At 63.2% G+C, this 454304-nt stretch carries 452 protein-coding genes, 1 tRNA gene and 8 pseudogenes (2 of these 461 cut by a window edge); 234 read left to right on the top strand and 227 right to left on the bottom strand.

Going from position 1 to position 454304, the window contains the following annotated elements:
- Nucleotides 1-46, top strand: partial view of a sulfotransferase family protein gene (locus tag CDQ92_RS07625; RefSeq protein ID WP_158213787.1) — the final stretch only. The gene continues 1148 nt to the left of window position 1, outside the view; the window shows 46 of its 1194 coding nt (coding positions 1149-1194); its start codon lies off the left edge, out of view; the stop codon is at nt 44-46.
- 80 nt (nt 47-126) lie between these two features.
- Here the strand turns inward: CDQ92_RS07625 and CDQ92_RS07630 are convergent, their stop codons facing one another.
- The 4 genes and pseudogenes from CDQ92_RS07630 to CDQ92_RS21955 form a co-directional block, all read right to left on the bottom strand.
- Nucleotides 127-585 carry a hypothetical protein gene (locus CDQ92_RS07630; RefSeq protein ID WP_229667169.1) on the bottom strand — a complete coding sequence of 153 codons (459 nt, stop codon included), beginning with the start codon at nt 583-585 and terminating at the stop codon, nt 127-129.
- A gap of 52 nt (nt 586-637) precedes the next feature.
- A complete protein-coding gene (locus CDQ92_RS07635) occupies nt 638-1675 on the bottom strand; it encodes a YihY/virulence factor BrkB family protein (protein WP_229667168.1) in 1038 nt (345 codons plus the stop codon).
- Between the two features lie 75 nt (nt 1676-1750).
- Entirely contained in the window at nt 1751-1963 is a 213-nt protein-coding gene (locus tag CDQ92_RS21595; protein ID WP_237246117.1) for a hypothetical protein, read from the bottom strand.
- Between the two features lie 9 nt (nt 1964-1972).
- A pseudogene (locus CDQ92_RS21955) lies at nt 1973-2218 on the bottom strand (BLUF domain-containing protein); the annotation flags it as partial.
- A gap of 45 nt (nt 2219-2263) precedes the next feature.
- On the opposite strand from CDQ92_RS21955, the gene CDQ92_RS21075 reads away from it, so the two are divergent.
- Nucleotides 2264-2989 carry a Crp/Fnr family transcriptional regulator gene (locus tag CDQ92_RS21075; RefSeq protein WP_158213789.1) on the top strand — a complete coding sequence of 242 codons (726 nt, stop codon included), beginning with the start codon at nt 2264-2266 and terminating at the stop codon, nt 2987-2989.
- Nucleotides 2990-3056: 67 nt separating this feature from the next.
- Here the strand turns inward: CDQ92_RS21075 and CDQ92_RS07645 are convergent, their stop codons facing one another.
- The 7 genes from CDQ92_RS07645 to CDQ92_RS07675 form a co-directional block, all read right to left on the bottom strand.
- Nucleotides 3057-5048 carry a response regulator gene (locus CDQ92_RS07645; protein WP_088440820.1) on the bottom strand — a complete coding sequence of 664 codons (1992 nt, stop codon included), beginning with the start codon at nt 5046-5048 and terminating at the stop codon, nt 3057-3059.
- Entirely contained in the window at nt 5048-6544 is a 1497-nt protein-coding gene (locus CDQ92_RS07650; RefSeq protein WP_229667193.1) for an ATPase domain-containing protein, read from the bottom strand. The genes CDQ92_RS07645 and CDQ92_RS07650 overlap by 1 nt, the downstream gene beginning before the upstream one ends.
- 119 nt (nt 6545-6663) lie before the next feature.
- Nucleotides 6664-7230 (bottom strand): response regulator, encoded by a 567-nt coding sequence (locus CDQ92_RS07655; protein ID WP_144035702.1) that lies wholly within the window; start codon nt 7228-7230, stop codon nt 6664-6666.
- 28 nt (nt 7231-7258) lie between these two features.
- Nucleotides 7259-7537: a hypothetical protein gene (locus CDQ92_RS07660; protein ID WP_144035703.1), complete on the bottom strand. Its 279-nt coding sequence runs from the start codon at nt 7535-7537 to the stop codon at nt 7259-7261.
- Nucleotides 7530-8747 (bottom strand): zinc-dependent alcohol dehydrogenase, encoded by a 1218-nt coding sequence (locus CDQ92_RS07665; protein WP_088440823.1) that lies wholly within the window; start codon nt 8745-8747, stop codon nt 7530-7532. The genes CDQ92_RS07660 and CDQ92_RS07665 overlap by 8 nt, the downstream gene beginning before the upstream one ends.
- 10 nt (nt 8748-8757) lie before the next feature.
- Nucleotides 8758-9300 (bottom strand): SRPBCC family protein, encoded by a 543-nt coding sequence (locus CDQ92_RS07670; protein WP_088441461.1) that lies wholly within the window; start codon nt 9298-9300, stop codon nt 8758-8760.
- A gap of 422 nt (nt 9301-9722) precedes the next feature.
- On the bottom strand, nt 9723-9950 hold the full coding sequence (locus CDQ92_RS07675; protein WP_088440824.1) for a hypothetical protein: 228 nt from the start codon (nt 9948-9950) through the stop codon (nt 9723-9725).
- Nucleotides 9951-10230: 280 nt separating this feature from the next.
- On the opposite strand from CDQ92_RS07675, the gene CDQ92_RS07680 reads away from it, so the two are divergent.
- The 3 genes from CDQ92_RS07680 to CDQ92_RS07690 all read left to right on the top strand — a co-directional run bounded on the left by CDQ92_RS07680 (nt 10231) and on the right by CDQ92_RS07690 (nt 12542).
- Nucleotides 10231-11349, top strand: coding sequence for a glycoside hydrolase family 130 protein (locus CDQ92_RS07680; protein ID WP_088440825.1), 1119 nt, complete (start codon nt 10231-10233; stop codon nt 11347-11349).
- Nucleotides 11350-11457: 108 nt separating this feature from the next.
- A complete protein-coding gene (locus tag CDQ92_RS07685) occupies nt 11458-11955 on the top strand; it encodes a hemerythrin domain-containing protein (protein ID WP_088441462.1) in 498 nt (165 codons plus the stop codon).
- Between the two features lie 5 nt (nt 11956-11960).
- Nucleotides 11961-12542 carry a CinA family protein gene (locus CDQ92_RS07690; RefSeq protein ID WP_088440826.1) on the top strand — a complete coding sequence of 194 codons (582 nt, stop codon included), beginning with the start codon at nt 11961-11963 and terminating at the stop codon, nt 12540-12542.
- Here the strand turns inward: CDQ92_RS07690 and CDQ92_RS07695 are convergent.
- Complete coding sequence (locus CDQ92_RS07695) at nt 12463-13215, bottom strand: Crp/Fnr family transcriptional regulator (protein ID WP_158213790.1); 753 nt, start codon at nt 13213-13215, stop codon at nt 12463-12465. The two genes, CDQ92_RS07690 and CDQ92_RS07695, sit on opposite strands and share 80 nt — an antisense overlap.
- A gap of 63 nt (nt 13216-13278) precedes the next feature.
- Here CDQ92_RS07695 and CDQ92_RS21080 point away from each other — a divergent pair, with 63 nt between their 5' ends.
- From CDQ92_RS21080 to CDQ92_RS07740, 10 genes are all read left to right on the top strand, one after another.
- Nucleotides 13279-13446 carry a hypothetical protein gene (locus CDQ92_RS21080; protein WP_158213791.1) on the top strand — a complete coding sequence of 56 codons (168 nt, stop codon included), beginning with the start codon at nt 13279-13281 and terminating at the stop codon, nt 13444-13446.
- 180 nt (nt 13447-13626) lie between these two features.
- A complete protein-coding gene (locus tag CDQ92_RS07700; RefSeq protein WP_088440828.1) occupies nt 13627-15852 on the top strand; it encodes a hypothetical protein in 2226 nt (741 codons plus the stop codon).
- Nucleotides 15853-16130: 278 nt separating this feature from the next.
- Nucleotides 16131-16391 carry a hypothetical protein gene (locus tag CDQ92_RS21600; RefSeq protein ID WP_229667163.1) on the top strand — a complete coding sequence of 87 codons (261 nt, stop codon included), beginning with the start codon at nt 16131-16133 and terminating at the stop codon, nt 16389-16391.
- Nucleotides 16392-16403: 12 nt separating this feature from the next.
- The gene (locus tag CDQ92_RS07710) at nt 16404-16808 is read left to right on the top strand and encodes a hypothetical protein (protein ID WP_088440829.1); all 405 of its coding nucleotides are present in this window, start codon (nt 16404-16406) and stop codon (nt 16806-16808) included.
- Nucleotides 16750-18891, top strand: a complete 2142-nt coding sequence (locus tag CDQ92_RS07715) for a catalase (RefSeq protein WP_088440830.1) — start codon at nt 16750-16752, stop codon at nt 18889-18891. Before CDQ92_RS07710 ends, CDQ92_RS07715 begins: the two co-directional genes overlap by 59 nt.
- A 396-nt stretch (nt 18892-19287) precedes the next feature.
- The gene (locus CDQ92_RS07720) at nt 19288-19632 is read left to right on the top strand and encodes a hypothetical protein (protein ID WP_088440831.1); all 345 of its coding nucleotides are present in this window, start codon (nt 19288-19290) and stop codon (nt 19630-19632) included.
- 562 nt (nt 19633-20194) lie between these two features.
- On the top strand, nt 20195-20950 hold the full coding sequence (locus CDQ92_RS07725) for an SDR family oxidoreductase (RefSeq protein WP_088440832.1): 756 nt from the start codon (nt 20195-20197) through the stop codon (nt 20948-20950).
- Between the two features lie 21 nt (nt 20951-20971).
- On the top strand, nt 20972-21544 hold the full coding sequence (locus tag CDQ92_RS07730) for a hemerythrin domain-containing protein (protein ID WP_088440833.1): 573 nt from the start codon (nt 20972-20974) through the stop codon (nt 21542-21544).
- Nucleotides 21545-21575: 31 nt separating this feature from the next.
- On the top strand, nt 21576-22349 hold the full coding sequence (locus CDQ92_RS07735) for a Crp/Fnr family transcriptional regulator (protein WP_088440834.1): 774 nt from the start codon (nt 21576-21578) through the stop codon (nt 22347-22349).
- A gap of 26 nt (nt 22350-22375) precedes the next feature.
- Nucleotides 22376-22627 carry a DUF6894 family protein gene (locus tag CDQ92_RS07740; protein WP_088440835.1) on the top strand — a complete coding sequence of 84 codons (252 nt, stop codon included), beginning with the start codon at nt 22376-22378 and terminating at the stop codon, nt 22625-22627.
- A 78-nt stretch (nt 22628-22705) separates the two neighbouring features.
- On the opposite strand, the gene CDQ92_RS07745 is transcribed toward CDQ92_RS07740, so the two are convergent.
- From CDQ92_RS07745 to CDQ92_RS07760, 4 genes are all read right to left on the bottom strand, one after another.
- Nucleotides 22706-25066, bottom strand: coding sequence for a glycosyltransferase (locus CDQ92_RS07745; RefSeq protein WP_229667162.1), 2361 nt, complete (start codon nt 25064-25066; stop codon nt 22706-22708).
- A 423-nt stretch (nt 25067-25489) separates the two neighbouring features.
- Entirely contained in the window at nt 25490-25861 is a 372-nt protein-coding gene (locus CDQ92_RS07750) for a hypothetical protein (protein WP_088440836.1), read from the bottom strand.
- Nucleotides 25862-25864: 3 nt separating this feature from the next.
- Nucleotides 25865-26044, bottom strand: a complete 180-nt coding sequence (locus CDQ92_RS07755; protein ID WP_088440837.1) for a hypothetical protein — start codon at nt 26042-26044, stop codon at nt 25865-25867.
- A 219-nt stretch (nt 26045-26263) separates the two neighbouring features.
- Complete coding sequence (locus CDQ92_RS07760) at nt 26264-26584, bottom strand: putative periplasmic lipoprotein (protein WP_144035705.1); 321 nt, start codon at nt 26582-26584, stop codon at nt 26264-26266.
- A gap of 261 nt (nt 26585-26845) precedes the next feature.
- Here CDQ92_RS07760 and CDQ92_RS07765 point away from each other — a divergent pair, with 261 nt between their 5' ends.
- The gene (locus CDQ92_RS07765; RefSeq protein ID WP_088440839.1) at nt 26846-27574 is read left to right on the top strand and encodes a Crp/Fnr family transcriptional regulator; all 729 of its coding nucleotides are present in this window, start codon (nt 26846-26848) and stop codon (nt 27572-27574) included.
- Between the two features lie 69 nt (nt 27575-27643).
- Here CDQ92_RS07765 and CDQ92_RS07770 read toward each other — a convergent pair whose 3' ends face one another.
- The gene (locus CDQ92_RS07770; RefSeq protein WP_144035706.1) at nt 27644-27871 is read right to left on the bottom strand and encodes a hypothetical protein; all 228 of its coding nucleotides are present in this window, start codon (nt 27869-27871) and stop codon (nt 27644-27646) included.
- A 324-nt stretch (nt 27872-28195) separates the two neighbouring features.
- On the opposite strand from CDQ92_RS07770, the gene CDQ92_RS07775 reads away from it, so the two are divergent.
- The 4 genes from CDQ92_RS07775 to CDQ92_RS07790 all read left to right on the top strand — a co-directional run bounded on the left by CDQ92_RS07775 (nt 28196) and on the right by CDQ92_RS07790 (nt 31520).
- Nucleotides 28196-28798, top strand: coding sequence for a DUF4142 domain-containing protein (locus CDQ92_RS07775; protein WP_088440841.1), 603 nt, complete (start codon nt 28196-28198; stop codon nt 28796-28798).
- Nucleotides 28799-29110: 312 nt separating this feature from the next.
- Complete coding sequence (locus tag CDQ92_RS21085) at nt 29111-29287, top strand: hypothetical protein (protein ID WP_158213792.1); 177 nt, start codon at nt 29111-29113, stop codon at nt 29285-29287.
- Between the two features lie 630 nt (nt 29288-29917).
- Nucleotides 29918-30646 (top strand): histidine phosphatase family protein, encoded by a 729-nt coding sequence (locus tag CDQ92_RS07785; protein ID WP_229667161.1) that lies wholly within the window; start codon nt 29918-29920, stop codon nt 30644-30646.
- Nucleotides 30639-31520, top strand: coding sequence for an NAD(P)H-hydrate dehydratase (locus CDQ92_RS07790; protein WP_229667160.1), 882 nt, complete (start codon nt 30639-30641; stop codon nt 31518-31520). The genes CDQ92_RS07785 and CDQ92_RS07790 overlap by 8 nt, the downstream gene beginning before the upstream one ends.
- A gap of 40 nt (nt 31521-31560) precedes the next feature.
- On the opposite strand, the gene gntA (CDQ92_RS07795) is transcribed toward CDQ92_RS07790, so the two are convergent.
- Nucleotides 31561-32235, bottom strand: coding sequence for a guanitoxin biosynthesis heme-dependent pre-guanitoxin N-hydroxylase GntA (gene gntA / locus CDQ92_RS07795; RefSeq protein ID WP_088440844.1), 675 nt, complete (start codon nt 32233-32235; stop codon nt 31561-31563).
- Nucleotides 32236-32322: 87 nt separating this feature from the next.
- Between gntA (CDQ92_RS07795) and CDQ92_RS07800 the strand changes: the two genes are divergently transcribed.
- Entirely contained in the window at nt 32323-32640 is a 318-nt protein-coding gene (locus tag CDQ92_RS07800) for a hypothetical protein (protein ID WP_088440845.1), read from the top strand.
- A 38-nt stretch (nt 32641-32678) separates the two neighbouring features.
- Here CDQ92_RS07800 and CDQ92_RS07805 read toward each other — a convergent pair whose 3' ends face one another.
- The 3 genes from CDQ92_RS07805 to CDQ92_RS07815 form a co-directional block, all read right to left on the bottom strand.
- A complete protein-coding gene (locus CDQ92_RS07805; protein ID WP_088440846.1) occupies nt 32679-33986 on the bottom strand; it encodes a glycoside hydrolase family 130 protein in 1308 nt (435 codons plus the stop codon).
- Nucleotides 33987-34169: 183 nt separating this feature from the next.
- Entirely contained in the window at nt 34170-34973 is an 804-nt protein-coding gene (locus CDQ92_RS07810) for a class I mannose-6-phosphate isomerase (protein WP_088440847.1), read from the bottom strand.
- A 173-nt stretch (nt 34974-35146) separates the two neighbouring features.
- Entirely contained in the window at nt 35147-35518 is a 372-nt protein-coding gene (locus tag CDQ92_RS07815; RefSeq protein WP_088441466.1) for a PRC-barrel domain-containing protein, read from the bottom strand.
- Between the two features lie 138 nt (nt 35519-35656).
- Between CDQ92_RS07815 and CDQ92_RS07820 the strand changes: the two genes are divergently transcribed.
- From CDQ92_RS07820 to ku (CDQ92_RS07840), 5 genes are all read left to right on the top strand, one after another.
- A complete protein-coding gene (locus CDQ92_RS07820; RefSeq protein WP_088440848.1) occupies nt 35657-36172 on the top strand; it encodes a hypothetical protein in 516 nt (171 codons plus the stop codon).
- A complete protein-coding gene (locus CDQ92_RS07825; RefSeq protein ID WP_088440849.1) occupies nt 36172-36654 on the top strand; it encodes a DUF421 domain-containing protein in 483 nt (160 codons plus the stop codon). The genes CDQ92_RS07820 and CDQ92_RS07825 overlap by 1 nt, the downstream gene beginning before the upstream one ends.
- Before the next feature lie 88 nt (nt 36655-36742).
- The gene (locus CDQ92_RS07830) at nt 36743-37204 is read left to right on the top strand and encodes a host attachment family protein (RefSeq protein WP_088440850.1); all 462 of its coding nucleotides are present in this window, start codon (nt 36743-36745) and stop codon (nt 37202-37204) included.
- Between the two features lie 16 nt (nt 37205-37220).
- On the top strand, nt 37221-38150 hold the full coding sequence (locus tag CDQ92_RS07835) for an ROK family protein (protein ID WP_229667159.1): 930 nt from the start codon (nt 37221-37223) through the stop codon (nt 38148-38150).
- Nucleotides 38151-38416: 266 nt separating this feature from the next.
- Nucleotides 38417-39295 carry a non-homologous end joining protein Ku gene (gene ku / locus CDQ92_RS07840; RefSeq protein WP_088440851.1) on the top strand — a complete coding sequence of 293 codons (879 nt, stop codon included), beginning with the start codon at nt 38417-38419 and terminating at the stop codon, nt 39293-39295.
- A 30-nt stretch (nt 39296-39325) separates the two neighbouring features.
- Here ku (CDQ92_RS07840) and CDQ92_RS07845 read toward each other — a convergent pair whose 3' ends face one another.
- Nucleotides 39326-39568, bottom strand: coding sequence for a KTSC domain-containing protein (locus tag CDQ92_RS07845; protein WP_088440852.1), 243 nt, complete (start codon nt 39566-39568; stop codon nt 39326-39328).
- A 118-nt stretch (nt 39569-39686) separates the two neighbouring features.
- On the opposite strand from CDQ92_RS07845, the gene CDQ92_RS07850 reads away from it, so the two are divergent.
- The 5 genes from CDQ92_RS07850 (at nt 39687) to CDQ92_RS07870 (ending at nt 43906) form a co-directional block, all read left to right on the top strand.
- Nucleotides 39687-40568 (top strand): GNAT family N-acetyltransferase, encoded by an 882-nt coding sequence (locus tag CDQ92_RS07850; protein ID WP_088440853.1) that lies wholly within the window; start codon nt 39687-39689, stop codon nt 40566-40568.
- 188 nt (nt 40569-40756) lie between these two features.
- Complete coding sequence (locus tag CDQ92_RS07855; RefSeq protein WP_088440854.1) at nt 40757-41377, top strand: retropepsin-like aspartic protease family protein; 621 nt, start codon at nt 40757-40759, stop codon at nt 41375-41377.
- 55 nt (nt 41378-41432) lie between these two features.
- Entirely contained in the window at nt 41433-42041 is a 609-nt protein-coding gene (locus tag CDQ92_RS07860) for a flavodoxin family protein (RefSeq protein WP_088440855.1), read from the top strand.
- Between the two features lie 102 nt (nt 42042-42143).
- Nucleotides 42144-42572: a DUF2231 domain-containing protein gene (locus CDQ92_RS07865; protein ID WP_088440856.1), complete on the top strand. Its 429-nt coding sequence runs from the start codon at nt 42144-42146 to the stop codon at nt 42570-42572.
- A complete protein-coding gene (locus CDQ92_RS07870; RefSeq protein WP_088440857.1) occupies nt 42569-43906 on the top strand; it encodes a PQQ-dependent sugar dehydrogenase in 1338 nt (445 codons plus the stop codon). Before CDQ92_RS07865 ends, CDQ92_RS07870 begins: the two co-directional genes overlap by 4 nt.
- On the opposite strand, the gene CDQ92_RS07875 is transcribed toward CDQ92_RS07870, so the two are convergent.
- A complete protein-coding gene (locus CDQ92_RS07875; protein WP_088440858.1) occupies nt 43907-44512 on the bottom strand; it encodes a DedA family protein in 606 nt (201 codons plus the stop codon).
- Between the two features lie 259 nt (nt 44513-44771).
- Between CDQ92_RS07875 and ligD (CDQ92_RS07880) the strand changes: the two genes are divergently transcribed.
- Nucleotides 44772-46661 carry a DNA ligase D gene (gene ligD, locus CDQ92_RS07880; RefSeq protein WP_088440859.1) on the top strand — a complete coding sequence of 630 codons (1890 nt, stop codon included), beginning with the start codon at nt 44772-44774 and terminating at the stop codon, nt 46659-46661.
- Nucleotides 46658-47494, top strand: a complete 837-nt coding sequence (gene xth, locus CDQ92_RS07885) for an exodeoxyribonuclease III (RefSeq protein ID WP_088440860.1) — start codon at nt 46658-46660, stop codon at nt 47492-47494. The genes ligD (CDQ92_RS07880) and xth overlap by 4 nt, the downstream gene beginning before the upstream one ends.
- Before the next feature lie 79 nt (nt 47495-47573).
- Here xth and CDQ92_RS07890 read toward each other — a convergent pair whose 3' ends face one another.
- From CDQ92_RS07890 to rsgA, 3 genes are all read right to left on the bottom strand, one after another.
- The gene (locus CDQ92_RS07890; protein ID WP_144035707.1) at nt 47574-48173 is read right to left on the bottom strand and encodes a PEPxxWA-CTERM sorting domain-containing protein; all 600 of its coding nucleotides are present in this window, start codon (nt 48171-48173) and stop codon (nt 47574-47576) included.
- A gap of 264 nt (nt 48174-48437) precedes the next feature.
- Complete coding sequence (locus CDQ92_RS07895; RefSeq protein WP_088440862.1) at nt 48438-48986, bottom strand: hypothetical protein; 549 nt, start codon at nt 48984-48986, stop codon at nt 48438-48440.
- A 167-nt stretch (nt 48987-49153) separates the two neighbouring features.
- Complete coding sequence (gene rsgA / locus CDQ92_RS07900; protein WP_088440863.1) at nt 49154-50149, bottom strand: ribosome small subunit-dependent GTPase A; 996 nt, start codon at nt 50147-50149, stop codon at nt 49154-49156.
- A gap of 117 nt (nt 50150-50266) precedes the next feature.
- Here rsgA and CDQ92_RS07905 point away from each other — a divergent pair.
- Nucleotides 50267-51453: pseudogene (locus CDQ92_RS07905) on the top strand (putative bifunctional diguanylate cyclase/phosphodiesterase).
- Nucleotides 51454-51730: 277 nt separating this feature from the next.
- A complete protein-coding gene (locus CDQ92_RS07910; RefSeq protein WP_088440864.1) occupies nt 51731-52105 on the top strand; it encodes a glycine zipper 2TM domain-containing protein in 375 nt (124 codons plus the stop codon).
- 342 nt (nt 52106-52447) lie between these two features.
- Here CDQ92_RS07910 and CDQ92_RS21605 read toward each other — a convergent pair whose 3' ends face one another.
- Nucleotides 52448-52696: a hypothetical protein gene (locus CDQ92_RS21605; protein ID WP_088440865.1), complete on the bottom strand. Its 249-nt coding sequence runs from the start codon at nt 52694-52696 to the stop codon at nt 52448-52450.
- A gap of 281 nt (nt 52697-52977) precedes the next feature.
- Here CDQ92_RS21605 and CDQ92_RS07920 point away from each other — a divergent pair, with 281 nt between their 5' ends.
- Nucleotides 52978-53481 (top strand): hypothetical protein, encoded by a 504-nt coding sequence (locus CDQ92_RS07920; RefSeq protein WP_144035709.1) that lies wholly within the window; start codon nt 52978-52980, stop codon nt 53479-53481.
- Nucleotides 53482-53721: 240 nt separating this feature from the next.
- Nucleotides 53722-54780: an acyltransferase family protein gene (locus CDQ92_RS07925; RefSeq protein ID WP_158213793.1), complete on the top strand. Its 1059-nt coding sequence runs from the start codon at nt 53722-53724 to the stop codon at nt 54778-54780.
- Between the two features lie 154 nt (nt 54781-54934).
- Here CDQ92_RS07925 and CDQ92_RS07930 read toward each other — a convergent pair whose 3' ends face one another.
- From CDQ92_RS07930 to CDQ92_RS07950, 4 genes are all read right to left on the bottom strand, one after another.
- Complete coding sequence (locus CDQ92_RS07930) at nt 54935-56914, bottom strand: toll/interleukin-1 receptor domain-containing protein (protein WP_158213794.1); 1980 nt, start codon at nt 56912-56914, stop codon at nt 54935-54937.
- Nucleotides 56898-57230: a PEPxxWA-CTERM sorting domain-containing protein gene (locus CDQ92_RS21090; protein ID WP_229667191.1), complete on the bottom strand. Its 333-nt coding sequence runs from the start codon at nt 57228-57230 to the stop codon at nt 56898-56900. The genes CDQ92_RS07930 and CDQ92_RS21090 overlap by 17 nt, the downstream gene beginning before the upstream one ends.
- 258 nt (nt 57231-57488) lie before the next feature.
- On the bottom strand, nt 57489-57833 hold the full coding sequence (locus CDQ92_RS07940) for a hypothetical protein (RefSeq protein WP_088440870.1): 345 nt from the start codon (nt 57831-57833) through the stop codon (nt 57489-57491).
- Between the two features lie 473 nt (nt 57834-58306).
- Nucleotides 58307-58990: a helix-turn-helix domain-containing protein gene (locus CDQ92_RS07950; protein WP_088440872.1), complete on the bottom strand. Its 684-nt coding sequence runs from the start codon at nt 58988-58990 to the stop codon at nt 58307-58309.
- A 553-nt stretch (nt 58991-59543) separates the two neighbouring features.
- On the opposite strand from CDQ92_RS07950, the gene CDQ92_RS07955 reads away from it, so the two are divergent.
- The 3 genes and pseudogenes from CDQ92_RS07955 to CDQ92_RS21615 form a co-directional block, all read left to right on the top strand.
- On the top strand, nt 59544-60131 hold the full coding sequence (locus CDQ92_RS07955; protein ID WP_144035713.1) for a PEPxxWA-CTERM sorting domain-containing protein: 588 nt from the start codon (nt 59544-59546) through the stop codon (nt 60129-60131).
- Complete coding sequence (locus CDQ92_RS21610; protein ID WP_229667157.1) at nt 60128-60808, top strand: L,D-transpeptidase; 681 nt, start codon at nt 60128-60130, stop codon at nt 60806-60808. The genes CDQ92_RS07955 and CDQ92_RS21610 overlap by 4 nt, the downstream gene beginning before the upstream one ends.
- 77 nt (nt 60809-60885) lie before the next feature.
- Nucleotides 60886-61311: pseudogene (locus CDQ92_RS21615) on the top strand (CAP domain-containing protein); the annotation flags it as partial.
- Between the two features lie 137 nt (nt 61312-61448).
- On the opposite strand, the gene CDQ92_RS07970 reads toward CDQ92_RS21615, so the two are convergent.
- Nucleotides 61449-62438 (bottom strand): cell wall hydrolase, encoded by a 990-nt coding sequence (locus CDQ92_RS07970; RefSeq protein WP_088441470.1) that lies wholly within the window; start codon nt 62436-62438, stop codon nt 61449-61451.
- Nucleotides 62439-62639: 201 nt separating this feature from the next.
- On the opposite strand from CDQ92_RS07970, the gene xrtV reads away from it, so the two are divergent.
- From xrtV to CDQ92_RS07995, 5 genes are all read left to right on the top strand, one after another.
- Nucleotides 62640-63554 carry an exosortase V gene (gene xrtV / locus CDQ92_RS07975; protein WP_088440874.1) on the top strand — a complete coding sequence of 305 codons (915 nt, stop codon included), beginning with the start codon at nt 62640-62642 and terminating at the stop codon, nt 63552-63554.
- On the top strand, nt 63547-64254 hold the full coding sequence (epsI, locus tag CDQ92_RS07980) for an exosortase-associated protein EpsI, V-type (protein WP_088440875.1): 708 nt from the start codon (nt 63547-63549) through the stop codon (nt 64252-64254). The genes xrtV and epsI overlap by 8 nt, the downstream gene beginning before the upstream one ends.
- A gap of 3 nt (nt 64255-64257) precedes the next feature.
- Nucleotides 64258-65103 carry a SurA N-terminal domain-containing protein gene (locus CDQ92_RS07985; protein WP_088440876.1) on the top strand — a complete coding sequence of 282 codons (846 nt, stop codon included), beginning with the start codon at nt 64258-64260 and terminating at the stop codon, nt 65101-65103.
- 225 nt (nt 65104-65328) lie between these two features.
- A complete protein-coding gene (locus tag CDQ92_RS07990) occupies nt 65329-65811 on the top strand; it encodes a hypothetical protein (RefSeq protein ID WP_088440877.1) in 483 nt (160 codons plus the stop codon).
- Nucleotides 65808-66902 carry a glycosyltransferase family 4 protein gene (locus CDQ92_RS07995; RefSeq protein ID WP_088440878.1) on the top strand — a complete coding sequence of 365 codons (1095 nt, stop codon included), beginning with the start codon at nt 65808-65810 and terminating at the stop codon, nt 66900-66902. The genes CDQ92_RS07990 and CDQ92_RS07995 overlap by 4 nt, the downstream gene beginning before the upstream one ends.
- Here the strand turns inward: CDQ92_RS07995 and CDQ92_RS08000 are convergent.
- Entirely contained in the window at nt 66891-67847 is a 957-nt protein-coding gene (locus CDQ92_RS08000; protein ID WP_088440879.1) for a UDP-glucuronic acid decarboxylase family protein, read from the bottom strand. The genes CDQ92_RS07995 and CDQ92_RS08000 overlap by 12 nt on opposite strands.
- 145 nt (nt 67848-67992) lie before the next feature.
- On the opposite strand from CDQ92_RS08000, the gene CDQ92_RS08005 reads away from it, so the two are divergent.
- On the top strand, nt 67993-69171 hold the full coding sequence (locus CDQ92_RS08005) for a glycosyltransferase family 2 protein (protein WP_088440880.1): 1179 nt from the start codon (nt 67993-67995) through the stop codon (nt 69169-69171).
- Here CDQ92_RS08005 and CDQ92_RS08010 read toward each other — a convergent pair.
- Both CDQ92_RS08010 and CDQ92_RS08015 read right to left on the bottom strand, forming a co-directional pair.
- Nucleotides 69116-69913 carry a WecB/TagA/CpsF family glycosyltransferase gene (locus CDQ92_RS08010; protein WP_088440881.1) on the bottom strand — a complete coding sequence of 266 codons (798 nt, stop codon included), beginning with the start codon at nt 69911-69913 and terminating at the stop codon, nt 69116-69118. The genes CDQ92_RS08005 and CDQ92_RS08010 overlap by 56 nt on opposite strands.
- On the bottom strand, nt 69910-71463 hold the full coding sequence (locus tag CDQ92_RS08015) for a tetratricopeptide repeat protein (protein WP_144035714.1): 1554 nt from the start codon (nt 71461-71463) through the stop codon (nt 69910-69912). Before CDQ92_RS08015 ends, CDQ92_RS08010 begins: the two co-directional genes overlap by 4 nt.
- Before the next feature lie 122 nt (nt 71464-71585).
- Here CDQ92_RS08015 and CDQ92_RS08020 point away from each other — a divergent pair, with 122 nt between their 5' ends.
- The 6 genes from CDQ92_RS08020 to CDQ92_RS08045 all read left to right on the top strand — a co-directional run bounded on the left by CDQ92_RS08020 (nt 71586) and on the right by CDQ92_RS08045 (nt 77867).
- On the top strand, nt 71586-72233 hold the full coding sequence (locus CDQ92_RS08020; RefSeq protein ID WP_229667156.1) for a polysaccharide biosynthesis/export family protein: 648 nt from the start codon (nt 71586-71588) through the stop codon (nt 72231-72233).
- A 20-nt stretch (nt 72234-72253) separates the two neighbouring features.
- On the top strand, nt 72254-73459 hold the full coding sequence (locus CDQ92_RS08025) for a hypothetical protein (protein ID WP_158213796.1): 1206 nt from the start codon (nt 72254-72256) through the stop codon (nt 73457-73459).
- Nucleotides 73459-74904 carry a GumC family protein gene (locus CDQ92_RS08030; protein WP_088440884.1) on the top strand — a complete coding sequence of 482 codons (1446 nt, stop codon included), beginning with the start codon at nt 73459-73461 and terminating at the stop codon, nt 74902-74904. The genes CDQ92_RS08025 and CDQ92_RS08030 overlap by 1 nt, the downstream gene beginning before the upstream one ends.
- Before the next feature lie 24 nt (nt 74905-74928).
- Nucleotides 74929-75729, top strand: a complete 801-nt coding sequence (locus CDQ92_RS08035) for a CpsD/CapB family tyrosine-protein kinase (protein WP_088440885.1) — start codon at nt 74929-74931, stop codon at nt 75727-75729.
- A 386-nt stretch (nt 75730-76115) separates the two neighbouring features.
- Nucleotides 76116-76916, top strand: a complete 801-nt coding sequence (locus CDQ92_RS08040) for a hypothetical protein (protein WP_088440886.1) — start codon at nt 76116-76118, stop codon at nt 76914-76916.
- 216 nt (nt 76917-77132) lie between these two features.
- A complete protein-coding gene (locus CDQ92_RS08045) occupies nt 77133-77867 on the top strand; it encodes a class I SAM-dependent methyltransferase (RefSeq protein ID WP_088440887.1) in 735 nt (244 codons plus the stop codon).
- A 110-nt stretch (nt 77868-77977) separates the two neighbouring features.
- Here the strand turns inward: CDQ92_RS08045 and CDQ92_RS08050 are convergent, their stop codons facing one another.
- The 5 genes from CDQ92_RS08050 to CDQ92_RS08070 all read right to left on the bottom strand — a co-directional run bounded on the left by CDQ92_RS08050 (nt 77978) and on the right by CDQ92_RS08070 (nt 82481).
- Nucleotides 77978-79162, bottom strand: a complete 1185-nt coding sequence (locus tag CDQ92_RS08050) for a glycosyltransferase family 4 protein (protein WP_088440888.1) — start codon at nt 79160-79162, stop codon at nt 77978-77980.
- Nucleotides 79159-80127: a glycosyltransferase family 2 protein gene (locus CDQ92_RS08055; RefSeq protein WP_088440889.1), complete on the bottom strand. Its 969-nt coding sequence runs from the start codon at nt 80125-80127 to the stop codon at nt 79159-79161. The genes CDQ92_RS08050 and CDQ92_RS08055 overlap by 4 nt, the downstream gene beginning before the upstream one ends.
- 134 nt (nt 80128-80261) lie before the next feature.
- The gene (locus tag CDQ92_RS21805) at nt 80262-81677 is read right to left on the bottom strand and encodes a sugar transferase (RefSeq protein ID WP_272897556.1); all 1416 of its coding nucleotides are present in this window, start codon (nt 81675-81677) and stop codon (nt 80262-80264) included.
- Between the two features lie 135 nt (nt 81678-81812).
- Nucleotides 81813-82094 (bottom strand): hypothetical protein, encoded by a 282-nt coding sequence (locus tag CDQ92_RS08065; RefSeq protein WP_088440891.1) that lies wholly within the window; start codon nt 82092-82094, stop codon nt 81813-81815.
- A 141-nt stretch (nt 82095-82235) separates the two neighbouring features.
- The gene (locus CDQ92_RS08070) at nt 82236-82481 is read right to left on the bottom strand and encodes an XrtV sorting system accessory protein (RefSeq protein ID WP_088441472.1); all 246 of its coding nucleotides are present in this window, start codon (nt 82479-82481) and stop codon (nt 82236-82238) included.
- Between the two features lie 250 nt (nt 82482-82731).
- Between CDQ92_RS08070 and galU the strand changes: the two genes are divergently transcribed.
- The gene (gene galU, locus CDQ92_RS08075; RefSeq protein ID WP_088440892.1) at nt 82732-83595 is read left to right on the top strand and encodes a UTP--glucose-1-phosphate uridylyltransferase GalU; all 864 of its coding nucleotides are present in this window, start codon (nt 82732-82734) and stop codon (nt 83593-83595) included.
- A 760-nt stretch (nt 83596-84355) separates the two neighbouring features.
- Nucleotides 84356-84994: a PEPxxWA-CTERM sorting domain-containing protein gene (locus tag CDQ92_RS21620; RefSeq protein ID WP_088440893.1), complete on the top strand. Its 639-nt coding sequence runs from the start codon at nt 84356-84358 to the stop codon at nt 84992-84994.
- 1332 nt (nt 84995-86326) lie between these two features.
- Here the strand turns inward: CDQ92_RS21620 and CDQ92_RS21625 are convergent.
- Complete coding sequence (locus CDQ92_RS21625; RefSeq protein WP_229667155.1) at nt 86327-86968, bottom strand: Npun_F0296 family exosortase-dependent surface protein; 642 nt, start codon at nt 86966-86968, stop codon at nt 86327-86329.
- A 1000-nt stretch (nt 86969-87968) separates the two neighbouring features.
- On the opposite strand from CDQ92_RS21625, the gene CDQ92_RS08090 reads away from it, so the two are divergent.
- The 3 genes from CDQ92_RS08090 to CDQ92_RS08100 are packed head-to-tail and all read left to right on the top strand — an operon-like array spanning nt 87969 to nt 90083.
- Nucleotides 87969-89213, top strand: coding sequence for a pilus assembly protein TadG-related protein (locus CDQ92_RS08090; RefSeq protein ID WP_144035717.1), 1245 nt, complete (start codon nt 87969-87971; stop codon nt 89211-89213).
- Nucleotides 89214-89250: 37 nt separating this feature from the next.
- Nucleotides 89251-89658, top strand: a complete 408-nt coding sequence (locus CDQ92_RS08095) for a TadE family protein (RefSeq protein WP_158213797.1) — start codon at nt 89251-89253, stop codon at nt 89656-89658.
- A 50-nt stretch (nt 89659-89708) separates the two neighbouring features.
- Nucleotides 89709-90083 carry a TadE/TadG family type IV pilus assembly protein gene (locus tag CDQ92_RS08100; RefSeq protein ID WP_229667154.1) on the top strand — a complete coding sequence of 125 codons (375 nt, stop codon included), beginning with the start codon at nt 89709-89711 and terminating at the stop codon, nt 90081-90083.
- 78 nt (nt 90084-90161) lie between these two features.
- Here CDQ92_RS08100 and CDQ92_RS21095 read toward each other — a convergent pair whose 3' ends face one another.
- The 11 genes from CDQ92_RS21095 to CDQ92_RS08155 all read right to left on the bottom strand — a co-directional run bounded on the left by CDQ92_RS21095 (nt 90162) and on the right by CDQ92_RS08155 (nt 99949).
- A complete protein-coding gene (locus CDQ92_RS21095; RefSeq protein ID WP_158213798.1) occupies nt 90162-90650 on the bottom strand; it encodes an A24 family peptidase in 489 nt (162 codons plus the stop codon).
- A complete protein-coding gene (locus CDQ92_RS08110; protein ID WP_201792040.1) occupies nt 90637-91449 on the bottom strand; it encodes a tetratricopeptide repeat protein in 813 nt (270 codons plus the stop codon). The genes CDQ92_RS21095 and CDQ92_RS08110 overlap by 14 nt, the downstream gene beginning before the upstream one ends.
- Before the next feature lie 94 nt (nt 91450-91543).
- On the bottom strand, nt 91544-92326 hold the full coding sequence (locus CDQ92_RS08115) for a tetratricopeptide repeat protein (protein ID WP_088440898.1): 783 nt from the start codon (nt 92324-92326) through the stop codon (nt 91544-91546).
- A 122-nt stretch (nt 92327-92448) separates the two neighbouring features.
- Nucleotides 92449-93429 (bottom strand): type II secretion system F family protein, encoded by a 981-nt coding sequence (locus CDQ92_RS08120; protein WP_088440899.1) that lies wholly within the window; start codon nt 93427-93429, stop codon nt 92449-92451.
- 1 nt (nt 93430) lies between these two features.
- Nucleotides 93431-94432: a type II secretion system F family protein gene (locus tag CDQ92_RS08125; protein ID WP_088440900.1), complete on the bottom strand. Its 1002-nt coding sequence runs from the start codon at nt 94430-94432 to the stop codon at nt 93431-93433.
- 1 nt (nt 94433) lies between these two features.
- Nucleotides 94434-95816, bottom strand: coding sequence for a TadA family conjugal transfer-associated ATPase (locus CDQ92_RS08130; protein ID WP_229667153.1), 1383 nt, complete (start codon nt 95814-95816; stop codon nt 94434-94436).
- Nucleotides 95817-95820: 4 nt separating this feature from the next.
- Complete coding sequence (locus tag CDQ92_RS08135; protein WP_144035719.1) at nt 95821-97011, bottom strand: CpaE/TadZ family protein; 1191 nt, start codon at nt 97009-97011, stop codon at nt 95821-95823.
- A gap of 16 nt (nt 97012-97027) precedes the next feature.
- Complete coding sequence (locus CDQ92_RS08140; RefSeq protein WP_088440902.1) at nt 97028-97291, bottom strand: hypothetical protein; 264 nt, start codon at nt 97289-97291, stop codon at nt 97028-97030.
- Nucleotides 97281-98753, bottom strand: a complete 1473-nt coding sequence (locus CDQ92_RS08145; protein ID WP_308423594.1) for a type II and III secretion system protein family protein — start codon at nt 98751-98753, stop codon at nt 97281-97283. Before CDQ92_RS08145 ends, CDQ92_RS08140 begins: the two co-directional genes overlap by 11 nt.
- Nucleotides 98743-99699, bottom strand: coding sequence for a Flp pilus assembly protein CpaB (cpaB, locus tag CDQ92_RS08150; RefSeq protein WP_088440903.1), 957 nt, complete (start codon nt 99697-99699; stop codon nt 98743-98745). The genes CDQ92_RS08145 and cpaB overlap by 11 nt, the downstream gene beginning before the upstream one ends.
- Before the next feature lie 73 nt (nt 99700-99772).
- Entirely contained in the window at nt 99773-99949 is a 177-nt protein-coding gene (locus CDQ92_RS08155; RefSeq protein WP_088441477.1) for a Flp family type IVb pilin, read from the bottom strand.
- 522 nt (nt 99950-100471) lie between these two features.
- On the opposite strand from CDQ92_RS08155, the gene CDQ92_RS08160 reads away from it, so the two are divergent.
- Complete coding sequence (locus CDQ92_RS08160) at nt 100472-101263, top strand: DUF2569 family protein (RefSeq protein WP_088440904.1); 792 nt, start codon at nt 100472-100474, stop codon at nt 101261-101263.
- A 39-nt stretch (nt 101264-101302) separates the two neighbouring features.
- Here the strand turns inward: CDQ92_RS08160 and CDQ92_RS08165 are convergent, their stop codons facing one another.
- A complete protein-coding gene (locus CDQ92_RS08165; protein ID WP_088440905.1) occupies nt 101303-101956 on the bottom strand; it encodes a glycosyltransferase family 25 protein in 654 nt (217 codons plus the stop codon).
- Between the two features lie 132 nt (nt 101957-102088).
- A complete protein-coding gene (locus CDQ92_RS08170; RefSeq protein ID WP_088440906.1) occupies nt 102089-102952 on the bottom strand; it encodes an FkbM family methyltransferase in 864 nt (287 codons plus the stop codon).
- A 308-nt stretch (nt 102953-103260) separates the two neighbouring features.
- Between CDQ92_RS08170 and CDQ92_RS20780 the strand changes: the two are divergent.
- The 4 genes and pseudogenes from CDQ92_RS20780 to CDQ92_RS08185 all read left to right on the top strand — a co-directional run.
- Nucleotides 103261-103419: pseudogene (locus CDQ92_RS20780) on the top strand (nucleotidyltransferase); the annotation flags it as partial.
- Nucleotides 103420-104032: 613 nt separating this feature from the next.
- A complete protein-coding gene (gene ltrA, locus CDQ92_RS08175) occupies nt 104033-105550 on the top strand; it encodes a group II intron reverse transcriptase/maturase (RefSeq protein WP_088440907.1) in 1518 nt (505 codons plus the stop codon).
- A 264-nt stretch (nt 105551-105814) separates the two neighbouring features.
- Entirely contained in the window at nt 105815-106378 is a 564-nt protein-coding gene (locus CDQ92_RS08180) for a HEPN domain-containing protein (protein ID WP_237246118.1), read from the top strand.
- A gap of 678 nt (nt 106379-107056) precedes the next feature.
- A complete protein-coding gene (locus CDQ92_RS08185; RefSeq protein ID WP_088441478.1) occupies nt 107057-108391 on the top strand; it encodes an IS5 family transposase in 1335 nt (444 codons plus the stop codon).
- Between the two features lie 369 nt (nt 108392-108760).
- On the opposite strand, the gene CDQ92_RS08190 is transcribed toward CDQ92_RS08185, so the two are convergent.
- Nucleotides 108761-110194, bottom strand: a complete 1434-nt coding sequence (locus CDQ92_RS08190) for an oligosaccharide flippase family protein (RefSeq protein WP_144035720.1) — start codon at nt 110192-110194, stop codon at nt 108761-108763.
- A 144-nt stretch (nt 110195-110338) separates the two neighbouring features.
- Between CDQ92_RS08190 and CDQ92_RS08195 the strand changes: the two genes are divergently transcribed.
- On the top strand, nt 110339-111448 hold the full coding sequence (locus CDQ92_RS08195) for an acyltransferase family protein (protein WP_158213800.1): 1110 nt from the start codon (nt 110339-110341) through the stop codon (nt 111446-111448).
- Here the strand turns inward: CDQ92_RS08195 and CDQ92_RS08200 are convergent.
- The 3 genes from CDQ92_RS08200 to CDQ92_RS08215 form a co-directional block, all read right to left on the bottom strand.
- Nucleotides 111396-112781, bottom strand: a complete 1386-nt coding sequence (locus CDQ92_RS08200; protein ID WP_088440911.1) for an O-antigen ligase family protein — start codon at nt 112779-112781, stop codon at nt 111396-111398. The two genes, CDQ92_RS08195 and CDQ92_RS08200, sit on opposite strands and share 53 nt — an antisense overlap.
- Nucleotides 112782-113129: 348 nt before the next feature.
- Nucleotides 113130-113648 (bottom strand): hypothetical protein, encoded by a 519-nt coding sequence (locus CDQ92_RS08210; RefSeq protein WP_144035721.1) that lies wholly within the window; start codon nt 113646-113648, stop codon nt 113130-113132.
- A gap of 104 nt (nt 113649-113752) precedes the next feature.
- Nucleotides 113753-114856, bottom strand: a complete 1104-nt coding sequence (locus CDQ92_RS08215) for an acyltransferase family protein (protein ID WP_088440914.1) — start codon at nt 114854-114856, stop codon at nt 113753-113755.
- Nucleotides 114857-115405: 549 nt separating this feature from the next.
- Here CDQ92_RS08215 and CDQ92_RS08220 point away from each other — a divergent pair.
- The gene (locus CDQ92_RS08220) at nt 115406-116398 is read left to right on the top strand and encodes a DUF1996 domain-containing protein (RefSeq protein ID WP_158213801.1); all 993 of its coding nucleotides are present in this window, start codon (nt 115406-115408) and stop codon (nt 116396-116398) included.
- Nucleotides 116399-116693: 295 nt separating this feature from the next.
- On the top strand, nt 116694-117809 hold the full coding sequence (locus tag CDQ92_RS08225) for a DUF1996 domain-containing protein (RefSeq protein WP_158213802.1): 1116 nt from the start codon (nt 116694-116696) through the stop codon (nt 117807-117809).
- 634 nt (nt 117810-118443) lie between these two features.
- On the opposite strand, the gene CDQ92_RS08230 is transcribed toward CDQ92_RS08225, so the two are convergent.
- Nucleotides 118444-119022, bottom strand: coding sequence for a J domain-containing protein (locus CDQ92_RS08230; protein ID WP_088440917.1), 579 nt, complete (start codon nt 119020-119022; stop codon nt 118444-118446).
- A gap of 477 nt (nt 119023-119499) precedes the next feature.
- Between CDQ92_RS08230 and CDQ92_RS08235 the strand changes: the two genes are divergently transcribed.
- Entirely contained in the window at nt 119500-121896 is a 2397-nt protein-coding gene (locus CDQ92_RS08235) for a CHAT domain-containing protein (RefSeq protein WP_158213803.1), read from the top strand.
- 262 nt (nt 121897-122158) lie between these two features.
- Here the strand turns inward: CDQ92_RS08235 and CDQ92_RS08240 are convergent, their stop codons facing one another.
- Both CDQ92_RS08240 and CDQ92_RS08245 read right to left on the bottom strand, forming a co-directional pair.
- Nucleotides 122159-123049, bottom strand: a complete 891-nt coding sequence (locus tag CDQ92_RS08240; protein WP_229667149.1) for a nucleotidyl transferase AbiEii/AbiGii toxin family protein — start codon at nt 123047-123049, stop codon at nt 122159-122161.
- Nucleotides 123050-123071: 22 nt separating this feature from the next.
- Nucleotides 123072-123818, bottom strand: a complete 747-nt coding sequence (locus CDQ92_RS08245) for a type IV toxin-antitoxin system AbiEi family antitoxin (protein ID WP_229667147.1) — start codon at nt 123816-123818, stop codon at nt 123072-123074.
- Here CDQ92_RS08245 and CDQ92_RS21285 point away from each other — a divergent pair.
- Nucleotides 123809-124099: a hypothetical protein gene (locus CDQ92_RS21285; RefSeq protein ID WP_162291068.1), complete on the top strand. Its 291-nt coding sequence runs from the start codon at nt 123809-123811 to the stop codon at nt 124097-124099. The two genes, CDQ92_RS08245 and CDQ92_RS21285, sit on opposite strands and share 10 nt — an antisense overlap.
- Here CDQ92_RS21285 and CDQ92_RS08250 read toward each other — a convergent pair.
- The gene (locus CDQ92_RS08250; RefSeq protein ID WP_088440920.1) at nt 124094-124450 is read right to left on the bottom strand and encodes an amidohydrolase family protein; all 357 of its coding nucleotides are present in this window, start codon (nt 124448-124450) and stop codon (nt 124094-124096) included. The two genes, CDQ92_RS21285 and CDQ92_RS08250, sit on opposite strands and share 6 nt — an antisense overlap.
- A gap of 799 nt (nt 124451-125249) precedes the next feature.
- Between CDQ92_RS08250 and pgl the strand changes: the two genes are divergently transcribed.
- Nucleotides 125250-125957, top strand: a complete 708-nt coding sequence (gene pgl / locus CDQ92_RS08260; RefSeq protein WP_088441480.1) for a 6-phosphogluconolactonase — start codon at nt 125250-125252, stop codon at nt 125955-125957.
- A gap of 297 nt (nt 125958-126254) precedes the next feature.
- On the opposite strand, the gene CDQ92_RS08265 is transcribed toward pgl, so the two are convergent.
- The 7 genes and pseudogenes from CDQ92_RS08265 to CDQ92_RS08295 all read right to left on the bottom strand — a co-directional run bounded on the left by CDQ92_RS08265 (nt 126255) and on the right by CDQ92_RS08295 (nt 132499).
- Complete coding sequence (locus CDQ92_RS08265) at nt 126255-127490, bottom strand: TraB/TrbI/VirB10 family type IV secretion system protein (RefSeq protein ID WP_229667143.1); 1236 nt, start codon at nt 127488-127490, stop codon at nt 126255-126257.
- Nucleotides 127487-128305, bottom strand: coding sequence for a P-type conjugative transfer protein TrbG (gene trbG, locus CDQ92_RS08270; RefSeq protein ID WP_088440922.1), 819 nt, complete (start codon nt 128303-128305; stop codon nt 127487-127489). Before trbG ends, CDQ92_RS08265 begins: the two co-directional genes overlap by 4 nt.
- Nucleotides 128302-129114 carry a conjugal transfer protein TrbF gene (gene trbF / locus CDQ92_RS08275; protein ID WP_088440923.1) on the bottom strand — a complete coding sequence of 271 codons (813 nt, stop codon included), beginning with the start codon at nt 129112-129114 and terminating at the stop codon, nt 128302-128304. Before trbF ends, trbG begins: the two co-directional genes overlap by 4 nt.
- Nucleotides 129115-129118: 4 nt before the next feature.
- Complete coding sequence (gene trbL / locus CDQ92_RS08280; RefSeq protein ID WP_088440924.1) at nt 129119-130441, bottom strand: P-type conjugative transfer protein TrbL; 1323 nt, start codon at nt 130439-130441, stop codon at nt 129119-129121.
- Nucleotides 130442-130557: 116 nt separating this feature from the next.
- On the bottom strand, nt 130558-131271 hold the full coding sequence (gene trbJ / locus CDQ92_RS08285; protein ID WP_088440925.1) for a P-type conjugative transfer protein TrbJ: 714 nt from the start codon (nt 131269-131271) through the stop codon (nt 130558-130560).
- Nucleotides 131268-131660 (bottom strand): annotated as a pseudogene (locus CDQ92_RS08290) (conjugal transfer protein TrbE); the annotation flags it as partial. The gene trbJ and the pseudogene CDQ92_RS08290, both read right to left, overlap by 4 nt.
- 95 nt (nt 131661-131755) lie before the next feature.
- Nucleotides 131756-132499: a LuxR family transcriptional regulator gene (locus CDQ92_RS08295; protein WP_088440926.1), complete on the bottom strand. Its 744-nt coding sequence runs from the start codon at nt 132497-132499 to the stop codon at nt 131756-131758.
- A 485-nt stretch (nt 132500-132984) separates the two neighbouring features.
- On the opposite strand from CDQ92_RS08295, the gene CDQ92_RS08300 reads away from it, so the two are divergent.
- The 5 genes from CDQ92_RS08300 to CDQ92_RS08315 all read left to right on the top strand — a co-directional run bounded on the left by CDQ92_RS08300 (nt 132985) and on the right by CDQ92_RS08315 (nt 136232).
- Nucleotides 132985-133452 (top strand): helix-turn-helix transcriptional regulator, encoded by a 468-nt coding sequence (locus tag CDQ92_RS08300; RefSeq protein ID WP_229667141.1) that lies wholly within the window; start codon nt 132985-132987, stop codon nt 133450-133452.
- A 57-nt stretch (nt 133453-133509) separates the two neighbouring features.
- Nucleotides 133510-133842, top strand: coding sequence for a hypothetical protein (locus tag CDQ92_RS08305; protein WP_088440928.1), 333 nt, complete (start codon nt 133510-133512; stop codon nt 133840-133842).
- Nucleotides 133843-133968: 126 nt separating this feature from the next.
- A complete protein-coding gene (locus CDQ92_RS21105; RefSeq protein WP_237246119.1) occupies nt 133969-134355 on the top strand; it encodes a hypothetical protein in 387 nt (128 codons plus the stop codon).
- Between the two features lie 44 nt (nt 134356-134399).
- A complete protein-coding gene (locus tag CDQ92_RS21110) occupies nt 134400-135290 on the top strand; it encodes a JAB domain-containing protein (protein WP_158213806.1) in 891 nt (296 codons plus the stop codon).
- Between the two features lie 48 nt (nt 135291-135338).
- Nucleotides 135339-136232 carry a transcriptional regulator domain-containing protein gene (locus tag CDQ92_RS08315; protein ID WP_088440930.1) on the top strand — a complete coding sequence of 298 codons (894 nt, stop codon included), beginning with the start codon at nt 135339-135341 and terminating at the stop codon, nt 136230-136232.
- 473 nt (nt 136233-136705) lie between these two features.
- Here the strand turns inward: CDQ92_RS08315 and CDQ92_RS08320 are convergent, their stop codons facing one another.
- The 4 genes from CDQ92_RS08320 to CDQ92_RS08340 all read right to left on the bottom strand — a co-directional run bounded on the left by CDQ92_RS08320 (nt 136706) and on the right by CDQ92_RS08340 (nt 139432).
- Nucleotides 136706-136960 carry a transcriptional regulator domain-containing protein gene (locus CDQ92_RS08320; protein ID WP_088440931.1) on the bottom strand — a complete coding sequence of 85 codons (255 nt, stop codon included), beginning with the start codon at nt 136958-136960 and terminating at the stop codon, nt 136706-136708.
- Nucleotides 136961-137038: 78 nt separating this feature from the next.
- A complete protein-coding gene (locus CDQ92_RS08325; protein ID WP_088440932.1) occupies nt 137039-137470 on the bottom strand; it encodes a hypothetical protein in 432 nt (143 codons plus the stop codon).
- A gap of 277 nt (nt 137471-137747) precedes the next feature.
- Nucleotides 137748-138128 carry a hypothetical protein gene (locus CDQ92_RS20785; protein ID WP_144035722.1) on the bottom strand — a complete coding sequence of 127 codons (381 nt, stop codon included), beginning with the start codon at nt 138126-138128 and terminating at the stop codon, nt 137748-137750.
- A gap of 143 nt (nt 138129-138271) precedes the next feature.
- Nucleotides 138272-139432 (bottom strand): CapA family protein, encoded by a 1161-nt coding sequence (locus tag CDQ92_RS08340; protein WP_201792041.1) that lies wholly within the window; start codon nt 139430-139432, stop codon nt 138272-138274.
- Between the two features lie 154 nt (nt 139433-139586).
- On the opposite strand from CDQ92_RS08340, the gene CDQ92_RS08345 reads away from it, so the two are divergent.
- The 16 genes from CDQ92_RS08345 to CDQ92_RS08425 all read left to right on the top strand — a co-directional run bounded on the left by CDQ92_RS08345 (nt 139587) and on the right by CDQ92_RS08425 (nt 163155).
- Nucleotides 139587-142490, top strand: a complete 2904-nt coding sequence (locus tag CDQ92_RS08345; RefSeq protein ID WP_088440936.1) for a TonB-dependent receptor — start codon at nt 139587-139589, stop codon at nt 142488-142490.
- Between the two features lie 86 nt (nt 142491-142576).
- Nucleotides 142577-144115, top strand: a complete 1539-nt coding sequence (locus CDQ92_RS08350) for an AbgT family transporter (protein WP_088440937.1) — start codon at nt 142577-142579, stop codon at nt 144113-144115.
- On the top strand, nt 144112-145947 hold the full coding sequence (locus tag CDQ92_RS08355) for a CocE/NonD family hydrolase (protein ID WP_088440938.1): 1836 nt from the start codon (nt 144112-144114) through the stop codon (nt 145945-145947). Before CDQ92_RS08350 ends, CDQ92_RS08355 begins: the two co-directional genes overlap by 4 nt.
- Complete coding sequence (locus CDQ92_RS08360) at nt 145947-146873, top strand: LysR family transcriptional regulator (protein ID WP_088440939.1); 927 nt, start codon at nt 145947-145949, stop codon at nt 146871-146873. Before CDQ92_RS08355 ends, CDQ92_RS08360 begins: the two co-directional genes overlap by 1 nt.
- Before the next feature lie 190 nt (nt 146874-147063).
- Nucleotides 147064-147303: a hypothetical protein gene (locus CDQ92_RS08365; protein ID WP_088440940.1), complete on the top strand. Its 240-nt coding sequence runs from the start codon at nt 147064-147066 to the stop codon at nt 147301-147303.
- A 275-nt stretch (nt 147304-147578) separates the two neighbouring features.
- On the top strand, nt 147579-150380 hold the full coding sequence (locus CDQ92_RS08370; protein ID WP_229667139.1) for a DUF3857 domain-containing protein: 2802 nt from the start codon (nt 147579-147581) through the stop codon (nt 150378-150380).
- 327 nt (nt 150381-150707) lie between these two features.
- Entirely contained in the window at nt 150708-151289 is a 582-nt protein-coding gene (locus CDQ92_RS08380; RefSeq protein ID WP_088440943.1) for an ANTAR domain-containing response regulator, read from the top strand.
- Entirely contained in the window at nt 151286-152497 is a 1212-nt protein-coding gene (locus tag CDQ92_RS08385) for a CmpA/NrtA family ABC transporter substrate-binding protein (protein WP_088440944.1), read from the top strand. The genes CDQ92_RS08380 and CDQ92_RS08385 overlap by 4 nt, the downstream gene beginning before the upstream one ends.
- Nucleotides 152498-152745: 248 nt before the next feature.
- Entirely contained in the window at nt 152746-153981 is a 1236-nt protein-coding gene (locus CDQ92_RS08390; protein ID WP_088440945.1) for a nitrate/nitrite transporter, read from the top strand.
- A gap of 2 nt (nt 153982-153983) precedes the next feature.
- The gene (locus CDQ92_RS08395) at nt 153984-154202 is read left to right on the top strand and encodes a hypothetical protein (RefSeq protein WP_088440946.1); all 219 of its coding nucleotides are present in this window, start codon (nt 153984-153986) and stop codon (nt 154200-154202) included.
- On the top strand, nt 154202-156679 hold the full coding sequence (gene nirB, locus CDQ92_RS08400; RefSeq protein WP_088440947.1) for a nitrite reductase large subunit NirB: 2478 nt from the start codon (nt 154202-154204) through the stop codon (nt 156677-156679). The genes CDQ92_RS08395 and nirB overlap by 1 nt, the downstream gene beginning before the upstream one ends.
- A complete protein-coding gene (gene nirD, locus CDQ92_RS08405; protein WP_088440948.1) occupies nt 156676-157014 on the top strand; it encodes a nitrite reductase small subunit NirD in 339 nt (112 codons plus the stop codon). The genes nirB and nirD overlap by 4 nt, the downstream gene beginning before the upstream one ends.
- Nucleotides 157014-159611, top strand: a complete 2598-nt coding sequence (locus tag CDQ92_RS08410; protein WP_088440949.1) for a nitrate reductase — start codon at nt 157014-157016, stop codon at nt 159609-159611. The genes nirD and CDQ92_RS08410 overlap by 1 nt, the downstream gene beginning before the upstream one ends.
- Entirely contained in the window at nt 159601-160386 is a 786-nt protein-coding gene (gene cobA, locus CDQ92_RS08415; protein WP_088440950.1) for a uroporphyrinogen-III C-methyltransferase, read from the top strand. Before CDQ92_RS08410 ends, cobA begins: the two co-directional genes overlap by 11 nt.
- Before the next feature lie 365 nt (nt 160387-160751).
- Nucleotides 160752-161390 carry a PilZ domain-containing protein gene (locus tag CDQ92_RS08420; RefSeq protein WP_088440951.1) on the top strand — a complete coding sequence of 213 codons (639 nt, stop codon included), beginning with the start codon at nt 160752-160754 and terminating at the stop codon, nt 161388-161390.
- Between the two features lie 556 nt (nt 161391-161946).
- Nucleotides 161947-163155 carry a GGDEF domain-containing protein gene (locus CDQ92_RS08425; protein ID WP_229667137.1) on the top strand — a complete coding sequence of 403 codons (1209 nt, stop codon included), beginning with the start codon at nt 161947-161949 and terminating at the stop codon, nt 163153-163155.
- Nucleotides 163156-163661: 506 nt separating this feature from the next.
- Here CDQ92_RS08425 and CDQ92_RS08430 read toward each other — a convergent pair.
- On the bottom strand, nt 163662-164369 hold the full coding sequence (locus CDQ92_RS08430; protein ID WP_088440952.1) for an anti-sigma factor: 708 nt from the start codon (nt 164367-164369) through the stop codon (nt 163662-163664).
- On the bottom strand, nt 164366-164854 hold the full coding sequence (locus CDQ92_RS08435) for an RNA polymerase sigma factor (RefSeq protein ID WP_088440953.1): 489 nt from the start codon (nt 164852-164854) through the stop codon (nt 164366-164368). Before CDQ92_RS08435 ends, CDQ92_RS08430 begins: the two co-directional genes overlap by 4 nt.
- 126 nt (nt 164855-164980) lie before the next feature.
- On the opposite strand from CDQ92_RS08435, the gene CDQ92_RS08440 reads away from it, so the two are divergent.
- The 4 genes from CDQ92_RS08440 to CDQ92_RS08455 all read left to right on the top strand — a co-directional run bounded on the left by CDQ92_RS08440 (nt 164981) and on the right by CDQ92_RS08455 (nt 168782).
- The gene (locus CDQ92_RS08440; RefSeq protein ID WP_088440954.1) at nt 164981-166249 is read left to right on the top strand and encodes a S8 family serine peptidase; all 1269 of its coding nucleotides are present in this window, start codon (nt 164981-164983) and stop codon (nt 166247-166249) included.
- A gap of 93 nt (nt 166250-166342) precedes the next feature.
- Nucleotides 166343-167194: a hypothetical protein gene (locus CDQ92_RS08445; RefSeq protein ID WP_188682270.1), complete on the top strand. Its 852-nt coding sequence runs from the start codon at nt 166343-166345 to the stop codon at nt 167192-167194.
- Nucleotides 167195-167579: 385 nt separating this feature from the next.
- Complete coding sequence (locus CDQ92_RS21630; RefSeq protein WP_229667135.1) at nt 167580-168182, top strand: thermonuclease family protein; 603 nt, start codon at nt 167580-167582, stop codon at nt 168180-168182.
- 219 nt (nt 168183-168401) lie between these two features.
- Nucleotides 168402-168782 (top strand): hypothetical protein, encoded by a 381-nt coding sequence (locus CDQ92_RS08455; RefSeq protein WP_144035723.1) that lies wholly within the window; start codon nt 168402-168404, stop codon nt 168780-168782.
- A gap of 329 nt (nt 168783-169111) precedes the next feature.
- On the opposite strand, the gene CDQ92_RS08460 is transcribed toward CDQ92_RS08455, so the two are convergent.
- A complete protein-coding gene (locus CDQ92_RS08460; protein ID WP_144035724.1) occupies nt 169112-170545 on the bottom strand; it encodes a beta-propeller fold lactonase family protein in 1434 nt (477 codons plus the stop codon).
- A 92-nt stretch (nt 170546-170637) separates the two neighbouring features.
- On the opposite strand from CDQ92_RS08460, the gene CDQ92_RS08465 reads away from it, so the two are divergent.
- The gene (locus tag CDQ92_RS08465) at nt 170638-172062 is read left to right on the top strand and encodes a winged helix-turn-helix domain-containing protein (RefSeq protein ID WP_158213807.1); all 1425 of its coding nucleotides are present in this window, start codon (nt 170638-170640) and stop codon (nt 172060-172062) included.
- 272 nt (nt 172063-172334) lie between these two features.
- Here the strand turns inward: CDQ92_RS08465 and CDQ92_RS08470 are convergent, their stop codons facing one another.
- Both CDQ92_RS08470 and CDQ92_RS08475 read right to left on the bottom strand, forming a co-directional pair.
- Nucleotides 172335-174104 carry a tetratricopeptide repeat protein gene (locus tag CDQ92_RS08470; RefSeq protein ID WP_144035725.1) on the bottom strand — a complete coding sequence of 590 codons (1770 nt, stop codon included), beginning with the start codon at nt 174102-174104 and terminating at the stop codon, nt 172335-172337.
- 180 nt (nt 174105-174284) lie between these two features.
- Nucleotides 174285-174782, bottom strand: coding sequence for a MarR family winged helix-turn-helix transcriptional regulator (locus CDQ92_RS08475; protein WP_169714551.1), 498 nt, complete (start codon nt 174780-174782; stop codon nt 174285-174287).
- Between the two features lie 195 nt (nt 174783-174977).
- Here CDQ92_RS08475 and ectA point away from each other — a divergent pair, with 195 nt between their 5' ends.
- Genes ectA through CDQ92_RS08510 form a run of 7 tightly spaced genes read left to right on the top strand, consistent with a single transcriptional unit; the run spans nt 174978 to nt 182317 of the window.
- Nucleotides 174978-175556 (top strand): diaminobutyrate acetyltransferase, encoded by a 579-nt coding sequence (gene ectA, locus CDQ92_RS08480; RefSeq protein WP_308423593.1) that lies wholly within the window; start codon nt 174978-174980, stop codon nt 175554-175556.
- Nucleotides 175557-175560: 4 nt separating this feature from the next.
- Entirely contained in the window at nt 175561-176865 is a 1305-nt protein-coding gene (gene ectB / locus CDQ92_RS08485; RefSeq protein WP_088440958.1) for a diaminobutyrate--2-oxoglutarate transaminase, read from the top strand.
- 16 nt (nt 176866-176881) lie between these two features.
- Nucleotides 176882-177295 (top strand): ectoine synthase, encoded by a 414-nt coding sequence (locus tag CDQ92_RS08490; protein ID WP_088440959.1) that lies wholly within the window; start codon nt 176882-176884, stop codon nt 177293-177295.
- Nucleotides 177296-177327: 32 nt separating this feature from the next.
- Complete coding sequence (thpD, locus tag CDQ92_RS08495; protein ID WP_088440960.1) at nt 177328-178248, top strand: ectoine hydroxylase; 921 nt, start codon at nt 177328-177330, stop codon at nt 178246-178248.
- Nucleotides 178245-179687, top strand: a complete 1443-nt coding sequence (locus tag CDQ92_RS08500; protein WP_088440961.1) for an aspartate kinase — start codon at nt 178245-178247, stop codon at nt 179685-179687. Before thpD ends, CDQ92_RS08500 begins: the two co-directional genes overlap by 4 nt.
- A gap of 21 nt (nt 179688-179708) precedes the next feature.
- Nucleotides 179709-180986 (top strand): MFS transporter, encoded by a 1278-nt coding sequence (locus CDQ92_RS08505; RefSeq protein WP_088440962.1) that lies wholly within the window; start codon nt 179709-179711, stop codon nt 180984-180986.
- Nucleotides 180971-182317, top strand: coding sequence for an MFS transporter (locus CDQ92_RS08510; RefSeq protein WP_088440963.1), 1347 nt, complete (start codon nt 180971-180973; stop codon nt 182315-182317). Before CDQ92_RS08505 ends, CDQ92_RS08510 begins: the two co-directional genes overlap by 16 nt.
- A gap of 146 nt (nt 182318-182463) precedes the next feature.
- Here CDQ92_RS08510 and CDQ92_RS08515 read toward each other — a convergent pair whose 3' ends face one another.
- The 11 genes from CDQ92_RS08515 to CDQ92_RS08565 all read right to left on the bottom strand — a co-directional run bounded on the left by CDQ92_RS08515 (nt 182464) and on the right by CDQ92_RS08565 (nt 195404).
- Nucleotides 182464-183315, bottom strand: a complete 852-nt coding sequence (locus CDQ92_RS08515; RefSeq protein ID WP_088440964.1) for an ROK family protein — start codon at nt 183313-183315, stop codon at nt 182464-182466.
- A 4-nt stretch (nt 183316-183319) separates the two neighbouring features.
- A complete protein-coding gene (locus CDQ92_RS08520; RefSeq protein ID WP_229667133.1) occupies nt 183320-184024 on the bottom strand; it encodes a FadR/GntR family transcriptional regulator in 705 nt (234 codons plus the stop codon).
- A complete protein-coding gene (locus tag CDQ92_RS08525) occupies nt 184021-184770 on the bottom strand; it encodes a helix-turn-helix transcriptional regulator (RefSeq protein WP_158213808.1) in 750 nt (249 codons plus the stop codon). Before CDQ92_RS08525 ends, CDQ92_RS08520 begins: the two co-directional genes overlap by 4 nt.
- Nucleotides 184771-184806: 36 nt before the next feature.
- A complete protein-coding gene (locus CDQ92_RS08530; protein ID WP_088440966.1) occupies nt 184807-186132 on the bottom strand; it encodes an MFS transporter in 1326 nt (441 codons plus the stop codon).
- Nucleotides 186132-187535, bottom strand: a complete 1404-nt coding sequence (locus CDQ92_RS08535) for an FAD-binding oxidoreductase (RefSeq protein ID WP_088440967.1) — start codon at nt 187533-187535, stop codon at nt 186132-186134. The genes CDQ92_RS08530 and CDQ92_RS08535 overlap by 1 nt, the downstream gene beginning before the upstream one ends.
- 2 nt (nt 187536-187537) lie before the next feature.
- Nucleotides 187538-189673, bottom strand: a complete 2136-nt coding sequence (locus tag CDQ92_RS08540) for a TonB-dependent receptor (RefSeq protein ID WP_088440968.1) — start codon at nt 189671-189673, stop codon at nt 187538-187540.
- Nucleotides 189674-189847: 174 nt separating this feature from the next.
- A complete protein-coding gene (locus tag CDQ92_RS08545) occupies nt 189848-190621 on the bottom strand; it encodes an SDR family NAD(P)-dependent oxidoreductase (protein WP_088440969.1) in 774 nt (257 codons plus the stop codon).
- A gap of 4 nt (nt 190622-190625) precedes the next feature.
- Nucleotides 190626-192116 carry a carboxylesterase/lipase family protein gene (locus CDQ92_RS08550; RefSeq protein ID WP_088440970.1) on the bottom strand — a complete coding sequence of 497 codons (1491 nt, stop codon included), beginning with the start codon at nt 192114-192116 and terminating at the stop codon, nt 190626-190628.
- Nucleotides 192117-192283: 167 nt separating this feature from the next.
- Nucleotides 192284-193495, bottom strand: a complete 1212-nt coding sequence (locus tag CDQ92_RS08555) for an alpha-hydroxy acid oxidase (RefSeq protein WP_088440971.1) — start codon at nt 193493-193495, stop codon at nt 192284-192286.
- A gap of 670 nt (nt 193496-194165) precedes the next feature.
- Complete coding sequence (locus CDQ92_RS08560; protein ID WP_088440972.1) at nt 194166-195065, bottom strand: hypothetical protein; 900 nt, start codon at nt 195063-195065, stop codon at nt 194166-194168.
- Between the two features lie 69 nt (nt 195066-195134).
- Nucleotides 195135-195404 carry a hypothetical protein gene (locus tag CDQ92_RS08565; protein WP_144035726.1) on the bottom strand — a complete coding sequence of 90 codons (270 nt, stop codon included), beginning with the start codon at nt 195402-195404 and terminating at the stop codon, nt 195135-195137.
- Here CDQ92_RS08565 and CDQ92_RS08570 point away from each other — a divergent pair.
- From CDQ92_RS08570 to CDQ92_RS08580, 3 genes are read left to right on the top strand one after another with little or no spacing between them, the layout of a single operon-like run.
- Complete coding sequence (locus tag CDQ92_RS08570) at nt 195380-196186, top strand: N-formylglutamate amidohydrolase (protein WP_088440974.1); 807 nt, start codon at nt 195380-195382, stop codon at nt 196184-196186. The genes CDQ92_RS08565 and CDQ92_RS08570 overlap by 25 nt on opposite strands.
- Nucleotides 196183-198051, top strand: a complete 1869-nt coding sequence (locus tag CDQ92_RS08575; RefSeq protein ID WP_088440975.1) for a peptidase MATCAP family protein — start codon at nt 196183-196185, stop codon at nt 198049-198051. The genes CDQ92_RS08570 and CDQ92_RS08575 overlap by 4 nt, the downstream gene beginning before the upstream one ends.
- Nucleotides 198052-198064: 13 nt before the next feature.
- Nucleotides 198065-199111 (top strand): glutathione synthetase, encoded by a 1047-nt coding sequence (locus CDQ92_RS08580; protein WP_088440976.1) that lies wholly within the window; start codon nt 198065-198067, stop codon nt 199109-199111.
- A 279-nt stretch (nt 199112-199390) separates the two neighbouring features.
- Here CDQ92_RS08580 and CDQ92_RS08585 read toward each other — a convergent pair whose 3' ends face one another.
- Nucleotides 199391-199597 (bottom strand): hypothetical protein, encoded by a 207-nt coding sequence (locus CDQ92_RS08585; protein ID WP_088440977.1) that lies wholly within the window; start codon nt 199595-199597, stop codon nt 199391-199393.
- Between the two features lie 61 nt (nt 199598-199658).
- Nucleotides 199659-200024, bottom strand: a complete 366-nt coding sequence (locus CDQ92_RS08590; protein ID WP_088440978.1) for a PRC-barrel domain-containing protein — start codon at nt 200022-200024, stop codon at nt 199659-199661.
- Between the two features lie 393 nt (nt 200025-200417).
- On the opposite strand from CDQ92_RS08590, the gene hutC reads away from it, so the two are divergent.
- The gene (hutC, locus tag CDQ92_RS08595) at nt 200418-201317 is read left to right on the top strand and encodes a histidine utilization repressor (RefSeq protein ID WP_229667129.1); all 900 of its coding nucleotides are present in this window, start codon (nt 200418-200420) and stop codon (nt 201315-201317) included.
- An 18-nt stretch (nt 201318-201335) separates the two neighbouring features.
- On the opposite strand, the gene CDQ92_RS08600 is transcribed toward hutC, so the two are convergent.
- The 4 genes from CDQ92_RS08600 to CDQ92_RS08620 form a co-directional block, all read right to left on the bottom strand.
- A complete protein-coding gene (locus CDQ92_RS08600) occupies nt 201336-202070 on the bottom strand; it encodes a PepSY domain-containing protein (RefSeq protein WP_088440980.1) in 735 nt (244 codons plus the stop codon).
- Entirely contained in the window at nt 202067-202771 is a 705-nt protein-coding gene (locus tag CDQ92_RS08605) for a PepSY domain-containing protein (RefSeq protein WP_088440981.1), read from the bottom strand. The genes CDQ92_RS08600 and CDQ92_RS08605 overlap by 4 nt, the downstream gene beginning before the upstream one ends.
- Before the next feature lie 10 nt (nt 202772-202781).
- Entirely contained in the window at nt 202782-205484 is a 2703-nt protein-coding gene (locus tag CDQ92_RS08610) for a TonB-dependent receptor domain-containing protein (RefSeq protein WP_088440982.1), read from the bottom strand.
- Between the two features lie 837 nt (nt 205485-206321).
- Entirely contained in the window at nt 206322-206705 is a 384-nt protein-coding gene (locus CDQ92_RS08620; RefSeq protein ID WP_229667127.1) for a DUF411 domain-containing protein, read from the bottom strand.
- Nucleotides 206706-207025: 320 nt separating this feature from the next.
- Here CDQ92_RS08620 and CDQ92_RS08625 point away from each other — a divergent pair, with 320 nt between their 5' ends.
- On the top strand, nt 207026-208132 hold the full coding sequence (locus CDQ92_RS08625) for an IS5 family transposase (protein ID WP_088439640.1): 1107 nt from the start codon (nt 207026-207028) through the stop codon (nt 208130-208132).
- On the top strand, nt 208129-208461 hold the full coding sequence (locus CDQ92_RS08630; RefSeq protein WP_088439642.1) for a hypothetical protein: 333 nt from the start codon (nt 208129-208131) through the stop codon (nt 208459-208461). The genes CDQ92_RS08625 and CDQ92_RS08630 overlap by 4 nt, the downstream gene beginning before the upstream one ends.
- Here the strand turns inward: CDQ92_RS08630 and CDQ92_RS08635 are convergent.
- The 5 genes from CDQ92_RS08635 to CDQ92_RS08655 all read right to left on the bottom strand — a co-directional run bounded on the left by CDQ92_RS08635 (nt 208458) and on the right by CDQ92_RS08655 (nt 212794).
- Entirely contained in the window at nt 208458-209642 is a 1185-nt protein-coding gene (locus tag CDQ92_RS08635; protein ID WP_088440985.1) for a copper resistance protein B, read from the bottom strand. The genes CDQ92_RS08630 and CDQ92_RS08635 overlap by 4 nt on opposite strands.
- Complete coding sequence (locus CDQ92_RS08640) at nt 209639-211432, bottom strand: copper resistance system multicopper oxidase (RefSeq protein ID WP_088440986.1); 1794 nt, start codon at nt 211430-211432, stop codon at nt 209639-209641. The genes CDQ92_RS08635 and CDQ92_RS08640 overlap by 4 nt, the downstream gene beginning before the upstream one ends.
- Nucleotides 211433-211527: 95 nt before the next feature.
- Nucleotides 211528-212112, bottom strand: coding sequence for an RNA polymerase sigma factor (locus tag CDQ92_RS08645; protein WP_088440987.1), 585 nt, complete (start codon nt 212110-212112; stop codon nt 211528-211530).
- The gene (locus tag CDQ92_RS08650) at nt 212109-212549 is read right to left on the bottom strand and encodes a periplasmic heavy metal sensor (RefSeq protein WP_088440988.1); all 441 of its coding nucleotides are present in this window, start codon (nt 212547-212549) and stop codon (nt 212109-212111) included. Before CDQ92_RS08650 ends, CDQ92_RS08645 begins: the two co-directional genes overlap by 4 nt.
- Complete coding sequence (locus tag CDQ92_RS08655) at nt 212549-212794, bottom strand: hypothetical protein (RefSeq protein WP_144035727.1); 246 nt, start codon at nt 212792-212794, stop codon at nt 212549-212551. The genes CDQ92_RS08650 and CDQ92_RS08655 overlap by 1 nt, the downstream gene beginning before the upstream one ends.
- A 163-nt stretch (nt 212795-212957) precedes the next feature.
- Between CDQ92_RS08655 and copC the strand changes: the two genes are divergently transcribed.
- From copC to CDQ92_RS08670, 3 genes are all read left to right on the top strand, one after another.
- Nucleotides 212958-213341, top strand: coding sequence for a copper homeostasis periplasmic binding protein CopC (gene copC / locus CDQ92_RS08660; RefSeq protein ID WP_088440990.1), 384 nt, complete (start codon nt 212958-212960; stop codon nt 213339-213341).
- Between the two features lie 4 nt (nt 213342-213345).
- Nucleotides 213346-214272, top strand: a complete 927-nt coding sequence (gene copD / locus CDQ92_RS08665; protein ID WP_088440991.1) for a copper homeostasis membrane protein CopD — start codon at nt 213346-213348, stop codon at nt 214270-214272.
- A 199-nt stretch (nt 214273-214471) separates the two neighbouring features.
- The gene (locus tag CDQ92_RS08670) at nt 214472-216784 is read left to right on the top strand and encodes a heavy metal translocating P-type ATPase (protein ID WP_088440992.1); all 2313 of its coding nucleotides are present in this window, start codon (nt 214472-214474) and stop codon (nt 216782-216784) included.
- A gap of 76 nt (nt 216785-216860) precedes the next feature.
- Here CDQ92_RS08670 and cueR read toward each other — a convergent pair whose 3' ends face one another.
- Entirely contained in the window at nt 216861-217352 is a 492-nt protein-coding gene (gene cueR / locus CDQ92_RS08675; RefSeq protein ID WP_088440993.1) for a Cu(I)-responsive transcriptional regulator, read from the bottom strand.
- Nucleotides 217349-219784, bottom strand: a complete 2436-nt coding sequence (locus tag CDQ92_RS08680) for a heavy metal translocating P-type ATPase (protein ID WP_444544648.1) — start codon at nt 219782-219784, stop codon at nt 217349-217351. The genes cueR and CDQ92_RS08680 overlap by 4 nt, the downstream gene beginning before the upstream one ends.
- A gap of 16 nt (nt 219785-219800) precedes the next feature.
- Between CDQ92_RS08680 and CDQ92_RS21115 the strand changes: the two genes are divergently transcribed.
- The 7 genes from CDQ92_RS21115 to CDQ92_RS08710 all read left to right on the top strand — a co-directional run bounded on the left by CDQ92_RS21115 (nt 219801) and on the right by CDQ92_RS08710 (nt 224644).
- Nucleotides 219801-220049, top strand: a complete 249-nt coding sequence (locus tag CDQ92_RS21115; protein ID WP_162291069.1) for a hypothetical protein — start codon at nt 219801-219803, stop codon at nt 220047-220049.
- 10 nt (nt 220050-220059) lie between these two features.
- Entirely contained in the window at nt 220060-220233 is a 174-nt protein-coding gene (locus tag CDQ92_RS08685; protein ID WP_229667325.1) for a heavy-metal-associated domain-containing protein, read from the top strand.
- 113 nt (nt 220234-220346) lie between these two features.
- A complete protein-coding gene (locus tag CDQ92_RS08690; protein WP_158213810.1) occupies nt 220347-221843 on the top strand; it encodes a serine hydrolase domain-containing protein in 1497 nt (498 codons plus the stop codon).
- A gap of 260 nt (nt 221844-222103) precedes the next feature.
- Nucleotides 222104-222454: a DUF3147 family protein gene (locus CDQ92_RS08695; RefSeq protein WP_088440997.1), complete on the top strand. Its 351-nt coding sequence runs from the start codon at nt 222104-222106 to the stop codon at nt 222452-222454.
- Nucleotides 222455-222483: 29 nt separating this feature from the next.
- A complete protein-coding gene (locus CDQ92_RS08700; RefSeq protein ID WP_229667287.1) occupies nt 222484-222744 on the top strand; it encodes an excalibur calcium-binding domain-containing protein in 261 nt (86 codons plus the stop codon).
- Nucleotides 222745-222999: 255 nt separating this feature from the next.
- The gene (locus CDQ92_RS08705; protein WP_088440998.1) at nt 223000-223341 is read left to right on the top strand and encodes a helix-turn-helix transcriptional regulator; all 342 of its coding nucleotides are present in this window, start codon (nt 223000-223002) and stop codon (nt 223339-223341) included.
- Nucleotides 223331-224644, top strand: a complete 1314-nt coding sequence (locus CDQ92_RS08710; RefSeq protein ID WP_088440999.1) for a type II toxin-antitoxin system HipA family toxin — start codon at nt 223331-223333, stop codon at nt 224642-224644. Before CDQ92_RS08705 ends, CDQ92_RS08710 begins: the two co-directional genes overlap by 11 nt.
- Before the next feature lie 258 nt (nt 224645-224902).
- On the opposite strand, the gene CDQ92_RS08715 is transcribed toward CDQ92_RS08710, so the two are convergent.
- Both CDQ92_RS08715 and CDQ92_RS08720 read right to left on the bottom strand, forming a co-directional pair.
- Entirely contained in the window at nt 224903-225553 is a 651-nt protein-coding gene (locus CDQ92_RS08715) for a PilZ domain-containing protein (RefSeq protein ID WP_088441000.1), read from the bottom strand.
- Between the two features lie 113 nt (nt 225554-225666).
- Complete coding sequence (locus CDQ92_RS08720; protein WP_336596121.1) at nt 225667-226497, bottom strand: response regulator transcription factor; 831 nt, start codon at nt 226495-226497, stop codon at nt 225667-225669.
- A gap of 90 nt (nt 226498-226587) precedes the next feature.
- Between CDQ92_RS08720 and CDQ92_RS21120 the strand changes: the two genes are divergently transcribed.
- Both CDQ92_RS21120 and CDQ92_RS08730 read left to right on the top strand, forming a co-directional pair.
- A complete protein-coding gene (locus tag CDQ92_RS21120; RefSeq protein ID WP_158213812.1) occupies nt 226588-228444 on the top strand; it encodes an EAL domain-containing protein in 1857 nt (618 codons plus the stop codon).
- On the top strand, nt 228438-228848 hold the full coding sequence (locus CDQ92_RS08730; protein WP_088441002.1) for a BLUF domain-containing protein: 411 nt from the start codon (nt 228438-228440) through the stop codon (nt 228846-228848). Before CDQ92_RS21120 ends, CDQ92_RS08730 begins: the two co-directional genes overlap by 7 nt.
- Before the next feature lie 24 nt (nt 228849-228872).
- On the opposite strand, the gene CDQ92_RS08735 is transcribed toward CDQ92_RS08730, so the two are convergent.
- The gene (locus CDQ92_RS08735; RefSeq protein ID WP_158213813.1) at nt 228873-230405 is read right to left on the bottom strand and encodes a PAS domain-containing sensor histidine kinase; all 1533 of its coding nucleotides are present in this window, start codon (nt 230403-230405) and stop codon (nt 228873-228875) included.
- 683 nt (nt 230406-231088) lie between these two features.
- Between CDQ92_RS08735 and CDQ92_RS21915 the strand changes: the two genes are divergently transcribed.
- Nucleotides 231089-231178, top strand: coding sequence for a DUF2256 domain-containing protein (locus tag CDQ92_RS21915; RefSeq protein WP_308423613.1), 90 nt, complete (start codon nt 231089-231091; stop codon nt 231176-231178).
- Nucleotides 231179-231267: 89 nt separating this feature from the next.
- Here the strand turns inward: CDQ92_RS21915 and CDQ92_RS08745 are convergent, their stop codons facing one another.
- Both CDQ92_RS08745 and CDQ92_RS08750 read right to left on the bottom strand, forming a co-directional pair.
- Entirely contained in the window at nt 231268-231447 is a 180-nt protein-coding gene (locus CDQ92_RS08745) for a conjugal transfer protein TraD (RefSeq protein WP_088441004.1), read from the bottom strand.
- A 350-nt stretch (nt 231448-231797) separates the two neighbouring features.
- The gene (locus CDQ92_RS08750; protein WP_088441005.1) at nt 231798-232511 is read right to left on the bottom strand and encodes a hypothetical protein; all 714 of its coding nucleotides are present in this window, start codon (nt 232509-232511) and stop codon (nt 231798-231800) included.
- Nucleotides 232512-232708: 197 nt separating this feature from the next.
- Here CDQ92_RS08750 and CDQ92_RS08755 point away from each other — a divergent pair, with 197 nt between their 5' ends.
- Both CDQ92_RS08755 and CDQ92_RS08760 read left to right on the top strand, forming a co-directional pair.
- Complete coding sequence (locus tag CDQ92_RS08755; RefSeq protein WP_088441006.1) at nt 232709-233290, top strand: DUF1989 domain-containing protein; 582 nt, start codon at nt 232709-232711, stop codon at nt 233288-233290.
- Between the two features lie 96 nt (nt 233291-233386).
- Complete coding sequence (locus CDQ92_RS08760) at nt 233387-234445, top strand: L,D-transpeptidase family protein (protein ID WP_088441007.1); 1059 nt, start codon at nt 233387-233389, stop codon at nt 234443-234445.
- A gap of 1 nt (nt 234446) precedes the next feature.
- Here CDQ92_RS08760 and CDQ92_RS08765 read toward each other — a convergent pair whose 3' ends face one another.
- The 6 genes from CDQ92_RS08765 to gntA (CDQ92_RS08790) form a co-directional block, all read right to left on the bottom strand.
- A complete protein-coding gene (locus CDQ92_RS08765; RefSeq protein WP_088441008.1) occupies nt 234447-234788 on the bottom strand; it encodes a hypothetical protein in 342 nt (113 codons plus the stop codon).
- Between the two features lie 56 nt (nt 234789-234844).
- Entirely contained in the window at nt 234845-235339 is a 495-nt protein-coding gene (locus CDQ92_RS08770) for a hypothetical protein (RefSeq protein ID WP_144035729.1), read from the bottom strand.
- Nucleotides 235332-235529 carry a hypothetical protein gene (locus CDQ92_RS08775; RefSeq protein ID WP_088441010.1) on the bottom strand — a complete coding sequence of 66 codons (198 nt, stop codon included), beginning with the start codon at nt 235527-235529 and terminating at the stop codon, nt 235332-235334. The genes CDQ92_RS08770 and CDQ92_RS08775 overlap by 8 nt, the downstream gene beginning before the upstream one ends.
- Nucleotides 235526-236269, bottom strand: a complete 744-nt coding sequence (locus CDQ92_RS08780; RefSeq protein ID WP_088441011.1) for a Crp/Fnr family transcriptional regulator — start codon at nt 236267-236269, stop codon at nt 235526-235528. The genes CDQ92_RS08775 and CDQ92_RS08780 overlap by 4 nt, the downstream gene beginning before the upstream one ends.
- A 163-nt stretch (nt 236270-236432) precedes the next feature.
- Nucleotides 236433-237365, bottom strand: a complete 933-nt coding sequence (locus CDQ92_RS08785; RefSeq protein ID WP_088441486.1) for an NAD(P)/FAD-dependent oxidoreductase — start codon at nt 237363-237365, stop codon at nt 236433-236435.
- Entirely contained in the window at nt 237362-238168 is an 807-nt protein-coding gene (gene gntA / locus CDQ92_RS08790) for a guanitoxin biosynthesis heme-dependent pre-guanitoxin N-hydroxylase GntA (RefSeq protein WP_088441012.1), read from the bottom strand. The genes CDQ92_RS08785 and gntA (CDQ92_RS08790) overlap by 4 nt, the downstream gene beginning before the upstream one ends.
- A 185-nt stretch (nt 238169-238353) precedes the next feature.
- On the opposite strand from gntA (CDQ92_RS08790), the gene CDQ92_RS20800 reads away from it, so the two are divergent.
- Nucleotides 238354-238650 carry a hypothetical protein gene (locus tag CDQ92_RS20800; RefSeq protein ID WP_144035730.1) on the top strand — a complete coding sequence of 99 codons (297 nt, stop codon included), beginning with the start codon at nt 238354-238356 and terminating at the stop codon, nt 238648-238650.
- A 17-nt stretch (nt 238651-238667) separates the two neighbouring features.
- On the opposite strand, the gene CDQ92_RS08800 is transcribed toward CDQ92_RS20800, so the two are convergent.
- On the bottom strand, nt 238668-238868 hold the full coding sequence (locus tag CDQ92_RS08800) for a hypothetical protein (RefSeq protein ID WP_088441013.1): 201 nt from the start codon (nt 238866-238868) through the stop codon (nt 238668-238670).
- 242 nt (nt 238869-239110) lie between these two features.
- Here CDQ92_RS08800 and CDQ92_RS08805 point away from each other — a divergent pair, with 242 nt between their 5' ends.
- Both CDQ92_RS08805 and CDQ92_RS08810 read left to right on the top strand, forming a co-directional pair.
- Nucleotides 239111-239797, top strand: a complete 687-nt coding sequence (locus tag CDQ92_RS08805) for an MgtC/SapB family protein (protein WP_088441014.1) — start codon at nt 239111-239113, stop codon at nt 239795-239797.
- Nucleotides 239798-241057, top strand: a complete 1260-nt coding sequence (locus CDQ92_RS08810) for a cation:proton antiporter (protein WP_088441015.1) — start codon at nt 239798-239800, stop codon at nt 241055-241057.
- Nucleotides 241058-241247: 190 nt separating this feature from the next.
- On the opposite strand, the gene ligD (CDQ92_RS08815) is transcribed toward CDQ92_RS08810, so the two are convergent.
- From ligD (CDQ92_RS08815) to CDQ92_RS08825, 3 genes are all read right to left on the bottom strand, one after another.
- Complete coding sequence (gene ligD, locus CDQ92_RS08815; protein WP_088441016.1) at nt 241248-243755, bottom strand: DNA ligase D; 2508 nt, start codon at nt 243753-243755, stop codon at nt 241248-241250.
- A gap of 1 nt (nt 243756) precedes the next feature.
- On the bottom strand, nt 243757-244668 hold the full coding sequence (gene ku / locus CDQ92_RS08820; RefSeq protein ID WP_088441017.1) for a non-homologous end joining protein Ku: 912 nt from the start codon (nt 244666-244668) through the stop codon (nt 243757-243759).
- A gap of 325 nt (nt 244669-244993) precedes the next feature.
- Complete coding sequence (locus CDQ92_RS08825) at nt 244994-245605, bottom strand: glutathione S-transferase (RefSeq protein WP_088441018.1); 612 nt, start codon at nt 245603-245605, stop codon at nt 244994-244996.
- A gap of 286 nt (nt 245606-245891) precedes the next feature.
- Here CDQ92_RS08825 and CDQ92_RS08830 point away from each other — a divergent pair, with 286 nt between their 5' ends.
- Nucleotides 245892-246152 carry a helix-turn-helix domain-containing protein gene (locus CDQ92_RS08830; protein WP_088441019.1) on the top strand — a complete coding sequence of 87 codons (261 nt, stop codon included), beginning with the start codon at nt 245892-245894 and terminating at the stop codon, nt 246150-246152.
- Nucleotides 246153-246330: 178 nt separating this feature from the next.
- Here the strand turns inward: CDQ92_RS08830 and CDQ92_RS08835 are convergent, their stop codons facing one another.
- From CDQ92_RS08835 to CDQ92_RS08890, 12 genes are all read right to left on the bottom strand, one after another.
- Nucleotides 246331-247509, bottom strand: coding sequence for a Fic family protein (locus tag CDQ92_RS08835; RefSeq protein ID WP_169714552.1), 1179 nt, complete (start codon nt 247507-247509; stop codon nt 246331-246333).
- Nucleotides 247510-247787: 278 nt separating this feature from the next.
- Nucleotides 247788-249083, bottom strand: coding sequence for a sugar MFS transporter (locus tag CDQ92_RS08840; RefSeq protein WP_088441021.1), 1296 nt, complete (start codon nt 249081-249083; stop codon nt 247788-247790).
- Nucleotides 249084-249128: 45 nt separating this feature from the next.
- A complete protein-coding gene (locus CDQ92_RS08845) occupies nt 249129-251612 on the bottom strand; it encodes a glycoside hydrolase family 3 protein (RefSeq protein WP_088441487.1) in 2484 nt (827 codons plus the stop codon).
- 90 nt (nt 251613-251702) lie between these two features.
- The gene (locus tag CDQ92_RS08850) at nt 251703-252899 is read right to left on the bottom strand and encodes an MFS transporter (protein ID WP_088441022.1); all 1197 of its coding nucleotides are present in this window, start codon (nt 252897-252899) and stop codon (nt 251703-251705) included.
- The gene (locus CDQ92_RS08855; RefSeq protein WP_088441023.1) at nt 252892-253956 is read right to left on the bottom strand and encodes a LacI family DNA-binding transcriptional regulator; all 1065 of its coding nucleotides are present in this window, start codon (nt 253954-253956) and stop codon (nt 252892-252894) included. Before CDQ92_RS08855 ends, CDQ92_RS08850 begins: the two co-directional genes overlap by 8 nt.
- Nucleotides 253956-254903, bottom strand: coding sequence for a glycoside hydrolase family 16 protein (locus tag CDQ92_RS08860; protein ID WP_229667292.1), 948 nt, complete (start codon nt 254901-254903; stop codon nt 253956-253958). The genes CDQ92_RS08855 and CDQ92_RS08860 overlap by 1 nt, the downstream gene beginning before the upstream one ends.
- Nucleotides 254900-256399 (bottom strand): tryptophan halogenase family protein, encoded by a 1500-nt coding sequence (locus tag CDQ92_RS08865; RefSeq protein ID WP_088441024.1) that lies wholly within the window; start codon nt 256397-256399, stop codon nt 254900-254902. Before CDQ92_RS08865 ends, CDQ92_RS08860 begins: the two co-directional genes overlap by 4 nt.
- Nucleotides 256396-257427 carry a cupin-like domain-containing protein gene (locus CDQ92_RS08870; RefSeq protein WP_308423608.1) on the bottom strand — a complete coding sequence of 344 codons (1032 nt, stop codon included), beginning with the start codon at nt 257425-257427 and terminating at the stop codon, nt 256396-256398. The genes CDQ92_RS08865 and CDQ92_RS08870 overlap by 4 nt, the downstream gene beginning before the upstream one ends.
- Nucleotides 257420-258139 (bottom strand): SapC family protein, encoded by a 720-nt coding sequence (locus CDQ92_RS08875; RefSeq protein WP_088441026.1) that lies wholly within the window; start codon nt 258137-258139, stop codon nt 257420-257422. The genes CDQ92_RS08870 and CDQ92_RS08875 overlap by 8 nt, the downstream gene beginning before the upstream one ends.
- A 12-nt stretch (nt 258140-258151) precedes the next feature.
- On the bottom strand, nt 258152-259687 hold the full coding sequence (locus CDQ92_RS08880; RefSeq protein ID WP_088441027.1) for a tryptophan halogenase family protein: 1536 nt from the start codon (nt 259685-259687) through the stop codon (nt 258152-258154).
- A gap of 107 nt (nt 259688-259794) precedes the next feature.
- Nucleotides 259795-262779, bottom strand: a complete 2985-nt coding sequence (locus tag CDQ92_RS08885; protein WP_088441028.1) for a TonB-dependent receptor — start codon at nt 262777-262779, stop codon at nt 259795-259797.
- Between the two features lie 143 nt (nt 262780-262922).
- On the bottom strand, nt 262923-263153 hold the full coding sequence (locus tag CDQ92_RS08890; RefSeq protein WP_229667293.1) for a hypothetical protein: 231 nt from the start codon (nt 263151-263153) through the stop codon (nt 262923-262925).
- A 192-nt stretch (nt 263154-263345) separates the two neighbouring features.
- On the opposite strand from CDQ92_RS08890, the gene CDQ92_RS20805 reads away from it, so the two are divergent.
- The 4 genes from CDQ92_RS20805 (at nt 263346) to CDQ92_RS08910 (ending at nt 267741) form a co-directional block, all read left to right on the top strand.
- Entirely contained in the window at nt 263346-263588 is a 243-nt protein-coding gene (locus CDQ92_RS20805; RefSeq protein WP_144035731.1) for a hypothetical protein, read from the top strand.
- A gap of 198 nt (nt 263589-263786) precedes the next feature.
- On the top strand, nt 263787-265811 hold the full coding sequence (locus tag CDQ92_RS08900) for a TonB-dependent siderophore receptor (protein WP_088441489.1): 2025 nt from the start codon (nt 263787-263789) through the stop codon (nt 265809-265811).
- Entirely contained in the window at nt 265808-266401 is a 594-nt protein-coding gene (locus tag CDQ92_RS08905; RefSeq protein ID WP_088441030.1) for a hypothetical protein, read from the top strand. The genes CDQ92_RS08900 and CDQ92_RS08905 overlap by 4 nt, the downstream gene beginning before the upstream one ends.
- The gene (locus tag CDQ92_RS08910) at nt 266398-267741 is read left to right on the top strand and encodes a PepSY-associated TM helix domain-containing protein (protein ID WP_088441031.1); all 1344 of its coding nucleotides are present in this window, start codon (nt 266398-266400) and stop codon (nt 267739-267741) included. The genes CDQ92_RS08905 and CDQ92_RS08910 overlap by 4 nt, the downstream gene beginning before the upstream one ends.
- Nucleotides 267742-268198: 457 nt before the next feature.
- Here the strand turns inward: CDQ92_RS08910 and CDQ92_RS08915 are convergent, their stop codons facing one another.
- On the bottom strand, nt 268199-268588 hold the full coding sequence (locus CDQ92_RS08915; RefSeq protein WP_088441032.1) for a type II toxin-antitoxin system VapC family toxin: 390 nt from the start codon (nt 268586-268588) through the stop codon (nt 268199-268201).
- Nucleotides 268585-268830 (bottom strand): AbrB/MazE/SpoVT family DNA-binding domain-containing protein, encoded by a 246-nt coding sequence (locus CDQ92_RS08920; protein ID WP_088441033.1) that lies wholly within the window; start codon nt 268828-268830, stop codon nt 268585-268587. Before CDQ92_RS08920 ends, CDQ92_RS08915 begins: the two co-directional genes overlap by 4 nt.
- A gap of 255 nt (nt 268831-269085) precedes the next feature.
- Between CDQ92_RS08920 and CDQ92_RS08925 the strand changes: the two genes are divergently transcribed.
- The 11 genes and pseudogenes from CDQ92_RS08925 (at nt 269086) to CDQ92_RS08965 (ending at nt 275529) form a co-directional block, all read left to right on the top strand.
- Nucleotides 269086-269277 (top strand): DUF6771 family protein, encoded by a 192-nt coding sequence (locus tag CDQ92_RS08925; protein WP_088441034.1) that lies wholly within the window; start codon nt 269086-269088, stop codon nt 269275-269277.
- A 1-nt stretch (nt 269278) separates the two neighbouring features.
- Nucleotides 269279-269608, top strand: a complete 330-nt coding sequence (locus CDQ92_RS08930) for a hypothetical protein (RefSeq protein WP_088441035.1) — start codon at nt 269279-269281, stop codon at nt 269606-269608.
- Between the two features lie 11 nt (nt 269609-269619).
- Complete coding sequence (locus tag CDQ92_RS08935; RefSeq protein ID WP_144035732.1) at nt 269620-270024, top strand: hypothetical protein; 405 nt, start codon at nt 269620-269622, stop codon at nt 270022-270024.
- 119 nt (nt 270025-270143) lie between these two features.
- Nucleotides 270144-270791, top strand: a complete 648-nt coding sequence (locus CDQ92_RS08940; protein WP_088441037.1) for an SOS response-associated peptidase — start codon at nt 270144-270146, stop codon at nt 270789-270791.
- A 279-nt stretch (nt 270792-271070) separates the two neighbouring features.
- Nucleotides 271071-271358, top strand: a pseudogene (locus CDQ92_RS21960) (AAA family ATPase); the annotation flags it as partial.
- 36 nt (nt 271359-271394) lie between these two features.
- Nucleotides 271395-272171, top strand: a complete 777-nt coding sequence (locus CDQ92_RS08945) for an ATP-binding protein (RefSeq protein WP_229667296.1) — start codon at nt 271395-271397, stop codon at nt 272169-272171.
- A gap of 643 nt (nt 272172-272814) precedes the next feature.
- The gene (locus CDQ92_RS08950; RefSeq protein WP_229667297.1) at nt 272815-273564 is read left to right on the top strand and encodes a LuxR family transcriptional regulator; all 750 of its coding nucleotides are present in this window, start codon (nt 272815-272817) and stop codon (nt 273562-273564) included.
- Between the two features lie 346 nt (nt 273565-273910).
- Nucleotides 273911-274033: pseudogene (locus tag CDQ92_RS21640) on the top strand (thermonuclease family protein); the annotation flags it as partial.
- 107 nt (nt 274034-274140) lie between these two features.
- A complete protein-coding gene (locus tag CDQ92_RS21645) occupies nt 274141-274350 on the top strand; it encodes an excalibur calcium-binding domain-containing protein (RefSeq protein WP_229667300.1) in 210 nt (69 codons plus the stop codon).
- A 102-nt stretch (nt 274351-274452) separates the two neighbouring features.
- Nucleotides 274453-274836, top strand: coding sequence for an antitoxin Xre-like helix-turn-helix domain-containing protein (locus tag CDQ92_RS08960; RefSeq protein ID WP_088441490.1), 384 nt, complete (start codon nt 274453-274455; stop codon nt 274834-274836).
- Nucleotides 274837-274839: 3 nt separating this feature from the next.
- On the top strand, nt 274840-275529 hold the full coding sequence (locus tag CDQ92_RS08965) for an RES family NAD+ phosphorylase (protein ID WP_088441039.1): 690 nt from the start codon (nt 274840-274842) through the stop codon (nt 275527-275529).
- A gap of 463 nt (nt 275530-275992) precedes the next feature.
- Here the strand turns inward: CDQ92_RS08965 and CDQ92_RS08970 are convergent.
- From CDQ92_RS08970 to CDQ92_RS09030, 13 genes and pseudogenes are all read right to left on the bottom strand, one after another.
- Nucleotides 275993-276184: pseudogene (locus CDQ92_RS08970) on the bottom strand (transposase); the annotation flags it as partial.
- A 406-nt stretch (nt 276185-276590) separates the two neighbouring features.
- Nucleotides 276591-276667: transfer RNA gene (locus CDQ92_RS08975), tRNA-Met, on the bottom strand.
- A 61-nt stretch (nt 276668-276728) separates the two neighbouring features.
- Complete coding sequence (locus tag CDQ92_RS08980; RefSeq protein ID WP_088441491.1) at nt 276729-277214, bottom strand: 2'-5' RNA ligase family protein; 486 nt, start codon at nt 277212-277214, stop codon at nt 276729-276731.
- Between the two features lie 73 nt (nt 277215-277287).
- Nucleotides 277288-277848, bottom strand: a complete 561-nt coding sequence (locus CDQ92_RS08985) for a peroxiredoxin (protein ID WP_088441040.1) — start codon at nt 277846-277848, stop codon at nt 277288-277290.
- Nucleotides 277849-277951: 103 nt separating this feature from the next.
- Complete coding sequence (locus CDQ92_RS08990) at nt 277952-278701, bottom strand: alpha/beta fold hydrolase (protein ID WP_088441041.1); 750 nt, start codon at nt 278699-278701, stop codon at nt 277952-277954.
- A 106-nt stretch (nt 278702-278807) separates the two neighbouring features.
- Nucleotides 278808-279749 (bottom strand): endolytic transglycosylase MltG, encoded by a 942-nt coding sequence (gene mltG, locus CDQ92_RS08995; protein WP_088441042.1) that lies wholly within the window; start codon nt 279747-279749, stop codon nt 278808-278810.
- A 224-nt stretch (nt 279750-279973) separates the two neighbouring features.
- Complete coding sequence (gene fabF / locus CDQ92_RS09000; RefSeq protein ID WP_088441043.1) at nt 279974-281233, bottom strand: beta-ketoacyl-ACP synthase II; 1260 nt, start codon at nt 281231-281233, stop codon at nt 279974-279976.
- A gap of 183 nt (nt 281234-281416) precedes the next feature.
- Nucleotides 281417-281653, bottom strand: a complete 237-nt coding sequence (locus tag CDQ92_RS09005; protein ID WP_003039428.1) for an acyl carrier protein — start codon at nt 281651-281653, stop codon at nt 281417-281419.
- Between the two features lie 44 nt (nt 281654-281697).
- Nucleotides 281698-282870 (bottom strand): serine hydrolase domain-containing protein, encoded by a 1173-nt coding sequence (locus CDQ92_RS09010; RefSeq protein ID WP_088441492.1) that lies wholly within the window; start codon nt 282868-282870, stop codon nt 281698-281700.
- 31 nt (nt 282871-282901) lie between these two features.
- On the bottom strand, nt 282902-284656 hold the full coding sequence (locus CDQ92_RS09015) for a tetratricopeptide repeat protein (RefSeq protein WP_088441044.1): 1755 nt from the start codon (nt 284654-284656) through the stop codon (nt 282902-282904).
- Nucleotides 284657-285058: 402 nt separating this feature from the next.
- The gene (locus CDQ92_RS09020; protein WP_088441045.1) at nt 285059-285637 is read right to left on the bottom strand and encodes a hypothetical protein; all 579 of its coding nucleotides are present in this window, start codon (nt 285635-285637) and stop codon (nt 285059-285061) included.
- 2 nt (nt 285638-285639) lie between these two features.
- A complete protein-coding gene (locus tag CDQ92_RS09025; protein WP_088441046.1) occupies nt 285640-286038 on the bottom strand; it encodes a VOC family protein in 399 nt (132 codons plus the stop codon).
- Nucleotides 286039-286128: 90 nt separating this feature from the next.
- A complete protein-coding gene (locus CDQ92_RS09030; RefSeq protein ID WP_158213814.1) occupies nt 286129-286641 on the bottom strand; it encodes a DUF3617 domain-containing protein in 513 nt (170 codons plus the stop codon).
- Nucleotides 286642-286729: 88 nt separating this feature from the next.
- On the opposite strand from CDQ92_RS09030, the gene uvrB reads away from it, so the two are divergent.
- Both uvrB and CDQ92_RS09040 read left to right on the top strand, forming a co-directional pair.
- Nucleotides 286730-288916: an excinuclease ABC subunit UvrB gene (gene uvrB / locus CDQ92_RS09035; RefSeq protein ID WP_088441048.1), complete on the top strand. Its 2187-nt coding sequence runs from the start codon at nt 286730-286732 to the stop codon at nt 288914-288916.
- Nucleotides 288917-289132: 216 nt separating this feature from the next.
- The gene (locus CDQ92_RS09040) at nt 289133-290638 is read left to right on the top strand and encodes a S10 family peptidase (RefSeq protein ID WP_088441049.1); all 1506 of its coding nucleotides are present in this window, start codon (nt 289133-289135) and stop codon (nt 290636-290638) included.
- 34 nt (nt 290639-290672) lie between these two features.
- Here CDQ92_RS09040 and CDQ92_RS09045 read toward each other — a convergent pair whose 3' ends face one another.
- Nucleotides 290673-291110, bottom strand: a complete 438-nt coding sequence (locus CDQ92_RS09045) for a hypothetical protein (RefSeq protein ID WP_088441050.1) — start codon at nt 291108-291110, stop codon at nt 290673-290675.
- A gap of 134 nt (nt 291111-291244) precedes the next feature.
- Here CDQ92_RS09045 and CDQ92_RS09050 point away from each other — a divergent pair, with 134 nt between their 5' ends.
- Entirely contained in the window at nt 291245-291943 is a 699-nt protein-coding gene (locus CDQ92_RS09050) for an NRDE family protein (protein ID WP_088441051.1), read from the top strand.
- A gap of 38 nt (nt 291944-291981) precedes the next feature.
- On the opposite strand, the gene infC is transcribed toward CDQ92_RS09050, so the two are convergent.
- Together infC and CDQ92_RS09060 are read right to left on the bottom strand one after the other, a co-directional pair.
- Nucleotides 291982-292503 (bottom strand): translation initiation factor IF-3, encoded by a 522-nt coding sequence (gene infC / locus CDQ92_RS09055; protein WP_088441052.1) that lies wholly within the window; start codon nt 292501-292503, stop codon nt 291982-291984.
- 179 nt (nt 292504-292682) lie between these two features.
- Nucleotides 292683-293819 carry a penicillin-binding protein activator gene (locus CDQ92_RS09060; protein WP_088441493.1) on the bottom strand — a complete coding sequence of 379 codons (1137 nt, stop codon included), beginning with the start codon at nt 293817-293819 and terminating at the stop codon, nt 292683-292685.
- Between the two features lie 61 nt (nt 293820-293880).
- On the opposite strand from CDQ92_RS09060, the gene rsmI reads away from it, so the two are divergent.
- From rsmI to CDQ92_RS09080, 4 genes are read left to right on the top strand one after another with little or no spacing between them, the layout of a single operon-like run.
- Complete coding sequence (gene rsmI / locus CDQ92_RS09065) at nt 293881-294741, top strand: 16S rRNA (cytidine(1402)-2'-O)-methyltransferase (RefSeq protein WP_088441053.1); 861 nt, start codon at nt 293881-293883, stop codon at nt 294739-294741.
- On the top strand, nt 294738-295088 hold the full coding sequence (locus CDQ92_RS09070; RefSeq protein ID WP_088441054.1) for a YraN family protein: 351 nt from the start codon (nt 294738-294740) through the stop codon (nt 295086-295088). Before rsmI ends, CDQ92_RS09070 begins: the two co-directional genes overlap by 4 nt.
- A gap of 10 nt (nt 295089-295098) precedes the next feature.
- Nucleotides 295099-296049 (top strand): glutathione synthase, encoded by a 951-nt coding sequence (gene gshB / locus CDQ92_RS09075; protein WP_088441055.1) that lies wholly within the window; start codon nt 295099-295101, stop codon nt 296047-296049.
- Between the two features lie 24 nt (nt 296050-296073).
- Nucleotides 296074-296679 carry a DedA family protein gene (locus CDQ92_RS09080; RefSeq protein ID WP_088441056.1) on the top strand — a complete coding sequence of 202 codons (606 nt, stop codon included), beginning with the start codon at nt 296074-296076 and terminating at the stop codon, nt 296677-296679.
- On the opposite strand, the gene CDQ92_RS09085 is transcribed toward CDQ92_RS09080, so the two are convergent.
- From CDQ92_RS09085 to rph, 5 genes are all read right to left on the bottom strand, one after another.
- The gene (locus tag CDQ92_RS09085) at nt 296676-297566 is read right to left on the bottom strand and encodes a tyrosine recombinase XerC (protein ID WP_088441057.1); all 891 of its coding nucleotides are present in this window, start codon (nt 297564-297566) and stop codon (nt 296676-296678) included. The genes CDQ92_RS09080 and CDQ92_RS09085 overlap by 4 nt on opposite strands.
- 103 nt (nt 297567-297669) lie before the next feature.
- Complete coding sequence (gene hemW, locus CDQ92_RS09090) at nt 297670-298815, bottom strand: radical SAM family heme chaperone HemW (protein ID WP_088441058.1); 1146 nt, start codon at nt 298813-298815, stop codon at nt 297670-297672.
- 40 nt (nt 298816-298855) lie between these two features.
- Nucleotides 298856-299041: a hypothetical protein gene (locus tag CDQ92_RS09095; protein ID WP_088441059.1), complete on the bottom strand. Its 186-nt coding sequence runs from the start codon at nt 299039-299041 to the stop codon at nt 298856-298858.
- A 10-nt stretch (nt 299042-299051) separates the two neighbouring features.
- Nucleotides 299052-299693: an RdgB/HAM1 family non-canonical purine NTP pyrophosphatase gene (rdgB, locus tag CDQ92_RS09100; protein WP_088441060.1), complete on the bottom strand. Its 642-nt coding sequence runs from the start codon at nt 299691-299693 to the stop codon at nt 299052-299054.
- 97 nt (nt 299694-299790) lie between these two features.
- Nucleotides 299791-300507 carry a ribonuclease PH gene (gene rph / locus CDQ92_RS09105; RefSeq protein WP_088441061.1) on the bottom strand — a complete coding sequence of 239 codons (717 nt, stop codon included), beginning with the start codon at nt 300505-300507 and terminating at the stop codon, nt 299791-299793.
- A 102-nt stretch (nt 300508-300609) separates the two neighbouring features.
- On the opposite strand from rph, the gene hrcA reads away from it, so the two are divergent.
- Nucleotides 300610-301653, top strand: a complete 1044-nt coding sequence (hrcA, locus tag CDQ92_RS09110) for a heat-inducible transcriptional repressor HrcA (protein WP_088441062.1) — start codon at nt 300610-300612, stop codon at nt 301651-301653.
- A gap of 4 nt (nt 301654-301657) precedes the next feature.
- Complete coding sequence (gene grpE / locus CDQ92_RS09115) at nt 301658-302218, top strand: nucleotide exchange factor GrpE (RefSeq protein ID WP_088441063.1); 561 nt, start codon at nt 301658-301660, stop codon at nt 302216-302218.
- 166 nt (nt 302219-302384) lie between these two features.
- Here the strand turns inward: grpE and def are convergent, their stop codons facing one another.
- Genes def through recR form a run of 3 tightly spaced genes read right to left on the bottom strand, consistent with a single transcriptional unit; the run spans nt 302385 to nt 303945 of the window.
- The gene (gene def / locus CDQ92_RS09120; RefSeq protein WP_088441064.1) at nt 302385-302918 is read right to left on the bottom strand and encodes a peptide deformylase; all 534 of its coding nucleotides are present in this window, start codon (nt 302916-302918) and stop codon (nt 302385-302387) included.
- A 32-nt stretch (nt 302919-302950) separates the two neighbouring features.
- The gene (locus CDQ92_RS09125) at nt 302951-303337 is read right to left on the bottom strand and encodes a hypothetical protein (protein ID WP_144035733.1); all 387 of its coding nucleotides are present in this window, start codon (nt 303335-303337) and stop codon (nt 302951-302953) included.
- An 11-nt stretch (nt 303338-303348) separates the two neighbouring features.
- Nucleotides 303349-303945 (bottom strand): recombination mediator RecR, encoded by a 597-nt coding sequence (gene recR / locus CDQ92_RS09130; protein ID WP_088441066.1) that lies wholly within the window; start codon nt 303943-303945, stop codon nt 303349-303351.
- Between the two features lie 101 nt (nt 303946-304046).
- On the opposite strand from recR, the gene fmt reads away from it, so the two are divergent.
- On the top strand, nt 304047-304967 hold the full coding sequence (gene fmt / locus CDQ92_RS09135; RefSeq protein ID WP_088441067.1) for a methionyl-tRNA formyltransferase: 921 nt from the start codon (nt 304047-304049) through the stop codon (nt 304965-304967).
- A gap of 96 nt (nt 304968-305063) precedes the next feature.
- The gene (gene truA, locus CDQ92_RS09140) at nt 305064-305804 is read left to right on the top strand and encodes a tRNA pseudouridine(38-40) synthase TruA (RefSeq protein WP_088441068.1); all 741 of its coding nucleotides are present in this window, start codon (nt 305064-305066) and stop codon (nt 305802-305804) included.
- Nucleotides 305805-305965: 161 nt separating this feature from the next.
- On the opposite strand, the gene CDQ92_RS09145 is transcribed toward truA, so the two are convergent.
- Complete coding sequence (locus tag CDQ92_RS09145) at nt 305966-306493, bottom strand: CarD family transcriptional regulator (RefSeq protein ID WP_088441069.1); 528 nt, start codon at nt 306491-306493, stop codon at nt 305966-305968.
- Nucleotides 306494-306806: 313 nt separating this feature from the next.
- On the opposite strand from CDQ92_RS09145, the gene CDQ92_RS09150 reads away from it, so the two are divergent.
- Nucleotides 306807-307625 (top strand): SDR family NAD(P)-dependent oxidoreductase, encoded by an 819-nt coding sequence (locus CDQ92_RS09150; protein ID WP_088441070.1) that lies wholly within the window; start codon nt 306807-306809, stop codon nt 307623-307625.
- Nucleotides 307626-307786: 161 nt separating this feature from the next.
- On the opposite strand, the gene CDQ92_RS09155 is transcribed toward CDQ92_RS09150, so the two are convergent.
- The 5 genes from CDQ92_RS09155 to hisG form a co-directional block, all read right to left on the bottom strand.
- On the bottom strand, nt 307787-309901 hold the full coding sequence (locus tag CDQ92_RS09155) for a sodium-translocating pyrophosphatase (RefSeq protein ID WP_373289624.1): 2115 nt from the start codon (nt 309899-309901) through the stop codon (nt 307787-307789).
- Nucleotides 309902-310080: 179 nt separating this feature from the next.
- A complete protein-coding gene (gene thiL, locus CDQ92_RS09160) occupies nt 310081-311010 on the bottom strand; it encodes a thiamine-phosphate kinase (RefSeq protein ID WP_088441071.1) in 930 nt (309 codons plus the stop codon).
- 119 nt (nt 311011-311129) lie between these two features.
- Nucleotides 311130-311582, bottom strand: coding sequence for a transcription antitermination factor NusB (nusB, locus tag CDQ92_RS09165; RefSeq protein WP_088441072.1), 453 nt, complete (start codon nt 311580-311582; stop codon nt 311130-311132).
- Between the two features lie 10 nt (nt 311583-311592).
- Nucleotides 311593-312885 (bottom strand): histidinol dehydrogenase, encoded by a 1293-nt coding sequence (gene hisD / locus CDQ92_RS09170; RefSeq protein ID WP_088441073.1) that lies wholly within the window; start codon nt 312883-312885, stop codon nt 311593-311595.
- Entirely contained in the window at nt 312872-313528 is a 657-nt protein-coding gene (gene hisG / locus CDQ92_RS09175; RefSeq protein ID WP_088441495.1) for an ATP phosphoribosyltransferase, read from the bottom strand. Before hisG ends, hisD begins: the two co-directional genes overlap by 14 nt.
- A gap of 38 nt (nt 313529-313566) precedes the next feature.
- Here hisG and CDQ92_RS09180 point away from each other — a divergent pair, with 38 nt between their 5' ends.
- On the top strand, nt 313567-314646 hold the full coding sequence (locus CDQ92_RS09180) for a DUF2332 domain-containing protein (protein WP_088441074.1): 1080 nt from the start codon (nt 313567-313569) through the stop codon (nt 314644-314646).
- A gap of 61 nt (nt 314647-314707) precedes the next feature.
- Here the strand turns inward: CDQ92_RS09180 and CDQ92_RS09185 are convergent, their stop codons facing one another.
- The gene (locus CDQ92_RS09185) at nt 314708-315157 is read right to left on the bottom strand and encodes a DUF1465 family protein (protein WP_229667302.1); all 450 of its coding nucleotides are present in this window, start codon (nt 315155-315157) and stop codon (nt 314708-314710) included.
- Nucleotides 315158-315258: 101 nt separating this feature from the next.
- On the bottom strand, nt 315259-315456 hold the full coding sequence (locus tag CDQ92_RS09190; protein WP_088441075.1) for a YdcH family protein: 198 nt from the start codon (nt 315454-315456) through the stop codon (nt 315259-315261).
- Nucleotides 315457-315581: 125 nt separating this feature from the next.
- On the opposite strand from CDQ92_RS09190, the gene CDQ92_RS09195 reads away from it, so the two are divergent.
- The gene (locus CDQ92_RS09195) at nt 315582-315740 is read left to right on the top strand and encodes a DUF465 domain-containing protein (protein ID WP_088441076.1); all 159 of its coding nucleotides are present in this window, start codon (nt 315582-315584) and stop codon (nt 315738-315740) included.
- 49 nt (nt 315741-315789) lie between these two features.
- On the opposite strand, the gene CDQ92_RS09200 is transcribed toward CDQ92_RS09195, so the two are convergent.
- From CDQ92_RS09200 to CDQ92_RS21650, 3 genes are all read right to left on the bottom strand, one after another.
- Nucleotides 315790-316179, bottom strand: coding sequence for a PilZ domain-containing protein (locus CDQ92_RS09200; RefSeq protein ID WP_088441077.1), 390 nt, complete (start codon nt 316177-316179; stop codon nt 315790-315792).
- A gap of 106 nt (nt 316180-316285) precedes the next feature.
- A complete protein-coding gene (gene dksA / locus CDQ92_RS09205; protein WP_088441078.1) occupies nt 316286-316747 on the bottom strand; it encodes an RNA polymerase-binding protein DksA in 462 nt (153 codons plus the stop codon).
- A 712-nt stretch (nt 316748-317459) separates the two neighbouring features.
- Nucleotides 317460-318473 (bottom strand): ribosomal eL19 family protein, encoded by a 1014-nt coding sequence (locus tag CDQ92_RS21650; protein WP_229667304.1) that lies wholly within the window; start codon nt 318471-318473, stop codon nt 317460-317462.
- Nucleotides 318474-318791: 318 nt separating this feature from the next.
- Here CDQ92_RS21650 and serS point away from each other — a divergent pair, with 318 nt between their 5' ends.
- The 4 genes from serS (at nt 318792) to CDQ92_RS09235 (ending at nt 323242) form a co-directional block, all read left to right on the top strand.
- Entirely contained in the window at nt 318792-320072 is a 1281-nt protein-coding gene (gene serS, locus CDQ92_RS09220) for a serine--tRNA ligase (protein WP_088441079.1), read from the top strand.
- A 119-nt stretch (nt 320073-320191) separates the two neighbouring features.
- Nucleotides 320192-320956: a 5'/3'-nucleotidase SurE gene (gene surE / locus CDQ92_RS09225; protein WP_088441080.1), complete on the top strand. Its 765-nt coding sequence runs from the start codon at nt 320192-320194 to the stop codon at nt 320954-320956.
- Nucleotides 320957-321137: 181 nt separating this feature from the next.
- Nucleotides 321138-322178, top strand: a complete 1041-nt coding sequence (locus tag CDQ92_RS09230; RefSeq protein WP_088441081.1) for a LysM peptidoglycan-binding domain-containing M23 family metallopeptidase — start codon at nt 321138-321140, stop codon at nt 322176-322178.
- Nucleotides 322175-323242 carry a potassium channel family protein gene (locus CDQ92_RS09235; protein ID WP_088441082.1) on the top strand — a complete coding sequence of 356 codons (1068 nt, stop codon included), beginning with the start codon at nt 322175-322177 and terminating at the stop codon, nt 323240-323242. The genes CDQ92_RS09230 and CDQ92_RS09235 overlap by 4 nt, the downstream gene beginning before the upstream one ends.
- On the opposite strand, the gene CDQ92_RS09240 is transcribed toward CDQ92_RS09235, so the two are convergent.
- The gene (locus CDQ92_RS09240) at nt 323239-323568 is read right to left on the bottom strand and encodes a DUF423 domain-containing protein (RefSeq protein ID WP_088441083.1); all 330 of its coding nucleotides are present in this window, start codon (nt 323566-323568) and stop codon (nt 323239-323241) included. The two genes, CDQ92_RS09235 and CDQ92_RS09240, sit on opposite strands and share 4 nt — an antisense overlap.
- A 69-nt stretch (nt 323569-323637) precedes the next feature.
- Between CDQ92_RS09240 and CDQ92_RS09245 the strand changes: the two genes are divergently transcribed.
- The 3 genes from CDQ92_RS09245 to CDQ92_RS09255 all read left to right on the top strand — a co-directional run bounded on the left by CDQ92_RS09245 (nt 323638) and on the right by CDQ92_RS09255 (nt 327338).
- The gene (locus CDQ92_RS09245) at nt 323638-324345 is read left to right on the top strand and encodes an esterase/lipase family protein (protein WP_088441084.1); all 708 of its coding nucleotides are present in this window, start codon (nt 323638-323640) and stop codon (nt 324343-324345) included.
- Nucleotides 324346-324419: 74 nt separating this feature from the next.
- On the top strand, nt 324420-325790 hold the full coding sequence (rimO, locus tag CDQ92_RS09250; protein ID WP_088441085.1) for a 30S ribosomal protein S12 methylthiotransferase RimO: 1371 nt from the start codon (nt 324420-324422) through the stop codon (nt 325788-325790).
- A 69-nt stretch (nt 325791-325859) separates the two neighbouring features.
- The gene (locus CDQ92_RS09255; protein WP_088441086.1) at nt 325860-327338 is read left to right on the top strand and encodes a DUF4403 family protein; all 1479 of its coding nucleotides are present in this window, start codon (nt 325860-325862) and stop codon (nt 327336-327338) included.
- Here the strand turns inward: CDQ92_RS09255 and CDQ92_RS09260 are convergent, their stop codons facing one another.
- Together CDQ92_RS09260 and CDQ92_RS09265 are read right to left on the bottom strand one after the other, a co-directional pair.
- Nucleotides 327339-328352: an inorganic phosphate transporter gene (locus tag CDQ92_RS09260; RefSeq protein ID WP_088441087.1), complete on the bottom strand. Its 1014-nt coding sequence runs from the start codon at nt 328350-328352 to the stop codon at nt 327339-327341.
- A gap of 15 nt (nt 328353-328367) precedes the next feature.
- On the bottom strand, nt 328368-329519 hold the full coding sequence (locus CDQ92_RS09265; RefSeq protein WP_144035734.1) for a DUF47 family protein: 1152 nt from the start codon (nt 329517-329519) through the stop codon (nt 328368-328370).
- Nucleotides 329520-329682: 163 nt separating this feature from the next.
- Between CDQ92_RS09265 and CDQ92_RS09270 the strand changes: the two genes are divergently transcribed.
- Nucleotides 329683-331221 carry a flavin-containing monooxygenase gene (locus tag CDQ92_RS09270; RefSeq protein WP_229667329.1) on the top strand — a complete coding sequence of 513 codons (1539 nt, stop codon included), beginning with the start codon at nt 329683-329685 and terminating at the stop codon, nt 331219-331221.
- On the opposite strand, the gene CDQ92_RS09275 is transcribed toward CDQ92_RS09270, so the two are convergent.
- The 3 genes from CDQ92_RS09275 to CDQ92_RS09285 are packed head-to-tail and all read right to left on the bottom strand — an operon-like array spanning nt 331222 to nt 333214.
- Nucleotides 331222-331404 carry a DUF3008 family protein gene (locus tag CDQ92_RS09275; protein ID WP_088441088.1) on the bottom strand — a complete coding sequence of 61 codons (183 nt, stop codon included), beginning with the start codon at nt 331402-331404 and terminating at the stop codon, nt 331222-331224.
- Between the two features lie 23 nt (nt 331405-331427).
- A complete protein-coding gene (locus CDQ92_RS09280) occupies nt 331428-332363 on the bottom strand; it encodes an SDR family oxidoreductase (RefSeq protein WP_088441499.1) in 936 nt (311 codons plus the stop codon).
- Between the two features lie 17 nt (nt 332364-332380).
- Nucleotides 332381-333214, bottom strand: coding sequence for a DUF4163 domain-containing protein (locus CDQ92_RS09285; protein ID WP_088441089.1), 834 nt, complete (start codon nt 333212-333214; stop codon nt 332381-332383).
- Between the two features lie 54 nt (nt 333215-333268).
- Here CDQ92_RS09285 and CDQ92_RS09290 point away from each other — a divergent pair, with 54 nt between their 5' ends.
- The 3 genes from CDQ92_RS09290 (at nt 333269) to argC (ending at nt 336632) form a co-directional block, all read left to right on the top strand.
- Nucleotides 333269-334672: a leucyl aminopeptidase family protein gene (locus CDQ92_RS09290; protein WP_088441090.1), complete on the top strand. Its 1404-nt coding sequence runs from the start codon at nt 333269-333271 to the stop codon at nt 334670-334672.
- A gap of 85 nt (nt 334673-334757) precedes the next feature.
- Nucleotides 334758-335702 (top strand): C40 family peptidase, encoded by a 945-nt coding sequence (locus CDQ92_RS09295; RefSeq protein ID WP_229667308.1) that lies wholly within the window; start codon nt 334758-334760, stop codon nt 335700-335702.
- 3 nt (nt 335703-335705) lie between these two features.
- Complete coding sequence (argC, locus tag CDQ92_RS09300; RefSeq protein WP_088441092.1) at nt 335706-336632, top strand: N-acetyl-gamma-glutamyl-phosphate reductase; 927 nt, start codon at nt 335706-335708, stop codon at nt 336630-336632.
- Nucleotides 336633-336635: 3 nt separating this feature from the next.
- Here the strand turns inward: argC and CDQ92_RS09305 are convergent, their stop codons facing one another.
- The gene (locus CDQ92_RS09305; RefSeq protein WP_088441093.1) at nt 336636-336851 is read right to left on the bottom strand and encodes a hypothetical protein; all 216 of its coding nucleotides are present in this window, start codon (nt 336849-336851) and stop codon (nt 336636-336638) included.
- Between the two features lie 182 nt (nt 336852-337033).
- On the opposite strand from CDQ92_RS09305, the gene CDQ92_RS09310 reads away from it, so the two are divergent.
- Nucleotides 337034-338374, top strand: a complete 1341-nt coding sequence (locus CDQ92_RS09310; RefSeq protein ID WP_088441094.1) for a PQQ-dependent sugar dehydrogenase — start codon at nt 337034-337036, stop codon at nt 338372-338374.
- Nucleotides 338375-338474: 100 nt separating this feature from the next.
- Here CDQ92_RS09310 and dnaN read toward each other — a convergent pair whose 3' ends face one another.
- Nucleotides 338475-339590 (bottom strand): DNA polymerase III subunit beta, encoded by a 1116-nt coding sequence (gene dnaN / locus CDQ92_RS09315; protein WP_088441095.1) that lies wholly within the window; start codon nt 339588-339590, stop codon nt 338475-338477.
- Between the two features lie 172 nt (nt 339591-339762).
- Here dnaN and CDQ92_RS09320 point away from each other — a divergent pair, with 172 nt between their 5' ends.
- Nucleotides 339763-340260, top strand: coding sequence for a hypothetical protein (locus CDQ92_RS09320; RefSeq protein WP_088441500.1), 498 nt, complete (start codon nt 339763-339765; stop codon nt 340258-340260).
- 4 nt (nt 340261-340264) lie between these two features.
- Here the strand turns inward: CDQ92_RS09320 and CDQ92_RS09325 are convergent, their stop codons facing one another.
- A complete protein-coding gene (locus CDQ92_RS09325) occupies nt 340265-341149 on the bottom strand; it encodes a LysR family transcriptional regulator (RefSeq protein WP_088441096.1) in 885 nt (294 codons plus the stop codon).
- A gap of 151 nt (nt 341150-341300) precedes the next feature.
- On the opposite strand from CDQ92_RS09325, the gene CDQ92_RS09330 reads away from it, so the two are divergent.
- The 4 genes from CDQ92_RS09330 to CDQ92_RS09345 all read left to right on the top strand — a co-directional run bounded on the left by CDQ92_RS09330 (nt 341301) and on the right by CDQ92_RS09345 (nt 344108).
- Complete coding sequence (locus tag CDQ92_RS09330; RefSeq protein ID WP_088441097.1) at nt 341301-341630, top strand: UrcA family protein; 330 nt, start codon at nt 341301-341303, stop codon at nt 341628-341630.
- A gap of 128 nt (nt 341631-341758) precedes the next feature.
- Nucleotides 341759-343003, top strand: coding sequence for a dual-specificity RNA methyltransferase RlmN (gene rlmN, locus CDQ92_RS09335; protein WP_088441098.1), 1245 nt, complete (start codon nt 341759-341761; stop codon nt 343001-343003).
- Nucleotides 343004-343242: 239 nt separating this feature from the next.
- On the top strand, nt 343243-343701 hold the full coding sequence (locus tag CDQ92_RS09340; RefSeq protein WP_088441099.1) for an outer membrane protein: 459 nt from the start codon (nt 343243-343245) through the stop codon (nt 343699-343701).
- Nucleotides 343702-343784: 83 nt separating this feature from the next.
- Nucleotides 343785-344108: a YnfA family protein gene (locus CDQ92_RS09345; protein ID WP_088441100.1), complete on the top strand. Its 324-nt coding sequence runs from the start codon at nt 343785-343787 to the stop codon at nt 344106-344108.
- A 142-nt stretch (nt 344109-344250) separates the two neighbouring features.
- Here the strand turns inward: CDQ92_RS09345 and CDQ92_RS09350 are convergent, their stop codons facing one another.
- Nucleotides 344251-344970: an arylesterase gene (locus CDQ92_RS09350; RefSeq protein ID WP_088441101.1), complete on the bottom strand. Its 720-nt coding sequence runs from the start codon at nt 344968-344970 to the stop codon at nt 344251-344253.
- 51 nt (nt 344971-345021) lie between these two features.
- Here CDQ92_RS09350 and CDQ92_RS09355 point away from each other — a divergent pair, with 51 nt between their 5' ends.
- Both CDQ92_RS09355 and CDQ92_RS09360 read left to right on the top strand, forming a co-directional pair.
- On the top strand, nt 345022-345693 hold the full coding sequence (locus tag CDQ92_RS09355) for an ABC transporter ATP-binding protein (protein ID WP_088441501.1): 672 nt from the start codon (nt 345022-345024) through the stop codon (nt 345691-345693).
- Nucleotides 345694-348195 carry an ABC transporter permease gene (locus tag CDQ92_RS09360; RefSeq protein ID WP_088441102.1) on the top strand — a complete coding sequence of 834 codons (2502 nt, stop codon included), beginning with the start codon at nt 345694-345696 and terminating at the stop codon, nt 348193-348195.
- Nucleotides 348196-348199: 4 nt separating this feature from the next.
- Here the strand turns inward: CDQ92_RS09360 and CDQ92_RS09365 are convergent, their stop codons facing one another.
- The 7 genes from CDQ92_RS09365 to thrS all read right to left on the bottom strand — a co-directional run bounded on the left by CDQ92_RS09365 (nt 348200) and on the right by thrS (nt 354681).
- The gene (locus CDQ92_RS09365; protein ID WP_088441103.1) at nt 348200-348565 is read right to left on the bottom strand and encodes a type II toxin-antitoxin system VapC family toxin; all 366 of its coding nucleotides are present in this window, start codon (nt 348563-348565) and stop codon (nt 348200-348202) included.
- Nucleotides 348562-349011, bottom strand: a complete 450-nt coding sequence (locus CDQ92_RS09370; protein WP_088441104.1) for a type II toxin-antitoxin system VapB family antitoxin — start codon at nt 349009-349011, stop codon at nt 348562-348564. Before CDQ92_RS09370 ends, CDQ92_RS09365 begins: the two co-directional genes overlap by 4 nt.
- Nucleotides 349012-349087: 76 nt before the next feature.
- The gene (locus CDQ92_RS09375) at nt 349088-349846 is read right to left on the bottom strand and encodes a sulfite exporter TauE/SafE family protein (protein ID WP_088441105.1); all 759 of its coding nucleotides are present in this window, start codon (nt 349844-349846) and stop codon (nt 349088-349090) included.
- A gap of 121 nt (nt 349847-349967) precedes the next feature.
- Complete coding sequence (locus CDQ92_RS09380; RefSeq protein ID WP_088441106.1) at nt 349968-351107, bottom strand: hypothetical protein; 1140 nt, start codon at nt 351105-351107, stop codon at nt 349968-349970.
- Nucleotides 351108-351116: 9 nt separating this feature from the next.
- A complete protein-coding gene (locus CDQ92_RS09385) occupies nt 351117-351821 on the bottom strand; it encodes a helix-turn-helix domain-containing protein (RefSeq protein WP_088441107.1) in 705 nt (234 codons plus the stop codon).
- Nucleotides 351818-352684 (bottom strand): metallophosphoesterase, encoded by an 867-nt coding sequence (locus CDQ92_RS09390; protein ID WP_229667310.1) that lies wholly within the window; start codon nt 352682-352684, stop codon nt 351818-351820. Before CDQ92_RS09390 ends, CDQ92_RS09385 begins: the two co-directional genes overlap by 4 nt.
- Nucleotides 352681-354681 carry a threonine--tRNA ligase gene (thrS, locus tag CDQ92_RS09395; RefSeq protein ID WP_088441108.1) on the bottom strand — a complete coding sequence of 667 codons (2001 nt, stop codon included), beginning with the start codon at nt 354679-354681 and terminating at the stop codon, nt 352681-352683. Before thrS ends, CDQ92_RS09390 begins: the two co-directional genes overlap by 4 nt.
- Before the next feature lie 149 nt (nt 354682-354830).
- Between thrS and CDQ92_RS09400 the strand changes: the two genes are divergently transcribed.
- The 11 genes from CDQ92_RS09400 to CDQ92_RS09445 all read left to right on the top strand — a co-directional run bounded on the left by CDQ92_RS09400 (nt 354831) and on the right by CDQ92_RS09445 (nt 360392).
- Entirely contained in the window at nt 354831-355247 is a 417-nt protein-coding gene (locus tag CDQ92_RS09400; protein WP_088441109.1) for a MerC domain-containing protein, read from the top strand.
- Nucleotides 355248-355378: 131 nt separating this feature from the next.
- Nucleotides 355379-355552: a hypothetical protein gene (locus CDQ92_RS21125; protein WP_158213815.1), complete on the top strand. Its 174-nt coding sequence runs from the start codon at nt 355379-355381 to the stop codon at nt 355550-355552.
- Between the two features lie 3 nt (nt 355553-355555).
- A complete protein-coding gene (locus CDQ92_RS09405; protein WP_088441110.1) occupies nt 355556-355969 on the top strand; it encodes a hypothetical protein in 414 nt (137 codons plus the stop codon).
- Nucleotides 355966-356157 carry a helix-turn-helix transcriptional regulator gene (locus CDQ92_RS09410; protein WP_088441111.1) on the top strand — a complete coding sequence of 64 codons (192 nt, stop codon included), beginning with the start codon at nt 355966-355968 and terminating at the stop codon, nt 356155-356157. Before CDQ92_RS09405 ends, CDQ92_RS09410 begins: the two co-directional genes overlap by 4 nt.
- Before the next feature lie 5 nt (nt 356158-356162).
- Nucleotides 356163-357089 (top strand): alpha/beta fold hydrolase, encoded by a 927-nt coding sequence (locus tag CDQ92_RS09415; protein ID WP_088441112.1) that lies wholly within the window; start codon nt 356163-356165, stop codon nt 357087-357089.
- Between the two features lie 76 nt (nt 357090-357165).
- Nucleotides 357166-357420 (top strand): DUF6356 family protein, encoded by a 255-nt coding sequence (locus CDQ92_RS09420; protein ID WP_088441503.1) that lies wholly within the window; start codon nt 357166-357168, stop codon nt 357418-357420.
- A complete protein-coding gene (locus CDQ92_RS09425; RefSeq protein WP_088441504.1) occupies nt 357417-358184 on the top strand; it encodes an alpha/beta fold hydrolase in 768 nt (255 codons plus the stop codon). Before CDQ92_RS09420 ends, CDQ92_RS09425 begins: the two co-directional genes overlap by 4 nt.
- Before the next feature lie 9 nt (nt 358185-358193).
- Nucleotides 358194-358631: an acyl-CoA thioesterase gene (locus tag CDQ92_RS09430; RefSeq protein WP_088441113.1), complete on the top strand. Its 438-nt coding sequence runs from the start codon at nt 358194-358196 to the stop codon at nt 358629-358631.
- Between the two features lie 9 nt (nt 358632-358640).
- On the top strand, nt 358641-359078 hold the full coding sequence (locus tag CDQ92_RS09435; RefSeq protein ID WP_088441114.1) for a VOC family protein: 438 nt from the start codon (nt 358641-358643) through the stop codon (nt 359076-359078).
- A gap of 74 nt (nt 359079-359152) precedes the next feature.
- Entirely contained in the window at nt 359153-359881 is a 729-nt protein-coding gene (gloB, locus tag CDQ92_RS09440; protein WP_088441115.1) for a hydroxyacylglutathione hydrolase, read from the top strand.
- A 64-nt stretch (nt 359882-359945) separates the two neighbouring features.
- The gene (locus tag CDQ92_RS09445; RefSeq protein ID WP_088441116.1) at nt 359946-360392 is read left to right on the top strand and encodes a hypothetical protein; all 447 of its coding nucleotides are present in this window, start codon (nt 359946-359948) and stop codon (nt 360390-360392) included.
- Between the two features lie 193 nt (nt 360393-360585).
- On the opposite strand, the gene CDQ92_RS09450 is transcribed toward CDQ92_RS09445, so the two are convergent.
- From CDQ92_RS09450 to CDQ92_RS09460, 3 genes are all read right to left on the bottom strand, one after another.
- Nucleotides 360586-362391: an AMP-dependent synthetase/ligase gene (locus CDQ92_RS09450; RefSeq protein WP_088441117.1), complete on the bottom strand. Its 1806-nt coding sequence runs from the start codon at nt 362389-362391 to the stop codon at nt 360586-360588.
- A 42-nt stretch (nt 362392-362433) separates the two neighbouring features.
- Nucleotides 362434-364125, bottom strand: coding sequence for a gamma-glutamyltransferase (ggt, locus tag CDQ92_RS09455; RefSeq protein ID WP_088441118.1), 1692 nt, complete (start codon nt 364123-364125; stop codon nt 362434-362436).
- A gap of 181 nt (nt 364126-364306) precedes the next feature.
- On the bottom strand, nt 364307-365377 hold the full coding sequence (locus CDQ92_RS09460) for a quinone-dependent dihydroorotate dehydrogenase (RefSeq protein ID WP_088441119.1): 1071 nt from the start codon (nt 365375-365377) through the stop codon (nt 364307-364309).
- 94 nt (nt 365378-365471) lie between these two features.
- On the opposite strand from CDQ92_RS09460, the gene CDQ92_RS09465 reads away from it, so the two are divergent.
- The 9 genes from CDQ92_RS09465 (at nt 365472) to CDQ92_RS09505 (ending at nt 374260) form a co-directional block, all read left to right on the top strand.
- The gene (locus CDQ92_RS09465) at nt 365472-367292 is read left to right on the top strand and encodes a DUF885 domain-containing protein (RefSeq protein WP_229667313.1); all 1821 of its coding nucleotides are present in this window, start codon (nt 365472-365474) and stop codon (nt 367290-367292) included.
- A 103-nt stretch (nt 367293-367395) separates the two neighbouring features.
- Nucleotides 367396-368283: an AraC family transcriptional regulator gene (locus tag CDQ92_RS09470; RefSeq protein WP_088441121.1), complete on the top strand. Its 888-nt coding sequence runs from the start codon at nt 367396-367398 to the stop codon at nt 368281-368283.
- Between the two features lie 322 nt (nt 368284-368605).
- Entirely contained in the window at nt 368606-369112 is a 507-nt protein-coding gene (locus tag CDQ92_RS09475) for an RrF2 family transcriptional regulator (protein ID WP_088441122.1), read from the top strand.
- Between the two features lies 1 nt (nt 369113).
- Nucleotides 369114-370592, top strand: coding sequence for a Fe-S cluster assembly protein SufB (gene sufB, locus CDQ92_RS09480; protein ID WP_088441123.1), 1479 nt, complete (start codon nt 369114-369116; stop codon nt 370590-370592).
- Nucleotides 370593-370671: 79 nt separating this feature from the next.
- Nucleotides 370672-371415: a Fe-S cluster assembly ATPase SufC gene (sufC, locus tag CDQ92_RS09485; protein ID WP_088441124.1), complete on the top strand. Its 744-nt coding sequence runs from the start codon at nt 370672-370674 to the stop codon at nt 371413-371415.
- Nucleotides 371412-372143: a SufD family Fe-S cluster assembly protein gene (locus CDQ92_RS09490; RefSeq protein WP_088441125.1), complete on the top strand. Its 732-nt coding sequence runs from the start codon at nt 371412-371414 to the stop codon at nt 372141-372143. The genes sufC and CDQ92_RS09490 overlap by 4 nt, the downstream gene beginning before the upstream one ends.
- On the top strand, nt 372140-373321 hold the full coding sequence (locus CDQ92_RS09495; RefSeq protein ID WP_229667316.1) for an aminotransferase class V-fold PLP-dependent enzyme: 1182 nt from the start codon (nt 372140-372142) through the stop codon (nt 373319-373321). The genes CDQ92_RS09490 and CDQ92_RS09495 overlap by 4 nt, the downstream gene beginning before the upstream one ends.
- The gene (locus tag CDQ92_RS09500) at nt 373318-373788 is read left to right on the top strand and encodes an SUF system Fe-S cluster assembly protein (protein ID WP_088441126.1); all 471 of its coding nucleotides are present in this window, start codon (nt 373318-373320) and stop codon (nt 373786-373788) included. The genes CDQ92_RS09495 and CDQ92_RS09500 overlap by 4 nt, the downstream gene beginning before the upstream one ends.
- A 115-nt stretch (nt 373789-373903) precedes the next feature.
- Nucleotides 373904-374260: a HesB/IscA family protein gene (locus CDQ92_RS09505; protein ID WP_088441127.1), complete on the top strand. Its 357-nt coding sequence runs from the start codon at nt 373904-373906 to the stop codon at nt 374258-374260.
- Here CDQ92_RS09505 and CDQ92_RS09510 read toward each other — a convergent pair whose 3' ends face one another.
- The 3 genes from CDQ92_RS09510 to CDQ92_RS09520 form a co-directional block, all read right to left on the bottom strand.
- Nucleotides 374261-374974: an extensin-like domain-containing protein gene (locus CDQ92_RS09510; protein WP_088441128.1), complete on the bottom strand. Its 714-nt coding sequence runs from the start codon at nt 374972-374974 to the stop codon at nt 374261-374263. It lies immediately after the preceding gene.
- Between the two features lie 68 nt (nt 374975-375042).
- Nucleotides 375043-376428 (bottom strand): cation:proton antiporter, encoded by a 1386-nt coding sequence (locus CDQ92_RS09515; RefSeq protein WP_088441129.1) that lies wholly within the window; start codon nt 376426-376428, stop codon nt 375043-375045.
- Between the two features lie 247 nt (nt 376429-376675).
- On the bottom strand, nt 376676-378070 hold the full coding sequence (locus CDQ92_RS09520) for a cytochrome P450 (RefSeq protein WP_088441506.1): 1395 nt from the start codon (nt 378068-378070) through the stop codon (nt 376676-376678).
- 170 nt (nt 378071-378240) lie between these two features.
- Between CDQ92_RS09520 and CDQ92_RS09525 the strand changes: the two genes are divergently transcribed.
- Nucleotides 378241-379170 carry a hypothetical protein gene (locus tag CDQ92_RS09525; protein WP_088441130.1) on the top strand — a complete coding sequence of 310 codons (930 nt, stop codon included), beginning with the start codon at nt 378241-378243 and terminating at the stop codon, nt 379168-379170.
- A gap of 22 nt (nt 379171-379192) precedes the next feature.
- Here CDQ92_RS09525 and CDQ92_RS09530 read toward each other — a convergent pair whose 3' ends face one another.
- The 8 genes from CDQ92_RS09530 to CDQ92_RS09565 form a co-directional block, all read right to left on the bottom strand.
- Nucleotides 379193-380524 carry a dicarboxylate/amino acid:cation symporter gene (locus CDQ92_RS09530; RefSeq protein ID WP_088441131.1) on the bottom strand — a complete coding sequence of 444 codons (1332 nt, stop codon included), beginning with the start codon at nt 380522-380524 and terminating at the stop codon, nt 379193-379195.
- 52 nt (nt 380525-380576) lie between these two features.
- Entirely contained in the window at nt 380577-381812 is a 1236-nt protein-coding gene (locus tag CDQ92_RS09535; protein WP_088441132.1) for a dicarboxylate/amino acid:cation symporter, read from the bottom strand.
- A 95-nt stretch (nt 381813-381907) separates the two neighbouring features.
- Nucleotides 381908-383698 (bottom strand): SLC13 family permease, encoded by a 1791-nt coding sequence (locus CDQ92_RS09540; RefSeq protein WP_088441133.1) that lies wholly within the window; start codon nt 383696-383698, stop codon nt 381908-381910.
- A 7-nt stretch (nt 383699-383705) separates the two neighbouring features.
- Complete coding sequence (aroC, locus tag CDQ92_RS09545) at nt 383706-384782, bottom strand: chorismate synthase (RefSeq protein ID WP_088441134.1); 1077 nt, start codon at nt 384780-384782, stop codon at nt 383706-383708.
- Nucleotides 384783-384785: 3 nt separating this feature from the next.
- Entirely contained in the window at nt 384786-385316 is a 531-nt protein-coding gene (locus CDQ92_RS09550; RefSeq protein ID WP_158213816.1) for a GNAT family N-acetyltransferase, read from the bottom strand.
- Nucleotides 385309-386136 (bottom strand): enoyl-ACP reductase FabI, encoded by an 828-nt coding sequence (gene fabI / locus CDQ92_RS09555; RefSeq protein ID WP_088441136.1) that lies wholly within the window; start codon nt 386134-386136, stop codon nt 385309-385311. The genes CDQ92_RS09550 and fabI overlap by 8 nt, the downstream gene beginning before the upstream one ends.
- Nucleotides 386133-387173, bottom strand: coding sequence for a YihY/virulence factor BrkB family protein (locus CDQ92_RS09560; protein WP_373289631.1), 1041 nt, complete (start codon nt 387171-387173; stop codon nt 386133-386135). The genes fabI and CDQ92_RS09560 overlap by 4 nt, the downstream gene beginning before the upstream one ends.
- 60 nt (nt 387174-387233) lie before the next feature.
- Entirely contained in the window at nt 387234-388169 is a 936-nt protein-coding gene (locus CDQ92_RS09565; protein ID WP_088441137.1) for a DnaJ C-terminal domain-containing protein, read from the bottom strand.
- Between the two features lie 125 nt (nt 388170-388294).
- Here CDQ92_RS09565 and pdxH point away from each other — a divergent pair, with 125 nt between their 5' ends.
- Together pdxH and CDQ92_RS09575 are read left to right on the top strand one after the other, a co-directional pair.
- Nucleotides 388295-388873 (top strand): pyridoxamine 5'-phosphate oxidase, encoded by a 579-nt coding sequence (gene pdxH, locus CDQ92_RS09570; protein WP_088441508.1) that lies wholly within the window; start codon nt 388295-388297, stop codon nt 388871-388873.
- Nucleotides 388870-389703, top strand: a complete 834-nt coding sequence (locus tag CDQ92_RS09575; RefSeq protein WP_088441138.1) for a PhzF family phenazine biosynthesis protein — start codon at nt 388870-388872, stop codon at nt 389701-389703. Before pdxH ends, CDQ92_RS09575 begins: the two co-directional genes overlap by 4 nt.
- Here CDQ92_RS09575 and CDQ92_RS09580 read toward each other — a convergent pair.
- Nucleotides 389698-390855 (bottom strand): serine hydrolase domain-containing protein, encoded by a 1158-nt coding sequence (locus tag CDQ92_RS09580; protein WP_088441139.1) that lies wholly within the window; start codon nt 390853-390855, stop codon nt 389698-389700. The two genes, CDQ92_RS09575 and CDQ92_RS09580, sit on opposite strands and share 6 nt — an antisense overlap.
- Nucleotides 390856-390862: 7 nt before the next feature.
- Here CDQ92_RS09580 and CDQ92_RS09585 point away from each other — a divergent pair, with 7 nt between their 5' ends.
- Complete coding sequence (locus CDQ92_RS09585; RefSeq protein WP_188682337.1) at nt 390863-391285, top strand: hypothetical protein; 423 nt, start codon at nt 390863-390865, stop codon at nt 391283-391285.
- Here CDQ92_RS09585 and CDQ92_RS09590 read toward each other — a convergent pair.
- The 6 genes from CDQ92_RS09590 to CDQ92_RS09615 all read right to left on the bottom strand — a co-directional run bounded on the left by CDQ92_RS09590 (nt 391282) and on the right by CDQ92_RS09615 (nt 395263).
- On the bottom strand, nt 391282-391527 hold the full coding sequence (locus CDQ92_RS09590; protein ID WP_088441140.1) for a hypothetical protein: 246 nt from the start codon (nt 391525-391527) through the stop codon (nt 391282-391284). The genes CDQ92_RS09585 and CDQ92_RS09590 overlap by 4 nt on opposite strands.
- Nucleotides 391528-391530: 3 nt before the next feature.
- Nucleotides 391531-392229: a helix-turn-helix domain-containing protein gene (locus tag CDQ92_RS09595; RefSeq protein WP_144035735.1), complete on the bottom strand. Its 699-nt coding sequence runs from the start codon at nt 392227-392229 to the stop codon at nt 391531-391533.
- A gap of 304 nt (nt 392230-392533) precedes the next feature.
- Nucleotides 392534-393457, bottom strand: coding sequence for an alpha/beta fold hydrolase (locus tag CDQ92_RS09600; RefSeq protein WP_088441510.1), 924 nt, complete (start codon nt 393455-393457; stop codon nt 392534-392536).
- A 272-nt stretch (nt 393458-393729) separates the two neighbouring features.
- Nucleotides 393730-394611: a pirin family protein gene (locus CDQ92_RS09605; protein ID WP_088441142.1), complete on the bottom strand. Its 882-nt coding sequence runs from the start codon at nt 394609-394611 to the stop codon at nt 393730-393732.
- 2 nt (nt 394612-394613) lie between these two features.
- Entirely contained in the window at nt 394614-394988 is a 375-nt protein-coding gene (locus CDQ92_RS09610; protein ID WP_088441143.1) for a cupin domain-containing protein, read from the bottom strand.
- Nucleotides 394985-395263, bottom strand: a complete 279-nt coding sequence (locus CDQ92_RS09615) for a BolA family protein (protein ID WP_169714553.1) — start codon at nt 395261-395263, stop codon at nt 394985-394987. The genes CDQ92_RS09610 and CDQ92_RS09615 overlap by 4 nt, the downstream gene beginning before the upstream one ends.
- 64 nt (nt 395264-395327) lie before the next feature.
- Here CDQ92_RS09615 and CDQ92_RS09620 point away from each other — a divergent pair, with 64 nt between their 5' ends.
- The 4 genes from CDQ92_RS09620 (at nt 395328) to CDQ92_RS09635 (ending at nt 398649) form a co-directional block, all read left to right on the top strand.
- Complete coding sequence (locus tag CDQ92_RS09620; RefSeq protein ID WP_088441144.1) at nt 395328-395921, top strand: DnaJ domain-containing protein; 594 nt, start codon at nt 395328-395330, stop codon at nt 395919-395921.
- Between the two features lie 13 nt (nt 395922-395934).
- On the top strand, nt 395935-396372 hold the full coding sequence (locus CDQ92_RS09625; RefSeq protein WP_088441145.1) for an ester cyclase: 438 nt from the start codon (nt 395935-395937) through the stop codon (nt 396370-396372).
- Between the two features lie 97 nt (nt 396373-396469).
- Nucleotides 396470-397459, top strand: a complete 990-nt coding sequence (cobS, locus tag CDQ92_RS09630) for a cobaltochelatase subunit CobS (RefSeq protein WP_088441512.1) — start codon at nt 396470-396472, stop codon at nt 397457-397459.
- Nucleotides 397459-398649, top strand: coding sequence for an alpha/beta hydrolase (locus tag CDQ92_RS09635; RefSeq protein WP_088441146.1), 1191 nt, complete (start codon nt 397459-397461; stop codon nt 398647-398649). Before cobS ends, CDQ92_RS09635 begins: the two co-directional genes overlap by 1 nt.
- Here the strand turns inward: CDQ92_RS09635 and CDQ92_RS21810 are convergent.
- Nucleotides 398646-398777 carry a hypothetical protein gene (locus tag CDQ92_RS21810; protein WP_268239154.1) on the bottom strand — a complete coding sequence of 44 codons (132 nt, stop codon included), beginning with the start codon at nt 398775-398777 and terminating at the stop codon, nt 398646-398648. The two genes, CDQ92_RS09635 and CDQ92_RS21810, sit on opposite strands and share 4 nt — an antisense overlap.
- Nucleotides 398774-399994, bottom strand: coding sequence for an MFS transporter (locus CDQ92_RS09640; RefSeq protein ID WP_088441147.1), 1221 nt, complete (start codon nt 399992-399994; stop codon nt 398774-398776). The genes CDQ92_RS21810 and CDQ92_RS09640 overlap by 4 nt, the downstream gene beginning before the upstream one ends.
- Nucleotides 399995-400156: 162 nt before the next feature.
- Between CDQ92_RS09640 and cobT the strand changes: the two genes are divergently transcribed.
- From cobT to CDQ92_RS09670, 6 genes are all read left to right on the top strand, one after another.
- Nucleotides 400157-401980 carry a cobaltochelatase subunit CobT gene (gene cobT, locus CDQ92_RS09645; protein ID WP_088441148.1) on the top strand — a complete coding sequence of 608 codons (1824 nt, stop codon included), beginning with the start codon at nt 400157-400159 and terminating at the stop codon, nt 401978-401980.
- 115 nt (nt 401981-402095) lie between these two features.
- A complete protein-coding gene (locus CDQ92_RS09650) occupies nt 402096-402302 on the top strand; it encodes a hypothetical protein (protein ID WP_088441149.1) in 207 nt (68 codons plus the stop codon).
- A gap of 181 nt (nt 402303-402483) precedes the next feature.
- Complete coding sequence (locus CDQ92_RS09655) at nt 402484-404130, top strand: acetolactate synthase large subunit (RefSeq protein ID WP_088441150.1); 1647 nt, start codon at nt 402484-402486, stop codon at nt 404128-404130.
- Nucleotides 404131-404170: 40 nt separating this feature from the next.
- Complete coding sequence (locus tag CDQ92_RS09660; protein WP_088441151.1) at nt 404171-405604, top strand: aldehyde dehydrogenase family protein; 1434 nt, start codon at nt 404171-404173, stop codon at nt 405602-405604.
- Between the two features lie 299 nt (nt 405605-405903).
- Complete coding sequence (locus CDQ92_RS09665; protein WP_088441152.1) at nt 405904-406785, top strand: UDP-2,3-diacylglucosamine diphosphatase; 882 nt, start codon at nt 405904-405906, stop codon at nt 406783-406785.
- Nucleotides 406782-407834 carry a glycosyltransferase family 4 protein gene (locus CDQ92_RS09670; RefSeq protein ID WP_088441153.1) on the top strand — a complete coding sequence of 351 codons (1053 nt, stop codon included), beginning with the start codon at nt 406782-406784 and terminating at the stop codon, nt 407832-407834. The genes CDQ92_RS09665 and CDQ92_RS09670 overlap by 4 nt, the downstream gene beginning before the upstream one ends.
- A gap of 188 nt (nt 407835-408022) precedes the next feature.
- On the opposite strand, the gene CDQ92_RS09675 is transcribed toward CDQ92_RS09670, so the two are convergent.
- Nucleotides 408023-410419 carry a TonB-dependent receptor plug domain-containing protein gene (locus CDQ92_RS09675; RefSeq protein WP_088441154.1) on the bottom strand — a complete coding sequence of 799 codons (2397 nt, stop codon included), beginning with the start codon at nt 410417-410419 and terminating at the stop codon, nt 408023-408025.
- A 190-nt stretch (nt 410420-410609) separates the two neighbouring features.
- Here CDQ92_RS09675 and guaA point away from each other — a divergent pair, with 190 nt between their 5' ends.
- Together guaA and CDQ92_RS09685 are read left to right on the top strand one after the other, a co-directional pair.
- The gene (gene guaA / locus CDQ92_RS09680; RefSeq protein WP_088441155.1) at nt 410610-412211 is read left to right on the top strand and encodes a glutamine-hydrolyzing GMP synthase; all 1602 of its coding nucleotides are present in this window, start codon (nt 410610-410612) and stop codon (nt 412209-412211) included.
- Between the two features lie 805 nt (nt 412212-413016).
- Nucleotides 413017-413778, top strand: coding sequence for an HPP family protein (locus CDQ92_RS09685; protein ID WP_088441156.1), 762 nt, complete (start codon nt 413017-413019; stop codon nt 413776-413778).
- A gap of 206 nt (nt 413779-413984) precedes the next feature.
- Here CDQ92_RS09685 and CDQ92_RS21965 read toward each other — a convergent pair whose 3' ends face one another.
- Entirely contained in the window at nt 413985-414185 is a 201-nt protein-coding gene (locus tag CDQ92_RS21965; protein ID WP_373289628.1) for an ATP-binding protein, read from the bottom strand.
- A 125-nt stretch (nt 414186-414310) separates the two neighbouring features.
- Here CDQ92_RS21965 and CDQ92_RS09695 point away from each other — a divergent pair, with 125 nt between their 5' ends.
- From CDQ92_RS09695 to mnhG, 6 genes are read left to right on the top strand one after another with little or no spacing between them, the layout of a single operon-like run.
- Nucleotides 414311-417226 (top strand): monovalent cation/H+ antiporter subunit A, encoded by a 2916-nt coding sequence (locus CDQ92_RS09695; protein WP_088441157.1) that lies wholly within the window; start codon nt 414311-414313, stop codon nt 417224-417226.
- The gene (locus tag CDQ92_RS09700; protein ID WP_088441158.1) at nt 417226-417573 is read left to right on the top strand and encodes a Na+/H+ antiporter subunit C; all 348 of its coding nucleotides are present in this window, start codon (nt 417226-417228) and stop codon (nt 417571-417573) included. Before CDQ92_RS09695 ends, CDQ92_RS09700 begins: the two co-directional genes overlap by 1 nt.
- A complete protein-coding gene (locus CDQ92_RS09705; RefSeq protein ID WP_088441159.1) occupies nt 417570-419171 on the top strand; it encodes a monovalent cation/H+ antiporter subunit D in 1602 nt (533 codons plus the stop codon). Before CDQ92_RS09700 ends, CDQ92_RS09705 begins: the two co-directional genes overlap by 4 nt.
- A complete protein-coding gene (locus CDQ92_RS09710; RefSeq protein ID WP_229667321.1) occupies nt 419168-419653 on the top strand; it encodes a Na+/H+ antiporter subunit E in 486 nt (161 codons plus the stop codon). Before CDQ92_RS09705 ends, CDQ92_RS09710 begins: the two co-directional genes overlap by 4 nt.
- Nucleotides 419650-419931, top strand: coding sequence for a K+/H+ antiporter subunit F (locus CDQ92_RS09715; protein ID WP_088441160.1), 282 nt, complete (start codon nt 419650-419652; stop codon nt 419929-419931). Before CDQ92_RS09710 ends, CDQ92_RS09715 begins: the two co-directional genes overlap by 4 nt.
- Nucleotides 419928-420299 (top strand): monovalent cation/H(+) antiporter subunit G, encoded by a 372-nt coding sequence (gene mnhG / locus CDQ92_RS09720; RefSeq protein ID WP_188682341.1) that lies wholly within the window; start codon nt 419928-419930, stop codon nt 420297-420299. The genes CDQ92_RS09715 and mnhG overlap by 4 nt, the downstream gene beginning before the upstream one ends.
- Before the next feature lie 45 nt (nt 420300-420344).
- On the opposite strand, the gene CDQ92_RS09725 is transcribed toward mnhG, so the two are convergent.
- From CDQ92_RS09725 to CDQ92_RS09750, 8 genes are all read right to left on the bottom strand, one after another.
- On the bottom strand, nt 420345-421943 hold the full coding sequence (locus CDQ92_RS09725) for an FMN-binding glutamate synthase family protein (RefSeq protein WP_088441161.1): 1599 nt from the start codon (nt 421941-421943) through the stop codon (nt 420345-420347).
- A 64-nt stretch (nt 421944-422007) separates the two neighbouring features.
- Complete coding sequence (locus tag CDQ92_RS09730) at nt 422008-422316, bottom strand: hypothetical protein (protein ID WP_144035736.1); 309 nt, start codon at nt 422314-422316, stop codon at nt 422008-422010.
- A gap of 68 nt (nt 422317-422384) precedes the next feature.
- On the bottom strand, nt 422385-422627 hold the full coding sequence (locus CDQ92_RS20815) for a hypothetical protein (RefSeq protein WP_144035737.1): 243 nt from the start codon (nt 422625-422627) through the stop codon (nt 422385-422387).
- Nucleotides 422628-422643: 16 nt separating this feature from the next.
- Nucleotides 422644-422784 (bottom strand): hypothetical protein, encoded by a 141-nt coding sequence (locus CDQ92_RS21130; RefSeq protein ID WP_158213817.1) that lies wholly within the window; start codon nt 422782-422784, stop codon nt 422644-422646.
- Nucleotides 422781-423344 (bottom strand): hypothetical protein, encoded by a 564-nt coding sequence (locus CDQ92_RS09735; protein ID WP_144035738.1) that lies wholly within the window; start codon nt 423342-423344, stop codon nt 422781-422783. The genes CDQ92_RS21130 and CDQ92_RS09735 overlap by 4 nt, the downstream gene beginning before the upstream one ends.
- A 312-nt stretch (nt 423345-423656) precedes the next feature.
- Complete coding sequence (locus CDQ92_RS09740; protein ID WP_158213818.1) at nt 423657-424445, bottom strand: uroporphyrinogen-III synthase; 789 nt, start codon at nt 424443-424445, stop codon at nt 423657-423659.
- Nucleotides 424442-424786, bottom strand: a complete 345-nt coding sequence (locus tag CDQ92_RS09745; RefSeq protein ID WP_088441165.1) for a hypothetical protein — start codon at nt 424784-424786, stop codon at nt 424442-424444. The genes CDQ92_RS09740 and CDQ92_RS09745 overlap by 4 nt, the downstream gene beginning before the upstream one ends.
- A 279-nt stretch (nt 424787-425065) precedes the next feature.
- Nucleotides 425066-425512 (bottom strand): Lrp/AsnC family transcriptional regulator, encoded by a 447-nt coding sequence (locus CDQ92_RS09750; RefSeq protein ID WP_088441166.1) that lies wholly within the window; start codon nt 425510-425512, stop codon nt 425066-425068.
- A gap of 120 nt (nt 425513-425632) precedes the next feature.
- Here CDQ92_RS09750 and alr point away from each other — a divergent pair, with 120 nt between their 5' ends.
- The 6 genes from alr to CDQ92_RS09780 all read left to right on the top strand — a co-directional run bounded on the left by alr (nt 425633) and on the right by CDQ92_RS09780 (nt 430539).
- Nucleotides 425633-426772 carry an alanine racemase gene (alr, locus tag CDQ92_RS09755; protein ID WP_088441167.1) on the top strand — a complete coding sequence of 380 codons (1140 nt, stop codon included), beginning with the start codon at nt 425633-425635 and terminating at the stop codon, nt 426770-426772.
- A complete protein-coding gene (locus CDQ92_RS09760) occupies nt 426769-428025 on the top strand; it encodes a D-amino acid dehydrogenase (protein WP_088441168.1) in 1257 nt (418 codons plus the stop codon). The genes alr and CDQ92_RS09760 overlap by 4 nt, the downstream gene beginning before the upstream one ends.
- A 20-nt stretch (nt 428026-428045) precedes the next feature.
- A complete protein-coding gene (locus CDQ92_RS09765) occupies nt 428046-428393 on the top strand; it encodes a RidA family protein (protein ID WP_088441169.1) in 348 nt (115 codons plus the stop codon).
- A gap of 325 nt (nt 428394-428718) precedes the next feature.
- Entirely contained in the window at nt 428719-429120 is a 402-nt protein-coding gene (gene rnk, locus CDQ92_RS09770; protein WP_308423612.1) for a nucleoside diphosphate kinase regulator, read from the top strand.
- Between the two features lie 78 nt (nt 429121-429198).
- Entirely contained in the window at nt 429199-430068 is an 870-nt protein-coding gene (locus tag CDQ92_RS09775) for a universal stress protein (RefSeq protein ID WP_088441171.1), read from the top strand.
- 282 nt (nt 430069-430350) lie between these two features.
- Nucleotides 430351-430539, top strand: a complete 189-nt coding sequence (locus tag CDQ92_RS09780; RefSeq protein ID WP_088441172.1) for a hypothetical protein — start codon at nt 430351-430353, stop codon at nt 430537-430539.
- 359 nt (nt 430540-430898) lie between these two features.
- On the opposite strand, the gene CDQ92_RS09785 is transcribed toward CDQ92_RS09780, so the two are convergent.
- The 3 genes from CDQ92_RS09785 to CDQ92_RS09795 all read right to left on the bottom strand — a co-directional run bounded on the left by CDQ92_RS09785 (nt 430899) and on the right by CDQ92_RS09795 (nt 434251).
- Complete coding sequence (locus CDQ92_RS09785) at nt 430899-431390, bottom strand: Lrp/AsnC family transcriptional regulator (protein ID WP_088441173.1); 492 nt, start codon at nt 431388-431390, stop codon at nt 430899-430901.
- Between the two features lie 380 nt (nt 431391-431770).
- A complete protein-coding gene (gene mreB / locus CDQ92_RS09790) occupies nt 431771-432784 on the bottom strand; it encodes a rod shape-determining protein (RefSeq protein WP_088441174.1) in 1014 nt (337 codons plus the stop codon).
- A gap of 801 nt (nt 432785-433585) precedes the next feature.
- The gene (locus CDQ92_RS09795; RefSeq protein ID WP_188682343.1) at nt 433586-434251 is read right to left on the bottom strand and encodes a trimeric intracellular cation channel family protein; all 666 of its coding nucleotides are present in this window, start codon (nt 434249-434251) and stop codon (nt 433586-433588) included.
- 469 nt (nt 434252-434720) lie between these two features.
- On the opposite strand from CDQ92_RS09795, the gene CDQ92_RS09800 reads away from it, so the two are divergent.
- Entirely contained in the window at nt 434721-436397 is a 1677-nt protein-coding gene (locus tag CDQ92_RS09800; protein ID WP_088441516.1) for an MFS transporter, read from the top strand.
- 703 nt (nt 436398-437100) lie between these two features.
- The gene (locus CDQ92_RS21815; RefSeq protein WP_268239155.1) at nt 437101-437232 is read left to right on the top strand and encodes a hypothetical protein; all 132 of its coding nucleotides are present in this window, start codon (nt 437101-437103) and stop codon (nt 437230-437232) included.
- 370 nt (nt 437233-437602) lie between these two features.
- Here CDQ92_RS21815 and CDQ92_RS09805 read toward each other — a convergent pair whose 3' ends face one another.
- From CDQ92_RS09805 to CDQ92_RS09820, 4 genes are all read right to left on the bottom strand, one after another.
- Nucleotides 437603-438454: a nucleotidyl transferase AbiEii/AbiGii toxin family protein gene (locus CDQ92_RS09805; protein ID WP_088441175.1), complete on the bottom strand. Its 852-nt coding sequence runs from the start codon at nt 438452-438454 to the stop codon at nt 437603-437605.
- Entirely contained in the window at nt 438447-439088 is a 642-nt protein-coding gene (locus tag CDQ92_RS09810) for a type IV toxin-antitoxin system AbiEi family antitoxin domain-containing protein (protein ID WP_229667323.1), read from the bottom strand. The genes CDQ92_RS09805 and CDQ92_RS09810 overlap by 8 nt, the downstream gene beginning before the upstream one ends.
- A 674-nt stretch (nt 439089-439762) precedes the next feature.
- On the bottom strand, nt 439763-440002 hold the full coding sequence (locus CDQ92_RS09815; protein ID WP_088441176.1) for a putative quinol monooxygenase: 240 nt from the start codon (nt 440000-440002) through the stop codon (nt 439763-439765).
- Between the two features lie 314 nt (nt 440003-440316).
- Entirely contained in the window at nt 440317-440727 is a 411-nt protein-coding gene (locus CDQ92_RS09820) for a hypothetical protein (RefSeq protein ID WP_088441177.1), read from the bottom strand.
- 143 nt (nt 440728-440870) lie between these two features.
- On the opposite strand from CDQ92_RS09820, the gene CDQ92_RS09825 reads away from it, so the two are divergent.
- The 6 genes from CDQ92_RS09825 to CDQ92_RS09850 all read left to right on the top strand — a co-directional run bounded on the left by CDQ92_RS09825 (nt 440871) and on the right by CDQ92_RS09850 (nt 447117).
- Nucleotides 440871-441356, top strand: a complete 486-nt coding sequence (locus CDQ92_RS09825) for a GFA family protein (RefSeq protein WP_088441178.1) — start codon at nt 440871-440873, stop codon at nt 441354-441356.
- Complete coding sequence (gene purT, locus CDQ92_RS09830; RefSeq protein WP_088441179.1) at nt 441353-442531, top strand: formate-dependent phosphoribosylglycinamide formyltransferase; 1179 nt, start codon at nt 441353-441355, stop codon at nt 442529-442531. Before CDQ92_RS09825 ends, purT begins: the two co-directional genes overlap by 4 nt.
- Nucleotides 442528-442989: an AAC(3)-I family aminoglycoside N-acetyltransferase gene (locus CDQ92_RS09835; RefSeq protein WP_088441180.1), complete on the top strand. Its 462-nt coding sequence runs from the start codon at nt 442528-442530 to the stop codon at nt 442987-442989. Before purT ends, CDQ92_RS09835 begins: the two co-directional genes overlap by 4 nt.
- Nucleotides 442990-443021: 32 nt before the next feature.
- Nucleotides 443022-445835 (top strand): DNA polymerase I, encoded by a 2814-nt coding sequence (gene polA / locus CDQ92_RS09840; protein WP_088441181.1) that lies wholly within the window; start codon nt 443022-443024, stop codon nt 445833-445835.
- The gene (locus tag CDQ92_RS09845; RefSeq protein WP_088441182.1) at nt 445832-446323 is read left to right on the top strand and encodes a hypothetical protein; all 492 of its coding nucleotides are present in this window, start codon (nt 445832-445834) and stop codon (nt 446321-446323) included. Before polA ends, CDQ92_RS09845 begins: the two co-directional genes overlap by 4 nt.
- A gap of 119 nt (nt 446324-446442) precedes the next feature.
- Nucleotides 446443-447117 carry a CDP-alcohol phosphatidyltransferase family protein gene (locus CDQ92_RS09850; RefSeq protein ID WP_088441183.1) on the top strand — a complete coding sequence of 225 codons (675 nt, stop codon included), beginning with the start codon at nt 446443-446445 and terminating at the stop codon, nt 447115-447117.
- Here the strand turns inward: CDQ92_RS09850 and CDQ92_RS09855 are convergent.
- Entirely contained in the window at nt 447114-448007 is an 894-nt protein-coding gene (locus CDQ92_RS09855) for a prephenate dehydratase (RefSeq protein ID WP_088441184.1), read from the bottom strand. The two genes, CDQ92_RS09850 and CDQ92_RS09855, sit on opposite strands and share 4 nt — an antisense overlap.
- Before the next feature lie 87 nt (nt 448008-448094).
- Nucleotides 448095-449240: an ISAs1 family transposase gene (locus CDQ92_RS09860; protein WP_088441185.1), complete on the bottom strand. Its 1146-nt coding sequence runs from the start codon at nt 449238-449240 to the stop codon at nt 448095-448097.
- A gap of 189 nt (nt 449241-449429) precedes the next feature.
- Here CDQ92_RS09860 and CDQ92_RS09865 point away from each other — a divergent pair, with 189 nt between their 5' ends.
- Both CDQ92_RS09865 and CDQ92_RS09870 read left to right on the top strand, forming a co-directional pair.
- Nucleotides 449430-450080, top strand: a complete 651-nt coding sequence (locus tag CDQ92_RS09865; RefSeq protein ID WP_088441186.1) for a c-type cytochrome — start codon at nt 449430-449432, stop codon at nt 450078-450080.
- Nucleotides 450080-450511, top strand: a complete 432-nt coding sequence (locus CDQ92_RS09870; RefSeq protein ID WP_088441187.1) for a c-type cytochrome — start codon at nt 450080-450082, stop codon at nt 450509-450511. The genes CDQ92_RS09865 and CDQ92_RS09870 overlap by 1 nt, the downstream gene beginning before the upstream one ends.
- Before the next feature lie 149 nt (nt 450512-450660).
- On the opposite strand, the gene CDQ92_RS09875 is transcribed toward CDQ92_RS09870, so the two are convergent.
- Both CDQ92_RS09875 and CDQ92_RS09880 read right to left on the bottom strand, forming a co-directional pair.
- Complete coding sequence (locus CDQ92_RS09875; protein WP_088441188.1) at nt 450661-451536, bottom strand: LOG family protein; 876 nt, start codon at nt 451534-451536, stop codon at nt 450661-450663.
- A 48-nt stretch (nt 451537-451584) separates the two neighbouring features.
- A complete protein-coding gene (locus CDQ92_RS09880; RefSeq protein WP_088441189.1) occupies nt 451585-452286 on the bottom strand; it encodes an extensin family protein in 702 nt (233 codons plus the stop codon).
- Between the two features lie 171 nt (nt 452287-452457).
- Here CDQ92_RS09880 and CDQ92_RS09885 point away from each other — a divergent pair, with 171 nt between their 5' ends.
- Nucleotides 452458-453585 (top strand): phosphoserine transaminase, encoded by a 1128-nt coding sequence (locus tag CDQ92_RS09885; RefSeq protein WP_088441190.1) that lies wholly within the window; start codon nt 452458-452460, stop codon nt 453583-453585.
- An 85-nt stretch (nt 453586-453670) separates the two neighbouring features.
- Nucleotides 453671-454304: the 5' portion of a phosphoglycerate dehydrogenase gene (gene serA, locus CDQ92_RS09890; RefSeq protein WP_088441191.1), read on the top strand. Its footprint extends 953 nt past the window's final position; the window shows 634 of its 1587 coding nt (coding positions 1-634); the start codon lies at nt 453671-453673; the stop codon falls past the right edge of the window.

The following is a 454304-nucleotide window of genomic DNA, read 5'->3' on the forward strand; positions in this document are numbered from 1 at the left end:
ACGTCGCCATCATCCGAGCCATTTTGGGCTAGCGGCAAACACTTGATGCCGCGCGGCCTTCCGCCCTCGGACAATGCGTCCGATACAGGCGGGCGAAAAACCTGCGTTAGTCCGACACGATTAACCTCACTCGGCCCCGCGCGGTCCCTCGTCTTCATCGCCGCCAGGCCCCAGCAGTCCACTCTCGTCGTCATCGCTGCGTTCACCGCGAAAAGCATCGAGATCGATTTGGCCCGAGCGCTCCATTTGCCGCATGTGATCGACGAGATCCTGCACGTCGTCGGTTTCATCGACAGCCGGCGTTTTATCGCTATCGGCGAGTTTTTGGTTGCGCATCGCATCGGCGCTGACGGTCTGCGCCTGCGCGTCTTCGTCTTCCTGCTCCTGATTGATAGCTTCGGGTGCTTCGGCGTCGCGGGGAGGAACAATCATCGGTGGGCGTCCTGCAAAAAGTTGGTGTGCAGACAACGCCAAAGTCGGCACCGAAGTTCCGGTGCGCCGGCCTGTTTGATCGCTGGCTGCGCGGAAACCATACCGGCCCGGCTGCGGGCAGACAGGCAGCGGCCGACTGGCTTCTGTGATCATGGGGACTGACCGGGCGCTGCAGCCAGTCTGAAACTGTGCGCGGCTGAAAGCTCTATTCGGTGGCTTTGTCCGACCTTTGAGCCGACTCAGCCGCGCCTGGCACGTTGGGGTCGTCCGTCTCGTACGCGGCGCTCATGTCGGCCACAGTCGCGCCGCGCTTGCCCATTGGCTCCGGGCGACCGGTCGTCGTATCGCGCGCCGTCTGCCGCTCGGTTTCCGCATTGATCAGGCCGCCCAGCAGGACCGCATAAGCGGATAGATAGAGCCACAGCAGCAGGACGACGACGGCCCCGAGCGATCCATAGGTTGCGTCATAATCACCAAAACGCGTGACATAGAGCCCGAACCCGATGGTAGCTCCCAGCCAGAGCAAGGTCGCCACGCCCGATCCGAGGCTCAGCCATTGCCAGCGGGCATCGGCCCGGTTCGGCGCAAAACGATAGATGCCGCCAAGGGTGGCGATGCATAGCCCGGCAGCCAGGATCCAGCTCAATATTTGCAGCACCGCCGCGCCCGCAGGGCCAAGGTCGAAGAACAGGCTGCCGGACAGGCTCAGCATCGACGCCGCTGTCAGCCCCACCACGCCCATGGCAATCGCCCCTGCCGCAAGCGCTGCGGATACGAGGGTCCAGCGCAGATAGCTTCGCCGATCCTTCTCTTCGTAGACGATATTGAGCGACGTGATCATGGCGCCCGATGCGCGCGACGCGCCGTAAAGCGAGACGAGCAAAGCCACCGCGAGACCGATCCCTTTTCGCTCGGCCGCGCTTTGCGTCAATTGCGTCAACTGGCTGTAGATCAGCTCGGCGGCGTCGGCCGGAATGAGGTCGATCAGGAGGCGCATATGCGCGGCGACTGACGTCGGGTCGGCAACCAGCCCGTAGGACATGACCAGCGCTGCCAGCAGCGGCACCAAGGACAAAAAGGCGTAGAAGGCAACCGCCCCTGCGAGCAGGCTGAGATTATGCTCGCTGTTCTTGGCCCAGACGCGGCGCAATATCGCCCACACGGCTCGTGGTGGATAGGCGATAGGGCTTTGCGCCGCTGCGCCGAGCTGGTTGCTGCCCCGATGATGGGAAGGACCGTTCACAAGAACCCTAGCGCGGCGATGCCGCGCCTGATCCCGGCAAGCCCAGCAATTTCTGCGGCAGCTGGCCGGGCGACGTTACCCGCGGATGACATTTTCGCCCTCACCTTCGGGCAGCGCCGCCCCGGCAAAGGCTGCCATCATGAGCACCAGCTCGTCGCGTGCCTGCGCGCCGCCCCGGCCAGTGCGCATCGCATCGTCGATAAAGTCCGCCAGAAAGGTCTGCGGCCCGCAATAGGCCAAGGACCAATGCCCGAAATGGCGCGACCGCGCGCGGTCGTCGCTCAACACGCGAAGATTCTGATGGCGTCCGTCCGCATGAAGTTTCGCCAGCAGGGCCTCGAGCGCTGCGTCCGGACCTTCGAGAAACTGGACAAAATGCCGTTCGGTAACCATAAGGGCGCCCGTGATCTGCCGGGCGAAATTATTACGCCGCGACACCGCGACGATCGTCGCCAGTTCCCGCGCAGCAGTATGGTGCGGCAGCAGCGTGTCGCTGATGTAGAGCAAAGCGCGAAGATCGGTCGGGGCAGGCAGCACGCGCACGGAACGAATGAACCGCTTCAAAAGTTTCCTGAGCAACAGGAGGAAATGGTGTCGGACGCGATATCCACCAAAGGATTCTGGACGTCGCTCGCGGCAAAAAACGGCTTGTCCCAAGACGATCTGGAAGCGCTGCTGTCCTTGCCTGTCAGGCGCCGCAATCTCGGTGCCGGCGCCTCGGTCGCGCGCAACAACTCGCCCGCCAAAAGCTGCAGCTTCCTGCTGTCCGGCTTTGCCTATGCGAGCAAATTGCTGCGCGACGGAGCCCGGCAGATCGTTTCGGTCCATGTTCCGGGCGATTTCGTGACCCTGAGCGGTGTCTTCGAGGCGCCAATCGTCGACGAGATCCGTATGCTCACGCCGGGTACCGTCGCCAGCGTTGCCGCGGGCGCGCTGCACCACGTGCTGGCATCGCACCCCGCGATCCAGACCGCCTTGTGGCGGCAGACCGCGATCGACGCATCGATTTTCAGCGAGTGGCTGGCGGCCATCGGCCGCAGGGACGCACAAAGCCGGGTTGCCCACCTGTTATGTGAATTTGCGGTGCGGCTCCGCGCCGTCGGGCTCACGAACGGCAAAGCGTTCGACCTGCCGATGACCCAGGCGCAGCTCGCCGATGCGACAGGGCTGACTGCGGTGCATGTCAACCGGGTGCTCAACGCTTTGCGCCAGACGGGGCTGGTCGCCACCGACAAGCGGACCATTGCGATCAACGACTGGCCCGGCCTCGTGGCGCTCGCGGATTTCGATTCCGCTTATCTTGGCATGGATTGACGACCATCTGAGGCTGGCGGGGATCCATGCCTCATACCAATTGCAATCGGGTGCAATCCAGACGCATTTACATTGCGGCGCGCGCCACCTCGCGCACCGCGCCTGCCAGTTCCGCCACCCGGAACGGCTTGGAAAGGCGCGCGACATTAGCACCGGTCCCGGCGATGTCGGCAAAACCCGTGATCATCAGGATCGGGATGCTCGAGCGAACCTTGCGCGCCGCGGCGGCAAGCTCGAGGCCGTTCATTGCCGGCATGAGATAATCGGTAATGATCAGGTCGAAGGGCCGGGCGCGAAACAGGTGCAAGGCCGTTTCTCCCGATCCGGCCTGGACAACCTCATGCCCCATGTCTTCCAATATCGCCGCTGTACTCGACCGCGCCGGTTCCTCGTCATCGACCAGCAGGACCGTCAATGAGGGCGTGACGGCGATCGCGCGATCAATTTGCGGCGGGGGCGACAGCGCCGCGGCGGCGGCGGCCGGAAGCCAGATCTCGGCGGTCGTGCCGGCGCCTGCTTCGCTCATGAGACGCAGGCGGCCGCCCGATTGCGCGGCGAGGCCATGCACCATCGACAATCCAAGCCCGGTCCCGCGACCGACCCCTTTCGTCGAATAAAAGGGTTCCACCGCACGCGCCAGCGTCTGCGCATCCATTCCTCCGCCGCTGTCGCTGACCGCGATGCGCACATATTGCCCGGCGGCGAGTTCAGCATCCTTGTCGACCGCGACCGCATCGACGGCGATCTGCAGGCGCCCACCTTTCGCCATGGCATCCCGGGCGTTGATCGCCAGGTTGAGCAGCGCCAACTCGAGCTGATGGGGATCGACCATCGCCGCCGGGAGTTGGTCCGCAGCCTTGACCTCGAGCGCGATCGTCGGTCCGACAGAACGCTGGATGAGATCTGCCATGCCGCCGATCAACGCCGCGACATCGACGGGCAGGGTTTCGAGATTCTGGCGCCGGGCAAAAGCCAGCAGCCGCGCCACGAGGGTGCGGGCGCGCTCGGACGCCTGGAGGGCGCCGTCGACCAGTTTCAGCAGCCGCTCCTCGGAAATCTTCTGCCGGATCAGATCGAGACTGCCGACGATCGGGGTGAGCAGATTGTTGAAGTCATGCGCGACCCCGCCCGTCAGCTGACCCAGCGTCTCCAGCTTCTGCGCCTCATGCAACTGCGCCATTGCATCGGCATATTCGCGGGTCCGCTCGGCGACCCGCTGTTCAAGTTCGGCGGCGAAATTGCGCAAGGTTTCCTCCGCCGTCTTGCGCGCGGTGATGTCCTGGCTGACGCCGGTCAAGCCAAGCACGCCGCCAGCGGCATCGAACTGCGGACGACCGCGAACCTGCACCCAGTGAAGCGATGCATCGGGCCACCTGCAGCGATATTCGACATCATAATCGGCCCCGGTCGCGAGCGAGCGACGAATTTCGCTCTTCATCAGCTCCCGGTCGTCGGGATGCACGCAGGCTATTAGATCGTCATAGGTAAAATCGTCTTCGGCGCGCAGGCCATATTGGGCCTTGCAATCCTTCGAGGCGTCGAGCCGCATGGCCGCGAGATCAAACGACCAGGCGCCGAGTTTGCCCGCCGCGAGCGCGACGCGCAGCTGCTGCGCGCCCTCGCGAATTTCTTCAAGGCGGGTGCGCGCATCATATTGGCGGCGGCGTCCGCGCAGCGCTGCCTTGGCGGCGCTGATCAGTGACGTGGGATGAAAGGGCCGCTCGAGAAAGGTGACATTGCCGAGCAGCTCGAGATAACGCCCGGCGGCCGGGTTGCGCTCAATGCTTCCGCCGCGCTCGGTCAGCAAAATGAAGGGAAAATCCGACCATTCGCCCTGCGCCTGAAGAAATCCGGCGATCCCGCGCAGATCGGCGCCGGCCAGCGCGTCGTCGGTGACCAGCGCAAAGGCAGCGCCGGCATGAAGCTCCTTCACCAGCTGTGGCAGGGCCAAGGCAGTCACGCTATCGATCGCCGCCTCGCGCAAGATCGCCCCGGCTATGTCCGCGTCGCGTCCGCGCGGTGCCAGGATGATGGCGCGCTCGGAAAGGGTGGCATTCATCAAGCAGACGGATCCATCTGCATGTCGGGCGCGCCGCTGGTGATGAACTCGGGAACCCCGCGCAAGACCCCCTGGAAGCCGGTAAGCGGTTCGCCAAGGGTGATGCCCTGCGCACCAATCCGATATTCGCGGATCGTATATTCATGCGCGCCAGTGCGCTTTTTCATCACCGAAATTGCGCGGCGAACGCGCCCGGCCGCTTCGAAATAGCGCAGGAGCACGACGGTGTCGGCGAGATAGGTTACGTCGACCGGCGACTTCATGTCGCCGACCAGCCCGTGCTGCGCGACGGTGAGAAAGGTGACCACGCCCTGACGGTTCAGATATTGGAGCAGTTCATGCATGTGGAGAATGAGGGCGGTTTCTTCGGGCATCGCAGCCTGGAACCCGTTCAAACTGTCGATGACTACGGTCTTGGCGTCATATTCTTCGACGCAGTGACGCACGCGCTGCGAAAATTCGCCGGGGGACATTTCGGCGGCATCGACCTGCTCGATGATGAGGCCGCCGCTGTCGACCATCGCCTGAATGTCGATCCCCAGGCCTTTTGCACGGGCGAACAGCAGACCGAGTTCCTCATCAAAGACGAACATCGCCGCTTTGCCGCCGCGGCGGATCGTGCTCGCGACAAAACTGAGCGCAAACAGCGATTTGCCGGTTCCGGATGGGCCGAGGATCAGCGCACTCGATCCGGTCTGGAAGCCGCCGCCGAGCAAAGCATTGAGTTCCTCGCTGTCGGTGGGCGCCGGCTTGCGTTCGAAGTCGGTCTTGTGCTCAAGCGATACGAGGCGCGGGAAGACGCGAACCCCGCCCGTTTCGATCACGAAATCATGATAGCCGCCGCGAAACTTCTGGCCGCGATATTTGAGCACCCGCAAGCGTCGGCGTTCGGCGCCATAGTCGGGCGACATCTCCTGCAGGCGGATGACGCCATGGGCAACGCTGTGCACCGTTTTGTCAGCGCTCTCCGACGTCAGGTCGTCGAGCATCAACACCGTCGCGTCGCGGTGGGCAAAATAATGTTTGAGCGACAGTATCTGCCGCCGATAGCGCAGCGAGCCCTGCGCCGGCAGCCGGATCTCCGACAGGCTGTCGAGCACCACCCGGTCGGGTTTGACCTCCTCATAGACTTGCAGGATGCGCTTGGTGGTTTCGCCCAGTTCGAGGTCGGAGGAGTAGAGCAAGCTTTGCTGCTGCTCGTCGTTTAGCAGGGCTTCGGGCGGGACCAGCTCAAAGATATGAAAATTGGTGGGCAGATCCCAGCCGTGCGACCTGGCCGTCTCGCGCAATTCGTCTTCGGTCTCCGATAGCGTGATATACAGGCAGCGCTCGCCCGCCTCCGCGCCGGCGAGCAGAAACTGGGTGGCGATTGTCGTCTTGCCAGTCCCGGGGTCGCCTTCCATGAGGAAAATGCGGCCGCGGGTGAAGCCTCCTGCGGTGATATCGTCGAGGCCCTCAACGCCGGTGAGCGCCTTCGCGGCGCGCCCTGCGCCAATTCCGGCCTGATCCGCTGCTTTTTTCACGCCAAATGTCTCCCACAGTCGCACTGCGACAACAGATGGATCGAGCAGGCGACGCTAGGTTGAGCCCGCGCGCCGGTCGGCCATTTACTGGGTCAAGAATGATTGACCGGCGCTTCGGGTTCCCGGGCAGTGCGTTCCAGCAGCGGGGCAAGGCCCGACCGCAAATCTTCAAGATTGAAAGGTTTAGCCAGCACGGGCCGCCCGCGCCAGGCGGGCCCCGCCTCTCCGACAAAGCCGCCCGTGGCGACGAGAAACGGAATTGCACGATCGGCCAGGGCCATTGCGATGGCATCGGCCATCTCGCCATTGGCCAGATGCACATCGACCACGGCGACGTCGATCCCGCCCAGCGCGATACGTTCAAGCGCGGCGCCGACGCGATCGACAATCGCGGCGGTTTGATGGCCGAGTATGTCCACAAATTCTTCGAGCAGCAGGGCGATGAACGCATCGTCTTCCACGATCAGAACCTGCTTGCTCATTTTTTCGTCTCTCCTGTGCGTGGGCCGAAAACCTGGGCCCGACGCGATTGCCGCACGTTCAAGCGAAAGCGCCGGCGCCGCGAGTGCCATCGCGCGGTCGGCGATCGTCCGATCTACCCGGTCTGCCTCCATGCGCCTGCGACGGCAGTTGCCGCCGCCTCTTTGCGTCTCCAACATGTTTGTCGAAAAAGCTTCGAGGGCGCATTCAGTTCCCCGGCCGAGCCACATAGGCACGCATTTTTTCGACCAGACACCGCTGTTCGGCAATCTTGTCGCGCAGCGCATGCCGCGCGTGCGGCGCCGGGCTCGTTGTCTCGACCGCGATGGCGGCGAGCGCTTGATGGTCCAGGTGATGCAGATGCCGCAGCTCAGCTTCGGCGTCGCTCAGAAATTGTTCGAACAGGTTCGATCCACCTTCGCTTGCTGGCGATGGTCGCTGCGAGCTGCGGGGCCCCATCGGGGCAGGCCGGTTCGGATCAGGCATCGGCCATGGCGTGCGCGTTCTGAACAATCGTCTTTTCAAGCCCGGGCTTGAGGATGATCTTGGTGTAATCATCCTGATCGTCGTGCCAATGCCGGTACATCGCCGCGGCGTCTTCGAGCGGCGCGTGATGCGACACCAGCGAGGTCATGTCGAACTTGCCATCGCGGATCATGTCGAGCAGCTCGCCGGTATAGCGCTGCACATGGGTCTGTCCGCTTTTGACGGTGAGACCTTTTTCCATCAGCTGACCGAGCGGAAATTTGTCGGCAAAGCCGCCATAGACGCCCGGTATCGAAACTCGGCCACCCTTGCGGCAGGCAAGGATCGCCTGGCGCAGGGCGTGCGGTCGGTCGGTGACACTGTAGAACTGGGCTTTGACCTGGTCGAGGATATTGTCGAGTGTGAAGCCGTGGCTTTCCATGCCAACGCAATCGATGCAGGCGTCGGGGCCGATGCCGCCGGTCATCTCGTCGAGCGCTTCGCGAACATTGACCTGCCGATAGTCCAGAATCTCGGCACCGAGCGATTTGGCGAGCGCGAGGCGCGCGGGGAAATGGTCGATCGCGATGACTCGGTCGGCGCCGAGCAGCCTTGCCGACTGGATCGTGAACAGCCCCACAGGCCCGCAGCCCCAGATCGCAACTGTGTCGCCGGGTTCGATGTCGGCGTTGATCGCAGCCTGCCAGCCTGTCGGCAGAATGTCGGATAGAAAGAGGACGTCCTCGTCGGCGAGATCGTCGGGAATGATGACCGGGCCGATATCCGAATACGGCACACGGACATATTCGGCCTGACCACCGGCATAGCCGCCGGTCAGGTGGGCATAACCGAATGCCGAACCCATCGCATGACCCATGAGAAGTTCGGAGGCATCCCGCGTTTCGGCGGGGTTGGCGTTGTCACAGGCGCTAAATTGCTGTTTTTCGCAAAAGAAGCACTGCCCGCAGCTGATCGTGAACGGTATGACGACGCGCTGGCCCTTCTTCAACGAAGAGCCGGAACCCACGTCCACCACTTCGCCCATGAACTCATGGCCGACGATGTCGCCGGCGCGCATGCCGGGAATATACCCATCATAAAGATGAAGGTCGGAGCCGCAGATTGCCGTTGAAGTCACACGCAAAATGGCGTCGCGGGGGTTGACGATTTCGGGATCGGGGACGGTTTCTACACTGATCTTATGACGTCCCTGCCAAGTGACTGCACGCATGATGGTCTCCTCAAATATGGGGCTGAGTCGGGCGCTCGGACGACCGCGCGGACGGCGACGCGTTGCTCGTAACCTCGCCGGTTTCCATGAGCTGCTTGAAACGATGAAGATCGCGCCGGGCCTGAACCTCGGGCTCGCGCTGGAGCAGCTTGGCACCCCAGCGCCCCAGCGCACCGGCGGGCGGCGCATAGGCGAGGATCAGACTGACATAGGTGCCGCGACCATTTGGCGCGTCGCGAAACCGCACCTCACCGCTATTGGCAATATCGCTCGCATCCTCGCTCTGCCAATAGATCGCTTCGCCGGGAACGACCCGGGTGATCCGGTTGATCAGAACAACATGGCGTCCCGCTGGCGCCCGAACGGTCCAGCGCGACACGTCCTTGGCCTGCGGCTCGATGGCGATGACATTTTCCATGAAAGCGGGGAACCGCTCGACCTGCCAGGCATCGAACAGCTCCTGGCGCGGTCGATTGATCAGCAGGGACTTGCCGAACAGGGCGCGGTCGCTCGGCTTGTCGAGCGTCCAATGCGGCGCGTCGGTCGCTATCATCTCGGAGGTCCGATCCGTCACGCGTCGCTGGCGCCAGCGCATCAGACCGGCACCGATGGCAGCGACCCCCAAAAGCGATGCCGCCACCAGGGCGGCTCGGGAGGCGGGCGCGGGATGTGCAGTTGGCAATCTATAAGACATGATGAATTCCAGACGGGGTGGATGAGGAGGTTGCGGCGTTTGTCGTGACGACAACTTACCGACGCGCGGACCGGTGCGATGTTCCGTCGCTGCTTCGACCTCCGTCGCTGCTATGCGGGGCGAGGCTGCGCCGCAGGCTATTCCGGATGGCGCCGAATTCCTTGCCGCACGGTGCCGGGGACGCGGGGTGCGGGCCAAGGCGATTGCGAAGCGAGCCTTAACGCAGGTTGCTAAATAGCCGCGCTCCGCCAAGCGCGCTGTCCTTGGATCCGCAGCCCGTTTTAAGCCTGCTGCGGCCTGATCGCATGGCCAGCGGCGGACGGCTCGCTTCCGAGCGCCGCCGCTAACCTGTCGCCTTTCGTCTCGCGATAGCCATGCGCCGCCGCCCGATAAGCAAGACGTCCTTCGTCGAGCGATTGTTCGATCGTGATCAGGCTCATGCCATGATCGGCCACCAGCTTGCGAAACGCGCTCGGCTCGGGTGCAGGCGCCCGATAGGTGACGGTCAATATGACGATACGGCGCTGCGCCCGCCCCTTTTTTTTCGGCCAGCGTTCCGTAGAGATCGAAGGCGATAAGCTGCTTCATCGGGCGGTCTCCGGTTTGGGACGAGGATCTGCCGGGCTGACCGCCCACTCCAAAAAAGTCTCGTGAAGAATTGGTTCCCACAAAGCGGCGGCGCGGGGAACGATCCTTGGCCTCTGCGCTTTGAGCGAGGATGGGGGCCGCAACAAAGCATCAACGGCTGTGCGCAGCGCGGCGCTGCGTATAGCAACGGAGCAATTGGCAATGGCATTTGCGACCGACAAACTCATTTTCGGGCCCGACGACGTCGATCTTTCCCGATCACCGCTGGCCGGCCACTTTGCCGCCGAGACTTATGTGCTGGGTGCCTTCAATCCGGGTCTCGCGAGACTGCCCAATGGCAATCTGCTGATGATGGTTCGCGTTGCCGAAGCGCTGGTGCAGCCGATCGACGACGGTCATGTCCGGTGCATACGCTGGTCGGACGGTCGTTTCAGTCTCGACGCCTGGCCGCTTGCGCTCTGCGATACCGCCGACCCTCGCAAGTTTCTCGTCCGCGGCGGCGCCTGGCGCGTGATGGCGCTGACATCGCTCTCATGGTTGTTGCCCGTCGAGCTCGCGCCGGACGGGCTTGAGGTGATCGCGGTTCACTACGACCGCGCGATCGCGCCGCATGCCGATTTCCAATGCTATGGCATCGAGGATGCCCGGATCAGCCGGGTTGGCGAGCGCTGGCTGATGACGAGCTGCTCGGTCAGCCCGGAGCGTCACTCGACCACACTCTACAGTTCACTCGATGGTCTCGACTGGCGCTTCGAGGATATTGTCCTCGATCATCAGAACAAGGATATGCTGATTTTCGAGGGACAGATCGACGGGCAATATTGGGCCCAGACACGGCCGCTCGGCGATCTGTATTTCGCATATCCCCCCGATTCCCCCTGGCGGGCGGGGCCGTCGATCAACCTCGCCACCTCGCCCGATGCCCTGCACTGGAAACCGCACCGCCGGCCGGGTATTCGTCCGCACGCCGACACGCTTGCCACCGCGCGGATCGGTGGCGGGACGCCCCCGATCCTCACCGACGCGGGCTGGCTTACGCTCTGGCACGGGGTCGAGCCGAAGGAGATCGTCGGCATCTATCGCACCTACTGGTCGCTGCTCGCCGCCGACGACCCGGCGCGGGTACTGCGCACTGATCATGCGCCGCTGCTCGAGGCCAACCCCGTGCTCACGAGGCCGCTCGAAGACAAGATCTATGTCCGCGATATCGTGTTCAGCACGGGCATTGCCGACGGCGGCGACCATTTCATTATAGCATCGGGCGAAGCCGACCTCGCCTGCCGGATTACCCATATTCCCAAAGCGCGTTTTGGCCTCTGAGCGATCAACCGGTCACGGAAATTGCTCCAGGTTAAGGCATTCGCGCGCAACCGCGGCGGGCCGCGTGCCGTTGCTGCGACACGGGCAGGGCTGAACAAGGAGTGCGACATGACCAGCAGAACCGATCGCGACGCGACCCATATTCTCGCTACGGACCACCGCGAGGTCGAGCGGCTGTTCGACACGTTCGAAAAAGCGCGCGACAGCGACAAAAAGCAGGCAATTGCCGAGCAAATTTGCACGGAACTCAAGATCCATGCGCAGATTGAAGAAGAAATATTCTACCCCGCGCTTCGCGGCAAGATCGACGAGGATCTGCTCAACGAGGCTTATGTCGAGCATGACGGGGCGAAAACGCTGATCAACGAAATCATGGCCGGCGGATCCGACGACGCCTTCTATGACGCCAAGGTCACCGTGCTCAAGGAACAGATCGAGCATCATGTCGAGGAAGAGGAAAAGATGCGCGGCAATATGTTCCAGCAGGCGCGCGCAGCAGATATCGATCTCGAAGCGCTCGGCGACGCGATGCTGGCGCGAAAACAGGAACTCAAAACGCTTGCCGAGAGCGAAGGGCTGCCACCGGCCCAGCCCGTAACCATGTGACAATCATGGTCACCCCGTACCGACGCGATATCGACAATTGCGCCCACGAACTGGCGGCGGCCCTCGCGGGCAGCGAATTGCGCATTGTGACGGCTGAAAGCTGCACCGGCGGCCTGCTCGCCGCTCGGCTGGCCGGGGAACCGCGTCTCGGTCCGCATCTGGACCGCGGTTATATCGTCTATTCGCCGCGTTCGAAGATTGAGGTCCTAGGCGCTCACCCCGCCGAGGTGGCCTGTTCGGACGCGGTGAACATGGCCGTGACCTTGAGCCTTGCGCGCGGGGCGCTCGCACGGAGCGGAGCCGATATTGCCACAGCTGTCACCGGATTTTGCGGCCCGCAACAAGCGCAGGAAGAGGTGGGCCTGGTTCATATCGCCTGCGTTCCGGAGGCGTCTCCGCCCGAGACGGCGACCTACCATTTCGGCGATATTGGCCGCGAGCATGTGCTCGAGCGCGCGACGGCGGCGGCACTCGCGCTGACGACGCGCGTGGTGCGGCGGCGCCGCGCTAGCAAGCCGCCGGCCGGCATTCCGGTGTCGCGGTGCGATGCCCCGGGGCCGCTAGTCCCGCCCCCGCAGCCGTCATAGGTTCCTCAAGATAATTGGCGTCGAAGGCGGCCATGCGGACGAGGCGCGAAAAATCGACAATACGCAGGCGGCGGCGGCACAGTTCGATCACCCCGGAATTGCGAAGTTCGCGCAGCGTCCGGCACGCATGCACGGAAGTCATGCCAGTGAAGTCGGCGATGTCCTGCTGCGAGAGCGGGAAATCGCAGGACGTTTCCCGCGTCTTGCCACGCCGTTCAAGCCGCAAATAAAGCTCGCAGAGAAAATGCGCGATCCGCTCGGCAGCCGACTTGCACCCGATCGTGACAAGCCATTCGGCCTGCCAGCGCATCTCGGCAAGCGCCTCGCGCGCGAGAGCGAACCCGAGCGCGGCGTCGTTGCGCAGGCGCGCATCGAGGCGCGTGCGGTCGATGCGGACGGCGCGCAGCGGGGTCAGCGTCATCACCGACTGATCAGCGGCGCCGGCGACGAGCCAGGACAGATCGCAAATGTCCCCCGGTGCGTAAAAGCGGGAAATATGGCGGCGACCGTCGCGGAGCAGCTTGAAGCGTGCGGACCAGCCATCCTCGATATACCAGACCGCCGTAGGCAACTCTCCGCGTCGGATCAGCGGCTGCCGCGCCCGAAAACGGAGCGGTTGCGTTTCGGATTTCAGGGGTTCGATCAGATGAAGAACGGATGATACGTTGGACATGGGCGCTCCTGGCCCCCCGCTCCTCCGGAACATGCCACCGCATCCACCCTCGTTCCTTAACGCATGTTGGCCAACGCGCATTTTGTCATCGGGATCGGGCAGCTCGCCGTTTTTCGGCACGAAGTCTGGCAATTAATCTCGCTCAACAATTTCGTCGCCGCCAATCCTTTTTCTGAAGCGTTACCAGTAACGAATAAGTGCGATGGCTGGATAAGTGCGATGGCTGGATGAAGCGACGTTGATAGGCGATCCTTGCTCTGCCGATTCTGGAAGCGATCGCGGCCGAGCTTGGCGCCTGAACCGGGGTTACCCCGGCAACGGGCGGTCGTCGAGATTCGGGTCGCCGGCGGGGACCCTGGGCGACCGCTGCCTCGGGCGAAGAGCCCTCACATGGCCAAGAGAGGAGACGACATGAGAGCGCCCGCACGGAGCCAAAGCCAGACTTGCCTGACGCCTGATCTGCTGGCGCTGCGCGACCGGCTGGCGAGCGCAGTCGGCAAGCCCGAGGAAAGCTTTACCGTCGGCGATTTCGACGTCGAGATACGCCGTCTGGGAGCAGCACTGTGGCTGATCGGGCGTCGGCGCGCCCGAGGCGGGTTCGCGCTGCGCATCGCCGATTGGCTCGACGCAGCGCCGCTGCGTCGCCTCGCGCCCGCGACGGGAGAAACAGCCAGTTTTGCGGTGTCGAGCGCACTCGGCGAGCACCTAATTTCGTTCAAGTTCGGCGCCCTCACGCTTGCCTATTTTCGCATCGAGTGGCGCTTCACCCCGGCGGCACCTACCCTCCTGCCGACCGCGCACCGCGATCTCATTGCCCTTGGCGCGCGCGACGATCCCCTGGCAGCGACCGGACAGGTCCATGCCGTCCAGCGCGGCCCGAACACGGGCCTGGTTTATTTTGAAATGGAAGCGCCGGTCGCCGACAGCTTTTTCTACTTGCAGAACCTGACCGCGCTCAATGATTATTTCCGGATCACCGAAACCAGTCCGGCGGAGGTCGTCGGAGGGGTATGGCCCGAACTCGGCCTACGCCTTCCACCCGCCACCACGCACGATACCGAAAGCGCCCGTCCGCTCCCGGCCGGTGAAGCTGTAACCCTGTCGGACGCCATTCTGCTGGTCCGCCCCGAAAGCCCCCGCGATGAGCGCGAACGCGCGCGCCACTTTCTTCAGATGCTGGGCGGTGCCTATCAGTTGCTCGAGCTGCCGCCGACCGAATTTCGCGACTGGATCGCGCGCGCCGAGGCCAGCCTGCGCGACCTCGATCGGGCACCCGAGGCGACCGTTCGCCACTATGGCCACCGCTATCTTCATCCTTATACGGCGGCCGAATATCCCGATTCCATGGTCCAGCTGTCCGTCGTCGAAGCGCTTCACGGCTGGGGCCAATGGACCGGCGCCGCGCACCCGCTCGAGACCGAGTTCAAGGCAGGTCTTTCCCGCTTTTACGATCGCAAGCTTGGCGCGCTGCGCCGCTATCTCCCGAATGTCGGCGCCGACAAGGATGCCGATGCCGTCGACAGCTGGTATCTGTACCACCCGCTTCTCAACCTTGGAAAACTGGCGCTTAGCGGCGACAAAAGGGCTAAAGCGCTATTTGTCAAATCACTGGGCTTTGGCATTCGCGCCGCCCGCCATTTCCGCTATAAATGGCCGATCGAATATAAGATCGACGATTTCTCGGTCATCACCGATACAGCCGATGCCGATGGGCGTGGGCAGACCGATGTCGGCGGCATCTACGCGTGGGTCATGCTCCAGGCATTTGAGCTGACCGACGAGCCTCATTATCTGGACGAAGCGCGCGCCGCGATCGACGCCGCGATCGGGCTCGGTTTCAATATCAATTATCAGGCCAATCTCACCGCGTGGGGTGCAGCAGCCTGCATGCGGCTCTGGCGAATTACCAACCGCGACGTCTATCTGGAACAAAGCTATGTCTACCTGGCGAGCTTTTTCCACCATTGCGAAATCTGGGAAAGCCGTCTCGGCCATGCCGTTCACTATCGCAATTTTCTCGGCGCGACGGCGCTGCAGGACGCCCCCTATATGGCGCTGTACGAATGTTTCGAAAGCTTTGCCGCTTTCGAACATTATCTGGCCGACAGCGGCCCCGACCTTGATCCCGCCGCGCGCATGCTGGTGTCTGAATATTGCAAATATGCGCTCGACCGCGCGTGGTTCTATTATCCCGATGCCTTGCCGAAAGAAGCAATTGCCGACGAGCAGCGCGAGAACAACGGCCACATCGACCGGAGTCTCGCGTTTCCGCTCGAAGATCTTTATCCCGACGGGCAGCCGGCGGGACAGGTCGGCCAGGAAATTTACGGCGCCGGCGCCGCTTTTGTCTTCGCGACCCGCGCCTTCCACCAGGTCGAGGGTGCGCCGTTCCTGCTCTACTGCGACCATTTCGTCCGCGCGATCGAGCGGACCGGGTCGCATACGCTGATGCTGAGCCTTGCTGGCGGCGACACATGCACGGCGCGGCTGAGCTTCGTCCGCAAAAAGCGTCACAAGCTCACTGCCACACGCGTCGCCGCCCCCGATGGGGACATGCTTCGCCCGCACGACATAGGCCGCCACCGGATCGATTACCGCGTTCCCGCCAACGGACGGTTCATCCTACAGTGGGAGTAGCAGCGAGCTGGCTCGAGAATCTTTTGGATGTTCGCGCGCCGCGGATTGAATTCATCCTCAGGTTGCGGTCCGCGCGAAGCTAATGCTCGATCCTGCATGCCGCGGTCGACCGCAAAGCGCTCGCTGCCAGCCGACCATTGGTGCTCGCGCAGCGCGACGATCGGCAAGCCACTTCGTAACCTGTGATAAGTGCGAGGTAAAAAAAGCGCTTCGTGGTTCGCCAGGCAGCAACCTCCCGCGCCGCAGCCGGTTCGTTCACCGGAACTGAGGAGTGAGATATGGCCACGACCACCAAGCTTATCGGAATCATGACGCTGGGCGCATTGTTCTGGTTCAACCGCCGCCCGGGCCAGGCTGAACCTGACAAGGCCGAGGGCCATGCGGCCGCCTTTGCCGATAAGGAAACGGAGGCCGAAGCGTTCGACCAGACGCGCAGCGCAGGTCCGCAGGCCATGCGGGATGGCGCACGGCACGACTGGGACCGGGTCGACGAGGCAAGCGACGAATCTTTTCCGGCCAGCGACCCACCCTCCTACTGAGGAAATGGGCCGATGAGAGAGCAAGCTTTCGACCTATCGCTACGGCAGGACGCCAATGCCCCACGCCCGGCGAGGCAATCGGGAATACGCGCGACCTACACGCTGCGTTACGAGGATGACGCACTCGGAATTGAAAAACGCATCGAGTTTGAGGCGGTCAGCGCCGCCTACGCGCTCGAGATCGCCCGCGCCGAGGCCGAAGGCCGGCGGGCGCTTCTCCTCGAAAACGGTCGGCCGCTTTGCCGACTGGTGAAAGCGCTTGCCGGCGACGCGCCTTACTGGATCGTCGCGGACCGGCCGACATTCGACAACCCAGCCGACCCCAGTGAAGTTGCCAATTCAGCGAGAGGAATGACTTATGGCTCGATCGACGTCCGCCAAAGCCCCGGCCAGCAAGAGCGTGAAGACGCCCCCTGACGCGGCCTTCGATGAACCGCTTGGTGATGGCGGTGAGACGCACCAGCAGACGAGCGACCCGGGGGCGACGCTCACCACGCAGCAGGGCCATCCCGTCGCCGACGATCAGAACAGTCTGCGCGCGGGCCCGCGGGGCCCGACGCTCCTCGAGGATGCCATTCTTCGCGAGAAAATCTTTCATTTCGACCATGAGCGTATTCCCGAACGGGTTGTGCATGCGCGTGGATATGGCGCGCGCGGCGAGTTCAGGCTGACCAAGTCACTTGCGCGCTATACCCGCGCCGACATTCTCACCGACACCAAGCAGCCGACCGAGGTGTTTGTTCGCTTTTCAACCGTTGTCGGCCGCGCAGGGTCGTTTGATCTGGCCCGCGACGTCCGCGGCTTTGCGGTCAAGCTGTATACCCGGCAGGGAAACTGGGATCTGGTCGGCAATAATATCCCGGTGTTCTTTATTCAGGACGCGATCAAATTTCCCGATCTTGTCCACGCCGTAAAGGAAGATCCCGATCGCGCCTTCCCACAGGCCCAGTCGGCACATGACACGTTCTGGGACTTTGCATCGCTCATGCCCGAGAGCTGGCACATGATCATGTGGCTGATGTCGGACCGCGCCATCCCGCGCTCGTTCCGCACGATGGAAGGCTTTGGTGTGCACAGCTTCCGGCTCGTCAACGCCAAAGGCGAGTCGACCTTCGTCAAATTCCACTGGAAGCCGCGGCAAGGTCTGCAATCGGTGCTGTGGAACGAGGCCGTGAAGATCAATGGCGCCGATCCCGATTTCCACCGCCGGGACCTGTGGGACGCGATCGAACGCGGCGATTTTCCGCAATGGGATCTTGGCGTCCAGCTATTCGACGAAGCGACGGCTGCTGCGCTTCCCTTCGATCATCTCGATGCCACCAAGCTCATTCCCGAGGAGCTGGTGCCAATCGAGATTGTCGGCACGCTGACCCTCAATCGCAACGTCGACAATTTCTTTGCCGAGACCGAGCAGGTCGCCTTTTGCACCCAGAATGTGCCGCCGGGCATCGACTTCAGCGACGATCCGCTGCTCCACGGGCGCAATTTCTCCTATCTGGACACGCAGCTCAAGCGCCTCGGCAGCCCCAATTTCACGCAATTGCCCGTGAACGCGCCGCGCTGCCCGGTCATGCATTTCCAGCAGGATGGGCATATGGCGATGGTCAATCCGACAGGCCGCGCCAATTACGAGCCCAACAGCTTCGACGCAGGGACGCCGCGCGAAAATCCCGACGTAGGGTTTCGCAGTTTTGCGGCGCCGGTCGATGGCGTGAAAGCGCGGATCCGCTCCGAAAGTTTCGCCGACCATTATAGCCAGGCGCGGCAATTTTTTGCGAGCCAGTTGCCGATCGAGCAAAAACATCTGGGCGACGCGCTCGTGTTCGAACTGAGCAAATGCGTGCGGCCGGACATTCGCGCCCGCGCGGTCTCGCATCTGCGCAACATTGATGAGACGCTAGCCAAGTCGGTGGCGGACGGTCTCGGACTGACGCTTCCGGAGCCCGCGGTTGCAGCGCAGCCGACGCGCGAGCTGGACCGGTCGCCAGCGCTCAGCATATTGGCGAATGGTCCGAACGGCTTCAAGGGGCGGAAAATGGGCCTGTTGCTCAGCGACGGCGCTCCTGCGCCGCTGGTCGCCGCGCTGACGTCGGCGGTCGAGAAAGCCGGCGCAATCTGGGAGGTGGTGGCGCCGAAGATTGGCGGGGTGCGGCTCGACGACGGCACCATGCTGGCGGCGCAGCAGAAAATAGACGGAGGCCCGTCGGTACTTTTCGATGCCGTCGCGGTGCTGCTCTCGGCCGAGGGGGCGCAGGCGCTTTCGATCGACGCGGCAGCGAAAGATTTCGTGTCCGACGCATTTGCCCACTGCAAATATATTGCCTTTAATGCCGCAGCAGCGCCACTCTTCGATGCGGCGCGCCTTCCGCCCGACCGCGACGAAGCCGTCGTGCCCGTACAAAAGGAAAAGGACGCGGCCGCTTTCGTCAAAGCATGCGGTGCGCTTCGCTTCTGGCCGCGCGAGGCCATGGTCGATTATGACAGCGCCGTGTCCAGATGAGCGGGCCTCCGGGTCAATCGGCGGCTGGCTCTTCGGACCGAATAGGCCGCTGCTGCGCGCGCAGCCAGTTGTGAAGGCGGCTGGCCGCCGTGGCGCCCAGCCGCGACGCTGATCTGTTCGAGACTGCTCAACACATCGCCCGCCGGAAAGAGGCAGGGACGATCGGCTCGGCAAAAACAGTGGCGGCCAGCCCGCCGTTGGTTTCGGATTCCATGCCCAGCCGCGCCCGCGACCGGCCGTTGTCGACGATCCGGACGCGGCGGCGGTAGCGCGAGCTAAAGCGCTGGGGTCAGACCCGCCGGTCCCGCCCCGATCATCGGCATTTCGTCCAAGCGCCACAAGAGCTTAGGCCGGGCTGCGCCCAGCGCAGCACGGCCCACCCAACAGGTCAGCGGCTTGTCAGCGATCCCGGCGATTCATGCCGCCGTCTTGCTGTTCCTGGTCGAAGCGCTGACCTGGCTGCTGCTGCCCGGCCTGCCCGGCCTGCCCGGCATCGCCCCGGCCGGCGCCCTGCCCTTCTTCCTCCGTGCGGCGCCGTTCTTCGTCGCTCTGCTGCTGCTGGCGGCGCTGATTGTCCTCCTGGTCCTGCTGGCCATTGTTGGTCCCGGGCTGATTTTCGAAGCCTCCCTGCTGCTGGTTCTGCGCTCCGCCTCGATCGTTTCCAGCCTGCGGACGATTTTCTTGATTCTGGGTCATAAGCTTATCCTCTTCCAGTCTTCGGCCCGGGAATGGGCTGTCTAAGAGACGTGCCACCCGCCGCCACCGTTCCCCGCTGTCCGATCGCCTTAACCCCGATCAACAACAAGATTGCCCATCGCTCAGGTCCGGAGGCGGCGGACGATTCGGCCACGGTCGCTTACCGCCATGGATAGATTGCTCCGGACTCAAACTGACCCAGGTTAAGGATTTCCGCAGACGCTCTTCACTGCCATCGCGGAACCTCGCCGCGCACTTACCGTTAGTCGCTGCAGAGGGGGCTTGCAGGAGAGGCGGCATGCCTCGCGGTCAAAAGAGCGGCTATACTAACGGGCAGGAACGCGGCGCAATGTTCACCGCGGCCGGATATGGCGCGCGGGGGCACGCGAAGCCGACTCCGCTCATGTCGCGCGGGCAACCGTCTACGAAGCGTCGCGCCGCGGCAAACGACGTACCCTCCGATCGCTCGGCAGTAATCAAGGGCTTGGGGCCGCCGGCTACCTCGCGACACAGCCTGACTGTTATTTCGCCATGTCCCTGCGCCTACGCCCGCATGGAGGGCGCCGGTAGCCGCGCGGGCTGAAGAGAGAGAGAGAGAGAGAAGACGATGCTCGACGAAAAGGATGCGCATACCGAACAGCCCGATCTAAGGGGGCGCCTGGCGGTGGTGACCGGCGGAACAACAGGCATCGGCCGTGCGATCGCCGTGCTTCTTGCCAGCTATGGCGTGAAGCTGTTCGTCTGCGGACGAAACCCCGACCATCTCGCCGACGCGCTAGAGCGGATCAGAGAAGTAGGCGAAGGCGATGGGATCGCCGTCGACCTCTCGCTTGCCGAGGATGTCGACCGTTTTTTCGAGGCTGCGCGCGGGTATCTCGGCGATATCGATCTCGCGGTGATCAACGCGGCCGTTCCGGCCAGCGCCCTTGCTGATGCCGGTGAAAATGAAACGCGGTACCAGCTCGACACCGACCTCACCGCTTATCTCATTTGCGCTCAGGAAGCGGCACGTTGCATGAAAGCCGGTAGCGACATCATCTTTATCGGATCGATGTCGGCCGTGTCAAAAAGCCCCGGCAGTTCGATCTATGTGGCCGCCAAGGCCGGCATCCAGGGATTTGTACCGTCGTTCCGCAAAGAGCTCGCCGATCAGGACATTAAGGTGGGCCTGATCGAGCCGGGCTTTACCGGCGCCGATTTTCAGTATCCCGAGTTTCCGCCCGAGAAGCAGCGCGAACTGATCAACAAGCATCAGATGCTTCGCGCCGAAGATATCGCAGCGGCGGCCCATTTCATGCTCACCCAGCCGCGCCGTACCGCGGTATCGCTGATGCGCGTCGAAACGCGCCTCGAACACCCCTGAGAGGCAGAAAAGGACATTGATATGAAATATATTTCGGCATCCGAGCATCAACTGACCGGGCCCGCCAGACTGGTCGGTGCTGCCGCGGCGGGCTTCCTCGTCGGATTGGCCGCAAACTTCGGCCGCAAGGCGCTGGTGCAAGGCGTTACGGTGGCGCAAGGTGCGTGGGACGAGGGCCTGAAGGCCGAACATCGCCTGACCCTCAAAATTTTCGGCGCGATCGAAGCCACCGACGCGAAGCAGGTCAAGAAGCGCAAGGCGCTCCTGCTTCAGTTGCAGCATGCGTTGGCCAAGCACGCGATCGAGGAAGAAAATGTCATTTACCCCGCGATGCGCGATCATGGCCTTGGTCCCGAAGCCGATCAGCTGGTGCACGATCATGGATATGTGAAACAATATCTTTTTGATCTCGCGGAAATGTCCCCTGCCGATCCGGGCTGGATCATCAAATTGCGCGACTTTCGGCGGGACATTGAAAAGCACATCCGCGCCGAGGAAGAGGAACTTTTTCCGCGCCTGCGCGAAGTCCTTGGGGAGAAGGGCAATGCGCATGTGACGTCGGCGATGAACAAGGCCGGCTTCGCCGCGGCGTGACGCCCGCGCCGGTTGCCGCGAAAGGAGCAGGATGAGCGAACCCATATCCAGAATGACAATGCACAATGTGGGCGGCGCCGACGGCGGTCGGCTCGACATATTTCTGCGCAAGCTACTCGGTCAATGCCGGCTATCGACGATCGATCAACAGCACTTGCTGGCGCTCCCATTCCAGCTTCGCGACCTTCCAGCGCAGGCGAGCATATTGCACGAGGGAGACAGCGCCCGCGTCTGTCCGATCCTGCTCTCGGGATTTGCCTATCGCTACAAAATTGCAGCCGACGGCGGCCGCCAGATCGTCTCGCTGCGCATCCCGGGCGATCCGCTCGATTTCCAGTCGCTGTACCTGCAAACGATCGACCATCATATGCAGGCGCTAACCCCGGTCTCGCTGGCGCTGGTGCCATTGCCCGCGCTCGAGCAGCTCGCGGAGGCGCGGCCATCGATCGCGCGCGCAATCCTCGTCGACATTCTTATCGAGGCCTCGATCGGCCGCGAATGGCAGCTCAATATCGGGCGGCGCCATGCGCTGCCGCGCCTCGCGCATTTTCTCTGCGAATTTGTTTACCGCATGCAGCTCATCTTCGCGCATTCGAGTGACGAGATCGAGGTTCCCATTACGCAGGAACAGCTCGCCGATATTCTCGGTCTGACCCCCGTCCACGTCAATCGCACCTTGAAAACAATCGAACAGGCAGGCGCCGTGGTCCGAAAGGGCCGCCGCCTTTATACCCGCGATGTCGCAGCACTGGCACAACTGGCGGATTTCACGCCGCTCTATTTGCACCGCGACAACGCCAATTAGGACGCCGACCGGCAAGGAGACCTGCAATGCCCCGCTATTTTTTTCATACCAGCGATGGCTCTTGCGACCGTGACGATGTTGGCGTCGAACTGGCCGATCCTGCAGCGGCGCGGCGCGAGGCGATCCGCTATGGCGGGAGCCTGTTGCACGACAATCCCGATATCATCGCGGCAACCAACGGGTTACGGGTCGAAGTCGTGGACGAGCAGGGACAATTTTGCACGGCGGTGCTCATTCATGCCGTCGATGCCGAGCGCGGTACCCGCGACGCCGACTGATCCACTAAGCGGCAGTCGGCAGCCGCATGATCGGGTCCGCCGACCCTACCCGCTGAACCAGCGCAGTCCTCAATCCCTTCAAGTCCTGGCAAAAGCAGGTTCGCTGGCAAGGCGCCGAAGCGGATCTTCCTCCGGCATGCGTTGACGTGCTGCCCAGAAAACCGCCATGTCGGCATGCGCCAGATGATAGGCGAGCGTCGATTCCGCCCCGACATTCAGATTGACCCCGTGCGGTGTCAGGCCGTCACGGCAACGGCCCGTTTGCGGATCGGCCAGCGCGACGCGCCGATCGTTGCGCCCGGCGAACCAGCGCCAGGCGGCGTCGGCATGCCCCGCCCAGCGCGGTGATGCGCCGCGCGCAAAAGCCGTCGCGCAGGCGGCGATCGTCGCCCATGCCTCAAGCGGCTGCTGATCGAAGGGCATTGTTTCGCCCATAAGACCAAAGCCGTCCGAGCCCACCGGCCGAAAATTGCCCTGCTCGCTAGTCTGGCGATCGCACAGCCAGACGAGCGCGGACAGACCGGCTTCTTCCATCGGAAGCGACTGCAGGCGTCTTCCGGCCCGGATCAGCACTTCGGCGAGCCGGGCATTGTCATAGGTCAGCCCCGGCTCGAACCAATCCCACGTGGGGCGACGGGCGCTCTTCCACATGGCATGCAATAAGGCGCCCGCGCGCTCGACGAGCTGAATTGCGCGCGGATCGGACGGGTGGCGATCGAGGAGCGCGTCGGCGCCCAACGCCGCGAAGGCAATGGCGCGGGGGCTTTTGAAGTTGGCAGCGATGGCCGCTGTGCGCGCGAACCAATCGGCCGACCAGTCGCGCAGCTCGCCGGTCGCGGCGTGCGCGGCGCCATACCCGAGCGCCCAGAGCGCCCGCCCATTGCTGTCTTCGGACCCTGTGGCCTCGAGCCAGCGCCGGTCATAGGCCATGAAATTGCGAAACGCGCGCAGCTCGTCATTCCACGCGTGCTGGATGAAGCTTGCATAGCGCAGCGCCCAATTCTGGCAATCCGGGTCCCGGCGCAGTTCGCCGCAGTTCATCAGCATGAAGGCGCGCGCATTGTCATCGATACAATAGCCATGATCCCGGTCGGCAACGGGTCCGCGGCCGTGCTGGAGGATTCCGACGCTGTCGCTCATCGCCCAGATCGCGCCTCGTGATGGTGTCGCACGGCGCAAGACTCGTTCGCCGCTTCCGCCCTCGATGACGCGGTCGAGCAGGTCTCCGAAGGCGCGCGCGATCACCGGCCACGCCGTTTGCCGTCCGCGCTTGTACGCGCGCCGCTGGAGCGCCTCGCGCTCTGCGGGGACCGCAAGCAAAAGGAGCGCCGCCTCGGCAATGGCCTCGCTGTCCGCCTGCGGCACGAGGATGCCGACATCGTCGGCGAGAAGCTCGCGCGCGTGAACAAATGGCGTCGAGATCACCGCACGACCGAGCGCGACGGCATAAGCAAGCGTGCCCGACGTGACCTGAGCAAGATTGGGATAGGGGGCGAGATAGATGTCACACAACTCGATTGCCTCGAGCAGTTCGGGGGTATCGAGGAACCGGTCATCCCACGCCAGATTACTGGCCACGCCGAGGCTTTCCGCCAGGGCGACAAGACTTTCCCGATAGGCTTCTCCCTCAGCGGCCACCAGATTGGGATGAGTGGCGCCGACGATCCGGTAGAGAATATCGGGATATTGGGCGGCGATCGTGGGCAGCGCACGAATAGCGGTTTCCAGCCCCTTGCCGGGGCCGAGTAAGCCGAATGTGGACAGCACGGGCCGGTCGCCGATTGCGAGCGCGCCGCGAAGCGGCGAGGACGCAGCGAAAGCGCGATCAGGGGTGCCATGTTCGATGATCGCGACCTTTGCCGGATCGGCACCGTAAAGCTCGACCAGAGTGTCGCGCCCAAACTGGCTCATGACGATAAGCTGCGAGGCCCGAGCGATCAGCCGATCAAGCACCTGGCGCTGGCCCTCGGTCGGCGCGGCGAGCACCGTGTGCAGCGTTACGACAAGCGGGGCAGCGACCCGATCGACGAGATCGAGGATGAAACCCCCTGCTTCGCCGCCGAATATTCCGAACTCGTGCTGGAGCCATACCACCGCAGCGCCGCTGGCGTTGATGGCGGCCGCCGCAGTGCGATAGGCCTGCAAATCATGATCGCCGATCGTCTGACAAATCGCGGCGTCGCTGCCGACATCGGTCTTCGCGCGCATGGCATAGACGTCGATTGCAAGATCGGCCCGTTCGCGCGCGAGATGCTCATGGACATCAGCGGTGAAGGTGGCGATGCCACAGCGCCGCGGCCTGAAACAGCCGATGAGAGCAACGCGGGGCGCTGCACGCGGCAGAGCCTCGGGCCGCGTGCAACGCGGCAATGCTTCGGGTGGCGGTGCGTCCAGCTCCGCCATGTTCGAAAAGAGCCGGTCTTCAGGTTCATACTTCATGGCCCACTCGCCTCTTCTTGTAATATTGAAATGCGTGCCGCGCGACGTTCCCGAAGCTTGGTAACTCGTGGTCTTCATGCGCACGCCGCGCAGCGTCTTCTCCAAACGTCTGCTGCGGCGCACAAGTTGCGAGGCGACGCCGCAACAGTTGACGAAAACATGGGCAATTTGATCTATGTTGCCGAGAAGCCCCGTCGCCGCTGGCGCCTGTTGCGGTCGCCGTACCAGGAGCTGAATTGCCCACCCGCAGATCGTGCGCCGAGCTGCTGGCGCGCTATTGCGCGAAATTGCGACGAGGAACGATGATCCGGCTCATATGCGCGAGGCCGGCGGAAGGTTGCTGGCCGAGCGATTGTCACTAGCTCCCGCCGAAAGCGGTCCTATGTTCGATATCTTGTAGAAGATCAATGCTATCCCGCCTGCTCAGAAACGCGTCGGCATGAGATTGATCGCGATCGGCACGCGGAGCGGGCGCCAGGTTGAGCGCGCCAGTAGCTGATTGCTCTCGACCGGCTTGCGACCGCGCGCCCGATCAAGCGACCAGGTGATATGAAACAGGCTGCCATCGGGACGGTCGGGGCATCCATCGATCGCAACCACCAGGACCTCCAGCCCCTCCCCGTCATCGGCATGACCGATGACCTCGGCGCCCGGACGCGGCGGCGGCGGATCGCGCCGCGTCGCCTGCGCATCAAGCGTCACATGATCGGCGACAAGATCGGGCCAGCGAGGCGGAAAGATATCGACCAGAAAGTCGCGGCTCGCAGGCGCAAGCTTCCACCCTGAAACAACCATAGCTCAAACCCCGCGTTCGTCGGTGTGATCAGTTGCGATATCTTTGTCGGAGGCGCCATCGGGGACGCGATCGAGCGTATCGCTGGGGCGGCGCGCCGACCCTTCAGGCTGGTTTTCGGTCGACAGGTTGGGATTTCGCGTTTTCTCGGTGGGCACGCGACGCGTGCGACGATCGTTCGACATTTCTACTCTCCTCAAATACTGATCCACGCCCATCCGCTCGCTGCCGCGTGATGTTGCAGTCCAGACAAGCCCAACCTCCTCGTCGGCAGTGGAAATCGCAGGGGAAGCTGCGCGAAACGCCCGGCCGGCGCGCCAGGGCCCGACCGGGCTTCGTCCGCCCGGTGCTAGGAGAGACACCGGGTGACGGTCTGGTCCTCTCCCAACCGGGGATGCCGCAGATCAATTGGCGGGAGGCGGCGTACCGTCTTGTTCGGGAATGGTGGAACCCGTGCCACGCGTGCCGCCCATCTCGTCATTGACCGGCGGCACCGCGGGCGGCGTCTGGCCGGGCATCGGCGCGGCCTCGCCGCCGGGCATGGTGCCAGTCTGTGTGCCGTCAACGCTGCCAGTCGCGGGATCCGTCATTGTTCCGGGCGCGGTCATGGCGCCATCGCCGGCAGGCATGGCTTGCGTGTCGTTCGGCACCGTATCATTTTCGGGAGAACTGCAGCCCGCGAGCAGCGCAAGAAAAGGCAAAGCAATCAACAGGGGTCGGGTCATCAGCTGTCTCCTTTTGCGGTCTATGAGCGACTGACGATGCGCGCGCGCCATCGTTCCGAGGCAATGACCCGCACAGACAGAAAATTGATCCACTATATGATATGTTAGGGAGTGATGCTGCGAAGCCTGTTTAGTCGCCACCCACGAGAACAGGTCATTCGGGCGGGCAACACTCACAGCGATCGACAGGGGCGCGTCGGGCCAGCGACGCCGAGGCCCGGCGAGCCGTGGACGACGACGCCGAAGGGTTGCGGAGTCAAAATGGAGCATATCGACCTGGCATTGACGCAGCGCCTGTCGGCGTTCGCCATGCTGACGGCAGATGATCGCAAGCGTCTCAGCGATACGGTGCTGCGCAGCGCCCGCTGGTTCGCGCCCAGGCAGGAGATACTCAGCGAGGGCGAACGACCGCAATTTGTCCATGCTGTCATCGACGGCTGGGCCGTCGCCACCAAGCAGTTGGTCGACGGTCGCCGCCAGATCGTGAACATTCTCCTTCCCGGCGATTTGTGCGCGACCAACATTTTCCTGCCCAAGCGGGCCGACCATGCCGTGTCGGCGCTCACCCACGCCCGCGTCGCTTTCATTGGTGCCACCGAATTTCAGGTCATGATGGCGGCATCGCCGCGCATCGCGCAGGCGTTCTGGTGGAACGAGCTTTCGGGCGCTTCGATCCAGCGCGAATGGATGACCAGCCTCGGGCAGCGTAACGCCTATGAGCGGATCGCGCATCTACTTTGCGAATTGTACACCAGGCTGCAAGTCGTCAACATGGCCGCGCGCGGCGAGTGCGAATTTCCGGTGACCCAGAACGATCTCGCCGATGCGACGGGTTTAACCCCCGTCCATGTCAACCGGACGGTCCAGCAACTGCGCCAGGACGGCCTGATCTCGTTGCACGACAAAAAACTGGTGCTTCACGACATTGATCGGCTGGCGATTGCGGGCCTGTTCAATCCGGCCTATCTGCATCTCGACCGGGGGCGCTGAGCGCCGCCATTGGCACCGTCGTTTTCGCAGCGGAACCGTGATGCCGCTACGCTCAGCAGGGTGCCGACTTTATCCCGTCCCAGGCTGAGCGTCGCCCTGACGGCACGGATGCAGCTGCCACAAATTGGGTGCGGCCTTGGTCATTCGCGCGAGGAGCATCTCACCCTGCCAAAGTTCAGCCCGGGTGCCATCGGCCTCGCGCTCGGCAATGCTCAAAGCATAATCCGGCGTTTCCGCCTGGAATTCGATGCGGCGGCGATCCGAATCGCCTTCCATAACCAGTTGATACCTCAGCATGACCCCTGCCCTTTCCATCGCAGACCGTCACTCTGCCATGACAAGTTATTGAATGGTCGGCCGATTTTCTGAGAAGCCACTGAAAATGAAAACGACTGTCCCGCAACCCGACCCGGTGGAAACCGCCCATTCAATCTAGCGCCCAGCCTGTGCGGCGCACCAACATAGGTTGCTGCCAGCGCCATCGCCGCCGACAACGGATTTCCTATCCTGGGTCAATTTTCAACCAGTGTCCGCCGATGCGCGGCATCACGGCGGAACCAGCGCGCACCCGGTCACGTTGGCGAGCGCAGAGGGGGCGTGACCCAGGACAGGAGATGATCGATGAATTATGTCAGTCTGCTCGGCGCTTCAGCGCTGTTTCTTGCCGCCTGCGACGGCAGCAGCGAGAGAGCTTCGGCGGCCGCCGACCCGGCGACAAATTCCGCTGCGCCCGCGGCTGAAATGATGCCAAGCGCCAGCGCGCCGACTGCGCCGACCGATGCCCAAAGCTATGTCACCATGGCCGGCGCTGCGGATATGTGGGAAATCGAATCCTCGCGCGCGATCCTTGCCAAGACGAGCAACGACGCAGTCAGAGACTTTGCGCAGATGATGATCGAGCAGCATGGCCGGTCGACCGCCAAGATCAAGGCGGCGGCGGGAACGGCCGACATCGATGTTACGCCGCCCCGCCTCGATGGGGATCAGCAACGGATGCTCGACGACATCCAGCGCGCCGACGCGGCAGGCGCTGACGCGATCTATCTGCGCCACCAGCGGACCGCCCATGACAAGGCACTTGCCCTGCATAGGGGCTATGCGGAGCAGGGCGATACCGCCAGCTTGAAGCAGGTGGCCAGCGAGATCGTGGCCGTCGTCGAAATGCATCGCCGCGAGCTCGACAAGCTCGGTAGCGCAGCGGGGGCCACGTCCGATGGAACATGACCGAGCCAGCAAGAATGATGTCGGACAGCGCTCGCGTGAAAGCGGCGCGAGCAATGAGACGAGCCGCACGCCAGGCTCCTTGCCCCCCGAAAAGATCGAGGATCGCGGCAATGTCGGCACGGCGCGCCCCGAGCAGTATCCGAAAGAGGATCGGGCGGCTGCCGATCCGGCAGCCCAAAACCGCGGACGCCGGGCGAGCAAGGGAAGCGGCCCGGCCAGCGGCAGCGGGGCCGGCGCGGGCGGCAAGGGCAACAGCGATGGATCAGCCTCGCGGCGGGCGCCGCGAGAGCATCAAAGAGAAAGGACAAGAGGATGGAATGGCCCCTGATGACGGTATTGGGACCGATCCTGTTCGCAGTGATTGTGCTGTGGGTGATGGCCCATAACCGCCAGACGAAGGCGGAAAAGCGGCGTACCGAAGAAGCGACACGAAAGCGCCGCGCCGAGGAAGAAGCTGACCAAAAAGCCCAGGAACGCGAAGCGGGATGAGGTCAACCAAGGCTATTGGCGCCGCGTATATAGGCGAAGATCGCCCTCTGGGGTTCGTATCCGGATCCGGGCATGACCGTCATGCTTCTGGCCGATGATCTTATAGACCTGGGTTAACGCCGCTGCACGATAGCGCGAGCGCCGGACAGTTTTCACCCTGACGGCTCCTGCCGGCTCCGCGCCTCGGCCAACCGCGCGGCAAATCAATCCCGCCGGACGAGACGACAAAAAGGCCCCGCGTTGATGCGAGGCCTTTCCGTCCTCATTTGCATGGCTACGCCTGAGGAGATGCGCTGCCCGTCGGTGTCGCTTCCGAGCCGTGCTAGCCGGGCGAGCATAGCGGCTTGGGCCGAGGCGTGACTCACCTATGTTAACGCTTGGGCGCAACGCAAAGCACGTTCGGCAGCGCCGGAGCAATCCGCGCCGCAGCGAGGAGCAGCCCGCGGCAACTGTCCGAGGGTAATGGCGTACCCCGAGAGGTGGCGCGCGGTGATAGCAGCCACTGGGCCCCTATTCCCGCGCGCACCGCACCCCGGACGCTGCAACCGCACGGGCCACCCAGCGTTGACAAGAAATGATAATAGCCCGCCTTTTGCCGTGACGCCGCGCTGGCCTGCGACCTTGTGGATTGTGCGGCACGGTCAAAGTCCCGGCAATGTCGCGCGCGACGCAGCCGATGAAGCGGGAGCGCACCGAATATCGCTCGATCACCGCGATGTCGACGTACCGCTCTCCGCGCTCGGTCAGGCGCAGGCAGCTGCACTTGGCGAATGGTTCGCAGGCGTGACCGAGCAGCAGCGTCCCGAAATCATCCTGCCATCGCCCTATGTTCGCGCCATCGAGACCGCCGAGATTTTTCGTGCATCGGGCGGCTGCCCGCCGCACGTCGGCATCTGCCATGACGAACGGTTGCGCGAAAAGGAGTTCGGTATCCTTGATGGGCTCACCCGCACCGGGATCGCAGCAGCGCACCCTGACCAAGCAGCATTCCGACAATTGCTGGGGAAATTCTATCACCGTCCGCCAGGCGGCGAAAGCTGGTGCGACGTCATCTTGCGGCTGCGTTCGCTGCTCGACACGGTATCGCTGCACTATGGCGGGCGCCGGGTCATGATCATCGCCCACCAGGTGGTCGTGCTCTGCCTTCGCACGATCATCGAAAATCTGAGCGAGCGCGAAATCCTTGCGATTGACCAGGCGGGCGATGTGGCCAACTGCGCGATCACCGAGTATCGCCTCGCGGGCGATGCCCATGGTGAGGGTCATCTCGAGCTCGAGCGCTATAATGTTACCGCGCCGACGGCCGAGCCAATACCGGTGACGCGCGCGCCTGACGTCATGGTTGCCGCTCGTGGCTGACTTTGCTGCGCTCGACCCGCGCTGGCTGAAGATGCATCCACTCCCCCTGCCCGACGCCCATGCCGACAAAAATCAGCGAGGAAAATTGCTGATCGTGGGCGGCTCGCGGCGCGTTCCCGGCGGGATCGGATTGACCGCGCACGCGGCGCTGTGTGCCGGTGCCGGCAAGGTGACTTTGGCCACGATCGCCGCGGCCGCGGTGCCGCTCGGCGTTGCCTTTCCCGAATGTGCTGTTGTCGCATTGGACGAAGCGCCCACGGGCGAAATCGCCGCATCGGCCGCCGCCGCGCTTGATGCGGAACTGTCCAGCTATGATGCGGTCATCGTCGGTCCCGCGATGACCGACGCAGGCGCCGCCGACGGCTTGCTTGCCGAGCTGCTGCGCCGCCTTCCGGCCTGTGTAACGCTGGTGCTGGACGCGGCTGCGCTGCACGCCGCGGCCAATCATGGCGAAGCGCTCAAACAGCGCGCCGACCAGACAATTTATACCCCCCACGCCGGCGAACTTGCTGCGATGCTCACAATGGACCGTCGGGCGATCGACGCCGACCCGAGCGCAGCGCTCGAAACCGCCGCAGCACGTTATGGCGGGGCGCTGATGGTCAAAGGCGCGACAAGCTATATCGCGGCAGGCACGGTCCGTCTGGCCTATGGCGGAGGCGGCGTCGGGCTCGCGACGGGCGGATCTGGGGATGTCCTTGCCGGTCTCATCGGGGCGCTCGCGGCACGCGGCCTCGCGCTGCTCGAGGCCTTGGCGTGGGGCACCTGGCTGCACGGCGAGGCGGGGCGCCGGCTGGCCGAAACGGTCGGTCCGATCGGCTATCTCGCGCGGGAACTGCCGGCGCAGATACCGCGCCTTATGCATCCGGCCTGACCAGCGGCACCGCCCCACGCCTGCTCACGTGGTGCGTATGTCACGCCGCCCTCGGGTCCTGAAATGGCGGACGCCAGTCCGCCCCGACCGCGCGCCCGCTATATTGCGCCGCTTCACTGGCTTCCCCGTGACGCGCGAGCATGGGGTTGATGCTTCCCGCCAGTTCTTCGTCGCGCGCGAGGATCGCCGCACGCATGCGCTCATACCGGCCTTCGCGGCGCAAGGTTTCGAACTGGTCATGAAGGTTGAATACCAGCGTCGGATGCGCGAAGCGGCGCGCTGGACGCGAGGCATGCGGGTGGAGCCCGACGACAAAAAAGGCTTCGCCGCCAAAGCTTAATGAGAAACGCGGGTTATCGGGATCGGCGCAGACGCGCGGATCGGGCGCCAGCCCTTTCCAGGCATCCTTGTCGGCAAGCGACTGCAACCGCGCCCATAGTGCCGCTTCGAACTGCTGCTCATCGAGACCGCCTGGTGTCGCAAAGACGACGGCGAGGCTACGGAACCCACCAGGATTTTGACGATAGGCGCGTGCCCAGGCGACAAGCTCGCTGTGAATTTCAAGATCATTCCAGGCGCTCGTCAGATCGCGTGCCGCAAGGATCTTGACTCCGCCGCGGGCAAGCGCGGACTTGGCTCCGACGCAGGGAAAGTCAGGGTTGGCGATGAATTCGCCAAAGGCGGCAGCGAAGGGGTGCGGTTCGGATGTTTGCATGCGGCAGGAACGACCAAAGCGGCCAGGTGGCTCCCCCCAGCGAGCGCCAGACCCACAATTTTCGGCCCTTGCTTAACGCAAGTTAGGATGCAGCGTGGGGGCGCGGCATGGTCAAACGGCGACGTCCCAACGGTCATCGCCGCGTTTTTCCCTAATCTGGGTTGCAAATTGCGCCGCGCCGACCGGACTGCGCGCCCCGCCGGGAACTACCGGACCGCCGCCTGCTCGGGTGAGCGCGCCGCGTGCCGCGAATTTCATCTCGGCGCAGGCGAACGTGATAGCCTGCGCGAACATGCGGCGCTGGCGGGCTTCTCGGTGCTTGCCGGGATCATCAGGGACCACCCGGTTGCGCGGCAGGATATGGTACTCGAAATCGTTCCCCGCGGATCATCAGCCGGGCGCTGAACGCGCCGCCGCTACGGCGCCAAACCGCCGTCCGAAATTTAGACCATCAGGTTGAGCAGATCATCGATGGTAGCCGAGGCAAAGCCGATCGCACTGTCCGAGATCCCGTAGGGGATAAAAATCTCGCGGCCCACCGCCAGGGCGCCGCAGGTATAGACGACGTTGGGAACATAGCCCTCGCGATCGCTGTCGGCGGCGGAAAGGATCGGACAGGCGGTGCGCCCCAGCACCCGCGACGGATCGTCGCGATCGAGCAGGGCCGCGCCGAGGCTGTATTTGCGCATCGCACCGACGCCGTGGGTGAACAATATCCAGCCTGCATCGCACTCGATCGGGCTGCCGCAATTGCCCATCTGGACAAATTCCCATGGAAACTGGGGGGTGAGCAAGGGGGTTCCCTCGTCGTCCCAACGGGTCAGCTCGGACGACGACAACAGGGTTATATTTTTACCGTCCTGCCGTCCGACGATCAGATATTTGCCGCCCACCTTGCGCGGAAACAAGGCCATGCCCTTGTTGCGTGCCGCCCGCCCGGCGAGCGGTTCGAGGCAGAAGCTGGCAAAATCCCGGGTTCGCAGCAGTTCCGAGCGGATCGCGTGACCCGAATAGGCGGTATAGGTCCCAAGATATTCGCTGCTCCCGTCGTCATGGGTAAATTGCACCAGCCGCAGATCTTCCAGTCCGTTGCGCTGCGCTTCGGTGACCGGAAACAGGACCGAATTCGATATGGCACTATCGGGCTGGCGATGAACCATGGTCGCATCGTCGGGGCCGAGGCGATGCCGGTCGTCGGGCACCGCCGCCATTGCATGTCCCGATTGCGGCCAAAGCGCGAAATCCCCTGCAGGACCAACGATGCCTTCACGAAAGGCAACCGAGCTTATATGCCCCTCGCCGACGGCCCGCATCGACATGACGAACCGCAGCTGGTCGCCGTCGATCCCGCTCTGATCGGGGTGCGCGACGATGCTGGGGTTCATCAGCGCGGCGGCAGCATAACTATATTCGTGGCAGAAATAGGCGCCGATCAGGCGCCGTTTGACCGGTGACACACTCTCCGGCGCCAGCGTCATGTCTTCGGCAATCTCGCCAAATCGCTCATCAAATATCTGACCGATCTGCCAATGCCGCTCCGAGAAGTCCTTCCAGACGCCGTCGAGTTCCATCTCCGCCGCCGCCTCGTCCAACGCCAGAATGTCGGCGACGAGCAGTTCCGCCCGGGTGCGCTCGGCGACATTTTCCTGCCACGCCAGATGAAATGGGCGCAGCACGACCCGCGACGGGTCGGCGGCCAGCCTTTCGCCGAGAATCCGCAGCGGCGATCGAACAGCTCGGCAATTCAACATCGGCGCGGTCAATTCCTTCACGGCAAGCGACGCCAGGATAAGGGCCGCCGCCTATAAGGCGCAACCCGAAATAGGTCATCACCAATCTCTCGCGCATCAAACCGGCTTCCACCGGGCTCATTCCATCGCGAATAAACGCAAAGATGCTGCCGGCCAAAGTGTGGGCTCAGCAGCGCGCGCGCATCATCCCTTGAACCAGCCGGCCAAAAAGCGCGCGTCGTCACCGGCGGTGATGACAGCGGCTCCGGTAGACCAGAGGCATTCGCCCGGGACGGCCACGACATTGTCGACCGTCAGCGGACCGGCAAGCGGGACCAGCATCATATCGCTGCCAAGGTCCGCGAGCGGCGCCAGGTTATTCCCGACGACATGCGCGACCCCGAGATGGTCGCTGTCGAGCAACGATGTGCTTTTGTTCGGATCAATCATCTGCTGCAACTGGATCGGCATGGGGACCGCCCGGGCAACGGCGGCACCGTCCTCGAGATGCAGCGCCCGCGGGCGGCCATAATCGTAGAGACGGTACGTCACGTCCGAATTCTGCTGAATCTCGATCAGCGTCACACCGCCGCCAATCGCATGCACGGTGCCAGCCGGAATATGGAAAAACATGCCCGCGGCGACATCGTGCCACTGCATCAGCTGCTCGAGCGCGCCCGACTGCGCGGCACTCTTCATGGCATCGCCATCCAGCGGCCTTACGGTACCGATCCCGAGCTGCGCTCCCGGCTCCGCCGCCAGAATATACCAGCATTCTTCCTTGCCGGCGGCCAGGCCGCGCGCGCGCGCTTGCCGATCATCGGGATGCACCTGGATCGACAAGCGTTCGCTCGTAAACAGATATTTGACGAGCAGCGGACAACCGGGAGGCGGTTCGAACCATATCTCCCCGATGCGCTCATCGCTATCGGGGACAAAGGGCGGGGGAAGCGCTCGGACCCCCCACGGCTTCACCACGCGGCGGGTAGGCAGCTTCGCCGTCGGCATAATGATCGATCTCCCACCTCAATTGGCCGGCAAAACGGCTACACCGCGAAGACCGGCGGGCCACCTGCGAGGTCGGCTTGAGGCCAACCACGCCGATGATAACGGGCTCCCCCGCGCGGCTTCCGACTGAGCAGAAGCAGCGCCAGGAGGACCGGTCACGATCAGCTCCGGGATCAGAATGGATAATTTACGCCATAATAGCCATAGACGTCCCGGCCATATTGGCGATCGAAGCTCGGCTCGGCGTCACCGCTGTATCGCGGCGCTTTTTCCAGCACCGCCTTATCAAGGGTGACAGAATAGCCCCCTTGCGACGTGTCGTAGGTCAACATTTCCCACGGCAGGGGATAATAATCGCTGCCGATACCGAGGAAGCCGCCAAACTGCAGGACGGCATATTCGACCGTGCCGGCGCGCTTGTCGACCATGAAGTTGTAAATCGATCCCAGCTTCTCGCCGTCGCGGTTGTAGACAGCGGTGCCTTCGACCTTGTTCGAGGCAATCAGCCCGGAGGTCTCGTTCGTGGCGATGTCAGTGGCAGACATGAGCGGTTCCTTTTCATGAAGTGAGCCGATGCAACGCGTCGCCCCTTGCATCTATCCCGGCCAATTCATTAATCTGGATCAAGGCGCCGGCCCGGAGGGGCGCCTGCCAGCGTTGCGAAGCCGAGGAGATCGCAGCGCATGCAGCCACCCGACGGAATTTTCGAGCAGCAGACCGCGACGGGAATCTGGGACCGGCATGCCAGTCCGCTCTCCATCCTGATACTTGCCGGCGTTTTGATGTTGGCGCTGACCGGACTCGCCGGCGGGCAAACCAGTCCGACGATCACCAAGGATCTGGGCGCCGCCAGCCTGCGCATCAAAACGCCCGTCATCCTGCGCAACGGCGAATTTTTCGAAAGCCAGATCGAGATCACGCCCAATATTCGGCTAGGCGACGCGCAGCTCGCGATCGGTTCGGACCTGTGGCGCGACATCACGATCAACAGCATGATCCCCGCCGCGAGCGACGAGCATTTCGAAAAGGGCGCGTATCGCTTTTCCTATGGGCCGCTCGCCGCCGGTGAAACCTTGTCGGTCAAGATCGACGGGCAGATCAATCCGCCGCTCTTCGCGGGCACGGCGGGCGATGTCGCCCTCTATGACGGTGACAAACTTGTCGGACGGCAGAAACTCGCGATCCGGGTCTTGCCCTGATGGATATCGTCTTGCGCGCCACGGCGATGTTCGCGCTGCTCTACCTGCTGATCCGGCTGCTTGGAAAACGCGAGCTTGGCCAGATGACGCCTTTCGAGCTGGTCCTGCTCGTTGTGATGGGCGACCTCATCCAGCAGGGCGTGACGCACAATGATTTCAGCCTGACCGGCGCGCTGCTCGCCATCTCGACATTTGCCTTCTGGGCGCTGGTGCTGAGCTGGGTGACCTATCTGTTTCCCAGCGCCAAGGATTTTCTTGAAGGCACCCCGCGCGTCATCGTGCGCGACGGCGAGATCATGACCGGCAATCTGCGCCGCGATCGACTGACGCGCGATGAAATCCTGTCCGAAATGCGGCTGGCGGGCATCGCCCGGCTATCGAGTGTCGCCTGGGCCATTCTCGAACCGCAAGGCAAGATCAGTTTCATCCGCAAGGATGATCAGGCTCCGCAACGCGATGTTGAACATAGCCCTGCGTTATGAGGGCCAGGTGCGACGGTGTGCCCATAATGGGGGTGCGCGAAACTTCCGCGGCGCCGAGCGCGTTGACGAGGCACAAGGAGTAAGCCCAATGACCCTACCCCATGACAGTCTTGTTCTCGTGGCCGATGGCCGTAAGGCCCTTTTCCTGCGCAATCAGGGCGACGAACACCGGATAGACCTTCGAACCACCTCGCATCGCGAACGCGAGGACCGAAAGGACAGCGACATCAAGACCGCCCCCGCGGGGCAATCGCCCGCCCCGGGAGGCACGGGCCTCTCGGGCGGGACGATGGCTGAGACGGATTTTCACCAGCAGGAAGAGGACCGGTTCGCGCGCGAACTGGCCGACGAAATCAACCACATGGCACTGACCGGCAAGTTTGAAACGCTTGCGGTGGTTGCCCCGGCGCGCACGATGGGCGAACTGCGTCCGCTGTGGCACCAGGAAGTTGCCAAGCGCATCGTCGGCGAGCATGTCAAGGAGATGACCCGCCGCCCGGTGCAGGATATCGAGGCCATGCTGAAGGGTAAAGCTGCGCCCCCCACATGAGGGCGCCCGAGCCGGAATGCGCGGCTATCGCCGCCAGCCGATCGACGAGGCGAAGGAGAGGCGAATGCTGGCAGGCGTGGAACTGGGCGGCACCAAATGTATCTGCACCTGGGGTACCGGGCAGGATGATGTGCGCGGCCAGGAAGTCATCGCCACCGGGCCGCCGGCGGCGACCCTCGCGGCGATCGCGCGCGTGCTGGCCGGGTGGGATTTCAGAGCCCTCGGTATTGCCAGCTTCGGACCGCTCGAGCTCGATCGCGCCTCCCCCGACTTCGGGACGATCCTTGCGACTCCGAAAAGCCTGTGGCGCGGAACCAGCCTGTTGCCGCTCGCGAAAGACATGCCGTGCATCATCGATACGGACGTCAACGGCGCGGCGCTGGCCGAGGGCCGCTGGGGCGCGGCGCAGGGGCTGCATAGCTGGGCTTATATCACCGTGGGGACCGGCGTCGGTGTCGGTTCGGTATCGGGTGGCCGCATCCTGCGCGGCGCGGGCCACAGCGAAGCTGGACATCAGCGGATCCCCAAACTCGCTGGCGACCGGTTCGGCGGAACTTGCATGTTCCATGGCGATTGCGTCGAAGGCCTCGCCAGCGGCCCCGCCCTCGCCGCCCGGACCGGCCGCGAAGCGGCTCTGCTTCCAAGCGACCATCCGGCGTGGAACCATGGCGCGCACGCGATTGCGATGCTCTGCCACAATCTGTTGCTCACCACATTGCCGGAGCGCATCATGATTGGCGGCGGCGTCACGAACGGACAGCCGCAGCTGCTGGCGATGGTCCGTGACCATCTTGCAAACAGCCTCGCTGACTATGGCAATCGCGGGCCGGTCGATCAACTCGTCGTGCCACCGGCGCTTGGCGCCCGCGCGGGATGGCTGGGTCCGCTCGCGCTGGCTGCGACGATTATCGACGAGCCGGGACAGCGCCGTTCGCTGCAAAAATGAAGGGCCGCCCGGTCAGGACGGCCCTTCCATTGTCTCAGCTATGCGGAGACTTGTTTGCCGCAGGCCGCCGCAGGGTTGGCCGGGCTCCATTCTGCCGCACAGGGCATGGGACAATGAGACATTCGACCACCTCCTTTCGCTTGTTGACGATGACGGAAAATATCGCGGCCCGCGGTAAAGTTCAAGCCAGAAGCGCGCGCGAAGCCTTGCGCGGAACGACCGGCGCGATCGGGAATTGAAGCAGGAGCAGCGCAAGGGAGACGACCATGGCAGTGAGACCCTATTGGAAAGGCCAGATCCGACTGGCACTTGTTTCAATACCTGTCGAAATCTATTCGGCCACGCGCAGCGGCGCGACGATCGCCTTCAACCAGATCCACGAGCCGTCGGGCAAGCGCATCAAATATGAAAAAGTGGTGCCGGGTATCGGGCCGATCGATGTTGCGGATATCGTCAGGGGCTTTGAATATGCCAAGGATGAATATGTGCTGCTCGACGACGACGAGATCGAAGGCGTGAAGCTCGAGAGCAAGAAGACGCTGGAGCTCACCCAGTTCGTCGAGGCCCATGACATCGATGCGATCTATTTCGAAAAGCCCTATTATGTTGTGCCCGCCGACGACCTTGCCGAGGAGGCGTTCATCGTCCTGCGCGAGGCGCTGCGGCGGAGCCGAAAGATCGGTCTTGGCCAACTCGCGATGCGCGGCCGCGAATATGTCGTGAGTATCAAGGCATGCGGCCGGGGCCTAGTGATGGAAACGCTGCGCTATGCCGACGAGGTCCACAAGGCCGCGAGCTATTTTCGCGAGATCGGCGACGAGGATCCGGACGAAGACCTGCTCGACCTCGCGACGACGCTGATCGACAAGAAAACCGGCAAATTCGATGCCAGCGATTTTCATGATCGCTATGTCGAGGCGCTGCGCGAACTCATCGAGCGTAAAAAGAAGGGCAAGACGCTCAATATCGAAAGCGGCGGCGATGGCGGCGATCCGCGCGGTTCCAATGTTGTCGACCTGATGGCCGCGCTTAAAAAGTCTATCGGCGACAAAAGCGGCGCGAAGGCGAAGCCCGCGGCCAAAAAAACGGCAAAGCCGGCCGCAAAAAAGGCCGCTGCCAAGCAACCCGCCCGCAAACGAGCATGATGAGCGATGGTCGCTTGCCTTGTCAGAAGCTTATCGGCTGGGACCGAAGTATTTGCGAGCGGGGTCGCGGCGAAATCGATAGCGGTCCCTGATCTGCGCGTTGAAAAAGCCCCCCGCCGAAGGGGCGCGGCAAAAGGCTTCAACGACAGGCTCCGGAACGGCGTCGTAAACATACCGTCCGGTCTCGCGAAACGCGATGCAGAGGGTCTGATTGCCAGGGTCATAGCAAAGCTCTTCGATCGTCGACGACGCAGGAAAGCGATGGACGCGCATGCCCGGTCAGCGCGCGAAAGACCGCAGCGTTCCGGAGGCGACAGTGATTTTGCACCGCAGGTCGGCCACCGCCCGCGCCAGGTCACACCGCTGGGCAGCTTCGCGAGGATAGCCAGTGATGGCCACCACTTCGGCGGATGAGCGGCTGCGCGCGATGGCCGCGCATCGTGGGCTCAAGCTGCTCCGGTCGCGCAAGCGCACGCCTGGCGCCGGCGACTATGGCAAGTTCGGCCTGATCGATGCGGCCGGCAAAGCCGTGCTCGGGATCGAGACCGACGGCCTTGCCGCCACCGCCGAGCAAATCGAAGATTATCTGCGCGCGAGCAGCAAGGATGACTGGAAACGCGCGGCCGAGGCGGCGGCCAGAGCAAAATCGCAGCAAACAAAAGCGGCGCGCCGACCGGCGGCCGCAACCAAGCCGGCCCCCGCCGCCAAGCTAGCAGCGACGGGCGATGGCAAAGCGGTCGCACGCGGCAAAGCCGGCGAGCTGAGGCACCACCGGGACGAGCGTCCTGCCCGCGCTCGGCCGGCGCTGCGCATCGTTGCGCCCCCCGAGCCACCCCCTCCTCGCGAGACCGCTCTGAATATTCGCGCCGCCGTGCCGAGCGACGCGGCACCCGTCGCGGCGCTGCTTGGGCAGCTACCGGGCCAGCGTGTCGATCGGGCGCGGACGGCACGCCGCATGCGCGCGATGCAAGACGCCGACGCCGGGCTGTCGGTGGCAGAGCAGGACGGCCTTGTCGGCTGCTGCGCCTGGGCCGTCGTGCCGACGCTGCAGCGCGGACCGGTTGGCAGGCTGACCCTGCTTCTGGTTGATGAACGCCAGCGGCGGCGCGGTATCGGTGCGGCCCTGGTCGCGCATGCGCAGGCGGCACTGGCGAAGGCCGGCTGCACCGAAATCGAGGCAATGAGCGACATTCGCATCGACAACAGCCACAATTTTTTCCGTGCCCTCAACTTCGAGCAGCGAAGCTATCGCTTTGTGCGGAGCATCAAATGATGACGGCGTCGAGCCCGATCGCCGCACCGCGCCGCTATCATGGAAGCGATGTCGCCCGGATGCGACCGGCGCGCCCTGCGCCAGGGCGCGGTCCATGATGAAGCCGCCAGCACCGCGCCGCGCCTTGGCGCAGGGCATGGCATCGTTCAGCCGCGCGACACCTGCCCGCTGGTAAAATCGGAGACGACATGCCTATCACCATCGACCTTCCCTGGGACCAGCTCGCGATCTACGCGGTCGGCGCGGCGCTGATCCTGTTTCTCCTGTTCAAAATTCCTTATGTGGGGCCTGTCCTTCGGACCGGTTTGTCATTTGCCATCCTCGCCGCCCTTATTTTTGTCGTGCTCCAGCAATCGCCTTATGATCCTTCGCTGTCGCGCGTGACTGCGCAGCTCGGCCTCAACCAGCAGCAAGTCGCCGGCGACGAGGTTCGCATTCCGATGAATCGGGACGGGCATTTTTGGGCCACCGCGCGCGTGAACGGGACCGAGCGGCGCATGCTCGTTGACAGCGGCGCGACCGTCACCGCGCTATCGCAGGCAACCGCGGCGGCTGCCGGGGTTGACAGTGATGAAACGCTGGTCCCGTTGCTCATGAAGACCGCGAACGGCACGGTGCAGGCTACGGCCGCGACCATCGATCGGCTGGAAATAGGCAATATTGAAGCGCGCAGGCTCAAGGTTGTGATCGCGCCGGGGCTCGGCGACACCGACATCCTCGGGATGAACTTTCTCTCCGAACTCGCGTCATGGCGGGTCGAGGGACGCACGCTCATTCTTGTTCCCCACCGCCCGGAAGCGACCTCCTAGCGGGAACCACCGCGCGGGCCGGATCATTGTCTTCGAGGGGGCAAAGGAGAATGACATGCCCTCGCTTACCGCCGCCGCCATCAACTGCTCGCTCTCCGCGAGCGGCCGCGAGAGTTCGACCGACGCCATGATCGGGGTGCTCGCCGAGCAATTTGCAATCCAAGACGTCACCGTCAGCGACCCGGTGCGCATCGCCGCCCATCATCTGCGCTGGGGCGTCACGTCGGACGAGGGCGACGGCGACGAATGGCCGCGGATCCGCGAACAAATTCTTGCCGCCGACATCCTGATCTTCGGCACGCCGATCTGGATGGGTCAGCCTTCGAGCGTCGCCAAGCTCGTGCTCGAACGAATGGACGCCTTTCTCAGCGAAACCGACGATGCTGGGCGGATGCCGAGCTATTCCAAGGTCGCGGTCGCCGCGGTCGTCGGCAATGAGGACGGCGCCCATCATGTCTGCAGCCAGATCTTTCAGGCCCTAAACGACGTCGGCTGGACCATTCCGGCGGTGGCTGGTTGCTATTGGGTCGGCGAAGCGATGGGCTCGGTCGATTTCAAGGATCTCGAGCACCGTCCACGTTCCATCAGCAAGACAGCAAAGATGGTGGCGGGCAACGCCGCGCATCTCGCCCGGCTGCTCAAGCAGTCACCCTATCCGGGCTGACCTCGCCCGGGCTGACCTTGCGCGCCGCGGCGCAGCAGCCACGCGAAACTTCTGGCGCAGCCGTGCATTGTTTCAGGGAGCGACGCGAAAGGAGAATGAGCCTTGGCCACCCGACCCAGCCCGGACAGACGCCCGGTCCATCCCGTTCATGGTCTCCTGCTCGCCTTCCCCGTCGCGCTGTTCACCACCGCGCTGCTCTCCGATATCGCCTATCTGAACACGGCAGAGATGCAGTGGAGCAATTTTGCAGCCTGGGCGATTACCGGCGCGCTCCTCGCCGGTGCCCCGCTGTTGCTGTGGGCCGCGCTCGGCCTTTGGCGGCGGCGCCGAGATCCGGCCCGGCGTCATGCGCTTGCCTATTTCCTGCTCCTGCTGGTCATGTGGGGCGCGGGCCTGATCAATGCTTTCAAGCACAGCCAGGACGCATGGAGTTCGGTCGGGACTGCGGGCGTTGCGCTTTCGATCGTCGCGGCCGTCACCGCGCTCGCCGCTGGCTGGCTCGGCTTTAGTGGCGAGAGGATCGCACGATGACCGCGCGCCTGTTCTTTGCCAGCCTGCTGGCTGCGACCATTCTGGCGGCCTGCGGCGGGGGAGAAGACAGCCTCGATCAGACGGGTCCCCGCCCCCAGCTGCCGACCCGCGACCAAACGCTCGTCCCACCAATGAAAATCGCGAAGCCCGCGGGTTGGGAGGGCGAGCAGCCGACGGTTCCCGAGGGGTTTACCATCACAGCCGTCGCAACCGATCTCAAGATCCCGCGCCAGATCCTCGTGCTGCCCAATGGCGATATTCTCGTTGCCGAAGGCGTCGGCGGCAACGCGCCGAAGCTGCGGCCCAAGGATGTGATCGCAGGCTATATCAAGAGCCTTGGCAAAAGCGGCGTCGAGGGCGGTGACCGCATCACGTTGCTGCGCGATGCCGACGGCGACGGCCGGCCTGAGCTGCGCACCACCTTCATCGACGATCTAGACGCGCCTTATGGCCTCGCCCTGGTGGAAGGGCGCCTTTATGTCGCCAATCAGGACGCCCTGCTCCGCTTCGACTATCGCGACGGGCAGACCCGCATCGTGGGCAAGGGTGAAGAAGTCACCAAACTGCCCTCCCAGGTCAACCATCACTGGACCAAGGCGCTTGCGGCGAGCCCTGACGGCGGCAAACTTTATGTCGGCATCGGCTCGAACAGCAATGTCGGCGAACGCGGTCTGAGCCTTGAGGAAAACCGCGCCGTCATCTGGGAGGTCGATGCAGCGACCGGGGCCAGTCGCATCTATGTCTCGGGAATCCGCAACCCCACGGCGCTTGCCTTCGAACCGAGCTCGAACCAGCTCTGGGCGGTGGTCAACGAACGCGACGAACTTGGCGCCGAGCTCGTCCCCGATTATCTGACGGCAGTGCGCGAAGGGGCCTTTTATGGCTGGCCCTACAGCTATTGGGGCCGACATATCGACCCGCGCGTCCAGCCGCAAAAACCCGAGCTCGTGCGGACCGCGGTGACGCCCGATTATGCGCTGGGTTCGCACGTTGCGCCGCTCGGGTTGAGCTTTGCGAGCGGCACCGGTTTCCCAGGCTATGCGCAGGGCGCCTTTATCGGCGAGCATGGCAGCTGGAACCGGCGCAATCTGGTCGGTTACAAGGTAAGTTTCGTCCCCTTTGCCGGTGGCCGACCGACGGGCAAGCCGAAAGATTTCGTGACCGGCTTCATCAAGGATGGGCGCGCCCGCGGTCGTCCCGTTGGCGTCACCTACGATCCGGCCCGCGGCGCGCTGTGGGTCGCCGACGATCTTTCCAACACGGTCTGGCGCGTCACGGCATCGCAATCGGTCGCGCTCGCCTCGCCCGTCGGCAGCCTGTCCGATACCAATTAGTCAGGCTCGTCGGTCGGGCCGGAAATGAACGACGCGCCATATATAGACGAGGAACAGCACGCCGATAATCGCGGTGCTTACTGGTCCCAGATAGCGGTCGACGCCTTCAAAGCGGTCGCCAAGGAGATAGCCCGCGGCCGCGAGCGCGCTCGTCCAAACGCCGGCGCCGAGCGCGGTCAGCACGGCAAAGCGTGGCAGGGGCATCGCGAAAACACCGGCCGGAATCGAAATCAGGGTGCGGAGCCCCGGAATGAGATGCGCCAGTGGCACCGCCCAACCGCGATGACGGCAGAACCATTGCTCGAGCCGGTCAATCTCCACGCTGCTCAAGGTGATCCAGCGGCCATGCCGGTCGGCCCAGCGCCGCAGCCTCTGGTCTCCGATCCGCCGCGCCAAAGCATACCAGAACAGCGCCCCGCCGAGGGTACCCGTCAGCCCTGCGGCGATGACAAGCGCCAGGCGAAATTTGCCCTCGGCGGCGCCGAACCCGGCAAGCGGCATGATGACTTCCGATGGAATCGGCGGAAAGACATTCTCGAGAAACATCAAAAGCAGAATACCGATATAGCCCATGCTCTCGACGAGGTCGGTGATCCAGTCGGTCATGGGGCTGTGACCGGTGCAGCCGGATGGCGCGGTTCGCGCACGATCAAGGCGCCCGAATTGGCGCGTGGCATAGGACAAGCGAAGCGCACCGACCCGCGGCCTCGTCTGTCAAAACGCAGGGTTCGACGGGGCAAAAGCATCGCTCGCTTGCGTTGGACCATGATGCACTCCCTCGGGCTTCCTGTTTTCAACGTCTGCACCGGCGCGAAGTTGCTCGCGCGGGCCGGGAACGAAGGGCCGGCAATCGAGTAGTTACGGCATGGCCAAGGTCCGCCCTCCGACCAAAAACCGCACCGCGCCGCGCCGCCGCCGCGGCGACGACGATATCGCTGGGCCCGGTACTCCGCCTCCCTTCCGGTCGCTGCAGCTGGCCAAACTCGTCGATCAGGTTCCCAGCGGTAACGACTGGCTGCACGAGATGAAATATGATGGGTACCGGCTGCTGCTGGCGATTGGAGGCGGTGAAGCCCGCGCCTATACCCGCTCGGGGCTCGACTGGTCGGACCGTTTTGCGCCGCTGCTGAAAGCGGCTGGCGAACTCAAGCTTGGCTCGGCGTTGATCGACGGCGAAGCGGTCGTCGTCGACGGCGACGGGCGCTCCAACTTCCAGGCGCTGCAAAACGCGCTGAAAGCGGACCCCGGCGCGATCGATTTCTACGCCTTCGACCTGCTCGAACTCGACGGGGAGGATCTGACCGCGCTACCGCTACGGACCCGCAAGACGAAGCTCGAAAAGCTTTTGCCGGAAAAGAATCGGCGTCTGCGATATTCCGATCATATTGCCGGGAATGGCGAGGATTTGCTCAAGCGCTTTTGCAGCGCGGGTCTGGAAGGCGTGATCTCGAAAAAAGCCGATGGAAAATATGTCGGTGCAAGGTCGGGCAGCTGGCTCAAGACCAAGTGCATCCGGCGGCAGGAGTTTGTCGTTGTCGGATGGGTTCCCTCCGACAAGAAGCGTGCCTTCCGCTCGCTCATGCTCGGCGTCCATGAAAAGGGGCAATTGCGATATGCGGGCAAGGTCGGAACCGGCTTCGATGCGGCTGAGCTGGAGCGACTGGCAGCGCTGATGAAGCCACTGGAACAAAAGGCAGCGACGGTCAGCGCGCCGCGCAGCGAGACGCGCGGCGCGCACTGGATCAAACCGGTACTGGTCGCCGAGATCGCCTATGCCGAGATGACGCGGGAGGGTACGCTGCGCCATCCGAGCTACCTCGGGCTGCGCGAAGACAAACGTCCCGGCGCGGTCACGCTCGAAACCGAGGCGGCGGATTTTGCAGCAGGCTCAGCCGCCGCCGTTGCGATCAGCAGCCGTGACCGGGTGATTTACCCCGAGAGCGATATAACGAAGGGCGATCTGGCCGACTATTATGCCGCGGTGGCTGCGATCATGCTCCCTTGGGCCGGTTCACGGCCGATCAGTCTTGTCCGCTGTCCGCAAGGCCGCGCCAAGAAATGCTTTTTTCAAAAACATGATGCCGGCGCATTTGGCGATGCGGTGCAGCAGGTCGCGATCACCGAGAAGGACGGCGATAGCGAGCCCTATCTTTATGTCGACACACCGGAAGGCCTGCTGACCTGCGTGCAGATGGGAACGATCGAATTCCACGGCTGGGGCGCCCGCGTCGAAGATGTCGAGAAGGCCGACCGGCTTGTCTTCGACCTTGATCCCGACGAAGGGCTGGACTTTGAGGCGGTGCGCCGCGCCGCCTGTCAATTTCGCGATATTCTGCAGGATATCGGCCTGGCGAGCTTTCCGATGCTCACCGGCGGCAAGGGCGTCCATGTCATTGCACCGCTGACCCCGCGCGCGGAGTGGCCCGAAGTGAAGGATTTCGCGCGCCGTCTCGCCCAGGCGGTGGCCCAGAATGATCCTGACAATTTCACTGCGGCGCTGTCCAAAGCGCAGCGCAAGGGCCGTATCTTTGTCGATCATCTGCGCAACCAGCGCGGCGCGACTGCCGTTATGCCCTATTCGGCAAGGGCACGGGAACAGGCACCGGTTGCGGCGCCGATCAGCTGGAAAGAAATGGCAACGATCGACAAAGCGTCGCACTTCCATATCGGCGACACGAAGACGCTGCTCAGGCGCGCGCAGTCAAAAGCCCTGGCCGGTTGGGGGCGCGCCAGCCAGGCCTTGCCAGACCTGTGAAGATCGCGACCTTCAATGTAAACGGGGTCAACGGCCGCCTGCCGGTACTGCTCAAATGGCTCGCGCTTGCCGAGCCCGACGTTGTCGTGCTGCAGGAGCTCAAGGCACCGCAGGAAGCGTTCCCGCGCGCCGCGATCGAAAAAGCCGGTTATCAGGCGATCTGGCACGGGCAGAGCCGCTGGAACGGCATCGCGCTGCTCAGCCGGATCGGCGAGATCCAGGAAACGCGCCGCGGCCTTCCGGGTGATCCCGAAGACCGGCAGAGCCGCTACATCGAAGCGGCCGTGGGCGGTATCTTGATCGCCGGGCTGTATCTGCCCAACGGCAATCCCATGCCGGGGCCCAAATTCGACTATAAGCTCGCGTGGATGGCCCGCCTCGCCGCCCATCTCAAAACGCTGATCGATCTAAAGGCACCCGTCGTTGTCGCCGGCGATTTCAACGTCATTCCCACCGAGCGCGATGTTTACAAGCCCGAACGCTGGAAGGACGACGCGCTCTTCTCCCCCGAGGCCCGGGCTGCTTTTGAAAGCCTGCTCGCGCAAGGGTGGACCGACGCCATCCGCCATCTTCATCCTGACGAGCCGATTTACACCTACTGGGACTATTGGCGAAACGCGTTCGCGCGCAACGCCGGCATCCGCATCGATCATCTGTTGCTCAATCCACCCGCCAAAAAGCTGCTCCAGACGGCCGAGGTCGATACCAGGCCGCGCGGCTGGGAGAAAAGCAGCGATCACACCCCGGTGTGCATCGAGCTGAAAGGCCCGCCGGTCAGGAAAAACAAAAAGCCTCCTGACAAGAATTCCCACGCCGCCGGGGGCCAGCACTAGACCGGCGAGAGCGGCGCGCCCGGCACAAAAAAACGCCGCTGGTCTCTCGACTGGCGGCGCTTTTTGATGGCCGTGTTAATCAGGCGTAAGTTACGGCAAACTTCTTGCGGCGATTTGCGGCGCGCATTGTGCCGCCGACGAAGCCGAACCCGATCAGCATCATGGCCCAGGCAGCCGGCTCAGGGACGGCGCTCATGCCCTGGACGTCACCGAATGCGAAATTGTCCACGCCAAGCTGCGCGCTGCTTGAGAACGAGATCGAATTGATGCCCGTCGAGGTGAAGGAGAAGGATGACGGGAAGCCTGAAATTGCGATCGATTCGAGCAGGTTTCCGCCGATCCCGAATGCGCTGGCAGTCCCCGAGGAATTGCTGACATTGGAGAAGCTGAAAGCGTTGGTAATGCCCGCAAAGGTGATCGTGAACGGGTTCGCAAAATTGTTGGACGAAGCGAAGATGCCATTGGCTGGTGCAGGGCAACCGCCACCGCACTGCCGGTAAAAGGCATTTGTAAACGTTGCGCCGAATGCGCTGAAATCATTTCCGATGGCGCCGCCATCAAGGGTTGCAGCCCCTCCCGCGGTCGTTTCGAAATCGATAAATTCCGCTGCAGTAGCAGGGGCAGCGCCGATGCCGGCGAAGATCATAGCGGAGATGAGAAGTCGCTTCTTAAGTGTCATGATGCTAGCCCCTGGTTGCGTTAAACATTTGTACAAACTTAACTTTCCTAAAGCAGCAAATTACCTTGGCTGCAACCGATTGCTGCCGGGGCCGTCAAATTATCGTCCTGTTTTGAGACATTTCGCATTCGCGCAAGCTGTTTCGGCGCGCAGCTTACGAATCGAGCATGCGCCGGCGGGGTTGCCGCCTATGCGGCCTGCAATGGGCTGGGCATCGTAGGTTTGGGCTGATAAAATCGAATCGCCGGGCGCGCGGGGGCCCGATCAACTGCCCTTTTTCTGGGCCCGCGCCGCCTTGACGCCGTCAAGAAACTGCTTTTCGCTGAGCTTTACCGCCAATCCATTTTTCGACAGGAAAAATGCGGCGCGCGGCATGGTGATGTTGCCTTCGTTGGTCGTCAGCAAGGCGCCCTGCGGCGTTACCGATGTGATCTTGCCCAGCACCACCGCCCCGTCGGCGCTCCGCACCGCAGCCCCCGGCTTCAACGCGCCGCCGACGGCTGCCGCATTGGCCTCGGCTTGCCTCAGAACGGAGAGAATTTTTACCTTCGTCGCTTTCAGAGCAGGGCCCTTGGCACCTTGCACAAAGGCCTGCCTCGGCAACCCTAACCCATTGCCGTCAATCGAGACGGCGACCCTGTCTCCCGTCACTTTGGCTATCTTGCCGACCTCTTCGCCATTCACGTCATAAACTGTGGCGCCCGCGACCAGCGAAGACGCGGGCGCCGGCTCCTGCGCCAGCGCCGCCGATCCGGTAAAGGGAGTTGCGCCCGCAAGAAGCAGCGCCGCGATCGGACGTAAAAATTGGTGCATTTGAACGCTCCTGTACCAAGCATTTCCTCGCGTGTAGCATTTTGTGGCCGCATTCCGAATAGGATGGTGTCGGTCGTGCAAGGGACACGGCGAGCCGACGGCCTGCCCATAGGCCGCATTTTACAATGGCCTCGACCAATAACCCGGTCATGGGCACCCGGCATCCCTTACCGGGGACGCTTCGTGCGTCGAGCGTGGATGATACCATCCTCGGCCGCCAGTTTCTGCCAGCGATCGAAACGCGCCAGAGGCAATAAGCCCTCGGCGATCGCGGCGCGGACAGCGCAGCCCGGCTCACCGCCATGCGCGCAGTTCGAAAAACGGCATTGCTGCGCGACGAGGATGAAATCGTCGAAGACCTCGGCTATGCCCTCGGCCGCATCCGATAGCTGCAGCTCGCGCATGCCGGGTGTGTCTAGCAACCAGCCACCCTGCGCCAGACGGTGCATCTCCCTGACGGTCGTCGTGTGGCGCCCGGTGCCGTCGCCAGCGCGGATGGGCTGCGTCGCGATACTGTCCGAACCCCGTAGCGTATTGACCAGCGTTGACTTGCCAACGCCCGAGGAACCGAGCAACGCGACGGTTTTCCCCTTGCCGCACCAGCCAGCGAGCCGGGCGGCGCTTTCGGCATCGCGGCCATTGACGGTTTCAACATCCAGACCGGGCTGGATTGCGCGCGCCGCCGCCGCGAAATCCTCCAAGCGATCGGTCAGGTCGATCTTGGTGAGGACCACGACAGGATCCACGCCCACCTCGCGCGCCAGCACCAGATAGCGTTCCAATCGCGCCACGCTGAAATCCTCGTTGCAGGAGGCGACGATGAACAATGTCTCGACGTTGGCGGCGATCATCTGCTCTTTGCGCGGATCGCCGGGCGCGCGCCGCTTGAACAGGTTCATCCGGCGCAGGACGCGCATGGGCGCGGCCGTATCGCGGTCGATCAGCAGCCAGTCGCCGACAGTCGGATGGTCGTCACCCGGTTCCGCACCCGTTATATAGGGGGTGATGAAGCTCTCAAACCCAGCGCCCGCCACGGCGATCTTGCCGCGATGAACCGCCATGACCCGTACGGGGCGACATTGCCCGACATCGGCTTCGGAGACCTGATCGCTGAAAAACTCGTTCCAGCCGAGTTCTTCCAGGCATTTGTCAGTTGATTGCATAACGCGGCGAAAGCATCCTTCTGCGACCCCAAAGAGAATATGCCGCGTTGGTCGCTGTGCGGACATCGACTATAGCCGACGCTGTCGGGTGATGGCGAGAGGCGACGATTCCTTCTCGTGCGCTTGTCGATCAAAAGCCGGACCTGCCAAAAGCTGTTCGACGTCACCGACGAGCGTGACATTGTCGCACGCATCGGCGGCGATGAGTTTCTGATCATTAAGCGCGACATTGCGGATGTGCGCGATGCCCAGCAGCTGGCGTCGGCCATCCTCGCGGCCTTCGCGCGCGACATGGATATCACCCGCGATCCGATGGCGGTCGGGGTCAGCATCGGCGTGGCGCTATTTCCTGCCGATGCCATCGACGCCGAGACCCTGCGCCACAATGCCGACGTCGCGCTCTACCGCGCGAAGGAACGCGGGCGCGGCATGGCCTGTTTCTTCGACCTGGAAATGGAACGCCTGGTTCGCGAGCGACGCGAGCTCGAGCATGACCTGCGACACGCGATCACGCGCGGCGAGCTCAGCTTGATGTTCCAGCCGCTCGTCGCGACCGCGGGCGGCGCGATCGTCGGCTATGAAGCGTTGCTGCGCTGGGCCCGCCCGACCCGCGGCCCGCTCCTGCCCGACATCTTCGTTCCGATCGCGGAAGATATCGGCGCGATCATCCCGATCGGCGAATGGGTCCTGAAACAAGCGTGCCGCGCGGCGGTCCGCTGGCCGGCGCATGTCAACATCGCGGTCAATGTATTGGCCGTGCAGTTCCAGGTTCCCAACCTGCCCGCGATTGTCGAGGCGGTGCTCGCCGAAACCGGGCTTGCTGCCACCCGTCTCGAACTCGAGGTCACCGAAAGCGTCATGCTGCGCGACCGCGCCTCAGCGCTGGAGGCGCTTCACCGCTTGAAGGCACTGGGCGTCCGGATCGTGATGGACGATTTTGGCACCGGCTATTCGTCGCTGAGCAATCTGCAGGCTTTCCCGTTCGACAAGATCAAGATCGATCGCAGTTTTGCCACATCACCGACGACGCGTCGGCACGCTCGATCATTCGTGCGATTGTCGGCCTCGGTCGCAGCCTCGACTTGCCTGTCGTGGCCGAAGGGGTGGAGACGGAAGCGCAGCGCCTGATGGTGCTCGAAGAAGGATGCCCACAGGCGCAAGGGTTCCTATTTGGGACGCCCGCCGAAGCCGTGGTTGGCGGACCACAATTACGCATCGTTGGCGAGGCGGTGCCGGCGCGGGACGCCGCAGCGTCGCGTTCGCAGCGCGCCTTCAAGCGGCCAAGCGGGGGTTTCGGACTGTAAGCAAAACGGATCCGACTGGATCCGACCCGCAGCGTCGCGCCTTCAATCTAGGTGCGCCGCTCGCTCCCCAGCTCCGCCCGACATCCTGGCCTATCCTTCCGACCGCGATGCCGCGCGCTGCGGCGCAGACAGGAGTCGCTCAACCTAATGGCATATCTGTCGCTGGCACCGCTCCACCGATCGAGAAGCCCTTGCAGCGCGCGCCAGTGTCGGGTCAATATGTCGTTCACCGCCGGTTAGGCGAAAACCGTTTACCCAGCTGCCGAGGAGAAATGTGATGAAGAAATTTCTGGCCGCCGCGCTGCTCGCGGCTCTCGCCCTGCCCTCTGCTTCCGCTTATGCGGACCCCCCGCCTTGGGCGCCCGCGCACGGAAAACGGGCAAAGGAGCGCGCGCTTTATGACCGTGACGGCCGCTATTATGAGCCGCGCCGCCTGTCGCGCGGCGATCGCATCTGGCGCGGCCGCGATGGGCGCTATCACTGCCGCCGTGATAACGGCACCACCGGCCTGATCATCGGCGCAGCGGTCGGCGCGCTCGTTGGGCGCGAACTCGACGGCGGGCGCGACCGAACTGTCGGCACGATCCTCGGTGCGGCTGGTGGCGGCTTGCTTGGCCGGGCAATCGATCGCGGCGAAATCAAGTGCCGCTGACCGCAGCCTGCGGTTAGCTGCGCGAGCGGCTGATCAGAAGCTAAATCTCTTGGCATTTGACGGTCGGACGCTCGGCGCAGCAGCCCTAACTCGCAGAAATAGTTGCGCTGCAACTGCTCGATCGCCGCGTCGCGCGCGGTATCGCCGAACTGGTCGCTCGCTATCTCTATCGCCTAGTTGAGTTCAATGGCCGCAAGACTTTCGCCGGGCGCATCGAGCATCGGCCACTGTAACGGCGCGACCAGCCGGTCGCACACTGCACGCCATTTGGCACTTTTGGGTGCCGGGTCGGCGATAGATTCCTGTCGCCGCTGCGTTAACACGGGCCTGTCGGATCTTCTGCTAGGTTGTTGATCTGGTTAAACGATCCGAGTGCAAGGTTGAACCCATTTTTATTGACCAGCTTTCGGGATCGGACCGCTCGAAGATCGGCAATAGCTCGAGTTGATCGGCCTCAGGCGGCCGGTCGAGCTTGCTGTGATCGCGCAGGGCAGCCGCCCGCAACACCGTCGCCGGGGCAAACCCCGATGCCGCTGCTATCGCGCGGATGCGCCGATGGCCTTCGAATCGACGCGAGCGCAGCGTCGGCATTGGTACGAGCCCCAGGATAGAAAATGGCCCCGCCCATTTCGCTGTCGCTTCTCTTCGAGCGATCTGTTCGGCGAGCGTTTGGTGGCGACGCGAAGCCGGGTGCGGCGTTCCTTGCAGCCGCTGACCAGCCAAGGACCGACTGGCGCCGGCCGGTAAGTCCGATTGTTCGAGCCACATCCTGTGCTAATCATGCCGCGCCCGGGTGGTGACCCGTAATGAGGGGAAGAAGAGTGGTCGGCGAATGGCAAGCTTCGATCGCGCCGCCGCAAATGGCAGATTGGGTGACAATCGCCGCTTGCCTGGTTGCGGCCGCGATGTCGATGCGGGCGGCCGCGCGCGGCACTTCGGCCGCGTTCGAACGCCATTTCTGGCAGTTTGCGGCGGGGCTGCTAGTTCTCCTCGCAATCAACGAACTTCTCGATCTACACACGCTGATAACGATCGCGGGCCGGACGCATGCCAAAGCCTTCGGCTGGTATGGTGCGCATCGCGCAGCGCAATATGCCTTCGTCATCGCGCTATCCGGCGTCGCCGCCATGGCAGGGCTGGCAATACTCTGGCTGACCCGGCGCGCCGATCATGCCGTCCGTCTTGCTGTGGTGGGCTTTGCATTCATCGGCCTTTTCGCGCTCCTGCGCGCGGCGTCATTTCATCACCTTGACGATTTTCTGGGCGGCCGCACCTTCCGAATTGACTGGAGTTCGGTGCCGGAGATGGTCGGCATCGGGATCGTCGCCAGTGCAGCGGCAATCTATCCTCGCACCCCCGACATGGACGCGTCATAGGCTGCCGAGACACTTGGACGCATAGGATCTGCGCTGCATCTACATCTTCGCTACAGCGACGCCAAATCAGGTGGGCAAAACAATAGCCAAAAATGGACGTTCTGCGTGGCCGGTGCGGTTAAAGCCATGGACGAATTGGCGAAAATCAGAGGCAGGAAAGTCGCAGCACCGATCACGCCACGCTGGACAGAGGACAAAAACCGCCTAGCATCTGTCGACGAAGACAAGCGGGAAAGATTGATGCAGTCATCCGGGGGAGCAGGGCCAGCGCCGCTGCAGCATTTGCCTTTGCTCGATGGCTGGCGCGCGCTGAGCATTACGCTCGTGCTTGCCGGTCACCTTGTGCCGATCGGGCCGAGCGGCTGGCAGCTTAACGAGCCGACGGCTGCGACGGGCATGGTGATGTTCTTCACCTTGTCGGGCTTTCTCATCACCCGCTTTCTGATCGAGGACGGCGATATCCGCCGGTTCCTCATCCGGCGGCTTTTGCGGATCGTTCCCCTCGGCTGGCTCGGCATGCTGCTCGCCTTCGTCGTGGCAGGCGGCGCAAATACCGGCGAGATTTTTGGCAATTTGCTGTTCGTAGCCAATCTGCCACCCGCTTCGCTGGTGGCTCCGGGCGCGCATTTCTGGAGCCTTTGCCTCGAAGTTCAATTTTACCTATCGGTCGCCTTGCTGGTGGCGGTTGGCGGCAAACGAGCCCTGCTGATCATCCCGCTCGCCAGCGCTGCGATTACCTGCGCGCGCTTCTACTGGCAGGAGCCGATATCGATCGTAACCTGGTTCCGGGCCGATGAGATCCTCGCCGGGGCAACGCTGGCGCTGATCTATGAAGGCTGGTTCGGTGAGCGGGTCCGCCGCATGGTCGCGCGGCCGAGTATCTTTCTGCTGCTTCCGCTGCTGTTTGCGAGCGCCGATGTGCGGATCGGTTATCTGCCCTATCTGCGGCCCTACATCTGCGCATTGATGATCGGAGCGTCGTTGTACAACGCGCCGGGCTGGCTTCGCACTCTTTGCGAGTGGCGCAGCGTGGTTTATGTCGCTCAGACATCCTACGCCCTCTATGTCTTCCACGGCATTTTTGCGGGCAGCTGGCTCGGCTCGGGCGACACCTTGGTCAAATATGCCAAGCGCCCCTTCCTCCTCGCAGCCACCTTCGCATGCGCCCATCTCTCGACGTTCCATTATGAGCGGCGCTGGAACTCCCTGGGCAGGCGTTTGGCCGGCCGTTCCGCCCGTGCCGATGTCGCCGCCGGGTTGGCGCAAGACGCGGCAATGCCGAAAAATCCACTCGCCTGATCTTCAGGCAAAAAACCTGGTCGTCTAACCCGATCGCTTGCGGTCCGGCGTGGCTACGGCACTGCGATCCCAGGTCCATCCCACGCAGCAAGATCGGCCGCGTCACTTTGACCAAAGATTATGCTGAGGCGTTCGCAACGTAAACCGCGCTGTCTCACCGGCGAGATACCTGCTGACCGAAGTAACTTGGCAAGGGCCATCTAGTCAGGACGACCTTCCGCCTGCTGGTCATGGCCGCTACGTCGCCGCGACACGACGCAGCAGTAAAGTCGAGCAACGCAGAGCGCCACGGCTGGTCCGGATAGTTTTTAGCCATTAAAGGGCGCGCCTTTTGAAGAAGCGCAAGAGCTTCCACCGTGTTTCCACCTTTGCAATATATGTCAGCTAGCTCGACCTGAATCGGAGCCAGATTGCGATGCTTTTGCTTCTCAGCGATTGGCAGGGCTTGTTTAAGAAGCTGGGTGGCTTCGCTTAGGTCGCCTGTGGCCCGAAGTGCCAACGCCAGATTGTAAGTAGGAAAGATCAGTTCTTCGTTGCCCTCGCTCCTTTGCGCCGACTGGATAGCGATGGCCCTGCGCAAAAGCGGGATGGCGTGGCGATAGCGCGCTCGTTCGACGCGGATTCGCGCAATGTTGTTGAGGGTCACGGCTACCTCAGGGTGATCTTTCCCCAGCACTTTCTCTGCCAGCGGAAGTTGGCGAGACCAATATCGCTCCGCTGCCCCGGGGTCGTTTGCCAGATAAGCCACAGCGCCGAGTTGATTGAGGTCTTGGATAGTGCGCGGATGCAATGGGCCCTGTCGGGCCAGGCGTATCGCTAACGCTTTGTCATAATAGGCACGGGCGTCGGCATAGCGATTGGCACCGAGATAAACCTGCCCCAACGCCTCGTAATCACGCGCGACCTCCGGCCCCTCTCCTTGATTGCGCGCACGGTCGATCTTGAGCGCGCGCTGGATCAAATCCTCAGCCCTTTTCACGTTGCCGAGGTAGCCTTCAGTTTCTCCCAGACCCGCCAGAATGCGGGGAACGAGATAGATGCGGTCAAAATCGCGCGACCGCGTCAAGGCCAATGCTTCGCGGTAGGCGCGCGCGGCGGCTTCGTCATCCGCTTGCCATGAAAGCGCCTCTGCCAAGGCAAGTTTCTGCCTCGCCCGGAGACCTGGATCGGCAGCGCCGTCGGTGAGGCTGCGGCGAAGCAATAAGTCCCCCTGCTTGAACAAGCCCAGGTTTGTATACACTTCGCCCAGCGTCACTTGCAGTTCAGCCTTGACCGTCGGTTCATTGGCCAATTCGCGATCGATCCGTAGCGCGCCAAGATCCACTATCTGCCGAGCGGTTATTACCTCGCCCTGCGCCTGAGACGGATCCGCGACGGCAAACATGGATTTGACGAACTCCACGGTGCGCTCTGCGGTCACGGTCTTCTGGCGCGCAATATCGCGTTGCGTGATCGCTTCGCCCCGAGAAACCAGTGCGAAAACCGCTAGCGATGCGACCAGGAGCAACGCCAGCGCGAGTATTGATGTGGCAATGACCAGTTGTCTTGTGCGTCGGCTTTGTTCGCGCTGGCGCAGCTCATCGAACGCAAGGCCCGTAATGCCTGAGATCAGCTTCAGCCGGGCCAAGTTCTTACCGTCCATCCCGGGCCTGATGTCAGCCGCAAGCGGCTCCTGACCCCCGCTCTCGAACAGGGCTGGCGGGAAGGCACCGTCGTCGGACGGGTCGTCGGCGTTGCGAAGTGGGCGCGGTTCGCCCGCTATCACGAGACATTGAATTTCCGATTGTCGCCCCAGGCGGATAAATTCCCGGATTTCCTCGTTGACCCAGCGCGAACGCGCGCCATTTGGTGAACAGATCACGATCAGGGATGCGGACTGCGCGAGCGCGACCTGCACCGAAGCCGCCAGGTTGGCAGATGCTGACAGTTCCGCGCGATCTTGGAATATCGGGGGTAGCCGATTACCCAAAGTTCCGACCTTGGTGTCTCGCCCGATTAGCTTGGCGGGAAAGCGATATGTCTCCAACGCACGGTGGAGCCAGCGCGACTGCGCGCGATCTCGCTGGTTATAGCTGATGAAAGCGGCATACCGCTTCAGGTCGCCGCTATGGTCAGGGTCAGGCGGTGATGGCACGGCCTTCGTTTTTCCTGCTCCGCATGGCTCCGCCAACGGCACCGAAGCCAAGCAATAGCGTCAACCAAACCCCGGGTTCGGGCACGGGCGACGATATCGTGGCATCACCATAGAGAGGCGTGAATCTGGTTGCTTCCGACCAGCCTGGCGGAACATCCGGGCCGAAGAGCACGTTCCCATCATCATCTAAAAGGAGATTTCCGTTGTCGTCGTAGAGGGGTTCGGGCGGGTGGCCAGCATTGAAATACGTCTGGGTGAACACATCGGTGTCCCGGGGCGCAGAGCCGATAAGCAATCCATTCGAATTCATGACCATCTGCTGCACGCCGCCCAGCTGGAATCCAACATATGCGCCGGGCAAGGGTTCCGCCCCTGGCCGATATCCCGCGGCGAGTCCAACCCCGCTGAAAAGCTGATCCGCGGTCAAGAAGCGATCGAGCGAAAAGAGCTGTCCTTGAAGGGCAGGCGCAAAAGGCGAGGAGTAGAATATCTCTCCGGTATCTGGATCTGAAGCGTAACGTGGCTCATCCTGGTTATAGAAGTTGAAAGTATACGCTTCGAACCCGTAATACCCTTAGTCTTGGTCTGTCCCAATGCGCCTGAATGCGCTGGTCCCGTAGTTAGCGGTATTGCTGAACCCGACAGCGAGGTAGTTTCCCGTCCCCAGACTGGACAGATCGTTCGAGGTCGCACCGACCGGCAGCAATCCATCGAAGGAGATAATTCCTTCCCTATAGATATAGGCCGTCGAGAAGATACCCGATGCCCACACATCGACACCCGTACAATTCGTGCTGCCCAGCGAGCAGGCCGCCCCTCCGAACGGCACATCGACCTGCGTTCCTCGTCCTGCCATCGCCGGCACGGCTAAAAGAGCGCAGGCGCTAATCGCGCATAACTTTGCAAACCGGCCCAGCATATTTAATCCCCCACCCAAGGCCGGTTCTTGGCATCCTTAGGTAAAACTGGCAATTGTCATGTTAATGTTAATTGCTCGACCGTGTCCCTCAAATGGACGCCATGTCAAATCGAGCGAAATCCACAGGGTTTGTGGTCGGCAGCGATGTGCTGAGAGGAAAACGCGGAAAGACAGCGGTTATTAGGACGGTTGGAGAATCGATCGGCCCCCACCGAGTGGGCCGGGCCCTTGCTATCGAGACCCACGAAAACTGGCTTGAGGCTAATCGATATCTTAACATGAACAACCTGAAGGAGATGACGAAAGCCGAACTACGTCAAGCCGCATAACCAACCCGCCAGCGCTGACCGCTCCATCCAACGGCTAATCGCAGCAGCCAGCGATGGCACCGCGTTTCAATAGCGCGGTGAGAACAATAGCCGCCACAGGCTTGCAAGCGCTGGCAGTCGACGCCTCGCGATGCAATGCTTCTGTCAAATCTCGATGAAAATCCGGATCTTGTCGGGGCTAGCTCCCGTTGCGCGGGCAATGCGATCGCGCCCTTGAACAATGAGATCCTCATAGGGCTCGGCGGCGAGATCGACGAGCAGCTGGGTCACCGGCACGCCAAGCAGCGCGGCGAGCGCCGTCATCCGGTCGGGCTTGGGCCGCGCCCGTCCCTTTTCCCAGCCCGAGATCGAAGGCGCGCTGACGTCCATCTCGGCCGCAACGTCGGCCTGGCTGAGGCCGCGGGCAATGCGGAGACGTCTCAGATTGGCGCCAAACCGGAGGGCCGGGTTGTGCACTTCGCTGGTCCCCGACGGCGTCGGGGCTTCGGGTGCTGATACCGGCGGAGCCAATCCGCGCAACTCGGCCGCGCTGACCGCAGCGGCTGAGATCGGCGATTTGAATTCGCAACCGAACAAGGAACCGCTCGCCCAGAGCAGCCGCGCGGTCACCACCCCGGCGTGCGGCAGTTCGACGTCGATCTTGTCATCGATGGCGAGGCCGGCATTACATTCGATCAGCATCCCGCTCTGCGAGATGTTGTGAATCGTAACAACCAGCCCCTCACCGCCCGCATGGGCGGCGGGCACATCGAGCTGAAGTTTGCGGCGCGGCTTGCGCCTGCTGCCGGCATCGGCTGCCGGCGACTGAAGATATGCAGAAATGGCCATAGCCTCATTGTCGGTGCGCGCGGTTAACAAAATGCTAGCGCCGCAGCAGCAAATGACGCGGCGAACCGCCGCGGCGCGGTTCGGCGGAGCGTCAGGACCTGCAAGTGAAGCGGGGGACGCTCCCCGTCATGGCGCTCGGAACCCGAGTCGGTTTGCCGGGATCGTCCTAAATGCCGTATCCGCGCCCGAACATGTAACAACTTTTACAAAACTGTGGTCAATTCGGTCGCTGCAGGAATTCGGCCGAACGACATCGCCAGGGTCACCCCGTAGTCCGCGCGCCTCGTCCGCTAGCCGCCAGACGGCCATTCCTACACGCCGACTATTAACTTTAATTGTTTGTTTTCTGATGGATAGTCAGCATATCCTCGACGAACAATAACCACGCTCTTGCTGCGGATCGAAGATTTACAAGTGGGTCCGGCACTGTGCCCGAACGGGACATGGGGGCTGAAGGCAAAACAAATTTCTTCACGCGATGTAATATTTGCGCTACCCCGCTGATATGTCTCGGTTGATCGCATTTATAGCTGAAAAGCGTCGCGTCGCAGCAATGGCGCTTGCCATGCTTGTGCTCGCGCTGATGTCGGTGACCATTCCGGCTTTCAGCGGCGACGGCGGCAGCCTGATGGCCCAGACTTCTGATGCACTCGATCGCTACCTCGGCCGCTCGCCCGGCGAAAGATCGGAAACCGATCTTCTCAAGGGCAAGGCGAGCAAGGGCCCGTCGCTGACCGATCGGCTGATGGGTCGGCGCGGCAATGGCGGCGGCGAACCCGAGCAGCGGGCGCTAGGCAAGATTTTCGACACGACCCCCGAGGCATCGCTCGGCGAAATGGCAGGCGTTCCCGGACCTATTGATCTGGCGGCGCCTCCTCCCTCCGATCTGCTCCCGCTGGGATCGGTCGGTGGCGCGCCGGGCGGCGTTGGCACGCCTGGCACCCCCGGTGGTATCGGAGGCATCCTGCCGCCTCCCACGTCAACCACCCCCGTCGAGCCCGTTCCGCCCGGCACCGAGACGCCAGTCGCGCCGGTCCCTGAACCGGCTACCTGGGCGATGATGCTGATCGGCTTCGGCCTGTGCGCGGCGGCCATGCGGCGGCGCAAAAATTCGGCTGAAAGCACGCTGCGCCCGGCATGATAGGTCGCGGCCTGCTGGCGGCGCTGCTCCTCGTCGTCGCAATCGGTTCGGGCTTCCTGATTGCAAATAGTCTTGTGACCGTGCCGCTGATGGCAGGCGCAGCAGACCCTGCGGCGCAGGCTACCGCCGCCCCTCCTGAATTGCAGAACCCACAGCGCGATAACCTTTCGCCCGCTCAGCAAGCTGCGGCGCGCCGCAGCGGATTGCTGCCCGCCGGCGTCCGCTCACTGCTGCGGACCGAAGGCGTGATGCGGCACGGCGATTTTCGCTGGAACGACGAGGGAGTCGCGGCAGGACCGCTCACCATCTGGGTCGATCTGCGAACCCAGCTGATCTCGGTGTTCCGGGGCGGTCATGAAATCGGCACCGCGGTGATCGTCTATGGCGATGAAACGATGGAATCGCCGCTCGGCCGCTTCCCGATCCTCTCCAAGCATCGCGATTATCATTCGCGCACCTATGATGCGCCGATGCCGCATTCGCTGTTCATTACCAATACCGGGGTCGCGCTGCACGGCAGCCCGATGTCGAGCCGCCGCGCGACCCATGGCTGCATCGGCCTGCCCGACAAATTTGCGCAGCGCCTCTTCGATGCCGCCAGCATCGGCGACAGCGTCGAGATCATAAGATCGGCCGATATCGGCGCACCGCGCCGCCCGGCGGGCACCAACAGCTAATCAGAAATTAACCAAATCCTGCCACCTCGTCTTAGTCCGTTCGGAAGTAGGGCATCCCCGCTTCTTGGAGATGCACTATGGCGCGGTTTGGCAAAACGACAGGAAAGATCGCTTTTCTCGCGCTGGCAGCGACCGTGCTCACCGGCGCGCAGCCGCGCCTCGGCGCCATCAACGACCGGCTGCTCGACAGCCATAACCGCGAGCGTGCGCTCGCCGGCGTGCCGGCGCTGCGCTGGAACGGCGATCTCGCGCAGCGTGCGCAGGCCTGGGCAGATCATCTTGCCGCGACGGGGCGCTTCGAGCATTCGCCCAATGTCCCCGGGCGCCCGCTCGAGGGCGAGAATATCTGGGGTGGCACACCAGGCGCGTTCCGCCCGGAATCGATGGTTGATCTGTGGATCGCCGAGAAAGAATATTTCGTTCCCGGCGTCTTTCCCCGCAACAGCCGCACGGGCCGCCCGCAGGATGTTTCGCATTATACCCAGCTGATCTGGGGCCGGTCGGGCGAGGTCGGCTGCGGCCTTGCCCAGAGCGACCGGGAAGAAATCCTCGTGTGCCGCTACAGTGAGCCCGGCAATGTGCGCGGACGCGATCCCTTCGCGCACGACTGGCAACGCGCGTTTGCGCCCCCTGCCCCGGGTCAATCGACCTTGAGACTGCCTTTCGCAATGTCGACCGCCAGCTTTGCCGGCGCCTCGTCGGCTCTGATCGAGGGCGCGACCGCGCTGCGCGGCAGCGCCGATGCATTGCCGTCGGTCAGCGCACCCGCCGTTTCATCGGCGGCCAGCCGCGGCCCGCGCGGCACAGTGCCGGCATATGGTGAGGCCAGCGTTACATCGCTGTCCAGTTCGGCCAGTCCCTCGATTTGTGGCTGGATGTCGAAGAACTGCTCCTGGCTGACCGACTGACGGAACGCAGCGCGGCGTCCCCACCCGCCCGCCCAGCGGTAGAAGATATGACGGTCGATCTTCGCCAGCTTGGCGAGCGACGACGCCCAATACGGCACGACATAGTCGGCGTGATAATGCGTTGCCATCCCGACGTTCGGCTCGACATAACCCGAAAGCGCCGCCAGCGCGACCTGCCGCGCTGCATCCCAGCCGGCGCGCGAGGGACGGCGGGCAAGACTACCGTCGCAGGTGAAGGTGAACTGGCAGCCGGTGCGCCGCTCCGACCCCTGATAGACGACGCCGCAGATACTGTTGGGAAAGGCCGGATGCCGGGCCCGATTCAGGATCACCTGCGCGACGCCGCGCTGGCCAGTGAGCGATTCCTGTGCGGCCTCATAATAGACAGCGGCGGTCAGGCAATCCATCGCCGAACGGCGTCCGACGAAGGCGGCGGCGTTGAGCGGCACAATGAGCGGCGGCGCGCGCTCGATCGGAGCGGTCGAAAAGGGCAGCGTTTCATTCTCGGCAAGCGCATCGTCGGGCGTCAAGGGCTTGTAGGCTTGCGGGAGTGGGAGCGGCGGTAAGGGTCTCGCGACGTCCGTAACTGCTCGCTGCGACGGCGAAGGCGATCGATCGACCCAGGGCGACGCTGCATAAAATGCCGCGGCTAGAACGCCGCCGATACCAGCAATCAGCAGCCCGGCGGCGACCGCGCGGCGGCGGCGCGAAGCCGCGATCATAGGTGTGGTCGCCTTCATCGGCACGCCGATTACACCAGATTCGCCGGCAATGCGCCCATGTTTATCGTGGAAGCGGGTCCAAGTGCGGGACAAAGCAGGCGAAATCTGTATCAGGGCGATACGGCGCGGCGCGATCGAAAGATTGGCAGGACGCGCACTTTGCTATATTCCCCTGCCAAACCTTTCATAATCGAGAAAAGAATGGCCACTGTCGCCAATGTTAAAGTCACCGGGGGACGGCCCAGCCGCATCCCGGAGCAGGTGTCGGCGAGCACGATCGTGCTGCTCGTCGGCCTGCTGCTGTTCAGCGTTCCCACGATGATGTTCGTCGTCGAGCAGTCATGGTCGGGCGAAGAAGGCGCGCATGGACCGATCGTTCTGCTGACCGGATTGTGGCTCCTCCACCGGCGGTGGCGGGAAGTATCCGGCTATGCCGCGCCCGCGCCCTCCGGGATCGTCTGGCTGCTGCTCGCAATCCTGATCCCGCTGCAGATTTTCGCGCGGATAACCCAGATCGTCGAGATCGAAGGCTATCTGATGTATGCCGCGGTGCTGGTCATCCTCTACAGCATCGTCGGCCTCGAGGTGATGAAACGGCTCTGGTTCCCGCTCTTCTATCTCGCGTTTATTTTCCCGCCGCCCGAGACGTTCGTCGCCTTTGTGACCGTCCCGATGAAGATCTGGCTTTCCGAGGCCGCAATCTGGTTTCTCACCCTGTTCGGCTATCCGATCGGCGGCGAGGGCGTGCGCATCTATATCGGCCAATATGAGTTACTAGTCGCCGCGGCCTGTTCCGGGATCAACTCGATCATCTCGCTTTCGGCCATTTCGCTCTTTTATATCTACATCCGGCATCAGGCGCGGTGGCGCTACGCGCTCCTGCTGGTGCTGCTGATCGTGCCCGTGGCGCTCGTCGCCAATTTTTTCCGCGTGTTGATCCTGATCCTGCTGACTTATCATGCGGGTGAAGCGGCCGCGCAGGGTTTCCTGCACAATTTTGCCGGGATCGTGATGTTCGCAATCGCGCTCATGACGATCTTTGGGCTCGACGTGATCCTGAAGCCGCTATGGGACCGCTATATCGAGACCCCCGAAGAGGAGGCAGTCCATGGCTGAGCCGAGCAAATCACCCGTTACCTTCGACATCTCGCGCCGCAACATGCTCCTCGGCGTCGTGCTCGGCGGCGCGTCGGCCATCGCTTTTGCCCGGCAGCCAGCGATTGCCAACCCGAAGATTCCCGAAAAGCGTTTCGAAGAATGGGTTCCGAAAAACTTCGGTGCCTGGGATGAGGTATCGCAAAGCGGGGTCATACTGCCGCCACCCGATGCACTCAGCGACCGGCTTTACGATAATCTCATCACGCGCGTGTATGTCGCACCTGACCTCCCGCCGGTGATGCTGCTGCTGGCCTATAACAATGCGCAGGACGGGGTGCTGCAGGTGCATCGGCCGGAGTTTTGCTATCCGGTCGGCGGATTCCAGCTGACGCCGACGCGCGATATCATGATCGAGGCCAGCAACCGTTCGGTGCCCGCCAATTTTTTCACCGCGACCGCCCCGAACCGGGTGGAGCAAGTCGCCTATTTCACGCGCCTCGGCTCCGCCTATCCGAGAAAGTGGAGCGAGCAGCGCATTGCCGTGATGCGCGCCAACCTCGCTGGCGAGGTTCCCGACGGCATGATGATGCGCGTCTCGGTGCTCGGCACCGATCCGCGCGAAGCGCAAGGTCTGCTGACCGGTTTCGCGCGTCAGTTCATTGAAAATTCCAACCCGAAGATGCAGCATTTGCTGCTCGGTCCCGATACAAGAGGATAAAACATGTACCGCACTGCTAGCATTGCCATCACTCTCGCGAGCTTGACCCTTGCCGGCTGCGGCAAGGAAGCGACCGGGCAGGTCGCCGCCGTTGTCAACGGCGAGGAAATCACCCTTCAGGAAATCAACGCCGAACTCGGCAACACGCCCATCCCTGACGGAGTCGACAAAAAGGTCGTTCAGCAGGCAGCGCTGCAAAAGATCGTTGAGCGGCGCCTGCTTGCGCAAGCGGCGCGCGAGGATGGCCTCGATAAGACCCCCGATTATCTGCTCCGCGAGCGCCAGCTGCGCGATGCACTGCTCGTCCAGTTGATGGGTCAGCGCGCTGAGCGTGCGCTGAAAGTTCCCGACCAGCAGGAGATCGACAAATTCATCAGCGACAATCCGCTGATGTTTGCGGAACGCAAGATCCTGACCATCGACCGGATCCAGTTTGCCCTCCCCGAAAAGGTCGACCAGCTCAAAGCGCTCGAAAATGATCATTCGATGGACGCCGTCGCAGCAAGGTTGCAGGAGATGGGCATCCCGTTTCGCCGCGACACCCCGCAGGTCGACGCTGCCTCGCTGGGCCAGCAGCGCATGGCGCAGATCCGCGCGCTGCCGGCTGGCGAACCTTTTGTCGTTCCCGAAAATGGCGTGGTGACGGTTGGCGTGATTGTCGGCGAACGCGCCGAACCCGTGTCGGCCAGCGACGCACGGCCGCTGGCGGTGCAGGCGCTGCGCAAGCAGAAACTCACCGAAACCGTGCAGCAACGGCTGAAGCAGAGCCGCACGGCGGCCGAGATCGAGTATCAGGCGGGTTTTGCACCGCCTGCCGACAAGACGAAAGGCGCTGCCGAAAAGAAATAGCGGCCCATGCCACCCCGGCGGCGTGGCAGCAATCCGATGATCAGGAACAGGTCGCTGCAAGCGTAGCAACGCCGAACCAGCGTCACCCCAGCTACGATGCATCACCGCGCAGTCGCATCGCACGGCGAATTGCGCTATTATGACGTGCGCAGCGTGCGCGTCATGATCAGGATTGCGATGGACCGGTAGCGCAATTGAGTCGCGACGCGCCATGGGGGGGGCGTCATGGACATCGTACAATGGATCGGCGTCTGGGTGTTTGGAGCAGCGGCCGCCGCCTGCCTCGTCGCCGGAACGCGGCCCTGGCCGTTGCTCGGGCTCGCCAATGCCTGCTTCGCGATCGAAGCAGCGGTCAGTTGGCGGCGCCGTCTCCCCGAGACAATCCGAAGCGCGGTCAGCGAAGCCACAGGGTCGCTCGGTTTGCTGCATCTGGCGACGCTTTTGCTGGTTATCGCAGCCGGGCTCTTCGTGCTCGCCAAATTGCGCCAACCTGCCGCGGACGGCGCGAACTCGGGAGCGGCAACGGCTACCTTGCTGAGCGCCTTGCTTTTTCTGGTCGACACGGCGTCGCTCGGCGGTATCGATACCTTGCTGTACCGCGAGGCGAACGGCCTGCCTGTGATCGGCTGGCTGTGGAGCTTGCTCGGGGCGGCCACAATCTTGGCCGCACTGTCTGCGGCCCGACGTTCAGGAGCCAATAAGCGATGAGACTGTTGTTCGCCCTCCCCGGCTTCCATCGCTATGATCGCGGCGCCGAGGTGGCGCTGCTTTCGGTTGCCGATGCGCTGGCGCGCACCGGCGACGATGTCATGGTGATGGGCGCGGGTGCGGCGCGCGCCGGTACCGCTTATGATTTTCACAGCGTTGGCGCGATCCGGCGCGAACGGTTCGAGCGCTTTCCCTTTTTTCCCGTACTGCGCAACGAAACGGCGTGGGAAGATGCAAGCTTCGTACCCGGGTTGCTCGCGGCCTACCGCCCCGGCGATTATGATGCGGTGGTCACCTGTTCCTTTCCCTTCACTCACTGGGCCTTGCGGCGCCCGGCCCGGGCAAGACCGCTGCAGATCTTCGTCACCCAGAATGGCGACTGGCCAGCATATGCTTCCAACTCAGAATATCGCAGCTTTCGCTGTGACGGGCTTGTGTGCACCAATCCAGATTTTTTCGAACGCAATCGGGAGCAGTGGCGCTGCGCCCTGGTTCCCAACGGGGTTGATCTCGATCGCTTTGTCCCCGGCGTAGCGGAGCGCGAACGCTTCGGGCTGCCAGCTGACAAGCCGATCGTGCTGATGGTCAGCGCCTTCATCGAAACCAAACGGGTGCTCGACGGGATCAGGGCGGTCAGCCAGCTTGACGATGCCTATCTCGTCGTCGCCGGCGATGGTCCGCTGCGTGATGAAGGCGAAGCGCTCGCTGCCGACCTGCTGCCCGGGCGGTTCAAGCGGCTCAGCCTCGCGGCGAGTGACATGCCGGCGCTCTATCGTTCGGCAGACGCATTTCTGCACCTGTCACTGCTCGAATCCTTCGGCAACGTCTTTATCGAGGCTTGGGCGAGCGGGCTTCCTGTGATCGGTCATGACAGCGAACGCCTGCGCTGGATCTTGGGCGATAGCGGGGAATTTCTTTGCGATACCGAAGACCAGCGGGCGCTGGTCGCCATGCTGCGGGCCGCGCTTGCGCGCGGACGGGAGCGCGAAGGTCAGCCCCACGGCATCGAGCGCTTCTCATGGGCCACCGTCGCCGACCAGTACCGCGATTTCATAACTGGCTTGGTCGCCGAGCGGCGATCAGTTAGCTAGCTCGCGGAAATAGGCGATCGTTTTGGCGAGACCGTCGCGCAGCGCAACATTTGGTTCCCAGTCAAGTTCAGAGCGCGCGAGCGTGATGTCGGGCTTGCGCTGGGTCGGGTCGTCGGAAGGCAGCGGCAGCTGGATGAGCTTCGAGCGCGAACCGGTCATGTCGATGACCAATTCAGCGAGCTCGCGAATGGTGAATTCAACCGGGTTGCCGATATTGACCGGACCGGTGAAACCGTCGCGCGAATCCATCAGACGGAGCAGCCCGTCGACGAGATCGTCGACGTAACAGAAGCTGCGGGTCTGCGACCCGTCGCCGAAGATGGTGATGTCATCGCCGCGCAGCGCCTGCATGATGAAATTGGAGACAACGCGGCCGTCGGCGGGATGCATCCGCGGGCCATAGGTGTTGAAGATGCGCGCCACCTTGATGTCGATGCCATGTTGACGGTGATAATCGAAAAACAGCGTCTCGGCGCAGCGCTTGCCCTCGTCGTAGCAGCTACGCAGTCCGATCGGATTGACATTGCCCCAATAGGCTTCGGTCTGCGGATGCTGGGTCGGATCGCCATAGACTTCGCTGGTCGACGCCTGGAGGATCGGAATCTTGATCCGCTTGGCGAGGCCGAGCATGTTAATCGAACCGATCACCGACACCTTGGTGGTTTGCACCGGGTCGTGCTGATAATGGATCGGCGAGGCGGGGCAGGCAAGATTGAAGATCGCATCGACCTCGACGAACAGTGGCCAGCAGATATCGTGGCGCAGGAACTCGAAGCGCGGATGGTCGAGCAGATGTGCGATATTGGCCTTGGCACCGGTGAACAGATTGTCGACGCACAGCACCTCGTCACCGGCGGCGATCAAGCGGTCGATAAGGTGCGACCCGACAAAGCCCGCACCGCCGGTGACCAATACCCTGCGAGCCGAAAAATATTCACGCGCCATCGTCTCAACATTCCTTCATTTTCTCAACTTGCCGGTAAAGCGCGCAGCGCCGCTTGCAAAGCGCTCAATTCTTGTCGTGTCATTTTGAAAGGTGGCGCAGCCTATTCTTGCCGTTTCGCGAGGATAGGCTAGAGCCCGATGTTCCATGATAGAAATCCTCGCCTGGCTTGTCATCGTGCCGCTGGCTGCATCGCTCTTATATCTTGGCGCCGAGCTGCTTCTCGGCCTCTTTCCGCTCGACACGGCGAGCGGACCTCTTTCGCCGCCGCCGCGCATATTGCTGCTCGTCCCAGCGCACGACGAAGCGGCAGGGGTCGGAGCGACTGTCATGGCTTTGCGGACCGTCGTCCCTGCCGCGGACATTCTCGTAATCGCCGACAACTGCCGCGATGACACCGCGGCCGCAGCGCGCGCAGCGGGCGCGCGAGTGGCCGAACGCGACGATCCCACACGTCGCGGCAAGGGATATGCGATGGCATTTGGCCGCGACCAGGTCGCTGCGGATCCGCCCGATGTCGTAATCATCGTCGATGCCGACTGCCGCCTTTCCGCTGGCAGCGCCGAGCGCCTCGCTGCGCAAGCGATTGCGCGCGATAGACCGATCCAGGCGGCGTATCTCATGACCGCCAACGGCGACGCATCGCCCCTGGTCGCCGTGTCGAACTTCGCAGTGCTCATTAAAAACGTGGTCCGTGCGCGCGGCCTTGTCCGCCTTGGTGGCGGGGGGCTGTTATTTGGCACCGGGATGGCATTTCCCTGGCCGCTCTTCCGCACCCTTCCGCTAGCGACGAGCGATGCGGTAGAGGATCTTGGTCTCGGCCTCTGGCTAGCGCGTCAGGGCATCGCCGTCGATCTCGACGAACGCTCGCAGGTAACGAGCCCCGCTGCAGCGCTCGCGAGCAGCCGAGCGCAGCGCAGCCGTTGGGAGCATGGCTTCCTGCTCACCGCATCCCGGCAAGGCCTGCCCTTGCTGGCCGGCGGCATCGCAGCGGCATCGCGCCACCGCGCAGCGCTTGGCGCCCATCTCCTCGTCCCGCCGTTGGCGCTGCTGATGCTGCTGGCCTTGACCGGGCTCGCCGTCGCGGGCGCAGCGGGCGCCGCGTCGGGGCATTGGCTACCTTTTCTCATTCTTGCGGCCGCCTTCACATTTGCCGTCACCCTGCTGCTGGTAGCCTGGTGGCGCCATGCACGGCGCGACCTGGCACTTGCGGCACTCCTCCGCATTCCATTATATATGATGTGGAAAATACCGATTTATATCGGTTTTTTTACCCGTCGCCAGACTGGCTGGAACCGGACGCGGCGGCCAGGCGAGGAGGATTGATGCGTCGCCAACGCCACCAGATCAAAAATATCCTCGGCCCGTCAACAAGGTAACGGCGCCACAGGCGCCGGGGCTCGCGGAGCAGGCGGTACAACCATTCGAGACTGGCGCGCTGCATCCATAGAGGAGCGCGGCTCTTCGCTCCGGTCATGAATTCCAGCGACGCTCCGATGCACAGCGCAACCCCGCGCGCCTGGCCGCGCGCGGCGATCTCGGCGCAGACGATCTCGCTTTGCGGGGCGCCGATCGCCAGAAATGTGACATCCGCAGCAGTGGCTTCAACATAGTCGGCGATCGCGGCGCGCGCGGCAGCGCTGCGCCTTACTCCCATCGGCGGCTGGTGAAAGGACCAGGCAAAGCGGGGGAAGCGCGCGACAAGCTCGCGGTGGAGGGCGGTGTCACCGCCGACAACCGCGATCTTGCACGGCGGCAATGCCGCCTCGAGCAAGTCGCGCGTCAAATCGCTTCCCGCGACCACCGGCAGCGCCATCCCGGACCAGCGCGCAAGCCGGGCCAATATCCGGCTATCGCACAGGCACAGCGCGGCGGCCTGGTAACTTGCGACAAGTTCAGGATCGCGCGTGCGGTGCAACTGGACGATATGATCGACATTGGGGGTCACGACATAAGCGAACGCCGGAACTGCGGCGAGCGCTCCGACGCGCTCGGCTGCCGCCGCCCGCGTCAGACGATCGAACTCGACCCCGAGAAACGCGCAGCGCTCCCTGGCAATGGGAGTCATCGCATGACGATCCGGCCAAAAAGGCCGTTCGGCGCTGCCTGGCCAGGGAGAAAGTCGATGGCGTACAGTGTCGCGGCGTCGGCGAGGCCAGCTTCGGCGGCCTGCTGGCACGACGCGTCGAACCGCTGGCAGCTATCGCGGTAGAGGCGCCAGCCGCTGAGCAGCGCGGGGGCGGCATGGGTCAGGCGGCGGGCCACCGAAACCGCCTCTCGCTCCATCCCCGCGCGTGCGAGCCAGTCGAAATAGGCGCGCGCCAGCTCTGCGTCCTGTGAATTTGCGGCGATACCCTGCCGCCACATGCGGCGGGCATTCTCCATATCCTCGCGGCGCGTATAGGCGTCTGCGGCCAATATCCAGGCCCGCTTCTGCCCAGAACATTGGCTGGCGGCCACTTGCGCCGCGCGCTGCGCGTCGGCGACGGCGCCCCGCTGCAGCGCGGTTTCGGCGCGCACAGTCAAGGCAAGGCAATGGGTGTCGTCTGCAGCGATGACCTGGTCGGCGAGGCGCCTTGCTTCAGACCAGCGCGCCTCGCGCGCCGCAATCAGTGCATCGAGCGCCTTGCGCTGACCGCGGTCAAGTCCTGCAAGCAACTGTCGCGCTGCAGCCAGGCGGTTACGCTCGGCCAAAAACTCGGCGGTCGCGAGCCGGGCTGCCATCGATCCGGTGGTGGCAATGGGCGCCAGGCTCGCATCGGCAGGCCCGACGTCGCCATATTCGCGCCACAGCGCGAGACTCTGCGCGATCCGCTCGGCAGTGGCTTTGGGGTCGGCCAACGCCGCAACGATCAGGCCGCTCCCATCGCTTGCGCGCCCGTCCTTGAACGCGAAATTGGCTTCATCGAGCCGCAGATCGGGATCGCCCGGCGCGAGGTTGCGCAGCAGCGCGAACTGGGTGCGCATCCCCGCAGCGTCGCGCATGACGCGGTAGACTTCGAGCCGCGTCGCCACGACCCCCAAAGTATTGGTTTTCGTGACACCGAAGCCCGAAAGCACTTGCAGCGCCTCTTGCGGTGACCCCTTGCGGACCGCGATGCGCGCTTTGAGGATCACTCCACCTTCGTCGTTGGGGTCACGCGCCAGAATGCGGTCGGCAATGCTATCGGCCTCAGCAAAGCGTTTGCGGATGACGCCATGGAGGCCGCGCACTAGCAGCGCGCCGGGCTCGTCGGGCGTCAGCGAGAGGATGGCATCGGTCGCCTCGATGGATTCACGCAAATTCCCGGTCTGTAGTCCGAGCTGCGATACTGCCTGCAGCGCCTCCAAATTCGTCGGATCGAGCGACATCGCGTCGCTGTAGGCACTGAAGGCGCCCGACCGTGAGCCGGCTGCTATTTCGATGCGGCCGCGCAACAGATGATATTGCGGCTCGTCGTCGCGTTGCTCGATTGCCTCCTTGATCGCGAGCCGCGCTTCGGCGATGCGGTTCTGACCAAGCAGGTTCTGCGCCAATGCGGCGTCTTCTGCGGCCGCGACTGCCGAGCCGCCGCAGCCCGCAAGTGATGCGGCGGCGGCGAGCAATAATGTGCCGACGGCAATCTGGATCAGGGGCAACGGGAGCTTCCCAAACTGGGTCAAGGTGCGGAGTTCCTAGGGTTAACAAGCTAGCCAAAAACTTTAGAGCATCTTATAGACACGGCGAATTAACTGTCGACCGCTCAATAAGGTACACTCGAATGATCAGACGCTCGCTCATGATGGCGCTCGCCGCCGCAACAACGATGGCGTCGAGCGTGCAGGCGCAGCCCGTCAGCAGTCCGGCGAGCCAACCGCGGCCTGGGGCAGCCGGCGCCGCCGCTGCCCCGCCCTCCGCCGCGTCGACCTACCGGATCAACGCCGGCGATGAACTGGAAGTCTATGTCTGGGGCGAAGAACGTTTGCAGCGCAAGGTCAAGGTGCTGCCCGACGGTACGATTGCCTTCCCGCTGGTCGGCCAGATCGTGGTCCAGGGTTTCTTGCCTGCCGACGTCGAACGGCTGATTACCACCGGCCTGAGCGCCCAATATGTCGGCGCGGTGCCGCAGGTCACCGTCTCGGTTGTCGTGCCGTCGGGCATGCAGTTTTCGGTGATGGGCCGGGTCAAGTCGCCCGGCACCTTCAGCCCCGGGCGTTATATTAACGTCCTCGAAGCGCTGAGCATGGCAGGCGGCCCGGCAGAATTTGCCAATCTCGACAATGTACTGATCATCCGCAAGTCGGGCAACCAGCTGCGAACCCTCAACGCGCGGCTTGCTTCGCTGTTCAAGGTGGGGACCGATTCCCGCGATGTGGCGGGCGGTAACATTTTACAAATCGAAACAGGCGATACGGTAATCGTTCGCTGATGGAGCAAAGGATTCGTCTGTTGAAGAACCTCGCTTCTTCTATGATCGCTGCGGTCTGCGCGTGCAGTGCGTCGATGGCTTTTGCCCAATCACCGCCGGAGATGACGCTCGATGTGTCGGTCGGGGGCGGTATTACGTCTAACCCGTTTCTCGACAGCAATGGAAAAACTTCGGGATCGGCAACGATCGCCCTTTCCCCGTCGGTCTTTGTCGAGGACGAGCTCGGCGAGACACGGCTCCGCGGCGATTTACGGCTAACCCAATATTTACAGCGCTATGGCAGCGATATTGCAGGAGCACTCGAAGCGACAACCGTCCGTAAGCTAGACGAACGGACGCAATTGGAGATTGGCGTTTCCGCGCGCACCTCGAGATCTGCGCTCGGAAATGGCCTGATCTTTGCGCCGACGCCGGGCGAGATTCCCGGTCCGCTGGTGCCGCCGGTGAGCCCGATCCTTGACACCACGATTGCCGGAACGCGCGCGCGCACGACGAGCATCGGGACGAACATCGGCATCGCCCACGAGCTCGACGAACTTAGCGGCCTCAACGCGGGCGTCGAACTCAATGGAACCTATATCGGCAACGATGCCGGTTTCGACTATCGCAGCGCATCGGCCAATTTGGGGTATGAACGCAAGCTTTCGCCGCGCACCACCGTGACGATGGGAACGCAAGTCGGGGGCGTCGATTATCTCGGCCGACGCACGGGCGACAGTCTGATCGTGTCGCCGCGCGTCGGCGTGCAACAGCAGCTCAGCGAACGCATGAACCTGATTGCCGACGCGGGAATTTCATTTGTCAGGACGGCGGTAGTCGGCGGTCATAGCGAGCGTGTCACCTTCGCAGGCAGCCTCGGCCTTTGCGATCGCGGTCCGAACCGGTCGCTGTGCCTGTCGGCCAGCCGCAGTGCGCAACCGACCGCGCTCGGGGGCGTCTCGACGGTCACCACCGCCGCGCTGAGCTATGACGCACGGCTCAGCCGGGTCGATCGGCTGGCGCTCGGGGCACGTTATGGCCGGACCAACGAGGATGGCGCGGGGCTGCCCCTGGTGCGTGTCACCGACTTCGTCGGCGCCTCAGCCACCTATAGCCGCGATATCAGCGAACGCATTGCACTGACTGTCACGCCAAGCTACGCGAAATTGTTCGATGATCTGCAGCCGCGCCGTGCGAATTACGCAATCATGTTTGGGCTGACGATGAAGTTCGGAAAGCGGCGCTAGTGGACGAAACCCTTTACGATCCCCCGCTCGACGACAGTGCAGCGGGCGGCAATTTCCTTGAGCAACTGCCCGTCATCCTCTGGCAGCGCCGCTGGTTCATCATCATTCCCGCAGTCATCGGCATTGTCGGGGCTATCGCGGCCGCGCTGCTGATTCCGCCCACTTATCGGTCGAACGCGATCATGCTGGTCGAATCGCCGCAGCTCCCGAAAGAAGTGCTGGGGCTCGACGGCGGCGACATGATTGACCGCCGCGTGGCGGCGATTCGCCAACAAATCACGGCGCGTCCCGATCTGATCCAGCTGATCGAGCGCCACGGGCTCTATACGAGCGCGCGCCAGAGCAAGCCGCTGTCGGAAGTGCTCGATGACATGCGTTCTGCGATAACCCTTACGCCTGCCGAAGCGATTCTGCCGGGACGCAGCACGGATAGCCGGACAATTTCGTTCGAGCTGGCGTTCGAATATTCTCAGCCGGCGCAGACGCAGGCAGTTACGCAGGACCTCATGGACCGGGTGCTCCAGCTCGACGCCCGCGGCAGCGCCGAGCAAGCCACCAACACCGTCCAGTTCCTCACCGACCAGTCGGCCGGGCTCGAAACACAGATAGCGGCGCTGCAGTCGCAGATCGCTCAGATCAACGCGCGCAACGGCAGCGCCCTGTCCGGTGGCGGCGTCATCATGGGCGGCGGCACTGGCAGTTACGACGTCCAGATCGCCGCCTTGCAGCGCGAAAACCAGTTGCTTATCCAACAGCGCAACGTCGCGCAAACGAGCGATCAGCGCGACCCGGTGGTCGCCGCGGCCGAACAACGGCTGGCCAGTGCCCGCTCGGTTTACGCGGACACACATCCAGACGTGGTGATTGCGAAGCAGGCTCTCGCCGAAGCAAGAAAGCTGGCCAAATCCAACAGCGAAAAGCTGCCGCTCGACACGATCGACGAACAGATCCGTTTCAACAACGAACAAATTGCAGCGCTGCGCGCCGCAAAAGCTGGTGAAACGGCGCAGATCAATTCGCAGCTCTCGGCGCAGGCACGAGCCCCCCTCGTGCAACAGCAAATCAGCGAACTGCAGCAGCGGCTCAATGCCCTGAATGCGCAATATGATGAGGTCCAGAACCGCCTGTTGTCGGCCCGAGCCGGGGTGCGCGCGGAAGACGAACAAATGACTGAACGGCTTTCGGTTGTCGAACCGCCGGTCATACCCGACCAGCCGAGCTGGCCCAACCGCTGGCTGATCGCTGCGATCGGGATCGGCGGCGGCCTCGGCCTCGGCTTCATCCTTGCGCTCGCGGTCGAGTTGCTGCTCCGTCCGATCCGCGATCCCTCGGCGCTTAAGTCGATCTTCGGCGCGCCGCCGCTCGGCATTATTCCGATTATCGAGGTCACGACGGTCCGCCGCGTCGGCTGGCGCCGCTTCATCCCGTCGCGCGCCAAGCGCTGATGCCCAACGTCCGAAGGTTCCCCCATGGCTGACGCCGAACTGACTACCGCAATCAACCCGGAATTTGTGACTCTGGCCAGCCTGACGGAATTTACCCCGCCGGTCACCGAGATCAGGAAGCACCGGATCATCGGCTTTGACAATCGCGACGCGCGCGCGCGACCGTTCAATCTGCTGCGCACCAGCTTTGCCAAGAAGCTCAAGGAAGACGGGCACCGCCTGATCGGCATCACGTCGGCGACCCCGGCGGCGGGCAAGTCCTTCATGTCGATGAACCTTGCGAGTTCACTGGCGCGGGTGGTCGAGGAACCGATATTCCTGGTTGACCTCGACATTCGCAGGGCTTCGCTCGCCGACGAAATCGGCCTCGTCCCCAAACATGGCATCGAGAGCTATCTTGAAGGAACGATCGACAGCCTCGCCGGAATCGGCCGTCGCATCGATGGGACCAGTCTCGGAATATTTCCGACGATACGGCGCTCGCGCAACACGGCCGAGTTGCTCGCCGGCGAGCGCTTCGCGCAAATGATAACGACGCTCCGCGATCGCAGCGAGGCATCGATCGTCCTGTTCGACCTGCCGCCGGCTTTCGCCAATGACGATGCGATGATCAGCCTGGCGCAGCTCGACGGCTTCGTGCTGGTAGTCGATGCGGGCAAGACAACGCGCCGGCACGTCCAGGATGTGATGGCGATGCTGTATCCGACGCCCTGTATCGGCACCATCCTGAACCGCTATCAGGGGGGATTGGGCGACAGCTATGGCTACGGCTATGGTGGGCCCAATTACAGCAAATATTACGAACGCGCCGCGAGCGACGATTAGCCTCCGTCGCGCATGGTGATATTTCTTTTGAAATCTGGCGCTTCCTGCTCCACTCTCGATTCTTTGTTAAGCCGTTTACAAGCTATGTTTCACCTTGACGGGGCTGACAAACCCCTTTCGAGTTCAAACGAAGAACCTGGCGAGCCAGCCAGTTTGGTCAGCGGCGATGTCGTCTCTGGCCACGGCTCCTCTCCGAAAACGTGCCGCGCCCGTATAAAAATCAGCGTCGGCTACGAGCAGCAAGAGCGTGGGCAAGGGCTGGATCAAGCAGGCGATCACTCGCGGTCAGTCCTGGCAAAGCGGCAACGACGCCCGACCCGGCGGTCGGACCAAAGTCAGTTGCTACGGTCGCAACTCCCCTCCCCTTATTTCCGCAAAGGATAGCGATGACGTCTCTCCATCTGAATTCGCTCTGGGTCGGACCGCGATTAAATTATCTTGAGCGCCTTTGCCTCGCCTCGGCCAAGGCTGCCGGCCATGATTTCACGCTGTGGAGTTATGACCCTGCTGCCCTCGACGGGGTGCCGCCGGGAACCGATTTGCGCGATGCCGCCGAGGTGATGCCACGCGAACGCCTTCTGCATTATCGTGACAGCGGTTCAGTGGCACTCGGCGCCAATCTGTGGCGCATCGAACTGCTTGCCAAGGGGCTCGGTTGCTGGGTCGATATGGATTTCATTTTCTTGCAATCGCTGCCCGCCGATTCGCCCTACCTCTTCGGTCTCGAATATGAGGGGTGGATCAATAATGCGGTTGTCTACGCGCCGGCGGACTCGGCGCTGGTACACGACCTGCAGACCATTCCGCGTGCCAATCTGGTGCCGCCCTGGTGGGGACCGCGGCGGCGGCTGCATTTTTTGTGGCGACGCTTACGCGAGGGGTTGATCGAGCTCGAGGACTATCCGTGGGGCACGTTCAGCGCCGGTCTGCTCACATATGCGATCAAGCGCAACAAGTTGATGAGCTATGCGCGGCCACCCGACGTTTTCTACCCGGTCCGCTACAAAGATGCGCTTGCGCTTTACGAACCCGCTGCAACGGTCGAAGCAATGCTGACGCCGCAAACGGTGGCGGTTCACATGTGGCATTCGCGGCTCCAAGGGCTGCGTGATGCCCCGCCGGCGCCCGGTTCGTTCATCGACGAGATGTGCCGCCGGTTCGCCGTAGATACGGATGACGCCGCTTAGTAAGGGCCGGCGCAGCCGCATCATTTGAAGGCTGCCATCGACCGGCAGCCTACCCCGCATATGGAGACTGCTGGTTCGCCGGCCCCTGCCCCGCATTGCAATCGGCGTTCCGCATAAATGGGGCCGCCCGACCACATGGCGGCCAGCAAATCCTGTTTTTGGCTGCCGACCAAAAACTTCGGTGACTTTTTTGCACGCTTATGAAATAAAAATCTGATGAACCCGCGCACGCTCAAGGCCGTCGCCCGAACGGCATTCACCAAGCAGATGTTTCAGCAACTGCGTCTTGCGGCGATCTCTCATGCGAAGGCAGAAGCCGGTATTTGCCCCGCTTGCGGTCATGAAGGGAAGTTTGGCCCGTTTGGAATGCCGTTGCGGTCGGGAGTTCAATGTCCGAAATGCTGGTCGCTCGAGCGCCAACGACTTCTTGCGCTCGCAATACAGCGCGGCGACATCGAAATCCGTGGTCGGACGATTATCCATTTTGCGGGCGAACTCAGTGTTACCCGGCTCATTCAAGCGAAGCTGCCGGCGCGCTATCAAGTTTCGGAATATGAAGGCGACCACGGCGATCTGCGCCTGGACATCGAGAACATTGACCTGCCCGACAATTCGGTGGACCTCGTCATCGCAAATCACGTGCTCGAGCATATTGACGACCGCAAAGCGCTCGCCGAAATTTACCGCATCCTTCGCCCCTGCGGCGATTTGGTCTGTATGTTCCCGATTGTCGAAGGCTGGACGGAAACCTATGAAAACCCGGCAATCACCGATCCCATCGGGCGAGATCTGCATTTCGGCCAGTTTGATCATGTACGCTATTATGGCAGCGACGTTCGCGATCGTATTCGCGGCGCGGGTTTCAAACTGCGCGAAATCACCGCAGGCCCGCACGACGTGCTGCGGCATCGGCTAAGCCGCGGCGAAAAGATATTCATCGGCCGAAAATAGCGGGGACCACGTCTGTCAAGCGACGGCGCATTCTGCGACGACCGACATCCGGACTTGCGGAGCCACGGTGTGCGGCGACGCCGCGCACGAGACGGTGCCGTCAGGTCGCGTCAATCTAGCAGTTTACCTTCGAAAAGGTTGACAAGTCGCGCCGCGGCATGATCGGCAAGAAACTCGGCCACCACGCGCTGGCGTCCGGCCTCGCCCATCGCCGCCCAATCGCCGCGAGCGGCGAGCAATCGCTGTAGAACCGCCGCCAGGTCGCGCCAGTCGGAGGGCGCAAACAAATATCCCGACTCGCCCTCCTCGATCAGTTCGGGGATACCAGCGACGCGGCTGGCAACAACCGGGCGACCAAGCGCAAGTGCCTCAATCAGCACGACGGGTAGCCCTTCCATGAGGCTCGGCAGGACGAGGATATCGGCCCGGGCTATTTCGGCGAGTGTGCCGGCTTCGGGCAAACCGCCGACAAACTGGACACGTTCAAAGAGCCCCAGATCGCCGACGCGTGCCTGTATGGTGGCATTCAACGGACCATCGCCCACGACAACAAGTTCAAATGCGGCTCCCGATGCCTTGAGCACAGCCAAGGCATCGAGCAGGCCAAACAATCCCTTCTCGGGCGACAGGCGGCCGACAAAGACGAGCCGCGCTGGACTGCTCACGCTGTGCGCGGCTGGCGCAGGCAAAGCAGCGACGTCGATCCCGCAGCGAACGATGGTCATCTTGGACCAGTGCTTGGGCGCTGCATGGCGCATGGCCTGTGCGCGCATGAAGTAACTCGCGCAGGCGACAAAGGAAGCCCGCTCGAGCTTTTCGGCAAGGAGCAGCCCGGCGGGATAATCGGTTTCGGAAATGCCGTGCAGCGTCAGGCTCCACGGCAGCTGCGCCACATGCGCGGCGATCATTCCGACCGTGGCACCGCTGTTGGCGAAATGACTGTGTAACCGCGTCGCGCCAGCTGCGACAAGGAGTCTTGCCAGCAACAGGGCTTCGATAAAGTGAAACTGGGCCCAGAGCAGAGCTTTCCAGCCAGGGGCACGGTGGCGCAGCGAAAGCAGCCAACCCGAGGCGAAACGGTTCGGTCTGCTCGCGAGCGCCCAGCCGAGCGCCGCGATATAGGCGAAGGGCGAGCGACCGAGCAGCGCGGACGCCGCGCCGCTGTCCGCGACACTGCGCCGGACGCTGAACGGCAGGACATCGACGCCTAATTCGCGGAGCGCCGCCACCTCACGCCGCACGAAGGTGTGCGACGGCGCGTCATATTCGCTGACCAGATAGGCGATGCGGCTCATTTGTAGAAAATCGCGCCTTGTTTGCGGCGCGCGAGCCGGCTGAGTGCATAGCGCAGGATACCTGTGGCTTCAGCAATTTTGCCGACGAGCAGATGGCCGCCACGGCGCAGACCGCTCCGCTTCGTCAGACGCGCCAGCTGGAGCAGCCACAGCAGCGGTCCCGCGGCCAAGCCCGCAGGTCCGACCACCAGCGCGGCCGCGAGGCTCAGCGCCGCGACGCCGACTGTCCACAGCAGGGCACTTATCAGTTGGCGACCGTAGAGCGGCGGGTTCGAACCGGTACGCGTCTTGTGCCATACCTGCGCAAAACCGAAACCGCTCCGGACCGTGCGCAGCCACCATTGGCGGGGGTGGTGCATGTCGGCGTCGTGGATCGTCATCGGACAATCGATCCGCCAGATCCGCCAGCCCAGGTCACGCAAGCGATGGCAAAGCTCGGGTTCCTCGCCCGCGATAAGGGCAGGATCATAGCCGCGCACCTGCGCCAGCGCCGCGGTCCGAAACATCGCATCGCCGCCGCAGGCTTCGGCGGCTCCGACCGCGGTATTCCATTCGTCGTCGCACATCTGGTTGTAAAAGCTGCGCTCGGGGTAGCGCTCGCGACGACGACCGCAAACCGCGGCCACCGCGGGCTCAGCGTCGAGAAAGAGCGCCGCCGCTTCCAGCCACCCGGTTTCGAGTTCGCAGTCGCCATCCACGAACTGGACATATTTCAGCATCGGCCATTCGCGGAGCAAAAGGTCGCGACCCGCATTGCGCGCACGCGCCGCAGTAAAGGGAATCGCCAGGTCGAGTTCGATTACCATCGCCCCCCTCGAGCGGGCGAAATCGGCGCTGCCGTCGCTCGAGGCGCTGTCGACATAGACGATGGGAATGCCGGCGGGGATTGAATGCAGGCATTGCTTGAGGCGTTCGCCTTCGTTGCGACCAATGGCAATCACGCCGATGCTGGCATTTTTATTCATGCGCGAAGGTCCCAAGTTCGCACTCCGCCACGGCAATGCCGCCATGCGCGGCGGCGCCGGGGCTAACAAAAAGCCATGGCGGTCGTCCATTCCAGTCCCCGCCGCACGACACGCGCGCGGCCTGTAGTGGGCGGCTAATAGGCATTTTTATGCATCACAACCCGCGCGGTTTTGAGCATGATCATCACATCGAACCACAAGGACCAGTTGGAAAGATATTCAAGGTCGCAGCGCACGCGCCGGGCCAGATCGTCAGCATGTTCGGTCGCACCGCGAAAGCCGCGTATCTGGGCAAGGCCCGTTATCCCCGGCTTCAAGGCGTGACGGAGCCAATATTGCTGCGAAGCGCGCCAGAACAATGCGTCGCCCGCCAACGATCCGAGGGCGTGGGGCCGCGGTCCGACCATGCTCATCTCGCCGCGAAGGACGTTCAGCAGCTGGGGCAGTTCGTCGATGCTCGTGCGGCGAATGATTCGCCCCACCCGGGTAATCCGGTCGTCGACGCGTCCGGTCGACCGCCGGCCGTCGGCATCGCTGTCTTCGGCCCGCATCGATCGAAATTTGAAGATCCGGAACTGGCGGTTACCCTGACCAACGCGCATCTGCCGGAAGAGGATTGGCCCGGGGCTTTCGAGCTTGATTGCCACGGCCACGACGAGCAGGATCGGTGACAGGATCATCAGAGCCAGGCTGCCCACCACAAGGTCCAGGGCACGTTTCTGGATGCGGTTCATGAAGTTCAGCGGGCCGCGCGAGAGAATGATGGTGTCGCGATCATCATATTGCCCGATTGCGACAGCGCCGTGGAGATGATCACGGTCGAGCAGGATTTCGCCGCCGACGTCATGCCCCTTGAGGAAGGTCGCCCAGGCGGGGCGATGGTCGAACTGGCACGCCACGATCACCCGGTCGTACGGTGCGATCAGGCGCGACAAGGTGTCGATCATGTCGGGTCGGTCAAGATCGGGCCAGAGTCCGTCGGCGCCGACATCGACGACCGCCGCATAGGGTTCAGCGCGAACGCTGAGCCCGTCGAGCAACAGAATTGTCGATAGCACCGCCTCGCCAATCATTTTCTTGGCAATGACGTCGATCAGGATCTTTGACGCGACGATGAAGACGGCTGCAGCACCAAAAGTCACGGCGAAGCCGAGCCGAGAAATTTCCTCAGCCTTGAACAGGAACCCCATGCCGATGATGACAACCGCGGTCGCGCCGAGCGCACCGAGCGAGCGCTGGATCGCGGTCAGCCGGTTGGCGAGGGTTTCGCTGTCCTGCGCCTCGCGCGCGATTTCGAACATAATGAACAGCGGCAACGCCACATAGATGATCGAATGGCCGTCGGCGGCGAGCCAGCGCTCGTCGCGCCATTGCAGCGCAATGACATAGCCGCCGATCAGCGAGAGGATATCGAGCAGCAGCGACAGGCAGTAGAGAAAGCTGCGCTTGTCGCGCGCGCTCGACAATATGCCGCGCTCATGTGCTGACGGATCGACGACACGCAGTCGCGCGCGCTGTTCCTTGATCAGGTCTGGTTTCAAATTATTCACGCCCTTGTCCGTCGCTAACAGCAGCTCTAAACGCAAAAGGTGCATATTGCGTTGCAACAAAACTCGGGCGCAATCCGAACCCGCCGCTTGCCGCCAGGGCGCTGGTCGCGAGCAGCACCGAACCAAAGCGCCGCATCATGCCGGTGCGCCCGCCGCGGCGAGCGAACCGGACAGGGCCATCACCGCGATCTGACTGGGGCGCGCCTCGGAGGGCACCAGTCGCTCACCCCGCATAAAGTCAGGTAACCAACGCGCTCGCGCGGCCCGCGCAAGCGCGGCGGGCAGATGTGCAGGGAAGAAGTTGCAGTAAGAAGCGGTGAAGGGCGTCGCCGCAAAAATGGCGCGCACCCAACCAGCGAGGCGGCTGGAGCCAATCGACGCCACCGACGGGCCATCATCGCATACCACGGTCACCATCAGCCCTCGTCGCCCTCATCATGCGCTCGCAGCGAGCGCATCACCCTTTTAACGAGGATGGCGCAGACTTTACAGGACTGAAACGACATTGTTAAGTTCGGACTGCGGCCCGGAACGGGACGACTATCAACAGTCGCTGGCCTATTTCAGAAACGGCATCGGGACTTTGAGGACCTTGAAGATATAAATGACGACGGCGACAAACAACACCACCGCCGGCGCATGATAACCTTCATTGCCGATATAGTTGACGAGCGCACAACCGACTGCCGGAGGTGCATATTGCCAAAGATGGTCGCGCGGTTCCTCTTCCGCCGAGCGCTGCAATAGCAAGGTTACAAGCCCTGCAAATGCAAATACGGTAATCCAGTCCCAAAATGTTTCCACCGCCTGCCCCTCCTTCACTGGCCATGCGGCCTTTTCGGCTGCAACTTCTCGCTGCAGCCTTATCGAAGGATAAGCCTAGCAGGTGGACAAGCGGCCGGATAGACGGGATTTTTGCTCGAATCGGGACAGTCGACAGCCCGCCGAAGCAAGGACCGCGCCAAGGCCCCGCGCCAATATCGAACAAGTTTGCGACGAAGGCACTTAGAAAGGCTCTTCTTCTTACACGCTGAGATCGTTAGTCTCCTGCGCCATGAAACCGATCCGCAAAGCCGTCTTTCCCGTCGCCGGTCTCGGCACCCGTTTCTTGCCGGCGACCAAGGCGATCCCGAAGGAGATGCTGCCGATCGTCGATCGCCCGCTGATCCAGTACGCTGTCGACGAGGCGCGCGAGGCGGGGATCGAGCAGATGATCTTTGTCACCGGCCGCGGCAAGAGCGCGATCGAGGATCATTTCGACATCGCGTTCGAGCTGGAAAAGACGATGTCCGAGCGCGGCAAGGATCTGTCGGTGCTCGAGCCGACACGGCTTGGCCCCGGCAACTGCGCCTATGTCCGCCAGCAGGAGCCGCTGGGCCTCGGCCACGCGATCTGGTGCGCGCGCGCGATCGTTGGCGACGAACCCTTTGCGATCTTCCTGCCCGACGAGTTCATGCACGGATCGCCCGGCTGCATGAAACAGATGGTCGATGCCTACCACCAGGTCGGCGGCAATCTGATCTCGGTGCTCGAAGTGCCGCGCGACCAGCTGTCCTCCTATGGCGTGATCGCCCCCGGCGCGCGCGATGGCTCGCTGACCGAAGTCACGGGGCTGGTCGAGAAGCCCTCGGCGGCCGAGGCGCCGTCGAACCTGATCATCTCGGGCCGCTATATCCTCCAGCCCGAAGTGATGCGCGTGCTTGAGGGACAGGAAAAGGGTGCGGGCGGCGAGATCCAGCTGACCGACGCGATGGCGACGATGATCGGCACCCAGCCGTTCCATGCCGTGACCTTTGATGGCGCGCGCTACGACTGCGGGTCGAAGGCCGGCTATATCCAGGCCAATCTGGCCGTCGCCCTCGAACGCCCCGACATCGCCGCCGAGGTCCGCGCCTTTGCGGTCGACCTGCTGAAGTAGACCGGCGGAGGCGCCCTGCCCCCGCCGGACCGGCGATTATTCGCCCTCGATCTTCGTTACCGCTTAGTTGCAGAGAAATTCGGCAACAAAGTAGGTGACCCACGTCCAAGCGACACTCTGGCAAGCAATCTTGGTCGAGGAGAATGTCGCCAGCCGCGCCACGGCAAAGCCGAAGCAACGCGGAGCGCTACTGAGTGGTCAGAGCAGGCCCGACCCTCGTGCCTAGGGTTCCCAACCGTTCCCAGCTCAAGCCCCGAGTCGCGGTTGCAGATTGCGAGTCGCGGCGGCGAATCGGCGGCCAACGCACTTGAGAAAAATCCTCCACGCAGAATCTTTTTCGACTGCGCGATTGATCGGCTGCAGGCGAGGAAGTGAAATTGAAGGACGCCTGCGGGCGGCGTTCGAACAATATATTAGGTAGGTGTAATGACGTTTGTTACGCTAAACCTCTCCGCTCAATTAGACATATCTGCCGCCAAAGGTGGCGGAATCCGAACGGTTTTGTTCCTCACGGAGCAGCGGCGCGATTGCCCATTCGCGTGCCGGGGCGCACAATCTCGTGCACTTCACCCTGTCTCATGGTGCCTTTTCTGAGGCGCCTTTCGGCACCCTTCGTGTCAAAACTCTTGTTCCATTTCTAGACAAGCCGCAAAAAAATCGCCGCCGATGATTCGACTCCTCCGGTTAAATGGTGTTAAGAAATCCTTATCAAGCAACATCGGGATTATGGGTCGCACCTAATTTCAGGGAGGAACGCGACATGCGTAATTTTAGTAAACTGGCCTTGGCGGCCTTATTGATTGGAACCAGTGTCCCGGCTTCGGCTGCGGTCACGATTTGCCTCGGCGGCGGATGCGCCGCTCAGCCGGACTCGAACGTCCTGCTCAACACGGGCCAAACGGGAACGTCGGTTCAGGGAACGCTGAACAATGCGCCCGGTACGGTCACCCTCACCTCGACCGAGTCGCTCAGCCTTCCCGCCAATGGCGCGGCGCGCGTAAGGGCGACTGACGGGATTCTCAACAATCCGCTGACCTTCAGCTTCGACGACGGCCTGATCAGCGCGCTCGAGTTCAACATCAACGCGCTGACCGACGGTGATGTGTTCTTTACCTTTGCCGGCGGCGACAGCGACGGTCAGGTGACCTCGCTGTACGACATTGGCAGCAATGGTCAGAACTTCTTCAATGCCTTCAACGGCACCTTCAAGAGCGTCACGATGACGTTCGGCGACGGTGCGACCGTACAGGATGTTCGCCAGTTCCGCATGACCGCGGCGACGCCGATGGCGGCGGTTCCCGAACCGGCGACCTGGGCGATGATGCTGTTCGGTTTCGGCGCGATCGGTTTCGGCATGCGCCGTCGCCGTTCGGACACGCTCCGGGTGCGTTTCGCCTGAGCGCTCGCTCCGGCGCATGATATTGGGTGAAAGGCGTCTCGTGACATAATCTTGTCCCGCAGACAACTCTTGAAACCCCCGTCTTCGGCAGCAGCGCCACCCCTAACCGGCGCTGCTGCCGAAGCTCATTTCAAACCCCGCAATTTCGCTAGCATGGCTCGGCACTTCACCGTCTGGCGAGTGCCTTGAGGGTTTGATGTTCACCTGCGGAGATCCGCCCACATCTTGCGCTAGAATTCCAATCGAACGGCGCTCTCTGCGCATCCCGCTTGCCCCGATCTCCGAAACAAAAAGAGCAGCGATTGCCGCGACGCACATCGTCTTGCCCTTTCGGAATTCAGATCTGGCGCAGCATTCCCGCCCCTGCCGTTTCCTCGACGATGCACCCGCAGCCCGCTCTGGTCTAATTTTAACAGAGCACCGCTTGCCATGTGTTTTAAGCAGGGTGCAGAGCTGGCCCGGGGCGGCCACGGCGAATAACTCTCTCATCCAATATTTGAACCTTAAAGGCGACCGATGTGTCGAGGACGACAAATGCCACCAGCCGTGCGGCCAGCGGCGCTTCTCTGATATCGGATCCGGGTTCAGGCGACGGACAGCGAACTTTCCAACGACGCCGGATTACGCGCATCGCGCCGCCGGTAAAGCCGCAGCCCAGCAGAATCATCGCCCAGGCCTCTGGCTTGGGACGGCGCTCGCCACCGCCGTTTCAAAGTGCAGATTAACAGAGAGCTCCCTCGGCGGCGTTTTCTGCGGACTGGTAAAACGCGAACCACAAATTTACCCAGTGCGTGGATGCTGAGCGGCCCAGACGATCCCGTTAGAGCAAAAACGGCGGCACAGTGCGCGTTGGTGGAGACGACGCCCTGCCCGATATAGGCCGAGCCGACCGCAGAGCCTTCGACGCCATCGTCGACGAAATAGCTGGCCCCGTTGACGGCTGCAGGAATGAACCCGCCCCTGTGAGAGGGAGCTGCGATTAATCTATTGGCAATCCGTGCTTTTCATAATTGCGATGAAGCGAGTCGTATGCCGGAATTTCATGCCGGATGGGAAGTTTTTGCTTCGCCGCGCGCTATAACCTTCGTCGGCGGTTCAGTCGTCACCCAAGGGGTTTTTCAGCGCGGTGATCCTCCGACTCTACCCTGCTGACCGCCGAAGAGCGCTATTTTCAATGAGACATCCTAGGTTTCCGACGACCTTAAATTTGCAGCACCGGGCCTAGCGCCTGCTGTAACGCGCGGCATAGCCGCAGGATCGGGCCTTCTCGATACCACTGACAAAAAGAGGCGGCCAATCGGCCGCCCCTTGTCTTGTCATGATGCTTTGCGATCAGGCGAAGCGAACGCGGACCGTGTCCGAACGGCGGCGACGCATACCGAAGCCGATCGCGCCGAACCCGAGCAGCATCATCGCCCAGGTTGCCGGTTCCGGCACGGCGTTGATTGCGAAATTGTCGGTTTCGAACGCATTGCTGGTTGAACGCAGGCGGAGCGACGTCAGCGAAGCCACATGCTCGCCAGTGACATCGAAGCGCACAACCGGATTCAGGTTGGGATTGGTCTGGTCGCCATTGGCCGGATTGAAGATGTCCGAACCGCTGAAGGTAGCAATCACGTTGTCGTCGCCATCGAGGAAGTCGATGAAGTTGTAGGAATCAACCGAGCCCCAGAGGAAGCTGATGTTGAGGATATCTCCGAACGACGACAGATCCATCACCCCCGGCGACCCGTCGCTCGGCCCGACCGTCCAGTAATTACCGGTGCTGCCAAACGGCTGGGCACGAACGCCATTGAGATTGCCAGTGGTCACCAGGCCCCCGGAAACCGGAGCGGGGCTTTCGAAATCAATTGTCGGCGTCGGACCCGAGTACGGGGAAGTGCCCGGCGTAACCGAGCCGATGGTGACCGCCGCGTGAGCAGCTGCCGGAAGCGCCATGGCAGCGGCCGAGGCAAGAACCAATTTAATCATCATTGTGCGCATCGTCTCATCTCCAAATTGTAGTGGGTGACAGGCCGTGCGACTCGCCCTGTTGCGTTATTAGTAAGTAATTTTTAACCACTTCGGCGCAGATGGCGAGTCCTAAATGTTTCAATTTGTCTCATTTTTGGACTCGCAGCCCAACGCCAAGCGAGCGAAACGGCGCGAAGGCTGGCTGATGCCACATCAATGGCACCGAACAGCCGGCAGCCGTCGCTGCGGTTCGCTCTAAAACAGAAGTTAAAAAAAAGGCGGCCATTGGGCCGCCTCAGTGAGAATGAACGGAGCTATCCGTTCGGGTCGCCCAGCGGGAATAGCCGAAACGCCGCGCTGCAAAAGCCCGAATTTTATGCCGTCCTGTTTCGGCACTTCCGCCCACCATTTCGTAAACGGAGCCGGACGGCAGCACGCACGGTCATGGGCCGGCATCATGCCCAGATTTCTCGGGCGATAGCGGTCGGGCGCGGCGACAGGACATAGGGCGATCCAGTCGAGCCGTACCGAAGGCAAGACTTACGGATGGCGAGTCGTTTGGCGAGTCGTTCTCGATCGCCGACCGGCGCCGCTAGCAACCAGTGTTGCATATTTACCTTTGCGACACCGCGGCGGGGACAAAAAGGTTCAGCCGCCCCCACCAGGCACAGCTGGATCGATAATGACGACGACGGGACGGCACTCACGGCAACGGTGCAATTGAACACCAATGGCCTGCCTTATAGGCTGTCGAGCCGCATGACAGGGCCATATAACTGGAAATATGCCATAAATTCCGCAACGGTGCGCCCCACCCCAGACACGGCAGATCACCACTCCGACGGCCCCGACCCCGCGGCAGGGTACGACGCCTGTCGAAACGTCCCTACCAAGCCAGTCAAAAGCGTCCCATTTTACGCCACAAGCCGCGCAAATGCGCCGTTTCTTTAGTTGATGTAACACTAACTATCGCCTAGCTTCTGCCACGGGTCGCAGCGTGATTCTTTTCAAGGAGGGCCGCATGCGAAGTGGGAACGACCGACGGCGCCTGACGCCGACCGCAAAGCGCATGATTTTTGACCAGCGAGGGGCGACCGCCGCCATTTTCGCCATATCGTTGCCGGTACTCGTCGGCATGGGCGCATTGGCCGTCGATGTCGGCATCTGGAACGTACAGAAGAGGCAGGCGCAGGGCGCTGCCGATCAAGCGGCTTATTCCGCCGCGGTATCGTCCAAGGCCGGCAACGACTTGGCAAACGTAACGAGCGACGCGCGGGCAATAACTGCCAGCATGGGTTTCAGCCACGACCCCGTCAACGGGGTGGCAGTGGCGGTCTCGAATCCGCCGACTGCCGGCCAGTTCGCAGGCGACGCCGGGTATTGGGAGGTGACCGTGACGGAGCCGCAGGCGACATGGCTTGCGGGCTATTTGTTTGGCGGGACCGCGACCGTTAACGCTCGCGCGGTCGCGGGCGGGGCATCCGGCGGAAATGCCTGCATCATAGGCCTGAATACCACCGAATCGGACACCGTGAGAGTCTGGGGCAGCGGCGTGATCGACAGTCCAGGCTGCAACGTCTTTTCAAACTCGAATTCATCGCAGGCATTGGTCTGTGGCGGAAGCTGCACGATTCGCGCTTCCACTTATGCGGTTGGCGATCACAGGGTACAAGGAAGTGGCGACTTGTTGGGCGCGGTTAATGCAACCGGGCGCTCGCCTGTGGTCGATCCCTATGCCGATGTCACGGTATCGCCTCCAGGCTCGTGCACGACAGCGAATAATAGTCCCGCGAACAATTTTAACCTTACGCCTAACTATTATTGCGCCCTCAATATATCAAACACGGTAAACCTCAGTCCCGGGGTATATTATGCTAATACTTTGTCGGTCAGTGGGACTCTTAATGCTCCGAGCGGAGTCACAATAATTTTACTTTCAACCGGAAACAACGTTTTTTCAACCAATGGAAGCCCGGTGATAAATATTACTGCACCGGCCACTGGCGCTTATGCTGGCATTGCTATCATGAGCCTTACAAGTTCATCATCGGTGATGACGTTCAATGGCAATACGACCTTCCGCACCACGGGGGCGCTATATTTCCCCAATAGAGCGATGAAATTCTTGGGCAGCTTTGACAACACGAAATGCACGCAACTTGTTGCAAACAAAATTGAAATTACCGGGAATGCTAATATGCATCACAATTGTCCCGGCGCTGGTATTCGCAGCCCTGGCGGTTCCACCGTCGCGCTGATGGAGTGAGCCGATGCGCAACGTCATACCGTCATTTGCTTGCGATTTGCTTCGCCGCGAAACGGGCGCTGGCGCCGCCGAGTTCGCGTTGCTTCTGCCAATCATGGTCGCGCTTCTAATCGGCGTTATTGACGTTGGCCGCATGGCATGGACCAAAATGGAAGTACAAGCAGCGGCACGAGCGGGGGCGAATTACGCGCTGGTAAATGCCGCCCAAAGCTTCGCGCCGGTTGAGATCAAGGCAGCGGTTGCCAGTGCGACTGGGCTCGCGGTCACGCCTGGCGAGCCAGTAAAGGAAACTGGTTGTCTCGATGCGTCGGGCGCGACGGTTCAGCCCTGCGGCGGCAGTTTGGTATCAGGCGACTATGTGTCGGTACCCGTGAGTGCGACTTATACGCCGATCTGGTTCGATCCCGTGACGCTCTCTGCGACCGCAAAAGTTCGCATATCATGAACAAGTGTCTGGCCTCACTTCGCCGTCTGCACGCATCGCGGTGCGGAGCCATGGCCGCCGAATTCGCGATGGTTGTCCCGCTGCTGCTCGTATTCAGTTTTGGTATCATCGAATTTGGACGCGCAATGTGGATGCGTAATACAATGCAATCGGTGGTGGAGAATGCTGCACGTTGCTACGCGCTAGATCGCGAAGAGCTGACAACCCGGCCTTGTAGCACCCAAGCCAATGTCGAAAGCTATGCTGCTACCGCCGCGAACAATGCCGGTGTCGACAGCCTCACAGCCTCGAATTTTGAAGCATCTTCGCCTGCATGCGGCAGGCGAGTGACGGCGACATATCAATTCCAGGCCATCGTTCCAATTGTGCCACTCAACGTGACGTTGACGGCGAATGCTTGCCGCGCGGCTACACCAACCATCTAAAGACTGACGATCACCTCGACTTTTCGAATGTAAAGCGAGATCGCGACACTCTCCGCCGCGGGGCCGACACGGTTTCGTTCAAACCCCCGTACTTGGCAATGGATATGTCGAAAGTAGAGCTATGATGCCCCCTGCCGCGATGGCGAGGCCATAGGCGATCCGCCGTTTGCGCCAACTGCCCTTGTCAGTCGGCGTCGATCCAAATGCGGTTCTCAGCAACCGGAACAAAATCGAGAGCAAGACAATGGTCGCGCCGCTCAGCGAGGTGATCAGCAAAAGAAACAGACCTTCGGAAAAGTCGAACCAAAAGGCGACCGCGGCATAAAGCTTGACGTCGCCGCCGCCGAACCAGCCGAAGTGAAACATCAACATGCCGACGCCGAGCGCGACCGCGAAGTGGAGAATATACGACCAAAGCGGCCCGCTGAACGGAAAACCAACAAACCAGGCAAGGATGCCGAGCAACAGCAATCCAAGTGGTAGAATATTGGGAATGATGAACCGGCGGGCATCCGAGAATGCCGCCAGAACCAAAAGACCAACATAAGCGACATCAATTGCTAACAAGCGTTGACCTTTTCGCGTTGATACCATTGATCTCGTCATATTGCCGCCAAAGCTCGGCATCGTGGCGCGGCCTAACGAGAATTGCCTGCCCGAGCATCGCTTCGGCGAGGCGCACCCGATCGGCGCGCCGCGCGCCAAGCCCGGCATATTGAAGGCGCCTGCTCCAGAACATGTCGTCGTCTCCGACAGCGCGCGATGGCCGCTGCCCGAGCATGCCGTGGGCATAGTCGAGATTGATACGAATATCGGCGCGGGCGGGATCGCGCCGGGTAAGAGCCGCGAGCAGCTGCACGGCATCGCCCGCATCGCCAAGCGCGAGCAGCGCCACCGCGAGTTCGCCCTGGACCTCGTCATTCGCCGGTTCCAGCGCGGTAGCGCGGCGCAGCGCAGCAACTGCCTCGGCGGGACGCGTGCGCGCAAGATGCAGTCGCCCGAGGCCGCGCCAGTATACGGGTTCGCCGCTGCAAGGCTGTTCTTCTCGCGCGAGCAACAAGTCGGCATCGTCCAGTGCAGCAGTATCAAGCAGCGCCATGGTTGTGGCAGCTACGACACGACACCGCATTGTCACTTTGCTGTCGATCACGGCGAGCAACGGCAAAGCGTCCGCGGCGCGACCGACGGCGATCAACCATTCGGCGCGCAGCAACGTCAGTCTCGGGTCGCGATCGGTGCCCTCAGCCTCAAGACGATCGAGCAGATCTTTTGCTTCGACGAGCCGTCCGCCGGCCAGCGCCTGATCGAGCGCAACCAGACCGTCTGCTAGAGGTGCGGTCGGCGCATCGGCAAACTCAACTGGCACTTCGGCGTGTTGGGCAATAGATGACTGCGGAACAAGAGCTCCTACGACCGCCATGAGCATCAAGGCCGGAATAGCCCCCCGAGTTGCCATCGGATCAAGTGGCCGCCAGCTTTGTCGGCATGGTGAGCTCGGCCATATGATAAGCATGATTCAGGCGGTCGAGATAAGCTGCGACGAAGCCCAGATACTCCTTGTTGCTTATGGTCTCGGGTTTGAGGCCCGAAGGAAGTAAAAGGGCAATATTGCATGAGGATCCCGCGGGCTGGCTCGCAACAAACACCTCGCCGATATTGATCCGAAAGAGCGCCACACTCTCACCGCCGCCCTGCCCGGCGGGCGCCTCGCTGTCGGCGAGGCAGACGATCGATGTGTTCGACGCCGATGCACCGGCTTCAGCGACTGCAGGCGCCGCATAGGCGGCCTTGACGATGAGCGGCCGGAACGCGCCACCGAGGGGGCTCGCGCCGCGCAGATCGAGCGCAATACGGTCTCGCGCATCAGTCGGCGCGAAGGATATGTCGCGCAGCGGGCTCTCCCCGGAGCGATCTGCGAGCACCAGAGGCGGTTCGGCTGGCGCTTGCGGCGCGGCGTCGGCGAGCAGCGCGGCCTTTTTCTGTGGCTGGCCCGAGGCGCCGTAAAAGGCGGCAAGATTACGGCGGGTGCGCGGATCATCACCGCGCAGCGCGAGCGCTTTCTCGAAGTAGCGCTGGGCGAGATCCGCGCGGCCGATCGCGTCATAGGCGATGGCCAGTCCGTTGAGGCTGTCGAGTTCGAGGGCCTGGTCCTTGCCGGCCGCCCGAAACAATTCGATGGCGAGCCCATATTGCCGCGAAGCGAGATAGGTCCGGGCGCGTGCAAGCGATTCCGCCGGTGCCAAACCTGCCAAAACCGGCACGCTCCTGACAGCAGGCAAGCCCGCGCGGAATTGCGGTCCAACGGAACAACTAGCCAGGGCGGCTGCCGTCACCACGACATAAGACAAGGTACGCCGCTGCATGATCAGCCTCCTCCCAGCGCCGGTGCGACCTGCCGGATGACGCGGATCGCTGCAGGCAACATCAGCACCCCGATCATCACCGGCAACATGCAGGCAACGAGCGGAATCGAAATCAGCACCGGCAGTCGATGCGCTTTTTCTTCGGCGCGCATCCGACGTTTTTCGCGCATTTCCGTGGCATAAACGCGGAGCGTCGTCGCGATGCTCGATCCTAGCTTGTCCGACTGGATGAGCAAGGTCGCAAAGGCGCGGATCTCGTCCACGCCCGAACGTTCCGCCATGGCGCGTAGCGCTTCTTCGCGGCTGGCACCGGCGCGTAGTTCGAGCGTCGTCTGCAACAATGTCTCAGCGACGAGTGGATGGGAGGTGGTCATTTCGCGAGCAACGCGGTCAAGTGCGGCTTCGAGACCCATGCCGGCCTCAACGCAGACGAGCATGAGATCGAGACAGTCGGGGAAACCGTTGACGACTTCCTGGCGGCGCCGATCGGCCTTAGCGGTAATGAAGAGATTGGGCAGCACCAGTCCCATGACCGCAAAGCCGGCGCCTTGAAGATAGAGGCTGAGCAGCGAGGGCGGTTCGCTTGAAAGCAGCTGCGGCAAGAGGATGGCGAGCGGCAGCACGACGATCAGAATGATGCGAACCAGGGTGAAGATCTTGGGCGCGGCGGGCGAGCGATAGCCGGCGGCCAGCATCTTGCGCTGCAAGGCCTTGGGATCGGAATCGCCGAGCGACAGGCCGCCGCGTTCGATGCGATCGGTCAACCGCGACCAGGCGCTGGCGCGGACGTTGGCCATGGTCAGCCGCGCCGCCGCGCTTTCAGACGCCATCGCCTCGCGCGACTGCGCATCAAGCCGATCAAGGACTAGGCGGCGGTTGGTCAGCGAGCGGAGCAGAAGAAAGGCGAGTCCCGAGACGAGGGCAAAGAGCAGCAGCAGGACGGTCCAGCGCATCAACGGCGTCAAGGCGATCAGTTCAATCATGTCACACCTTCAGATCGACCATGCGGCGGATCCAGAAGAAGCCGATCGTATATAGAGTTAGCAGCCCCATAAACCCGATCGCGAAAATGCGGTCGCCCGCCACTTCGAGATAGAATTCGGGACGCGCGGCAAAAAGACCGGCAAAAGCCAGAATCGGGAGCACCGTCAGTATCAAAGCGGTCATGCGGCCTTCGGAGCTTAAGGCACGCACTTTCATGAACATGCTCGCGCGCTCGCGGATGACGCGTCCCAGATTCTCGAGAATCTCGGCCAGATTGCCGCCAGTCTCCATCTGCACGGACACCGACACGACGAACATGTCGATGTCGGTAAGCCCCCAGCGGTCGGCCATGCGCTGCAAGGCATCGCGCAGGCCAAAGCCGAAGGCGATTTCGTCGCTGACGATCCCGAATTCGGTCCCAACGGGGTCGGGCATTTCCTCCACCAGCAAGTTCAGCGCCGCGGGGATCGGATGACCCGCGCGCAAGCCGCGAACAAAAACGTCGAGAGAAACGGGAAACTGGCTTTCCATGCGGCGGCGGCGCGCCTCGGCGCGGCGGCCGATGAACATCCAGGGGAGCAGGATGCCGACGACGACGCCCATGGCGACGGCAAGCTGGGTCACGCCCAAGGTGATCGCGGTGCCGGCGGTCGTGACCAGGATGAGGACGACTGCCGTAACGCCGGCGGCCGCGAGCGCCATGAAACCCAAGACTTCAAAAACCGAGCGGCGGATGTTGGCAGCGGTCAAGTTGCGATGAAATGCCCGGACCGCCCTGGACATCCATTCGGGGGCGCCCGGGATATCGCGCGGGACGTCCTTGCGAAGACGGCTGGCAACAATTTCGCGGTCGACGCCTGCCTCGATCATCCGCAGCCGCTCGTTGACGGCGCGGCTCTTGCTGCGCCGGTCGGCGATCGCGCTGCCGATCAGCTGGGCGACGAGCACCACAAACGCGAAAAGCGCTACCATGGTCAGCAGTCGAAGGATGCTGTCGTTCATGTCAGTTCACGGGACGGTCGGGCCGGAACAAGTCGGGCGACAGCTCGATGCCATGAGATTGCAATGTATCGAGGAATTTGGGGCGAATCCCGGTGGCCTCGAAATGGCCGATGACGCGGTTGTCGGCATCGCGGCCGCTCATGCGGAAAATGAAGATATCCTGCATGGTGACGATTTCGCCTTCCATGCCGGTAATTTCAGACAGGCTGAGCAAGCGGCGCCTACCGTCGGACAAGCGGCCGATCTGGACAACGACATTGATCGCCGAGGCGATCTGAGCGCGCGCGGCGCGCGGGGACATTTCGATGCCGCTCATGCTGATCATCTGCTCGACGCGGGCGAGCGCATCGCGCGCGGTGTTGGCGTGGACGGTGGTCATCGAACCGTCATGGCCGGTGTTCATCGCCTGCAGCATGTCGAACGCCTCGCCGGCGCGAACTTCGCCGATGATGATGCGGTCGGGGCGCATGCGCAGCGCGTTCTTGACCAGATCGCGCTGGGTCACTTCGCCCTTGCCCTCGATATTGGCGGGGCGAGTTTCGAGCCGTGCGACATGCGCCTGTTGCAGTTGCAATTCGGCCGAGTCCTCGATCGTCACGATGCGCTCGCGTTCGTCGATGTAGGATGACACAGCGTTCAGCAGGGTCGTCTTGCCGGACCCCGTACCACCCGAAATCAAGATGTTACGCCGCGCAGCGACGACACCCTGCAACACTTCTGCGATAGCGACGGGGACACTGCCGAACTCTACGAGCTTGGCCATGTTGATCGGAATATGCGAAAATTTGCGGATCGACAGTAGCGACCCGTCGAGGGCAAGCGGTGGGGCGATCGCGTTGACGCGCGAACCGTCGGGCAGGCGCGCGTCGACGAAGGGCGAGGATTCATCGATCCGGCGACCGACGCCGCTGGCGATCTTCTGGATAATGCGGAACAGGTGGCGCTCGTCCTTGAAGCGCGTGGCGACCTTCTCGAGCACGCCCATGCGTTCGACAAAAACCGTATCGTGGCCGTTGACGAGAATGTCGGTGATCGTGCCATCCTGCAGCAACGGTTCGAGCGGCCCGAGACCGAGCAGTTCGTCGAGGACATCGCTGACCAGCAGGCGCCGTTCGGCGGCGGTCAGCGCCATCTGATGACGGCCGAGGATATTGGCGATCACATCGCCCGCTTCGGTCTCGATCTGAGCGCGCGACATCTTGTCGAGCTGGGCGAGATTGATCTCGTCGAGCAGTTCGCGGTGGACCTGAACCTTCAGCGAGAGCAATGCGGCGCTGCGCGTGCTCTCGGCGCCCGCCTGCGCCATTTCGCCAACGGGGGCGGCGCCAGCCTCAGATGCTTCGGCATTGGCCTTGGCCTGCTTCTGTTTTTGCAGCTGCCACATGAAATTACACCTTGCCCAGAGCCGCGATGACAAGGTCGGACAGCGCCGCGAGGTCGGTTGCGACTTTATTCTTGCGCGCGACCGACCCGACCAACACCCCTTGGTCCTGCGCCGATTGCACGACGGCATAGTCGCTGTGGATCGACGCAAAGACCGGATAATGGAGCGCATCGGCGGCTTCGTTTACGCCGATGGTGCGGAACATGCGTTTTTCGATCCGATTGGCGACAACGCGAATGCGGTCGGCGCCGATGCCGGTGTCCTCGAACAAGGTAAGCCGCCGCCGCGCCTGGCGCAAACTGCCGATCGACAGGTCGACGACCAGGAGGATCAGGTCGGCCTTGTCGATCGCCGACAAGGTCCAGTTGGCCCAGTTGCCGGGCAGGTCCAGGATGACATGGTCATATTGGCGCCGGGCGAGTTCGATGACGCGCATCAGGCGGTCGGCGTCGATCGCTTCGAGCGGCGCGATCTTTTCGGGCGCGGCAATGACCGCGACCCCATCGTCGCCCAGCGCGGCAACGCTGCGCAGCAGCTCGCCGTCGACGCGATCACCAGCCTCGAGCAGATGCTCCATGGTGAGGGTCGTGGTACGCCCGAGATAGGAGGCCGCGTTGCCGAATTGCAGATCAAGATCGATCAGGCAGCAACCGCGCGGGCTGTTGGCGCCCAAGGAATAGGCCAGATGTGTCGCCACGGTGGTGGCACCGATGCCGCCGACGCTTTGCGCAATCGCGATGACGGGTGCCAGATCGCCGTCAGTATCGGTCGCCTTGGCCGACAGCGCGAGCAGGTTGTTGACGACATCGTCAAATTCGGCACGTTGCACCGGCAGCGCGATCACGTCCTGGACGCCTTGGCGGATCAGTGCGCGGGTCGTCGCGAAATCGGCGTCGCGCATCGCGACGACCAGCGGCAGGCCGGGAAAGCGGGTGCGCAGCCCGGTCAATCGCTGCATCGATTGCGGCTCGTCGCCGCGCAGCTCGACTACGAGCACTTCGGCGTCGCCGACCATGTCGGCGGTGATCAATTCCCCGGCATCGACATGCACCAGTTCAAACGCCAGCGACGAGTATTCTTCGTGCGCCATGGCCGAGCGGGCAAATGCCTCTTCGGAAATCAGCAGTTTGATCTTGCAACTCAAGCGGAGAAACCCTGGATTGGCGGGGTTAGTTATGTCCATGTTCTTGCCCACGCTGTCGCCTTCCGTCTTACTGCGGCGAGCCGGTCTTGGTGTCGGTGGTGCGGATCGTGTCGGGCTGCTTAACCTTGTCGTTCCGATACCGATCGACCGCCGCGCCCGCCTTTGCCGCCTCGGTGGACGGAATGGCGGTGTCATATTGCGGGTCGGGATTGACAACCTGCGCGGCCATGGTCTGACGCACCGCATTGCCAAAGGTGGCATCGGTCGGCGTACAACCGCTGGCAAGACCGGCAAGCGCCAGGGCTGTCATCAGGCGACGATCAATATTCATAGCCGGTTCCCTCCTTGGGCGTGCTGGTCGCGCCCGACGCGGCGGGAGCCTTCATCTGTTGCTGGACGCCGGGGATTGCCGGGACGGCATTGTCGGTGCGACCGAGCAGGAACAGGTCCAGCTCGGTCGGATCGCCGACCCGCTCGGTCGGCAGCACCACCTGGTTTGGCTTGATCGGTTGGACCAACCGCGGGGTGACGACGATCAGCAGTTCGGTTTCGCCGCGCTGGAACCCCGAAGAACGGAACAGCGATCCGATGATCGGGATCGACCCGAGCAGCGGCACCTGTTTCACGGTCGTCCGGAAATCCTGACGGATCAGCCCGGCGATTGCAAAGGATTCGCCGTCGCGCAGTTCGAGCGTGGTCGAAGCGCGGCGGGTCTGGAGCCCCGGGATGGTGATGTCGTTCAGGATGATCGAGTTTTGCGGATCGATCGAGCTGACTTCGGGCTCGACAATCATGTTGATGACGCCATCGGCCAAGATCGTGGGCGTAAAGCCCAGGCTGACCCCGAACGGCTTGAATTCGATGGTGATGCTGGCGCCGCCTGCCCCGCCAACGCCACCGCCGCCCTGAACGACCGGGATCGGAAATTCGCCGCCGGCGAGGAAGCTGGCCTTCTCGCCCGACAGCGCGACGAGCGTCGGTTCGGCCAGCGTCTTGGCCAGCCCCTTGTCCTCGAGACTGTCGAGCACGCCCAAAATATCGAGTCCGCCGAGGCTAAAGCTTTTGCGGAAAATTCCGAAACTGTCGGTGATCGACGAAAGGCGCAGCACGCCTTCGCCGGTGCCTGCGCCGGGTGTCAGCGATGCGCCCGCGCCGGTCACACCGTCAAAGCTGCCCGACCCGTTGCGGAAAAAGCCGCTGACGCCGATCTCCTTGCCGGTTTGGCGGCTGATTTCGGAAAAACGCACCTCCAGCATCACCTGCTGGCTCGACCCGATACCCATCATGTTGACGACTTTTTCGCCGGCATAGGTAGTGGCGATCTGCACCGCATTCTGGGCGGCAGCGGCGCTGCTGACGACGCCCGACAGTACGACCGCATCATTCGCGATGCGCGCGCTGATATTTTCGCCCGGCATCAGTTCGCCCAGCTGGCGGCGCAGCGACAGGACATCGGGACCGACGGCAATGTCCATGATCGCCATGACGCGGCCGCCCTTGTCGTAAACGGTCAGGCTGGTCGCCCCCAGTTTTTTGCCGAGGACGTAGATCGAGCGGTCGGAAATCGGCATGATGTCGGCGATTTCTTCGGACCCGATCATCGCGCGGCCGAACGGGCGGTCGAGTGTGACGGTCTGGCTCTTGTTCAGCGGGACGTCGAGCTGACCCGCGCGGACGCCGCCGTCATAGCCCGATTGGGCCTGCGCCGCGGGCATCGCGGTGACAAGCGCCAGCGGCAGCGCGATCGAACAGGCGATCCGGCGCAGCGCAAGGGTGGGGACATCACGAACCATGACGTTTGACCTCGTAAGTTGTCGGGGCGGTGCCGCGGACGATTTCTACCGTCGGACCGGCGGGGCGCGGCGGCGCCGCGGGGGTGGAAGGCCGCGGTGCGGCATAGCGCGGGGCGCCCATCGGCGCCTCGCTGAAAAAGCCGGGTGGCAATCCCGCGAGGCCAGGCGATGCGTTTTGCGCGCGGCGCGATGGCGCCGAGCGCCAGCCGCTGCCCAGATCCTGTTGGGTGACGGTCATATTGGCGCCATCTTCGACACTGGTGACATTGCGCAGCGCGAGCGAGACGGTGCCGACCTCTTGCGCCAGCGCGATCTTTTGCGCGCCGACTGCGTCCACCTCGAGAGTGGCGGTCTTGGCAACCTTGGGATCGGTCGCCTTGTTATCGGCGACCTGGTCGATCGCGATGACGCGAATCTTTTCGAGCACGATGTCGGTCATCTGGTCCTTGTCGTTGGCATCCTGCCCGCCCATTTCCCGGGTCACCAGTACGTCGACGACATCGCCGGGCGACACCATGCCGCCAACGCCCGATACGGCGTCAATGCCAACCGCCACGGCGCGCATGCCGTCGGGCAGCAGCGCCGAGATGCTGGCGCGGCCATCAGCACCGCTGATATTGGAAGCCAATATGGGTTCGCCGACCACTAGCGGCCGTAGCGCGACGCGCGGCCCCTTGGGATTGTTGACGACGCCGATCGAGGTTCTGAAGGCGCCTTCCGGGAGCGACCCCGCGGGCCAGCCAACTAGTTTCGTATTCTGAGCGGTTAGAACGGCGCCAAATTCCAGCGGCTGCGACGCCACGAGAACCTGAACCAATTGGAGCTGTTCCGATTTTCGCTGCTCTCGCTGCTCAACCCCGCGGAAAAAGCTATTAGCTAAGAACACGACGAGCAGCCCTATTACGAGTGCCACCCCTACAACAATTTTGTTTCGCCCCACAAACATAACGCCCCCCCAAAGGTATGAATTGGGAGGCAATGGCGGTTTTCGCCAACGCCCCCCAACCACAAGACAATTATTAGGGGTTCGTCGCAGCAATATCGGCGGTTGCACGATCCATCGCTGCACCGATGGCGGTACCAAGGTTGGTAGCTGCCAAGGCAATGCCGGTGCCTACGATCGCGAGGATCAGGGCATATTCAGCAGCCGAAGCGCCGCTTTCGTCACGCACGAAATTTTTCAAAAAATTCTTCATGATCATTCTCCTTTGATCCGCCAACCGAGAAAGGCGGTTTGCCGGACCAATCCCCCCCATGGAGATGGTCAGACAGTCCTGTGGAAGGAGCAATGGAACCGACGCGACCCGGTGTTTTATCCGGCTAGTGCCGGTTCTACCTGTCAATGCGGCCCCCCACATGGAACGACCATGATTCAACGCCTTTTCGCCCCCCTCGTCAACACAAAATTAACACAATTAAACAAGGCCTTATTGGTTATTTTTTGTTAACCATGATGCGAATAGCCGCAATTTCGGTTTTACTGCCGATCGATTTATGCGTGATTCGCAATGCCGCGTAACAGTCTGTTACCGCGACGGAATTGCTTGACAGATTCGGTTAACAAGGCGGCGGCCTCCTCCGCGTCCCTGCCGCCGCACGCGCCGACGCGCCCCGTCACGGGACAATTCCGCGCGCCAATGCCGGGAACCCGATGGCCGCCAATGATTTATTAACCATGTCGGCTTTACTTATCGGCCATAACAACGAATAGGTGGACAATGGTGGGTACCCGCTTCGACGCAATGAAGACCCGGCTGTTTCGGCAGAGCGTCCGTTTTGTCGCGCCGCTGGAGGACAAATCGCGGCTGCTGCTGCTCGGCTGGACCATCGTCGTCGCCGCTGCCTGCTTGCTCCGCATCGCCTTTCCGGTCACCCCGGCCGCCGGGATTGTCGACGCGCTGATACTGTACGTCCCGCACATGCTGATCCTGACCAGCCCCTTTCTCGCTTATTGGGCCGCCAACGCTCTATTCCCGCGCGGCACCGAATTCGCGCAGCCAGAAATCCGGCTGGCCCGGCTGGGCAGCTGGCGTCCCCTGAACGCCCTGTCGGCGCGCGACCACCCCGCCTTTGGCCCGGTAGGGATCATGGCGTCGCTGTTGATCGGCATGTTGCTGAACGTCCCGATCCGCACCGCGGAATTCATGACCGCGGTCCCCGCGATGACCGGATCGGCACCGCAATGGGGCCAGATGATCTATATGGCGATGGCGACCGACCTGATCGCGATGAACTTTCTCTATACGCTATGTTTCTTCATGGCTCTGCGCCGCCATCCCTTTTTCCCCCGGATGCTGCTACTGACCTGGGGGCTGGACGTGGCATCGCAGGTCCTGGTCGCCAACTATGTCGGCGGCGCGCCATTCCTGCCCGCCAGCGTCGCCGCCTCGATCGCGCCTTTGCTCGATAGCAACCTCAAGAAAGCGGCGATCAGCATCGCGATCTGGCTGCCGTACCTGCTGCTCTCGGAACGGGTAAACGTCACCTACCGCTGGCGCCAGTCGGCCTGACGCCGAAGGTCGGGCCGCAAGCAGAATCCGCCGCCATCATTACCCCAGCTTGGCCACCATCCGGCGCAACCGGCGCAGCGCATTGGCGCCGCCGCGCGTCAGCGGCGAGCGGTCAAACCATTTGAGATCGGCAATATCGCTGCGCGATGATCGCTGCTCGCCGAGCGGCGGCACGGCAAATTCGGTCACGACGTCGGGGTTCGCGCGGCGGTACCAGACATAGGCGGCGTCGATCGGCGGATGGATGCCCTCGTAGTGCAGCTGCTCGAGGTATGCGCTGACGCGCTGCGCGCCTTGCTGCGAAAAGCCCATCATATGCGCACCCTGAATGTCGCTGGCGTGCAGATTGTCAGGCGATGCGGCGGTATAGCCGCCATAGAAGATATCCCATCCCGGCGCGACCTGACGATCCGCCGTCCCCCGAACGAAACTGCAATCATCCTCCAGAATCAGCACGGACTCCTTCGCCGCCACGGCTTCGCGCAAGATCGCCTTCTGGCTCTCATAAACGCCGCGCGCGCCGATCGAGGTAAAATCACCGGTATCGCCCGGACGGATCGCCGCGAAATAGGCAACACGGGGGTCGTCATTGAGACCGACGGCCGCCAGCTCGCGGTCCATTTCGCGGCGGCGATCGGACCTGTAGGTCAGATTGATGACCCGAATGCGGTCGAAATGGTCAAATATTTTCATCGGCTTCCTCCGCGGGAGCTGCGAACAGGATTATCTGATAGCGATCATGGCGGGCAAGGAACGCGCGCGCCAGCCCCGCGTCGCTACCAAAAGCCCGAGCCGAGAACAATGCCGCTGCGACCGCCGGTCAGCTCAGTCCTTGCCGTGGAACCTTTCGCCGAGCACCGCCAGCAACCCTATCCGTTCGCTGGGGACCATCAGATAGTCGCTGAGCGCGAGATCATCCTGAATACCGATCGTGGTGATCGCCTCGATCGCCCGAAATCGCTCCCCCGCGTCGCGCCGGATCCGGAACATCTTGTAATCGGCTTCGCTCAGCGTTCGCTCGATCTGCTGCTGGCGCTCGATCCTGGTCCAATTGTCCGCGGTGTAGGCGGGCAGGATTTCGACGAGCACAAAAGGGCGCTGCTTGCGCAACAGCGGCTTGATCCCCTCGAGGACATCAGCCTCGCCGCCCTCGACATCGATCTTCACGATCGCTACCTCGTCGGGAACCAGCTCCTCGGGCAGCTCCGCGAGCGAGAGAACGACCACGGCTTTGCTTGCCACCTGATTGTCGCGAAAGCCTGCGACTAGACTGGCCGAAGGGTCGGTGTCCTCCTGGCGATAAAATTGGAGTTGCGCCACACCGGCCTTTGAACTGAGCCCCGCTGGAATTAGCGTATAGGTCAACTTGTTCGCACGGATGAGTTCGACGGCATAATCGGCGCAAGCCGGGTTGGGCTCAAAGCCAATGTAGCGCCGCGACGGGTCGGCGGCGGCGACCTTCAACAGCGTCTGGCCAAGGTTCACGCCAACGTCGATGAAGGCGCCCGGCGCGACCTCGAACAGGTGCGCGATCATTTCAGCCATCCAATGCTCGGAAATATAGGTTTTCCGGCCATTAATGATCGGCACGACAAAATTGCGGCCAAAGGCGCGTTCGCGATAGCTGCGATTGAAGAACCCCAGCCGTTTGAGAACAAAATGAGCGGCGCGCTGATGGAGCTTGGGCATGACTGTTCGCTACCACCGCCTGAAATTATTGTCATTCGCCTTATGCACGGCGTCCGCCGGGAGACGCGCGCCATCCATCGCGATCTGATCACAAGAATGTTTGCCCGGTCCAGATCGCCGAGATCTTGCTTTTGGCGGCCAAGCGCCATGGCGTCAGCGTGCCCGAGATTGAGCAGGCGATGATCTAAATCCTGAGCATCATCGCGCAGACAGTCGATAAAATGAACCGGAGGCGGTGGGAATTCTGGCGCCGCTAACGGTGCTTCGACCTTGCCAATTTGCCGTCGTCTCGACAGGGCGCTTCCAGCATGAAAACCGACCTCGATCATCTTCCAGCGAACAAGCAGCGCGAACTCGAGCGTGTGAAGCAGATCATCATCGAGGAGTTCGAAGACGCGCTCGCGCTGGGTACCATGAGTTGGAAGAAGAAGGGCCGGATCGTCAAGATCATCCTCTACGGCAGCTATGGTGCGCCGTGAGGCGCGGGAGGTTATTATGAGTTAGATAACCACCCAAGCATGCTGATTTCCGACCGGCGACTGCGATGTCGCCCCGCTGCAGAGAGTAGCAGTCGGAAGGGGACCGAAAAGCTCGGCCGGGCGTCGCCGGCGGGGTGTCATAAGCAGATCGGTCTTAAATGTAACGGATGCGGCCCATCAGCCGCAGGTCGTGCTACCGCAGTGTCTATGGTGAGGCAACGAAGTGGGTGCTGGACGCCTCTGTATTTACCGTACCTCGCCTCCAAATGTCGTGATGGCGACGGGGGCCTAACGATCTGACGCGGCGGGGTTCATGGCTCCTCGCTGCTGGGCACGCGAAGCGTGCTCGGGAAAGGACGACTCTCTTTGGCCTTTCTTCTGCATCGTCAGGGGTAGAGCTCACCACCTAAGGGCACAAAGGTTGGAAATCGGAACACGGGAACCTGGATCATCTGCCCGGTACGGAACCGGGCTAGCCGCGACGGCCGGAGATGGATGACACCGGGGGCGGAGCTTTCGTAGTAGTCTGAGGGCGGGAAAGCCGCTCACATGGCGAAGGGAAGCAGGAAGACGATAGGCTTGCATGACGGAGGAATGATCTGTGGACACGGATCGTCAGGCTGATGAGGCTTGGATACTCGGCGTTCAGCGCAAACTTTATCAGTGGAGTAAGGCACATCCTGAAGACAGGTGGCGCGACATGTGGGGTTGGATAACCGACCTCCGGACGCTGCACCATGCCTGGCGGCGCGTATCCTCCAACAAGGGAGGGCGCACGGCGGGCGTCGACGGGATGACTGTAGGGCGCATCCGGAAACAGGGGGAACTGCGGTACATCAAAGGGCTACAGGACGAGCTGCGCTCCGGCGCATATCGGCCCAGTCCGGCGAAACGCAAGCTGATCCCGAAAGCCGGAAAACCAGGGCAGTTCCGACCCCTGGGCATACCTACGGTCAAGGATCGCGTCGTTCAAAGCGCGATCAAGACTTTCTTGGAGCCAATCTTCGAGGCGCAGTTCTGGCATGTCTCTTACGGGTTCAGGCCCGGGCGGAGCGCGCATGGCGCCTTGGAGAATATCCGGGCGACCATCCAGCCGCGCAAGCGGGACGCGGATGGTCACCGGACCCGACTGCCATATCCATGGGTCATTGAGGGCGACATCAAGGGCTGCTTCGACAATATCAACCACCATCTCCTGATGGATCGGGTGCGCGCTCGCGTATCGGATCGACGGGTAACGCGGTTGATCGGGCAGTTCCTGAAGGTCGGAGTGATGTCGGAAGAACAGTTCTTCCGCACAAAATCCGGCACGCCTCAAGGCGGGATCATATCACCACTGCTGTCCAACATTGCGCTTAGCGCGATTGAGGAACGGTATGAACGGTGGGTTGAACACCGCACCAAGATCCGGGCCCATCGCCGGTGTGATGGGATGGCGGCGGCGCGCGGGGCGCGGCAGCGAGACGGTAAAGCCGGTCGCTGCGTCTTTTACCCCGTGCGTTATGCCGACGACTTTGTGGTCCTCGTCTCGGGCACGAAGGAAGACGCCATGGCGGAGCAATCCGCTCTGGCAGACCATCTTCGCGAGGCGACAGGCCTTGAACTGTCGGCAGAAAAGACGCGGGTCACCGCGGTTAAGGATGGGTTCGAGTTCCTCGGCTTCCATGTCGGAATGAAGTGGGACAGACGCTACGGCTACAGCCCGCGCGTCGAGATACCTAAATCCAAAGCCGCCGACCTACGTCGCAAGGTCAAACAAAGCACCAGAAACAACAGCTGGTGCAGCTTTGGCGAAAAGCTCCAAGAGATCAACCCAATCCTGCGTGGGTGGGCGAACTACTACCGCTACTGCGCCCGGGCCGGGCGTGTCTTTACCAGCATAGACTGGTATGTCGGCAAACGGCTCTGGATCTGGTTGCGGCGGCAACGTCCCAAAACGCCGGGAGGCGTCATACTGCGAGACCATTATCTTCGCAGTCAACGCCGCCCGACACGTCGGCTCTGGCGCGAGGGTCCCGATGAGCAGTACATGCTCGCGTGGACCTCGGTGCGCCGGTTCCGATATTGTTGGATGGGTCAGCCTGACTTTGCCATGTCTTCCGGAGAGCCGGATGCGTAACGAAAGGCGCATGCCCGGTTCGGGAAAAGGCGATCAGAAACCGACCGCTGAGAGGCGGTACGGCGCTGGTCGCCTATTTTACCGCGCGGCGATTGGGTCGACGAGCCCGAGTATGGCTATCAGTCGGATTATGATCTGCTGATCATCGTCAGCCACGCCAATCTCACCGATATTGCCGAATATTGGTATGTCGCCGAGGATAAGATTCTGCGCGATGCGGAGATCGCGCGGCCCGTCAACATCATCGTCCACACGCTCGAGGAAGTGAACCGCGGGTTGAAGCGCGGCGAATATTTTTGGGTCGACATCGCGCGCGATGGCATCGTCCTTTACGACCTGCCCGGCAGTGAACTGACCACGCCGATGCCGCTGACGGCATCTGATGCCTATGAAATGGCCAGCGGTTATTTTGCGGACTGGTCTGCGAAGGTGAACGATGCGCTCGAGATCGCGGACTTTTGCATCGAGAAGCGAAAGTTTAACGACGCCGCCTTCACGCTGCATCAAGCTGCGGAACGTGCCTACACCTGCTTCCTTCTGGTGCGCAGCCAGTATGTCCCGCGTTCGCATAATCTGAAGTTCTTGCGCTCGCTGGCCGAGGACCGTGACCCGCGGCTCGTCGACGCCTGGCCGCGGGCGACGAAGCTCGACCGCCGGCGCTTCGAACTGGCGAAACGCGCATATGTCGAGGCTCGCTACTCGGCTGCGTACGACATCGGTAGCGACGATCTGCAGGCGATCAAGTCAGCGGTGTCCATGTTGCGCGACACGGTCGAGACGGTGTCGCGCGAATGGCTCGATGGGCTCCGGCAGAAGGCCGACCTCTGATCGCTCAGCAGCTGCTGGCTACAGCGCGTCGAGAAAGGGTAGCCGTCTTTGCGCAGCCGGGCCGTATACAGGTCGAGGCAGTCCCTGAATGGCCCCGCCCGCAATTCGCGGATCGTCCAGCTGCCGTTCAAAAAATCATCCAGCGTCATAGCTTCCTCCTCTGCAATGAGTGCAGAGGAGCAGCGTAAAACTATGCCGAGCCAGTCACCGCAAAGTTGTTGGAAACCAGAGCGTTCGCGCGCCCACTCGGCATAGTGGGCCGCTCGGCATAATCGAAGCATTACCGTATCACCGAACAAGAACGTCTTTGGCTTGGCGGCTGTGTTGAGGAACTGGGTCGCGCCGTTCACGCGATATGCTCCGAACGCATCGCCGAACTTGCAGCGCGCCCGGGCCAGAGTCCGCCTCTCGCTTCCGGCTGATATCCAGGCTGCAACCGCGATGTTGCTGGGCCGGGATGTCCAGCATCCGCCCGATTGCGCTACCTCGTCGCCCGTGAAAAACGCTGAACCCCGCGGAGATGCGTGTGTTTTAGCTCAGATCAAGTATTCCGATTTGCAAGGTTTTGGTCGCTTTGGTGCAAAAGTCTTGTGATTTGGTGTGGGGTTGCACGTAGAATATTGCCCTTGCGGTGGCGCTATGATTCAATCGGTTCGACGAGAAGCCGAGGATTTCGAGATGCCCCCGAAAAAGCCGAAATTGCGCGACGACGACCTGTTCCGGATGCAACTGGTCAACATGATCGACATGGAGCATTCGCTGGTGAAGCTGGCCGGGATGATTGACTGGTCACGCTTCGACGAGGCTTATGGGCGGTTCTACACCAGTAAGGGCCGGCCGGGCCTGCCGACACGATTGATGGCGGGGCTGCACTTGCTCAAGCACATGGAAGGCCTGTCGGACGAGGTGGTGTGCAAGCGCTGGGTGGAGAACCCTTATTTCCAGTATTTTTGCGGCGAGCAGTATTTTTGCCACAGGCTGGTGCTCGATCGTTCGTCGATGACGCGCTGGCGGGGCCGGATCGGTGCTGAGGCGCTGGAACTGCTGCTTGCCGAAACCCTCGCCGTTGCCGTCCGCACGCAAGCGACGAGCGAGCGGGCGATGGAGCGCGTCACGGTGGATACGACGGTGCAGACCAAGGCGGTCGCGCATCCGACCGACAGTCATCTGCTGATGCGCGCGATCGAGCGGCTCAATGCGCTGGCGAAAAAGCACGGCATCAAGCTGCGCCAGTCCTTCATCAGGGTTGGCCGGCAGGCAAAGCGCGATGTGTCGCGCCTCATCCATGGCCGCGGCCACAGCCAAGCAATGCGCTGGGTTCGCAAGCTGAGAACATGGCTTGGCCGCCTTGATCGTGACATCGGCCGGAAGATCGCCGGGGACGAGGTGCTGGAGGCCGCCTTTGCCGATACGCGCCAGAAAGTGACGCGGATCCTGGCGCAGAAGGCCGGTGATGGTCACAAGCTTTATGCCTTCCACGCCCCGGAAGTCGAATGCCTCGCCAAGGGGAAGGCGCGGACCCGATACGAGTTCGGGGTCAAGACCTCGATCGCGGTGACCAATGCGCGCACCGCAGGCGGCCAGTTCATTGTCGGGATGCAGACCCTTCCTGGCAGTCCCTATGACGGCCATACGCTGAGCGGACAGATCGAGCAGGTCGAGCGGCTGACCGGTGTCGCCGTCGAACGCGCCTATGTCGATCGCGGCTATCGCGGGCACCGGCACAACGGCAAGGCCAAGGTCTATATTGCCCATACCCGCGGCATTGCATCACCCACGATCAGGCGGGAGCTGCGGCGACGAAACGCCATCGAACCGATCATCGGTCATACCAAATCCGACGGCTTGCTCGAACGCAATCACCTGGCTGGTGCCGCCGGCGATGCCGTCAACGCCATTCTGGTGGCCGCCGGACACAATATGCGGTTGCTGGTCGCATGGCTGGCGGCGCTTTTGCGTGCCCTGATTACCGCATGGCTCGCCGAGCTCCGATCGCGCCCAGCAACGATTTAAGACCCATGCCCTGCAGAGTGGGGAATCCTACTTGGTCACTGCTGGCACATCGCATTGTTCACAGACGACTACCTCTGGCTCGGCGGATATGGCGTCGACGCTCTATTGACTGAATCTTGCGTAGTGGCGTGCGAGCATTGAAGCATGCGGGGAATGCTGCATGGCACCAGGCCTTGCAGACAAACATCTTAAGAAATATATCAAACACATGTGGTTAGCTTCTTCGATCCGTGCGCGCAGCGGCACGCATCCGCAGAGATGCTCCGCAGCACGCAGGCGCCCGCAGGCATGTACATCCTCAGGAACCGGTCCAGAATCCGCACGCACACGCAAGGGCGCCAGCCACCGTGGCGACCCGCCGCAGATCCATCAAAGATGCGAAACCGATGCCAGCACCTGCCACCCGGCCATACCATCGGTGAAGCCCAGTAGCGCGGTGGCTTCGCGGAACAGGAAAATCAGACCGACAAAAATAGCCAGCATCAGCACGTCCTGGCGGATAAAGCTCAGTCCCAGCGATCGCTGGCGCCAGGTCAGCATGGCGTAGCGTAACGCCTCTGCCAGCACGAACACGACAAGCGCGGCGTTAATCCCGTAATGCGTCAGTACCCAAGGCAGTGCGGCAACGATTACCCCCAGTTTGACGCCATTGCTCAAGGCGACGTTCGCTGGTTTGCCGATGCCCATCATTGTTGCGTCAGCCATCGTTGCCGCAATTCCGAACCACGTGCCGACCAGCAATACGGTCAGGAAAAATCCCGCCGCCCGGTAGCGATCGTCATAGAGCAAGTAGATAAGTTCATCGGCGATCGCGATGCCGAACGCCAGGCTGACCGACACACTCGCCAGAACCAGCAGGCGCATCGGTCCGATCGCGCGTTGCAAGTCACGACCGCGCAGGGCCGAGGCCGAAACGCGCGGAAAGATCAGGAGGCTTCCAAGGCGCTGAAACAGCTGCATGATCGTGTCAGAAAAGGTCCGGGCAATGCCGTAGATGCCGAGCAGGGTGAGCGGGATCGCATCGGCGAAGTAGAGCCGATCGAAGTTCATCGCGAGGAAATAGACCAGCGACGCGAGGAATATCCATTTGCCGAAATGGACGATCGCCCGGACCGCTTCGCGCTCCCATGCCAGCCGGTGCGAGCGCCAGTCGATCAAAAAGAAGCTCGCCACCGCGGGTATCGCGGTACTAACCAGCAGGCCCCAAATGAGCGCCCAGATCGTCGGCATGTATAATGCAAACCCGATCTGGACCAGAGTGCCAAAACCCGCGGAAGCCAGATCGAACAAGGCCAGTTTGCGGACCGCGAGCTGCTTCTGGAGCAGGAAGCGCGCCGGTGATGTAAGCCCGGTGATAATGAAAATCGGAGCGACCGCCGGTAAGAGCAACAGCAGCTCGGGGTTGTCATAGCCATGGGCGATCGGCGCCGTAAGCAGCATTGCCAACACGAACAACAGCAGTCCGCGGACGATCTGGATGGTCCAGGCGGTATTGTAAAAATTCGGTTCGTTGCCGCGGGGATGATTTACGATGCTTTGCCCGACCCCGATGTCGGTGAGCAATTCCCCGCCGGTTCGCAGGGTGTTGATCAACAGCATTGTACCCAGCAAAGCGGGGGCAAGCAGCCAGGCGAGAATGATGTTCGAGCCGAGGCGGAGCGCCTGCTGCGCGACATAGGTCGCGGTCACCCAGCCTGCGGCGCCGAAAATCGCCTGCCGCGGATGTAGAATGCCGCGCACCGCAGCGATCATTCGCGAGCGCGGGCCCAGGCCGGACGCATCCTGTGGCGGGCGGTCATCCACGTGATACACTCGCCTTCTTCGAACCCGTCGCCGCGTGCAGCAGGCCACTCCCTATCGACCGACGGCCCTTAGCAGTGCCGCCGATCAAGGCAAATGACAAACGGATATGCGGTGATAATAGGGATAGGTGAACGAGGGACGGGTATGAGCAGAGGTTTGATCAGCGAAACGGGGTACGAGCCAGCCGCCGAAACGGGCATTGCGCTCCCGGCAAAGGTGCATTCGATTCAGTTGATGCGCGCCATTGCGGCGATGCTCGTGGTGCTATTCCATGTCCACCAGGCGTTTGCGATCCGGTTCACGCCCCCCTTCTTCGCGGTTGAATCCTATCTTTTTGCTTTCGGCGCGGTTGGCGTGCATATTTTCTTCGTCATCAGCGGCTTCATCATGGTGTACACCAATCCGCCTGGCAAAGTCTTTGCGGCAAAGACATTCTTCCGGCGGCGTCTGCTGCGGATCTATCCGATCTACTGGCTCTGCGCGGCGCTTTACGTCGCCGTCCACGTCCTCATCGGACAAGCCTACCACATCGATGCCCGGGAAGCGGCGGGCGCGCTCCTGCTCTTGCCCGGGAACGCATCGAGTATCATCGGCCCGGCGTGGACGCTCGCGTTCGAGATGTATTTCTATCTCTGCTTTGGACTGGCGATGCTGGCCGGCTCCGGCCGGGGCCTGATCATTTTGATCGGCTTTTTCACGATCTCGGTCGCGGCGGGTGCAGTGCTGCCGATCGACCATCCGGTATGGACCCTGGTCACCAGCAGCCTGCTCATCGAGTTTATTGCCGGAGCGACGATCGGATGGCTGCTGGTGGCGGGCAAGTTGCCCAGCCGCGGCGGTCTCACAATCACCATGACCGCAATTATCCTGTTCGGGGCGGGCATCGCGGCAGGATATGAGCGAGTGCCTTCGGTCGTCATGTGGGGCGTCCCCAGTGTGTTGCTGATCCTCGGCCTCGCGATGCACGAAGCCGCGCGGGCGCCCTCGGCGCTCGTTCGCAAGCTCGGCCATTTTGGCGACAGCAGCTACGCTCTGTACCTGATTCACATCCTGTTGGTGACGCTGGCGATCGAGCTAGCCCGCCAGATCCCCTGGCTCGCGGACCAGCCACCCGCACTGATCGCGATTCCCTTCGCGCTTGCCGCCTTGCTGGTCGCCGAATTTCTGCACCACCGCGTCGAGAAGCGCATGTTGGGCTGGCTCACCCCGCGGCGGAAACCGCCTCTGCCGCTGGTGCAGACCGGTCATCCCTGACCGGCTGCGCGACGCCTTGACGCGCTGATCGCCGCGGCGGCTGCTTGCTAGTCATTTTCTCGCGTTCGACCTGGCGAATGATCCCCGCAATAATACCGAGCGAGATCGCAAAGACATATTGCGCATAAAATGTGACGAAGACCCATTCGTACAAGCCGTGCAGCGCGAGCACCAATATGGCGACGCTGGCGCCAAGCACGATTTCCCCGCGCGGGTCCGTTCGGTTTCCAAATGCAAACGCAAGTCCGCGCAGGATCGACCAGATAATAAGCATCACGAAAGTAATCAGCCCGGGCCATCCGGTTTCCGCCGCAATCAGCAGATACATGTTGTGCACCGGTGCCGAGCGACTTTCAAAGTTCCAGATCACCCCCGCTCGTTCGGAGTAACCGCTGACGTTGGCAATCAGGATATACTGGTTCGCTCCCACGCCCATCGGATGATCGGACCACATGGCCTTGGCCGCCGCCTCGAAGGAGATTCGTTCTTCAGTCGAGCCTTCCGAATCCGGACGCACTTCGTAACGATCGCCAAAGCTCGCAATCACCACCGGAGTGACGACAGCGAGAGCCAGAACAGCGAGCCCGGCCATTTTCCATTTGTGCGCGGTCGGCTTGCGCACGATCGACAGGAAAAACAGGATCGCCATGCCAATGCCGACAAAGCCGACCGCGCCGCGCGAAGCGCCGAATGCGACAGCTACCAGCGCGGCGAGCACGCCCAACATGAAGATCTTTCGGCGTTCTCCCGCCAGCAGGAACGCCAGAAGAGGCAAGGTCACAAAATGGAGCATGAGCCCCAGCAGGTTCTGGTGCCCCATTGTACCGGCCGCCTGCGCAGCGCCCGAGAATTTCTGATCGATCGTCACGACCACCTGAAAAATCGCACCGGTGGCCAGCCCCATCGCAAGCCAGCGCAAGGCACCGGTTTGCCCGGCGAAAGACGCTACCGCCATGAACAGGATGACCACGCGCATCAGCTGGAACACGTAAAAGCTTGTGCTCATCGGCACGGTCGAAAAGCCGATCGAAAGCCCGGCGGCGACGAGATAGGCGATGAGCAGCGCCAGAAACGGCAGGCGACGGGCCGGCGCGCGCGAAACGATGACCAGCGCCAGGGCAAGCGAGTCGAGCAGGGTGACAATCAGGCCTTTTGCATAGCCCGACCAAGCTGGCCAAGAAATCAGCGACGCATCGAGGTTGAGAGCGCTGATCGTGAAGGGAAGCACGCCGACTGCGAAATAGGCCCATTTACGCTGCGAGGGCCTTGCCTTCAGCCAAGCGACGGCCAAGGGAATGGCCAACAATATGAAGATAAGTGCAATGATGCGCATGGCGATTGTGCCTTAGCAGCATTCAAGCGCAGCGAAAGGCGCGGACGAGCACGAGCTGCGACACGTCTTCGTCAAGACCGCCCAGCCTATTCGCGGCAGCGGAGCCAATAGCGTCAGTATGTCGTTCCTCTTCATTGCTTCCATGTTCGCTATTGGCACGGTCGGGGCCGTGAAGCATGCAAAATTGCGCCTGCCACCGGACATCGCCGGGCGCCGGAGTTTGCAGCGGGCGCGGCGATCACGGATGAAGGTCCAGGTTCGTCGAATTTCAGTCATACCGTTCATCCAAATGGTCGGCCAAGTCCGGCTCCGAACCTATCCACCCCAAGACCGCCGCGAGACGCGGCGCTAGCGCTCCGCGCCGAAGACGGTCGGCTTCATGGCGACAAGTTTCCGGTCGATCTCGGCCGACCGGGTTACCAGCGACGCCCATTCCGGTCGGCGGCTGGCACCATCACCAAATTCTGAACGGAGGCGGGTCTGGGTGTCGATGACAATGTCGCGGTCGCGCTGCAACATGTCCCACTCCTCGCGAGCAAGCTGGAGGGGGTGTTTGGGTGCCTGCGATGCCAGCAAGGCCGCCTGCTCCATAGCATCACGGCGCACCGCGAGGTCGATGGCGTCACCAACGGTTGCGGGCGCCTTGCCGTCGGCGTCGAGCAGTGGTTTGCCACAATAGCTGGCCGATTTCGCATGATGCCGGATAACATAATTGGCAAAGGCGATCCCATCCTGCGGCGCGAGTTGCTCCCGGATCGTACGCACGGTTTGCATGTCGGTGAGGTTGATGCCGGACAGGGGGATATCCCTTGCCCCGGGCGAACAGCCGCCCAGCAGCACAACAGAAAGCAGAATAACTCGAGCCATGACCAATCCTTCTGGCCTGCGGGATTACCCGATCAATGTTAACAATTCGCGCTACGGCGCCGCAACGCGGCGGATCGGCTATCAAGACCACGCCACCGACCAGGCTAGGCGGACGATCGCGCCCTCGCCGGTTCGCGCCGCTGCTGCATGATGCGGCGCGATATCCGGTGTCCGATCCGCACCATGGGCTTTTCGATCAAGAAATAGGACGCGATCGCCAAGGGAATGAACGCGAAGGCGAGCATCAAGTCCCAACCCTTATAAAGCGTGTCGGCGCCGGTCGCGGCACCTCCCCAATGGGCTGGCGCAAGCGACAATTGCTGCCAGAGATACAGGCTGTAAGAAATCAAGCCCACGCGGGTCAGAAACGGCTGCCGCAGCAGCTTTTGCAGCCATCCCTCATCGCGAGCAAGCAAGGTGCCGAACAGGATCATGGCGACCAGCGCGGGCTGCGCGTGGGCCGCGATCTGTCCGACGACGCGCGGCGCTGCAGGCAAGGATATCAGCACCGCAAGTGCGAGCCAGATATAGCGGGAAGCGACGCGCGCGAAGCGCTGCCGCAAACCGGCGGACAATGCGACCAGCACGCCGACCATGATATAGATGAAGCTGCCGAGCGGTGCGAAGACCAGCGAACCGACGAACAGACCCGCCAGAAGGATGACGGCGGCGCTGATGCGAAAAGCGGCTACGAACGCAAAGATCAGCGGCCACACTAGGTAAAATTGCTCCTCGACCGCGAGACTCCAAGTGTGGGCAAGCCACCATGAACAGGAAAAACCGGCATAGTTGCAGACATAGAGCGCACTGCGCAGCACCGCCCCATTGTCGACGCGCACCAAATCCCATTGCCCCAGCAAATAGATGACAATCACGTAGGTGTAGAAGGCTGGCATGATACGAAAGATGCGCCGGACATAAAAAGCCCGCAGACTGACCCGATCACGCTGGCTTTCCTCCGCGACGAGCAAAGTCGTTATCAGATAGCCGCTGATCATGAAAAAGAAACTGACGCCGAGCGTGCCGAGCGATGACACGATGGCTAGGCTCTTGTCGCCTATCGACAACCCCAGAGAATTGAGCGCGCCGATCGGGTAAACCTCGGGTGCGCGATAGGCAAACAGGTGGCCGATGACGACCATCAGAACGCTGATTCCCCGCCAGCCGTCGATTATCGCGTTGCGCCCGATCGGCTGACGTTGGTCCATCGACCATCTCGATACGCGCCGCCCCGGCCGGGCGCAAGCTGTCACCCGCCATTGCGTGCGCCTGTTTCGCGATGCGATGCAGCCCGACTTGCGGAGGCCGGGTCCACTGCGGCGACGGTCCCCTATCGTGGCAACGGCCAGAAGCCTTTACTTCAAATTAGCGTTTGCGTGGCACCTCCTCCCTCAGGGCCGCGGGGACGATCATCATGTTGCACACAGAATTGCTGAATCAGGAATTTGGCCGTTGTCGGCGCTGCCCGTGGCTTGGCGCCAACGGACCAGCAGCGCTCGCCGCAGACGCCTTGGTCTGTTCGCCTGAGCCACAAATCGCAGCATGATTTTACCATCAAAGGAAAACCTATGCGCCGTCTTGGTCTAGTGTCCGCCTTGGCTCTCGTAACCGCCTCATGCGGCGGCGGCGGGGGTTCGGACAGCAGCAGCTCTGCCCATTCCGTGGTTCTACCGCCAGCGCCAGCGCCCGCACCGACGCCGACCCCGGCGCCCGCAAGTTCCGCAGGATCGGAAAGCACGGCAACGCAGGGCGTTGCCGTGATCGCCAGCAACTTCGATCCGATGCGTGAACTGGTGTCGACGCCGCTGCCCCCATCGGCCGCTCCTGACGTGGTTGGCGCGTTCCGTTTCATCTGCATGCCGGGCCAGCTCAAGAAAGACGACCCCATCGTGTTCCCAGGGCAACCGGGTAGAAGCCATTTGCACCAGTTCTTTGGCAACGATGCTGCCGATGCCTATTCGACCTATACCTCGCTGCGGACCACTGGCAATTCGACCTGTATGTCGCCGGTGAACCGGTCGGCCTATTGGGTGCCCGCGCTGCTCAACGGCAAAGGTCAGGTGGTCCGGCCCGATTATGTGTCAATCTATTACAAGAGGCGCCCATCGTCGGATCCGGTCGTGTCCGATCCGAGCCACCCCCAATATCAGGGAAAAGCAACGACCCTGCCCAATGGCCTAAGATTCATCTTTGGGCGTGACATGCTCAACCTGGCCGATGCGCCGACGGGCAAAATGCACTTCAACTGTGACGGGCCGGTGTCCTTCACGCGCAAGGACTGGAAGAATTTCGAGGAAGCTCAGGATGGCTGCCCGGTCGGCAACCGGATCGGGGTGGTAATGAGCGCGCCCGACTGCTGGGACGGGAAGAACCTCGACAGCGCCGATCACCGCAGCCATTTGTCCTACGGCTCCTATGGCAATTGGGGCTATCTGAAATGTCCAACAACCCACCCCTTTGTGATCCCCTCCTTCGTCATGGGGGTCTGGTATACCCAGGCAGCCGGCGAGACGTACGAATTTGTCTCCGACGCAATGGACACATCGCCGACGCACAAGCGCGGCGATACTTTTCACGCCGATTTCTTCATGGCTTGGGATCCGACGGTGCATGATCTGTGGGAAAAAAACTGCATCGACAAGATGCTGAACTGTTCGGGCGGCGACCTTGGCAACGGCCAGCGGATGAAGCAGAGCTGGGAAGCCAGCTGGACCGCCAGCCCACGTCTTGTGGGCCTATCCGGCAGCTGAGCCGTCCCTTTTACCGCGCAAGCGCGCGCCGAATGCCATTGGCGCGGCAACGCGGCGTCCGTTCGGTTAGCACAAGCGGCGGCGACCGGCAGTTTCTCGTCAAGTTTCGCAGCAGGCTTTAGCTGGATCGGCCTGGCGATCATCCGATCCTATCGACATTCGCTACGAAGCTGCGGTAACGTAAGCCGATGACGGCGTTGAAAAAGCTTCATGATATTGGGTCCGGGCGGCCATCGGATAATAGCGGGCGAACGACTGGCGAAGGCCGATGAAAATGCTAGCGCTGACATGGGTGTTGGCCGCCGCGGCGCTGTCCGGCGATGCACGCGAGGAAAATCTCTCGAGGAATGCCGGCGAAGTAAGACAGGTACCGTCGGGACTGCCGGTGGCCAGTTTGCTTGGTCCCAAACGCATTCCGCCCAGCGCCGCGCCTGATGTTGTCGGCGCCTTTCGCTTCCTGTGCGGTCCGGGGCAGCTAAGCTATGACGACCCCGTCGTTTACCCCGGTCAACCGGGCAAGGCGCACCTGCACCAGTTTTTCGGCAACCTCGGAGCCAATGCTCACTCGACCTATGAGAGCCTGCGCAAGTCCGGCGAAAGCACCTGCCAGAATGAATTAAACCGCTCCGCCTATTGGATGCCAGCCATGCTCGACGGCAAGGGCAATGTGGTTCGCCCCGATTCCGTGTCGATCTATTACAAGCGCCGCCCCGCCAGTGATCCGGCATGCAAGGTTGCGGGCAAGAGCTGCGTCGGCATCCCGCGGGGACTCCGCTTTGTGTTCGGCTGGGATCAAACCCGCCCCAATGAGCCGCAGCCGGAAAACGCCAAGCTGTTCAACTTCAAGTGCGTGAACGTCTGGAAACCGACCACGGCTGCCTTCCCTGACATGGTCGAGCCGATGAAGGTCTGCAAGCCAGGGCAATGGCTGTCGGCCACCATTGCCACCCCGCAATGCTGGAACGGTGTCGATCTCGATTCATCCGACCATCGCAGCCACTTGGCAGACATGGTCCGCGACCGGAACAGCGGGCAGAACGCCTGTCCCGCCTCGCATCCTTACATCATCCCTCAGTTCACCATGGGCGTTGGCTACAGCATCGAAGCGGGCGACGAACCCAGGCTTTGGCAGCTTTCGAGCGATGCCATGCTGCCGCCTGCGCTGCGCCGTCCGGGCGCCAGTTTCCACAGCGATTATTTCGAAGCCTGGGAGGACGACATACGTCTTCGATGGGAAGCGGCATGTCTCAACAAGCTCCTCAATTGTTCGGATGGCGATCTGGGGGACGGCCAGATTCTGTCCCGCGGCAAACATTATCCCCCGCGGCAGGTTTCGCCCCGACTGGTCGCGGTACCCGAAAACGGCGATCCTGCCGCCAATCATCGTCATGCTGCCGACTCCGCTCGCTAGGACGTACTGGGCCACGACAACATCAACGGCGGCCCGAGGATCGCCCTGTCGGGCAAAAGCATTAGCTTTACGGCGCTGCTTGGCACGCTTGGAAACCACATGCGAAGATTGTCACCCGTCATCGCGCCGTCGCATGTGCGGCAGGCGATCGCAGCCGCCAGCAAAAAAGGCTCTGTTGACGAGCAACAGCGCCTTTCTGATTCGCGACGTCATGGGCTGACCGTCGCGAGACAGGATCCTCCCGCACGTCTGGGTGGCAGCGCGGCGAGAGACCTTTCGTCTAGCACCGAGTGGTTAATATTCGGCCAAATGCTTCACCGTAAAAAGGCGGGCGAAGGTCAATTCCTTGCCCGCGGCCAAGGTCACCGAGGACAACCATGACCCACCGGCCGCGAACGCTGCAGCCCGTTGCAGGCCGCGCCGCAGGCGCCGACGGCGACGACAAAGCCAGCGACCCCCGCTCCGGTCGCTAAAAACGGCACAAGGCTTACCGCAGGGATGCCGCGTCTCTTCTCTCATCGGCTGCGCATCGCCGCAGTCGCCGGCAATTCAGGCGGGCTTACCACTGCGCTTGGGACCGCGAGGTGCTCTTACAGACGCTCGTCCGCTCAAATCCAGCCGCCTTCACGCGGCGCTAGTCGTCCGACGGGGCCGCCTGTGCAATCAACCGCATCTCTTCTACCGTCTTGCGCGATTCTGCGATGATCCTGTCAACGCCATCGACGGTGATCGCAAGCCCGCCCTGCTCATTGGTCTCGACATATCCCTTGGCAAGGAGGTACCAGCGGTAGAATTGGAACTGCTCGTCGGTGCAGCCCAGCATTTCCTGGACGTAAAAGCCCGCCACTCCTGCGTTCTCGGCATTCTTGCGACGACTGTCGTAGAGAAAACGCAAGATCCTGGCGTGCGCCGCAGCGTCGCTGACGGCGGACTGCTCGGGCGTGGACGCCTGATTGTCGCGGAACCGCTGCGAATGGCGGTACCGCCCATGTTCGGCATATTGCCCGTCATATTCGGCACGGCGGTCGGGGTCGCGCAGCGCCCGATAAGCCTCGACCACCGCGTTGAACTTGTCGCTATCGGCGGTTTCGCGGCGATCGGGATGGTAGAGTTTTGCGAGGAAGCGGTAGGCGGCCTCAAGCTCGCGGTCGTCGCAGCCCGGATCGACGTGGAGAATGTCATAAAGATCGTTGAATGGCTGGCCTTCACTCATCGCCCGGCGTTCCGATCATAACTGTTTCCCCCCGTCCCGCCACCAGCGGCCGCTCTGCCTCGGCCCCGCCCCCGAGCCGGATCTTCGCACCGTTGCGACCACGGTTCCTCTCATGACCACGGTCTTCTTGTCAAAATAAAGCTGCGCAGTCGGCAGGAGCAGCGCCTCGCTTTAGCCCGGGCTCCTGCCCTTTCCGTTCAGGCTAGACGGCAATCCATACGCCTGTCTTCCCGTCCGCAGCCTCATGGCGGTGCCCGCCAATGTCCACGCATCCTCGAAGCGAAGGCAATGTCGTGTTCAAGTCTGCGGGCGCCGAACCGACATCGGCAGGGCGGTGCGTTAGGCGGAGCTGGCTGACGACGCCGCCATCCTTGTCGCCGCATTGCGGCATTGACCAACAGCGGCTAGCGCTCGGTCGAGCAGCAAGGACGAATGGCCATGCGGGGATGGATCGCAATACTAGCGGCGACGGGGTGTATGCTGACGGCTGCGCCCGGCCTGCCGGCCTATGACCAACCCCCCGTTGCCCTCGACGAAACCCGCAAGCTCGATTTCGATACCCGCATGACGGGGATCAGGCAGCGCCAGAGTGCGTTGCCTTATGGCGACAAGGCCGGACGCATCGCCTTGCTCCGCGAACGGGCAGAGCTCATCGCCGACTATCATGGCGAAGCCAGCATTGCCCATGCGGACGCGCTCCAGCTTTTTGCCTTCGAATTTTATGCAGCGAAACGATGGGCGGAAGACGCCGCGCTTCGCATGCGCGCGCTCGCGATTCGGCGAACGATCCAGGGCGACCGTGCGAGCGATACGCTTTATGTCGCAAGGGCGCTCGCGCATTCGCTTGTCCAGGACGGACGCAAATCCGAGGCCGCGAAGATGCTCGCCGAGGTGCTTGCCGCGTGGGAAGGCGGCGCCGCGCTGACCGACACGGCGGAGCATATTGTGCCGCGCGGCCGCACGGTCGAGGGCAAAGCGCTTGGCATGGCCGCTGCCGCCCATGCGAGGCTCGCGCTTGACGATGCCGAACCAGCAGCCGCTCTATCATCGGCGCGCATCGCCGCGGCCTCATCGCTTGCCTATCGGCGCGGGTTCGGGGTCGGGGTGCTCGACGAGCAGATGGTCGAGCTTGCCGAGAAGGACCCGTCCACCCACACGGGCGAAGAAAGTTTTGCCGAATGGTCGCATCTCTACGCCGACGCGCTGTGGGAGGCCGCTCCGAAAGGCCCGACCGCGAGCAGCGACGCGTTGCTCATTCTTCAGGATATCATGGCGGGTCGCACGTCGCGCGCGCTGGCGCGCGCAGCCGCCAAGCGGGCAGCGGCCGCGTCCGGGTCGGCGGCGCTTGCTGCTGATCGCGATGCCAAAGCCGCCGAGCTCAGCGCGCTGTTTGCCCGCAGCGAAGGCATGAAAAGCGGAAGCGAAGCCGACAACGCGCTCTGGCAGCAGATTGGCGTCGCGAATAGCGCGTTGGAGACCATCGATGCCCGGCTCGCAGCGGCGACGCCGGGCTATGCCGAGCTGGTCAAACCGGCGCTGCTCGACGAAGCGGGTGCAAAGGCCTTGCTGGCAGCCGACGAGGCCTTTTTGATGATCGTGCCGACGAGCCGCGGCACGCACAGTCTGATCGTGACGCGCGAGGGCATCAACTGGCACCGATCGGGCCTGACCGAGACCGAACTCGCCGGGCACGTCCGCCGCCTGTTGTGGGATGTCGGCGCCAATATCGACGTGACCCCCGAGGAAGATGCGCGATGGTCCGCCGAGGGCGAGGGCGATTTTCCCTTCGATCGCGGCACGGCGTATCGCCTTTATGCAGAACTGATCGCACCGGTGCGGTCGGCACTTGCGGGTAAGCGTCATCTGTTTACCTCGGCCACGGGCTCGATTTCCTCGCTGCCGCTCGGCATCCTGGTCACCGAGACACCGGTCGGCAGTGACGGCGACCCGGCCTCATTGCGCGCGACCCCTTGGTTTGCCGATACGACCGCGATCGTGCAGCTGCCCTCGCTGCAATCGCTGCAGCTTCTCCGTGCAGTGGCTGGCCGGGACAGCCGGCGTGGCGAGACCAGCATGATCGGCTTCGGCGATCCGAGCCTCGACGGCGTCGCCGCAACGCGCGGGGTCGAAGGGCGCGCCCGCCCAGTGCGCGGCGGCCCCGGGCCGTCCGCCCTCAATATGTGGCAGACATCGAGCGACGCGGGTCGGCTTGCCGATCCTGCCGCCTTGCGCCGCCTCGCGCGGCTGCCGGGGACCGAAAAAGAACTGAAGGCGATGGCGGCGCTGTTGGGATCGGGCAATGCGCAGCTGTTCCTTGGCGATGCTGCGACCGAGGCCAATCTGAAAACGGCTGACCTCGCTTCGCATTCGGTGCTGTTCCTTGCCACCCACGGGCTTGTTGCGGGCGAGCTCGGCGATAACGGTGAGCCGGGGCTGGTCTTTACCCCACCGACAATCGCCAGCCAGGCCGACGACGGCTTGCTGACGGCCAGCGAGGTGGCGGCCCTCAATATCGCTGCCGGGTGGGTCATCCTGTCGGCGTGCAACACCGCCGCCGGCGATGGCCGCGCCGGTGCCCCCGGCCTTTCGGGGCTCGCGCGCGCCTTTTTCTTTGCGGGGTCCGAGAGCCTGCTCGCTTCGCACTGGCCGGTGCGCGACGATGTCGCGACCGTGCTCACCGTGCGACTTTTCGAGGTTCTGGAGGCCAGTCCGCAACTGTCGCGCGCCGAGGCGCTGCAGCGCGTAGCGCGGGAGATACGCGATGATCCGCGCGATGATGCCTACCTTAAAAGCTGGTCACATCCGAGCGCGTGGGCGCCCTTTTCGCTGATCGGGGATGCTGGCATCAACGCCAATGAGGCGAGCAGGAACTAGCTGCGACGGCGTGACCCGTCAGCCTACCATGCGGATAGCCTACCCTGATTCAGCCCGTGCACCTCGATGCTCGGTCTCACCCCTGGCGCCGCTTCTGCGGAGCGCTGCACGATATCTTAACGCGCAGCATGCAATTGACCTTGCAGCCCCGCCTCTATGCGACCCAGGGAGGCGGGGCGACCAGGCGCTCGGCGAATCGCCCGCCATGACCGAGGTCTGCCCGCCCCCCGATCGACGTTTGACCGGGTTCGGACCGGATCCCTTATGTAAACGACTTTTCCAGTGCGTTTAGAGCTGCCTTATGGCGCGACGGGTTGGCCTCGCGAAATTTGCGAATGTTCTTCAGTTTGAACTGCGGCGCCGGAAGCTCGGCTAGCACGCCGATCGGAAAACGGCTCCAAGTCGGGTCGCCAGTCTCAAATGACAGGAGAAAATCGCGATCGTCATCGGTGAACGACTCGCGAAGCGTTCTGACCAGGCGCTCAAGCGTTGCCTGGTGATCGTCATAAGTGAATGCTTCAAACGGCATGCCTTCAAACTGCGATCGAAAGGTTTCACGTTGGTTCTTCCGCGCGGGAGCGACAAGCTCGGCGATCGGGCGGCCATGGCTGACCAAGGCGGCAATCACGCCACGGCGAACCTCGTCCGTGAGGTCTTCCTGGTCAAGCAGGCGTTTGACATCGAACAGGTCGCGGGGATGCTGCCGGTCAAGTGCAGCGCAGATCTTCCCGCCGAACAGCTCGCCATGCGACACGCATCTCGCCTCGGCAAAGACTTCGAATTGCTCCTGCACCTGGCGGGAGCATGCCAGGTCGCGCACCGGCATCAGGTGGCCGCGAAGCGATGGATTTACCTCGATCTTCACCTGCGTGCGGACGCGCTGGCAGTTTAGCTTTACCTCCATGCCCTCACCGCCTTGCCGTGCCTGGGTGACACGGGTCGGCGGCAAGCGGCGCTCGATCTCGGCACCGACGCGCGCCAAGGCCCCGGCGATCGCGGCCAGCGATTCCTGGCGATCATGATTGGGTAAGTAGGTGAGATCGATATCGACCGAGAGGCGAGGCAAATCCCATTCAAACAGGTTGATGGCGGTGCCGCCCTTCAGCGCGAAGACCGGTTCCGCCATCACCAACGGCAGGATGTCGAGCAGCAACCGGACCTGGTCGCGATAGGGTTCAGCCATGATCGACCAGTTCCCTGGGAAGTAGCAGCTGGTATTTCGCGACATAGCGCCCGTTCGGCACGAGACTTCGATCCCCGGCCCCAAGATTGATCCTGTCGAGGTCAAGATGGCGCATCACCGGCAGATCGGCTCGCTCCGCGAGGTAGAGGAACAGCCTGCGTACCTTGATCGAGGCGCATTGCTCCAGCAGGGTCTGCATGAGCTTGGGCCGTATCGAGGTCATGCTCTCGACGACCATCCCGGCCTCGACGAGGTCGAACTCTTTCGGAGCAAGGTGCAGCAACTCCAAGGCGGCGCGTTCGACGCTGGACGTCTTAAGCGTAAAGCCTTCAGGCGCCTGCCGCTCGCTCAGCCCGAGGTCCGGAGGCAGGAGCTTGGTTTGAACATGCCGGACATCATCACCCCAATGGGTTCTGAACCAGAGTGGCAGCGCTACGTTGAGCGGCGAGAACAGGTAGGCCTTGGTGTTTGCGAACCGGACATAATGACTGTTCCCCGACATCTCGAGGGCGGTTAGCGCCCCTACGTGGACGGGCAGGCGCAATTGCGCTTGTATACTATACAGTGCGCCCTGCCAGGTCACAGTCTCCATTGGGCGCTTGAAGGCGCCGCGACCGAGCGACAGGAGCCAGCGCGACGAGGTGTAATTTTGGAGATCCTGCGGCGTTATTCCAAGGCTCTTGAGATGAACGGTGGTCGCGACGCTGTGCGGCTCCCATGCGTCGAGCAATGGCTTCAATTTTTCTGATCGTGATAGGCTCATGGTATATTTATGGCATAATTATCAATGAAAATCAACCCTCCGCCTCGGAATCTCTTTCCAAGCCATATTCCCGGTTTATTTTAAGAATATTTTCCGATGATTCCAAATCTGGCACGTCCATGGCTCAGCAGTTTGTAACCGCGCTACGCCTCCCTGAAGCGAAGCAAATCATGGCCGACATGCGCCTTGCCTTCGAGCGGCGGCTCCGAAATATTCCGCTACCTTCTTTGATCCGCGATCGCCATGGCGCATTATAAGCTGTGCGCGACATCTACGCGATCGCCGAAGCCCGGCTGTCCCCACTTTTTCTGAAAGCAGAGCAGCCTGCAACTCGCCTTGTCGCCGTTACGCTGGCTCGATGAAGCTACGCCCGAGCTTATGGCGAGACTCGCGAGCGGCCTGCCCGACTTCCAGACAGAGTGAATTCCGGTCGAATCCTCAAACAGCAAGCTTTGGTCCGTAAGCGGATCGCCATCAACGACGAGTAGATCGGCGAATGCACCTGGGGAAATGCAACCGAGTTTCCCCTCCATCCCCAGAATTTCAGCATTGATAGCGGTAGCCGAGTTCAAGACTTCGAAGGGCGTGTCCGATCCACCTTGCGCCATCGTGAAAGGGGGTCCCTTTTGCGCGCCGATTGATACACCCTCGGAAGAACAATGGTGCCCAGAAGGGCTCTCGTTATCGGCCTATCGGACCGGTTCAGGCGATACCGGCGCTAGTTCGCGACGCCGCTGTAAATCCCGATCATCGAAAGCAGCGCTGTCCCTGCCAGCAGCGCCCAAAGCCATGCGTCGTCTTCCGGCTCCGGTTGGCGCGGGTCAGTCGGTGGTTGCGGCATTGATCAGCGTGGCCCCATTTGCGGATCTGACCCCTCGCCTGAACTTCAGGTCATCGCTCGCTCGACTTTTAGCCCAATATCGCTGCCTCGTAAATCGAGCGCCCATTTGGCGGCGATCGATCGCAGTGTCCCATTTTGGAACCGCCGCGTTAGAGCGTCGGTTGACGCCCAAGGCCAATACGGTAAATTTGCCGTAACTTTGGCCCCTCTAATTCCCTGGGGGCCGGGGGGGGCTGCATGCATATGCCGGAAAGGCCGCGTTCCACTGGCGCGGCCTTTTTGCTTGGCCAAGAACGGCAATCGAGCGAAATTTATCGGCAGAGCAATGGCGCGCAAGCGGGCAGATTTGCGTCTGTGCTGCCGGGCCTCGCCGCGATCGATCGACTGCCACGCAAGTCAGGCGGCCACGCTGGCCTGAATGCGCAAGGTCGCTGCGACCGTCGCTCGGCGACCATCATCAGAGATTGGCTGGCCATCAGGCCGAACAGGCAATAGAGCGGCGCGTGCCGCGCTTCAGCCTTCGGCGCAGCGCCAGCACTAAAGACGAGCATGACAAGGAAGATTGCGTGAACGAAGAAATCGAATGGTGGGACTATGACAATGCGGCCGAAATGGCAGCGGCCGTCGCTGGCGATATCGGCTTCATCATCGAAAGCGCGATCGACGCGCGCGGCGCCGCGGTGATTGCGCTTGCCGGCGGCAAGACGCCGATCCCGATCTACGAGGCGCTGGCCGCGGCCAAGCTGGAATGGAAGCGCGTGACGATCGTGCCCGGCGATGAGCGTATTGTCCCGCTCAGCGACCCGCTTTGCAATGTGTCCATGCTGGCCAAATTTTTCCTGCCGAAAGGCGCGCGCGTGATGCCGATCGTTCCGAACGCTGCCGCAGATTACAAGGCGGCGGGACGGTCCGCAGATGCCCTGATGCAGGACCTGCACTGGCCGCTCGACCTCTGTCTCCTCGGCGTCGGCCGTGACGGTCATGCCGCCTCGATTTTTCCGGGACCGGATTTCGATGATGCGATCAGCGGCCCCAAGACCCAGCGCGCCCTGGGGGTCATGCCCGATCCCCTGCCCGCCGACGCCCCGGTACCGCGCGTGAGCCTCAGCCTCAGAGCAATTACCGCGGCCAGGGCCTTGCTGATCGCCGTCCGGGGCGACGAGAAGCGCGCCGTGATCGAGAGCGCGATCGATCAGGGCCGCGCCTCGCCCTACCCGATCGGCCGCGTCCTGGCAGATACCGAGCTACCGGTCGATATCCATTGGGCGCCCTGAGGCGAGAGCGCCGATCGGGTCGTGCGGCCGCGTCGCGGCCCGACAGAAAAAACGAGGCCGGCGACCAAGGCGGTCCGGCTTCGGCATCAGTTTTCGCCCCATTCCGGCCAGTTATTTGAGCAGCGCGGCAGGCGTTACAATCATTCATCGCTTTGCCGGAAACTCAAAATTTTTCGTCTCTTTGAGGACTGGCCGCTTCCGATTGGCGAGTAGGAAACGCCGAACACTATCATGCCCATCGAATTTTGATCGGCGGGCGATCGGGTAGCTTCGGAAGCTTCAATGCGGTCATCGACGTCAGCTCCCGGTCCATGGACGCAGCACGAGATCCTTGTGGACGAGCACGTGCACGGGCGTGCCGGCCCGAATGATGAGCGTGGGCTTGATGTCGAGGCTCCGCCCAACGAGCCGGTCGCCTGCCCTGCTTCCGCTTTGCTGCGCGGACCCGCGCATTGCGCGCACGAGCTCGCTCTCGTCGTTTCCGGTGCTCAGCTCGGTGCCGACACCGAGGAGAGTGGAGAGCACCACGCCCTTGATCAGTTGCCAGCCGTGCGAATCGACGCGGTCCCTGATCCCGGCATAGCCGGAGGCATCGCTGGCGGGCGCATCGTCGAGGGTCAGCGATGCGCCATCGGGCCAGATGATCCTTTGCCACACGACGAACGCTCGCTGCTGCGCGTAAGCCGTATCGCTCTCATAACGCCCAATCAGCCGCGCGCCTTGCGGTATCAGGAGCGTGCGCCCCGTAATGCTGTCGTAGATATTCTCGCTGACCTGGCCAACGACGAGACCCGGCAGATCGCTATTGAGGCCAGTGACCAGGCTTCCCGCGATGACGCTGCCGCTGCTGATAAGCCACGGCGATGCCGCTGCCTCGATACGATGCGGGCTGACGTTCGAACTCGCTGCAATCGTCGGCCCCGGGCCAGCGGCTCGCGCCGATGGCACTTCTGGCTCGGCCAATGGCGGTGAAACTCCGCTTCGCGCGCCACCGGATGACAATTCCTCGCGTCGACCGCCAATCGACATCATGACGGCCGACTGGCGCGCCGCCGTCTCCTCGGCCGCTCGCCGCTCACGCTCGGTCTCGAGCGCGGCAGCGCGGTCGTCTGTCGCGAGCGCGGGGGGATATTGCCCGCCCATTCTGCGCTGATGCTCAAGGATCGGCCGACCGAGGTCGCCCGGCAGCGGCGGCCCGAGCTTGGGAATCTCGTCATAGCGGCCCGGTGTTCCAGCGAGCGCTTCCGGCGTTTTGCCCTGCGCCTTTTCGAACATCTCGTCGCCGGTTACCGCGAGCCTGAAGGACATGGGCTTGAGCGCAATCCATGTCACGGCCGCAATGGCCAAGGCGCCCACGACCGCCACGCCGATGATGATCTCGCGTCGGAAACGCGTGACCCGGCGCGGCGAACCCCGCAGCACGAGCGTCTCGGGATCGATCTTGGTCGGCGCTGCGTTCACAAGCGTATCAGGACGATCTTCCGCAGCCACGTCGGCCCGTTCGCCCCTGGTGTCTGGATCTTCCCCGCTCACCGTGCGTCCCCTGCGCGGATGATATGGACAACCGTCTGGCGTTTGGTGCCGTGTCTCAGCTGGGCGCGGTCGAAGAGACGGTCGACGACATAATAGCGTCCCGACACACGATAGTTGACAAGTTCAGGGCTGCCGCTGTCCCCAGTCACGAACAGCGGCGGCGCCTCGCCCTGCGCCAGGCTCGGCGGAAACTCGATGAAGGTTTGCCGCCCATCGTCGAAGGCGCGCAGCGGACGCCATCGCGCGCGGTCACCGCTGATGCGATAGCCAAAGTTGAACGCCGAGGGATCAACTCCCGAGCGTCCTGCCGTCTGCTCGCGCATCGCCGAGGCGGCCCGCTTGATCGCGAGCAGCGCGTCGTCAGGATAGGTCCAGCGGATTGCAGCCATCGCGGTGGCCGCGGTACTGGTCAGCGCGAGATGATAGACGCGCCGGTCGGTCGTGATGATAAGGTTGGTGGCGAGCGATGGCGCCAGCGGCTTGATCATGATGTGGATACGCTGCTGCTCGCCTGCGCCGCTCACCGTATCGCCGACGGTCCAGCGCGCGGTGTCGCCAGCGGCCACCGCGAGCAGCGCTTCGCCGGGCTCGAGCGCGATCGCGGTCACATGGCCGGGCGCGGCGACGAGTCGGTAGATCGCGCCCTCGGCATAGGCATAGGATTGGATCGCACCGCGATAATCTTCGCGCCGCGGTTCCTTGACGGCTGCCGCGCCAGCGGCGCGAACGCGCTCCGCGCTCCCGCCCGGTGCCGCCTGTGCAGGTGGCACCACCGCCGTTCCGGCGGCGAGCAGGCAAATCAGAATCGGCTTCATGGCATTTTCCCTTCGGATGCGGTGGAAATCGGGATGGCGGGCACCAGCGGCAGCTCCGGCGCGGACCCGGGAAGCGGCGCGGCCTCGACTTCTTGACCATCGCGCCCTGCCCGCACAGGCTCGGCGGCTTCAAATTCGCGGCTCCAGTCGATCGCCTCGACATAGAGGCCGAGCGGGTTCTTGCGCAGAATCTCGGCCGTTCGCGGCGGTTTGACGGCGACGGTCAGGATCGCGGTCCAGCGCGACGTCGAGGCGAGGCTGCCGCGTTCGAATAGGCTCTCGCGCCATTTGACCTGGAACGACCGGGGCGATGCGCGCACCACACTGACGATCTCGACCGAAACCGATCGCGTTCCGACCTGCGCGAACGGATCGGCCGACCGGGCATATTGGTTGAGGAAGAGTGCGCCGCGCTCACCCGTAAAATCATAGGCGGCGAGCCAGTTCTCGCGCATCAACACGGGGTCGAGCGATATGCCGCGCACGTTCGAGATGAACCGGCCCAGCGCCCAGGCGATCTGCGGATCGGTGGGATTATAGTCGGATACCGCTGGCGCGACGCTGCGCGCTTCGCCGAGCCGGTCGACTTCCACCACATATGGGGTCACGCGGCTCTGCACCGACTGCCAGACTAGCCCGGCGGCAAGTGCGGTTGAAAGCAGCAGCCCGCCGAACGCCATGATTCGCCAGCCTCGCGCCTGCACGCGCGCGGCGCCGATCCGGTCGTCCCAAGCCTGGGCCGCGCGCTGATAGGGCGTGACCGGCTCGGGGGTGCGGCCGTAGCGCTGGATGGGTCGTTTGAATTTCATCGGATCAATCCTCCTTCTCGGCGATGTCGGGGCTCGCGCCGCTACCGCCGCGGCTCCCGTCGGAAAGCACATGGACCGCCGCCTGGCGCGCTGCGCGGCGGCGCTGGTCAGCCTTGAGACCTGCCGCCCACGCCGGGGCGGCGCTCGACGATGTCGCATTTTCAGGCGATGACGACGGCGCGGCGCGGTCGGTTCGGTTGCCGGCGTCCCAGGCGGCATCGCGCCCGGCGGCGGCCGCCTCGCTGATGCCCAGCCCAGCCCCCGCACGCCGCGCCGCATTGGCAGCGGCGCCCTGCATGGCGGTCGCGACCCCGCCGAGACCGGCGCCAACCGACGGCGAGCCCGTGGTTTCCTGTCCGAGCGTGTAGGCGGTGGAGGCGGCCGCTCCCATTGACGTCCCGGCGCGGACCGCCCCGAGCGCCGCGCCGCCGCCTGCGCGCGCCGCCGCCAAGCCGGCGCCGCCCGCGACGACCATCGTGCCCGCGGCGGCGGCGACCGTACCGACAGCAGCGCCGGCGCCAAGCTGCGGTGCGCCAGCAACGAGGCCGGAGGCGATGCCAGGACCAAATATACCAAGGCCAAGCAGGGCCAACGCACCAAGCGCCAGCGACATTGCTTCTTCGACGTCGGGCTCGGAGCCGGCCATCGACGTCAGAAAATCGGGAAAAAAGCCCGATCCGATCCCGACGATCACGCCGAGCACCATGACCTTGACGCCTGACGAGACGATGCTCCCCAGGACCCGCTCGGCAAGGAAGGCGGTGCGATTCCAGAGAGCGAACGGCATGAGCGCGAAACCGGCGAGGCTGGTGAGCTTGAATTCGATCAGCGTGATGAAGAGCTGGATCGCGAGGATGAAGAAGGCGAGGATCGTGAGGACCCAGGCAATCAACAGCACGACAATCTCGAGGAAATTCTCGAAAAATGCGATCGGTCCGAGCATGTCCTTGATCTGATCGATCAGCGGATGCGCCGCCTCGAACCCCGCACCGGCAAGCCGTCCGGGCTTCAGAAGGTCTTCGGCCGAGATCGTGCCGCCGCCGGCGGTGATACCGAGACCCGCGAAAGAGCGGAAGATGATGTCGGACAGCGCCCCGAAGTTGCCGATGATGAATGCGAAAACGCCGACATAGAGGATCTTCTTGAGCAGTTTCGCGATGACGTCATTCTCGCCGCCCATCGCCCAGAACAGACCGGCCAGCGTGATGTCGATGCCGATCAATATGCTGGTCAGGAAAGCGACATCGCCGCCGAGCAGCCCGAAACCGCTGTCGATGTAACGAATGAAGGCTTCCATGAAGCGGTCGATGACATTGAGATCGTCCATCGGGCAGGCTTTCAAGAGCGGTGAAGATAACCGCGGGGTCTCAAGGGGGAGTGACCGAGACCCCGCGGCGAACGGCGGGCCAGGAGAGGGGCAGCCACCGCCGTCCGTGTCGAAAATCAGCGGATCGGCGTGTAGGCCTTGCCGTCGCCAAGGAAGCGGCGCATGCGCTCGCGCGCTTCCGCCGCGCTCTGCGCCGCGCGCGCGCGGTCGAGCATGTCGGCTTCATAAGCAGCCGCCATCATCTGCTGGACCTGCATCTGCTGCTTGGCGGCGAGCGCGAGCAGCTGGTTCGTTGCCTGGCTGGCCTGTAAGCTGCCTTCGGCGGCCGAGCTGCGCGCTGCGACCTCGGCCAGCGTCGCCGCGTCGTCCTTCAGGTCAGCGGCGATGCGCGCCTGGACCGCGAGCGTGCGGCGGTACGACGCCATCGCGGTCTCGAGCCGCGCCTTGGCATTGGCGACGCTCGTCGACCGCGTCATTCCGGAGAAATCTTTCGGGAACAGCGCCGCCATGCGCGCGTCGAGCTGATCGACGCCGAAGTCGATCCCATCGGCCCGCGCCATCAGGGCGTCGACGCGCGCGAGATTGCCCTTCAGCTTCTCGATCTCGGGGAAATCGAAACGCTTCAAATGCTTGTCCATGTTGGCGAGCATCTTCGCTTCATTCTGTAACTGCTGGATTTGCTGGTCGATCTGTTTGAGCGTGCGCGCCGCGGTGAGCAGGTTCTGCGAATAATTGGCGCTGTCGAACACCGGCATCGCGGCGGATGGCACGGCCAGCAGCAGCGCCGGGACGGCGGCACCGATCGACAACAGGTGGGCAAGCATCTTCATGGCAATTCTCCTTCGGGGGGGGTGGGTTGGACGGTCGTTGTTGTCCTGGGGAAGTCGGCGAGCAGCGCGGCCGCCCAGTCGAGGCCGGCGGCGCGAAGGAAGTGCGCAGCAAAATCGGCGCCGCCATGCGCGGCAAGGATGGCATCGATGCGCGCCTGCGTGGCCGGATCGGAGGCTCCGCAAAGCGCGAGCGCGACCGGACCGAGCCCCAGCTCGAACAGCCGGTTGCCGCGCGCCGACTGGAGATAATATTGTCGCTTGGGTGTAGCGCGCGCGACGATCTCGATCTGCGCCGCGTTGAGCCCGAAGGCGGCATAGGCGGCCTGGGCTTGCGGCTCGACCGCCCGGTCGTTCGGCAGCAGGATACGTTGCGGGCAGCTTTCGATGATGATCGAAATGAACATCGGCTTGTCTCCTCAGGTGAAAGAGACAGACCAATTGAACCGAAAAAATCGCTCCCGCCATACCAAGAAAGGGGGGTGTTTTAGCCTTTTGCAATGTCGCCGAAGCAGATCGTCCCGTCGAACAGGGCGCGGATCGCAAGACTGATCCGGCTTCGGGCGTCATAACGGCTGCGCGCATTGCGCAGATGCTCGCTCACCGTATCGGTCCGCAGGTTCATGATCTGGGCAATGACCGAATCCGACTTGCCGCGTGCCGCCCATAGCAGGCATTCGATCTGCCGGTCGGTCAGGCGCGGCGAATCGTTGGCGGCGCCCCTGCCCGACAATTGACGCGCCGCCTCGAAGACAAACGCACCGATCGACTGCGCGAACATCAAGGCTTCGGGCGTCGCGGGTGATCCCCGCGCCCAGGCGAAAGACACCGAGCCATGCGCTTCGCCGGGAATATGGGTTGGGATGGTCAGCCCGTCATAGATGCCATGGTGTCGGGCCCGCGCCAATATGGCCCGGTCTCCCCGGCGTGGCCGGGAAAATGACGGGATCTCGTGCCACAGGAAGCCGGCCGCGCGCCGCTGGCTGGCGCGGTGAACCGGGTCGTTGACGCCGAGGCCCTGTTCATCGAACCAGCGCGCCCATTCCTCGGGATAATTATGGACCCGCACGCCCTTCTCCGGGCCGGCCAGAAAGTCGATGTGATGACTGAGCGCGAACCAGGAGCACCCCATCGCCGCGCAGGCTTCCACCAACAGATCGGCCAATGCGGCGTAGCTCGAAACATTCAGAATCTCTGCCTTGAAACGCTTCGCGGCGTCGAGTTTTGGCATTGCGACCTATGGCAACGCCGGCGGCGTTCTCGACCGCTCGCCCGGTTTTGCCCCTGTCCGTTGCCGACCCGCTCGCCTTCTCAAATGGCCTGGGTTCCGCGATGGATCCAACACTCGCATCAAAAGATGCGAAGTCGCCACTGTAAGATCGGCCGGATATAGTTCAAATAATTTCGTGAGTTAGTCTCATTTTGAGAGTTTTTGTTGGTCCGAACTTGGCTTAAGATGCCGCTAGCGCGCTGCGGGCCCGATCGTCTTGCGTTCGGCGCCGGTCATCCCGCGCGCGGGTTCGCGCTGTTGTCTTGGTGGGCTGGGCATCGGCGATGAAGGCAAGGCTGGCGCCCGCCAGCGCCGTCAAATCGAAAGACCAGCGGACAATTATGGATCGGATTTACCGCCGAATTTCAAACGGCGCTGCAAGAGGGAGCAATATAACGATGGAAGGGCCGCAAGCTTCTGCCGAGGATTGCCAGTGTTGGGCGCGATTGACCGATAAGCAGCGCGCCTGCCTGGATCTCCTGCTCGAACACAAAACCTCTAAACAGATCGGACGAGACCTCGGGGTCTCGAAATATACCGTCGACCAACGCATCACCGCAGCGCGCCTGGTGCTGGGCGGGCGCGATCGCGGCGACACCGCCAATCGATATGCGCGGCTCAGAAAGATATGCGACCGGATCGCATATGATCCGGTGGAGGTTCCCGCCCCGCCTTCGCCGATGGCATCCCGGCGCGCAGACGACGGTCCTGCTACCGTCCTCGGGCTCGGCGAGACTCGCCGGGCAGAGGATGGAATGTCCTTGGCGAACCTGTCGTTCGGGAAGATCTGGCGGCACGACCACAAGCTTCACACACGAATGGCGATCACGGCGGCAGCGCTCGTTACCCTGATCATCTTTGTGTTGGGAAGCCTCGGAATTGCCGAATCGCTGACCCGTCTGGTCGCGAGCTGAATCGTCTCAATGTCCATCCCCCGGGACCCAGTTTTCGGGTCCGCCATAGGAGCCATCATGTCTGAAAACATCCAATTTGCCGTCGCTCGCCTGCGCCGCCAGGTGCCAACCGCCGAACATCGGATCGATGACGCGTTGATCGCGGTTTCCACGCTGATGACGAGCGTGGTCACCGCGCGGCGCGACACGCTGGGCGTTCCCGCTATTCGAGGCCATGCGACGATCCAGCGCCTCGCCCGGGTCCAAAGCGCGCTTGTCGGCGCGAGCGGCGATGTGCTGCGAGTCCACGGCGACCTCGCGGACATCGCGCAGGAGACCGCAGGGCTCGACCTCCATGAATGTCCCGCGCTGGCTGCTCCCAGTGCGGACAGGTCAAAGGCAGCGGCGTAATTTTGGCGAGGGTCGCCCTCATGGAGAAAGACAGCGATGATTCGAATAGCGGTCTTCGTGACAATCTTGTCGGCGGCCCTCCTCTATGCGCTCCGAAAAGGAGGCGGTCCCGAGCGCGCGATGGCGTTGATCCTGATCGCCATGCTGCTCGCGGACCAGATTCTGCACCTCTTTATCCCGCCGCGCTTCAGCAGCGTGGATATGGGGCACCTGCTGATCGATCTGATGGCTGCAGGGACGACCTTTGTTCTTGCGATGACGGCGCATCGCTTCTGGCCCATGCCGGCGGCGGTGCTGCAATTCCTGCCGTTGATGGCGCATATCGGGAAAGCCGCCGACCTGTCGGTTCATCCGATCGCTTATCTTGCGATGCAGGTCGCTGCCGCCTGGCTTCTCCCTCCCCTGCTCGCTTTTGCCACATGGCGACACCAGATGCGGCTGCGGACGAGCGGGATCGATCAATCCTGGTATCGCTCCTGGGGTTCGTCGAGCCAGCCGAATGCGAGCAGATAGCAACAATCTTGCTGGCCGAGTTCAAGGGACTTGGACGCCTCTGGTTGCAGCCCCCTGAACGCCTGTCGCGCATCCTCGCCGATTGGCCCACCGTCCAGGCCTTTCTCGCGAGCGTGCACGATGCGATGTTCGAAGGAATGCGTTCGGGCCTTCGCTCGGTTCCCATCGATCCGTTCGACCCGGCGCTGCGCCGCTATCTGATTGCATCGATGGGTTCGCTGCCGGACGAGATGCTCCGGGTGCTGTTTCTCGATGCCGGCCACCGGCTGATTGCCGACGAGCCCCTGCAACAGGGCACTCTGACCCAGCTCGCAATTTACCCCAGAACGATCTTTCGCCGCGCGCTCGAGCATAATGCGGCCGCGATCATCCTCGTTCACAACCATCCCAGCGGCGATCATAGTCCAAGCGCGGAAGATGTCGCGACCACGCAGCGTCTCGACCAGCTCGGACGCGCGCTCGGCGTCGAAATCCTCGATCACATCATCGTGACCGCAGCCCGGACGCACCATCTCATCGCCGGAGACAAGCTGCCCGATAAGCCCACAAGCGGCTGGGCCATGTTTTTCCGCAGCGACCCGTGTCGAGGCGACGCCGCCGAATTACGTGCGCTCCGCAACGCCGAGATTACATTCCGGCGGAGAATCTTGCGCAACCAGTTATTGGGCGGATCCGAACATTTCGGCGAGCCAGCTTGGGACATAATACTCGATCTGTTCATCCACGAGGCCAAAGGCCAGCGCCTGTCGATGTCGGCGCTCTGTGTCACGGCCGCGATACCGACGAGCAGCGCGATGAAGTTGATACAGCGGATGTGCGACGACGGGATTCTTGAGCGATCGCCAGACCTAGCCGACGGGCGGCGGAGCCTTATAAATATTGCGCCCGCCGTCTCTCATCGGCTGCGAGCCTATTTTGCCGAAGGCACCGAATAGAGCGTTTATGATGCGACGGCCGCGCGTCGTGCGACCGGCGGCGCATGAATGGCACGCAGTAGCCAGTGGAGCACGCACTTTGCCCGGTCGCCCGACGGCGGCGGCGCTCAGCCACTGACCACGGTCCTCGGTGCGATTCTGGCGCTCGATGAATATTTTCCAAAAATATTCCGGCTATTCAGCATGACGGGCGGGCCGGCAGCAGACTGGCGGTCGAGCCAGGCCTATCGCGAATTGCTGGTTTCGGATCGCCGCACCTTCGCGTGGGAGTGGCTGCGTCGGAATGATATGTACCGTCGGCTCTGGTCGCAACGCGGCCAACCCGGCGCGATTGGTCCTGAGCGCTTCGCGCTGCTCGGATGGATCGACCCCGCGCTACCGGCGCCGGATGCTCGTCCGATCTGGAGCATCGACAAAGATCCGCGCGTGCTTCGCGCGAGACTCGCCACAGCCTCCGCTCCCCCCGACGATCTTTTTGACATTCGGTCGGTTGCGCCCTTTGTTTCCGTTGAAATTGGCGTTGACCATATCGAGCACTGGCTGCTCAGCGACGGTCATTGGGCAATTCGCCTCGACCTCCAAGGCGGCACGCTGCTCGGCAGCCCGGCGCTCGTCGAGCAGCGGATCGCGGGTCTGCAGTCGGCGAGGCCGAAGCTGGAAGCGCTAAGGCAATTTATCGTCCTGGCCAGCGCGGGTCATTTACCCGCCTCGATGATACCGCGCGAGCGCAAGGCCGCGCAGTGGATCCGCGAACTCCGCGCCGGGGACGCGATCCTCGATGGGGCGAGCCAACACCAGCTGGCGCACGAGCTTTTTGGAGCTGCGATGTCCGCCCGCCGGTGGCGGGTTGAAAATTCGTCGCACCGGCTCAGGGTGCAGCGCCTGTTCAAGATTGCGCGCATGCGCCTGTCATGTCCCTTGGACGGCCCGTGGTTCGATTGATCAAAACCGGCCAATTGATCGTAGCCGCGCGGCGAAATCGGCCTTTTTGGCTGACGCGAGCCGGAAGCCGCATTTGAACGCGAGCTATCCCGAAGAATACCCTGAATACCAAGAGCGAGCCGCCGTAGAGGCAGCGGTGGCGGAGGGTTTGGCGAAGGGAGAATTACCCCTTTGAAAACAACGAACGGCTGCTTCGGCGGGTTGAAAGCGTGAGGGCAAGATAAAAGCTGTTTCTCCCCCAATGGGGTAAGTCGATGTCTGTACATCATAATTTGGGGAGTCCGGCGGCACCATGGGGAGACGCATGGTGCCATTATAGTGCCGGTTGCGCCACCAAGCTGTTGAATAACTCGCCTATCAAGAAAGCCGCCGAGAGAGCCGGGTCGAAATATGGTTCAGCTGCAAACCCGCGCGGCGCAGCGTCGAGGATCACGATATAGGGGTAGACCGCCGCGTCCCAGAAGGCAGGCGCATCAAGGGCCGAGAGACGCGGATCGGCCGGGAAAGCAGAGACCCCATCGCCGGGCCATGCCCTCCTGCGACGCCGGATCGGCATGGCGATCCGCCATCACGATCTCATGGTCGCGGCAATAATCCGGGCTGCGGTGCAGAAACTCCTGGGCGTAGCCGGGAAAGTCGAGGCGCAGTGCCCGCTTGCCTTTTGCCATCTTCTGCACCGCCATAACCGCCTCCAAAGCGAGACCGAAGTGTTGGCGATATGCGGGCATGCGCCAATTCCCAGAAGCGGGGATGTCCCTGCCCAGAAATGGGTATCCCGCCCGGCGGTGCCGGGCGGGACCGCGGGGTCAATCGCAGCGATGCGCACCCCAATATCGGTCCCAGCGCGCGGCAAGGCTGCTCCGGACCATGGCGCAGGAGATATCGCCCGAACGGGGCGACGTGCAGAAGGCGGCGGTACGGGTGCCGCCGGCCCCGCCGCGCGAGACGCAGCGCATGGCCGGACCGCGAACGAGGATATGGCCGGTCCGGTTCTGCCCGTGCGGCGTCCCGAGCAGGCCGACGAGATGATCGCGCGCCGCGACCGGGTCGGCGTCCGGACAGGGATGCCCTGGACTGCAGCTGCCGTTCATTTCGCGCGCGGCCACGCCCGAGAGGCGTATATGCGGCCCTTCCGCGCACCATATCGGGCCATCGCCATCCCAGACCGCGACGGGGGTGCAGGTGAAGGCCTGGCCGGAAGGAACGACCGAGGCGAGCAGGAACAGGCTGAACATCATTGCCCGGTCCGTAATGCGGACGACCGATCGATTCAAATACCAAGGCGATCAAAAATCATCAAAGACCCAGCACGAAGCGCCCCTACAAAACGCGCTCTTGGCGAGAGTGCAGCCGGGCGGCGTGCGCGCGGGCCTGGGGCCCGCCGCCGTCCGGCAAGCTTACCGAGCCAATTGCGCTGCGCGGCCCAGGATAACGCGCGGTCCCTGGCGCCGCTTGCCGGCTCCAATCCACGCCCAATTCAACCGCGCTCGATTGCCCGCGGCGCGGGCGCCCGCTTCAGCCCTTGTGACGAATGACGTGCCGCGCCTCGCTGCACAGGCCGCACGGCCCCCTCGACCGTTCAAAACCCCTGACGCCGGCAGCCGCGCCCGTCGCAACATTGGTCTGCGCAATGGAAGATAGGTCGAGCCGGTCGGTGATGCAGTCGTCGCAGAGAGCTGTGCCGTCCATACGCCGGATCAGCGCTTCGACTCGTTCTGCAATGGATGAGCTTCTAATCATAGCTTCGCCGTAGACAGGGATCGGGATTCGGGAAAGCCACCGATTTGCGAGCACAGGATTTGGCCGATTTCCGACCATCCGGGAGACTGAAAAATCCAGCCCGGTCAGCCCGGAGTGCCAACTTATCCGCTCGAGATGACCGCCGGCCTGGAACAAGTCGGCTGCGCCTTTGCGGGCTGGATGCAAATCCGCCCGGCGCGGCGATCGACGGCAAGCGGACGCCAAAGGGGCGCCATTCGCATGGCAATGACAGGCAATCCGGTCGCGGAGTCATTCGACCTTGCCGCCGCGCAGCGGACCTATTCGGGACGTAGCTCGGCAGAGCTGTGAAGAACGGGTTTGCGGGCAATCGCAGCCGGCCTAAAGTTCACGGAATGACCAAGAACCGCGCTGAGCGCCGTGACGCGATCAATGATCGCCCGCGCTTGCCGGGCATCGGCGACCGTAGGGGTCCCGCGGACCAGCGACCCGTCGTGGACCACGCCTTTTGCGTCAAGCTGGACGGGAATGATACGCGTTCGCGCAACCCGGCCCCTGTCGATCTCGATCTGTGCGATCAAAGATTGCCACGCCTCGGGTCCATAAGCGCCGTCGGGTTTCTTCGACTGAAAGATGAATGAGCTCAGCCCATGGAACAGCGGTGCGCCGCGGTAATATTCGATGCCCTGCAATTCGGGGACACCGTGGGCGGCAAAGGTGACCGCTCCCGCATCGATCGCTCGGCGCGCCAGATCGCGCTGCCATTCGGGCGTGTCCGATTTCTTCGGCTCCCAATAATGGCTGTGCAGATAGGCGATGACGATCGCTCCCGACGATGCTGCCAGGCGGATGGCGGCGAGATAGCGTTCCACGTCAAAGCCATTGAGCGCGCCGTCGGCGCTGCGCCGCAATTCATTGACTCCCGGGCGGGTGGCCGTCGCGGCTGCGCCGTCACGAATCGCGCCGGCAGCCGCGGCGACCAGCGCCACCGTCTTTCGCCCCTTCAAATATCCCGGCGCGCTGGCGGAGGCGAGGTCCGGCCCAGAACCGGCATACGTCAGCCCGCGCCGTTCTACCGCGTCAATCGTCGACAATATGCCCCCCGCATCGAGATCCCACGCATGATTGTTCGATGTCGCGAGAAGGTTCACGCCGATCGCCTGCAGGCAATCGATGACCTCGGGCGCACCGACGTGCAGCACTTCGCTGTCCGCGGGCCGGGTCGATTGTCCAGCGAGCGGCCCGGCGATCACCGTTTCCAGGTCGGTAAAGACGACATCGCTGTTCTGCAGCAGGCGCCGGAAATGGCCGAGAGCAGGCCAGCCGACCGCGCGAAGGTCGGCCTTGATGAGCGCCTGCCCGAGCAGGCTGATCCGCAGCGGCGCTGGCCGCGCCGCCACCGGCAGCGGAAAAAAGGCGACCGACACGCCCGCCGCGATCAGATGCCGACGCGTTGGCATGGACAATATTTCGGAACCCATTGGTCTCCTCCCTGCCCTTCTCATACAAAGATTGCGCATTCACCGGCAACGTCATGCACTTTCGTTATGATAGCATCACGGAGTGTCATAATATTTTTCACCGCGGCACTTCGCTCTAAGCGGGTCGGGACATCACAAATTGGGGGGATTATCCATGACCAGTGCAATCGTTCAGAGCGACCGGCAACGTCGCCGGGCTAAATTTGCCGCCGCCGCGGCCAGCATCAGCCTGGCGGCGCTCGTGTGGCCGACGATGGCCCAGGCGCAGGACGCCGAAGATGTCGCTGCCGAAACCGAAGCGGACAGCGCGGGCGACATCATCGTCACCGGGTCGCGAATCAGCCGCAAGGACGCCGACTCGGTCGGGGTGCTGCTGACGATTACCTCGGAAGATATTGCCCGGTCGGGGACATCTTCGATTGGCGAGTTGCTCCAGAAAATTCCGTCGGCGGGGGTCAGCCTCAATTCCAACGGGACGCAAGGCACGTCGTACGGCGCCAGCTCGATCAACCTGCGCTATCTGGGCGGCGCCGAGGGCAGCGGCAACCGCGTGCTCGTGCTCGTCGACGGACATCGCTGGGTCGACGGCGTCGGACAGCGCGGTTTCCGCGATTTCGTCGACCTGAACACGCTGCCGCAGGGCATGATCGACGGCATCGAAGTGTTGAAGGATGGCGCGTCGGCCATTTATGGCGCCGACGCGATCGCGGGCGTCGTCAACATCAAGACGGTCCAGCCCTTCGACGGGCTGCGCGGGTCGGTTCGCGCTGGCGTCACCAGCCGCGGCGACGGCGCCGAAGTTGGCGGCATGCTGACGGTCGGCAAGACATGGGACCGCGCGTCGGTCATCCTGTCGGGCAGCTATTTCAAATCGCGTCCGATCCGGACCGATGCGCGCGAGCTGACCACGCTGACACTCGTGCCGCAAACCGCAGTCGGCAACAATCCCAACGGCCTGTTCATTCTGCCCGGGCTCGCCAACAACGCCTATTTCGGCACGGCGGCGGGCTTTGCGAGCAGCGCCAACCCGATCGTGCTGAACAATGGCGCCGCGATCGGCGCCGGAAATCAGGCCGACAATGCGTTCCACGTCGGGGCGCTCCCGGGCGACGCCTACAACACCCAGGCGCAGGGGATTTACTCGACCGGCCCGTCGGAGCGTTACGGTGTCTATGGCCGGTTCGACTATGAACTGACCGAAGATGCGACGATCAAGATCGAAGGCGTTTACAACCGGCGCAAGTCGAACCAGCTGTTCTCACCCGTGCTGCTCGACGTCGGCGGCACCGCCGGAACGGTGCGCGGCTTTGCCATCCCCAACAATCAGGCGTTCAACCCGTTCGGCACCGCAAATGGCGTCCCCGCTGCCAATGCGATCGGCTTTGCCGCCAACAGCGCCTGGCGCATCCGCAAGGTGATGAGCGACGTCGGCAACCGCAACAACGCGCAAGATGTCGAAACCTTCCGCATATCGGTCGGCGTCGACGGTATCTTGCCGATCATGGGCGGCGAATGGCGCTGGGATGTCTTTGGTTCCTATTCGAAGAACAGCATCCACACGACCGCCGAAAATGGCATCAATTATGACAATCTGTTCCTTGGCCTGGGATCGCCCGCGACCTGCGCCGCCAATGCCGGTTGCGTACCGATCAACCTGTTCGCGCCGATGACCGCGCAGCAGGCCGATTATATTCGCTTCACCTCGCGCGAATATAACCGCACCGAATTGTACAATGCCGCGTTCAACATTACCGGCAACCTGTTCGACCTGCCGGCCGGTCCCGTGGCGCTCGCGGTGGGGTATGAATATCGCCAGAATCGCGGCTTTGACGCCCCCGATCCGATCGTCAACGCGCCGCCGATTTACCTGAACGCCGCGCTGTACACCAAAACGACGGGGCAGACGCGCACGTCAACGGTGGGCAGCTATGACCTCCACGAAGCCTATGGCGAACTCAATATCCCGATCTTCAAGGACCAGCCGTTCGCCCAAAGCCTCGATGTCAGCCTTGCGGCACGCTATTCCGACTACTCAACGGTCGGCAGCAAGACGACGCTGAAGGCGGGAATCGGTTACCGGCCGATTGAGGACATCTTGCTGCGCGGCACCTATTCGCAAGGCTTCCGCGCGCCGTCGATCCTCGAACTGTACCAGGGCGCGCGCCAGACGAGCTTTCAGGGTACCGACCCGTGCAATGGCGGGGCGACAGCAAACCCGAGCCTGCCCGGCTGCTCCGGCGTTCCGACCGGCTATAATCAGGCCAATTTCAATCTGAACGGACTGATCCCGGGGGTTATCAGTGGCAACACCGGCCTCAAGCCCGAAACCGCCGACACCTTCAGCGCCGGGATCGCAATCTCGCCGCGCGCGGTGCGCGGCCTGTCGCTGACCGTCGATTATTACAAGATTAAGATCAAGGACGCGATCGCATCGCAATCGCCGACGCAGATCATGCAGCTGTGTGCGCTGCGCGGCGGCGTGTTCTGCGACCTGATCATTCGCGACGCAGGGACGGGCGCGATCCTTCAGCTCCTTCAGGGCGCGCAAAACCTCAATGCGGTCGAGACGGACGGGGTTGATGCAACGCTGCGCTATGATTTCAACACCGGCATCGGCCGATTCACCACGATGGTTGACGCATCGTACCTCAATTCGTTCAAGACGACCGCGCCGAACCCCGCTGGCGGCGATCCCATCATCGACGAACGCGCGGGCAAGGGTGACCAGCCGCGTTCGACCTATCCGCGCTGGAAGGGGCAAGCATCGCTCGGCTGGATTGGCGACACCGTCGATATGACGCTTCGCGCCCGGTACATCGGGCCGACAACGGACCGGGTGAATGCCGTGAAGGACGACCGGACGCGGTCGATCATCTACACGGACGCCGAAATTGGATTTAGCATCAATGACGATGCGGCGCGGTTCAACCTGGGTATCAACAATCTGTTCGACAAGCAGCCACCCGCTTCTTACGCCAACGCGCCGATCAACTATGACATCTATACCTATGATGCGCGCGGCCGGTTCTTCTACGCCCGCTTCTCGGTGAAGATGTAAGCAAGGTTTCCGCGTAGCGCCGGTCTCTTGCAGAACGGCGCCACGCGGAACGGGCATCGGTAGTTATTTTGCGGGGCGGCGGGGCAATGCCAGCGGATAGAAAAACAGGCAAATGGCTCGACCGGGTTGAGCGCTGGGGCAACGCCCTGCCCGATCCAGTGTTCATTTTTCTGGGCCTTATCGTGCTGCTCGTCGCGGTGTCAGCTGTCGCAGCAGGCCTTGGCTGGGGCGCAGTCAATCCGATGACGGGCGACGTGCTGGTCGCCAAAAGCCTGTTGTCAGAGGAAAATGTCGCAAATCTGCTCACCGGCATGCCCGAAACCCTGGCGCATTTTCCGCCGCTCGGCCTGATCCTGGTGGTAATGCTCGGCGCCGCGGTTGCCGAACGGTCGGGGCTGTTCACCGCGCTGATGACGCGCGCGATGCGCGGTGTTTCGACGCGCTTCCTCAGCCCCGCCATCTTTGTGATCGGGCTCTTGTCGCATCAAGCCGCCGACGCCGCCTATGTCGTGCTGATCCCGCTGTCGGCGATCGTCTTTGCCGCCGCGGGACGCCACCCGCTGGCCGGAATGGCGATCGCCTATGCCGGTATATCGGGCGCGTTTGCCGCCAATCTGGTTCCCGGTCAGTTCGACGTACTGATGCTGGGCATCACCAAGTCGGCGGCGGCGTTGCTGGTCCCTGACCACATGCTCAACCCGCTGGGCAATTGGTGGTTCACCGCCGCGCTGGGCATTCTACTGATCCCCGTGACATGGTATGTGAACGACCGGATCGTGGAACCCCGGCTCGGTTCTTGGACGGGCACGCCGCCCGAAGGCGACGGTCCCGCCGAAGCAACGGCCGAGGGCGAGGCAAAAGGACTGCGGCGCGCCGGGCTCGCGGCGCTGGTAATCATCGCGTTGTTCGCCGCGCTCACGCTGTGGCCCGGATACACGCCGCTGATCGACAATGCCGCCACGGGGCCGGCGCGATACGGCCCCTTCTATGCGTCGCTCGTCGCAGCGTTCATGCTGCTCTTCCTCGTCTGCGGCTGGACGTATGGCGCGGCGACCGGGTCGATAAAATCGCACCGCGACGTCGTGCGGATGATGACCGCCGGGCTGGCGACGATGACACCCTTTCTGGTCATCGCCTTCTTCGCTGCGCATTTCATCGCGATGTTCGCCTGGTCGAACCTGGGGCCGGTGATGGCGATCAATGGCGCCGACTGGCTGCGCGCGCAGCAACTGGCGACGCCGGTGCTACTGATCCTGCTGCTGTTGATGTCGTCGATCTTTGATCTCGTCATCGGTTCGGCGTCAGCCAAGTGGAGCGCGATGGCGCCGATCGTCGTGCCGATGCTGATGCTGCTCGGTGTATCGCCCGAAATGACCACGGCCGCCTATCGCATGGGCGATTCCATCTTCAACATCGTGACCCCGGTTGCGGCAAATTTCGTCCTTGTCCTTGTCCTCGCGCAGCGGTGGCGCCAGGATTTCGGCGTCGGGTCGCTCATCGCGATGATGCTGCCCTTTTCGATCGCGATCGGGATCACCGGCCTGTCGCTGATTGCCGCCTGGACAAGTTTTGGCTGGCCAGTCGGCCCCGGGGCGCCCGCGACCTATGCGGTGGTCGCGCAATGAGCATGGCAGCGCCGCACGGCCCGATCCGCAATGCGATGGTGCCGATGCGCGATGGCATCCATCTGGCGACCGACATCTATCTGCCCGCCGGCGCATCGGATGTGCCGCTGCCGGTGCTGCTGGAGCGCACCCCTTATGACAAGGAAGGGACCAACCACGCCGATTTTTCGGTCGCCGCGACAGCGCCGCTTTCCAAGCCCGACATCGCGCGGATATTCGCATCCTATGGCTACGCCTTTGTCCTGCAGGATTGCCGCGGACGTTACGCATCCGAGGGCGGCTTTCGCAAATATCTGTCGGAAGCCGAGGATGGTGCCGACACGCTCGCCTGGATCCGCGCCCAACCCTGGTGCGATGGCCGGATCGGTACGCTGGGACTGTCCTATGGCGCCCATGTCCAGGCGGCGTTGGCTTCACTCAACCCGCTAGGTCTGGCAGCGATGTTTCTCGATTCCGGTGGTTTTTCGAGCGCCTATCACAGCGGCATCCGCCAGGGCGGCGCCTATGAACTGAAACAGCTGACCTGGGCGCAAAAACATGCGCTGCTGGCGCGCGAGACGGCAAGCGATCCAGCTCGGCGAGCGGCGCTGGAAGAGCAGGACATCCGCGACTGGATCGGGGTCGATCGCTGGGCACCGGGTCGTTCGCCGATCAGCGCCGCGCCGGAATATGAAGCCTTCATCCTCGAACAGTGGGGCGAGGATCGCTTCACCGACTTCTGGAAACAGCGCGGGATCTACGCGCGCGGCTGGTACGACGAATTCGCCGATGTGCCGATGGTGCATATGTCGAGCTGGTACGATCCCTATGCATTGACCGCCATCGATAATTTCACCGGTCTGGTCGGCCGCAAACGGGGGCCGGTCAAACTGATCATGGGGCCATGGACGCACGGCAAACGTTCGCTGACCTTTGCGGGCGATGCCGATTTCGGCCCCGCCTCAACGCTCGATTTTCAGTTCGGCGACTACACCGCGCTGCGCCGCGCGTGGTTCGACCATCATCTGAGGCACGCCGATGTCGCCGACCCGCTGCCCGATGCCGTCTATCTCTTCACCATGGGCGGCGGGTCGGGTCGTCGTCTGCCCAGCGGCCGGCTCGACCATGGCGGGCGCTGGCATAGCGCTTCAGCCTGGCCGCTGCCCGATGTCACGATGCAGCCGCTCTATTTGCGCGGCGATGGCCGTCTGGGCGAGCAATCCAAGGCGGCGGCATATGCCCGCTTCACTCACGATCCTCACAATCCCGTCCCGACCATCGGCGGCGCGATTGCATCGGGGGCGCCAGTGATGGAGGCGGGCGGTTTCGATCAGCGTGAGAGTCCCGATTTCTTCGGGTCCAAGCCCCCCTATCGCCCGCTGGCCGAGCGTCCCGACGTGTTGATATTCGACTCCGACCCGTTCGACGCCGATGTCGAATTGACCGGGCAGGTCGTCGCCGAATTGTTCGTCAGCTCCAGCGCGGTCGATACCGACTTCACGATCAAGGTCGTCGACCTTTATCCGCCGAACAAAGATTATCCCGAGGGCTATGCGCTCAACATCGCGCACGGTATATTGCGGATGCGGTTCCGAAATTCGTTCGAGGTGCCCGAGGCGATGGAAGCGGGAAAAGTCTATGCGGTGCAGATCGCGTCCTTTCCGATGAGCAATTTGTTCAGCAAGGGCCACCGGATCCGCATCGAGATCGCGAGCAGCAATTTCCCGCATTTCGACATCAACCCCAACAGCGACTGGCGTCTCTTCGATCAACCGCCGCGGTCGGCCGAAAATAATGTGCATTTCGGCGCCGGGCAGGCATCGCGCATTTTGCTGCCCGTCGTGGCGCCTTGATGGAAAAGCTGCCGACGCCGCCCGGGCTGTCACCCGACAAGGATGTCAGCTTTCGCGCGCTGCGAGTGTTTTCAGAAATCATGCGGACCGGATCGGCAACCGCCGCGGGCAAGCAGCTGTCGCTCTCGCAACCCGCCGTCAGCCGCCTGATCGCCCAGCTGGAAGCCAATGTCGGCTTCGACCTGTTCTATCGCGATCGCGGCAAGCTGGTGCCGACTGCCGACGGCATCAAGCTGATCCAGGAAGTCGAACTGACGCTATCGAGCCTCGACAGGTTCAACAGCCTGGTTCGCGATATTGCCGGTTATTCGGCAGGCACGATCCGCATCGTCGCACCGCCCAGTTTTGCCGAAGGCATATTGCCCGACATCGTCTCGCGGTTTCGCGAACGCTTTCCCGGCGTCGAATTCAGCATCGATTCGCGCAGCGTCGAAACGGCGCGGACGATGATCGCGATGCGCTATGTCGATTGCGGTTTTCTGAAACTCCCGACTGACGAAAGCGACCTTGCCATCCAGCAGATCGTATCGAGCGGTTCCGTGTGCGTCATGCACGAGAACCATCCGCTAGCTGCGCTCGACACGATCACGCCCGCCGACATCGGTCAGCATCCGTTGATCCTGCTCGGCGCGGGACGCTATTGGCGGACGCAGGTCGACAGCAGCTTTGCGGCCTTTGGCCTGCGTCCGGTTGTCGCGGTCGAAACGCATACCCATGGCTCGGCCTGCGCGTTGGCGGCGCACGGCAATGGCATGGCGATCCTCAATGCGCTGCTCGTGAAGCCTTATCTGCACAAGCCGTTGGTGACGCGCGCTTTCGACCCGCCGATCCTGCATGAATATGCCTTTGCGGTATCGAACGTCTCCAGGCCGTCGCGCTTAACGCTCGAGTTCAAGAACGAGGTGCTGCAGTATTTCGGGATGTAGGGATATCAGCGGGACCTGGCCGGTTTTAAACCGGCGGCTGTCGGGTGTGGATCCAGGATGGCCGACAGTCGCCATGTTCACGCGCGAACAACGTCAAGCGACCAATAGACGACATTCCTCTGGAAATCTGCTAACAACCCCTCGCGGACTGTCGGCATCAGTCGCGCGAAGATCGTGAAGGGGCGCCGCGATGATGGAGAGTTTTGGGGCTCTGGTTGGCTGGACCCACCATGATGCGGGTGACCGCATTATGCTCCGGCTTGAAAGCGTACAGTCTTCGGAAGCAGCAAAGAAGCACGACCCCGATTTGTTCAGGTTCACCATGACCAAGCAGCAAGCGGCTATCCTAGGCAATTATCTAGTGCGGCTTTCCGGGCAATCCCCCGTCGTTCCAAAAAAGCGGGGCTGGCTTCGTCGTCACTTCGGCTGACGGGGCGCCTGCCCCTTGAGCTAAGCCGCTAAGCGTTACCTCGGCCGCCGCCCGGGCGACGGAGGACTAGCCCAAAGGCAGCTAACGATCCGTTCCCGCCGTTCCCTGTGCTCCCGCCCTCGCCCTCGCCCTCGCCCTATCGCTGGACCTGGCGGAAAGGGGACGGAAAGCTTCTAGCCGTAAATGGAGGGCTCCGATCTAAGTGATCGGAATAGCGTTTGCATTGCGTGACTTGACCATGCAGTTAAGAAGGCAGCAAAACATCTGGGGGGCATATGACAGTTTGGCGCGGTACCGTATTCGCGGCGGTAATGCTCGTCTCCATAGACGTTGCCACGGCAGGCGATCAGCCCCTGTATGCCCCGGCACCTGATTGGATCGCGCCCGCCAAATTGTCCGACGCCTTAAAGTCGGCCGTGTCGGGAGGTCCTGTACTCCTGGACATTCAGCAGCGGATCGATGGTGCGACGGTATGGAACTATTCCGACACGGCTATCCGCCTCGACACCCCGGAGGCCTTGGCACAGAATAGCAACATTACCGTGGCGTGGAGTCCCGATAAAGGCGATCTGATTATCCATCAGCTCGCCATTTTCCGCGATGGCGAAGAAATCGATGCATTGGCGGGCGGGCAGACGTTTACCGTGCTGCGCCGCGAACAGCAGCTGGAGCAGCGCGAACTGACCGGTATTTTGTCGGCGACGTTCGCGGTCGAAGGCCTGCGCGTTGGAGACACGTTGCGCCTGCGGATGTCCACATCGGCGAAAGACAACGCCCTCGGCGGCCGCGCGCAAGTCGTCCAGCCGCTGGTCGCCGACCCGGTGCGAGTGTCGGCTGCGGGCTACAAATTATCGTGGCGCGCAGGCGAGCCGACCAGCTGGAAAATATTGGCCGACAAGGTCGATGCGAAAGCTGCGCGCAACGGGGCATTTTCGGAATTGCCGATCGCCTTGCCCGTTCCCAAACAGCCCGACATCCCCGCGGACGCGCCAGGGCGGTTCCAACGCCTGCACCTGATCGAGGCTTCGACATTTGCAGACTGGGCGGACGTATCTAAAATCATGGCGCCGCACTACGCCACGGAGGGAGCGATCCTCAAGGGTAGCGCAATTGCGGCGGAGGTGGATGCGATCACGTCTGCGACCACCGACCCGCTTCGGCGTACCGCCATGGCGCTTCAGCTGGTGCAGGACAAGATCCGCTACCTGGCCGTGGGCATGGACGGCGGGAATTATGTCCCTCAATCTCCGACAACGACCTGGGACAAACGCTACGGTGACTGCAAAGCAAAAACGCTGTTGTTGCTCGCGATGCTCGAGGCGATGGATATCGAAGCGGAACCGGTCCTTGCCCATGCGATGCTGGGAGACGTTGTTCCCCTTCGCGTACCCAGCGCATTGGCTTTCAATCATATTCTCGTGCGGGCGACGATTGGCGGCGACACATTTTGGCTGGATGGGACAGGGCTCGGTACCCGCATTGCGGACATCCGCGACACACCTGCACTGGGTTATGTTCTGCCGGTACGACCGGAAGGTGCCGAGTTGATGAAAATCGACCTGCGTCCCCCGTCGCGGCCAAGCGTTTCGCTGTCGATCGACGTGGATGAAAGTACGAGTGTGGATCTCCCGTCGGTGATCGATCTGACGATGGTCACCCGCGGCCAGTTTGCCAGCCTGTTGACGTTGGCAGCGTCGCAGCTGCCGGAAAAGGAGCAGCGAAAGTTACACGAACAACTGCTCCAGAATTACGTCGGCGAGGCGCAGTATGACCTGCTGACCGCAACACCCGATACCGAAAATGGCACGGTGACCCTCAAGGGACGCGGTGTTTTCAATTCGGGTTGGCGCCTGCAGGAGCGGCGTACCGAGCGTTGGCTATCGCGCTTCCCCAATTTATTCAGTTTTGAGCCTGACCGCGCGCGGCCGGCATGGGCCGATATTCCTGTCGCCACGGCCGCCCCCGACATGTCACACTATCGGATGCAGATACGGCTGCCAGACGGCGGGCGCGGCTACACAATTGACGGCGAGCAGTTGCTCGACACGCAAATGGCCGGCGCCGCGATCAAAAGGTCGGTCAGCATGGCCGATGGTGTGATCGTCGTTGAGGAGACTCTCAGCGCCACTGGTGCGGAAGTCCCGGCAGGGCAGATTGCATCCGAACGCGATCGGGTAGCAACCATGCTGGCGCGCTCGCCGCGGCTGGTCGCCCCGGAAAACGCGCGCCGACGGTGGGAGCTCGAGGGCGCCGCCTCTTCAACCCAGCTTAAAGCGGTCAAAGCCATATTCGCAAAAACAAGCGCGGATGCCGACGAAGAGGATATCACGGCGCTGACAAGTAGCGCCTCCTTCTATCGCGGCATTGGCGACTTCAAAGGAGCGGCCGAAGTCCTTACCCGCCAGTTATCGCTGCTGCCGTCAGCTGATGCCTATTTGGCCCGCGCCGCCGCGCTTCGGGAGATGGGTGATTTGGCTGGCGCACTGCGCGATGCCGAAGAGGCGCGAAAGTTGGACCCGGCATCGCCGCAGGCGATGGTGTCGGTCGCGAGCTACATGGCTGAACAGGGCGATGTGACAAATGCGGTGGCTTTGCTGGACGAACGAATCGCATTGGGTGGTAAAACACGCGATGATTATCGCAGGTCCAAGTTCGCGCTGATCGGCCAGTTCGGCGACGCGCAAAAAGCGCTTACGGAACTTGATGCCTTGATTGCTGAAAAGCCGGGATCGCCGACACTGCTGAATGAGCGCTGTTGGATCAAGGCATCGCGCAACATCCAAATCGATACGGCCCTCAAGGATTGCACGTCCGCCATGGAATTGAGTGAAAGCACGGCAGCCATTCTTGATAGTCGGGCCCTGGTCTGGATGCGTCTCGGCCGCGACGAAGACGCGCTTCGCGATTTGGACGCTGCGCTGCTTCAGGCCCCCGCAATGGGATCCAGTCGCTTCCTGCGGGCAATTGTCACAAAGCGTTTGGGCAATGACAATCAAGCAGCAACCGACCTCGCCGTCGCCCGCCGCATGGCTCCTTCCATCGAGCGTGAATATGCGCACTTTGGGCTTAAACCCTGAATCAGGGTGACGGAGGCCACACCCGAACAACCACCATTTGATGGAGGGGCTGACGGTGTTTGCCGGCTATGAAAAGCCTTGGCGCCATCAGATGCCCATTCTCAAGGCGATTGCTCGGCGGAGCTTCGTCCGGCTTGTGAGCATGTTACGCCCGGGCGAGATGAAGGGAAATTCGGGACACCGACGGCGCCATCTTGGCGAAACGTGGCTGATAGCGGCCTCGGCTTTCAGCTAAAAATATCAAATAGCGACCATCCGGCAGCAGATATCCATTGCGGAGCTGAAACCAGCTAGCAGATTTGTGCGCCGCAGCGTAAAGGCGCGACAATGAGGATCGCGATCATAGACACCAGCACGACGCGCGCCGCCATCATTTCCGATGGACTGCGCGAGGCGGGTCTCGACGATCTGGTGCTTATCGATCCGGCGGGCGCGCTCGTTGCCCAAATCGAGGCGGCAAAGCCCGAAGTCATATTGGTGAACCTCGAAAACCCCAGCCGCGACCTGCTCGAGGATTTCTTTGCCATGTCGCGCGCGCTCGCGCGTCCGATCGCGATGTTCGTCGACCAGAGCGACGCCGAAGCGACCGGCGCCGCGATCGACGCCGGGGTGTCGGCCTATGTCGTTGATGGCCTCTCCAAACAGCGAATCAAGCCGGTGATCGACCTCGCGGTGCGGCGGTTCCAGGCCTTTTCCCGGCTGCAACGCGAGCTCGACGAGGCGAAAAATGCCCTCGTCGAACGCGCGACGATCGATCGCGCCAAGGCGATCTTGATGAAACGGCGCTCGATCGACGAACCCGCCGCTTATGCCTTGCTGCGCGGTCAGGCCATGCGCACCAACCGCCGCATTTCGGAAATAGCCGAAGCGATCGTGACCAGCGACGCGCTGTTGGGAGATATGGAATGACCGCCGAAAGGTTCCGGATCGGGTTTCTGCCACTCGTCGACGCCGCGTTGCCGATCCTGGCCCACGAGCTGGGTTTTGCAGCGCGCGAAGGCGTGCAGCTCGAACTGGTGCGCGACATGACCTGGGCGACGGTGCGCGACCGCCTGCTCTATGGCCATACCGACGCCGCGCACATGATCGCGCCGCTGGCGATCGCCACCGCGCTCGGCCGCGACCGGCCCGCGGTGCCGATGGCGGTGCCGTTCGTGCTGGGGCTCAATGGCAATGCCGTGACCTTTTCGACCCAGCTCGCCAAGGATGTCGGACTGGGCGAGACGCTGGGCGATCCCGCCATGATTGGCGCGGCGCTGCAGCGCGTGGCGGCGGCGCGCAAGATTGCGGGCAAGCCGCTGCGCTTCGGCGTCGTCCATCGCTACTCCAGCCACAATTATATGCTGCGCTACTGGCTCGCCGGGGTGGGCATCCGTCCCGATCTCCATATCGACATCGTCGTCACCAGCCCGCCCTTTGCCGCCGACGCGCTGGCCGCCGGCGAGGTCGACGGCATCTGCGTCGGCGAACCGTGGAATTCGATCGCGGTCGAGCGCGGGGTCGGCCATATCGCGCTCGCCACCGCGCAGATCTGGCGCCGGGGGGTCGAAAAGGTGCTCGCGCTGCGCGAAGCCGTCGTCGATGAGCGCCGCGACGCGGTCGAGGCGCTGCTCCGCGCACTCCACGCCGCCGCCGCCCATTTCGTCGAACCCGGCACCGCCGAGGACAGCGCCGACATCTTGGCGCGCCCGGAATATCTGAACGCCTCGCGCGACGCAGTGCTGCGCGCGATCACCGACCGCGTCCGGTTGACGCCCGGCGGCGAGCCAATCCACTATCCCGATTTCATGTTCCAGCACCGCGAAGCCGCCAACTTCCCCTGGCGCAGTCAGGCGGCGTGGCTCTATTCGCAGATGCTGCGCTGGGACGCGGCGCCCTATTCGAGCGCCGATGCCGCCACCGCGGCCGCCGTGTTCCGCCCAGACATCTATCGCACCGCGCTCGCCGGGTCAGGGGCGCCGCTGCCGGGGGCGAGTTCAAAGTTGGAAGGGGGCATCGGCGAACCCATGGGTGCCGGGTCGGTGCAGGGTCGGCTTGTCCTTGGCAGCGACCGGTTTTTCGACGGCCACGCCTTCGATCCCGACGATATTCAGGGCTATCTAGCTAATCTTCCTTGAATTTCATTTTATGCTGCAACTGCGAAATAACTGCTTGCGGTCGGGCCGCGAATCAGGCAGCTTAAGGGCACTCGGCAAGGCTGCCGGGGCAGGATAAAGCGGCTACGGCTCCAACGATGGGGCCGGTCCGCGCGGCAGGCGGGAAGCCTTTTCCCGTAATCCAACAGGCAATGAAGCCGTCAGGATGCGCCCGCGTGGCCGCCGTCCTGGCGGCTTTTTTATTGCCCGTCACACGAAGGGGACGGACGATGACGACGGCAAAAACGGGGGCGACTACCGCGCCCAAATCGAGTTTCTGGTCCAGCGGGCACTGGCCGACGCTGGTCGCAGCCTTTCTCTATTTCGACCTCGCCTTCATGGTGTGGGTCGTCCTCGGCCCGCTCGCGCCTGCGATTTCCGCTGACCTCGGCCTGACCCCCGCGCAAAAGGGGCTGATGGTCGCGGTGCCGACGCTGGCCGGCGCGCTGCTGCGCGTCGTCAACGGGCTGCTTGTCGATCGCATCGGCCCCAAGCGCGCCGGCGCGATCAGCCAGGTGATCGTAATCGCCGGGTTGTTCCTCGCGTGGTTGATGGGGGTCACCAGCTTCACCGGCACGCTCGCGCTCGGCGTCGTGCTCGGCTTTGCCGGCGCCAGCTTCGCGATCGCGCTGCCGCTCGCCAGCCGCTGGTATCCGCCCGAGCATCAGGGCAAGGCGATGGGCCTTGCCGGGATGGGCAATTCGGGCACCGTGCTCGCGGCGCTGTTCGCTCCCGGCCTCGCGGTCATGTTCGGATGGAACGCAGTGCTCGGGCTCGCCTGCATCCCGCTCACCATCGTCTTCTTCATCTATCTGGTCATGGCAAAGGACGCGCCGAACGCGCCGGCGCCCAAGAAGCTCGCGCATTATTTCGAGCCGCTCAAGACCGCCGATGCCTGGTGGCTGATGGGCTTTTACTCGGTGACCTTCGGCGGCTTCGTCGGGCTTGCCGCCTCGCTGCCGATCTATTTCACCGACCAGTTCCACCTGACCCCGGTAATGGCGGGCTATTGCACCGCGGCCTGCGTCTTTGCCGGGTCGCTGGTGCGCCCGATGGGCGGCGCGCTCGCCGACCGGATCGGCGGGGTCAAGGCGCTGATGATGGTCTTCGTCGTCGCCGCGCTGGCGCTCGCCGGGGTGCCGCAGGCGGACACCCTGCCCGCCGCGCTCGGCCTGTTCGTGATCGCAATGCTCGCGCTCGGCACCGGCAATGGTTCAGTGTTCCAGCTCGTGCCGCAGCGTTTTTCGGCCGAGATCGGGGTGATGACCGGACTGGTCGGCATGGCAGGCGGCGTCGGCGGCTTCTACCTTGCTTCGTCACTCGGCTTTGCCAAGCAGTGGAGCGGCAGCTTCGCACCGGGCTTCTACATCTTCGCCGGGCTTGCCGTTGTCGCGCTGCTCGGACTGCTCTTCGTCAAGAGCCAGTGGCGCAGGGCCTGGGGCGCCGCCGAAGGCGTGCGGATCTAGCCATGACCCGCACCCTCCTATTTCTGCTGGCGCTTGCGCCGGCCGCGACGGCGCATGCCCAGGCCGTCCAGATCAAGCCGCTCGGCGAAGCCCGCCTCCGCTATGAGGCGGTCGATCAGGACGGCCTCGCCGCCAATGCCGAAGCCCACGCGCACTACAACGCTGACGGCTTCGCCACCGACACCGACAAATTTTTGCTGCAACTGGACTGGACGCTGTGATGGAACATCGCCCCCTCAATCCCGAGGCTGACACCCGCGAGCATCTGGTCGTGATCGGCAACGGCATGGCCGGCTGCCGCGCGGTCGAGGAACTTATCGCACGCGACGCCGACCGCTACCGCGTGACGATTTTCGGCGCCGAACCGCGGGTCAATTACAACCGCATCATGCTCTCGCCCGTTCTCGCCGGCGAAAAAAGCTTCGACGATATCGTGATCAACGATGCCGACTGGTATGCAGCCAACGGCATCGCGCTGGTCGCGGGCGATCCGGTTACCGCGATCGACCGCGCGGCAAAGACGGTGACGACGCGCAGCGGCACGACCGAGAGCTATGACCGGCTGCTGATCGCGACCGGTTCCGATCCGTTCATCATCCCGGTGCCGGGCAAGGATTTGCCCGGGGTGATCGCGTTCCGCGACATGGACGATGTCAGCGCGATGCTCGCGGCTGCCGATGCCGGCGGCGATGCCGTCGTAATCGGCGGCGGGCTGCTCGGGCTCGAGGCTGCGCACGGCCTCAGCCTGCGCGGCATGAAGGTCACCGTCATCCACCTGATGCCGACGCTGATGGAACGCCAGCTCGACGAAGCGGCGGGCTGGCTGCTAAAAAATGCGCTCGAAGCGCGCGGCCAGACGATTCTGACCGGCGCTGACACCGCCGAGATTGTCGGCGACGGCAAGGTCGAGGGCGTGAAGCTCAAGGACGGGACGCTGATCCCCGCGAGCCTCGTCGTGATGGCGGTCGGCATCCGCCCGTCCGTAGCGCTGGCACGCGATGCGGGCCTCGCCGTGGGCCGCGGCATCCAGGTCGACGATCATATGGTGACCAGCGACCCGGCCGTCCTCGCGGTCGGCGAGTGCGTCGAGCATGATGGGCAGGTTTACGGCCTCGTCGCGCCTTTGTGGGACATGTGCCGCAGCCTCGCCGACGGGCTCGTCGAACAGCCCAGCGGCTATCGCGGCTCGGTGACCTCGACCAAGCTCAAGGTGTCGGGGATCGACGTTTTTTCAGCGGGCGATTTTTCGGGCGGCGACGGCTGCGAGGATATCGTGCTGCGCGATGCGAGCCGCGGCATCTACAAGCGCGTGATCGTCAAGGACGACCGCATCGTCGGTGCGGTGCTCTATGGCGATACCGCCGACGGCAGCTGGTATTTCGATCTGCTCAAGAAGCAGGACGACGTTTCAGACCTTCGCGACCTGTTGATCTTCGGCCAAGCCTTCGCCGCGGGAGGGGGCGCCGCGGACCCTAAGGCGGCCGTTGCGGCGCTCTCGGACGATGCCGAGATTTGCGGCTGCAACGGCGTCACGAAGGGCCAGGTCGTCTCGTGCATCGCCAAGGGCGCACACAGCCTCGACGCGGTGCGCGGAACATGCAAAGCGTCGGCAAGCTGCGGCAGCTGCACGGGCCTCGTCGAAAATCTGCTCGCGCTGACATTGGGCGACGAGGTGCAGGCCGGGCCAAAGACGATGTGCAAATGCACCAGCTTCGGCCACGACGACGTTCGCCGCGAGATCGTCGCGCAGAACATGCGCTCGATCCCCGAGGTAATGCAGAAACTGCACTGGACGACTCCCGACGGCTGTTCGTCGTGCCGTCCGGCGCTCAACTATTATCTGCTCTGCGCGCTCCCCGGCGACTATGTCGACGACCAGCAGAGCCGCTTCGTCAATGAGCGGCTGCACGCCAATATCCAGAAGGACGGCACTTATTCGGTCGTGCCGCGCATGTGGGGCGGACTGACCAACCCGACCGAGTTGCGCGCGATCGCCGATGTCGTCGAGAAATATGACGCGCCGATGGTCAAGGTGACCGGCGGCCAGCGGCTCGACATCTTCGGGATCAAGAAAGAGGATCTGCCCGCAGTCTGGGCCGACCTGAATGCCGCGGGGATGGTGTCGGGCCACGCCTATGGCAAGGCGCTGCGCACCGTGAAAACCTGCGTCGGCTCCGAATGGTGCCGTTTCGGCACTCAGGATTCGACCGGGCTCGGCGTCAAGATCGAACGGATGAGCTGGGGCAGCTGGATGCCGCACAAGTTCAAGATCGCCGTATCAGGCTGCCCGCGCAACTGCGCCGAGGCGACGATCAAGGATTTCGGCATCGTCTGCGTCGACAGCGGCTACGAGCTGCACGTGGGCGGCAATGGCGGGATTCACGTGCGCGTTACCGACCTGCTCTGCAAGGTCGCGACCGAGCAGGAGGCGATGGATTATTGCGCCGCCTTCATCCAGCTCTACCGCGAGGAGGCGCGCTATCTCGAACGCACCGCGCCGTGGATCGAGCGCGTCGGGGTCGAGAAGATCAAGGCGCGGATCGTCGACGACGCAGCGGGCCGCGAGGCGCTGCGCGCGCGCTTCCTCTACGCGCAAGGCTTTTCGCAGGATGATCCCTGGGCACAGCGCGCCGAGGGCGCCGAGCGCGAGCACCATGCGCCAATGGCGCGCTTCACCCCTCAGGAGCAATTGGCATGACCGGCGATTGGTTGGACATCGGCTGGGTTGATGAAATACCGGTGCGTGGCAGCCGCACCGTGCAAGTTGCGGGCGGCGACGACATCGCGGTCTTCCGCACCGCCGAGGGCAAGGTATTCGCGCTCCGCGACCGCTGCCCGCACAAGCATGGGCGGCTGAGCCAGGGGATCGTCCATGGCGGCGCGGTCGCCTGCCCGCTGCACAATTGGCGGATCAGCCTGTCGACCGGGGAAGCACTCGGCGAGGACAAGGGCTGCACGCCGACGGTGCCGGTCAAGATCGACGCTGGCCGCGTCCTCATCTGCCGCGCGAGCACGCTCAAGGCCGCGGCCTGATGGGCGACGCGGTCCGCACCACCTGCGCCTATTGCGGCGTCGGCTGCGGCATCCGCGCGGCGGTGACCGGCGAGCGCCAGGTCGAGATCGCAGGCGACCCCGACCATCCGGCCAACTACGGCAAACTTTGTTCCAAAGGCACCCATCTCGGCGAGACCGTTGGGCTCGAAGGCCGCCTGCTCCATCCCATCATCGGGAGCAAACGCGCCAGCTGGGACAAGGCGCTCGACCTTGTTGCAAGGAAGTTTAAGGAGACCATCGCGCGCCACGGGCCAAACAGCGTCGCCTTCTATGTCTCAGGGCAATTGCTGACCGAGGATTATTATGTCGCCAACAAGCTGATGAAGGGCTTCATCGGCACCGCCAACATCGACACCAATTCACGCCTTTGCATGTCGAGCGCCGTCGCGGGGCATATGCGAGCCTTCGGCGAGGACATCGTGCCGGCGACCTATGACGATCTCGATGCTGCCGACCTGATCGTCCTTGTCGGATCGAACACCGCCTGGTGCCACCCGATTGTCTATCAACGCATCCGCGCACGCTGCGAAGCGGGGGCCAAGCTTGTCGTCATCGATCCGCGCCGCACCGAAACCGCCGACGAGGCCGACCTGCATCTCGCGATCCGCCCCGGCAGCGACGTCGCGCTGATGAACGGGCTGCTGCAATATTGCCGCGAGGCAGGCATTGTCGACGAGGTGTATCTCGCGGCGCATGTCGCGGTGCCGGACGGTTTCTGGGACGAGCTTGGAGGGGGGAACGACCTGTGGTCGGTGGCGCGGACGTGCGACGTCAACGCTGCCGACCTCAGGCGTTTCTTTGAGCTGTTCGCCGCCCATCCGCGCACTGTCACGATGTTCAGCCAGGGGATCAACCAGGCGACGGCCGGGACCGACCAGGTCAACGCGATCCTCAATCTCCATCTCGCTACCGGCCGGATTGGCAAACCGGGCGCCGCGCCATTCTCGATCACCGGTCAGCCCAATGCGATGGGCGGCCGCGAGGTCGGCGGGCTGGCGACGACGCTTGCCGCGCATATGGATTTCGCGCCCGAGAACCGCGAGCGCGTCCAGCGTTTCTGGGCCGCGCCGACGATCGCCGAAAAGCCGGGGCTCAAAGCCGTCGACATGTTCCGCAGCATCGGCGAGGGGCGGATCAAGGCGCTGTGGGTGATGGCGACAAACCCCGCGGTGTCGATGCCCGACGCGAACCGGGTGCGCGAGGCGCTGAGCGCCTGCCCCTTCGTCGTCGTCAGCGACGTGATCGAACATACCGACACCGGCGCCTTTGCCCACGTCCGCCTGCCCGCCGCGGCATGGGGCGAAAAGGACGGCACGGTCACCAACAGCGACCGCATGGTCAGCCGCCAGCGCGCGCTGTTTCCGCTGCCGGGCGAGGCGATGCCCGACTGGTGGATCATCAAGGAGGTCGCACGGCGCATGGGGTGGAAAACCGCCTTCGCCTATGACCGTCCCGCCGACATCTGGCGCGAGCATTGTCGGCTCTCGACCTATGACAATGACGGCAGCCGCCTGTTCGCGCTGTCGGGTGCGGCGCAGGGTGGCAACGCCGGTTATGACCATATGGCACCGTTCCGCTGGGGCGGCGCTCACCCGTTCGCCGACGGCCGTTTTTCGACCGTCGACGGCCGCGCGCGGCTGGTCGGGGTCGTCCAGAAAGAGCTGCCCGAACCGCTCGCCAAATGGCCGCTGACGCTCAACACGGGACGCTACCGCGACCAGTGGCATAGTATGACCCGTACCGGCCACGCTCCCAAGCTGGCCCGCCACCGCGAGGAGCCGCTGGTCGAGGTCCATCCCGACGATGGTGCACGGCTTGGGCTCAGCGACGGCGGCCTCGCGCGCGTCGATACGCCGCAGGGCGACAGTATTTTTCGCGTCGCCTTTCATGACGGCCAGCGGCGCGGCGAGATGTTCGTGCCGATCCACTGGACCGACCGTACGAGCAGCGGCGGCCGAACCGGACTCCTGTCCCGCCCGCTGGTCGATCCGGTGTCGGGCCAGCCTGGGTTCAAGCGGACACCGGCATCGATCGCGCCGGTCGCGGCAAAATGGCGCGGCTTCCTGTTGCTGGCGCGCGACATCACCGATCGCCCCGCCTGCCTGTGGGCGACCCGCGTCGCGGTCCCGTCGGGCGCGCTGTGGGAACTTGCAGGCAACAGCGATCTGCGCGTCATCGAGGCGCTGCTGCCCAAGGGCGAGCGCATCGAGGCACAGGACGCCGCGCGCGGCACCCGCCGGATCGCAGTAATCGCGAACGGACGCCTCGCCGGGGCGCTGTTTGTCACCGAAACCGGCGAGTTGCCGCCGCGCGACTGGCTGATTGCGCAGCTTTCCGCCCCGCAGGTTGCGCCGACCCTCCTCGCAGGCCGCGCCCCCGGTGTGCAGGTCGACTGCGGCCCCGTCATCTGCGTCTGTTTCGATATCGGACTCAAGACCATCGCAGCCGCGATCCGCGACCAGGGGCTTGCCAATGTCGCCGCGATCGGCGCCGCGATCGGCGCGGGCACAAATTGCGGGTCGTGCCGCCCGGCGCTCGCCAAACTCATCGCCGAGGAGAAAATCCATGCCGCATGACGATTTCGCACCGGGAAGCGTGTGGCTGGTCGGCGCCGGTCCGGGTGATCCCGAGCTGCTGACGATGAAAGCGGTACGGCTGATCGAGAGTGCCGACATCGTCTTTACCGATGCGCTGGTCAGTCCCGACATTCTTGCACTCATCCCGCCGGGCGCCGAGCGCATCAGCGTCGGCAAGCGCTCCGGTCGCCATTCAAAAGACCAGCGCACAATCGACGCGATGCTCGTCGAGGCAGCGGCAGCAGGAAAAAGGGTCGTGCGCCTGAAGGGCGGCGACCCGTCGATCTTCGGCCGCTCGGCCGAAGAGCTTCGGGCGCTTCGCGCGGCCGGCTTTCCGGTCTACATCTGTCCCGGTATCACCACCGCCTGCGCTGCAGCCGCTTCCGCTGGAATATCACTTACCCTCCGCGGTATCGCGCGCGACGTCCGCTTCGTCACCGCGCACAGCAAACGCGGCGCCGCGCTCGACATCGACTGGGTTTCGCTCGCGGGCGGCGGCTCAACGCTCGCATTCTACATGGGGCGCGACGCGGCCGCAGAAATTATGCGAGGCCTCATGCGCGCAGGCATGCCCGGTGCGATACCCGTGATGATTGCATGCGATGTGAGCGGTCCCAAGGAGCGGCGGCTCGCGACGCGACTGGACCTGCTTGAACTGGCAACAAAATCCTTTGCCGCCGATGCACCAACGCTGATCCTGGTTGGGGCAGCCGTCGCGCATGCCGAGGTCGTATCTGCCGGTCTCGATATGGTCGCCCGGTCGGCACAGGGGTGAGGCGTGACATGAGCGCCGCAAATCAGTGCACCGAATAGGCCGATCGCAGCCAATCGGCCGCGGGAAGCGCGGAGAGCGCGGCGATAGGCGTGCCTCACGCCGAGGGCGAAACTGAAACGCCGGACATCGAACTACAAGTTCCGGTCGGGTTTGACTGAAGACGATTATTCGATCGACGCGCGCCGCGTGTGAGCGAAAAACTTATGCTTGCCGTAACGGAATTTTTCTGTAGGCAAGCCTCTTAGGACCGCATGTATCTTTCCGGCGCGTGGGAGTGCCGTGAAGATATCAGCGCTGAGCGTAGCTCGGCAATAGCGTGTGGTTCGGCTTTCGATCGGACCCGCGCTCATGGGAGGACGGGCCTGATGGAGAGCAGTGACTATCCCCTTGCGGCGGACACAGCGCGCATCCACGACATCGACGATATGGCCCTGAGCGATCGCCGCGGAGCGGAGCGCCATCGGACGGTATGCCGCATTGCGCGCGTCCAGCGTGCGGACGATGTGGGTTTGTGGCGCGTGCGCAATATTTCAAACGAGGGGCTGATGCTCGCCGCCGACACGTCAGCGACGGTCGGGGAAACGCTCGGCATTTCGCTGTCCGAAACGATTGTCTTGCGCGGTACGATTGTCTGGGCGGAGCGCGGTTTCTTCGGCGTGGCGTTCGATCGGCCAATTGACGTCGTCGCGGTGCTACGAAAGCTCGCCGACGAGCAGCGCGCAGACGGCTACCGGGCGCTCAGACTGCCGGTCGAGGTCGAGGCGGTCCTTGCGCTGAGGGATGGCGCCCGTCCGATCGACCTCGTCGATATCTCGCAGCATGGTGCGGGCTTTCGCTATGACCGCGGGCTCGAACCCGGCACCGAGGTCGATTTGATCCTCCCGGGTGGCGAGACGCGCCGCCGGGCACTTGTGCGCTGGTCACGCGGCCAGCGCGGAGGCCTTTGGTTCACCCAGCCACTTGATCGCGCTGCCCTGGAGAGCATCGCGCTCTGGCGGCGGTAGCGAGGCCGCGCCCGTCGAAAACCAAGTCGAAAGCCATACTCATGACCCCGGGAAATGCAGACTGTAACGAAAATCATGCGTGGCGACGACGCTCGAACATCCCTGTGTGCGTTGGAAAGATGATGTCGCGCGGGGGCGAGCAACCGCTTTTCATCCGGGCCGGCTTCAACTTGGTGCGAACGTCCCGGAAGATGGCTCGAACAGCTCTAGCGCAGTCTCAACGCCCGGTCCCACCGCCCCAATGTTTTGGCAATCAATCCCCGAGTTGAAATACCGGTGCCGCAACCCCACAGCGCGGCATCGGCAGGACGGCGCGAGCAAGTTGGTCCTTCTCGCGCCGTCCGTTTGACTTCAGCCCCTTCTATGCTCGCGAACGATCGCTCGGCCGATCCACCCGCCGCGCGAGGGCGCTGATCGATCCGACTGGAGTGTCGCAAGGCCCAAACACCTTCCTCAAGACAATCGCTTGCCGCCGGCGGTCGGCCCGTTTCCGGATCATGTTCTCGAACGGCTGACCCTCAACGATATGTTAACGATCATTGGTCATCGTCTCCCCATGAGGCGGTCGGATTACCCTGCGCCAGTTGCGCGCTCGGCCCGATTCAGGGGCTTCCCGAACCCTGCCGCGCTTCCGCTTCCCGTCTACCGCGAATTTATCGACATGCTGTACGGCATGGCGCTGCCGATCTTCGGATTTGGCATGGTCTTTGTAGGCATATGCCTCCTGGTTGCCCGCGAGCTGGGTAACCCCCTCCTCGTTGGCCTCGCGGTGCTAGGTGCCCTGGCAACCGTTTTGCGCCTGGCGGCTCTCCGCGCCTACCGGCGCGCGTCACCGGTCGGCGATTTCGAGGCGCTGATGCGCTGGGAGCAGCGCTATCCGATCGGGAACTATGCTCTCGCGGCGTTCATCGCCATTCTCAATGTCGCCGCGATCTCGGCTCATGAGCCGATGCTTCACCTCCTCACGGTCAGCCTGGTGTTCGGCTTCGGCGCGGGCATCGTATCGCGGATAGCCGCACGGCCAAAAGTCTGCGTCATAAGCCTTCTGCTCGCGACCTTGCCAACAATCGCTGCGCTCGCCCTGCATGCGCTCCAACCGCACCCCGATCCGCTGCATACGCAATTGTTTCTGATCGAAGCCTTCATCGTCGCAATGATCACCGGGCTCAGCCTCCAGACCGTCGCGCATCTTTACCGCTCCGCGGTCGAGCATCACACCGCGCGGCATGACATGGCGCTGCTCGCCAAGACCGATGCCCTGACCGGGCTCGCCAACCGCCTCTCGCTCCGCGAGCATTTTCAGGGGCGCATGGCAGCGGCAAGGCGCACCGACAGCCAGGTCGCGGTGCATTTTCTCGATCTCGACGGATTCAAGGCGATCAATGATCATCACGGACATCCTGCCGGGGACGCGGTCTTGCGGGAAGTCGCGCGGCGGCTCGAGGCGATGGTTCGTAGCGAAGATGTGATCGCGCGGCTGGGCGGCGACGAGTTCATCGTCTTGCAGGCGGACCTGGTGCAGGACACCGAAGCCGAATTGCTCGCGCGCCGGATCATTCGGGAAATCAGCAAGCCCTATCGGGTCGAGGACAACCTCCTGACCATCTCGGTTAGCGTCGGGATCGCGACAGCGCCCAAGATGGGCCTGGAGCTCGAGAGACTGCTCGCCTGCGCGGACGGGGCCCTTTACCGAGCCAAGGCCAGTGGAAAGGCCCGGGCTCTGTTCTGCGTAGAGGTTGACCTGGTCACGGCTGCCGCAGCCTAAGGCGCCATTCGCGGCGCAACTCCCAAGGCGGCGAGGCGCGCCGCTCCTCCACGCCATCTTACCGGTCACGCGTTGCAGATTGCGACCGGGCCGGTCGCAAGAGCAATCTTCGAAAACCGTCGGCTGCAGCCGGGATGGCCGGGACGTTGGGACCAACCAGTCGCCCCGGCCCGACCGCCACTTCGTGGGGGAGGAGGCGGCCGTAAGCTTACTCGTCGCTGATAGCGCTACCATTACGGGCCAAATCGCAGGCCGCGTCTCCTGAATGGCCTTGAGACGAATGGCTTTCAGGAGACGGGGTTGCAACCACTACGCCGTACAGCCGCCATCGTTGCCAAGGCGACAAATTTTAAAGAGCGGACGCTCTCCACAAGGACATCGCGACGACGTCACACGAACACCATGAATTGAAGACAAGCCACCACTCGGTCTGCCGATCAGTACCCTTTGAAGTGGCCGCGCGGGAGATCGCCAAACCTGGAACCGCAAAATGGGTCCGCTGCACCTTATGGGCGGCTCATCCACCCAGCATCCCGGGCCGCCCGTTCGCCGCGAGCGTCCAGCGCATCGCGGCGCATCATTGCGGCTGCCGCCGCTGCGAGTTCGCCTGAAGAGGCCTGCCGATAATCGCCGCTCCCCCCCTCGCCCGCCAACGTCCGCTCCAGCCGCCAGTGATCGCCTTCGCGGCAACCGATTCCGTCAAGTCCTGGACTTTCGAAACTGCGGCAATAGCGGCCCGCCTTGTCTTCGAAGCTGACGCCGATCCGCACCGCGGCGCCCGCGGACTGATTCGAGGCAAGCTGCGTTTCAAGCGCCCTGGCGAGCGATCCCGCTGCGATCAGCGCGCCATTGTCGGTCTGGACATCGCCGGCGGGGATCCAGGGGCGCAGCCCGATCGTCAGGCCGAGCACGAGCGACGCGGCGATGGCACCCCAATGCAGGGTGCTGAAACGCGAGCGCCGGGCCGCGCGGCGATCAGCCAGGCTGGTATCGAGCTTGGGGCCATCGGCGAGCAGCGACCGCAACCGCTCGGGCACGGGCTCATCGCAAATCGGGGCATAATGCTCCGCCAGCTGCGCCCTGAGCGCGCGGTGGCGGACGATTTCGGCGGCGAGTGCCGCGTCGGTTTCGGCCGCGCGCTCGATCCGCCGCGCGGTCAGGTCGTCGAGTTCGCCATCGACGAAGGCCGCCACCATTTCGGGGTCAAAGCTCATGCCGCCTCTCCCAGATAAAACATCAATGTCTCGCGCCCGCGGGCGAGGCGCGAGGTGACCGTGCCGATCGGCACGTCGAGTATCTCCGCCGCTTCGCGATAGGCATAGCCTTCGACGAGGATGAGCATCACAATCTCACGTTGTTCGTCGGGGAGCCTCGCCATCGCACCGCCGACATCGCCCCGTAACGCGCCAGCCTCCACCTCGGCCGCCCCATCGCCCGCGACTTGCGTGACCGCGTCGTCGATCGGGCTGTGAACGCCGCGCCGGCCCGCGGCGCGGCGCTCGTCGATCCAGAGATTGCGGGTGATGCGGTACATCCAGCTGTCCAGTCTCGTTCCTTGTTGCCACTGATCGCGCGATTTCAGCGCGCGCTCGATCGCGGCCTGGCACAAATCATCGGCGTCGCTTGCATCGCGCGCCAGCCCGCGTGCGAACCGGCGCAGGCGCGGCAATAATTCGACCAGTTCCTCTTCGAAGCGCATATTCGCCTTTTCGTCAGGTTCGAGGAATAAACGACACCACCCTATCGTTTCTTCCCCGCCATGCTAAATTTTTCAGGCCGCAAGGGGTTTCGGCATCGGTTAGCCCCGTCTGCGCAAGGAGAAGCGATGCGACAATGGACCGCCCTGATCCTGATCTTCGCCGCGCTGATGCCGGGATCGGTGCCGCGCGGCGTGGCCCAGGTCGCGCTGCCTTCCGTTCAGCTTCCCGATGCCACGCGGATGCTTCCGCCCTTGCCAAATCTCGGGACAGAGCCGCTGGCGCGCGTCGGCGATACGCTCGCCGACGTACGGCTCGAGAGGATCACGAACCTGCTGCGCGACCAGCGCGACCGGATCGAACCCGACCGCAACGGCGAGCCCGCAGTGCGCGGTATATTAGTCGCGACCGGCGTCGACGATGCGATGATCGTGCGCGCGGCGGAAAAAGGCTTCCGCCTGCTGGACCGCGAACGGATCGAGGGCCTGGGCCTCGACATCGTCCGCTTCACGGTTCCGGGTGGGCGCAGCCTTGCCCGCGCGCAGAAGCAGCTTGCCAAGCTGCTCCCCGATGCCGAGGTCGATGCCGATCACCTTTATTTCGCGGGCGGTCCCGGCGGCCTGCTCCCCGCCGCCACGCTCGCGGCGGCCTCCACTTCCGGCAAAGCGTCGCTCGGACTGATTGACGGCGGCGTTGCCGCGCATCCATCGCTGGCGGGGCGCGTCGCGCAGCGCGGCTTCGCTGCCGGCGCCCCCGCCGCAAGCCGGCACGGTACCGCGGTTGCCTCGCTGCTTGTCGGGACCGGAACGGTGCGCGGTTCGGCGCCCGGACAGAGGCTGCTCGCCGCCGACGTCTATGGCACCGATCCTGCGGGCGGCAATGCGAGCGCCATCGCGCGCGCGCTCGGCTGGCTCGCGCAAAACGGTGTGGCGGTGACGACGATCAGTCTCGTGGGACCTGACAACAAGCTGCTGGCGGTTGCCGTTTCGCGGGCGCAGCAGCGCGGGATGCTCATCGTCGCGGCGGTGGGCAACGACGGTCCGGCCGCGCCGCCCGCTTATCCCGCCTCCTACCAAGGCGTTTTCGCGGTGACCGGGGTCGATGCACGCAATCGCGCGCTTCCCGAGGCGGGACGCGCGCGCCATATCGATTTTGCCGCGCCCGGCGATGCGGTGCTGGCGGCCACCGGGCTGGCCTCGGCCGACAGGCTGCGCGGCACCTCCTTTGCGGCGCCGCTGGTCGCGGGACGGCTCGCGCTTCGCTACCCTGCACCGGCCGTTGATCGCATCGGTCCTGCCGTCGCCGCGCTTGTCATGGAGGCGCACGACCTTGGCAAGCGGGGCCGCGACGAGATCTATGGCCACGGCCTGATTTGCGGCGATTGCGGCGGCCGCTGACCCGCCCGACATTTTTTCGGAAGAAATTCGAACGCGCTATCGTTCTTCCGGGCAGGCCCTCCCCTCCGGGCCGCACGACGAAGGAGAAGCACAATGGCACATCGTATTTTCACCTCGGCGCTCGCGATCGCCGCATCGGCGATGGCGTTTTCGGCGCCCGCCTCGGCGCAGCTGCTCGGCGGCAGCGGCGGGCTTGGCGGCAATCTGGGCGGAACGCTGGGCACCACGCTCGGCAACCCCACCGATCGGATCGGCGGCACGCTCGGTACCGCAGGCGATATCACCGGATCGGGCCGCGGCGACGCCCGCGTCGATCGCCGCTCTGGCCGCGTCCAGGGCAAGGGCAGCGCCGACGCGAACGGTAACGGCTCAGCCAATGGCAACGCTGACCTGCTCGGCAGCACGATCGGCGGCAGCGCTGCCGGATCGGGCCGCGCGTCGGGCGGTGGCAGCCTCGACGCGCAAGCGGTCGGCACCGATTTCGTGGGCCAGACCGCACGCGGCGTTGTCGGCACCGCACGGGACACCGCTTCGACCGCAACCGGCACCGCGCGCGGTGCGGCCGGGACTGTCCGCGATCGGGCCGGCACCGCGCTGCCAGGCGTCTCAGGCAGTGCCAGCGGCGCCGGCTCGGCCGCGGGCAGCTTCCAGGGCGGCCTTGGTCAGCTCGCCGCTGCGGGCAGCGGCGCGGCCAGCGGCAACGGCATGTTCGCCGTCGCGCCCGGCATGCCTGTCACCGACCCGCGCGGCAAGGTAATCGGTTATGTGCAGGAGCTGCGTCAGAGCGGGCGCGGCGTTGTCGAGGCCGTGACCGTCGAGGTCGGCAACCGCACCGCGACGCTCCCCGCTGCCAGCTTTGCCGGTTCGGGCGACGTATTGGTGAGCGGGATGACGAAAGGCCAGCTCAAGAAAGCGGCCGAGCAGCAGGACGCCAGCGAGGATTGACCGAAGGGGCGATCGGCAACGACCCCGATTTACGCCGATCGTAAACTGGGCGGGCCGCCACGTGGCCCGCCCCATTTTTGTGCGCGGATAGGCGAATGTCGTCAAACATTCTTGTGCGCCGTGATCCGCGCGCCGCGCCAGACGCAAATCGCTGCACCATTGGTGCGATCTGCACGTCCGACCCTGCGGGTCGAATGCCTTGGTTGCCCCGTCGCCTGGGTCGCAAAGCGACGGGGCTGCAAGATCTATTGCCGAAAGCTGCTAAAGGTTCCGGACACACCGCAGTGCCGCCGCCCATATGCGGGATTTAGGCACGAAGACTGCCGCCATGCGATGTCGAATGTCTACCCTTGCAGCTCCGCTGCGATCGGGCAAAAAAGGCGGCATGACGCGCGACATATATGTCCTGTTCGATGTGAAGCGTGCACGGCGGCGGCGAACGATGCGGTTGGCGGTCAGCGCGTTCATGAGCGGTGTCGCACTTGGCGCAGCCATCCTGTTTTTACCCCCGCTTTTGGCGCCCGCGGCCGCTCCCCCCGTCGAGAGTGAGGCACTGGTCGCGAGGACCACTGACGCGCCGCCTGCGCAACCTGCGCAATCGAACACGCCAGTCGCTGCTGCGGAGATGCGTGATTCCGTCGAAGCCCAGCGATCTGACTGCAGCCGTATAGTTGTACATGATGGCGACACCTTCCGATGCGGCGGGATGAAGGTCCGTCTGGTGGCAGCGAGCGGTCCCGTCGATGCACCCGAGTTTGACACCAGCCCGCGCTGCGAGGCGGACCGTGATGGATGGTGCGACCAGGACCTGGCCGAGCGCGCACGGAATTGGCTCGATGATATGCTTAGTGGCGGGCCGGTCCAGCTAAATTGCACCGGCTCGGATCGTTATGGCCGCGCGCTTTGCCGTGCTTCGGTGAATGGCCGCGACGCTGGAGATGCGTTGGTTGCCGAAGGTTTCGCCAAGATTGAAGACCGCTGGCGGTGAAATGCCGCGCGAATAATTGATCCAAAATGGAATGGCCAAAGCACGTCGGCCAATCACGATTTGCCGATACGCCCGGAGGGTGAAGATTTTGGGATCTGCCAGATCAGGACCGCTTCCCTGCTTATTTCGAGCATTTGTTCGGCATTAACCATGTCGGTGTATGGTGGGGCTGGGTGGGATCCGTGCAAACCGAGATTCTCGGATCTCAGGAGACGAAAAATGAACATGTCCGTCCACCGCAACTCCGCGGTCAACCATATACAGCGTCCAAAACCAGTAAATTTCGGGCAGCTAAATTCCGCAATTGTGCGCGGTGATCTTGAGGCTGCCCAGGCGAATGTCGCGGCGCTTCAAGGGTCCGACAGTAAATCCGCTTTGGCTGTCAAAGCGTCAGGGCAGCTGGGCGCCCTGGAAACCGCCATCGCGTCAGGTGATGCGAGTGCTGCGCGCTCAGCGCTCGCTGATTTCCGCAAAGAGCGTGGCCATCGCACCGAATTGGCTGCTGCGCTCGTGAATCCGGCGCCGACGACCGCGCCGCCGGCCGAGGAGGCCATTTCGCTCGTGACCGGTTCCCAGCCTATCGATCTTCGCGAAGGTTAATCGCATGATTGGGCGTTGAAGCTCAAAGTCTCCGCGCAACCGCCATGTGCGGCAAGTGGATAACCGATGACGTGCCGCTCGACTGGGCGCGACGTCGGCAGGGCGGCGCGGGCCAGTTGGTCCGTCTCGCGCCGCCCGCTTTGTCACGCGGCATTTAACTCGCCGCGATCGAAGTGCTGCTCCGCAAGCCGTCTCCAACGCCGCGCCGCGACCCAAGGCTGACGTCGTGAGCACCCATATGCTCGCCAGCCGTTACCTCGCTCACGCGCGGATCGACCGGGCGTAGGCTTTGGTCGGCGCGATCGTCAGCGCGCACCGGTCGTGGTCGCTTATCCTCCCACCGAAACGAGCCCTTGCAGATTGTCCATCGGCAACAGGCCGGTAACGACCTGTTGGCGGCGCGCGATGTTGGTCGCGACGAGCGTATCAATCTCATAGACATCGACGCGTCCCTTGAGTCCGACGAGCTGGTATAGCCAACGGCCGTCGGCGCTGATCGCCAGGTCGACATAGCCGTCGGCATTGGCAAGCGGGCTCGTCGCTGCCGGGTCGGCAGCGATGCCGGTGGCAACCAGACCTGCCATGCCGCCACTGGCGATCGTCCCGTCGACGTTTAGTCCATAGCCCGAGATCGTGGCACTGGCCGAAGTGGCCACCCAGAAAACCGAATAGATCGGGGAATAGACAAGAAATCCGGCCTGGGTCGGGCCTGAGCTTGTCGTCGGACCGAGCAGGAAATCCTGCGATCGTGGGAGCAAGCTGCCGTCGGCCGCAATTTCCCAGGTTGAGACCGAAGCGGTCTGGAGCGCCGCGAAAGTAGCCGATGGAATGCCCGTCGACGAGACCGTCCTCGCTTCGGCTGCGATCACGAATTGGCGGTTGCCGACCGACCAGGTTTCGATTCCAATGGCATTCGGCAAATGCCGTCCTGCTGCGTTGCCGAACTGCGTCGACATGCCGGTGCCGGTTGGCGCGGCGGCGAACCGGCCGTCATCCTCGATACGGAAGGTCGATATTTCGGCCGCGGTTGGCTGCGGCAGCTGCGGTGACCCGGCATTGACCGAGGAAGCGAGGAGCCAGTTGCCATCGGCTGTCACCTCAAGATCGGCCGGACGGCCACCAAGGCTGACCGAAACGCCCGCAATGCGGGCCAGCGCGCCCGTCGCAGGATCGATCGTCATCGCCGTGATATTTCCGCTCTGATTTGGCGGGGCGGTGAAGCTCCCATCCTCATCGGCATTGGCGACGTAGACGACGCCGTCGCGATAAGCGAGGCTGATCGGGGCCGTTCCGCCGCTCGGTTCGACGTCGATCTGCGACAGGCTGTAGTCGGCGTTGATGCGAAAGCTGGTCACGTCATTCGAACCGGCGTTGACGACCAACAGGAAACGATCATCCACAGCGATGATCGAATCCTCTGCGATCAACGAATTGAGGCGGGGCGGCGTCGATGAGAAACTCGCGCGGCCGGTTCCGCCGGTTTCATAGGCATCGAGCGGCACGAGCGTTCCGTCGGCCCGGCGGCCGAAGCCGACGACCCAATTGCCCCCCGGACCATTGTTGTTCGTTCCCGCATAGACGGCGCCGACAAAGGTCGAAGGTGTCGGCGTCGGTGCTGGTGTCGGCGTGGGCGTTGGTGCTGGCGGTGGCAAGACCACGGCGCTACCACCATCGGACGAGGAATCTCCGCCACAAGACGCAAGCAAGACCATCAGCATCAACGCCAATGTGACGGGCTTTCTGGCGATCGGATCATGTTGCATAAATCACCCCTTCGGCTTTGCTGTGTCTTGTCAGCAGGGATCGGATAAGGCCATGATGGAGAACCGATGATTTCATGACGGTCGGAAGGGGCGTGACGGGGGTGTCTAGCGAGCCACTTAATCCGAACAACCTGGCCCCGCGTCCCGACTTTGCCTTGGGGGGTGTGACGATCAGCCCGTCGATGCGCAGCATCAAGGGCGCGTCGGGCCAAGCCGTCGTCGAACCCCGGATAATGCAGGTGCTCGTCGCGATGGCCGAGGCGCCTGGCCGCCTCGTTACCCGTGACGACCTGCTATCGCGATGCTGGAACGGAACGGTCGTCGGTGATGACAGCCTGAACCGAGCGATAGGTGGACTGCGGCGGGCCTTGAACACCGCGACCGACAACGGCTTGCGGGTCGAAACAGTCCCCGGTTCAGGCTATGCGTTGCTGGTCGCTGACAACAGCGAGCTTACAGCACATGCGATCGATGAAGGCTGGCAGAGCTGGAAGCTGGGAGCGCCTTTCGTCGACCATGGCGCCCTCGCGGCGCTTCGCGCGGCGGCGGCGGCGACACCGCAGCAGGCGGAAGTCCAAGGGATGCTGGCCCTGATCCTGCGCAATGGCGCCGAATATGCCGACCTCGATCTTTGTTCCCAGTTGGTACGCGAATGCGAGGGCGCCGCGGCGCGCGCTCTGGCGATTGACCCGACACAATCTCACGCTCGCGCGGCTCTGATCGGACTGCCGCCGCTGTTCGGTGACTGGATCGAGCGCCGCCGAAAACTCATCGGCGCATTGGAAGAAAGCCCCGACAATATTGTCGCGGCGCATGATCTTTGCATGCTCGAAATGGCGACAGGACGGCCGAGCGAGGCGGCCGCAATTGGCAGCCGTTTGATAGCGATTGAGCCTCTCGCAGCGACGTTGCACTACAAACTGAACTACCAACTCTGGTCGACGGGCCAGTTGACTGCCATGGACCGAATTGGCGACCGCGGCATGACCTTATGGCCGCGCCATCCGGCGATATGGTTTGCCCGGCTGTGGAGCCTTGCCTTCACTGGTCGGGTTCGGCAGGCGATCCAGCAACTCGGCGATACGGCGGCGCGGCCCGACCTGCCCGGGCCCGCGCTCGTGACACTCGAGGTTACGCTGGCGGCGCTTGCCGATCCCGGCGACGCGGCCCGGCACGCGCAGGCAGTGGAGCGAAACCTGCTATCGGCCGAACAGGGTCCTGCACAGGGACTGGCGGCGGTAATTCACCTCGCTGGACTTGGCGAGGTTGAGGCGGCATTGCGCGTTGCGGATGGATATTTATTGCGCAGCGGACCCGTCAGCGTCGGATTGCACAAGACGGTGTCCGATCCGTCGGTGACCGACCAGCATCGCCGCGTCACCCAGATGCTGTTTCTGCCGGTTACGTCGGCCCTTCGCGAACATCCACGCTTCCTGCCGCTATGCGAGCAAATGGGGCTCGCCGACTATTGGGACGCAACGGGTGTTATTCCCGATTTCCTGGCACGATCGGAATAGCTCTGGTTCAGATGGCCGGACTTGCCTTCTCCGCCTTGGCCCTCGCCGCAACCGTCAACTTCTTGCTCTGATCGATGAAGCTTGACCCTTGTTATCGCCTGAGAGGGAAGTTGGCCGATTATTGTCACGCAGCATTTCTGCCGGGAACGATTATGCGAACGTCATCGCGTGGGTAAACGACCGATCTTCGCGGCGAGGCAATCGGCGCGCTCGAATGCGCCCAAAAAGACCGATGCCAAATTTGTTTGGAGGCCGTTGGCCTCAAGCGTCGATTACAGCCGGTCCATGCGAAGCCAGCGTTTATTACCAAGCCAAGCTTTCGACAAAGCCCTGTCTGCAGCGGCCGCCTCAAGTTTGTGGCCCTGCGCCGCTTCGCTGCGAGAGAGCCCGTAGAGCGCCCAGCCATTATTGGGCGTCTGCGCAAGCGCTCCGCGAAAGGCGTCGCTCGCGTCGCTATAGCGGCGCGCCTGAAAGAGCGCCGCGCCCAGTGACTGCTTGACCGGATAATACCAGTACGTCGGCTCTTGATATGGGAGACGGCCCTCGATCTCGATGGCTTGCCGGTAAAAATCGATTGCCTCGTCATAGCGGCCCCGCGCCGACGCGAAACGGCCGCGGGCGACCAGTTCGGCGAGCATCGCCAAATCTGCCGCGGGCACACCCTGATCGATCATGCCCTTCATCGCACCCGAACCCCGCAGCCGGGCCATTGCCGCCATTTCCTTATCAAATCCGGCTTGATCGCGAAGCCGGGCGTAGGCGATGCTCCGCGCATAATGTCGCATCGCGGTCGGATAGGCCAAGCGCGCGTCGGGCTCAGGCATTGCCAGAATGGCCTTCGCATCGGCGAACTGCGCCATTGCCATATAAGGCGCTGCGTCGATGGATTGTATCCACGCTATCCGCTCGGAGGTATCCGGATTGAGCACAGTCCTGAGGCGCCGGGCCTCGCGGATCGCGGTTCGCATGTCGCCGGCCATCTGCGCAGATGTCACGATGAAGTGAATATTGTGCGGATAATAGCCGTAACGCACCAGGCCATTGTCGCCGGCGCTGCGCATGAACGCTTCATCCGCACGCGCGGCCGCGACGTTCACGCGGATCGAGTCGGCATGGCGACCGCGCTGCTGATAGATATGGCCCGGCATATGAACGAGATGCGCGGCGCTCGGCGCTAGCGGGTTTGCCAGTCGGTCAGCTGCGGCTTCCGCACGCTGCGGATCGCTGGCTTCCATGAGATGGATATAAAGATGGTTCGCCTGAACATGGGCTGGATTGCGGCGCAAGACGGCTTCAATCAGCCGCACCGCTTCGCCGCTGCGTCCCACAGACGTCTTCTTGTCCGCTTCCCAATAATTCCACGGGCTGGTGTCCATCGCCGCCTCTGCGGCGAGCACCGCCACATCGTCATCGCCGGGAAAGCGGCGCGCGACGTCAAGCATGGCGTCGGCATAGCTGGCGTCGAGCGCGGCACGGTCCATGCCGGGATCGCGCGAGTACCGACGCGCCACCGCTTCGATCAGCGCCCGCTCCACGGGAATCGCACCGGCGCGCAGAGCCATCGCGCGGTCCATGGCATCGAGTGCCGCAGCGTGGTCGCGATCGTCCATCGGCGCGTTGATGTTCGGGCCGAGCGCGACGGCTTCGCCCCACCAGCACATCGCACAATTCGGATCGCTGCGTTGGGCTTCGCGAAAGGAGCGAACCGCCCCGGCATGGTTAAAGCCGTAGGTCAGCAGCAGGCCCTGGCTGAAATAGCGCCGGGCCTGCGTATCGCGCGTCGAAACCGGGAATGACGAAGAAGTCAGATCGGAAAAGAGGGGTATCGTCCCGCCCTCACTGGCGGGTGCGGCAACTGCCGCAGCGATGAGGAGCTCGTTGGCCAGCGTCGAACCCGCACGCCGCGCGCCACAATAGAAGTTGGCCAGCCGACTGGGATCCAGCGCTTCGAGAGCGGCGATGGAATAACCCGGCGCAGGTGCAAAACTGGCGAGAGAAAATCCGATACCGACGATCATGGCGGCCTTGAACGGATGATGCATCACGATCCCCCTTTTTTGCGAAGGCGAACTTCAAATGACGTTACCAATCTATCATGAAATTTCACCGCTCCAAAACGCATAATTCCTGGGACAGATACTGCAATTCCACGCGGTGCGGCCCAAATTCAGCTTAGCAGAGAATCTAAGCTGCCGCCCGTTTCGGCCCGTTGAAAACCCGCATTATTGCCCGTCGCGAACGCCCGTCCGGTCGATTATTCCGGTGTCGAGGAGAGGTGCGGCATCTAGGTCGCCTGCGCCTAGGATGACAGCGAGCCGCTCTGTGCCGGCCAAAATCATCGCCTGTTCCCACATTGGAAGTGCAGCGAAGCGTTCGGCGAAGATTTCCTGCAACATGTCCGGAGCGTCGGCGAGCCGTTGGCGCCCTTCCGCCGTCGCGTTCAGCAGGATCTGCCGCTTGTCGCGCTCGCCGCGCGTCCGCGTGACCAGCCCGAGGTCGACGAGCCGATCGGCGATGGCGGTGATCGTCGCATGACTGAACTGCAATCGCTGGGCGATTGAGCCCGGCGTGACCTCGTCGCGCGCTTCGACTTCGCGCAGGACGAGCAGCTGCGACGGGGTAAGCCCGGTTGCCGCGGCCAGCTTGCGATTGCCGCCGTCGGTCGCGCGCAAAATCCGGCGTAGTGCTTTCAAGGTGGCATTGGCGATCGCAGCTTCCATCCGCCCCTGTTAGCTGCGCGGCGCCTGCGCACCAATGGCAAATTTTTGCACCGCTGGCGCAACAATATACTTCAGATATCGAATTATATTCCCGGCTCGGGGGTTGATTGATCTGGCAGAAATCCTATATTTACGCCACATTCCGCTGGGCACCACATAGCTGGTTCAGCAGTTTATTTCAGGAGATGAATTATCTTGTATCGGCAAAAGGACGACGTGTCCTTGCCCTCGCAACCCGATTTGAACGCAGAGCCATCGTCCGGGGCATCGCTGCGTTTTCGCCCGCCGGTCAGCACCGACGGCCCGGCGGTTACCGCGCTCATCTCCCGCTGCCCGCCGCTCGATCGCAATTCGGCTTACTGCAATCTGATTCAGTGTACGCATTTTGCCGACCAGTGCGTGATCGCCGAACTCGGCGACCGGATCGTCGGCTGGGTTTCGGGGCATCGCCCTGCGTCGGACCCCCGTGCATTCTTCGTCTGGCAGGTTGCTGTCGCGGCCGAAGGACGCGGCAAAGGCCTGGCCAGTCAGATGATCAAATCACTGCTCACCCGTTCCGCGCAGCATGACGTCACCCATCTGATCACGACGATCACCGACGGCAACAAGGCCTCGTGGGCGCTTTTTCGCGGCCTTGCCCGGGACTGGGGTGCCGAGCTGGAGCGCAGCGCGCTGTTTGAGCGCGAGGCGCATTTCGCCGGCGCTTATCCGACCGAATATCAGGCCCGCATCGGGCCTTTGACCTTTAGCAAGATTCAGAAAGCCCAGGGGTAATTAAATGAATATGTCACCGAAACCGTCCGGCACGATTCCGGACCGGAAAATCTATGAGCGACGCGAATCCGGCGTGCGCAGTTATGCGCGCTCGATGCCTCGTCAGTTCGGCAGGGCCCAGGGCGTGTGGATGCATGACGACCAGGGCGGCCGCTACCTCGACTTCCTGTCGGGTTGCTCGACGCTCAACTATGGCCACAATCATCCGCTGCTGAAACAGGCGCTGCTCGACTATATCGCCGCCGACGGCATCACCCACGGCCTCGACCTCCACACCGACGCCAAGGAGGACTTCCTGCGCGCGTTCGAAGAGGTGATCCTGACCCCGCGCGGGCTCGATTATCGCATGATGTTCACCGGCCCCACCGGCACCAACGCGGTCGAGGCCGCGATCAAGCTCGCGCGCAAGATCACCGGGCGCGAGATGGTCATCGCCTTCACCAACGGCTTCCACGGCATGACATTAGGCGCGCTCGCCTGCACCGGCAACGCCGCCAAGCGCGGCGGCGCCGGGGTGCCGCTCAGCCATGTCGCGCATGAACCCTATTACGATTATTACGGCCCCGAGGTCGATACCGCCGAACTGCTCGAACAACGCCTGTCCGACCCGTCGAGCGGGCTCGATGCGCCCGCCGCGATTCTCGTCGAGACCGTTCAGGGCGAAGGCGGCCTCAACGCCGCATCGCCCGAATGGCTGCGCCGGATCGCCGAGATTGCCAAGGCGCATGGCGCGCTGCTGATCATCGACGATATTCAGGCCGGGTGCGGCCGCACCGGCGGCTTTTTCAGCTTTGAAGGCATGGGCTTCACCCCCGACATTATCACCATGGCGAAATCGCTGTCAGGCATGGGGCTGCCCTTTGCGTTGACGCTGTTCCATCCCGAACTCGACCAGTGGTCGCCGGGTGAGCATAATGGCACGTTCCGCGGCAACAACCACGCGTTCGTCACCGCGACCGCGGCGCTCCGCCATTTCTGGAGCGGCGACGAATTCCAGCGCGACGTTGCGCGCCGCGGCGCTCTACTCGAAACGCGGCTCGATCGGATCGCGGCCGAGCATGGGTTCGAAACGCGCGGACGCGGAATGATGCGCGGCGTCAACACCGGGTCGGGCGAACTGGCCTCTGCGGTCACCGCGGCCTGTTTCGACGCCGGCCTGATTATCGAAACCAGCGGCGCGCACGACGAAGTGATCAAGGTGCTCGCGCCGCTGATCATCGACGACGCGACGCTCGCGACCGGGCTCGATATCCTCGAAACCAAATTCCGTCAGGCGATGGCCGCCGATTACGCCGTCGCCGCCGAATAACACAGGAGAATATACCATGATCGTTCGCAATTTGAACGCCATTCGCAAGACCGACCAGAATGTCCGCTCGGACGGCTGGGCCAGCGCCCGCATGCTGCTCAAGGACGATGGCATGGGCTTTTCCTTCCACATCACGACGCTGTTCGCGGGGTCGGAGCTGAAGATGCATTATCAGAACCATCTGGAATCGGTGTTCATCCTGAAAGGCACCGGCACGATCGAGGATCTGGGCACGGGTAAGACACACAAGCTGGAACCCGGCGTGATGTATGCGCTCAACGACCATGATCGCCATATCGTGCGCCCCGAGACCGACATATTGACCGCCTGCGTCTTCAACCCGCCGGTCACCGGTAAGGAAGTGCATGACGCGAGCGGCGCTTATCCGGCCGACACCGCGCCCGCGCGCGAACCCGTTCCCGCCGACTGACATCCATCCAGACCATGAAAGGGGGACGTCCCATGACCGACATCTACCCATCCCGCCAAGCGTCTGCCGCCGAGATGCGGCCGCGCCAGGATCCTGTCGTCCATAGCGAATGGAGCGACGATGCGCCGATCGGCGTCGAACAGGCCGCACAATTCGACCGTGACGGCTATATCGTGCTGGAAGATCTTTTTTCGGACGACGAGGTGACTTTTCTGCAGCGCGCCGCCGGCAAGCTGCTCGCCGACCCGTCTGCGCTCGACGACGACACAATCGTGACCGAGCCGCAGAGCAACGAAATCCGCTCGATCTTTGAAATTCACCGGCAGAACGCGGTGATGGCGCGGCTCGCTGCCGACGCGCGGCTCGCCGATGTCGCGCGCTTCCTGCTGGGCGACGAAGTGTATATCCACCAGTCGCGTCTGAACTACAAACCCGGCTTCAAGGGCAAGGAATTTTACTGGCACAGCGATTTTGAAACCTGGCATGTCGAAGACGGCATGCCGCGGATGCGCGCGCTGTCGATGTCGATCCTGCTCGCCGAAAACACCCCGCACAACGGGCCGTTGATGGTCATTCCGCGCTCGCACAAAACCTATCTGACCTGTGTCGGCGAAACCCCCGACGACCATTATCTGAGCTCGCTGAAAAAACAGGAATATGGCGTGCCCGACGAGGACAGCCTAACCGAACTGGCGCACAAGCATGGCATTGTTGCCCCCACCGGCAAGCCGGGAACGGTGATCCTGTTCGACTGCAATCTGATGCACGGATCGAACGGCAACATCACCCCCTTCCCGCGCGCCAACGCGTTCCTGGTCTATAATGCGGTCAGCAACCCGCTGGAAAAACCGTTCGGGGTCGAAAAGCCCCGGCCGTGGTTCCTCGCCAATCGCGACGAACCCGCGCCGCTGACGCCGCAACGCGGATCACTGGTCGAAACGGTTGCGGCATGACCGGGCGGCACAGCGTCGAAAAGATCGGCGGCACGTCGATGGCGGCGACCGCGACATTGTTCGACAATGTCCTGATCGCAGGTCGGTCGGGCGCCGATCTCTATAGCCGCATCTTTGTCGTCTCGGCCTATGCCGGGATGACCGACCTGCTGCTCGAGAACAAAAAGACGGGCGTTCCCGGCGTTTATGGGCGTTTCGTCGCCGATGACGCCGCCGACGGTTGGCGGGGCGCAATGCGCGAGGTTCATCATGCGATGCACGCGCGCAATGCCGCCATGTTTGCCCGCGACGAAAGCCGCGCCGAAGCCGATGCCTTTGTCGATCGCCGGATCGCCGCGGTCACCGCCTGCCTCGACGATCTCGCCCGGCTGCGCAGTCATGGCCGCTTCTGCGTCAAGGAGCAGCTGATGACGGTGCGCGAATTGCTCGCCGGAGTTGGCGAAGCGCATAGCGCGCACAGCACCAGCCTGTTGCTGCGCGACCGCGATGTGAATGCGCAGTTCGTCGACCTGACGCTGTGGGATCAGGACGACCTCAGCAGCCTCGACGCGCGGATCGGCGACGCGTTCGCCGACATCGACCTGACCACCACCCTGCCGATCGTCACCGGCTATGCGGGCTGCGAGGGCGGCATGGTTCGCCGCTATGCGCGCGGCTACACCGAAATGACCTTTTCACGGCTCGCGGTGGTCACCGGCGCGCGCGAGGCGATCATCCACAAGGAATTTCACCTGTCGAGCGCCGACCCGAAGCTGGTCGGCGAGGACAAGGCGCGCAAGATCGGCCGGACCAATTACGACGTCGCGGACCAACTCGCGAACCTCGGCATGGAAGCGATCCATCCCGGCGCGGGGCGCGGCCTGCGGCAGACCGATATTCCGCTGCGGGTGCGCAATACCTTCGACCGCGAGGACGAAGGCACGCTGGTGACGGGGCATTATGTCTCCGACGTTCCGCGCGTCGAAATCATCACCGGCATCCGCCACATGCAGGCGCTGCAATTTTTCGAACAGGATATGGTCGGGGTCAAAGGCTATGATACCGCGATCCTCGGCGCCTTGGAGCGCCACGGGCTGTGGATCGTCAGCAAATCGTCGAACGCCAACACGATCACCCATTATCTGCTCGCCAGTGCCGATGCGGTGAAAAAGGTGATCGCCGACCTGCAAAAGGATTATCCCGATGCCGCCATTTCGGCGCAGCCGGTGGCGATGGTGTCGGCGATCGGCAGCGACATCTCGCGCCCCGGCCTGGTCCCCGATGCGCTGCGCGCGCTCGACGATGCCGGCATCACGATGATCGCGATGCAGCACCAGATCCGCAATGTCGATATCCAGTTTATCATCGATAGCCGCGACTTCGACAACGCCGTCCGCGTCCTCCACCGCGCCCTGGTCGAGGACGAAGCCGAAGCCGCGAAGGACCGACGCGCCGCCTGACGCGGCGGCCGGTGTCCCGCGATGCTTTCAACCATCCTGCCGGTGCGAAGCCTGCTGATCGCCATCTTTATGATGATGGCGGGCAGCGGCTTTCTGTCGACGCTGATCGGGCTGCGGCTCGACCGGGCGGGCAGCGGCACGATGGTGATCGGGCTGGTGGCCACCGCCTATTTTGCCGGTCTGGTCATCGGCGCACTGCGCGCGGGCGAGGTCGTGCGCCGCGTCGGCCATATCCGCGCCTTCGCGGCGTTTGTGGCGCTGCTTTCGGCGAGCACCTTGACCTATGCCCTGTTCCAGCATCCCCTCCTTTGGGGCGGCCTGCGGTTGATCGACGGGCTGTGCGTCGCGGGGGTGTTCATCTGCGTCGAAAGCTGGCTCAACGACCGCGCCGACAGCGGCACGCGCGGCACCGTGCTCGCGGGTTATATGGTCGCGCTCTATTCGGGGCAGGCGCTCGGCCAGCTTTTCCTGCGCACCGGCAACACCGCGCCGCATGTTCCGTTCGAAATCGCTGCCATGCTGATCTCGCTCGCGATCATTCCCGTCTGCCTGACCCGCAGCCCCGCGCCGATGCTGGACGACGCCGCTGCGCTGCCACTGCGGCGCCTGTTCGAAGCATCGCCGCTCGGGGTCGCCGGGGCGGGCATGACCGGACTGCTGCTCGGCGCCTTCTATGGCCTTGCCGCCATTTACGCTCGCCGCATCGGGCTCGATCTTGGCGACACCGCGACCTTCATGATGACGGTGATCCTGGGCGGCGTCGCGCTGCAATGGCCGCTCGGGCGCCTGTCGGACCGCTACGACCGGCGGCGCATCATCATTTCCTGCTTTGCGGCCACGCTGGCGGTCAGCGCCATGCTGGCGATGCAGCCGGTTGGCATCCTTCTGCTTGCCCTTGGCGCGGCGTTCGGCGGGCTCAGCTTTGCGCTCTATCCGCTTTGCGTGGCCTTCGTGAACGACCGGCTGCTCGCGTCGGAGCGGGTCGCCGCGAGCGGGCAGCTTGTCCTCCTCTATTCGGCCGGCGCCGCGCTCGGCCCGCTCGGCGCCGCGGCGGCGATGACACTGGCAGGCGCAGGCGGGCTCTTTCTCTTCATCGCCGCGGTGGCGGCGGCGATGCTCGCCTTCGGCCTGTGGCGCCTCGCGATCAGCGACCCGGTCCCCGGTGCCGACCAGCAGGATTTCCAGATCCTGCCGCGCACGACGCCGGTCGCTGCGCTGCTCGATCCCGCCGGCCCCGACGCCCTCTCTCCGGCGACGGGGCCCCCTTTGCAAACAGGTGACACATGGACGAAAAGATGATCCCGGCGCCCGGACAACCCGCGCCCTTCGCCAAGCCCTCGCCGCTCAATCGCGCGGTCGGCGCGTCGGCGCTGGGCAATGCGGTCGAGTGGTTCGATTATGGCATCTATGCCTATGGCGTGACCTATATCTCGGCGGCGCTGTTTCCTGGCGATACCGAAGAGGCGGTGCTGTTCGCGCTCGCAACCTTTGCGATCTCTTTCCTCGTCCGCCCGCTCGGCGGGCTATTCTGGGGCCCGCTCGGCGACCGCATCGGGCGCAAGTCGGTGCTCGCGATGACGATCCTGTTGATGGCCGCGGCAACCTTTGCCGTCGGGCTGATCCCCTCCTATGACAGCATCGGTTTCTGGGCACCGACGATCCTGATCATCCTGCGGATGCTGCAAGGCTTTTCGACCGGCGGCGAATATGGCGGCGCGGCGACCTTCATGGCCGAATATGCCCCCGACGACCGCCGCGGTTTCTATGGCAGCTTTCTGGAGTTTGGCACGCTCGCGGGCTTTTCCTTCGGCGCCGCGCTGATGCTCGGCTATTCGCTGCACCTTGGCGATGAAGCGATGCACGAATGGGGCTGGCGCATACCCTTCCTGATTGCCGGGCCGGTCGGCCTGGTCGGCATGTATCTGCGCTCGAAGCTTGAAGATACACCGGTATTTCGCGAGGAAATGGCATCGGCCGACCGACGCAAGCCGCCGGGCATCGCCGCGATGATGCGCGAATATTGGCGGCCGCTCCTGGTCGTCGGCGGGCTGGTCGTCGCGCTCAACGTCGTCAACTATTCGCTGCTCAGCTATATGCCGACCTATCTGCAGCGGCGCATCGGCCTGTCGAACGAAGAGGCGCTCATCGTGCCGATCATCGGCATGCTCTTCATGATGATCTTTCTGCCGTTCGCGGGCGCCTTGTCGGACAGGATCGGGCGGCGGCCGATGTGGCGCTGGTCGCTGATCGGCCTACTTATTTTCGTCGTCCCGCTTTATATGCTGATAGGCACAGGCTTTGCGGGTGCCGTTGCGGGTTTCCTGCTGCTCGGCCTCCTCTATGTTCCGCAGCTCGCGACGATCTCGGCCACCTTCCCTGCGATGTTCCCCACCGCGGTGCGTTTCGCGGGTTTCGCTATCGCCTATAATATCTCGACGTCGATCTTTGGCGGCACGGCGCCGATGATCGGCAGCGGGTTGATCAGCCTGACCGGCGACCCGCTAATGCCCGCCTATTATATGATGATCGCGTGCGTCGTCGGGCTTATTGCGCTGCGTTTCATGCCCGAGACGGCCGGTAAATCTCTGCGCGAGGATCCCTTTTCGCGACCTCTGCGCTCCGGGCCGTAGGTGAAATCTTCGCGGGGGCGGTGGCCTAGGTGGTCGCATGTTCATTGATGGGGACTCTGGCAGAAAGCGGTCTATCCGCTTTCTGCCTTAGTGCTTCGAGAACAGACGAAAACCGCGTCGGGACAATCGCGAATGACTGAGCAGCGCTACTTCGCGGCCTTTGAAGCCAGAGCGAGCGACCCGCAAGGCCCGGCGCGTTCGCCGAGACCCGGCAGCACGATCAAATTCTCGACGCCATCGGTCTGGTGATATCCGGCAAGGCTGTTGACCAGATGATGGCATACCGCCGTCAGCAACTGCGGCTGGCCGATCGCGACGCCCCCGCCGATCAAAATACGCTGGGGTAATGTCGTCAGCACCAGATTGTGACAGAGCATCGCGATGGCGTGCGCGACGTGGGTCCACGCGACGTCATCAGGTGCGATGTCGCGGCCTTCTTTTCCCGCCCGCGCCGCAATCGCGGGGCCGCTCGCCAAGCCTTCGACGCAATCGCCGTGATATCTGCAGCATCCCGCGAACAGATCGCCGGCCAGCTTCGGCACCCGCTGATGTCCGGCCTCGCTATGCCCCGCCCCGCGCAAGATTTGGCCCGCCGAAACCGAACCGACGCCGACCCCGGTGCCGATCGTGATATACGCCCAGCTCTCCAAACCCTGCGCCGCGCCCCACAAGCCCTCGGCCAGCGCCGCGCCGTTGACGTCGGTGTCGATCGCAAAGGGAACCCCGTTCGCGATCGACGTCAGATCCGTCCCGCTCCACCCTGGCTTCGGCGTCGACAATATGCTCCCGAATTTCGCCGACCTGCGATCAAGCTCCAGCGGCCCGAAACTGGCGATGCCGAGCGACTGGAAATCCCATCCATCAAGGACGCCCGCAATCGCAGCCAGCGTCTGTTCGGAACTTGTCGTCGGAATCTCGAATTGCGCCCGCACATCGTCCGGCCCCGTGCCCAACGTGCAAATGCATTTCGTGCCGCCCAGTTCGACCCCGGCCAACATCGGCTCAGAACTGATCCTTGAGCATTTCGCCGATCGAATTGTTGAAATGGCTGTCCATCGCCGCGCGCGCGCGCGCCGGGTCCCGCGCCGCGATCGCCTCAGCCACCTCGCGGTGCAGCGCCAGCGTCTCGTCGCGCTCTTCGCGCGTGGTGCGTCCCGCCCAGGCGCGCGGGATGGCGACCGCCATCAGCTGCTCGAACGACCGCACGATCTGCAGGAACAGCTGGTTGCCGCTGGCCGCGGCGATCGTCTGGTGAAAGCGCGTGTCCGCCGCAGTACGCGCTGCCTCGTCATGCTCGACCGACAGCCCGTGCGCGGCAGTCAGGATCGCCTGCGCCTGTTCCTCGCTGCGGTGGATCGCGGCCAGTTCGGCCGTGCGCAATTCGAGCGTTCGGCGGACGTCCCAGACATCAGCGAGCGACACCTGCGCGGTGTTGACCGCATGACCCATCGACGCCGCCATCACCGAGCCGTCGATCGCCGCCACGCGCGGCTTGCGGCCATTGCCGACATCGACGAGGCGCAGCGCGGTGAGCGCGCCGAACGCCTCGCGCATCACTGGACGGCTGACGCCCAGTTGGGTTGCAAAACTTCCTTCGCCGGGCAGCGTGTCGCCGACCTTCAGATCGTGGGCGCGGATATAATCGCGCACCGCATCGACCGCGCGATCGACGAGCGAGCCGCGACCAAGGTCGATCATTCCGCTCATGCTGCCACCCCCAGCCGCCGCATCGCGGTCGGCGCCATGCCAAACCGCCGCGAAAAGGCGCGCGTGAAGCTGGCGTTGTTGAGATAGCCGCAGCGATAACCGATGCTCGCCACCGGCAGATCGCTCGCCGCCAGCAACGTCCGCGCCTGCCGCAATCGCCGCTCGCTCAGCGCCTCACCGACGCTGCAATGATACAGTTCGCGAAAGCCGCGGGTCAGCTTGTCGCGATTGATCCCGCAACTGCGCGCAATATTGTCGATCGTCAGCTTCTCGTGCCAGCGTTCGTCGACGATCCGACGCGCCGCGGCGATCCGCGAGATGTCGCCCTCGCTCAAACTGGGCTGGCCATCGACCGCCACCAGGCTGCCCGCGCTCAGCGCGGCGAAAAACTGGCACAGCATCTCGATGCTCCGCGCCAGGCGCAGCGTGTCCGCCGCAGCGGGGTCACATTCGGGGGCGATGATCGATTGCCCCAGCGCGCGCAGGTCTGACGGCAGATACCAGCGCCCGCCGGGATCGGGAAGGTCGCCAAACAACCGGCGGCAGGCGCCGCGCGACACCGCGAACACCAGCAAATGTGCTTCGCTTTCCAGCTCGCGAAATGCCAGCGCGCGAACCACCGGCTCGCCGACATCACCAAAGCCGATCAGCAGCGCGTCGGGCGGCAGCAGCAGACGATCGCACGCGCCGGGACCAACGAAGGTCGTCATTTCGGACGAGACGATTACGCTGTGCTTGATCGGCATGGACGAAACTCCCTCACCGACTCCCATAGACCTATCTTACAGCTTTGGCAATAGCTGTATGATAGGTTCCGGCGCCCGCCGCATCGCGAGGACGAAGGCGAAGAACGACAGCGCGCTGACGATGACCCCGACCAGTGCCAGCGCCTCGGCCAGCATCGCCTCGCCGCCCATCAATCCGCTCACCTGCGTCACGATCCACGGCGCCAGCCCGAAACCGATCAGTCCGGCAATCGCGATAAACGCCCCGATGCACAGCCCGCGCAGCTCGTTGGGCAGCAGCACCGTCAGCGCGACCGACACGACCAGTCCGGTCACCGCGCCGCACATCGACATCACCCCAAGTGCAACCGCAAGGCCGGCCACGCTCGGCATCAGCGGAAACAAGGCGGCAGGCACCCCGATCCCGGCTGCGATGACCGCGCCCAATAATATACCGCCGCGCCGCTGGCTCTTCTGGCCGATATCGGCAGACAATCCGCCAAGCACCGCGCCCGCAACCCCGGTCCCGAACATCAGCGCCCCGACCCACCCCGCAAATTGCTGGGGCTGAAGCCCGAAGTCGCGCGACAAGACCGGCGCGACCCACACCGTCGCCGCCACATCGGCCATGACGACCGCAACCTGACCCGCGAAAAGCGGGCCGAGGAACGACCGCCGCGACCACAGCTCCGCTGCTACGATGCGGAACGGCGCATTGGGGCTGGCCTCAACCTCGCGGCGCTCAGGTTCACGCAGCAAGAGCAGCGGCAGCAGGCACAGCGCGCTGATCGCAGCAAGCAGGACATGGGTACTGCGCCACGGGGCCAGGTCGGCGAGCCAGCCCGGGGCGCCAAAATCGGTCAGCAGGCCGAACAGCCAGCCGGTCAGCGCAAAGCCGAGCGCGACGCCCAGCGCCTTACCCAGATTGACAATCAGCATCGCGCGCCCGCGCTGCGCGGGCGCGCAAAAGTCGGCGCACAGCGATAGCGCCGCGGTCAGCGAACCCGTCGAGCCGATGCCGACCAGCATGCGCGCCGCGGTGAGCCACCCCGCGCTTGGCGCAAAGGCGGTGAGCAAGGTGCCGAGCGTCCACAGCAGCGCCAGCCCGATCGTCAGCCGAACCCGGTTACGCCGATCGACCAAAATGCCGATCGGGATCGAGAACAGCACCATCGGCACCGCGGCGCCGAGCCCCTGGATCAGCGCGAGGCTGTCGTCGGTGAGCCCGAGTTCGGCCTTCGCGCTTTCCTGAATCGTGCCAAAGCTGCCGAGCGCAGTGAAGCCCAGCGTCGCCACCAGCGCGAGCAGCAGCAGGGGGACGAGCGTCGCGGGTGCGGTCAGCCGCGCGTGGGACGACGCGAGCGGTTCAGCCTGGGTCGCCATTACAGCGCGAAGATCTTGCCGGGGTTGAGCAAATTCTGCGGATCGAGCGCGCGCTTGATCATCCGCATCTGCTCGACCGCGTCGCCCAGCTCGGCGACCAGCCATGCCTGCTTGCCGATGCCGATCCCATGTTCGCCGGTGCACGTCCCGTCCATCGCCAACGCGCGCTCGACGAGGCGCGCGTTGATCGCCTCGACCTCGGCCATCTCTTCGGGCGCGTTCGGGTCGATCGAGAAGATGACGTGAAAATTGCCGTCGCCGACATGGCCGAGGATCGTCGCAGGGACCGATGACGTCTCCAGATCGACATGCGTTGCGGCGATGCATTCGGCGAGGCGGCTGATCGGCACGCACACGTCGGTCGCCCAGCCGATCGCCCCGGCGCGCATGTTGACCGCAGCATAATAGGCCTCGTGCCGCGCGCGCCACAGTTTCGACCGCTCCTCGGGTAGGTTCGACCAGCTGAACGCGCTGCCGCCATTGGCTTCGGCCAGCGTCTTCACGGTCTCAACCTGTTCGGCGACATTCATAGCGCTGCCATGAAATTCGAAGAACAGCGTCGGAGCTTCGGGATAATCGAGCTTCGACCAGCGATTGACCGCGATCATCTGTTTGGTGTCGAGGATTTCGACCCGCGCCAACGGCACCGCACACTGGATTGATTGCACCACGGTATCGACTGCACCGCCTAAGGTTTCGAAACTGCACACCGCCGCCGAAATCGTGTCGGGAACGGGGTGCAGCCGCAGTGTCACCGCGGTGATGATGCCCAGCGTCCCTTCGGACCCGACATAGAGCCGGGTCAGGTCATACCCCGCCGCCGACTTGCGCGCGCGCCGCGCAGTGCGGATCACCGTCCCCTGCGGCGTCACGATTTCCAGGCTGAGGACGGCATCCTTCATCGTGCCATAACGCACCGCATTGGTGCCCGACGCGCGGGTCGACGCCATGCCGCCGATCGTCGCGTTTGCGCCCGGATCGATCGGAAAAAACAGTCCCTGGTCGCGCAAATGGAGGTTGAGTTCCTCGCGGCGCACCCCGGGCTGGACGACGCAGTCAAAATCCTCGGCATTCACCGCGAGCACCGTGTCCATCTGGCTCATATCGAGCGAGATGCCGCCATTGATCGCCAGCGCATTACCCTCGATTGACGTCCCGGCGCCGAACGGTACGATCGGAATGTCTGCCGCCGCACACAGTTTCACCAGCGCGACGACATCGTCGGTCGAATGCGCAAAGACGACGGCGTCGGGCAGCACGGGAGCGAAATGGGACTCGCTCGATCCGTGCTGCCCGAGCACCGCGGCGCCCCGCTGGAAACGGTCCCCAAACCGCTCCTCCAGCGCCCCTACCAGGCTGGCGGGGAGCGGCCTGCGTTCCCCCGAATGCGCCGTCCCCGCCATGGTCAGAACTTCAGGCTGGCGCGTACGCCGTACCGCCGGCGATCGCCGGTGATGCCAAGGTCGGAGGCGGGCAGCCCCGCGAGCGCCAGCGTCGTCTTTTCGATATAGCTTTCGAAATATTCGGTGTTGAACAGATTGTTCGCGAACAGCGCGATCTCGACCGGGCCGGTGCGATAGGCGATCGACGCATTGGTCAGCCAATAGCTGTCGAGGAACGTCGGTGTCGTCTCATTCAGCGTCGCCGCCAGCCGCTTGCCCTTGCCGAACAGCCCGGCGCTCAGCACGACTTCATCGTCGCCGCCCATCTCGATCCGATAGTCGGTCGAGATGTTCGCCATCCAGTCGGGCTGGAATGTCAGCCGGTCTGACGAAAGCTGGCGCCCGGTGGTGCCGACATAGGCGCTGTCGTCGGTGATCCGAGCGTGCATATAGGTAAAGCCGCCGCGGATCGACCACGCGGGCACCGGCCGCACCATCGCTTCGAGTTCGACGCCATAGCTTTCGACGTCGCCGCTGTTGAGATCGACCGTGACCAGCCCGCCGCCCGCCGCCGGTGCGATCGAGTTGAGCCCGATATAGTCTTTATAGTCATTGTAGAAGACCGCGCCCGAAAGCATCAGGCGCGGCGTCGCATATTTCGCACCCGCCTCATACGTCCAAGCCGAATCGCCGTTATAAGTGCGCGTCGGCGCCGTCGGCGCGTTGAACCCGCCGCCGCGATAGCCACGCGCGACCGACACATAGGTCATCAGGTCGGGGGTCCATTTGCGCGACACGGTCAGCTTGGGCTGCCACTCGCTCGAATTGAGTTTGGCGATCGGCAGGATGGCGCCCGAAATCGAACTGCGCGAAACCCGGTTCTCCCGATCGTAGCGCAGCCCCAGCGCGACTTCCCAATCGGAATTGGGTTTCCAGAACATGGTACCGAATGCCGCATAGGTGTCGGCGACATTCTTCGCCACCGTGTTCCGCACGATGCTGATCGGGCCCAGGATCGGATGGACGAGCGAGATCGTGTCGGTGACGTTCGCGCGTGTTGCCTCGTTGCTATAGAAGAGCCCGACGAGCGTCGAAATCTGATCGGTCCATTCGCTGTCGAGCCGTGTTTCCAGCGTCATCGTGCGCAGGCTGTCGCGGCCGACGGTGCGCACCGTATTGGTCGGGCCAAAATCGCCATCGTTGTCGGGGGCGAAGCTGTTGCGCAAATCATAGGCGCCGATGACGCTCAGCTTCGACCCGCCGCCCAGATCGGCTTCAGCCCGCGCGTTGATCCCGCGATATTTGTACGAAATTTCGTTCAGGGCATTGAACTGAATATCGCGCCGATAATCGGTCGGGCTGCTGACGCGCGAATAGGGCGTGTTCACCCCATTGACCCAATCATAATAGCCTTTGATCGTCAGCGAAAAGCCGTCCGACGGCGCCAGACGCAGGGTCGCGTTGATCGAGTCGGTGTTGAAGCGGTTCGCATCCTTGTTCAGCAGCGTGTTGGTCAGGAAACCGTCCTGCTGGCGATGCGAGGCGGCAATCCGGAAACCCAGCACGTCGCCTGCGATCGGCCCGCTCACCGCACCCGACACCAACCAGCTATTGTCGGGGCCGGCATAGCTGCCGTTGGCGCGCACCTCGAACACGTCGCTCGGCGCGCGGGTAATAACGTTGATCGCGCCCCCCAGCGTGTTTTTGCCATAGAGCGTACCCTGCGGCCCGCGCAGCACTTCGATGCGCTCGACATCGAGCAGCGGGTTGTTGAGATAAGCCGTGTTCGGCTGGTAAATTCCGTCGATGAACAGGCCGACGCCGGGCTGCACCGACTGCACCAGCGTCACCCCGACACCGCGGATCGCCACGAATGCTCGGCCGCTGCCGTCGCTGTTGATGTTGAGCCCCGGCGACAGCACCGCGGCTTCGCGGACCGAATTGATCCCGCGCGCGGTCAGCGTATCGCCATCGATAGCGGTCACCGCGATCGGCACATCGGACAATGTTTCGTCGCGCTTACGTGCGGTCACGACGATGATGCCGTCGTTCTCACCTTCGGCTACGGCAGGTCCGGTTGTATCCTGCGCATAGGCCGGTGCCGCGGCGAGCATGGTCGCCAGCACGGCGATGGAAACGGCAAAATTCAGCTTGGTCATCAGACATCCCCAAAAACGGCGGTCTGAGCCGCCCGTCGGAACCTATCTGACAGCTTTACGACCTATATGAAAGGTTGTCGACTGTGCCGATCGGCAGACGGGATTTGCAGAGCATGGGTGGCCCATCCCGTCATTGCTTCGCTTCGCTCGCAATGACGATGTTTTTGGAGCCCGCTACCAGCAACTATACCCGCCGTCGGCCAGCACCACGCTCCCGGTCATCAAACTTGCCATGTCGGACGCCAGAAACAGGATCACCGCCGCCACCTCCTCGGGCGCGCCCAGCCGCGCCATCGGTGTTCCGTCGATCCAGCGGCGATACATCTCGCCTTCCTGGTCGGCAAAAGCGTTCAGCGGCGTCGCAATATAGGTCGGCGCCACTGCATTCACCCGCACGCCGCGGTCAGCCCATTCGGCGGCCAGACTCTTGGTCAGCTGATGCACCGCCGCCTTCGACGCATTATAATAGCTTTGCGGCTGCGGCCGGTTGACGATGAAGCCCGACATCGATCCGACATTGACGATGCTCCCCTGCCCCGCCGCCAGCATGTACCGCCCGAACGCCCGCGCGCACCAGAAGCTGCCATTGAGGTTCACGTCGAGCACGTTCAACCAATGGTCGTCCGCGACATCTTCGGCCGCTGTCTCGCTGCGTGCGATCCCGGCATTGTTGATCAGAATGTCGATCCGCCCCTCGCGGGCGAGCATCGCGGCGGCGGTGGCATCGACGGCCGCACTATCGGTCACGTCGAGCGCCTCGGCAAAGACGGCATAACCTTTTGCCGCGAGATCGGCGACCGCGCGATCGAGCGCGGCGGCATCGCGGTCCGCGATCGTCACCCGCGCGCCAGCCTCGGCCAGCGCGTCGGCCGCCGCCAGCCCAATCCCCTGCGCGCCCCCCGTCACAAAGGCTGTGCGCCCATCAAGGCGCAGCTTCTCCAGATACATGGACCTATTCCGGTACGAAGGCGGCGGCGGGCATCACCGGTTCGTGGACCGCTTCGCCGCGCGTCACCTGATAAACCATTCGATCAGCGTCGAACTCGGGCCAAGGCATCGATCCGCTGCGCGCAAAGCCCGCCCACAGAATATGGACTTGCTCGGCCAGCGCCTGCGGCGGGTCCATCCCCGCCAGCCCGCGCGGACCGGTGACGGTCGGCAGCGTCTTGAACACGAACGGCATCTCGATCCCGTGGCACGCGCCCAGCTCGCCGTCGCACGCGGGCGAGCGCCAGTCGAATTCGTACAGCCACGTCTTGCCCTGATGCGCCGCCGCATATTGCCGCGCCGGCCAGCGGAACACCAGGTCCGTCATCGCGCGCGTCATCGCCTCGCCTGGCCGCACGCCCCTTTGTTTATATCCATAGGCCATCAGAGCCGCCTTCGCCTGCGGATGCGACCGCCCGAGCAGCCAGCGCGCAAGCAGCCCGCCGATCTTTTTGCGTATCCCGGTTGGCACGAAATAGAGGTTCATCTCGTCGGCATTGCTACCGATGACGACTTCCACATCGCGTCCGGCGCCTTTGCGCAGTGCGTCGAGCGGCTTCACGGGCAGGACATCGTCGCCATAAACCGGAATGAACCGGCTGATCCCATACACCGGTTCGCGCCCGTCTTGGTCGCGCAGGTCGATCGCCCACGGCTTCGCCACCTTCTCGACCGCGTCCATCGCATCTGTGTTGGACACCGGTAGAAATCCGTTTGCATCGGGCACGATACGCAGCACTTTCGCCAGCTTCCGCACCAACCGCTGCGCGACCGCAACCTCCCGCACCATGGAACCATGCCCGCTCTGGATGATCGCCCGCGCGAACAATCCCTCGGCGAGCGGCGAGGTCACAAGATCGGCAATCGCCATCGCCCCCGCGCTCTCGCCAAACACCGTGACATTTGCCGGATCACCGCCAAAAGCCGCGACATTGCGCTGCACCCAAGCCAGCGCGAACAAGATATCGCGCAGCCCCAAATTGGTCGGCGCGCCCGGCACCGGCAGGAAACCGTCGATCCCCATCCGATAGTTGATCGCGACGCAGATGAGGCCCGAAGCCGCGAATGCGCTGCCATCATGAACCGGCGCATCCTTGCTGCCGACGACAAAGCCGCCGCCATGGACGAACACCATGACCGGCGCGGTTTTGGCATCGCGCGGCGCCCAGATGTTCAGGCGCAGATAATCGCCGTCACTGCCGTCACTACCGCTGCCAATTAGCGGCGACGGATCGATCTCGGGGAACGGTTTGATCCGGTGAGGCGCGGCCGGGCCGGGATTGTCCATGTCCCGAACCCCGTCCCAGGCGTCCGGCATACGCGGCAGCTCGAAGCGCGCAGGAGGAGCGGCATAGGGTATACCAAGGTAGCGAATAATCGGGCCGTCAAGACAACCGCGGACAAGTCCGCCGTCGATCGCGATCGCTGCACCAGCTAGGTCCGAAGTCGTCATCATGACGCCATAGCATCCGCGCCGCTGCGCAACACCATCTGTCGATGTGCCGATCGTAGGAACTGATATGCCCTGGTACGCGCAACGTCTGCTGTTTGAAAACTGTCGGTTTTTAGATATCGGCAGCCCAAAGCCGACCTATTCGCCACTATCGCTGATCGCCGCGTGGATCATGGCGCGGTCCTGTGCGGCTTGACGGCGGCCCCCGCGCTGCCGGGTTTCGCGCAAAACTGGGAAATATGATCGACATCCTCGGCGCTAATGTCGGCGATGCGCGTGCGGCCCATCAAACCCATGTCACGCTCGATTTCGGCCCGGAAGATCGCCAGCACGCGCGCCACACCCGCTTCACCTCCCGCCGCCAGACCGTAGAGATAAGGCCGACCGACAGAGCAGCCATCGGCGCCGAGCGCGATTGCCTTCAGCACGTCGGTGCCGCGGCGCACGCCGCCGTCGGCGATCAACTCTACGCTATTCTGGATCCGGTCGCGGATCGCGGGAAGATAGTCGATCGGCGTCGCCGCAGTATCGAGCTGGCGACCGCCATGATTGGACACCATGATTGCATCGACGCCGCAGGCGACGGCGCGCGCGCAATCCCCGGGCATCATCGCGCCCTTGATCACCAGCTTTCCGGACCATTGCGAGCGCAACCATTCGACGTCTTTCCACGTCGCCGACCGATCGAACTGCGCGTTCACATAGTCGATGACACTGGTGCCCGCGCTGCCGATATCGCCAACATGTTCGACGACATTGGCGAGTTGGAAAGTACGATTCTTCAGCGCGCCGAACGACCATCGCGGATGCGTCGCGAAGCTCATCAAACTGCCGAGGGTAAAGCGTGGCGGCATAATCATGCCGCTGCGCAAATCGCGCTCGCGGTTGCCCGCGATCGCGGTGTCGACGGTCAGGCAGAGCGCGCCATAGCTGTTCTCCGCGGCGCGCTCGAGCAGAGCTTTCGTCAGTCCGCGGTCGCGAAAGAGGTAGAGCTGAAAATAGCGGTTCGCTCCCGTTGCCGCGATTGCCTCGATCGAGGTCGTTGCCATCGTCGACAGGCCATAGGGCACGCCCGCCGCGGCCGCCGCACGCGCGACCGCCGCTTCCCCCGAGGAATGGAACAGCTGCGACATGCCGGTCGGCGACAACATCAGCGGCATCGCGCTCGGGTATCCGAGCAGGTCGGTGCCAGCATCGACGTTGCTCACATCGACAAGCGTGTGCTGCGCAAGCACCCATTCGTCAAACACCGCACGATTGCGCGCCAAGGTCCACTCATCTTCGGCACCGCCCTCCAGATAGTCTCGGATCGGCAGCGGCAAAGCGCGTCCGGCGAGCGCAGCCATATCAGCAATGTTGAAGGCGCTTGCGAGCGAGGCCATTCAATTGCCTCCGATCGACTGCGCTGCGGCCATTTGCCGCGCGCAGTTGATAGGGAGAGATCGCCAAGCGACAATTCCGCCGCCAGCCGCTCCGCTCTCGACTGTCGCACCATAGTGATTTGAAGCTGTCATTGCGGAAGCTTATCACCTGTCCCAGCCGTGAGGCTATGCCCGCGGCTATGCCGATCAAAGGCAGCGGTGTGCCGCGACAGAATTCTGGCGGCGCGGCCCCCGTACCCTGCTTACCACGGGGGCAGGCTAGTTTGGCAGACCGAACATACGGTCTTTTGCCCACCGAACAAAGCGAGCCAACGTTCCGCGACATGCCGGAGCGCACCCTCTCACGCTGTTCAGATTTTCACGTTAGACTTCGATCCCTTCCGCCAATGCGAGCCCATCTCCCCCATCAACGCCGAGCTATTGCAGCGTTTTTTTTGATTGTGGCGTGACCCAGCAGAATTCGTACAGCCAGCAAAAAGCCGGTCGGCTTGTCGATATCTGTCACAATCTTTCAGGCGCGCTTACATCCGTGAACCTGTTTGGATCCAAAGCCGAGGATGGCGCCTGCGGTCGTGTCCCCAGCGGTGGACTAGGTTCTGCCGGTAGCGAAGCTGACCGGACACGCGCTAATCGATAAAGCGCTGTAGTGTCCGGTCAGTTTCGCGGTTGGTCATCGGCGGTTATTGCCAAGCATTTGGTCAAGCTCACCATAACGCCGCGTCAAATAAGTCCGCTCGTCGGCACTATAGCCGCCGGTCGCATAAGCAGCATCGAGCCTCATCAGGTCGCTGAGCTGAGCCCGTACCTGCACCGCATCGTTGCGGCTGATACTGCCATTCCGTTCGGATGTCGCCAGACGCGTTTCCAACTGGCTCCACCTCGCGCTGTTGCCGTCATTGCCAAAGCCGCCGCCCAGGCGGTTGTTGATAGCATTGTACCGCGACCACAAATCGGCCTGCTCGCGTGCATCAAACCCCCCGCGCTGATAGCTGGTCTCCAGCTGGGCCAACGACCGCCAATCATTGCGAAGCTGCGTGGCTTCTGCCCGCGTCAGGGTGCGGTTCCGCAACCCCATCGTGACGCGCTGCTCGAAGTCCGCGCTGCGCGTCGACAACATCTGCCAACGGCCCTGATCCGGATACCCACCCTGTCCACCGGACGGATCGGTATTCTGACCGCCAATCCGCTGATTCAATGCCCGGTACCGCATCCGCAAATCGCTGCGCTGCTGCTGCGACATATTGCCATTGGCCGAGTATTGTGCCTCCAGCCGGACGATCTCGTTATATTCTCTGCGCATCTGGTCCGCCTCGTATCGGCCGAGCGAGCCATCGCGCACGGCGCTATCGATGCGCTGCTCCAGTGCCGCCCGGCGCTGAGCGAAGGGTCGCCGACCCTGATTCCAGTCGGTTTCCAGCGTCTGCTCGCTCGCCTGTTCGTTGTTTCCGAACACAGAACCCAGCAGCTGCTCGAGGATATTGCCCTGCTGCTGACGCTGCTCCTGCGCAATTGCAGGCGTGGAGAGGAGCAACGCGCTCGAAGCGGCGCCTATGAGGAGAATGGTTTTCATCGAGTCTGACCTTCATTGAATGAGCTGCTGGCAATTTAACCGCAGGAAAGAAGGGCAGATCCGCTGCTATCACTTATGGAAATTCATTCGTCGCAAGCCGTGCGGATAGCCCAGATTGCCATCTAACGCCTTGGTGATGTCTCGGTTGCAACGAAACCGCAATTGGCGGCGCGGAACCGCGACGTCGGCCGGGTATTGCAATATGAGCGGCGCAGTCCGGACAAACTCCAACGTCTCCACGGCGAACTGTAGCGGGGGGAACCCTTTCAGCCGGCTGTCGTTACTTTGCAAAGGCAAGGAACGGCGCGACACACATGGCAAATCCGGGCCGTCAGGCATGCGATGACAATATCTGGTGGCAGTTGCAAAGGGGCTCGGGTCCCATCATTGCGACTGCCATCCATGATGGCCATGGCCTGCGGGCCGAGGTTCGTGCGGCGATGGCGCTTTCGGAAAGCGACCGCCTTCGCGAAGAAGACCCCCACACCGGTCAAGCCGCCGCCGCAGTTCCCAATCATATCATCGCGGCGCGGTCGCGCTTCGAAGTCGATCTCAACCGGGAATTTGATGAGGCCGTGTATCGCACCCCCGACCAAAGCTGGGGACTGAAGGTTTGGCATGCGGCGCCGCCGGATGACCTCGTCGCGCGTTCGCTCGCACTTCATACGGCGTTCTACAGGATGATGGCCGATACGCTTGACGAAATCGCTGCGCAGCACGAGCAGTTCATATTGTTCGACATCCATAGCTATAATCACCGCCGGGACGGACCCGGCGCCGCGGCCACCCCGCCAGAGGAAGCGCCCGACATCAATATCGGCACTTATTCGATGCCGCGCGATCATTGGGCACCGGTTCTCGATCCGATCATCGCCGCGATGCGCGATTTCAACTTCAACGGCCGCAAGCTCGACGTGCGCGAGAATATTGCGTTTCAGGGCAAGGGAGCCCTGACGCGTTTCGTGCATGAGCGTTATCCTCAAAAAGGCTGCGCGATTGCGATCGAGTTCAAGAAGTTTTTCATGGACGAATGGACCGGGGTGCCGGATACCGCGGCGCTCGCGGCGATGCGCGAGCTCATTTCGCACAGCGCCGCCGCGGCTGAGGCGGCACTCAAGTGACCGCGCTCCGCGAAGCTCTGGCGAGCGATGTCTCCTCAATCGAATTTAGCGAAAGCGGCGCGCTGCGCAGTGCGTTCGGCGCGCATGGCCGCGTTCATGTCGATCGCCCCCTCCCCTTCATCGTCATCCATCGGTTCGACCCCGACATCGCCGCGAGCCTTGCACTCGAGATCAGCGTGACGAGCCCGGCGTATATTGTCTGGCCGGCCCACGACGATGCGGCGGCGGCAGTAACGCTAAACGCCGTCGTCACCGAAGCGCGCCGTCATTTTCCGGCCTTCCTGATCATCGAACTGAGCGACCTCGCGCGCCCACCGGCGAAGCCCGAGGATGCGCCTCGGCTGCCCCCGTTCGAGTGCAGGATTGCCGCGACGGCCAATCCATCTGTGCAAATCGCGGCTGGCAGGCTGCGTGAGGCTCTTGAGGAAATCGAGATTGATCTGCGTCACTGCACGGTCGGGGAGATCGCGCCGCTCGATCCAGCCAAGCAAATGCTGCCAAGCAGCGGCGGCGGTCGTTCGGCCGGCGAAACGATCCGGCTCGCACTGCCGCATATTCACCTCACCCCCGACGGCGAAGATATTTATCCGCAGATTTTCCACGACCTGCAAGTGGCGGCGTTCGACGCGATTCTGAAGGCTGCCTGCACCTTCATGGAACACAGCAAACTTGGCGCTCCGGCGCATTACCGCAGCTTGGGGCGGAGCTCCTTCGTCGATGCGGCGCGTGCAGCCGATGAAAAGCTCAACGTCATTTGCGGCACCTATGATTTCCTGATGGCGGTGTCGCCGATCAATGGCAGCGAAGCGCAGGAGCGATTTGCTGCATCCGGATATGAGCAAGCGCCCGAGTTTCGCTACCGGCCCCTCACGGTCGATCCCGACGAAGCCAAGCGAGCGCTGTACAAAATCGATCTCAAAAAGGTCGAGGATCCGATGCTCGAAAGCCTGTTTTCAGAGAAGCGTCACGAGATCGACCATCAGCTGTCGATGCTGGCCTGCCGGAACAGCGACCGGTTCCGTTATGCCTCGCTGATGCTCTACGAGCCGGTCGACAGTGCGCTTCTCGCCGCCGCCCATGACATCCTGGGATCGCGATCCCGGGCGCCCGCCGCAACCGATCGGCCGCCGGCGGACTGTCATGTCGTTGCCGCCGCGGCACACGCGATGGCGGCGCGGTACCAGGCAATCGATCCGGCATTCGACGTGACAATCGAAATCCGCGAGGATGTCACTGCCGGGATGCTCGTATCGGGCGATCGGCTTTATATTTCGCACGATATCATGGTGCCCGCCCACCGGCTCGAACCCTTGCTCACCCACGAGGTCGGCATCCACCTGCTCACCTATGTCAACGGTTCGCAACAGGGACTGCAGATCTTCAAGCGGGGCCTTGCCGGCTATGAAGGGGTGCAGGAAGGCCTCGGCGTCTTCGCCGAATGGGCGGTCGGCGGATTGACGCGCGCGCGGCTGCGGCTTCTTGCCGGGCGGGTCGTCGCCGTTCATGCGATGACCGACGGCGCGAGCTTCATCGACGTGTTTCGCCTGATGCGTGACGCGCACGGCTTCAGCGCCGCGGGTGCCTTCAACCTCACGACCCGCGTCTTTCGATCGGGTGGCTTTGCCAAGGATGCCATTTACCTGCGCGGCTTCAAGACGATCCTCGATCTGCTTGCGGCAGGTCGTTCGCTCGAGCCCTATTGGTACGGCAAGATCGCTCCGCAGCACGTGGCCGCGGTCGAAGAACTATCGGACCGCGGGATCCTGTCCGCGCCCACGAGCCGTCCGGAGTTCTTGGCGCACACGAGTTTTACCGACCGGGTCGGCGCATTCTGCGCCGCACCATCTTTTACCAACCTCATATGATTGGACCTGCGCCATGCTGATCGCCTTTTTCGTGAACGACATGGAACGCGAGCATGAGAATTTCACGACCACGGTGCTCGCCCACACCGCGGCCCAGCGCGGTCACCGCGTCTGCTACGTGACGCCCTCCGACTTCGTTCTGCATCCCGATGACAAAATGGCGGTCCACGCCCGGTTCGCGCCAGCAAAGAAATATAAGTCGCATTCCGATTTCTTCGCCGCAATGCAGCAGGTCGGTACGCAAACAGAAGCGATCGAGGCGACCGATATCGACGTGTTGATGCTGCGTTCCGACCCATCGCTCGACGCGCAAACGATGCCGTGGGCAGCCGATATCGGCATCTTGTTCGGGCGCGAGGCGGCAAAACGTGGCGTCCTGGTCGTCAACGATCCCGATAGTCTCGGCCGGGCGGTCAACAAGCTCTATTTCCAGTCGTTTCCCGAAGAGGTGCGCGCCGAAACATTGATTACCAAGCATGCGAACGACATCAAGGAATTCGCCAAGGCGCAGGGCGGCAACCTGATCCTCAAACCCTTGCAGGGCTCGGGAGGAAGCGGCGTGTTCAAGGTCGATGGCGACGGCTCCTCGAACATGAACCAGATCATCGAGGCGATCGACCGCGACGGTTATATCATCGCGCAGGCCTATGTCCCTGCGGCGAGCAAGGGTGACATCCGGCTCTTCATGATGAACGGCTGGCCGCTGAAGATCGGCACCAAATATGCCGCGATGCGCCGCGTCGCCTCCAAGGGCGATATCCGCAGCAACATCCACGCCGGCGGCACGGCAGCGAAAGTCAAGATCGGCGCGACCGAGCTGCGGGTCGCCGAGGTCATTCGCCCGAAGCTGATCGCAGATGGCATGTTCCTGGTCGGCATCGACATCGTGGGCGACAAGATCCTCGAGGTGAATGTTTTTTCGCCGGGCAACCTCAAATCGATCGGCGATATGAACGATGTCGATTTCACCGTTCCGATCATCGAGTCCCTCGAAACGAAGCTCAAAATCGCGCAAGACTATAAGGGCGCGTTCGACAACTGCGCATTGGCAACGATGTAGGCCAAGCCTTGTTGGCCCCGTCACGGAGGCGCGGCGTAGCCGCGTCGCCTGTCCGTTCCGCGTAGCCGTGCGTGCCGACCGCGAAAAGCGTCGTGATGCGACGACAAGTCGCCGTTGTTCCGAACAATTTGTCATCGTGCGCCGCCCAAAGACCGGTTGATGCCGCAAACCATTCATGGTTAGAACAGGGTAATTCTGCGCGCACGAGGGCTTCCCTTAGGCCGAACAGGCCCGGTGCATTGACTTGACCAGCCAACGCGCGGCGATCCGGAGAACCGGTCAGCGTGTTTTGCGGCTGCGCTCCAAGACGGGACGCTGACCCTCGGCATCAAATGCGCCCGACGGTGGTTGATCGTCTCGGTGGATAGCATTCATTCCTACATCGGCGTGTTGCACATTTTCAGGACGCGCGGACATCTCTTCCTCATCGGCCACCCGTCGAAGGCGCATTGCTTCCTTGGCAATTTCGACTTGATCCTTGGCCATCGTCAACTCCTCGGTTTAGCGCGGCGCGCGGCCATGCCTCGCCGGCATGGCCGCTGACAGTTTAGAACGGATAATTCATGCCATAATGGCCATAAACGGACTGCCCATAAGTCCGGTCGAAGGCGGGTTCTGCATCAGCCCCATAGCGCGGCGCCTTTTCGAGCAGAGCCTTGTCGAGGTTTACGACGTAACCGCCGTGCTCGGTTTCATAGGTCAGCATGTCCCATGGCAGAGGGTAATAGTCGCTGCCCAATCCGAACAAGCCGCCGAATTGGAGCACCGCATATTCGGCCTTGCCCGAGCGCTTATCGACCATGAAATTATAGATCGACCCAAGCTTCTCGCCCTCCCGGTTATAGACGTTCGTTCCTTCAACCTTGTTCGAGGCGATGAGACGATTGGTTTCTTCGGTTGCAATGTCGGTCATTGGAAATCCTTTCACAGTGATATGAAAGAGACGCACGGCAACCGCGAAATATCCAAATGTCCGGACAAAATTTTCAGCCAGAGGGTTTCAGGACGGTCAATCAAGACAGTCTTCGCCCGCCGGACCTGGTCTCGGTCCACGGTCGCTTCGGTTCGCGCCTGCTGCGATAGCGACATTCTGATTGCCAACCAAAGTCAGGGCGGCGGCTCGCTTTTCGCAGAACTTATGCCAGGGACCGGTTCCAGCAAGATCAAATCACGAGGGTTGCTCCGGTGAAATCGCACCCTGAAAAAGGCGTTTGGCAAGAAGTCCGCAAAGCGGCACGCCTGCATGGCGACCAAGCGGAAGTTCGGCTCGCTCAGCGCACCGATGAACTGACAAGAACCAAAGTTTATGAAAAAGCGTCCTTCTGGTCGGTGGCCGCCGACCCCGATCCGATTTTTGCTGTTCGAGTGCTTGGAAATTTCACATACCAACCTGTATAGACGGGTTATGGATTCCAATGCGCGCACGCCCGGGAGCGGTTCAAGCTTTTCAAAGGGTTCAACCGCTTCCCGGCGAAGTGAAACCGATGACAACGACGTTCGCACAGGGCCGCGCTATGCAGCGATCAAGCAGAGCATCTGCGATGCTGTTCGCGACGGGCTCCTGAAACCGGGCGACCGGGTGGCGTCAGAAGCCGAACTGGTACAGCAGTTCGACGTATCGCGCATGACTGCCAACCGGGCGCTGCGCGAACTTCAAGCCGCAGGCATTCTGGTCCGCCGCGCCGGCAGCGGTTCGTTCATCGCTGAGCCGAAACCGATCGGCCAGATGATCGAGATCCGTAATATTGCAGACGAAATACGCGCGCGGGGGCATGATTATCGTGCCCGCGTCGTCCAGAACAAGAAGATCCGGGCCAGCGCCGACATGGCGGCGCTTCTGGAGGTTCCTGTCGGGACAAAATTGTTCCATTCGATCATCGTGCATCACGAGGCCGAATTTCCGATTCAACTCGAGGAGCGGTTTGTCCTCGCATCGGCCGCGCCCGACTATGGCAGGATGGACTTCACGCAGACGACACCGAACGAATATCTGACGCGCACCGCGCCCCTGGAACGGGTTGAACATCGCGTCCGCGCGGAGATGCCGGACGCGCAGACGCACACGATGCTGGGGCTAGCAAATGGCGAGCCGGTGCTGCGGATGACGCGCCGAACCTGGAGCCATTCGCGCCTCGTCTCCCACGCGTGGCTGACGCACCCAGGATCACGCTTTGAGCTGTCGGCCGCCTTCGCGATCGACGGCTGACGTCTGACGGCTGATGTGTCAGGCTGCGCCGCGGGTTTCGGCAGGCTTGCGACGTCGCCGTAGCCAGCGAAAATCGGCGCGGCTGAAGCTTTTGAACAGCAGGTAGAAGCCGGTGCCCGACAGCCATAATGTTCCGAACGCGACGAAGATGATGAGCGGATGATTAAAGCTCTTCCTGTTCAGATAATCCATATTGTGGAGCATCCAGAAAAAGTCCCATGTCCGCCAGGTATCGCCGCGCATCACGAGGAAACGCGCAGTGTCGAGCGAAACATAGGCGCTGCTGTTCTCGGCATCGGCGAAGTCGACCCGCCACATGGCACCTTCGTGGTCACGCGACTCAAGGTTCGGCTTTGTGAGGACGCTGATCTTGCGGATCGGGGCGTCGTTCATCATCGAGGCGATCTCGCGGGCCATTGCCTCGTCGACCAGGACCGTCTTGCCATCCGTCGCGTCAACAAGGCGCACACCCTTCGTCGTCCGAAGCTCGTAAATCGGGCGCGTGCCGAGGTCGCGCAGGACGACATCGGTCACGGGTTCGTGACGCGGCAAGGAGGCGAGATCGAAATAGTCACCGGGCGGCAACGGGTGGGCGTGCGACATTCCGCCACCATGGCCGCCGACCTGATCCTTATCGAGCAGCGCCATCACCGAGCCGCTCAAGGCCCAGAGCAGGAACTGAAGACCCAGGATCAGGCCGACCCATTTGTGGATGCGGCGGAAAAAAAGCGGCGTCAGGCGTATTTTCTTCATGCCTTCTTCCCTTTGCGACGCTTGAAGGACCAGATCAGGAGCCACGCTCCCGTCAGCGCCATGGCGAAGGCGCTCCACGTCGCGACACGCAGCAATGGATTATTGACGTCGGTTCGCTCGTCATAATCCATGATGTGGAGCATCCAGGCGAAATCGAACACGCGCCACAGCGCGTGACGCCGTGAAATCAGTTCACCGGTCTGGGGCGAGAGATAGAGGGTCGGACGGTTCCAGCCCTCGAACTCGACCTGCCAATAAGGCGGCTTGCGCGCCTGCATTTCCAGCGGCGACTTGGTCAGCAACTTCACCGATACGATCTTGCCGTCGCCGGTGTAGATGCGCCGCGCCTGCTCGCGGACCTGCGGCTCGGTCAGAGCAGGCAGCGGTGCACCCGAGCGAGCGTCGAACAGCCTCGCGCCGTCCGGCGTTTCGGCACGCCAGACAGCGCGATCGAACAATCGCTGCAAACGAACCTCGGACGCGCCGGGCGCGGCCGCCACGATCCGCGACGGGGGCGCCAGCCCGGCAAGCTCATATGGCTGGGAAGCAGGCGCGCGCACCAAATGGTCGCCATGGATGGTGTCGATGTGCACGACCACCATGTAGAAGCCGGTGAGCGTCCACAGCAGCACCTGGACGCCGACCACCAAGGCCAGCCATTTATGCGTTCGCCGGACAAGCAGCGGCCACCGGATCGCCATGTCGATACCCTCAGAACGCGGTTCGGAAGCCGACGTAGAAACGCCGTCCGAGCAGGTCATAGGTCATCGTGTCGGTGTTTGCATCGGTGAAGCTCTGGATATAGGGCGCCTTCCGATCGAAAAGATTGTCGACCCCGAGCTGGAAACGCGTCTTCTCATCGATCTCAAAGGCGAGTTGGAGATTGTGGTAGAAGATGTTCGGCGTGCGATAGCCGAGCTCGCCGGGCGACGCGTTGAAGTCGGTCGCCTTGCCGATCCACTGGGTTGACCAGGTCGCACTGATGCCGTCCTTTTCGGCGGTCAGGACGCCATAACCGCGCCATTTGGGGTAGCCGCCGTTCCCGCCGCCGATGAACCCGTCAAAATCGATCGGCGCGCCGCCGGGAAAGGGCAGAACGACATATTTGGAGAGGTAGGTCAGGTTGACGTCGAGCGAGACATTCACGCTGCCGATGTCATTATTATAGACGAGGCCAAGATCGAGGCCGTTCATCTCTTCGCGACCGGTGTTGATCGGCTGCGCGGAAAGGAAGGTGACCTCCCCAGTCAGCGGACTGCGTGTGAAATCGTCGCAGAAGGGATGCGACAGGTTGGCGCTGGCGTAGCAGATGGCGAGCTTCGTCGAGCCGGGGATGGCGCGGATCGCATCCTTGATCTTGATGTCGAACCAGTCGGCGGTCAGCGACAGGCCGGGAACCAGGTCCTTGGGCGATATAACCGTCCCGACCGTCCAGGTCGTCGAGCTTTCGGGCTGAAGATCCTCGTTGCCGCCCACGGTTGTCAGGATCGTCGTGCCAAGCTGAACATAGTTCGCCGGGACGCCCGATGCTTGGCAATTGGCGATCAGCCCGGCGTTGCCGCTTGTCGAATAGCGCGAGCAGGGATCGGTCGTCGTCAGATTCCCCTCGGACACACCGCCGAACAGTTCCGGGACGTTCGGAATACGAAAGCCGGTGCCATAGGTGCCGCGCAGCCGGACGCTGTCGTTGATGACCCAGTCGAGGCTCGCCTTATAGTTCCAGTCGCTGCCGAACAGGTCGTAGTTCGAATAGCGTACCGCGCCGCCAGCGGTCAGTGCCTGGAAGAAGGGCGTATCGGCAAGAATGGGCACGGACAGCTCGAGATAGGCTTCTTTGGCGATGCTCGTCCCCGAGATCGGGCTCTGCTGGTTGGTGTTGGCAATCCCGAGAACGGTCAGCGGATCGGGGTCACGCCAGCCTTTTTCCTTGCGATAGACGACACCGGCCGCGAACGAGACCGCTCCTGCGGGCAGCTTGAACAGGTCGCCGTTGAGGTCGGCGGTGACCGTCGCGAGTTCGTTCCCGCCGCGGTCGCGCGAGGTAAAGAGAATATAGTCGAGCACCTGCGGGGTCAGATCGCCAAATCCGAGATAATCGCCGCACGGAATGGCCGCGCCGGGTGCAGGGCTGCAGACACCGGTATTGATCGTGTTCCGGACGCGCTCAAGATTGGCAATGTTGGTCGAGCCGTCGACCGCGGTATTGCGGCCGAAAGCGCCCGCGACTTCCCAGCCCCAGTCGTTCGACAGCTTGCCGCGGAGGCCGAAGGTGCCCTGCCAGGTGTCGGTTTCCTGGAAAAACTGGCGCGGCCCCGGTTCGGCGAGGCGCCGCTGGATCACGACGATATTCTGACCGGTCGGGTTCGTCGGGTTGCTCGCCGCGATCGAGAGATTGCGCAGCGTACCCGGCGACGCGATCTGGTTCGACTTGCGGAAGGTGTAGAGGAATTCCCCGAACGCCTCGATATTGTCGGCCAAGTCATAGTCGGCGAAGAAGGCCGTGCTGACGCGCTCGACCGGGCTCACCGCATTGAGAAACGGGTTCGAATTGAAATTATGCTTGGCGGCGCTGTATGGTTCAAAGAAATTGCCATTGCCGCCCAGCACCTGGTTGAAGTTGATCTGCTGGCCGTTCGGCAACACGGCACGGCCACCGATCGTCGAGGCGCTATTGACGCAGCCCAGGGTTCCCGGCGCCGTCTCGGCGAGTGAACAGGGCGCGCGGGTCGCCATGTTGACCGCATTCGTCTTTTGATAGGTGACCGCCGCCATGAAACCGCCGCGATCATTACGGACGCCCCAAAGCAAATCGGCGGTGAAATCCGAGCCGTCGCCTTTTTCGGTGATGCCCTGCCGAACGCTGAGTCCAAGACCTTCATAATCGGTCCGGGTTACGAGATTGACGACGCCCGCCATCGCGTCGGCGCCATAGATCGCCGAGGCGCCGTCCTTGAGGACGTCGGTGCGCGCGAGCGCCGCGACCGGGATCATGTTGAGGTCGGGCGAGGAGTTTGCGCCGGTGCCGCCGGCGACAAGACGGCGGCCATTGAGCAGCACCAAGGTGCGCTTGATGCCGAGCCCGCGCAGGTTCACCTGCGCGGTGCCATAGCCGTTGTTCGCCCAATAGGCGGATGTCTGGTTGCCTGCAAAACCGGCGTTCGCAGGCAAGCGTTGCAGCACGGTTTCGATATTGACCAGACCGGTGTTCTCGATCTGCTCGGCGGACACGACGGTTGCCGGGCCGACGCTGGCAAGATCCTGCCGCCGGATCCGCGAACCAGTTACAACGATATCACTACCCGATTGGCTCGCCTCAGCCTCTGACGCGGCGGGCGCCCCGTCCTGCGCAAACGCAGGCGTGGAAATCGTTGCGAGCACCGCCCCACTCGCGAGCAATGATTTTCTGATCGACATGCGAAACCCCCTTTTTGGTTACGTTATGAACCTTAGAGAGCATCAAATGTATATACAGGTCAACAGAAAAACTTCTTCTTATTCAATAAGTTAGATTAGGATCGCAAGGTTGCAGCGGATATGACTTATACGCACCCCAGGCCCTTACCCCTCACCATTGCACATCTTTTTTTCATCAAACGCGGCGAGGCGTCCGCTGCGCTTCCCTTGGCATCCATTTCGCGTAATATAATTACCTTGCAGGCGATAACCGTCGCGGGCGCCCCCCGGCTAAAAACTGTGCTGGTCAAAACGCGCAGGTACGAATCAGCGGATGGGAGGGCTGAGTCGCCTCCCCTCGCCAGCGCAGCGTTTAGCCGATGCTCAAAGGAGTTTCCGTCCCAGTGCACGGTCCGCGACGGAGCTACCGGGCGTCGGCAGCAGGGCGGATGCGTCAAAGGGATCACCCGCTCGGCCATGGCCGAGATGATTGGCCTTAGGTCAATCCAGATCACGCCAGGCATGCCGATCGGGTCTGGGCTCGGCAGGTGCGGCCTTATTCGGCGCGGCCGTTGCCTGTGGCGGCCCGGCCGTTTCATATTCTGGCTCCGGGCGCGATGTGGCAGGCGGTCCGTCTGCTTGGGTCGATGCCATGGAGTCAGCGAAGGAGGGTGCGTCCGGCGCAACGGCCAATGGCACCATGACCGGGGCCTCGCTATCCGCAGCGGCGCTCTTTTCGGTGCCGGCGCTCGGCAGCGCCGACTCGGCGCTGCATCCCGCCGCGGCAAACGCCAGCGCTGCCGTGCCCATCAGAGCGACACATCTCATCTTAGCTGGCTCCCAGCCCCATCCTGAGGCTCACGCACTAAATTGAGCAACGCTGCCGTCCTTACCAAACGCCATCACATCGAACGCGTCAGTGCTTCCGTTGGGCATTTCCATTCCGGGAGAGCCGCGCGGCATGCCGGGAACCGCAATCCCTTGAACAGCGGCCGGCTTGTCTCGCAGCAGTTTCGCGATATGTCGCATCGGGACATGTCCCTCGATGACATAGCGGCCAACCAGTGCGGTATGGCACGACGCCAGCTGCCCAGGCACACGGTATCGCGCCTTTACCGCCGGCATGTCGCGGCGCTCTTCGACCGTAACCCGATATCCTTCGGCGTGCGCAATATCGGCCCACGCTTCACAGCAGCCGCATGCCGGGTCCCGATAGACGAGCATCGGCACGGCGTCCGTCACCTTGGCCGTCGGGCGTATCGCGGCTGCCTTTGCAACCCGTTCAGCGGGCGAGGGCTTGCTGTCGCACCCCACAAGCGCAACGCCACCCGCCGCCGCAAAAAGCTGGATAAACATCCGACGGTTGTACTGTGATGACATAGCCATGCTCGCTCTCATGTCCGCCGCATTTGAACGACTTCGGACCGTCGCCGCTGTCGGGGCCGTTCGCAGCAGCGGGCCTTGCCCATTTTGTCCCGCCAGACGAGGCTAGCAGGCTGTTGAAAAAGTGGTAGCGCGCGAGGGCTGATCGTGATTCACTTTCCGGGATCTGGAGGTGATCGATGCGCGGTTCTGACGAAGGCACGGGAGCTTTGTTTTCCTATGTTGATATAGAGGCGCGGATAAGGCGGGATCATCCGCTTCGGCAGATCCGGCAGATAACCAATACGGCATTATCGGCGCTGGACGGGGATTTCGAGGCGCTTTACCCGCGCCGGCTCGGCCGGCCCTCGATCCCGCCGGAGCGGCTGCTGCGGGCCATGCTTCTGCAAGTATTTTACGGGCTTCGATCGGAGCGCCAGTTGATGGAACGGATCGAGTTTGACCTTCTGTTCCGCTGGTTTGTCGGATTGGGTGTCGACGAGGCGGTCTGGGACCATTCGAGCTTCAGCACCAACCGGGACCGGCTGCTCAGCGGAGAGATCGCCGCCAAGTTCCTGCGCGCGATTTTGGCCCAACCGAAGGTAAAGCGGCTGATCTCAAGCGATCATTTCTCGGTGGACGGTACGCTGATCGAGGCCTGGGCGTCGATCAAGAGCTTTCGCCGCAAAGATGGGAGCGACGATGACCCCCAGGGTCCGGGCCGCAATGCGACACGCAACTTCCACAAGGAGAAGCGGTCCAACGAGACCCACCAGAGCACGACCGACCCCGAGGCACGGCTCTACAAGAAGGGCGACGGCCAGCCTGCCAGGCTTTGCTATATCGGCCACGCCCTGATGGAGAACCGCAACGGGCTGGTGGTGGACGGCGGCATTACCCAGGCCAGCGGTACCGCCGAACGGGAAGCCGCGCTTGCGATGCTGGACCGGCGCCGACGGCGGCGTCGGATCACATTGGGTGCCGACAAGGCCTATGACGTGCGGCAGTTCGTGGAAGATTTGCGCGAGCGGTCGGTCACCCCCCACATCGCGATCAACGGGCATCTCTCGAAGAATGGCAAGGCGCGCGCGACTGCCATGGATCGGCGCACCACCCGTCACCCCGGCTATGCGATCAGCCAACGCTGCCGCAAGCGCATCGAGGAGGTGTTCGGATGGGGCAAGGCTTCGGCCGGCCTCGCAAAGGTCAAGCTGCGAGGACGGGCCAAGGTCGATGCGGTCTTCACCCTCGCCTTGGCCGCCTACAATCTGATCCGCTTGCCCAAGCTCCTCGGAGCGTTGGCATGAGCCCCGGCGGCAAATGGCGCATCGTCGAGATGCCTGACTTCCCGGCCGATTATCCCGATATGGTCGAGCCAGCCTATATCCTGTTCGAGCATAAGGGCGGAGGCGAGTTTGCCTTTGGCTGCTGCACCGGACACATATGGGAAGCGAGCAGCGCGGAGGCGACCAGGATCGACTTCTCCTGGGACGGCAGCGACGAAATGACCGAAGTATGCGGAGATGGCTCCGCCGAACTCCAGCCAGACGGCTCTCTCTACGGCGAAATCTGCTACCGACACGGCGACGAATATCCCTTCATCGCTCGCAAATGGACTTCTTCAACAGCCTGCTAGAACCAGGTTCGCACCCCCATGACGAAGCTCACGCTGTCGGCATCGTCGCCCGCTGCGCGAGCAAAGCGCGCGGTGTCGCCAAGCTTGCGCGCCCATTCGACCCCGACATAGGGCGCGAATTCCTTCACAATTTCGTAGCGCAGGCGCAGTCCGAGCTCCATGTCAGACAAGCCCGACCCGACCCCGATTTCTGGAACATCCTGCAAAGCGAAGTTAACTTCGGCCATCGGCTGGAGGACCAGCTTCTGCGTGATGCGCTGATCATAATGGCCTTCAAACCGGCCGTGCAGATCGCCCTTGTGGGACAAGAACAGCGCGCCTTCGACCTCGAACCAATAGGGTGCGAGCCCCTCGAAGCCGATCGTCGCATATGTGCGATCAGGCCCCGGCCCGAGATCTTGCCGGATGCCGGCCTGGGCATTGAAGTAAGGGCCGACGGCACGGCTGTAGAGCAATTGGGTCTCGGTCTCCTCGATGCCCTCACCAAAGACGCCTTCGCCTTCGCTCTTGAGGGTCAGTCGGTTGATGTCGCCGCCATACCAGGCCTCGCCGTCCCAGCGAAAACCGTCATGTCCCTTGCGAGCCTGATATTCAGCGAGGTTGAAACTGATGAAGGCGATCTTCTGTGCGCCATTTTCTTCCATCATCGCATGGCGCGAATGCTCCATTTCGGCCTTGGGAAAGATGCGGTCGGCGTACCAGTCGCTCGGCGGCGCGGGCGCGGTAGCGTCGCCCGGCGGCAAGTCGGTGCCGCTTGCCGCGCTCATATCGCCCACGCCCGCCGCGGGGTCCTTCGGGGTGCAATGGCCCATCTTGGCATGTTCGGGCGGACAGTCGGGGTCGGACGGCGCGGCGGTGCCATGGTCCATCGCGTCCATCTCGGGCATTTGCGCACTCGAAGCAGCCGGTTTCGCCTCGGGCGCGCAATGGCCCATTGCCGCATGCTCGGGCGTGCAACCTGCATCCTTGGGATTCATGTCCATGCCGCCATGATCCATCTCGGGCATCGGCGTCGGTTCGGTTCGCGGCGGCGACGCGGGGTGCGGCTTGGCAGCAGGCTTCTCAGCTTCGGTCGGCATGGTCATGCCGGGCATTGACGAATGATCCATCGACTGCGCGGCGACCGGCACGGCGAAGGCCAGCGCAGCGGTGCCCGCGAGGAAAAGCGGCGCGCGGATCATGCGTCGTCTCCCTTCGGACGAACGCTGACAACGCGCATCATCCCGGCGTGCATATGGTAGAGCATGTGGCAGTGAAACGCCCAGTCGCCGAGCGCATCGGCGGTGAAGTCGAAGCTGGCGGTGCCGCCGGGCTGGACAAGGACCGTATGCTTGCGCGGCGAGCGATCGCCCTTGCCCGTGACCAGTTCGAAAAAATGGCCATGGAGGTGGATGGGGTGGCTCATCATCGAATCATTGATGAGGTTGATCCGCACCCGCTCGCCCTCGATGAAGGGGATGGGCTCGTGATGGTCGGACATCTTCACCCCATCGAACGACCACATGAAGCGTTCCATATTGCCGGTGAGATGGATGTCGAGCGACCGCTCGGCGGCGCGCACATCGGGATTTCGCTCGAGCGCAACGAGATCGTGGTAGGTCAGCACCTTGTGCCCGACATCTTCAAGCCCTTGGCCGGGCTCGCCCATGCGGTCGACCGGCATCGGCGAGATCGTCTGGACGCTCGGGTCGCGTTTGACCTGGGGCGCAACGTCGAAATCACGCATACTATGTTGCATGCCGCCGTCGCCATGCCCCATCGCGGCATGATCCGTCTGCGCAGCATCGGCGGACGGGGTGCAATGACCCATCGCGGCATGTTCGGGGGTGCAGGCGGCGTCGCCAGCCGTGCCGCCTGCCATCGCGCCCATGCCCATGTCCTTCATGGTCGCCAGCGGCCGCTCGCGCAGCGGCGGCACTGCGGCAGCCATGCCGGCGCGCGGGGCGAGCGTCGCGCGCCCCATCCCGGACCGGTCATTCGCCTCGGCGACCAGCGTATAGGCACGCTCCTCGACCGGGGTCACGATGACGTCGTACGTCTCGGCGACGGCGATCTGGAATTCGTCGATTTCGGTCGGCACGACATTGAGGCCATCGGCTTGGACCACCGTCATGCGGAGGCCTGGAATGCGCACATTGAAGATCGTCATGGCAGAGGCGTTGATGATCCGCAGCCGGACGCGCTCGCCGGGATTGAAAAGCGCGGTCCAATTGTCGCGCGGGCCATAGCCGTTGACCAGAAACTGGTAGGTCGATCCGTTGACGTCGGCGATATCGGTCGGATCCATCCGCATCGCGCCCCACTCGGCGCGTTCCTTGAGCGACTGGTCCTTGCCGGCAAGCAGCCCGGACAGGGTCTGGCGCTGCATGTTGAAATGGCCGGGATTGACCTTCATCTTGCGAAAGATCGCCTCGGGCGAGAGTTCGCTGTGATCCGACAGCACGACGACATGTTCGCGGTCATATGCGACCGGATCGGCGCCCGCGGGATCGATGACGATCGGGCCATAGTGACCCAGCTGCTCCTGCAGCCCCGAATGGCTGTGATACCAATAGGTCCCCGACTGGACGACCGGAAATTCATACACGAACTGCGAGCGCGGTTTGATCCCGGGAAAGCTGACGCCGGGCACACCATCCATGTGAAACGGCAGGATCAGGCCGTGCCAGTGGATCGAACTATCTTCGTCGAGATCGTTGATCACGGTGAGGCGCGCCGTCTGCCCTTCCTTGAGTCGCACGAGCGGAGCCGGCACCGTGCCGTTAATTCCGATAGCGCGGCTGACCTTGCCATCGATCCGCATCGTCTGCCGCGCGATGCGCAGGCTGATGTCATTGCCCGACACCGTCGGCAGCGGCGCGACAATTCCGGGCGACACAGCCTGCGCCCAGGCCGGGAACCAGGGCGCCAGCGCGGCGACCGTCCCGCCCCCCAACGCGCCACCCACGAAACGACGTCTGTCAATCTGCATAAAATTCCCGATGCTATATGGTCTTACTAGTCATACGCGGCGCACCCGCGCGCCCCTCACGCTCACGACTAAATTCGTCTCGCGCCTGATGGCGGTTACTCTCTCGCATGCAACGACGTTTCGCCGAGCAGGGCCCTCAATTTTGCGCGGGCGCGATAAAGCCGCGTTTCTACTGTCTTTTCGCTTATCCGGAGCAATTCGGCTGTTTCCGCCTGACTGAGTTCCTCGACCCCGCGCAGGATCAGAATTTCACGCAGATTAGGCGGCAACCGCGACATGGCGGTACGAACGCGCGCGAGTTCGGCGCGGTCCGCGGCCTCGGCATCGGGAGCCGGGCCGTCACTTGCGACATCATGGGCACTTTCGAGCGGCAGGGCACGGGCGAAAAATGACCGTACCGTGCGCCGCCGCCCCCAGTCGCGGCACTTGTTGAGTGCTATGCGCGCGATCCAGATCCGGAATGGTCGGTCGGTGTCGTAGCGGCTGAGCGCCGCAAATCCTGCGACAAAGGTTTCCTGCGTCAGGTCCATCGCCTCGTCCGGATCCCCGATATTATTGCGGATCAAACGAAAGACCGGCGCCTTGTAGCGTCGCAGAATTTCGCGATGGGCCAGCTGCTGTCCAGCTTGGGCAAGAGCGGCGAGCTCGCGGTCGCTACATTGCGAAAGGTCGAGACTCACCGAGCATCGGCGGTCAACGCCTGGACCACGCTCTTGTCGAACATTTCGGCCTGCTCGCGATCGAGGACCACCCGCATCGCGAACAGATGCTGGAGCATTTCCTTTTGCAACTCGCCCATCACCCGATGGGTCTCGTCGATCGCCTCGGTGACGCGCGGCCCGTAGCCATGCTCGGCCTCGATCGCTTGCGCGAGCCGGATGTTGGCGGCGCGCATGTCGAGTTCGAGCGCATCGCGCCGTTCCGCGAATTTCGCCTCGATCCTGTCCATCTTCACCTGCTGCGCCGGCGAGAGCATAAGCTCGCTGTGAAGCCGTGCGTGTAATTCGGTTTCGCTGGCACGCGGCGTCTCGACGATGAAGCGACCGGCGAGCACGCCGGCAAGCGCCGCGACGAAAGCAACCAGACCGAACAGCAGTAACCGGCGCGACGGCGTCATCAACGCGCGCCCACTATTGTCGCCGGGGCCAAGGGGCTGGGCGGGATAAGCGGTGTGATCGGGCTTGCCGCCACGGCGGGCGGTACGGCCGCGCTACCGACAACGAAGCCTCCACCAAGCGAGACAAAAGCGGCAAGTGCCAACATCCGCTGCATCGCGGACGCCTCGCGCTGCCGACTCGACAAGGCGGCCAGAATGCGATCATCGAGCGTGTCGAGCGCGCCCGGCACCTTCGCTTCGTTCAAGATCCGGAGTTCGTCCATTGGTTTTTACTGCTAGCCCTTCCAAAGATCATACGCGCACGATCCCATCATCCCTCAGAATTAATCCGACGATCAGGCGCAGATTTTCCAAGGGCCGGGCTCCTGATTTGCGTATTAGCAGGACAGACCCAAAATTGGAGCATTTATGATCAAGTCCATTCTTCCCGCCGCCACGGCAGCCCTTGCGCTCCTACTCGCCCCGACGGCGGCAAGCGCCCACGCGAAACTTGTGGGTTCGACGCCTGCCGCGAATGCGACCGTCTCGAAGGTGACCTCCGTCGGCCTTCGGTTCAACGAGAAGGTCATCGCATCGACGGTAAAGGTCGAGCTCGTGATGACCGGAATGCCGGGCATGGCCAATCACGCCCCGATGAAAATTGCCGTGACGCCGATGATGGGCAAGGACGGCAAGTCGATGTCGCTTTCGCTGAAGCGCGCCCTTGTTCCCGGGAGCTACAAGGTCAAATGGGCGGCAGCGGGTGCGGATACGCACCGGATGGGAAGCGAATTCAGCTTCACCGTAAAATAGGACCATGGCCGACCTCATTTTGATCAGCATCAGGTTCGCGCTCTTTGCGAACCTGATGCTGATCGTGGGGCTGGCCGCGTTCATTCTTTATGCGCTTGATCCAGCCGAGCGCGAGGAAGGCGCTATGGTGACGGTCGTTGCCTGGCCGCAGACATGGCTCTGCGGCGGCGGTCTGGTCCTCTCGTTTTCAGGCATGGTGGTCCTCACTGCCGATATGCAGGGCGTCGGCATTTTTTCCGTCGATCCCGCGATGTTCACGCAAATGATCCGCGACACCGACGTCGGGACGGCGTGGCTCGCCCGCATGGCGGCTCTGTTCATTGCCCTTGCGGCAGCGCGTTCCGTCGCCGCGCGTCCGGCGCCGAGCGCTTCCATGCTGGCAATTGCGGGATCGATCGCGCTGACGACGCTTGTCTGGTCGGGGCATGCCGGTGCAAGCGAAGGAACCGCCGGAGCGCTGCATCGGATCAACGACGCCCTCCACATGATCGCCGCCGCCGTGTGGTTTGGAGCGATCGCCGCCTTTCTCCTGCTGATGCGTCCGCGACCCGAACCGGGGTCCGAGCGGCTGGACTGCGCTGCGCGAAGCCTGGACCAGTTTGCCCGGGTCGGTACGATTTGTGTTCTCATCATCGTCGCCACCGGGCTGGTGAACAGCCAGATGATCGTCGGCGTACCGAACATCGGCCGCTCGGTCGCCACGCCCTATGGCCAGCTCCTCCTTGCCAAGCTGGGACTGTTCGCTTTGATGCTGGCTCTCGCCGCCGCCAACCGATGGCGCCTCACCCCGGCGCTGAAGGTTGGCATCGACGAGGCGAACCCCGGCGCGGCGATCCGCGCCATACGCAAGAGCCTGATTCTCGAAGGGCTCGCCGCCGCGGCAATCCTGGCCCTTGTGGCCTGGCTTGGAACGCTCGAGCCCGTCCCGTAACCCAGCACAGCTTGACCAGTTCGCCGGCTGATGCGCATCATTGCAGGGGATCGCGGCATCCCCCGCCTATAATCGAAAACAGGCCGATGAAACGAGCGGCGCTTGCCCCCGGGTTTCCGCAGGCAAGCGACCGGAAGCGAGTGGCACGTCGCGGTCGGATTCCTCCGAGCCCCGCGCGGGCATCTGGAGGCTTTGGACAATGGATCATCAGCATCACGGCTGCGCGTGCGCCAGTGACCCGGTGTGCGGTATGGAGGTCGACCCCGCGATCGCGGAGCACCACACCGCCCATGCCGGTGTCGAGCATTATTTCTGCAGTGCGGGCTGCCAGAGGAAGTTCGAATCCGATCCGGCACACTATGTTGGCGTGAAAGCTCCAGCGCAGGCAGTTGCGCCCCTGGACGCAATCTGGACCTGCCCCATGCACCCGGAGATTCAGCGTCCGAAGCCCGGAAGCTGCCCAATTTGCGGGATGGCGCTGGAACAGCTCCTGCCGTCAGCAACAGCAGGTCCGAGCGCCGAATATCGAGACATGCGTCTGCGCTTCTGGGTCGGACTCGCGCTCGCCTTGCCGGTATTCGTGCTCGAAATGGGCGGACATCTGACCGGGCTCCACATGTCGCTTGGCCGCGAAACGAACAATTGGGTCCAGATGCTGCTCGCCACCCCCGTCGTCCTTTGGGCCGGCTGGCCCTTCTTCGCGCGTGGTTGGCAGTCGGTGCGAAACCGCAGCCTCAACATGTTCTCGCTAATCGCGATGGGGACTGGGGTCGCGTGGCTCTACAGCATGGTCGCGGCGCTGGCACCGGCCATCTTTCCCGCCGCGTTCCGCGCTGCCGACGGATCGGTTGCCGTCTATTTCGAGGCCGCCGCGGTCATCACCGTCCTCGTCCTTCTCGGCCAGGTGCTCGAATTGCGCGCACGCGAGACGACGAGCGGGGCGATTCGGGCGCTGCTCGACCTGACGCCCAAGCTCGCAAGGCGCCTGCGCGCCGACGGCAGCGACGAGGAGGTCACCCTCGAAGAGGTCGGGGTCGGCGATATATTGCGTATCCGGCCTGGTGAAAAAATCCCGGTCGACGGCCTGATCACCGAGGGACGCGGAACGGTCGACGAATCGATGGTGACGGGCGAGTCGATGCCCGTCACCAAGGATATCGGGGCCGCGCTGATCGGCGGCACGATCAACCAGACGGGGGCGCTGCTGATGCGCAGCGAGAAAGTCGGGCGCGACACGATGCTCGCCCGCATCGTCCAGATGGTGGCCGATGCGCAGCGCAGCCGCGCGCCGATCCAGCGCCTCGCAGATAAGGTGTCGGCATGGTTCGTTCCCGCCGTCATCGCAATTGCCTTAGCCGCTTTTGCGACCTGGTCGCTGCTCGGCCCCGCTCCCGCTATGGCCTACGGACTGATCGCCGCCGTGTCGGTCCTCATCATCGCCTGCCCCTGCGCGCTCGGCCTCGCCACGCCGATGTCGATCATGGTGGGCGTGGGCCGCGGTGCCGAAGCCGGTGTGCTCATCAAAAATGCCGAGGCACTCGAGCGGATGGAAAAGATCAATACGCTGGTTGTGGACAAGACGGGCACGCTGACCGAAGGCAAACCGTCGGTCGTCGCGATCGAGGTGGCTGAAGGATTTGCTGAAGAGCAAATCCTGCGTATCGCTGCAAGCCTCGAGCGGACCAGCGAGCATCCGCTCGCGCATGCGATCGTCAAGGCCGCGGCCGATCGGGATCTCGAACTCAAGGAGCCGTCGTCGGTCGATCAGCCGATCGGCAAGGGCATTATCGGCATCGTTGAGCAGCAGGTCATACTCGCCGGAAACGCAGGGTTCCTGGCGGACCATGACATCGATCTTGACGCGCTCGCAGGCACCGCAGACCGGTTACGCAGCGATGGCGCGACCGCAATTTTCCTTGCGATAAACGGCGTAGCTGCCGGGGTCATAGCGATTGCCGACCCGGTCAAGGAGACAACTCCTGACGCCCTGCGGGCGCTGGGCGAGGCCGGGATCCGCGTGATCATGCTCACCGGTGACAATCGCCGGACGGCCGAGGCGATTGCCCGCAAGCTCGGCATTTCGGACATCGAAGCCGACGTGCTGCCGGACCAGAAGAGCGCGGTCGTCATGCGGCTTCGGGCGGAAGGACGCGTCGTCGCCATGGCGGGCGACGGCGTCAACGATGCGCCCGCGCTTGCCGCTGCCGATGTCGGGATAGCGATGGGTTCGGGCACCGATGTTGCGATCGAGAGCGCCGGCATCACCTTACTACGCGGCGATCTCATGGGAATCGTGCGGGCGCGCCACCTCAGCCAGGCCACGATGGGGAACATCAGACAGAATCTCTTCTTCGCTTTCGCCTATAATGTTGCGGGAATCCCTGTCGCGGCAGGTATACTCTACCCGACCTTCGGCCTCCTGCTGTCGCCGATCATTGCGGCCGGCGCGATGGCACTCTCCTCGGTCAGCGTCATCGCCAACGCGCTGCGGCTTCGGTTCGTTCGCATCTGACCGCAACGATCAGGGCATTCGACGCAAGAGACCCGTTCGGTGTGCAGGAAAGGTGTCAAGAATTTCGGAGGTCAGGCTAGAGTGTAACCTTCGCCGCGCCGCCATGGTGCCGTGCGGATTGCCCACCCGGCCTACCAAAGCGTTGCGGTTCGCGCCGTTTCGGGCGCAATGAATCCCCATCATTCTCCGCCAATCCATCGATGATCGGGCATTCGGGCCGATCGTCGCCGTGGCAATGATCCGCAAGCGATTCGAGGGTTCGCACCATGGCTTCGATTTCAGTCATTTTTTCTTTCAGTCGTTCGATATGCCCAAGCGCGAACGACTTTACGTCGGAGCTGGCCCGGCTCCGATCGGCCCAAAGGTCGAGCAGACCACCGATCTGTTCTACCGTGAACCCAAGATCGCGCGAACGCCGGATGAAGCGCAGCCGGTGGACGTCGGCGTCGTCATAGTCGCGGTAGCCCGAATTGTGGCGGGCCGCTTTAGGGATCAAGCCCGTCTGCTCATAGTAGCGGATCATCTTCGTCGAGACGCCAGACAGTTTAGAGGCGCGGCCGATGTTCATGATGCCTCTCCCTCGGCCCTTTCATGGGACGCGATCACCGGCTGAAAGACCCTCAGCCGGAGTGCGTTGCCTAGCACGAAAATGCTCGACAGGGCCATCGCGCCCGCAGCGAACACCGGAGACAACAGCGTGCCGCTCAGCGGATAGAGCACCCCGCCCGCCACGGGGATCAGCGCCGCATTATAGCCGAACGCCCAGAACAGATTCTGCCGGATGTTCCGGATCGTCGCTTTCGACAGGGCGATCGCGTTCACCACGCCGCGCAGATCGCCCGACATCAGCACCACATCGGCGGACTCGATCGCGACATCCGTACCCGTGCCGATCGCGAGGCCGACGTCGGCCGCAGCAAGAGCAGGGGCATCGTTGATGCCGTCGCCGACAAACGCGACCTTGCGGCCGCCCGCGCGAAGCCGATTGAGCGCTGCGACCTTGCCGTCGGGCAGCACCTCGCCGACCACTTCATCGATCCCCAGCGCGCGCGCGACGGCGAGCGCCGTCGCCTGGTTATCGCCCGTGATCATTGCTACGCGGAGCCCCAGCGAATGGAGCGCTCGGATCGCCTCGGGCGTCGTGTCCTTGATCGGGTCGGCGACGGCAATCACCGCCGCAAGCTTGCCGTCAATTGCCGCATAGAGTGGCGACCGGCCCTGCGCCCCGAGCTCGCTGGCCAGAGCGGCGAACACCGACACATCATGGCCCAGCCCGATCATGAACCGGTCGGCGCCAACCTGCACCTCATGGCCGCCGACGCGTGCCGATACGCCAAAACCCGGTATGGCCTCGAACGCCTGGGGTGACCGGACGGAAAGATTTCGCGCTTTGGCGGCGGCCACGATCGCTTCCCCAATCGGGTGCTCGGACTGTGTTTCGACGCTGGCGATCAGCGCCAGCACCTCGTCATACTCAAACCCGGGTGCCGGCTCGAGGTCGGTCAGCTCGGGGCGGCCTTTGGTGAGCGTTCCGGTTTTATCGAGCGCCACGACGGTCACGTCGCGCAGCGTCTGAAGGGCTTCGCCTTTGCGGAACAAGATGCCCAGTTCGGCGGCGCGCCCGGTGCCCACCATGATCGACGTTGGGGTGGCAAGCCCCATCGCGCAGGGACAGGCGATGATCAGCACCGCAACCGCGTTGACCAGGGCGAAAGTCAGCGCCGGATCAGGGCCGAAGACAAGCCAGACCGCAAAAGTCAGCGCCGCGATTCCCATTACGGCAGGCACAAACCAGGCGGTCACCTTGTCGACCATCGCCTGGATGGGAAGCTTCGACCCCTGTGCCTGCTCGACCATGCGGATGATCTGCGCCAGGACAGTGTCAGCGCCCACGTTGGTCGCGCGGAATGTGAACGCACCGGTTTTGTTGATGGTCGCCCCGACGACGCTCGCGCCTGCGGACTTGGCGACGGGGACGGGCTCGCCGGTAATCATCGATTCGTCGACATAGGAATTACCATCGACGACCTCGCCATCGACCGGCACGCGCTCACCCGGGCGGACCTGAACGATATCCCCCGTACGGACGTCGGCGAGTGCAATCTCGATCATAGTGTCACCGCGCGCGACACGCGCGGTTTTGGCCTGGAGCCCGACAAGCCGCCGGATCGCCTCCGATGTACGGCCCTTCGCCTTGGCCTCGAGAAAGCGGCCAAGCAAGATCAGCGCGACGATCACCGCCGCGGCTTCATAATATACGTTTGCAGTACCCGGCGGCAGGACGCCGGGGGCAAAAGTCGCGACCAGCGAATAGCCCCAGGCCGCCCCCGTCCCCAGCGCGACCAGCGCGTTCATGTCGGGTGTGCCGCGCAGAATCGCGGGTATTCCCTTTTGGTAGAAGCGCAGCCCTGGACCGAAAAGCACAAGGGTGGTGAGGGCGAACTGGATCAGCCAGCTCGTTTGCATTCCGATCGTGCGCATGATGAAATCATGGACCGCGGGTATGAGGTGCGAGCCCATCTCCAAAGCAAAGACCGGCAGCGCCAGCACGGCTGCGAACAGCAGCGAGCCGCGCAGGCTGCGCAGCTCCTGATCGCGCGCCAGGGCTTGCTGGTCGGATGGTGCGCCGTCGATCGCGATTCGGCGGGGCTCATAGCCGGCCCCGCGGATCGCGGCCTCCAGATCTTCCACCGATGCGACACCGCCATAATAGCGGATGCTTGCCTTTTCGGTGGCCAGATTAACGGTGGCGGCGATGACGCCCGGAACCCTGGCGAGCGCCTTTTCAAGATGGCCGACGCAAGAGGCGCAGGTCATGCCTTCGACGCGGAGGTCGACCGCGGTTTCCGGTACTTGATAACCGGCGCGTTCGATTGCCTCCACAACGGCTCCGGCATCGGCACTGCCCGCGAATATCACGGCGGCACGTTCCGTCGCCAGGTTGACGGTGACCTTGGAGACATTCGGCAGTTTCGCGATCGCCTTTTCGATATGGCCCACGCATGAAGCGCAGGTCATGCCGGCAACCGCGACACTCAGCTCCGCCGAGTGGGCAGCAGGTGCATTGCTTTCGGGCTTCAATTCAATGGCAACAGACATGGAAATTTCTCCGGTTTTGTTCAGTGAACCGGAATTTGCGGCTTCCCACGATGGGAAGGTCAAGAGCAATAAAATTTTTGCGAAGCTGCTTGACCTTGCCACGGTGGCAAGCCCCATCTTTGGATTTCACTCAAAGTTTTGGAGGTTCCATGAAATTCCGTTTTGAAGTTCCAGGGATGACTTGCGGCGGCTGCGCGCGCACTATCGTCGCCGCTATTAAAGGCGTCGACGCGCAAGCTGAGGTCGACACCGACGTCCCGGGAAGGATTGTGAGAGTCGACACCGGCAGGGACAGTGACCCGCTAATCGCAGCCATCAAAGCAGCCGGCTATGACGCGCGGCTAGGGTAGCGGACCGCACCAATGCATCGGGCATGACGACCTTTATTGCCATCACACCCCTTTCCGCCTTTCTGCGCCCGATGAAGTCGGCGTGGCACCCTGCCTCCACTAAAGGACGACCCATGCCAAGCAGCCTCGTCGCCGCACGCGCTCAGTCTCCGAGAATCGGCAGCACCACGCCGTTCGTCGCGCGCCTTCTCCTCGCTGCGATAGCGGCATCGATGGCGATGCCGGCCGGGGCATTTTCCGGCGGCAGCTCCGTCCCGTTCGAAGGCGCTCTGCGCCGCGCCGTGGCGATCAAAGGAGCGGCGGATCAACGCTTCGATCTAGCCGAGCGCATGGCGCATTATCGAGTACCCGGTGTCAGCATCGCGGTGATCGAGAATTGCCGCATCGTCGATGCACGGGGCTTTGGCCTTCGAACATGGGGCGGAGATCCCGTCTCTGCGGAGACAATATTTCAGGCTGGATCGATCAGTAAGTCGGTCACGGCGATCGGGGCACTGCGCCTTTTCGAGCGCGGGACGCTCGCGCTCGATCGTGACGTGCGTCTCCAGATGAAGGGCTGGGCCTACAAGGATACGCTGGAGCCCGTCACGCTGCGACATCTGCTTGCCCATACGGCAGGGACGAATGTCGCGGGGATGAAAGGCTATTTGCCCGGAGCGCCGCTTCCCAGCACCGAGCAAATCCTCAAGGGAGAAAAGCCGAGCAACATTCCAGCCATTATTGTCGAGAGCGAACCCGGCAGTCGCTGGCGCTATTCGGGCGGCGGTTATGTCGTTGCGCAATCGCTGATGAGCGAGGCGACCGGAAAGGATTTTGCTCCGTTGATGCAGGACCTCGTCCTCAAGCCGCTCGCAATGACGCGCAGCAGCTACGAGCAGCCGCTGCCGCAAAGTCGCCATGCCGCAGCAGCCGAAGCGACGAGTGCCGACGGTTCGGCCCTTCCTGGAAAATGGCGAACCTATCCGGAAATGGCCGCCGCCGGCCTTTGGACCACCCCGAGCGATCTCGCCCGCTTCGCGATCGGCTTGGCCCGCTCGGCCCGCGGCGACGAGAGCGCTATCCTCAACAAAAGTGCCAACGACCAGCTGATGACCCGAGGCCTTGGCAACTGGGGCCTCGGGGTCAATCTCGGCCCGGACGTCGGCGTGCGGCAAATCAGCCATACCGGCAAGACCATCGGCTTCACGTCGATGTTCATCATCTATCCCGACCACTGCCAAGGCGCGGTCGTCATGACCAATGGCTATGATGGCGGGTGGTTGATCAATGAAATTATGGGCGCAATCGGCGACGTCTATCAGTGGCCAGGCCGCCAGGAGCCCGCCGTCCAAGCGACGATACCGCTCACCGAAGCGATAACGCGCCGCTTCGCCGGGAACTACCGCCTCAAGGACTTTCCGGCCGAACGGTTCAGCATCTCGCGCGACGCGCACGGCGACCTGCGCTGGGCACGCGAAGGGCATGTTGGCCGCACACTGCTGCCGGCTACCCCCGCAAAGCTGTTCTCCCCGGACAGCTTCATGACGATCGAATCGCCCGATCCAGACCGCGCTGCAACCGTTACGTTGTCGTTCGACGGAGGGTCCAATATTGCTGAGCGTATCGACTGACCCTAGCCAATCTGACCACACCATCAGCGGCAATTTTTGGTCTTTCATTGGGCCGTTGAGCCAATGCCGAATGGCGGGTGCTGAGTAAGGAGCTGCTGAACGCGGATTACGCAACGGTGCAATCGACCCGCAGCGCCGTCACCGCGATGCTGCACAACCAAGACGGGGGCGACCATTCGCCTATGGGAAGGAAAACCGAGGGGGACAAATGCCGCCATCCGCCGCATGCGTATGTGCCACATTGCAAAAAAGGGTGAGCCATGACCTATCTGCTTGTCAAAGCGCTTCTGTCGGCGCTGATCATCGTTGCCGTCTCGGAAATCGCACGCCGGAGCGCGGGTCTCGGCGCGCTCGTCGCGTCGCTGCCGCTCATCTCGGTGCTAGGCATGATCTGGCTGTGGCGCGATACCGGCGATCCGGCACGTATGGCGGCGCATGCGCAGGCAACATTCTGGTATGTCCTACCTTCGCTGCCGATGTTCCTACTCATTCCGCTGCTCCTCAGGCGCGGGATCGATTTCTGGCCGGCGCTGCTTGCCGGATGCGTGCTGACCGTGCTGCTTTATGCCGCGATGACCGCGCTGCTAAGCCGCTTCGGAATTACCCTTTGAAATGTCAGATGGCAGAATGACTAACTTTGATGGCAATTTGTCGGACAGGTTTTGGCAGGACTATTGGGCCGCCAATCGCAGGACTCATCAGCCCAAGTCGCAGGCATCCCGCCGTCCGTCGGCCCATTGCATCGCCGGCGCCGTCGGGCGTCTACTACAATTACAATGCAGCATTGGCAGCAGGTACCGCGCCCCTATGCCGCGGTCAGCCCGGATATCGACCAGAGATGGATGGCGACGGCGACGGAGGGCGTGCGTACCATTTCGGCTGCACTGAGCGATCGGGCTGAGTTGATATAAGTTCAGCCAAAGTTTCCGGCGCGGTCTTGGGACCTTTCATAGCTGGAAGCCATGATGACGATCGGTACGAGAATCGAAGAGACGGGAACCCTGCGCCGCGACGCGGGCATGCTCACTCTATGAGTGACGCATATCGAGCTTATATGCGCTACTCATAGCACACTATCTTGACATGCGTCATTTTTGGTTCCTTAATGATCTACTGATAACGCATATCAACTTTATATGATCTATGAGTGATACAAATGCCCGCTTCGAAGAAGAATAGCTATGCACGTTACACTTTGGCGGCGCTTGAGCGCCTTGGCCAGTTGGTTGCGGTCGCGCGCAAGGAACAGCGGGTGACCGCGCAAGGCCTTGCCGAACGGATCGGCGTGACGCGCGCGATGATCCAGCGGCTCGAAGCCGGCAATCCGAAAGTCGATATCGGCGTGGCTTTCGAGGCGTGCACGATCCTTGGCATCCCGCTGCTCGGCGAGGACGATGTGGGCAGCATGACATTGCGCGTCGAGGAAGGGCGCCGGCGACTGTCCCTCCTGCCACGTTATGCGCGCGCGCGCACGGTAGAGCTCGCCGATGACTTCTGATCCCGCACGTCCCCGCGACGCCTTCGTCTGGACCTGGCTGCCCGGAACGAGCGAACCCGTCGTCGCCGGACGGCTCGTTCGCGTCGGCGACGAAGCGCATTTCGTCTACGGCCGCTCGTACCGCGAACGCGCCAATGCGGTCCCGCTCTACCTGCCCGAGCTGCCGCTCGGCGGCGAGACAATGCGCCCGCCTGCGGGGCATTATATGGCGAGTTCGCTGCGCGATGCGGCGCCCGACGCTTGGGGCCGCCGGGTCATTCTCAACCGGCTGTTCGGCGCACGCGGCGCCGAGCTGGATGCGCTCGAGCTCGACGAGTTCGTCTTTCTTCTGCAATCGGGCTCGGACCGCATCGGCGCGCTCGACTTCCAGGCCTCAGCGAGCGTCTACACCCGGCGCGGAGGCGACGGCGCGAGCCTCGACGCGCTCATCGCTTCGGCCGAGCGGGTCGAAAATAATCTGCCGCTCTCGCCCGAGCTCGACCAGGCGCTGCATCATGGCAGTTCGATCGGCGGCGCGCGGCCCAAGGCGCTCATCACCGACGGCGACCGCAAATTTGTCGCCAAATTTTCGAGCACGAGCGACACCTATAGCGTCGTCAAAGGCGAATATATCGCGATGCGGCTCGCCGCACGCGCCGGGCTCGACGTCGCGACCGTGGGGCTCGCGCAAGCGTCGGGCAAGGACGTGCTACTCGTCGAACGCTTCGACCGGGCGCATGGCCCGGCCGGCTGGGAGCGCCGCGCAATGGTGTCGGCGCTGACGATCCTGGAACTCGACGAGATGCAGGCGCGCTATGCAAGCTACCAGGATCTCGCCGAGCAGGTCCGGCTTCGCTTCGCAGCGCCGAACGCGACGCTTCACGAACTTTTCGCACGCCTTGTCTTCAATATCCTTGTCGGCAATGTCGACGACCATGCGCGCAATCACGCCGCCTTCTGGGATGGAACATCGCTTCGCCTCACCCCGGCCTATGATATCTGTCCGCAGGCGCGGGCCGGGGGCGAAGCGAGCCAGGCGATGCTGATCCACGGCCAGGTCCGCGCGAGCCAGATCGCCGCCTGCCTCGACGCCGCTGGGCACTTCCACCTCGATCGCGCCGGCGCACTCGCACTGGCGACGGCGCTGCTCGAGACGATCGGGGCAAGCTGGAAGCCGCTTGTTGACGAGGCCGGATTGGGTGAGATCGACACCAAGCAGTTCTGGGGCCGTCAGTTCCTCAACCCATTCGCTTTCTACGGCCTCGAAGGGGAAGCGGCCGCGCTCGCCGCACGCGCCGACGTGATCCGCGCTGCGAACGCCTAGACTGGCTGCCGAGGCGCCGAGCCATCAATAGCGCCCTTCGCCGACGCCCCTAAATCTGATCTACCTCTCCCTCTGAGTCGTCCAGAATATCAACAATTTTGGACCACTCGGAAGGGGACGGATCAGTTGGAGACGGTCGGCTTGTGGGTCTCCAGCAAGACTTGCGGACGTTCCGGCAGGCAAATTCTCTCAGTTGCCGATATCCCTCTAATTGGTGCCTTCGGCGACCGCGTCGTTCGGAGGCAACCTCTCCAACTATCATCCGCCCACACGTCCCAGTTTATCCGTCGAACCGAGATCACGCACTGAAAACGGGGTTAGTAAAGAAATACCGGCCTGCCCGGCTTGCGACCAGCGCACAACGCCTTCGCGTTCCTCGATAGCGCCAAGGAGAAGCTTCACCCGTAGGCCTTCCTGAAAGCTGCCGTCATGCCGAACCTTAACGCCGCGCAGCGAGATATTTTCGATCTGGACGCTGCGCGTACCGAACTCGCCTTTCGCGATTGCTTCGGTCGAACAATGCAGGCGTAGCGGACGGTCGCCGCCGCGGACGCTGTCGGCGAACAGCCGGACAAGCGTCGCCGCGCTGTCGATGGGGTAGCTAAGCTGCACGCCGCAGTTTTTGCCGTCGTGCCACACGACCTTGCCGCTTAGGCGAATGACCTCGGACAAATCGATCTGCAAGTCCGCGCCCGGCGATACGCGCAGCTGGGTAGCAAGCATAAGCCCTTCATCGGAAATGTTGAGGACGCGCGCGAAGCCTTCTTCGCTTGCCGCCGAAACGCGCGCGACCCGAAAGACGCTGCGCTGGCGGGGCTGCGAACGCTTGTCGCCACCCGGCGATCGATCATCGTTGATCGACCCGTGCCACGGATCGCTGCCATACTCATCGAAACTGTGCGTGTTCATCCACTGCCCCTTCCAGCGGCGAGGTTAAAGGTACTGGGGGGCATTGATAGCTGTGGGAATTACCACAGCGTCAGGTCATGAAATGTTTAAACTTATGCGGTGACATGGCCGTGTTACTGAGCGTGATTGTCGGCATAGTGCTTTATGCGCCTCGACAGGCCGAGCGTCCGTTCCGCTTTGGCGACCAGCGCAACAACCTCCGCGATACTTTTAAGCCGTAGCTTGGTCAGCGCATTTTTTCGGTGCATCTCAACGGTTCGGACGCTCAAACCGAGCTGATGGGCGGCCAGTTTATTGGGTGATCCGTCGAGCAAGGTTGCCACGACATCCTGTTCGCGCGGCGACAGGGAATCCAGCAGCGCGCGGGCGTGCGATCGAGTTGCGGCGGTTTCCTGAAGCGTGCCCAGCATGCCAAAAGCCGCCGCCAGCGCCTCATCGAGCAGCCCGATTTCGAAGGGTTTCTCCAGAAACTCGATTGCGCCCATCTTAACAGACCGCACCGCCGTCGCGATATCGCCATGCGCGGTCATTATGATCACCGGCCACGACACATCGCGGCAGCGTAATTCCTCCAGCACCTGTAGCCCGTCCATTTTCGGCATGCGAAGGTCGAGCAGAAGGGGCGCCGGCTTCAACGTCGGTAACAGATCGAAAAAATCCTCCGCCGCCGCAAAAGGCCACGCCCGAATATGAGACGTACCGAGCAAGAAATGGAGCGACTGACGAACATCGCCGTCATCGTCGATCACATAGACGTTTCGCTCAGACGACCCGTCGGCTCCGTCCTGAATTTCGACCATTGATTCACCTGATTTGCCAACTGCTGCATGGCTGTGCTCCCTAAAACCAAAACGGTGAAAGTTAACAATGGTTGCACGAGGCGCCCCGCATTTCCCCGATCTATCCCCTACGGTTTCCATGGCGTATGGCGAATAACTGGGCATATCAAAGCCGCCCGAAGGGGGAAAGAATTGCGATCGCAGGACAATATAGACGATCTCGACGCCGAGTGTCCCCAAGCTTCCCGCCGCCGCATGGCGATTGCGCGCTACAATATTTTGGACAGCGCCGCCGAGCGCGATTTCGATAATCTCACCATACTTGCGGCGGAGGTGTTCGGCGCCACTTTCGCGGCTATCAGCTTTATCGATCGCACCCGGCAATGGTTCAAAGCCAAGCATGGCCTGGGCGTTGCCGAGACCCCCATCGAGCAATCCTTTTGCGCGCACGCGCTGAAATCCTCGGGGATATTTCTGGTCAAAGATGCCGCTCATGACCGGATTTTCGCGGCAAATCCGCTGGTGACCGGTGATCCGCACATCCGCTTCTATGCCGGCATGCGGGTGCTCGCGAACGACGGCACCCCGATCGCCGCCATATGCGTGATGGATTCAGCGCCGCGCCCCGAAGGCTTGACCCAAGCCGAACGACTGACGCTGCAAATTTTGGCGTCGCAGGTCGAATCGCTCCTCGAACTGCGTCATGCCCTCATTCTGCAGAAGCAGCAGGTGGCGCTGCAAAGGACGTTGTCGCGGCAGCTTCGCCATATGTCGAACCACGACGAACTCACCGGGTTACCAAGGCGCAACCTGTTCCGCGAAAAGCTCGACGCGGCGCTGGCAGATGCCGGTCAAACTGGTCGCCGGGCGGCGGTCATGACCGTCGATGTTGATCATTTCAAACAGATCAACGACAGTTTTGGTCATGACGTCGGCGATTCACTGCTCTGCGCCTTTGCGAAACGCTTTCGGGCTGCCACGCGCAGCACCGACACCGTGGCGCGACTTGGCGGCGACGAATTCGGGCTGGTCATTCCCGACATCGGCGCCGGCGACGACCTGAAAATGCTGCTGCGTTCGCTGGGCGAGCGCTTGCACAAGCCATTCAAACATAATGGGCGAGTCATCAATTGCGAGGCCAGCATCGGCGTGGCGATTTATCCCGACCATGCCACCTCCGCTGATGATTTGATCAAGTGCAGCGACCTTGCGCTGGCCGCTGCCAAAACATCGCGCGGCTGTTCCGCAATCTTTTCGTCGGGGATGGCGGAGAATTTCGACCGACAGGCGCGCATGCTCGACATCGCGCGTGCGGCAATCGCCACCAATGAATTGATCCCGCATTATCAGGCTAAGGTAAGCCTGGCGACGGGCCGGATCGTCGGTTTCGAAGCGTTGGCGCGCTGCCAGCAGGCGGGAACGCCGCCGCTGCTGCCCGAAATGTTCGCGCACGCCTTTACCGATGGCAAGCTCGCGGCCGACATCAGTCGGCAGATGCTGGCGCAGGTGCTCGACGATGTGCGGCACTGGGTCGATACCGGCGCCGCATTCGGCCATGTCGCAATTAATCGCAGCGCGGCCGATTTCAGAAGCGATGATTTTGCCGAACGACTGCTGGATGCTATCGATAGCCGCGGACTGGACCCGGCGATGATCGAACTGGAAGTTACCGAAGGCGTTTTCCTGGGCCGGGGGAATGAGCAAGTCACGCGGGCGCTCGCGTTGCTGAACGCACGCGGGGTGCGCGTCGCGCTCGACGACTTTGGAACCGGCTTTGCATCGCTGACGCATTTGAAGAAATTTCCCGTCGATGTGATCAAGATTGACCGATCGTTCGTCGCTGGCGTGGCGACCAGCCCCGACGATGCGACCATCGTGCGGGCGCTGATCGGGCTTGGGAAAAGTCTCGGAATCGAAACCGTAGCCGAGGGCATTGAAACGGTCGAGCAGGCGTCATTCCTGCGCCGTCACGGATGCGATCTGGGGCAAGGATTTTTCTACAGTGCGCCTGCCCCGGCAGCCGACGTACCGTCGTTGATTGAGCGAACGTTGCCGCATTATAGGCCCGCAAAATTTCCAACAACACGCGGAAGCCTCGCCCTGGCATGCTAATCTCGACACTCTATGTGAGCCGGAGCCGGATCGAACCGACCCGCGCAACCGCGGCCATCGCGGATCTGGTCGAGGTATCTATCGCGAACAACCTGCGCCGCGACATCACGGGAGCCTTGCTGTTCACCGGTGCGCATTTCGCTCAAATACTGGAAGGGCGGGAGGACGTCATCACAGCCCTGATGAAGTCGATCGGCCGCGACGAACGCCATGATCAGCTGACAGTCATCAATCAAGCCCCTCTCAAAGAGCGAATATTCCACGACTGGGCTTTAGCGTATAATGGGCCGTCGTTGTTTATCGCACGCCACGTTGCGCGCGTGTTGGCAAGTCCGCCCGGCGTGGACAAGCAGCGCACCGCCCGCTGGCTGACAGATACAATGTTGGAACTCATGACCGTGTGACATCCAGCGAACACGGCGCCTTGGCTATCCCGCGGCTTCCTCGATGTCAGCCTGCGCAATCGGCAGCGCGAAACGGAATTCCGAGCCCGCATCGGACGAATCTTCCAGCCAGATGCGACCGCCATGTGCTTCGATGATCGTGCGCGATATCGACAGGCCCAGCCCCATGCCGCCTTCCTTGATCGTATCGGACCAGGTGAAAATGCCTTGCGCCGCTTCGGCCGTAACGCCCGGCCCCGTATCGCGCACTGCAACGACGATCTCGTCAGCGGCGGTTTCGGCCGAAATCCTGACTTCCTTCTGCTCCAGGTCCGACACCGCCTCACAGCCGTTCCGCAACAGATTGATGACAACCTGCTGAATTTGGGTGCGGTCCGCGAAAAGCTTCAGGTTGGCGGGGATGGCGTAGCGTAATTTGGTATCGATCGAGCAGGCGCTGCGGACAAGATTGATCGACTCCTCGACGACGGCTTTCAGCTCGAAAGATTCGCTGGCGCGAACGCGGCGATCGGTGAGGTCGCGCAGCGTGCGAATGATCGCGCCCGCCCGTTTGGCGGCCATGTCGATGGCGTTTAGCGCCTCGCGCACCTGGGCATTGTCGATGTCACTGCTGTCCACCAGGCGCAGGCACCCGGCAGCGTAGTTGGTGATTGCGCTGAGCGGCTGGTTAAGTTCGTGCGCCAAAGTCGTCGCCATCGTCCCCATCGCATTGACGCGCGATGTATGGACAAGTTCGGTTTGCAGGGTTTGCAGTGCCGCGGCCGCCTCCTGATGTTCGGTAACATCATAGCCTTCGCAAAAAATACCGACGATGTTCAGGTCGGCGTCGCGCACCGGTTCGTAAACAAAATCGGCGTAGCGACGCACCATCGGCCCACCGCTCGGACTGGGCAGATCGAACGCCACGGTTTCGCCGCGGTAAGGCACACCCGTCTGGAACACCCGGTCGAGGATGGCGACGAAACCCTGCGCGGCAATCTCGGGCATCGCCTCTGCCACCGTCAGGCCTTCCAGCTTTCTGTGGCCGACAAACCGGCGATAGGATTCATTGGCAAAGGTGATGCGGTGTGCAGGTCCTTCCGACGTGGCAATGAAGCCCGGGGCGTGCTTGTATAGCGCGCGCGATTCCGCCGGGTTGCTGCGCGGACTTTCGATTTTGCTGTCGTGAGGGTAGAAAGACAAGATGTGCTGGCGATGCACCCCCGTATGATCGCGCACCGGATGGAGCAACGCGCTAGCCAGATACGTCGAACCGTCGCGTCGGCGAAAATTCAGCTCCCACGTTGCCGGCTGGCCCGCTTTCAGAAACGCCTCGATCGTCGCAACGCTCGCCGCGTCGGTAATCTTCGTAAAGACGGATGATGCAGATCGCCCCAGAACCGCCGGATGCGACAATCCCGTCGCAGCAAAAAAGCTGGGATTGGCGATTGCAACGGAATGGGTTCCGCCGGTTACGTCGATGAACAATATGGGAATGCTGGCATTCTGGATAGAGACCACCAGAGAGCCCGTGGGGCTACCCCGATCGCTACCGCGCGGTTCGATGGTTTCCGTCATCCCACATATCCCTGTGCCATGCCGCCTTGCAAACAGGCCAGCCCGCTGATCCGCGCTGCGGTCCACAGCGATGGCGAAAATTTGCGTGCGCGAAGGATAGCATGTTTCCGCGATCGGCGATGCGAAGTTGTGCGGCGATCCGATACCGTATTTTTCCCGTGTCGGTTGGTCCACTTTGGTTAACACCAGGGGCGCTACCCGTTTTCTACCGAAGGTTGGTCCCTTCGAACGACGGCGGATCAGCCCCACCTGATCCGCCGTCACCATTCCCATCACCCGCATGCCGGAACTGCAATGAAGCACTGGAAATCCCGCTCGGCACGACGATAAGCGGCATGGTCACGATCAGGTTTGGCGCAGCGACCGCATTCGCCCGTCAAGGCGGATCGGTAGCGATCCCGCACGCGCTCCTCGCTTCCGCCGACCGGCCTTTATACATGGCAGAGGAAGCGGGCCGGAAATGTTGCCGCACGACGTTGCCCTTCGCCAAAACCGCGACATGATAGGACGGTATCAATGGGTGTCGGCCGCTGCTCATTCACGCTCCTGCGCCGGCGGCCTGTTCAGGATCGTGACGCGGAGTTTGCATATCAAAAACCACATTCTGCAGGACAAATCGCAGCGCCACGGATGATCAGAAAATCCGATTCTCCGTCCAGGATCTGCGCAGGCTGCTGCCGACCATTCTCGCGGCGAAAAAATGGGCGCGGGACTGGGATAATGTGAAATATTGTTCGGGTCGCTGCCGGTCAGCCAAGACCGTGAATTTCTAAGGAAGACTGCGTTCCGGGGACCGCTATTTGTACCCGGGCCCGCCCCTTTCAAACGGGGCGGCAGATAATCGAGCCGCTCTTCCTGCCATTCAGGGTACAGACCGATCACCGCCGTTGAAGAATTCAGCTCCGCGCAACGCCCAAGCCACCAGTTTTGTATCGTCATTGCTCTCAGCAGCTTCGAGCAGCGCGCCAGCTAGAACGTCCAACGGCAGATCGCCGGCACCAGTAGCCGCGACGACTTCGCCCACCAGCTTGGTTTTCCGCATGGTCAGTTCCGGCAGTCTTCTCGGTCTGCACCGGGCAATTGTCACGACGTTATCTTCTCGTTCCACGACAATCGCCCTTCTTATCCACGCGGGGTGTGACTCATGTGCAGCAGTGCCGAGCGTCCCCTTCGCTCATAATACCCTAGAATGCGTGAATCGTGGTTACCCGCCTATACCGTAAAAACACCGGGATTTGCGCCGGAGTGAGAGGAAACTCCGTCGCCGGAACCCCGCATTGTTCAGTCACCAACATCGCCGTAGAGCCTCGTTCGCCGCAACGTTGATGCTGGCGCGAGCTCCTGCAGCGCGCCTCAGTCAGCCAAGGATGCTGGCTGAGGCGCGCGCGATTATCAATTCATGGCGTGGATGCGGACAACCGCTTGGGTCCGGGCGTCGATTTGGTAGATCTGGCGCCCGTCCGAACGATAATAGGACTGGCTGGTGTCGCGATACCGGTCGCGATACTCATAGGGTACGCCGTAAAGGTTCGACGGCGCGCGCTGGCCGACTTGCAGGGTCGCCTCGTTGCGGCCCAGTACATTGTCGATCAAGCCGCCAATGCCGCCGCGCTGTGGCGGCTGACGATAATCATCGTCCCGGTCGTCATCATTCCAGCGACCATCGGGGCCATCGCTGCGTCCGTCATAGCGATCATCGTCGCGATCATCGTCGCGATCATTCTGGCGGTCCCAATCGTCATAGCGCCCGTTCGCGCCGCCCTCGGCGCGGCGAACATCCTGGCGCAGTGCGCGCAGCCGGGCTTGCAGTCCCTGCCGCTCTTGATTGGTCAGTCCGCCGCGGCTGTACTGGCGCTCCAACTGCGTCAATGAACGCAGGTTGGCGCGCAGCGAGACGGCCTCCTGACGGCTGATCGCGCCCGACTGCACGCCGGCCTGGATCCGCACGCGCATCTGTTCGATCCGCGCCGCCATGTTTGCACCGGCGCGGTCGTCGTCGCGGTAATTGTCGCCGCGGTTCTGGTAGCCATCGCTCGGATATTGAGCGGCGGCGGGGCTGGTGAGGGCCGCGGCGGATACCGCCAGGCTCACGAGTAGCGTCTTCATCGGCTTTCTCCTGTCAGCCCCCCAGCGTGCCGTCCCAAAGCGCTTTGCCGGGTGTCGGGTTGCTGAATGGCGGCCTCAGGCGCTATTCACGCGCAAACCGGAAACCAAGAAAGGGATGACGAGAGTTTGCCTGGCGAGGCAGCCTTCGCTCGCGCCGCACGTAATATCCGCACACCCTCTTGCGCGAAAGACCATGCATGACCGAGATTATCGCACCGCGAAGCGGCACGGCCTTCCCCCTCAGCCGCGGCGAAACGCTGCGCGTGATCGACCCCGAGGGCGGTCAGGTCAGCGACATGCTGGCCTTCATGCGCGGCGACGTCCGCGAGGTCGTCTCGAACGGGCGGACGTTCGATTATGAGGAAACGATCCGGCTGACGACCGGCAACCGGCTGTGGTCCAACCGCTCCAATCTCATGCTCGAGATTGTCGAGGACAATGTCGGCACGCATGATTTCCTGCTGACCCCGTGCAGCGAGGCGACCTTTCGCCATTTCTACAAGGACAAGCCGGTGCATCGCGGCTGTTTCGGGAACCTGGCCGAGGCGCTGGCACCCTATGGCATCGCCGCGGACGATATTCCCGTCGCGTTCAATATCTTCATGCACGTTCCGGTCGACGATGCCGGCAAGGTCAAGGTGCTGCCGCCGCCGACCACGCCCGGCGATTTCATTCGGTTCCGCGCCCTCGACGACCTGATCATCGGCCTGACCGCCTGTTCGGCCTATGACAGCTGCGGCGGGACGTTCAAACCGATCCACTATGAAATCGAACCTTAGCCGAAGTTTGCGTGTCGCCGCGAACGGCGCGCATCCTTTAGCCTGCGCAATCGTTGATGAAGCCTCAACCGAGAGGACCAGCGCTTGAAAATTCCAATGTATCTCGCCGGGTCACTGCTGCTCGCCGGTTGCAATGCTTCACCCGACAAGAGTGCGGACGAAACGCGCCCGGCCACGCAGGCGAAGGCGAACGGCGATAGTCTGATATTCGCCGACGCCGAACCTGGCTCGCGCCCCTTCACGGAAACCCCCATCCTGCGGGCGCAGGTCATCCTCGATCATCTCGGTTTCTCGCCCGGCGTCATCGATGGCAAGGAAGGCGCGTCCTATGCCGCGGCGTTGCGCGGCTTTCAGCAGGCGAATGACCTTGCCGACACCGGCAAGCTCGACACCGCGACGGAGCAGGCGTTGCAGCGGTGGCGAGAGGTGCCCGCGACGCGGGTTGTCATCATTCCGGCAGGCTTTGCCAAAGGGCCGTTCGTCCCGGCCTTTCCGAAAGACGCCGCCGAACAGGCCAAATTGCCCGCGCTCGGCTATCGCAATCTGACCGAGGCGCTCGCCGAACGCTTTCACACCACGCCCGAAACCCTTGTCGCGCTGAACAGCGCATCGACGCTGGTGGGAGCCGGCCGCCCGTTTCGCGTCCCCAACATCGCCGACATCGACCAATCTAAGCTGGGAGAGGATTCGCGCGGCTGGAACGGGACGCTCGAACGCCTGGGCGTTGCGCCGCAACAACCGGCCGCGGCCAAGGTCGTCGTCGACAAATCCGAAGGCGTGCTGAAAGTATTCGACGCAAGCGACAGGCTGATCGCGCAATTCCCCGCGACGATGGGAAGCAGCCGCGATCCGCTGCCGATCGGGACATGGAAAATCCAGGGCGTCGGCCGCAATCCCGATTTTCACTATAACCCTAAATTGTTCTGGGATGTGAGTGATAGCAAAGAGGCGGTTAAGTTGCCTCCTGGTCCGAACAGCCCCGTCGGGGTGGTCTGGATCGACATCAACAAGCCGCATTATGGCATTCATGGCACCAGCGAGCCGCACACCATCGGCCGCGCCGAAAGCCATGGCTGCGTCCGGCTGACGAACTGGGATGCGGCGCGGCTGGCGCAGATGGTGAAACCGGGAACCCCTGCCATTTTCCAGAATTGAATCAGCAGGCGCCGGATTGGGGCAGGTGCCTAGCGGCTGCCGCCGATCGGCGCTTCTCCACCGGTTTTCGGGGGTCGGTGCGCATCCCGGCCGTGCCGCCACCTGCCTGCGCATCGCTGTCATAATCTTCAGGATAGCCCTTGCCGCCTGCTCCGGCGCCGCTGCCGCTGACCGGGCCGCTGCCTTTGCTCGCGCGCCGACCGCGGTTGTCGGCGCCCGTGACGGCGCCGTCGTCACGGTCGCATTTGGGATAGTCGCTCGGCTTGACGGTGCTCACATTCTCGCGGTCTTCGACCTTGGCTTGCGGGAGCGATCCTGCGGGGCCTGAATTTGTCGTCGTCATGTCAGCCGATTGTCATCATATGTCCTCCCATGGCGCTTGAATCAACGATGCCGCAATCAGCGCCGCGATGCCCCTCGCCCCTTCGCTGCGGGTCGCTTCGCCGCCAAGCGCCGCACATTGGTCGCGACCTGGCGATGGACCGGCGCGAGGCTCGCCGCGCTCAGCCTGGCGGTCGCCTCGATAGATTCCAGTATCAGCGTGGCGCTGCGTTCGCCAAGGTCGCCGATCTCGGCCGCAGTCGGCAACCGGCCACGCATTGCCATGGTGCCGAGGTGCTGGAAATGCTCCATCCAGGCCGCCTGGCTGTCCCACCAGATCGTCGCGGCGGCAGAACCCGCACGCGACAGCGTGTCGATCTTTTCGGGGATTATCCGGCCAAGCTCGGCATGGTCCGCCGTCCACGGCGATTGCATCGCCTTGCCAATGATCGCGCCGCGCGCCGCGACGACCTTGTTCGCGCCGCCAAAGGTTTCGGCCGCGCGGACGCTCGTAGTGTGCATCGATGCGCCCGCGGCGAGCATGCGGTTCCATTGGGCGAAGGCGTCAAACATCGGACGCCGCCTGCTGGCGCTCGGCGGCCGCCGCGGCATCGATCAGGCTTTGCCCGGTCCCCGCGGCGGCCTCTGGCGTCATGGTAGCTGCCACGCCGTCAGGCCCGTCGAGGAAAACAAGTCCGCCTTCGGCGGTCGCGGTGCCCGGCTTGGTTTCGGGTTGAAGCTGGTCGGACGCGTCTCTCATCATTTTGGCCTTTGCACGGAGGGGAGCTGGCTATCGTCGTCGATATACAGGTAGGCAGGATTGAACTGCGCGCGCGCGGCGAGCCCTGCCGGGTCGAGGATTTCGACCAGCGACGAGCGGAACAAACAAAGCTGCTCCTCGCGCAACTGGCGCATCACACGGTTGACATGAACCGTCGTCAACCCGCAGATTTCGGCGAGATCGGCCTGCGTGAGCGCAAGCGCAAAGCGGCGCCCGTCGCTGAGGCCCGCCGAGAACAGCCGCGCGTTGGTCTCGCACAGAAAATGCGCGACGCGCCCCGTGGCATCGAGGCGGCCGAGCCGAAACAGCCACGCGCGGTGGATCGCCGCATCGAGCAAAGTCGCGAACCACAGCTTGCGGATCAGCTGCGGCATCTCGTCGCCGATCGCTTCGATCTCGGCATGCGGGACGGTCGCGACCGTCGCGGTCGTCAGCGTCGCGACATCATGGTCGAGCACCTTGAGCGGAAAGGCGTGGAGATCGAGAAAGTCGCCGGGAAAATGGATCGCTACAAGCTGCCGAAGCCCGGTCCGGTCGTCAAGATAGCGCGACATGATGCCTTCGAGCAGCAAGGTGCTGTTGGTCAGCGGCTCGCCCGCTCGCGCCACGATCTTGCGCGGGCCAAAGGTCTTGACCTCACTGATCGCGCCCTCAATCCGCGCGCGCTCGTTCACCTCGAGACTCGCACCGCGTTTGTCTCTCAGTAAACGTTCAGTAAACATGATGTACTATCCTTGCGACCGGGTTCGTGAAGGATCAGCGATTACCTTGTGCCACGGTCCGAACGAGCGACATCGCCTGCTGTTGCATGGCAGGCGCGGTTAAACGCATGATGCAGGTTAGTTTCCGTCATGTCCGACGTGCCGCCCGGCAATTGCGCACTGGTCAGCGGCGAAGCGGCGCTTTTTCAGCCAGGTCATTGCGAATGGTCGTCGCAGCAATCCCGCCCCCGCCCATCGCATGACTGATCTGGTCGAGCCCGAGCACGACATCGCCGGCGGCATAGAGGCCGGGGACGTTGGTGCGCTGATGCGTATCGACCTTCAGGCAGCCCGCTTCGGACATCACCGCGCCCAATGGTGCGGCCAGCTCGGAACAGACGTCCGAGCCCAAGGCCGGATAGAGGCTATCGAAAGACAGCCGGTCACCATTGACCCGCAGCTCGATGACGTCGTCCGCCAACGTGATCGCCCGGCAGCTGCCGGCCACCTTGATACCCGCCTCGCGCAATCGCCCATAATGGGCATCATCCAGTTCGTGGCCGCCTTCGGGTGCAATCAGCGTGATGTCGGCGGTATAGCTGCGCAGAAACAGCGCTTCGTCGCAGCCCCGATCGCCGGTGCCGAGCACCGCGATCCGGCGGTCGGTCACCTCATATCCATCGCAAATCGGGCAGTAGCGCAGCCGACCATCGCCAAGCGCCTGTCGTTGGGCAGCATCATCGAGCAGCAAGGGGCGCCGGTTGACCACCCCGGTCGCGAGCAGGACGGAGCGCGCGGCGATAACGGATCCTTTCATCGTCGCAGCGAACCCGTCGCCGTTCCGCACGATGCTTTCGATACGGCCGTCGCGCAGATCGGCGTGATAAAGACGCGCCTGCTCGCGCATCCGCATCAGCAGGTCGTTCCCCGATATGCCATCGGGAAAACCGGCGTGATTGCGGGTCAGCGGGATCAGGCTGGCGCGGCTCTGCCCCGCATCCATAACCGCTACCGACAAGTGAAACCGCGCCAGATAGATGGCGGCGGTCAACCCCGCCGGTCCGCCGCCGATGACCAGGCAATCCAGCGAGGATGGCGCGGCGCGTGGCGCTTCTATCGCCCGGCCTCCGCGATATTCGTCGGCGACGGCGATCGCGAGCGGGCATCGGACACGGTTTCTGTCACGTCGGCGCTGCGCAAATCGGGAAACATCACGTGCTCGTTCCCTCCCGGGGCAAAGGCGCCGCTGCGTCCGGCGAACGGACAGGACCAATCGGCGCCGACCGCCCGTCCCGAATATTGCCGCGCTTCGGACACGCTTCCGTGCCGCGCCAGCATCGGGTTGACGTCACCCGCCAGCGCCACATCGCGCGCAATGATCGTGCTGCGCATCTTGTCATACACGCCGCTCGCTCGCAACTGGACGAACTGGTCGTGCAGGTTGAAGATCAGCGCCGGACGCTCGAACCGTCTGGCCGGTCGACTGGCCTGGGGATGCAAGCCGACGACGAAAAACGCCTCGCCGCCAAAGCTCAAAGAAAAATGCGGGTCGCCGGGATCGGCGCTGACGCGCGGGTCGGCGCGCTGACCGTGAAAATCATCCTTGTCAGTCAGCGATTCCAGCCGTTCCCAAAGGCAGCGCTCGAAGGCCTCTTCGTCCAGCGTATTATCGGTTTCGAACAGTACCGCGAGCGAGTGGAATAGCGTCGGCTCGCGCGCATAGCTCGACGCCAGATCGAGCAAATTGGGATAGATGCGCAGATCGTCCCACGCCGAACACATGTCGCGGCCAACCACGATCCGCATCTGCTCCTTGGCCAGTGCCGACTTGGCACCAACGCACGGAAAGGCCGGATCGCGAATGAACGCCTGAAAGCGCTGAGCCAGGGGGTGGCGACTATCATCGACAGGGTTAAGCATGGGTGAGTAACCGCTGGCGGCGCGTCCGGTTGCGACCGATTAACCTGGGTTGCATCGATTTGTCCCAGCCCGTCGGTTGCCTGCTCTCCATTCGGCCTAAGTTGATGGAGGTTAACGCGAATAGCGCCGCGACCGGGCAACTTTTGCAACGGCGCCCCGTTGATCGTCCGAAAAGGAACGATCGCATGACCAGCACGAAACCCTCGACCGCCACCAAAGGCAGAAGCGGATATTTCGGCAAGTTCGTCGGCGCCGCCGTGCTCGGCGGCATCTTCTGGTTCACCCGTGGCCGCAAGTCTGGCGCATCGAACCCGGAACCGCATTCGGCCGCTTTCGCTAAACGCGAAACCGACCCCGAGAATTTTGACCAGACGCGCTCCGCCGGGCCCGCCGGAACGCGCGACGCGCCCCGCCAGGACTGGGACCGCGTCGACGAAGCCGCGGACAAATCCTTCCCCGCGAGCGACCCGCCCGCCTACTGACGCGTCGGCCGTCGCCGCTAACGGCGACGACGCGTCCCGTGACAGTTGATCGTATGAAGCGTCAGCAACGCCTCAGCGGTCGCCTGCCACAGCGCCGCCTGCGCCGCATCGCCCTCGGCGGCCGCCCGGGTTGCATGGGCGTGCGCCTCGGCGGCCTCACCATGGTCCTCATCTGCGGCAAGGACGGCCTGCCATATCAGCGCTTTGTCGTTCGTCATTGCCAGCCCCTCGCGACGCCGAATCGTATTGCAAACCGTCCTTGCTCTGGCGCGAAATCGTCTTGATCCATGTTAGATTGTGAAGGTTCTGGCCCGCCAACGTTGCTGGAATCGGCTGCCGCCTTGCCGACGTTGCAACCGCCGCAGCTAGCGCGCGTTGCAATTTTATGACGACTTCCTTGCCATTCCGCCGCGTCGCAACCCGTATTCGCCTCATCGGCTCCATCCTCAGGACCCAATAGTTGGAACTGCTTTCCCCCGACCTGCTTTGGCCGATCATCGGCGCGATTGTGGCCAGTGCGATTATCGGCGCCGAACGCGAGTATCGGGCCAGCCCCGCCGGGCTGCGCACGCATATCCTGGTGGGCTTTTCATGCTGTCTGTTGATGCTGTCGGCGGTGCATCAGATGGCGTGGCTCAACGACGCCCCGGTCGAGGTGGTCCGCATCGACCCGGTCCGAATGGCGCATGGGATTTTGACCGGCATCGGCTTTTTGTGCGGCGGAGTGATCTTTCGCGAAGGGTTCAACGTCCGTGGGCTCACAACCGCCGCTTCGCTGTGGATGACCGCGACGCTGGGCATTTTGTTCGGCATCGGCTTTTACGAGCTGGCGATCTTCGCCGCGGCCGCGACAGTTCTGGTACTGGCCGCCGTCACGATCACCGACCGGCGCGCACCGCAGCAGCGCATCGTGCATCTGAAAGCCCGATATCGGCGGTCACAGGCCATCGCGCTGAGCGACTTCGGCTCGCTGCTCGCCGACCATAAGCTCAGATCCATTACCATCGACCAGTCGATGAACGACGATATCGTGGAATATGGCGCCATCGCGCACGGCTATAGCGAAAGCCGCGCCGAGCGGCTGGCCGCCAGCCTGTCGGGTGACCCCAATGTCACGGGTTTTGAAATTCGCCCGCAACAGGCCTGAATGAACGATCAACCCTTCTTCGCATTGAGCAGTTATCATGTCGGTATGGCGCTGATCGGCGCCGGGATTATCGCGGCCTTTTGGCTGCCGCGTTTTCTGTCAGGGCGCGAACCGGCGGCGTCGGCGCTGCTCATCCTGTTCGGCATCGCAATCTACTGGATTTTGCCCGATGTCGCCAAAGGGCTCGATCCCCGCGCGACGCCGAAATTTTGGGAATTGGCCAGCGAGCTTGCAGTGATCGTCGCCTTGTTCGGTACCGGCATCCGCATCGACGATCTATCGAACTATCTCCGCTGGCGTCCGACGATCCGGCTGCTGGCGATCGCCATGCCGCTCACCATCGCCGCGGTGGCATTCATGGGCCTGACCTTTGCCGGCATGACGCTGGCGGGAGCAATCCTGCTCGGCGCGGTGCTCGCCCCGACCGATCCCGTGCTCGCCGGCGAAGTCCAGGTCGGGCCGCCCACCGAAGGCGCGGAACAGCCGGTACGCTTTGCGCTCACCACCGAAGCGGGACTGAATGACGGGCTGGCTTTTCCGTTCGTCTATCTCGGCCTGCTCGTTGGCACCACGGGCTTTTCCGCTGCGATGCTGGGCGAGTGGCTGCTGGTCGATGTCGTCTATCGCATCTTGGTCGGCTGTATCGGCGGCGCGGCGGTCGGATGGCTGCTCGCGCGGATCCTGTTCGTCATCCCGCGCGGCAATGTCCTTGCCGACACCGCCTCGGGTGTGCTGGCGATCGCCGGGGTGTTGCTCTGCTATGGCGCGACCGAACTGGTCGAAGGCTATGGCTTCATCGCGTGCTTTGTCGCCGGGATCGTGCTGCGCCGGTTCGAGGCCAGCCATCAATTCCACGGCAGGCTCCACAGCTTCAACGAAGCGATCGAGCTCGCGCTCACCGCGCTGCTGCTGATCCTGATCGGCGGCACTTTCCCGCTGCTATTCGGTGAGCTGGACTGGGCGCATGCGGGCATTGCGATCGGCCTGCTGTTCATCGTGCGCCCGCTCGCCGGATGGCTGAGTATGGTCGGCACCGACCTGCCGTCGCAGGATCGGCTTGTCGTCGCCTTCTATGGCGTGCGCGGGATCGGATCGATCTACTATCTGGCTTATGCGACCAGCCATCTCGAGCTGGTCAACGAAGGGCAATTATGGGCCACGATCGCGCTGACGATCCTGTTGTCGACCGTCGTTCATGGCTTCACGGCGGGACCCGTCGTCGATCATATCGTTCGGCGCCAGCGCGGCGGACGCGCCTGACTGTCCAAGCCCGAGCGGCGATGCCAAACAGGCCGGTTGCCGACCATGGAAACATTTCGCCGGGCGCGGGCGGGGTCCGCTACCGCACGGCAAGGCTGGCTCAGGCAGCCACGCCGCTACCAGTCAAACGCGTTCGGGCGGCGCAGACAATGGCAGGCACGGACCGGTCCCAGCCACCCACGCGCATCGATCAATATGTCGGCAGGGTCTGCGCCGCAAAGCCCCAGCCCTTGAGGTCGGCGCCAGCGGGGCGCTTGATCAATTCATCTGCATCGTTGATCGACCATGCCCCCGCACCCTTGACGTCGGCAAGCGCGTCCCAGCCGATCGGCACCGCCACCGGCGCTCCTTCGCGCGCGCGCGCCGAATAGGGCAGGATTGCCGTGCTGCCGCGCTGGTTGCGCAGCCAGTCGATGAAGATTTTGCCCTTGCGCTTCGCCTTGCTCATCGTGGCGACATAGCGATCGGGCTCGGCCATGCTGAGCGCCTCGGCAAAGCGCTTCGAGAAATCCTTGTGCGCATCCCAGCTGTGGCCCGGATCGAGCGGGACGACAATATGGACCCCCTTGCCGCCCGACAGCATTGCGAAGCTGACCAGCCCCAGGTCGGCAAGCTGGCGGCGAATATCGAGCGCGGCCTTTTTGACCGCGGCGAAATCGAGCCCCTCGTCGGGGTCGAGGTCGAATATCATGCGGTCGGGTTCTTCCACCGCATCGACATGGCTGCCCCAACCGTGGAATTCGATCGTCCCCATCTGCACGCACGCGAGCAGCCCGTCGGCGTCATCGATATAGAGATAATCCTCGTGGCCGCCGTCCTTTTCGCGGATCGGCACCTGATGGACATGATCGCCGAATGACCCTGCGTCATGTTTCTGAAAGAAGCATTTCTTGCCGCGCCCCTGCGGACAGCGCACGAGGCTGATCGGACGGCGCGCGCTGTGCGGGAGCATGACGGGCGCGATGGCGGCGTAATAATCCGCAAGATCGCCTTTGGTCGCCTTGGCTTCGGGGAAGATCACGCGGTCGCGGCTGGTGATCGTCACGTCGCTCGTTGAGGGCGGGACGGATTGCTCCTTTTCGGGGGTCACGTCTTTGGCCTCCTTGTCGCTGCGTAGCCCCAGGAAGCTTGCGTGGCGAACCGACCCGCTGGCGGTAAATTCGGCGAACGCGATCTCAGCGACGAGTTCGGGCTTGAGCCATTGCGCCTTGCGCGCGGTAGCGGCTTCGATGTCCAGTGGCGCCGTCTTGCGGGCCAGCCGGGCGAATTTTTTGGCAAGGTCGGCCATGGTGGCGGCGTCGAAACCGGTGCCGACATTGCCCCTGTAGGCCAGGCTCTCGCCCTCATGCTGGGCCAGCAGCAGCGAGGCAAAAGGGCGCGCCTTCGTCGTGGAGGGGTTCCAGCCGACAATGACAAATTCCTGCCGCCGGGTGCATTTGACCTTCAGCCAGTTTTTTGAGCGCCGCCCCGAATAAGCGGCGTCGGCGCGTTTCGAAATGATCCCTTCCTGCCCGGCGCTGCACATCGCATCAAAAAGTGTCTCGCCCGCGCCGATGATGTGATCGGCAACGGCGATCGGCGGGGCGGCATGGCGCAACAAGGCCTCGAGCCGTTCCTTGCGTTCGAGATTGCCAAGCTTGACGAGCGATTGGCCGTCCTGTTCGAGCAGGTCGAAGGCGAAGAAATGCAGCGCCGTCGCCTCATCCTGCGCGCCATGACCGCGTTTGAGCACCGCTTGCAGCGACGAGAAGTCGGGATTGCCGTCCTTGCCATAGGCGACAATCTCGCCGTCGATCAGGCACGGCGGCAGGTCGAGCGCGGCGACGTGGCGGACGAGCGGCGCGAACTTGTCGGTCCAGTCAAGGCCGTTGCGCGTGTAAACCCGCACGTCACCGCCCGCCGCCGCGATTTCGGCGCGATAGCCATCATATTTGATCTCATGGAACCAGCCATTGCCGACCGGCACCGCATCGACGAGCGTCGCGAGCTGAAGCGGGCGGAACTTGGGCGGCTTGCCCTTGACCACAGGTTTCGCGACCTTCTTGTTGTGCTGGGCTGCGGCCTGCATCTTTTTCGCAAAGGCTGCGCCTTTCGCGCACTTGAGCGATTGTTCGCCCTCATCGTCGGCCGCAATCTCGGCCATCGTGCGACCGGTGAGGACGCTCGTCAGCTCGCGGCCGACCAGATCGTCGGTGCCGGCGGAAAAGGCGTCGTCGACCTTGCGCAGCAACCAATTCTCGCGCTTTTCGCCGGGGCGCGGCTTCATGCGGACAAGCAGCCATTCACCCTTCATCCGGGTCCCGTCGAGGGTGAAATGCAGGTGGCCGTCGTCCAGATCTTTCGCGCTTTTGCCCGCGATCGGCTCCCAGGTACCACGATCCCACAGCATCACGGTGCCGCCGCCATATTCGCCCTTGGGGATATTGCCCTCGAAATCGGCGTAGCTCATCGGATGATCTTCGGTGCGGACGGCAAGACGCTTGTCGGCGGGATCGGCGCTCGGGCCTTTCGTCACCGCCCAGCTTTTGAGCACCCCGTCGATTTCCAGCCGGAAGTCATAGTGGAGCCGGGTTGCGTCGTGCTTCTGGACGATGAAGCGGTTGCCCGCGCCCTTGGCGACCTTGCCCTCGGGTTCGGGGGTGAGCGCGAAATCGCGTTTGGCGTTGTATTGCGCGAGTGGATCGGGCCGCTTGGCCATCTCACGCCCGCTTGCGCACAGGAGCCTTCTTCGGCGGCGCCTTCTTGGCCGGTGCTTTCTTGGCCGGTGCTTCCTTGGCCGATGCTCCCTTGGCCGATGCTCCCTTGGCGGGTGGCCTTTTCTTGCCATCAACCGACGCCTTTAGCGCCGCCATCAGATCGATGACGTTCGATCCGCGGCCGGTGTCGGCGGGTTCTTCGACATCTTCCAGCACACGCTTGCCCTTGGCTTTCGCTTTCTTCGCAATCACGCGCTTCAACGCATCGATGTAGTGATTGTGATAATCGGACGCATCGAACGCGCCCGATTTCTTGTCGATCAGCGTTTCGGCCAGATCGAGCAGGTCGGCGTCGGGTTTGGCATTGCCGACGTCGCGGAAATAATTGGCGGCCTTGTTCACCTCGTCGGCGTAGCGCAGCACTTCAAGCACCAGTCCGCGCCCGCACGGCCGCAGCGCGACCAGCTGTTCCTGCCCGCGCAGCGCCAACTGACCGAGCCCGACTTTCTTGGTGCGTTTGAGAGCCTCGCGCAGCACAATGTACGCTTCCTCGGCGAGTTCGTCGGCGGGGACGACATAATAGGGCTTGGTGTAATAGAGCACGTCGATCGCGTCGGTATCGACAAACTGGACGAGTTCGAGGGTGCGCTTGCTCTCCAACTTGACCGCTTCGATCTCTTCCTCATCGAGGAGGACATAATTGCCTTTCGACAATTCAAACCCTTTGACGATCTCGTCATGGTCGATCGCGCCGATGCCGGGCACGATCTTTTCATATTTGACCGGCTTGCCACTGGGTTCGTGGATCTGCCGGAAGGTCACCGCCGCGCCCGATTTGGTGGCAGAATAGATCTCGACCGGGATGGATACCAGCGCGAGCCGGATCTGCCCTTTCCAATATGCACGTGCGGCCATGACTTCTCACCTTCGATAGCAAGAATGCGCAAACCGCATTGCCGTTCCACCGACCCGCGCCAACGCGACTGAAGGCATGAATTAAGATGTGAAAGCAGCACGTTAACACGATAACCTAAAGATAGTACGTCATAATAGCCTAAATTTGATCCTGCACAGTCGCACGTGGAGCTTGCTCGATCGCCACGCGTGTTGGCGTAGCCAGCATATGACAACACGGGCCCGGCGAGTATGTGGTCCCTAGAGCCTGCCGGCATGGCCGTTTACATTTGGTCTGTTATGGATTGGCAAGGATCGAAAGGCGAAGATCTACGGCCTCCCCCTTTCAGCCTTGTCGTGCTGACCAAGGCGCTATTTTGATCATCGCCTGCTCAAACAGCTCCGATGCCACGAGGATTGCCAGCCATTCGCGCACCCTCCGGGGCGCATGGGCTGCGAACCATGGCGCGTCGACGCCGGCGAACTGTCGAACGAAGGGAAACAGGGCGACATCGCTGAACCCGCGCGTCACGCCGTCAAGATAATCCCGCGCTTTCAGCCGCTCGCCGAGCTCCCCCAGCATCGCCAGGCCTGCTGAGCGATGCATCAGCGGATCAACATCGTGACGACCGGCATATTTGTAGCGGTCTAAATGATGTTTGAACGCGCCGTCGAACGTCGCGATCAGCGCCGCGTCGACACGCGGCAGCCAGCCCTCCGGGTCATGCTGGGACAGGGCCCAGTGCATGATATCGATGCTTTCATCGATCACCGTCCCATCCGCCAGAACCAGCACCGGCACGGTTCCCTTGGGCGACGCGGCAAGCATGGCCGCAGGCTTGTCGCGCAGCAGAACCTCGCGATGCGTATAGATCGTCCCACTCATCAGCAACGCCATCCGCGCGCGCATCGCGTACGGACATCGGCGAAAGCTGTAGAGGATAGGGCTGTCGCGCATCGTCGGCGCATAGCCGATCGCCCGGGCTCAGCCAAACTGCGTGCTCGACCTATTTCTTCTGCCCGAGCGGAAACCCGATCTTGAACCCCGCGCAGCCAACTCGCGTAAGCCCACTAACCTTCTTGTTTGCAAGATACTTTCTTTAGACGCTCCGCACGACAGTCAGTCAGCGATGTTTAAGATCGCAGGCACTTGCGGTTAGACTGCGCGTACTGCGACAACTGGCCGATTGCACCTTAACTGCAAGATAGCCTATGATCACGAATAGCAACGGAAAAGGGTAACAATGGGCGCTTCATTTTCAGTGGACGAGCGACGCGAGCACTTTGCTTATTGCGTCCAGCTGTTTGGTGGCACCACTGCGTTCTCGCGGCGCCTTGGCATAGACGAACGGGCCATCCGCCGTTTTATCAATGGCGAGCGGCCTCTTGGTGACGGACTTCTGGAGGACACCGCAAAGGCATTGCGCCTTCTCATTGCTGAAGCAAGCACGGCCGAAGCACAGATCGCTGCCACATTGCGCTTTCCGCCAACCAATCCATCATAGTTTACCCCATGAGACCAGGCGCGATAAGCATTCAGTGCCGGACGGTCAGGACCAGACTACGGAAAATTGTCGGCTGATCCGCTGAAATTGGTTGATTGCCGTGCTTCATAGAGCCAGCCCGTTCGATCTTTATGTCTGACGCGATGGCATCGAAGAGGCAGCTCTTCGATGCCATCTTTCAGAATTCCGGAGCCGCGCCGAACGGCCGATTTACGATTGCCAACACCGCCTCGGCAGCAAAGACGCGATTGCGGCGATAGCCAGTGCGCTCGATCAACACACCCGCTTCAACCAACTGGTTGATCGCGGCCAGTGCCTGAGGCCGTGAAACGCTCAATTTGTCAGCCAGCCGTTTCAGCGTGATCACCGGATAGTCGATGAGCAAATCAAGGGCACGCAGCGAGGCGGATCCCGCGCGGTATTTGCGACGATCCCGCCACTCTTCCGCCAATTGCTGGAGCGCCGCACGTGTTGCGAACAGCTCCTCGACGGTTCCGGTGACAGCATCCGAAAGATAACCGATGAGCGGGGCCCATTCGAGACGCTGCTGCGCAGCCTTGAGGCCGTCATAGTAGCCGGCGCGATTGGCGAAGATATACGGCGCGAGATAGAGCGGAACATATCCTTCGGTCGCCATCATCATCGGCAGCAACAGGCGGCCGATGCGGCCGTTCCCATCGCTGAACGGATGAACCGCTTCGAAATGCGCATGGGCGACCGCCATGCGGGTGATGAGGCTCTGCGTCACCGCCTGCATGCCGTCGCAGCGCATATAGGCTACGGTTTGCTCAAGACAGACGCGGACCTGGTCGGGAGGTGCGGGATTGTAGGTCGACGTCGAGATATGTCCCGCCCCGCCAATCCAGTTCATTTCGCTTTTAAACTCGCCAGGGACGTCCCGATAGTCGGGATCATGCCGCATGGCCTCGCGATGAAGTTCCTGGATCACGTCGATAGTGAAGACATCGCTCCCTTCGCGTGTCGCGCGGGGCAGCATGCGATCGAGGGTCAAGGCATAGTCGCGTACCTGCTGCGCGGCATCGCGCGTTTCGTCGTCATGGTCCTCGATCGTCAGAAGCTCGTTGAGCGTGGAATTGGTGCCCTCAATCGCCGAGCTGTCAACCGCTTCGCGGCGGCTTAGCGTTCGGCTGATGACATAGGGGTCGGACACTTGCGCCGCTAGCGTCTGGACGCGTCCGAGCATTGTCAGGGCGCGGTCATGAGCGGACTGCGCCCCCTGGATCGGGAGGGCGTCCTCGGGCGGAGCCAGGGGTATGACGCCGTAATGGCTGTCATGGGGCGCTGGATAGCGAACCAGTTGCTCGCGAACCGCGTGTGTGAGGTGATTCCTGTGCATTAAGCCTAACCAAGCGAGACGACCCAGACATCTTAGTAAGGTTTAATTTAAAAAACCTCAACAAGAATGTGGTTCTAAGGGTTCTAGTTAGGGATATGAATGGGTCGGAGTGGGGTTACGTTACGGCCAACCATTGCACCTTCAGAGTCTTCTGTGGGTGCCGCCCATGAGGCAACCACAGAAGGCACTTAGGCAATTATCTGGTGCGACTTTCCGGTCACGGCGCGGCCGGGTGGCAGCGTCGACGGCGTTAGGCCGAGTTGTCCGGACCTTTGCCGTTAGCAGGCCGGACGCCGTGCGTAATAGCCGAAGGCAGCGATTACGGCATAGCAGAGCGCGGGGAGCAACAGCGCGGTGGCCAGGCTGCCCGTCAGGTCGGCGATGATGCCGGTGGCGAGCGGCACGACCGCGCCGCCGAAGATCGCGACGTTGATGATCCCCGACCCGTCGGCCGCGCGGCTGCCAAGCTTTTCGGACGCGAGACTGAAGATTGTCGGGAACATGATCGCGTTCATGAGCCCGATTGCCAGTAGGCTGTAGCCCGAGACGATGCCGGTCGTATTGGTCGAAATCAGGATCAGCGTAATCGCACCGATTGCGACACAGGCGAGCAGTTTGCCCGGGCTGACGACGCGCATCACACCCGATCCGATGAAGCGGCCGATCATCGCGCCGCCCCAGTAAAGACCGATCAGCTTGCCCGCAGCCTGTTCCGGCAGCGCCATCACGCCGGGCTGCATCAGATAATTGACCACTAGCGAGCCGATCGACACCTCGGCGCCCACGTAGAGGAAGATGCAGAGCGCGCCGAAGCCGAAGCGCGGACGCCCCAGCAGGTCGAAACCGGCGACCCCCGCGCGCGCCTCATGCTTTTCGCCCTGCAGCCGGTTACGGAACAGCCACACCGCGCCCGCGACGACAGTCAGCGCGGCCGCGATACCCAGATAGCCGTGGACGATCGCCTGGCTTTCGGCGGTGCGATAGGCGTCGAGTTCGACGCCCGAAAGCTGGTCGGCGCTGACCGTCGCGAGGCTGCCGAGGATCAGGATCGATCCGATGATAGGGAAAACGGTCGTCCCCAGCGAATTAAACGCCTGCGCAAAGGTCAGGCGGCTGTGCACAGTTTCGGGCTTGCCGAGAAGCGAGATCAGCGGGTTGGCGACGACCTGGACGATCACGATGCCGCTCGCGAGCACGAACAGCGCAAGCAGGAACAAGCCATAGACCGCCTGCTGCGATGCCGGGATGAAGAGCAGGCAGCCCACGAGCATCGTCACCAGCCCCACGACCGCGCCGCGCATATAGCCGATTTTCTTCACCAGCTTGGCGCCCGGAATGCCGATCACCAGATAGGCGGCGAAGAAGCAGAACTGAATGAGCATCGCCTGCGTATAGTTTAGCGTGAACAGTTCCTTGAGCTTCGGGATCAGCACATCGTTCAGCGACGTGATGCCGCCGAAGATGAAGAACAGCCCCATCACGAACAGCCGCAGCTCGGGCGCATCGACGTGCGTACCCTGCCCTTCGACCGCAACCGGGTCGGTGCTTGACGAAATATCCGGCGCTAAAGCCATGTCGCTCTCCCCTCCCTTTCTCAGCCTAACCCGCGTTCAATCGTGTCAATTCGCGGCCGGCGGGCAGGGTAGATTTTCACCCACCGCCTCGACGTTTGCCTTGAGCAATGTCGCGGCAAAGCCTTTGTCGGCGTGGATCGTCACCGCATTGTCGACCTGCCGCAAATCGGCCCCCGCATCGGCGAAGCAGCGCAGCGGCACCTTAATCGTCGAGACATGGCCGGGCGTCGCCCCCTTGACCGCGGAGGCGATGTCGAACGGTTTGCCACCCAGCGATAGACGCACCGACGCATTGTCGGCCGCATCGATCCGCCAGTCCACACGGAGCGCGAAGCTGTTGTTGAGTTGGCGCGACAAGTCGGCATAGGGTCCGGTCAGCTCGAGCGTCGCGGGGCCGGTCCAGGTAAAGGACTTGCCATCCTCCTGCGCGCGCACGTCGACCGAGCGCGCCGCGATCATGCCGCCGGGGCTCGCAATCGGCCCCGACTCGACTGGGCGCTTGCCGCCAGCATCGGTGATCGACAGCACCCACGGCGACCGCGCGCGGCCACCCGAAAAGAAATTCTCCACATTCAGCACCGCCGCAATGTCGACGCCCAGTTCTTCCGAAAGCTGCGGCAGCATCGTGCTTTCGCCATATTTTAGCCCGTAACCGACCGCGAACTGCGGCTTTTCAATCGGGGAACGCGCATCGGACGGCCAAGCGAAGGGCAATGTGCCGGTAAAGACGCGCGGCGTCTTGCCATCCTTGCCCGCGACGAGCACGTCGGCGACGCCGACGCCCTGCGAGCCTGGCAACCAGCCCGCGACAAAGGCGTCCGAGGCATTGATTTCGGGGTTGGTGAACATCGGCCTTCCCGACAGGAAGAGCGCGACCACCGGAATTCCTGCGGCCTTCAGCTTCTTGAGCGTCGCAAGGTCGGTCGCCTCGACCGGCTGGTAATCGAGCGTCGCGACATCGCCCTGAAACTCGGCATAGGGAGCCTCGCCGAACACGACGATCGCAACGTCAGGCTTGTCCGTGAACGCTGCGTCGGCGGACAGCGTCGCTGCGCCGCCCGCGTCGCGCACCGCCTTGTCGATCGCCTCCCAGATCGTCTGGCCGTTCGGAAAATCGGACCGGACAACGTCGGTGCCTTGCCAACTGATCGTCCAGCCGCCCGACTGGATCGCCATGCTGTCCGCCGCGGGGCCCGTCACGAGCACATGTGCGCCAGGTTTGATTGGCAGAACATTGGCGTTGTTCTTGAGCAGCACGAGCGACTTTGCGACGGCCTCGCGCGCCACTGCGAGATGGTCGGGGGTGCCGACCGCCTTTACGACACTGCGATCGACATGCCCCTGGGGAAACAGGCCGAGCTTATATTTGACGCGCAGGATACGGCGCACCGCATCGTTGAGGCGTGCCGCGGGGATGGTGCCGTCCTTCGCCTGTTCCAGCGTCGTTTCGTAGAGGCCTTTCCAGCTGTCAGGCGCCATGAACATGTCGAGCCCTGCGTTGATCGACTGCGCGCAGTCGGTGACGCTGCACCCGGCGACCTGCCCATGCCCGTTCCAGTCGCCGACGACAAAGCCTGCAAAGCCCATCTTCTGCTTGAGCGCGTCCGTCAGCAATCCCTTGTTGCCGTGGTGCTTGATCCCCTGCCAGCTTGAGAAGCTCGCCATCACGGTCAGCGCGCCGGCGTCGACCGCGGCGGGATAACCCGTCGCATGCTTGGCGATCAGCTCTTTCTCGTCGATCCTGGCATCGCCCTGGTCCTTCCCCTCGAACGTGCCGCCATCGGCGAGAAAATGCTTCGCGGTTGCAGCGACATGGCTGGCGCCGACACTTTTTCCTGTCTCGAGCGGGCCTTGCAACCCGATCACCATGGCCTCGGCATAATCGGCAACTAGCTTGGGGTCGGAGGCATAACCTTCATAGGTGCGCCCCCAGCGCAGATCCTGCGGCACAGCGAGCGTCGGGGCGAAGGTCCATTCGATACCGCTCCCCGCGATCTCGGCGGCGGTCACGGCGCCAATGCGCTGAATCAACTCGGGATCACGCGCCGCACCAAGACCAATATTATGTGGGAACAGCGTCGCGCCGGGAATATTATTATGTCCGTGGACGGCATCGACGCCGAAGATGATCGGAATCGCGACGCCGTTGGCTTGCGGGCGCAACGACACCGCGCGGAACTCGCCGACAAGCTTCGCCCAGTCGGCAGCACTCGAACGCTCGTTGCCGTTCGGCCCGCTATTGCCGCCCGCCAGAATTGATCCGAGCGGATAGGTTTCAAGATCCTTCGGCGTGATTGTGCTGATATCCGCCTGGATCAGTTGGCCGACTTTCTGGTCCACCGTCATCTTCTTTATCAACGCGTCGATCCGCGCCTCAGTCGCGGCGTCGGTGATGGCGACGGGGCTCTTCGCTGTGGGCCAGAGTTCGGGATGGACGGCCGCGGCTTTCGTTTCTGGGGCTTGCGCGGCGGCGACTGCGGTTCCTGCCAGCAGCAGCGCGGTCGCCATACCCATTGCCTGTCGGCGCATCGTCTCTCCCATTCCTCTATTGTGAACGTTATCAACGTCATTTCGCATAGTCGATGGATGAAAGCAAGGGCTCTCTGTTTCCAGGCTATATCAGCGCGGGCGCGGGATCGTCGCAAGCAGCAGCACCGCGATCGCCGATAGCGCCGCGAGCAGCAGGAAAAGCGCATCGAAGCCGAAGCCGGGGACGAGCGAAATCGTCAGCCACGGCATGATCAGCGACGGCATGGTATTGGTGAGGTTGAAGATGCCAAGGTCGCGCCCCCGCCGGTCCGACCGCGGCAGGACGCGCAGCGTCTGGCTGCTATGGAGCGACAGGAACACCGTCGACGCGATGCCGAAGACGAGGTAGCTCGCCTTCGCCGCGTCGGGATCCGTCGCCAGCGCCATTCCGACCATGCCGAGGCTCGACACCGCTGCGGCGGCGACCAGCGGCAGGAAGGGCCGGTTGTTGCGGTCGGCCCAGCGCCCGCTGGCCAAGGCGATCGGAATGGCAATCGTCAGCGCCATGCCGAACAATTGCGCCTTTTCATTGTCGTGCATGCCGGGAGCGACCGAACGGAACCAGAAATAAAGATAAGCGAACAGCGCCGCCTCGGATATCTGGACAAGCAGCCGCGCGAGCCACATTCGCACGGCCGGACCCGTCGGTCGGCGCGGCGCCTTCCCGGCCTCGAGCGCCGCCGGCGGTGCGGTGAGGTCTGGAAAGGATCGCGGGCGCCCGAACAGCAGCACTGGCAAGACCGCCGTCGCCACCAGCAGGCCGATGACCTCGAGCCGTTGCTCCGCCGGCACCAGCCCCGGCCAGGTGACAAGCCACCCCAACCAGGCGCCGAGCGCTGGCGAAAAGGCGAGCAGTCCGCCGAGCAGGCCCTTCTGCTCATCGGGAACGCAGTCGCCAGCCCATGCCGCGAGCGGCCCCAGCATCATATTGAGCGCGAACTGCCAGGCGACGATGATCGCAACCAGCGACCGGATATCCTGCGCCAGCGGAACAACTAGCAGCAGTGCGATCGTCAGGACCAGTCCGGCCAATATCCACCCACGTCGATTGAGCGTCCTGTCGCTGAGCCAGCCGAATCCGATGCCGCCAGCGCTCGCCGCAAGGGCGCCGAAAAAAGTGGCATAGCCGAGCATCTCAACGTCCGCGGCCCCGGCCAAGTCGGTCATGCGCCCGGGCAGCCAGATGGTCAGGAACGGAACATAAGCCATCGCCCCCCCCGCCGATGCGAGCGCATAAAGCAGGAGGAAGAGGTGAGATTGGCGGCGCGGGAGCCCGGCTTCAGCCATGGACGACGACAGGAGGCGCCGCGGTCGAACCGCGCTCGGCAAGGCCACCTTGCACGCGCGTCGGTTCGGTCGGACGCGGCGCGCCGCGCTGTACCGCGATGATCAATTCGACCGCGCGCGACGCCGTTTCCGCAACCGGCTGGTCGACCGCGGTCAGCGGCGGCTGGGTAAAGCGGACAACGGGCGTATTGTCGAAACTCACGATCGACAATTGCCCGGGCACGTCAAGGCCGAGGTCGCGCGCCAACTCCAGCGTCGCGAGCGCCATCTGGTCGCTGCTCGCGATGATCGCGGTCGGCGGAGTGGCGCTGCGCAGCAAATGCCCTGCCGCGTCGGTGCCGGACGCATAGGTGAAATCACCCTCGGCGAGCAGCCCGTCGGTCGCAAGGCCCGCAGCTGCCATTTCGGCTTCCCAGCCATCGATGCGCCAGCGGCTGAGGCTATATTCGGACGAGCCCGCAATGAAACCGATACGCCGATGGCCAAGGTCGATCAGGTGCCGCGTCGCACGCCGCGCCGATCCCTCGTCGTCCATCGTCAGCGCGATCCCCGCCGAACCGCCGCGCGATCCGATGCGCGCGAACGGGATCTTCTGCTGGTCGAGCAGGCCGACGATCAGCGGATTGTCCGAATGCGGCGGGGTCAGGATGACGCCGTCGGGCTGCAGCGCCGCGATCGCCGCGCGCAGCTCGCGCTCCACATGATCATTGTGGGTATCGACCAGCTCGAAGATCATCCGGTAGCCATATTCGGCGCATTTCAGCATGCCGCCGAGCAACATCTGGTCAACCCAGTCGACGCCCTGCCGACCCTGCCAGTCTGCGATCGTGCGTTCGCGGTCGTTGATCGCGAGGATCAGATAAGATCGCGATCCGCTCATCCGCTGCGCCGCGATCGAGGGCACGTAACCGAGTTTGTCGATCGACGCCTGCACGCGCTCCTTCATTTCGGGACGGACGTTGGGCTCGTCGTTGATGACACGACTCACCGTCTGCAGCGACACGCCAGCGTCGGCTGCAACATGCCTGATCGTGACCGACTGCCGCCGACGCCCCATTATTTTTCTTGATCCCCCGTGCTGCCGCAATCGCTAACCACATCACCGCCACATTGCCAGACTCGCACCCAATCTATTTCCATCATTTTCGGATAGCCGCTTTCATCCACGCCTTTCAGCCCGCGCCCCTCGGCGAGCCCGCCGCCGACCGCTAGGTTCAGGATCAGGTGAAAGGGCCGATCGAACGGCGCGGCGGGATCGCCTGATCCGCTTGTCGACCACTCGCCCGCGACGCGCGTCGCATAGGATTTGCCGTCGACCGTCCAGACAATTTTTCCTTTTTCCCAGACGAGGCCGAAGACGTGGAATCCGTCGAGCGGCGCGGGAAGCGCAGTCTCGTCGCCTTTATATTGATTGTCCGGCCATTGCCCGCCGAAATGCAACGTGCCGAGGACGCGGTTCTCGATTCCGCCGGCGCATTCGTCGCACCGCACGCCGAGGTTTACCGCTTCCAATATGTCGATCTCGCCCGAAGCGGCCCAGCCGCCATAACGGCTATCTTCGGGCAGCATCCAGATCGCAGGCCACGTTCCCTGCCCCTGCGGCAGCTTCGCGCGCACTTCGATCTTGCCATAGGTCCACGCCGCCTTGCCGCGCGTGACGAGCCGCGCGGAGGTAAACGGCTTCGTTGCCAGCGCCGCCGCTTTTTCGGCGTCGCCGCGCTGCGACAAGGGAAAGGCGGGCCCGGTCATCGCCTCCTTACGCGCGGCGATGACCAGCTTGCCGTCCTTGATCGCGGCATTGACGGGCCGGTCGGTATAGCATTGGCGTTCGTTGTTTCCGCCTCCCCAGCAATCGACGTCGAAATCCCATTTACCCCGGTCGATCGCGGCGCCGTTGAACTCGTCCGACCAGGCAAGCTGCCAGCTGCCATCGGCGGGCTCGTGCGCCGCTGCCCCGCCCCCAAACGTGGCCGCCAGCATCAGGATCGTCGCAACGCGGATCATGCCGCCTTCGGTGCCTCCGCCCCGCAGTAACGCGCAACATAGGCATGATGCTCGGGCAGCGTCGCGACGGTCTGGGCGATATTGTCGCGGATCGTCTGGAACAATCGCTCGACCTCGTCGTCGCGCAGCTTGTCGGCGATCGGGTGATAGGATTGCGGTTCGATCCCCTGCCCCATCATCACCTGCACCCAGCTGTTCTCCGCGAACAATTCCTCATATTTGCGGAACACGCGGCCGGTTTCGCGGAACAGCTCGATCTTCTGCTGCAGCGAGTCCGGGACCGGCATGTTCGCGACATGGCGCCAGAAGGGGCTGTCGCGGCGGTTGGTCGCCTTGTAATGCAGCACGACGAAGTCGCGAATCTGCTCGATGTCGAGCCGCTGCTGGTCGTTGAACTCCTGCGCGTCGCGTTCGCTGACGCGTCCGTTCGGCATCAACCGAATGAAGCGTAGCACCGCTCGCTGGATCAAATGCACCGTCGTCGCCTCGAGCGGCTCGACGAAGCCGCCAGATAGGCCGACCGCCACGCAGTTGCGATACCATTGCCGCCGCCGCACGCCGCCCTTGAACTTGATGTCGAACGGTTCGATCAACGGTTCGCCGACGCTGCGCATCAAACGATCATAGGCCTCGTCGCGCGACAGATAGCCGCTTGTATAGACGATGCCGGCCCCCATCCGGTGCTGGAGAGGGATACGCCATTGCCAGCCGGCGTCGTGCGCGATCGCCTGCGTATAGGGCTGCGGCAGGCCGACATGCTTTGCCTGCACCGCAATCGCGCTGTCATTCGGCAGCCAATGACTCCAGTCTTCGAACCCGGCATGCAGCGCGCCATCGATCAGCAGGCCGCGAAAGCCGGTGCAATCGACGAACATGTCGCCTTCGATCCGCCGGTCGCCGTCAAGATGCAGCGCCGCGATATCGCCATTTTCGTCGTTCAGTTCGACGCGCGCGATCTTGCCCTCAACGCGCTTGCAGCCATCGGCCTCCGCGAGCTTGCGCAAATAGCGACCGTAGAGCGTCGCATCGACATGATAGGCGTAGTTCATCCGCTCTTCGGGCAAGTGCGCAAACTTGCCCTGCATCGCCGCAACCAGTTCGAGGCAATAATCGGCATAGGGCTGTTCATGCCCCCGCTCGCGCGCGTTGAGCCAGAAATGCTGGAAGCCCGCCGACCAATGGTCTTTTCCCGACAGGCCAAAGCTATGGAAATAGCTGTCGCCGTCGTGCTTCCAATTGTCGAAGAGGATGCCGAGTTTGAAGGTCGCCTGCGTCGCGCGCATGAATTCGGGTTCGGGAATGCCGAGGATGCGGTTAAAATTGACGAGCGGCGGGATCGTGGACTCGCCGACCCCGATCGTCCCGATCTGTTCGGATTCGACCAGCGTCAGATCGACGGTCTGGCCCATGGTGCGCGCGATCGCCGACGCCATCATCCAGCCGGCGGTTCCGCCGCCCGCAATGACGATGCGCTGGACCGGTTTCTTGTCGCTCATTTACTCAAAGCCCTCAGCAAGAAGGCGCGCAGCCGCCCGGCCGTCTCGGAGGTGAGCGGGGCGAGAATGCTGCGCGCGGTTTCGGGAATATGATCGGTGACGCGGCCGTCGTTGTCGAAGACATAATGGTCGAACTGCTCGCGCCAGATCGCCTTGTCCTCGGCCGGAAGATCGCGGATCGCGAGGATCGCATGGTTCAGGGCCGCCTGCGGCTGGCCGAGCCACGCGGGAGTACGCCGCCACCAGTAATTGACGAGGATATTGAAGTCCGCCAGCCCCTCGACATGATGCCACCACATCGACGGGATGAAGATCGCGTCGCCGGGTTCCAGCTCGACCGTCAGCGCCTCGGCCATCGCATTGGCGTAGCGCGGGTGCGCAGCGAGGTCGGGCGCGTCGAAATCGACCATGCTGACGACCCGGCCGGCGGGCGTATTGTCGATGGGACCAAGATAGAGATTGCGGAACGCGCTCGGTGGGAACAGCGTGAAACGGCGGCGGCCCGCGGCACAGCAAGCGAGATTGTCGGGAAAATCATTGTGCGCGGCGATCTTGGTGCGTGTCCCAATCCAGATGCTTTGCAACGGCTCGCGGTCGCCGAGTTCGATGGAATTCGCCTCTTCGAGCCCGTCGAAATGCGATGGGATATCGATCGAAGCGAGATAGACGGTGCGATTTTCGCCCAGTTCCTCCGCGGTGTCGATGCCGGCGAAAATGTCCGCGAGCTTGCCCGTGCCGATCCGGAAATTCATTTCCATTTCCGAATCGTAGAATAGCCGCCCATCGTGCCCCGGCGGGCCGATCGACACCTTGAACGGTCGCTCGCGCGCATGATCGAGCAGATAGCGCCGTGCGGCGCGCCCGCCTCTCGTGCCCGCCGCGACCAACGGCCAGTCGGCGACAAGGCCGCGCAGGACGAAAGGTTCGCGCGCGCCGTCGAGCAACGCGTCGATCCCCGCCCCCTCGTTCCATTCGCGCTCGGGCACGCAGGCGAGCCGATCGGTGAAGGAGCTGCCCTGTTCAGCCACCGCCAAGCCTGCGGTTCTTGCGCGCGACGAGCACTGACAGCTGCGACAGCGAGGCGAGCGCCATGAACATCGGCATCAGATGCCCCGCAGCGTGCAAGGCGCCAAGCACCTCGGCGTCGAGAGCGCGCAACCTGGCTTCATCGATGATGTGGAAGCCGACGAGCGAGTGGATCGATCCGTCATCGAGCGTCACCTCGAGACTGAAGGGTTCGAGCAGCTCATAGGCAAGCAACGCATCGTAGAAGGAAGCGCTCTCTCGATAGCCTTCGTCTAGGTCGCCGAGCCGCTCGACAATGTCGTCGAGATAGGGCGTCGGCTTGCCGTCGGCGTCGAACAGCCGAACTCCTTCACTCGCTGCGGCGATACGCGGATGGTCCATGTCGATATGCACCTGGCCCGGACCGTCGCCGCTTGCCGGACGCCCGATCAGGAACGGCTGGATCGCAACCGACAGCGGGCGATAGCGCGCATCCCAGCGATCACCGTCGAGAAACAGGTTTTCGCCATTCTGGAATCCGAACATCGCCAGCGCCGAAAAATCGTCGCGCCCCGTCTCGCGGCGGAAGAGAATCGGGAAATGCGCCTGCACCCGCCGAAACTCGCTCGGGACCGTCAGCGTCGCCATGATATCGTCGCCGAGGTCCGCGCCCGCATCGGTGCGGATGCGCAGTTCGCGGTGGGTGTTACTGTCGAGAACGGCGTGGCGAGGCATCAAATTCCTTTCCTATCGCGCCGCTGCGGTACTGACAGCAGGGTGCAATGCGTCGAGATAATCGCGATTGGCGGGGAGTGCTGCGGCAAGCGAACGCCCGCGCTGGCGTGTTTCGGCAAGCAACCCTGTCGCCCGATCGTTTGCGGTCATGTTGGCGGGCACCGGATAGCCCATGCCATAAAGGATATATTGGTGGCTTTCGGCCGAGAAAATCTCGTCGACGCGCGGGAAATCCCATATCGAGGGAGGCTGGTCGCGCCATAGCTCCAGCATCCCGGCCAGCCGCGGCGGGATATGGGCAGGGTTGCGTTGCTCAAGCCAATAGGCTTCCGGACGCCGGCTGAGCGCATAGTGAAGTTTGAGGAATTCGACGATGCGGTCCCAGCGATAGCGGAACAGCTCGTTGAACCGGTCGGCATGGATCGGCATCGCCGCCCGGCTTGCCGGAAAATTGTCGATCAATGCATTGAGCGACAATTCGATCAGCACGATGGCCGAGGCTTCGAGCGGTTCGATGAAGCCTGCCGACAGCCCGATGGCCAGGCAATTGCCCTGCCAAAATCGAGCGCGGTGCCCGGTCGGGAAGCTCAGGCGGCGCGCCGACACTTCGGGCGCGCCGGGCAGGACGCGGGCGATATAGGCGCGCAGCGCCGCCTCGGCGGCATCGTCGTCCATGAAGCGGCTGGCATAGACGCAGCCGATACCGCGCCGACCCGGCAGGCCGATATCCCAGATCCAGCCCGCGGCATGCGCGGTCGATACGGTTTGCGACGCGATCGGGCTGCCGGGGGCAACGGGCACTTGTGCCGCGAGCGCGCGGTCGTTGAACAGGATATCGCTGCGATCGATCCACTCGACACCAAGCTCGCCGCCGATCAAGAGCGACGCATGCCCGCTGCAATCGATGAAGAGATCGCCAGCGACATCGCCGTGCTGACGCGTCGCAACCGACGCGATGCCGCCGTCCACGCCGCGCGCCACCCCGACGACATGGTCCGAAATATGCCGCACGCCAAGTTTGCGAACGGCGTGCGATGCAAGCAGCGCCGCAAATTTTCCGGCGTCGAGATGATAGGCGTAATTCGCCGCGCCCTGATACTCGGGCATCGCGCGTTGCCGCGGCGCGAGGTCGAGGTCGCAGACTTGCGCCTGCGCGGTCATCGCCGCCGCAAACGGCAGGTCGGGCGCACTCGTTTGCCACGCCGCGAGCAGGCCGCCGATCGGCGCAGTCGGCGGCGAAGTAAACGGATGAAGATAGCGATCGCCCGCTTCGCCCGTCACCCAGCCGTCGAACCGCGACCCCTGTTTGAACGATCCATCGCAGGCCGCCAGAAACTCGGCTTCGCCGATCCCGATCGCAGCAAGCGTGGCGCGCATCGTCGGCCAGGTTCCTTCGCCAACGCCTATGGTTGGAATATCGGGCGCCTCGATCAAGGTGACCGATAGGTGGCCCGCCGTCGCACGGGGCGAACTGGCGAGGCGCGACGCCGCGAGCCAGCCGGCGGTGCCGCCGCCCACGATGACAATCCTCTCGATCGCTTCATTCATTGCCGTCAATCCTAAGCCAGCTTGCCGCCATCGTCACGCAAAAGAGCCGCGCCCGGGGAGGACGCGGCCCTTTCTTCTTGCGACCCGGCGGAATTGGTCTGTCCGCCCTAGAAGCTGAACCGAACCCCGGCCGCGTAGCGGGCAAAGCCTGGCTGCACGAAGGTGACATTATTCTTGTAGCGGAGGTGCCCGCGCCGGCCCTCGCCGGTCAGGTTGATCGCCTCGACAAACGCCGTGAGGCCTGGAATGAACTCATAGCTCGCACTAGCGTCGATCTGCCAATATTCCTCGGTGTAGAAAGGGTTGGGGCCCGTTCCTGCGAGGAATTCATCGCGCCAGTTCCATGCGACACGCGCCTGGAGACCGTTTTTGTCGTAATAGGCGACGGCATTGGCGCTGTCGCTAAGCCCGGTGAGCGCGAACTGCGGCACCGAAGATGGCTGGGTGTTGTCGTAGGTCGCATCGCCGTCGACCTTCGTATAGTTCAGGATCACGCCGAAGCCGGTATCCCAGAAGCTGTGCTGGAGCGCGAATTCCCAGCCGTCGATCGAGGCCTTTTGATCGCTGTTAATCGGCGTCGTGATCTCGAAATTGACCAGCGGATCGCCCGGCGCGGCGTTGATGATGTTGCCGGTGACCGTGCTTGGAAAGTTGGTGATGATATATTGCCGGATCTGGCCTACCGTCGCGTTCGCGCCGAGCGCCGCCAGTGCCGCATTCCAGCGCGTCCCCCCGATGGGGGTCGTGAGCCCGAACGCGCTGGAGTCGATGCGCGTCGACGATATGAAGTTGCTCACATCCTTGTTGAAATATCCCACCGAGATGTAGCTGTCGCGATCATAATACCATTCCGCCGACAGATCGATATTCTTCGACTTGTACGGGATCAGCCCCGGGTTGCCTTGGGCCCCGGTACCACCCCCGACGCGGAACAGCGTATCGATCGTGCGGCCGCCCTGCATGCTCGCATAGTCCGGGCGGGTAATTGTGTGGCTGTACGATGCGCGCAGTTTGACATTCTCCATCGGCGAAATGTCGAAGTCGAACGCGGGCAGCCAATTGTCGTACGACCCCTTGAAGCGCGTGAAGTCGCTGTCGCCCGAAAAGACGACGTTGAGTTCGTTGTCGCCAACCCAGCGTGTCGTCACGGGCACCGGCACGAGCGCCGCCGATGCAATATCGGTCGTCTCGTAACGGAGGCCGGCGACGAAATGGGCCGGATTCTGGAACAGGTCGAACACCGTCGCGACCTGAAGGTAGGGCGCGAGCGTCTTTTCCGAAATGCGGCGGTCGGTGTTGAAATTGGCAAGACAGGTGCCCGGCTGCGCCGAACCCGTTGCGGGGTTGCTGCATGTCTGGAAATTCTGCTCGACGAGGTCAGCCATGCGCTCGAAATCGAAGGTGTAGAAGCTCTGGATCATCCCGTCGCGAGCAAGCCCCGGGAATTTGTCGGGAAGCGTCACGAGCGAGAAAATGTCGTCCGGAATGCTCGATGCCGGCCCGGCACCGCCCCAGGTATCGTCGTTCTGGATCGTGCCAAACGCCGAACGAACCTTGCTGTCGACGTACGACACGCCGAAATCGATGCTGTCGAGGAATCCGCCGTCATGGTCATATTGACCGCGCAGCTGCACCTGGTTGATCCGGTTCCGGAAAATGGCGTTGCGGAACGCATTGCCCGTCGGGGTGATCAGCGAGGCATTCAGCGGATCGATGCCGGGGAACATGCCATAGGAAATGATCGGCAGATCATTTTCGAAATTGATCGACTGGTTCTGGACGCCGAAGACCGCATTGCCCAGCGACATGCTCGATCCGAAGCGGTTGACCGGATTGACTGCCGCGGTCGAATGGTGGCCGTCGAGTTCGAAAGTGACGCCACCCGGACCTTGCCATTCCAGATTGACGCCCAGCGATTTATTCTCGGCCCGGTTTTCGGTCAGCGCGCCGCTGTACGACAGATCTTTGCCGCCATAGAGCGCGTTCGGGCCGGGCGTGCCCGTCGGAGCCGCGAAGCGTTCAGTATAGAAAAGCGGGCCGGCGACGGGGCCGTCGGTCCATGCGCTCGACGTGTCTTCATGGTTGAACCAAACGCCGACATTGCTGTTCCGCGTTTCGACGGTGTTGCGCGAATACACATAGTCGATCGTCGCGGTAAAGGCGTCGCTCGGGCGGAATTGCAGCACTGCCTGGCCGTTGATCCGCTCGCGATCGATGTCGTTAAGGTCGTAGGACGCGTTCTGCGGCACCTGATAGACGTCGGTCGGATCGGGCCGATTGGTAATGTTTGCGGCGCGCGGTGTGCCCGGCTGCGCGAGCGAGCCCCAGTTGTTTTCGCTGCCCAGATAACCGTCGCGCCAGCCGGCATTGGCGGAGTTGGTGCTCGATCTGCGCTTCTGGTACGATCCGACGAGCACGATACCGATCGTATCGTCGGCAAAGGTGCTGCTGAAGATGCCCGACACCTCGGGCGTGATCGGATTGCCCTCGTTGCGCGAGGTATCATAGACACCCTTGACCGAGAGGCTGCCGCGCATGCCCGGGTTATCGAGCGGGCGCGGCGTGCGGATGTTGATCGTCGAGCCGATCCCGCCCGACTCGATCGTCGCGCGGCCGCTCTTGTAGACCTCGACCGCGGCAATGCCCTCGGATGCAAGGTTGGCGAAGTCGAAAGATCGCGACGATGGCGCGCTGCCGCCATCGCCGATCAGCGCGGTCGGCATCTGGCGACCGTTCAGGGTCACCAGATTGAATTCGGGTCCGAAGCCGCGAACGGTGACCAGCGACCCCTCGCCATTCGAGCGGTCGATCGACACGCCGGTGATGCGCTGCAGCGATTCCGCGAGGTTGGTGTCGGGGAATTTGCCGATGTCTTCGGCCGAAATCGCATCGACGACGCCTTGCGCCTCGCGCTTGATCATCGCCGATGCTTCAAGGCTGGCGCGGATACCGGTGACGACGATCTCGTCGCCGTTCGCTTCACCCTCGGCTGCCGTTTCCTGCGCAACCGCCGCCTGCGCTATGCCCATCAAGGACAGAGCCGACGTACCGACCAGAAACTTGGCAAGCCATTGCTTTTGAGACGCCCGCATCCCTTATCCTCCCAATTGACCACTCTCTTTTGGTGGCGTTGATTCCCTTATGTGAACGTTATCTAAATGGGAACGTTCACATTGTCAACGAATTGAGCCGTGGATTCAAATTTCAACGCTGCAGCATTTATGCGGCGCCCATTTTATCGCAAAGACGACAGGCCAGCGAAACTTGCGGCGGGCCTGTGACGCGGCGTCAGCATTCTCCACTCCGCGGTCGACGCATGGCGCTCGGCGATCGCGGTCAGACGGGGCGGCGTCGGCAGTTGGAGGTCATAATAGGAAATCAGCGCTGCATAGCCGACCGGCGTCCCTGGTTCGGGAAGCGCCTTTCCGCGAAAGCTCGTCACGGGCTGCGAAAGCCATTCACTCATAAGAACCTCTGCGAATTTCTTTCACTGGGACCACGTTCGCCTGCGAAAAGCGTTCACGATTCCCGCCGCCAAAGGTCAAGCAGGAAGGTCACCGATTGCTTCTTCAGCCGATGGCACGCAACGAATGCCCAGCGATGCAGTCGTAATAGGGCACCCAAATCCGTCGCATGCTCCCACGAAGGGGTGGGCATATTGCGTGTCCTGCCGCAGCGCCTTCCAGTTGTCGCCGAGATAATTGCCGACGACAAAATCGATCGCGAGGTTGAGATCGAGTGGCGGCATCGCGATACGGGGAATATCGAGCACCAGTACGCCGCGCACGCGCAGCCCCGGCGGCCGCAGATGACGGCCAACGAACTGGTAGTGAAACAACGGATGAAGGCGAGTGGTTGTCCGCCAGATGAAGATATTTCCTCGTCGAGCTTAATGCTTTGACCCGTTACGTTGCTAGGTTGCGACACTGCGGCTGGACCTCCCAGTCTGCATGACCGTCGATCAGTTCGGCAATCAAGCCGAACGATCGCAATTCAGCATTGCTAATGCGACTGCTTCTCATTAGATGGCGACGGACTCGTTACACCGTCAGGGGAATACCAAGTGAAAACCGCGCGCATCGCCTTGCTTCTCGGCACCATGCTGGCCAGCAGCGGCGCCCTCGCCGCCGAATCCGCCTCGGCCGATATCGAGGCTCAGGACCAGATCGTCGTCACCGGCTATGCGGGGACCAAGACCGATACCGTACTCGTCGAACTGCCCCAGCCCGTGAAGGTCATCACCGCCGACCAATATGAAGCGCAGGGCGCGATCAGCATCAGCGATACAGTGAAATATGCCGCGGGCGTGCTCGCCAACCCCTATGGCCGCGACACCCGCGTCGACGGCTTCAACGTGCGCGGCATCGACGCGCTGCAGTTCCGCGACGGGATGCGCGACATCTTTTCCTTCTACGCCAGCATCACCTCCGACCCTTATAATTTCGACCGCGTCGAAATCGTGCGCGGCCCGGCGTCGGTGCTGTTCGGTCAGGGTTCGATCGGCGGCCTTGTCAACCTGGTGTCGAAAAGCCCCGGCTTTGAAACGCAGGGTGAAGTGAGCCTCGTCTATGGCAGCTACGACCGCAAGGAAGTGCTCGCCGACGTCAACCTGGCGCTGTCGGACAGCTTCGCGATCCGCGCCGTCGGCCGTGCGCGCGACGCCGACACCTATGTCGATCATGTCCCCGACGACCGCGTGATGTTCGCCCCTTCGCTGCGCTGGAAGCCCACCCCCGACACCGACATCGTCCTCACCGGCCTCTATCAGGAGGACGACACCGGCTCGACATCGCAGTTCCTGCCCATCATCGGCACCTTCCGCCCCAACCCCGGCGCGCCGGGACCGCTCGACCGCTACACCTTCGTCGGCAAGCCCGGCTGGGACCGCTACGCCGGCCGCTCGCTGCAGGGCATGGCCAGCGTCACGCATGATTTTTCGGACGCGGTGCGGCTCAGCCTCAAAGCGCGCTACATCGACAGCGATCTTGAATATTTCACCCACTATGCCGACAGCTACAGCAACCCGACCGATCCCTTCTCGGTCTATGGCACCGACCGCCGCACCATCGGCCTTTATGCCGATGCCAGCGACGCGCGGATGAACGTCTTTTCGACCGACAATAATCTCCAGTTCAATTTCAACACCGGCGACACGATCGAACACAAGCTGCTCGTCGGCGTCGACTACAGCTGGAACAAGGTCGGCAAGCGCGGAGTGTTCGGGTTCGAAACCATCGACCTTTACGACATCGATTACGACGCGCTGCTGACCTACGACCCGACCGGCCCCTTCAACTATGACTCGCAGAAACAGCTCGGCGTCTATGTTCAGGACCAAATCCGCTTTTTCGACCGCGTCTCGGTCGTCCTCGGCGCGCGGCGCGACCGCGTCACGTCGTCGGCAGGGAACAAGGACAATGCCACGACCTTCCGCGCCGGGGTCATCGGCGACATCGGCGCAGGCTTCTCGCCGTTCGTCAGCTATACCGAAAGCTTCCTGCCGATCGCCGGGCGCAACGAAAATACCGACGGCAGCGTCGGCGATCCGTTCAGGCCGCAGACCGGCGAGCAGTGGGAAGCAGGGATCAAATGGAACCCGCGCCCCGGCACGCTGGTCACCGTCACCGGCTTTCGCGTCAAGGAACGCAACCGCGTGCTCTACCTCGCGGGCGGCGGCACCGCCCAGTCGGGCGAGCTCACCACCAAGGGCGTCGAGTTCGAGGCCAGCCACACGCTGCCCGGCAACTTCGACCTGCTCGTCAACTATGGCTACAACAAGCTGAAGTCGGAGGTGAACACCGACCTCGACTATCTCCCGCGCCACATCGCCTCGGTCTGGTCGACCAAGACCTTCGGGCTCCCGGGCGAAGCACAGCTTCGGCTCGGCGCGGGGGTCGTCTATACCGGCAAGCGCCGCTCGACGGGCCCGGCCTGGTCGCTGGTCACCCCCAGTAATACCACGGTCGATGCGCTCGCCGAAGTCAGCTGGAACAACTGGCGTTTCGCGGTCAATGCGACGAACCTGCTCGATAACAAGTTTTTCGCATCGTGCCTCGCGCGCGGCGACTGCTTCGCCGGCGCGCCGCGCAACGTTATGGCAACCGTCGGCTACCGCTTCCGGTGAGCGAGACCGCGCCTCTCCTATGGCTCGGTGCCGCGGCAATCGTCGCCGCGGTGCTGCAACTGCGCCGCGCATGGGGCCTGCCTCGCCGCTCGACGTTGCAGAATGGCATCGCTTGGACGTTGATGCTCGCGGGCGCGGCTTTGGCGCTCGCCGATAGCGGCGCATGGGGCCTCGCGGTCGCCGCCCTATTCGGCATGGCAAGTGCCGCATTGCTCCTCGCCCACGCCGGCTGGACGTCGCCCCAGGGCAAGGGGCGCGCATCGGACCGCAAGGCGCATATGCTCCCCGAACGGGGCGAGCCGCGCAACATCGGCCGCCGCCTGCTGACGTTCCTCATCACCATCCCTCTCGCTTTTACCGCGTCGCTGATCGCCGCGCTCGGAGTCCGCGCGCTCGCGGGAATGGGAGGCTGGAGCGATGCCAACGGCAACGCGCTGGCATTGCTGCTGTTGCCGCTGCTCTGGGGCATCCTCGCCTTCTGGCTGCTGATGATGCCGCGCCGCCGCAGCCAATGGGCCTGCCTCGCCGTACCCGCAGTCGCCGGGCTTGGCCTTATCTTCATCGGAATCTTCATCGGAGGCGCCGTATGACGCTCGCCATTTCCAAGGATGCCGTCCAGCGCGCGCTGTCGGGCCACGCCGCGATCGGCCTGCTCGCCTCGGCGCTGCTCTATCTCATCTGTCTCACCGGCACCGTCGTCGTTTTCTATCAGGAATGGCAGCGGATCGAACAGCTCGACGCCCCCGAAATGGCCGCGATCGCGCCCGATGCAGTGCAGCGCGGCGTCGCCGCGGTGCTCAGGGCCGAAAAGGGCAAGCCCGCCACCACCCACCTCTATGTCCATATGCCGGTCGACGGCCTGCCGCGCACGACGATCACCACCGACCATCAGGCGTTCCACATCGACGCCGACGGCAAGATCGCCGTGCCCGAGGAAAACGCCTGGTCCGAATTTCTGCTCGGCGCGCATTATGCGCTCAACATCCCGGGTCTCGTCGGGATGACGATCGTCGGCATCTTCGGGGTGATGATCCTCGCGCTCGCGCTTTCGGGCGTGGTCGCGCACCCGCGCATTTTCCGCGACGCCTTTCGCTTTCGCGCGCGCGACAATCATGGCGTTGGTCTCGCCGACTGGCACAACCGGCTCAGCGTCTGGACGCTGCCCTTTTCGCTCGCGATCGCGCTCACCGGTTCAATGATCGGGCTTGGCGTCGTCGGCACCTACGGGCTCGCTGCCGTTTTTTACGAGAATGACATTGAGGCGGCTTATGCCCCGATCTTTGGCGCAGAGCACGGCGCCAACGCAAGTCCCGCCCCGCCCGCCAATGTCGCCGCCCCGCTAGCCTGGCTCGCAGCTCAGCGTCCGCAAGTCCGCCCGACCTATGTCATCCTTCACGACCCCGGGACGCGCGGCCAGCATATCCAGATCGTCGCCGAACATCCCCGCCGCCTTATCTATGGCGAAACCTATGAATTCGGCGCCGACGGCACCTATCATGGCAAGGTCGGCCTGTCCGACGGACATTTGGGGCAACAGCTCGCGGCCTCGACATACAACCTCCATTTCGGCAATTATGGCGGACTGCCGGTCAAGATCATCTATTTCCTGCTTGGCCTTGCGCTAACTATTGTCGTCGCAACCGGCACTTCCATCTGGCTTGGCAAGCGCGAACGACGCGGTGCCCATGACCAGCGGCTTCGCAGCCTTTGGGATGGGGTATTGTGGGGCGTGCCGCTCGCACTGACATTGACCTTTCTTGCGCGCCTGATCGCTGGCAATGCTGCGCCGCTCACCGCAATCTTCTGGCTCCTTTGCGCACTGATCCTGCTCATTGCTGCGGTCCGGCCCCAGCCGAGACCGAAGCGTTTGCTGCAATGGCTTTTCGGCGCAAGTCTGCTCGCCAGCCCGGTCGCCGTGCTGCTGGGATAAAGGCTTTTCCAAAGGTTCCTTCGGACAGGGCAGGCTCGCGAACGCGGGGACCTGTGAGGTTATGAAGGGCCGGAAGCGACCAATCTGGACTCAGCGTCAGCTGTGGCGCGGCGGAAGAGCACCTTGCGCCGTGGTCCTGTCAGCGGCCAGGATTCGTTTCGCCGAACTTATTTGCGATATTGCCACTGATAGGAAGGAATATTGTCCTTGCGAAAGAAGTCCGCAGTCCAGAATTGAACCATGAGTTCAGGTTTGCCGCATAGGCCGCTGACTGCACGAATGCGCAGGTCGGGCAGGCGAACGAGCGAGCCGTCTCGCAAGGCCCGGTTGACACGCTATAACGGCGCGCGACGTTCGCTCCGGGTACTTCGCCGAGCTGGCGATCGCTAAAGACGCGATTGACGAACTCCTTGGCCGACAACTGTTGAGCTAAGGCAGACATGAAATTCTTGATCGCTTAGCGGATGATTACGACCTCGACGCCGACGTCGGACTCGATCTTCTTCCACCCTTTGTCGGCCGTCCAGGCGGCTAGACCATCACGCTTCGCCAGGGCAATGCAGAAGCGATCGCCAAGTGACAAGCCAGCGGAGGCCGTTGATTTGCGAAGGCGACCGGCGAGGTTCGCCAGCTGCTTGTCCACCAGAATCCAATTAATCGGCAGCGGATCAAGCATGGCGTCTACGTCGCGTGCGTCCATGCCCGCGTGAACGAAGTAGCTCACAACCTCGCTATAGTTGATTACGCTCATTCTTGCATCCGAGATCGTTTTTGAGACCCTGTCAGCGCCGGGTTCGGAGCGGAGCATCGCAATAAGCGCAGATGCATCAAGGATATACTCGCTCACTCATCACCGTCCGTTTTGCGGTGAGCCAAGAACCCCTCAACCGAGACATCACCGCCACCTTCGGCGAACCGCTTCGCAATTGCCTGCGCGCGCGCGACAGCTTGGGCGGCGGTCCGCAAGACGACACCATCGGCGGTCTCTTCGAGAAAGACAGCGCCGCCGTCGGTCAGCCCCAATCGCTTACGGACGTCAGCTGGTAGGCTCATTCGTCCCTGTGGCGTGATATTGACCTGGATTGTCATCTGGCACTCCTATCACAATCCCACTTCAACTCTTACAATATAGGCTCAATTGACTATCTGTGCAACGATAGCAGATTTATGCCATAAATCTCGCATCATGCCATAACCCCGTTCTTCCCTGGCGCCGGACGAGCGGGCGGGCGAGCAGCGCCTGCGTCAGCGCAAGGACTGGACGAAGGCCGACCGCGAAGCGGTCTGGCCGAGCGATCCCGTCGCCCACTTGTCAAAGTGTTCTTCCTATGTTCTCATTGGGCCATGGACAATATCGATACCGCCCGAGTCGCAGAGACCATCCTTTCCGCCCCCGGCTGGGCGCGCGTCGGCATCACCGCGCCGACGAGCCATATCCGGGTCGAGGCCGCGTTCGAGCTGGCGCGCGCGATCATCGAGAGCGTGAAGGCTGGCCCGGAGCCGACGAGCCCCGACCAGCTCGGACTATCCTTGTGACGTGGGCGGCTGGACAAAAGACGGACTGCCCCGTGCGACCCACATCTTCGAGGCGGCGGCTTGGTTCCGGGCGATCAAACCGGTGTGCCGCTGCGGGAATAGCGCGACCTTCAACCCTTATGGCATCTGGTGGCGCTTCCAGTGCAAGATGTGGGACGACGATCTTTTCAAGGCGCGCCAGAAATTCTGGTGCGTCCGCTGCGGCGCGCGGACGGGCAGGCGCGTTCGCCCGGTCCGGATCGAACTGGTCGACCCCGGACCCGACGACATTGCCCTGCCCATGCCTGATGAGCGCGAATGGAAGCGCGCACTCAGCCGCTTCCGGGCCTGAGCGCTGGACCCATGGAGATCGAGACCGACGACGCCCTCATCGGCATCGGCAAGCTTTACCGCGTGATAGCCTGGGACGGACAGCGCGAGCGCGAGAAGGAGATGCTCTGGAGCCTGCCGTCGCGCGACGCTGACGTCTTCCAGATCCCGCCGCTCAAGTCCGTGACCGCGATCATCGACCGGCCGTGCCTGCTGCTCGCCAATGAGTTCGGTCTGGTGAAACGCGAGAAGGGGATTGTCGCCGCGAGCCTGACCACCGACGAGCCTTTCTTCTGCATTGCCGGGGCTGGCGCCCGGCGCACCGCCTGTGGCCCGAGAGTTTCGCGGCGCTCACCGTGCCGGCCTATGACGATCTCGCAGCCCACAAGGATCGCCATGTCGCGGTGCTCCGGCCCGAAGACTGGTTCGACTGGCTAATTGGCGCGCGCGCCGCTGGACATTTTGCGCCCCTTCCCCAAGAACAGTTTCAGCATCATGCCGCCGATCCAGCAGAATTTTGACGAGATGCTGGGCGCGGCCTTAAAGGGACCGCCGCCATGTGCAATCTCGTGACCCTCAAGGCCTCGGTTGCCGAAGTCGCCTCTGCGTTCGGCGCGCGGCGCCCGCTCACCAATGCGCAGCCCGGCGAAGTCTATCCGGGCGGCCAGGGTTTCGTCGTCGGCGAGGATGCGGGCACGCGCGCGCTCCAATCGATGACCTGGGGCTTTCCGGTGCGGCTCAAGCATATGAAGCCGACAAGCAAGCCGAAACCGGTCAACAATGCGCGCGACGACAAGCTGATGACCTTCTGGCGGACCTGGTTCACCAACCCCGCGCAACGCTGCCTCATCCCGATCACGGCTTTTGCCGAGGCCGAAGGCGAGAAAGGCCGGATGACGCGGACATGGCTACGTGTGACCGACCAGCCGCTCGCGGCCTGTGCCGGCCTCTGGCGTCCGACCGACGAATGGGGCGACTGCTATACGATGGTGATGGTCGATGCCACCGAAGAGCTCTTCGACATCCACGACCGCATGCCGGTGATTCTTCCCGCCGCCGATCATGACGCCTGGCTGCAAGCCCCGCCTGAGGAGGCAATGAAGCTTGTCACCCAATATCCGGCAAGTCGGCTGGAAGTCGAGCGGACCGACGTGCCCTGGTTCAGCCGGAAGACACCGAGCGCGGAAGCCCCGACGCTTCTCTAGCCTGCCGATTGCGAGAGGGAGCATCAGCCGCAGTAAATGAACGGATCGCTGACGAACCTGCCGTGGCGGCAGCGAACAGGCTCAGAGCGCCGACCGACGCGCCAAAAAATGGACGTTCGATATCGATGATTTTACGGTACCGAAGTCATGATTTTCGGAAGAGACGCGTGAAATAACCTTGTAAATCTGGAATAGAACTCCAGAATTGCTAGGATGATTGAAAGACGAATTGCAGCAGAACTGACGGAAAGGCTGGACTAAGTACCAGCTGTCGCGCTGATTGGGCCCAGGCAAGTCGGGAAGACGACGCTTGCGCTCGAGACCGGCAAGGCACGGCCTTCCATTTATCTCGACCTTGAGTCCGATGCCGACCGGGCGAAGCTCGCAGAACCCGAGCTTTTTCTCGCGACCCATGCCGACAAGCTCGTCATCCTCGACGAAGTACACCGGCTTCCGGGCCTGTTCCAGATCCTCCGCGGCCTCGTCGATGCGGGCCGCCGCAGCGGACGAAAATCCGGACGATTTCTGTTGCTCGGTTCGGCGTCGATCGATCTGCTCCGCCAATCGGGCGAAAGCCTCGCTGGGCGGATCCGCTATCTTGAAATGCGCCCGCTTGATGCGCTCGAAGTCGGTGCGGACCGGCTCGATCGCCTGTGGGTGCGCGGCGGCTTTCCCGACAGCTTTCTTGCCAGCAACGATCGGGCGAGCCAGCGATGGCGTCAGGATTTCATCCGCACTTATCTTGAACGCGACATCCCGCTGCTGGGTCCGCGCATCGCTGCGGAAACGCTGCGACGCTTCTGGACGATGCTCGCGCATCGCCAATCGGGCCTGCTCAACGCGGCCGAACTGGCCCGCAGCCTCGGCGTCGATGCCAAGACGGTTGCAAGCTATCTCGACCTCCTGGTCGACCTCCTCCTGGTGCGCAGGCTTGAACCCTGGCACAGCAATGCCGGCAAGCGCCTCGTCAAATCGCCGCGGATTTATGTTCGCGACAGCGGCCTCGTGCATACGCTGCTAGGACTCACAACGAGCGAAGATATACTTGGACATCCGATTGCCGGTCCCAGCTGGGAAGGCCTTGTGGTCGAAACCTTGATTGCCGCCGCCCCCGAAGGGACGCATGCCTATTTCTACCGGACGGCCGCCGGTGCCGAAATCGACCTCGTGATGACCCTGCCTGGCGGTGCGCTTTGGGCCGTCGAGATCAAGCGAAGCCTGCAGCCGAAGCTTGAACGCGGCTTTCATCACGCCTGTCTCGACCTTGAACCAGAGCGGCGTCTGCTCATCTATCCGGGATCGGAGACATATCCGATCGGCGGCGGCGTCGAAGTCATGCCGCTTATCCAGGGAAGCGAAGCACTCCTCGCAATGCACTAGCTTGCGGTCATGACTCGCGCCCACGCCGCATGTCCCCTGCCCGCCGATCCGATGCGTTACCCGCCGAACAGCGATCGGATCGCGCCGGCAAACCCGACAATGAAAGCACCGCCGACCAGCGCAGTGGCGAACCAGAATTCGAATGCAGCCCTATCTCAAGGCGCTCACCTTCAATGGCTAAAGCATCCGTCAATCTGGCAGCCTCGACGGTCGTGGGACGCCTATGCCGCGAGCCTCGAGCTTGCAGGCGTGAAATTCGCCGCCGTGGTCGATGCGGTCCGGGGTTTTGTCGCACCAAGCTGCGAACGACTGCTTCGCCCATGAAGTGTTGATCACTAAGACCACCCAAGATGCAGCCGAGGAATGACGCACGCACCGCCGCGGTCGGCGTAAGAAGGCAATAGGTGTCAATCTGGATTCAATTGGTAAACCAAGCCGCTATATCCGGCAATTTCCTGTCGTTACACCGAAACCGCGATCGGCATTGCAGGAATGGCTGTGGCAACAACGGCCCGCGGCAATGCGAGGACCATCGCGCAGCTTGTCCATCTTCATCGTTCGCGGATAGGAACCGAGAACGATGGACCATGGAGCGGATCGCGGGCGGGCGGGTCGGGAACGTGCTGGCGGCCGATGAAACGACGTGAAGCATTTTGATCTGACGGAGGAACTCGCACACGAAATCTCCGGGGCCAAAAAAGAGGAGCAGCTATACGCTGCCCTCTCAAACGCCGCCGGACGCATGGGCTTTGATCTTTTCGCGCTCGCCTTCGATCGCCGCGGCGGCGATGCCGCATCGATGCTCGTGCACAATTATCCCGAGGCCTGGGCGAATGTCTATGTCGGCTTCGACCTCAGCGACAGCGACCCGATCCGGCGAGCCGGTGAAAAATCCATGACGGGTTTCCAATGGCAAGATGTCGATCGTTATATCCCGCTCTCCCGCGGCGACCGGCAATTGCTGCAGGTCGCCCGCGAGAGCGGCATCGGCGACGGATTCACCGTACCGCGGCACTTGCCCGGAGAAGCCACAGGAAGTTGCTCCTTTGCCGTCGCTCCCAATGCCAGGATTCCGCTCGAGATGCTCCATGCTGCCGAGATCGTCGGCGCGGTCGCGCTTGCCTCGGCGCGGCAACTCATTGGGACAGGCGCCTATACGCGGCGGGCGGCGCTGACCGAGCGGCAGCGCGAATGTGTGCTCTGGTCGGCCCGCGGCAAGACCGCCGGCGAGACCGCCGGCATTCTCGGCATCAGCGAGGAAACCGTGAACCGCCATCTCAAGATGGCGCGCGGGCGCTATTCGGTTCATTGCCGCCAGATGCTCATCCTGTGCGCCCTCTTCGACGGGGTCATCGGCTTTTCCGATGTCTACGACTGGTGGCGCCCGCTCTGACGCGCGCCAGAAAATCGACCGCGGCATACCCAGTTCTGATTATCGCTCGGCTATTACAGGAAGATCGAAAAAGTGACCGAGCTATAGAAAGCGCACGTCGGGCATGCACACTGACACCTTTAGCTGAAAGCCTGGACATTCGAGCCAGAGCCCGGTCACCCGCTCATAATCCGAGCGTTCTTTTATCGTGCCGCCCATCATTGCAATTGCAATCAGAACTGTACCCGTGGGCGGTTCTATCGACCGAGATTCTGGTGCCGCGCATGTCTTGCTCGTAATTTTTTGTCCTCTCTTTATCAATTTCGGACAGGATTGTCTTCCTGCAGCACTGGTCGAGGGCAAGAGCGTGCGATGCGAGCAACAGGGCATCGACAATTATGGCCGCAGAGTTGCAACCTGCCGCGTCGGCAGGATCGACCTGTCGGCCGCCATGGTCGATGCCGGGCTCGCCATCGCGCTGCCGCATTTCACAGCCGCTTATGCCTCGAACGAAGCGCGCGCGCGCGAGCAGCGCCGCGGCATCTGGGCGGGGACATTCGAGCGGCCCAGCGACTATCGCGCCGCGCACCCGGCGCCATGGTCAAGGTCTGCGCCGCAGGCCGCACCGCGGCGGAGCCATGCGCCCCCCTCCCCTTCCGGGAACTATTATCGCGGCTGCAACGAGCACGCGCCGCGGGCGCCGCGCCGCTTTATCGCGGTCAGCCGGGCTACCGGCCCGAGATGGATGGCGATAGCGATGGCGTTGGCGACGGCATTGCCTGCGAGCCCTATCGGCAGCGGCGATAGCGCCCGCCGGTTCTCCGACCCGTCAACCTTATGTTTCTTTTTGGCGCAATTATTGACTTTTGCGCGCGAAAGGAACATATGCTGTCGGACAAGGAGCGTACAATGGCGACGGCAGCTGCCAAGTTGATGGATCGGAAAGACCTGACGGGTCCGGCGCTGCGGACCTTTTTCAGTATTGCCGAGGCCTGGGGGCTCAATGAGGCTGAGCAGATGGCGATCCTCGGACTCGATAGCCGTTCGACGCTGCAGAACTGGAAGCGCGGCGCGGTCGCGGCACTGTCGAAGGATGCGCTCGAGCGGATTAGCTATGTGATGGGCATCTACAAGGGCCTGCAGATCCTCGTGCCGGCGAGCGCCGACAAATGGGTGCGCAAGCCGAACAGGGCGCAGCTTTTTGCGGGCCAGTCGGCGCTCGACCGGATGGTCTCGGGCAATGTCGCGGATCTTTATGTCGTGCGGCAATATATCGACGGCCAGCGCGGCTGACCCGTGCCCACCCAGATTCCCGTCACCGCGACCCATTGGGCGCCCTGCTACCGCATCATCCCGAGCCGCTTTCCGCCCATCGGGCTGTTCGAGAAGGTCGCGGTCCCCGAGGATCTCGACGCGGTCTTCCAGATCGAGGCGATGACCAATGATCGGCTCCGCGACGAGGTCGGCGACCTCGCGCTCGTGCCGGCGGAGGATCGCGTCGCAGGTCCCGGCGCGACGCCGATCATGGCCGCATTCACCCATCTCAACCCCGCAGGCAGCCGCTTCAGCGACGGCAGCTTCGGCGTTTTCTATGCCGCCCTCACGCTCGATACCGCGATCGCGGAAACCAGACACCACCGCGCCAAATTCCTTGCCGCAACCGACGAACCCGAACAGGAGATCGACATGCGCGTCTATGCGGTCGATCTCCAGGCCGATCTCCATGACATCCGCCCACTCGGGGACAGCCACGCGGATCTCTATGACCCGGACAGCTACATCCATGCGCAGGGGCTCGCGACCGAGCTGCGCGATGCAGGGTCGGATGGCATCCGCTACCTGAGCGTCCGCCACCAAGGCGGCGAATGCGCCGCCGCCTTCCGGCCCCGCCTCCTATCGAACTGCCGGCAGGAGAGACATCTGTGCTATATGTGGGACGGCAGTGCGATCCATACCGTCTATGAAAAGAAGAGCCTCGACGACTGAGGCGCGCTTGCCGCCGTGCCAAGCCCGCTTCCAGAAAAATCCACACGCCCGGCAGCCCGAAGGGCCAAGAAAACGCGCTCTTGGCGAGGCCGCAGCGGAGCGGCGTGCGATGCGCGCCAGTGCCTAGCCGCTGCCCCGAAAGGAAACTGAGCCAAGTGCGCCCGCGCGGCCGGCTATCTGCGCGACCCCTGGCCGAGCCTTCGAGGCCAGAGTGCGCCCAACAGATGCCGCGCACCTCCCCCTCCCCCTTGTCGCCCTCCCCGCTGCCACTCAAAAGCAGGACGCTTCACTCTGACGCCACTTTGACGGCATCCGCGCCGAGTGACCTGATGAACGCATCGTGATTTATCACCAAAGCGCGCCTCATGCCCGCTCGCCTTGTGACATGGGCTCCGGTCGTGTCCCATACGGTGGTGTAGGTTCGCCGGCGTAGCCTTAGCGATCTCCGGCGAAGCCGGGTTGATCATGCTGCCATGGCGGGCAACGTGATGGTAGCATTACCGCTTAATCCCGAGACGCTCTCAAGGGTCATGTAGCGGCAACGCTGGACCGCCCATTCATCGTTCTGTTCCAGCAGGATGGCGCCGACGAGGCGTGTAATCGCCGCCTCATTGGGGAAGATGCCGACGACGTCGGTGCGCCGCTTGATCTCGCCATAGGCCGCACCCGTCAGGCCGCCCACTTCCAGTTCCATCAGGCGCTGCGCGGCAAAGCTGATCATGTCGCGCAGAAAATCGCCATCGGCGCTCTTCCCAACCAGCGCATTCAAGTCCATCTGATCCTTGGTCATCGGTGTTCTCCGTAAGTTGAGTTTTGCAACACAAGCTTACCGAAGTTCGCCGATGACCACCCGCGAAACTGACCGGACACTACAGCGCTTTTTCGTTTAGCGCGTGTCCGGTCAGCTTCGCTACCGGCAGAACCTACACCACCGCTGGGGGCACGACCGCGGGCCACAACAGTCCGCCGAAACGCCCCCGTGGGCCGTCGAAAATATTTGATTTTAAAGGAAAAATGTTCGCCGGTGTCCGCAGCAGGTCGCCGGTAGAAAAAAACGGCTTTGGTAGCGGAGGAGGGACTCGAACCCCCGACACGCGGATTATGATTCCGCTGCTCTAACCAGCTGAGCTACTCCGCCCCGAAGGGTCGCCGCGACGGGCGAGCAGCGCCTATAGGCAGGGTGTTGGCGCTGGTCAATATCATGTGCGCGCCCCGCGAAAATTCCGCGCGAAGGCGGCTTCCCACGGGCCGCCGCGATAGTGGTGGGCGGCGAGGCCGGTGATCGTTAGCGCGCGCGGCTGGAAATCGGCGGCGAGTTCGGCAAGCAGCGCGCGCGCCTCGCTGGGCGCGACCTTGTTCTGGACGGTGATGTGGAGCCGCGGTGTGCCCTGGTCCTGCGCGGTCAGCATGCCGGTGAAATGCTCGGCGATCCGTTCGCGGATCGCGAGCAGGTCGGGGCTGTCGATGCGATAGGCGACGCCTTTGCCAAGCGAGTACAGCTCACGCAGCCGCGCCGCGGGCGGCGGGGTATCGGCGACGATACGGCGGATCAGGCCGTCGAGTTCGTCCAGCGCCGACGGCGGCAGCTGGTGGAACAGCGTGATATGTGCACTCAGATAATTGCGCTCGGGCGGGAAATGCGCGGCGCGCAGCGTGTCGAAAAAACGCTGGTCGGCCGCACCCATCGTCGCGGTCACGATGATGGGTGCGGCGCCAGCGGCCCGGACGGGAGGGGGAATGGCCGGGCCGCTAATTGTGTCAGGCCGCCTGTGCCAGCTTGCCCTGATACGGGTTCGCCTTCACCCATTCGAGCGCCTTTTCGGGGGTCGATTCGACATAGGGATCGGTATCCGCGCCGACATCGTTGATGCCGGGCTCGACGAACATCTGGACCACGACGCCGTCGTCGACGATCGCGGTGTAGCGCCAGCTGCGCATGCCGAAGCCGACGTGATCCTTGTTGATCAGCATGCCCATGCGGCGCGTGAAGGCGCCCGAGCCGTCGGGGACCATCTTGACGTTCTGGACGCCCAGGCTCTTACCCCAGTTGTACATCACGAACGCGTCGTTGACGCTGATGCAATGGATATCGGCGACGCCTTCGGCGGCGAAATCGCCATAGAGGCGCTCGAAACCGGGGCACTGTTCGTTCGAGCAGGTTGGGGTGTATGCGCCCGGCAGGCCGAACAGGATGTGGCGACCGGTGCCAAAGGCTTCGCCGGTGTCGACGTCCTGCCAGCGGAACGGGTTCGGGCCGTCGAGGGCCTCATCGCGGACGCGCGTCTTGAGCGTCACGGCGGGAACGGGTTGATTGATCATGGGAGAGAATCCTTTCTGTGGGATTTTTGTGCGGCGCACCAAAAGCAGACTGGCGGACGCAGGTCAAATCGAGTTGGCCGCTTATATTGATTGAGTCAGGCGATCAGAGCGAAGACCAAAAGCGATGAAGTGCCGCCGCGACCTCTGCGGGTCGCTCGGCGATCGCCCAATGCCCTGCCCCGTCGATGACGGTGAGCGGGAAGCCGGTGTTTGCGCTGAAGAGCTGCGCGACCGACAGTTGCACATATGGGTCGTCGGCGCCCCAGATCAACGCCCCCTGCGCGGGCAATTTGCCGATATCGCGCGCCCAGTCATGCTCGAAACTCAGCCCCTTGGCCGAGCGATAGAGTTTCAGGATCGCGCGGCGCTTGTCCTTGTTCCGCCACTGCTCGGCCTCTTCGGACGCGATGTCAGCGGGCATGCCTTGCGCGGCCAGTCCCTGAGCGAGCATAGCTGGTTTGCTGAGCGCCATGAAGATTTCGCCGAGAATCGGGGTGTTCCAGATACGTGCGACGCGGTGGCCGCGATAGTCGGGGTCGATTACCGCATTCGAGATCACCCAACTGCGCAAGAGATCGGGACGCAGCATCGCGACGCGCTGCGCGATCAAGGCGCCCCAGTCGTGGCCAATGATGTCGATCGGTCCGTGCGCCGCGAACAAAGCTTCGGCTTGCTCAATCGCCCAGTCTGAATAGGCCTCCTTGGTCGCCGGGAAACCCGCAGGCAACGGCGCGGTGAAGCCGGGCAGCGCCGGAACCGCGACCGGCGTGTCGCCCAGGTCGAGCGCGGCGAGCAGCGGGCGCCAGATCGCCGGGCTGTCGGGGACGCCGTGGATGAAGAGTTTGGCGGTCATATCGTCTCTCCGTCGCCCTCGCGAAGGCGGGGGCCGCTATCGAGATTGCGCTACGCTGACAGCGGCCCCCGCCTTCGCGGGGGCGACGATCAGGAGCTTCGGCGCTCTACTCCATCTCGCCGCGTTCGCGGCGTAGCTGATACCATTTCTGCACATTGGCATTATGTTCGGACAGCGTCCGCGCAAAGATATGGCCGCCGTCGCCTTTCGCGACGAAGAACAGATAATCGGTCGGTTCGGGGTCGAGCACCGCGGCGAGCGATGCCTTGCCGGGGTTGGCAATCGGCCCCTTGGGCAGGCCGATCATGCTGTAGGTGTTGTAATCATTCACCGCCTGAATTTCGGAGCGCAGGATGCGGCGGCCGAGCGGTTTGCCCTTGGTGAGCGGATAGATGATCGTCGGGTCGGCCTGCAGTTTCATGCCGACAGCGAGCCGGTTGGTATAGACCCCGGCGACGGTGCGGCGTTCGGCGGGAACGCCGGTTTCCTTTTCGACGATCGAGGCGAGCGTGATCGCTTCGTTGCGGTCCTTGGCCGCGGTACGCGGGGTGCGCTTGGCCCACAACTCGTTGAACGCCTTGTCCATCGCCGCTTGCATGCGTTTGACGACCGCGGCGCGGCTTTCGCCGGTGGTGAAGGCGTAGCTGTCGGGCAGGATACTGCCCTCAGGTGGCACGGGGATTGCCCCAGTCAGCCGCTTTTCGGCCATCAGCCGGTCCCACACCATGATCGACGGCATGCCTTCGGGGATCATCACGAGCCGCTGGATCGTTTTGCCCGATTGGAACAAAGCGAGGATGTCGCCCGCGTCCATCCCCTTTTCGATCTTATATTCGCCGGGTTTGATCGGGTCGTCGGAAGCGAAGAAGCGCGCTTCGTTACGGAAGCTGGAGGCGGAGACCGCGCCGGCCTTTTCGAGGATTTCGCCGGCCTTGGCGATGCTGGCGCCCTGTGGGATCACGACGACCGTATCCTGTGGCGCACCGCCCGAGCAAGCTGCCAGCAGCGCGGCCAAAATGGCGATCGTCAGCCAGCGAAACGAATGCACCTGATTCTCCCAACCTTGTCCTTAAAGCGACAAAAGATACGCATGAACGCGTCGCAAATGTCTCCTTTGTCGCTTTAGGCCAGAGCCTGGCGACAGGGATGATAGAGCATGGCGGCGAAATGTAGGAAAGAGCTTTTAGTTCGTCTTTGCGAGCAAAGCGAAGCAATCCAGAGCGGCTTGTCACACTCTGGATTGCTTCGCTTTGCTCGCAGTGACGAGCGCTTTTAGCCGATCGCCTTAACGATCACGCTGGCATTGGTGCCGCCAAAGCCGAAGCTGTTGTTCAGCGCCGCCTTCACCGGGCGCTTCTTCGCGGTGTGCGGGACCAGATCGACGCCCTCGGTGCCTTCATCGGGATTGTCGAGGTTGAGCGTCGGGGGGACGATCTGGTCGCGGATCGCGAGGATGCAGAAGATCGTCTCGACCGCCCCGGCGCCGCCGAGCAGGTGGCCGATCGCCGATTTGGTCGAGCTCATCGACACGTCGCCGATCGCATTGCCGAACAGCCGCTTGACAGCGCCAAGCTCGATCGTGTCGGCCATCGTCGAGGTGCCGTGGGCGTTGATATAATCGATGTCCGACGGGGTCATTCCCGCCTTTTTCAGTGCCATTTCCATCGAGCGGAACGCGCCCGACCCTTCGGGGTGCGGCGCGGTGACGTGATAGGCGTCGCCCGAAAGCCCGTAACCGACGACTTCGGCATAGATTTTGGCGCCGCGCGCCTTGGCATGTTCATATTCCTCGAGCACCACGACGCCCGCGCCTTCGCCCATGACGAACCCGTCGCGGTCCTTGTCATAGGGGCGGCTCGCCGCTTCGGGGCGGTCGTTATAACTCATGTTGAGCGCGCGCGCCTGCGCGAACCCCGCGATACCGATCGGACAGATCGTCGCCTCGGCGCCGCCCGCCAGCATGATGTCAGCATCGTCGTCGCGGATCATCCGCGCCGCATCGCCGATCGAATGCGCGCCGGTCGAGCAGGCGGTGACGACCGCGTGGTTCGGTCCCATCAGCCCATATTTGATGCTGACCTGGCCCGAGATCAGGTTGATCAGGCGGCCGTGGACGAAGTGCGGACTGACCCGGCCGGGGCCCTTTTCGGCGAGCAACAGGCTTTCGCTTTCGATGCCCGGCAGGCCGCCGATGCCCGAGCCGATCGAACAACCCGCGCGAAGCTTTTGTGCCTCGGTCATGTCCTCGAGACCCGCATCCTCGATCGCTTGCCCCGCTGCATCGATGCCGTAGATGATGAACGGGTCGACCTGGCGCTGCACCTTGTGGTCGACGCGCTTGCCGGGGTCGAAACCATATTCATGGTCCGGTCCCTTGACCTCGCACGCGATCGTGCATTTATAGTCGGAGGCGTCAAAGTGGGTGATCTGACCTGCGCCCGATTTGCCCGCGAGCAGATTGGCCCATGTGGTTTCCACGTCGGCGCCCAGCGGCGTCACCAAACCCAATCCCGTCACGACAACCCGGCGCATAGTCATTCCTTTCGTCGGCCCCTGCCCCCGCAGGCGCCCGCATCATTGTAGTTCGCGCGCTTCTAGATGACGCGCGCACATAAAAAAAGCTCCCCGGTCGCTGCGCACGAGCGCTCGAGACCGGGGAGCCGGAATTGCGTTGACGGCGTCGCCGCCGCATCCGGCAACGCCGGACAGGCTAGATTAGCCCTTGTTCGCTTCGATATAGTCGATCGCATCCTTGACGGTGGCGATCTTTTCCGCCGCGTCGTCGGGGATTTCGACGCCGAATTCTTCTTCGAATGCCATCACCAGTTCGACGATGTCGAGGCTGTCGGCGCCCAGATCATCGATGAAGCTCGCTTCTTCGGTGACCTTGTCGGCTTCGACGCCCAGATGTTCGACGACGATCTTCTTAACCTTTTCGGCCGAATCGCTCATGCGCTATTCCTTTTCTGACTAAGCCGTGAATGTTGGAAATTGCCCTAGTGTCCGTGGACGGGGCTGGCAAGAGGGCTGGTATCGACCAGTTCCTCCTCCGCCGCGCTATAGGCGGAACGCTTCCCTTTCTGTCCGTCCGGCACCTGTGTCACGAAATAGGCCGTGCCAGTGCCTGCTTCAAGATCGTACCACAGCCCCGATCGCAATCCATAGGCATCGCCCGAGTGGCCCAGCCGCCGCCGTCCGTCGCCGAACAGGTCGTCGCGGCACCCTGGCCCCGTCGCCGCGCCGCTGCCCGTGCTGTGCATCGCGGCGCCATATTCGCAGAAAAAGCCGCCGGCCCCCTCGCCCGTCGCCGGGCGGACCGGCGCCATGGCTTCCAGCCGGGCCAGGCTGTCGGCCATCAGAAAATTGTCGCCGCGACGTAGCAGCATGACCCCAATTTGCGCCAGCCCGTTCGCCGATATGCGCAGGCCGCCTTGCGGACTGAAGCCCGCGCCATGGCGCGCGAGCCGGTAGGTGCCGAGGTCGCAGCTGCCGTCGGTCGCCGGAACGACAGGACAGGCCGGGCGAACGCCCTTCATGTCGTCGCGGACGACCGAGCGGTCGGCGCCGTATAGCACCACCGCGCGCGCCACCGCGGCGTCGCTGCAGGTCGGCCAGTTGAAACAGGCGTCGATCCCCAGCGGGCGCAGCACAAGCCGAGCCATCGCCCGATCGAACCGCTCATCCGTCGCGCCTTCGATCGCCGCGGCGACGACCGGATAGTTGAGATTGGCATAAACAAAATCGCCGCCGGGCGCGCGCGGCGCATCCCATGCCGCCGGGTTCTGGAGCGACTCTTCCAGATCGGCATCCAGCGGCAATGCATAATCGACCCGATCGGCGAGCCCGGAGCGATGCCCCAGCAGCTGCGCCAAGGTGATCGCCTGGTCGGGATAGGCAGGATGACGAAGCCGCCAGCCGAGATAGTCCGAGACATCGCGGTCGAGATCGAGCCGCCCTTGCTCAACCAGCCGCAGCACGCCGAGCGCGACGACGAGTTTCGACACCGACGCAATGCGGACCGGGTCATCTGCCGTCAGCACCCGCGCGTTCGCCCGGTCGGCGTGGCCCATGACCACGCGCGTTTCGATCGTCCCGTCGCGGTCGAAATCAACCGCCACCGCAGCGGGCGGGGACGGCGCAGAGGCGAGCAAGGCGAGCGCGAGCAGCATCGGTCCGTTCTGCTTGGCGCGCTTCAGCGCGTCAAGGCGCGGGCTTGGCGGGAACGACACCCGAATCGCGCAGCGCCGCCGACGCCCGCTGGATCACCGCCGGCGTGATCATAAACCGACCGAGCACCGTTTCGGGCGGAGCGTTCGCGGGTTGACGGGTATAGGCGAGCAGACGGCGCCATTCCGCTTGTCCCCCCGCCAAATCGCCCTGACGGGCCAGCACAATGGCGCGGACCATCAAAAACTGGGGTTCCATCGTGCTGGGCGATGGCATCTGGTCGAGCACCGCGCGCGCTTCAGCTTGCTGGCCGCGCTGCGACAGAATGAACGCGAGCGTCACAGCAGGCACACCAGGAGAGGAATCGTCGAGCGCCAGTGACCGACGGAGCAGCGCTTCTCCGGCCTCGGCCTGCCCGCAGGTGATTTTGAACAATCCCAGAAAACCCGCCATGTCCGGGTCATAAGGATTCAGCCGCAATGCCGCGTCGCCCATCGTGTTGCCGCGCTGGCAATCACCCGTATAAAAATTGGCGCGGGCCATTGCGAACAGCCCTGCCGATGAGCTGGGACTGCTCTCATACGCCTGCAAGGCCAGCGACCGCGCTTCGTCAAAAGCTTCGCGGCCAGCCGGCGTCGTGCGCTGCGGCTGCCAGTCACCAAATCGCAGCAGCGACAAGGCGGCGAGCGCCACCGGGTCGCGGTCATTCTGTTCCAAAGTCGCGCGCAGGCAGGCTTCGACCTGCCGGGCGTAGGGCATGTTGCGCATCTGGCGAAGCCGGTTGAATTGCGCGAGACACGGATAGCCGGGGGAGAAACGCTCTGACTGGCGCTGCACCTGATCGCGCACGATCACCCCATAATCGCCCGCGATCTGAGCGATGCTTGGCTCCATGGGAGCGATATTGGGCATGTTATCGTCGGCGATCCGCACCTGCTGCGACCAGATCGCGCGCTGGTCATCCACCCGATTGAGCACCAGCGTAACCTCGCCCGCTCCCTGCTGGTTGAGGACCATCGACACGTCGAGGCGGTAATCCGCGGGCCGTGATGTCGCAGCGCCGGGCGCCTTCGCACTTAACAGGTTGATCAACGCGAAGCGCCGCAATCCATCGCGCAGCTTGCTGTCGAGCGCGCGCGCAAGGGCGCGCGAGTTGGGACTGTTTCCCGAAACAGGTTCGCTGACTTCGAGCGTGGGCACCGGAACGGACGTCCCGACAAACAGGCGATCGGGGCCGCTGCGCAGCGCCCACAGCGCCAACAGCGCCAGCGCGACCAGCATAAAGGCAACGATCCAGCGACCGTAGCGCGGGGACGTGCCCCGACCGACCGCGCCCGGTACGCGCGGCGAACCAGCTTTGTCGCCGCCGGGGGCAGACTTGACGTCATCCACTCCATTTCGCCCGTCGAGCGAACGTGCGGGCGGCGCGACGCGGTGCTGGACGACCACCTCGTAACTTCCCTGCGGCACGCGCAGCCGGTGAATCCACGGGGTATCGGCATAGTAGCGATCAAGCAGTGTCCGCAGGCGGCCGACCATGACGCGCGGATAGCTGTCGACGGCGGGATCAAAATCGGCACTGCGGCCCAAAGCTTCGGTCGCGATGGCGTAAGCCTTGGGCGAGCTGCGCCCGCCGCGCAACCGGTGCTCAACCAGGAACTGCAGCAAACGCGACAGCACCGGCGAGCGGACAAACAGCGGCGATTCGAGCAGCCGCTCCAGCTCCTCCGCAATTATCCGGTCGTTTCCACCGGCCGCTTGCGTATCATTCGCTTTCGCGTGGTCCATGCTACCCTCAATTGCCCACAACGAGCGCTGCGGTAGATACGCCAATCAATAACCGCGACCAGCCATTGTTACTCCCACGTAACGGTAACAGATAGGACCGTTGCCATAGCAGAAGAACGACGAGACGCCAATCTGGAACGATGAAACGCGAAACGAGGTAAACAAAGGGTTATCAACCGGCGACATCAAGGGATGTGACCCCTTGTAACTGCCAAATGCCGGAAATCCTGCCATCATTGCATCGTCGCGCCCTTCCTACATCGGTGCGACATTGAGGCCGAAAGGCGAAGTGTGCGAGCTGGTCCCTGGCATTCTTCATTATCCTCCGGTCTCAATTTAAGACTTCGCCGGACGGGATGACAGCCCCACCTGTCACCTGTCCGGCAAGTCGATAGGCTGTGCTCACCGCGGCCAAAGGCGCCCGATCAGGGCGGCGATCAGGATTGTTCCGAACAATAGGCCGACGACCCGCTTTTCAGGTTCGTCACCAAAGGCACGACCCGCATAGCTGGCGGTGAAAATGAACCAGATATAATAGATACCGACGGTATGAAGGCGCCGCCACCAGCGGCCGAGCTGTCGTTGCCAGCCATCGGTCGATGTGAACGCCATCACAAAGATCATGACATAGGTCAGCCCGCCGCCGATCAGCGACTGCCAGGTTCTTCCCGGCGCAAAGACAATGACGTTGACCGCCAGCGCCGCGAGATGGATGGTGTGGGCAAGCGCAAAGCCCAACCCCCATTGCCGCCGCCGCTTGCGCAGCGCCCGGGTGATACCCGCGGGCCAGCGGCGCATGAGCGTCGATGCCAGAAATACGATCAGGAACAGCGGCAGCGCGGCGCGCGCCGTCCATCGCGCCGCCAGTCCGGCGCGCTCGGCTGCATCAGCGCCCGACACCAATCCCGCTGCGACCGCCAGCAAGGCGGCGAACAGGCCGACCAGCAACGGCGTCGAACGGCGGTCGAGCCAAGCGGTCAAGGTCAGGCCGGACCGACCCGAAAAGCGCAGAGTTTGTTGCCGTCGAGATCGCGGAAATAAGCAGCGTAAAACGCCTGATCGCCCTCGTCGCCGCGAACGCCCGGCGGCCCTTCGCATGTGCCGCCCAGCGCGATCGCCTTGGCATGCAGCCCGTCCACTTTGGCGCGCTCATCGACGATGATTGCAGCCATATGCCCATTCCCGGCGTGCATCGGCTGGCCGTTATAGGGCCGCGTCACCGCGATGCCGGGCTGACCCCAGCTGGTCGCATAGAGGGTGAAGCCATTGTCCTCGTCGGACATCCGCATCAATTCGCTGGCGCCAATCGTCCCGAGCAGCGCGGCGTAAAAATCGCGCGCGCGGTCGATGTCGTCGGTTCCCATCGTCACATAACCCAGCATCGTCAATCTCCTCTCACGTCGCTACGTCGTCGATATGATAAGGGCGCCAGCTCTGCTGACGCCCCGATCGATTGGCAACTAGTCCGTGGTTCAGGTCGTCGCCGGTGCCTTGCACGGGCCGGTGTGGGTGCTGGTCATCTGCATGACCATTTCCATGTCGCCGCCGGTCGGCACCTTGCCCTTGGTCGTGATCGTCACGTCGCTTTTCTTGGCCGCCATCGTGCCTGTCATCGCCATGTCGACCGTCTGCCCGTTGGCAGTACAGGTACCGGCGATGTCGATCGTGCCGCCCGCAATGTCCTTTTTTGCCCAGGTGCATTCGCCACCATTGCCCGGACCTTTGGCGAGTTCGGCGGCGATATCTTCCTTATCGACCTGTTCCTGAGTCAGGCACTGGTCCATACCGCTGGCGCCTTCCATCATCTTTGACATGCCGTCCTTCATTTCGGGGGGCATGCCGGGGACTTCGAATTTCACCAGCTTGACATCGGTTTTCCAGTTGCCGGCCTCGCGCTTCACCGCACCGCCAGCATTTTCGCTTTTGCCGCAGCCCGACACCGCCAGGAGCGTGCCGACGGCTGCAATCGTCAAAATCTTTTTCATACCCTGTCTCCTGTGACTAGCCGCTGCCTGCTCTGTGGCGGACTCATTGCGATTGTGGACCCGCCCCATCGATACCATATTGGCAACAATGGCAATTCAGATTCGTACATCGCTCGATGAAATCGACACGGCGGAGGGCTATGTCCCGCACCGTCCCGCGCGCCCCGACAAGGTCGAAGGGGGCAAGCGTTTTGAACTGGTTAGCGACTATGAGCCCGCGGGCGATCAACCCACCGCGATCCGCGAACTGGTCGACACCGCGCTGACCGGCGAACGCGATCAGGTGCTGCTCGGTGTCACCGGATCGGGCAAGACCTTTACGATGGCCAAGATGATCGAGGCGTTGCAGCGCCCGGCGCTGATCCTCGCCCCGAACAAAATCCTCGCGGCGCAGCTATACGGCGAGTTCAAGAGCTTCTTTCCGAACAATGCGGTCGAATATTTCGTCAGCTATTACGACTATTACCAACCCGAGGCCTATGTGCCGCGGTCGGATACGTATATCGAGAAGGAAAGCTCGGTAAACGAGGCGATCGACCGCATGCGCCATTCGGCGACGCGCGCTTTGCTCGAACGCGACGATGTGATCATCGTGGCGTCGGTATCGTGCCTGTACGGAATCGGGTCGGTCGAGACTTATTCGGCGATGATCTTTGACCTCAAAAAGGGTCAGGTTGCCGACAATCGCGAGATCATTCGCAAGCTCGTCGCGCTCCAGTACAAGCGCAACGATCAAGCGTTCGCGCGCGGCAATTTCCGTGTCCGCGGCGACAATCTCGAAATCTTCCCGTCGCATTATGAGGATATGGCGTGGCGGATCAGTTTCTTCGGCGACGAGATCGAGGAAATCACCGAGTTCGACCCGCTGACCGGCAAGAAGATCGCGACGCTCAACCATGTCCGCATCTATGCCAACTCGCACTATGTGACACCGGGACCGACGCTCAAACAGGCGAGCGAAGCGATCCGGCATGAGCTGACCGAGCGGTTGAAGGAGCTGGAGACCGAGGGCCGGCTGCTCGAAGCGCAGCGGCTCGAACAGCGCACCAATTTCGATCTCGAAATGATCGCTGCGACGGGGAGCTGCGCGGGGATCGAGAATTACAGCCGCTTCCTGACCGGCCGCCTGCCCGGCGAACCCCCGCCAACCTTGTTTGAATATCTGCCCGACAATGCTTTGCTCTTCGTCGATGAAAGCCACCAGACGGTCCCGCAGATCGGCGCGATGTCGAAGGGCGATCATCGCCGCAAGATCACGCTGGCCGAATATGGCTTCCGCCTGCCGAGCTGCATCGATAACCGGCCCCTGCGCTTTGCCGAATGGGACATGATGCGGCCGCAGACGGTCAGCGTGTCGGCGACCCCCGGCACTTGGGAAATGGACCGCACGCAGGGCGTTTTCGCCGAGCAGGTGATCCGCCCCACCGGGCTGATCGACCCGCCGGTCGAGATCAAGCCGGTCGAGGAGCAGGTCGACGACCTGATCGTCGAGGCGAAAAAGACCGCCGCGGCGGGATACCGCACGCTGGTGACGACGCTGACCAAGCGCATGGCTGAGGATCTGACCGAATTCCTTCACGAAGCGGGGATGAAGGTCCGCTATATGCACAGCGACATCGAGACGCTGGAGCGTATCGAGATCATCCGCGACCTACGGCTGGGCGTGTTCGACGTGCTGATCGGGATCAACCTGCTGCGCGAGGGGCTCGACATTCCCGAATGCGGGCTGGTCGCAATCCTCGACGCCGACAAGGAGGGGTTCCTGCGCAGCGAAACGTCGCTGGTGCAGACGATCGGCCGCGCCGCGCGCAACGTCGACGGCCGCGTCATCCTCTACGCCGACCGCATCACCGGCAGCATGGAACGCGCGATGCGCGAAACCGACCGCCGCCGCGAAAAGCAGCGCGCCTACAACGAAGAACATGGCATCACCCCGACGACGATCAAACGCAACATCGGCGACATCATCGCGCATGTCGCCTCGAAGGACGGCGTCGTCATCGACATCGGCGAGGACAAGCCAGCGCACATGGTCGGTCATAACCTGCGCGCGTACATCCAGGATCTGGAGAAACGGATGCGCGATGCGGCGGCGGACCTGGAGTTCGAGGAAGCCGGCCGCCTGCGCGACGAAATCCGCAAGCTGGAAGCTGACGAGTTGGGGCTGCCCGCGGGCGAACAGGTCGCGCCGCGTGTCGGGCGCTCGAACGAGGGCAAGCCCGGCACGCGCAAGGGACGGTACGGGAAGCAGAGCAAGACCAAGTGGGGGCGATGATCGCGTCCATTTTGGACATAATCTTGGCATCGCCATCTAGCTGACGGCGGCAAAGCAAGGCAGACGCTGTTCTGGATGCGCTGGGTCTGCAACTCACAGCACAACGCAAAGCCGCGTAAACCCCCTTCGACGAAACCCCGCCTGGTACCGACAAGTAGCCTTGCCCCCTCCCCGCGTGCTGCATAGGGTTCGCGCGCAATCGGGGAGAAAATGCTTATGAAATCGGGTCTTTCGCTTATCGCGCTGGCGCTTGCCGCTACCGCGCCTTCGGTCCTCTACGCGCAGGACAAACCTGCCGATGATGCGACGGCCGAAAAGCCCGCCGATTACGAACCGCAGGTCCGCACCACCAAGCTCAGCGGCACCTTTGGCGGCCAGCGGATCAACTATGCGGCGACGATTGGCGAGACGATCATCAAGAACAAGGACGGCGTTGCCGAGGTTGCCGTCGTTACCACTTCCTATGTCAAGGAACCGCGCGATCCCGGCCGCCCCGTGACTTTCCTGTTCAACGGCGGCCCCGGCTCCGGCACCGTGTGGTTGATGATGGGCGCGTTCGGGCCGAAGCGCGTCGCGATCCCCGGCACCGGGGTCGACGATGGCGCCCCGCCCTACCCCATCGTCGACAATCCCGACGCCTTGATGGACGTCACTGATGTGGTGTTCATCGACCCGCCCGGCACCGGTTTTTCGCACCTGATCGGCAAGGCCGACCCCAAGGAATATTATGGGGTGACGCAGGATGCGAAGCTGGTGGCCGAAGTCATCCGCCGCTGGCTGAACGACAATGGCCGCTGGAACAGCCCCAAATATCTGGGTGGTGAAAGCTATGGCACAACGCGCTCGGCGGCGGTCGCCAACCAGTTGATGAACGCGACCTACAACGACGTCGCGCTGAACGGCATCATCCTGATCTCGACCGTGCTCGATTTTGCCGCGGGGTCAGACACCGCAGGCAACGAGCTGTCGTTCATCACCAACCTGCCGTCGATGGCGGTCACGGCGCTCTATCATGGCAAGGCCACCGGCACCTCGCCCGAAGCCTTTGCCGAGGAAGCGCGGCAATGGGCGATCGGCCCCTATGCGTCGGCGCTGCTCAAGGGGCAGAAGCTGCGGGGCGAGGAACGCGCCGCGATCCGCCGCGAGCTCGCGCGCTTCACCGGCCTGTCCGAAACCTATCTCGACAGCGCCGACCTGCGCGTCACCCCCGGCCGCTTCTACAAGGAGTTGCTACGCGATCGCGGGCTGACCGTTGGCCGTCTCGACAGCCGCTACACCGGAAAGGATTATGACAGCGCGGGCGAGGAGCCCGACAACGACCCCAGCTTCTATGGCATCGACGCGAGCTATACCGCGGCGATCAACAGCTGGAGCCGCGACGGGCTGGGGTTCAAGACCGACCGCGAATATCAGTCGATCGGCAGCATCGGCGGCCAGTGGGACTGGCGCATCGGCGGCCGCGACACCAACGCCTACCTCAACGTCACGCCCTATATCGGGCAGGCACTGCGCGAAAATTCGGGGCTAAAAGTGCTCGTCGCGCAGGGCTATTATGATTTCGCCACTCCGTTTTTCGCCGCCGAATATGCGCTGTCACGCACCGGCATCCCGCAGGACCGGATCAGCTACACCTATTATGGCGCGGGCCATATGATGTATATCCGCGACGAGGATCGCAGCAAATTGTCGGCGGATATTCGCGCGTTTATCCGGGCGCGGTAGCTATGTAGGGGCGCCCGCGGGCGCCCCTTTTTCTTTAGCGAAGAATGCCCTCCGCCTTCATAGCGCGAGCATAAAAGAGCAGCGCGAGCATGATCACCCATATGGTGAGCGTCACATAGAGCGCGACATTCTGAAAGAGCTCGCGGGTGGTCTCACCTTGCAGAACATGCTGATACAGCGTCGATCCGGCGAGCCCGATTATCGACAAAATAAAAGCCGTCACGGCGTGGCGCGACCGCATCAGCAACAACAGTGATCCGATAAAAGCGCCGAAGCCGCCGAGCGCCCAAAAGGCATCGGCCCACAGCGGCGCGCCAAGGATGAAGCTGCGCTGGGCCGCGGTCAACGGCGAGAGCCAGAATTCATTCTGCATATTGGTCAATGTGAAGTCGGCGACCGGAAACGCATTAATCAGCAAAGATACGACCCCGACCACCCAAAGGTGCCACGGCGTTTTGACGACATCAGTCATATTTGTCTCCCTCCCCAGAAAGATGGCGCAAGGCTAACATTTTTTCTCGTAGCGATCAATGCAGTGATATATCTTAATAATACAGTTAAGATCGATGGCTTGGCAAAGTCGAGGGAAGCCGCAATAGCGGCAGCATGTGCGTCGTCGCCCTCGCCTGGCAGATTCATGCCGACTGGCCGCTGATCCTGATCGGCAACCGCGACGAGTTTCATGCGCGGCCCGCCGCGCCGCTTGCCGAATGGGACGGGGGCAGTGGGATCGTCGCGGGGCGTGATTTGTTGGCGGGAGGCACCTGGCTTGGCGCGCATCCGGCGAGCGGGCGGATCGTTGTCGTGACCAATGTGCGCGGCGCGCTACCCGATCCGGCCAAGGAATCGCGCGGGGCGCTGGTGGTGGATTTGTTGCGCGGCGATGGCCGTTTTGCCGATCCGGTCGTGACCGACCTCGACCGCTTTAACGCCTTCAACCTGTTTGCGATCGGCGGTGGCGAAGCGCAGCTGCTCACCAATCGATCGGAGGCCGCGATCATGACGCTTGGCGCAGGCATACACGCGCTTGCCAACGAGCCGATCGATCAGCCCTGCCCCCGCGCCGAGCGCCTGCGCGCCGCACTGGCGGCGGTGGTCAAAGCGCGCACTGACCCCCAAGGCCTGCTCGACACACTGACCGCCGAGGGCAATCCGGCGCTGTTCCTGCGCGGCGACGTCTATGGCACCCGCGCGTCAACGCTGATTGCGGTGGGAGCGGATGGGAACGGGCAGATCATCGAACGCCGATACGAAGCGGGCGGCCGCCCCGTTGGAACGACCGCCCTGCAATTTCGTATTGGCTGAACATACCGTCGCCCCCGCGAAGGCGGGCGACCAAGTAGCTATTTCGGCGCGATGACCATCAGCATCTGGCGGCCTTCGGTGCGCGGATGCGCCTCGACCTTCGCGATTTCCGACGTCAGTTCCGCGACGCGCTGCAGCACATTCAGGCCAAGCTGGGTGTGGCTCATTTCGCGGCCGCGGAAACGCATGGTCATCTTGACCTTGTCACCTTCGCCCAAAAAGTCGAACACCTTGCGCATCTTCACATCGAAATCATGATCGTCGATATTCGGACGCATCTTGATCTCTTTGATTTCCTGCGTCTTCTGGCTCTTGCGTGCCAGATTCGCCTTTTTCTGGGCTTCGTACTTGAATTTGCCCACATCGAGGAATTTGCACACCGGCGGATCGGCGTTCGGGGACACTTCGACCAGGTCCATGCCCACGGAAGCGGCCTGCTCGATCGCTTCGGCGGTCAGCATCACGCCCAGATTTTCGCCTTCCTCGTCGATCACGCGGACCTTCGGAGAAGCGATGAATTCATTGTATCGCGGGCCGTTTTTCGGCGGCATCGGCGCCATCGGGCGGCGAGTCGTGGGCGGTGGTATAGCTGTATCTCCTGATCGTGGACGGGTGGCGTGCGGAATCAGCGCGATATACGCACGCCATGCTCATATAGTGAACGCGCGCGCGCCGTAAAGGCCGCGCGTGGCATGAAGGTGACGCTTTTCGACCGACTGTGGCGGTCAGGCCACGCCGATCACCATTTGGTCGGCGCTGGATCGACGACGCGGAAACCGCCGGCGCCGATCTCGCTGACCTCAAGCGCGCGCTGGGCAATGCCGCGATTGTTGAAGCGGAAAATGCCGTCGATGCCGCCAAAACCGTCCGCCGCGAGCAGCTTGTTCACCGGAAAGCTCGTCCCGGGTTTCCAGTCGCGCGAAATGCGAACGGTCAGCAGCACCGAGTCGTAGCCCAGGCTGGAAAGTCGATAGGGTGCCCGGCCGAAACGGGTGCGGTATTTGGTCGCGAGCTGGCCATAGAGGCCGTCGGAAACGCTGGCGAACCACGAGCCACGCATCACCGCGCTGGTGCCGAGCGACGCGTCGGTGTTCCACAATTCGGTGCCGAGGATCTGGGTTTGCCCGCTCCCCTTGATCACCGGCACCGCGCGAATTGCATTGCCGCCGCTGTCGGCGATCAGGACCGCATCGATCGCGCCGGCATTGGCGATCCGCCGTGCTGCGCCGGTCAGCGCGGTCGCGCTGCGGTCATAGCTTTCGACCGCGACCAGCGTCCCGCCCGCCGCGCTCACTGCGGAACGAAAGGCGGCTCCCGAACGATCGCCGTAGATATTCTTCGGCACCAGCGCGCCAAAGCGCTGATGCCCCTTGCCGCGCGCAAAGGCGACGACGCGTTCGACCGACTGACCGGGAACAAAGCCCATGATGAAGACGCCGTTGCCCGCAACGCTGCTGTCGTTCGAGAAGCTAAGCACGGGCACTTTTGCGTCGCGCGCGATCGGTGCGACCGCGGTGACATCTTCACTGAGCAGCGGACCGAGGATCAGTCGGTTGCCGTCGGCCACGGCCTGCCGCGCCGCCGCCGCCGCGCCGAGCGCGGTGTCATAGGTGGTGATACGAACGCGCTCGGTGCGCGAGTCGAGCAGCGCCAGCGTCGTCGCATTGGCGATCGCGGTGCCGACGTCGGCGTTGGGGCCGGTCTGCGGCACCAGCAGCGCAACGCGGTGGCGATCGGTATCGGTCGGCAGGCCGGGACCGACATTGTCGGTCGGGGTTTCGGGCGGCGGCGGTGTCGCCGGTCCACCGGTTTTCGGGACGACCTGACACGCGGCGAGCAACCCCGCCATCGCCACTGCACCGAGTCCGCGCAGCATTTGCCGCCGCGGCGACGCATAAGCTTGGCGCTCGGCAGCAGTTTCTGCCATTTTCGGCGTCATGCCAGATTCGACCATCTCAAATTCTCCCTTGCCCGGTCTCTATATCGTCGCGACCCCCATCGGCAACCTCGGCGACATCACCGCACGCGCCGGGGCGATGTTGGCACGCGCCGACCTGATCGCGGCAGAAGATACCCGGGTGACCGCCAAGCTGTTGTCGCATCTGGGTTTGCGCGTGCCGATGACCCCTTATCACGATCACAGCGACGAACGGACGCGCGCGGCGCTGGTGGCGCGGATGGCCGACGAAATTGTCGTTTTGGTGTCTGACGCGGGCACCCCGCTGATTTCGGACCCCGGATACAAGCTGGTTCGGGACGCGCGCGCCGCCGGGCGGCACGTCGCCACCCTGCCCGGCCCCTGCGCCGCGATCGCGGCGATCACGCTGTCGGGGCTGCCCAGCGACCGGTTTCTGTTTGCCGGCTTTCTGCCGTCAAAAGCCAAGGCCCGCGCTGACACGCTCGCCGAGTTTGCCGGCCTGCGCGCCACGCTGGTGTTTTACGAGAGCGGACCGCGTCTCGCCTCGGCGCTCGCCGCGATGGCCGAGGGGCTCGGCGACCGCGAGGCGGCCGTCGCGCGCGAGATCAGCAAGATGTTCGAGGAATGCGTCACCGGCACGTTGACCGAACTCGCCGCCCGCTATGCCGACGTGCCGCCAAAGGGCGAGATCGTCGTCGTGGTCGGCCCGCCGGGCGAAGCCGCGATCGAACAGGCCGACGACGCGACGCTCGACACCGCGCTGCGCGAGGCGATGGCCGACAAGCCGGTTGCACAAGCCGCGAAAGCGGTCGCCAAGCGCTTCGGGCTCGATCGCCACGACATTTATGCGCGCGCCCTGACGCTGAAGAATGCCGATTGAAGCGCGCGGCAGCCGAAGCCCGCGGCCGCGAGGCGGAGCGCCGCGCGGCATGGTGGCTGCGCCTCAACGGCTGGCGCATCTTGGGCGAGCGATTGCGCGTCGCGGCATGCGAAGTCGCCCTGGTCGCACGGCGCGGCCGCATAGTCGTTTTCAGCGCGGTGACTTGGCGCGAACGGCCCGAAGACCTCGATCTGGCGATCGATCAATATCGTCTGCGCCGTGTCGCGGCGGCGGCAGAAATGCTCGCCTCACGCTTTGCCCGACCGCAGGACGATATCCGCATCGATGTGATGCGCCTTGCGCCCGGGCGCCTGCCACGCCATCTGGTCGACGTCTGGCAACCCTGAGGAATATCGAATGACCCTGCGCGCCGCAGTGCAAATGGACCCGATGGACGGCATCAACATCGGAGGCGACAGCAGCTTTGCCCTGATGCTGAAGGCGCTCGAGCGCGGGTACACCCTCTATCATTACGACGTCCGCGGGTTGACGTGGGAGGCCGGGCGGCTGACGACGAAGGCGCACCGCGTGCTCGACGTGCAGCGCGAGCCGGGGGCGCACTATAGCTTCGGCGACGAGGTCACCCTTGATCTTGGCCGCGACGTCGATGTCGTACTGATGCGGCAGGATCCGCCCTTCGACCTCGGTTACCTGACCGGCACCTGGCTGCTCGAACGGATCGCCAATGAGACGCTCGTGGTCAACGACCCAGTCTCGGTCCGCAACGCGCCCGAAAAAGTCTTCGTCCTCGACTTCCCCGAATATATGCCGCCGACGATGGTCACCCGCGACCTCGACGCGGTGAAGGATTTTCAGGCGCGCCACGGCGCCGTTGTGATCAAGCCGCTGCACGGCAATGGCGGCAAGGCGGTGTTCCGCATCGACGCCGACGGCAGCAATTTGGGCGCGCTGGTCGAGCTGTTCGGTCAGGTGTGGCCCGAACCCTTCATGGTCCAGCAGTTCCTGCCCAGCGTGTCGCAGGGCGACAAACGCATCGTGCTGATCGACGGCGAGGTTGCTGGCGCGATCAACCGCAAACCCGGCGAAGGCGAATTCCGCTCCAACCTGGCGGTTGGGGGCTATGCCGAAGCCGCGACGCTGACCCCGCGTGAACAGGAAATCTGCGACGTTCTGGGGCCGCAGTTGCGCGAGCGCGGTCTGGTCTTTGTCGGCATCGACGTGATCGGCGGCGAATGGCTGACCGAAATCAACGTCACCTCGCCAACCGGCATCGTCGCGATCGACCGGTTCAACAACAGCGATACGACGGGCATGATCTGGGACGCGATCGTTCGACGGATCGGCTGACGCACTCCGCGCGTTACCTCCGCCATGACCGATTTCATCCTGAACCTGATCCAGAGCTGGGGCTATATGGGGATCTTCATCCTCATGTTCCTCGAAAATGTGTTCCCGCCGATCCCCTCCGAAGTCATCATGGGCCTCGGCGGCATTGCTGTCGCCAGGGGCCATTTCGATTTCTGGACACTGGTCGCGGTCGCGGTGGCCGGGACGACCGTCGGAAATTGGGTCTGGTACGGGATCGGGCGCTGGATCGGCTATCAGCGGCTCAAGCCCTTTATCGACCGACACGGCCGCTGGCTGACGCTCGACTGGGCCGAGGTGGAAAAGCTGCATAACTGGTTTCTGAAATATGGGCCCGGCATCGTCTTCGCTGCGCGCTTCATGCCCGTCGCGCGCACGATGGTGTCGCTGCCCGCGGGTATGGTGAAGATGAACCAGGCGAAATTCCTGCTGTGGACCGCGGCGGGATCGGCGATCTGGATCAGCGCGCTCGCTGGGGCGGGCAACTGGTTCGGCGGCAGATTCGCCAATCTGGATGCGTTCGTCGGCCCGGTGGCGCTGGTTGCGATCGGGTCGCTGGTGCTGCTGTATCTCTATCGCGTGGTCACTTGGAAGCCGACGCAGGCTGACTAAGCCCGCGGGTGCGCGCTGCGATAAATGTCGAGCAGGTGCGCGGCATCGACCGCGGTGTACACCTGCGTTGACGCGAGGCTCGCGTGTCCGAGCAGTTCCTGCAAACTGCGCAAATCGGCGCCGCCCGCCAGCAGATGCGTCGCGAAGCTGTGGCGCAGGGCGTGCGGCGTCGTGCGTTCGGACAGCCCCAGCGCGCGCCGCGCCGTCCGCACGCTGGCGCGCACGACCCCGGGTGCCAGCGGCCCGCCGCGCGCGCCGAGGAACAACGGTGCGTCCTTGGCGATCGGATAGGGGCAGGCGTCGACATAACGCGTCACCGCTGCCGCCACAGCAGGGAGGATCGGCACGACGCGCGTCTTGTTCCGCTTGCCGGTAACGCGCAGTGTCTCGCCCAGCGGCAGCACCGCGCCGGTCAGTCCCAGCGCCTCGCCGATACGCAGCCCCGCGCCGTAAAGCAGCAACAGCAGCGCAAAATCGCGCGCGCCGGTCCAGCCCTGCCGCGCGTTGTCCTCGACATCCTGCGCCAGCGCGAGCGCCTCGGTGGGCGAAACCGGGCGCGGCAGCCCCTTCTTGACCCGCGGCCCGCGCAACGGCGGCACGCTCGCGCCCGAACCGCCAACGAAGCGCAGGAAGCCGCGCAACGCAGAAAGCTCGCGCGCTGCCGACGCATTGCCCAGCCCCTGGGCACGGCGGTCGGCGAGATAGGCGCGCAGATCATTGGGGGTCAGTTTCGCCAGCATCGGGCCATCGACGGCGCCACCGCGGTGCTCCGACAGGAAGGCACAGAAGCGTTCGGCGGTCGCGATATAGGCGCGACGCGTATGCTCCGACCGGCGCTTTTCATGCGCCAGATGGGCATCCCAGTCGCGGATCAGATCGAGGCTCACTCAAAATCCCATGCGTGCTGAGCTTGTCGAAGCACTGCTTCTCTCGACGGTGAAGGAAAAATGGTCCTTCGACAAGCTCAGGAAAAACGGAGCATAAGTTGCCTTAACCCGTGCGGACAACCGCGGAGAGGATCGAGTCGAGCAGCAATATGCCCTCATCGGTCACTGTCAGTTGGTCGCCCTCCAGCGTCATCAGTCCCTGATCGACCAACCATGCTACCGCATTGGCATCGACAAACGCCTCGCGCCCCAACCCACTGCGCGTCTCGATCCGCGCCAGATCGACGCCCTCGGTCAACCGCAGCCCCATCAGCATCGCCTCGGTTGCGCGTTCGTGCGCCGGCAGGTCCGCTTCGACCTTCAACCCATGCCCATTGCGCGCCACCGCCGCGACGAAATTCTCGGGCTTCTTGTGGCGTTCGGTCGCCTGTCCCAGCCGCCGCCCATGCGCGCCGGGACCGACCCCTGCATAATCGGCATAGCGCCAGTAAGCGAGGTTGTGGCGGCTCTCTTGCCCGATCCGTGCATGGTTCGACACTTCGTAACGCGGCAGGCCCGCGGCGCGCGTCATCGCCTGCGTTGCGTCGAACAGGTCGGCGGCGGCGTCGCCATCGGGGATGGTGAGATCGCCCTTCGCCGCCAGCGTCGCAAAGCGCGTGCCGGGCTCGATGGTCAGCTGGTACAGCGAGAGATGATCGGTGCCGAACGCCAGCGCGCCCACCAATTCGCTTTCCCACGCCGCCAGTGTCTGACCGGGGCGCGCGTAGATCAGGTCGAAGCTGACGCGTGTGAAATGTTCCTGCGCCGTCGCAATGGCGCGCCGCGCCTCTTCCTCACTGTGCGCGCGGCCCAAAAATTCAAGCACTTGCGAATCGAAGCTCTGAACTCCGATCGATACGCGGTTCACCCCGGCGACGGCGAGGTCGGCGAAATTGGCGACCTCAACGGAGTTTGGATTGGCTTCCAACGTGATCTCGACATCCTCGGTCAAGCCCCATTCGGCCGCCGCTGCCGCAATCACCGCTGCGACGGTGGAAGGGGGCATCAGGCTGGGCGTACCACCGCCGAAAAAGATCGACCCGACCGGGCGATCCGGCAGCAACGCCGCCTCATGGCGTAAATCGGCGAGCAGGGCATCGCGCCACTGCGCTTGGTCAACGCTCTCTCGGACGTGGCTGTTGAAGTCGCAATAGGGGCATTTCGACACGCAAAACGGCCAATGGACATAAAGGGCGAGCGGTTCGGCCACTATGGGCTCGGATCTTCGGCGCGTGTCGCGATGGGCCTATTCACCTCATCCAACCGCTGCTGAAGACGCTGCAGGAACGGTGTGCCGTGCTTTTCCATACGGTCAGGGGGATAATTTCTATAGAGACCCGGTAGCGCTCAATCTGAACCTTCAATGCGTCCGCCAACCGCCCGAGATCGCGATCAGACAGGCTAGTACGTTTGGCATAGGCATTTTCGATGAACATCGACTTGTCCCTAAAACACGCCCGCCACCAGCTTGGCAAACGCATCGGCGCGGTGGCTGATCGCATGCTTCTCTGCCGGATCGATTTCGGCGTAAGTCAGTGACTTGCCGGTCGGAACAAACACCGGATCATAACCGAAACCCAGCAGACCGCGCGGCGGCCAGGCCAGGCTGCCTTGCGCGCGGCCCTCGAATACTTCGGCATGGCCATCGGGCCACACGAGCGCGAGAGTGCAGACAAAGCAGGCGCTGCGGTCGACGTCCGGCCCCTGCTCGGCGAGCAGTCCTTCAACCTTGCCCATCGCCATATACCAGTCGCGGCCCGCCCATGGCTTACCCGGCTCGCCTTCGAAGGCCTGCCGTTCGGCCCAGTCTGCGGTGTAAACCCCCGGCCGTCCGCCAAGCGCGGCAACCTCCAGCCCGCTGTCGTCGGCCAGCGCAGGCAGCCCCGCCGCCGACGCGCTCGCATGCGCCTTCAGCAACGCATTGTCGCGGAACGTCGTCCCCGTCTCCTCGGGCTCGGGCAGGCCGAGGTCGCCCGCCGACACCGGTTCGATGCCATAGGGCTCGAGCAACGCCCGAATCTCGCGCACCTTGCCCGCATTATGGCTGGCGATGACGAGTTTGCCGGGGTTGAGTTTGCGATGCGACATCAACCTGCCCTATCTTTCGTCATGCCGGACTTGATCCGGCATCCAGTCCAGCGACGGCGGCGCGGACCCCGGATCAAGTCCGGGGTGACGACGTTTATTACCGCCCCGTCGCCTTGTCCTGCGCCGCGAAAATCTCGGTGCAGCCGATGCGCGCCAGCCGCAGCAACCGCAGCAGGCCTTCCTCGTCATAGGTCGCTCCCTCGGCGCTCGCCTGCACTTCGACGATCTGGCCGCGGCCGGTCAGCACGAAATTGCCGTCGGCCTCCGCGACCGAATCCTCGTCATAATCGAGGTCGAGCACCGGGGTGCCGTTGTAGATGCCGCACGAAATCGCGCCGACCTTGTCGACGATCGGATCCTCGGCAATTGTCTTGGCTTCGAGCAGCTTGTCGACGGCGATGCGCAGGGCAACCCACGCGCCGGAAATCGACGCGGTACGCGTGCCGCCGTCGGCTTGGATCACGTCGCAATCGATGACGATCTGGCGCTCGCCGAGTTTCTTCATATCGACCACGGCGCGCAAGCTGCGCCCGATAAGCCGCTGGATTTCCTGCGTCCGTCCCGACTGCTTGCCCTTCGCTGCTTCGCGGCTGCCGCGGGTGTGCGTCGCGCGAGGTAACATGCCATATTCGGCGGTCACCCAGCCCTGCCCCTTGCCGCGCAGGAACGGCGGCACCTTTTCATCGACGCTGGCGGTTACCAGCACCTTGGTGTTGCCGAAGCTGACGAGCACGCTGCCCTCGGCATGGATGGTGAAGGCAGTTTCGATGGCGATGGGGCGCATCTGATCGGGGGCGCGGCCGGATGGGCGCATGGGGGATTCTCCTGTGAATGTGTGCGGCGCGCTTAGCGGGGCATGCGGCAGTTGGCCAGAGCATAGCTTGCCCCCACGCCCCCGCGTCCCTAAATCCCCACCATGACCACCGCGCCGATCACCGAACTCACCACGCGCGCCCGCGACGTGTTCCGGCTGGTCGTCGACGCTTATCTGGAAACCGGCCAGCCGGTCGGGTCGCGCACCTTGTCAAAGCTCGCGGCGCTCAACCTTTCCCCCGCATCAATCCGCAACGTCATGCAGGATCTGGAGGAATTCGGCCTGCTCGCCAGCCCGCACACCAGCGCGGGTCGCTTGCCGACCGAGCAGGGGCTGCGCCTGTTCGTCGACGGGATGATGCAGGTCGCGGAACCCAGCGCCGAGGACCGCGCGCAGATCGAGGCATCCCTCTCAGACGCCGGTCCGATCGAAAGCGCGCTGGCGCAGGCGACCTCCGCGCTCTCTGGCCTGTCCGCGTGCGCCGGACTGGTGCTCGTCCCCAAGCATGAGCGCATCCTCAAACAGGTCGCGTTTGTGCCGCTGTCCGACGCGCAGGCACTCGTCGTGCTCGTCGCGAGCGATGGTGCGGTCGAGAACCGTGTCATCGACACCCCGCCCGGGCTCGATCCGTCGGCGCTGGTCGAGGCGGGCAATTACATCAGCGCGATGCTGGCGGGTTTGACGCTGACCGAAGCGATGGCGCGGGTGCGGCGTGAGATAGAGGCCGAGCGCATCGCGATCGACCGCGCCGCGCAGGATCTGGTCAGCCGCGGGCTGGCAATCTGGTCGTCCGACGGCGCCGACCGCCCGGTGTTGATCGTGCGCGGGCAGGCCAATCTGCTCGACGACAGCGCGGTCGGCGACCTCGACCGCGTGCGGCAATTGCTCGACGAGCTGGAAACCAAGCAGGACATCGCGCAATTGCTCGACAGCGCGCGCGACGGCAGCGCGACCCGCATTTTCATCGGGTCAGAGAATAAATTATTCTCGCTTTCGGGCTCTTCCGTGATAGCGGCGCCCTATCGCGGATCGGACGGGCGCGTGGTCGGCGTGGTCGGGGTTATCGGCCCCACCCGCTTGAACTATGCCCGCATCGTTCCCATGGTGGATTTCACCGCACAATCGCTCTCCAGACTGATACGATAGGTTTATGACAAACATCGAAAATGACACCCCGGTCGACGACAGCGCGACCTCAGAAGCCGCAACCTCAACCGACGCCCCCGAAGCGGCAGCGCCTGAGAATGATGAAGTCGCCCAGCTGCACGAACAGCTCGCCGCGGTGCAGCAAGACCTGCTCTACGCGCGCGCCGAAACGCAGAATCTGGGCCGCCGCAAGGAAAAGGAAATTGCCGACGCGCACGCCTATGCCGCGACCAAGTTTGCGCGCGACATATTGTCGGTTGCCGACAACCTTGGCCGCGCGCTTGCCGCGCTCAGCGACGAACAGCGCGCGTCGGACGCGATCAAGCCGCTGATCACCGGTCTCGAAGCCACTGAGCGCGAATTGCTCAGCGTCTTTGAACGCAACGGCATCACCCGCATCGCCGCGATCGGCCTGCCGCTCGATCCCAACCAGCATCAGGCGATGCTGGAGATCCCGAGCAGCGACGCCGAACCAGGCACGATCGTGCAGGAAATGCAGGCGGGTTATATGATGAAGGACCGCTTGCTGCGCCCCGCGATGGTCGCGGTGGCGAAGGCGGGTTAGCCAAAATCTCCCCTCCCCTTGCGGGGGGAGATCAAGGGGTGGGGGTAGCGGCGCGTCTGCGCCACATAAGAATATGCGACATCGATGTCGGGACCAGAGGTTCTTCGCGCGCAAGCGCGCGGCCTCCCACGCCAACCCCTCCCCGCAAGCGGGAGGGGCTTAAGCGCTAAGCCGCTTTCCGCATCTTCATCAGCTTCTTCAGCACCATCTCGCGCTTCAACCGCGACAGATGGTCGATGAACAGGATGCCTTCCAGATGGTCATGCTCGTGCTGGATGCACGTCGCCATCAGCCCGGTCATGCGTTCCTGATGATGCTTGCCGTCTTCGTCCTGCCAGTCGACCGTGACTTCGGCGGGGCGCGTTACATCGGCATATTGCTCGGGGACCGACAGGCAGCCTTCCGAATAGACGCTATGCTCTTCGCTCTCGTCGGAAAAGACGGGGTTGATGAACACGCGCGGCTCGCGGATCACCTTTTTGCCCTCTTCATCCTCGGGATCGGGTTCCTGCAAATCGATCACCAGGATGCGCTTCGCCACCCCGACCTGGATCGCCGCCAGCCCGATGCCGGGCGCGTCGTACATTGTCTCGAACATATCGGCGACCAGCTGCTTCAGCTCGGCATCGAAAGTCTCGACGGGCTTCGAAATGACGCGCAGCCGGGGATCCGGTGTCTCTATGATGGGTAGGATGGCCATGGGGGCTCAGGTATGGTCGGAGGGGCGTGGGGTCAAGGGGCTGACGGCCCCCCACATTCGAGCAGTAATTCATCGGTTGAGATGACATAGCCACCGAACAGACAGTCTGGTTCGCGGCAGTCTCCCGAAATTACCCAATCTTCATAGCGCTTTAGTTGCTTTCTACCTGCAACGGCCACCTTCCCGTCTGCTCTCTGCAACGTGAATTCGATCATCCTGCTGTCGAACTGGCCGGCTTCATTCTCCAAAGACTCCTTGCGCACATAAGCTCGCTGCCAGTTGTCGAGATCTCCAACGCAATGGCTGGTGGGAAGCTTGCGTTCAAGCTTCGCAATTTCCGCATCGCTCGGCTGAAAATCAGTCGTCGAAGAACAGGCTGAACAAGCGATCAATATTGCGGTCGCAATATCGCTGTTCATCACTTTCACTATTAACCAACCGGTCGCCGTGCGCGAAGCGCCTGCGCCAACGTCCCCTCATCCAGATAATCCAGCTCGCCGCCCACCGGCAGCCCATGCGCCAGCTGCGTCAGCCGCACCGGATAGCCCTCCAGCCGCTCGGCCAGATAATGAGCGGTCGTCTGCCCCTCCAGCGTTGCGTTCATCGCCAGCACGACCTCGTCGATGCCGCCCGCCGCGACGCGCGCGACCAACGCGTCGATCGTCAGATCCTGCGGGCGGACGCCCTCCAGCGCCGACAATCGCCCGCCTAGGACATGATATTTTCCAGGGAACAGCCGCGATTTGTCGAGCGCCCACAGGTCCGAAACCTCCTCGACAACGCACAGCGACCGCGCATCGCGGCGCGGGTCGGCGCAGATCGCGCAGGGATCGTGGGTATCGACATTGCCGCAGATGGTGCAGGTGACGAGCCGTTCGGACACCGTCTGGAGCGCCGCGAGCAGCGGCACGAACGCACTCTCGCGCTTCTTCATCAGATGCAGCACCGCACGCCGCGCCGACCGCGGGCCGAGACCGGGGAGACGGGCAAGTTGCTGGACGAGGGCTTCGATTTCGCTGGAGGCCATGGTGGGGTGGTAGTGGCGCTAGGGGATGCGCGCAATATCCCCTCTCCCGACGGGAAAGGGATACTTGCACAACCCCCCAACCTCCGCCAAAGCCCGCACCCATGCGTATCGCCTTCATGGGAACGCCGCCCTTTGCGGTGCCGACGCTCGATGCGCTGCATGCGGCGGGGCATGAAATTGCCGCGGTCTATACCCAGCCGCCGCGTCCGGCGCAGCGCGGCAAGAAATTTCAGAAAAGCCCGGTGCAGGTTTGGGCCGAAGAGCACGCCCTGCCCGTCCGCACCCCGAAAAGCCTGAAGGGCGCCGACGAACAGGCCGAGTTCGCCGCGCTCGACCTCGATATTGCGGTCGTCGCGGCTTACGGCCTGATCCTGCCGCCGGCGATTCTCGACGCCCCGCGCGAGGGCTGCCTCAACGTCCATGGCTCGATCCTGCCGCGCTGGCGCGGCGCGGCGCCGGTACAGCGCGCGATCCTTGCGGGCGATGCCGAAACGGGCGTGACGATCATGCAGATGGACGTCGGGCTCGACACCGGCGCGATGCGGCTGGTCGAGCCGACCCCGATCGGGCGCAAGACCGCCGGGGTGCTGACGCACGAACTCGCCGAAATGGGCGCGTTGATGATGCGGCGGGTGCTGAGCGAGCTCCACGCCTTTTCGCCGATGCCGCAGCCAGACGAGGGCGTCACCTATGCCGCCAAGATCGACAAGAGCGAAGCGCGGCTCGATTTCCTGGTCAGCGCGGTCCAGGTCGAACGCCAGATACGCGCGTTCAACCCGGTACCGGGGGCATTTTTCGAGCTGGAGGGCGAGCGGTACAAGATAATGGCGGCCGAGGTTGTGCACCCGGGCGAGACGGTCGCGGGAGCGGCCCCCGGCACGACGCTCGACGACGCGCTCACCATCGCCTGCAACCCCGGCGCGATCCGCGCGACGCGGGTGCAGCGCGCGGGCAAGCCCGCGATGGAGGCGGGCGAATTGCTGCACGGGCGGGCGATTTCGGCGGGGACGCGGCTTACCTAATTCCGTTCGCATCGAGCGAAGTCGAGATGCCCATCGGTGGTGTGCGCCTTCGGGGTGTCTCGACTTCGCTCGACACGAACGGCTAAGGGGGCGGCAATGACAAGATTTGCCCTCACCATCGAATATGACGGCCGCCCTTACATGGGCTGGCAGCGGCAGGCGCATGGCCCCAGCGTCCAGCAGGCGATCGAGGAAGCGATCCACCGCTTCACCGGCGAAACCGTCCAGATATTCAGCGCCGGCCGCACCGACGCCGGGGTCCATGCGATCGCGATGCGCGCGCATGTCGACATCGCGAAGCCGCTGACCCCGTTTAAACTGACCGAGGCACTCAACGCGCAGCTCCGCCCCGCGCCGATCGCGATACTCGCGGCCGAGATCGTCCCCGACGACTGGCACGCGCGCTTTGCCTGCACCGGGCGGGCTTATGAATATCGCATCGTCAACCGCCGCGCGCCGCTGACGTGGGACAAGGGGCTGTCGTGGCAGGTCGCTCGGCCGTTGGACGCCGACGCGATGCACGCCGCGGCGCAGGCGCTGGTCGGCCTTCATGATTTCACCACCTTCCGCTCGGCGCATTGCCAGTCGCAAAGCCCGGTGAAGACGCTCGACAAGCTGACCGTCAGCCGCCACGGCGACGAGCTGATCATCGAGGCGGCGGCGCGCAGTTTTCTGCACCATCAGGTGCGATCAATGGTCGGATGCCTGTCGCTGGTCGGACATGGAAGATGGTCGGCGGGCGATCTGAAGGATGCGCTGGCGGCGGCGGATCGAAATGCGCTGGGGCTGAATGCGCCGCCGGATGGGTTGTATTTTGTGAGCGCGACATACCCGTAAGCTGACGTGCTCCTGCGAAGGCCGGAGCCCATCATCCGACGGCGCAATGTTGCGCCGACCGGAGATGGGTCCTCGCCCTCGCGGGGACAAGCATGTTGTAACGGCAAGGAAAAAGGGCGGCCCTCGCGGACCGCCCTTCCCTTTATCGCTACCCCGCGCGCTTACACCTTTTCAGCGTAATACAGCGGTGCGTGCTCATTCAAAATCTGCAGGATCTTCGCCTGCGCGGTCTTTTCGTCGCTCTCTTCCATCGCGCCCAGTTCACGCGCGAGGCGGCTCGATGCCGCTTCAAAGATCTGGCGCTCCGAATAGCTCTGCTCGGGCTGGTCGTCGGCGCGGAACAGGTCGCGCGTCACTTCGGCGATCGACACCAGGTCGCCCGAATTGATCTTCGCTTCATATTCCTGCGCGCGGCGCGACCACATGGTGCGCTTCACCTTCGGCTTGGTGGTCAGCACCTGCAGCGCTTCCTTCAGCGTCTTGTCCGACGACAGCTTGCGCATCCCGACGCCTTCGGCCTTGTTCGTCGGTACGCGAAGCGTCATTTTTTCCTTTTCGAAGCGCAGAACATAGAGTTCGAGCTGCATCCCGGCGATTTCCGATTTCTGCAACTCGATGACGCGCCCCACGCCATGTTTGGGATAAACGACATAATCACCGACTTCGAACAAGAGCGTGCTTACGGACATGCAAATTCCTTTTGTTGTGCCTTGACCCTGATCTGAAACTGCGACAACAACGGCGCATCCCGCCCTCTAGCCAAGGGGGATCAGCATTCGGTCGGCGCTAGCCAGTCAGAGTGACAAGGGATATGGCTCCATCGGAACGCCGCGAAACGCCCCAGCCCGAGACGGGAAGAGGCAGAATGTCGGCGCGTTGATATTTATTATAACAGATTCGCAACAAAATTGCCACCCCCGCCCCGGGATGCGCGAGCGCGCCGCCTTGACGGCTGCGTGAACCCGTTTCAGGTTGCAACCAAAGCATGGAATGGGAGCGGCTATGAACGATCAAATCTGGTGGATTACCGGCGCCTCGTCGGGCATCGGCGCGGCGCTGGCACGCGCGCTGGCGGCGCGCGGCGCAAAGCTGATCCTGTCGGGACGCAACATCGCCGCCCTCGAAGCCGTCGCCGCCGATTGCGCGACCGAGACGCTGGTGCTGCCGTTCGAGGCGACCGATTATGCCGCCCTCCCCGCGATCGCCGCGCAGGCATGGAGCTGGCAGGGCCGCATCGACGGCCTCGTCAACAATGCCGGCATCTCGCAGCGCAGCCTGGCGATCGACACCGACTTTGCCGTCTATCAACAGATTGTCGCAGTCGACCTGCTTGCCCCGATCGCGCTGACCCAGCAGCTGCTGCCGCGCATGGTCGGCGCCGGCGGCGGCCAGATCGTCGCTATTTCCAGCGTCGCAGGCATCGCCGGGGTGCCGCTGCGTAGCGCCTATTGCGCCGCCAAGCACGGCCTCATCGGCTATCACGATAGCGTGCGCGCCGAGAATGAGCATCTGGGGCTGAAGGTTCTCGTGGTCGCGCCGGGGTCGGTCCAGACCAATGTCAGCCGCAACGCGCTGAACGCCGACGGCAGCGTGCGCGGGGAAAGCGACGCCGCGATCGACAACGGCCTGTCGCCCGATTTCGCCGCCGCGCAGATCGTGGACGCGGTCGATGCCGGGACACGCGAGATGGTGGTGGCAGAAGGCGCCGAGGCGGCGATCGCGGCGCTGCGCCGCAGCGACCCCGACGCCCTGTTCGACCGGATGAGCGCGATGGTGCAGGCGGGCTATGCGGCGCAGATGAAGGCGGCGAGCGCGTCCTAGGTGGCGGCTAACGACTAGTTGTGGACGTTTCTTCTCCCCTCCAGCAGGCGGGCGGGGATAATCGTGCCCGTTGCCCACGTCCGTCCCCACCCCGATCCCGACAACAAAAAGCCCCGCCGGATCACTCCGACGGGGCCTTTTTTAGCCCGCAGGCAGATGCGTTATCCCGCAGCCAGCGCCGCGAGGAGCAGGATCGCCACGATGTTGGTGATCTTGATCATCGGGTTGACCGCCGGACCCGCGGTATCCTTGTACGGATCGCCGACGGTGTCGCCGGTCACCGCGGCCTTGTGAGCCTCGCTGCCCTTGCCGCCGTGGTTGCCGTCTTCGATATATTTCTTCGCATTGTCCCATGCACCGCCGCCCGAGGTCATCGAGATGGCAACGAACAGCCCGCCGACGATCACGCCGAGCAGCAATGCGCCGAGCGCTTCGAGCGCCGCGACCTGCCCCGCCACCGCCAGGATGACGAAATAGACGACGATCGGTGCCAGCACCGGCAGCAGCGACGGGATGATCATCTCCTTGATCGCCGCCTTGGTCACCAGATCGACCGTGCGCGCATAGTCGGGCTTGCTCTCATAGGTCATGATGCCCGGGTTGTTCTTGAACTGGTCGCGAACATCCTTGACCACCTCGCCCGCTGCGCGGCCGACCGCGGTCATGCCCATCGCGCCGAACAGGTACGGCAGCAACGCCCCGAGCAGCAGCCCGACGATGACATAAGGCGACGACAGCGAGAAGGTCAGCGGTTCGGTGAGCCCAAGCTTCGCCGAATATTCGGTGATGTCGGCGGTGTAGGTGCCGAACAGCACCAGCGCCGCAAGACCCGCCGAACCGATCGCATAACCCTTGGTCACCGCCTTGGTCGTGTTGCCCACGGCGTCGAGCAGGTCGGTCTTTTCGCGCACCGACTCATCAAGTCCCGCCATTTCGGCAATGCCACCAGCATTGTCGGTGACCGGACCATAAGCGTCGAGCGCCACAACCATGCCCGCCAGCGCGAGCATTGCGGTGGCGGCAAAGGCGATGCCGATGATGCCCGCCAGGATATAGGCGATGATGATGCCCGCGCAGATGACCAGCGTCGGCAGCGCAGTCGATTCCAGACTGATCGCCAGCCCCTGAATGACGTTGGTGCCGTGGCCGGTTTCCGATGCTTTCGCGATCGACCGCACCGGGCGATAATTGGTCCCGGTGTAATATTCGGTGATCCAAATGATCAGCCCGGTGATGACAAGGCCAAGCAGCGAGCAATAGAACAGATCCATGCCGTTGAAGGTCGTGCCGACCACATCGGTCGTCATGTCGCCCCGCAGGATGTAGCTGGTCGAGAACCAGATCGCCGGGACGGAGAGGATCGCGGTCACGAGGAAGCCCTTGTACATCGCGCCCATCACGTTGGTTCCGCCGCCCAGGCGGACGAAATAGGTACCGATGATCGAGGTGATGATGCAGACGCCCCCCATCAGCAGCGGCAGGCTCATCAACGGCACGAGCATATCGCCCGCACCCTTCAGCAGCAGCGCCATCAGCACCATGGTGGCGCCGACGGTGACGACATAGGTCTCGAACAGATCGGCAGCCATACCGGCGCAGTCGCCGACATTGTCACCGACGTTATCGGCGATCACCGCAGGGTTGCGTGGATCGTCTTCAGGGATTCCGGCCTCGACCTTGCCGACCAGATCGGCGCCGACGTCGGCGGCCTTGGTAAAGATACCGCCGCCCAGACGCGCGAAGATCGAGATCAGCGAGGCGCCGAAGGCCAGCGCGACGAGCGCGTCGACGACGGTGCGATCCTCACCGCCAACGGTGAACCCACCGGGGCCGATCAGATACCAGAAAAAGACCGAGATCGCGAGCAGGGCGAGGCCTGCCACCAGCATGCCGGTGATCGCGCCGGCGCGGAACGCCATGGTCAGGCCCGCCTGAAGGCCCGTCTGCGCCGCAGCGGCGGTGCGGACATTGGCTTTCACCGAGATGTTCATGCCGACGAACCCGGCCACACCCGACAGGACGGCGCCGATAACAAAACCCGTCGCCGAAATCGGGCCGAGAAAGAACCCGACGAGAATGGCGACAACGACACCGACGATAGCAATGGTGCGATATTGGCGGCCCAGATAGGCCTTGGCGCCTTCCTGAATGGCGGCGGCAATTTCCTGCATCTTTTCATTACCCGGCGAGGCGCTGAGCACCTGACGCGAGGTAATGAAGCCATAGAGCACGGCGATAAGGCCGCACGCTATCGCGATCATAACCGGATCAATCATGAATTTCCTTCCCCATTGAGCGGGGCGGAGTCAGGTGAATAGTCGAGCACGTCCGACTTATGATTGCCGGTTCGCCCTCTCCCCTGATGCGACCGCCCCTAAATTTGGACGCCGCGTTATGGGAAGAAAGAAAGCCTAGGGCAAGCCCGGTTTTTCGGCACTTTTGTAACGGTTTCGCGTCAGTGTGTGAAACCGAGCCGCTCGGGCAGCACAATGCGCTGGGCGCGGTGCGTCAGCACGATTCCCGCGCCCACTCCGGCATGGCCGATCGGCGTCGCCAAGACATTCAGCCCCGCCGCAATGTCGCGGATTGCTCCCGCCGCGCCGGGATCGGCAGCGAACAACAGCTGATAATCATCGCCCGCCGTCGCCGCCGCGAGCCGCGTGTCGACGACATCGGGGCGCACGGCGAGCAAAGCCGCCGACAGCGGCACCGCCTCGAGCATCAGCACAAACTCGCACCCGCTCGCGTCCGCCATGCGCTGCGCGTCGATCAGCAGCCCGTCGGAAACATCCATCATCGCGTGAACGTGCGGCACCACCGCCTGCCCGAACGTCAGCTGCGGCTGCGGGCGGCGATAGGCGGCGAGGCAGGTCTCGTTCGCCTCCTCCTGCCCCAGCCGCATCGCCAGCCCCAGCCCGGCATTGCCGATCGAACCGGTGACCCACAGCTGATCGCCGGGCCGCACCCCCGACCGCGATGGCGCCCCGCCCGGCGGCGCGCGACCGATTGCGGTCAGCCCAAAGCTGCGCGGCGCGCCCGCAGGCACCCGCACCGTGTCGCCGCCAAGCAGGATGACGCCGAAGCGGCGCATCGCGAGGTCGAGACCTTCCACGAACGCCGCGTCCCATTCGTCGTCGCCAAGGCTGTAGCCGACAAGCACCCCGACCGGCGCAGCACCCTTGGCGGCGAGGTCCGACAGGTTTACGGCGACGAGTTTCCACGCGACGTCCTGCGGGGTGTCGTCGGGCAGGAAGTGAATGCCCTCGACGATCATGTCGTGGGTGAGGACCAGCCCCTCCCACTCGGCCACATCGTCGGCGAGCCCGCGCGCGGCGGGATCGGTCGCGATGCCGCGGAGGCGAATGATGAAATCGGCTTCGGACATGCGCGACCCTCTCGCCCAAAACAATGTGCCCTAATTCCGTTCGTGTCGAGCGAAGTCGAGACACGCGTGGGACGCGCTGGGCTTCGGCGTGTTTCGACTTCGCTCGACGCGAACGGTTTCTAGCTATTCTTCCGCATGTCCTTACCAATCGCATCGAGCAGCCCGTTGGCAAACCCCGCCTCGCGCGCGTCGAAAAACGCCTTGGCGACATCGACATATTCGCTGACCACGGCGCCGACCGGCACATCGCCGCGCGCGATCAGTTCATAGGCGCCGGCGCGCAGGATCGCCTTCATCGTGCGGTCGAGCCGCTCCATCGACCAGCCGCTGGCCAGCCGCGTGATGATTGCCGCGTCAATCTCTTCGGACCGCGCCAGCGTACCCTTCACGATATCGTCAAAAAATTCGACGTCGGCGCCGGCATATTCGGCATCCTCGATCGTCGCGCCGATGCGGTGCTGGTGGAATTCGTGGATCAGCTTGGCGACCGGCGTCGCTTCCATCTCGTGCTGATAGAGCGCCTGGACGGCGGCGAGACGGGCGGCGGAGCGAGACTGAGAGCGTTTGTTCATGGTTCTTTTCTTAGCTGAGACGCTGGCTGACCGATAGCGCGTGGGCGGGTAGCCCCTCGGCCCCGGCAAGCGCGACCGCAGCGGGGCCAATTGCGGCAAGGCTGGCATCGTCGAGTGCGAGGAAGCTGGTGCGCTTCATGAAATCGCTGACTGACAGCCCGCTCGAAAAGCGCGCACGGCGGCCGGTCGGGAGGACGTGGTTGGGACCGGCGACATAATCGCCGATCGCTTCGGGAGTTTGGCGGCCAAGGAAAACTGAACCAGCGTGACGCACCTTGGCGAACAGCGCGTCGGCCTCGGCGGCATCGACCGCGAGTTCGAGATGTTCGGGTGCCAGCCGGTCGCAATGCGGGATCGCGTCGGCCAGCGTCGGCACGATGATCACCGCGCCATTGGCGTCCCAGCTTTGGCGCATTGTCGCAGCGGTGCTTAGCGTCGGGATGATCGCACCGACCGCTGCGGCGACCGCGTCGGCAAAGGCCGCATCGTCGGTGAACAGGATCGACTGGCTCGTCGGATCATGCTCGGACTGGCTGAGCAGGTCGGCGGCAATGATGCGCGGATCGTTCTGCGCATCGGCAACGACGACGATCTCGCTCGGCCCCGCGACCATGTCGATGCCGACGACGCCGTAGAGCTGGCGTTTTGCCTCGGCAACCCATGCGTTACCGGGACCGGTGACGACGTCGACCGGCGCGATCTTGTCCGTGCCATAGGCGAGCGCAGCGACGGCCTGCGCGCCGCCGACCCGCCAGATCTCATCGACCCCGCCGATATGCGCCGCGGCCATCACGACCGGGTTGGTCTCACCGCCAGGCGTCGGGGTCATCATCACGATGCGCCCGACCCCCGCGACCTTCGCAGGCAGGATGTTCATCAGCACCGACGACGGATAGGCAGCGCGGCCACCGGGGACATAGACCCCCGCCGCATCCACCGCGTTCCAGCGCGCGCCAAGCCGCGCGCCCGTCGCATCGCGATAGTCGCGGTCCTCGGGCAGCTGCGCAGCGTGATATGCGCGGATGCGGTCCGCAGCGAGGTTGAGCGCGTCGCGCAGCTCCGGCGCCAGCGCCGCATAGGCGGCGGCGCATTCCGCCCTCGAAATGCTCCACCCGCTCGCGTCCAGATCGAAGCGGTCGAATTTCGCGGTATATTCTGCGAGCGCCGCGTCGCCTTCGGCCTTCACGCGCGCAATGATCGCCGCGACGTCGCTCGACACGTCGGAATCGCTCTCGCGCCGATCATTGACCAGCGCGTCGAATTCGGCCGCAAAGCCGGGTGCGGAAGCATCAAGCCGCCGCATCGCCCACCGCCTGCCGGAACCGCTCGACCAGCGCCGGGACTTCGGCCGAACGCAGCTTGAACGCGGCGCGATTGACGATCAGCCGTGCCGATACGTCGCTGATGATTTTCTGTTCGGCGAGCGCGTTCTCAACCAGTGTCCGCCCGGTTGAAACCAGGTCGACAATATGCGAGGCGAGCCCAAGCTTCGGCGCAATCTCCATCGCACCGTTCAATTTGATGCACTCGGCCTGGATACCCTGCGCTGCGAACCAGCGCCGCGTTGTCGCGGGGTATTTCGTCGCAACGCGAATGTGGCTTTCGCCCAGTCCAGGTGGCGGCGTATCGGCGGGGCCGGCGAGCGACAGACGGCAATGGCCGATGCCCAGGTCGACGGGCGCATAGAGCTCGCTGTAATCGAACTCGTCGACGACATCGGAGCCCACGATGCCGAGCTGCGCCGCGCCGTGCGCCACGAACGTCGCGACGTCGAACGCGCGGACGCGGATCAGCGAGATGTGCGGCTGGTTCGTCGCGAACACCAGCGCGCGGCTGCTCTTGTTGAAGAAATCCGCTGCGGGTTCGATCCCCACGCGCGCCAGCAGCGGCAGCGCTTCGTCGAGGATCCGCCCCTTGGGGATGGCAAAGATGATGGGTTCGGGCATAAGCGTCGCGCACATAGGCGGCGGAGAGAAAAAGGGCAATGAGCGAGCGATACGACTGCGTTGACATGGCCGAAACCGGACCCGCAGCGGTGCGCACTGCCTTTGCCAACCAAATTCTCTATTGCCGCGCCAATGGCGCCCCGGTGACCGCGCGGATCGTTGCCGCGCTCAGCACTTTGCTTGATAAACCCGCCAGCGAATTTGCCCGCCGCCTCGCCGACTGGTCCGGCGCCCCGCTCGCCGACGCGCTACCGCTGCGCGCCGCGGGCGGCATCCACGCGTTGCATCTGGCGGGCAGCGCGCACGAGCTGGCACCGATCTATGCCGATGCCGAGGACATCAACGACGCCGCGATCGTCGCCGGAGCGGTGACGCGCCACGAGGCGGCGCTGCTCCCCTGGCTCGACGGGCCGCCGCAGACCAACGAGGCGGGGCGCTCGTCGAACTTCATCGCCGCGATGCTGTGGTTCACCGACCGCGGCTTGCCGCCGCGCTTCGACTGCCTTGAAATCGGGTCTAGCGCCGGGATCAACCTGATGATCGACCGCTATCATTATGATCTCGGCGGGGTGCATGTCGGCCCGCAGCCCGGCGCGATGGCGTTCACCCCCGACTGGCGCGGCAACCATCCGCCGCAGCACGCGATCGATTTGGTGGGCCTGAAAGGCTGCGACGTCGCGCCGGTCGACCTGACCGATCCGGCGCAGGCACTGCGGCTGAAAGCCTATATCTGGCCCGAACATCATATCCGCTTTCAGCGCATGGAAGCGGCGATTGCCGCAGCGACAGAAGCCCCGCCGCAGCTGGTCCACGCCAACGCCGCCGACTTTATCGAGGCCGAACTAGCGCAATTGCAGGCGGACGGGGCAACTCGCGTCCTGATGCATTCGATCGTCTGGCAATATGTGCCCGCCGACCAGCAGGCGCGGATCACCGCGGCGATGGAAGCCGCGGGCGCACGCGCGACCGCGGAGCGCCCGCTGGCGTGGATCGCGCTCGAAGCCAATCGGACGGTTCATCATCATGAACTGGTGGTGCGACATTGGCCGGGCGGCAGCGCACCGGTGAAGCTGGCGCATGCCCACGCCCATGGCGCGTGGGTGGAGTGGTTGGGTTAAATGCTCCTCCCCCATCAAGCAGAGCTATCGCATATGACCAAGCATTGAGAACGGGAAGGCGTCAGAGCCGCGCCTCCAGCTGCGCCAGCAGCCGCTGCACCGGCGTCGCCGCCTGCGGTGCATCCCAGCCCGCTTCCAGCCCCGCGATGCGTTCGAACAAGCGCTCGCTCGACGCGATGATCCGCCGCACCGACGCGTCGAACCCGGCACAAACGTCCCAATCGGCCGCGACCGGCTCGCCGATCCGCGCCGCGCTGTCGTGTGGTCCCGCGCCCGGATCGCCCGCCATCATCGCGCGGCGGTGGAGCAGCCAGGCGATGACATGCATCAGCCGCGTCGTGGTCTTGAGCGATTCACATGCCAGGCTGATCTGCATCACTCCGTCACGCCGGACATCGCCCAGATCGCGTTGTGCGGCAAAGGCGGCGTGCGCCTCGTCGGCGAGCACCATTGCTTCGACATAAAGATTTTCAACTTGGGCGCGTTGCACCGGCACTGCGATTGCCATCATGTCTGATTGCCGGGCGACCATGGACCGATGGATGCCATGGATACGCCGCAATGCAATGGCGGTAACCATGAAATTGCTGCCTGCGACCGTCCCGTTTTGATTCAGGCGATAATGTCGGGAACCAGCTGATCTTCGCACCAGGCGATTTCGTCGCGCAGGCGCAGCTTGCGTTTCTTGAGCCGCGCGAGCTGCAACTGGTCGGGAACCGCCGCGGCACCGAGCGCGATGATCGCGGCGTCGAGGTCGCGATGCTCGATCCGTAACAGTTCCAGGCGCTGGGTGATTTCGTCGGGGCTCACGACCGCTTCCCTGCCACGTTCACCACTGGTCCGCAACGGGGACCGGCCTAGCGAATCGTCACGACATTCGCCCCGATTCGTGATTTACTTGGACCTGCCAATCGAGTCGAAAAGGAGAATGGCCCATGAACAAGTCGCATCTTTCCGCCCTGAAGTCGCGCCACGCGAACCTCGACGAGAAAATTGCGAATGAAGAGCGGCGTCCCGCGCCCGACATGGCGGCGCTGGCGCAACTGAAAAAGCAGAAGTTGAAACTGAAGGAAGAGATGCTCGCGGTCGCCTGACGATCGCCAGCCGTTACCGCCCCGCTGGTGCCAACCTAGCCAGAAAGCATCAGCGTCGGCGGTACAGCGGCCCCTGTTCGAGGCCGGAACGCCGCAGATGCGGCGGCAGCTCGGACTGCTTCACCACCTGACGACGCACCGCCTGCGGATCGATCTGATGATCGAACGCGATACCGAACTTGCCCTCGCCCGCCCACACGACACGGCCGGGTACCTTGCCGACATTATTCAGCTTGATTTCGACCGCCGCGCCTTGTTCGACGCGCACCTTGCCCTCGGCCAGCATGCCGCCCGGCGACAGGTTGCGCACGCGCACCACCACCGGTTCGGCGCGGCCTGGCAGGATCAATCCGGCCTGCATGAACAGGCTGTCCCGATCGGCGCCGCGCGACAGCGCCGCCACTTCTTCATCTACCGTTACCGGCCTACGCGAATCCATTGCGACCCATTCCCCGCGTTGATTGTCAGGAATAGGAATCTAGAGCGCAGCCATTGCCGAAATGTAAATTGCCGATGCACCATTGGGCGCTTCGTCCCAAAGCGGATCAATCTTCGCGCGAAATTCGCTCGTTGCGCTCGTGGCGCTCCTGCGCCTCCAGCGTCATCGTCGCGATCGGACGCGCTTGCAGGCGGGCGAGCGAGATCGGCTCGCCGGTCACCGCGCAATAGCCATATTCACCCTCGTCGATGCGGCGGATCGCCGAATCGATCTTGGCGATCAGCTTGCGCTGGCGGTCGCGGGTGCGCAGTTCGATCGCCCAGTCGGTCTCGCTCGACGCGCGGTCGGCCAGGTCGGGTTCGCGCAGCGGTCCGTCCTGCAAATGCGCGAGGGTCGATTCGGATTCGGACAGGATCGACTTCTTCCAGGCGAGCAGCAGGCCGCGGAAATATTCCTGCTGCCGCTCGTTCATAAACTCTTCGTCGTCGCGAGGAACATAATCCGTATCGAGATTTGATTTGGCTGCGCGCAGCGCGTCGGCACCAATGTCGGCAATCTTGGTCGGCATGAGGGGCTCTCGCGTCCTTTCCTGTCACCCTGCCAGCCGTCAAGCGGTGCAGGGAGTGGCGCGCCTATAACCAGCCGCTGGTTGCGATACAAGCGCCGAAGCAGCCGATAGTGACCGGCCGTGAAGCGCGGCTGAACGGAGAGCGTATCAGAGGAGATTCTCACCGATCGATTGCAAGCCGTAGCGTGCCGTGGCCGAACCCGATTTAGGGCCGAAGATTAACCAATCGTACGGAATCATTGCAGTCTCCGTACTATTTTGGGACAATAACCGCCATTGGGGTTGATTCCGGCGACCTTTTCCCGCTGCCGGACAGGTAAACGCGGTTAACGCAATTGCCGCGTTCGCAAAGCTTTGACCTTTTGGGGTGTAGCGAAGGTGAAACAGGTGCCGGTGGATGGCGCTTTGCACCTGCAACGGGAAAGAAAGAGAAACCTATGTCTGTCCGAATGGCCCTCGCCAAGCTTTGCGCCTGCACCTGCGGCGGCGCGCTCATCGGGACCGGCGCGATGCAGGTTGCGGATGTTCCGTCGGCGCGCGCCCAGACAGCCAAATGCTCGCCCTGCGTCGGCAAAAAGGTTGTTCGCAAACGTCACGCCGCGCGCAAGCCGGTCAAGCGCGTGCGCCGCGTCGTCACAACCAAGCGCATCATCCGCACTGCGACCCCGCAGACGCAGGTGGTGACCCAGACGATCCCGCTGCCCCCGATCCCCTACGCTCCCTTTCCGCAGCGCGGCGGTTTTGAAGGCGGCGGCAGCGGCGGCGGTGTCACCGTGATCGGTGGCGGCTTTGGCGGCGGTTTCGGCGGCGGCTTTTTCGGAGGTTTCTTTGGCGGCAGCAGCGGCGGCGGTAGCAGCGGCAGCATTGTCGTCACCTCGACGACGACCGGCGGCCTCAGCACCACCTCCAGCAGCACGTCGGGCGGTGTTTCGACTTCGACTGGGGGCGTCAGCACCTCGACTTCGACGGGCGGTGTTTCGACCTCGACCGGCGGCGTCAGCACCTCGACTTCGACGGGCGGTATTTCGACCTCGACCGGCGGCGTCAGCACCTCCACCTCTACCGGCGGGATCAGTTCGACGACGTCCACCGGCGGTGTCTCCACTTCGACAGGCGGCGTTTCGACTTCGACCGGGGGCGTCAGCACCTCGACCGGCGGCGTTTCGACCTCGTCGGGTAATGTGTCGACCTCATCGGGCAACGTCAGCACCTCGTCGGGCAACGTCTCGACGTCATCGGGCAACGTGAGCACGTCGTCATCGAGCAGCAGTTCGTCGTCTTCCTCCTCCTCGTCCAGTTCGTCGTCGTCGGGCGGCAGCTCGTCGAAGGGCGGCTCGTCGCATGGCAGCTCGGGCTGGGGAAGCTCGTCGTACGGCAGTTCGGGCGGCTCGAATGGTTCGAGCGGCAGTTCGGGCGGCTCGAGCAGCTCGTCGTCCAGCTCGTCGTCGTCGTCGAGCAGCAGCACGTCGAGCGGTGCAACCTCGTCGGGCGCGACTGGCGGCAGCAGCAGCTGGGGCTCGACCGGCAGCACCAGCACGGGCAGCACCGGCTCCTCATCGTCGAGCAGCAGTTCGTCGTCCTCTTCTTCTTCGTCCAGCTCGGGCGGCACCAGCAGCGGATCGTCGGGTACGCCGACTCCCGTTCCGGCGCCGCCGATGATGCTGTTGTTCGGCGCCGCCGCCGTCGCGCTGGTCGCCCGCCGCCGCGCAGCGAACCGCAACGACAAAGACGCCGACGCGGCGTAAATGATCCACTGGAGGTCGGGGGGCTAACCCGGACCACCACACTGAAGGGCTGCCTTTCGGGGCGGCCCTTTTTTATGGGCGCAATCGGGCTCGAGCAGCGCGGCGGAACAACAATCCTCCCCGTCGCGCAGCGATGGGGAGGCGGCAGCGCGTAGCGCTGACGGAGGGGCATTTGCACTACCGTCGCGGCCCCTCCACCCCTTGCTTGGCAAGCGGCCCCCCTCCCCATGGCTACGCGACAGGAAGGAGCACCCAAGGACAGGCTTGCACCCCCCGCCCGGCAACGCCATAGCGCGCCCATGCACGATATCCGCCTGATCCGGGATGACCCGCAAGCCTTCGACTCCGGCCTCGCACGCCGCGGCCTCGAACCCCTGTCCGCCGCCATCCTGGCCGCCGATGCGTCGGTGCGCGCGTTGCAGACCGAAATTCAGGCCTCGCTCGCGCGCCGCAACGAAGCGTCGAAGCTGATCGGCCAGGCAATGGCGCAGGGCGACAAGGACAAGGCCGAAGCGCTGAAGGCCGAGGTCGCGACGCTCAAGACGTCGCTACCCGAAAAAGAAAATGCCGAGCGCGAACAACTCGCGGCGCTGCAAGACACTCTCGCCGCGCTCCCGAACCTCCCCGCCGCCGACGTTCCCGAGGGAATGGACGAAGACGGCAACGTCGAAATCGCACGCTGGGGCACTGCGCGCAGCTTCGACTTCGCGCCGCAGGAACACGCCGACTTCGCCCCCGCGCTCGGGCTCGATTTCGAAACCGCGGCGAAGATGTCGGGCGCGCGCTTTGCGTTCCTGAAGGGCCAGATGGCGCGGCTAGAACGCGCGCTCGGCCAGTTCATGATCGACCGGCAGACAATCGACGCAGGCTATACCGAATGCGCTACCCCGCTAATGGTCCGCGACGAAGCTGCGTACGGTACCACCCAGCTGCCCAAATTCCGCGAGGATCTGTTCCAGACCACCGACGGCCGCTGGCTGATCTCGACCTCCGAAATGAGTCTGACCAACGCGGTGCGCGAAGAAATCCTGCCCGACGCCGATCTGCCGATTCGCATGACCGCGCTCACCCCCTGCTTCCGCTCCGAAGCCGGGTCAGCGGGGCGCGACACGCGCGGCTACATCCGCCAGCACCAGTTCTGGAAGGTCGAGCTCGTCTCGATCACTCGCCCCGAAGACAGCGATGCCGAGCTCGAACGCAAAACCCGCGCCGCCGAAACGATCCTCGAAGCGCTGGAACTGCCCTATCGCAAGATGCTGCTTTGCGCCGGTGACATGGGTTTTGCCGCGCGCAAGACCTATGACCTTGAAGTCTGGCTGCCCGGCCAGAACGCCTATCGCGAGATTTCGAGCTGTTCGAACTGCGGCGATTTCCAGGCGCGGCGCATGAACACGCGCTTCCGCCGCGAGGGCGGGAAGACCAACGAATTCGTCCACACGCTGAACGGGTCGGGACTCGCGGTCGGTCGGACGCTGGTCGCGGTGCTCGAAAATTACCAGCAGGCGGATGGCAGTGTCATCATTCCAGATGCGCTGCTCCCCTATATGGGCGGGATCACGAAACTGACACCCGCCGCCTAATACTCGTCACCCCGGACATGATCCGGGGTCCACGACGCCATCGCCGAATGGATACCTGCTCAAGCCTGTCCTGAGCAGGTCGAAGGGTCCGGCAAGACGAAGAGAGAAAGATCGAAACGTTGCGCATCCTCCTCACCAACGACGACGGCTACCACGCCCCCGGCCTCGCCGTGCTCGAAACGATCGCGCGCCAGCTCAGCGACGATATCTGGGTCTGCGCGCCCGCCGAGGAGCAGTCGGGCGCCGGTCACTCGCTCACCCTGTCGCGTCCCGTCCGCATCCGCCAGCATGACGAACGGCGCTTCTCGTGCAGCGGGACGCCCACTGATTCGGTGATGATGGCGATCGGTAAGCTCATGCCCGACAAGCCCGACCTGATCCTGTCGGGCGTCAACCGCGGCGCCAACCTTGGCGACGACATCACCTATTCGGGCACCGTATCGGCGGCGATCGAAGGCGCGCTCGCAGGCATTCCTTCGATCGCGCTCAGCCAAGTATATGCCAAGGAAGGCATGGGTGACACCGTCCCCTTCGCCCCCGCCGAAACCTGGGGTGTACAAGTGCTGCGTCCGCTGCTCGCCATGGCCATGCCGCCGCGCACGCTGATAAACATCAACTTCCCCGCGATCCCAGCCGCCGAGGTGCAGGGCATCCGCGTCACCCGCCAGGGTTTCCACGATTATGGCCGCGGCTCGATCGTCGAAGGCACCGACCCGCGCGGCTATCGCTATTACTGGTTCGGCCTGCACGGCATCGAACACAGCCTCGCGCACGACAGCGACCTCGAGGCGATCGACGATAATTTCATCTCGGTCACTCCGCTCCATCTCGACCTGACGCACGACGCGTCGCTGGCGGCGTTGCGGAGTGCTTACGCGGTCTAAGTCGTCCCCCCCCGCGAAGACGGGGGCCGCTGTCGGTTTAAGCAGCGACGAAGGCATATGGCCTCTCGCGGCTCCCGCCTTCGCGGGGGCGACGGCTTTGGGTCTAGCCACCGCTCGCTTCCTTTGGCAATTGCGGCGCGTGGGGGAAATCAGACATCATGTCGGGGTGTTGCTGGGCGCTATGCTGCTTGCCGGTTGTATCCCCGCGGCCCCTGCCCCGCCGGCACGGCCCGTCGCGCCGACAACCGCTCCGCCCTCCTCCCAGGGCAGCTTCGACTTTGATCGCCGACCGGTGAGCAACGTCGTCGGCGGCGACGCGCGGCCGACCTGGACGCTCAAACCCGTGGTCAGCAATGCGGTGCGCGTGACCGCAGAAGCCTACACCGTCCGCCCCGGCGACACGCTACGCGCGATCGGCGAAATGAGCGGCGCGGGGTCCGAAGCGCTTGCACTCGAAAACGACCTCACCCCGCCCTTCACCCTGCACCCCGGCCAACAACTTCGTATCCCCGCCGGCCTGTACCACCGCGTCGGCGCGGGTGAGACCGGGATCAGCATCGCGCGCGCCTATGGCGCCGAATGGGGTGAGATCATCACGATCAACGCGCTCGCCGACCCCTATATATTGCGCGTCGGCCAGCGGCTGCGCCTGCCGTCCGATGCGCGCGCCGCGCCTCCCGGCCCCGTCAACGTCAGCGCCCGCGCCGCGGCCTTTACCCTCGCCATCGACGACATCGTCACCGGCAGCCAGCCCGCGCTCGCCGAAAGCAGCCGTCCGACCGCGGGCAGCGCCGCGCCGCGTCAGCCGGTGACCACCGCCATTGCTGCACCAGCCGCCTTCACCGGTCGCTTTGCCTGGCCGCTAAACGGCCCGATCCTCGCGCGCTTCGGCCCGCTCGCACCGGGCAAGATCAGCGACGGCATCAACATCGCCGCCGCCGCGGGCACCCCGATCCGCGCCACCGCCGATGGTGTGGTCGCCTATGCCGGCGACCAGATCGGCGTCTATGGCGGCTTGGTCCTGATCAACCATGGCGGCGGCTGGGTCAGCGCCTATGGCCATGCAGCGAAAATAGACGTGCAGCGCGGTCAGGCGGTGCGGACAGGCGACGTCATCGGCCGCGCCGGAGCGACTGGCCAGGTCCAGACGTCGCAACTCCATTTCCAGCTGCGCAAAAATCGCATACCCATTGATCCGATGAACCAATTGCCGCCCCGATGAGCGACCACAAACCGTCCAAGCTGAAACCGCAGCACCGCTTTCAGCCGCTGCGCCGCGCCAGCAAATGGCCGGTGTGGGCCGATGTTGGCGCACGGCTTTCGCTTGCCTTCTTTCTGATCGGTATCGTCGTGCTCGTTCACTGGATCGATCGCGAAGGATTGGTCGACCATTACGATGGCCATGTCAGCTTTCTCGATGTCGTCTATTTCACAATGATCTCGGTGACGACGACGGGGTTCGGCGATATCGCGCCGATCTCGAATCGATCGCGCTTGATCGAGGCGGTAATCGTCACCCCGATCCGCATCGCGGTGTTGTTTATCTTCGTCGGCACCGCCTATAATTTCGTCCTCAAACGCACATGGGAAAAATGGCGCATGGCCCGCATCCAGGCACAGCTCACCGACCATATCGTCGTCCTTGGCTTTGGCGTCAGCGGCAGCGAAGCCGTCAAGGAACTGATCGCGCGCGGCACCGATCCGGCGTGCATCGTCGTCCTCGACCAGTCGGCGTCGCGGATCGAAGAGGCCGAGGCGATGGGCTGTAACGTGCTGCAGGGCGACGCATCGAACGACGACACGCTGATCGACGTCCATATCGGACGAGCGCAGGCGGTGCTGGTGTCGGCGGGCCGCGACGACAGCTCGATCCTCATGGTCCTGACCGTTCGCCACCTCTCACCCAAAGTGCCGATCAGCGTCGTCATTCGTGCGCAGGACAATGAAGTCCTCGCGCGGCAGGCAGGCGCGAACAATGTCATCAATCCGGTCAGCTTCACCGGGCTTTTGCTTGCCGGATCGGCGCAGGGCGCGCATGTCGCCGACTATATGGCTGACCTTGCCAGCATCGGCGGGCGCGTCCAACTGCGCGAACGGCCTGTCGCCGCCGCCGAAATCGGGCGCAGCATCGACCAACTCGCCAACGAAGGCCGCGGCCTGCGCATCTATCGCGGAGGCAAACCCTACGGCTTTTGGGAACCCGAAGCGCAAAATCTTGAACCCGGCGACCTGGTCGTCGAGGTCATCCGCTGCGAAGAGTGCGAAGCAGGCGTCGACGGCGACTAACCCCGCCAGTATATCCAGCCCGCCCACAGCCAGCCAATGATCAGCAACCCACCGCCGATCGGTGTCACCGCACCCAACCAGCGCGGCGCGCCGAGCGCCATCGCATAGAGCGTCCCTGCAAAAATCGCCGCTCCAACCAGCAACATGATCGCCGGACCACGCGCAACGCCGATGATCGCCAGCGCGGCGACCGCGTGGATCAGCTGATACATCCCTCCGGTGCGCAGCCATTCGGCCTCCTGCTGCCCCGTCGCGCCATGCGCGCCGAACGCCCCCGCCGCGACCGCAACCGCCGCCGAAACTGCCGCAAATATGCCTATGCTCATCCGTTACCCTATCCGCTTGCAATGCCGCACCAATCGGTCAAGCTGTAAACCGATGACAGGGAGAAGGCGATGCCCCGCGACATACCGCTGCCCACCGGATTGAAACCGCCGAGCCGCCGCGCGCAGCTCGGCGAACTCACGCTGCCGTTTGACATGCTGCGCTATGGCCTGTCGGGCTATCATCTCATCGGCGCCCCGCGTGGCGACGGCCGGCCCGTCGCCCTGCTCCCCGGTTATGGCGCGTCCGAGCTCTCGATGCGCCCTTTGGAGGCGTATCTGCGTCACCTCGGCTATCATGTCCGCGACTGGGGCATGGGCCGCAATCAGGGCCGCGTCGCCGCCGACGTCGAACGCTTCGCGGCGCAGGCGGCCGAATGGGTCAAGGCCGACGGCGCCCCGCTCTCCCTGATCGGCTGGAGCCTCGGCGGCGTCATTGCCCGCGAAACCGCGCGCGCTTATCCCGAACTGGTCCGCGAAGTCATCACCATGGGCACCCCGGTCATCGGCGGCCCCAAATATACCGCGCTCGCGCAGCGCTTCGCCGGGCGGGATTTCGACGCAATCGAGCGCGAGATCCACGCGCGCAACCTGAAAGGGCTGACGCAGCCGCTGACCGTCATCTACTCTGACCGCGACGGTATCGTCGGGCCGGATATCGCCGTCGACACTTACAACGATCAGGCGCGGAATATCAAAGTCGACAGCACGCATCTGGGTTTGGGGATCAACCCGAAGGTTTGGCGGATTGTCGCCGATACGCTGGCGGGGGCGCGCTAAAACCCTTTCCCTTCAGAAGAGGGGCTTGGGACAGGTGACAAACCCCAAAAAATCCCCTATGCGCGCCCGCAATCATGACAGTCAAATCCCTCCCCTCCCAGCCGAAGGTCGGCATGGTTTCGCTCGGCTGCCCCAAGGCACTCGTCGACAGCGAACGGATTCTGACCAAGCTACGCGCCGACGGTTATGGCCTGTCGCCCGATTATGCGGGCGCTGACGTCGTGCTCGTCAACACCTGCGGCTTCCTCGACTCGGCGAAGGAAGAAAGCCTCGAGGCGATCGGCGAAGCGATGGCCGAGAATGGCCGCGTCATCGTCACCGGCTGCATGGGCAATGAAGCCGAGGTCATCCGCGCGCGCTTTCCGAATGTGCTCGCGGTCACCGGCGCACACCAGTACGAACAGGTCGTCGACGCCGTCCACGAAGCCGCGCCGCCGACCCAAGGCCCATTCGTCGATCTGGTTCCCGAAGGCGGCTTGAAACTAACGCCGCGCCACTACAGCTATCTGAAGATCAGCGAAGGATGCAACCATAGCTGCTCCTTCTGCATCATTCCCGATCTGCGCGGCAAACTCGTCAGCCGCCGCATCGACGCAGTGCTTCGCGAGGCCGAAAAGCTCGTCGCGGCGGGAACCAAAGAGCTACTGGTGATCAGCCAGGACACCTCGGCCTACGGCGTCGATACCCGCCACGACCCGCGCCAGTGGAAGGGCCGCGAAGTCCGCGCCCATTTGACCGACCTCGCGCGCGAACTCGGCCAGCTTCAGACCAGCGAAGGCCGCGCTCCATGGGTGCGTCTCCACTATGTCTATCCCTACCCCCACGTCGACGCGGTGATCCCTCTGATGGCCGAGGGACTGCTGACCCCCTATCTCGACATCCCCTTCCAGCACGCCAGCCCGAGCGTCCTCAAGCGCATGAAGCGCCCCGCGAACGAAGCGAAGGTGCTCGAACGGCTCAAGAACTGGCGCGCGATCGCCCCCGACATCGCAATCCGCTCCAGCTTCGTCGTCGGCTTTCCTGGCGAGACCGAGGCGGATTTCCAATATCTCCTCGACTGGCTCGACGAAGCCCAGCTCGACCGCGTCGGCGCCTTCCGCTTCGAACCCGTAGCGGGCGCGCAGGCGAATGCGCTCGACGATCAGGTTCTCGAAGAGGTCAAGGAAGAACGCTACCAGCGGATCATGGAAAAAACCGCCGCGATCAGCGCCGCGAAGCTCGAAGCCAAAATCGGCCGCACGCTGCCGGTGATCATCGACGAAGTCGGCGAAGCCGACGAAGACGGCAGCATCGGTGCCACCGGGCGGTCACAGGCCGACGCGCCTGAGATCGACGGCCATGTCTATCTCCGCGACGTCGCTGCGACGTTGAAAGCCGGCGATATCGTCGATGTCGCGATCGAGGATGCTGACGAGCATGATCTGTTCGGAGTTGTCGCCGGCTGAACCGTGGATTTGTTGGAACGAGCTTTACCAATGGGTGTTACCGCAGGAACATCTAGCGGGGGCTGAAATATGCGGGCGATCAATTCATTAGCCGTAACGATCGCAGCGGCGGTCGCGCTCGCCGCCTGCGACCGCAAGGTCGCCGTCGACCCCCCGCCTCGCGCCACCGACAAAGCGCCCTCCCCCACGCAAACCTCGCTGATTGCGGTGCCAATCAACGCCGATACCACCGCGCTCAAACGGGCGCTCGAACGCGCGGTGCCAAAAACGCTGTGGACGATCAACCGGCGCGAGCGCGCGTGCGTCAAGCCGCAGCAGCTCAAGGTCTTTGGCAAGGAGGTCGAGGTCACGCCGCCCATCGCCTGCACGATCGTCGGGCGGGTGACGCGCGGACCGCTGCGGCTGCGAGGCGTGGGTGACGAGATTATCGTCGATGTGCCGCTGAGCGCCACGATCGCGGCGCGCGACGTCGGCGGGGTGCTCAAGGGCGAGACCGCGACCGGTGCCGCGATGGCGCATGCCCGGGTCCAAATCGACATCACCCCCGACTGGCGCACCCGCGGCACGGCGCGGATCAGCTATGGCTGGACCAAAGCGCCGGGGATCAATTTCCTCGGCAAGCGCATCACCTTTACCGACGAGGCCGACGCCAAGCTGAAGCCTGTCGTCCGCGACGTCGAGCGCGAAGTGAACCGCGAAATCGCGCGGATCGACATCCGCCAGCAGGCGTCGGAGGTGTGGCGGCAGAGCTTCACCGCGCTCGAGCTCAATCGCGACAAGCCGCCGGTGTGGATGCGCATCACGCCACAGCGCATCCTCTATGGCGGATACCGCATGGAGGGGCAGCAGATGCGGCTGAACCTCGGGCTTGAGGCGATTACCGAAACCTTTGTTTCGGGTCGCCCGACCGACCCAACGCCGACTCCGTTGCCGAACATGGTTCGCGAGGCGCCGACGCCGCATCTCGACGTGCGGGTTCCGGTGCTCGCCGATTATTCGCAACTTCAGCCCGTGGTCGATCGTGCGTTGCTCAAACGGTCGGCGCGGCCATTTGTCTTGCCTAAAGTCGGACCGATGACGGTCAAATTCGGCAAATCGACGATCTATGGCGCGCCCGACGGGCGCATCGCCTTGGGTGTCGATGTCGCCATGCGTCTGGCGGACCGCAGCGGCCAGCCGACCCAAGGACGCATCTGGATGACGGCGGTTCCCAACAACAAACCCGGCTCGGCCGAGGTGCATTTCACCGACCTGTTGATCAACGGCGACACCGACGGGGTTGGGGGCGACCTGCTGATCACGCTCGGCCAGAGCCCGGGGTTTGCCCCGCTGATCGCCGATGCCCTGACGCAGAACTTCGCGCGCGATCTGCGTGAACTACAGGGCAAGATCAAGCGCGCGGTCGATCAGCGGCGCGAGGGGGCCTTCGTCATACGTACCCGGGTCGACGGCTTCGAGATTGGTCAGATCAAGGCCTATGGCAACGGTCTGTACCTGCCGGTCCGGATGGTCGGTGGGGCGAGCGTCGATTACCGCCCCGCAAAATGATCAGAACAGCCGCGTGATCCCATAGAAGGCCGCCGCGACGATCGCGCTCGCCGGAATGGTGATAAACCACGCCGCAACCACATTGCTGGCGACGCCCCAGCGCACAGCGCTGGCGCGGCGCGCGACGCCGGCGCCGATGATGCTGCCGGTGATTGTGTGCGTCGTCGACACCGGAATGCCGAGCAGGCTGGCAGTAAACACCATGATCGACCCGCCGGTCGACGCGGCAAAGCCCTGATGGTGCGACAGCTTGGTGATCCGTCCGCCCATCGTCTCGATGATCTTCCACCCGCCCGACAATGTGCCGAGCGCGATGGCGACGTAGCAGCTGAACGCCACCCAATGTGGAACGTGAAACTCACCCTGCAAATAGCCGGTCGAATAGAGCAGAACGGCGATGATTCCCATCGTCTTTTGCGCATCGTTGAGCCCATGACTGACCGAATAAGCTGCAGACGACAGCAGATGGAGACGGCGAAACGTCTTCTCGGCGATTTTGGCGGTGGCGCGGTGTAACGCCCAGCTGCTGACCAGCATCACCAGCATCGCCAGCAACATGCCGAGCATCGGCGACAGGAAGATTGCGATGACGGTCTTGTTGAGGCCCGTCCATTCGATCCCCTCAAAACCCGCATGGGCCACGCCCGCCCCGACGATCCCGCCCACCAGCGCGTGGCTCGACGACGACGGGATGCCTTTCAGCCAAGTGACGATGTTCCAGAACATCGCGCCCACCAGCGCCCCGAACACGACGGCGGGGGTCACCAGATCCTTGTCGACGATCCCTTTGCCGATCGTCTCCGCAACCTTATGAAGTTCGGGAAAGATAATCGACAGGAAATAGGCGGCGAAGTTGAAGAAGGCGGCAAAGACCACCGCCTGCACCGGGCGCAGCAACCGCGTCGCCACGACGGTCGCGATGCTGTTCGCGGCGTCGTGCAGTCCGTTCAGGAAATCGAACGCCAGTGCCAGAATGACCAGGCCGACGAGGAGCGGGAAAGCGAGTTCGTGCATGGTTTGCGCCCCCGCTTATGCGTGGTCGATGACCAGGCCGTCGATCTCGTTCGCGACATCCTCGAAACTGTCGGTGACGCGTTCAAGGTGACGATAGAGTTCACGCCCGATCAGGAAGCGGGCGCTGTTCGATTGCCCATGTTCCTTGAAGAGGCGCTTGAGGCCCGCGGCGTGGATTTCGTCGGCATGGCCTTCCATCCGCACCAGCCGCTCGGTCAGCTCATGCAGGCGCATCGCATTCGCAGAAATATTGCGAAGCAGCGGCAGCGCCTCCGCGGTCAGCCGGGCAGCGTCGACGATGATGCCACCGATGTCGCGCATTTCGGGTTCGAATTCGGTAACGTCGTACAGATCGACGGCGCCCGCGGTCTTTTGCATCTCGTCGATCGCATCGTCCATCGACGCGATCAGGTCGGTGATCGCGCTGCGGTCGAACGGGGTCAGGAAGGTGCGGCGCACTGTCTGCAAAACTTCGCGGGTGATCGCGTCGGCGTCATGTTCGCGCTCGATGATTTCCTGGACATGGTCGGCCATGCCCTCGCCGCCCTGCAGCATCCGCGACAAGGCATTCGCGCCTGCAACGAGCGTCGCGGCGTGGCTTTCGAACAATTCAAAGAAATTTCCCTGTCGCGGCAGCAATCGCTGAAACCATGCGAACATTCGGCTTACCCCTGCTTTTTCTGCTACATTCTGAACGGCGCTGCGCGGCGCGGCGACAGCGCGAAAACCGCCGTCGCCAAATGAGCGGATCAGCGCCTGCAGGTCGGGCTCCTCAACCGCCAGGGCGGCATCGCGGAACGAGAACCATCTGCGCTCGCGTTCGTCCATTTCCTTCCACTCGGCGAGCTCATTGGTCACCGCCAGCGGAAATACTTCGACATTGTACATGATGGCCGCGCCGTTCGCGCGGCGCTTGCGATATTCATAGCTGCCGATCGGGGTCGGGCACACTGCCCCGGTGACGCCCGCCTCTTCCTCGGCTTCGACAGCCGCGGCGGCGTGGCGGGTCATCCCCGACAGCGGATTGCCTTTCGGAACCACCCAGCGCTTCGTCTCGCGCGAGGTGATCAGCAGGATTTCGGTCGGACCGTCGTGCGCCGGTCCGCCGAATCGATAAGGGAGGACAGCGATCTGACGCACAAACTCGACCTTTTTCTGGATTTTCATGGCCGCGACGGACCGAGGTGACAAAAGCGTTACGCCTCTATGACAATATTATGACAGCGACAAGCAGGCTTCGTCGCCGCGCTCCTTTCCGTAAACGTCAATTCGATTGCAAAATGCAACGTGGTGCGTAAGCTGGCGTCAAACATAGTCGGGAGACAGGATGATGGCAGGCACCGCGACGATGGAACGCGCCGCAGACACGAAGGCTGCACCGGTCGATCAGGACGTGCTGATCGTCGGCGCCGGGATCTCGGGCATCGGCATGGCGGTCCATCTTCAGCAATTCAGCCCCGACCGCAGCTTCGCGCTGGTCGAGCGTCGTTCCAATCTGGGCGGCACATGGGATCTGTTCCGCTACCCGGGCATCCGATCGGATAGCGACATGCACACGCTGGGGTTCGTGTTTGAACCGTGGAAGCATGAAAAGACGATCGCCGACGGCCCCGCGATCCTCGAATATCTCAACCGCATCGTCGACGAGCGTCATATCCGCGAGCGCATTCGCTTCGATCGCAAGGTCGTCGGCGCCGATTGGGACAGCGCCGCGGCGCGCTGGACAGTCACGCTGGAGGACAATGCCGGCGGGACATCGACGACCACCGCGCGCTGGCTTTATCTCGGGGCGGGTTATTACGACTATGACGAGCCGTTCGACGCCAGTTTCACCGGCCGCGAGGACTTCAAAGGCCAGATCATCCATCCGCAATTCTGGCCCGAAAGCCTCGACTATACGAACAAGAAGGTCGTCGTGATCGGATCAGGCGCGACCGCGGTGACGATCGTCCCGTCGATGGCCGACAAGGCCGCGCATGTGACGATGCTTCAGCGCACTCCGACCTGGTATTTCATTCGCCCGGCGAAGGACGCTTTTGCGAATTTCCTGCGCAAAGTCCTGCCCGAGAAGCTCGCGTATAAAATCACCCGCTTCAAAAATGTGAAGCTGCAGGACATCGGCTTTCGCCGCGCGCGTGAAAAGCCCGAGAAGGTCAAGGATTTCCTGTCCGGCAAGATCAAGGCGGCGCTCGGCGACCGCTACGACGAAAGGGCTTTTACCCCGCCTTATAATCCATGGGACCAGCGGCTGTGCCTGGTTCCCGACGCCGATTTCTTCAACGCGATGAAGGCCGACAAGGCGTCGGTGGTCACCGATCATATCGAACGCTTTGACGCCTCCGGCATACAACTGAAGTCGGGCCAACATCTCGACGCCGACATCATCGTCACCGCGACCGGGCTCAAGCTCGCCGTCGCAGGCAAGATTCCGGTGCGCGTCGACGGCGCGCTCGTCGATTGGAGCGAGCATTTCTATTACAAGGCGTGCATGTTCTCGAACATCCCGAATTTCTCGGCGGTGTTCGGGTATCTCAACGCCAGCTGGACGCTGCGCGCCGACATCGTCGCCGAATATGTTTGCCGCGTGCTCAACCATATGCAGGCGACCGGCACGACGGTAGCGACCCCGGCGCTGGCCGACCCCGCGACGCTGACCGAGGAAAATATCTTCGATTTCTCGTCGGGCTATATCCAGCGTTCGCTGCACATCATGCCGAAAAATGCCGACAAGCTGCCCTGGCGGCTCAACCAGAATTACATCCAGGATCGGATCGACATGAAGACCGGCGCGATCGACGACGGGGTGCTGGCGTTCGCAAATGCGCGGGCGGTGGCTTCGGCGCCTGCCGAACTGGAAGCTGCTGAATAGTCAGTCGACGTGCTCAGGCTTGCCCTTGGTCGAGCCTGACGCAAACTCTCCAAGCTGCTTTTCGGTCATGCTTTCAGCCATCTCCTTCGATGCGCCCTTGAGGTTCGATTTCGGCGTTTCGCCGCGTTTGGCGCTGAGCGCGGCTCCGGCGGCTCGCTGTTGGGCTTTGGACTTCGCAGGCATGTTTCCTCTCCTTTGCCGCCCCGCTAGCCATTAACGATTGTCCCGCCATTGGGATGCAACACCTGGCCCGACATATAGCTGCTGTCGGCGCAGGCGAGGAACAGGAAGCAGGGCGCGACCTCGTTCGGTTCGCCGGGTCGCTTCATCGGGGTGCTCTCGCCAAAAGTTGCGACCTTGTCCGCGGGTGCGCCACCGCGCGGATTGAGCGGGGTCCAGATCGGCCCCGGCGCGACCGCGTTCACCCGGATGCCTTTCTCGACCAGATTTTCACTGAGCGAGCGCGTGAACGCCGTGATCGCACCCTTGGTGGCGCTGTAATCGAGCAGCCCGCCCGACCCCTGATACATGGTAACGCTGGTGCAATTGACAATTGCCGCGCCTTTCTTGAGGTGCGGCAGCGCCGCCTGTACCAGATAGAACATACCGAAGATGTTGGTAGCGAATGTCTGTTCCAACTGATCAGGACTGATGTCGCGAATGTCTTCGGCGGGGTGTTGCTCACCGGCGTTGTTGACGAGGATGTCGAGACGGCCGAGTTTCGCAACCGTTTGCGCGACGATCTTTGCGCCCGACTTGGCCTTGCCAACGTCGGCCTTGATCGCGATGGCGCGGCGCCCCTCTGCCTCGACGATCGCCGCGGTCTCGACCGCGTCCGCGCGGTTGTCGAGATAGACGATTGCGACGTCAGCTCCTTCGCGGGCGAAGAGCGCACAGACAGCGCGACCGATTCCGCTGTCGCCGCCGGTGACGATCGCCACTTTGCCGTCGAGCCGTCCCGAACCCGGGTAGCGCGGCTGCCATTTGGGGGCGCGGTCGAGGTCGGCTTCGCTATCGGATGGCGGTTTGGCGATCGTCTTGCCGCCGCCAACGTCACGCCGCAGCTTGGCCGCGGCGTTCTGCTTGCCCTTCTGATCTTTCGGGTTTTCACCGATCTTGCCGGCTTTGGGCTGTTTCGCCATGTCCTTGTCCTTCGATCTCAATTGATGGGGAGGAAGTCGCGTTTGAATTCGTCCTTCACCGCACCGACCAGGGTGCCGGTCACCGGGACGTTGATCTTGTAGCTGCCCTCGGCAAAGGGACCGATTTCATAGGGCGCAATGGCGATTGTCATGCGATCGAGATAGCGCCCATCGGACGAGCCCAGCCACACGGTCTGCGCCGACGCGGGCGGGCAATTGCCGAACGGGCTGTCCGGAGCTTCTTCGGCAACAATGCCCTTGGCCGTCTTGGCGCGCTCGATGCCCGCGCAGAAGGCGTTGCGGATCGCCGCGTCGAACGCCTCGCCGCTGGTGAACAGGTCGAGCGGCTGCCGCTGCTTCGCCCGGTTGCGGTCCCACAATAGTGTAGCAAAGCTAGTCATGCCGTGCGCGCCGCCAGTATAGGTCTGGATTTCCGCCGACAGGCTGAGGAAACGCGGTGTGTTCGACACGCGCTGCCACGTCTGAAGATGGCTGTGCGGGCGATAGGGGAAGCCCGCCTTTTCCGCCGCCGCCTTGTCGCGCCGTGCCACGGCAATCAGCGCATCGCGCCTAGTCGCGCGATCGTTGTCCAGCCACGCCGCAAGGTCCGGGATCATCGCCGCCTCACGCGGATAAGCATAAGCGAATTCGACAAGGTCGCTGCTTTCCTTGACGTTCGAGGCCGCGGCATTTTTGGCTTCCGCATCAGCGGCGGCGCTATCCGGGGCACCCGGTACCAACGCGGCCGCCGCCCTCTCGGCGGGCGTCGGCGGCTCGTCGGCACAACTGGAAAGGAGCACAGCGCCGGCCAGGAGCAGCAGGGTGGTGGCGTTCCGTGTTGCAGTCGTCATGCCAGCATAACGCGGGGAATCGACAAAATATCCATGGCGGCCTAGCACGGACGCATGACCGACTATTCCGATCTGATCCAGCCCGACAAGGGGCAGGACGCCCGCCCGATCCATCTTGTCGACAAAACGGGCTATGACGAATGGCTGAAGCGTCGCAGCGCCCGCGAGCGCGCGCACCTCGCCGCGGTGGGGTTCAAACCCGACGCCTATGTCCATGCGATCCTGCCCGGCGACGACCCCGATAAATGGGCAGTCGTCACGACGGTAGCAAAGACCGACAGCCTGTCGGCGTGGTGCCTCGCCAAGCTGGGCCAGATTCTGCCCGCCGGGCGTTATCGGCTCGAAGGTCAGCAACCGGGCAAGGCGCTGTTCGGCTGGATGAGCGCGCAATATCGGTTCGACACCTACCGATCAAAGGTCGAGACCAAGGGCGCGCGGGTGCTGCTGACCACCGATGTCGGCGCAATTGCGCCGATGGTGGCGGAGATGCGCGCGACCGCAATGGTCCGCGACATGGTCAACACCCCCGCCGCCGATATGGGGCCAGCGGCGATTGAAAAGGCCGCCGAACGCATTGCCAAAGCGCATGGCGGCAAGCTGACCGTCACCAAGGGCGAAGCGCTGGAACAGGGCTATCCGATGATCCACGCGGTCGGGCGCGCCGCGGCGAAGCACCACGCCCCGCGCCTGATCGAAATCGAATGGGGCAAAGACGGCGACCCGCGCGTCGCGCTGGTCGGTAAGGGGATCAGCTTCGACAGCGGTGGGCTCGATATCAAGCCGGCGTCGGGCATGCGGTTGATGAAAAAGGATATGGGCGGCGCCGCGCATGTGCTGGCGCTTACCGAACTGGTGATGGCGAGCGGGCTGCCGGTACGGCTGCACTGCCTGGTCGCGGCGGCCGAAAATGCGATCTCCGGGGATGCGTTTCGCCCCGGCGATGTGCTGAAAAGCCGCCTTGGCCTGACCGTCGAGATCGGCAACACCGACGCCGAGGGGCGACTGGTGCTGGGCGATGCACTGGCGAAGGCCGGCGAGGCCAAGCCCGAACTGATCGTCGATTTCGCGACGCTCACCGGCGCCGCGCGCGTCGCACTTGGCCCCGACCTGCCGCCGCTGTTCGCCAACGACGATGCGCTGGCCGAGGCAATGCTGAGCGCAGGAACCGAACGCGACGACCCGCTATGGCGGATGCCGCTGTGGGATGGCTATGCCGATCTGCTCGAAACCGATATCGCCGACCTGGGCAATGCGGGCAGCTCGGCCTTTGCCGGCACGATCACCGCGGCGCTGTTCCTCCAACGCTTCGTGCCCGAAGGCGTCCAATGGGCGCATCTCGACACCTTTGCCTGGCGCCCCTCGGCAAAGCCCGGTCGCCCCAAAGGTGGCGCGGCGCTGGGGTTGCGCGCCGCATGGGCGATGCTGCAGTCGCGCTACGACCGGCGCGGCAAGGCCTGAACATTCTTGATAAAGCGGGTCCGGCTGGTCTAATGGCGCGCGATTGTCCGCCGGGGGCGCGGAACTGCTATTTACGGGACGACAGGTGACAGCTCAAAGCGGCGACATTTCAGCGGCAAACCGCGTGCGCATGGGACGCCCCGGCGCCGTCGGCGCGGGCCGCGATCGCTTTGGCCTGACTGGCACATCGCAGGCCTATGACCCGCGCATCGTCGCCATCCGCCCCGACCTGGCCGACATCGCGGTCGCGGGGCAGCATTTCGCCCCGCACTATGCCGCACCGATGATGCGAAGCGGGGTGTTGCCTGCTGCGGTGCTGCGCGGATCGCCATCGCTCGACGCCGATCAGACCAGCGAGCTACTGTTTGGCGAAGGCTTTGCCCTGCTCGACCTGACCGGCGGCTGGGCGTGGGGATATTGCCTCGCCGACCATTATGTCGGCTATCTGTCCGCCGATGCGTTGGCCGCGCCGATTGCGCCGACGCACCGCGTCGAAATGATCGAAGCCATCCTCCACAACGCCCCCGATGCAGCAAGCGGCGGCCCCGCCGTTCTGCCGCGCGGCGCGCTGGTGATGGGCGAGGTCGAGGGCGAGTGGCTCGCGACGGCGCACGGCTATCTGCCGCTGGCGGCGCTGGTCGAGGTTGGCGCCGAAGATGCCGACCCCGCCGGACGCGCCGAGGAACTGATCGGCACTCCCTATCTTTGGGGCGGCCGCACGGCGAAGGGCATCGACTGTTCGGGGCTGGTCCAGCTGAGCTGGGCCGCCGCCGGGGTGCAGTTGCCGCGCGACAGCGATTTGCAGCTGGCAGCACTGCGCGCGGACAAGGACGTGGATCCCTCGGCGCTCGTGCGCGGCGATCTGGTGTTCTTTCCCGGCCATGTCGGCATCATGGCGGACGAGCAGAATATCATCCACGCCAGCCGACGATGGATGGCAGTGAAGACAGAACCGCTGGCCGACGTCATCGCGCGTTCGGCCGCCAAGGACCATAATCCGCCGGTGAGCGGGTATAAACGACTGCGATAAATCATGACACAGACGGTTTTCATCGACGGCGCGGCGGGAACGACGGGCCTGGAAATTGCCGAGCGGCTGGCGGGGCGCAGAGAATTCTCGCTGCTCGCGATCGACGATGCGCGCCGCAAGGACGCGGGCACGCGGCGCGAGGCGCTGAACGACGCCGATTTCGTCATCCTCTGTCTGCCCGACGATGCGGCGCGCGACGCGGTGGCGATGATTGCCAATGACCGCACCCGCGTGATCGACGCATCGACCGCGCACCGCGTCGCTCCGGGCTGGGTCTATGGCTTTCCCGAAGTCAGCGGGCATGACGCGGTCGCCAACGCGGCGCGGGTCAGCAACCCCGGCTGTTACTCAACTGGCTTTATTGCGCTCATCGCGCCGCTGATCCGCGCCGGGCTGCTTCCCGCCGACTGGCCCTATGCCTGTAACGCCGTCAGCGGCTATTCGGGTGGCGGCAAGGCGTTAATCGAACGCTTCGAGCAGGACCGCGATATCGCCTGGCGCGGCTATGCGCTGGGCCTTGGTCACAAGCATGTGCCGGAAATGCAGGCGCGCTGCGGCCTGTCGATCGCGCCGCTGTTTTCGCCATCGGTCATCCCCGCGCATCGCGGCATGGCGGTCGACGTGCAACTGCCGCTTGCCGCTATGCGGAATGCGGCCGCGCCCAGCGCGCTGCGCGCCGCGCTCGCCGATTTTTATGCCGCCAGCCCGATCGTGGTGATGGGCGAAGCGCCGACGGATGGCGAAATGTTGCTCCGCGCCTCGGACGCGGGCGACGACCGGATCGAGCTGTTCGTGTTTGCCAATGCTGACGGCAGCCAGGCGCGGCTGGTCGCGCAGCTCGACAATCTGGGCAAAGGCGCGAGCGGCGCCTGCGTCCAGAATCTCAACATCATGGCGGGATTGCCCGAAACCGAAGGCCTGCGGCTTTAAGACCTAGTGGACGGTGTCGAGAATATCCTCGACCGCCAGATAGGTGATCAACCGTTCAATCTGGCGCCAGCGCGCAAAATGGACGTGGTTGCCCAGCACGCGATACTGCTCGGCGCGCGCAGCGGCGGCAAATCCCGCCTCTTCGCCATGCACGAGAATGAGCGCATGGGCATCTTCGACTGCGGCGCGATCGGTCAGAAATGGTGCAGGCAGATGCATGGAGTCCCCGTCTTTGCCTTGGAACCATCTCCCTACCCCGCGCCCCTCACCGCGCCGTTCCCAACTGTGATGAAGATTCGGGTAAGGTTAATCGCAATGCCGCTGCTATTAACCCTTTGCCGCATCGTGCCGCACGCGTTTCACCTCTTTGCCGCCGCCTATCAGCCGTGTAGATAGGCGGGATGCGCAAGATCCTGAAATTCATCGCCGCCGCCCTGTTGCTGCTCGTCCTGATTGGCGGAGCGACACTGTACATCATGTCGCGGCCCGATGTGGCGCGCTTCTCGACCGCCGAACTCAGCGGCCGGGTGCCGGTGATGGCGTCGCAAAAAACCGAAACCTTTCCGACGATCAACGTCCCCGAAGTGACGGGATGGCCCGCAGGTCAGGCGCCGCGCGCCGCGCAAGGCTTGTCTGTCCAGCGTTTTGCCGACGGGCTCGATCATCCGCGCACCATGTTCGTGCTGCCCAATGGCGACGTGCTGGTTGCCGAAGCGCAAAGCCCGCCGCGTGACAGCTCGGGGATCGAGGGCAAGGTGATGAGCCGCCTGATGAGCAAGGCGGGTGCCGGCGGCGTGTCGGCCAACCGCATCAGCCTGCTCCGCGATGGCGACGGCGACGGCAAGGCCGAGGTCAAGACAGCCTACATCACCGGCCTCAATTCGCCCTATGGCATGGCGCTGGTCGGCGACACGCTGTACGTCGCCAACACCGACGCGCTGCTCGCCTTTCCCTACGTCGCGGGCGAGACGAAGATGAGCGGCAAGCCCACTAAGGTCGTCGACCTGCCCGCCAAAGGCACCAACCGCCATTGGACCAAAAGCCTGGTCGCCGCGCCGAACGGCTGGCTTTATGTCGGTGTCGGCGCCGACAGCAATATCGGTGAAAAGGGTATGAACCGCGAGTTCCGCCGCGCCAGCGTGCTCGAAGTACGACCGGAAAACAAATATATGCGGACCTTCGCTGCGGGCATCCGCAACCCCGTCGGTCTGGCTTATTATCCCGGCAGCGACCGGCTGTGGACCGTGGTCAACGAGCGCGACATGCTGGGCAGCGACCTGGTCCCCGATTATCTGACCGATGTTACCGAGGGCGATTTCTACGGCTGGCCCTGGTATTATTGGGGCGGCTTTGTCGATCCGCGCGTCGAACCCGAGGCCGAGGATCGCCGCCAATATGTCAAGCGCCCAGAATATGGGCTCGGCGCACATACCGCGCCGCTCGGCATGACCTTCACCCAGGGGCTCGACCTTGGCGAGCGCTGGTCGAACGGTGCGCTGGTGGCGCTGCACGGATCGTGGAACCGCGAACCGGCGGCGGGTTACAGCGTCGTGTTCGTCAAGTTCGGCGCCAACGGCAAACCGGTCGATGCGCTGCCGGTCACCCTGCTCGATCGTTTTCTGGCGTCGGACAACAAAACCGCCCGGGGTCGTCCGGCCGATGTGAAAGTTGCGAAGGATGGCAGCGCGCTGATCGCTGACGATAGCGGCGGGGTCATCTGGCGGGTAGCGAAGGCAGGGTGAATCGTCGTCCCCGCGCAGGCGCGGGCCGCTGGCAACCTTGGCCAGCCTGTGCAGGGCAAACCCGAGAGCCGCCCCCGCCTGCGCGGGGGGGCGACGGCCTTTAAACCCGCATCGGCATCAACACGTACAGCGCCGGGCTCTTCTCGCTCTCGCGGATCAGCGTCGGGGCGTTCGCATCGGCGAGGTGCAGTTCGACTGTGTCGCCGTCCACCTGACCCAATATATCGCTAAGGTAGCGGGCGTTGAAACCGATTTCCATCGCTTCGCTGTCGTAAACCGCGGCAACTTCTTCCGCCGCGGTGCCATTCTCGGGACTCGTCACTGACAGCGTGATGCGGTCCTTGTCGAGCCCGACCTTGACCGCGCGCGTCTTTTCGCTGGCGATCGTCGAGACGCGATCGACGCCCTGATACAGGCTTTTCGGATCGACTTTGAGCAGCTTGTCGTTCGCGGTCGGGATAACGCGGCTGTAATCGGGGAAGGTGCCGTCGATCAGCTTCGAGGTCAGAATGGCGTTGCCGAGCTGGAAGCGGATCTTGCTTGCCGACAGGCTGATTTCGACATTGCCTTCGGCCTCGTCGAGCAGCTTGCGGATTTCAGTGACGCATTTGCGCGGCACGATGACGTCGGGCATCGACGAGGCGCCCTCGGGGCGGGTGACAGTGTAGCGCGCGAGGCGGTGGCCGTCTGTCGCCGCAGCCTTCAGCACCGGACCCGACGCATCTTCGGCGACGTGCAGGAAGATGCCGTTGAGGTAATAGCGCGTTTCTTCGGTCGAGATCGCAAAGCGCGTCTTGTCGATGATCTGGATCAGCTCCGCGACTGGCAGTTCGAAGTTGGTCGGCAGGTCACCCTCGGCGATCATCGGGAAATCATCGCGCGGCAGCGTCGGCAGGTTGAAGTTCGAGCGGCCGGCCTTGACCTGCATCTTGCCCTCGGCAGCCGCGAGGCTGACCTCGGCACCTTCGGGCAGCTTGCGCGCGATTTCGAACAAAGTGTGCGCCGACACGGTCGTCGTCCCGGCGGTTTCGACCTTGGCGGCGATCGTTTCGACGACCTGCAAGTCGAGGTCGGTCGCCATCAGCTTCAGCTGGCCCGACGCATCGGCTTCGATCAGGACGTTCGACAGGATGGGAATGGTATTGCGCCGCTCGACCACCGACTGGACGTGGCCAAGGCTCTTCAACAACACTGCGCGTTCGATCGTCGCTTTCATTCTAATCCGCCATCCCTGTGTTCCGCGGGAGAAGTCCCTGAAAGAGCCGCCATCGAAGGCGATTCGTTGCCCCGATTCCCGGCCCCTAAAAATGCCCACCTTCCTTAACGCACGCGTCGGCACGTGCAAGCCATGCTTGCAAAGCATCCTCAATCGCGCGAACGAAGGCGCGATGCGGCGCTGGGCCTTCTTTTTCATGATGCTGGCGGCGCTGCCCGCCGCGGCGCTGGCTGCCGCCCCGACGGCGCTCGGCATTTTCGACGGCTGGGGCGCGTTCCGCGATCCCGCCACTCCCCGCTGTTACGCCATCGCCGCCCCCTCGGCGACGATCGGCACCCCGCAAGTCAAGGCCTATGCCAGCGTCGGTTACTGGCCCAAATTGCGCATCCGCGGCCAATTCTACGTCCGCCTGTCGAAGGCGCGCGCGGCGGGGCGCGACCTGCGCCTGACCATCGGCAGCCGCCGCTTCATCCTGACCGGCAACGGCGCGCATGGTTGGGCGAGTGACGCGCGGATGGACGCCGCGATCATCGCTGCAATGCGGTCAGCACCCAGCATGAGCGTCGCGAGCAGCACAGCCAGCGGCGGCGCGATTGCTGACACCTACCGCCTGCGCGGCGCCGCGACGGCAATCGACGCGGCGGCCCTGGGGTGTGCGAAGCTAGGCTGATAGCTCAGCCCTCGCGCGCCAGCCTCGTCAGTTCTTTCGCCAGAAAATCGAGCACTAACCGCACCCGCGGCACATGCCGCAACCGCTCGTGGGTCAGCAGCCAGAGCCCGGTGGTGTCTTCTTTCTTGGGTGGAATGCAGCGGATCAGATCGGGTTCGCGATCAGCAATGAAAGCGGGCAAGATGGTGAGGCCCATTCCCGAACGCACTCCGGCCAGCAGGCCGGTGCCGGTGTCATATTTCATCACCACCGAGTCTTCGAGACCATATTGGCGCAGCCACGCCTGATAGGGCCCCCACACCCCGCCACCGCCGCCTATGAACGGATGCGCCGCGAGCTGTTCGCGGCTGTGCGGGATGCCGTGGCGGTCGGCATAATCGCGGCTGCAATAGACGGTCCATGGATTGTCGGCGGTGCGCCGCCCGACCAGTCCGGCGCCGGTCGGCTGCTTGCTGCTGCGGATCGCAATGTCGGCGGCGCCGCTCGCCAGGTCGCGCTGCTCGTCCGACGTGTCGAGCTGGATGTGAATGCCCGGATGTTCGGCACGCAGATCGCGCAGAATTGGCGGCAGGATGGTGACCGCAAAGATTTCCATCGTCGTCAGGCTGACGGTGCCGCCAACTTCGCGCGATGACGCGCTGGCCGCTTCGCTGAACCGATCGGCGGCTTCACGCACCGCCGCCGCGCTGCCCAGCATCGCCTCGCCCACCGGAGTCAGCGCGTAGCCCGTCTGCCGCCGCTCGAACAGATTGAGCCCCGTCGCAGCCTCCAACGCCGCGATCCGCCGCGCGACGGTCGTCTGGCTGACGCGCAGCGCCTGCGCGGCGGTCAGGGTGCTGCCCGTTTCGGCGACGGCCAGAAAAGCTTTGAGGTCGTTCCAATCATACATGGCGTCTTGTGCTTCATATGCGGCTTTGCGGCATTCTGCAATTTTGCAGAATGGTAGCGCAACATCGTTGCTCCTGCTGCCCCGCAGGTTCGCTTATCTTGTGGTCACCGGCTTCCTCCCCTCCTCTTCAGCCGGCCGATGGAGACATAAGATGAAAAAGCTTCTGATCCTCGCCGCGCTGGCCACTGTTTCGGTTGGCCAGCCAGCTTTCGCCCAAACACCGCACGCAAACCCGAGCGTGGTTGTCCCGCACAAAGATCTCGATCTGCGGACCGAGGCTGGTACCAAAAGTCTCGACCGCCGCATCTGGCGCGCCGTCGTCGATGTGTGCGGCACCGCGCCTGACTATGACCTGCAAGGCAAGAACGACGTCCGGCAATGCCGCACCGACACGCGGCAGCTTGCCTCGACGCAGGCCGATCGCGTGATTGCCAGCGCGGCGCCCGATAGCGTCATCCGGGTCAGCTCGATCCAGAAATAGCTGGCGAACCCATGTTGCAGGGTTCGTCAGAGCCGGGGTCGCGATTCGGGCACGATCGCGGCCCCGGCCCAGGGCCGACGGGCGCGCGATTGCACATCTCCCCTTTCCCCCCTATATGCGCGCCCATCATGCAGATTCCCGGCCATATCGACCCCGTCACGACGGGCACCGTCCCGCTGCGCGGCGGCAACCGCATCGACCTGGTCGGGCTGACCCGCGACGCGATTAGCGGCGTGCTAGTCGAAGCCGGTCTGGACGCGAAGGGCGCCAAGCTGCGCGCCAAGCAGATCTGGCACTGGATGTACCACCGCGGCGTCACCGATTTCGAGGCAATGACCGACATCGCCAAGACGATGCGGCCGTGGTTGACCGACCGATTCATCATCGGCCGCCCGACCGTGCGCGAGGCGCAGGTGTCGAGCGACGGCACGCGCAAATGGCTGCTCGCCGCCGCCGACGGCCAGGAATATGAAATGGTCTTCATCCCCGACGCCGATCGGGGAACGCTCTGCGTGTCGAGCCAGGTCGGCTGCACACTCAACTGCCGCTTCTGCCACACCGGCACGATGCGCCTCGTCCGCAACCTCGCCGCGGGCGAGATTGTCGGGCAGGTGATGCTGGCGCGCGACGAGCTGGGCGAATGGCCCAAGGGGACGATGGCGGGTTTTGGCCCCGATCCCGAGGACGAAGACGACGAAGAGGGCGGCCATTACACCGCCGACGGCCGCATCCTGACCAACATCGTGATGATGGGCATGGGCGAGCCGCTGTATAATTTCGACGAGGTCAAGGGCGCGCTGAAGATCGTCATGGACGGCGACGGGCTTGCGCTGTCACGCCGCCGGATCACGCTGTCGACGAGCGGCGTGGTGCCGATGATGGCGCGTGCGGGTGAAGAAATCGGCGTCAACCTCGCGGTCTCGCTGCATGCGGTATCGAAGGAAGTGCGCGATGAAATCGTGCCGCTGAACCGCAAATATGGCATCGACGAACTGCTCAAAGCGTGCGCCGACTATCCGGGCGCCGGCAATTCGCGGCGCATCACCTTCGAATATGTGATGCTGAAGGACAAGAACGACAGCGACGACGACGCCCGCGAACTTGTTCGCCTTATCCGCGAATATGGCTTGCACGCCAAGGTCAATCTGATCCCCTTCAACCCCTGGCCGGGCGCGATGTATGAATGTTCGTCGCCCGAGCGGGTGCGCGCGTTCAGCAACCTGATATTCAAAGCCGGTATTTCGGCGCCAGTCCGCACCCCGCGCGGGCGCGACATCATGGCGGCGTGCGGGCAGCTCAAGAGCGCCGCGACCAAGCCGACCCGCGCCGAGCTCGACCGGATCGCGGAAGAGAAACAGGCGGCGCTGGGCTGAATCTTGTGCCATCCGGCTTTGTCGGATCGCAACCGCCTCACCTTTAATTGGCAGATAAGCGCCAGATTCGACGCATCGCGATTGCATAGCTATTCTGTACTGTGTGGTAAAAATAACACAGGTAAGAAAATTGTCACATGATGACCCTTCCGTTCATTGAAGCGACAGCTGCGAACGCCATTTAGGCGGTGGACCGCGACCCAAAGGGCGTGGCCATGTAAAAGCAGAAGGAAAATAAAATGAAGAAATTCGCAGTTGCAGCCGCTCTCCTGACGGCCATCGTTGCAACCCCCGCCATGGCGGCCGAAGGCGGCGAAGGCCGCGTCGAAGTGCGCGGCGGCCTGATCACCGGCAACGGCATCGACGAAGGCACGCTTGGCCTCGCCGCCGGTTATGACTTCGACCTTGGCTCGGCCGCATTCGTCGGCGCCGAAGTTGCGGGCGACAAGGTGCTTGTTGACGGTGCCGACGTCCAGTTCTCGGCCGGCGGCCGCGTCGGTGCCAAGGTTGGCGCGAACGGCAAGGCCTATGTCACCGGTGGCTACACCTTCAGCGACATCGACGATCCCTATGTCGGCGCGGGCTACCAGCACAAGCTGGGCCAGAACCTGTACGCCAAGGCCGAATATCGTCACCAGTTCATCGAGAACTTTGGCGATTTCGACACCTTCGTCGCGGGCGTCGGCTTCGCTTTCTGATCTTTCGGTCAGCAACGAAACAGGAAGGGGCGGCCGCTTGGTCGCCCCTTTTCATTTGCAGCACGACCGGCCACGGTAAGCCGATGACCGCCTTCTTCTATATCGCCGCCGCGCTCGCAGAAATTGCGGGCTGCTTTGCCTTTTGGGCTTGGCTGCGGCTCGACAAGTCGGCGTGGTGGCTAGCGCCCGGCACAGTGTCGCTGGCGCTGTTTGCTTATCTGCTGACCTTGGTCGATGCCGAGCATGCGGGGCGTAGCTATGCGGCTTATGGCGGGGTGTATATCGTCGCGGCTTTGCTGTGGCTGTGGGCGATCGAGGGCGCCGAGCCTGACCGCTGGGATCTGATCGGTGCCACGGTGTGTTTGGGCGGCGCGGCGATTATTTTGTTCGGGCCGCGGGGGAGTTAGATTCCTCCCTGTCGCGCAGCGATGGGGAAGGGAACCGCTCGCGAAGCGAGGGGTGGAGGGGCGGCGAAAGTAGCGCCAAAGTCCCTCTCCGTCAGTCCTTCGGACTGCCACCTCGCCATCGCTGCGCGACAGGGAAGATGTTTTAGTCCGCGTTCGGCAGCGCCTGCTCGACCAGCGGCGCCAGCGCTTCCGCCACCACCGTCACCCCTTTTGCATTGGGGTGCATATTGTCGCCGAGCATCAGCGCCTTGTCCGTCACGACATTGTCGAGGATGAAGGGGTAAAAGCTGACATCATATTTGGCGGCGAGTTCCGAATAGATAGGGTTGAATTTCTTCGCATAATCGCTGCCCATGTTCGGCGCCGCCATCATGCCCGTAAGCAGCACCGGAATCTCGCGCTTCTTGAGCTCAGCAAGCATCGCGTCGAGGTTGGCGCGCGTTTGGTTGGGGCCGATGCCGCGCAGCATGTCGTTGCCGCCCAGCCCGAGCAGCACCAGCGCCGGCTTCACCTTCGCATTATCGAGCACATAGGTCAGCCGCTGGCGCCCCGCCGCGGTGGTGTCGCCCGACACCCCGGCATTCTGCACCCGCGCCACCACGCCGTCGGCGGCCAGCGCCGCCTGCAATTGCGGCGACAGCCCTTCTTTCGGGCCAAGCTGATATCCCGCATAAAGGCTGTCACCGAACGCGATAACCAGCGGTGCGTTGGCGGGGACGGCAGGGGCTGCCTTGGCGGCGACCTTGTCGTTGGTCGAAGCCGCCGGGGTTTCCGCCGATCCGCATGCGGCGAGCGGTTGGCAAAGCGCGATCGCGCAACCATATAATGCGTAAGAGCGCCATCCGGCCGTTCTCTTTTCCAAAGGGTTCTCTCCTTGCCCGACACTCGACCCCCTCAGGCCGTGGCGCCTGACATGGCGATCGCCGCTCATAATGTGACGCTGACCCTCGGCAGCGACAAGGCCCCGGTCGAAATATTGCGCGGCGTCGATCTGGAGGTGCCCGCGGGCGCCTCGGTCGCGCTGCTCGGCCCGTCGGGCTCGGGCAAAAGCTCGCTGATGGCGGTGCTAGCGGGGCTGGAGCGCGCCAATGGCGGCAGCATCCGTGTTGCGGGGCTCGATTTCACCACGATGGACGAGGACGAATTGGCGCGCGCGCGCCGCGGCCGCATCGGCATCGTGCTCCAGGCGTTTCACCTGCTGCCGACAATGACCGCCCTGGAAAATGTCGCGGTGCCGCTGGAACTGGCAGGGATCGCTGATCCGTTCGGGCGCGCGGCGGCCGAACTCGAAGCCGTCGGGCTTGGCCACCGCCTGACCCATTATCCGGCGCAGCTGTCGGGCGGCGAGCAGCAGCGCGTTGCGATCGCCCGCGCGATGGCAAGCTCGCCCGCGATCATCTTTGCCGACGAGCCGACGGGCAATCTCGACACCGCGACGGGTCACGCGATCATCGACCTTATCTTTGCACGCCGCGCGGCGTTGGGCGCGACGTTGCTCATCATCACGCACGATCCCGAGCTGGCGCAGCATTGCGACCGGGTTGTCGTGATGCACGATGGGAAAATCGAAGAGCGGGCCGCCTAGGTGCTCCCCCTCGCCTCCCTCTGGCGGATCGCGCGCCGTGACCTTGCGACGCGCATCCGCGGGTTGCGGCTACTCGCCGTCTGCCTTTTCCTCGGCGTCGCGACGCTCGCAGCGATCGGCAGCCTGACGCGCGGCATCACCTCCGAACTCGAGGTGCGCGGGCAGACGATCCTGGGCGGCGATATCGAATTCGGCATTCCGCAGCGTGAGGCGACCGCCGAAGAAATCGCGGCATTCCGCAAAGCAGGAGCGACATCGTCAACCGTGCGGATGCGCGCGATGGCCAACGCGCCCGAAGGCGACGCGCTATTGTCCGAACTCAAGGCAGTCGATGGAGCCTATCCGCTCTATGGCGCGCTGCGGCTGGAAAGCGGCGCGCGCCGCGGCCCCCCGCCCGCGGGCAGCATCTGGATCGGCAAGGATCTCGCGTCGCGGCTCGACCTGAACGTCGGCGAACGGGTGAAGTTTGGCGAAAAACCGTTCCTGATCGACGGCGTCATCGCCGAGGAGCCCGACCGGCTGGGCGAAGGTTTCACCCTTGGCCCTGTCGCGATCATCGGTATCGCCGACCTGCCCGCGACCCAGCTGATCCAGCCGGGCAGCCTTTTCGAAAGCAAATATCGCGTCCGCCTGCCCGACAGCTCCAACCCCGAAGCGGTCGGCGAGGCGCTGACCGCCGAATTCCCCGGCGCGGGCTGGGACATCACCGACCGCAGCAACGGCGCGCCAGGAACGCGGCGCTTTATCGAGCGCATGGGCCAGTTCCTGTCGCTTGTCGGCCTTGCCGCCTTGGTCATCGCCGGGATCGGCGTCGGCAATGGCGTCGCGAGCTATCTGGCGGGGAAACGTCCGGGTCTGGCGACGCTGAAAGTTCTCGGCGCCGACAGCGCGACGGTGCTCCGCATCTTTGGCTTGCAGATACTGGCGGTAGCCGGGGTGTCGATCGTCGCAGGCCTGGTCGTCGGCGCGCTGGCGCCGATCGCAATCGGCGCGATTGCCGGCGACGTACTGCCCGTCCGCCCCGGCTTCGCGCTCTATCCACTCCCGCTCGCAGTCAGCGCCGCTTATGGGCTGCTGATCGCCATCGCCTTTGCCATGCCGCCGCTCGCCGCCACGAAGCATATTCCGGCGGCGGGGCTCTATCGCGCCACCGTCGACAAGGCGGCGCGGATCGACCGCCCCGCGCTGATTGCCGTGGCGGTCGCACTGATCGCGATCGTTGCGCTGGCGGTCGGCACCGCGCGCGAGCCTTTGTTTGCACTCGGCTTTATCGGTGCCGCGATCGGTCTGCTGTTGATCCTCGTCGGGCTCGGCTGGCTGGTGCGCCGCATTGCGAGCCGCCTGCCCCGCCCGCGCCGGCCACTGCTGCGCCTCGCGCTGGCCAACCTGCACCGACCCGGCGCCTCGACCGGCGCGCTGGTTGTGGCGCTGGGGCTCGGGCTGACCCTGTTCGTGACGCTTGCTGCGATCCAGACAAGCATCACCAACGAGATCGCGCGCACCGTGCCGCAGCGCGCGCCGAGCTTTTTCGTGCTCGACGTGCCGCGCGACGGCGCCGCGCAATTTCGCGATCTCGTCGCCAAGGCCGCCCCCGACGCGCAGATCAACATGATCCCGGCGCTGCGCGGCAGCGTCACCGAATTTCGCGGCCAGCGCGTCGACGAACTCGCCGAACTTCCCGAAGGCGCGTGGGTGCTGCGCGGCGACCGCGGGCTGACGTACAGCGCGGTACCGCCGAATGGCAGCGAACTGGTGGGCGGCCAATGGTGGGCCGCGGATTACAAGGGACCGCCACTGGTCAGCGTCGAAGAGGAGGTTGCGACTTCGCTGGGCCTCAAGATCGGCGACACGCTCAGCGTCAATGTGCTGGGGGTCGAGGTGCAGGCCAGGGTCGCATCCTTTCGCACCGTGCAGTGGGATAATTTCGGGCTGAATTATGTGCTCGTGTTTTCGCCCGGCGCGTTCGACGCGGCGCCGCACAATATGGTCGCGACCGTCGCCGTTGATCCCAAAGCCGAAGCCGAGCTGGCGCGCAGCATCCCGCGCACCTTCCCCTCCGCCTCGCTAATCGCGGTACGTGACGTCGTGTCGCAGGTGACGACCTTGCTCACCCAGATGAGCCAGGCGATCGCGGCGGCGGCGAGCATTGCGATCCTGGCCGGAATCGCCGTCCTGATCGGCGCGATTGCCGCCAGCCGCGAGCGACGCGTGTACGACAGCGTGATCCTGAAACTGCTCGGCGCGACGCGGCGCCAGATATTGGGCGCGCAGGCGATGGAATATGCGGTGCTGGCGGCGGTGCTGGCGGTGCTCGCGCTCGGACTCGGCCTGATCGCAGCGCGCTATGTCGTGGTCAGCCTGTTCGAATTCACCTTCGCCCCCGATCCGCTGATTGTCGGCGCGACGCTGATCGGCGGGGCGGGATTGTCGTTCCTGATCGGTATCGCGGGCAGCTGGCCGTTGTTGTCGGCGAAACCGGCGCAGGCTTTGCGGAGTCTTTGACCGGTCAGCCGTCGGAAGCGAGGCCCAGCCGTGTGGCTTGAGCCGCCAATCGTTTGTCAAGCGTCCACAATGATGCGTCCGGCAGGCGGGTGACGGACGCGAGCAGATGTGCATCGACCATGCCAAGCCCAGTGCCGTGCAGTCGATGTTCAGTCACGAAAGATAGCAATTCACGCTGCGTAACGACCGGAGCCGCGGGAAGCAGCCCGAGCATCGACACGAATTTTTCCCGCTCCTCGAGCGACCCCAGCGCCAGTTCTACCGTGACGAATTGATGCTGGACAACGCCGTCCTCCGACAAGGCCAACACCAACGCAGAATTCGCACGGCGCAAATGATCGATCCAGACCGATGTATCGACAAGGATCATTCAAAAGGCCGTTCACGCGGGGCTGAGACAGCATCGGACATGGTTCCGCCCATTAACGCCAACGACCGAGCAGCCTCGCGCTGGACAAGCGCCATCAGAGCCGCCCGCTCCAACTCTTTGCGATCCTTGATCCCACTGATCCGTTCGGCTTGCGCCCACAGTTCGTCGTCCGCAACGATCCCTGGGCCGCGACCCGCTGTCTTTGAACGCTCGAATCGAACATGTCCGCGACGCTGATCGATTTCACGTGTTTCCCAACCCGCCTCGACCCACACAGCGGCCTGACTATGGTTGCCGCCGACATGGTTGGACCACCAAGCGCGGTGGCTATGAGCGCTCGGTGGCAGCGGAAAACCCAAAATCTCTTCAATCTCGGTGAAATTTGCGTTCCAGCTGGTGTCGGAAAGCGAACGCAGATGATCGCCGAGAGGATCATATTTTCCCATGACATGATTCCTTTCCTACAAGGAATAGGTACTGAATAGTTTTCATCATGCCAATATAGTATTTTTCATCTTCTTCCTAAATCAGTCTCGCCACCGCCGCCACCGCAGCGACGCCCAGCACGACCGCGACCATCGCCTGCCATACATGCGGTGCGACGCGGCCGAAGTGGCGTCCGCCGACATAATTGCCGATCCACATCGGCGCGAAGAGCAGCAGCGACAGGATCAGCAACCGCCAGGTGGCGATCCCGACCCAGAGCGCCGCCAGCGTCCCGGCGATCGCCGTGGCGAAAAAGATCAGCATCATCGACGCCCGCGAGGTCTTGGGCGGCAACGCGCTGCGCAGATAGAAGGGGACGACCGGCGGGCCGGGCATCGCCGCAAAGCCGGTCAGGATTCCCGACACCACGCCGGTGCCACCAATCGCCAGCCGGCCCGGCCGATGTCCCTCGGGCTGTTTAGGCAGCAGCACCGCGACGAAGGCGCCGACCGCGACCAGCGTGATCAGCAGCCGCGCCACGTCGGGCGTCGTCGCATCGAGCGCGATCATGCCGAGCGGCGTTGTCGCCATCGCGACCAGCGCGATCGGTACGGCGGTCGAGCGATCGGCATCGGCGAGGATCACCTTCATCCCCACTGGCCCGATCAGCAGTTGCAACAAAATGCCGAGCACCACCGCCTCGCCCGGGGTGATGATCAAGCCTAGAAGCGGCACAAGGATGATCGCCATCCCGAACCCGGTGAGCCCACGCACATAGGCCGCGCCAAAGGTCATCGCCGCGGCACCGGCAAGGGTGAGCGGGGCAAGACCGACAAGCTGGGCGAGACTGGTCATGGCGCAGTGGCCAGCGTGCGAAATTCGTGAGCAATAAGCAGGGGAATCCTCCGGGCGCCCGCAGGGGCGCCCCGGCCGATACTGCAAGAGTGCAGCGGCGCCTAGCCCCTTGCCGCCAAGTTCAGGCGAGCGGCCATAGTGCATTCACCGGACGTTCGAGCACCTGCGCGGCGACCGCATGCAGCCGTCCGGGATCGAAGCGCCCAGCGCGCACCGCGCCCGCCAGCCACGCCTCGATCGACCCACCCGTTTCAATCCATCGATCGTGGCGCAGCATGCCGTAGATGGCGCCGGCGAGCACATGGATGCCGTCGTCCGCATTGCGCCAGCGATCGGCGGGATTGCGCGCAACGCCAAGCGCCTCGCTGATCAATTGATCGAGCGCCTGCGCAATATCCTCGTTGAGCAGCCCTTCGAGCGTGGTGTACCCCCATTTCGGGTCATGGTCCGCCACGACGCGCGGGATCAGTGGATCCTGCGCCAGCACCGCGAGCGCCGCCTGCGCCGCGGAACCGTCCATCGGTACCGGCGGGTGCAGCATTTCGTGAGCGGCATTGCGCACGGTGATCGGGGTGTTCCAGTCGGCGGCCTGAAGGAAGGTCTGGCCCTGGACCTTGATCCCGTGCGGTTTGCAAAATTGCAGCAACACCACCTCGATCAGCGGATCGAAAACCCGACCGGTCAGCTTTTCGTGCAGTCGAATGACATCATAATCGGCGAGATCGCGATCGAGCTCGGCGATCCGCCGCGTGACAGCGCCCGCGCGCTCGTCGCGGAAGGCTGCAAAACCCGCCGCCTGCATCGCTTCGAACAGCGCCTTGAGCCGAGGCGCGACGCCCACAAACCAGCGCCAGTCGTTCTCGTTCCAATAGGGGCTGGCCCGATAAGCCCGAAACAGCCGCGCGTCGGGGGCCGCGACGCTGGCGATCAAGGTGGGCAGATCGGCGTCGCTGCCGTTGGAGAACAGCACTGACAAATTCGGTCCGAGCAGGCCAAAGCCGCTGCGCTCGGCCTCTTTCGACAAAGCGGGAATATCCGATCGGACGGCGGCGGCAAGACGCGGCGCAAAGGCGTTGGCGTCAGCCTCGTAATAGGGGAGATAGAGCTCACCGCCCGCGAGCGGACCGAGGAAGGCCAGCGCGTCGAACCCTTCGGATGCACGAACTTTCCAGCGCGTGCGCATTGGCGGGCGCTGCGCGTGCGCGAGGGTGGGAATAGCGAGGCTGCCGAGCGATGCGGCAAGGAAGAGACGGCGATCCATGGCACCGGTTTAACCGGTTTGATCGCCCCGCGCTTGAACGGACTTTGCCCGCAAGACGACGGGCGGAACCCCGGTCATCGCGCCAACCGAGCGGGTCAGATGCGCCTGATCGGCGAAGCCATGATCAGCGGCCAGATCGGCAAGGCTTCCGCGCCAATCGCCCAGCGCCGTAAGCGCGCGGCGCGTCCGCACCTCAAGCCGAAAGCGTTTGGGGCTGACGCCATAGGCGCGCGCGAAGCCGCGGCTGACCGAGGCCGGTTCAAGCTTCATCCGCCGGGCCCACTGCGCCAGGGCGAGATCGGGATCGGTGCGAAGCGCCTCGGCAAGCAAGTCGGGCCAGTCGGCCATGCCGACAGCGTGACGGTTAAAGCCGTTGCGAAGATGCGCGGCGGCGGCGAGCGGATCGCGTTCGGCCATGCGGGCCACCGCGTCCGGATCGTCGATCGTGCCAACTCCGGGCGCGAGGCCCGCGACCGTCGGCAAATTTAGCACCTCGGCGCCGCATGCGCCAAAGCGGTCGAGATGCGCGGTCCAGCATCCGTGAACAATCACTGTGCCGGGCCGCGCGGCGAAGCGGCCCTCGTCGCCCGCTTCCTGATAGCCGCCGCGGAGCACGAGTGCGACATAGGGGTCGGCATGGCGGTGCCGCGGCAGACGCTCGCTCGCCGCGTGGCGGCCTATGTAAGCGCCATGGCGATGATGAGCTTCGCTCATGGCGTAACGCTCTTCGGGCCGAGGGTCACCAACCACGCATCGGGCGGCGTCAGATAGCGCAGCGGCAGCAGGCTGGTCCCTAGTCCTGACCCGACGAAGACGCGCTGGCCGTTGTCGGTCATGTCGCCGCACGCGAAGCGGTCGCCGTAACGCGAGACATAGGTGAGCGCGCCGACGAAGGGGAAGCGGATCTGACCGCAATGGGTGTGGCCGGCGAAGATCGCGGCGACCAGGCGCTTTGCATCGGGGATGATGTCGGGGCTGTGCGTCAGAAGCAGCGGGACGCCGGGACCGAGACGGTCCATTGCAGCAAGCGTCGCGGGGACATCGTCGTGTCCCGAATAATCGTCGTCGACACCGCCGATGATCAGCGGACCGAGCTTGACCGCTTCATTCTGCAGCACGCGCAGCCCGCGCTGTTCCAGTTCGCCGCGCAGCGCGTCGGGCTTGAACCAATGGTCGTGATTGCCCGGCGCCACGACCACGCCCAGCGGCGCGCGCAGCTTGCCGAGCGGCGCGACGACTTCGGCGGCGGTGTAAATATGCGTCGCACTGCGCTTTTCGCTGACGAGATCGCCCGCGATCAGCACCAGATCGGGGCGCAGTCGGTTGAGCTGGACAACGATCTTTACCAGCCGTTCGGGCGGCATGTCCGGGCCGGCGACATGGATGTCCGACAGCAACAGCAGTTTCAGCGGTGGCTGCCCCGCCGGCCAGTCGGCGACCGCGACCATCGCGGTGCGGACCACTGGATCGCGCGTCGCATTCCAATAGCCCTTGGCCAGAAGAGCCACGCCAAACAGCGCCAGCAACAGCAGCCAGCGCCGCCACCGGCGCGGGCGACGTTCGGGCGTGACGATCAATGACGCAGGTCGGGCGGGGTCGCTTCGCCCTTGAGCAGCGCGATCGCTTCGGCGAGCGACAGGATGCGCTGGCCTTCCTGCCCGAGGGTGCGGATCGCGACCGTGCCTTCGTCGGCTTCGCGCTTGCCGACGACGAGCAGGTGCGGAACCTTGGCCAGGCTGTGTTCGCGGACCTTGTAGTTGATCTTTTCGTTGCGCAGGTCGGTTTCGACGCGCACCCCCGCCGCCGCCAGCTGCGCCGCAACGTCTTTGGCATAGTCATCGGCGTCGCTGACGATCGTCGCGACGACCGCCTGCACCGGCGCCAGCCAGACGGGCAGCTTGCCCGCGAAATGTTCGATCAAGATCCCGATGAAACGCTCGTAGCTACCAAAAATCGCGCGGTGCAGCATCACCGGGCGGTGGCGCTCGCCATCCTCGGCGATGTAGGATGCGTCGAGGCGGTCGGGTAGCACGCGGTCGGACTGGATCGTCCCAACCTGCCACGTCCGCCCGATCGCGTCGGTCAAATGCCATTCGAGCTTCGGCGCGTAAAAAGCGCCCTCGCCCGGCAGTTCTTCCCAGCCATATTCGGGGGTGTTGAGGCCTGCAGCGACGACCGCGGCGCGCAGCTCAGTTTCGGCCATGTCCCACATCTCTTCGGTCCCGAAGCGCTTTTCGGGGCGCAGCGCGAGCTTGATCGAGTAGGTGAAACCGAATTCCTTGTAGATGCGGTCGGCGAGCGCGCAGAAAGCCTGCACTTCACTGACGATCTGGTCCTCGCGGCAGAAAATATGCGCGTCGTCCTGCGTAAACTGACGCACGCGCATCAATCCGTGCAGCGCGCCATGCGGTTCGTTGCGGTGGCAGCAGCCATTTTCATACAAGCGCAGCGGCAGGTCGCGGTACGACTTCATTCCCTGGCGGAAGATCAGCACATGCGCCGGGCAGTTCATCGGCTTGAGCGCCATCCACTCGGCGTCGTCGGAGATGATCGGACCGTCATCCTCGACGTTCGGCACTTCATCAGGGATCACGAACATATTCTCGCGATATTTGCCCCAATGGCCCGATTGTTCCCACTGGCGCGCGTCCATCACCTGCGGCGTCTTGACCTCGCGGTACCCCGCGCCGTCGATCGCGCGGCGCATATAGGCCTCCAGCTCGCGCCAGATCATATAGCCCTTGGGGTGCCAGAACACCGAACCATGCGCTTCGGCCTGGAGGTGGAACAGGTCCATTTCCTGCCCCAGCTTGCGGTGATCGCGCTTGGCGGCTTCCTCCAGCCGGACGAGATGTTCGGCGAGCTGCTTCTTATTGAGCCAGCCGGTGCCATAGATGCGGCTGAGCTGGGCGTTCTTCTGGTCGCCGCGCCAATAGGCACCCGATACGCGGGTCAGCTTGAACGCCGCAGGGTCGAGCTTGCCGGTCGAGGCGAGGTGCGGGCCGCGGCACATATCCATCCAGCCGCCACCGGAGCGATAGACTGTCAGCTCCTCGTTCGCGGGCAGTTCGGCGGCCCATTCGGCCTTGAACATCTCGCCATCGGCCTGCCATTTGGCGATCAGCTTGTCGCGCTCCCACACTTCGCGCGTCAGCGGCAGGTCGGCCGCGATCAGCCGGCGCATCTCTTCCTCGATCAGCGGCAGTTCTTCGTCGCGAAAGGGGCCATGCTCGGCGGTGGGTGCGAAGTCATAATAGAAGCCGTCGCCGGTCGACGGGCCAAAGGTGATTTGCGTGCCGGGGAACAGGTTCTGCACCGCCTCGGCCAAAATATGCGCAAAGTCATGGCGCACCAGTTCGAGCGCATCAGCCTCGTCGCGGCTCGTCACCAACGCCAGGTTCGTATCTTCCTCCAGCGGGCGCATGATGTCGCGCAGCTCGCCATCGATCCGCGCGGCAAGCGCAGCCTTGGCCAAGCCGGGTCCGATGTCGGCGGCAATCTGTGCCGGGGTGGTCCCGCGCACGACGTCCCGGGCAGAGCCATCGGGAAGGGTGACGCGGATCATCTGGGACATCGAAACTATAGCCTTTCTGGGCAAAATTGCCGGGTTCCTTTGCCAGCATGCGTGGGGGGCGGCAAGGGGCGGATTCACAATCGGAGTTGCAATGATACATTGTATCGCTATCTCGCACGGCAGGCCCCTCCCGCGAAAGATCTGCCGTCATGTGTATCCCCGCCGCGCGCCCGCGCTTTGCCGACCTGTTGGGGATCACACTGTCGCTGACCTGTCTCGTCCATTGCCTCGCACTGCCGCTGCTCATCCTGCTCGCGCCCGCGCTCGGCACATGGATCGCGATGCCCGAATGGGTGCATGAGGCCATATTGATGCTGGCGCTGCCCGCCGCGACCTTTGCCATGAAGGATGGTTGGCGGCGGCACGGCCGGGCGCTGCCCGCCATGCTTGCCGCGACAGGAGTCGGTTTTTTGGCGGCGGGGCTGGCAGCGCACGAAGGTTGGCTGGCGCTGCCCGATCCTGAATCCACCGACCGGCTGTTGACGTCACTCGGCGCGGTGGCGCTTGTCACCGCGCACCTGCTCAACTGGCGCTGGCGTCACGATTTTCGCGAGCACCTTCGCTAGTTCCAGCTTTTGCATCGCTGCAACGAACCGGCATTCGATGAGTGGCAAGCTTGTCACTTAGTCAATGTCGCTTGACAATTGCGAACCATAGTGTCAAAGCTCCTTGACTAATTAACAAGGGAGCTTGACCAATGCCGCAAATGCTGCGCGCCCTGCCCTGGGCGATCGCTATCCTCGCCATCGCCCTGTTGGGAGCCGCCGACATCATCCGCGCCGACGTGGCGAACAGCCTGGTGACGGTGCTGCCACTCGTCATGGTCGCGATCGTCGCCGGTTCGGCGCGCTGCCGCCCGCAGGAGGGCTGACCGGTGGCAAAGAACCCCGCGCAGCGTCGCTATATGCGCCGTATGATCCTGCTTTCCGTCGCCTATATCGCCGCGGTGATGCTGGCGAGCTGGCTCATTCCCGACGATGCGGCGGCGACGCTGCTGACCGTGACCATTGCGCTCGTCCCTGCGCTCGCGACCTCGGGCTTCATCTGGGCGATGGCAAGCTATGTCGCCGAGCTGAAGGATGAATATGTCCGGATGCTGGAAATCCGCAAAATGCTGGTCGCGACGGGCCTGACGCTCGCGCTCACCAGCGGCTGGGGCATATTGGAGCTGTTCACCAATGTGCCGCGGGTACAGCTATTCTATGTGTTCCCGGTCTGGTGCATGGGACTCGCAGTCGGATCGCTCGTCAACAAGGTCACCATCGGCGATGGCGGACCCTGCCCGTGAAAAACCGCCTGAAAGTCCTGCGCGCCGAGCGCGACTGGAGCCAGGGCGACCTGGCCGAGCGGCTGGAGGTATCGCGCCAGTCGGTCAACGCGATCGAGACGGGAAAATATGACCCCTCGCTCCCCCTCGCCTTTCGCATCGCCGACCTGTTCGGGCTGCCGATCGAAGACATTTTCCTGAGAGATTGAACGCCATGAAACGACATACTTCTGTTGCCGCGACCTTTATTCTTGCGGTCGGCCTGATCGCGGGCCGCGCCGATGCCGCCGAGCCCTGTCCGACCGGGCTGGTCGAGGGCAAACGCATCACCGTGCTGGTCGAGGGCGATGGTCCCGATGTCGTGCTGATTCCGGGTCTGTCGAGTCCGCGCGCCGTGTGGGACGTGACCACCGACCGGCTGAAGGACAAATACCGGCTGCACCGGGTCCAGATCCGCGGCTTTGGCGATGACGCAGGGGTCAATGCCGGGGGGCCGGTGCTTGACCCGATGATGCGCGAAGTTGCCGATTATATCGACGATTGCGTTACCGATCAGGGCGGCGCGCCGCCCGCGATCATCGGCCATTCGATGGGCGGACTGACCGGATTGATGATCGCGGCGCGCGTCCCGCGGGAGGTCGGCAAGCTGATGATCGTCGATGCGCTGCCCTTTATCGGCACCCTGTTCAATCCCGCGGCGACGGTGGACAGCGTGAAACCGCAAGCCGAGCAGATGGCGGCGATGATGCGCGCCCAGCATGGCCAGCCCGCGCCGACGGGGCCGGTCAGCGATCCCGGCCCGGTGAGCATGGTCGGCAGCATGTCGAACCAGCCCGCCGGGCGCACCGCTGTCCTCGGCTGGATGCGCGCCGCCGATGCGCGGGTGACGGCGCAGGTCTTGCATGATGTGATGACCACCGACATGCGCGGCGAACTGACCGCGGTGACCGCGCCGGTGACCCTGCTCTATGCACAAGACGACAGCCTGATGCCCGCCGAACGCGCCAAGGCGGCGTTCGAACCGCAATATGTCGGCGTCGCAAAATTCACCGCCCAAATTGTGCCGGGCAGCCGTCACTTCATCATGCTCGACCAGCCCGAAATCTTTGCCAAGGCCGTCAACGACTTCCTCGCCGAATGAGCGCCCAACCGGGCCCTGCCCTTGCGAGCCGATCGATCGCTCGCTAGGGCAGCGGCAGCCGGAAGGGAGGCATTCCATGTTCAAGCGCCTGTTCGTTGACCATCCCAAGGCGGTCGATGAAAATTACATCGAGCATTTCGGGGTCGCGTCGAAATTCGGGGTGACGATGATCTATGGCGGCCTGTGTGCGCTGGTCCATGCCGTCGTCCCCGGCTGGTGCATCACCACCGGCAGCGACACGATTCGCAGGCTCAACAAGATCATGGTCGAGCAGCGCGCCGCGAAGGGGCAGGCTGCGATGCAGATGAATACGATCGACTGGGTTATCTGACCGCGGTGGACGCTGGTCCCGAATATCTCGACCGCGCGGGCCGCCCCCGCCTCGCCTATCACCATGTCGCGGGGACGGGCCCAACGATCGTCTTCCTGCCCGGCTATCTGTCCGACATGGCGGGCGGCAAGGCGACCGCGCTGTTCGATTGGGCGGCCGCCGAAGGTCGCGCCTGCCTGCTGCTCGACTACGCCGGTTGCGGGCTATCGGACGGGCTGTTCGCCGACCAGGCGTTGCTCGACTGGCGCGGCGATGTGCTCGACCTGATCGACGCCCGCGCCGCGGGTCCGGTGATCATCGTCGGATCGTCGATGGGCGGCTGGCTGATGCTCCTCACCGCGCTGGCGTTGATACAGCGCGACGGGCCGGGGCGTGTCGCTGGGCTGATCGGCATCGCCGCGGCGCCCGATTTCACCGACTGGGGATTCAGCGATAGCGAAAAGGCGATCATCCTGGCCGAAGGCGAGCTCCGCGAAGAAACCACGTACAGCGACCAGCCCTATGTGACGACGCGCGGGTTTTTCCAGTCGGGCGAGGCGAACCGGTTGCTTGATACCGAAATCCCGCTCACCTGCCCCGTGCGCCTGCTGCACGGGCAGGACGATGGCGACGTCCCGCCCGAAATCAGCCTGCGCCTGTCGGCGGCAATTGCCAGCGACGACGTGCAGGTCACGCTGGTCAAGGGCGGCGACCACCGCCTGTCGCGCGAAACCGACATCGCGCTGCTGATCGACACCGTCGCGCGGCTCACGACAACAAACTAAAGGATTATCATGGCCCGCAGCGACTTCAAATTTAGCGTCATCAAACGCGTCCGCTACGCCGAAATCGATGCCCAGGCCGTCGTGTTCAACAGCCGTTACCTCGAATATTTCGACATCGGCATCACCGAATATTGGCGCGCCGCGGGCGTCTATGATCGCTGGCCCGGACACACGAGCCCCGAATTCCACGTCGCGCGCGCCGAGGTCGATTACAAGGTGCCGATCCTGCTCGACGAAGAAGTCGATATTTGCGTGCGCTGCGCGCGCGTCGGGCGCAGCTCGATGACCTTTCTGTTCGAACTGCATGGCGCCGGGAAGGATGACTTGCGCGCGACGGGGCTGGAGGTCAGTGTCCATGTCGCCGAATCGCAGGGCGCGCCGACGCCGGTGCCCGATGAATTCGTATCTTTGTTCGAAGCGTTTGAAGGATGCAGCCTTCGCGCGTAGAATGGTCTCATGACCAAATATCTCCACACCATGATCCGCGTATCGGATCCCGCCGCCACCGTCGCATTTTTCAACCTGATCGGGCTGGAAGAAGTCCGCCGTTTCGACAGCGAGCAGGGACGCTTCACGCTGATTTTCCTCGCCTGTCCGGGGCAGGATGGCGTCGCCGAGGTCGAGCTGACCTATAATTGGCCGCCCGACGACGGCAGCGCCCCCGAGCAATATGCGGGCGGGCGCAATTTCGGCCATCTGGCGTACCGCGTCGACGATATTTACGCGACGTGCCAGCGGCTGATGGACGCCGGGGTGACGATCAACCGCCCGCCGCGCGATGGTCATATGGCATTTGTCCGCTCACCCGACGGGATTTCGGTCGAGCTGCTACAGGACGGTCATTTACCGCCGCAGGAACCTTGGTCGTCAATGCCAAACACAGGTAGCTGGTAGGGCCGTGCAACCAAGGCGTCGCGCCCGCGTCTCCGTCTGATGAGCATGAGGCCGGTGATCGAAAGGAGCGACGCATGACTGCACTCGAAATCGTCCGCATTCCGGTGCTCAGCGACAATTATGTCTGGCTGGTCCATGATAGAGAGAGCCAGGCGACGATGGTCGTGGATCCCGCGGTTGCCGATCCCGTGCTCGAGGCCGCCGCCGCGCGGGGCTGGACGATCACCGACATCTGGAACACCCACTGGCATCCCGACCACACCGGCGGCAATGCTGCGATCAAGGACGCGACAGGTTGCACGATCACCGGTCCGGCGGCTGAACATGCACGCATCCCGACGCTCGATGTCCAGGTCACGGGCGGCGATACGGTTCATCTCGGCAATCATGTCGCCAGCGTTTGGGACGTCCCTGCGCACACCGCGGGCCATATCGCCTATCATTTTGCCGACGACGCCGCGATCTTCGTCGGCGACACGATGTTCGCAATGGGATGCGGCCGCCTGTTCGAAGGCACCGCCGAGCAGATGTTCGCCAATATGCAGAAACTGGCCACGCTAGACGATGCGACGCGGGTGTATTGCGCGCACGAATATACGCTGTCGAACGCGCGCTTTGCGGTGACGGTCGATCCCGACAATGACGCCCTCGCGGCGCGGCTGGTCGCGGTCGAAGCGGCGCGCGCTGCCGGAGAGGCGACAGTGCCGACGACGATCGGAGCCGAACGCGCCACAAACCCCTTTTTGCGCGCACCCGATGCCGCCGAACTCGGGCGTATCCGCGCACTGAAGGACGCCGCGTGACGATGCTACTTCAGCGCCAGTTCATCCGCGCGGGCTATCCAGATTCTTCTCAAGGAGCAATATCATGGCCACGCTGAACCCGATGCGCGCCGCGCTGCTATTCGCAGCGGCGCCGCTGATCGCCAGCTGCGCTCCCGCTGGCACCACCGAGCCGGGCGCCGCGGCGCTCACCCCGAAACAGGCCGAACGGCTGGACAAGCAGCTGGCTGGCAAGATTCCTGGCGAGCCGATGAGATGCCTGCCCAATTATCGCAGCAACGACACCATCCGCGTCTCGGACAGCATCCTGTTGTATCGTTCGGGCGGCAATCTGGTGTACCGCAACGACCTTAAGAACAGTTGCCCCGGCCTCGCGCGCGATAGCGATATCATGGTCGTGCGCCAGTTCGGATCGTCGACCTGCGAAGGCGACTTTTTCCATCTGGTCGATCGGTCGAGCGGCATTCGCGGCCCGACCTGCGTTTTTGGCGAATTCGTCCCCTATCGCAAACCGGCGGGGGACGCTGGCTGAACCAGCGGTTCAGTCGCAGGCGGGGACCGGTTTGTGCCGAGCTCTTCGGGTCGCAACCCCGTCTGCTTTATTCACAACGGCCCCTCTGGGTCCGTTTGCATCGAGCGAAGTCGAGATGCCCCTCGACCAAACTCCGAGCCGATGGGTGTCTCGACTTCGCTCGACACGAACGGGTTGGGGTTAGCCTCAATATTTAGCCCTTATACAGCGCCGCAATCTTGTCCGCATAAACCTCGCGCAGCACATGGCGGCGGATCTTCATCGACGGCGTCATCTGTTCATTCTCGATCGAAAAGGCTTCGTCGGCGAAATCGAATTTGCGGACCTTTTCGATCACCGACAGTTGGCCGTTGACGCGGTCGACCGCAGCGCGGATCGCGGCGCGGAATTTTTCATGCTCGCGCAGGCGGCACAGCTCTTTCGGCAGGCCCTCGGCCTCGGCCCATTCGGCCATCCATTCGGGATCGGGAACGAGCAAGCCGACAAGGTGCGGGCGCTTGTCGCCATAGACCATCGCCTGCAATATCTCGGGCTGGATCGTTAGCATTCCCTCGACGCGCTGCGGCGAGACATTGTCGCCCTTATCGTTGACGATCAGGTCCTTCTTGCGATCGGTGATGACAATGCGACCTTGCGCATCGATATGGCCGATGTCGCCGGTGTGCAGCCAGTCATCCACCAGCACCCGCGCGGTTTCGGCGTCATTGCGCCAATAGCCCTTCATCACCAGCTCGCCGCGCACCAATATCTCGCCGTCGTCGGCGATCTTGACCTCGGTGTTCATCAGCGGCGGACCGACGGTGTCCATCTTGATTCCGGCGCTGGGGCGGTTGCAGCTGATCACCGGCCCTGCCTCGGTTTGGCCATAGCCCTGCAATAGGGTCAGCCCGATCGAGTGGAAAAACACCCCGATTTCAGGATTGAGCGGCGCGCCGCCCGACACCAGCGCCTTCATCCGCCCGCCGAAACGCTTCTGGATCTTCGGCCGGAACAATTTGTCGAGGATCAGGTCGACCGGCCGGTCGAGCACGCCCATGCGACGCTCATAATCCTTCTCGCCGACGCGCAGCGCCTGGTTGAGCATCCAGTTGGCGAGCTTGCCCTGCTTTTCGACCGACTTGATCATCCGCGCGCGGATGACTTCGAAGAGGCGCGGCACGACGACCATGATCGTCGGGCGCGTTTCCTCGATGTTCGAAACCAGCTTTTCCAGACCTTCGCTATAGTAGATTTGTGCGCCGACCATGATCGGCAGGAATTGACCGCCCGAATGCTCATAGGCGTGGCTGAGCGGCAGGAATGACAGAAACACCTCCTCGTCGCCGATGCCGAAATCATTGACCAGCACTTCGGCGGCGCCCGCGGCATTGTGCAGAATCGCGCCATGATGCTGCATGACGCCGCGCGGCGCGCCGCCGGTGCCGCTGGTGTAAATCAGGCACGCGGTGTCATCGCGCGTCATTTTGGCGGCGCGGGCCTTGGAGTCGCCCTGATGCGCCTCGCCGCCGGTAACCAGCGACTGCCAGTCGCGTACCGCCACATCGCCCTGCTGCCCGACGCGCAGGCTTTCCATGCTGATGACGATATTGGCGTCGGACCGCATGACCGCAGGCATCAGCGTGCGCGCCAGCTTGGCGGTCGAAACGATCACCGCTTTCGCCCCGCTATTGTCGAGGATGTGCTGGTGATCGCGTTCGGTGTTGGTGGTGTAGGTCGGCACGGTGATGCAACCCGCAGCCATGATCGCGAGGTCGGCGATGCACCATTCGGGGCGATTTTCGCTGACCAGCACGACGCGATCGCCGTCCTTCAACCCCATCTCGCGCAGCCCATGCGCCAATGCCGCGACCTGGTTCGCGACCTGCCGCCAGCTCAGCGGATGCCAGACGCGATCAGCCTTGCGCCACAGGAACGGATCTTCACCGCCCTTTTCGGCGCGGTCGAAGAACATCGCGACCAGACTCGGAAAATGGTCGAGATGGGGATTGTCCAGCTTCATGCCTGTCACTCTCCGCGAATTTTGACCTGTTATCGTTGTAGCTTAGCCTTGCGGCGGCGCGCCATCCACCGACGATGTTCCCGGACCGCGCGGATCGGCGGCGCCGCGCCAGCCGTCGCCGACGCGCTCGACCGCGTTGAGCTTGGAACCGAGGTCGGTAGGCGTGAAGCTGTAGCCGAAGGGTTTCATCTTCACGGCCATCGCCTCGCCCGCGTCGGTGTTTTCAATCAGCACGCCGCGATCGCCGAAATAGAGATTGGGCAGTTCCATCGCCGTCTTGGCATCGAGTCCCCAGTCGAGCACGCCGACCAGCACCTTTGTCACATGCATGATGATGCGCTTGCCGCCCGCCGAGCCGACCGCGAGCACGACCTTGCCATCGGGGCCATAAACGATCGTCGGCGACATCGACGACAGCGGGCGCTTGCCGGCCTGCACGCGGTTGGCCGTCGGTACCCCGTTCTGGACTGGCGCAAGGTCGAAATCGGTGAGTTCGTTGTTGAGGAAATAGCCGTTGGCGATCAGGTGGCTGCCAAAGATGCTCTCGATCGTCGAGGTCATCGACACGACATTGCCCGCCTTGTCCGCCACCGCAAAATGCGTCGTCCCCTGCTCGGGGATCGGAACAGCGGCGGCGCGCGGCGTGGCCCCCGGCGGGGTGCCGGGCTCGTAGCGCCCCGCAGCGCCGAACGGCGAGATCAGCTGGCGGCGCTCGGCCAGATATTTTTTGTCGAGCAGGCCGGTCACCGGGACATCGACGAAATCGGGATCGCCCAGATAGGCCGAGCGGTCGGCGTAGGAGAGCTGCATCGCCTCGGCGAGCAAGTGCCAGCTCATCGGATTGTCCTGCCCCATCGCCTTCATGTCCCACCCCTCGACCATGCCGAGAATGCCGAGCACGGTGGTTGCACCCGACGAGGGCGGCCCCATGCCGCACACCTTGTAAATGCGGTAGCTGGTGCAGACCGCCGGGCGCTCTTTCGCCTTGTACGCCGCGACATCCTTAACCGTCAGCGTCGCTTTGTTGCGCTGTGCATTGGCAACCGCGTCGCTGATCGCCTTGGCATTCGCGCCGCTGTAAAACGCATCGGGACCGCGCGCCGCGACATCGCGCAGCAGGGCGGCGTAGGCGGGATTGCGGATCCGCGTCCCGACCGGCGCCGGCTTGCCATCGACATAATAGATCGCACGCGCTTCGGGAAAATCCTTCCACAAGGATTCGAACCGCGTCATCCAATTGTGCAGCACCGGGGTAACCTCGAAACCCTCTTCGGCTAGCTTGATCGCGGGCTGAAACAGCGCCGCCCATTCCAGCTTGCCCCATTTCTTGTGCGCCATTTCCATCAGCCGCATGTTGCCGGGAATGCCCACCGACAGGCCGCCCGGGATCGCGTCAGAATAGCCGCGCGGCTTGCCGTCGGCGCCGAGAAAGCGATCGGGCTTGGCCGACGCGGGCGCCATTTCGCGGCCGTCGATTGTCGATATGCTGCCATCCTTTGCATCATGGTGCAGCATCAGACCGCCGCCGCCGATACCGCTCGATTGCGGTTCGACCAATGTCAGCACCGCGACCATCGCGACCGCGGCGTCGGCGGCGGTGCCGCCCTGTTGCAAAATCTGATGCCCGGCCTCGGTCGCGCGCGAGTCGGCGGACGAGGTGACACCCTGTGCAAGGGTGGATGACGGAAGGGTCAGGGCGAAGACCGCGGCGAGCGGCAGGAATCTTTTCAACATGGCGGCGACATTGGCGCGGGGTCGGGGGGAGTGCAAGCCCAACCGATCCTCCCTGTCGCTCAGCGATGGGGAGGTGGCGGCGCAAAGCGCGGACGGAGGGGCGATGGTGCACCCGTTGCTGCCCCTCTACCCCTCGCTTCGCGAGCGGTCCCGCTCCCCACGGCTTCGCCGCAGGGAGAATTTATTCGCCCACACCCACCGCGTCGGCCACGCGCGCGAACCCATCGCGCACCGCCAGCTTTTCCAGCCCTTGCGCAATGCGCGCCGCAAGCCCCGGCCCCGCATAGACCATCGCCGAATAGATCTGCACGAGGCTGGCGCCCGCACGGATGCGCTCCCATGCTTGCTCGGCCGAAGCGATGCCGCCCGCGGCGACCAGCGGCACTTTGCCGCCGCTGGCAACGTGGAAATCTCGGACGCGCTCAAGCGACAGTTTGGCAAGCGGGGCGCCCGACAGGCCGCCCGCCTCCGCCGCATGGCGCGATACCAGCGCCGGGCGCGTGACCGTGGTGTTCGACACGATGACCGCGGCTAGCCCCTTGCCGAGCGCCACCGCAACGATATCGTCGATGTCGGCGGGTTCCAGATCGGGCGCGACCTTAAGGAAAACCGGTTTGGCCCCACCCTCTGGCTGCGCTGCGGCGACACCGTCGAGCAGCGCCTCAAGCGCGCCCCTGTCCTGCAGCGCGCGCAGCCCCGGCGTGTTCGGCGAACTGATGTTGACGGTCAGATAATCGGCGAGCGGCGCCATCGCCGTCGTGCCCTTCGCATAATCGGCAATGCGGTTGGCGCTGTCCTTGTTGGCGCCGATGTTGATCCCGAGCGGCACCGGCAGGCCGTGGCGGAGCAGACAAGCGATCCGTTCAGCCGCCTTAGCCTGTCCACCGTTGTTAAAGCCCATGCGGTTGATCACAGCGCCATCCTCGACCAGCCGGAACAGCCGCGGGCGCGGATTGCCGTCCTGCGGCAGCGGGGTCAGCGTGCCGACTTCGACAAATCCGAAGCCGAAATGCGGCATGGCATGCGCGACGCGCGCATCCTTGTCGAAACCTGGCGCAAGGCCGACCGGATTGGGGAAATGCAGTCCGGCCAGTTCGGTCGCCAGCACCGGGCTGGTCAAAGCGGACCGCGCGCGCGGCAAGGGCTGGAGCGCGCTGAGCGTCAGATTGTGCGCCGCCTCGCCATCGGTGGCGTGGATGATCGGGCGGACCAGCGCATAGGCGGCGTCGGCGGCGGAGGCGAAGAGCGACATGGCCCGCCATTGCGCGCCCCGCGCCGCTATGGCAAGCCCTGCCTCAACCTATTGGGTATCGCCAAAAAGCCATCGGAAAAACCGGGAGAAAATCGTGTCGCAGCTTCTCATCATCGCTCGTCTGTCCACCGGCCTCGCGCTGCTCGCCGTCGCGGGCTGCGCGCCCGCCGCGGTGCAGGAGGCTCCAGCTACCGCAGCATTGGCGGCCGCTCCCGACGCGGTGCCTGCCGGAGCAAACCTCGCGCAATTCTTCGACAATTATGACGCCGCGCAGCTATCGCTCAGCCCGCAGGGCAAGGCGTATCGCGGCATCCGCGATGGTGATTATGGCCGCTGGAACGACGTCAGCGACGAGGCCGCGGTCGCGAGCCACAAATTGCAGCAAGCGACCGCCGAGGCGATGCGCGGCAGCTTTGATCCCGCCACGATGTCCACTGACGAGGCGCTGTCGTTCGAGCTGTTCAACGCGCAGGCCGCGCGCGCCGAGCGGTTGTTCCCGTTCCGCGACCGCGGCTATGTCTTTGACCAGATGAACGGCCCGCAAAGCCAGCTCCCCGCTTTCCTGATCAACATCCACCGCGTCGCAAATATTGCCGAGGCCGAAGCCTATATCGCGCGGATTCGCGGACTTGGCCCGGTGCTCGATGCCCTGACCGCCCAGTCGGTGACGCGCGCCGCCAATGGCGTTCAGCCGCCGAAATGGGTCTATGCCTACCTGATTTCGGATATCGGCAATCTGCAAGCGCCGAACAATGCGGTCGTCGAGGATTTGGCTGCGAAGGTCGCCAAGCTCGACATCGACGCCGCCGAAAAGACGCGGCTGACCGCCGCGGCGAAGGCCGCATGGGCGGACAGCGCCGGTCCCGCCTATGGTCGCCTGCTGGCAGAGATGAAGCGCCAGCAAGCAAGTGCTCCGACACAGGACGGGGTGTGGCGGCTGCCCGACGGCAAGGCCTATTATGAGGCGCTGCTCGCCAATTACACCACGACCGACATGACCGCGACGCAGATCCACGATCTCGGCCTGTCCGAAGTCGCGCGCATCCACGGCGAGATGAAGACGATCATGGCCAAGGTCGGTTTCAAGGGCACGCTACAGCAGTTTTTCGAACATCTGCGCACCAGCCCGCAATATTATCACACGACGCGCGAAGCCTATCTGGCCGAAGTCGATGCGCGGACCAAGGCGATGGAAGCGCGCCTCCCCGCCTTTTTCAACACGCTGCCCAAGGCTGCGTTGCAGGTAAAAGCGGTCGAGGCGTTTCGCGAAAAATCGGCGGGTAAGGCGTTTTATCAGTCGCCCTCGCCCGATGGCTCGCGACCCGGCACCTATTATGTGAACCTCTACGACCTGCGCGACATGCCCAAGACCGAACTGGAGGCGCTCGCCTATCATGAGGGCGTCCCGGGCCATCACCTGCAGCGCGCGGTGCAGACCGAGCTTACCGGCCTGCCGCCTTTCCGCCGCTTCGGCGGTTTCACAGCCTATACCGAGGGCTGGGGCCTCTATACCGAGGAACTGGCCAAGGACATGGGCTTTTACACCGACCCCTACAGCGATTTCGGGCGGCTGGGCATGGAGCTGTGGCGCGCGTGTCGGCTAGTCGTCGACACGGGCATCCACGACAAGCGCTGGAGCCGCGAGCAGGCGATCAAATATCTCAAGGACAACACGCCCAACCCCGACGGCGACATCGAGAAGGCCATCGAGCGCTATATCGTCTATCCAGGTCAGGCGACCGCCTATCTGATCGGCAAGTTGAAGATCATGGAACTACGCGGTCGCGCGCAGGAGGCGATGGGCGCCAAGTTCGATTATCGCGCCTTTCACGACGTCGTGCTCGAATCGGGACCCGTGCCGCTCGACATCCTCGAACGGCGGGTCGATGCGTGGATCGCGGCGTCGCAAGGGTAATAAAATTATAAACTTCGCGCTTGACGCGCAGTGAAGAAATGCAAATGATTTGTTCCAGATAACAAGGCGGCCTGGGGAAAGGCTGCCATGGTCTGGGTTCGTCATGTCAGAAGTTTCATCCTCGCGTTCAGACGCGGACGGCAGCGCGCCGTTCGAACTGCACTATTTTCCGCCGGATCCCGATCTGGCGGACATGGTGTCGAGCTTTTATTTTGCTCGCCTGAATCTGCCGAAATTCGACGAGTATGAGCGCGCCGACCGGCCGCAGTTTCGTTTCGTTACCAATGCTGATGGCGAGTATATTTTTGCCGACGGCCACCACGCACCGGTGTCACGCGCGATTATCATCGGCCCGACCAGCGGCCGGGTGCGCGCAATCAGCAACTGCCCGGCGCAGTTGTTCGGCTTTGGTCTGCTGCCCGCGGGGTGGGCGGCGTTGATGGGTGACGATGCCGAAAAGCTGACCGATCGCGCGCTCGATGCCACCGACCGGTTCGGACCGTGGATCGAAGATGTGGCGACAACGCTGGAACAGGCGGCGGACGTCGAAGCCAAGCTGGTGATCGGCAATAATTTTGCGCGCGAGGTGCTGACCCGCGGCGAAGCGCCGCCGCTGTGGTTCATCCGCACCGTCGACGAGTGGCTGACCGCGTCGCCCTCCCCACAGGTTCCCGAACTGGTCGATGCCACCGGCATGTCGATCCGGTCGGTCGAACGGATGACCAAGCATTATTACGGCCTGTCGCCGCGGATGCTGGCGCGCAAATATCGCGCGGTGCGGGCCGCATCGGCGCTGGCGCGCGGCGAAGGGCTCGATTCGGCGCAGCTCGGCGATGCCTTTTACGACCAGTCGCATCTGATCCGCGAGATCAAGCGCTTTGCGGGCGCGACGCCGGGGCAGCTGAGCAAGCCGACCTATTACACGCAGGCGACGACCAAAGGGCGCAAGCAGTTGGCCGGCAAGGTCGGTCCGATGGTGTCGGAAACTTAGACTGGTTTGGCGTGGCGCGGTCGGCCGCTCGCCCGTACGCCCCGTTAACCATCAAAATATGGCCTAAGCCATTTTTGGCGTTTCCGTACAATCGCGAATCATCGCGTCGACATAATCCCCCCTTGCGACCCAGAAGAGCTCATCCTCTGACGAGGACTGAGACCTTCATCTCGGCACTCATTTGGCCCCGGCCAGATGGGTGCCATTTTTTTCTTGGCGCCCCCGAAGTGCCGCTTGGTTGCACCGCGCAAAGGCTTGGCCTATATAAGTGGAGTAATTTACTCCAGTTAAGAATCGTTCGCAAATTGCGAACGGAGAAACGATGCGCCTGTCCAATCTTGCCGATTACGCCGTGGTACTGATGAGCGCCGCCGCCCGCCAGTGCGGGTCGGTGCCGCTCCATGCCGCGCTTCTCGCTGAGCAGACGGGGATTCCCGGGCCGACCGCGCAGAAACTGGTGAGCGGACTAGCGCGCGCCGGTCTGCTCGTCGCGTCGCGCGGCAGCGGCGGTGGGGTGCGCCTCGCGCGGCCCGCTGCGGCGATCAGCGTTGCGGACATCATCGAAGCAGTCGAAGGACCGATCGCGCTGACCAGCTGCGTCGCCGAGGGGCGTCATGATTGCTCGCTCGAGGGTAGCTGTAAGGTGCAGCCGCATTGGGGCGTCGTGAACGGCGCGGTGCGCGGGGCGCTGGCGGGGATTAGCCTCTCAAGTTTGAGTGTTGCTCCCAAGACCGTGCGCCCTGAGCTTGTCGAAGGGCCGTCCTTCCCTGCTCACCGCGATTCAGAACAGAACAGTGCTTTGACAAGCTCAGCACGAGCGGGTGTGTGATATGGATGATGTGAAGATCAAGGACCAGGCCGCGCACGACGCCGCCGCCAAAGTCGCCGATTATGAGCATGGCTGGTCGGCCGACATTGAAACCGACTTCGCGCCCAAGGGGCTGACCGAGGATACCGTCCGCTTTATTTCGGCGAAGAAGAACGAGCCCGACTGGATGCTCGACTGGCGGCTGAATGCGTTTCGTCACTGGCAAACGATGGAGACGCCCGACTGGGCGAAGCTCAACGTGCCGCCGATCGACTATCAGGACGCTTATTATTACGCGGCGCCGAAGCCTAAGCCCAAGCTCGGCAGCCTTGACGAGGTCGACCCCGAAATTCTCGAGGTCTATAAGAAGCTCGGTATTCCGATCGAAGAGCAGAAGGTGCTCGCAGGTGTCGAGGGCGCGCGCAGGGTCGCGGTCGATGCAGTGTTCGACAGCGTCAGCGTCGCGACGACCTTCCGCGAGGAATTGAAGCGCGCGGGGGTGATCTTCCTCTCTATCTCCGAAGCAATCCGCGAATATCCCGATCTGGTGAAGAAGTGGCTAGGCAAGGTCGTGCCGATGCACGACAATTATTTCGCGGCGCTCAATTGCGCAGTCTTTTCGGACGGCACCTTCGTTTACGTGCCCGAAGGCGTACGCTGCCCAATGGAGCTCAGCACCTATTTCCGCATCAATGCCGAGAATACCGGGCAGTTCGAGCGGACTTTGATCATCGCCGACAAGGGCGCATATGTCAGCTACCTTGAAGGCTGCACCGCGCCGATGCGCGACGAGAACCAGCTCCACGCTGCGGTGGTCGAACTCGTCACGCTCGACGATGCCGAGATCAAATATTCGACGGTGCAGAACTGGTATCCCGGCAACGCCGATGGTCTGGGCGGCATCTATAATTTCGTGACCAAGCGCGCGCTGTGTCAGGGCAAGCGCAGCAAGGTGTCGTGGACGCAGGTCGAAACAGGCTCTGCGGTGACGTGGAAATATCCCAGCTGCGTGCTGAACGGCGACGACAGCGTCGGCGAATTCTATTCGGTCGCGGTCACCAACAATTACCAGCAGGCCGACACCGGCACCAAGATGATCCACAATGGCAAGCGCACGCGCTCAACCATTGTCAGCAAAGGGATTAGCGCGGGCAAGTCGAACAACACCTATCGCGGGATTGTGCGCGTCGCGCCGAATGCCGAGGGGGTGCGCAACTTCACCCAGTGCGACAGCTTGCTCCTGGGCTCGCTCAGCGGCGCGCACACTGTGCCATACATCGAGGTCCGCAACCCGACCGCGACCGTCGAGCATGAAGCGACGACGAGCAAGATTTCGGACGACCAGCTTTTCTACGCGATGCAGCGCGGGCTGGACGCGGAGGAAGCGGTGGCGCTGATCGTCAATGGCTTCGCCAAGGAAGTGCTGCAGCAGCTGCCGATGGAGTTTGCGGTCGAGGCGCAGAAGTTGCTGGGGATCAGCCTTGAGGGGTCGGTCGGATGATGAGTTGGACCAGCTTACGCATCGCCGATGGGATGGCTTCAACTCGCGTTAAAACAAACGCTGGAAATGCAAAGTGACTATGCTCAAAATTGAAAACCTCCACGCCACCGTCGCCGCCAAGCCGATCCTCAAAGGCCTGTCGCTGACCATCAATGCCGGCGAAATCCACGCGATCATGGGGCCGAATGGCGCGGGCAAGTCGACGCTGTCTTATGTGCTCGGCGGGCGGCCTGGTTATGAGGTGACCGACGGGTCGGCGACCTTCGACGGTGCCGACCTGCTCGACATGGAACCGCACCAGCGCGCCGCGGCGGGGCTGTTCCTGGGATTTCAATATCCGGTCGAAATCCCCGGCGTGTCGAACGTCCAGTTCCTGCGCGAGGCGCTCAATGCGCAGCGCCGCGGGCGCGGTGAAGAGCCGCTGTCGGGCGGCGAGTTCCTGAAGGTGGCGCGCGAGAAAGCTGCGCTGCTCAAGATGGACATGGACATGCTCAAACGCTCGGTGAACGTCGGCTTTTCGGGCGGCGAGAAAAAGCGCAATGAAATGGTACAGATGGGGATCATCGACCCCAAGCTGGCAATCCTCGACGAAACCGACAGCGGTCTCGACATCGACGCGTTGCGTACCGTCGGCGATGGGATCAATACCATCATGCGGCGCCCCGGCAAGGCGGTGTTGCTGATTACGCATTACCAGCGCCTGCTCGATTATGTGCAGCCCGATTTTGTCCATGTGCTGGCCGCGGGACGGATCGTGAAGTCGGGTGGGCCCGAGCTGGCACGCGAGCTGGAAGAACATGGTTATGCGGAGATCGCAGCTTGACCACGGCCACCCTCCCCACCCGCCGCGATGAAGCGTGGCGCTACAGCGACATCGCCGCAGTAACCGCGGCTTGGCCGCTGCCGGCGCCGGAAAGCATCATCGTGCCCGCAGGCGGCCATTTCGCGCGCGCGGTCGTGCAGGATGCGGGCGACATCCAGCAGATCGAGCTGGTGCTCGGCAAAGGCGCGGTTGCTTCGCTGCATGTGCTCAACATCGGCGGCGCTTTTGGGCGCATCGAACTCGCGGTGACCCTGAACGAGGGCGCCGACTTCACGCTCGGCGCGGCGCAGATCGGTGGCGGAGAGCAGAATCTCGAGATCGTCACCACGATTACCCACGCCGAACCCGGCGCGACGTCGCGGCAGGTCGTGCGATCGGTCCTGAGCGGCACCGCGACCGGCACCTATCTGGGCAAGGTCGCGGTGGCACGCGATGCGCAGCAAACCGACAGTGCGCAGGATGTGAAGGCGATGCTGCTCAATCGCAGCGCGACCGCAAACGCCAAGCCCGAGCTGGAAATTTACGCCGACGATGTAAAATGCGCGCATGGTTGCGCGATCGGCGAACTGGACGCGATGGCGCTCTATTACCTGCAATCGCGCGGGATTCCGCCGGGCGAGGCGAAGAAGTTGATGTTGCAGGCATTTGTCGCGGGCGTGTTCGAAGGCGCCGAGGATGAGGCGCGGTTGCAGGAACTGGCGCTGGCGAAGCTGGGGGAGCTGGTGTGAACACCACGACCGCCCTCCGTACTTTCCCCGACGTGCGGGCTGACTTCCCCGGCCTCAACCCGGGCTGGCACTATCTCGACACGGCCGCCACCGCGCAAAAGCCACAGGCAGTCATCGACGCCATCGTCAACGCGATGGGCCGCGACTACGCGACCGTCCACCGCGGCGTTTACGCCCGCTCGGCCGATATGACGCTGGCCTATGAAGCGGCGCGTCGCCGGATCGCGGCGTTTATCGGCGCGCGCGACGAGCAGGTCGTATTCGTCCGCGGCGCGACCGAGGCGATCAACCTTGTCGCCTATTCGCACCCGCGGAAGGGCCGCGTGCTGCTCTCGACACTCGAACATCACAGCAATATCGTGCCGTGGCAGCTGGCGGGCTGGCAGGTCGATGTCTGCCCGCTGACCGCCGACGGCTGTATCGACCTCGATGCCGCTGAGAAGCTGCTGACGCCCGAACACAGGTTGGTCGCCTTCGCGCATGTGTCGAACGTGCTCGGCAGCCCGCTCGACGTCGCGCGCGCCGCCGAACTGGCGCACCGCGTTGGCGCCGAATTGCTGATCGACGGCTGTCAGGCGGTGCCGCGGCTGCCCGTCGATGTCGCCGCGCTCGGCTGCGACTATTATGTTTTCTCGGGCCACAAGCTCTACGGCCCCACCGGCATTGGCGTGCTATGGAGCGACAAGCTCGATACGTTGCCGCCGTGGCAGGGCGGCGGGTCGATGATCGACCGCGTGACTTTTGAAAAGACCACCTATGCCCCCGCCCCAACCCGCCTCGAAGCGGGAACGCCCGCGATTATCGAAGCGATCGGGCTCGCGGCAGCGGTCGATTATGTCGTAGCGATCGGCGTCGAGGCGATCCATGCGCATGAATGCGCGCTGGTCGGCACGCTGCGCGACGCGCTGGCGCGGCGGAACAGCATCACCTTGTTCGGGCCCGAAAACAGCGCCGGAATCGTCAGCTTTTCGATGGCGGGGGTTCATCCGCACGATATCGGCACTATCTTGGATGAAAGCGGGGTCGCGATCCGCGCCGGGCACCATTGCGCACAGCCGCTGATGGAGCATCTGGGCGTACCCGCGACCGCGCGCGCGAGTTTTGGCGTGTATAGCAATGATGACGATGTGGCGGCGCTGATCGATGGCCTGTCGCGCGTCGAGAGGATTTTCGGATGAGTGAGGATCGCATGATCAAAGTCGAGGAGGTTGAAAGCGTTGAGACGCCGCCAAAAGCGCGTGTCGCGGATGTCGAGACGGCACCCGAGAAGCTGGAGCGCAAGCGCGACTATCTGGAAGGCTTCCTGGCCGCCAAGCCCGCGGCGATCGACCCACACGGCGTCGGCGGCGACCTGTATGAAGCCGTTGTGAATGCGCTCAAGGATATTTATGATCCCGAAATCCCGGTAAACATTTACGACCTCGGCCTGATCTACAATGTCGAGATCGACGAAGGCCATGCCGTTGTCACGATGACGCTGACCACCCCGCATTGCCCGGTCGCCGAATCGATGCCCGCCGAGGTCGAACTGCGCGTCGGAGCTGTTCCCGGCGTGGGTGATGCGGAAGTGAACCTCGTCTGGGATCCGCCGTGGTCGCCGGCCAACATGACCGACGAAGCGCGGCTTGAGTTGGGAATGTTGTGAACAAAGCCCTGTTATATTTTCCGTACGCATCGAGCGAAGTCGAGATGCCCGTCGGTAATGCAAGCCCTCAAGGTGTCTCGACTTCGCTCGACACGAACGGGCAAAGGAACGGATTATGACCGAGACCAAAACCCGTACCCGCCCTGCCGCGGTCACGCTGACCCCGAACGCCGAAGCGCGTGTAACCGCGCTGATGGCGGCGGCGCCCGAGGGCGCGATCGGGGTCAAGCTGTCGACGCCGCGTCGCGGCTGCTCGGGGCTCGCCTATTCGGTCGATTATGTGACGAGCGAAGAACGGTTCGACGAGAAGATCGAAACTCCCGGCGGCGTGTTTTACATTGACGGCGCGTCGGTGCTCTATCTGATCGGCAGCGTCATGGACTGGGTCGAGGATGATTTCGCTGCGGGCTTCGTGTTCGAAAACCCCAACGCCAAAGGCGCCTGCGGCTGCGGAGAGAGCTTTACCGTCTAATCAACGGCACACCGACCAGCCCGTTCGCGCCGCCATGTCGAGGTGAAAATGGTCGGCGTGAGCGCGGTTGTAATCGGGGGACAGCGCGGTGCTGAACAGGCCGCACGATCCGTCGCGGACATCGTGCAGGAAGTCGCGCCGGACATCGGGATCGGTCCAGTCATTGATCAGTGAGATGCGCGTCCCGTCGGCGAGGACGAAGGCGGAGATGTCGATCGCATTGGCGGTCGAATGCTGGCTCTGCGCCCGCTCTCCCGCGATCTTGCGGCAATTGTAACTGCCCAGATTTTCGAGCGCGACGACCTTTTGCCCGAAATGCTTTTGCGCCAGCGGCTGGACGACGTCGCGGGTCCACAGCGCCATCGCGGCGGTCACCGCACAACCGGGCGCCGCGTTTGCGGGCCGCATCGTGGGGACCAAGCGGTTGCCGGTCAGCACCATGCGCTGACTCGCGCGGCACACGCCGGTGCCGACCACTGGGCGCCGTTCATACCCCGCCCGCGCGCGATCGAAGGCGGCGAAACAGGCGGCGTCGTCGCGGGCGAACCCGGCCAGCTTGCGGTGCGTCGCCCACCCCTGCGGATGCGAGAATTCGAATCGCGCCGTCGGAATGTGCTCGGGATGGTCGGCCACCCACTGCATGCCGCGGATCGCCCCAAGCGCGAGCAGGACCGCGACACCGAACCAGATCAGATAGGGGCGAACGCTTTTCATCCGCCCTTATTGGGGTGCCGCAGCGGCCGGCACAATGGGGGTCAGGGGGCGGCGTCAGCGGGGCGGGGTCAGGCCGGCCTGGCTTTCAGCGGCTCGTCGGGTGGGCCTTCGGTGCCGAGCGGGCCGAGTTCGCCCGCCGCGCGCGCTTTGCGGCCATAGGCGATTTCGAACAACGGCCCCGCCATCACGGTGGTGACGATCGCCATCAGCACCATGATCGCGAACAACGTCGGCCCGATGATCCCTTTTTGCAGCCCGATGTTGATGATGATCAATTCCATCAGCCCGCGCGCGTTCATCAGCGCCCCGATGCCGAGCGCGGTGCGATTATCCTCGCCCGCCAGCCGCGCTGCAAGCCAGCACGCGCCAAATTTCGCCGCGATCGACACCAGCAATATGCCCAGCGAGATTCCCAGCAGCGACAGGCTGTTCACCGTGTTGAGCTGGGTATTCAGCCCAGAATAGGTGAAAAAGACGGGGACCAGCAGGATCGTGATCGGCCCGACCTTGCGCTTGATCTCTTCGGTCAGCTTGCCGCGCGGCATGCAGACGCCCAGAATGAAGCCCCCGAACACCGCATGGATACCCGCGGCGTCCATGACAAAGGCACAGAGAGCGAAGAGCATCAATATGATCGACAGCACCGTGTCGCTCATCGCCCCCCGCGCCTCGACCGCCCGGCCCAGCGGCACGAGCAGCCGACGTCCGAAAACATACATGAACGCCGCAAAACCCAGCCCGCCGACGATCGCCAGCAGGGCGATCCCCGGCCCGCCGCCAAAGGTCGCGAGCACGATCGCCAGCACGCACCATGACACCGCATCGTCGAACGCCCCGGCGGTCAGCGTCAACGTGCCGAGCGAGGTGTTCGCCAGCCCGCGTTCGTTGATGATCCGCGCGAGCATCGGGAAAGCGGTAAGCGCGATGCACGCACCCATGAACAACGTCGCGCTGCCCTGCCCCATCCCGTCGGCAAACAGGCCGGGAATATCGAGCAGGAACGGGGTCATCAGCGCGGCGAGCAGGAACGGCGCGACGATGCCCGCCACCGAAACGCCGACGGCGCTTTTGGCCTTGGACTGGAAATGGTCGAGCCGCAGCGTCGTGCCGACCAGGAACATGTAGAGTCCGACCCCGGCCTGCGCACAAACATACAGGACGTTCCGCGTTTCCTTCGGAAACAGCGCGGCTTGCAGATCGGGAAAGAACAGTCCGAACAGCGAGGGGCCGAGCAGCACCCCGGCAATCATCTCGCCGACCACTTGCGGCTGGCCGAGAAATTTTTTCGCTACCCAGCCGACGACGCGGCAGACCAGCAGGATCACCGCGATCTGCAGGAAGAAATGGACGCTATAGTCGGTCGGAGTATAGCTCGCGGCGGCATTGACCGCCGGACCATGCGCGCCCAGAATGTCGCCGACGGCGCGCGCGAATTCGCCCCAGATTTCCGCCATCACCCGCCCTCCCCGTCGCCCGCGACTCATCGGTCCTTACGGTCCTCGGCGCATGATCAGGCGGAATTGATAACGCTCACAATTGCAGAATTCCAGCGTTTTCTATCGGCACGCTGTCACACCAGAGCCTACCCCGCCCTGCTCATCGTCATTCCGGCGAAGGCCGGGATCTCACCCGAGCGTTTGGGCGTGAGGTCGAGATCCCGGCTTTCGCCGGGATGACGAATAAGGGTCTTGGCGTCAGGATCTAGCCGAGCGGTACAAAGCTGACCGTCAGGCCGTCCTTCGGGCGCGGGATCGGCAGCACCTGCCATTTGGGTTCATAACCCTCCGCCACCACAATGCGGTGGGTGGTGATGACATGGTGGAAAAAGATCTTGGCCTGCATATAGGCGAAGTGCAGCCCCAAGCACATATGCGCGCCGCCGCCGAACGGTACCCACGCATATTTGTGCCGCTCGCGCGCGACTTCGGGCGAAAAGCGCATCGGGTCGAACTTTTCGGGCTCGGGCCAATGCTCCTCCATCATGTGCGTGTAGGCCGGGCTGACCCCCACTGACGTACCGGCGGGGATGCGATAGCCGCCATATTCGAAATCCTTGAGTGCGCGGCGCGGAAAGCTGGGCACCGGAGGCACCAGCCGCAGCGCTTCCTTGAACGCCCATTCGGTCATTTCCAGCTCGCCCAGGCTGTTATGCCCCACGCCCTCGCCCGCGGGCGACACCGCGAGCATTTCGGTGCGCAGCTTGTCCTGCCATTCGGGATGCTTGGCGAGCATCCACACCATAGAGGTGATCGAGCTGGTGATCGTGTCATGCGCCGCCATCATCAGGAAGTTCATATGATCGACGATCGCCTCGGCGCTCATATAGTCGCCGTTATCGTCGCGAGCACGGCAGATCTGGCTGAAAATATCCTCGCCCGTCCCTTCGCGACGCTCAGGAACCATGCGCCCGAAATATTCGACCAGATAGGCGCGGCCCTTGGCGCCGCGGCCCATCGCGGTGAAGGGCATCGGCACGCGGACGACGCCGATTGATGCTTGCACCATGTCGACAAAGGCCTTGTTCACCTTGTCCGCTTCGGGACCAAAGGGAATGCCGAGGAAGCTGGTCGCGGCCAGATCGAGCGTCAGCTTCTTGATCGCTGCGTAAAATTGGAAGGTCTTGCCGCTCCACGATGCGACGCGATCTTTGATCCCTTCGTTCAGCGATTCGGCATAATGGCGCATCGGCTCGGGCTTGAACGCCACCGACAAAATCTTGCGATCGGCACGATGCTTCTCAAAATCCATCAGCATCAGCCCGCGCGGGAACAGCAGGTTGAGCACCGGCCCCCAGCCCTGTTCGGACGAGAATATCTTCTCGCGGTCGAACATGACGAGCTCGTTCGCTTCGGGACCATGGAGCGCGACGCTGCGCCCGCCAAAGCTGTTGTTGCGATAGACGCGGCCATATTTGGCGACCATTCGCGTGGTGAAGCCGCGATAATCGCTCAGCTGTTCGAGCGTGTTGCCGATGACCGGATAGCCATCCTCGCCGGGAATATGGTCGAGCGCCTGGTCGGGGTTACGCGGCAGCCAATGCTGCGTTTCGGGGCCAAAACGGGCTTCGGGCCATTTGATCTTGGTCGGCGCGTTCATCGGGTCCATCCTCTGAGGTGCTGCTTTGTCGCCAAGCTAACGGACTACTGACACTGATGCAAGTAACGCCTGCGGCCTGCTGGGACACTATTCACCGCAAATTCAACTCGACTCGTGCAGTTTGGTCGCCAAGATGACTGGTCCGCCCGGACCCGACGAAGGAATGGCTCATGCCGATCAACTACAAGCGCCCCCTCTCGCTCGCGCTGGTGGCAATCGCGACAACGACGCTCGGCGGCTGTTACAGCGGCGGCGTCTATGGCGCGAGCTATGCGTCCGGCGGCGATTGCGCCGCACGCTATGGCAACGCTTACTACGATTATGACGGCTACGCCTATGACGACGGTTATGGCTATGATTGTTACGACGCGTCCGATTATGGTGGCGGGTTCGCCAACATCGGTTTCGGCGGCGGCTGGTACAGCGATTATTATTATCCCGGTTACGGCATGTGGATGTTCGACAATTATCGCAACCGCTACCCGCTGCGCGACCATTATCTGAATTATTGGGGCGGCCGCCGCGCCTGGTGGAAACATCATGGCAGCCGCGGCCATGGTCAGCCGGGACGGCCCGGTGGCTGGAACCGCGGCGATGGCGACGGGCGCCCGGGCGATGGGCGTCCCGGCAGGCCCGGCGGGTGGAACCGCGGTGATCGCGACAACGACGGCCCGCGCGGCACGCGGCCAGATCGCGGACGCGGCGACGGCGCGACCGGCACACCGCCAGTCACGACCAACCCCGCACGCCCCGGTCGTCCCGATTGGGGGACCGCCCGCCCTCGCCCAGTTCCGCAAACCGACGGAAGCGCAGGACGTCCGCGTCAGATCCGCAACATGCCAGCGACCGAACCCGGCGAGGTGTTTTCAACGCCGCGCACCGGCACCGAAATTCGGCGCACGCCAAGAAGTGAACGGCCTGCTCCGTCGGCCATGCCGGGCCGCGTCCCGCGCGCCGAGCGCCCGGCACCGACCATCCGTCAGGCACCCACAGTGCAATCAGCGCCTGCTGTGCGTAGCGCGCCAGCGCCTGAAATTCGCCAGGAAAGGGCGGAACGACCGAGCCGCGGCAATCGTGAGAGAAACGTCCGCCCGGATTAACGATCAATCGGGAAAAACCCAGTCAGGTGGCGGGCCCCTGATCCGCTCCCGCCGGTTCGTCCTTCACGCCTGCCGACACGACCGTCGCGGCGACCAGATCGCCGATGACGTTGAGCGTCGTGCGGCACATGTCGAGGAAACGGTCGACGCCAAGCACCAGCCCGATCCCGGCCGGCGGCACGCCCACCATCGCCAGGATCAACGCGATCACCGGCAGCGATCCCGCTGGGACGCCCGCAGTGCCGATCCCGCCCAGAATACACACCGCCATCACCATGATCTGTTGCTGCAGCGTCAGGTCGACCCCGAAAAATTGCGCGAGGAAGATTACCGTTACGCCCTCAAACATCGCAGTGCCGTTCTGGTTCGCCGTGGCACCGATGGTCAGCACGAAGCGCGCGACGCGGTCTGGCAGGTGCAACCTGTCGCGCGCGACGCGCAGTGCGGTGGGAAGCGTCGCGTTCGACGACGCGGTCGAGAAGGCCATGACAAAGGCCTCCTGCGTTTGCTTGAAAAACTCGATGGGCGACTTCTTGGCCAGCGTCTTGAGCAATATCGGGAACACGATGAACATCTGAATGCCAAGCGCGAGCAGCACGACACCGACGAACGCCGACAGGCGGATGAGCAGATCGACCCCGAATTGCGCCCCCAGGTTGAACATGAAACAGAAGATTGCGATCGGCGCGAGCTGGATGACGAGACCAATCAGCTTCATCGCCACTTCGAACACGCCTTCGATCGCGGCTTTCAGCGCCTGCGTCTGCGGCGTCTGCACCATCATCAGGCCGATGCCGAAGAACAGCGCGAAGAACATGACGGCGATCACGTCATTCTCCGTCATCGCCAGGAAGAAATTATTGGGGACGATCGCCACGATTGCATCCGCGCCTGCCTTGGCCTCGCGGCTGGACTGGATGATACTGCCGGCGCGTTCTGCGCCATCGGCGATCAGCGATTGCGCCAGCGCGGGATCGACGCCCGCCCCCGGCTGCAACAGGTTCACAACCAGCAGGCTGATCGCGACCGCAATCGACGAAACAACGACGGTGTAGATCAGCGTGCGCAGCCCGACGGTCTTGAGCGCGCGCATTTCGCCCATTTCCGCGACTCCGACAATCAGCGCGGAGACCAGGAGAGGGATGACGAGCATGAACAGCAAGCGCAGGAAAACGTCGCCGACCTTGCCCAGATAGAAAATGACCTCTGCCACCCAAGGCTGCCCGGCAGCGCCATAATGCGCCGCAAGACCGGCGAGCAGGCCCCCGACAAAGCCGAAGAGCATCCGCCATTGCAGGCGCTTGGCGCGCGCATCCTCACGCTCTGCAAGGGTGGCCGCCGCCGTTTCGGTCATCGCCGGATTTCCCCTGCTGTCAGGGCATCAATCATTTGACCGCTAATGCCGATCATACATCGTCCGCCGAAACCAGTTCCTCGACGTTAAGCTCGCCGGTCATCGACGCCACCGTAACCGCCACCGCCGCATCGCCGGTGACGTTGGTGGTTGTGCGCATCATGTCCATGATCCGGTCGACGCCCGCGACGAAGGCGATCGTTTCGAGCGGAACGCCAACGCTGCCGAACACCAGCGCCATCATGATCAGTCCCGCGCCGGGGATCCCAGCGGCGCCAATCGCTCCCAGCGTCGCGGTAACCGAAATCATGATATAATCGGCCCAGCTGAGATCGACCCCGAATATCTGCGCGCCGAACAGAGTGGCCAGACCAAGGTACATGGCGGTGCCGTTCATATTGATTGTCGCGCCCAGCGACACGACAAAGCTCGACACGCTGGGCGACACGCCCAGGTTGCGCTGGGTACAGCGCAGCGTCACCGGCAAGGTCGCGTTCGACGATGCAGTCGAATAACTGACCGCCATCGCGTCGATCATCCCGCGGTAAAAGCCGACCACCGGCACTTTGGCTAGAAACCGGATCATCGCCGAATACATGACGAGAATGATCAGCAGGCAACCGACGTAATTGAGCGCGACCAGCTTCGCGAGCGATTGCAGTGCGTCGAGCCCGAGCACCCCAGCGACCCACGCCATCAACGCAAAGACGCCGAACGGCGTCAGCTCCATGACGATCATCGTCACCTTCTGCATGATCACCGCGCCGCTATCGAATATCTTGGCGACCGGCGTTCCCTCTTCCTTGGCCATCAGGATACCGATGCCGATCAGCAAGGCAAACACGATGAGCGGCAGCACCTGCACATCGGCCATCACCTGCACCGGGCTTTCGGGAACGATCGACAGGACCATGTCGGTCCAGCTGGTTGCACTGGGTTCGGGAATTGCGCCGCGCTGAATCGCGCTGGTGTCGACCCCGATGCCTGGCTGGACGAAGCTTCCGAGCATCAGCCCCAGCCACACCGCGATCTGTCCGGTCACGACGAACAACAGCATCGCGCGTCCGCCGACCTTACCGAGTTTGCGCAGGTCGCCGATCGCGGCAACCCCCGAAACGAGCGAGAAAAAGATCAGCGGAACCACTAGCATCTTCACCGCCCGGATGAAGAAATCGCCGATCCATTTGATGCTGGCAGCTTCCGGCCCCCACGCAAATCCCGTTATGATTCCAAGGATCAAAGCAGCGATCACGCGCTGCCACAAAGGAATCCGGAACCACCAACCCATCGCCTGCCCTTTCGCGCCCCGCGGCGATCCCGCCGCCGTTGTCTGCGCGCACCCTTCACCATATCGGCGCCGAGGTCCAGCCCGGCAGCGCTGCATTACATCAGGAAGGAAATCGCAACCACGGTCGCTGCGCCGACGCACAAGGTCATCGGAATGCCCGCCTTGAAAAAATCGACGAAACGGTAATTGCCCGCGGCATAGACGAGGGTGTTCGTCTGATATCCGATCGGGGTCGCGAAGCTGGCCGATGCCGCGAACATCACCGCGACCACCAGGGGATAGGGATCAACACCCAGGTCGCGTGCGACCGCGATCGCCAGCGGCGTGACGAGGATCGCGACCGCGTTGTTGGTGACAATCTCGGTCAACAGGACCGACACGATATAGGTCGCCAGCACCAGACCCCATGGCGGCACATCGCGCAGGAAGGGGGTCAGTTCGGCGACCACCAGCGCGACGCTGCCTGAATTTTCAAGCGCCAGCCCAACTGCAAGCATGGCAAATATCAGCACCAGTACATTGCCGTCGATCGAATCCCATGCCTCGTCGGCATCGATACAGCGCGTCACCAGGATCAACCCGACGCCGATGATCGCTGCAACGCCTATGTCCATAATATTGAACGTCGCCAGCATCACCACACCGATCAGCGCACCGATGGCGATTGGCGCCTTGCTGCGCCTGAACTCGCGCTCGCTGGTCGATCCCACGCCGTACAGGTGGGGATTGCCATACATCTGCTCAATCTGGTCGGCGGGGCCGGTGACGAGCACGCGGTCGATTGCCTGGACGCGGGCATTGGGCAAATCGGGACCGGGGGTCTTGCGAAAGCGCGCGATACCGAGGATGCGGACACGGAGCGCCGACAAGAACGGAATTTCGACCAGTCGTCGCCCGATTGCGGGATGGCTGGGGGCAATCATCGCTTCGACGATCGTGTCGTCGTCCTGATCGACGTCGTCATGGCCTGCGGTCAGCCCGATTGCGACATTCTTGTTGGCGCGCAGGGACAGCAGCTCGGCGAGTTCGAGGCGCAGGACTAAGCGGTCGTCCGCCTCCAGCACCTCGTCGACCAGCCCCGAGCGCCGCAGTGTGGCGCCGCGCTTCAGCGCGACAAGCTTGACGTTGGCGCGCTTGGCGAGCGGGATGTCGCCGATCCGGCGCCCAACCAGATTCCCGTCCTTCAGAATGCGAATTTCCGACAGGAAGGCGCGATGGTCCTGGCCCAGCGCGATCTGGCTCGACGCCTCCTCGGGGAGGAACCGCCGCGCGATGAAAAGCATCGCAAACGCCCCCACCACGCCGGCGACAAGGCCGACAGGGGTGATCGTGAAGATGCCGAAACGCGTGAGCCCTGCATCCTGCGCAACCGACGCCACCAACAGATTGGTCGATGTACCGATCAGCGTCGTGGTGCCGCCAAGGATCGCGACATAGGAGAGCGGGATCAGTAGGCGCTTCGCACTGAGGCCGAGTGCCTGCGCCAACTTGAGCATGATCGGGATCATCACGACGACGACGGGCGTATTGTTCAGAAACGCCGAGGCGACATAAACGCCAAGGAACATCTCGGCGAGCGCCAGCTTGGGATGCTGCTGCGCGCGCGCGATAATCCGGCTGGCGATGGCGTCAAGCGTGCCGGTGCGCAGTAGCGCCCCCGACAGGATGAACATCGCACCAATGGTCACCGGTGCCGAGTTGGAAAAGACCGAGAAAAGATCTTTGCCCGACAAAATGCCCATGAACAGGAATGTACAGGTACCGAGGATCGCAACTACCGTTGCCGGGAAGCGCTCCATCACGAACCCGATGAACATTAGGCCCAGGATCGCGAGACCGATGAACGCTTGATAGTCGGCGATGAAGGCCTGGCCGGCCGCGATCATGCGTCGGTCACCCGCACTGCGCGCGGTGGAGAAGTTTGTGATCGGCAAGGACGAGCGCCATCATCGCCTCGACCACCGGGGCGCCGCGGATGCCGACGCACGGGTCGTGACGGCCCTTGGTAACGATGTCGGCGGCCTCGCCCGCCTTGTTGATCGTCGGCACCGGGGTCAGGATCGAGCTCGTCGGCTTGAACGCGACGCGGACGACGACCGGCTGGCCGGTTGAAATGCCGCCCGCGATGCCGCCGGCGTTGTTCGACAGGAAATCGGGGCGGTTGCTGCCGTCGGTCGCAGGGCGCATCGGGTCCGCATTTTCCTCACCGCGCAGGCGCGCCGCTTGAAAGCCCGCGCCAATTTCGACGCCCTTCACCGCGTTGATCCCCATCATTGCGGCGGCAAGGTCGCTGTCGAGCTTGGCATAAATCGGCGCGCCCCAGCCGGCGGGAACGCCGCTGGCGGCGCATTCGATCACCGCGCCGAGCGAGCTGCCTGATTTGCGCGCCGCGTCCATCAGGCCTTCCCAGCGGTGCGCCGCGGCGGGGTCGGGACAGAAAAAGGGATTACGATCAATTTCTTCGAGATCGAAATTGGCAGGGTCGATCGCATCGCCGCCGATTTCGGCGACCCACGCGTGGATCTGCACCTCGGGAATCACTAGCCGCGCGACGCCGCCCGCAGCCACGCGCGCCGCGGTCTCGCGCGCGCTCGATCGGCCGCCGCCGCGATAGTCGCGGATGCCATATTTGGCGTCATAGCTGTAATCGGCGTGGCCGGGGCGATAGGCCTGCGCGATGTCGCCATAATCTTTCGATCGTTGATCGACATTGTCGATCATCAGGCTGATCGGGGTGCCCGTGGTCTTGCCCTCGAACACGCCCGACAGGATGCGGACCTGATCGGGCTCCTGTCGCTGCGTCGTGTGGCGCGACTGGCCGGGGCGGCGCTTGTCGAGGAAGGGCTGGATATCGGCTTCGGACAGCGACAGCCGCGGCGGGCAGCCATCGACGACGGCGCCGAGCGCGGGGCAATGACTTTCCCCCCAGGTGGTAAAGCGAAGGACGCGTCCGAAGCTGTTGAAACTCATCGCCTATCCCATCCAGCCGAATGCAGGTGCATAGTCTGCCCGCCCGCCTAGCGGCCAAGCCGCGTCCGAGTCCAGCATCATCGCCATGAAATGCGGGCCGGCGAACGGAGAGGCAAAACGCGCGGCAAGTTCGAGCGAGTAGCCGAAGCGCGGGTAGTAGTTTTCGTGGCCAAGGACAAAACTGATCGCACAGCCCTGTTCGCGCAGCGCCGCGAGTCCGGCGCGAATTAGCGCTTCGCCAACACCCTGGCGATGCAACGCCGGTGCGACGGCGACGGGCGCGAGCCCTGCCGCCGACAAAGTCTGGCCGCCGGCTTCGACCGCCATCCGACTGAACAGCGCATGCCCCGCAACGGAGCCGCCCTGTTCCGCGACTAGCGAAACCAATGTGTCGCCGTCCGCGTCCAACGCCCGCACCAAATCAGCCTCGCCCTGATAACCGAACTCGGTCGTCGCAAACGCGGCGCGGTGAAGCGCGTCGATCGCATCGCCATCCGCCGCCGTCGCGGCGCGGATGACGAATCCGTCAGACAAGCGCGATATCCGGGGCGTCTTCCTGTTTCATGCCGACGGTGTGGTAGCCTGCATCGACATGGTGCGTCTCGCCGGTCACGCCGCTCGCCAGATCGCTGAGCAGATACAGCGCCGAACCGCCAACATCGTCGATGGTGACGTTGCGGCGTAGCGGGGCATTATGCTCGTTCCATTTGAGGATCAGGCGGAAGTCGCCGATGCCCGATGCGGCGAGCGTCTTGATCGGCCCCGCCGAGATCGCGTTCACGCGCACCCCCTGCGGACCGTAATCATTGGCGAGATATTTCACACTGGTTTCCAGCGCCGACTTGGCGACGCCCATGACATTGTAGTGCGGGATCACCTTTTCGGCGCCATAATAGCTGAGCGTCAACATCGCGCCGCCGCCCTTGCCGGTTTCGGGATCGAGCGGCTGCATCATCGCGACTGCGCGCTTGGCGACCGCGGTAAAGCTGTAGACGCTGATATTCATTGTCATCAGGAAGTCGTCGAGCGTCACGTCGGCGTAATGGCCGCGCAGCGCCTCCTTGTTGGTATAACCGATGGCATGGACGACAAAGTCGATCGTCGGCCAGCGCGCCGCGAGCGTCGCAAAGGTCGCATCGAGATTGTCCATGTCCGACACGTCGCAATCGATCAGCAGGTCGCAGCCAAGCTCGTCGGCCAGCGGCTTCACCCGCTTGAGCATCACATCGCCCTGATAAGAAATCGCCAGTTCGGCGCCATGCGCGCTGAGCGCCTTGGCAATGCCCCAGGCGAGCGACTTGTCGTTGGCGAGCCCCATGATCAGCCCGCGCTTGCCCTGCATCAAACCCGTCATTCTGCGTCTCCGGCCTTTTCCATAATGATGTCGTCGACGGGTCCAATAGCGTCGCGGCCCAAATCCTCAACCTCGACGAGCGCGGCGTTGAGTTCGGCGCCCATCACCATACCCAATCCGACGAGATAGAAAAAGAACAGTGCGACCATCACACCCGCGAGGCTGCCGTAGGTTGCGTCATAGCTAAGCAAGCTGGCCAGCAGCGGCGGCAACGCTAGCGTGACGCCAATCCACCACAGCGTGGTGAACAGCGCACCCGGCCATTTGGGGAACTTCCGCGTGCGGTATTTGGACGGGGTGAGCGAGTAAAACAGCATGTAGATCGCCACGAACAGGCCCAGGCCGGAAACCCCGCGCGAGATCGCTACCACACCCCACGACTGATATTGTTCGGGCAGCACCCGCGTCACAAACTGTTCGATACCGACGATCAGCACCTGCATGCTGAAAGACAGCAGCATCAGGACGACGGCGCCGGTGATGATACCGATCGACAGCAGCCGATAGTGGAAGAAGCCCTTGCTGAAATGGGTGCCATAGGCGCGGCGCAGGATGTCGCGCACGGTTTCGATCAGGCTGCCCACCGTCCACAGCGCGACGAGCGCCCCGAGCCACAGAAAGATGCCGGTACGCGCACTCATCACTTCTCGGATCGGCCCCGACAGCGCGTTGGCGACGGTGGGCGGCATGGTCGAAAACACCGCCTCGATCGCCGCTTCCCCGCCGACACTGCCACCGAGCAGCGAGAAGGCGGCTGCGAGCAGGATGAAAAAGGGGAAAAGCGCGATCAGCGCCAGGTAGGCCAGATTGCCAGCGTGGATGAAGCCGTCGGTATAGGTACCCACGACGACGCGGCGGACGATCTTGAAGGCGCGCGTTCCCGGCCCGAGCGTTTCGCGGCCGCGGTGGATCAACCCTTGGGCGCGGGCGCGCAGCTGAAACCGCTTGGCGCGCTCGGCGCGCGCTTCGGGCGAGTGCGGGGAATGCCCGCCCGCCAGAAATTCCTGATCGACCTCATTGGCAACCCGGCGTGCCAATTCGTCGATGGCGGCGGCCTCGGCGGCTGTGCGGCCTTTGGGAGCGGCGTCAGCCACGCATCAGACGCCGAGGTCCGCCCGCACCGCACGTGGATCGGTCCAGTCGCCGAGCAAGGCCGACAGCGCAGCATGGTCGGCGGGCAGATCGACCATCAAGCGGACGAGTTGGTCACCGCGATCGCCGCTCTTCTGACTAAAACCCTTGCCTTTTAGCCGCATAACCTTGCCCGATGATGACCCGGCGGGGACCGACAACATCACCGGTCCATCGACCGTCGGCACCTTGACCTTGGCCCCCTTGACCGCCTCGTCCAACGTCACCGGCAGGTCGAGCCGGATGTTGGCGCCGTCGCGCTCGAAAAACGGATGGTCCTTCACGGTGATCGTGACGATCCCGTCGCCAGTGCCGCCCGGCCCCGGCTGGCCCTTGCCGGCCAGCCGCATCTGGGTGCCGCTTTCGACCCCGGCGGGCAGCTTCAGGTCGATCGTGCCGCCATCGGCGAGCGTGATCCGCTGCGGCGCCTGCGTCGCGGCATCGACGAACGACACCGAGAGGCGATAAGCGACGTTGGCGCCCTTTGGCGGCGGCGCGCTGCGCCCACCAAAACCGCCGAACCCACCGCCCGCCGCGGCGCCACCACCGCGCCCGAACAGGCCTTCGAAAATGTCGCCAAAATCGGCGCCTTCGTTGCCGAAACCGCTGAAGCCGCCCGGCCCGGTCCGCTGATCGCCGCGAAACCCGCCCCCGCCGCCATAGCCGAACGGCATCGCCGGATTGCCGTCGCCATCGATCTCGCCGCGGTCGAACTGCGCACGCTTGCTCTTGTCAGACAGGATGTCATAGGCCCGCGTGACCTCGGAGAATTTCTCCGACGCCTTCGGGTTGTCCTTGTTCTTGTCGGGGTGCAATTCCTTGGCGAGCTTGCGATAGGCGGATTTGATCTCCGCTTCGCTCGCGCCTTTTGCGACGCCCAGGGTGGAATAGGGATCTGCCATAGTGTTCCTGTAGCCCGATAAGTGATTGGCCGGGAAGGCCCGATTACGCGTCGATGTGGGAATGTGCCACTAAGCGGTCAAGTTCCGCCTTTCGCGTGGCCCTGCACCGCAGTATGACCGCGCGCATGACAGATGATCCCTTTGCCCTGTTCGATGCGTGGTTTGTCGAGGCGCGGGCGAGCGAACCCAACGATGCCAACGCGATGGCGCTCGCAACGACGACGCCCGACGGGCATCCGTCGCTGCGCATGGTGCTGCTCAAGGGGCATGGTCCAGACGGGTTTATCTTCTATACCAATCTCGACAGCCGCAAAGGCGGCGAGCTGGCGGTTAATCCGCACGTTGCACTGCTTTTCCACTGGAAATCGCTGCGGCGGCAGATCCGCATCGAAGGGCCGGTGGCGGCCGTCGACAATGCCACCGCCGACGCCTATTTCGCGACGCGAAGCCGCGACAGCCAGCTTGGCGCCTGGGCAAGCGAGCAGTCACGCCCGCTCGCCGACCGTGCGACCTTCGAGGCGCGCTTTGCCGACATGCAGGCGCGGTTCGAGGGGCAGGATGTGCCGCGCCCGCCGCGCTGGTCGGGGTGGCGCGTGGCGGCCGCCGCGATCGAATTCTGGCAGGATCGTGCGCACCGCCTACACGAACGCACGGTTTACACCCGCACCGCCAATGGTTGGTCGAGCGGGATGCTCTACCCATGAGCGCGGCGCGGCGGCTGCCGATCAGCCAGGTCGATGCCTTTGCAGACCGCCCGTTCACCGGCAACCCCGCCGCGGTGATGCCGCTCGAGGAATGGCTGGGCGACGGCGTGCTGCAGGCGATCGCGGCCGAGAACAACCTCGCGGAAACGGCCTTTCTGATCCCCGATGAGAGCGGCGAAGCCGATTATGAGCTGCGCTGGTTCACCCCGACAGTCGAAGTTGCGCTGTGCGGTCATGCGACGCTGGCCAGCGGCCATGTGCTCTTGTCGGCGGCGCCATGGCGTCAGGAAATGCGCTTTCGTACCCGCAAGGCGGGAATTTTGCAGGTGTCGCGCATCAATGGAGAGGAAGGCGACGACGCGGGGTATCGCATGGCGTTGCCGTCCTATCCGCCCGCACCCAAAGCGATGCCCGATATCGTCCGGGCGCTTGGCGGCGATCCGGTCGAGACGCAGTGGCACCCCGGCGGTTATGCGATCATCGCCTATCGCGATGCGGCGAGCGTCCGTGCACTGGCGCCCGATTTTCGCGCCCTCAAGGAGGGCGGCGATGTCCTTTACATCGCGACCGCGCCCGGCGATGGCGATCCATCGGGCGCCGACGTCGTCAGCCGTGCCTTTGCCCCGGGCGCGGGGATCGACGAGGATCCTGTCACTGGATCGGCGCACAGCGTGCTGACCCCCTATTGGGCCGCACGGCTGGGGCGCGACGCCTTCGCGGCCTATCAGGCCAGCGCACGTGGCGGCCATGTCGGCTGCCGCCTCGATGGCGACATGGTCGAGCTGACCGGAAACTGCGTCACGACGCTGGTCGGCGATTTCCTGCTATAAAGCGGCGGTCAAATCGGCCAGATGGCGGCGCAGCGCCGGGAATTGTTCACCCTTGGTGACGCCCAACCGGACGATCGTCACTCGCTGCGACGGCGAGACGATGATATATTGCCCCTGATGCCCGATGCAGGCGAACAGGTCATTGGGACCGCGGTCGGGCCACAGGGCGGGCTGCGCCCCCGCGGGACGTTTGCGATTGAGCCAGATATGTCCGCCATAGCCACCGTCGTTCGCCGACGGGCTGAGCATGAAATCCATCCAGCTTTCGGGGAGCAGCCGCTGACCGTTCACGACGCCATGATTGCGCAAAAACTCGCCGAAGCGGGCGTAGTCGCGCGCCGTCGCGTGCATGATCGAGCCGCCGATCATCGTGCCACTGGCGTCGAACTCGGGGGTCAGGCTGGTCATGCCGAGCGGCTCGACAAGGCGCCCCGCGATAAATTCACGCATCGCGTCGCGCCGCGCTGCCGGGCTTCGGGACGGCGTCAGCGTATCAGCCAAGATGTCGGAAAGGATGACACTGGTTGCAGAACTGTAGTTGAAGATTTCGCCGGGCTGCGCCGCCGCGGGTTTGGCTTCGGCAAACCCGGCCATGTCGGGCGCACCGCCACCGAGCAGCATCGCAACGGTGTCGCCCTGCCAGATCGGATCGCCATTTTCGACATGCTCGAGCCCCGCCGACATGTGGAGCAAATGCTTGAGCGTGATGGCACCGCGCGGGTCGCCGCTGCGCTGCCACGCCGCGACCGGCGCCGGGCCGTCGAGCGCCAATTGCCCGTCGGCAACGAGAAAGCCGGTCAGCACCGCGGTGATGCTTTTCGCCATCGACCAGCTGATCAGCTTGGTTTCGGGGCCAAAGCCCGCGGCATAGCGTTCGTAGATCGGCTCACCATCGCGCAGGATAAATAGCGCGCGCGTTTGCCCGACATCCTCGGCATTGACGAACAAGGCATCGGCGCGCGCCTTGATCGCGGCAGGCAGCGCGGGCAGCGGTTGAGGGGTGTCGGTCGCGGCGACCCCATCAAGCGACGCGCCGAATTTGGGCGCAGCCGACGCGGGTGCGATATTGCCCTGCCCCGCCGCCTGTACCAGCGACAAGGCACCGAGCATCGCGAGAGCGGCACTTGCCAGCAGCCGTTTTATGGTGATCATGGGTTGAGTGACTAGCACCAACCCGACCGGTCCTTCAACGGGCGAGACGCCCACCGCGGCACCACTGCCCGAAACCCCCGTCCCGACCCTACCGCGCTCGCGCCAAACGCCGAGCCGCTGGGGCGGCTGCCTGCCGTGGCTGGTCGTTCTTGCGGTGCTGCTGACCGGCTTTGCGATCTGGAAATTCCCGTCGTTCAAGGCCCAGGCCGAACTCGGGTCGGCCTATGCGGCGCGCGTCGGCTGTTCGTGCCGCTATGTTCAGGGGCGCAGCCTGGAGAGCTGCCAAAGCGATTTCGAGCCGGGGATGGAGATGGTGTCGCTGAGCGAAGACCCGGCGACCAAGACGGTAACCGGCAGCGTCCCGCTGCTCGCATCGCGCAGCGCGCGTTATGCAGGCGCGAGTGGCTGTCTGCTGCGGCCCGAAGACTAAGCCGCGATCCGGCGCGCCGCGAGCGCGACCGCCGCCGGGGCGCCGAACACCAACAGCCAAATCCCCGCTTCCTCGGCCCATCCGTAACCGGCGTACAGCACCCCGACGAGCAGATTACCGATCGAAACGACAAACCACAGGATCAGGAAGATCCGCATCGCCCGCGCCGCGTCGCGGACCGTGAGGCGGAGCACGATCAGCAGCGCCATTCCGGCGAGCAGCATGATAGCGGTGTGCGACATCGATTAATCCTCCCAGGCTGGCGGCAAAATCGCCGAAACATGGCGCCGTCGCCACTCGCCCGGTGACATGCCCAGCTTGCGGCGAAAGATCGCGCACAGATGGGCATGGCTGGAAAAGCCGGTAGCAAAGGCAATTTCGGCGACCGACAGCGGGCGGTTCATCAGGAACCAGCAGGCGCGGCGCAGCCGCTGGCGCAGCATATATTGCGCCGGGGTGTAACCGATCGCGCGCGCGAAATGGACGATCAGGCTGTTGACCGACATGCCCACTTCCGCCGCCATCTCTTCGACGGTCAGCGACAGTTCTAGCTGAGTCTGAATATGCGCCAACAGGTCGTTGATACGCTGCGTGACCGCGGACGGGTCGGGTCGCACCACCATCGCCTCCAGCGTTTTGGCAAGGATGGTCACCAGCGCATCGGCGGCAGCGGCGTCGCCCGCCGCCAAGGCGCGCACGAACGCAGCCAGTGCCATGTCATAATGCCCTGCGAGCGCCCGCGTGTCCGACGCCACCGCCAGCCGCGCGCTCGGAATTTCAACCTCGATATAGCGAACCGCCCCGCCCTTTGCTTCGCCGTAATAGCGACGTCCGGCGGGCGCCAGCCACATCTCGCCGGGCAAAGGATCGCCGAGCGACGTCCTGCGATCGTCGAGCCAGGTTTCCAGCCAGTGATAACTTCCCGCTTCATACAAGTAGAGCACATGGACGTCGCGTTCGACGGTCCAGTTCGTCGGGCCATCATGCGGTCAACGATCGAGGCGACCCTGAGTCCTCCCACTTCCATGACGGAAGTATGGCAAGTTAGGGAGAATGTGAAAGCCTGCCATTTGTACCAAACCTATGGTTAAATCGACGCTCCAAATTTCCCGGAAACCCCGGAAATTATGTAAAAAAAGTCTGTTGGCAGACCCTTTCGCGCGTGGAGGATGCGCATGACCAGCCCCCCAGGCGGGCGGCGAATACGCCGCCCGCCACTTTTTTTGGCCAAAGGGAAATTGCAGTAATTCAGTCGGTCGTGAGGAAGTCGTCCATCGCGGCATTGACCGCGTCCGGCGCCTCCCACGGCACGAAATGGCCGCAATCGGGAACATGCTTGATCCGCACATTGGGGACAAGGTCGGCGATCCCGTCAAGGTTGCACGGCGGCAGCGCGACATCGTCGAGCGCCCAGATGACCAGCGTCGGGATGGTGAGCGTGGGAAACTGCATTGCTGGCGGTTCGGCATAGGGCGCAGCCATCGCCGGGACCACCGCGGGCGATCCGCGATACCAGTTGATCATCGCGCGACAGGCGTCGCGATCCTCCCAATCCTTCAGTAACCGCGCGATTTCGTCGGGCGGCTGGATGCCCCCGCTGGGTACGCGTCCCGCAAAGGCATGCGCAAGGATACCGGCGATGCCATGTTCCTCGATGACCGCGTCGCTCGCGGGGTCGCGGAAAATGCTGATGTACTGGCTTGCCGCGCGCTGCTGTTCGTTGGTCAGAAGCAAGCGCTGAAAGATCGCCGGGTGCGGGGCGTTGGCGATCACGGCGCGCGTCACGCGCCCCGACCACACCGGATGCAGCCCGCTCGGCTGGCCGCCCAACGCCACCCCCCAGGCAATCGCCCCGCCCCAGTCGTGACCGACGACGGTGAACTCCTCGATACCCAGTGCATCGGCGAGCGCGAAAATATCGGCGATCAACTTGTCGGGGGTGTAGGACGCCGCGTCCTGTGGCTTCGACGACCCGCGATAGCCGCGTTGGTCGGGCGCGATGCAGCGAAAGCGTTTCGAGAAATGCGGCAGCTGATAGCGCCAGGTACGATGCGATTCGGGGAAGCCGTGGAGAAAGATTAACGCCGACGCGTCACGTGGTCCAATGTCGACGACGTCGAGTTCAACGCCAGTCGAAAGCTTCACGCGCTGTTGTTCGAAATCGCCGATCATCGACATCGCTCCTTTGGTTTTAATTCAAAACCTGATGGAGAGGATCGGCACGGCTGGCAAGTGGCCTGCATCCCGAAGTCAACTGCCGCCGACCTCAAGAAGGCGCGCACCCCCCGCTTTGGCTTGCCTTTGACACATAGCCCTCCCTTTTAGGGGTGGGTGCGAGCGCTAGCGAGCCGAGCCAGAACGCCGCCTTTGGCGGCGACCCACCCCCGGCCCCTCCCTGAGATGGAGGGGAGAAGAGATGTCGACTTCCGGTCGTTGGCCAACCTTCACGGATAGCTCACCGTCTTCGGCACGTCGGGAATCGGAATAAACTCCTCGCTATCCCCCGGAACGAGCGGAAATTTGCCATCCTTCCAGTCGTGCTTCGCTTGATTGATGCGATCACGCGACGAGCTCACGAAATTCCACCATACGTGGCGCGGCGTCGCGAAGGCTTCGCCGCCGAGAAGCATTACGCGCGCATCGCTGTCGGCGCGCAGCGTCATCCCCTGCCCGGGTTTCAATATATAGAGGCTGTAACGGTCGAGCTTTTCGCCATCGAGGCTCGCGTCACCCAGCGCGACGAGCACGGCGCGCTCGTCGGCCTCGGCCTCGACCGGAATGCTCGACCCGGCGTTCATCAAAATATCGGCGTAGATCGTCGCGGCATGCTGGGTGATCGGCGAGGTCGCGCCCCACAGACTACCCATGATGACCCGTGCCGACACGCCGCCGTCCTCAATCAGCGGCAAATCGTCCTTCGCGACATGCTCGAATGCCGCATCGATCTCTTCCTTGCCATCGGGCAGCGCGAGCCAGGTTTGCATTCCTGAAATGCCAGAGCCTGCAGCGCGCTCGGCGGCAGGGGTGCGTTCCGAATGGACGATGCCGCTACCCGCGGTCATCAGGTTGCAAGCGCCGGGGCGGATCGTTGCCAGCGTACCCAGGCTATCGCGATGATCGATCGCGCCCTCGAACAAATAGGTGACGGTCGCCAGGTTGATATGCGGATGCGGGCGCACATCCATGCCGGTACCGATGTCGAAATGCGCCGGACCAAACTGGTCGACAAAAATGAAGGGGCCGACCATCGTGCGCGCCTTGTTGGGCAGCGTCCGCCGCACTTCAAAGGCGCCCAGATCGTGGGTCGAGGGGGTGATGATATCCATCTTCAGTCCAGCCTTTCCAGCGTTCGCCGCGTCTTCTCGGTCTCGACATTGCCGGTGTTCAGGGTTGATCCGGGTTCGAGCAACACGACATGGCATTCGCCGCCCAGCGCCTCGGGACAATGTTCGACACCGCACGGCACGATGATGAACTCGCCCGGCTCCACGATCACGTCGCCAGTTCGCAGCCCCATTTTCATCCTTCCGGCGATGACGAGGAATAATTCGTCCTCTGAATAATGATGATGCCAGTCAAACTTGCCGTCGAGCTTAACCAGCTTGACCTGAAAATTGTTGATGTCGCCCGCGACATGCGGGCTCCAGGCTTCGGGGATTCTTGCAAAGGCTTCGGCGAGATTGACCTTGGCGACCATCGTCATTCTCCAGGCGCTGTTGCCTTGATCGCGAGCGCGTGAACGCGCTGCCCCGGCAAATCGCCGAGCGCCTTGTTCACCGTGCGTTGGCGGGCGACGCGATCCATCCCGGAAAAGCCCGCCCATTCGATGGTCAGGCTGAAATGCGATTCGCCCGATCCATCGTCGCCCGCGTGGCCGTGATGGCTGGCACTATCGTTGCTCAGGTCGAAAGTGGCGTCGGGAAAAGCTGCACGGAGCATGCTTTCCATCTCTTGCTGCACGGGGCCATTGCTGCTCATGGGGTTGACCATAACCGCTCCGTCGCCAAATTATAAGACCTCCCCCATCTCTTGAAAGCGCATTTTGCCGACGCCTCCCCGCCCCAACCGTTTCCATGGTCGTGTCCCGCGCGACGAACCCTGCGCCGCGCCCGGATGCCGTGAAGCGGGCGAGTTTCGCGCCCCGATGTCGTGGACGCGCTCTCCGGACGGACCGCCGCAATATCGCTGGCTGTGCCTCGACCATGTCCGCGAATTCAACGCGGGATATAATTTCTTCGAGGGCATGAACCCCGACCAGATCATGGCGGCGCAGTCGCCGACCGCGGGATGGGAGACCGAAAGCCGCAGCTTTCGCGCCGCGGGCAGCGCCGACCTGCCGCCGCGCTGGGCCGATTTCAAGGATCCGATCGATGCGCTGGGCGCGCGTTTTCGCCAGCGGATGGACGAGGCGCGGCGCGAGGCGGCCAATCCGGGGCTGACGCGTGAGGAGCATAGCGCAATGCAATTGCTCGGCCTCGCCGCCGACGCCGACCGCGCCGCGCTGCGGCGACGTTACAGCGAGCTCGTCCGCCGCTATCATCCCGACCGCAACGGCGGCGACCGCAGTTTCGAGTCGCGGCTGGGTGAGGTCGTCGCGGCGTATCAATTGCTCCGCAAGACCAAGGCCTTTGCTTGAGGGGACAGGTGCGATGAGCGAATTGGATGAAGCCCGGATCGAGGTGGTGCGCCGCCATATGGCGCTCGAGATCACCCACGATTGGGACGGCGTCATCGCGACCTTCGATCATCCGCGCTACGAACTGCTCGGCCCCGGAACGGTGTTTGACGGCGAAGCCGCAGTGCGGTCCTATTTCGCCGCGTCGCGCGAGCCATTTCCCGATCAGGCGAACGAGGTGATCGCGATCGCCGCCGATGCCGCGACCGACACGGTGCTCGTCGAATTCTGGCTGACCGGTACACATCTTGGCCCGCTGAAGCTGGGGCTGCGCACGATCGAGCCGACCGGCAAGGCGTTTCGCATCCGCATGGCCGCGAGTTTCGAATTTGCCCCCGGAAGCGACAAGATCGTCTGTGAACGCCCCTATTACGACCAGTCGGCGGTGATGAAGGCGCTCGGGCTGCTCTGAAAAGGCGTTGCAAGCTGAAACCGACGCCTATACCGCGCTAGCCGAAGCGCCGGGCAACGGCGACTCTCTCCCGACCGCCTTCGCTGGACCTTGTGACATGACCGATATTCCGAACAGCCTTCCCGACCATCACGGTTCGACGCTCCTCGCGGCGCCCGATATCGAGGTCGATGCACGCGAGCTGTTCGGCATCGACATCGTCATGAAGGTGCCGGCGTTCAGCGAGGCCGACGAGCGCGTTCCCGACCTTGACCCCGCCTATGTGTTCGACGGCGACACGACGCTCGCGATCCTCGCCGGCTTCAAGTTCAACCGTCGCGTGATGGTCCAGGGCTATCATGGCACCGGCAAGTCGACGCATATCGAACAGGTCGCGGCGCGGCTGAAATGGCCGTGTATCCGTGTCAACCTCGACGCGCATATCAGCCGTATCGACCTTGTCGGCCGTGACGCAATCGTGCTGCGCGACGGCCAGCAGGTTACCGAATTTCGCGAAGGCCTGCTCCCTTGGGCGCTCCAGACGCCGACCGCGCTCGTCTTCGACGAATATGATGCGGGTCGTCCCGACGTGATGTTCGTGATCCAGCGCGTACTGGAAGCCGAGGGCAAGTTGACCCTGCTCGACCAGAACCGCGTGATCCGACCAAACCCCTATTTCCGTCTGTTCTCGACCGCCAATACCGTCGGGCTCGGCGATACGAGCGGGCTGTATCATGGCACGCAGCAGATCAATCAGGGCCAGATGGACCGCTGGAACATCGTCGTCACCTTGAACTACCTGCCCGCCGCGACCGAAAGCGCGATCATACTGGCCAAGGTGCCGAACACCGACGACACCACGGTTGCCAATATGGTCAAGGTCGCGGATCTGACCCGGCAGGGTTTCATCAACGGCGACATTTCGACCGTCATGAGCCCGCGCACCGTGATCAGCTGGGCGCAGAACGCCGCGATCTTCAACAACCTCGGCTTCGCCTTCCGCCTCAGCTTCCTCAACAAATGCGACGAGGCCGAGCGGATGATCGTCGCTGAATATTATCAGCGCGTGTTTGGCGAAGATTTGCCCGAAGGCGTCATCGGCAAGTGATGATGGTGCGCCGCCTGACGGTGGCCGCAACCGCGCTGGCGTTATCGGGTTGCAGCATCGCAGCCGTCGATTATGGCCCGGTCCGCCACGCCGACTATGTCGCCGATCCGCGCTGCACGGCGCAGCCGGGTGCGGTGGTCGATGGCGACGCCTTGCCGTTGTTCTTTGCCACAACCCGCCTGCCCGACTGCCGCACTGGCGATATCAGCATGCTCCGGCACCGGGGCGACAAGATCCGCTATGGCCGTTTTGCCGTGCCGCGCGAGGTTGAGGTGGGGGGCAAGAAAAAGCTCCGCACGCCGATGGCATTTCAGGCGTCGGTTGATTGGTGGACGGCATTGCAGGCCGAGACCGATCGGCGGCAGGGACGCGTGCTGCTTTATGTCCACGGCTATCGTGAGACGTTCGAGACGACATCGAAGGATGCGGCGCAGATTGCGCGGATGACCGGCTTCGACGGTCCGGTGATCGAGTATAGCTGGCCGTCGCAGGGCGAAGTGCTGAGCTACGCGGTCGACGAGACCAACATGTATCACGACGTCCGCAGATTTCGCGATTTCCTGAAGACGCTCGCCGAGCGGCCGTGGGTCAAGGAAATCGTCGTCGTTTCGCACTCGCTGGGAGCGCGGCTGGTCATTCCGGCCATCGCCTATGTCGATCGCACGTCGAGCAGTGCCGACAGCAGCAATATCTCGAACGTTATCCTCGCGTCACCTGACATCGATCGCGAAACCTTTGAACGCGACATCGAGGAAGAGGTGCTGTCGCCGCGGCGCGTCGCCAACAACCGGCGGATCACCGTCTATGTCTCGCACGCCGACAAGGCGCTCGCCGCGTCGCGCGCTCTGCATGGCTATCCACGGCTCGGATCGCCTTATTGTTTCGATCCGTTCGAGGCGGCCGACCTGAAAGCCAAGGGACTGCCGGTGCGCTGTTATCCGGTGTCGGTCGCCGGATTGACCGTTGTCGACACCACCGATGTGTCGCGCAGCGCGACCGGGCACAGCAATTTCCTGCGCAGTGCGGTCGCGTGTCGCGATTTTGTTGATGTCGTGGCCGACAAGCGGGCGCGGCCCGAGCGGGTGGCGACGCATCTGGCGCATGCGTTCCGACTGCTCCCCGACCCGGCGGAGCCGAAGCCCGATGATGAAACGATTTGCAATCGCGTGCCGGTGGCTGCCGCGCCCTAAAATCCGCACATCATGGCGAAATCGGCGAGCCAGACGGTCGGCCCTTCGCCGCGCCACAGCCACAGGCCGCCCACCGCGATCACTGCGAACAGCCCCAGAGCCGCCACATCCTGCCGCGTCAATTTCATGCTGGTTGCAGCCGTCTGACTGGCGCGTCGGCGATCGGCAGGTGGACGAGCCCCGCGAACAGGCCGAGCGCGATCGAGATACCCCAGGCGAAATTATAGCTGCCGGTCGCGTCGAAGATCAGCCCCGCCATCCATGCGCCGAAAAAGCTGCCAACCTGATGACTGAGGAACACGATACCATAGAGCATTGAGAGGTGGCGGATGCCAAAAATGCGCCCGACGATTCCGCTGGTCAGCGGGACGGTGCCGAGCCACAGAAAGCCCATTGCCCCCGCGAACAGCAGCGCGCTCGCATGGGTGAGCGGCAGGAATAGGAACAGCGCGATGACCGCAGCGCGCGCGACATAGAGCCCCGACAGGACATATTTCTGGCGCAGCACGTCGCCCGCGCGGCCAAAGATATAGGAGCCGAGGATATTGAAAAGCCCGACCAGCGCCAGCACCTGCGCGCCGATCCCGATCCCCAGTCCCTTGTCGTCGAGATAGGCGGGCAGATGCGTCGCGATGAAAGCGATGTGGAAACCGCACACAAAGAAACCGGCATTGAGCAGCCAGAAACCGCGGTGAACCCCGGCTTCGCGGAGCGCCTCGCGCGCCGTCTGTTCAGCCTCGGCGGCGACGCCTGGACCGCCGTCAGTCCGCCCGGCGACCCCGATCGCGAGCAGGCCACATAGCGCGACCAGCCCCGCCATGATCCACAAGGTCTGGTGATAGCCGACGTCACCGAGCAACATCGACGCCAGCGGCACGACAAGGAACTGCCCAAGTGAGCCGCCCGCGGTAACGATACCAAAGGCGCTGCTACGCTTTTCTGGACTGACGACTCGCCCGACCGCACCAAGCACGACGACAAAGGTCGTCGCCGACTGCGCCATGCCGATAAAGATGCCGAAGCTGATATGCAGCCCGATCGCGTCGGTCGCAAATGCCGCGCCGATCAACCCGAGCGCGTAAAGCAGCGCGCCGCCCAGCACGACACGGCCCGCGCCATGCTTGTCGGCCAGCGCGCCAACGAACGGCTGAACCAGTCCGAAGAGCAGGTTCTGGAGCGCCATCGCGAGGCCGAAATCGGATCGGCTGATCCCGATATCGACGCTCATCTGTGGCAGGAACAGCCCGAACGACTGGCGCACTCCCATCGCGAGGGTGACAATGAACGCGGCGCAAGCGATAACCACCCAGGGCTTTTTCATGGGGGACAGGGCGGGAGAGCTCATCCCAGCCGGATGCGCCCGCGCCCGAACGGCGTCAAGCGAGCTTAGCTATCTGGTTATCTACTCCCTCTTCGTCACCCCGGATCAAGTCCGGGGTGACGATCGCAACGAGAAATTTCTGGCTCTCTTCCTTCCTCCGTAAAAGCTGGTTAGAGCCGACTCGAAATGACCGCCTCCTCGCCCCTCGACGATTTCAAGGCTGCGCTCTCCAGCGTCGCGCGCGCCGTCACCCGCGACGCAGAGGTCGAGGTCGGCTTTACCGCCGACGCCCCGGCGCAGATCGGCAAGGCGATCAAGGTGCCGACCCCTTCGCGCACCCTGCCCGCCGATCAGGTCGCCGAAGCCCGCGGTTTTGCCGATTCCTATGCGCTGCGCATGAAGCACCACAGCGAGAAGCTGCACGCCGCGGCGCGCCCCGCCGAACCGCTCGCTGCCGCCGCGTTCGACGCGATGGAGCGCGCGCGGATCGAGGCGCTGGGCGCGCGACACATGGACGGGATGCGCGCCAATCTGTCGGCCAGCCTCGCGATGCGGATGCGCAGCGATCCGATTTCGCGCGCGCAGGGCCGCGACGAGGTCCCGATGTCGAGCGCGCTCGAGTTGTTGCTGCGCGAGGCACTGACCGGCGAGGCCGCACCGCAGGGGACTGAAACCGGCCTGTCGCTGGTCCGCGAATGGATCGCCAAGGAAGCCGGCGGCGACCTGACCGCTCTGTCGATGCTGCTCGACGATCAGGCGGCCTTTGCTGAAACCGCCAAGCTCGCACTGCGCCATCTCGACCTGATCCAGAGCGACGAACCGCTGGAACAGGGCGGCGAGGATGGCGGCGAGGAGGATGAGAGCGAGGCGGACGAAAGCCCGGAAGAGCAGGACAGCGAAGACGGTGGCGCCGGTGAAAGCCAGGTCGACGCGCGCGCCGAAATGGCCGGCGATCAGGCCGACGACGGCGACAGCGACCCCGACGCGCAGGAAATGGAAGCCGACGGCGAACCCGAAATGGGCGGCGAAGGCGATGAGGGCATGCTGCCCGTGCGCCCCAACCGCCTGCCCGGCGACATCCCCGATTTCAATTACCTGCGGTTCACCGAAAAGCATGATGAAATCATCCTCGCGACCGAGCTGTGCGATGCCGACGAACTGACGCGGCTGCGCGCCTATCTCGACCAGCAGATGCAGCATCTGCAGGGCGCGGTGACCAAGCTCGCCAACCGGCTGCAGCGCCGGCTGATGGCGCAGCAGAACCGCGCATGGGATTTCGATCAGGAGGAAGGCCAACTCGACGCGGCACGGCTTGCGCGTGTGATCGTCTCGCCCGGCCAGTCACTGAGCTACAAGATCGAGCGCGATACCGATTTCCGCGATACCGTGGTGACACTGCTGATCGACAATTCGGGATCGATGCGCGGACGGCCGATCAGCATCGCCGCGATCAGCGCCGACATCCTCGCGCGCACCCTCGAACGCTGCGGCGTGAAGACCGAAATTTTAGGGTTCACGACCCGGACCTGGAAGGGCGGCCAGAGCCGCGAGGATTGGCTCGCCGCGGGTCGCCCCGCGCACCCCGGCCGCCTCAACGACCTGCGCCACATCATCTACAAGCCCGCCGACGAACCGTATCGTCGTGCGCGCAAGTCGCTGGGACTGATGATGCGCGAGGGGCTGCTCAAGGAAAATATCGACGGCGAAGCGCTCACATGGGCACACAGCCGCATCATCAGCCGCCCCGAAGAACGCAAGATTTTGATGGTGATCAGCGACGGTGCGCCGGTCGACGACAGCACATTGTCGGTGAACCATGGCGCCTATCTCGACCAACATCTGCGCCAGGTGATCGACTGGATCGAGAATCGCTCGCCGGTGGAGCTGTGTGCGATCGGCATCGGCCATGACGTCACGCGCTATTACAGCCGCGCGGTGACGATCATGGATGCCGAACAGCTTGGCGGTACTATGGTCGAACAGCTCGCGGGATTGTTCGACATCGATTGAGCCGCTGGTTGTCGATGGCATCGTGGCGATACCCGCCGATGCCGTCGTCGAGGGCCAGTTGAGCCAGGCCGACCAGCGCTGAGCATTCGGGAAGAAGGGCAAGCTCGAAGTCCAGTTGCTCTATGCCGAGCTCCCCGGCGGCACTGTACGGATCAGCGCCGGAATCGAAGCCAGAGGCAAGGGCGGCGCCGAAGATGCAGTCGCCACCGCGGCCGCCTTCCTTCTGCTGCCCTTCGTCGCCACCGGGCGTAGCGTGGAAATTCCTGCCGGATCGCAAGTATCGGGCCGCCTCGACCGCGAATTTCGCATCGACCGTCGCTGATCCGCCGATCCTTCATTCCGCATAGGGTGACAACCCCCTCCCCCCTCGTTACAAACTCCCTCGGAGCAGCAGGGACTCGCGGCCTGACGACGGGAGCCGCTGCACCGAAATATATGCTGTGGGTCGCCAGCATGGCTTGGGGCCGCACCGGGGTGGTGCGTGGCTGAGGGGGCGACTGTATATGAAAAAAGCATCCGATTTGTTCATCGAATGTCTGGAAGAAGAAGGCGTCGAGTATATTTTCGGCGTTCCGGGCGAGGAAAATCTCGACTTTCTCGACAGCCTGTCGCGATCGACGCAGATCAAGCTGATCCTGACGCGGCATGAGCAAGGCGCGGGCTTCATGGCCGCCACCTATGGCCGCCATACCGGCAAGACCGGGGTTTGCCTCGCGACGCTTGGCCCCGGCGCGACCAACTTCGTCACTGCGGCCGCCTATGCCCAGCTCGGCGGCATGCCGATGATGATGATCACCGGGCAAAAGCCGATCAAGAAATCGAAACAAGGCCGCTTCCAGATTCTCGACGTCGTCGCGATGATGGGACCGATCACCAAATATACCCACCAGATGGCGGCTTCGGACAATATCCCGAGCCGGGTGCGCGAAGCCTTTCGCTTGGCCGAGGAGGAAAAACCGGGCGCGGTGCATATCGAGCTGCCCGAGGACATCGCCGACGAACATACCGACGCGACGCCGCTGAAACGCAGCCACTCGCGCCGTCCGACCGCGGACGTCAAATCAATCCGCGAGGCGGTGAAGGCGCTCGAAGCCGCGAAGTCACCGGTGCTTGTGATCGGCGCCGGTGCCAACCGCACGATGACCAGCCGCATGCTGCTGCAATTCATCGAAAAGACCGGCATCCCGTTCCTGACGACCCAATTGGGCAAGGGTGTGATCGACGAGCGGCATCCAAAATTTCTGGGCTGCGCCGCGCTCAGTTCGGGCGATTTCGTCCACCGCGCGGTCGAGGCGTCGGACTGCATCGTCAACCTGGGTCATGACGTTATCGAAAAACCGCCCTTTTTCATGCAGCGCGGCGGGCCGACGGTCATCCACGTGTCGTCGAAGACCGCCGAGGTAGATCCGGTCTATTTCCCGAATATCGAGGTCATCGGCGATATCGCGAATGCAGTGTGGCAGATGAAGGAAGACATCGTCCCCAGCGGCAGCTGGAAATTCGACCACATGCTGAAGTTCCGCCAGGGCGAGATCGAACATACCAAGCCGCTGGCCGAAGACGCGCGTTTCCCGATCTTCCCGCCGCACCTGGTCCAGTCGATCCGCGACGCGATGCCGGACGATGGGATCATCTGCCTCGACAATGGCGTGTACAAAATCTGGTTCGCGCGCGGCTACACCGCTTATCGCCCGAACACTGTGCTGCTCGACAATGCGCTGGCGACGATGGGTGCCGGCCTGCCCAGCGCGATGATGTCGGCGATGATCTATCCCGATCGCAAGGTCATGGCAGTGTGCGGCGACGGCGGATTCATGATGAACAGCCAGGAGATGGAAACCGCTGTGCGGTTAGGGCTCAACATGACGGTGCTGATCCTCAACGACAACAGCTATGGTATGATCCGCTGGAAACAGGCGAATATGGGCTTCAAGGATTGGGGGCTAACCTATGGCAACCCCGATTTCGTCAAATATGCCGAAGCCTATGGCGCCCACGGCCACCGCGTGACCAGCGCCGCGCATCTACAGGAACTGCTGGCGCATACTCGCGATACACCAGGGGTGCATCTGATTGACTGTCCAGTCGATTACAGCGAGAACGATCAGATTTTGAACACCGATATCAAGAAGATATCGAAAGAGATGTAATAAAAAGGTCCCTCCCCAAAAGGGGAGGGGGAGAATCCGCATGAAACTCAAAGACGTCTATCCGCTCTATCTCAACAACAAGGCGGTGCAGCCGAACACCGACCTGGAGGTGACCGACAAATTCACCGGCAAGGTCGCGTTCCGCACTGCGCTGGCGACCCCCGATGTGATCGACGAAGCGATCGCGGGCGCGGTGCGCGCCGCCGAGCCGATGGCGCGGCTCGCGAGTTTCGAGAAACGCGACGTCCTTACCCATTGCGTCACGCGGTTTCAGGAACGCTTCGACGAACTCGCCTATGCGCTGTGCGTCGAGGCGGGCAAGCCAATCGCCGACAGCGAGGGCGAAGTCACCCGCCTGATCGACACCTTCCGCATCGCCGCCGAGGAAGCGACGCGCAATTATGGCGAAGTCCAGCCGCTCGACATTTCGGCGCGCGCGAAGGGCTATATGGGGATGTGGAAGCGCGTGCCGATCGGGCCGTGCAGCTTCATCTCGCCGTTCAACTTCCCGCTGAACCTCGCCGCGCACAAGATCGCCCCCGCGATCGCGATCGGCTGTCCGTTCGTGATGAAGCCCGCCAGCATGACGCCGCTGGGCGCGATCATCATGGGCGAAGTGCTCGCCGAATGCGACATCCTGCCCGAAGGCGCGTTCAGTATCCTGCCCGCAAGTCGCGCGGGAGCCGACCTGTTTACCACCGACGAGCGGTTGAAGTTGCTGTCGTTCACCGGTTCTCCCGGCGTCGGTTGGGATCTCAAGGCGAAGGCGGGAAAGAAAAAGGTGGTGCTTGAACTGGGCGGCAACGCCGCGGTGGTCGTCGACAAGGATGCCGATCTCGACCATGCGCTCGCGCGGATCATCTTCGGCGGCTATTATCAGTCGGGGCAAAGCTGCATCCATGTGCAGCGTGTGATCATCCATGCGGACATATACGACAAGTTCCGCGATATGCTCACCGTGAAGGTCAAAGCCTTGAAATCGGGTGATCCCAAGCACCGCGACACCTTCATCGGGCCGATGATTTCGGTCAAGGAAGCGCAGCGCCTGAAAGGCTGGATCGACGATGCAGTTGCCGCGGGTGCGACCTTGCTGGCGGGTGGCGGCTGCGACAGCAACATGCTTGAGGCAGCCTTGCTGGAGAATGTCCCGGCGGGTAGCGATGTTGTCGTCGAGGAAGCGTTCGGCCCCGTCGTGGTTCTGTCGAAGTTTGCCAAATGGGAGGACGCGCTCGCCGAGGTCAACGACAGTAAGTTCGGGTTGCAGGCGGGGCTGTTCACCAGCGATCTGCAAAAGGTGCTCGACGCGTGGGACCATCTCGATGTCGGCGGCATAGTCGTCAACGACGTGTCGAGCTACCGTGTTGACAATATGCCTTATGGCGGGGTGAAGGACAGCGGACTCGGCCGCGAAGGCGTGCGCTTCGCCATGGAAGATATGAGCGAAATCCGCAATTTGGTGATTCGGCGGAACTGAAAAACGCTCCCCCTTGAAGGAAGGATACGCCGCCTTATCGCGAAGCGAACAGGCGAAGTTGGATGGGGGTGACGGCGCGTCCTTGCACCGTCGCTTCAGGGCGATAGCACACCCCCTCCGCTGCGACTGTGCCAGCAAGCTGGCAAGTCTCGCTGCCTCCCCCATCAAGGCGGAGGAAAGGCGGACCGTAACAAAACCGCCCCCAAATCGTCGCTGAACCGACGCCGCTTTGAATCGCACAGTGTCACAAAACTCCTGTCTAGGCCGTGGGCAGCCAAAAGCTGTTTACGGAGTGTGACATGGCATCGATTTCGACCCTGCCCATCCCCGCGCGTTTTCCTGACCCCTTCACCACCGACCCGCACGTCCCCGAACGCCTCATCGGCGAGCGGCGGAGCTATCGTGCGGTGTGGGTCAGCGACATCCACCTGGGCACCCGCGGTTGCAACGCCGCGATGCTGATCGACTTTTTCGACCATGTCGATTGCGAGACGCTCTACCTGGTCGGCGATATCATCGACGGCTGGCGACTCAAGAAACGCCATTTCTGGCCGCCCGAACATAATGACGTCGTCTGGCGGGTGCTGAAGCGCGCGAAGCGCGGCACGCGCGTCGTCTATGTCCCCGGCAACCATGACGAGATGGTCAAGCCCTTCGACGGCTTCGATTTCGGCGGGGTCGAGATCCGCCGCGAGGCGATCCATGAAACCGCCGACGGCCGCAAATTGCTCGTCGTTCACGGCGACGAATTCGACGCGGTGATGCTCGCGCACCGGTGGCTCGCCTTCGTCGGCGACGCTGCCTACACCGCACTGATGAAGTGCAATGTGGTCGTGAACCGCATCCGCAGCGCTTTTGGCCTGCCCTATTGGTCGCTGTCGATGGTCGCCAAGCACAAGGTCAAGAACGCGGTCCAGTTTATCGGGCGCTACGAGGAAGTCGTCGCCCACGCCGCGCGCTCGCGCGGGGTCGATGGCGTCGTATGCGGCCATATCCATAGCGCCGAGATGCGCGAGATCGAGGGCACCGAATATTATAACGACGGCGACTGGGTAGAGGGTTGCACCGCGCTGGTCGAGCATCATGACGGCACGATGGAGATATTGCACTGGGCCGAGGAAGTCGCAGCACGCGCGGCGCCGACCCAGCTTCAGCTGCCCGCCCCGGCGCGCGCCGCATGAGGATATTGATCGTCACCGATGCGTGGGAGCCGCAGGTCAACGGCGTCGTCCGCACGCTACAGGCAACGATAGCAGAACTACGCAAGGCGGGGCATGCGGTCAGTGTCGTCTCGCCCGACCTGTTTCGCTCAATCCCCTGCCCCTCCTACCCTGAAATCCGCCTCGCGTTCGCGGGCTGGCGCAAGGTCGGGCGACATATTCGCGCCTTTGCGCCGCAGGCGATCCATATTTCGACCGAAGGCCCATTGGGACTCGCGGCACGGCGCTGGTGCCTGAAACACGGCTTTCCGTTCACCACAGCCTATCACACCCGCTTTCCCGAATATGTCGCGGCGCGGTTGCCATTGTCGCCCGCGTTTGTGTGGCGCTTCATCCGCTGGTTCCATCGCCCGGCGCGGCACATCATGGTCGCGACGCGCAGCCTGGCGCGCGAGCTCGCCGATCAGGGTCTCGGCCAGACGATGATGTGGGAGCGCGGCGTCGATCATCAGCAGTTCCACGCCGACCGCGCGCCACATCCCGCCTATGCCGAACTGCCGAGGCCTATCCAGCTCTATGTCGGACGCGTTGCGGTCGAAAAGAATATCGGTGCGTTTCTGGATGTCGACCGCCCCGGCACCAAGGTCGTCGTCGGCGATGGTCCCGCGCTTGCAGCACTCAAGGCGCAGCACCCCGACGCGCTGTTTCTCGGCAAGCTTGGCGGCGAAACGCTCGCGACAGCTTATGCGGGCGCCGATGTCTTCGTCTTCCCCAGCCGCACCGACACCTTTGGTCTTGTCGTCATCGAGGCATTAAGCTGCGGCACCCCGGTCGCGGCGTTTCCCGTTCCCGGCCCCGGCGACATCATCCGCGATGGCGCGGGCGCACTCGACGAAGATCTCAGCCGCGCGATCGACGCGGCGCTGGCGTGCGACCGCGGCGATGCCGCGTCGCTCGGCGCGCGCTACAGCTGGGCGACCTGTACAGCGCAGTTTGTCAGCGCGCTGACCTTCGTTCCCGCTGATCGGACGCCCGAGGGCAAGCTCGAAAACGTCGGTCTTGCGGCTTGATCCCTTTCCCCTTGATGGGCGAAGGATATGAAGCCTTGCGCCACAGGCGCCAGGCTGAGTTGGATGGGGGTGACGGTGCGACCTTGCACTGTAGGCTCAGGCCGAGACCGCACCCCCACCGCTGCGACTAAGCCAGCAAGCTGGCAAGTCTCGCTGCCTTCCCAGTCAAGGGGGAGGTAGATTTTTCGTCAGAACGTCTTGCGCCACTCCAGTTCGATATAGCGGCCCAGCGGGTCGATGTATCCGGGCTGATAGTTCAGCGGAACCACACCGTTCGCATCGGTGATCTTGCGTTGCGCGTCGAACAGATTGTCGATCGACAGACGCAGACGCGACCCCTTCAGGAACGGCAAGGTCTCAATCAGTTTCGGCTTCTGGTTCAGATCGACAAAGAAGCGCAGATCAAAAGTTGCCAGATCGCCGAAGTTCAGGTCGCCCGCGGTGCCGCCAGTGACGGTGCTTCCGCTGTCATATTTGGCGCTGAGCCGCACGCCCATGCCCTTGTAGAACACACCGCCGTCGAGTTCGAGCAGGTGGCGGTTGCTGCCGCCGCCGCTGCCGGTCGCCGAACCGTCGAGCAAATCGAGTTCGGGTACGCCCGGACGGATCAGGATCGTGTCGGTCAACTTGTAGGTGTGGTACAGTGACACCGACCAGCGCCCGCCCTGCGGACCGCGGCCAAACATCGCGCCGGGACCGCCGCCGCCGCGACCACCGCGACCGCCAGCTCGCGGACCTCCGCCGCCGCGCGGCCGGTCGGCGCCAGCACCTGGTCCACCAGCGGGGCGCGCCGCTTGCTCGGGCTGGCCAAAGCTCTTGCCGAAGTTCAGACCCCATCGGATCTGCGAATTCTCCGTCTCGTCAAAATTGACCGGCCGCTGATCGAGCCCGATCAGGACGCCATTGGCGTCACGCGTCACGCGATCAGGGAACGCCGCTTCAATCTCGGGCGTCAGCAGCGGCAGGCTGTTCGACGTGTCATTGCTTTTGTTGCGGTTGTAATTGACCGACAGGCGCAGGCCTTCGAGCATCGGCACTTCCCAATTCAGTCCGAGCTTGAGGTCACGGCGCTGTTCGGCAAGCAGGAATGGATTGCCTCCAGTTGTCGTCGTGATCTCGACCGTTTGACCGGTCGCAAAATCATAATAGGTGACCGCGGGCGTGACCAACGGCGCCGCACCCAGCTGCTGGATACCCGGCGCGGCTTCATCGTTGTTGAAGCTCGCGATGAGCGACAGATTGTCGGTGACGCCCCAGTTGAGGTTTGCGCCCCAGTTCTTGAGCGCCTCGAAATCGCTGGGATTGGCGACCTGCCCGCTCAGCGTCAGGGAAACGCGGCCGATGTTGCCGATTTCATATTCGGGATCGAGCAGCGGCACCGTCAACGACCCGAACACACTCGGCGTGTCACGACCCAGCTCGGTGGTGGTGATTGCGCCCGAGCGTTCGGACTGGCTGTCGAAACGCAGCCCCGAATAGCTGCCCGTCATCGACAGGCGGATCGGCCCGGCCCAGCCGTCGGTCACGGTGCCTGACAGGTTCGCGCTGCCGCCAAAGCTTTGCTGGCTGCTGTCGAACCGGTCGCGCGCGCCGGTCACCCGATCGGTGAAGGTGCGCTGATCGGCATCACCATAATTGCCCGATAGCGACCAGCGCCAATCGCCGAGCATGCCATTGACGCTGGCAGTCGTCGTCAGGTTGCGGCTGCGGCTGTCGCGTTCGAGCGGGACGTCGCCGCCGGCTACGACGGGGCCGAGGAACGACAAGCTGTCGGTCTGGTCCAGCCGCAGGTTGATCGACGCGTCGGTCACCTTGTTCAGGCTGCGCTGGATCGTCGCATCGATCAGATAGGTGTCGCTTTCGGGCAGCAGGCTGCGCGTCGCGGAGCCGAGGCCGCGCTCGCTCTCGGTCAGCATCGTCGACTGTTCCCAGCCCGCATTGACATTGAGCCGGCCATTTTCGCCGATCGCCAGAAAGCTGCCCTCGACCTCGCTCTGGAAGCGTCCGCCCTGGGTCGGAATGCCGCCTTCGGCCTCAACCGCGATCTGGCGAAAATTGGGCTTGAGCACCATGTTGACGACGCGTTCGTCGGCTGAGTAACCATATTGCAGCGCGACCTCTTCGGGGAAAATCTCGACCTTGGCGATTGCTTCGGGGGGCAGGTTGCGCACCTCGCCAAAGCCGCCGATGCGGCGTCCGTTGATCAGGATGATCGGCCGCCCGCCGCCGCGCCCGCGGCCCGACCGCGTCTGCGGCGCGAGCGCCTCGAGCAGTTCGGATACGTTCGACACGCCGTAGCTCGCGATCGCAGTCTCATCGAGTTCGGCTTCGGCCTTGATGTCGGTTTCGAGCTGCCCGGCGAGGCGCGGCGCGGTGACGACAATTTCGTCGCCGTCGATATCGTCATACTCGTCCTCGGGATCGCTCGACGCACTGACAGCTGGCGCGGACGGTTGGTCGGCAACCGACGTCACGGCGGCGCTGGCGGCCATTGCGTCGGTTTCGGCCATCGCGGGCCAGGCAAGCGCGGCGCTGGCGGTGAGCAACAGCGCGCGCGCGGAAAGGGAGAGGTGGGCATAGGTCATTGGGGGAGAGCCTTTTGTTTTTTCTTGCTTCTTATTGGCGCTGCAGGACTGAACCCTTGCTGACGCGCATCTTTGTCGGCGGTTCATTTATGTCGCAATTGTCGCAACAATGTGTCGAGGCCATCCGAGTTCCACCAACGGGTCATATCCACCGCTGGACAGCATGGCGCGCTGCCCTTATCGGCCAGCCATGCCGACTCCAGACACATCCGCCGCGCCAAAGCTCGATATTGGTGAATCGATCCTCATCATCGATTTCGGCAGCCAGGTGACCCAGCTCATCGCCCGCCGCGTCCGTGAAGCGGGTGTCTACAGCGAGATTGTCCCCTTCACGCAGGCCGCAGCCGCGCTCGAGCGCATGCAGCCCATGGGGATCATCCTTTCCGGATCGCCCGCCTCGGTCCCCGCCGACGGCAGCCCGCGCGCGCCGCAATCGGTGTTCGACAGCGGCCTGCCGGTCCTGGGCATCTGTTATGGGCAGCAGGTGATGAGCCAGCAACTTGGCGGCCGCGTCGAACCCGGCGGCGCCGATGGCGAGCGCGACGGCGAATTCGGCCGTGCCTTCCTGACCGTCACCGAGCCCTGCGTGTTGTTCGACGGGTTGTGGGACGTCGGTGAACGCCATCAGGTGTGGATGAGCCACGGCGACAAGGTTACCGAATTCGCCCCCGGCTTCCGTATCGTCGCTGTCAGCGACGGCGCGCCCTTTGCGCTGATCGCAAACGACGAGCGCCGCTATTACGGCACGCAGTTCCACCCCGAAGTCGTGCATACCCCCGACGGCGCCAAGCTGATCGCCAACTTTGTTCGCCATGTCTGCGGGTGCAGTGGCGACTGGACGATGGCCGAATTTCGCGCGACCAAGATCGCCGAGATCCGCGCGCAGGTCGGCGACAAGCGCGTGCTGTGCGGGCTGTCGGGAGGGGTCGACAGCGCGGTCGCCGCGGTGCTGATCCACGAAGCGATCGGCGAACAGCTGACCTGCGTCTTCGTCGATCACGGCCTGCTGCGGATGAACGAGCGCGAACAGGTTGAACGTCTGTTCCGCGACCATTACAATATTCCGCTGGTGGTCGTGGATGCGGAGGAACGCTTTATGGCGGGCCTCGCCGGGGTCACCGACCCCGAGGCGAAGCGCAAGTTCATCGGCGGCGAATTCATCAATGTGTTCGACGAGGAAGCGCAGAAGCTGGGCGGCGCCGACTTTCTGGCGCAAGGCACGCTCTATCCCGACGTCATCGAAAGCGTGTCGTTCACCGGCGGGCCGAGCGTCACGATCAAGAGCCATCACAATGTCGGCGGCCTGCCCGCACGCATGAAGATGGCGCTGGTCGAACCGCTGCGCGAATTGTTCAAGGACGAGGTCAGGTTGCTCGGCAAGGAACTCGGCCTTCCCGACATCTTCGTCGGCCGCCACCCCTTCCCCGGCCCCGGCCTCGCGATCCGTATCCCCGGCGAAGTATCGAAAGACCGCTGCGATATCCTGCGCAAAGCCGACGCGGTGTATCTCGACGAGATCCGCAACGCGGGACTGTACGACGCGATCTGGCAAGCGTTCGCAGTTCTGCTCCCCGTCAAGACCGTTGGCGTGATGGGCGATGGCCGCACCTATGATTTCGTCTGTGCGCTGCGCGCCGTCACCTCGACCGACGGCATGACCGCAGACATTTATCCGTTCGACGCCGCTTTCCTCAGCCGCTGCGCGACGCGGATCATCAACGAGGTGCAGGGCATCAACCGCGTGGTGTATGACTATACGTCGAAACCGCCGGGGACGATCGAGTGGGAGTGATAAAACAGAGGCATTTCAGTGAATTTCCTTTGTTTTACGGGTATTTAAATATTGAACCGCGTATCATCGACACTGCATCATCAACGAGCCGCAACTCGCTGAATTTTATTGCCTTAACATCAAATGCTGGCTTCGTAAGGATACAATTTAACGGTATTTCTGACGGTGTTTTGGGCCCAATTTTCAGTTAAAATGCTGGATCTGGAAAGAGCGACCTCCCCTGACATAACGGCGACCTACGCGCGGTCATGGCCCCCGCCAACGATCAACACCGTTGTCCGCGAGACCACCGGATAAACGCGCCACCCGTTCGCTGGCGGCTCGAAAGCGAGGAGTACCGAGTGCGGATCCAGCGTCTCGTCCGACGCGCTCGCATGCGCCTCGCAGCACCGCTGGAAGGACCTTGGTTCGATTAGGGGGCCCATCAGAACAGAACGTCAGCGAGGCACCAGTGATCACCCCACGTCGAGGGGCGCGTCAATGCCGCTCCTCAACGCGGCACGGCGTCGCGATCGGCCGAATAATCCGCATCCTCATCGATGTGGACCGACGTTGGAGCGGAGCCCTTCTCTTTAACGATCAACTGTCTTGAATTGTTGCAAAAAGTCGGTTTTGACCGGGGTCCGATAGGCGCCGTTCGGGACCCCGGCAAGCGCCACTTTATGCTTAGCAATCAATGCCCTGGCTTCCGTGATAGCGGGTTCCCACTCGAACGCTCATCCACAGCCACTATGGGCTTCACCCCTGCCAATGATTACTTTCTTTCCGCGCATCCCGTTGTGCGGCAGGGGCAGCGGCAGTTCAAATGAGGATTTCGCTCGTGCGACGCACAGTACTGCGCTTTCGCCCCCTCCTTGCGGGTGCTCGACCGGGCGATCGCGTAATAGCTTGCCTGGGTGCGTTCGCGGCTATTGCAGGCGTCGCAGGAGCGAGCGCGGTTCTGCTTGCGAGCATGTCATCAATCTGGCTCGTTGCTCCCATCGGGGCGTCTGCGGTTCTAGTATTCGCGGTTCCGGCCAGCCCGCTAGCGCAGCCTTGGCCCGTCATTGGCGGAAACATGCTGTCGGCGTTGGTCGGTGTGGCCGTCGCGCAGGTCGTTTCCTCTCCGGAGGTTGCCGCCGCCTTGGCTGTCGCGCTCGCCATTGCCTTGATGTCCCTCACCCGTTCCCTTCACCCGCCGGGCGGCGCAGCTGCGCTGACGGCGGTAATCGGGGAGTCGGCAATTCACGCCCTCGGTTGGGGATTTCCCTTCCTAATCGTGGGTCTCAATTCCCTGCTTTTGGTGATCGCCGCAATGGCGTTTCATCGTCTCTCGGGCCATTCTTATCCGCACCGCATTCGTCCCTCGTTGATGGACACATCTACAGAAGATCGTTCGCCGCTCGACGCGGAGGATATCGAGGCCGTTTTATCGGACATCGGCGAGTCCTTCGACATTGCGCCGGACGATCTTGTCGCGATCGTTCGCGCGGTCGAGCGAAGAGCTGCCAACCGACAGCTCCCGACCGCCGTCACTCGGGTTTGCAACAGCGCGAGCCGACACGGGCGCGACCTTACGTGCTCTTAACCTATTCTGCGTTGTGGCTTACATGCCTGTCAATCGGCGTGCAAACGGGACCCCCTATCGGCGGGCAAAAGGGACCCCCTTACACGATGGCGCAAGGTTTATTGGACACGCGCCCTTGCGCTGCGCGCGGCGGTAGGGAGGGCGGAGCCCGACCGGAGGCGCGCGCAGCGCAAGGGCATCTTTTAATCAGAGGTCGGCCGGGGTGATCAGCTGCGGTTTTTGAAGCGCCAGCTGTCATTACCGGTCTCGACGATATCGCAATGATGAGTGACGCGATCGAGCAGCGCGGTGGTCATCTTGGGATCGCCTAACAGCCGCCAGTTCGACCAAGCCTCAAGCTGCCGATCCGGCCCGTTGTGATTACCGCCTCGGACAACCACGCGTCGTCTTGGTCCGCGTACCCGCACATTTTAAGTTCACGAAAATCATTCTGGAAAATCCCGATCCTCGGCCTTGCTCTGTCGACGAGCTATCCATCATAAGCGGATGATCGATTATCAGGACAATGGAGGGCGCAGTAGCAGTGGACGATATGAGGTTTCTCTTGCTCGTCCTAATTCTGCCCTTTGCCGGGAGTGCTATCGCGGCCTTCCTGCCACAACGCGGCCGGGATGTCGCGGCCTCGCTCACAGGATTGAACGCGATCGCCGGTGCGACGATCATCGCCAGCTTCTATCCCGTCGTTAGCGCGGGCGAAGTGGCCCGGCTCGAAATGGCGTGGTTGCCGACACTGGGGCTCAACCTGACGCTGCGTCTCGACGGCTTCACTTGGCTGTTCGCGATGCTTGTCCTGGTGATCGGCGCTCTCGTAAGCCTCTACGCCCGCTATTATATGGCGCCGACCGATCCCGTGCCGCGCTTTTTCGCTTTTCTACAGGCGTTCACGGGCGCGATGCTCGGAATCGTCCTGTCGGGAAATCTCATCCAGATCGCCTTTTTCTGGGAGTTGACCGGCCTCTTTTCCTTTTTACTGATCGGCTACTGGCATCACAATCAAAGTGCCCGCGACGGCGCGCGCATGGCACTGATCGTCACCGGCGCTGGCGGTGTCTGCCTGCTCCTTGGGCTTATGCTGCTCGGGCGGGCGGCGGGAAGCTACGACGTCGACGCCGTGCTCGCGGCTCGAACGGCCATCCAGAATGACGCGGCCTATTTACCGGCGCTCATATTGATTCTGCTCGGCGCCTTTACCAAGAGCGCACAGGTCCCATTCCATTTCTGGCTGCCGCACGCAATGGCCGCGCCAACGCCGGTATCGGCCTATCTTCATTCGGCGACGCTCGTGAAAGCGGGCATTTTCCTGCTGATCTTGTTGTGGCCGGTCCTCGCCGGCACCGAAAGCTGGTTCCTCATCGTGACGAGTGTCGGACTTGCAACGCTGCTGGTCGGCGCGTGGTCCGCGATCTTCCAGCAGGATCTGAAAGGCCTGCTCGCCTATTCGACAATCAGCCATCTTGGTCTCATTACGCTTTTACTCGGGCTGGGGAGCCCACTCGGCGCGGTCGCCGCCATTTTCCACACCGTCAACCACGCGACCTTCAAGGCCTCGCTCTTCATGGCCGTCGGCATCATCGATCGCGAGACGGGCACGCGCGACTTGCGCCTGCTGAGCGGGCTCGTGCGCTTCATGCCGATCACCGCGACGCTCGCGATGGTCGCCGCCGCAGCAATGGCCGGGGTGCCACTGCTCAATGGATTCCTGTCCAAGGAGATGTTCCTTGCCGAAGCCCTTCAGACCCATAGCGGAACGGTCATCGACGTGGCCCTGCCTTATCTTGCTACCCTCGCCAGCATGTTCAGCGTCCTTTATTCGGTGCGCTTCATCCATCAGACCTTCTTCGGTCCGGCACCGTCAGGACTGCGGCACGAACCGCGCGAAGCGCCGCCGTGGATCCGTTTGCCAATCGAAATTCTTGTAGTTACCTGCCTGCTAGTCGGAGTGCTGCCGGCGCTGACAATCGGCCCCTTCCTTGCTACCGCGGTCGGATCGGTGCTCGGCGAGAGCGCGCCCGCGTACAGTCTCGCCGTCTGGCACGGCTTTACAGTTCCGCTACTGATGAGCTTTGTCGCGTTGTTGGGGGGCCTCGCGCTCTATATCCTCTTCAGCGCCCAGCTAAATGCTACCGAGCAGCCGCCGTTCATCGGCAGGCTTAAGGGCCGCCGCACGTTCGAGGCGGTGCTGGCGGCGATCGTTCAGGCGGCACGCGCACTTCTGCGTTGGTTGGGGACGAAGCGGCTGCAAGTCCAGTTGCGTCTCGTCATCCTGGCGGCGCTCGTTGCCGGGACGCTGCCCTTTCTGCGCTTTGGGTACAGCCGCGGACCCCTGCCTGACACATTGATCGATCCGATATTTGGCTTGTTGTGGATATTGGGCGGAGCGTGCGCGATCGCAGCGGCGGCGCTGGCGAAATTCCATCGCCTCGTCGCGCTCGTCCTGCTCGGCGGCGCAGGCCTTGCGACCTGCATCAGCTTTATCTGGCTTTCAGCCCCCGACCTCGCCCTGACACAGCTCCTTGTGGAAATCGTCACGCTTGTCCTGCTGCTGCTCGGTCTGCGCTGGCTGCCGCAGCGACTTCCGGATATCTGGCCAGCGGGGAGCAAGCCCGGGACGGTCGGCTTCCGGCGCGGCGGCGATCTCCTCATCGCGCTGCTTGGCGGTGCGGGGATGGCGGCGCTTGCCTACGCGATGATGACGCGTCCCTTGCCCGGCAGCTTGTCACGCTATTACGTCGAGCAAGCCTATCCCGGTGGCGGTGGTACCAATGTCGTCAACGTCATTCTCGTCGATTTCCGGGCTTTTGACACGCTGGGAGAGATCACGGTTCTCGCTATCGTCGCGCTCACTGTCTTCACTTTGCTTCGCCGGTTCCGCCCGGCACCGGAAAGTATCCAAATGCCAGCGCAGCAGCATCGCCAAAATGCATTTGATGACGCGCGCGAGGGGCACAAGCGCGGCGATACGCTCGTCCATTATCTGCTCGTTCCGCGCGCGATTATCCAGTGGCTGTTTCCCGTCATTCTGATGTTCGCGATTTATCTGTTGATGCGCGGCCATGATCTGCCCGGCGGCGGCTTCGCGGGCGGGATCACGGCGTCAATTGCAATCATTCTTCTGTACATCGCGAATGGAACGCGCGCCGTCGAAGCCACCCTTCAGGTTGTGCCGGTTCGCTGGATCAGCGCCGGTCTTCTTTGTGCTAGCGGAATGGGGCTTGCCGCGCTGGCGTTCGGCTACCCCTTCCTTACCAGTCATTCGCGTTATCTCGCCATCCCTTGGATCGGAGACATTCCGCTCGCGACCGCCCTCATCTTCGACATCGGGGTTTTCGCGGTGGTGGTGGGGACGACAGTGCTCATCCTCATCGCGATCGCGCACCAGTCCATCCGGGCGCCGCGCGCGAAGCCGGTCAACGCCGCGCCCTCGACGTCGGTCGGAGAGCCCGTCTGATGGAGATCGTTCTGGCCCTCGCCATCGGCGTCTTGACCGCATCGGGACTGTGGCTGATCTTCCGCCCGCGAACCTTCCAGGTCATCCTCGGGCTGTCGCTGCTGTCCTATGCGGTAAACCTCTTCATTCTCGCGGCCGGACGTCTGCGCAGCGACGCGCCTCCGATCGTCGGCCGCGACCCCGCATCGGCCGATCCTGCCCTTTACGCAGACCCGCTGCCGCAGGCGCTCGTACTCACCGCGATCGTCATCTCTTTTGCGACGACGGCGCTGCTGCTCGTCGTGCTCCTCGCCTCGCGCGGACTGACGGGCACCGACCATGTCGACGGCGAGGATGGCGAGGCATGACCGGCTGGACTGATCATCTGACGGTCACGCCGATTATCCTGCCGCTGATGGCGAGTGCATTGATGCTGGCATTCGACGAGCGCCGCCGCGTTCTGAAACGGGTGCTTAGCCTTGCCACCGCCGCGCTCCTGATTGCGAATGCGGCGGCTTTGCTGTGGTTCGCAGGCGATGGTGGCGGTCCGCTGGTCTATCTGCTTGGCAACTGGGCCGCGCCCTTCGGGATCGTCCTGGTCGCCGACCGGCTGTCGGCGATGATGCTCCTCTTGACCAGTGTCGTCGGCTTTACAGCACTATTCTATGCCGTCGCGCGATGGGACCGGTCCGGTCCCCGCTTTCACGCCCTGTTCCTACTGCTGCTGATGGGCGTGAACGGCGCCTTCCTGACCGGGGACATCTTCAATCTCTTCGTCTTTTTCGAAGTGCTGCTCGCGGCGTCCTATGGGCTGATTCTCCACGGCTCGGGTACCGAACGCACGAGCGCCAGCCTCCACTATATAACCATCAACATTGCCGCTTCGCTCCTTTTCCTGCTCGGCGTCGCCTTGCTTTACGCGGTGACAGGCACGCTCAACATGGCCGATCTCGCACTTCGCGTTGCGAGCACCGACGCCGGCGATCTAGCGCTTCTCGAAGCGGGCGCCGCAATTCTGGGGATCGCCTTCCTGCTCAAGGCGGGAATATGGCCGCTGAGTTTCTGGCTTCCCCGGACCTATGCCGCCGCCGCACCGCCCGTCGCCGCTGTGTTCGCCATCATGACCAAGGTTGGCATCTATGTCATACTCCGGCTGTCTTCGCTGCTCTTCGGCGACGCATCGGGCGAAGCCGCCGGCTTTGCAAATGAAGCGCTGCTTTACGCGGGTCTAGCGACAATGATCTTTGGAATCATCGGCATCCTTTCGGCCCGCCAACTCACGCGCGTTGCCGGCTATTATGTGCTGGTTTCCTCGGGGACCTTGCTAGCCGGGATCGGCATCGGCGGGGAGGCGCTCATTGCCGCGATGCTATTCTATCTCGTCAGCTCGACGCTCGCGGTCAGCGCGCTCTACCTGATCATCGAGCCCGTCGAACGCAATGCCGACGAGGAGGACATGATCGCCGGCATCGCCGAGCCCGTATTCGACGACGAATATGTCGGCGCAATCGAGGAGGTCACTGACGAGCAAGGGGTGATCATCCCCGGCACGATTGCCGTCCTGGGCGGCGGCTTTATTTTTTGCGCGCTGCTTCTCGCAGGCCTGCCGCCGCTTTCGGGCTTTATCGCGAAGTTTGCGATGATCGACGCGCTGCTAAATTCGAGCGAGGTGGAGCCGGCGGGCTGGGTACTGATCGGACTGATCATCCTCTCTGGTTTGGCGACGATGATCATCATGACGCGCGCGGGCATCGATCTGCTCTGGACGCCCGGCGAGGATGCACCATCGCGGCTCAGCCTTGTGGAAGTGGTCCCGATCGGGCTGCTGCTCACGGTCTGTCTCGGCCTGATGCTCTGCGCCGGGCCTGTCATGGCGTATCTCGAGAAGACGTCATCCACACTGCACCAGCCCGCGCACTATGTCGCGGCGGTAACCGACGCACCGCAAGCCGGAAGCGAGAAATGATCCGCCGCGCCATTCCTTTCCCGCTGCTCACTCTCGCGCTTCTGGCGATGTGGATTTTGCTGACGGGCTTTTCGCCCGGCCATATGCTCTTCGGCGCCGCGATCGCGGCGATGGTCTCGCGCACGATGCTATCGCTCAGGCCCGAGCGCCCGACGCTCCGGCTCGGCCGCGCCGCGGTCAGGCTCGCCTTGATTGTCTTCATCGATATCATCCGCTCGAACATCGCCGTCGCAAAAATCATTTTGCTACGGCCACCGGAACGCACTTCGGGATTTATCGAGCTTTCGACGGCGCTTCGCAGCCCTGACGCGCTCGCCATGCTGTCGATCATCATTACCGCCACGCCTGGTTCGCTTTGGGTGCAGCACGACGCTCATCGCCACGTCATTCTCATCCATGTGCTCGACCTTATTGACGAGCAGCAATGGGCCCGACTGATCCAGGAACGCTATGAGAAGCTGCTGATCGAGATATTCGAATGACCATATTGCTCCTCGCGCTGACGATCACGGCGTCGCAAATCCTCCTCGGTCTTGCCATGGGCTGCGCTGTCGTTCGCATGCTTCGGGGCCCCCGTGCCCAGGATCGGATTCTCGGGCTCGATGCACTTTATCTCGCCGCGATGCTGCTGCTTGTCACTTATGGAATCCAGACGGGGCGGACGCTCTACTTCGAGGCGGCACTGGTCATCGGGCTTCTCGGCTTTACCGGTACCGTGGCCCTCGGCCGCTTCCTGATGCGCGGAGAGGTGATCGAATGATCCAGGCGCCTGACCTTCCGACATGGGCCGCAATCATCGTGGGCTTGCTCGTTTTCGGCGGCGCGGTGATCACCTTGCTTGGCGCAGCCGGGCTGCTGCGGCTGCACAATTTTTACGAGCGCGTGCACGCGCCGACACTCGGGGCGACTTCGGGGATGGCAGCAATCCTCGCTGGCTCGGCTCTTTGCTTTTCCGTGCTTCAGACCCGGCCCGTCATCCACGAGATCTTGATCGCGCTGTTCGTCACCCTGACCACGCCCGTGACGTTGATGCTGCTCGCCCGGGCGGCGATCTACCGCGACCGCAGCGAGGCGAATGCTGGTGTTCCACCTGACCCGGAGTCGGGGCACGGCCAGCCGGAACGGTAGACGCGACGTCAACATGGCAAAAACGGAAGGCGAGCAGCCTCGTAGTTACATTCTCATGTCGAAGCTTTCGGGCTGGGCGAGCCGCCACGCGGCGCCGTAGAAGTCGCGATCCGATGCACCGCTCAGCAATTCTCCATCCTCCAGGAAGATGTGCAGCTGCGAGAACAGCCTGATTTCGGTAAGGCTGACGCGGCGAACAAGATGGTGCGGGCCAAGCCGGCTGGGGTGATCGAGTCCCGCAGCAGCAATCATTTCGGACAGCGCCAACAGCGTATTGCGGTGAAAATTATAGACGCGGTCGGCCTTGTCGCCGACAACAAGCGCACGCTGCCGCATCGGATCCTGCGTCGCGACCCCGGTCGGACACTCGTTCGTGTGGCATGAGAGCGATTGGATGCAGCCGATGGCGAACATGAAACCACGCCCCGCATTGGTCCAGTCGGCGCCGAGCGCCATGACGGTGGCGATATCGAAGGCGCTGACGATCTTGCCGGCAGCGCCAACCTTGATCTTCTGCCGGATTCCCGCACCGACCAGCGTGTTGTGGACGAACAACAGGCTCTCGCGGAGCGGCATGCCGAGATGATCGGTAAATTCAAGCGGGGCCGCGCCCGTGCCGCCTTCGGCGCCATCGACGACGATATAATCGGGAAGAATGCCGGTCTTGAGCATGGCCTTGACCATCGCCATGAATTCCCAAGGCTGTCCGACGCACAGCTTGAACCCCACCGGCTTGCCCTGCGACAGTTCACGCAGCTGCCCGATGAACTGAACAAGTTCGATCGGCGTGCTGAACGCCGAGTGACCAGGCGGCGAAATGCAGTCGCGGCCCATCGGAATGCCGCGTGTCGTGGCAATTTCGAGCGTCACCTTTTCGGCAGGCAATATGCCTCCCTTGCCGGGTTTCGCACCCTGACTGATCTTGAGTTCGATCATTCGGACCTGCGGGTCCGAGGCCTGATCGGCAAAGCGTCCGGGGTCAAACGCACCGTTGTCGTCGCGGCAGCCGAAATAGCCGCTGCCGATTTCCCAAATGAGATCGCCGCCATGTTCCCGATGATAGGAGCTGATCGAGCCTTCGCCGGTGTCATGCGCGAACCCGCCGAGCTTTGCACCCTTATTGAGGGCACGGATCGCGTTGGCGCTGAGCGCCCCGAAGCTCATCGCCGATATGTTGAAGATCGAGGCCGAATAGGGCTGGCGGCAAGCGTCGCCGCCGATCGGAATACGGAAGCTGGCCGGGTCGGCGACGGGCACTGGCCGCGTCGAGTGCGCGATGAATTCATAACCATTTTCATAGACGTCAACGAGCGTGCCGAAGGCGCGGTCGCTGACTTCGTTCTTGGCGCGCGCGTAGACGAGCGAACGCTGGCTTCGCGAGAAAGGCGTTTGCTCATGGTCGTCCTCGAAGAGATATTGGCGGATGCCCGGGCGAATATCCTCGAAGAACCATCGCAGGCGGCCGACGATCGGATAGTTGCGGCGTACCGAATGAAGTGGCTGCCGCAGATCGTAAAGACCGACACAGGATAATATGGTGCCGACGACCAGCAGCGTCCATGCCCAGACGGCGGGCAGACCCGGGATCGCGAGAAGCGACGCGGCTATGCTTGCCGCGAGCGGGATGAAACGAACGAAGGGCAATGAAAACTCCGTGACCGGTAGAGGGCCAGATTTGATGGTTCGATGTTTGCCGCCTGCGGCGCGATTAGCCCAGAAACAGCCGCACACCCGCGACGGCGAGCGCAGCGGGCAAAAGAAGGTAAAGGACGAGCCCCGCGACCGGCGTCTGCAAGTCGGGCTCGTAATCGCGATAAAGAAGCGCCAGTTTCCGGGAGAGCCGCACGTCGCCAAGGATGACGGCCTTGTCGACGACAGGCAGGCCCCGGAATTGTCGAACCAGTCCGGCAAGTTCCGGCTCGCCCAGGTCGGGATAGCGATCGAGCGATTTCTCGACTTCCTGCAACGTCGGTGACCGGGGTCGCCACCGCTCTATCCGTGATACATATTTGCTCATTGTCCATGCTCCTTTGAGCCTCCAGAGGAAAGCCCGGAATGATCAGTCGTGTTGGCGGCGTCCCCAGCCTACATCCCGGCTTCGGCTGTCGTCGCGCTGGCCCAGCGGGATTGGGGCGGGCTCGCCCAAATCATCGCCGCCATGAGTGTGAAGGACACGCAGGCGGAAACGATCCAGCCGCGCCGAGGCCTCCGCGTCATCGCGAACATCAGGCTGTAAGCCCCGACGACTGCGGCAACGAGAATGAGGCCCAATATGTCTTCAAGGGCATAGTTCCAGCGAAGGCTCGATTCCGCCACTTCGCGCAACATGATCTAACTCCAATATCTAGGGTGAGGTCGCGACCATTGTCCCGACCAGCCAGCAGGCGGCGAGGAACAGGACGACGAAGGCCACGAGCAGCAGAATCTGCATTCGACATCCGATCCGCAGCGGTTCGCCCTGCGAACCAGGCGACGGTTTGCTCATGACGAGGCCTCGATGCCGTCGAGCGCCGCGCAACGCGCGTGCAGCGCGCTCACCAATGCAAGCATCTCGCGCCGCGCGGGAACCGGTGCGGCAATCCGCGGGTCACACCAAAGATCATTGTAGAGGTCCGCATAGGCCCGCAGCTTGATCAACATGCTGCCCTCGTCGCCGTTCAACTTTTGCTCGATCCCGGCGGCGGTTTGCGCGGCCCGATCAAGTGGCAGCCCGCGGCCGGCCATATCGCTCCAGGCCGCACGGCGCTGCGCCTCGACCGCAAGCCACCCCGGCGGGGTCGTGAAATGAAGTTGCAGCGCGTCTGCGATAGTTTTCGCAGACGCCGCACTTGGCGACAGGCGCAGCGCCGTCGCGACGAGCTGATCTTCGGCAAGCGGCGAAAGCTCGAGCCGCTCGATTGCTGTCATGCCATCGTCGGCAGGCGAGCGCAGGCGCGCTGCTTCGTGCGGGAGCGCGAGCATCGAACACGCACTGCGCGCGGCGTCTTTAATCAGATGGCTGAACAGAGCTTGCTGTTGCTGAGCGCCCTTCACGTAAATCTCCATCGTCGCCGCGCCCAAGGCGCGGCGGCATTCTCCTGGCAGCGGCTACAAAGATGCTTTCTGACCAAACGGGGTCATTCGAATGGAAAGCCAAACAATCTATCGGTCCGTGACGCTGTCTTTCCAAGCGTCGGCCTTGGCCTGCCTGGTCAGTGAAGCTGCGCTGCCTGTGATCAAGGGAACACCCCGGGCCCGCGGCGCGCGGGTCCGGGGCGGCTAGCGTTCGAGCAGCCGGCCCACATAATGCGCAAAGCGCGATGGAGATGAAGCGGTATCGCTCATGGTACCACCAAGATGGCCCTGACGCAGGGGAAGTCAAGCATGACCGGACTCGACCATTCGCACCTGCCGGCAACCGCCAGATCGATCGAAGCCGTGCGCCGCCGCCGCAATCGAGGATCCTTGACGGCGATTTTCGACCAAAGCCGAGAGCAGTGACCGCTCGTCGGGCCGGTGCGATATCCGGGCCGTAATTCGAGGAAGCGCCCGGAAGGGCTCGGCCGCTGCGGGAGAGATACAATGCGCCACCCCCGTCCAGTCCGGCATATCCGCGCCGAGCCAGCGCGCGACATGCCGTCCCGCGCGCGGCGAATGAACAATGATATGTCCGATCGCCTCGAGACGGCCCGCGATCCATTCCAAGTCTCGTGGATCGCTCTCCTCGATGTCGTAAACCGGCAGGCGTCTGACGCGGTAGGAGGAGCCGAGCATGGCAGCCAGATTGCCAGCCGGGCTAACCGCTCCCACATGAAGAATCTCGGCCGGGGCGTTAAGGCCCAGCCGGATCGCGCCGCACAGATCGGCAATGTTGCCCGCCGCCGAGGTCACGCGGCTGTAGCCGCGCCCCCGCGCAAAGCGCGCGCTATGGTCGCCGACGGCGAACACGGGGAGATTGGCAAGCGCCGGAGAAAAGCGGTGCATCCTGACGCCGTTCAGGCTCGTGAACACGAGGGCGTCCGGTACTGCCGTGAGCGGCCGAGCCGGCATCGCAACAACGCGCAGCGCGGGAGCGCTCAGTGGATCATAGCCGGCCCCGGCGAGGCGTTTGGCCGTCAACCGGTTGAAGGGGTCGGTACGCGTTACCCAAACCAGCTCCTTGGTCATTGCGGAGCCATCGCGCGCGTCGCGCTTCGCCAATAGGAATCGACGCATCGCGCCAAGAAGGCAACTGGTAAAGATGCACCGAGCACGTCCTTCAGCAACGGGACGAGATTGTCGCCGAAAAGGCTGTACGCCGAACGCGGGAACCCGCGTGCGGCCGCCTCGGGAGCTGGTCGTCCTTGATAGGCGGCAATCGTCATGTCCAGCAAACTGTCGGCGGCGGCAGCGCCGGTCGGGGCATCGATATCGGCTCCGACGAGCAAGGGCGTGGCGGCTGCGACGAACGCAGCACGTCGCGTTTGCAAAAGACCGAAAGCCTCGGCTTCGGAAATCGGGGTATCCATTATAAACTCCGGGCGTAAAGACGCCGTTCTGAACCCGCAGTCGCGGGTTTCCTCTTTGAGAAATGATCGGGGAGGATCCGAGTCGGATCCAGCTATCGAGCCTCGGGAACGGCCCCGTCTCGCGTCAGGCGGAGGGGCGGCGATCCGAGGCTAACCCGCGCGTCAGCAGGCTGCCAGCATGGGCAAGGAAACGGAGAAACATACGAAAGATCATGCCGTCTTATAGCATGACGGCATGAAAGGGCCAAATCAGCCGCCTCCAACGGCCCCGACGCGCAATTACATCCTGCGGTGGCTGCGCATGGCGAAGCTCGACGTGATGCGCGCCACGCCAGGCAATCGCGACAGAACGTCGCGATGGAAGGCGCCATAATCATCGATGCCGCCGATCTTGACACGCAGAATATAATCGCCGTCGCCGGTCATCAGGAACCACTCCTGGATTTCCGCGTGCCGGCGGAGCGCGGCCTCGAACCGCAACAGATACTCCTCCGACTGACGCTCGAGTTCCACCTGCACGATCGCCACCATGCCTTCGTCCGCCGAGCCCCCCGCGACGATCGTCGTATAGCCCTGGATCACCCCCGACTGTTCCAGGAGACGCACACGGCGCAGGCATGCGGAGGGGGAAAGCCCGACCTCTGCAGCGAGGTCGCTGTTCGTGATCCGCGCATTCAGTCGCAGACTGTTAAGGATACGGCGATCGGGAGCATCCAAGGCTGGCACAAGATTCCTCCATCTGATCGCAGATCCTGCCACCAAACCGCCAATTTAACACCAATCTTAGTGGATTCGGCGAAAAATTGCGCATGACACGCGTTATCCTCGAGTGCGAGGGAGATCAAATTGGAATCGCCAGCGCCGCCCCACTCGAGCCGCCTCATCATCGATTGCGATGCGATCGCGGCGAACTACCTTCGCCTCGTTGAGCATGTCGCGCCGGCAAAGTGCGGAGCGGTCATCAAGGCGAATGCATATGGCCTGGGCGTAGCGGAGGTGGCGGCCGCTCTTCTCCATTCCGGCTGCCGCAGCTTCTTCGTCGCCCGGTTGGGCGAGGCCGAGCAGCTTCGCCGTATCGCAGGATCGGGTTTCGACATCACCATCCTCAATGGCCTCGACCCGGGAAGCGAGGCGGCCTGCGCCGATGCGGGTTTCATTCCTGCCCTGAATTCGGCCTCGCAACTCGCCGCCTGGCGAGCACACGCACGATCTGCCGCGCGCCCCTTGCCCGCCGCGCTTCAGATCGACACCGGCATGTCGCGCCTCGGTTTATCTCACGATGCGGCGCTGGAAGCTGCGAACGACCCCGTTTTGGCAAAGGAGGTCGACCTCAAGCTTCTGATGACCCACCTCGCCTGCGGCGACGAGCCCGCGCGCGGAGTAAATAGCGAACAGCTGCGCCGGTTCGAGGCGATCGCCGCGCATTTCCCGGGCGTGCCGAAGTCGATCTCGAATAGTGCGGGCGCCTTCCTCCCAAGCACCTTCCACCGCGAATTGGTCCGTGCTGGCGTCGCGCTGTTCGGCGTCGCTCCCGTGCCGGAGGCCATGAGCCTGCAGCCCGTGGTGCGCCTTGAAGCCCGGATCCTTCAGATCCGCAACATCGAGGCAGGCACCAGGGTCGGCTATGGTCTCGAGCATATTGCGCCAGCGTCTCAGTGGCTTGCGACGATCGCGATGGGCTATGCCGATGGCTGGCCGCGGAGCCTCAGCGGTAAAGGTGCGGCCTGGCATAAGGGCGTACGACTTCCCATTGTCGGCCGCATTTCGATGGACAGCCTCACGATCGATATCAGCGCGCTCGGCGAAGACCGTTTGACGGAAGGAGATTTCGTGGAGTTGCTCGGCCCCGCGCAATCGCTCGCGGATGTCGCGCGCGATGCCAACACCATCACTTATGAAATACTGACGGGACTTGGACTGCGACATGCTCGCTTTGTCATCGAGAAAGGCCGGATGCGAGCCGTGCACAAACGAGCAGCGGCATGAGAATCATTGTCCTCGGCGCAGGTGTGGTCGGCGTAACCTCGGCATTTTATCTTGCCGAAGCAGGACATGAGGTCGTGCTGGTTGATCGGCAACCGGGGCCCGCGCTCGAGACGAGCTTCGCCAATGCCGGGGAAATTTCGCCCGGCTATGCGTCGCCCTGGGCGGCGCCCGGCATTCCGGTCAAGGCAATGCGCTGGCTGTTCATGAAGCATGCGCCGCTGATTATGAGCCCCCGAATCGATATGGCGATGCTGCGGTGGATCTTCGCTATGCTACGAAACTGCACGCCCGCCCGCTATGCGCTCAACAAGAGTCGCATGGTGCGGCTTGCTGAATACAGCCGCGACGAGTTGATCGCGCTGCGTGGACGGCTAACGCTCGACTATGACCAGCGCTCATTGGGCACGCTCCAACTTTTCCGGACCCAGGAGCAGTACGACGACAGCGCGGACGATATCGCGGTGCTTCAGCGCTACGGCGTCGCGTATGAACTGCTCGGCCGCGACGGCTGCGTCGATGCCGAGCCCGGTCTCTCCGCCGCGCAGGGCCGCTTCGTCGGTGGCCTTCGCCTCCCCGCCGACGAGACCGGCGATTGTCACCTGTTCACCCGCCAACTTGCCGGTCTCCTCCCCGCGATGGGGGTTGAGCTGCGCTATGACACGCCTATCGCCGGGCTCGATATGCGCGCGGGTCGCGTTGAAAGTGTCCGGACCGCTGCCGGATTGATCCGCGGCGACGCCTATCTGGTGGCGCTGGCCAGCCACTCCCCGCCCCTCCTCCGTCAGGCCGGGCTCTCGCTGCCGGTCTATCCCGTGAAGGGCTATTCGATCACCCTGCCCGTCGCCGACGCCGCGCGCGCGCCGGTGTCGACCCTGCTCGATGAAAGCTACAAGATCGCGATCACGCGGCTCGGCGACCGAATCCGGGTCGGGGGCATGGCCGAACTCTCGGGCTTCGATGACCGGCTGCCAGCCCAGCGCGAAGCGACTCTGCGCCATTCGCTGGGCGACCTGTTCCCCGGGGGAGCCGACATGGCCGCGCCATCGCAGTTCTGGAGCGGATTTCGGCCAATGACGCCCGACAGCACCCCGATCATTGGTACCACGCCGGTCGCGAACCTATTTCTCAACACCGGACACGGGACGTTGGGCTGGACGATGGCGTGCGGGTCGGGACGCCTTGTTGCATCGCTGATCGGCGGCGAGCCTCCGCCGATTGACCCTGCCGGTTTCGGCATCGAACGCTACATGTAAACCATGAGGAAAGGCATATTATGACTATCGAACGACTTCATTCGGGGCCGCGCATGAGCCAGGCGGTGATCCATAACGGGCTTGTCTATCTCGCCGGCCAGATCGGCGCGCCCGGCGAGGATACGGCTGCGCAAACGAATGCGGTGCTCGACAAGATCGACACCCTCCTCGCCGAGGCGGGGACCGACAAGTCGCATATTCTGACGGCGACGATCTGGCTCGCCGACATGGAAGACTTCGGCGCGATGAACGCGGTCTGGGACCAATGGATCGGCGGCGCCAACGCTCCTGCCCGCGCCACCGGCGAAGTGATGCTCGCGACGCCGGACTACCGCGTCGAGATCATCGTGACCGCCGCCCTTCCCTGACCGCAGCCGGGCTGCCCTACACGGCTAGTTGCGGCGGCCCACAACCCGGAAGCGGTGCCGCCGCGGCCCGCCGCGTCGGCCGGCCTTGGCTGCCGCGGTTGACTCGACACTCGATGCGGCCCATCATACCGCCATGCATCATGCACAGCATCTATGCCGTTTTCGAACCGAAAGTGGACAGCTTCTCGCGGGCTAGTTGCCCCCGGTCACATGTGCTTTGCGCTCCTGACCCGGGGGCCATCCTTTCAAAATTCGCCACGCTGAATATTCTATGAGCGCCCCTTTGTGCGCGCGCTCGCCCGTGAAAGTAAGAAACATGACAAAAATGAAACATTCCAAACGCCCTCCTATCCATATGATTGACAGTGAAGCCGATGTGCTGGGCGATCTGGCGCTCGCGGCTGCCGAACGGTCGCCCCAGGTGTCCGCGATGTTGCTCGACGAGATGACACGTGCGAAATTTTACAGTCGCGAGCGAATTCCGGCTGACGTTGTCATCATGGGGGCGACGGTTGAGTTCAATGACGCCCATGGCTCGACCCGCTCAGTGAAACTCGTCTTTCCGAAGGACGCTGACATCTCCGACGGCCGCATTTCGATCCTGACGCCGGTCGGCGCCGGATTGATCGGCCTCCGCGAGGGCCACTCGATCTTGTGGCCGGACCGCGAAGGTCATGAACGCGAGTTGACGATCGTGCGCGTGCGGCAGGAGGTCAGCGCACCATGAATCACGATTTGCGGTCGGAAAGCGAGGTTCGCACAATCGCCTTTAGACCGGCCGCGACGTCTTGACTGGAGTCCTCAAATGATCGCCGAATCAACGTCGCCCCGCAGAATCCTTCTAGCAACGGACCTCAGCTGCCGCAGCGACCGCGCCCTCGATCGAGCCTTCGCGCTCGCAGAGCAGTGGGCGGCGGAGCTGATCGCCGTCACGGTTGCGGAAACGACGGCGACCGATATGCTCGACGAGCGCCCCCGCAAATGGCGCCGTCAGGCCGATACGACCGAGCGCATGCGCTGGCGGCTTGCGCGCGATGTGGGAGGAAAAGCGACCAATATCCGGATGATCGTCGCGGAGGGAGAAGCTGCATCTGCGATAAGCGCGATCGCGCAGCGCGAGCAATGCGACTTGATCGTGACGGGCTTTGGCCATGACGCGACGCTGGGCCGCATCTTCTTGGGTAGTACCGTCGATCGGCTTGTGCGGGAAACCCGCATTCCCATTCTTGTCGTCCGCGAACGAACGGCCGGCGCCTATGCCCGGGTGCTGGCAACAACCGACGCGTCGGAGGAGTCGCTGGAGGCCTTGCGCGTGGCCTCGGCTCTTTTCCCCGCGGCCGCGCTCACTCTCTTCCATGCCTTTGATTATCCTTACTCGAGCCTGATTGACGATCGCGACTTCTCGCACGAGACGGGACTAAAAGAAGCGGAATTGAACCAGCTTCTGCAGAGTGGGACATTTCAGCGCGACCCTCTAAAGCAAGCGGTCAAGACGGTCGCCCGATTTGGTTCCCCCGAAGCGCTGCTGCCCGACTATGTCGAGGATCATTGCATCGACCTCACGGTGGTTGGCAGCAACGGCCATGGAGCATTGTTTGATGCCTTGGTTGGCAGCACCCACCGCAAGCTTCTCGATACACTGGAGGGGGATATGCTCATCGTGCGCGAGAGCTGATCAGGTCCGGGGATGGCTCGCAGCATCGCGGCCGCCCGCAAATATCCCTCCCAAAACCAGCATCGCGGCCAGGATTGCAGCGACTCCAACCGGCGCCGCCTGACCATTGGCCGCATAATGGCGACCAAAGCCCACAGAAAGGTTATGGCGTAGGCGAGGTTCCCTCTGCCGCGCGCGACCGCGAACGCCGCGAGCGCGCCGCCAAGAAGGAGCACTGCTGCGCCGATCAGCGGAGCGGCGGCATCGCTGGCCTCAATACCGTGAAAGCGCAGGCTCGCGCTGATGTTCACGATCGATGCGGCGGTCAGCCACGCGGCAAGCACGCTGAGCGGAACAACGACACCCCCGATTTCAGCCGGTGTGGGCTTCGAATTCCACGATGAGATCTGGCGGCAGATTACCAGCAGGCATGCCGGCGTCCACAAGATGATCACGGCCGAAATGGCGCTAAGACCGAAGAACTGCGTGTAGGCCGCCCAAAACGCATTGCCGAGAAACGCAACCGCGGCCGGCCAACGGAGAGTTGAGAGCAGAGTATTTTCACGCTGCGAGGGCACGAGCTGAAAAAACGCGAACACAATCGAGCCCGCATAGAGCGGGCCCCATATGGAAAAGGCCTAGCCCGCGGGCATTAGCAGCGTGCGGACCGAATCAGACTGCGATCCGATGGGCGACCCATGCCAAGTTCGGGAAGTAGTGGAGTTAGGATCTGCAGACAGGCGCACGCGACAACAGCAACTACGGCGAGCGTCGATGCGCCTCGATCGCTGGTACGGGTCATCGCGGGATTACCATTCCGCGCGCGATTGGTTGCGGTCAACCCGTTCGCGCTACCGGTCCGCGTGTCGCTCGGCGACCGGATAACCTTTAAAGACCTTCGGCTTGTCCATGAGCACATGGGTCGTCACACTGCCGACTCCATAGTCCCCGCCAACCAGCGCTTCGCGAAGCTCGGTCCAATGCTGCATATTGCGGACGACGATCTTCAGAAGATAGTCGATACGGCCGCTTACATGCGAGGCCTCGACGATTTCCGGTGTCGCCGACAGCACGCCTTCAAAACGTGCCTGCTCGTCGGGCGCCCGTCCCTCGAGCGTGATCTCGACGAACAGGACAAGGCCTACATCGACGCAAAAAGGGTCAAGACGAGCGTGATAGCCCTGAATGATGCCGAGAGCTTCGAGCCGACGCACGCGCGCGAGGCAGGCGCTCGGCGACAATGCAATGCGCGAAGCGAGCGCCTGGTTGGTGAGTCGCGCCTCATCTTGGAGATGCCGCAGAATCTTTCGGTCGATGCGGTCGAGTGAATAATCGTTGGCCATAGCTCGGCACGACCGCAGAATCCGCGGCGCGCGTCAAGCTCTTCGACGCCACCTGCGGTGCGGGTACGGCTATATTTGCGCTCACACAGTAGGCTCACCATTATAAGGAGTATTCAGAATGTCCGTCAGTGAAAATCTCTGGACGCTGATCTTTGCCATGATCGTCGCGGTTGGCCTCCCGACGACAATCCTTGCAGTGGCCCTCATCGCCAACTGATCCCTGCGATCGTAGGCTGTCTCTATCTAGTCGCGAGCTTCCCCGGAGTCACCAACAGCTGGTTGCTTAGTTGGAACTGCGGCGTGATTCTCAGCTATTTTCTCCGTCGCCGGTGCGGCAGCCGATAAGCAGGGCCGGGCACTTCTCCAGCGCGCATCCGAAGTCAGTTCGCCGGGTCCCCGCCTTGAAGAAGGCTAAACAGGCCCCGGGCGACGCATAGGCTCGAATCGTTCGCGATCGTCACACTGAGACCGGTTCCGGCTTCGATCTTCTCCCGAAGCGCCGGCGTCGCCGCTCCGCCGCCGGTAAGCAGAATGCCTTGACCGAGAAGGTCCTTGCTCAACTCGGGCGGCGTTTGAGCAAGCACCTCAAGGATAAGATCGACGATGTGCTGCGCATGTCGCTCGATCACTTCGGCAAACTCGATCGGCGCAATCCGGATGGCAGTTGGCAAACCCGACACGAGGCTCCGTCCCTTGACGTCAACAGGATCGGCTGCGCCGCCTCTCGAGCTAGCTTCGCCGATGGCATATTTGATGCGCTCGGCAGTGCCGCGGCCGACAAGCAGCTTATGACCGACGTGAAGATAATCGATGATCGCAGCATCGAGTTCAGCGCCGCCACCGCGCAGCGAACGCGTGAGACATACCCCTCCTAGCGACAAGAGGGCGACCTCGGTGGTCCCTGCGCCGCAATCGACGATGATCGTTCCTTGCGGTGCTTCGATCTCCAGGTTCGCGCCGATCGCCGCAGCTAGCGGTTCCGGTACGAAGCAAACTGGGTTGAGCCCCGCATCCTGCGCGGCCGTCAGCATTGCGTTTCGTTCGGCTTGTGTCACGTCGGCGGGCAAGCCGATCATGACGCGCGGGGACCTAAACGAACGGCGTTTGATCGCTTGCGACGCCGCATAGCGAAGCAAATGTGTGGCGGCTTCGATATCCTGGAGAACCCCGCGCCGTAATGGTCGCCGCACGCGCATGCCCGCTGGCGTTCTGTCCGTCATCGCATAAACCGGCGCACCCGCAGCAACAAACCGCGGCCGATCGCGCAGTCCCGCGAGACAACAAAGCGAGGGTTCGTCAAATATGACGCCACCGTCGCGGTGGATCATGCGTACATTCGCGGTCCCGAAATCAATCGCGATTTCGGCCGGCCAGCCAGTGTGTTTCGAGGTCATGACATCCTCTAGCAAGGCGTGTCGGATCTGTCTCGAATAACCCGGCCGCACGGTTCTTTAACCAGAAACGAATATTGTGTATCGGCCGCACGGGGCAGAAAGACCGCGACCCCTTCCCGCGCCGTGCGTGCACCGGCATGTCCTAAGCAGCGAATATCGTCGGAGTGCAAATGGCGCGAGTTTCGTTCGCACATGACCTTTGCGTTTTTCCGTTTCCACGCGCGTGTCCGAACTTTGAGCACCTCATCCTGATCGGCGACGACTGGGGGCTTCGTTTGCTCCAAGTGCAATTTCGTCGATCGAGCCGCCCAAATCAGCGCGCCGGTGAAATTCCTCCAAGGTTTCGGTGTCGATGTACCCAACGATCTCGCCGGTCAGGAACTCCGTCCATACTCCGATTTAATTGGGGGAACCTGTTTTTCCCTGCGTATTCCGAAGGGCGGCGATTTTCGACGAGCACCAAATCGGATCCATCGTCGCCAACGCATCGTTGGCGCGCCTGCCGGCTAGCAGATCAAGGCGCGTCGTCGGAACCGATGAGCCCACCTTCCCCTTCCAGGCGAGCGACCTGTCCGACGTCCTGGCGCGTGAATTTTAGCCTGAGGCCGGCCCCCAATCCGTCGACTCTTCCACTAGGACGAGTCCGAAATGATAGAGCCCTTGCTTCAGGCGCTGGACATGCTCCATGAAGATGGTCCGCGATGAACAGGTGTGGATGCCAAAATAATACTCGGGCGCACACCAACGCCGAGGCGCACTTCATTACAGTTCGGGATCGGTAAAAAAGTCCGAGTTGACGGGTCACTTTTCTGAAAAGGGGTGCTCACGGCTTTCTCTTGCAAGCGGAAGTTGCCATCCCCGCCGAATTGCCGTCATTCGTAGACAGAAACATGCCAGCCCCCCGGCGAGTGCAGTGGCGACGATGGGAAAATGAAGCATGTTGCCGCCTACTACCACCGCGGCGCCCACCAATGCCGCCACGGCATAAAAATCGGAACGAAGCACGGTCGGTATTTCAGCAAGCAATACGTCGCGTGCGACACCCCCGCCGATACCGGTCAGCATCCCGAGCAGTGCCGCCATGACCGGACTCAATCCGAAAACTAATGCTTTCTCGGCTCCCGCGACTGCGAACAGCGCCAGTCCAAGTGAATCGAGCATGCGTACGGGATTACGCAGCCTCTCGATCAATGAGGACCAGAAAAAGCACAACAGTCCGGCCGCAAGCGACACCGCGAGATAGCGCCAATCCTGCAGCGCCGCGGGCGGCGCCGCGCCGATAAGCAAGTCGCGGGCAATCCCGCCTGAGGTAGCGGCTGCAAATGACAGAACAAGAATGCCGAAAATGTCCAGCCTCCGCCTGACGCCAGCCATCGCGCCGCTTAATGCAAAAGCGAATGTACCGCAAAGGTCGAGAATGAGCACCAGTGTGCGCAAAAGTTCATCGGCCGCGTGCGAGTCAAGCATCGTTGGTCGCCTTCAATTACGAGAGGGATCGTAGTCCCCAGCAATCCTGTCGAGGCAGCGTGAAACGTGCTGCCGCTTTTACCATGGACAGGTCGGCGGCATCGAGCAACCAAAGGCGAGCGAGACGGAGATGATCGTGAAGCTAAGTCGTTGTAGGATCGCCGGATCAAGTGAACCGTCGGTGACAAGGGTAAACATCCCAATGGGCCGTCCAGTGCGCTACACGTCCAGATCCCGGATCGCAGCGGCACGACGTGCGCGAGGTCGATTGCGATCAGCAGGACACGGGGGTGTTCTGCGCATCAAGCCACCCGAATAGCTGATCGGTCAATCAATCCGCCTACCGGGGATGCAAGTTGGGCTCGCCAACAAGGCCGGGGGGCTATACCGCCGGTGCCAAACCCGTCATGCCAATATTGTGCTGATTTCGCGACGGCCCGGGACGGGGAGGCTCAATACGAAAGCGATCATGAACGATACGCCGCAATTCAGTTCCAAGGCACCACCCTCTGCTTTCGCCCCGTTCCGGCACGAAATTTTCCGTTCGGTGTGGATCGCCACTCTGGTCTCTAGTTTTGGTGGGATGATCCAGGGGGTCGGCGCCGCTTGGATGATGGTCGCACTTGGCGCTTCGGCACAGATGGTGACGCTGGTGCAAGCGTCGATCACGCTGCCGATCGTAATGCTTGCGCTTGTCGCTGGTGCGCTCGCGGACGCGTTCGACCGCCGCAAGCTTATGCTTGTCGCTCAGACATTCATGTTCGCCATATCGACGATATTGGCGGTCTGCGCTTATCTTGATCTGATCACGCCATGGTCCTTGTTGCTTTTCACCTTCCTGATCGGGTGCGGCGCCGCGCTGAATGCTCCGGCGTGGCAGGCGTCGGTTGGCGCGATGGTTCCGCGCGAGGACGTGTCCTCGGCGGTCGCGATGAACAGCATGGGCTTCAACTTGGCGCGCAGCGTTGGGCCAGCGATCGGTGGTTTGCTCGTCGCCGCAGCCAGCGCCGCGGCAGCGTTCACGGTCAACGCCCTCAGTTATGTCGGGCTTATCGGCGTGTTGCTCGGTTGGCGAACCGAGCAGGAGAAGCCTATCCTGCCGCGCGAGCGCCTCGGACATGCGATCATGTCGGGTATCCGATATGTCGCGATGAGCCCCAATATCAATTCCACGCTTGTGAGAGGGTTGGTGACGGGCATCGGCGCAAGTTCCGTGTCCGCTTTGATGCCCCTGATCGCGCGCGACCTGATCAGCGGCGGTCCAACCATCTATGGTCTTCTGCTCGGAGCCTTTGGCGTCGGAGCAGTCGCCGGAGCCTTCAGTTCGCACCGCCTGCGCATAACCTATTCGAACGAGTGGATCGTCCGCCTTGCGCTGATTAGCTCAGCCGTTGGCATCGCGATTGCCGCCGTTAGCACCACGATCGGCCTGACGATGGCCGCTATGATGCTGTGCGGTCTTGGCTGGGTGCTAATCGTCTCAATTCTCAACGCGACGGTCCAGATGTGGGCGCCTCGCTGGGTTGTCGCACGTGCCTTGTCGCTATATCAGATGGCGACTTTCAGCGGCATGGCGGGCGGCGCATGGCTGTGGGGCTATGTCACTCAGCAGTCGGGCATTAAGGCGGCGTTGCTGATCGCGGCATTAGTGCAGCTCGGCTGCGCGCTGCTCGGGCGCTGGTTCCACCTTCCCGAAACGGAAGACATGAACCTCGACCTGCTGACATTTAACGAGCCGGCCACGATAGTGCCCGTACAAGGCCGCACGGGGCCCGTCATTATCACCATCGAATATCGCATTGCGGAGAGGGACATCGTCGCCTTTCTCTGCGTGATGGCCGAGCGCAAGGTTATCAGGCGCAGAAATGGCGCTCGGCGATGGTCCCTATTGCGCGACCTTGCCGACCCAGAGTTATGGATCGAGCGTTATCACAGTCCGACCTGGACGGAATATCTGCGTCACAATGGCCGCTTCACTGAGGACGACGCACTCATCAACGAACGCGTCTCGGCGCTTCACATGGGATCAGATCGACCGCTCGTTCGTCGTCTTCTCGAGAGACAGACTGGCTTCCCGCCCGCAGCATCCCTGCCCGACGCGACCGAATGGACCACCCCCATGACGGATCAATCGCGCCTTTCCTGAAAAATTCGTTTCAAGGTTCGATCAAAAAGGCTGACAATGCTTGATTAATATTTTTGGAGCTCTATCTTATAGCCATGGCAACCGAAATCAGTTCTATTTGGCTTCGTAGCACGGAAAAACTGCTAACGCTCTAGCCAGCCCCGCCCGGATGATTTGAAATTCGGGAACTGGGGGCCATTTCTCAAGCAATGAAGCGCGGATAATATCCAGCCTGCTTGAATTTTAAAATATCCAATATTCGTTGAAAGAAGCGCATCTGATGCGATTTCTTTTTTAAGTATCACGCACTCTGGGCGGCTTCGCGAGAGAGTCTGGTCGTTGATCGCTTGCGATCGGGGACAGGCCGCATCGTCACGCCAGCTCGGATTGAAAGAGATGATGATTGTGCCAACCTCCATTCCGCAGTCGCCGGACAAGATAACTTCTGCAGATCGAATTCAGGAAGCGAACCAATTCAAGTTGAGGTTAAAAGTACTGATCTTTTTCTCTGTCGCGTCCATCAACGTAGCCTTGATTGCTATGTTTTCGGCAAACCCTTGACCTACGGTCGTTCGAGGACCTGACAATGAACTATAGAAAAGCCAATCTCGTGCCACCGCAACCGCTTGGATGAGCCTGATCCGGATGCACATAAACTTCCGGATCAGGTGTGCAGCAGACAGAGCAACGACCTTTTATGAAACTCGTAAACGGAGCAATCGACATGGCAAAGAAGAATCAAAGAGGAAACCGCGAGTCGCGAAAGCCCAAGAAGCAGAAAGACATATCCAGCCTCGAAAACTCGGTTTCGGCAGCGCTGAGCAAACAGCTTCCGGGCCAGCGAAAACACGCCTGACGAGATCGTTCAGGTCGTGAGGACGGGGGCTTTCTTGCCTCCCCCCAGGTGTGGGAGCCCCCGTCCGATCTCGAATTGGAGATCCCCACGAACAGGTCGCCTACGATCTGGAGTATCTTACACGGTAAGCCGCTTTGCGGTTCCAGTGCGGATGGGAGACATTCGCACCGAATTTAACGGAGGACAATGATGTCAAAGTCGCTTCTTCGTCGCTTGAAGAAAAGTCACGGTCTCATTTCGCGTTTAATTTGTGGATCGACGTTGGAGCCGAGCCCTCGTCCTGAACGATCTATTGTCTTGAATTGATGTAATTATTCGGTTTTGACCGGGGTCCCGATAGGCGCCGTTCGGGACCCCGGCATGCGCCAGTTTAAGTATAGTAATCAAGGCTATGGCTTCCGTGAGAGCGGGGTCCCACTTGAACGCTGATCCACAGATCTGCGCCAAGATCGCGCTTGAAAGCCTCCCACTGCTGCACCTTCGCGGGATCTGCGCCGAAATCGGATGTGAGAGCGTCCGGAAGCTGAGCTGGAATGGCCGTCTCACGACGATCGAACGTCGCCTTGATCGCACGAACCAGCCGATCATCCTCGAAGGCAAAGGTCGTCGCCAGCAGCCAGATGTCGTAGAAATCCTTCATGCGTGAGTTCGCGCGGCCGAGCGCGACCATCGCTTGAAACTTCTCGGCGATCACTGTCTCGCGGGCGTACGCGCGCAGCTTGGGTGCGGGCTGATCGAGCAGCGTGGGATAGTCGAGCAGTTCGGCGCCGGGTTCCAGCGCGTCGCCGAAGCCGACATCGATCGCAATGGGTACGCGTGCGCCGCCAACATCGGCGACAGCACGCAGGCGAACGCCGCCATAGTCGAGCGCTTCGCGAATGCGGTCGACGCGCAGAGTGTCGGGATTGAACAGGATCCCATCGTCGACCTCGATGGAGAGAATATCGCGAAACGTGGCCTGCATCGCGTCAGGGTCCGGATCGCCAAATCCGAGCAGATCGAGATCACGCGTTGGCCGGGCAGGGTCGTCGAACCAGGTGGTGAGAAGCATGGCTCCCTTGAGAACGAACCGCTCGGCGTGCCCTGAGATGCTGAGCCGATATAGCAGTCGCTCCAGCGCGAAGCGGACGAGGATCAAATCGAATGGCTGACCAGAGGCGCGAGCCTGGTTGAGCAGTTGCGCGCGAATCGAGGCGCCCAGATTGGTGCGCTTTTCAGCCATCGAGCGTGAGAGTTTCGAGATAGGGGGCCATTAGTGACCAGGCACCCCGTTCACGCGCACATTCCGCAATAGCTGCCGGCGTTGCTTTGCGTTGCCGCAGCGCCTCGCGCAGCGCCTCGACCGCAACGTTGAGTCCGACGGATTTTCTATGGCGAAAGCAATCGACGAGCGTACGCGGTATCGTGAACATCGAAACGCTGACGTTCTCGATTATATGGGTTTCGATGTCTGACTGTAGCAGCCTGTCCGACATCCGCACGATCCTGAGACGCGGGCCATGCTCGACGGGAGTCCACTCCTTGGGTCCAATCGCCATCCAGACCTTGCGCGGCATCTGATCTGTAAGTTCGTGATAAGCGAGGGCGGAAGTGAGGCAGACCACACCCTTCGGTACCCGCTTCGCAGCCTCCGCAAGATCATGGTTGGTATCGATCTCTGCATCGGCAAGCTGGTAGAGGCCGCGCGACAGACGAAGCACAGCGCCGTCGGTAAGCAGGCGGGACATAGTGGTTGCGGCTATACCTTCAGCGACGAGCTCGCTGATACGCATCATGCCATGCTTCGCGAGCAGGCCACGGGCCCGCTCAGCTTGCGTCTCATCCGCGTTATATTTCCTCGGAGACTGATCCATCATTACCGAGGTTTTATAACATTGCCTCTGATCCAGCAAGCAGACGAATTTCGAGCTCGATCAAATGGATTCTTGTGATTGAAGATAGAGTGTGGACCGACGTTGGAGCGGAGCCCTCCTCTCTTACGCTATTACCTTGAATTATTGGAAAAATTAGGTTTTAACCGGGATTCCGATCGGCGCCGTTCCGTACCCCCGCATGCGCCAGTTTAGGCATAGTAATCAATGCCATGGCTTCCGTGAGAGCGGGGTCCCACTCGGACGCTGATCCGTCGTACCAAATGCGCTATCCTTAGTTGCGCGCAACTAAGGGAATCAATACGCAATTAACCAAAAATCGCGCAATTAACCCGGAATCGCGCAAACTGGTGTCCATCGCGCAACCTCGGCTTGCGCGATATGCGCTCACGGGGCATGGATTGAAACCAAAGTGTGGACCGACCTTGGAGCTGAGCCTTCCTCTATAACGATCTATTGTATTGGAATTTTTGTAAAATTCGGTTCTGACCGGGATCCCGATAGGCACCGTTCGGGCCCCCGGCATGCGCCAGTTTAGGCATAGCAATCAATGCCATGGCTTCCGTGAGAGCGGGGCACCACTCGGACGCTGATCCACAGTCAAGTATCCATCAAGGGCTCTATCGAGTGGTCGAGTAATCAAGGGGTGCGCCGCGCGCTCAGGGCGACAGTTCGAACTCAGCGCTGGCGAGACCCGCAGTGTTATACACGGGGCCCTCGCGTGCGACCGCAAACTTCCGGCTAACCGCATTGGTCAGGCCGAATTGCGAGACATGGCCGAGCATGCCGCGATATTGCGGGCCGGCAAAGTGCAGCGCCAGCGCCTCGGCGCCTTCCCACTCTTCAAACACATGAATGCGCGCGGGGTGATGCGGGTCGGCGGTCCAGAAATAGCCCATGCATCCGGTCTGAGCAAATCAGGCGCGAAGCAGACATCGCAATGTTGAAATGGTCGGCGCGTTCTTATCACCGACGGTAGTTATTGCTAAGCAGCCTGCGACCAACATGTGGACAATGGAAGCGTCAGGCCCGGACGTAGCCGAATGTATTCGGATTTGAGATTTCGTCGATTAAGGGAATTTTTCTTTTGATTGCAAATGCGTAGTATTTTGGGGGACTGCCACTGGTCATTTCGAACAAAATATCATTTATTCGTTGTTTTTCAATTTGTTAGAGAGAGTTGAACTTCGAGTGGAAGTGACCGCCTTATCGGTCAGGGCGCCGCGACTTCACCAGGCCGCCAGCTCCAGATCAGGAGCAGGAGGCCGACGATAATGAACAGGGCAAAGCCCGACAGCATCCACGCGTTCACATACCATTGCTCGCCCCATTCGAACTCGCCGCCCATGATGCGCCCCCAGCCGCGAAAATGCTGCGTGGCAGCGACCGACAGGCCGAACACTGCGAACACTGCGGAAAGGTAACGCATCAGCCAGTGCGCCGGATTGGGTAGCATCAGTAACAGTCCGAGCAGACCGATGACGGTGCGTTGGCTGCGGCAATAGGGGCATTCATAAACGAGGCCGGTCAGGTCGACGGTCCAGGTCAGAATGGCAAGCGCGATAGCCGCGATACCCACCATCCGGCGATGTCGCAGCAATAACTCCGGCAAATTATCCAGCATCTTGAAATTCTCCCTCTTCCCTCCCGCTGGCTATAAGCTGCCACTGCCTGTGCGGCTAGGGGGCGACAAAGCAGCATGTTCCCGCAACATTTGATGACCGCATCGGTTGTGATGCCACCCCGTCCTTGATAGGCACAACGCCCATGGACAGGATCGAAACTCAGGCCTCGGGCGGCTGCCAATGCGGCGCGGTGCGCTATCAGGTTACCGCGGTGCTCGACACCTCGCACATCTGCCACTGCCGGATGTGCCAAAAGGCGGCGGGGAATTTTTTCGCGGCGCTGATCGGGGTTCCACGCGATGCCTTTCGCTGGACGCGCGGTACGCCCGGTATCTTCAAAAGCTCCGATCCGGTCGAGCGCGGTTTCTGCCCGACCTGCGGCACGCCGCTCACCTATGACTATCTGACAAGCAAGCATCTGAACATCACCACCGGATCACTCGATGATCCCGCTCAATTTCCGCCAAAGATGCAGTTCGGGATCGAAGGGCAGATGCCGTGGTTCGACACGCTGTCGACGGTGCAGCGCGAAGGAACGACCGAAGAAACGATGGCCGGACCCGCCGCGACGATTAAGGCGAGCAATCATCAACACCCCGATCATGACACCGAAAGCTGGCCACTATGACCCCCACCGCCACCATCCTGCTGCTCGGTTCGGGCGAACTCGGTCGCGAGTTTGTCATTTCGGCGAAGCGGCTCGGCTGCCGCGTCATCGCTTGCGACAGCTATGAAGGCGCCCCGGCGATGCAGGTTGCCGATGCCTACGAGGTCTTTTCGATGCTCGACGGCGTGGCGCTGCGCGCAACAATCGAAAGGCACCGGCCTGATCATATCGTCCCCGAGGTCGAGGCGATCCGCACCGAAGTGCTTGCCGAAGTCGAGGCCGCCGGGTTCCATGTCGTCCCGTCGGCACGCGCGGCGCAGTTGACGATGAACCGGGACGCGATCCGCGACCTGGCCGCCAGCGAACTCGGCCTCAACACCTCGACCTTCGAATATGCCGAAACGCGCGAAGCGCTGCATGCAGCCGCGGCGCGCATCGGTTTACCGCTGGTCGTCAAACCGGTGATGTCGTCGTCGGGCAAAGGCCAGAGCACCGTCAAGGACGCGGACGGCATCAACGCGGCGTGGGACTATGCCGCCGCCGGGATGCGCGGCGACCGCCTGCGCGTGATTGCCGAGGCGTTTATCGACTTCGATTATGAGATCACGCTGCTGACCGTGCGCCACAAGGATGGCGTGACCTTTTGCCCGCCGATCGGCCACCGGCAGGAACGCGGCGATTATCGCGAAAGCTGGCAGCCCGCCGCAATGTCGGACGCGGCGCTCGCGAGCGCGCAGGATATGGCGACAAAAGTCGTCGATGCGCTCGGCGGCCACGGTATTTTCGGGGTCGAGTTTTTCGTCAAGGGCGACGCGGTCATCTTTTCCGAACTCAGCCCGCGTCCGCACGACACCGGCATGGTGACTCTCATTTCGCAATCGCTGTCCGAATTCGACCTTCACGCCCGCGCCATCCTCGGCCTGCCGATTCCCGCGATCGCGGTCCCCGATGCCAGCGCGAGCGCGGTGCTGCTCGCCGATCGCGATGCAGCGAATTTCGCGATCACGGATCTGGCCGACGCCCTCGCCATTCCCAACCCCGCAACGGCGATCGATGCCCGCATATTCGGCAAACCTGTGACCCGGCCCTATCGCCGCATGGGCGTCACGCTCGCCCGGATTGCAGGCGGCACGACCGACGAGGCCAGAGCCGCAGCGGTCGCGGCAGCAGGAAAGCTTACGATCGAATATTCATGACCCCCGCTGTCCGCCGCCTCGGCCCCGATGACGTAGAAACGATGCGCGGCCTCAACGCGCTCTACGGCGAAGCGTTCGACGATCGAGAGACCTATCGCTACGACTGCCCCGACGCCGCTTGGCTGGCGCGCCAGCTCGGCAAGGATGGGATCATCCTGCTCGTCGCCGAGCAGGACGGCCTTATCGTCGGAGGCCTCACCGCTTACGATCTACCCAAGCTTGAGGCTGCGCGCAGCGAAATCTATCTATACGACCTTGCTGTCGCAAAAGCGCACCGCCGCCGCGGCATCGCCACCGCGCTGATCGCCGAGGTACAGCATATTGCCGCTGAAACCGGCGCGTGGGCGGTGTTCGTCCAGGCCGATTATGTCGATCCGCCTGCGGTCGCGCTCTACACCAAGCTTGGCGTACGCGAAGAGGTGCTGCATTTCGACCTGCCACCGCTGGCGCGAGACTAGGCCGCCCGCATCACCGCTGCTACACCGCCGCCATGTCCGAGAAGAATCATCTCTATCTGGTCGATGGCTCCAGCTACATCTTCCGCGCCTATCACCGTCTGCCGCCGCTCACCAACCCGCACGGGGTGCCAGTCGGCGCGGTCTATGGCTACACGACGATGCTGTGGAAGCTCGCCAAGGATCTGCACGATGCCGACGGGCCGACCCATCTGGCGGTCATCCTCGACCACAGCAGCAAGTCGTTCCGCAACGACATCTACGATCAGTATAAGGCGAACCGCCCCGAGCCGCCCGAAGATCTGCGCCCGCAATTCCCACTGATCCGCGACGCAACGCGCGCCTTTTCGCTACCGTGCATCGAGACCGAAGGGTTTGAGGCCGACGACCTGATCGCCAGCTATACCGAGGCCGCAGTCGCCGCGGGGTGGGATGTCACGATCGTGTCGTCGGACAAGGATCTGATGCAGCTGATCCGGGAGCCCGGGGACGGCCCGCACGTCGACATGCTCGACACGATGAAAAATGTCCGGATGGGCATTGACGCGGTAAACGAGAAGTTCGGCGTCACCCCCGACCTCGTCGGCGACGTGCTCGCGCTGATGGGCGACAGCGTGGACAATGTCCCCGGCGTGCGCGGGGTCGGGCCGAAAACCGCGACCAAGCTGATCGTCGAATATGGCGATCTGGAAAAGGCGCTCGCGGGCGCCGAGACGATGAAGGTGTCAAAGCTGCGCGACAATCTGATCGAACATGCCGACATGGCGCGATTGTCGCGGGTGCTGGTCGAACTGAAGCGCGACTGTCCGCTGCCCGATGCGCTCGACGACCTGAAGCTCGGCGCGATCCCGCCGCTTCCGCTCAAGACCTTCCTCGACGAACATGGCTTTCGATCGCTGTCGGCGAAGCTCGACCTTGGCGCGACGCCGGGTGGTCCGCCGACCTTGCCGCGTACCGGAGCCGTCGCCGCCGCCGCGCCGGAAGCCGGGGCATCGACCCCGGCGCTGCCACCGATGCCCGCGATCGACCGGTCGCTCTATGAAACAGTGACGACGCTTGACGCCCTAGACCGCTGGATCGCCGACGCTAAGGCCGCGCATTTCGTCGCGGTCGATACCGAAACCGCCAGCCTCGACAGCGTCACTGGACGGCTGGTCGGGGTCAGTCTCGCGACTGCCCCGGGCAAAGCCTGTTACATCCCGCTCGGCCATGGCGGCACCGACATGTTTGCCGAAAAGCCCGAGCAGATTGCCCTGGACGCGGCGCTCGACCGGCTACGCGGCCTGTTCGCCGACGATGCGGTGCTCAAGGTGGGGCATAATCTGAAATATGACATCGGCGTGCTCGCGCAACATGGCATTACCATCGCGCCCTATGACGACACGCTGGTGATGAGCTTTGCGCTCGACGCGGGCAAGCACCAACACGGTCTCGACGAACTCGTCAAGCTCCACCTTGACCACACCTGCCTAACCTTCAAGGACATGTGCGGGACGGGTAAGTCGCAGATCAGCTTTGCCGAGGTGCAACTCGACCGCGCGACCGAATATGCCGCTGAGGATGCCGATGTCGCGCTGCGGCTGTGGAAGCTGCTCAAGCTGCGCCTGCCGATCGAGGGCGGGACGCGCGTTTACGAGATGGTCGACCGCCCGCTCGCCGCCATCGTCGAAACGATGGAACGCGCGGGGATCATGGTCGACCGCGAGTATCTCGCCAAGCTGTCGGGCGAATTCGCGACCGAGATGCTACGGACCGAGGGTGAAATCCACGCTCTCGCGGGCCAGCCGTTCGCGATCGGCAGTCCCAAGCAACTCGGCGAGATCCTGTTCGACAAACTCGGCCTCAAAGGGGGCCGCAAGGGCAAGTCGGGCGACTGGTCGACCGACCAGAACGAACTCGAACGGCTCGAACGCGACGGGGTGCCGATCGCGCGCAAGATTCTCGAATGGCGCCAGCTTGCGAAGCTGAAATCGACCTACACCGATGCGCTGCAACAACAGATTAATCCGGCAACGGGCCGCGTCCACACCAGCTACAGCCTCGTCGGAGCGCAGACCGGGCGGTTGTCGTCGACCGATCCGAACCTCCAGAACATTCCGATCCGCACCGAGACCGGCCGCCAGATCCGCGACGCCTTCATCGCCGCGCCCGGCCATGTCCTGATCGCCGCCGACTATAGCCAGATCGAGCTGCGGCTCGCGGCGCATATGGCCGATGTTCCCGAACTCAAGGAAGCGTTTGCGCAGGGACAGGACATCCACAGCGCGACCGCAATCGAGCTGTTTGGCGAAAGCAACCGCGACACGCGCGGCAAGGCGAAGACGGTCAACTTCTCGATCCTCTATGGCATCTCGCGCTGGGGACTGGCGGGGCGGCTCGAGATCACCCCCGACGAGGCGCAGGCGCTGATCGCGCGCTATTTCGAGCGGTTCCCCGGCATTTCGGACTATATCACCGACACGCTCGAACACGCGCGCGCGACGGGCTATACCGAAACGCTGTTCGGCCGCAAAACCTGGTTCCCGCGCATCAAGGCGCCCAACCAGAACGAACGCGCGGGCAGCGAGCGCGCCGCGATCAACGCGCCGATCCAGGGGACCAGCGCCGACCTGATCAAACGCGCGATGGCGCGGATGCCCGCGGCGCTCGTCGATGCGGGCCTGTCCGACGTCAAGATGCTGCTGCAGGTGCATGATGAACTGGTGTTCGAAGCCCCCACCGACAAGGCCGAAGCCGCTGGCGCGGTTATTCGCGCCGTGATGATGGGCGCCGCCGAACCGGCGCTCACGCTGTCAGTCCCGCTCGAAGTTGAAATCGGCATCGGCAAAAGCTGGGGCGAAGCGCATTGATCGCGGCCCTGCTGTTCGTCGCGGCGCTCGCTGCCGACCCCATCGCGGCGCCCGCGCGGAACGCCATAGCGGCAGTAGCGCCGATCGCCGACAGCGACCTGCGTGAATATATCGCGATTGCGGGACGCAAGGTCGCCGGGCGCCCGGTGAACGGCCCGATCGCGAGCGCCGACAAGGTGCTCTTGATCGCGCGCGACGACAAAGGCTTCCCGATAATCGCTGTCAGCACCGGTTTCCCGGCGCGCCAGTCCCTGCCCGCGCCGCCGCAAGGCACCCTCGCGGTCGTCCGACTGCGCCCGCGTTACGAAACGCCCGTTCCCGGCCCCAGCGCCAGCGATCTCGCCTTTGTCGCCGCGAACCGCCTGCCACTGTTCGTGATCGGCGAATGGGCGCGCCCCGCCCCGATGTGGGAAGTGGCGTGGGTTGACGATGCGGTCCGGTTTCGCAGCATCGGCGAGGTCGGAGAGATTGGTCCCTGGCAGGACTGACCGACGCCCCGGCACGCCATGCCGACCGCGCCACCCTTTCACCCACGCGACTTTCGCTCTATGACGATCCGATGACATTCGGCTGGCGATTATGTGACAGCCAGCAACGAAGGATTTCCATGAGCAAGTTTCAGCCCGTCGCGCAGGCGCCGGTCCGTATTCAGCAGAATATTCTCGCGCGCAGCGAACGCCGCCTCCTCAACTGGATCTGCCCGCGGCTGCCGCAATGGGTGACCCCTGACAAGCTGACCGTGCTCGGCTTTTTCGGGGCAGTGATAGTTGCGGCGGGTTATATGCTCAGCTGGCTCGACAGCGAATGGCTCGGGCTGTGCCTCGCGGGTTATGTGATCAACTGGTTCGGCGATTCGCTCGACGGCAGTCTGGCGCGTTGGCGCCAGATCGAACGGCCGAATTATGGCTATTTCGTCGATCATAGTGTCGATGCGCTCGCAACGCTGCTCATGGTCAGCGCGATCGGAATGAGCCCCTATATGCGCTTCGACGTCGCGCTGATGGCGGTGATCGGATATTTCCTGCTGTCGATCCACACTTTCATCGCCGCCAAGGTCGTCGGCGAGTTTCGCCTGTCTTATATGGCGGGCGGGCCGACCGAGCTGCGGTTGATGCTGATGGCGATGACGGTCGCGATGCCGATTATCGGCGGCGCCGACATCGGCGGCACCAATTTCTCGGTGTTCGACCTGTTCGCGCTGGTCGTTTCCAGCATCCTGGTGACGCTGTTCATTGTCCAGACGTCAGCGACCGCCCGGATGCTCCGCCGCCGCGGGGTTTAGGGGCGCAAGCGCGCCTGCGCATAGGTACCAAGCAGCCGCAGTGACTTGGTCTGGAAGTCGAGTTCCTCGAGCGCGCGATCGATCCGTTCGTCCCCCGGTGCGCCGACGATATCGGCGTAGAATTGAGTCGCGGCAAAGCTGCCGTCCGTCTGATAGCTTTCCAGCTTGGTCATGTTGACGCCATTGGTCGCAAATCCGCCGAGCGCCTTGTAGAGCGCGGCAGGGATATTCTTCACCTCGAACATGAAGGTTGTCATAACCGGGCCGGTGATCGCCCCAAAATAGGCAAGCGGTTCGCGCGCCAGCACGACGAAGCGCGTCATATTGTGATCGGCATCCTCCATACCCGTGCCGTGCAGCGTCAGCCCGTAAAGCTCCGCCGCATGCGGCGGCGCCAGCGCGGCAAGTCCAACCTCGTCGCTGTCGGCGACCCACGCCGCAGCGCCCGCGGTGTCGCTGTGCGCGACCGGCGCGATGTTGTTCGCGCGCAGCCAGTGGCGGCATTGACCCAGCGCCTGTTCATGGCTCATTGCGCGCGTCACCGGGCCAAGATCGCGGCTCATCAAGCCATAGCGGATCGGCAGGAAATGCTCGCCGACGATCGACAGCCCGGATTCGGGAAGCAGGAAGTGAATGTCGGCGACACGGCCGTGCAGGCTGTTTTCGATCGGAATGATCGCGCGGTCGACGCGGCCGTCGCGCACGGCATCAATCGCATCCTGAAAGGCATAGCATGGCAGCGGCAGCGAATTGGGATCATATTCGCGCGCCGCCAGATCGCTGTTGGCTCCGGGCGCGCCCTGAAACGCGAGCCCGCGGGCGGGCTCGGCGAGTGCCGCCACCCGCATTTCATCGACCAGATGCTGCGCCGAAGCCGAATAACTGCCCATGACTGCCTTCCCCAATTCGAGCCGCGGCGCATAGCCGCATGACCGAAGCGACGCAACCGGTCGCGATCGGCCATCAGGGGAATCGCTTCAGATTAACGGTTGTTGTTGAGTGACGAGTGTTTCGAGGTAATCGGGGTCGAGATTGGCTCGTTTTCTGCGGACTTTGAGGCTGTGTTTGTCGTTTGGATTTCGCACCAGGTTCATGGCGATGTGTTTGACGACCGCCATATTCTGGGGTCCTGATCCGGTTCGCAGTCTTGTGAGGTCGTCGTGGAAGACGACGTCGAGCACCCAGTGGAGCCGGTTTTCGATGCCCCAATGGGCGCGGACTGCGGCGGCGAAGGCTTGGGCATCGAGTTTGACAGAAGAGAGGTAATAGCGCCGTTCGGTGCTTTTGCGGCCCTCCCGTTCGACATGGTTTTCGACCATGGCGATCATCGCGAGATGGGGAAAATGGGGTTCATCAGGATAGCGACGGTCGGAAAACAGCCATTGTGTGTTGTGACAGACGCTGTGGCGGCGTTCTTCGATGCGGCCATGATCGGCGTCGGTTGTCGTGTGCGCCGACAGGGTCATATCGGTGGGCGGATCGGCAAAGAACGCCACGACATCGGCAAACAGCGCCGGACGGTTGCCCTTCAGCGCGAGCAAATAATCTCCGCCGCGCGCCACGATGGTCTCGGCAATCGCGGCCTGTGTTCCGATCGCATCGATGGTGACGAGCGCACCGGTCAGTTCCAGCCGTTCGAGCAGCAACGGGATCGCGGTGATCTCGTTGGATTTTGCGTCTACCGCTTCTTGGCCCAGCACCAGCCGCTGGCGCGACGCCCAGGCTGAAACCATGTGCAGCGGCGCGCGGCCTTTGCTCCTCGCGTGACTACGCCGCGACGTCTTGCCGTCAATCGCGATGATATCGGGTGCCTCGTCGCGCAGCGCCTCGACCCAGGTCGCAAAGCAGGTTTTGAACAGCTCGGGATCAAGCCCGTTAATGACATCATTAAGGGTGTCGTGGGCTGGTATCCCGTGCGCAAACGGCAGAAAACGGCGCAGAAAATCGAGCCGGTGCTGTCCCCACAGCCTGATCTCGACAAAATCTTCCATCCCCGAAAGCGTCGCGCACAGCACTAAAAGCAAGACCTCGCGAAGCGGATACAAAACCCGCCACTGCTCCCGGTGATCACGAAGCGCAGAAAAATGATCGAGTATCGAACGCGACGATGGCAATCCAGACATCAATGGCTCCCAGCATATGGAGCATCGTCTGAATCATAACACTTCAATCAACACCAGTCCGTTCATCTGAAGCGATTGCCCTGATCGGCCATTTCATCCCCTTGCGCCGCCGTCGCCGCACCAGTAAGGGAGCCTCCAAATCAGATACGCGTCCGGCAAGCGGGCGCCAGCTAACGGGGCTGCTAGAGCATGGACAATCGCAACAACACGATCGCTGGCTGGGTGCTTTTCGCCGGCATTTGCGCGCTGGGCCTGACCATCGGGTCGAGCATGTTGTTCGCCAGCCACAACCCGGAAAAGCCCGGTTTCCCGATCGAAGACGCCGAAGCTGGCGCCGGTACCGCAGCCGCAGTGCCGATCGCCAACCTGCTCGCCGCCGCCGATCCGGTGAAGGGTGAAGCCGTGTTCGCCAAATGCGCCGCATGCCACACCATCGCTTCGGGCGGCGCCAATGGCATCGGCCCGAATCTGTGGGGCGCGCTCGGTAAAGCGCACGGCCATGTCGCGGGCTTTGCCTATTCGGACGCGCTGAAGGGCGTTCCCGGTAACTGGACCTTCGAAGCTATGGACGCCTGGCTGGCCAGCCCGCGTAAATATGCGCCTGGGACCAAAATGTCGTTCGCGGGGCTCAGCAGCGCCGAAGATCGCGCGAATCTGATCCTGTATATGAACACGCAGGGTTCGAACCTGCCGCTGCCCGCCCCCGAAGCCGCCGCGCCCGCCGAAGGCGATGCGCCGACCGAAGGCGAAGCGGCTGCTGTCCCCGCTGAAGGCACCGCCGCGGCTCCGGCTGCCGACGCGGCCGCCGCTGCTCCCGCTCCGGCCGAAGCCAAGAAATAATGCGCATCGCGCCCGTCCTGCTGGCGGGCGCCTTTGCCCTCGCCAGCTGCGGCAAGAGCGACACCCCACCCACCGACGTCACCGCTGGCGACGCGGTCGCCGCACCTGCGGCTGTCGTTGCGCCGACCGCGGCGATGGGCGAGCAGATATTCAAACGCTGCGTCGCTTGCCACACGGTCGATAAGAGCGGCCGCAACGGCATCGGCCCCAATTTGCACGGCATCGTCGGAGCAGCGGTCGCGGCGAAGCCCGATTTTTCCTACTCAGGCGCGATGAAGGCAAAGGGTGGCGTCTGGGACGCGGCAACGCTCGACACCTATCTCGAAGCCCCCATGAAGGCGCTGCCCGGAACGCGGATGGCGTTCGCGGGGGTCATCGACGCCGCAGACCGCAAGGCGTTGATCCTGTATCTGGAAGCGCAGTCGAAGTAATTAATCCTCCCTGTGGCGAAGCCCTAGGGAGATGGCAGCGGAGAAGCCGCCGACGGAGGGGCTTTGGAACTACCGGTGCGGCCCCTCCACCACTCGCTTCGCGAGCGCCCCCTTTCCATCGCTGCGCGACAGGGAGGATCAAAGCGGCATCACCCCTCCACTTCGATATTCGCGTAAAAATCCTGAACGATCGCCCACGCCTCTTCAGCAGTCTCGACAAATTTGAACAGCCCCAGGTCGCGCGCGCTCACCACGCCCTCTTCAACCAGCGCGTCGAAATTCACCACACGTTCCCAGAACTCCTTGCCGAAGAGGACAATCGGGATCGGCTTGATCTTGCCGGTCTGAATCAGCGTCAGCAATTCGAACATTTCGTCGAACGTGCCGAACCCGCCCGGGAACACGCACACCGCGCGCGCGCGGAGCAGGAAGTGCATCTTGCGCAGCGCAAAATAGTGAAACTGGAAGCTGAGATCGGGGGTGACGAAGCGATTGGGCGCCTGTTCGTGCGGCAGCACGATGTTCAGTCCGACCGACTCCTTGCCGACGTCAGCCGCGCCGCGATTTGCCGCTTCCATGATCGACGGCCCGCCGCCCGAGCAGACGACAAAGTGGCGGCAGCCGTTTTCGTCGGGCGGCACCTGGCTCGCGAGCCGCGCCAGCTTGCGCGCCTCTTCATAATATTTCGCCTTGGCCTTCAGCCGCCGCGCGATGTTGCGCTGGACGTCATCGGTTGCTGCGGCTTCGAGCGCGTCGGCCTCAGCAGGCTCGGGAATCCGTGCCGAGCCATAGATGACCAGCATCGATTCGATTTTCGCCTCGTCGAGCAGCAATTCGGGCTTGAGCAGTTCCAGCTGGAACCGCACCGGGCGCAAATCTTCGCGCAGCAGGAATTCATTATCCTGAAACGCCAGCTTGTACGCGGCGCTCGCGGTCTGCGGGGTGGTGGTCGCCTGCTTGGCGAACTGAGCGTCATCCTTGGCTTTGTGGAAACGCGAACGATGGGGTTGTTTATCTTCTGCCATTGAACAGCGGCTAGCCGCTCAGCGTGACTTTGCCAAGACGGGCGTATCTCAGCGGCAGTAGCCGTTGCCGCTCATGTCGAAATGGAAATGATTATAGTGCGCGGCGTTATAATCCGGCCCGAGCACGGTGCCAAAACGGCGGCAGCCCGATTTGTGCAGCGCGCGGAGGAAATCCTGCGATGCCTTGTCGCCCTTCCACCCGCCGTCGAGCATGATCCGCCGTCCGTCGGCCAGCACGAAGCCGGATACGTCGACCGCGTTTGAATAGGCATGCTGCGAAAGGCGACCGGAGCGACCGCCATAGATGTTGCGGCAGCTATAGGTACCGAACGTCTCGATCTTGACGACTTCCTGCCCGAAGAATTTCCGCGCCGCGGGCTTCACCGCAAATTGCGCCCAGCCGGCAAAACTCTTCGCCAGCGGGCAGGTCATCGCGCCAAGATTGGTGGTCGGGGTGCCGATGTCGAGCAGCTTGACCGAGTCGATCGAACTGCAACCGCCACCATGATCCTGATTAGCCAGCGGGGTGAAACGTACCCCGGCCTGCTTCAGCTCGAACGCGCATTGCTGCGCTTCGGCGCTGGTAAAGGATGGCGTCGGCGCGACCTGCGGACGCTTCGGCGCGCTTGCCGTGGGGCGTTTCGGGTCGCCGCGCTTCATCACGTCGGGACTGCCGAAGCAGGCCGAAAGCGCCAGCGCTGCGGTCGCGGCGATCAGGATCCGGGGTTGCAAGACGGTCGGGATCGGCATGGCGTCAAAATACCGACAAGATGGTTAACAAGCTCTTTAGTTTTGCTTCGGCTCACCGGAAATTTCGCGCAGCCCACGCATTTTGTTTGACAGTTGCGTCCCCGACCCTAAACGCGGCGCCGGGCCACGCGGTCCCAACGCCGCGCGAGCTCTCTGCAAGGAGAGACTATAATGACTGAAGTGCCGACACCAGAATTGCGCCCTGCGCGCCCCTATTTCTCCTCCGGCCCCTGCGCAAAGCCGCCCGGATGGGATGCCTCCAAAATCGCTACCGAATCGCTCGGCCGTTCGCATCGTGCGAAGATTGGCAAGACGCGCCTCGCCTATTGCATCGACCTGATGCGCGAGATGCTGCGGCTGCCTGACACCCACCGCATCGGCATCGTGCCCGGATCCGACACCGGCGCATTCGAGATGGCGATGTGGACGATGCTCGGCGCCCGCCCCGTCACCACGCTCGCTTGGGAGAGCTTCGGTGAGGGCTGGGTCACCGATGCCGCGAAGCAACTGAAGCTCGATCCCACCGTATTCCGCGCCGATTACGGCCAGCTTTCCGATTTGACGCAGGTCGACTGGTCGAACGACGTGCTGTTCACCTGGAACGGCACCACCAGCGGTGTCCGCGTCCCCGACGGCGACTGGATCGCCGACGACCGCGAAGGGCTGAGCTTCGCCGACGCGACCAGCGCGGTGTTCGCTTACGACCTGCCGTGGGAAAAGATCGACGTCGCGACGTTCAGCTGGCAGAAAGTGCTCGGCGGCGAAGGCGGTCATGGCGTGCTGATCCTTGGTCCGCGTGCGGTCGAGCGGCTTGAGAACTACACCCCCGCCTGGCCGCTGCCCAAGGTGTTTCGCCTCGTCTCCAAGGGCGCGCTCGCCGAGGGCGTGTTTAAAGGCGAGACAATCAACACCCCATCAATGCTCGCGGTCGAGGATGCGATCTTCGCGCTCGAATGGGCGAAGTCGCTGGGTGGTCTCGACGGCCTGAAGGCACGCAGCGATGCAAACGCTGCGGCGCTCGACAAGATTGTGCAGGAGCGCGAGTGGCTGAGCCATCTCGCCGCCGATCCCGCTAGCCGGTCGAAGACCTCGGTCTGCCTGTCGGTTGCTGGCGCAGACGAGGCCTTCATCAAGAAGTTCGCCGGTCTGCTCGACAAAGAAGGCGCGGCCTACGACATCGCGGGCTATCGCGATGCCCCGCCGGGCCTACGCATCTGGTGCGGCGCGACCGTCGACACGGCCGACATCGAAGCGCTCGGGCCGTGGCTCGATTGGGCCTACGCCTCGCTTAGCGCCTGACGTCGTCCCAGCGAAGGCTGGGACCGCTATCGATCATCCCCATTCCCAACGATCCCAGCTTTCGCTGGGATGACGGAGACAGACAATGACCCAACCCAAAGTCCTCATCAGCGACAAGATGGACCCCAAAGCCGCCGCGATCTTCAAGGAGCGCGGCATCGACGTCGACGTCGTCACCGGCAAGACCATGAACGAGCTGATCGCGATGATCGGCGAATATGACGGTCTCGCGATCCGCTCGGCCACCAAGGTGACCGCCGACGTCCTCGCCGCCGCGACCAACCTGAAGGTCGTCGGCCGCGCCGGGATCGGCGTCGACAATGTCGACATTCCAGCTGCATCGGCCAAGGGCGTGGTCGTGATGAACACGCCGTTCGGCAACAGCATCACCACCGCTGAACATGCCATCGCAATGATGTTCGCCCTCGCCCGCCAGATTCCGGAAGCCAACGCCGGAACGCAGGCGGGCAAATGGCCGAAGAACGATTTCATGGGCGTCGAACTGACCTCGAAGACGCTCGGCCTCATCGGCTGCGGCAACATCGGCAGCATCGTCGCCGAGCGTGCCCTTGGCCTCAAGATGAAGGTCGTCGCCTTCGACCCCTTCCTGACCCCCGAACGTGCGATCGAACTCGGCGTCGAAAAGGCCGATCTCGATACCTTGCTCGCCAAGGCCGATTTCATCACGCTGCACACGCCGCTGACCGACCAGACGCGCA

The sequence above is a fragment of the Sphingopyxis bauzanensis genome, from assembly GCF_002205675.1.
Taxonomy (GTDB): domain Bacteria; phylum Pseudomonadota; class Alphaproteobacteria; order Sphingomonadales; family Sphingomonadaceae; genus Sphingopyxis; species Sphingopyxis bauzanensis.

Coding starts and splice junctions, on each gene's coding strand:
- CDQ92_RS08940 (WP_088441037.1), top strand. CDS start 270,144: ATGTGCAATCTCGTGACCCTCAAGGCCTCGGTTGCCGAAGTCGCCTCT.
- CDQ92_RS07970 (WP_088441470.1), bottom strand. CDS start 62,438: ATGATCGCGGCTTCGCGCCGCCGCCGCGCGGTCGCCGCCGGGCTGCTG.
- fabI (WP_088441136.1), bottom strand. CDS start 386,136: ATGACGGGTTTGATGCAGGGCAAGCGCGGGCTGATCATGGGGCTCGCC.
- CDQ92_RS08230 (WP_088440917.1), bottom strand. CDS start 119,022: ATGAGTGAAGGCCAGCCATTCAACGATCTTTATGACATTCTCCACGTC.
- CDQ92_RS07845 (WP_088440852.1), bottom strand. CDS start 39,568: ATGCGCGTCCATCGCTTTCCTGCGTCGTCGACGATCGAAGAGCTTTGC.
- CDQ92_RS09600 (WP_088441510.1), bottom strand. CDS start 393,457: ATGATCGGCGATTTCGAACAACAGCGCGTGAAGCTTTCGACTGGCGTT.
- CDQ92_RS09235 (WP_088441082.1), top strand. CDS start 322,175: ATGAGCGACCACAAACCGTCCAAGCTGAAACCGCAGCACCGCTTTCAG.
- CDQ92_RS08490 (WP_088440959.1), top strand. CDS start 176,882: ATGATCGTTCGCAATTTGAACGCCATTCGCAAGACCGACCAGAATGTC.
- CDQ92_RS08560 (WP_088440972.1), bottom strand. CDS start 195,065: ATGAAAACCATTCTCCTCATAGGCGCCGCTTCGAGCGCGTTGCTCCTC.
- trbG (WP_088440922.1), bottom strand. CDS start 128,305: ATGAAGCCGATTCTGATTTGCCTGCTCGCCGCCGGAACGGCGGTGGTG.
- CDQ92_RS09700 (WP_088441158.1), top strand. CDS start 417,226: ATGGAGATCGTTCTGGCCCTCGCCATCGGCGTCTTGACCGCATCGGGA.
- CDQ92_RS07755 (WP_088440837.1), bottom strand. CDS start 26,044: ATGTCGAACGATCGTCGCACGCGTCGCGTGCCCACCGAGAAAACGCGA.
- cpaB (WP_088440903.1), bottom strand. CDS start 99,699: ATGTTTGTGGGGCGAAACAAAATTGTTGTAGGGGTGGCACTCGTAATA.
- CDQ92_RS07630 (WP_229667169.1), bottom strand. CDS start 585: ATGATCACAGAAGCCAGTCGGCCGCTGCCTGTCTGCCCGCAGCCGGGC.
- CDQ92_RS21630 (WP_229667135.1), top strand. CDS start 167,580: ATGACGCGCGACATATATGTCCTGTTCGATGTGAAGCGTGCACGGCGG.
- hisD (WP_088441073.1), bottom strand. CDS start 312,885: ATGCGGCGGCTTGATGCTTCCGCACCCGGCTTTGCGGCCGAATTCGAC.
- CDQ92_RS08710 (WP_088440999.1), top strand. CDS start 223,331: ATGACTTCTGATCCCGCACGTCCCCGCGACGCCTTCGTCTGGACCTGG.
- CDQ92_RS08810 (WP_088441015.1), top strand. CDS start 239,798: ATGAACGATCAACCCTTCTTCGCATTGAGCAGTTATCATGTCGGTATG.
- CDQ92_RS08320 (WP_088440931.1), bottom strand. CDS start 136,960: ATGCCCGCATATCGCCAACACTTCGGTCTCGCTTTGGAGGCGGTTATG.
- trbL (WP_088440924.1), bottom strand. CDS start 130,441: ATGGACGATCTCAATGTCATCGACCGCTTCATGGAAGCCTTCATTCGT.
- CDQ92_RS08425 (WP_229667137.1), top strand. CDS start 161,947: ATGAGGCGGTCGGATTACCCTGCGCCAGTTGCGCGCTCGGCCCGATTC.
- CDQ92_RS07685 (WP_088441462.1), top strand. CDS start 11,458: ATGACCAGCAGAACCGATCGCGACGCGACCCATATTCTCGCTACGGAC.
- CDQ92_RS09265 (WP_144035734.1), bottom strand. CDS start 329,519: ATGAAAATCCAGAAAAAGGTCGAGTTTGTGCGTCAGATCGCTGTCCTC.
- CDQ92_RS08295 (WP_088440926.1), bottom strand. CDS start 132,499: ATGCCAAAACTCGACGCCGCGAAGCGTTTCAAGGCAGAGATTCTGAAT.
- CDQ92_RS09280 (WP_088441499.1), bottom strand. CDS start 332,363: ATGGCGAAACAGCCCAAAGCCGGCAAGATCGGTGAAAACCCGAAAGAT.
- CDQ92_RS09635 (WP_088441146.1), top strand. CDS start 397,459: ATGATGGTGCGCCGCCTGACGGTGGCCGCAACCGCGCTGGCGTTATCG.
- CDQ92_RS07715 (WP_088440830.1), top strand. CDS start 16,750: ATGGCTCGATCGACGTCCGCCAAAGCCCCGGCCAGCAAGAGCGTGAAG.
- CDQ92_RS08555 (WP_088440971.1), bottom strand. CDS start 193,495: ATGGCCTCGCTCGCAAGCGCCTTCAACATTGCTGATATGGCTGCGCTC.
- CDQ92_RS08535 (WP_088440967.1), bottom strand. CDS start 187,535: ATGGCGGGGACGGCGCATTCGGGGGAACGCAGGCCGCTCCCCGCCAGC.
- CDQ92_RS07805 (WP_088440846.1), bottom strand. CDS start 33,986: ATGTTGAATTGCCGAGCTGTTCGATCGCCGCTGCGGATTCTCGGCGAA.
- CDQ92_RS09865 (WP_088441186.1), top strand. CDS start 449,430: ATGGACAATCGCAACAACACGATCGCTGGCTGGGTGCTTTTCGCCGGC.
- CDQ92_RS07765 (WP_088440839.1), top strand. CDS start 26,846: ATGGAGCATATCGACCTGGCATTGACGCAGCGCCTGTCGGCGTTCGCC.
- CDQ92_RS08170 (WP_088440906.1), bottom strand. CDS start 102,952: ATGCCCAAGCTCCATCAGCGCGCCGCTCATTTTGTTCTCAAACGGCTG.
- CDQ92_RS08525 (WP_158213808.1), bottom strand. CDS start 184,770: ATGCCGATCAAGCACAGCGTAATCGTCTCGTCCGAAATGACGACCTTC.
- purT (WP_088441179.1), top strand. CDS start 441,353: ATGACCCCCACCGCCACCATCCTGCTGCTCGGTTCGGGCGAACTCGGT.
- CDQ92_RS09850 (WP_088441183.1), top strand. CDS start 446,443: ATGAGCAAGTTTCAGCCCGTCGCGCAGGCGCCGGTCCGTATTCAGCAG.
- CDQ92_RS08410 (WP_088440949.1), top strand. CDS start 157,014: ATGGGCGACGCGGTCCGCACCACCTGCGCCTATTGCGGCGTCGGCTGC.
- CDQ92_RS08775 (WP_088441010.1), bottom strand. CDS start 235,529: ATGATGAGAGACGCGTCCGACCAGCTTCAACCCGAAACCAAGCCGGGC.
- CDQ92_RS08570 (WP_088440974.1), top strand. CDS start 195,380: ATGGCAAATCCGGGCCGTCAGGCATGCGATGACAATATCTGGTGGCAG.
- CDQ92_RS08755 (WP_088441006.1), top strand. CDS start 232,709: ATGACCGAGATTATCGCACCGCGAAGCGGCACGGCCTTCCCCCTCAGC.
- rlmN (WP_088441098.1), top strand. CDS start 341,759: ATGCAGATTCCCGGCCATATCGACCCCGTCACGACGGGCACCGTCCCG.
- CDQ92_RS09270 (WP_229667329.1), top strand. CDS start 329,683: ATGGCAGGCACCGCGACGATGGAACGCGCCGCAGACACGAAGGCTGCA.
- rnk (WP_308423612.1), top strand. CDS start 428,719: ATGAAACATTCCAAACGCCCTCCTATCCATATGATTGACAGTGAAGCC.
- CDQ92_RS07895 (WP_088440862.1), bottom strand. CDS start 48,986: ATGCACCAATTTTTACGTCCGATCGCGGCGCTGCTTCTTGCGGGCGCA.
- CDQ92_RS07660 (WP_144035703.1), bottom strand. CDS start 7,537: ATGCCTGATCCGAACCGGCCTGCCCCGATGGGGCCCCGCAGCTCGCAG.
- CDQ92_RS21120 (WP_158213812.1), top strand. CDS start 226,588: ATGGCGATTGCGCGCTACAATATTTTGGACAGCGCCGCCGAGCGCGAT.
- CDQ92_RS08440 (WP_088440954.1), top strand. CDS start 164,981: ATGCGACAATGGACCGCCCTGATCCTGATCTTCGCCGCGCTGATGCCG.
- CDQ92_RS08050 (WP_088440888.1), bottom strand. CDS start 79,162: ATGAGCCGCATCGCCTATCTGGTCAGCGAATATGACGCGCCGTCGCAC.
- CDQ92_RS09310 (WP_088441094.1), top strand. CDS start 337,034: ATGCGCAAGATCCTGAAATTCATCGCCGCCGCCCTGTTGCTGCTCGTC.
- CDQ92_RS07990 (WP_088440877.1), top strand. CDS start 65,329: ATGGACATCGTACAATGGATCGGCGTCTGGGTGTTTGGAGCAGCGGCC.
- CDQ92_RS08520 (WP_229667133.1), bottom strand. CDS start 184,024: ATGAGCGGAATGATCGACCTTGGTCGCGGCTCGCTCGTCGATCGCGCG.
- sufB (WP_088441123.1), top strand. CDS start 369,114: ATGGATGATGTGAAGATCAAGGACCAGGCCGCGCACGACGCCGCCGCC.
- gshB (WP_088441055.1), top strand. CDS start 295,099: ATGACCCTGCGCGCCGCAGTGCAAATGGACCCGATGGACGGCATCAAC.
- CDQ92_RS09375 (WP_088441105.1), bottom strand. CDS start 349,846: ATGACCAGTCTCGCCCAGCTTGTCGGTCTTGCCCCGCTCACCCTTGCC.
- CDQ92_RS09610 (WP_088441143.1), bottom strand. CDS start 394,988: ATGACGATGGTCGCCAAGGTCAATCTCGCCGAAGCCTTTGCAAGAATC.
- CDQ92_RS09500 (WP_088441126.1), top strand. CDS start 373,318: ATGAGTGAGGATCGCATGATCAAAGTCGAGGAGGTTGAAAGCGTTGAG.
- infC (WP_088441052.1), bottom strand. CDS start 292,503: ATGGCGCCGATGCCGCCGAAAAACGGCCCGCGATACAATGAATTCATC.
- CDQ92_RS08745 (WP_088441004.1), bottom strand. CDS start 231,447: ATGCGGAAAACCAAGCTGGTGGGCGAAGTCGTCGCGGCTACTGGTGCC.
- CDQ92_RS08960 (WP_088441490.1), top strand. CDS start 274,453: ATGGCGACGGCAGCTGCCAAGTTGATGGATCGGAAAGACCTGACGGGT.
- CDQ92_RS07750 (WP_088440836.1), bottom strand. CDS start 25,861: ATGGTTGTTTCAGGGTGGAAGCTTGCGCCTGCGAGCCGCGACTTTCTG.
- CDQ92_RS09155 (WP_373289624.1), bottom strand. CDS start 309,901: ATGATTGATCCGGTTATGATCGCGATAGCGTGCGGCCTTATCGCCGTG.
- CDQ92_RS09655 (WP_088441150.1), top strand. CDS start 402,484: ATGAAAAAAGCATCCGATTTGTTCATCGAATGTCTGGAAGAAGAAGGC.
- CDQ92_RS21600 (WP_229667163.1), top strand. CDS start 16,131: ATGGCCACGACCACCAAGCTTATCGGAATCATGACGCTGGGCGCATTG.
- CDQ92_RS09080 (WP_088441056.1), top strand. CDS start 296,074: ATGACCGATTTCATCCTGAACCTGATCCAGAGCTGGGGCTATATGGGG.
- CDQ92_RS09670 (WP_088441153.1), top strand. CDS start 406,782: ATGAGGATATTGATCGTCACCGATGCGTGGGAGCCGCAGGTCAACGGC.
- CDQ92_RS08780 (WP_088441011.1), bottom strand. CDS start 236,269: ATGTTTACTGAACGTTTACTGAGAGACAAACGCGGTGCGAGTCTCGAG.
- CDQ92_RS08540 (WP_088440968.1), bottom strand. CDS start 189,673: ATGACCAAGCTGAATTTTGCCGTTTCCATCGCCGTGCTGGCGACCATG.
- CDQ92_RS08020 (WP_229667156.1), top strand. CDS start 71,586: ATGATCAGACGCTCGCTCATGATGGCGCTCGCCGCCGCAACAACGATG.
- CDQ92_RS08350 (WP_088440937.1), top strand. CDS start 142,577: ATGCCAGCGGATAGAAAAACAGGCAAATGGCTCGACCGGGTTGAGCGC.
- CDQ92_RS09705 (WP_088441159.1), top strand. CDS start 417,570: ATGACCGGCTGGACTGATCATCTGACGGTCACGCCGATTATCCTGCCG.
- CDQ92_RS08990 (WP_088441041.1), bottom strand. CDS start 278,701: ATGACCGCCAAACTCTTCATCCACGGCGTCCCCGACAGCCCGGCGATC.
- def (WP_088441064.1), bottom strand. CDS start 302,918: ATGGCCATCCTACCCATCATAGAGACACCGGATCCCCGGCTGCGCGTC.
- CDQ92_RS08305 (WP_088440928.1), top strand. CDS start 133,510: ATGTCTGAAAACATCCAATTTGCCGTCGCTCGCCTGCGCCGCCAGGTG.
- CDQ92_RS09380 (WP_088441106.1), bottom strand. CDS start 351,107: ATGGATCGCCGTCTCTTCCTTGCCGCATCGCTCGGCAGCCTCGCTATT.
- CDQ92_RS08140 (WP_088440902.1), bottom strand. CDS start 97,291: ATGAATATTGATCGTCGCCTGATGACAGCCCTGGCGCTTGCCGGTCTT.
- cobS (WP_088441512.1), top strand. CDS start 396,470: ATGACCGATATTCCGAACAGCCTTCCCGACCATCACGGTTCGACGCTC.
- CDQ92_RS07735 (WP_088440834.1), top strand. CDS start 21,576: ATGAGCGAACCCATATCCAGAATGACAATGCACAATGTGGGCGGCGCC.
- CDQ92_RS08890 (WP_229667293.1), bottom strand. CDS start 263,153: ATGAGTGAATGGCTTTCGCAGCCCGTGACGAGCTTTCGCGGAAAGGCG.
- CDQ92_RS08040 (WP_088440886.1), top strand. CDS start 76,116: ATGACGTCTCTCCATCTGAATTCGCTCTGGGTCGGACCGCGATTAAAT.
- dnaN (WP_088441095.1), bottom strand. CDS start 339,590: ATGAAAGCGACGATCGAACGCGCAGTGTTGTTGAAGAGCCTTGGCCAC.
- CDQ92_RS08580 (WP_088440976.1), top strand. CDS start 198,065: ATGCTGATCGCCTTTTTCGTGAACGACATGGAACGCGAGCATGAGAAT.
- CDQ92_RS07775 (WP_088440841.1), top strand. CDS start 28,196: ATGAATTATGTCAGTCTGCTCGGCGCTTCAGCGCTGTTTCTTGCCGCC.
- ku (WP_088441017.1), bottom strand. CDS start 244,668: ATGGCCGCACGTGCATATTGGAAAGGGCAGATCCGGCTCGCGCTGGTA.
- CDQ92_RS08610 (WP_088440982.1), bottom strand. CDS start 205,484: ATGTCGATCAGAAAATCATTGCTCGCGAGTGGGGCGGTGCTCGCAACG.
- CDQ92_RS21085 (WP_158213792.1), top strand. CDS start 29,111: ATGGAATGGCCCCTGATGACGGTATTGGGACCGATCCTGTTCGCAGTG.
- thpD (WP_088440960.1), top strand. CDS start 177,328: ATGACCGACATCTACCCATCCCGCCAAGCGTCTGCCGCCGAGATGCGG.
- CDQ92_RS21645 (WP_229667300.1), top strand. CDS start 274,141: ATGGTCAAGGTCTGCGCCGCAGGCCGCACCGCGGCGGAGCCATGCGCC.
- ggt (WP_088441118.1), bottom strand. CDS start 364,125: ATGTTGAAAAGATTCCTGCCGCTCGCCGCGGTCTTCGCCCTGACCCTT.
- CDQ92_RS08045 (WP_088440887.1), top strand. CDS start 77,133: ATGAACCCGCGCACGCTCAAGGCCGTCGCCCGAACGGCATTCACCAAG.
- CDQ92_RS09740 (WP_158213818.1), bottom strand. CDS start 424,445: ATGACCAAGGAGCTGGTTTGGGTAACGCGTACCGACCCCTTCAACCGG.
- recR (WP_088441066.1), bottom strand. CDS start 303,945: ATGGCCTCCAGCGAAATCGAAGCCCTCGTCCAGCAACTTGCCCGTCTC.
- nusB (WP_088441072.1), bottom strand. CDS start 311,582: ATGAACAAACGCTCTCAGTCTCGCTCCGCCGCCCGTCTCGCCGCCGTC.
- CDQ92_RS09730 (WP_144035736.1), bottom strand. CDS start 422,316: ATGAGCAAATATGTATCACGGATAGAGCGGTGGCGACCCCGGTCACCG.
- hisG (WP_088441495.1), bottom strand. CDS start 313,528: ATGCCCGAACCCATCATCTTTGCCATCCCCAAGGGGCGGATCCTCGAC.
- CDQ92_RS07700 (WP_088440828.1), top strand. CDS start 13,627: ATGAGAGCGCCCGCACGGAGCCAAAGCCAGACTTGCCTGACGCCTGAT.
- CDQ92_RS08550 (WP_088440970.1), bottom strand. CDS start 192,116: ATGATGACGACTTCGGACCTAGCTGGTGCAGCGATCGCGATCGACGGC.
- galU (WP_088440892.1), top strand. CDS start 82,732: ATGAAACCGATCCGCAAAGCCGTCTTTCCCGTCGCCGGTCTCGGCACC.
- CDQ92_RS08160 (WP_088440904.1), top strand. CDS start 100,472: ATGGTGGGTACCCGCTTCGACGCAATGAAGACCCGGCTGTTTCGGCAG.
- xrtV (WP_088440874.1), top strand. CDS start 62,640: ATGGCCACTGTCGCCAATGTTAAAGTCACCGGGGGACGGCCCAGCCGC.
- CDQ92_RS09515 (WP_088441129.1), bottom strand. CDS start 376,428: ATGGCGGAAATCTGGGGCGAATTCGCGCGCGCCGTCGGCGACATTCTG.
- CDQ92_RS08010 (WP_088440881.1), bottom strand. CDS start 69,913: ATGACTCCCATTGCCAGGGAGCGCTGCGCGTTTCTCGGGGTCGAGTTC.
- CDQ92_RS21285 (WP_162291068.1), top strand. CDS start 123,809: ATGGCTTCAATTTTTCTGATCGTGATAGGCTCATGGTATATTTATGGC.
- CDQ92_RS08510 (WP_088440963.1), top strand. CDS start 180,971: ATGGACGAAAAGATGATCCCGGCGCCCGGACAACCCGCGCCCTTCGCC.
- pdxH (WP_088441508.1), top strand. CDS start 388,295: ATGACAGATGATCCCTTTGCCCTGTTCGATGCGTGGTTTGTCGAGGCG.
- CDQ92_RS09460 (WP_088441119.1), bottom strand. CDS start 365,377: ATGTCGCTCTTCGCCTCCGCCGCCGACGCCGCCTATGCGCTGGTCCGC.
- CDQ92_RS09430 (WP_088441113.1), top strand. CDS start 358,194: ATGGCCCGCAGCGACTTCAAATTTAGCGTCATCAAACGCGTCCGCTAC.
- CDQ92_RS08210 (WP_144035721.1), bottom strand. CDS start 113,648: ATGGCTCGAGTTATTCTGCTTTCTGTTGTGCTGCTGGGCGGCTGTTCG.
- CDQ92_RS07670 (WP_088441461.1), bottom strand. CDS start 9,300: ATGATAGCGACCGACGCGCCGCATTGGACGCTCGACAAGCCGAGCGAC.
- CDQ92_RS08455 (WP_144035723.1), top strand. CDS start 168,402: ATGAACATGTCCGTCCACCGCAACTCCGCGGTCAACCATATACAGCGT.
- CDQ92_RS08365 (WP_088440940.1), top strand. CDS start 147,064: ATGATGGAGAGTTTTGGGGCTCTGGTTGGCTGGACCCACCATGATGCG.
- CDQ92_RS09510 (WP_088441128.1), bottom strand. CDS start 374,974: ATGAAAAGCGTTCGCCCCTATCTGATCTGGTTCGGTGTCGCGGTCCTG.
- CDQ92_RS08760 (WP_088441007.1), top strand. CDS start 233,387: ATGTATCTCGCCGGGTCACTGCTGCTCGCCGGTTGCAATGCTTCACCC.
- CDQ92_RS09230 (WP_088441081.1), top strand. CDS start 321,138: ATGCTGCTTGCCGGTTGTATCCCCGCGGCCCCTGCCCCGCCGGCACGG.
- CDQ92_RS09870 (WP_088441187.1), top strand. CDS start 450,080: ATGCGCATCGCGCCCGTCCTGCTGGCGGGCGCCTTTGCCCTCGCCAGC.
- CDQ92_RS09565 (WP_088441137.1), bottom strand. CDS start 388,169: ATGGCAGATCCCTATTCCACCCTGGGCGTCGCAAAAGGCGCGAGCGAA.
- CDQ92_RS09715 (WP_088441160.1), top strand. CDS start 419,650: ATGACCATATTGCTCCTCGCGCTGACGATCACGGCGTCGCAAATCCTC.
- CDQ92_RS09045 (WP_088441050.1), bottom strand. CDS start 291,110: ATGACTGATGTCGTCAAAACGCCGTGGCACCTTTGGGTGGTCGGGGTC.
- CDQ92_RS08235 (WP_158213803.1), top strand. CDS start 119,500: ATGCTGACGGCTGCGCCCGGCCTGCCGGCCTATGACCAACCCCCCGTT.
- CDQ92_RS09010 (WP_088441492.1), bottom strand. CDS start 282,870: ATGCTGCTCGCGCTCGCCTTGCTCGCCTCTGCGCCGTCCCCGCCCGCT.
- CDQ92_RS09795 (WP_188682343.1), bottom strand. CDS start 434,251: ATGCTTGACTCGCACGCGGCCGATGAACTTTTGCGCACACTGGTGCTC.
- CDQ92_RS07815 (WP_088441466.1), bottom strand. CDS start 35,518: ATGTCTGCCACTGACATCGCCACGAACGAGACCTCCGGGCTGATTGCC.
- CDQ92_RS07955 (WP_144035713.1), top strand. CDS start 59,544: ATGGCGCTTGCCATGCTTGTGCTCGCGCTGATGTCGGTGACCATTCCG.
- CDQ92_RS21810 (WP_268239154.1), bottom strand. CDS start 398,777: ATGAAATTGACGCGGCAGGATGTGGCGGCTCTGGGGCTGTTCGCAGTG.
- CDQ92_RS08585 (WP_088440977.1), bottom strand. CDS start 199,597: ATGGCCAAGGATCAAGTCGAAATTGCCAAGGAAGCAATGCGCCTTCGA.
- CDQ92_RS09240 (WP_088441083.1), bottom strand. CDS start 323,568: ATGAGCATAGGCATATTTGCGGCAGTTTCGGCGGCGGTTGCGGTCGCG.
- CDQ92_RS09520 (WP_088441506.1), bottom strand. CDS start 378,070: ATGAACGCGCCGACCAAGATCAAATGGCCCGAAGCCCGTTTTGGCCCC.
- CDQ92_RS09450 (WP_088441117.1), bottom strand. CDS start 362,391: ATGAAGCTGGACAATCCCCATCTCGACCATTTTCCGAGTCTGGTCGCG.
- CDQ92_RS08625 (WP_088439640.1), top strand. CDS start 207,026: ATGCGCGGTTCTGACGAAGGCACGGGAGCTTTGTTTTCCTATGTTGAT.
- fabF (WP_088441043.1), bottom strand. CDS start 281,233: ATGCGCCGGGTTGTCGTGACGGGATTGGGTTTGGTGACGCCGCTGGGC.
- CDQ92_RS21115 (WP_162291069.1), top strand. CDS start 219,801: ATGCCGGCAACCGCGACACTCAGCTCCGCCGAGTGGGCAGCAGGTGCA.
- CDQ92_RS08605 (WP_088440981.1), bottom strand. CDS start 202,771: ATGGCGATCCGGTGGCCGCTGCTTGTCCGGCGAACGCATAAATGGCTG.
- CDQ92_RS21090 (WP_229667191.1), bottom strand. CDS start 57,230: ATGGTCATGAATTCGAATGGATTGCTTATCGGCTCTGCGCCCCGGGAC.
- CDQ92_RS21080 (WP_158213791.1), top strand. CDS start 13,279: ATGTTGGCCAACGCGCATTTTGTCATCGGGATCGGGCAGCTCGCCGTT.
- CDQ92_RS08100 (WP_229667154.1), top strand. CDS start 89,709: ATGGCCGCCGAATTCGCGATGGTTGTCCCGCTGCTGCTCGTATTCAGT.
- fmt (WP_088441067.1), top strand. CDS start 304,047: ATGCGTATCGCCTTCATGGGAACGCCGCCCTTTGCGGTGCCGACGCTC.
- CDQ92_RS08065 (WP_088440891.1), bottom strand. CDS start 82,094: ATGGTGACCGTGGTATGCGATGATGGCCCGTCGGTGGCGTCGATTGGC.
- CDQ92_RS09505 (WP_088441127.1), top strand. CDS start 373,904: ATGACCGAGACCAAAACCCGTACCCGCCCTGCCGCGGTCACGCTGACC.
- CDQ92_RS08600 (WP_088440980.1), bottom strand. CDS start 202,070: ATGAAGAAAATACGCCTGACGCCGCTTTTTTTCCGCCGCATCCACAAA.
- nirD (WP_088440948.1), top strand. CDS start 156,676: ATGACCGGCGATTGGTTGGACATCGGCTGGGTTGATGAAATACCGGTG.
- CDQ92_RS08165 (WP_088440905.1), bottom strand. CDS start 101,956: ATGAAAATATTTGACCATTTCGACCGCATTCGGGTCATCAATCTGACC.
- CDQ92_RS08850 (WP_088441022.1), bottom strand. CDS start 252,899: ATGGCTGAAGCCGGGCTCCCGCGCCGCCAATCTCACCTCTTCCTCCTG.
- aroC (WP_088441134.1), bottom strand. CDS start 384,782: ATGAGTTTCAACAGCTTCGGACGCGTCCTTCGCTTTACCACCTGGGGG.
- trbF (WP_088440923.1), bottom strand. CDS start 129,114: ATGAAATTCAAACGACCCATCCAGCGCTACGGCCGCACCCCCGAGCCG.
- CDQ92_RS08565 (WP_144035726.1), bottom strand. CDS start 195,404: ATGCCTGACGGCCCGGATTTGCCATGTGTGTCGCGCCGTTCCTTGCCT.
- serS (WP_088441079.1), top strand. CDS start 318,792: ATGCACGATATCCGCCTGATCCGGGATGACCCGCAAGCCTTCGACTCC.
- mnhG (WP_188682341.1), top strand. CDS start 419,928: ATGATCCAGGCGCCTGACCTTCCGACATGGGCCGCAATCATCGTGGGC.
- rsgA (WP_088440863.1), bottom strand. CDS start 50,149: ATGCAATCAACTGACAAATGCCTGGAAGAACTCGGCTGGAACGAGTTT.
- CDQ92_RS09530 (WP_088441131.1), bottom strand. CDS start 380,524: ATGACCGAAACGGCGGCGGCCACCCTTGCAGAGCGTGAGGATGCGCGC.
- CDQ92_RS09580 (WP_088441139.1), bottom strand. CDS start 390,855: ATGATCACCATAAAACGGCTGCTGGCAAGTGCCGCTCTCGCGATGCTC.
- CDQ92_RS07870 (WP_088440857.1), top strand. CDS start 42,569: ATGACCGCGCGCCTGTTCTTTGCCAGCCTGCTGGCTGCGACCATTCTG.
- CDQ92_RS08690 (WP_158213810.1), top strand. CDS start 220,347: ATGCCAAGCAGCCTCGTCGCCGCACGCGCTCAGTCTCCGAGAATCGGC.
- mreB (WP_088441174.1), bottom strand. CDS start 432,784: ATGACCTCGAAACACACTGGCTGGCCGGCCGAAATCGCGATTGATTTC.
- CDQ92_RS08090 (WP_144035717.1), top strand. CDS start 87,969: ATGCGAAGTGGGAACGACCGACGGCGCCTGACGCCGACCGCAAAGCGC.
- CDQ92_RS09050 (WP_088441051.1), top strand. CDS start 291,245: ATGTGCGTCGTCGCCCTCGCCTGGCAGATTCATGCCGACTGGCCGCTG.
- CDQ92_RS09195 (WP_088441076.1), top strand. CDS start 315,582: ATGAACAAGTCGCATCTTTCCGCCCTGAAGTCGCGCCACGCGAACCTC.
- CDQ92_RS07710 (WP_088440829.1), top strand. CDS start 16,404: ATGAGAGAGCAAGCTTTCGACCTATCGCTACGGCAGGACGCCAATGCC.
- CDQ92_RS07820 (WP_088440848.1), top strand. CDS start 35,657: ATGCAGCCACCCGACGGAATTTTCGAGCAGCAGACCGCGACGGGAATC.
- CDQ92_RS21130 (WP_158213817.1), bottom strand. CDS start 422,784: ATGAGCAAACCGTCGCCTGGTTCGCAGGGCGAACCGCTGCGGATCGGA.
- CDQ92_RS09095 (WP_088441059.1), bottom strand. CDS start 299,041: ATGTTCATCGAAAATGCCTATGCCAAACGTACTAGCCTGTCTGATCGC.
- CDQ92_RS09255 (WP_088441086.1), top strand. CDS start 325,860: ATGCGGGCGATCAATTCATTAGCCGTAACGATCGCAGCGGCGGTCGCG.
- CDQ92_RS09735 (WP_144035738.1), bottom strand. CDS start 423,344: ATGGAGATTTACGTGAAGGGCGCTCAGCAACAGCAAGCTCTGTTCAGC.
- CDQ92_RS08445 (WP_188682270.1), top strand. CDS start 166,343: ATGGCACATCGTATTTTCACCTCGGCGCTCGCGATCGCCGCATCGGCG.
- CDQ92_RS07855 (WP_088440854.1), top strand. CDS start 40,757: ATGCCTATCACCATCGACCTTCCCTGGGACCAGCTCGCGATCTACGCG.
- CDQ92_RS09415 (WP_088441112.1), top strand. CDS start 356,163: ATGAAACGACATACTTCTGTTGCCGCGACCTTTATTCTTGCGGTCGGC.
- CDQ92_RS08475 (WP_169714551.1), bottom strand. CDS start 174,782: ATGGAAGCTGCGATCGCCAATGCCACCTTGAAAGCACTACGCCGGATT.
- CDQ92_RS08880 (WP_088441027.1), bottom strand. CDS start 259,687: ATGAATGAAGCGATCGAGAGGATTGTCATCGTGGGCGGCGGCACCGCC.
- CDQ92_RS07690 (WP_088440826.1), top strand. CDS start 11,961: ATGGTCACCCCGTACCGACGCGATATCGACAATTGCGCCCACGAACTG.
- CDQ92_RS09015 (WP_088441044.1), bottom strand. CDS start 284,656: ATGGACCACGCGAAAGCGAATGATACGCAAGCGGCCGGTGGAAACGAC.
- CDQ92_RS08735 (WP_158213813.1), bottom strand. CDS start 230,405: ATGACGGAAACCATCGAACCGCGCGGTAGCGATCGGGGTAGCCCCACG.
- CDQ92_RS08355 (WP_088440938.1), top strand. CDS start 144,112: ATGAGCATGGCAGCGCCGCACGGCCCGATCCGCAATGCGATGGTGCCG.
- CDQ92_RS09385 (WP_088441107.1), bottom strand. CDS start 351,821: ATGAGCGAAGCTCATCATCGCCATGGCGCTTACATAGGCCGCCACGCG.
- CDQ92_RS09785 (WP_088441173.1), bottom strand. CDS start 431,390: ATGGCCAACGATTATTCACTCGACCGCATCGACCGAAAGATTCTGCGG.
- CDQ92_RS08215 (WP_088440914.1), bottom strand. CDS start 114,856: ATGGACCAACGTCAGCCGATCGGGCGCAACGCGATAATCGACGGCTGG.
- CDQ92_RS08700 (WP_229667287.1), top strand. CDS start 222,484: ATGGCAATTTGTCGGACAGGTTTTGGCAGGACTATTGGGCCGCCAATC.
- ligD (WP_088441016.1), bottom strand. CDS start 243,755: ATGGCCAAGCGGCCCGATCCACTCGCGCAATACAACGCCAAACGCGAT.
- CDQ92_RS09675 (WP_088441154.1), bottom strand. CDS start 410,419: ATGACCTATGCCCACCTCTCCCTTTCCGCGCGCGCGCTGTTGCTCACC.
- CDQ92_RS09540 (WP_088441133.1), bottom strand. CDS start 383,698: ATGATCGCGGCCGGCCAGGCCTTCATCGCCGACTATCAAGCGTTCATC.
- gntA (WP_088440844.1), bottom strand. CDS start 32,235: ATGCAAACATCCGAACCGCACCCCTTCGCTGCCGCCTTTGGCGAATTC.
- CDQ92_RS08515 (WP_088440964.1), bottom strand. CDS start 183,315: ATGTTGGCCGGGGTCGAACTGGGCGGCACGAAATGCATTTGCACGTTG.
- CDQ92_RS08840 (WP_088441021.1), bottom strand. CDS start 249,083: ATGGCTTTAGCGCCGGATATTTCGTCAAGCACCGACCCGGTTGCGGTC.
- CDQ92_RS09575 (WP_088441138.1), top strand. CDS start 388,870: ATGAGCGCGGCGCGGCGGCTGCCGATCAGCCAGGTCGATGCCTTTGCA.
- uvrB (WP_088441048.1), top strand. CDS start 286,730: ATGGCAATTCAGATTCGTACATCGCTCGATGAAATCGACACGGCGGAG.
- CDQ92_RS07825 (WP_088440849.1), top strand. CDS start 36,172: ATGGATATCGTCTTGCGCGCCACGGCGATGTTCGCGCTGCTCTACCTG.
- CDQ92_RS07800 (WP_088440845.1), top strand. CDS start 32,323: ATGCAGCGTGGGGGCGCGGCATGGTCAAACGGCGACGTCCCAACGGTC.
- CDQ92_RS09805 (WP_088441175.1), bottom strand. CDS start 438,454: ATGGCTGAAAAGCGCACCAATCTGGGCGCCTCGATTCGCGCGCAACTG.
- CDQ92_RS08945 (WP_229667296.1), top strand. CDS start 271,395: ATGCGCCCGCTTGATGCGCTCGAAGTCGGTGCGGACCGGCTCGATCGC.
- CDQ92_RS09780 (WP_088441172.1), top strand. CDS start 430,351: ATGTTCACGATCGATGCGGCGGTCAGCCACGCGGCAAGCACGCTGAGC.
- CDQ92_RS08750 (WP_088441005.1), bottom strand. CDS start 232,511: ATGAAGACGCTACTCGTGAGCCTGGCGGTATCCGCCGCGGCCCTCACC.
- polA (WP_088441181.1), top strand. CDS start 443,022: ATGTCCGAGAAGAATCATCTCTATCTGGTCGATGGCTCCAGCTACATC.
- CDQ92_RS08430 (WP_088440952.1), bottom strand. CDS start 164,369: ATGAGCTTTGACCCCGAAATGGTGGCGGCCTTCGTCGATGGCGAACTC.
- CDQ92_RS08395 (WP_088440946.1), top strand. CDS start 153,984: ATGACCCGCACCCTCCTATTTCTGCTGGCGCTTGCGCCGGCCGCGACG.
- CDQ92_RS20800 (WP_144035730.1), top strand. CDS start 238,354: ATGACCAGCACGAAACCCTCGACCGCCACCAAAGGCAGAAGCGGATAT.
- truA (WP_088441068.1), top strand. CDS start 305,064: ATGACAAGATTTGCCCTCACCATCGAATATGACGGCCGCCCTTACATG.
- CDQ92_RS08685 (WP_229667325.1), top strand. CDS start 220,060: ATGACTTGCGGCGGCTGCGCGCGCACTATCGTCGCCGCTATTAAAGGC.
- CDQ92_RS09435 (WP_088441114.1), top strand. CDS start 358,641: ATGACCAAATATCTCCACACCATGATCCGCGTATCGGATCCCGCCGCC.
- CDQ92_RS08630 (WP_088439642.1), top strand. CDS start 208,129: ATGAGCCCCGGCGGCAAATGGCGCATCGTCGAGATGCCTGACTTCCCG.
- CDQ92_RS08765 (WP_088441008.1), bottom strand. CDS start 234,788: ATGACGACGACAAATTCAGGCCCCGCAGGATCGCTCCCGCAAGCCAAG.
- CDQ92_RS09400 (WP_088441109.1), top strand. CDS start 354,831: ATGTGTATCCCCGCCGCGCGCCCGCGCTTTGCCGACCTGTTGGGGATC.
- argC (WP_088441092.1), top strand. CDS start 335,706: ATGACACAGACGGTTTTCATCGACGGCGCGGCGGGAACGACGGGCCTG.
- CDQ92_RS09640 (WP_088441147.1), bottom strand. CDS start 399,994: ATGAGCTCTCCCGCCCTGTCCCCCATGAAAAAGCCCTGGGTGGTTATC.
- CDQ92_RS07860 (WP_088440855.1), top strand. CDS start 41,433: ATGCCCTCGCTTACCGCCGCCGCCATCAACTGCTCGCTCTCCGCGAGC.
- CDQ92_RS09815 (WP_088441176.1), bottom strand. CDS start 440,002: ATGGGCTATTTCTGGACCGCCGACCCGCATCACCCCGCGCGCATTCAT.
- CDQ92_RS08910 (WP_088441031.1), top strand. CDS start 266,398: ATGACGCTCGCCATTTCCAAGGATGCCGTCCAGCGCGCGCTGTCGGGC.
- CDQ92_RS08855 (WP_088441023.1), bottom strand. CDS start 253,956: ATGGGGCGTCGGCGGCAGTCGGTCACGATCAGGCATGTTGCAGCCGAC.
- CDQ92_RS08730 (WP_088441002.1), top strand. CDS start 228,438: ATGCTAATCTCGACACTCTATGTGAGCCGGAGCCGGATCGAACCGACC.
- copD (WP_088440991.1), top strand. CDS start 213,346: ATGGCCGACCTCATTTTGATCAGCATCAGGTTCGCGCTCTTTGCGAAC.
- CDQ92_RS07730 (WP_088440833.1), top strand. CDS start 20,972: ATGAAATATATTTCGGCATCCGAGCATCAACTGACCGGGCCCGCCAGA.
- CDQ92_RS09775 (WP_088441171.1), top strand. CDS start 429,199: ATGATCGCCGAATCAACGTCGCCCCGCAGAATCCTTCTAGCAACGGAC.
- CDQ92_RS08670 (WP_088440992.1), top strand. CDS start 214,472: ATGGATCATCAGCATCACGGCTGCGCGTGCGCCAGTGACCCGGTGTGC.
- ectB (WP_088440958.1), top strand. CDS start 175,561: ATGAATATGTCACCGAAACCGTCCGGCACGATTCCGGACCGGAAAATC.
- CDQ92_RS08195 (WP_158213800.1), top strand. CDS start 110,339: ATGAGCAGAGGTTTGATCAGCGAAACGGGGTACGAGCCAGCCGCCGAA.
- CDQ92_RS09590 (WP_088441140.1), bottom strand. CDS start 391,527: ATGTCGCACACCGCTATCATGCTGCTCGCCGGAATGGCGCTGCTGATC.
- CDQ92_RS09345 (WP_088441100.1), top strand. CDS start 343,785: ATGACCGCCTTCTTCTATATCGCCGCCGCGCTCGCAGAAATTGCGGGC.
- CDQ92_RS08435 (WP_088440953.1), bottom strand. CDS start 164,854: ATGCGCTTCGAAGAGGAACTGGTCGAATTATTGCCGCGCCTGCGCCGG.
- CDQ92_RS07850 (WP_088440853.1), top strand. CDS start 39,687: ATGGCCACCACTTCGGCGGATGAGCGGCTGCGCGCGATGGCCGCGCAT.
- CDQ92_RS08385 (WP_088440944.1), top strand. CDS start 151,286: ATGACCGCCGAAAGGTTCCGGATCGGGTTTCTGCCACTCGTCGACGCC.
- CDQ92_RS08470 (WP_144035725.1), bottom strand. CDS start 174,104: ATGCATCATCCGTTCAAGGCCGCCATGATCGTCGGTATCGGATTTTCT.
- cueR (WP_088440993.1), bottom strand. CDS start 217,352: ATGAACATCGGCCGCGCCTCTAAACTGTCTGGCGTCTCGACGAAGATG.
- CDQ92_RS07645 (WP_088440820.1), bottom strand. CDS start 5,048: ATGAATGCCACCCTTTCCGAGCGCGCCATCATCCTGGCACCGCGCGGA.
- epsI (WP_088440875.1), top strand. CDS start 63,547: ATGGCTGAGCCGAGCAAATCACCCGTTACCTTCGACATCTCGCGCCGC.
- CDQ92_RS08145 (WP_308423594.1), bottom strand. CDS start 98,753: ATGGTTCGTGATGTCCCCACCCTTGCGCTGCGCCGGATCGCCTGTTCG.
- CDQ92_RS07740 (WP_088440835.1), top strand. CDS start 22,376: ATGCCCCGCTATTTTTTTCATACCAGCGATGGCTCTTGCGACCGTGAC.
- CDQ92_RS09685 (WP_088441156.1), top strand. CDS start 413,017: ATGAGGATTTCGCTCGTGCGACGCACAGTACTGCGCTTTCGCCCCCTC.
- CDQ92_RS08695 (WP_088440997.1), top strand. CDS start 222,104: ATGACCTATCTGCTTGTCAAAGCGCTTCTGTCGGCGCTGATCATCGTT.
- CDQ92_RS07695 (WP_158213790.1), bottom strand. CDS start 13,215: ATGTCCAACGTATCATCCGTTCTTCATCTGATCGAACCCCTGAAATCC.
- CDQ92_RS09185 (WP_229667302.1), bottom strand. CDS start 315,157: ATGATGGCAATCGCAGTGCCGGTGCAACGCGCCCAAGTTGAAAATCTT.
- gntA (WP_088441012.1), bottom strand. CDS start 238,168: ATGCTTAACCCTGTCGATGATAGTCGCCACCCCCTGGCTCAGCGCTTT.
- ligD (WP_088440859.1), top strand. CDS start 44,772: ATGGCCAAGGTCCGCCCTCCGACCAAAAACCGCACCGCGCCGCGCCGC.
- CDQ92_RS09180 (WP_088441074.1), top strand. CDS start 313,567: ATGAGCGAGCGATACGACTGCGTTGACATGGCCGAAACCGGACCCGCA.
- CDQ92_RS09025 (WP_088441046.1), bottom strand. CDS start 286,038: ATGCTGGGTTATGTGACGATGGGAACCGACGACATCGACCGCGCGCGC.
- CDQ92_RS09825 (WP_088441178.1), top strand. CDS start 440,871: ATGGACAGGATCGAAACTCAGGCCTCGGGCGGCTGCCAATGCGGCGCG.
- CDQ92_RS07940 (WP_088440870.1), bottom strand. CDS start 57,833: ATGCTGGGCCGGTTTGCAAAGTTATGCGCGATTAGCGCCTGCGCTCTT.
- CDQ92_RS09475 (WP_088441122.1), top strand. CDS start 368,606: ATGCGCCTGTCCAATCTTGCCGATTACGCCGTGGTACTGATGAGCGCC.
- CDQ92_RS09660 (WP_088441151.1), top strand. CDS start 404,171: ATGAAACTCAAAGACGTCTATCCGCTCTATCTCAACAACAAGGCGGTG.
- CDQ92_RS21610 (WP_229667157.1), top strand. CDS start 60,128: ATGATAGGTCGCGGCCTGCTGGCGGCGCTGCTCCTCGTCGTCGCAATC.
- CDQ92_RS08900 (WP_088441489.1), top strand. CDS start 263,787: ATGCTGGCCAGCAGCGGCGCCCTCGCCGCCGAATCCGCCTCGGCCGAT.
- nirB (WP_088440947.1), top strand. CDS start 154,202: ATGGAACATCGCCCCCTCAATCCCGAGGCTGACACCCGCGAGCATCTG.
- CDQ92_RS08120 (WP_088440899.1), bottom strand. CDS start 93,429: ATGATTGAACTGATCGCCTTGACGCCGTTGATGCGCTGGACCGTCCTG.
- CDQ92_RS08505 (WP_088440962.1), top strand. CDS start 179,709: ATGCTTTCAACCATCCTGCCGGTGCGAAGCCTGCTGATCGCCATCTTT.
- CDQ92_RS09030 (WP_158213814.1), bottom strand. CDS start 286,641: ATGAAAAAGATTTTGACGATTGCAGCCGTCGGCACGCTCCTGGCGGTG.
- thiL (WP_088441071.1), bottom strand. CDS start 311,010: ATGTCCGAAGCCGATTTCATCATTCGCCTCCGCGGCATCGCGACCGAT.
- CDQ92_RS09320 (WP_088441500.1), top strand. CDS start 339,763: ATGCGGCGCTGGGCCTTCTTTTTCATGATGCTGGCGGCGCTGCCCGCC.
- CDQ92_RS08705 (WP_088440998.1), top strand. CDS start 223,000: ATGCCCGCTTCGAAGAAGAATAGCTATGCACGTTACACTTTGGCGGCG.
- CDQ92_RS08325 (WP_088440932.1), bottom strand. CDS start 137,470: ATGATGTTCAGCCTGTTCCTGCTCGCCTCGGTCGTTCCTTCCGGCCAG.
- CDQ92_RS07680 (WP_088440825.1), top strand. CDS start 10,231: ATGGCATTTGCGACCGACAAACTCATTTTCGGGCCCGACGACGTCGAT.
- CDQ92_RS09305 (WP_088441093.1), bottom strand. CDS start 336,851: ATGCATCTGCCTGCACCATTTCTGACCGATCGCGCCGCAGTCGAAGAT.
- CDQ92_RS09420 (WP_088441503.1), top strand. CDS start 357,166: ATGTTCAAGCGCCTGTTCGTTGACCATCCCAAGGCGGTCGATGAAAAT.
- CDQ92_RS21605 (WP_088440865.1), bottom strand. CDS start 52,696: ATGCCGACGCTGCGCTCGCGTCGATTCGAAGGCCATCGGCGCATCCGC.
- CDQ92_RS21075 (WP_158213789.1), top strand. CDS start 2,264: ATGGTGTCGGACGCGATATCCACCAAAGGATTCTGGACGTCGCTCGCG.
- CDQ92_RS08825 (WP_088441018.1), bottom strand. CDS start 245,605: ATGCGCGACAGCCCTATCCTCTACAGCTTTCGCCGATGTCCGTACGCG.
- CDQ92_RS09535 (WP_088441132.1), bottom strand. CDS start 381,812: ATGGGTTGGTGGTTCCGGATTCCTTTGTGGCAGCGCGTGATCGCTGCT.
- CDQ92_RS08200 (WP_088440911.1), bottom strand. CDS start 112,781: ATGCGCATCATTGCACTTATCTTCATATTGTTGGCCATTCCCTTGGCC.
- CDQ92_RS09875 (WP_088441188.1), bottom strand. CDS start 451,536: ATGGCAGAAGATAAACAACCCCATCGTTCGCGTTTCCACAAAGCCAAG.
- CDQ92_RS08865 (WP_088441024.1), bottom strand. CDS start 256,399: ATGAGCGACAAGAAACCGGTCCAGCGCATCGTCATTGCGGGCGGCGGA.
- CDQ92_RS09150 (WP_088441070.1), top strand. CDS start 306,807: ATGAACGATCAAATCTGGTGGATTACCGGCGCCTCGTCGGGCATCGGC.
- cobT (WP_088441148.1), top strand. CDS start 400,157: ATGACCGCCTCCTCGCCCCTCGACGATTTCAAGGCTGCGCTCTCCAGC.
- CDQ92_RS08980 (WP_088441491.1), bottom strand. CDS start 277,214: ATGGGTGCGGCCGACCAGCGTTTTTTCGACACGCTGCGCGCCGCGCAT.
- CDQ92_RS08640 (WP_088440986.1), bottom strand. CDS start 211,432: ATGCAGATTGACAGACGTCGTTTCGTGGGTGGCGCGTTGGGGGGCGGG.
- CDQ92_RS07985 (WP_088440876.1), top strand. CDS start 64,258: ATGTACCGCACTGCTAGCATTGCCATCACTCTCGCGAGCTTGACCCTT.
- CDQ92_RS09860 (WP_088441185.1), bottom strand. CDS start 449,240: ATGTCTGGATTGCCATCGTCGCGTTCGATACTCGATCATTTTTCTGCG.
- CDQ92_RS07925 (WP_158213793.1), top strand. CDS start 53,722: ATGCAGTCATCCGGGGGAGCAGGGCCAGCGCCGCTGCAGCATTTGCCT.
- CDQ92_RS09245 (WP_088441084.1), top strand. CDS start 323,638: ATGCCCCGCGACATACCGCTGCCCACCGGATTGAAACCGCCGAGCCGC.
- CDQ92_RS21815 (WP_268239155.1), top strand. CDS start 437,101: ATGGCAAAGAAGAATCAAAGAGGAAACCGCGAGTCGCGAAAGCCCAAG.
- sufC (WP_088441124.1), top strand. CDS start 370,672: ATGCTCAAAATTGAAAACCTCCACGCCACCGTCGCCGCCAAGCCGATC.
- CDQ92_RS07770 (WP_144035706.1), bottom strand. CDS start 27,871: ATGCTGAGGTATCAACTGGTTATGGAAGGCGATTCGGATCGCCGCCGC.
- CDQ92_RS07875 (WP_088440858.1), bottom strand. CDS start 44,512: ATGACCGACTGGATCACCGACCTCGTCGAGAGCATGGGCTATATCGGT.
- CDQ92_RS09615 (WP_169714553.1), bottom strand. CDS start 395,263: ATGAGCAGCAATGGCCCCGTGCAGCAAGAGATGGAAAGCATGCTCCGT.
- CDQ92_RS08360 (WP_088440939.1), top strand. CDS start 145,947: ATGGAAAAGCTGCCGACGCCGCCCGGGCTGTCACCCGACAAGGATGTC.
- CDQ92_RS09605 (WP_088441142.1), bottom strand. CDS start 394,611: ATGGATATCATCACCCCCTCGACCCACGATCTGGGCGCCTTTGAAGTG.
- CDQ92_RS09625 (WP_088441145.1), top strand. CDS start 395,935: ATGAGCGAATTGGATGAAGCCCGGATCGAGGTGGTGCGCCGCCATATG.
- hrcA (WP_088441062.1), top strand. CDS start 300,610: ATGACCACCGCGCCGATCACCGAACTCACCACGCGCGCCCGCGACGTG.
- CDQ92_RS09760 (WP_088441168.1), top strand. CDS start 426,769: ATGAGAATCATTGTCCTCGGCGCAGGTGTGGTCGGCGTAACCTCGGCA.
- rsmI (WP_088441053.1), top strand. CDS start 293,881: ATGCCAGATTCGACCATCTCAAATTCTCCCTTGCCCGGTCTCTATATC.
- CDQ92_RS07655 (WP_144035702.1), bottom strand. CDS start 7,230: ATGTTGGAGACGCAAAGAGGCGGCGGCAACTGCCGTCGCAGGCGCATG.
- CDQ92_RS08460 (WP_144035724.1), bottom strand. CDS start 170,545: ATGCAACATGATCCGATCGCCAGAAAGCCCGTCACATTGGCGTTGATG.
- CDQ92_RS08545 (WP_088440969.1), bottom strand. CDS start 190,621: ATGTATCTGGAGAAGCTGCGCCTTGATGGGCGCACAGCCTTTGTGACG.
- trbJ (WP_088440925.1), bottom strand. CDS start 131,271: ATGAAGATGCTTGCCCACCTGTTGTCGATCGGTGCCGCCGTCCCGGCG.
- CDQ92_RS08925 (WP_088441034.1), top strand. CDS start 269,086: ATGGACAATATCGATACCGCCCGAGTCGCAGAGACCATCCTTTCCGCC.
- CDQ92_RS08985 (WP_088441040.1), bottom strand. CDS start 277,848: ATGATCAATCAACCCGTTCCCGCCGTGACGCTCAAGACGCGCGTCCGC.
- CDQ92_RS09800 (WP_088441516.1), top strand. CDS start 434,721: ATGAACGATACGCCGCAATTCAGTTCCAAGGCACCACCCTCTGCTTTC.
- CDQ92_RS09200 (WP_088441077.1), bottom strand. CDS start 316,179: ATGGATTCGCGTAGGCCGGTAACGGTAGATGAAGAAGTGGCGGCGCTG.
- CDQ92_RS07665 (WP_088440823.1), bottom strand. CDS start 8,747: ATGCGTGCAGTCACTTGGCAGGGACGTCATAAGATCAGTGTAGAAACC.
- hutC (WP_229667129.1), top strand. CDS start 200,418: ATGAAAAAGCGTCCTTCTGGTCGGTGGCCGCCGACCCCGATCCGATTT.
- CDQ92_RS09765 (WP_088441169.1), top strand. CDS start 428,046: ATGACTATCGAACGACTTCATTCGGGGCCGCGCATGAGCCAGGCGGTG.
- CDQ92_RS09125 (WP_144035733.1), bottom strand. CDS start 303,337: ATGAACAGCGATATTGCGACCGCAATATTGATCGCTTGTTCAGCCTGT.
- copC (WP_088440990.1), top strand. CDS start 212,958: ATGATCAAGTCCATTCTTCCCGCCGCCACGGCAGCCCTTGCGCTCCTA.
- CDQ92_RS08130 (WP_229667153.1), bottom strand. CDS start 95,816: ATGTGGCAGCTGCAAAAACAGAAGCAGGCCAAGGCCAATGCCGAAGCA.
- CDQ92_RS08590 (WP_088440978.1), bottom strand. CDS start 200,024: ATGACCGACATTGCAACCGAAGAAACCAATCGTCTCATCGCCTCGAAC.
- CDQ92_RS09665 (WP_088441152.1), top strand. CDS start 405,904: ATGGCATCGATTTCGACCCTGCCCATCCCCGCGCGTTTTCCTGACCCC.
- CDQ92_RS09835 (WP_088441180.1), top strand. CDS start 442,528: ATGACCCCCGCTGTCCGCCGCCTCGGCCCCGATGACGTAGAAACGATG.
- CDQ92_RS08315 (WP_088440930.1), top strand. CDS start 135,339: ATGGCACGCAGTAGCCAGTGGAGCACGCACTTTGCCCGGTCGCCCGAC.
- CDQ92_RS09290 (WP_088441090.1), top strand. CDS start 333,269: ATGACCGACTATTCCGATCTGATCCAGCCCGACAAGGGGCAGGACGCC.
- CDQ92_RS07910 (WP_088440864.1), top strand. CDS start 51,731: ATGAAGAAATTTCTGGCCGCCGCGCTGCTCGCGGCTCTCGCCCTGCCC.
- CDQ92_RS09365 (WP_088441103.1), bottom strand. CDS start 348,565: ATGATCCTTGTCGATACATCGGTCTGGATCGATCATTTGCGCCGTGCG.
- CDQ92_RS09145 (WP_088441069.1), bottom strand. CDS start 306,493: ATGTCCGTAAGCACGCTCTTGTTCGAAGTCGGTGATTATGTCGTTTAT.
- CDQ92_RS08720 (WP_336596121.1), bottom strand. CDS start 226,497: ATGCCCAGTTATTCGCCATACGCCATGGAAACCGTAGGGGATAGATCG.
- CDQ92_RS07950 (WP_088440872.1), bottom strand. CDS start 58,990: ATGGCCATTTCTGCATATCTTCAGTCGCCGGCAGCCGATGCCGGCAGC.
- gloB (WP_088441115.1), top strand. CDS start 359,153: ATGACTGCACTCGAAATCGTCCGCATTCCGGTGCTCAGCGACAATTAT.
- CDQ92_RS09470 (WP_088441121.1), top strand. CDS start 367,396: ATGTCAGAAGTTTCATCCTCGCGTTCAGACGCGGACGGCAGCGCGCCG.
- CDQ92_RS08420 (WP_088440951.1), top strand. CDS start 160,752: ATGGAGAGCAGTGACTATCCCCTTGCGGCGGACACAGCGCGCATCCAC.
- CDQ92_RS08860 (WP_229667292.1), bottom strand. CDS start 254,903: ATGATCCGCGTTGCGACGATCCTGATGCTGGCGGCCACGTTTGGGGGC.
- CDQ92_RS09060 (WP_088441493.1), bottom strand. CDS start 293,819: ATGCTGCGCGGACTCGGTGCAGTGGCGATGGCGGGGTTGCTCGCCGCG.
- CDQ92_RS09745 (WP_088441165.1), bottom strand. CDS start 424,786: ATGGATACCCCGATTTCCGAAGCCGAGGCTTTCGGTCTTTTGCAAACG.
- CDQ92_RS07760 (WP_144035705.1), bottom strand. CDS start 26,584: ATGACCCGACCCCTGTTGATTGCTTTGCCTTTTCTTGCGCTGCTCGCG.
- CDQ92_RS08875 (WP_088441026.1), bottom strand. CDS start 258,139: ATGCCTCGCCACGCCGTTCTCGACAGTAACACCCACCGCGAACTGCGC.
- CDQ92_RS09820 (WP_088441177.1), bottom strand. CDS start 440,727: ATGCTGGATAATTTGCCGGAGTTATTGCTGCGACATCGCCGGATGGTG.
- CDQ92_RS09855 (WP_088441184.1), bottom strand. CDS start 448,007: ATGGGCAGTTATTCGGCTTCGGCGCAGCATCTGGTCGATGAAATGCGG.
- CDQ92_RS08835 (WP_169714552.1), bottom strand. CDS start 247,509: ATGCACAGGAATCACCTCACACACGCGGTTCGCGAGCAACTGGTTCGC.
- CDQ92_RS07725 (WP_088440832.1), top strand. CDS start 20,195: ATGCTCGACGAAAAGGATGCGCATACCGAACAGCCCGATCTAAGGGGG.
- CDQ92_RS08055 (WP_088440889.1), bottom strand. CDS start 80,127: ATGAATAAAAATGCCAGCATCGGCGTGATTGCCATTGGTCGCAACGAA.
- CDQ92_RS08635 (WP_088440985.1), bottom strand. CDS start 209,642: ATGATCCGCGCGCCGCTTTTCCTCGCGGGCACCGCTGCGCTGGCCTTC.
- grpE (WP_088441063.1), top strand. CDS start 301,658: ATGACAAACATCGAAAATGACACCCCGGTCGACGACAGCGCGACCTCA.
- CDQ92_RS08845 (WP_088441487.1), bottom strand. CDS start 251,612: ATGCGCCGACAGGCAATGGGTATGGCGACCGCGCTGCTGCTGGCAGGA.
- CDQ92_RS09525 (WP_088441130.1), top strand. CDS start 378,241: ATGCCGATCAACTACAAGCGCCCCCTCTCGCTCGCGCTGGTGGCAATC.
- rph (WP_088441061.1), bottom strand. CDS start 300,507: ATGCGCCCATCCGGCCGCGCCCCCGATCAGATGCGCCCCATCGCCATC.
- CDQ92_RS08770 (WP_144035729.1), bottom strand. CDS start 235,339: ATGTTTGACGCCTTCGCCCAATGGAACCGCATGCTCGCCGCGGGCGCA.
- CDQ92_RS08935 (WP_144035732.1), top strand. CDS start 269,620: ATGGAGATCGAGACCGACGACGCCCTCATCGGCATCGGCAAGCTTTAC.
- CDQ92_RS09370 (WP_088441104.1), bottom strand. CDS start 349,011: ATGGGAAAATATGATCCTCTCGGCGATCATCTGCGTTCGCTTTCCGAC.
- CDQ92_RS08920 (WP_088441033.1), bottom strand. CDS start 268,830: ATGACAATCCAGGTCAATATCACGCCACAGGGACGAATGAGCCTACCA.
- CDQ92_RS09285 (WP_088441089.1), bottom strand. CDS start 333,214: ATGACGACTGCAACACGGAACGCCACCACCCTGCTGCTCCTGGCCGGC.
- CDQ92_RS09340 (WP_088441099.1), top strand. CDS start 343,243: ATGAAGAAATTCGCAGTTGCAGCCGCTCTCCTGACGGCCATCGTTGCA.
- CDQ92_RS08530 (WP_088440966.1), bottom strand. CDS start 186,132: ATGGCGACCCAGGCTGAACCGCTCGCGTCGTCCCACGCGCGGCTGACC.
- CDQ92_RS09260 (WP_088441087.1), bottom strand. CDS start 328,352: ATGCACGAACTCGCTTTCCCGCTCCTCGTCGGCCTGGTCATTCTGGCA.
- CDQ92_RS21620 (WP_088440893.1), top strand. CDS start 84,356: ATGCGTAATTTTAGTAAACTGGCCTTGGCGGCCTTATTGATTGGAACC.
- CDQ92_RS09880 (WP_088441189.1), bottom strand. CDS start 452,286: ATGCCGATCCCGACCGTCTTGCAACCCCGGATCCTGATCGCCGCGACC.
- CDQ92_RS09330 (WP_088441097.1), top strand. CDS start 341,301: ATGAAAAAGCTTCTGATCCTCGCCGCGCTGGCCACTGTTTCGGTTGGC.
- CDQ92_RS07745 (WP_229667162.1), bottom strand. CDS start 25,066: ATGAAGTATGAACCTGAAGACCGGCTCTTTTCGAACATGGCGGAGCTG.
- CDQ92_RS09885 (WP_088441190.1), top strand. CDS start 452,458: ATGACTGAAGTGCCGACACCAGAATTGCGCCCTGCGCGCCCCTATTTC.
- CDQ92_RS09355 (WP_088441501.1), top strand. CDS start 345,022: ATGGCGATCGCCGCTCATAATGTGACGCTGACCCTCGGCAGCGACAAG.
- CDQ92_RS08340 (WP_201792041.1), bottom strand. CDS start 139,432: ATGGGTTCCGAAATATTGTCCATGCCAACGCGTCGGCATCTGATCGCG.
- rdgB (WP_088441060.1), bottom strand. CDS start 299,693: ATGTCGCATCGCAAACTCAACCCCGGCAAACTCGTCATCGCCAGCCAT.
- CDQ92_RS09445 (WP_088441116.1), top strand. CDS start 359,946: ATGGCCACGCTGAACCCGATGCGCGCCGCGCTGCTATTCGCAGCGGCG.
- CDQ92_RS08390 (WP_088440945.1), top strand. CDS start 152,746: ATGACGACGGCAAAAACGGGGGCGACTACCGCGCCCAAATCGAGTTTC.
- CDQ92_RS08000 (WP_088440879.1), bottom strand. CDS start 67,847: ATGGCGCGTGAATATTTTTCGGCTCGCAGGGTATTGGTCACCGGCGGT.
- CDQ92_RS08250 (WP_088440920.1), bottom strand. CDS start 124,450: ATGGCGCAAGGTGGATCGGACACGCCCTTCGAAGTCTTGAACTCGGCT.
- CDQ92_RS07995 (WP_088440878.1), top strand. CDS start 65,808: ATGAGACTGTTGTTCGCCCTCCCCGGCTTCCATCGCTATGATCGCGGC.
- CDQ92_RS08500 (WP_088440961.1), top strand. CDS start 178,245: ATGACCGGGCGGCACAGCGTCGAAAAGATCGGCGGCACGTCGATGGCG.
- CDQ92_RS09325 (WP_088441096.1), bottom strand. CDS start 341,149: ATGTATGATTGGAACGACCTCAAAGCTTTTCTGGCCGTCGCCGAAACG.
- CDQ92_RS09695 (WP_088441157.1), top strand. CDS start 414,311: ATGAGGTTTCTCTTGCTCGTCCTAATTCTGCCCTTTGCCGGGAGTGCT.
- CDQ92_RS07835 (WP_229667159.1), top strand. CDS start 37,221: ATGCGCGGCTATCGCCGCCAGCCGATCGACGAGGCGAAGGAGAGGCGA.
- CDQ92_RS08830 (WP_088441019.1), top strand. CDS start 245,892: ATGGGCGCTTCATTTTCAGTGGACGAGCGACGCGAGCACTTTGCTTAT.
- CDQ92_RS20815 (WP_144035737.1), bottom strand. CDS start 422,627: ATGTTGCGCGAAGTGGCGGAATCGAGCCTTCGCTGGAACTATGCCCTT.
- CDQ92_RS21125 (WP_158213815.1), top strand. CDS start 355,379: ATGCCGCAAATGCTGCGCGCCCTGCCCTGGGCGATCGCTATCCTCGCC.
- CDQ92_RS09810 (WP_229667323.1), bottom strand. CDS start 439,088: ATGATGGATCAGTCTCCGAGGAAATATAACGCGGATGAGACGCAAGCT.
- CDQ92_RS09710 (WP_229667321.1), top strand. CDS start 419,168: ATGATCCGCCGCGCCATTCCTTTCCCGCTGCTCACTCTCGCGCTTCTG.
- CDQ92_RS08650 (WP_088440988.1), bottom strand. CDS start 212,549: ATGACGCCGTCGCGCCGGTTACTGCTGTTCGGTCTGGTTGCTTTCGTC.
- CDQ92_RS08125 (WP_088440900.1), bottom strand. CDS start 94,432: ATGAACGACAGCATCCTTCGACTGCTGACCATGGTAGCGCTTTTCGCG.
- guaA (WP_088441155.1), top strand. CDS start 410,610: ATGCCGACTCCAGACACATCCGCCGCGCCAAAGCTCGATATTGGTGAA.
- CDQ92_RS08185 (WP_088441478.1), top strand. CDS start 107,057: ATGCCCCCGAAAAAGCCGAAATTGCGCGACGACGACCTGTTCCGGATG.
- CDQ92_RS08885 (WP_088441028.1), bottom strand. CDS start 262,779: ATGCGGGCGTCTCAAAAGCAATGGCTTGCCAAGTTTCTGGTCGGTACG.
- ku (WP_088440851.1), top strand. CDS start 38,417: ATGGCAGTGAGACCCTATTGGAAAGGCCAGATCCGACTGGCACTTGTT.
- rimO (WP_088441085.1), top strand. CDS start 324,420: ATGACAGTCAAATCCCTCCCCTCCCAGCCGAAGGTCGGCATGGTTTCG.
- CDQ92_RS09040 (WP_088441049.1), top strand. CDS start 289,133: ATGAAATCGGGTCTTTCGCTTATCGCGCTGGCGCTTGCCGCTACCGCG.
- CDQ92_RS09005 (WP_003039428.1), bottom strand. CDS start 281,653: ATGAGCGATTCGGCCGAAAAGGTTAAGAAGATCGTCGTCGAACATCTG.
- cobA (WP_088440950.1), top strand. CDS start 159,601: ATGCCGCATGACGATTTCGCACCGGGAAGCGTGTGGCTGGTCGGCGCC.
- dksA (WP_088441078.1), bottom strand. CDS start 316,747: ATGCCGACCAAGATTGCCGACATTGGTGCCGACGCGCTGCGCGCAGCC.
- CDQ92_RS08345 (WP_088440936.1), top strand. CDS start 139,587: ATGACCAGTGCAATCGTTCAGAGCGACCGGCAACGTCGCCGGGCTAAA.
- CDQ92_RS07890 (WP_144035707.1), bottom strand. CDS start 48,173: ATGACACTTAAGAAGCGACTTCTCATCTCCGCTATGATCTTCGCCGGC.
- CDQ92_RS08005 (WP_088440880.1), top strand. CDS start 67,993: ATGATAGAAATCCTCGCCTGGCTTGTCATCGTGCCGCTGGCTGCATCG.
- CDQ92_RS08370 (WP_229667139.1), top strand. CDS start 147,579: ATGACAGTTTGGCGCGGTACCGTATTCGCGGCGGTAATGCTCGTCTCC.
- CDQ92_RS08800 (WP_088441013.1), bottom strand. CDS start 238,868: ATGACGAACGACAAAGCGCTGATATGGCAGGCCGTCCTTGCCGCAGAT.
- CDQ92_RS08715 (WP_088441000.1), bottom strand. CDS start 225,553: ATGAACACGCACAGTTTCGATGAGTATGGCAGCGATCCGTGGCACGGG.
- CDQ92_RS07810 (WP_088440847.1), bottom strand. CDS start 34,973: ATGCCGACGGCGAAGCTGCCTACCCGCCGCGTGGTGAAGCCGTGGGGG.
- CDQ92_RS07830 (WP_088440850.1), top strand. CDS start 36,743: ATGACCCTACCCCATGACAGTCTTGTTCTCGTGGCCGATGGCCGTAAG.
- thrS (WP_088441108.1), bottom strand. CDS start 354,681: ATGTCCCAGATGATCCGCGTCACCCTTCCCGATGGCTCTGCCCGGGAC.
- CDQ92_RS21625 (WP_229667155.1), bottom strand. CDS start 86,968: ATGATGATTAAATTGGTTCTTGCCTCGGCCGCTGCCATGGCGCTTCCG.
- CDQ92_RS08380 (WP_088440943.1), top strand. CDS start 150,708: ATGAGGATCGCGATCATAGACACCAGCACGACGCGCGCCGCCATCATT.
- CDQ92_RS09275 (WP_088441088.1), bottom strand. CDS start 331,404: ATGCCTGCGAAGTCCAAAGCCCAACAGCGAGCCGCCGGAGCCGCGCTC.
- CDQ92_RS08035 (WP_088440885.1), top strand. CDS start 74,929: ATGGCTGACGCCGAACTGACTACCGCAATCAACCCGGAATTTGTGACT.
- CDQ92_RS08155 (WP_088441477.1), bottom strand. CDS start 99,949: ATGAAGAATTTTTTGAAAAATTTCGTGCGTGACGAAAGCGGCGCTTCG.